At 37.0% G+C, this 461,373-nt stretch carries 367 protein-coding genes, 4 tRNA genes, 1 pseudogene and 1 riboswitch (1 of these 373 only partly in view); of the genes and pseudogenes, 187 read left to right on the top strand and 185 right to left on the bottom strand.

The window, feature by feature from the left end:
* The 4 genes in view from ACEN25_RS05515 to ACEN25_RS05500 are tightly spaced (at most 3 nt apart) and all read left to right on the top strand, a layout consistent with a single transcriptional unit that may run on beyond the window.
* Window positions 1-587, top strand: partial view of a DUF4159 domain-containing protein gene (locus ACEN25_RS05515; protein ID WP_441802033.1) — the 3' portion only. 61 nt of this gene lie to the left of the window's left edge; the window shows 587 of its 648 coding nt (coding positions 62-648); its start codon lies off the left edge, out of view; the stop codon is at window positions 585-587.
* A complete protein-coding gene (locus ACEN25_RS05510; RefSeq protein WP_441802032.1) occupies window positions 571-1,089 on the top strand; it encodes a TrmH family RNA methyltransferase in 519 nt (172 codons plus the stop codon). Before ACEN25_RS05515 ends, ACEN25_RS05510 begins: the two co-directional genes overlap by 17 nt.
* Window positions 1,089-2,183 (top strand): AI-2E family transporter, encoded by a 1,095-nt coding sequence (locus ACEN25_RS05505; RefSeq protein WP_441802031.1) that lies wholly within the window; start codon window positions 1,089-1,091, stop codon window positions 2,181-2,183. The genes ACEN25_RS05510 and ACEN25_RS05505 overlap by 1 nt, the downstream gene beginning before the upstream one ends.
* Before the next feature lie 3 nt (window positions 2,184-2,186).
* Window positions 2,187-3,377, top strand: coding sequence for a class I SAM-dependent methyltransferase (locus tag ACEN25_RS05500; RefSeq protein ID WP_441802030.1), 1,191 nt, complete (start codon window positions 2,187-2,189; stop codon window positions 3,375-3,377).
* On the opposite strand, the gene ACEN25_RS05495 is transcribed toward ACEN25_RS05500, so the two are convergent.
* The 22 genes from ACEN25_RS05495 to ACEN25_RS05390 form a co-directional block, all read right to left on the bottom strand.
* Window positions 3,374-3,937 carry a biliverdin-producing heme oxygenase gene (locus tag ACEN25_RS05495; protein ID WP_441802029.1) on the bottom strand — a complete coding sequence of 188 codons (564 nt, stop codon included), beginning with the start codon at window positions 3,935-3,937 and terminating at the stop codon, window positions 3,374-3,376. The two genes, ACEN25_RS05500 and ACEN25_RS05495, sit on opposite strands and share 4 nt — an antisense overlap.
* Complete coding sequence (locus ACEN25_RS05490) at window positions 3,894-4,481, bottom strand: response regulator (protein ID WP_125411734.1); 588 nt, start codon at window positions 4,479-4,481, stop codon at window positions 3,894-3,896. The genes ACEN25_RS05495 and ACEN25_RS05490 overlap by 44 nt, the downstream gene beginning before the upstream one ends.
* Before the next feature lies 1 nt (window position 4,482).
* Complete coding sequence (locus tag ACEN25_RS05485) at window positions 4,483-4,893, bottom strand: response regulator (protein ID WP_441802028.1); 411 nt, start codon at window positions 4,891-4,893, stop codon at window positions 4,483-4,485.
* Window positions 4,894-4,903: 10 nt separating this feature from the next.
* Window positions 4,904-7,117 (bottom strand): ATP-binding protein, encoded by a 2,214-nt coding sequence (locus ACEN25_RS05480; RefSeq protein WP_441802027.1) that lies wholly within the window; start codon window positions 7,115-7,117, stop codon window positions 4,904-4,906.
* Between the two features lies 1 nt (window position 7,118).
* Window positions 7,119-10,739 (bottom strand): chemotaxis protein CheB, encoded by a 3,621-nt coding sequence (locus ACEN25_RS05475; RefSeq protein ID WP_441802026.1) that lies wholly within the window; start codon window positions 10,737-10,739, stop codon window positions 7,119-7,121.
* A gap of 279 nt (window positions 10,740-11,018) precedes the next feature.
* Window positions 11,019-12,101: a 3-oxoacyl-ACP synthase III family protein gene (locus ACEN25_RS05470; RefSeq protein ID WP_441802025.1), complete on the bottom strand. Its 1,083-nt coding sequence runs from the start codon at window positions 12,099-12,101 to the stop codon at window positions 11,019-11,021.
* Between the two features lie 218 nt (window positions 12,102-12,319).
* Window positions 12,320-14,047, bottom strand: a complete 1,728-nt coding sequence (locus tag ACEN25_RS05465; RefSeq protein ID WP_441802024.1) for an efflux RND transporter periplasmic adaptor subunit — start codon at window positions 14,045-14,047, stop codon at window positions 12,320-12,322.
* A gap of 32 nt (window positions 14,048-14,079) precedes the next feature.
* The gene (locus tag ACEN25_RS05460) at window positions 14,080-14,568 is read right to left on the bottom strand and encodes a DUF305 domain-containing protein (RefSeq protein ID WP_441802023.1); all 489 of its coding nucleotides are present in this window, start codon (window positions 14,566-14,568) and stop codon (window positions 14,080-14,082) included.
* Between the two features lie 13 nt (window positions 14,569-14,581).
* Entirely contained in the window at window positions 14,582-15,286 is a 705-nt protein-coding gene (locus ACEN25_RS05455; RefSeq protein ID WP_441802022.1) for a PepSY domain-containing protein, read from the bottom strand.
* A 3-nt stretch (window positions 15,287-15,289) separates the two neighbouring features.
* Window positions 15,290-18,022 (bottom strand): heavy metal translocating P-type ATPase, encoded by a 2,733-nt coding sequence (locus tag ACEN25_RS05450; RefSeq protein WP_441802021.1) that lies wholly within the window; start codon window positions 18,020-18,022, stop codon window positions 15,290-15,292.
* 89 nt (window positions 18,023-18,111) lie between these two features.
* Window positions 18,112-18,723 (bottom strand): DUF3347 domain-containing protein, encoded by a 612-nt coding sequence (locus tag ACEN25_RS05445; RefSeq protein ID WP_441802020.1) that lies wholly within the window; start codon window positions 18,721-18,723, stop codon window positions 18,112-18,114.
* Between the two features lie 11 nt (window positions 18,724-18,734).
* On the bottom strand, window positions 18,735-19,979 hold the full coding sequence (locus tag ACEN25_RS05440) for a TolC family protein (RefSeq protein WP_441802019.1): 1,245 nt from the start codon (window positions 19,977-19,979) through the stop codon (window positions 18,735-18,737).
* Between the two features lie 98 nt (window positions 19,980-20,077).
* Complete coding sequence (locus ACEN25_RS05435) at window positions 20,078-23,833, bottom strand: efflux RND transporter permease subunit (protein ID WP_441802018.1); 3,756 nt, start codon at window positions 23,831-23,833, stop codon at window positions 20,078-20,080.
* A 121-nt stretch (window positions 23,834-23,954) separates the two neighbouring features.
* Window positions 23,955-24,380 carry an HYC_CC_PP family protein gene (locus ACEN25_RS05430; protein WP_441802017.1) on the bottom strand — a complete coding sequence of 142 codons (426 nt, stop codon included), beginning with the start codon at window positions 24,378-24,380 and terminating at the stop codon, window positions 23,955-23,957.
* Between the two features lie 96 nt (window positions 24,381-24,476).
* Complete coding sequence (locus ACEN25_RS05425) at window positions 24,477-25,472, bottom strand: NADP-dependent oxidoreductase (RefSeq protein ID WP_441802149.1); 996 nt, start codon at window positions 25,470-25,472, stop codon at window positions 24,477-24,479.
* A gap of 111 nt (window positions 25,473-25,583) precedes the next feature.
* Window positions 25,584-25,952 carry a response regulator transcription factor gene (locus tag ACEN25_RS05420; protein WP_441802016.1) on the bottom strand — a complete coding sequence of 123 codons (369 nt, stop codon included), beginning with the start codon at window positions 25,950-25,952 and terminating at the stop codon, window positions 25,584-25,586.
* 166 nt (window positions 25,953-26,118) lie between these two features.
* Window positions 26,119-26,844: an Hpt domain-containing protein gene (locus tag ACEN25_RS05415; RefSeq protein ID WP_441802015.1), complete on the bottom strand. Its 726-nt coding sequence runs from the start codon at window positions 26,842-26,844 to the stop codon at window positions 26,119-26,121.
* 28 nt (window positions 26,845-26,872) lie between these two features.
* Window positions 26,873-30,511: a PAS domain S-box protein gene (locus ACEN25_RS05410; protein WP_441802014.1), complete on the bottom strand. Its 3,639-nt coding sequence runs from the start codon at window positions 30,509-30,511 to the stop codon at window positions 26,873-26,875.
* 200 nt (window positions 30,512-30,711) lie between these two features.
* Window positions 30,712-31,950 (bottom strand): ATP-binding cassette domain-containing protein, encoded by a 1,239-nt coding sequence (locus tag ACEN25_RS05405; protein WP_441802013.1) that lies wholly within the window; start codon window positions 31,948-31,950, stop codon window positions 30,712-30,714.
* 20 nt (window positions 31,951-31,970) lie between these two features.
* Complete coding sequence (locus tag ACEN25_RS05400) at window positions 31,971-32,945, bottom strand: NAD(P)H-quinone oxidoreductase (RefSeq protein WP_441802012.1); 975 nt, start codon at window positions 32,943-32,945, stop codon at window positions 31,971-31,973.
* A 147-nt stretch (window positions 32,946-33,092) separates the two neighbouring features.
* Window positions 33,093-34,499: a dihydrolipoyl dehydrogenase gene (gene lpdA, locus ACEN25_RS05395; RefSeq protein WP_441802011.1), complete on the bottom strand. Its 1,407-nt coding sequence runs from the start codon at window positions 34,497-34,499 to the stop codon at window positions 33,093-33,095.
* Between the two features lie 120 nt (window positions 34,500-34,619).
* Entirely contained in the window at window positions 34,620-36,059 is a 1,440-nt protein-coding gene (locus ACEN25_RS05390; protein WP_441802010.1) for a hypothetical protein, read from the bottom strand.
* A gap of 613 nt (window positions 36,060-36,672) precedes the next feature.
* Here ACEN25_RS05390 and nhaC point away from each other — a divergent pair.
* The 11 genes from nhaC (at window position 36,673) to ACEN25_RS05335 (ending at window position 47,266) form a co-directional block, all read left to right on the top strand.
* Window positions 36,673-38,157, top strand: a complete 1,485-nt coding sequence (gene nhaC, locus ACEN25_RS05385) for a Na+/H+ antiporter NhaC (RefSeq protein WP_028374787.1) — start codon at window positions 36,673-36,675, stop codon at window positions 38,155-38,157.
* Between the two features lie 324 nt (window positions 38,158-38,481).
* Window positions 38,482-39,120: a peroxiredoxin gene (locus ACEN25_RS05380; protein ID WP_028374786.1), complete on the top strand. Its 639-nt coding sequence runs from the start codon at window positions 38,482-38,484 to the stop codon at window positions 39,118-39,120.
* Window positions 39,121-39,225: 105 nt separating this feature from the next.
* Window positions 39,226-39,540, top strand: a complete 315-nt coding sequence (locus ACEN25_RS05375; protein WP_028374785.1) for a thioredoxin family protein — start codon at window positions 39,226-39,228, stop codon at window positions 39,538-39,540.
* Complete coding sequence (locus tag ACEN25_RS05370; protein ID WP_441802009.1) at window positions 39,521-39,769, top strand: DUF6952 family protein; 249 nt, start codon at window positions 39,521-39,523, stop codon at window positions 39,767-39,769. The genes ACEN25_RS05375 and ACEN25_RS05370 overlap by 20 nt, the downstream gene beginning before the upstream one ends.
* A gap of 142 nt (window positions 39,770-39,911) precedes the next feature.
* On the top strand, window positions 39,912-40,412 hold the full coding sequence (gene tpx, locus ACEN25_RS05365) for a thiol peroxidase (RefSeq protein WP_028374783.1): 501 nt from the start codon (window positions 39,912-39,914) through the stop codon (window positions 40,410-40,412).
* A 3-nt stretch (window positions 40,413-40,415) separates the two neighbouring features.
* On the top strand, window positions 40,416-40,787 hold the full coding sequence (locus ACEN25_RS05360; protein WP_441802008.1) for a diacylglycerol kinase family protein: 372 nt from the start codon (window positions 40,416-40,418) through the stop codon (window positions 40,785-40,787).
* 150 nt (window positions 40,788-40,937) lie between these two features.
* A complete protein-coding gene (locus ACEN25_RS05355; protein WP_441802007.1) occupies window positions 40,938-43,331 on the top strand; it encodes a DNA translocase FtsK in 2,394 nt (797 codons plus the stop codon).
* 1 nt (window position 43,332) lies between these two features.
* Window positions 43,333-43,989, top strand: coding sequence for a LolA family protein (locus ACEN25_RS05350; RefSeq protein WP_234405810.1), 657 nt, complete (start codon window positions 43,333-43,335; stop codon window positions 43,987-43,989).
* 52 nt (window positions 43,990-44,041) lie between these two features.
* Window positions 44,042-45,610 carry an LptF/LptG family permease gene (locus ACEN25_RS05345; RefSeq protein ID WP_441802006.1) on the top strand — a complete coding sequence of 523 codons (1,569 nt, stop codon included), beginning with the start codon at window positions 44,042-44,044 and terminating at the stop codon, window positions 45,608-45,610.
* An 80-nt stretch (window positions 45,611-45,690) separates the two neighbouring features.
* A complete protein-coding gene (gene ribB, locus ACEN25_RS05340; protein ID WP_441802005.1) occupies window positions 45,691-46,836 on the top strand; it encodes a 3,4-dihydroxy-2-butanone-4-phosphate synthase in 1,146 nt (381 codons plus the stop codon).
* A gap of 82 nt (window positions 46,837-46,918) precedes the next feature.
* Complete coding sequence (locus tag ACEN25_RS05335; protein ID WP_441802004.1) at window positions 46,919-47,266, top strand: hypothetical protein; 348 nt, start codon at window positions 46,919-46,921, stop codon at window positions 47,264-47,266.
* Here ACEN25_RS05335 and ACEN25_RS05330 read toward each other — a convergent pair.
* Window positions 47,261-47,890, bottom strand: coding sequence for an NAD(P)H-dependent oxidoreductase (locus tag ACEN25_RS05330; protein WP_441802003.1), 630 nt, complete (start codon window positions 47,888-47,890; stop codon window positions 47,261-47,263). The two genes, ACEN25_RS05335 and ACEN25_RS05330, sit on opposite strands and share 6 nt — an antisense overlap.
* Before the next feature lie 162 nt (window positions 47,891-48,052).
* Here ACEN25_RS05330 and ACEN25_RS05325 point away from each other — a divergent pair, with 162 nt between their 5' ends.
* Entirely contained in the window at window positions 48,053-48,715 is a 663-nt protein-coding gene (locus ACEN25_RS05325; protein ID WP_441802002.1) for a SanA/YdcF family protein, read from the top strand.
* 90 nt (window positions 48,716-48,805) lie between these two features.
* A tRNA-Ser gene (locus tag ACEN25_RS05320) sits at window positions 48,806-48,890 on the top strand.
* 93 nt (window positions 48,891-48,983) lie between these two features.
* Here the strand turns inward: ACEN25_RS05320 and ACEN25_RS05315 are convergent.
* Genes ACEN25_RS05315 through ACEN25_RS05300 form a run of 4 tightly spaced genes read right to left on the bottom strand, consistent with a single transcriptional unit; the run spans window position 48,984 to window position 53,426 of the window.
* Window positions 48,984-49,847 carry a glycosyltransferase family 2 protein gene (locus ACEN25_RS05315; protein ID WP_441802001.1) on the bottom strand — a complete coding sequence of 288 codons (864 nt, stop codon included), beginning with the start codon at window positions 49,845-49,847 and terminating at the stop codon, window positions 48,984-48,986.
* Window positions 49,825-50,883, bottom strand: coding sequence for a hypothetical protein (locus ACEN25_RS05310; RefSeq protein WP_441802000.1), 1,059 nt, complete (start codon window positions 50,881-50,883; stop codon window positions 49,825-49,827). Before ACEN25_RS05310 ends, ACEN25_RS05315 begins: the two co-directional genes overlap by 23 nt.
* Entirely contained in the window at window positions 50,852-51,967 is a 1,116-nt protein-coding gene (locus ACEN25_RS05305; RefSeq protein ID WP_441801999.1) for a glycosyltransferase, read from the bottom strand. Before ACEN25_RS05305 ends, ACEN25_RS05310 begins: the two co-directional genes overlap by 32 nt.
* Window positions 51,939-53,426: a glycosyltransferase gene (locus tag ACEN25_RS05300; RefSeq protein WP_441801998.1), complete on the bottom strand. Its 1,488-nt coding sequence runs from the start codon at window positions 53,424-53,426 to the stop codon at window positions 51,939-51,941. The genes ACEN25_RS05305 and ACEN25_RS05300 overlap by 29 nt, the downstream gene beginning before the upstream one ends.
* Before the next feature lie 417 nt (window positions 53,427-53,843).
* On the opposite strand from ACEN25_RS05300, the gene uvrA (ACEN25_RS05295) reads away from it, so the two are divergent.
* Window positions 53,844-56,384, top strand: coding sequence for an excinuclease ABC subunit UvrA (uvrA, locus tag ACEN25_RS05295; protein WP_441801997.1), 2,541 nt, complete (start codon window positions 53,844-53,846; stop codon window positions 56,382-56,384).
* Window positions 56,385-56,405: 21 nt separating this feature from the next.
* Here the strand turns inward: uvrA (ACEN25_RS05295) and ACEN25_RS05290 are convergent, their stop codons facing one another.
* From ACEN25_RS05290 to ACEN25_RS05265, 6 genes are all read right to left on the bottom strand, one after another.
* Window positions 56,406-57,131, bottom strand: coding sequence for a DUF3891 family protein (locus tag ACEN25_RS05290; RefSeq protein WP_441801996.1), 726 nt, complete (start codon window positions 57,129-57,131; stop codon window positions 56,406-56,408).
* Window positions 57,132-57,243: 112 nt separating this feature from the next.
* The gene (locus ACEN25_RS05285) at window positions 57,244-60,012 is read right to left on the bottom strand and encodes a sugar-binding domain-containing protein (RefSeq protein WP_441801995.1); all 2,769 of its coding nucleotides are present in this window, start codon (window positions 60,010-60,012) and stop codon (window positions 57,244-57,246) included.
* Between the two features lie 27 nt (window positions 60,013-60,039).
* The gene (locus ACEN25_RS05280; RefSeq protein WP_441801994.1) at window positions 60,040-63,336 is read right to left on the bottom strand and encodes a DUF5107 domain-containing protein; all 3,297 of its coding nucleotides are present in this window, start codon (window positions 63,334-63,336) and stop codon (window positions 60,040-60,042) included.
* Between the two features lie 10 nt (window positions 63,337-63,346).
* A complete protein-coding gene (locus ACEN25_RS05275) occupies window positions 63,347-66,184 on the bottom strand; it encodes a sugar-binding domain-containing protein (protein WP_441801993.1) in 2,838 nt (945 codons plus the stop codon).
* A 32-nt stretch (window positions 66,185-66,216) separates the two neighbouring features.
* Complete coding sequence (locus ACEN25_RS05270) at window positions 66,217-67,617, bottom strand: sugar porter family MFS transporter (RefSeq protein WP_441801992.1); 1,401 nt, start codon at window positions 67,615-67,617, stop codon at window positions 66,217-66,219.
* A gap of 5 nt (window positions 67,618-67,622) precedes the next feature.
* A complete protein-coding gene (locus ACEN25_RS05265; RefSeq protein WP_441801991.1) occupies window positions 67,623-69,221 on the bottom strand; it encodes a glycoside hydrolase in 1,599 nt (532 codons plus the stop codon).
* Window positions 69,222-69,523: 302 nt separating this feature from the next.
* On the opposite strand from ACEN25_RS05265, the gene ACEN25_RS05260 reads away from it, so the two are divergent.
* Window positions 69,524-70,432, top strand: a complete 909-nt coding sequence (locus tag ACEN25_RS05260) for an AraC family transcriptional regulator (protein WP_441801990.1) — start codon at window positions 69,524-69,526, stop codon at window positions 70,430-70,432.
* A 39-nt stretch (window positions 70,433-70,471) separates the two neighbouring features.
* Here ACEN25_RS05260 and ACEN25_RS05255 read toward each other — a convergent pair whose 3' ends face one another.
* On the bottom strand, window positions 70,472-70,768 hold the full coding sequence (locus ACEN25_RS05255; protein WP_441801989.1) for an STAS domain-containing protein: 297 nt from the start codon (window positions 70,766-70,768) through the stop codon (window positions 70,472-70,474).
* A 400-nt stretch (window positions 70,769-71,168) separates the two neighbouring features.
* On the opposite strand from ACEN25_RS05255, the gene ACEN25_RS05250 reads away from it, so the two are divergent.
* The 8 genes from ACEN25_RS05250 (at window position 71,169) to ACEN25_RS05215 (ending at window position 79,115) form a co-directional block, all read left to right on the top strand.
* The gene (locus tag ACEN25_RS05250; protein WP_441801988.1) at window positions 71,169-71,492 is read left to right on the top strand and encodes an STAS domain-containing protein; all 324 of its coding nucleotides are present in this window, start codon (window positions 71,169-71,171) and stop codon (window positions 71,490-71,492) included.
* Window positions 71,493-71,563: 71 nt separating this feature from the next.
* Entirely contained in the window at window positions 71,564-72,208 is a 645-nt protein-coding gene (locus tag ACEN25_RS05245) for a hypothetical protein (protein ID WP_441801987.1), read from the top strand.
* A gap of 182 nt (window positions 72,209-72,390) precedes the next feature.
* A complete protein-coding gene (locus ACEN25_RS05240) occupies window positions 72,391-73,182 on the top strand; it encodes a WxL protein host-binding domain-containing protein (RefSeq protein WP_441801986.1) in 792 nt (263 codons plus the stop codon).
* 39 nt (window positions 73,183-73,221) lie between these two features.
* Complete coding sequence (locus tag ACEN25_RS05235; protein WP_441801985.1) at window positions 73,222-76,083, top strand: hypothetical protein; 2,862 nt, start codon at window positions 73,222-73,224, stop codon at window positions 76,081-76,083.
* 2 nt (window positions 76,084-76,085) lie between these two features.
* Window positions 76,086-76,667: a hypothetical protein gene (locus ACEN25_RS05230; RefSeq protein WP_441801984.1), complete on the top strand. Its 582-nt coding sequence runs from the start codon at window positions 76,086-76,088 to the stop codon at window positions 76,665-76,667.
* 8 nt (window positions 76,668-76,675) lie between these two features.
* The gene (locus ACEN25_RS05225; protein ID WP_441801983.1) at window positions 76,676-77,257 is read left to right on the top strand and encodes a hypothetical protein; all 582 of its coding nucleotides are present in this window, start codon (window positions 76,676-76,678) and stop codon (window positions 77,255-77,257) included.
* Window positions 77,258-77,451: 194 nt separating this feature from the next.
* Entirely contained in the window at window positions 77,452-77,784 is a 333-nt protein-coding gene (locus tag ACEN25_RS05220; RefSeq protein WP_441801982.1) for an STAS domain-containing protein, read from the top strand.
* A gap of 143 nt (window positions 77,785-77,927) precedes the next feature.
* Window positions 77,928-79,115 carry a DUF4861 family protein gene (locus ACEN25_RS05215; RefSeq protein ID WP_441801981.1) on the top strand — a complete coding sequence of 396 codons (1,188 nt, stop codon included), beginning with the start codon at window positions 77,928-77,930 and terminating at the stop codon, window positions 79,113-79,115.
* Window positions 79,116-79,193: 78 nt separating this feature from the next.
* Here ACEN25_RS05215 and ACEN25_RS05210 read toward each other — a convergent pair whose 3' ends face one another.
* The 3 genes from ACEN25_RS05210 to ACEN25_RS05200 all read right to left on the bottom strand — a co-directional run bounded on the left by ACEN25_RS05210 (window position 79,194) and on the right by ACEN25_RS05200 (window position 82,522).
* Window positions 79,194-80,150, bottom strand: coding sequence for a glycoside hydrolase family 43 protein (locus ACEN25_RS05210; protein WP_441801980.1), 957 nt, complete (start codon window positions 80,148-80,150; stop codon window positions 79,194-79,196).
* 211 nt (window positions 80,151-80,361) lie between these two features.
* A complete protein-coding gene (gene kbl / locus ACEN25_RS05205; protein ID WP_441801979.1) occupies window positions 80,362-81,549 on the bottom strand; it encodes a glycine C-acetyltransferase in 1,188 nt (395 codons plus the stop codon).
* Window positions 81,550-81,559: 10 nt separating this feature from the next.
* Window positions 81,560-82,522 (bottom strand): NAD-dependent epimerase/dehydratase family protein, encoded by a 963-nt coding sequence (locus ACEN25_RS05200; RefSeq protein WP_441801978.1) that lies wholly within the window; start codon window positions 82,520-82,522, stop codon window positions 81,560-81,562.
* Between the two features lie 163 nt (window positions 82,523-82,685).
* On the opposite strand from ACEN25_RS05200, the gene ACEN25_RS05195 reads away from it, so the two are divergent.
* A complete protein-coding gene (locus tag ACEN25_RS05195) occupies window positions 82,686-83,147 on the top strand; it encodes an Lrp/AsnC family transcriptional regulator (protein WP_028374753.1) in 462 nt (153 codons plus the stop codon).
* 1 nt (window position 83,148) lies between these two features.
* Here the strand turns inward: ACEN25_RS05195 and ACEN25_RS05190 are convergent, their stop codons facing one another.
* Window positions 83,149-84,069: a metallophosphoesterase family protein gene (locus ACEN25_RS05190; RefSeq protein ID WP_441801977.1), complete on the bottom strand. Its 921-nt coding sequence runs from the start codon at window positions 84,067-84,069 to the stop codon at window positions 83,149-83,151.
* Window positions 84,070-84,222: 153 nt separating this feature from the next.
* Between ACEN25_RS05190 and ACEN25_RS05185 the strand changes: the two genes are divergently transcribed.
* The 3 genes from ACEN25_RS05185 (at window position 84,223) to ACEN25_RS05175 (ending at window position 86,416) form a co-directional block, all read left to right on the top strand.
* Entirely contained in the window at window positions 84,223-85,218 is a 996-nt protein-coding gene (locus ACEN25_RS05185; RefSeq protein WP_441801976.1) for an alpha/beta fold hydrolase, read from the top strand.
* Window positions 85,219-85,293: 75 nt separating this feature from the next.
* Window positions 85,294-85,887: an RDD family protein gene (locus ACEN25_RS05180; RefSeq protein ID WP_441801975.1), complete on the top strand. Its 594-nt coding sequence runs from the start codon at window positions 85,294-85,296 to the stop codon at window positions 85,885-85,887.
* An 85-nt stretch (window positions 85,888-85,972) separates the two neighbouring features.
* Window positions 85,973-86,416, top strand: coding sequence for a 3-oxoacyl-ACP synthase (locus ACEN25_RS05175; RefSeq protein WP_441801974.1), 444 nt, complete (start codon window positions 85,973-85,975; stop codon window positions 86,414-86,416).
* Between the two features lie 11 nt (window positions 86,417-86,427).
* Here ACEN25_RS05175 and ACEN25_RS05170 read toward each other — a convergent pair whose 3' ends face one another.
* From ACEN25_RS05170 to glyA, 4 genes are all read right to left on the bottom strand, one after another.
* Window positions 86,428-86,835: a response regulator gene (locus tag ACEN25_RS05170; protein WP_441801973.1), complete on the bottom strand. Its 408-nt coding sequence runs from the start codon at window positions 86,833-86,835 to the stop codon at window positions 86,428-86,430.
* Complete coding sequence (locus ACEN25_RS05165; RefSeq protein WP_441801972.1) at window positions 86,832-88,628, bottom strand: sensor histidine kinase; 1,797 nt, start codon at window positions 88,626-88,628, stop codon at window positions 86,832-86,834. Before ACEN25_RS05165 ends, ACEN25_RS05170 begins: the two co-directional genes overlap by 4 nt.
* A gap of 469 nt (window positions 88,629-89,097) precedes the next feature.
* Window positions 89,098-89,505: a response regulator gene (locus tag ACEN25_RS05160; RefSeq protein ID WP_441801971.1), complete on the bottom strand. Its 408-nt coding sequence runs from the start codon at window positions 89,503-89,505 to the stop codon at window positions 89,098-89,100.
* Between the two features lie 287 nt (window positions 89,506-89,792).
* Window positions 89,793-91,067, bottom strand: a complete 1,275-nt coding sequence (gene glyA, locus ACEN25_RS05155; RefSeq protein ID WP_441801970.1) for a serine hydroxymethyltransferase — start codon at window positions 91,065-91,067, stop codon at window positions 89,793-89,795.
* Window positions 91,068-91,176: 109 nt separating this feature from the next.
* On the opposite strand from glyA, the gene fahA reads away from it, so the two are divergent.
* Window positions 91,177-92,469: a fumarylacetoacetase gene (gene fahA / locus ACEN25_RS05150; protein WP_441801969.1), complete on the top strand. Its 1,293-nt coding sequence runs from the start codon at window positions 91,177-91,179 to the stop codon at window positions 92,467-92,469.
* 99 nt (window positions 92,470-92,568) lie between these two features.
* Here the strand turns inward: fahA and ACEN25_RS05145 are convergent, their stop codons facing one another.
* On the bottom strand, window positions 92,569-93,576 hold the full coding sequence (locus ACEN25_RS05145; protein ID WP_028374745.1) for a 3-oxoacyl-ACP synthase III family protein: 1,008 nt from the start codon (window positions 93,574-93,576) through the stop codon (window positions 92,569-92,571).
* A gap of 168 nt (window positions 93,577-93,744) precedes the next feature.
* On the opposite strand from ACEN25_RS05145, the gene ACEN25_RS05140 reads away from it, so the two are divergent.
* The 4 genes from ACEN25_RS05140 (at window position 93,745) to ACEN25_RS05125 (ending at window position 99,377) form a co-directional block, all read left to right on the top strand.
* A complete protein-coding gene (locus tag ACEN25_RS05140) occupies window positions 93,745-96,195 on the top strand; it encodes a prolyl oligopeptidase family serine peptidase (protein WP_441801968.1) in 2,451 nt (816 codons plus the stop codon).
* Between the two features lie 310 nt (window positions 96,196-96,505).
* The gene (locus ACEN25_RS05135; RefSeq protein WP_028374743.1) at window positions 96,506-97,483 is read left to right on the top strand and encodes an acyl-ACP desaturase; all 978 of its coding nucleotides are present in this window, start codon (window positions 96,506-96,508) and stop codon (window positions 97,481-97,483) included.
* Window positions 97,484-97,705: 222 nt separating this feature from the next.
* Window positions 97,706-99,214, top strand: a complete 1,509-nt coding sequence (locus tag ACEN25_RS05130) for a M20/M25/M40 family metallo-hydrolase (RefSeq protein ID WP_441801967.1) — start codon at window positions 97,706-97,708, stop codon at window positions 99,212-99,214.
* Between the two features lie 7 nt (window positions 99,215-99,221).
* On the top strand, window positions 99,222-99,377 hold the full coding sequence (locus ACEN25_RS05125; protein ID WP_441801966.1) for a hypothetical protein: 156 nt from the start codon (window positions 99,222-99,224) through the stop codon (window positions 99,375-99,377).
* 69 nt (window positions 99,378-99,446) lie between these two features.
* Here ACEN25_RS05125 and ACEN25_RS05120 read toward each other — a convergent pair whose 3' ends face one another.
* On the bottom strand, window positions 99,447-102,656 hold the full coding sequence (locus tag ACEN25_RS05120) for a TonB-dependent receptor (RefSeq protein ID WP_441801965.1): 3,210 nt from the start codon (window positions 102,654-102,656) through the stop codon (window positions 99,447-99,449).
* A gap of 411 nt (window positions 102,657-103,067) precedes the next feature.
* On the opposite strand from ACEN25_RS05120, the gene ACEN25_RS05115 reads away from it, so the two are divergent.
* The 4 genes from ACEN25_RS05115 to ACEN25_RS05100 all read left to right on the top strand — a co-directional run bounded on the left by ACEN25_RS05115 (window position 103,068) and on the right by ACEN25_RS05100 (window position 109,225).
* Complete coding sequence (locus tag ACEN25_RS05115) at window positions 103,068-103,481, top strand: hypothetical protein (protein WP_441801964.1); 414 nt, start codon at window positions 103,068-103,070, stop codon at window positions 103,479-103,481.
* A gap of 158 nt (window positions 103,482-103,639) precedes the next feature.
* Entirely contained in the window at window positions 103,640-104,974 is a 1,335-nt protein-coding gene (locus tag ACEN25_RS05110) for a DEAD/DEAH box helicase (protein ID WP_441801963.1), read from the top strand.
* Window positions 104,975-105,284: 310 nt separating this feature from the next.
* Window positions 105,285-105,767, top strand: a complete 483-nt coding sequence (locus tag ACEN25_RS05105; RefSeq protein WP_441801962.1) for a hypothetical protein — start codon at window positions 105,285-105,287, stop codon at window positions 105,765-105,767.
* A 197-nt stretch (window positions 105,768-105,964) separates the two neighbouring features.
* On the top strand, window positions 105,965-109,225 hold the full coding sequence (locus ACEN25_RS05100; RefSeq protein ID WP_441801961.1) for a S41 family peptidase: 3,261 nt from the start codon (window positions 105,965-105,967) through the stop codon (window positions 109,223-109,225).
* Window positions 109,226-109,311: 86 nt separating this feature from the next.
* Here the strand turns inward: ACEN25_RS05100 and ACEN25_RS05095 are convergent, their stop codons facing one another.
* The gene (locus ACEN25_RS05095) at window positions 109,312-109,659 is read right to left on the bottom strand and encodes a DUF983 domain-containing protein (protein ID WP_441801960.1); all 348 of its coding nucleotides are present in this window, start codon (window positions 109,657-109,659) and stop codon (window positions 109,312-109,314) included.
* A gap of 102 nt (window positions 109,660-109,761) precedes the next feature.
* Here ACEN25_RS05095 and ACEN25_RS05090 point away from each other — a divergent pair, with 102 nt between their 5' ends.
* Entirely contained in the window at window positions 109,762-110,643 is an 882-nt protein-coding gene (locus ACEN25_RS05090) for an AraC family transcriptional regulator (RefSeq protein ID WP_441801959.1), read from the top strand.
* Window positions 110,633-111,265: a DUF1684 domain-containing protein gene (locus tag ACEN25_RS05085; protein WP_441801958.1), complete on the top strand. Its 633-nt coding sequence runs from the start codon at window positions 110,633-110,635 to the stop codon at window positions 111,263-111,265. Before ACEN25_RS05090 ends, ACEN25_RS05085 begins: the two co-directional genes overlap by 11 nt.
* A gap of 28 nt (window positions 111,266-111,293) precedes the next feature.
* Here the strand turns inward: ACEN25_RS05085 and ACEN25_RS05080 are convergent, their stop codons facing one another.
* Entirely contained in the window at window positions 111,294-113,990 is a 2,697-nt protein-coding gene (locus tag ACEN25_RS05080; protein WP_441801957.1) for a DUF5695 domain-containing protein, read from the bottom strand.
* Window positions 113,991-114,355: 365 nt separating this feature from the next.
* Here ACEN25_RS05080 and ACEN25_RS05075 point away from each other — a divergent pair, with 365 nt between their 5' ends.
* A complete protein-coding gene (locus ACEN25_RS05075) occupies window positions 114,356-115,198 on the top strand; it encodes an AraC family transcriptional regulator (RefSeq protein ID WP_441801956.1) in 843 nt (280 codons plus the stop codon).
* Window positions 115,199-115,283: 85 nt separating this feature from the next.
* Here ACEN25_RS05075 and ACEN25_RS05070 read toward each other — a convergent pair whose 3' ends face one another.
* The 6 genes from ACEN25_RS05070 to ACEN25_RS05045 all read right to left on the bottom strand — a co-directional run bounded on the left by ACEN25_RS05070 (window position 115,284) and on the right by ACEN25_RS05045 (window position 123,762).
* A complete protein-coding gene (locus ACEN25_RS05070; protein ID WP_441801955.1) occupies window positions 115,284-116,885 on the bottom strand; it encodes a RagB/SusD family nutrient uptake outer membrane protein in 1,602 nt (533 codons plus the stop codon).
* Between the two features lie 10 nt (window positions 116,886-116,895).
* Complete coding sequence (locus ACEN25_RS05065) at window positions 116,896-119,892, bottom strand: SusC/RagA family TonB-linked outer membrane protein (protein WP_441801954.1); 2,997 nt, start codon at window positions 119,890-119,892, stop codon at window positions 116,896-116,898.
* Window positions 119,893-120,181: 289 nt separating this feature from the next.
* A complete protein-coding gene (locus tag ACEN25_RS05060) occupies window positions 120,182-120,880 on the bottom strand; it encodes a peptidoglycan DD-metalloendopeptidase family protein (protein WP_441801953.1) in 699 nt (232 codons plus the stop codon).
* Between the two features lie 87 nt (window positions 120,881-120,967).
* Window positions 120,968-122,683, bottom strand: a complete 1,716-nt coding sequence (locus tag ACEN25_RS05055) for a hypothetical protein (protein ID WP_441801952.1) — start codon at window positions 122,681-122,683, stop codon at window positions 120,968-120,970.
* A 4-nt stretch (window positions 122,684-122,687) separates the two neighbouring features.
* Window positions 122,688-123,287: a hypothetical protein gene (locus tag ACEN25_RS05050; RefSeq protein WP_441801951.1), complete on the bottom strand. Its 600-nt coding sequence runs from the start codon at window positions 123,285-123,287 to the stop codon at window positions 122,688-122,690.
* Window positions 123,271-123,762 carry an RNA polymerase sigma factor gene (locus tag ACEN25_RS05045; protein WP_051621116.1) on the bottom strand — a complete coding sequence of 164 codons (492 nt, stop codon included), beginning with the start codon at window positions 123,760-123,762 and terminating at the stop codon, window positions 123,271-123,273. Before ACEN25_RS05045 ends, ACEN25_RS05050 begins: the two co-directional genes overlap by 17 nt.
* 189 nt (window positions 123,763-123,951) lie before the next feature.
* Here ACEN25_RS05045 and ACEN25_RS05040 point away from each other — a divergent pair, with 189 nt between their 5' ends.
* Window positions 123,952-124,608 (top strand): hypothetical protein, encoded by a 657-nt coding sequence (locus ACEN25_RS05040; protein ID WP_441801950.1) that lies wholly within the window; start codon window positions 123,952-123,954, stop codon window positions 124,606-124,608.
* Window positions 124,609-124,662: 54 nt separating this feature from the next.
* On the opposite strand, the gene ACEN25_RS05035 is transcribed toward ACEN25_RS05040, so the two are convergent.
* The gene (locus ACEN25_RS05035; RefSeq protein WP_441801949.1) at window positions 124,663-125,088 is read right to left on the bottom strand and encodes an organic hydroperoxide resistance protein; all 426 of its coding nucleotides are present in this window, start codon (window positions 125,086-125,088) and stop codon (window positions 124,663-124,665) included.
* A 266-nt stretch (window positions 125,089-125,354) separates the two neighbouring features.
* On the opposite strand from ACEN25_RS05035, the gene meaB reads away from it, so the two are divergent.
* A complete protein-coding gene (gene meaB, locus ACEN25_RS05030) occupies window positions 125,355-126,389 on the top strand; it encodes a methylmalonyl Co-A mutase-associated GTPase MeaB (RefSeq protein ID WP_441801948.1) in 1,035 nt (344 codons plus the stop codon).
* A 47-nt stretch (window positions 126,390-126,436) separates the two neighbouring features.
* Here the strand turns inward: meaB and ACEN25_RS05025 are convergent, their stop codons facing one another.
* On the bottom strand, window positions 126,437-127,456 hold the full coding sequence (locus ACEN25_RS05025) for a family 43 glycosylhydrolase (RefSeq protein WP_441801947.1): 1,020 nt from the start codon (window positions 127,454-127,456) through the stop codon (window positions 126,437-126,439).
* 103 nt (window positions 127,457-127,559) lie between these two features.
* Window positions 127,560-127,756: riboswitch (cobalamin riboswitch) on the top strand.
* A 138-nt stretch (window positions 127,757-127,894) separates the two neighbouring features.
* Here ACEN25_RS05025 and ACEN25_RS05020 point away from each other — a divergent pair.
* Window positions 127,895-129,040 (top strand): hypothetical protein, encoded by a 1,146-nt coding sequence (locus ACEN25_RS05020; protein WP_441801946.1) that lies wholly within the window; start codon window positions 127,895-127,897, stop codon window positions 129,038-129,040.
* A 78-nt stretch (window positions 129,041-129,118) separates the two neighbouring features.
* On the opposite strand, the gene ACEN25_RS05015 is transcribed toward ACEN25_RS05020, so the two are convergent.
* Genes ACEN25_RS05015 through ACEN25_RS05000 form a run of 4 tightly spaced genes read right to left on the bottom strand, consistent with a single transcriptional unit; the run spans window position 129,119 to window position 131,140 of the window.
* Window positions 129,119-129,388 carry a hypothetical protein gene (locus tag ACEN25_RS05015; protein ID WP_441801945.1) on the bottom strand — a complete coding sequence of 90 codons (270 nt, stop codon included), beginning with the start codon at window positions 129,386-129,388 and terminating at the stop codon, window positions 129,119-129,121.
* Window positions 129,389-129,393: 5 nt separating this feature from the next.
* Window positions 129,394-130,338 (bottom strand): NAD-dependent epimerase/dehydratase family protein, encoded by a 945-nt coding sequence (locus tag ACEN25_RS05010; RefSeq protein WP_441801944.1) that lies wholly within the window; start codon window positions 130,336-130,338, stop codon window positions 129,394-129,396.
* Between the two features lies 1 nt (window position 130,339).
* Window positions 130,340-130,909 (bottom strand): phosphatase PAP2 family protein, encoded by a 570-nt coding sequence (locus ACEN25_RS05005; RefSeq protein ID WP_441801943.1) that lies wholly within the window; start codon window positions 130,907-130,909, stop codon window positions 130,340-130,342.
* Window positions 130,910-131,140, bottom strand: a complete 231-nt coding sequence (locus tag ACEN25_RS05000; RefSeq protein WP_028374720.1) for a hypothetical protein — start codon at window positions 131,138-131,140, stop codon at window positions 130,910-130,912.
* 213 nt (window positions 131,141-131,353) lie between these two features.
* Between ACEN25_RS05000 and ACEN25_RS04995 the strand changes: the two genes are divergently transcribed.
* Complete coding sequence (locus tag ACEN25_RS04995; RefSeq protein WP_441801942.1) at window positions 131,354-132,799, top strand: sodium:solute symporter; 1,446 nt, start codon at window positions 131,354-131,356, stop codon at window positions 132,797-132,799.
* Here the strand turns inward: ACEN25_RS04995 and ACEN25_RS04990 are convergent.
* Entirely contained in the window at window positions 132,770-133,135 is a 366-nt protein-coding gene (locus tag ACEN25_RS04990; protein ID WP_441801941.1) for a CoA-binding protein, read from the bottom strand. The two genes, ACEN25_RS04995 and ACEN25_RS04990, sit on opposite strands and share 30 nt — an antisense overlap.
* Window positions 133,136-133,443: 308 nt before the next feature.
* On the opposite strand from ACEN25_RS04990, the gene ACEN25_RS04985 reads away from it, so the two are divergent.
* Window positions 133,444-135,891, top strand: coding sequence for a TonB-dependent receptor domain-containing protein (locus ACEN25_RS04985; RefSeq protein ID WP_441801940.1), 2,448 nt, complete (start codon window positions 133,444-133,446; stop codon window positions 135,889-135,891).
* A 184-nt stretch (window positions 135,892-136,075) separates the two neighbouring features.
* Here the strand turns inward: ACEN25_RS04985 and ytxJ are convergent, their stop codons facing one another.
* A complete protein-coding gene (ytxJ, locus tag ACEN25_RS04980; RefSeq protein ID WP_441801939.1) occupies window positions 136,076-136,468 on the bottom strand; it encodes a bacillithiol system redox-active protein YtxJ in 393 nt (130 codons plus the stop codon).
* A 290-nt stretch (window positions 136,469-136,758) separates the two neighbouring features.
* Here ytxJ and clpB point away from each other — a divergent pair, with 290 nt between their 5' ends.
* The 9 genes from clpB (at window position 136,759) to ACEN25_RS04935 (ending at window position 145,126) form a co-directional block, all read left to right on the top strand.
* Window positions 136,759-139,362, top strand: a complete 2,604-nt coding sequence (gene clpB / locus ACEN25_RS04975; protein WP_441801938.1) for an ATP-dependent chaperone ClpB — start codon at window positions 136,759-136,761, stop codon at window positions 139,360-139,362.
* Between the two features lie 225 nt (window positions 139,363-139,587).
* Complete coding sequence (locus ACEN25_RS04970; protein WP_441801937.1) at window positions 139,588-140,127, top strand: GNAT family N-acetyltransferase; 540 nt, start codon at window positions 139,588-139,590, stop codon at window positions 140,125-140,127.
* 226 nt (window positions 140,128-140,353) lie between these two features.
* Complete coding sequence (locus ACEN25_RS04965; protein WP_441801936.1) at window positions 140,354-140,830, top strand: cupin domain-containing protein; 477 nt, start codon at window positions 140,354-140,356, stop codon at window positions 140,828-140,830.
* A gap of 345 nt (window positions 140,831-141,175) precedes the next feature.
* The gene (locus ACEN25_RS04960) at window positions 141,176-141,829 is read left to right on the top strand and encodes a hypothetical protein (RefSeq protein ID WP_441801935.1); all 654 of its coding nucleotides are present in this window, start codon (window positions 141,176-141,178) and stop codon (window positions 141,827-141,829) included.
* Window positions 141,830-141,887: 58 nt separating this feature from the next.
* Window positions 141,888-142,073: a hypothetical protein gene (locus ACEN25_RS04955; protein WP_441801934.1), complete on the top strand. Its 186-nt coding sequence runs from the start codon at window positions 141,888-141,890 to the stop codon at window positions 142,071-142,073.
* A complete protein-coding gene (locus ACEN25_RS04950; protein WP_441801933.1) occupies window positions 142,070-142,393 on the top strand; it encodes a hypothetical protein in 324 nt (107 codons plus the stop codon). The genes ACEN25_RS04955 and ACEN25_RS04950 overlap by 4 nt, the downstream gene beginning before the upstream one ends.
* A gap of 160 nt (window positions 142,394-142,553) precedes the next feature.
* Complete coding sequence (locus ACEN25_RS04945) at window positions 142,554-143,120, top strand: DUF4269 domain-containing protein (protein ID WP_441801932.1); 567 nt, start codon at window positions 142,554-142,556, stop codon at window positions 143,118-143,120.
* 80 nt (window positions 143,121-143,200) lie between these two features.
* Window positions 143,201-143,965 (top strand): type I methionyl aminopeptidase, encoded by a 765-nt coding sequence (gene map, locus ACEN25_RS04940; protein WP_441801931.1) that lies wholly within the window; start codon window positions 143,201-143,203, stop codon window positions 143,963-143,965.
* Between the two features lie 654 nt (window positions 143,966-144,619).
* The gene (locus ACEN25_RS04935; RefSeq protein ID WP_441801930.1) at window positions 144,620-145,126 is read left to right on the top strand and encodes a hypothetical protein; all 507 of its coding nucleotides are present in this window, start codon (window positions 144,620-144,622) and stop codon (window positions 145,124-145,126) included.
* Window positions 145,127-145,909: 783 nt separating this feature from the next.
* Here ACEN25_RS04935 and ACEN25_RS04930 read toward each other — a convergent pair.
* Window positions 145,910-146,797 (bottom strand): LysR substrate-binding domain-containing protein, encoded by an 888-nt coding sequence (locus ACEN25_RS04930; protein WP_441801929.1) that lies wholly within the window; start codon window positions 146,795-146,797, stop codon window positions 145,910-145,912.
* Window positions 146,798-146,908: 111 nt separating this feature from the next.
* Between ACEN25_RS04930 and ACEN25_RS04925 the strand changes: the two genes are divergently transcribed.
* Window positions 146,909-147,532, top strand: a complete 624-nt coding sequence (locus ACEN25_RS04925; protein ID WP_441801928.1) for a LysE family translocator — start codon at window positions 146,909-146,911, stop codon at window positions 147,530-147,532.
* A 66-nt stretch (window positions 147,533-147,598) separates the two neighbouring features.
* Here ACEN25_RS04925 and ACEN25_RS04920 read toward each other — a convergent pair whose 3' ends face one another.
* Entirely contained in the window at window positions 147,599-148,507 is a 909-nt protein-coding gene (locus ACEN25_RS04920; protein WP_441801927.1) for a LysR family transcriptional regulator, read from the bottom strand.
* 90 nt (window positions 148,508-148,597) lie between these two features.
* On the opposite strand from ACEN25_RS04920, the gene ACEN25_RS04915 reads away from it, so the two are divergent.
* The 4 genes from ACEN25_RS04915 to ACEN25_RS04900 all read left to right on the top strand — a co-directional run bounded on the left by ACEN25_RS04915 (window position 148,598) and on the right by ACEN25_RS04900 (window position 154,245).
* Window positions 148,598-149,188 (top strand): NAD(P)H-dependent oxidoreductase, encoded by a 591-nt coding sequence (locus tag ACEN25_RS04915; protein WP_441801926.1) that lies wholly within the window; start codon window positions 148,598-148,600, stop codon window positions 149,186-149,188.
* A gap of 233 nt (window positions 149,189-149,421) precedes the next feature.
* Window positions 149,422-150,639: an exonuclease SbcCD subunit D C-terminal domain-containing protein gene (locus ACEN25_RS04910; protein ID WP_441801925.1), complete on the top strand. Its 1,218-nt coding sequence runs from the start codon at window positions 149,422-149,424 to the stop codon at window positions 150,637-150,639.
* A gap of 61 nt (window positions 150,640-150,700) precedes the next feature.
* On the top strand, window positions 150,701-153,730 hold the full coding sequence (locus ACEN25_RS04905) for an AAA family ATPase (RefSeq protein ID WP_441801924.1): 3,030 nt from the start codon (window positions 150,701-150,703) through the stop codon (window positions 153,728-153,730).
* A gap of 125 nt (window positions 153,731-153,855) precedes the next feature.
* The gene (locus ACEN25_RS04900) at window positions 153,856-154,245 is read left to right on the top strand and encodes an acyl-CoA thioesterase (protein WP_441801923.1); all 390 of its coding nucleotides are present in this window, start codon (window positions 153,856-153,858) and stop codon (window positions 154,243-154,245) included.
* An 80-nt stretch (window positions 154,246-154,325) separates the two neighbouring features.
* On the opposite strand, the gene ACEN25_RS04895 is transcribed toward ACEN25_RS04900, so the two are convergent.
* The 5 genes from ACEN25_RS04895 to bcp form a co-directional block, all read right to left on the bottom strand.
* On the bottom strand, window positions 154,326-154,832 hold the full coding sequence (locus tag ACEN25_RS04895; protein WP_441801922.1) for a hypothetical protein: 507 nt from the start codon (window positions 154,830-154,832) through the stop codon (window positions 154,326-154,328).
* Between the two features lie 106 nt (window positions 154,833-154,938).
* A complete protein-coding gene (locus ACEN25_RS04890; RefSeq protein WP_441801921.1) occupies window positions 154,939-155,307 on the bottom strand; it encodes a hypothetical protein in 369 nt (122 codons plus the stop codon).
* Window positions 155,308-155,378: 71 nt separating this feature from the next.
* Window positions 155,379-157,199 carry a cytochrome c peroxidase gene (locus ACEN25_RS04885; RefSeq protein WP_441801920.1) on the bottom strand — a complete coding sequence of 607 codons (1,821 nt, stop codon included), beginning with the start codon at window positions 157,197-157,199 and terminating at the stop codon, window positions 155,379-155,381.
* Between the two features lie 74 nt (window positions 157,200-157,273).
* The gene (locus tag ACEN25_RS04880) at window positions 157,274-158,833 is read right to left on the bottom strand and encodes a hypothetical protein (protein WP_441801919.1); all 1,560 of its coding nucleotides are present in this window, start codon (window positions 158,831-158,833) and stop codon (window positions 157,274-157,276) included.
* A gap of 253 nt (window positions 158,834-159,086) precedes the next feature.
* A complete protein-coding gene (gene bcp / locus ACEN25_RS04875) occupies window positions 159,087-159,542 on the bottom strand; it encodes a thioredoxin-dependent thiol peroxidase (RefSeq protein WP_441801918.1) in 456 nt (151 codons plus the stop codon).
* Window positions 159,543-159,635: 93 nt separating this feature from the next.
* Here bcp and ACEN25_RS04870 point away from each other — a divergent pair, with 93 nt between their 5' ends.
* The 5 genes from ACEN25_RS04870 (at window position 159,636) to ACEN25_RS04850 (ending at window position 163,540) form a co-directional block, all read left to right on the top strand.
* Window positions 159,636-160,292 (top strand): endonuclease III domain-containing protein, encoded by a 657-nt coding sequence (locus tag ACEN25_RS04870; RefSeq protein WP_028374686.1) that lies wholly within the window; start codon window positions 159,636-159,638, stop codon window positions 160,290-160,292.
* Between the two features lie 139 nt (window positions 160,293-160,431).
* Window positions 160,432-161,076, top strand: a complete 645-nt coding sequence (locus ACEN25_RS04865) for a hypothetical protein (RefSeq protein ID WP_441801917.1) — start codon at window positions 160,432-160,434, stop codon at window positions 161,074-161,076.
* Window positions 161,077-161,307: 231 nt separating this feature from the next.
* The gene (locus ACEN25_RS04860; RefSeq protein WP_441801916.1) at window positions 161,308-162,366 is read left to right on the top strand and encodes a hypothetical protein; all 1,059 of its coding nucleotides are present in this window, start codon (window positions 161,308-161,310) and stop codon (window positions 162,364-162,366) included.
* A 75-nt stretch (window positions 162,367-162,441) separates the two neighbouring features.
* Complete coding sequence (locus ACEN25_RS04855) at window positions 162,442-162,837, top strand: ACT domain-containing protein (protein WP_441801915.1); 396 nt, start codon at window positions 162,442-162,444, stop codon at window positions 162,835-162,837.
* A 70-nt stretch (window positions 162,838-162,907) separates the two neighbouring features.
* Window positions 162,908-163,540, top strand: a complete 633-nt coding sequence (locus ACEN25_RS04850) for a hypothetical protein (RefSeq protein WP_441801914.1) — start codon at window positions 162,908-162,910, stop codon at window positions 163,538-163,540.
* A 248-nt stretch (window positions 163,541-163,788) separates the two neighbouring features.
* On the opposite strand, the gene ACEN25_RS04845 is transcribed toward ACEN25_RS04850, so the two are convergent.
* Window positions 163,789-164,373 (bottom strand): RNA polymerase sigma factor, encoded by a 585-nt coding sequence (locus ACEN25_RS04845; protein WP_028374679.1) that lies wholly within the window; start codon window positions 164,371-164,373, stop codon window positions 163,789-163,791.
* A gap of 309 nt (window positions 164,374-164,682) precedes the next feature.
* Between ACEN25_RS04845 and uvrA (ACEN25_RS04840) the strand changes: the two genes are divergently transcribed.
* The 6 genes from uvrA (ACEN25_RS04840) to ACEN25_RS04815 all read left to right on the top strand — a co-directional run bounded on the left by uvrA (ACEN25_RS04840) (window position 164,683) and on the right by ACEN25_RS04815 (window position 174,298).
* On the top strand, window positions 164,683-167,466 hold the full coding sequence (uvrA, locus tag ACEN25_RS04840) for an excinuclease ABC subunit UvrA (RefSeq protein WP_441801913.1): 2,784 nt from the start codon (window positions 164,683-164,685) through the stop codon (window positions 167,464-167,466).
* 236 nt (window positions 167,467-167,702) lie between these two features.
* Window positions 167,703-168,263 (top strand): hypothetical protein, encoded by a 561-nt coding sequence (locus ACEN25_RS04835; RefSeq protein ID WP_441801912.1) that lies wholly within the window; start codon window positions 167,703-167,705, stop codon window positions 168,261-168,263.
* Window positions 168,264-168,431: 168 nt separating this feature from the next.
* Window positions 168,432-169,847 (top strand): tRNA uridine-5-carboxymethylaminomethyl(34) synthesis GTPase MnmE, encoded by a 1,416-nt coding sequence (mnmE, locus tag ACEN25_RS04830; RefSeq protein WP_441801911.1) that lies wholly within the window; start codon window positions 168,432-168,434, stop codon window positions 169,845-169,847.
* Window positions 169,848-170,070: 223 nt separating this feature from the next.
* Window positions 170,071-171,918: a PLP-dependent transferase gene (locus ACEN25_RS04825; protein WP_441801910.1), complete on the top strand. Its 1,848-nt coding sequence runs from the start codon at window positions 170,071-170,073 to the stop codon at window positions 171,916-171,918.
* A 141-nt stretch (window positions 171,919-172,059) separates the two neighbouring features.
* A complete protein-coding gene (locus ACEN25_RS04820) occupies window positions 172,060-173,091 on the top strand; it encodes an XdhC family protein (protein WP_441801909.1) in 1,032 nt (343 codons plus the stop codon).
* A 25-nt stretch (window positions 173,092-173,116) separates the two neighbouring features.
* A complete protein-coding gene (locus tag ACEN25_RS04815; RefSeq protein WP_441801908.1) occupies window positions 173,117-174,298 on the top strand; it encodes a DUF748 domain-containing protein in 1,182 nt (393 codons plus the stop codon).
* A 42-nt stretch (window positions 174,299-174,340) separates the two neighbouring features.
* Here the strand turns inward: ACEN25_RS04815 and ACEN25_RS04810 are convergent, their stop codons facing one another.
* The 3 genes from ACEN25_RS04810 to ACEN25_RS04800 all read right to left on the bottom strand — a co-directional run bounded on the left by ACEN25_RS04810 (window position 174,341) and on the right by ACEN25_RS04800 (window position 177,202).
* Window positions 174,341-176,311, bottom strand: a complete 1,971-nt coding sequence (locus tag ACEN25_RS04810) for a heavy metal translocating P-type ATPase (protein ID WP_441801907.1) — start codon at window positions 176,309-176,311, stop codon at window positions 174,341-174,343.
* Between the two features lie 41 nt (window positions 176,312-176,352).
* Entirely contained in the window at window positions 176,353-176,778 is a 426-nt protein-coding gene (locus tag ACEN25_RS04805; protein WP_441801906.1) for a Fur family transcriptional regulator, read from the bottom strand.
* 112 nt (window positions 176,779-176,890) lie between these two features.
* Window positions 176,891-177,202, bottom strand: a complete 312-nt coding sequence (locus ACEN25_RS04800; RefSeq protein WP_441801905.1) for a hypothetical protein — start codon at window positions 177,200-177,202, stop codon at window positions 176,891-176,893.
* Between the two features lie 579 nt (window positions 177,203-177,781).
* On the opposite strand from ACEN25_RS04800, the gene ACEN25_RS04795 reads away from it, so the two are divergent.
* The gene (locus ACEN25_RS04795) at window positions 177,782-178,189 is read left to right on the top strand and encodes a hypothetical protein (protein WP_441801904.1); all 408 of its coding nucleotides are present in this window, start codon (window positions 177,782-177,784) and stop codon (window positions 178,187-178,189) included.
* Between the two features lie 129 nt (window positions 178,190-178,318).
* Window positions 178,319-178,483 carry a hypothetical protein gene (locus ACEN25_RS04790; protein WP_441801903.1) on the top strand — a complete coding sequence of 55 codons (165 nt, stop codon included), beginning with the start codon at window positions 178,319-178,321 and terminating at the stop codon, window positions 178,481-178,483.
* A gap of 80 nt (window positions 178,484-178,563) precedes the next feature.
* On the opposite strand, the gene ACEN25_RS04785 is transcribed toward ACEN25_RS04790, so the two are convergent.
* Window positions 178,564-180,120, bottom strand: coding sequence for an NAD(P)/FAD-dependent oxidoreductase (locus ACEN25_RS04785; RefSeq protein WP_441801902.1), 1,557 nt, complete (start codon window positions 180,118-180,120; stop codon window positions 178,564-178,566).
* Between the two features lie 113 nt (window positions 180,121-180,233).
* On the opposite strand from ACEN25_RS04785, the gene ACEN25_RS04780 reads away from it, so the two are divergent.
* Complete coding sequence (locus ACEN25_RS04780) at window positions 180,234-181,028, top strand: phosphatase PAP2 family protein (protein ID WP_441801901.1); 795 nt, start codon at window positions 180,234-180,236, stop codon at window positions 181,026-181,028.
* 74 nt (window positions 181,029-181,102) lie between these two features.
* On the opposite strand, the gene ACEN25_RS04775 is transcribed toward ACEN25_RS04780, so the two are convergent.
* The 7 genes from ACEN25_RS04775 to ACEN25_RS04745 form a co-directional block, all read right to left on the bottom strand.
* Window positions 181,103-181,876: a glycoside hydrolase family 16 protein gene (locus tag ACEN25_RS04775; RefSeq protein ID WP_441801900.1), complete on the bottom strand. Its 774-nt coding sequence runs from the start codon at window positions 181,874-181,876 to the stop codon at window positions 181,103-181,105.
* 72 nt (window positions 181,877-181,948) lie between these two features.
* On the bottom strand, window positions 181,949-184,231 hold the full coding sequence (gene bglX, locus ACEN25_RS04770) for a beta-glucosidase BglX (RefSeq protein WP_441801899.1): 2,283 nt from the start codon (window positions 184,229-184,231) through the stop codon (window positions 181,949-181,951).
* Between the two features lie 10 nt (window positions 184,232-184,241).
* Window positions 184,242-185,891 carry a family 16 glycosylhydrolase gene (locus tag ACEN25_RS04765; protein ID WP_441801898.1) on the bottom strand — a complete coding sequence of 550 codons (1,650 nt, stop codon included), beginning with the start codon at window positions 185,889-185,891 and terminating at the stop codon, window positions 184,242-184,244.
* Between the two features lie 20 nt (window positions 185,892-185,911).
* Window positions 185,912-188,032: a hypothetical protein gene (locus ACEN25_RS04760; protein WP_441801897.1), complete on the bottom strand. Its 2,121-nt coding sequence runs from the start codon at window positions 188,030-188,032 to the stop codon at window positions 185,912-185,914.
* Window positions 188,033-188,046: 14 nt separating this feature from the next.
* The gene (locus ACEN25_RS04755; protein ID WP_441801896.1) at window positions 188,047-189,525 is read right to left on the bottom strand and encodes a RagB/SusD family nutrient uptake outer membrane protein; all 1,479 of its coding nucleotides are present in this window, start codon (window positions 189,523-189,525) and stop codon (window positions 188,047-188,049) included.
* A 10-nt stretch (window positions 189,526-189,535) separates the two neighbouring features.
* Window positions 189,536-192,571 carry a SusC/RagA family TonB-linked outer membrane protein gene (locus tag ACEN25_RS04750; RefSeq protein ID WP_441801895.1) on the bottom strand — a complete coding sequence of 1,012 codons (3,036 nt, stop codon included), beginning with the start codon at window positions 192,569-192,571 and terminating at the stop codon, window positions 189,536-189,538.
* Window positions 192,572-192,821: 250 nt separating this feature from the next.
* Window positions 192,822-195,635, bottom strand: a complete 2,814-nt coding sequence (locus ACEN25_RS04745) for a triple tyrosine motif-containing protein (RefSeq protein ID WP_441801894.1) — start codon at window positions 195,633-195,635, stop codon at window positions 192,822-192,824.
* A gap of 156 nt (window positions 195,636-195,791) precedes the next feature.
* Here ACEN25_RS04745 and ACEN25_RS04740 point away from each other — a divergent pair, with 156 nt between their 5' ends.
* Window positions 195,792-196,532: a tyrosine-protein phosphatase gene (locus tag ACEN25_RS04740; RefSeq protein ID WP_441801893.1), complete on the top strand. Its 741-nt coding sequence runs from the start codon at window positions 195,792-195,794 to the stop codon at window positions 196,530-196,532.
* On the opposite strand, the gene ACEN25_RS04735 is transcribed toward ACEN25_RS04740, so the two are convergent.
* From ACEN25_RS04735 to ACEN25_RS04720, 4 genes are all read right to left on the bottom strand, one after another.
* Window positions 196,529-197,527: a polysaccharide biosynthesis protein gene (locus ACEN25_RS04735; RefSeq protein ID WP_441801892.1), complete on the bottom strand. Its 999-nt coding sequence runs from the start codon at window positions 197,525-197,527 to the stop codon at window positions 196,529-196,531. The genes ACEN25_RS04740 and ACEN25_RS04735 overlap by 4 nt on opposite strands.
* A 2-nt stretch (window positions 197,528-197,529) precedes the next feature.
* Entirely contained in the window at window positions 197,530-198,675 is a 1,146-nt protein-coding gene (locus tag ACEN25_RS04730; protein WP_441801891.1) for an aminotransferase class V-fold PLP-dependent enzyme, read from the bottom strand.
* Between the two features lie 2 nt (window positions 198,676-198,677).
* Complete coding sequence (locus tag ACEN25_RS04725; protein WP_441801890.1) at window positions 198,678-199,736, bottom strand: glycosyltransferase family 4 protein; 1,059 nt, start codon at window positions 199,734-199,736, stop codon at window positions 198,678-198,680.
* Window positions 199,737-199,844: 108 nt separating this feature from the next.
* Window positions 199,845-200,261: an OsmC family protein gene (locus tag ACEN25_RS04720; protein WP_028374654.1), complete on the bottom strand. Its 417-nt coding sequence runs from the start codon at window positions 200,259-200,261 to the stop codon at window positions 199,845-199,847.
* Window positions 200,262-200,395: 134 nt separating this feature from the next.
* Between ACEN25_RS04720 and ACEN25_RS04715 the strand changes: the two genes are divergently transcribed.
* Window positions 200,396-200,869, top strand: coding sequence for a hypothetical protein (locus ACEN25_RS04715; RefSeq protein ID WP_441801889.1), 474 nt, complete (start codon window positions 200,396-200,398; stop codon window positions 200,867-200,869).
* Complete coding sequence (locus ACEN25_RS04710; protein ID WP_441801888.1) at window positions 200,870-201,646, top strand: aldose epimerase family protein; 777 nt, start codon at window positions 200,870-200,872, stop codon at window positions 201,644-201,646. It begins immediately after the preceding gene.
* Here ACEN25_RS04710 and ACEN25_RS04705 read toward each other — a convergent pair.
* A complete protein-coding gene (locus ACEN25_RS04705) occupies window positions 201,638-204,565 on the bottom strand; it encodes an FAD-binding and (Fe-S)-binding domain-containing protein (RefSeq protein ID WP_441801887.1) in 2,928 nt (975 codons plus the stop codon). The genes ACEN25_RS04710 and ACEN25_RS04705 overlap by 9 nt on opposite strands.
* A gap of 141 nt (window positions 204,566-204,706) precedes the next feature.
* Here ACEN25_RS04705 and ACEN25_RS04700 point away from each other — a divergent pair, with 141 nt between their 5' ends.
* Window positions 204,707-205,198 (top strand): hypothetical protein, encoded by a 492-nt coding sequence (locus tag ACEN25_RS04700; protein ID WP_441801886.1) that lies wholly within the window; start codon window positions 204,707-204,709, stop codon window positions 205,196-205,198.
* 74 nt (window positions 205,199-205,272) lie between these two features.
* Here the strand turns inward: ACEN25_RS04700 and bshA are convergent, their stop codons facing one another.
* From bshA to ACEN25_RS04660, 8 genes are all read right to left on the bottom strand, one after another.
* Window positions 205,273-206,430, bottom strand: a complete 1,158-nt coding sequence (bshA, locus tag ACEN25_RS04695) for an N-acetyl-alpha-D-glucosaminyl L-malate synthase BshA (protein ID WP_441801885.1) — start codon at window positions 206,428-206,430, stop codon at window positions 205,273-205,275.
* A 74-nt stretch (window positions 206,431-206,504) separates the two neighbouring features.
* The gene (locus ACEN25_RS04690) at window positions 206,505-209,417 is read right to left on the bottom strand and encodes a glycoside hydrolase family 3 N-terminal domain-containing protein (RefSeq protein ID WP_441802148.1); all 2,913 of its coding nucleotides are present in this window, start codon (window positions 209,415-209,417) and stop codon (window positions 206,505-206,507) included.
* Between the two features lie 15 nt (window positions 209,418-209,432).
* Complete coding sequence (locus tag ACEN25_RS04685) at window positions 209,433-209,918, bottom strand: ABC transporter ATPase (protein WP_441801884.1); 486 nt, start codon at window positions 209,916-209,918, stop codon at window positions 209,433-209,435.
* Between the two features lie 301 nt (window positions 209,919-210,219).
* Window positions 210,220-211,011 carry a (Fe-S)-binding protein gene (locus ACEN25_RS04680; RefSeq protein ID WP_441801883.1) on the bottom strand — a complete coding sequence of 264 codons (792 nt, stop codon included), beginning with the start codon at window positions 211,009-211,011 and terminating at the stop codon, window positions 210,220-210,222.
* A gap of 36 nt (window positions 211,012-211,047) precedes the next feature.
* Window positions 211,048-211,482, bottom strand: coding sequence for an LNS2 domain-containing protein (locus ACEN25_RS04675; protein ID WP_028374645.1), 435 nt, complete (start codon window positions 211,480-211,482; stop codon window positions 211,048-211,050).
* Window positions 211,483-211,515: 33 nt separating this feature from the next.
* The gene (locus tag ACEN25_RS04670) at window positions 211,516-212,859 is read right to left on the bottom strand and encodes a 4Fe-4S dicluster domain-containing protein (RefSeq protein ID WP_441801882.1); all 1,344 of its coding nucleotides are present in this window, start codon (window positions 212,857-212,859) and stop codon (window positions 211,516-211,518) included.
* A 5-nt stretch (window positions 212,860-212,864) separates the two neighbouring features.
* Window positions 212,865-213,815: an MlaD family protein gene (locus tag ACEN25_RS04665; protein WP_441801881.1), complete on the bottom strand. Its 951-nt coding sequence runs from the start codon at window positions 213,813-213,815 to the stop codon at window positions 212,865-212,867.
* Between the two features lie 77 nt (window positions 213,816-213,892).
* Window positions 213,893-214,972, bottom strand: coding sequence for an N-acetylmuramoyl-L-alanine amidase family protein (locus ACEN25_RS04660; protein ID WP_441801880.1), 1,080 nt, complete (start codon window positions 214,970-214,972; stop codon window positions 213,893-213,895).
* Between the two features lie 24 nt (window positions 214,973-214,996).
* Between ACEN25_RS04660 and ACEN25_RS04655 the strand changes: the two genes are divergently transcribed.
* On the top strand, window positions 214,997-217,822 hold the full coding sequence (locus ACEN25_RS04655; protein ID WP_441801879.1) for a putative LPS assembly protein LptD: 2,826 nt from the start codon (window positions 214,997-214,999) through the stop codon (window positions 217,820-217,822).
* A 24-nt stretch (window positions 217,823-217,846) separates the two neighbouring features.
* On the top strand, window positions 217,847-218,227 hold the full coding sequence (locus tag ACEN25_RS04650; protein ID WP_441801878.1) for a RidA family protein: 381 nt from the start codon (window positions 217,847-217,849) through the stop codon (window positions 218,225-218,227).
* 80 nt (window positions 218,228-218,307) lie between these two features.
* Here ACEN25_RS04650 and ACEN25_RS04645 read toward each other — a convergent pair whose 3' ends face one another.
* The 4 genes from ACEN25_RS04645 to ACEN25_RS04630 all read right to left on the bottom strand — a co-directional run bounded on the left by ACEN25_RS04645 (window position 218,308) and on the right by ACEN25_RS04630 (window position 225,854).
* Window positions 218,308-219,168: an N-acetylglucosamine kinase gene (locus ACEN25_RS04645; RefSeq protein WP_028374639.1), complete on the bottom strand. Its 861-nt coding sequence runs from the start codon at window positions 219,166-219,168 to the stop codon at window positions 218,308-218,310.
* A gap of 75 nt (window positions 219,169-219,243) precedes the next feature.
* The gene (gap, locus tag ACEN25_RS04640; RefSeq protein ID WP_028374638.1) at window positions 219,244-220,245 is read right to left on the bottom strand and encodes a type I glyceraldehyde-3-phosphate dehydrogenase; all 1,002 of its coding nucleotides are present in this window, start codon (window positions 220,243-220,245) and stop codon (window positions 219,244-219,246) included.
* Window positions 220,246-220,273: 28 nt separating this feature from the next.
* Window positions 220,274-221,260, bottom strand: a complete 987-nt coding sequence (pfkA, locus tag ACEN25_RS04635; RefSeq protein WP_028374637.1) for a 6-phosphofructokinase — start codon at window positions 221,258-221,260, stop codon at window positions 220,274-220,276.
* A 229-nt stretch (window positions 221,261-221,489) separates the two neighbouring features.
* Complete coding sequence (locus ACEN25_RS04630; protein ID WP_441801877.1) at window positions 221,490-225,854, bottom strand: translocation/assembly module TamB domain-containing protein; 4,365 nt, start codon at window positions 225,852-225,854, stop codon at window positions 221,490-221,492.
* A gap of 205 nt (window positions 225,855-226,059) precedes the next feature.
* Here ACEN25_RS04630 and tsaD point away from each other — a divergent pair, with 205 nt between their 5' ends.
* Both tsaD and ACEN25_RS04620 read left to right on the top strand, forming a co-directional pair.
* Window positions 226,060-227,097, top strand: a complete 1,038-nt coding sequence (gene tsaD / locus ACEN25_RS04625; RefSeq protein WP_441802147.1) for a tRNA (adenosine(37)-N6)-threonylcarbamoyltransferase complex transferase subunit TsaD — start codon at window positions 226,060-226,062, stop codon at window positions 227,095-227,097.
* A gap of 2 nt (window positions 227,098-227,099) precedes the next feature.
* Window positions 227,100-227,810: a 16S rRNA (uracil(1498)-N(3))-methyltransferase gene (locus ACEN25_RS04620; RefSeq protein ID WP_441801876.1), complete on the top strand. Its 711-nt coding sequence runs from the start codon at window positions 227,100-227,102 to the stop codon at window positions 227,808-227,810.
* Between the two features lie 9 nt (window positions 227,811-227,819).
* Here the strand turns inward: ACEN25_RS04620 and holA are convergent, their stop codons facing one another.
* Entirely contained in the window at window positions 227,820-228,848 is a 1,029-nt protein-coding gene (holA, locus tag ACEN25_RS04615; protein ID WP_441801875.1) for a DNA polymerase III subunit delta, read from the bottom strand.
* A gap of 72 nt (window positions 228,849-228,920) precedes the next feature.
* On the opposite strand from holA, the gene ACEN25_RS04610 reads away from it, so the two are divergent.
* The 3 genes from ACEN25_RS04610 to ACEN25_RS04600 all read left to right on the top strand — a co-directional run bounded on the left by ACEN25_RS04610 (window position 228,921) and on the right by ACEN25_RS04600 (window position 231,298).
* Window positions 228,921-229,367, top strand: a complete 447-nt coding sequence (locus ACEN25_RS04610; RefSeq protein ID WP_441802146.1) for a type I restriction enzyme HsdR N-terminal domain-containing protein — start codon at window positions 228,921-228,923, stop codon at window positions 229,365-229,367.
* Between the two features lie 9 nt (window positions 229,368-229,376).
* On the top strand, window positions 229,377-230,375 hold the full coding sequence (locus ACEN25_RS04605; RefSeq protein WP_441801874.1) for a glycosyltransferase family 2 protein: 999 nt from the start codon (window positions 229,377-229,379) through the stop codon (window positions 230,373-230,375).
* Between the two features lie 89 nt (window positions 230,376-230,464).
* Window positions 230,465-231,298 (top strand): OmpA family protein, encoded by an 834-nt coding sequence (locus ACEN25_RS04600; protein ID WP_028374631.1) that lies wholly within the window; start codon window positions 230,465-230,467, stop codon window positions 231,296-231,298.
* Window positions 231,299-231,370: 72 nt separating this feature from the next.
* Here ACEN25_RS04600 and ACEN25_RS04595 read toward each other — a convergent pair whose 3' ends face one another.
* The 11 genes from ACEN25_RS04595 to tgt all read right to left on the bottom strand — a co-directional run bounded on the left by ACEN25_RS04595 (window position 231,371) and on the right by tgt (window position 241,728).
* Window positions 231,371-232,207, bottom strand: a complete 837-nt coding sequence (locus ACEN25_RS04595; protein ID WP_441801873.1) for an alpha/beta fold hydrolase — start codon at window positions 232,205-232,207, stop codon at window positions 231,371-231,373.
* Window positions 232,208-232,304: 97 nt separating this feature from the next.
* Window positions 232,305-232,922, bottom strand: coding sequence for an L-threonylcarbamoyladenylate synthase (locus ACEN25_RS04590; protein ID WP_028374630.1), 618 nt, complete (start codon window positions 232,920-232,922; stop codon window positions 232,305-232,307).
* Between the two features lie 2 nt (window positions 232,923-232,924).
* Complete coding sequence (locus ACEN25_RS04585) at window positions 232,925-233,134, bottom strand: DUF2945 domain-containing protein (RefSeq protein WP_441801872.1); 210 nt, start codon at window positions 233,132-233,134, stop codon at window positions 232,925-232,927.
* Window positions 233,135-233,231: 97 nt separating this feature from the next.
* Window positions 233,232-233,768, bottom strand: coding sequence for a DUF922 domain-containing protein (locus ACEN25_RS04580; protein ID WP_441801871.1), 537 nt, complete (start codon window positions 233,766-233,768; stop codon window positions 233,232-233,234).
* Window positions 233,769-235,004, bottom strand: coding sequence for an asparagine synthetase B (locus tag ACEN25_RS04575; protein WP_441802145.1), 1,236 nt, complete (start codon window positions 235,002-235,004; stop codon window positions 233,769-233,771). It abuts the gene before it with no gap.
* Window positions 235,005-235,122: 118 nt separating this feature from the next.
* Window positions 235,123-235,728, bottom strand: coding sequence for a hypothetical protein (locus tag ACEN25_RS04570; protein WP_441801870.1), 606 nt, complete (start codon window positions 235,726-235,728; stop codon window positions 235,123-235,125).
* 113 nt (window positions 235,729-235,841) lie between these two features.
* Complete coding sequence (gene dnaB / locus ACEN25_RS04565) at window positions 235,842-237,410, bottom strand: replicative DNA helicase (protein ID WP_028374625.1); 1,569 nt, start codon at window positions 237,408-237,410, stop codon at window positions 235,842-235,844.
* Window positions 237,411-237,577: 167 nt separating this feature from the next.
* Complete coding sequence (locus ACEN25_RS04560; RefSeq protein ID WP_028374624.1) at window positions 237,578-238,531, bottom strand: acetyl-CoA carboxylase carboxyltransferase subunit alpha; 954 nt, start codon at window positions 238,529-238,531, stop codon at window positions 237,578-237,580.
* A 91-nt stretch (window positions 238,532-238,622) separates the two neighbouring features.
* Window positions 238,623-239,534: a DMT family transporter gene (locus ACEN25_RS04555; RefSeq protein ID WP_441801869.1), complete on the bottom strand. Its 912-nt coding sequence runs from the start codon at window positions 239,532-239,534 to the stop codon at window positions 238,623-238,625.
* Entirely contained in the window at window positions 239,521-240,597 is a 1,077-nt protein-coding gene (locus ACEN25_RS04550; RefSeq protein ID WP_028374622.1) for an LptF/LptG family permease, read from the bottom strand. Before ACEN25_RS04550 ends, ACEN25_RS04555 begins: the two co-directional genes overlap by 14 nt.
* On the bottom strand, window positions 240,598-241,728 hold the full coding sequence (tgt, locus tag ACEN25_RS04545) for a tRNA guanosine(34) transglycosylase Tgt (RefSeq protein ID WP_441801868.1): 1,131 nt from the start codon (window positions 241,726-241,728) through the stop codon (window positions 240,598-240,600).
* 193 nt (window positions 241,729-241,921) lie between these two features.
* On the opposite strand from tgt, the gene ACEN25_RS04540 reads away from it, so the two are divergent.
* The 3 genes from ACEN25_RS04540 to ACEN25_RS04530 all read left to right on the top strand — a co-directional run bounded on the left by ACEN25_RS04540 (window position 241,922) and on the right by ACEN25_RS04530 (window position 244,474).
* Window positions 241,922-242,767, top strand: a complete 846-nt coding sequence (locus tag ACEN25_RS04540; protein WP_441801867.1) for a transketolase — start codon at window positions 241,922-241,924, stop codon at window positions 242,765-242,767.
* Between the two features lie 45 nt (window positions 242,768-242,812).
* Window positions 242,813-243,766 carry a transketolase family protein gene (locus ACEN25_RS04535; RefSeq protein WP_441801866.1) on the top strand — a complete coding sequence of 318 codons (954 nt, stop codon included), beginning with the start codon at window positions 242,813-242,815 and terminating at the stop codon, window positions 243,764-243,766.
* A 123-nt stretch (window positions 243,767-243,889) separates the two neighbouring features.
* Complete coding sequence (locus ACEN25_RS04530) at window positions 243,890-244,474, top strand: outer membrane beta-barrel protein (RefSeq protein WP_028374618.1); 585 nt, start codon at window positions 243,890-243,892, stop codon at window positions 244,472-244,474.
* A gap of 93 nt (window positions 244,475-244,567) precedes the next feature.
* Here the strand turns inward: ACEN25_RS04530 and ACEN25_RS04525 are convergent, their stop codons facing one another.
* A complete protein-coding gene (locus tag ACEN25_RS04525; protein ID WP_441801865.1) occupies window positions 244,568-245,470 on the bottom strand; it encodes an FKBP-type peptidyl-prolyl cis-trans isomerase in 903 nt (300 codons plus the stop codon).
* A 79-nt stretch (window positions 245,471-245,549) separates the two neighbouring features.
* Between ACEN25_RS04525 and ACEN25_RS04520 the strand changes: the two genes are divergently transcribed.
* The 3 genes from ACEN25_RS04520 to ACEN25_RS04510 are packed head-to-tail and all read left to right on the top strand — an operon-like array spanning window position 245,550 to window position 247,031.
* Complete coding sequence (locus ACEN25_RS04520) at window positions 245,550-245,939, top strand: RNA-binding S4 domain-containing protein (RefSeq protein WP_441801864.1); 390 nt, start codon at window positions 245,550-245,552, stop codon at window positions 245,937-245,939.
* A complete protein-coding gene (locus ACEN25_RS04515; RefSeq protein ID WP_441801863.1) occupies window positions 245,929-246,522 on the top strand; it encodes a methyltransferase domain-containing protein in 594 nt (197 codons plus the stop codon). Before ACEN25_RS04520 ends, ACEN25_RS04515 begins: the two co-directional genes overlap by 11 nt.
* 5 nt (window positions 246,523-246,527) lie before the next feature.
* Window positions 246,528-247,031 carry a phosphoribosyltransferase family protein gene (locus ACEN25_RS04510; protein ID WP_028374614.1) on the top strand — a complete coding sequence of 168 codons (504 nt, stop codon included), beginning with the start codon at window positions 246,528-246,530 and terminating at the stop codon, window positions 247,029-247,031.
* Here ACEN25_RS04510 and ACEN25_RS04505 read toward each other — a convergent pair.
* Complete coding sequence (locus ACEN25_RS04505; RefSeq protein WP_441801862.1) at window positions 247,023-247,541, bottom strand: shikimate kinase; 519 nt, start codon at window positions 247,539-247,541, stop codon at window positions 247,023-247,025. The genes ACEN25_RS04510 and ACEN25_RS04505 overlap by 9 nt on opposite strands.
* A gap of 121 nt (window positions 247,542-247,662) precedes the next feature.
* Between ACEN25_RS04505 and ACEN25_RS04500 the strand changes: the two genes are divergently transcribed.
* The 3 genes from ACEN25_RS04500 to ACEN25_RS04490 all read left to right on the top strand — a co-directional run bounded on the left by ACEN25_RS04500 (window position 247,663) and on the right by ACEN25_RS04490 (window position 248,030).
* Window positions 247,663-247,738, top strand: a tRNA-Lys gene (locus tag ACEN25_RS04500).
* A 76-nt stretch (window positions 247,739-247,814) separates the two neighbouring features.
* Window positions 247,815-247,887 (top strand) — tRNA-Lys (locus tag ACEN25_RS04495).
* 60 nt (window positions 247,888-247,947) lie between these two features.
* A tRNA-Leu gene (locus ACEN25_RS04490) sits at window positions 247,948-248,030 on the top strand.
* Between the two features lie 101 nt (window positions 248,031-248,131).
* On the opposite strand, the gene ACEN25_RS04485 is transcribed toward ACEN25_RS04490, so the two are convergent.
* Window positions 248,132-248,779 carry an SDR family oxidoreductase gene (locus ACEN25_RS04485; RefSeq protein WP_441801861.1) on the bottom strand — a complete coding sequence of 216 codons (648 nt, stop codon included), beginning with the start codon at window positions 248,777-248,779 and terminating at the stop codon, window positions 248,132-248,134.
* Window positions 248,780-248,959: 180 nt separating this feature from the next.
* On the opposite strand from ACEN25_RS04485, the gene trxA reads away from it, so the two are divergent.
* Together trxA and ACEN25_RS04475 are read left to right on the top strand one after the other, a co-directional pair.
* Window positions 248,960-249,259 (top strand): thioredoxin, encoded by a 300-nt coding sequence (gene trxA, locus ACEN25_RS04480; protein ID WP_028374611.1) that lies wholly within the window; start codon window positions 248,960-248,962, stop codon window positions 249,257-249,259.
* A gap of 56 nt (window positions 249,260-249,315) precedes the next feature.
* Window positions 249,316-249,732, top strand: coding sequence for a hypothetical protein (locus ACEN25_RS04475; RefSeq protein WP_441801860.1), 417 nt, complete (start codon window positions 249,316-249,318; stop codon window positions 249,730-249,732).
* Between the two features lie 2 nt (window positions 249,733-249,734).
* Here ACEN25_RS04475 and ACEN25_RS04470 read toward each other — a convergent pair whose 3' ends face one another.
* Entirely contained in the window at window positions 249,735-250,853 is a 1,119-nt protein-coding gene (locus ACEN25_RS04470; protein WP_441801859.1) for a DEAD/DEAH box helicase, read from the bottom strand.
* 119 nt (window positions 250,854-250,972) lie between these two features.
* Between ACEN25_RS04470 and ACEN25_RS04465 the strand changes: the two genes are divergently transcribed.
* The 8 genes from ACEN25_RS04465 to ACEN25_RS04430 all read left to right on the top strand — a co-directional run bounded on the left by ACEN25_RS04465 (window position 250,973) and on the right by ACEN25_RS04430 (window position 259,325).
* Window positions 250,973-251,833: a ChaN family lipoprotein gene (locus ACEN25_RS04465; RefSeq protein ID WP_441801858.1), complete on the top strand. Its 861-nt coding sequence runs from the start codon at window positions 250,973-250,975 to the stop codon at window positions 251,831-251,833.
* Between the two features lie 131 nt (window positions 251,834-251,964).
* Window positions 251,965-252,639: a TetR/AcrR family transcriptional regulator gene (locus ACEN25_RS04460; RefSeq protein WP_441801857.1), complete on the top strand. Its 675-nt coding sequence runs from the start codon at window positions 251,965-251,967 to the stop codon at window positions 252,637-252,639.
* Window positions 252,640-252,652: 13 nt separating this feature from the next.
* Window positions 252,653-254,320, top strand: a complete 1,668-nt coding sequence (locus tag ACEN25_RS04455; RefSeq protein ID WP_441801856.1) for a peptidase domain-containing ABC transporter — start codon at window positions 252,653-252,655, stop codon at window positions 254,318-254,320.
* A gap of 6 nt (window positions 254,321-254,326) precedes the next feature.
* The gene (locus ACEN25_RS04450) at window positions 254,327-255,676 is read left to right on the top strand and encodes an HlyD family secretion protein (RefSeq protein ID WP_441801855.1); all 1,350 of its coding nucleotides are present in this window, start codon (window positions 254,327-254,329) and stop codon (window positions 255,674-255,676) included.
* Window positions 255,673-257,079, top strand: a complete 1,407-nt coding sequence (locus ACEN25_RS04445; RefSeq protein ID WP_441801854.1) for a TolC family protein — start codon at window positions 255,673-255,675, stop codon at window positions 257,077-257,079. Before ACEN25_RS04450 ends, ACEN25_RS04445 begins: the two co-directional genes overlap by 4 nt.
* A gap of 97 nt (window positions 257,080-257,176) precedes the next feature.
* A complete protein-coding gene (map, locus tag ACEN25_RS04440) occupies window positions 257,177-257,995 on the top strand; it encodes a type I methionyl aminopeptidase (RefSeq protein ID WP_441801853.1) in 819 nt (272 codons plus the stop codon).
* A 26-nt stretch (window positions 257,996-258,021) separates the two neighbouring features.
* On the top strand, window positions 258,022-258,561 hold the full coding sequence (locus ACEN25_RS04435; RefSeq protein ID WP_028374602.1) for an HNH endonuclease: 540 nt from the start codon (window positions 258,022-258,024) through the stop codon (window positions 258,559-258,561).
* The gene (locus tag ACEN25_RS04430; RefSeq protein ID WP_441801852.1) at window positions 258,558-259,325 is read left to right on the top strand and encodes a class I SAM-dependent methyltransferase; all 768 of its coding nucleotides are present in this window, start codon (window positions 258,558-258,560) and stop codon (window positions 259,323-259,325) included. The genes ACEN25_RS04435 and ACEN25_RS04430 overlap by 4 nt, the downstream gene beginning before the upstream one ends.
* Window positions 259,326-259,330: 5 nt before the next feature.
* On the opposite strand, the gene ACEN25_RS04425 is transcribed toward ACEN25_RS04430, so the two are convergent.
* The 14 genes from ACEN25_RS04425 to ACEN25_RS04360 all read right to left on the bottom strand — a co-directional run bounded on the left by ACEN25_RS04425 (window position 259,331) and on the right by ACEN25_RS04360 (window position 272,340).
* Window positions 259,331-260,332 carry an FAD:protein FMN transferase gene (locus ACEN25_RS04425; protein ID WP_441801851.1) on the bottom strand — a complete coding sequence of 334 codons (1,002 nt, stop codon included), beginning with the start codon at window positions 260,330-260,332 and terminating at the stop codon, window positions 259,331-259,333.
* Window positions 260,332-260,694 carry a Na(+)-translocating NADH-quinone reductase subunit F gene (locus ACEN25_RS04420; protein ID WP_441801850.1) on the bottom strand — a complete coding sequence of 121 codons (363 nt, stop codon included), beginning with the start codon at window positions 260,692-260,694 and terminating at the stop codon, window positions 260,332-260,334. Before ACEN25_RS04420 ends, ACEN25_RS04425 begins: the two co-directional genes overlap by 1 nt.
* Window positions 260,695-260,755: 61 nt before the next feature.
* Window positions 260,756-261,508, bottom strand: coding sequence for a LytR/AlgR family response regulator transcription factor (locus ACEN25_RS04415; RefSeq protein WP_441801849.1), 753 nt, complete (start codon window positions 261,506-261,508; stop codon window positions 260,756-260,758).
* Window positions 261,505-262,299 (bottom strand): sensor histidine kinase, encoded by a 795-nt coding sequence (locus tag ACEN25_RS04410; protein ID WP_441801848.1) that lies wholly within the window; start codon window positions 262,297-262,299, stop codon window positions 261,505-261,507. The genes ACEN25_RS04415 and ACEN25_RS04410 overlap by 4 nt, the downstream gene beginning before the upstream one ends.
* A complete protein-coding gene (locus ACEN25_RS04405; RefSeq protein ID WP_441801847.1) occupies window positions 262,281-262,898 on the bottom strand; it encodes a hypothetical protein in 618 nt (205 codons plus the stop codon). Before ACEN25_RS04405 ends, ACEN25_RS04410 begins: the two co-directional genes overlap by 19 nt.
* Before the next feature lie 12 nt (window positions 262,899-262,910).
* Window positions 262,911-263,447, bottom strand: coding sequence for a hypothetical protein (locus tag ACEN25_RS04400; protein WP_441801846.1), 537 nt, complete (start codon window positions 263,445-263,447; stop codon window positions 262,911-262,913).
* Window positions 263,448-263,541: 94 nt separating this feature from the next.
* On the bottom strand, window positions 263,542-264,249 hold the full coding sequence (locus tag ACEN25_RS04395) for a hypothetical protein (protein WP_441801845.1): 708 nt from the start codon (window positions 264,247-264,249) through the stop codon (window positions 263,542-263,544).
* An 80-nt stretch (window positions 264,250-264,329) separates the two neighbouring features.
* The gene (locus ACEN25_RS04390) at window positions 264,330-266,078 is read right to left on the bottom strand and encodes an OmpA family protein (protein ID WP_441801844.1); all 1,749 of its coding nucleotides are present in this window, start codon (window positions 266,076-266,078) and stop codon (window positions 264,330-264,332) included.
* Window positions 266,079-266,294: 216 nt separating this feature from the next.
* Window positions 266,295-267,602 (bottom strand): NADH:ubiquinone reductase (Na(+)-transporting) subunit F, encoded by a 1,308-nt coding sequence (gene nqrF, locus ACEN25_RS04385; protein ID WP_441801843.1) that lies wholly within the window; start codon window positions 267,600-267,602, stop codon window positions 266,295-266,297.
* Window position 267,603: 1 nt separating this feature from the next.
* Window positions 267,604-268,332, bottom strand: coding sequence for an NADH:ubiquinone reductase (Na(+)-transporting) subunit E (gene nqrE, locus ACEN25_RS04380; protein WP_441801842.1), 729 nt, complete (start codon window positions 268,330-268,332; stop codon window positions 267,604-267,606).
* 51 nt (window positions 268,333-268,383) lie between these two features.
* Window positions 268,384-269,031: an NADH:ubiquinone reductase (Na(+)-transporting) subunit D gene (locus ACEN25_RS04375; protein WP_028374590.1), complete on the bottom strand. Its 648-nt coding sequence runs from the start codon at window positions 269,029-269,031 to the stop codon at window positions 268,384-268,386.
* Window positions 269,032-269,033: 2 nt separating this feature from the next.
* Window positions 269,034-269,768 (bottom strand): Na(+)-translocating NADH-quinone reductase subunit C, encoded by a 735-nt coding sequence (locus ACEN25_RS04370; RefSeq protein WP_441801841.1) that lies wholly within the window; start codon window positions 269,766-269,768, stop codon window positions 269,034-269,036.
* 2 nt (window positions 269,769-269,770) lie between these two features.
* A complete protein-coding gene (locus tag ACEN25_RS04365; protein ID WP_441801840.1) occupies window positions 269,771-270,982 on the bottom strand; it encodes an NADH:ubiquinone reductase (Na(+)-transporting) subunit B in 1,212 nt (403 codons plus the stop codon).
* Between the two features lie 5 nt (window positions 270,983-270,987).
* The gene (locus tag ACEN25_RS04360) at window positions 270,988-272,340 is read right to left on the bottom strand and encodes a Na(+)-translocating NADH-quinone reductase subunit A (RefSeq protein WP_441801839.1); all 1,353 of its coding nucleotides are present in this window, start codon (window positions 272,338-272,340) and stop codon (window positions 270,988-270,990) included.
* A gap of 244 nt (window positions 272,341-272,584) precedes the next feature.
* Between ACEN25_RS04360 and ACEN25_RS04355 the strand changes: the two genes are divergently transcribed.
* From ACEN25_RS04355 to ACEN25_RS04335, 5 genes are all read left to right on the top strand, one after another.
* Window positions 272,585-273,844, top strand: a complete 1,260-nt coding sequence (locus ACEN25_RS04355; protein WP_441801838.1) for a DUF5103 domain-containing protein — start codon at window positions 272,585-272,587, stop codon at window positions 273,842-273,844.
* Window positions 273,845-273,874: 30 nt separating this feature from the next.
* Window positions 273,875-275,116, top strand: coding sequence for a DUF3667 domain-containing protein (locus ACEN25_RS04350; RefSeq protein ID WP_441801837.1), 1,242 nt, complete (start codon window positions 273,875-273,877; stop codon window positions 275,114-275,116).
* Between the two features lie 5 nt (window positions 275,117-275,121).
* On the top strand, window positions 275,122-275,508 hold the full coding sequence (gene apaG, locus ACEN25_RS04345) for a Co2+/Mg2+ efflux protein ApaG (RefSeq protein WP_441801836.1): 387 nt from the start codon (window positions 275,122-275,124) through the stop codon (window positions 275,506-275,508).
* 131 nt (window positions 275,509-275,639) lie between these two features.
* A complete protein-coding gene (gene pruA, locus ACEN25_RS04340) occupies window positions 275,640-277,268 on the top strand; it encodes an L-glutamate gamma-semialdehyde dehydrogenase (RefSeq protein ID WP_441801835.1) in 1,629 nt (542 codons plus the stop codon).
* A 147-nt stretch (window positions 277,269-277,415) separates the two neighbouring features.
* The gene (locus ACEN25_RS04335) at window positions 277,416-277,694 is read left to right on the top strand and encodes a hypothetical protein (RefSeq protein WP_441801834.1); all 279 of its coding nucleotides are present in this window, start codon (window positions 277,416-277,418) and stop codon (window positions 277,692-277,694) included.
* Window positions 277,695-277,729: 35 nt separating this feature from the next.
* On the opposite strand, the gene rsmG is transcribed toward ACEN25_RS04335, so the two are convergent.
* Complete coding sequence (gene rsmG, locus ACEN25_RS04330; protein ID WP_441801833.1) at window positions 277,730-278,359, bottom strand: 16S rRNA (guanine(527)-N(7))-methyltransferase RsmG; 630 nt, start codon at window positions 278,357-278,359, stop codon at window positions 277,730-277,732.
* Between the two features lie 140 nt (window positions 278,360-278,499).
* On the opposite strand from rsmG, the gene ACEN25_RS04325 reads away from it, so the two are divergent.
* A complete protein-coding gene (locus tag ACEN25_RS04325; RefSeq protein ID WP_441801832.1) occupies window positions 278,500-279,606 on the top strand; it encodes a fatty acid desaturase family protein in 1,107 nt (368 codons plus the stop codon).
* A gap of 14 nt (window positions 279,607-279,620) precedes the next feature.
* A complete protein-coding gene (locus tag ACEN25_RS04320; RefSeq protein WP_441801831.1) occupies window positions 279,621-280,817 on the top strand; it encodes a pyridoxal phosphate-dependent aminotransferase in 1,197 nt (398 codons plus the stop codon).
* 73 nt (window positions 280,818-280,890) lie between these two features.
* Here the strand turns inward: ACEN25_RS04320 and ACEN25_RS04315 are convergent, their stop codons facing one another.
* The 4 genes from ACEN25_RS04315 to trkA all read right to left on the bottom strand — a co-directional run bounded on the left by ACEN25_RS04315 (window position 280,891) and on the right by trkA (window position 285,507).
* A complete protein-coding gene (locus tag ACEN25_RS04315; protein WP_441801830.1) occupies window positions 280,891-281,451 on the bottom strand; it encodes a fasciclin domain-containing protein in 561 nt (186 codons plus the stop codon).
* Between the two features lie 92 nt (window positions 281,452-281,543).
* Entirely contained in the window at window positions 281,544-282,521 is a 978-nt protein-coding gene (locus ACEN25_RS04310; protein WP_441801829.1) for a YpdA family putative bacillithiol disulfide reductase, read from the bottom strand.
* A gap of 123 nt (window positions 282,522-282,644) precedes the next feature.
* A complete protein-coding gene (locus ACEN25_RS04305) occupies window positions 282,645-284,108 on the bottom strand; it encodes a TrkH family potassium uptake protein (protein WP_441801828.1) in 1,464 nt (487 codons plus the stop codon).
* A 49-nt stretch (window positions 284,109-284,157) separates the two neighbouring features.
* A complete protein-coding gene (gene trkA / locus ACEN25_RS04300; RefSeq protein WP_028374576.1) occupies window positions 284,158-285,507 on the bottom strand; it encodes a Trk system potassium transporter TrkA in 1,350 nt (449 codons plus the stop codon).
* Between the two features lie 126 nt (window positions 285,508-285,633).
* On the opposite strand from trkA, the gene ubiE reads away from it, so the two are divergent.
* From ubiE to ACEN25_RS04285, 3 genes are read left to right on the top strand one after another with little or no spacing between them, the layout of a single operon-like run.
* Window positions 285,634-286,362, top strand: a complete 729-nt coding sequence (gene ubiE, locus ACEN25_RS04295) for a bifunctional demethylmenaquinone methyltransferase/2-methoxy-6-polyprenyl-1,4-benzoquinol methylase UbiE (protein ID WP_441801827.1) — start codon at window positions 285,634-285,636, stop codon at window positions 286,360-286,362.
* A gap of 4 nt (window positions 286,363-286,366) precedes the next feature.
* Window positions 286,367-287,068, top strand: a complete 702-nt coding sequence (gene porT / locus ACEN25_RS04290; protein WP_441801826.1) for a type IX secretion/gliding motility protein PorT/SprT — start codon at window positions 286,367-286,369, stop codon at window positions 287,066-287,068.
* Window positions 287,068-287,817 (top strand): class I SAM-dependent methyltransferase, encoded by a 750-nt coding sequence (locus tag ACEN25_RS04285; RefSeq protein WP_441801825.1) that lies wholly within the window; start codon window positions 287,068-287,070, stop codon window positions 287,815-287,817. Before porT ends, ACEN25_RS04285 begins: the two co-directional genes overlap by 1 nt.
* Window positions 287,818-287,819: 2 nt before the next feature.
* Here ACEN25_RS04285 and ACEN25_RS04280 read toward each other — a convergent pair whose 3' ends face one another.
* On the bottom strand, window positions 287,820-288,536 hold the full coding sequence (locus ACEN25_RS04280; protein ID WP_441801824.1) for a TrmH family RNA methyltransferase: 717 nt from the start codon (window positions 288,534-288,536) through the stop codon (window positions 287,820-287,822).
* Window positions 288,537-288,577: 41 nt separating this feature from the next.
* Between ACEN25_RS04280 and tamL the strand changes: the two genes are divergently transcribed.
* The 12 genes from tamL to rpe all read left to right on the top strand — a co-directional run bounded on the left by tamL (window position 288,578) and on the right by rpe (window position 304,612).
* Entirely contained in the window at window positions 288,578-291,136 is a 2,559-nt protein-coding gene (gene tamL / locus ACEN25_RS04275; RefSeq protein ID WP_441801823.1) for a translocation and assembly module lipoprotein TamL, read from the top strand.
* Window positions 291,137-291,202: 66 nt separating this feature from the next.
* Window positions 291,203-292,270, top strand: coding sequence for a class II fructose-bisphosphate aldolase (gene fbaA, locus ACEN25_RS04270; RefSeq protein ID WP_441801822.1), 1,068 nt, complete (start codon window positions 291,203-291,205; stop codon window positions 292,268-292,270).
* 218 nt (window positions 292,271-292,488) lie between these two features.
* Window positions 292,489-293,346, top strand: coding sequence for an acetyl-CoA carboxylase, carboxyltransferase subunit beta (gene accD, locus ACEN25_RS04265; RefSeq protein WP_028374569.1), 858 nt, complete (start codon window positions 292,489-292,491; stop codon window positions 293,344-293,346).
* Window positions 293,347-293,439: 93 nt separating this feature from the next.
* Window positions 293,440-293,709 carry a 30S ribosomal protein S15 gene (gene rpsO, locus ACEN25_RS04260; RefSeq protein ID WP_028374568.1) on the top strand — a complete coding sequence of 90 codons (270 nt, stop codon included), beginning with the start codon at window positions 293,440-293,442 and terminating at the stop codon, window positions 293,707-293,709.
* A gap of 198 nt (window positions 293,710-293,907) precedes the next feature.
* Window positions 293,908-296,145, top strand: a complete 2,238-nt coding sequence (locus tag ACEN25_RS04255) for a polyribonucleotide nucleotidyltransferase (protein ID WP_441801821.1) — start codon at window positions 293,908-293,910, stop codon at window positions 296,143-296,145.
* 368 nt (window positions 296,146-296,513) lie between these two features.
* Entirely contained in the window at window positions 296,514-297,320 is an 807-nt protein-coding gene (gene proC, locus ACEN25_RS04250; RefSeq protein WP_441801820.1) for a pyrroline-5-carboxylate reductase, read from the top strand.
* A 4-nt stretch (window positions 297,321-297,324) separates the two neighbouring features.
* On the top strand, window positions 297,325-298,095 hold the full coding sequence (gene proB, locus ACEN25_RS04245) for a glutamate 5-kinase (protein WP_441801819.1): 771 nt from the start codon (window positions 297,325-297,327) through the stop codon (window positions 298,093-298,095).
* Window positions 298,096-298,198: 103 nt separating this feature from the next.
* Complete coding sequence (locus tag ACEN25_RS04240; RefSeq protein ID WP_441801818.1) at window positions 298,199-299,398, top strand: glutamate-5-semialdehyde dehydrogenase; 1,200 nt, start codon at window positions 298,199-298,201, stop codon at window positions 299,396-299,398.
* 181 nt (window positions 299,399-299,579) lie between these two features.
* Complete coding sequence (locus ACEN25_RS04235) at window positions 299,580-302,306, top strand: ATP-binding protein (protein ID WP_441801817.1); 2,727 nt, start codon at window positions 299,580-299,582, stop codon at window positions 302,304-302,306.
* A 150-nt stretch (window positions 302,307-302,456) separates the two neighbouring features.
* Window positions 302,457-303,320, top strand: coding sequence for a sigma-70 family RNA polymerase sigma factor (locus ACEN25_RS04230; RefSeq protein ID WP_028374563.1), 864 nt, complete (start codon window positions 302,457-302,459; stop codon window positions 303,318-303,320).
* Between the two features lie 130 nt (window positions 303,321-303,450).
* The gene (locus ACEN25_RS04225) at window positions 303,451-303,924 is read left to right on the top strand and encodes a BLUF domain-containing protein (protein ID WP_441801816.1); all 474 of its coding nucleotides are present in this window, start codon (window positions 303,451-303,453) and stop codon (window positions 303,922-303,924) included.
* 28 nt (window positions 303,925-303,952) lie between these two features.
* A complete protein-coding gene (gene rpe, locus ACEN25_RS04220; RefSeq protein WP_441801815.1) occupies window positions 303,953-304,612 on the top strand; it encodes a ribulose-phosphate 3-epimerase in 660 nt (219 codons plus the stop codon).
* 636 nt (window positions 304,613-305,248) lie between these two features.
* Here rpe and ACEN25_RS04215 read toward each other — a convergent pair.
* The 5 genes from ACEN25_RS04215 to ACEN25_RS04195 all read right to left on the bottom strand — a co-directional run bounded on the left by ACEN25_RS04215 (window position 305,249) and on the right by ACEN25_RS04195 (window position 322,192).
* Window positions 305,249-306,700, bottom strand: coding sequence for an SLC13 family permease (locus ACEN25_RS04215; protein WP_441801814.1), 1,452 nt, complete (start codon window positions 306,698-306,700; stop codon window positions 305,249-305,251).
* A gap of 207 nt (window positions 306,701-306,907) precedes the next feature.
* Window positions 306,908-308,830: an OmpA family protein gene (locus ACEN25_RS04210; protein ID WP_441801813.1), complete on the bottom strand. Its 1,923-nt coding sequence runs from the start codon at window positions 308,828-308,830 to the stop codon at window positions 306,908-306,910.
* Between the two features lie 11 nt (window positions 308,831-308,841).
* Complete coding sequence (locus ACEN25_RS04205) at window positions 308,842-309,765, bottom strand: PorP/SprF family type IX secretion system membrane protein (protein WP_441801812.1); 924 nt, start codon at window positions 309,763-309,765, stop codon at window positions 308,842-308,844.
* Window positions 309,766-309,796: 31 nt separating this feature from the next.
* Window positions 309,797-320,359: an Ig-like domain-containing protein gene (locus ACEN25_RS04200; protein ID WP_441801811.1), complete on the bottom strand. Its 10,563-nt coding sequence runs from the start codon at window positions 320,357-320,359 to the stop codon at window positions 309,797-309,799.
* Window positions 320,360-320,926: 567 nt separating this feature from the next.
* Window positions 320,927-322,192: an NAD(P)/FAD-dependent oxidoreductase gene (locus tag ACEN25_RS04195; RefSeq protein ID WP_441801810.1), complete on the bottom strand. Its 1,266-nt coding sequence runs from the start codon at window positions 322,190-322,192 to the stop codon at window positions 320,927-320,929.
* Between the two features lie 285 nt (window positions 322,193-322,477).
* Here ACEN25_RS04195 and fbp point away from each other — a divergent pair, with 285 nt between their 5' ends.
* A complete protein-coding gene (gene fbp, locus ACEN25_RS04190) occupies window positions 322,478-323,485 on the top strand; it encodes a class 1 fructose-bisphosphatase (protein WP_028374556.1) in 1,008 nt (335 codons plus the stop codon).
* 130 nt (window positions 323,486-323,615) lie between these two features.
* A complete protein-coding gene (locus ACEN25_RS04185; RefSeq protein WP_441801809.1) occupies window positions 323,616-325,043 on the top strand; it encodes an exonuclease domain-containing protein in 1,428 nt (475 codons plus the stop codon).
* A 3-nt stretch (window positions 325,044-325,046) separates the two neighbouring features.
* Here ACEN25_RS04185 and ACEN25_RS04180 read toward each other — a convergent pair whose 3' ends face one another.
* Complete coding sequence (locus ACEN25_RS04180; protein WP_441801808.1) at window positions 325,047-326,018, bottom strand: bile acid:sodium symporter family protein; 972 nt, start codon at window positions 326,016-326,018, stop codon at window positions 325,047-325,049.
* 361 nt (window positions 326,019-326,379) lie between these two features.
* Between ACEN25_RS04180 and ACEN25_RS04175 the strand changes: the two genes are divergently transcribed.
* From ACEN25_RS04175 to ACEN25_RS04160, 4 genes are all read left to right on the top strand, one after another.
* Complete coding sequence (locus tag ACEN25_RS04175) at window positions 326,380-327,402, top strand: LacI family DNA-binding transcriptional regulator (protein WP_441801807.1); 1,023 nt, start codon at window positions 326,380-326,382, stop codon at window positions 327,400-327,402.
* A gap of 255 nt (window positions 327,403-327,657) precedes the next feature.
* Window positions 327,658-329,106, top strand: a complete 1,449-nt coding sequence (locus tag ACEN25_RS04170) for a Gfo/Idh/MocA family protein (protein WP_028374552.1) — start codon at window positions 327,658-327,660, stop codon at window positions 329,104-329,106.
* A 197-nt stretch (window positions 329,107-329,303) separates the two neighbouring features.
* Window positions 329,304-331,598 (top strand): GH92 family glycosyl hydrolase, encoded by a 2,295-nt coding sequence (locus ACEN25_RS04165; protein ID WP_441801806.1) that lies wholly within the window; start codon window positions 329,304-329,306, stop codon window positions 331,596-331,598.
* A gap of 45 nt (window positions 331,599-331,643) precedes the next feature.
* Window positions 331,644-332,333, top strand: a complete 690-nt coding sequence (locus tag ACEN25_RS04160) for an SGNH/GDSL hydrolase family protein (protein ID WP_441801805.1) — start codon at window positions 331,644-331,646, stop codon at window positions 332,331-332,333.
* Between the two features lie 70 nt (window positions 332,334-332,403).
* On the opposite strand, the gene ACEN25_RS04155 is transcribed toward ACEN25_RS04160, so the two are convergent.
* Complete coding sequence (locus ACEN25_RS04155; RefSeq protein ID WP_441801804.1) at window positions 332,404-333,522, bottom strand: ROK family protein; 1,119 nt, start codon at window positions 333,520-333,522, stop codon at window positions 332,404-332,406.
* A 233-nt stretch (window positions 333,523-333,755) separates the two neighbouring features.
* Here ACEN25_RS04155 and ACEN25_RS04150 point away from each other — a divergent pair, with 233 nt between their 5' ends.
* Together ACEN25_RS04150 and ACEN25_RS04145 are read left to right on the top strand one after the other, a co-directional pair.
* On the top strand, window positions 333,756-335,474 hold the full coding sequence (locus tag ACEN25_RS04150) for a GMC family oxidoreductase (protein ID WP_441801803.1): 1,719 nt from the start codon (window positions 333,756-333,758) through the stop codon (window positions 335,472-335,474).
* Window positions 335,475-335,477: 3 nt separating this feature from the next.
* The gene (locus tag ACEN25_RS04145; protein WP_441801802.1) at window positions 335,478-336,191 is read left to right on the top strand and encodes a gluconate 2-dehydrogenase subunit 3 family protein; all 714 of its coding nucleotides are present in this window, start codon (window positions 335,478-335,480) and stop codon (window positions 336,189-336,191) included.
* Window positions 336,192-336,273: 82 nt separating this feature from the next.
* On the opposite strand, the gene fucP is transcribed toward ACEN25_RS04145, so the two are convergent.
* The 5 genes from fucP to ACEN25_RS04120 all read right to left on the bottom strand — a co-directional run bounded on the left by fucP (window position 336,274) and on the right by ACEN25_RS04120 (window position 345,029).
* Entirely contained in the window at window positions 336,274-337,593 is a 1,320-nt protein-coding gene (fucP, locus tag ACEN25_RS04140; RefSeq protein WP_441801801.1) for an L-fucose:H+ symporter permease, read from the bottom strand.
* A 322-nt stretch (window positions 337,594-337,915) separates the two neighbouring features.
* The gene (locus ACEN25_RS04135; protein WP_441801800.1) at window positions 337,916-339,427 is read right to left on the bottom strand and encodes a rhamnogalacturonan acetylesterase; all 1,512 of its coding nucleotides are present in this window, start codon (window positions 339,425-339,427) and stop codon (window positions 337,916-337,918) included.
* 333 nt (window positions 339,428-339,760) lie between these two features.
* The gene (locus ACEN25_RS04130) at window positions 339,761-342,607 is read right to left on the bottom strand and encodes a glycoside hydrolase family 2 TIM barrel-domain containing protein (RefSeq protein ID WP_441801799.1); all 2,847 of its coding nucleotides are present in this window, start codon (window positions 342,605-342,607) and stop codon (window positions 339,761-339,763) included.
* Window positions 342,608-342,613: 6 nt separating this feature from the next.
* Window positions 342,614-343,900, bottom strand: coding sequence for a rhamnogalacturonan acetylesterase (locus tag ACEN25_RS04125; RefSeq protein WP_441801798.1), 1,287 nt, complete (start codon window positions 343,898-343,900; stop codon window positions 342,614-342,616).
* 82 nt (window positions 343,901-343,982) lie between these two features.
* Window positions 343,983-345,029, bottom strand: coding sequence for a GntR family transcriptional regulator (locus tag ACEN25_RS04120; protein WP_028374542.1), 1,047 nt, complete (start codon window positions 345,027-345,029; stop codon window positions 343,983-343,985).
* 151 nt (window positions 345,030-345,180) lie between these two features.
* On the opposite strand from ACEN25_RS04120, the gene ACEN25_RS04115 reads away from it, so the two are divergent.
* From ACEN25_RS04115 to ACEN25_RS04050, 14 genes are all read left to right on the top strand, one after another.
* Complete coding sequence (locus ACEN25_RS04115) at window positions 345,181-347,277, top strand: bifunctional aldolase/short-chain dehydrogenase (protein WP_441801797.1); 2,097 nt, start codon at window positions 345,181-345,183, stop codon at window positions 347,275-347,277.
* Window positions 347,278-347,365: 88 nt separating this feature from the next.
* Complete coding sequence (locus ACEN25_RS04110; protein ID WP_441801796.1) at window positions 347,366-348,646, top strand: sugar isomerase; 1,281 nt, start codon at window positions 347,366-347,368, stop codon at window positions 348,644-348,646.
* 18 nt (window positions 348,647-348,664) lie between these two features.
* Entirely contained in the window at window positions 348,665-350,038 is a 1,374-nt protein-coding gene (locus ACEN25_RS04105) for an FGGY-family carbohydrate kinase (protein WP_441801795.1), read from the top strand.
* A 5-nt stretch (window positions 350,039-350,043) separates the two neighbouring features.
* Entirely contained in the window at window positions 350,044-351,195 is a 1,152-nt protein-coding gene (locus tag ACEN25_RS04100) for an alpha-hydroxy acid oxidase (RefSeq protein WP_441801794.1), read from the top strand.
* A 3-nt stretch (window positions 351,196-351,198) separates the two neighbouring features.
* Window positions 351,199-352,614, top strand: a complete 1,416-nt coding sequence (locus ACEN25_RS04095) for a purine-cytosine permease family protein (protein WP_441801793.1) — start codon at window positions 351,199-351,201, stop codon at window positions 352,612-352,614.
* A 416-nt stretch (window positions 352,615-353,030) separates the two neighbouring features.
* The gene (locus ACEN25_RS04090) at window positions 353,031-353,894 is read left to right on the top strand and encodes a hypothetical protein (RefSeq protein ID WP_441801792.1); all 864 of its coding nucleotides are present in this window, start codon (window positions 353,031-353,033) and stop codon (window positions 353,892-353,894) included.
* Window positions 353,891-354,304 (top strand): hypothetical protein, encoded by a 414-nt coding sequence (locus tag ACEN25_RS04085; RefSeq protein ID WP_441801791.1) that lies wholly within the window; start codon window positions 353,891-353,893, stop codon window positions 354,302-354,304. Before ACEN25_RS04090 ends, ACEN25_RS04085 begins: the two co-directional genes overlap by 4 nt.
* Window positions 354,305-354,464: 160 nt before the next feature.
* Window positions 354,465-355,259: a hypothetical protein gene (locus ACEN25_RS04080; protein WP_441801790.1), complete on the top strand. Its 795-nt coding sequence runs from the start codon at window positions 354,465-354,467 to the stop codon at window positions 355,257-355,259.
* 487 nt (window positions 355,260-355,746) lie between these two features.
* Window positions 355,747-357,234, top strand: coding sequence for a glycoside hydrolase family 28 protein (locus ACEN25_RS04075; protein WP_441801789.1), 1,488 nt, complete (start codon window positions 355,747-355,749; stop codon window positions 357,232-357,234).
* On the top strand, window positions 357,235-359,751 hold the full coding sequence (locus ACEN25_RS04070) for a glycosyl hydrolase 115 family protein (RefSeq protein ID WP_441801788.1): 2,517 nt from the start codon (window positions 357,235-357,237) through the stop codon (window positions 359,749-359,751).
* A 3-nt stretch (window positions 359,752-359,754) separates the two neighbouring features.
* On the top strand, window positions 359,755-361,635 hold the full coding sequence (locus tag ACEN25_RS04065) for a rhamnogalacturonan lyase (protein WP_441801787.1): 1,881 nt from the start codon (window positions 359,755-359,757) through the stop codon (window positions 361,633-361,635).
* Window position 361,636: 1 nt separating this feature from the next.
* The gene (locus ACEN25_RS04060; RefSeq protein ID WP_441801786.1) at window positions 361,637-364,525 is read left to right on the top strand and encodes an exo-beta-1,4-galactosidase; all 2,889 of its coding nucleotides are present in this window, start codon (window positions 361,637-361,639) and stop codon (window positions 364,523-364,525) included.
* Window positions 364,522-368,166 (top strand): DUF4450 domain-containing protein, encoded by a 3,645-nt coding sequence (locus ACEN25_RS04055; protein ID WP_441801785.1) that lies wholly within the window; start codon window positions 364,522-364,524, stop codon window positions 368,164-368,166. The genes ACEN25_RS04060 and ACEN25_RS04055 overlap by 4 nt, the downstream gene beginning before the upstream one ends.
* A gap of 8 nt (window positions 368,167-368,174) precedes the next feature.
* Window positions 368,175-370,325: a hypothetical protein gene (locus ACEN25_RS04050; protein WP_441801784.1), complete on the top strand. Its 2,151-nt coding sequence runs from the start codon at window positions 368,175-368,177 to the stop codon at window positions 370,323-370,325.
* A 34-nt stretch (window positions 370,326-370,359) separates the two neighbouring features.
* On the opposite strand, the gene ACEN25_RS04045 is transcribed toward ACEN25_RS04050, so the two are convergent.
* The 4 genes from ACEN25_RS04045 to ACEN25_RS04030 form a co-directional block, all read right to left on the bottom strand.
* Window positions 370,360-371,298 carry a glycoside hydrolase family 43 protein gene (locus tag ACEN25_RS04045; RefSeq protein WP_441801783.1) on the bottom strand — a complete coding sequence of 313 codons (939 nt, stop codon included), beginning with the start codon at window positions 371,296-371,298 and terminating at the stop codon, window positions 370,360-370,362.
* A 236-nt stretch (window positions 371,299-371,534) separates the two neighbouring features.
* A complete protein-coding gene (locus tag ACEN25_RS04040; protein WP_441801782.1) occupies window positions 371,535-372,452 on the bottom strand; it encodes an alpha/beta hydrolase in 918 nt (305 codons plus the stop codon).
* Window positions 372,453-372,496: 44 nt separating this feature from the next.
* Complete coding sequence (locus ACEN25_RS04035; RefSeq protein ID WP_441801781.1) at window positions 372,497-373,621, bottom strand: glycoside hydrolase family 88/105 protein; 1,125 nt, start codon at window positions 373,619-373,621, stop codon at window positions 372,497-372,499.
* A 27-nt stretch (window positions 373,622-373,648) separates the two neighbouring features.
* Window positions 373,649-376,387: a glycosyl hydrolase gene (locus tag ACEN25_RS04030; protein ID WP_441801780.1), complete on the bottom strand. Its 2,739-nt coding sequence runs from the start codon at window positions 376,385-376,387 to the stop codon at window positions 373,649-373,651.
* Window positions 376,388-376,652: 265 nt separating this feature from the next.
* Between ACEN25_RS04030 and ACEN25_RS04025 the strand changes: the two genes are divergently transcribed.
* The 4 genes from ACEN25_RS04025 to ACEN25_RS04010 all read left to right on the top strand — a co-directional run bounded on the left by ACEN25_RS04025 (window position 376,653) and on the right by ACEN25_RS04010 (window position 385,476).
* On the top strand, window positions 376,653-379,838 hold the full coding sequence (locus ACEN25_RS04025; protein WP_441801779.1) for a SusC/RagA family TonB-linked outer membrane protein: 3,186 nt from the start codon (window positions 376,653-376,655) through the stop codon (window positions 379,836-379,838).
* An 11-nt stretch (window positions 379,839-379,849) separates the two neighbouring features.
* Window positions 379,850-381,739 (top strand): RagB/SusD family nutrient uptake outer membrane protein, encoded by a 1,890-nt coding sequence (locus tag ACEN25_RS04020; RefSeq protein ID WP_441801778.1) that lies wholly within the window; start codon window positions 379,850-379,852, stop codon window positions 381,737-381,739.
* A gap of 87 nt (window positions 381,740-381,826) precedes the next feature.
* Window positions 381,827-384,226 carry a glycoside hydrolase family 31 protein gene (locus ACEN25_RS04015; protein WP_441801777.1) on the top strand — a complete coding sequence of 800 codons (2,400 nt, stop codon included), beginning with the start codon at window positions 381,827-381,829 and terminating at the stop codon, window positions 384,224-384,226.
* An 83-nt stretch (window positions 384,227-384,309) separates the two neighbouring features.
* The gene (locus ACEN25_RS04010; protein ID WP_441801776.1) at window positions 384,310-385,476 is read left to right on the top strand and encodes an ATP-binding protein; all 1,167 of its coding nucleotides are present in this window, start codon (window positions 384,310-384,312) and stop codon (window positions 385,474-385,476) included.
* A gap of 80 nt (window positions 385,477-385,556) precedes the next feature.
* Here ACEN25_RS04010 and ACEN25_RS04005 read toward each other — a convergent pair whose 3' ends face one another.
* From ACEN25_RS04005 to ACEN25_RS03905, 21 genes and pseudogenes are all read right to left on the bottom strand, one after another.
* Complete coding sequence (locus tag ACEN25_RS04005; RefSeq protein WP_441801775.1) at window positions 385,557-387,938, bottom strand: GumC family protein; 2,382 nt, start codon at window positions 387,936-387,938, stop codon at window positions 385,557-385,559.
* A 22-nt stretch (window positions 387,939-387,960) separates the two neighbouring features.
* Window positions 387,961-388,761 carry a polysaccharide biosynthesis/export family protein gene (locus ACEN25_RS04000; RefSeq protein ID WP_441801774.1) on the bottom strand — a complete coding sequence of 267 codons (801 nt, stop codon included), beginning with the start codon at window positions 388,759-388,761 and terminating at the stop codon, window positions 387,961-387,963.
* 57 nt (window positions 388,762-388,818) lie between these two features.
* Window positions 388,819-390,165 (bottom strand): exopolysaccharide biosynthesis polyprenyl glycosylphosphotransferase, encoded by a 1,347-nt coding sequence (locus tag ACEN25_RS03995; protein ID WP_441801773.1) that lies wholly within the window; start codon window positions 390,163-390,165, stop codon window positions 388,819-388,821.
* Window positions 390,166-390,344: 179 nt separating this feature from the next.
* Window positions 390,345-391,283 carry a UDP-glucuronic acid decarboxylase family protein gene (locus tag ACEN25_RS03990; protein WP_441801772.1) on the bottom strand — a complete coding sequence of 313 codons (939 nt, stop codon included), beginning with the start codon at window positions 391,281-391,283 and terminating at the stop codon, window positions 390,345-390,347.
* 35 nt (window positions 391,284-391,318) lie between these two features.
* The gene (locus tag ACEN25_RS03985; RefSeq protein WP_441801771.1) at window positions 391,319-392,434 is read right to left on the bottom strand and encodes a glycosyltransferase family 4 protein; all 1,116 of its coding nucleotides are present in this window, start codon (window positions 392,432-392,434) and stop codon (window positions 391,319-391,321) included.
* A complete protein-coding gene (locus tag ACEN25_RS03980; RefSeq protein ID WP_441801770.1) occupies window positions 392,431-393,609 on the bottom strand; it encodes a glycosyltransferase in 1,179 nt (392 codons plus the stop codon). The genes ACEN25_RS03985 and ACEN25_RS03980 overlap by 4 nt, the downstream gene beginning before the upstream one ends.
* Window positions 393,606-394,883, bottom strand: coding sequence for a NosD domain-containing protein (locus tag ACEN25_RS03975; protein ID WP_441801769.1), 1,278 nt, complete (start codon window positions 394,881-394,883; stop codon window positions 393,606-393,608). Before ACEN25_RS03975 ends, ACEN25_RS03980 begins: the two co-directional genes overlap by 4 nt.
* A 209-nt stretch (window positions 394,884-395,092) precedes the next feature.
* A complete protein-coding gene (locus tag ACEN25_RS03970) occupies window positions 395,093-396,109 on the bottom strand; it encodes a hypothetical protein (protein ID WP_441801768.1) in 1,017 nt (338 codons plus the stop codon).
* 137 nt (window positions 396,110-396,246) lie between these two features.
* A complete protein-coding gene (locus ACEN25_RS03965) occupies window positions 396,247-396,744 on the bottom strand; it encodes a serine O-acetyltransferase (protein WP_441801767.1) in 498 nt (165 codons plus the stop codon).
* Window positions 396,745-396,755: 11 nt separating this feature from the next.
* The gene (locus ACEN25_RS03960; protein ID WP_441801766.1) at window positions 396,756-397,652 is read right to left on the bottom strand and encodes a glycosyltransferase family 2 protein; all 897 of its coding nucleotides are present in this window, start codon (window positions 397,650-397,652) and stop codon (window positions 396,756-396,758) included.
* Window positions 397,653-397,722: 70 nt separating this feature from the next.
* Window positions 397,723-399,186 (bottom strand): hypothetical protein, encoded by a 1,464-nt coding sequence (locus ACEN25_RS03955; protein WP_441801765.1) that lies wholly within the window; start codon window positions 399,184-399,186, stop codon window positions 397,723-397,725.
* A 10-nt stretch (window positions 399,187-399,196) separates the two neighbouring features.
* Window positions 399,197-399,613, bottom strand: coding sequence for an acyltransferase (locus tag ACEN25_RS03950; protein ID WP_441801764.1), 417 nt, complete (start codon window positions 399,611-399,613; stop codon window positions 399,197-399,199).
* 109 nt (window positions 399,614-399,722) lie between these two features.
* Window positions 399,723-401,138 (bottom strand): lipopolysaccharide biosynthesis protein, encoded by a 1,416-nt coding sequence (locus ACEN25_RS03945; RefSeq protein WP_441801763.1) that lies wholly within the window; start codon window positions 401,136-401,138, stop codon window positions 399,723-399,725.
* 13 nt (window positions 401,139-401,151) lie between these two features.
* The gene (locus tag ACEN25_RS03940; RefSeq protein WP_441801762.1) at window positions 401,152-401,622 is read right to left on the bottom strand and encodes an acyltransferase; all 471 of its coding nucleotides are present in this window, start codon (window positions 401,620-401,622) and stop codon (window positions 401,152-401,154) included.
* A 43-nt stretch (window positions 401,623-401,665) separates the two neighbouring features.
* Window positions 401,666-402,817: a cytidylyltransferase domain-containing protein gene (locus tag ACEN25_RS03935; protein WP_441801761.1), complete on the bottom strand. Its 1,152-nt coding sequence runs from the start codon at window positions 402,815-402,817 to the stop codon at window positions 401,666-401,668.
* A 130-nt stretch (window positions 402,818-402,947) separates the two neighbouring features.
* Window positions 402,948-403,820, bottom strand: coding sequence for an N-acetylneuraminate synthase family protein (locus ACEN25_RS03930; RefSeq protein WP_441801760.1), 873 nt, complete (start codon window positions 403,818-403,820; stop codon window positions 402,948-402,950).
* A gap of 93 nt (window positions 403,821-403,913) precedes the next feature.
* Window positions 403,914-404,910, bottom strand: a pseudogene (rfbB, locus tag ACEN25_RS03925) (dTDP-glucose 4,6-dehydratase).
* Between the two features lie 37 nt (window positions 404,911-404,947).
* Window positions 404,948-406,342: a nucleotide sugar dehydrogenase gene (locus ACEN25_RS03920; RefSeq protein ID WP_441801759.1), complete on the bottom strand. Its 1,395-nt coding sequence runs from the start codon at window positions 406,340-406,342 to the stop codon at window positions 404,948-404,950.
* Between the two features lie 46 nt (window positions 406,343-406,388).
* A complete protein-coding gene (locus ACEN25_RS03915) occupies window positions 406,389-407,729 on the bottom strand; it encodes a capsule assembly Wzi family protein (protein WP_441801758.1) in 1,341 nt (446 codons plus the stop codon).
* A gap of 218 nt (window positions 407,730-407,947) precedes the next feature.
* Complete coding sequence (locus tag ACEN25_RS03910) at window positions 407,948-408,427, bottom strand: UpxY family transcription antiterminator (protein ID WP_441801757.1); 480 nt, start codon at window positions 408,425-408,427, stop codon at window positions 407,948-407,950.
* Window positions 408,428-408,680: 253 nt separating this feature from the next.
* A complete protein-coding gene (locus ACEN25_RS03905) occupies window positions 408,681-408,998 on the bottom strand; it encodes a rhodanese-like domain-containing protein (protein WP_441801756.1) in 318 nt (105 codons plus the stop codon).
* A 487-nt stretch (window positions 408,999-409,485) separates the two neighbouring features.
* Here ACEN25_RS03905 and ACEN25_RS03900 point away from each other — a divergent pair, with 487 nt between their 5' ends.
* The 10 genes from ACEN25_RS03900 to trpA all read left to right on the top strand — a co-directional run bounded on the left by ACEN25_RS03900 (window position 409,486) and on the right by trpA (window position 418,265).
* Window positions 409,486-409,944 carry a MarR family winged helix-turn-helix transcriptional regulator gene (locus ACEN25_RS03900; RefSeq protein WP_441801755.1) on the top strand — a complete coding sequence of 153 codons (459 nt, stop codon included), beginning with the start codon at window positions 409,486-409,488 and terminating at the stop codon, window positions 409,942-409,944.
* Window positions 409,937-410,569, top strand: coding sequence for an NAD(P)H-dependent oxidoreductase (locus ACEN25_RS03895; protein WP_441801754.1), 633 nt, complete (start codon window positions 409,937-409,939; stop codon window positions 410,567-410,569). Before ACEN25_RS03900 ends, ACEN25_RS03895 begins: the two co-directional genes overlap by 8 nt.
* A 20-nt stretch (window positions 410,570-410,589) precedes the next feature.
* Window positions 410,590-411,156: a YceI family protein gene (locus tag ACEN25_RS03890; RefSeq protein WP_441801753.1), complete on the top strand. Its 567-nt coding sequence runs from the start codon at window positions 410,590-410,592 to the stop codon at window positions 411,154-411,156.
* A gap of 206 nt (window positions 411,157-411,362) precedes the next feature.
* Entirely contained in the window at window positions 411,363-412,760 is a 1,398-nt protein-coding gene (locus ACEN25_RS03885; RefSeq protein ID WP_441801752.1) for an anthranilate synthase component I family protein, read from the top strand.
* Between the two features lie 42 nt (window positions 412,761-412,802).
* Window positions 412,803-413,384: an anthranilate synthase component II gene (locus ACEN25_RS03880; RefSeq protein WP_441801751.1), complete on the top strand. Its 582-nt coding sequence runs from the start codon at window positions 412,803-412,805 to the stop codon at window positions 413,382-413,384.
* A gap of 80 nt (window positions 413,385-413,464) precedes the next feature.
* Window positions 413,465-414,457 carry an anthranilate phosphoribosyltransferase gene (gene trpD / locus ACEN25_RS03875; protein ID WP_441801750.1) on the top strand — a complete coding sequence of 331 codons (993 nt, stop codon included), beginning with the start codon at window positions 413,465-413,467 and terminating at the stop codon, window positions 414,455-414,457.
* Between the two features lie 3 nt (window positions 414,458-414,460).
* Complete coding sequence (trpC, locus tag ACEN25_RS03870) at window positions 414,461-415,243, top strand: indole-3-glycerol phosphate synthase TrpC (RefSeq protein ID WP_441801749.1); 783 nt, start codon at window positions 414,461-414,463, stop codon at window positions 415,241-415,243.
* 162 nt (window positions 415,244-415,405) lie between these two features.
* Window positions 415,406-416,056, top strand: coding sequence for a phosphoribosylanthranilate isomerase (locus tag ACEN25_RS03865; protein WP_441801748.1), 651 nt, complete (start codon window positions 415,406-415,408; stop codon window positions 416,054-416,056).
* A 67-nt stretch (window positions 416,057-416,123) separates the two neighbouring features.
* Window positions 416,124-417,308: a tryptophan synthase subunit beta gene (gene trpB / locus ACEN25_RS03860; RefSeq protein ID WP_441801747.1), complete on the top strand. Its 1,185-nt coding sequence runs from the start codon at window positions 416,124-416,126 to the stop codon at window positions 417,306-417,308.
* 192 nt (window positions 417,309-417,500) lie between these two features.
* Window positions 417,501-418,265 carry a tryptophan synthase subunit alpha gene (gene trpA / locus ACEN25_RS03855; protein WP_441801746.1) on the top strand — a complete coding sequence of 255 codons (765 nt, stop codon included), beginning with the start codon at window positions 417,501-417,503 and terminating at the stop codon, window positions 418,263-418,265.
* An 899-nt stretch (window positions 418,266-419,164) separates the two neighbouring features.
* On the opposite strand, the gene ACEN25_RS03850 is transcribed toward trpA, so the two are convergent.
* On the bottom strand, window positions 419,165-420,706 hold the full coding sequence (locus ACEN25_RS03850; RefSeq protein WP_441801745.1) for a SulP family inorganic anion transporter: 1,542 nt from the start codon (window positions 420,704-420,706) through the stop codon (window positions 419,165-419,167).
* Window positions 420,707-421,095: 389 nt separating this feature from the next.
* Here ACEN25_RS03850 and ACEN25_RS03845 point away from each other — a divergent pair, with 389 nt between their 5' ends.
* Both ACEN25_RS03845 and ACEN25_RS03840 read left to right on the top strand, forming a co-directional pair.
* A complete protein-coding gene (locus ACEN25_RS03845; RefSeq protein ID WP_441801744.1) occupies window positions 421,096-422,367 on the top strand; it encodes a PQQ-dependent sugar dehydrogenase in 1,272 nt (423 codons plus the stop codon).
* Window positions 422,368-422,370: 3 nt separating this feature from the next.
* Window positions 422,371-424,458 (top strand): TonB-dependent receptor family protein, encoded by a 2,088-nt coding sequence (locus tag ACEN25_RS03840; RefSeq protein ID WP_441801743.1) that lies wholly within the window; start codon window positions 422,371-422,373, stop codon window positions 424,456-424,458.
* Window positions 424,459-424,477: 19 nt separating this feature from the next.
* Here ACEN25_RS03840 and ACEN25_RS03835 read toward each other — a convergent pair whose 3' ends face one another.
* From ACEN25_RS03835 to ACEN25_RS03825, 3 genes are all read right to left on the bottom strand, one after another.
* Window positions 424,478-425,260, bottom strand: coding sequence for a hypothetical protein (locus tag ACEN25_RS03835; protein ID WP_441801742.1), 783 nt, complete (start codon window positions 425,258-425,260; stop codon window positions 424,478-424,480).
* A 55-nt stretch (window positions 425,261-425,315) separates the two neighbouring features.
* Window positions 425,316-425,768 (bottom strand): pantetheine-phosphate adenylyltransferase, encoded by a 453-nt coding sequence (gene coaD / locus ACEN25_RS03830; RefSeq protein ID WP_028374488.1) that lies wholly within the window; start codon window positions 425,766-425,768, stop codon window positions 425,316-425,318.
* 135 nt (window positions 425,769-425,903) lie between these two features.
* The gene (locus ACEN25_RS03825; protein ID WP_441801741.1) at window positions 425,904-426,884 is read right to left on the bottom strand and encodes a D-alanine--D-alanine ligase; all 981 of its coding nucleotides are present in this window, start codon (window positions 426,882-426,884) and stop codon (window positions 425,904-425,906) included.
* A 143-nt stretch (window positions 426,885-427,027) separates the two neighbouring features.
* Between ACEN25_RS03825 and ACEN25_RS03820 the strand changes: the two genes are divergently transcribed.
* The 9 genes from ACEN25_RS03820 (at window position 427,028) to ACEN25_RS03780 (ending at window position 435,471) form a co-directional block, all read left to right on the top strand.
* Window positions 427,028-427,663, top strand: a complete 636-nt coding sequence (locus ACEN25_RS03820; RefSeq protein WP_441801740.1) for a PASTA domain-containing protein — start codon at window positions 427,028-427,030, stop codon at window positions 427,661-427,663.
* The gene (locus ACEN25_RS03815) at window positions 427,650-428,684 is read left to right on the top strand and encodes an RluA family pseudouridine synthase (RefSeq protein WP_441801739.1); all 1,035 of its coding nucleotides are present in this window, start codon (window positions 427,650-427,652) and stop codon (window positions 428,682-428,684) included. The genes ACEN25_RS03820 and ACEN25_RS03815 overlap by 14 nt, the downstream gene beginning before the upstream one ends.
* Before the next feature lie 65 nt (window positions 428,685-428,749).
* Window positions 428,750-428,941 (top strand): hypothetical protein, encoded by a 192-nt coding sequence (locus ACEN25_RS03810; RefSeq protein ID WP_028374484.1) that lies wholly within the window; start codon window positions 428,750-428,752, stop codon window positions 428,939-428,941.
* Window positions 428,942-428,952: 11 nt separating this feature from the next.
* The gene (locus ACEN25_RS03805) at window positions 428,953-429,522 is read left to right on the top strand and encodes a cob(I)yrinic acid a,c-diamide adenosyltransferase (RefSeq protein ID WP_441801738.1); all 570 of its coding nucleotides are present in this window, start codon (window positions 428,953-428,955) and stop codon (window positions 429,520-429,522) included.
* Between the two features lie 144 nt (window positions 429,523-429,666).
* Window positions 429,667-429,888: a DUF2795 domain-containing protein gene (locus ACEN25_RS03800; RefSeq protein ID WP_028374482.1), complete on the top strand. Its 222-nt coding sequence runs from the start codon at window positions 429,667-429,669 to the stop codon at window positions 429,886-429,888.
* A 187-nt stretch (window positions 429,889-430,075) separates the two neighbouring features.
* Window positions 430,076-433,438, top strand: coding sequence for a preprotein translocase subunit SecA (gene secA, locus ACEN25_RS03795; RefSeq protein ID WP_441801737.1), 3,363 nt, complete (start codon window positions 430,076-430,078; stop codon window positions 433,436-433,438).
* Window positions 433,439-433,600: 162 nt separating this feature from the next.
* Window positions 433,601-433,957, top strand: a complete 357-nt coding sequence (locus tag ACEN25_RS03790; protein ID WP_441801736.1) for a DUF3140 domain-containing protein — start codon at window positions 433,601-433,603, stop codon at window positions 433,955-433,957.
* A 174-nt stretch (window positions 433,958-434,131) separates the two neighbouring features.
* Window positions 434,132-434,608 (top strand): DUF4199 domain-containing protein, encoded by a 477-nt coding sequence (locus ACEN25_RS03785; RefSeq protein WP_441801735.1) that lies wholly within the window; start codon window positions 434,132-434,134, stop codon window positions 434,606-434,608.
* A gap of 44 nt (window positions 434,609-434,652) precedes the next feature.
* Window positions 434,653-435,471, top strand: a complete 819-nt coding sequence (locus ACEN25_RS03780; RefSeq protein WP_441801734.1) for a Cof-type HAD-IIB family hydrolase — start codon at window positions 434,653-434,655, stop codon at window positions 435,469-435,471.
* Window positions 435,472-435,625: 154 nt separating this feature from the next.
* Here ACEN25_RS03780 and ACEN25_RS03775 read toward each other — a convergent pair whose 3' ends face one another.
* Window positions 435,626-436,936: an ABC1 kinase family protein gene (locus tag ACEN25_RS03775; RefSeq protein WP_441801733.1), complete on the bottom strand. Its 1,311-nt coding sequence runs from the start codon at window positions 436,934-436,936 to the stop codon at window positions 435,626-435,628.
* A gap of 6 nt (window positions 436,937-436,942) precedes the next feature.
* Window positions 436,943-437,629 carry a TetR/AcrR family transcriptional regulator gene (locus ACEN25_RS03770; RefSeq protein ID WP_441801732.1) on the bottom strand — a complete coding sequence of 229 codons (687 nt, stop codon included), beginning with the start codon at window positions 437,627-437,629 and terminating at the stop codon, window positions 436,943-436,945.
* 235 nt (window positions 437,630-437,864) lie between these two features.
* On the opposite strand from ACEN25_RS03770, the gene htpG reads away from it, so the two are divergent.
* From htpG to ACEN25_RS03735, 7 genes are all read left to right on the top strand, one after another.
* Window positions 437,865-439,754 (top strand): molecular chaperone HtpG, encoded by a 1,890-nt coding sequence (gene htpG, locus ACEN25_RS03765; protein ID WP_441801731.1) that lies wholly within the window; start codon window positions 437,865-437,867, stop codon window positions 439,752-439,754.
* 175 nt (window positions 439,755-439,929) lie between these two features.
* Entirely contained in the window at window positions 439,930-441,330 is a 1,401-nt protein-coding gene (locus tag ACEN25_RS03760; protein WP_441801730.1) for a nicotinate phosphoribosyltransferase, read from the top strand.
* Window positions 441,331-441,333: 3 nt separating this feature from the next.
* A complete protein-coding gene (locus ACEN25_RS03755) occupies window positions 441,334-441,870 on the top strand; it encodes a hypothetical protein (protein WP_441801729.1) in 537 nt (178 codons plus the stop codon).
* A 2-nt stretch (window positions 441,871-441,872) separates the two neighbouring features.
* Window positions 441,873-442,481 (top strand): bifunctional nicotinamidase/pyrazinamidase, encoded by a 609-nt coding sequence (gene pncA, locus ACEN25_RS03750; protein ID WP_441801728.1) that lies wholly within the window; start codon window positions 441,873-441,875, stop codon window positions 442,479-442,481.
* Window positions 442,482-442,769: 288 nt separating this feature from the next.
* Window positions 442,770-443,372, top strand: coding sequence for an SET domain-containing protein (locus ACEN25_RS03745; protein WP_441801727.1), 603 nt, complete (start codon window positions 442,770-442,772; stop codon window positions 443,370-443,372).
* Window positions 443,373-443,826: 454 nt separating this feature from the next.
* Entirely contained in the window at window positions 443,827-444,219 is a 393-nt protein-coding gene (locus ACEN25_RS03740) for a hypothetical protein (RefSeq protein ID WP_441801726.1), read from the top strand.
* A 39-nt stretch (window positions 444,220-444,258) separates the two neighbouring features.
* The gene (locus ACEN25_RS03735) at window positions 444,259-444,621 is read left to right on the top strand and encodes a DoxX family protein (protein WP_441801725.1); all 363 of its coding nucleotides are present in this window, start codon (window positions 444,259-444,261) and stop codon (window positions 444,619-444,621) included.
* A gap of 54 nt (window positions 444,622-444,675) precedes the next feature.
* Here the strand turns inward: ACEN25_RS03735 and ACEN25_RS03730 are convergent, their stop codons facing one another.
* Entirely contained in the window at window positions 444,676-445,260 is a 585-nt protein-coding gene (locus ACEN25_RS03730) for a T9SS type A sorting domain-containing protein (RefSeq protein ID WP_125411728.1), read from the bottom strand.
* Window positions 445,261-445,475: 215 nt separating this feature from the next.
* Between ACEN25_RS03730 and ACEN25_RS03725 the strand changes: the two genes are divergently transcribed.
* On the top strand, window positions 445,476-446,354 hold the full coding sequence (locus ACEN25_RS03725) for an AraC family transcriptional regulator (protein ID WP_441801724.1): 879 nt from the start codon (window positions 445,476-445,478) through the stop codon (window positions 446,352-446,354).
* A gap of 252 nt (window positions 446,355-446,606) precedes the next feature.
* Entirely contained in the window at window positions 446,607-447,467 is an 861-nt protein-coding gene (locus tag ACEN25_RS03720) for a helix-turn-helix domain-containing protein (RefSeq protein ID WP_441801723.1), read from the top strand.
* A 3-nt stretch (window positions 447,468-447,470) separates the two neighbouring features.
* Here the strand turns inward: ACEN25_RS03720 and ACEN25_RS03715 are convergent, their stop codons facing one another.
* The gene (locus tag ACEN25_RS03715; RefSeq protein ID WP_441801722.1) at window positions 447,471-448,247 is read right to left on the bottom strand and encodes a S1/P1 nuclease; all 777 of its coding nucleotides are present in this window, start codon (window positions 448,245-448,247) and stop codon (window positions 447,471-447,473) included.
* A gap of 226 nt (window positions 448,248-448,473) precedes the next feature.
* Between ACEN25_RS03715 and ACEN25_RS03710 the strand changes: the two genes are divergently transcribed.
* The 3 genes from ACEN25_RS03710 (at window position 448,474) to ACEN25_RS03700 (ending at window position 450,779) form a co-directional block, all read left to right on the top strand.
* On the top strand, window positions 448,474-448,977 hold the full coding sequence (locus ACEN25_RS03710; RefSeq protein ID WP_441801721.1) for a hypothetical protein: 504 nt from the start codon (window positions 448,474-448,476) through the stop codon (window positions 448,975-448,977).
* Window positions 448,978-449,898: an alpha/beta hydrolase gene (locus tag ACEN25_RS03705; protein ID WP_441801720.1), complete on the top strand. Its 921-nt coding sequence runs from the start codon at window positions 448,978-448,980 to the stop codon at window positions 449,896-449,898.
* 137 nt (window positions 449,899-450,035) lie between these two features.
* Window positions 450,036-450,779: a DUF4369 domain-containing protein gene (locus ACEN25_RS03700; RefSeq protein WP_441801719.1), complete on the top strand. Its 744-nt coding sequence runs from the start codon at window positions 450,036-450,038 to the stop codon at window positions 450,777-450,779.
* Window positions 450,780-450,853: 74 nt separating this feature from the next.
* Here ACEN25_RS03700 and ACEN25_RS03695 read toward each other — a convergent pair whose 3' ends face one another.
* From ACEN25_RS03695 to ACEN25_RS03660, 8 genes are all read right to left on the bottom strand, one after another.
* Complete coding sequence (locus ACEN25_RS03695; protein ID WP_441801718.1) at window positions 450,854-451,120, bottom strand: hypothetical protein; 267 nt, start codon at window positions 451,118-451,120, stop codon at window positions 450,854-450,856.
* A 41-nt stretch (window positions 451,121-451,161) separates the two neighbouring features.
* Window positions 451,162-452,130: a type I phosphomannose isomerase catalytic subunit gene (locus ACEN25_RS03690; RefSeq protein ID WP_441801717.1), complete on the bottom strand. Its 969-nt coding sequence runs from the start codon at window positions 452,128-452,130 to the stop codon at window positions 451,162-451,164.
* A gap of 9 nt (window positions 452,131-452,139) precedes the next feature.
* On the bottom strand, window positions 452,140-452,586 hold the full coding sequence (locus ACEN25_RS03685) for a peroxiredoxin (protein ID WP_441801716.1): 447 nt from the start codon (window positions 452,584-452,586) through the stop codon (window positions 452,140-452,142).
* A 3-nt stretch (window positions 452,587-452,589) separates the two neighbouring features.
* Complete coding sequence (locus ACEN25_RS03680; RefSeq protein WP_441801715.1) at window positions 452,590-453,000, bottom strand: 6-pyruvoyl trahydropterin synthase family protein; 411 nt, start codon at window positions 452,998-453,000, stop codon at window positions 452,590-452,592.
* The gene (gene idi, locus ACEN25_RS03675; RefSeq protein WP_441801714.1) at window positions 452,997-453,515 is read right to left on the bottom strand and encodes an isopentenyl-diphosphate Delta-isomerase; all 519 of its coding nucleotides are present in this window, start codon (window positions 453,513-453,515) and stop codon (window positions 452,997-452,999) included. Before idi ends, ACEN25_RS03680 begins: the two co-directional genes overlap by 4 nt.
* 102 nt (window positions 453,516-453,617) lie before the next feature.
* Window positions 453,618-455,543: an OmpA family protein gene (locus tag ACEN25_RS03670; RefSeq protein ID WP_441801713.1), complete on the bottom strand. Its 1,926-nt coding sequence runs from the start codon at window positions 455,541-455,543 to the stop codon at window positions 453,618-453,620.
* A gap of 20 nt (window positions 455,544-455,563) precedes the next feature.
* Window positions 455,564-456,535 (bottom strand): PorP/SprF family type IX secretion system membrane protein, encoded by a 972-nt coding sequence (locus ACEN25_RS03665; RefSeq protein ID WP_441801712.1) that lies wholly within the window; start codon window positions 456,533-456,535, stop codon window positions 455,564-455,566.
* A 14-nt stretch (window positions 456,536-456,549) separates the two neighbouring features.
* On the bottom strand, window positions 456,550-461,373 hold a 4,824-nt coding region (locus ACEN25_RS03660), incomplete at its 5' end, for an Ig-like domain-containing protein (RefSeq protein WP_441801711.1).

The following is a 461,373-nucleotide window of genomic DNA, read 5'->3' as shown; positions in this document are numbered from 1 at the left end:
AACAAGTAGCTGTACTACAGTATGAAGGTGGTGGTGACTGGTATTCTAATCCTACCTCGGTTCCTAATCTCGTTTCGTTTTGCAATCAAAATATTAGTACCCGTTTAGATCCTAAGGTTGCTACTGTAGAAGCAACAGATCCTGCAATTATGCAATATCCTTTTGTACACATGACCGGCCACGGAAATGTGTACTTTTCTGATGATGCCTTGTTAAATTTAAGAAACTACCTAAATGCCGGAGGATTTTTGCACATTGATGACAACTACGGAATAGATCAATATTTAAGACCCCAACTACAGCGCTTGTATTCTGATGAAGAATTGATTGAATTACCGGCTTCTCACCCGCTATTTTCTGTGGCTTATACTTTTGAAAAAGGCCTGCCTAAAATTCACGAGCACGATGGTATAAGACCACAAGCACTGGGGATATTTAGAGAAGGTAGACTGGTTTTATTATATACCTTAGAGAGCGATCTGGGTGATGGTTGGGAGAATCCCGAAGTTCATAACGACCCTGCAGCTGTGCACGAAAAAGCCTTAAAGATGGGAGCCAATATCATAAAATATGTCTTTGAAAACTGAGCAATTAACCCACGGCACTACATCAAATGAGTCTGGGGCTCATAATTTGGTTTTAATTTGCGATGGTATTTCTAGTCCTGCAAATGCAGGAAGTTTAATGCGTCTTTCAGATGCTTTAGGAGTAAAACACCTTTATTTTTGTAATAGTACTATTAATTTTGAGAGTTCACGGTTTAAAAGAACTTCACGATCTACAGAAATGTATGTACCTTATACGCAGACATCAGATTGTGATACGATTCTTGAAAAACTTATGCAGAAAAACTATACCTTATTAGGTTTAGAACTTACAAATAACAGCATATCTTTGACAGATTTTAATATGCAGGCAAATGAAAAAATCGCTTTAATTTTAGGGAATGAGCGACATGGGATTTCTGCTTCTTTACTTACAAAATTGAATAAATCTATTTACATACCTATGTATGGTAAAAATAGTAGTATGAATGTTGCGCAGGCAGCTGCTATAGCGGCTTACACTCTTATAAATAACAGGCTTTAATGGAAGATAGATCTAAAATAATAGCATACGGCATTCTACGAGCTCTGGGTATTGTGGGCGGTATCATATTAATTCTATGGTTTTTATATAAGGTACAGGCTGTTATTATGTTTATTGCAATTGCTGCAGTGGTTTCTTTAATAGGAAGACCTATCGTAACATTTTTAAAAACCAAATTAAGGTTTAATGATATTGGTGCAGCAATAACTACCTTACTCTTTGTAATGGGTATTATCGTAGGTATTATAGCTATTTTTGTACCCATTTTGATAGATCAAAGTGAACATATAAGCAAAATAAATTTTGAAGAAGTACAGCATAACGTAAACCGCCTCAATGTAGAATTTAGCCGTTCACTGGGTGTAGATCAGGTTACGTTAATTGAGGGTTTTAAGCAGTCAGAATTTATTAAAAACTTTGATATATCGGTAATTCCAACGTTTATAAACAGTATTCTGGGTAACTTCAGTTCTCTGGTGGTAGGCCTTCTTTCTGTGACATTTATTTCTTTTTTCTTACTTAAAGACAGCAGACTTCTACTAGATAGCTTTTTAGTTTTCGCAAATAAGGGTGAAGAGAGTAAGTTTAAGCACGTTTTTCATAAAACAAAGCATTTGCTGTCCCGTTATTTCATTGGGATTCTATTACAATTGCTCATCCTTTTTATCATTTACTCTATTCTTTTATTTAGTTTCCAAATCCCTAATGCATTTGCAATTGCTCTATTTTGCGCTATGCTTAATGTTGTTCCTTACATAGGACCTGTTATAGGATGTGGGGTAATGATGTTACTCGTTATTTCGGGTTATTTTACAGCAGATTTTGAAACGGTAATATTGCCTAAAATGATTTACATTTTCATTGGTTACTGTATTGCGCAGCTCATTGATAATTTTATTAATCAACCGCTTATATTTGGTAATAGCGTAAAATCACATCCGTTAGAGATATTTCTGGTAATAATTATAGCCGGGTTATTATTTGGAATTTTAGGAATGGTTGTCGCCATACCTACGTACACTGCAATAAAGGTAGTTGCACAAGAGTTTTTATCAGAATATAAAATTGTTCAAAAGCTTACTAAAAATCTCTAATTTTTGAATAAACGCATTCTAGATCCAGACGTTTCAGAATTTATAAAATCAAATTTAAAAGAAGAGGTATCGCGCTTAATTCTAAACGGAAGCCCTTTCCCTGACGTGAGCATACAGGAACTGGCTCAGCAAGTTTTGGGATTTCAAAAAGCACAAACTAAATTACCTACCTGGGCTAAAACAGCAGGTATTTATTTTCCGCCTAAATTAAATTTAGAACAGACCTCATCAGAACCTACAGCCCAATACAAAGCGTCTCTTTTTAAAGGTGATAAACTGATAGATCTTACAGGTGGTTTTGGTATAGATGACTTTTACTTCAGTAAGCAGTTTGCACACGTTACGCATTGTGAACTTAATGATGATCTTGCTGCAATTGCTGCTCATAATTATAATAAACTCAATGTTTCTAATGTTAATGTAATTAACCAAAATAGTCTGGAATATTTAGAAAATACAACAGACCGGTACGATCTGATTTATGCAGATCCTTCACGCAGAAGTGATCGCAAAGGCAAAGTTTTTATACTTAAAGACTGTGAGCCTAATATCCCAGAAGGTTTATCTCTTTTGTTTAAAAAAACTGAAATTCTACTTATTAAAACCAGTCCCTTACTTGATATTAGTGCCGGTTTAAAAGAACTCAAAAATGTCACAGAAGTTCACGCTGTCGCATTAAAAAATGAAGTTAAAGAGCTACTGTGGATTTTGAGAAAAGATTCGGTAAATAAGCCTGTAAAGCTCGTGAGCGTAAATCTTGATAGCAACTATAACAAACCAATAAGTTTAGATGTAAGTGCTCTAAACGAATCTGTTGCAAACTATGGGGAACCTGCTTCTTACTTATATGAACCCAACGCTGCTGTAATGAAATTAGGAGCATTTAACTGGATTAGCGCCCATTACAATCTCGATAAACTTGCTCCTAACTCACATTTATTTACCTCTAACCAAAAGGTTGAATTCCCGGGAAGGGTTTTTAAAATAGATTCGGTAATTTCTTATTCAAAAAAAGAAATTAGCAAGCAGATTAAAAATACAAAAGCACACATTACAACCCGCAATTTTAAAGAAACCAGCAATACTCTACGAGAAAAGTTTAAAGTAAAAGATGGTGGTGATACCTATTTATTCTTTACAACTCTGGCAAACAATAAAACGTGTATGCTTAGGTGCTCTAAACTTGTAGATTAATAGGATTGCTTAAATACTGAAAAAGCAAAATTTGCTCCCGATACAGCCTCATCAATCTCTGCATCTGTATAGGTTTTTGTTTCTACCGCTTCTGTAAATGATTTCCAACGATTAAGAACTTCTGGAGCAGATTTACCAAAAAAATGATGGGTTTCAATACACTTCAGATTCGTACACGCTTCGAGATTTTTTCTAATCAATAATCCCCCCATCATAGAACCTTCAGCAACATAAAGCATTCCCAGCAAAAAACACGGACTTAAATTTTCAGGAATTTCAAGATTTATTTTTTCAGGTATCGCTACGTTTAATTGTTTTAAGTCCCGCTTTAATGCTTCCGATTTTTGGGCATCAGCAAAGGTTTTTAAATCATCATCAATTAACTTCATGTGTTTTTCAGACAACTCTGAAAGGGTAACATATGCTTTGTAATTTTGAGCAAGTAAGCTCTGGTACTGTTCTATTGTTATGCTATGGTCAAGTATATATTTTGCAAGATTATTTTCTTCAGTTTCTTTATGAAGCGTCGCTGTTCTGGTCTTTAGCTGTTTTAGAATCATATCCTAATTTAAGGCGTTTAAGGTCTTCTTGTATTTTCTGCATTCCATCCCGGTGAGACATATTTTCTTTAGAAAAATTTTCTAAAAACAGTTCTATATCACTAACAAGCTTTTTACTTTCTAAAATGCGCTGACGTACAGGATTAATATAAGGTCCGTTGTTACTAATAGCTTTTAAATAGGGCTCAAGGCGTTTATGCAAGGTACTTATGTTTTTCTTTAATATATAGCCAGACGCACCATTAAGGATTGTGTCTGCTGCGAGCTCCTCGTCATTAATTGTTCCCGTGATAAAAATAAACGTAACAGAAGGTGCAAGTTTCTGAGCCAGCTCCAAAACCTCTAATCCTGAACATGTAGGTAAATTATAATCAGACAGTATGAGATCTGGCTTTAAATTAACAACAGCAAGTTCAAAATCACTTAAATTGTTACAGACCGATATCGTAGCTTTTTCAGCAACTTTAGATATTTCGCGTCTTATTAAAGTACTATCACTAGGATTGTCCTCAACCATTAAAATCTGCAAAGGTTCTTTTATCATATTATTTATTATAAACAATCCAATATTCTATTAAAACAGGTAAAGCTTTACACAAATCCACATAATTTTTAGGCTTTTCTACAAAGCTATTTGCGCCAATTTCATAGGCTTCTTTAATATCGTTAGGTAAATCTGAAGAACTCAACATAACGACGGGGATGTGCAAATATTCTTCGTTAGACCTAATTTTTCTTAATAACTCTAACCCGTCTACTCGGGGTACTTTCATATCTAAAAGAATCAATTTTGGCAATGCTTTTTTGAAGGTATTACTTTCTAAATATGCAACTGCCTCTTCGCCATCACTAATATACGTGATTTCATAATCGGGTACGTGCTTGCTAAATATGCGCTTCATCAGCGCAACATCTGTTTTGTTATCTTCTATTGAAAGTATATGTTTTGAGTACACTAAATTTATTTTATCCTAAGTTAAAGTAAAAAGTAGTTCCTTGATTTACTGCGCTTTTTACTTTAATCACTCCTTGATGTTTTTTAATAATACGTTCTACAATTGTGAGTCCTATGCCAGATCCCGCATACTCATCACCCACAAGACGATTAAATAATTTAAATATGCGGTGCTCATGCTTCTGGTCGAAGCCAATACCATTATCTTTTATAAAATAAAATTGCTTTTCTTCCAGTTTTACAGACCCTAATTCTATATATGGTTGTTCTGAATGCTCAGTATATTTAAGTGCATTAGTTAATAGGTTCTGAAGCAACTGAGCTATCATATTATAATCTCCATAACTTATCGGCATATCAGATTGAATACTAATTTGTGTTTTGGGGTAATTCTGTTTTACATTTAAAAAATTCAGTACTCCCTCCGTAAGTTCTTTTATATTTAAAGGTTCACGATTAATTTGATATTGCGTCACTCTTGAGAATTCTAAAATATTATCAATAAGCTGATTCATATTTTTTGCAGAATCTACAATAGTTTCAATAGAAGATTTGCCAAAATCATCAAGTTGATTGTAATAATCCTCTTTCAGAATTTGAGTAAAACCATCTATACCACGTAAAGGAGCTCTTAGGTCGTGAGCAACACTATAGCTAAAGGTTTCTAAATCTTCATAGGCATTTCTAAGTTTCTCATTAAGCGCCTTTACCTCCTCATACTGCTTTAAAATAATTTCAGAAATATTTTGCCTCAAGGCCGCTGCAGCTGCTATCTCATAATCCTGCCAGGGTTCTGATTTTCCTCTTTGTTCTACAGACCATTTCTCAAAAGATTTACGTGGAGAAATTTTAAAGTTATGTTCTTCATGCGCCGCCTTCTCCGGATTACCACCCCATGTTACTGTAGCTATTTTTTCGGGCTTAAACCAAATTAAACAATCATTTTGAAGCTTTGATATAAACATACATAATACGCCGGAAGCCTTTTTTACAACTTCGGGTGTGCTCTTTAAATCTAAAGAAAACGCATTATTTACATAACTATTTTCAGAAGTTTGAGTTCTAATGTGCTTTATTATTTCAAAAACTTCAGCCTCTTCAGGAGCTTCTCCTAGACGATAAACTACATCATCTAAACACAAGGCTGCACCAGTGGCTTCTGTTAGATCTAATAGTGTTAAATCATCACCTGTTAAACCTGCGCGTATATCCCAGTTTCTTGTTATTTGCTCAATTAATGTATTTCTTAAAACGGCAGAAGCGTTTACTTTTTGTAGCAGTGTATTTGAAGCAGACAGTATAAGCTGATTTGAAAATACCTGCGTTAAAAAATTACAAGATTGACGCTCGTAATAATTAATAAACTTAGGTTTATAATGATGGCAAGCGATTAACCCCCATAATTTACCTTTTGAAACAATTGCTGCAGTGAGCGTGGCACCCACCTTCATATTTTTTAAATATTCAATATGAATAGGAGATGAACTTCGTAATTCGCTTAGAGTAAGATCTACAGGATTTTCACGTTCTTCACCTTCTAAAGCTAAAATTGAGACCGGTTCACTATGTATATCAGAAATAATACGTACACCTTGCTTTAAAAATAACTCACGTGCCTGTACCGGAATATCTGAAGCAGGATAGCGCAATCCCAGCCAGGACTCTAATTCTTTTGATCTCGCTTCAGAAACTACAATGCCATCCCAGTTTTCATCAAACCGGTAAATCATTACCCTATCGTAAGCATAAAATTGTTTTATGAGATCTGCCGCAACATCGCACATGTGTTGCTCCTCACGTATATCATTTAATTTTGTAACAATCTGAGAAAGCTGAATTTGATAATTAAACGGATCTGAAGGTTGTGTGTATTTTTCAAATTCTAAAAGTACAGAATCATCGTTTTTATGGGCGATTAATAAAAAATCTGATGTATTAAAACTTAGGATAATAGGTGCGAGCTTTGTATTTTTTTCTAGATTATTAAAATCTAAAACAAGTACTTCTTCTATAAACGAATGTATTGATGCTCCTAAGATTTTCTCAATAGGGGTATTTAAAATTGTTGATACATTTTCACTACAATACGTAATCTTTAATGAAGTTGCATCATAGACCAGAAGGTACCCATGATCCTGTATTTTACCAATTATGTGTATCGGCTCTTTGTCACAATTTGTTAATGATAAATCTTTAGGATACAATTCTTTAGAGCCTTCTGCCATACTAAATTTTAATTTTAAAATAAAACGTACTTCCTTCACCAAATTGAGAATCTACCCAAATTTGACCATCATGTAGTTTTACAATTTTCTTACAATGAGCCAAACCTACGCCGGTCCCTTCATATTTTTCTTCGGTAGGTACACGACCAAATATTTTAAAAATTCCTTCTAAATCATCTTCCGGTATACCTATACCATTATCTGATATTGCAAACGTCTGGTATTCTTCATCTGCAAATGTTGAAATTCGTATTACAGGTTTACTATCCTTTTTTCGATACTTTAAAGCATTACTTATAAGATTCTGAAATAAAAGGCGCAACTCAGTCTCATAGGCCATTACTTTAGGCATTTTACCTACACTTACAGATGCCTCTGCCTCACGTATACTTTTATTTAAATCATACTTTACCACTTCAAGAAGCTCACCTACATCTACTTTTGTCTTCTTTAAATCTTCACCTATTCTGCTGTGTTCTAACAAAGCTTTTATTTGCTCTGCCATTCTACCTGATGCTTCATGAATGTAACCCAGATATTCGATGCCTTTTTCATTTAACTGCTCACTATACTTTTTAAGTATAAAATCACTACTAAAACGTATGGTTGCAAGGGGCTCTTGTAAATCATGCGAACATATAGAGACAAACTGCTCCAGATCTGTATTGGTGCGCACTAAATCTTCTTTTTGACGCATCAATTCTTGCTGAATTTGTTTCAATTCAGTCACTTCCATTAAGGTGCAGCGATAAAGGGTCTCAGTTTCATCTAAATTACTTAGTGCGTCTGCATTAAAAAGAACTACTATGCGTTCGCCTGAGATATTCTCAAGAGTCATTTCTTCGGTTGTTACCTTGCCCTCTTGTTTTAATTTCTTATGTAACTGCAAGCCTTTAAGCTTGCTCTCATTTGTATAATAATCAAATATTGAAGAGCCTATAACCTGACTTTTCTTTTCAAAACCTAAGGTCTTAACAAACAATTTGTTGCACTCTACAATTCTTCCGGAATCTGCATTTAAACTCACGTGCATTACCGGATCATCTTCATAAAAGGCTTTAAATTTTTCTTCGCTTTTACGTAATTTTTCCTGTGATTTTTCAATTTTTGTGATATCAATAAAAGATATTACGACACCCTGTATTTGCTCTCCATGATTAATAAATGGAGAAATTCTTTTAATAAAATGTCTCCCCGATCTACTTATAATTCTCTTTTCAAACACAGTACCGGTTTGCATCACATTTCGAGCATTCTCTACAAGTGTACGTTCGCTAGATACACTAAAACTCGACACAAAATTATCTATAGGACGTCCTATATCGTGTTTTACTAAATGAAAGTGTTCTTTTATCGCCGGTGTAAATTTACGTATGATGAGATTTTCATCAAGAAAAACAGTTCCTATACGGGTACTATCTAACAAATTATCCATATCTGCATTAAGCATTGCCAGATCTTCCATCTTTTCAATATGCTCAGCATTTATAGAATGTAATTCTTCATTTACACTTTGCAACTCTTCGTTTGTGCTCTGTAACTCTTCATTTGAAGCTAGCAATTCTTCATTAGAAGCTTGCAACTCCTCATTACTTGTTTCTGCTTCTTCGAGAGCATTACTAAGTTCATGCTGTGTTTCTCTAAGCTCCTCTTCTAAACTTGCTATACGCTCCTGAGCACTTTTATGAATGTCTGCCCGCTCAACAACTACACCTTTTAAATTTTCTTTATCTTGTTTTAAAAATGTAACGATATAATTGTAAACATCATTTTTACCCGTATTTATAGGTTTTACAAGAACATCTACAACAGCCTCCAAAGATTTATTTTCATCAAATAATTCTACTTCTTTATAGAATATAACCTTTAGTTTACGAGCTGCTTTACGAACCGCATTGCGCACCGCTACAGCAAGCTCTGGGGCGATCATACTCATTAGATCTGTGGTAAACCCTTCAACCGGTAACTGGGCATATTTGTTAAATGCACCCATGGCTTCAATGATTTTAAAATCTTCATCTATATAAATACTGGCTGCACCAAATTGTTGTAGTACAGCCGTACTTATCTCATTCCTTAAAAATTCTTTTGTTGTTTGTTTTTTATTACTCGAATTTTTCAAATCTGATATTTGATTTTTAAAAGCATTGCGCTCTGCAGTCGAACTCAAAATTTCAGTTCTTAAACGATTAGGAGTATCTATATTTCTATATATATTCCACTTTCTATTTACCTCCTCAAAAGAATCTGCGTGTTCACCTAAAGACTCACTGGTTCCTAAAGTTATAATGCCATTTTCTTTTAATGCATAATGTAAAATATGAATAACCTTTGCCTGTACACTGCTTTGTAAATAGATGAGCAGATTACGGCAAATAACCATATCCATATTTTTAAATGGTGGATCATTTGTAATATTATGGTTTGAAAATATTATAGATTTTCGAAGTTTGTCTTTTACGGTATAGGTCTCTTTATCTCTATTAAAATACTTTGTAATACGCTCTTCAGAAATATCTCCTAAAACATTTTTAGAATATTGACTTTTACCTGCGATATCTAAATGATCACTTGAAATATCAGTCGCAAAAATTTTGAGACTTATATCTTTTCCCTGTTTTTCAATTTCATCTAAAAAAAGAATTCCCAGAGAAAAAGGTTCTTCTCCTGTACTGCAACCTACATCCCAAATTTTTATTACTTCACCTTCTACTTTTCCTGAAACCATTTCTGGTATAACCTCTGTTTCTAGAATTTCCCAAACCCGCTCATCTCTAAAAAATTTGGTAACGCCTATTAAAAATTCTTTATATAAAATCTCTACCTCTTTACGATGCTCTTTGAGATAGGCAAAATAATCTCCAAGCGACTCTAACTTTAATACACGTATACGTCTTCCTATGCGTCTTAGAAGCGTAGGTCTTTTATACAGACTAAAATCAAGATCTGTATGCACTTTTAAAATAGCAAGAATATCTTTTAAGAGGTTCTCATCATACTGAAAGGAACCTGCATTAAAATTAATACTACTTTGAGCTTCAAAATAATTAGCAAGCTCATCACTCATACGACCTACCGGAACAATATAATCTGCTAAGCCGGTTTTTATAGCATTGCGTGGCATCCCGTCAAATTTTGCCTGACCAGGCTCCTGTACCATCACAACACCACCCTTCTCCTTTATAGATCTAATACCTCTAGAACCATCGCTACCGGTACCACTAAGTACAATTGCTGCGCAATGTTCACCAGCTGTCTCAGCTAATGAATCAAAAAATAAGTCTATAGGAAGGTTTAACGTTTTATCTGTAGGCTTTGGTAGTAGCTTAAAGCAATTACCTTCTATAACTAAATTATTTGTAGGCGGAATCAAATAGATACAATTAGCCATAATCTCACCTCCGTCTTCAATTATTTTTATAGGAATCTTTGTATTCCTACTTAATAATTCGGCCATAAGACTTTTATGGTCTGGTGAAAGATGTTGCACTACAATGTAACTATACAAAGAAGAATTAGGCACATTGTCAAAAAACTCATTAAGAGCTTGAAGACCGCCTGCACTTGCCCCTATACCTACAATTATATGTTTAGCGTTTTTGTTAGTCGTATCTGTAATCACAAAAATATATTGCGTGGTTAGTTGAACTACTATTGATAATATTATTATTAATAATACACCTTAGTGGTAGTTAACAAAAATAAACCTTTTAAGAATATAAATTTAAGACGGTGTTAAAATTTAAGAATTCCTTAAGTATTATATTATTTATAATAATATTTAGAAGAAGTATTTAAATCAATTTTAATTTTTATTATTGAATTATTATTGTTAGAAAAAAAGATAAACAAAAAAAAGCGCTATTAATAGCGCTTTTTTTGTTTATCTATCATTTAAATACTAATAATTATAAACCACAGCATTTATATTCATACCGGCTCCTACAGAAGCAAATACTATACAATCTCCGGGATTAATGCTATGCCCTTCTAACTTTGATTTAAGAATAAGATCAAGTAACGTAGGCACTGTTGCTACAGATGAGTTTCCTAACCACGAAATAATCATAGGCATAACTTTTTCGGGCACCTCTTCTTTACCATAAAGTTTAAAGAGACGTTCAATTATTGCATCATCCATTTTACCATTTGCCTGATGTATAAGTACTTTACGCACATCAGAAATATCTTTGCCTGCTTTGTCTAAACAAGCTTTAATAGATAAGGGTACTGTTTCTAAAGCATATTGATATAATCTACGACCATTCATCTTTAAATAGAGATCGTCCTTATTTAAATCAGTAGGATGGTAAGAGCACCCCATAGTGAGCATTTCTGCATATCTATATGTGTCTGATCTCGTTTTATGGGCGAGTATTCCTATAGGCTGTTCACTTTCTACAGCTTCTAAAATAGTCGCACCTGCGCCATCAGCATAAATCATACTATCTCTGTCATGCTGGTCAATGATACGCGAAATCGTTTCGGTGCCTATTACCAGAACTTTTTTTGCATCACCAGATTTTATAAAATAATCTGCCTGAATCATTCCCTGTAACCAACCCGGACAGCCAAATGGTAAATCATAGGCTACACAATCAGGATTTTCAATACGCAATTTATGTTTTACACGCGCTGCTAAAGCCGGCACCATATCGCTGCGGTTTGAACCATGTTTTACGTCTCCAAAATTATGCGCAACGATAATATAATCTAGCGTTTCCTGATCTAAACCCGCATCTTTAATAGCCTCTTGTGCAGCAAAAAAAGCAATATCAGAAGCTACTAAATCATCGGTGACGTAGCGTCGCTCTTCTATAGTTGTTATTTCCTGAAATTTTTCAATAACGTAATTGTTATCTTTTGCTACAGGTTTTCCATTAGATTCATAAAACTCATGATTTAAAAAATCACTGTTTTTTATGCGTTTTTCAGGAATATAATTTCCTGTACCGGTAATCGTGCTGTAAATCTTCTTTGTCATAAATTCCTGCATTTAGTCGCAGCTTACACCTTTAGTTTACGTTTAGAATAGATCATATTTAAACATATGTGGGTTAAAATACAATCTTCTTAGTTAATTAGCGTTATACGTGATCTTTTTATTACAATGTTCAGAGCTAACTTTAAAACCTTAAAACATTGATATATAAAATGCTACCGAGTTTTTTAACGTAATTTTTAAATTTTAAAAACTCAATTCTATTGACCTTTAAACACCGAAATTACGCTCCCGCAACTACGCATGGCATCACTGTAATAGGGATTTTTTATTTCTTCAGATTCACTGAGCCAAACAGCGCCTTTACTATCATTTGCCATAGGACAACGCTGCAAATATAAGGTAGCATTCAATTTCTTTACTCTATTTGCGATTGCGGCCAGATGCTCATTTAATAAAACAAAATGTTCTCGCTGATTTTCGATTGTTGTCGCCTGGTTAATGGCTGTAAGCATTTGTGATATTTTAGAAAAATGCGATTTCTCTGCAATTTCTAAACTTACGATATCTACCTTTTCTAAATGACTTTTAAACATTTTTGCTAGCGCAGAAACTTTAGAAACATCAGAATCTATAAAAGCTTCAGTCATATTTAAATAGATAGGAATTGCTTTTTTAATTACTTCCTGAGCTTGCTCAGGAAGTACTACAGAAACCGCTCTCTTTTCAACAGATGATGCACTTTTTGCAGTATTCATCATAGACTTTTTTCCTCCTAATTGGGCTGCTGCATCTACAGTAAACGTACCGTTTATTACAATTTCCTCACCGGTTGACAAGCCGGAAACAATAGTATAATGGTCACCTGTTTTTTGACCAAGGCTCACTTCGCGCATTTCAAAAATCGGCTGTGTAGGGTTTGGCTTTACATATACGAGTGAGCGCTCGCCGGTCCACATTACAGCAGAAGCTGGTATACTTAATTCTGAGGTAGATGTCCCACTAGAGTTTTGTACAGTTGCCGAAACAAACATTCCCGGTTTAAATAAATCTTCAGAATTCTTAAGCGTAGCTCTAATAATAACCGTTCGCGTATCTGCATTTAGAATAGGGTCTATAAAAGAAATTTCACCGGTAAAGGTTTCATTAGGATAGGCATTGGTTTTAATAGCTAGCTTCTGACCTTTTTTAAATTGACTCAGCTGTCGCTCATAGGCGTCGAATTCTGCCCAAATACTGGATAGATTACTCACCTTAAAAATGGCGCTTCCGTTCATTACATGAGCACCTTCAGTTACAGAAATTTCGGTTACCACCCCAGAAACATTAGCGTATATAGGAAACCGTGTAATTACGTTCCCGGTTTTCTCAACCTCATCTAAAACAGAATCACTAATCATTAAATTTTTAAATTTATTACGTACCGCTGCGTAAAGCCTGGGTTGCGTTTCTTTAATTTTTGAAGCAGTAATCAATTCTTGCTGCGCTGCTACGAGTTCAGGAGAATAAATAGTTGCTACGCGTTGCCCTTTAGCAACCTCCTGCCCTAATGATTTTACATTTAGGGTTTCAATTCTTCCGTCAAAATGTGCCGGTTGTGTTGCTGTCTCGTTTTCATTAACCGCAATTTTACCCGAAAGTGTAATGCTTCCTGCATGTGCTTCAGACGAGTTCCCTATAACCCAGGTTTGAATATCTGCAAGTGCTAAAGCATTTTCAGTCATTTTAAATTGATTTACAGTTAAACCCAAGGCAGCAGACTCTTTTTCGACAAGGTCCATACCACAAATAGGGCAATCGCCCGGTTCTTCACGTATAATTTGAGGGTGCATAGAACAGGTGTACAATTGACCCGACTCATTTGCGCTATGCTCATGGGGATCTACTTTATTTTGCCCGGTATTTTTAGTAGCGGTATTGAATAAAATATACCCTAATCCCAGACCCAAAATGGCGGCGAGTAGTATATAGACAATAGATTTATTCATAATTTTTTATTTTACTTCCGAAGAAAAAAAGATTATTCAGCTGCTTCTAAGCGCTTAATCATTGCTTTCATTTCACCTATTTCTTTTTCTTGCGCTCTAATAATATCTTCTGCTAGTTTCTTAACTTCTGGGTCTTTGATAGCTGCCCGTTTACTGGTTAAAATAGCTATAGAGTGGTGCGGTATCATAGCTCTCATCCACGTCACATCATTTACCGGCTTTTGAGCACGTACCAGGTAAAGTGCACTGCAAAAAACAAGAACACTTCCTAATAAGATCGCTGCATTTTTAGTCTTGCTTTTATACATCTTTAGCATAAACAACAACATAATTACAGCCATTGTACAAATACCCAAACAACTCATATAAAAACGCGTTAGGCTAAAATATACGTGATCAATCTTATAGGTATTTAAATACATCGTGATATACATCGCAATAAACGAGCACCCAAGCATCATTAAAAACTTGGTATAATTGCCTTTGTGTGAATGGGAATTATTGTTATCTGTATTTATCATATTGGTTTTAAAGTTATTGCTTCTTTTTTCTCAACCTTCTCAAACTGGGTGAGCTTATATACCACAGTATAAAGCCACTTAAAACGGTTACTAAGCCTAAAATGGAAAAGCCTCTAAGAAGCCAGTTATTAATATCATCTCTACCTTCATAATCCATCGTGTGCGTCATCCATAAAAAATCAAACCAGCGCCAGTCACGATGTCGTACCGTTTGAAAAGTCCCATCAGCTACCGAAACATAAGCTTTAACAGCCTCATCACCTGCATAACTTATTACATATGCCGGAAGTAATTTTTCTCTATACTCGTGATGCTTATCAACTTGATCTATTTTTTCAATCCTAGAAACTTTAAGCTCTGGTAACACCCTAGCTGATGCAATTTTTAATGCTTCATCTTCAGAAATCCCATCCTTTAGCGCTCCTGTTTTAGCATTGTAAAGTAGGTTACGGTTTATCCAGTAATACGGTTCACCATTTATTTCGCGTAGCGCAAGCGTTTCTATTTGTAAGGTTGAATCTATTGCAGACGGACTCACTAAACCCTGAAACGCAATTGACTGTTGATCTTGCTTATAGTGATCTCCGTGAATTTCGTCAAGGTCTGTCCAACTAAAATACAAGCCACTTACTGTCCAAAATATAAATTGAACACCAATGAACAGCCCCAAATACCTATGGGTTTTTCTTATTTTTTTTCTGATTCTAATTTTACCCATTCTCTAGTCTAATGATTTATTCCGTAAACGTAATGCATTTGCAATTACAGATACCGAACTAAAACTCATTGCTAATGCAGCAATCATGGGTGATAATAAAATCCCAAAAACCGGATATAAAACTCCCGCTGCAACCGGCACCCCAATCGAATTGTAAATCAATGCAAAAAACAGGTTCTGCTTAATGTTTTTCATCACAGCATCACTTAGATTTCTCGCTTTTACAATACCGTGCAAATCCCCTTTAACTAAAGTAATTGCAGCACTTTCTATCGCAACATCTGTTCCTGTGCCCATCGCAACACCTACATTACTTTGTGCCAGGGCCGGCGCATCATTAATCCCATCACCTGCCATCGCCACTTTTTTACCTTCCTTTTGCAAGCGTTCTACCTCATTTAATTTATCCTGCGGAAGCATTCCTGCTTTAAAATCGGTTAGATTGAGTTCTTCTGCAACTGTACGAGCCGTATCTTCATTATCACCGGTAAGCATTATAACTGCTATTCCCTTTTCTTTAAGAATTTTTATCGCATTTTTGCTGGTTTCCTTTATTTTATCAGAAATCACAATATAACCCACCGCCTTTTGGTCTACTGAAAGAAACGATACTGTTTTGCCTTTTTTCTGTGCTGCCGTCGCTTGTTGCATTAACCCTTCCGGGATAGTTGCATCTGCTTCCTGCATCATTTTTAAATTTCCTAAAGCAAGGGTTTTACCATTTAAATTTCCTGTTACTCCCTTTCCGGTTACCGAATTGAAATTTTCAGCTTTGCTTGAAGTTACCTTTTGTTCTTTAGCATAACGAACTGTCGCTTCTGCTAAAGGATGCTCACTCAACGTATTTAAGGAGACTATGTATTCTAAAACCTGATTCTCATCAAAGCCTTCAGAAGAACCTACGGCTTCTACAGATGGTTTTCCCTCAGTTATGGTTCCCGTTTTATCAATAATTAGGACATCAATTTTATCCATTTTCTCGAGTGCTTCGGCATTTTTAATCAATACCCCATTTTGCGCACCTTTTCCCACACCTACCATTACAGACATCGGCGTTGCTAAACCTAAAGCACAGGGGCAAGCGATAATAAGCACTGCGATTGCATTTACCAGCGCGTAAACATAATCCGGATCAGGGCCAAAAATCGCCCAAATAATAAAGGTAAGGACTGAAATTCCAACAACCACAGGCACAAAATAACCCGAAATTTTATCTGCCAATTTTTGAATAGGAGCCTGACTGCGACTCGCCTTATTGACCATTTCTATGATTTGTGAAAGCAAGGTCTCTCCGCCTATTTTTTCTGCTTTCATTAAAAAGGACTGTTTCCCATTTATGGTACCGCTACTCACCTTATCACCTACTGTTTTGCTAACCGGAATAGGCTCACCGGTAATCATCGACTCGTCTACCGAAGTTTCTCCTTCGGTAATTACCCCATCAACCGGAATTCTCGCTCCCGGCTTAACTCTCAAAACATCAGCTTTTTCAATTGTATCTATTTTAACTTCCTGCTCTTGCCCATCAACCACTTTTATAGCTTTGTTAGGTGCTAGCTTCAAAAGTTCTTTGACAGCCGAATTTGTTTTGCTGTGTGCCCGCGCTTCAAGTACCTGTCCCATCAAAACCAAAGTTAAGATCACGGTTGCCGCTTCAAAATACACGTGAACAGAACCAGACTCTGTTTTAAACTGTGGTGGAAAAAAGTCTGGAAATAGCATCCCGAATACACTAAAAACCCAGGCAACACTCGCTCCTATACCTATTAAGGTAAACATATTGAGATTCCAGGTTTTTATTGAACGCCAGGCCCGTTCAAAAAACATCCAGGTGGCGTAAAATACCACAGGTAGCGATAGCGCAAACTGCACCCAGTTCCAGTATTTGATAGGCATTAAGTCGTATAAAGGATTATTGCTTAACATCTCACTCATCGCAATGAGAAATACCGGCAGGGTAAAACCTAATGCAATCCAAAATTTGCGCAATAGCTTGTTATAGGATTTCTCTTCTGCTGAAAGATCGGGTTCTTTGGGAACGAGATCCATACCGCAAATAGGGCAGCTGCCTTCCTCATCTTCAATAACCTCAGGATGCATTGGGCAGGTGAATCCTCCCTCTAACTCCCTCCCAGGGAGGGAGGACTGCTCTTGGACTAAATCCATACCACAGACAGGGCAATCGCCCGGCCTATCGTAGGTTTTATCTCCCTCGCAATGCATAGGACAGTAAAAGGTACCATTGCCTTTAGTATTCAAGCTCTTCTTGGCTTTTTGCGAATCTTTACCAGGCATCTCTCCGTGCTTGTGAATCTCATAACTACCATCATTATCTGCCAGCGCCTTTTGAAAGGTCGTGATGGGAATGTGTTGTTCCATCTCGATTACAGCTTCGGCCTTGGCCAAATCAACGCTAGCACTTTTCACACCATCTATTCGAGAAAGTATTTGTTCAACGTGACTGCGGCAGCCGTTACAGGTCATTCCTGTAATGGGATAGGTATGTTTCATTTTATGAGTAGCATTAGGCTCGACAATACCGTAACCTCCTCCATCTTCTTTTAAAGCCTTCTGAAACTTCTTTATGGTAATATGTTGTTCCATCTCAATTACGGCTTCAGCTTTAGCTAAGTCAACACTTACACTTTTCACACCTTCTACGTTATTAAGTGTTTGCTCCACGTGCTTGCGGCAACCCTTGCAGCTCATTCCGGTAACCGTATAGGTATGTTTCATTTTATTATATTTTAAAATTCGTAGGTCTGTTTGAAAACTCTACACCTAATAAATCTGTATTGCTCAGATTAATCTGCTAAAATTTCAATTTATTTAGTAATCGTAGCCGTTACCGTACCACAGTTCAACATTTTATCACCATAATACGGATTTTCGATAGTTGACTCATCAGACAACCAGTCTGCTCCTTTACCATTTAATGCCATTGGGCAATGTTGTTTGTAAAGTGTTCCTGCATCAATATTCTTCTTAAAATAGGATTGAACAGCAACTGAAAATTGAGAAAAAGCTTTACGTTGAGCTTCGAGATCTTCTGTGGTTGCAATAGCTTCTGCTGTAGATTTTAACTTCATATTATTTTCACCAAAAATCATTGCCAAATTTGCAGCCTCTTGTTTTGCTTTTTCAGAATCAGAGGCTATAAGTGCCAGGCGCACTGCGTTGTAAGAAGTCCACACTCCTTTAGAAGTCTCATCTTTAAAAGATAAAGAAGCTTTATCTATTCTCATGTCTGATGATTTTGAACTTGATTCAATAGTCTTTGTACCCTCTTCATTTTGAACGGTATTCATCATGTGCTCGTCTCGTGTTACCATCTCTTCAGAAGATTCTTCCCCGTTATCGTTTTTCTTATCATTTCCGCAAGAGCCTAATGTTAGTGCTATAGCGGCAATACTCATAAATTTTACTGTAGTTCTCATAGTTTCTATTTTTAAAATGTAATTAAATAATTGATTAATGCTGTTTGCTCATAATAACGCTGTACGGCATTTATTTGATTTTTATTGAATTGTAACTGCAATTCTTGTATATCTAGAATTTCATTAAAATCTAGTGTTCCGGTTTCATAATTTTTAAGCAGAATTTCTTCAGCGTCACGAGCCTGCTTTAAATTCTTAACCTCTTTAGTATAATTTATACGAGCCGTATTTCTATTCTTAAGCGCATCTGCAAAAAAATTTTTCAAGGTATTTAAACGTTGATTTTTTTGAGCGCTCAATTCTTCCTGCTTCAGTTCATTTTGTCGGGAAACGGATTTATATTTTGAATTAAAAATGGGCACCGAAACCGAAATCATAGGCATAACAACATCTTTTCCGTTGTCTAACATATTCATATCTGTTCGTTCAGAAACCGGTATATAATCAAGTCCCACCCCCAGTTTTGGTGCTGCATCTCTTTGGTTTACAAATTCAGACTGCGTAATACTCTCATAAAGTTTGTCGTATTGCAAAATTTCGGGGTTTTGCGAAAGATCTTTAATGGAAACTTCTACGTCACTCTGTGGCAACACCAGGCTATCTACAACAAAAACCGGTGACGTCTCGCTAACATTTAAAACGGTATTAAATTGAATTTTTGCAGCTTTCAAATCTTCTTCTAAAGCCTCTAGCTGAGCAATCAAATCATTTTGTCGTATTTGTATTTTTAAGAAATCTACCGCCGATGCTTTTCCTACTTCAACTGAGTTTAAAGCTAACTCTTCATAACTTTTAAGCAGCTTTAAACTTTCTTCTAAGACTGCAGCACTTGCCTTAATGCCGTACAACTCATAATAGCTCTGGGCCACTTCAAGACGTAACTTTCGCTTTGCAATAGTATACTCAACATAGGTCGCTTCTGCTAATGCATCCTGGTAATTTACTCGGGCGTTAATACTACCAAACCAGGGCAACATCTGCTTTACTGAAAACCGGGCGCGCTGTGCTCCCACCCGGGTTTCTGGAGTGCTCACAAAATAGCCTGCCGCAAACTCTGTATCTGGCAAACTTTTTACTTCATTCGATTTTTCCTGGGCAATAGAATACCGTACTTCATAGGCCTTTAAATCAGCATTGTTCGTTTCTGCCTGTTCAATATATCCTGCCAGATCCTGTGCTTCCATTTTAAATAAAGCCAGAATAGCGCACAACATAGCGACTAAAGTGCGGTGGCAATATGTTTGTTTATTTTTCATTTCTACACGTATTGTTTATAATCCAGACTTGCTTCGACTGTGTAACAGGCTTCAATAGGTTGAGATTTACTTCCTTAAACTGACTAATCTTCATGCTCTCAACTATTGACCCTTAATTTCCTAAGTTCTCGTTCCTTTTTCCAACTGTACAATACCGGTACAATGAAATAGGAAGTCACATCTATAATCATCCCACCAAAAACAGGTATCGCCATAGGGATCATAATATCGCTACCGCGCCCTGTTGAAGTAAGCACGGGTAACAAAGCGAGTATAGTGGTTACCGTAGTCATTAAACAAGGTCGTATACGTTTAGTGGCTGCTTCTAGTGTAGCATTGCGAATACCTCTTAGATCTTCTGGAGTCTCCTTGTTAAAAGTCTGGGTTAAATAAGTCGCCATCACCACACCATCATCTGTAGCAATACCAAATAACGCAATAAAGCCAACCCATACCGCAACACTTAAATTCACCGTTTTTATATTGAATAAATCCCTAAGATTTTCTCCAAAAAATCCAAAATTCAAAAACCAATTCTGACCATATAACCAAAGCATAATAAAGCCTCCGGCGAAAGCAACTGCGATTCCTGTAAAAACCATCAAGGAGGTGGTTACCGATTTAAACTGAAAATAAAGAATGAGAAAAATAACAAGTAACGCTATAGGAATAACAACAGAAAGTGTTTTCTCTGCGCGTAACTGGTTTTCATAAGTACCGGTAAACTTGTAACTAATACCCTGAGGAACCACTAACTCACCCGAATCTATTTTTGATTGTACGCGTGCCTGTGCATTCTCCACAACATTAACTTCGGCAAAACCATCTAGTTTGTCAAACAGCACATAGCCAACCAGAAATGTATCTTCACTCTTAATTACCTGCGGTCCCTGTTCATACCTTATTTCAACAAGTTCGTCCAGCGGCACGGGAGCCCCATTGTTTACCGGGACATAAATCTTCTTAAGATCATCTGGGTTTTCACGTAATTCTCTAGGGTAGCGCACACGCACCATATAGCGTTCTCTACCTTCTACCGTTTGCGTAATAGGCATACCGCCTACTGCAACTTCAAGCACTTGCTGCACATCTTGTATAGAAATCCCATATCGCGCCAGCTGCTCACGCTTAATGTCAATGAGTAAATACGGTTTACCTACAATACGATCTGCAAAAACTGCCTCACTTTTTACACCTTCGGTTTGTTTTAAAATAGTTTCAAGCTCTAGACCAAACGCTTCAATCTCTCTTAAACTCCCGCCTTTCACTTTAATTCCCATAGGCGCCCGCATACCGGTTTGCAGCATAACAAGCCGTGTTTCTATAGGTTGAAGTTTTGGCGCAGCGGTAATTCCTGGGAGTTTTGAAACACGTGCTATCTCATTCCAGATATCGTCCGGTGAATGTATTTCGGGTCTCCAGTTTCGATAATATTCCCCAGAATCATCAGCAATTAATTTTTCTGAAGAAACCGGAAAAAAATGCTTGACTGCGTTCAAGTTGACATCATCTTCAGAAGCTAAATTTAAGTTAGGATTATTGGTGATTCCGCCATTCTTCAGCATAAAATAGCCGTTTTCATCCACGCGGTAGCGTTGCTTTTTCCCTTCAATATTCAGCATATATTCGGGTTTGTACTGAATGATATTTTCGTACATAGACAAGGGTGCGGGATCTAATGCAGACTCGGTGCGTCCTGCCTTTCCTACAACTGTTTCAATTTCAGGAATACTTGCAACCGCCATGTCTAATTGTTGCAGTACCCGCTTATTTTCTTCAACACCGGCGTGCGGCAAAGAGGTAGGCATTAATAAAAAGGTTCCTTCATTTAAAGAAGGCATAAATTCTTTACCGGTATTAGAAAGAATAAAACCTCCACAAATTAATACCGTAGCCGGAATCATTAAAAATAACAGCCTGTTTGCTAAAGCCCATTTCAAAATACGCTCGTAAAAGTGTTTGAGCAACCAAAATGCACCAAAGAACAGCGTACAAATAAGTGATACAAAAAATAGATTGATTAGAATACTTCGGTTAAAACCTAAAGGGCGCCAATAGGTTGCTAATAAAAATATAATGGCGACGATTGCCAGTATCGCTTCCGCTTGCGGTAAACCATTTAGTGGTACTTTTTTATACCTACGCAGTAATGCCAGTGTCCCAAAAGCGATTAAAATTAAACCCAGCCAATAGCCATAACCTACTGCAACAACACCTAGAAGGATGAGTATCACCTGTGTCGCCACAGCAGCAGTTTTTGTAATTGTCTTTCTACGGAAAATTAAAGCTGCAAAAGGAGGAATTAGAAATAAGGCAATGACCAGCGACGCTGTTAATGCTGCAGTTTTAGTAAATGCCAATGGCCGGAATAATTTTCCTTCTGCACCTATCATGGTAAACACCGGGATAAAACTAATAATCGTTGTGAGCACGGCAGTTACAATCGCTCCCGAAACTTCTGCAGTTGCATTATAAACAATGGTATTAAGCGGAAGCTTCTCACCCCCATCAACATTAGACGCATCGAGATGCCGAATCATATTTTCGGTGAGTATTACACCCACATCTACCATCGTACCTATGGCTATTGCGATTCCGGATAACGCTACTATGTTAGCATCTACGTTAAAAAGTTTCATCGCTATAAATACCATCAACACCGCCACGGGTAACAAACCTGAAATAAGTACCGAAGCTCTTAAATTAAAAAGCATCACAATTATAACCAGAATGGTGATGAGAATTTCCATCGTTAACGCTTCATCAAGCGTATTTAAGGTTTCATTAATAAGTACCGTACGGTCATAAAAAGGAACAATCGTGAGCTGTGATTTAGTGCCATCTGCTAAGACTTTACCAGGTAAACCACTACTTATTTCGCTTATTTTCTCTTTTACATTGGTAATAACTTCCATAGGGTTAGCTCCATAGCGCGCCACCACAACACCACCTACAACCTCAGCTCCTTCTTTATCTAGAATACCACGTCTGGGTGCAGGCCCAAGACTAACATTTGCGATATCTTTTACGCGTATAGCGGTGTAATCTTTTGAAGAAACAACGGCATTCTCGATATCTGTAATAGATTTTACATAACCTAAGCCCCGTACCAGATATTCTGCTTTATTAATTTCTAAAGTTTGTGCACCTATCTCCTGGTTACTCTCTTTTACAGCGTTCACTAATGTTTCAAGATCTAAGCCATATTGCCTTAGTAGTTCAGGGTTTACGTCTATTTGATATTCTTGTACAAAACCGCCTATAGATGCTACTTCAGAAACTCCACCCGCGGCAGCAAGACCATATTTTACATAATAATCCTGTATACTTCGTAATTCCTGTAAATCCCAACCGCCGGTAACATTACCATCAGGATCACGCCCTTCTAGTGTGTACAAGTATATTTGACCAAGGCCTGTTGCATCTGGGCCCAGTGTGGGATTAACCCCATCTGGTAAAAGTGTAGCCGGTAACGAATTTAATTTTTCAAGAATGCGACTGCGACTCCAGTAGAATTCTATGTCTTCTTCAAAAATGATATAGATACTTGAAAAACCAAACATAGACGAACTACGAATCGTTTTTACTCCCGGAATACCCAATAATGCAGAAGTTAGCGGATAACTTATCTGATCTTCGATATCCTGCGGAGAACGACCCTGCCACTTTGTGAAGACAATTTGTTGGTTCTCGCCAATATCTGGAATGGCATCAACTGCCACAGGATTTGAGGGTATAAAGCCTCTATCCCAATTAAAAGGTGCCGTCGAAACTCCCCAACCTATAAAGACTGCAAGAATCAAAAACGCAACAAGCTTGTTTTCTATAAAAAATTTGATGCTTTTATTGAGCATAAGAAATTAGTATTGAGATGAGAATACTGCACTTCAAGAACTATCTGAAACACACTAAATTCTTCCGCAACTGCGAAAAATTAAATAGAACATGCCGCAACACATTCTTCTCAATAAACTATCAAATGATAAAAACCTGATCGAGGGTCTGTATATCTCGTATCAAAGTGGGCGGCGAATATGCCGTGTAAGAAGTGGTATCTAAAGTTTCTAAACTGAATATAGAAACATAACTGTATAAAAAGGTAACCGCTAATAACTGCTGTTTTAAATCTAAAGAATGAAAAACGGGTTTTAAATCATCCTGAGCTTTAGCACTTATGGTTTTATCTGAACAACAAGATTTTGCATTAACCATAGTATCACAAGCACTGGGTATCTTTTTAACCTGCTTTACCTCCATACCACAGGATTTGGTATGATTTGTAAGTGAGTAATCTACAAGCGTATCGCCGCAATAATGCATATTCACAGTAAATGACATGGTAGTACACAATACTACAAATGCCATTAGAACAGCCATTATTTGGTTAAAAACTTGTTTCATAATACTGCAAAGATACACAAATTCAAATTGCAAATAAAAAGCCTGTAACATTCAATTTACAGGCTTCTTCTATATATAAAATCTAAAAAATAGTCTTTAAATTTTTACAACCATTTTACCTTTATTCTTTCCATCAAAAAGATCTAAAAATGCCTGTGGAATATTATCAAAACCTTCAACAATAGTTTCTTCATATTCTAATTTTCCTGAAGATAACCATCCTGCAAGTTTTTGAACACCTTCGGGAAAATCTGATCTGAAATCGCCTAAAGTAAAACCACTCATAGTAACACTATTTTTGATTATAGCAGTGTTAACACGTGGTCCTGTAGGAGTTTCGGTTTTATTATAATCTGCAATTGCACCACATAAAACCACATGAGCATTACGAGCAATATTTGCCATAACTGCGTCAAAAATAGGACCTCCTACATTATCAAAAAATACATTTACGCCATTAGGTGCAGCTTCTGCAATAGCCGCATTCATATCTGAAGTCGTATTGTAGTTAATCGCTACATCATACCCAAACTTAGATTTAAGCATTTCTACTTTCTCATCACTACCGGCGATGCCTATAACCTTGCATCCGTTAATTTTACCTATCTGTCCTACAATGGTACCCACAGCGCCTGCAGCACCAGATACCACTAACGTATCACCTTCTTTAGGCATTCCCAACTTCATAAGACCAAAATAAGCTGTTAAGCCCGTTAATCCTAAAACACCTAAATAGGTAGATAACGGTGCTTTATCAGGATCAACTTTACTCAAACCTTCTCCGGTAGAAGTTTGAATTTCTTTCCAGGCCAGCATTCCATTTACAAAATCTCCCTTTTTAAAGTTTTCATTTTTAGACTCTATAACTTCTGCAATTATCCCCGAAACTATAGGTTCATTTAATTTAAACGGTTCTATATATGACTTTTGATCCATCATACGCCCGCGCAAATAAGGATCTACAGACACATAGCGAGCTGCAAGTAAAATCTCATTTTGTTTAGGTGACGGAGTATCTTCAGTTACAAATTCAAAATCTGATGTTTGAGGAGTTCCCTCTGGTCTATTTTTTAATCTAATTACTTTATTCATCATATTGATATTTAAATAAAGTGCAAAGTTAAACAGGAAATTAGACCAATTACAGGTTTAGGCTCGTAAGGTTTTCTTAAAAGAACCTCACCCATTTAACACTAGTAACGTCTAATTAGAAGGAGTAATGTGCTTCTTAATGCTTGCAGACAGCGCAACAGGATCAAAGGGTTTTGAAATAAAATCTGCAATTCCCATTAAGAAAGTACGCGTAATAATATGCTCTTCATAAACAGAAGATAAGACAATAATGGGAAGAACAGGATATTCAGTTTTTGCCCACTTAATAACCTTAAGTCCTGAAGTAAATGGTAAAACTAAATCTATTAAAATTAAGTCATAATTCTCCTGACCTATTTTAATGATTGCTGAAGTACCGTCTCTGCATACATCTACTAAATATCCCTCTTTTAAAAGTTTATAATTTAAGGCAGCCGCTAACATAGGATTGTCTTCAACAATAAGAATGCGCTGACTCATTATATTAAATCGTTTTTGAAGGTTGTAGATAGTAACGGCTAATTTAAACTATTATTTAGTTAATTAATAGTTCATTTAATACTAAAGCCGAACACTTAACCTCTAAACGATTCAATCAATATAAAGGAATTTTAACTTCTGTCAATAAGTTTTTAAATTCCAGAAATTATTTTGCAAACAAAGCAGGAAACTCACGTTCTATACCAGATACAATTTTATGGGTTTCTATTTTTAATGCTGCAACGAAGCCTGGTATTTCTTCAGGTGTGGCAAAATGAGCGAGTTTATCACAAATTTGACTTCCTTTAGCGCTTTCTAGCATTTCAAAAGAAGGTTTGATGTTATGCCCTATTTCTTTGATACAGTTATAATCTGTGTTTTGTAAACAAGTTTCCATCTCCTTAAGACGTACAGTTACAGAATCTTTAAAAATTTTCAAACTTTCAAAAATAAATTCCTGATCGTTATCTGATAGATTTTTGAGATAATTTAAAGAGAATGCAGGCTCTGTATCTAATTTATTCCCATTCATATCGTTAAGAAGACTTCTAACTTTTAAAATATCTTCTTCCGAAAACTCTTTACTCAATACGCCATAAACGTGTATATCTGTATATATTTTTTCCTTAGAATCTGAAATGATTAAAGCGCTACCACAATAATTGAGTTGGTCATTTAAATATTTTAGAGTCTGCAAAGCTCCTAAAGGCTTTATATGTTCTTCTATAATGATAAGGTCTGGCAACTCATTTTGTTTTATAAATTGAATAGCTCCCATTGCTGTTGTAAAATTTGTAACCAGAGCTTCAGAAGAACGAATAACCGAACTAAAAGTAGTTTGAGACTTTAAATTTGAATCTATAAAAATGATATGTTTTTTACGAGTACGCACAGCCATTCAGGTTTAGTATTTAGGGGTATTAAGCAAAAGACTTACAATCTCCAGATTTATCTTTTTCTACAAGAAATTGTTCAACACACTTTTTTAAATCATCGAGGACTACAGGTTTAGAAACATAATCATCCATCCCGTTCTGCAGACAACGCTCCCGCTCTCCTTTTATAGCTCTGGCGGTAAGTGCGATAATGGGTACTCTTCTACTATTATTTTCTAAAAGTCTAATTTCTTCTGTAGCTTCAAAACCACTTAGTATAGGCATTTGTATATCCATTAATATAAAATCTATAGGAGTCAAATTCTTAAAAGCCTCAACAGCCTGTAAACCATCATCTACTTCTATAAGTTTAGCTAATGGTAGTAGTTTACGAATTATAGTACGGGTTAAGAATTTATTTACAGGATTATCTTCAGCAATTAGAATTGTGGGAGTAAGTGTTGTTAAATCAATAGATTCTACAGTTTCAAACGTAGTAGGTATAAGTGCTACAGGATTTTCAAGATCATCTATAAATTCAAACAGCTGATGCCGCTGAACCGGTTTAACCATTTTATTAATAATGCCTAACTCTTCACTTCTACTATTTATTTGTTGATCATCTCCACTACTGTGCAATAATAATACAGGTAATTTTTCTTTTGGAATTTTGAGTTCGTTGCGCATATGACAAACCAAATCTATACCGTTTATATACGGCATATGATAGTCTATAATTGCAAGATCATAATCAATATCTCCCTCTAAAATTTCTAATGCATCAATACCATTTTCTACAAGAGTTGTCTCAATATTTCTGGTACTTAACATCTCTTTTAAAATAACCCTGTTATTTTGGTTATCGTCTATAATAAGAACCCGTTTTAAAGAAATATCATTAGAGATGTCATTAGTAAGATAAGGCTCATTTGCAAAATTAATCGTAAAGTAAAAGGTTGTCCCGAAACCCAATTCACTGGTCACTTCAAGTTTACTGCCCATTAACTCCAATAAGCGATTGCTTATAGTAAGACCCAATCCCGTACCTCCATATTTTCTTGTGGTGGAAGCATCTTCCTGATCAAAAGCTCTAAATATTTTCTGAAGATTTTGAGGTGCAATACCAATACCGGTATCACGTATTGAAAATTTATAAGTCTTTTTTTGACTTTCTTCGTCTATACCCTGTTGTTCTATTTTAAGTTCTATTTCACCTTTATGGGTAAATTTTACAGAGTTGCTTAACAAGTTGATGAGTACCTGACGCAGACGCAGCCCGTCTGCCATAACGTAGTGATTAAGATTACCCGGAATATTTAAAAGTATCTCAATATTCTTCTCGTGTGCCAGTTGTTTAATCATTTCTACAGACCTGCCACATAAATCACTAAGGTTTACATGTTCTTCATTAATTTCTAACTTACCGGCTTCAATTTTTGAAAAATCAAGTATATCATTTATAAGATCTAATAAGGATACGGCTGAAGTATAAACGGTTTCCATATACTTACGCTGATTCTCATTCAAATCAGTCTGCATCAATATATCTGTAAAGCCAATTACGCCATTAAGTGGTGTGCGTATTTCGTGACTCATATTTGCCAAAAATTCAGACTTAGATCTATTTGCATTTTCAGCCCTCGTTTTTGCTTTGAGTAGCGAAGCTTCCATAGCTTTTAAATCAGAGATATCTGAAGCTACACCTAGATATCCTTTAATCTCGCCCTGCTCATTCTTTATCGCAGTAACCACAAGATGCACCTGAAGCTCAGAACCATCTTTTCTAACATAGGTCCAGTCACTAGCTTCAAGATCATTTTTACCTAATTTATGCGTAAAAACTTTATGAGTGGCAACAGGCTCTCCATATAATTCTTCAAGTTGTATAGCATAATCAAGCATTTCTTCTTTGAGGTGAAATACACTGGGTGTCATTTTATCTACAACTTCTTCAGCTTTATATCCTAATAAATTTTCTGCTCCCTTATTAAATTTACGTATTACGTGATTTAAATCTGTTTCTATAATAATTACCTGTGTTGTAGAATCTAATAAGGCTCTAAGATCAAGCAAGCTTTTTTCAAGTGCTGTTTTGGCATTTATTTCATCGGTCATATCAACAACATGACCTATGAGTGAAGAAACTTCTCCACGCTCATTTTTAAGACCTGAAACCGTTAAATAACAATGTACGATATGCCCATTTTTATGAATGTATCTTTTCTTTATTTGATACGAATCAATCTGATGTTTAATGATTTTTGAAAATTCGTGTATATCGTTATCTCTATCGTCGGGATGCGTAATTTCTTCAATACGATACTTTACTATTTCGTCTTTAGTATAACCTAGCATAGCGGCGAGATTATTATTTACATTGCGCCAGCGACCACGTAAATCTACTAACGCCATACCATTAGGAGAGAATTCAAAAACACGCTTAAATCGCGTTGCATTTTCTAAAGATTTACGTTCTAATCTTTTTTTATGAGTAATATCTTCTACCTGAGTAATTATTAAATTATCGCTTCCATTTTTAACGAGCGAGCAATTTAGATTACACCATATTGAATGACCTTTAAAATGATAACACTCAACTTCTATATTGTATTTATCAACCTCTCCACTAAGCAAGTTCTTTCTATGTTGAACAGCTAAATCAAGATAATCTGGTTTAATAACGTCTTTAAAAGTATATTTTAAAATATCATCATTAGATACATGCTCTAAACCAAAAATCTTACGAGCAACAGGGTTAACCATTTCAAGTCGGCTTTCACCATTAACCAGGATGATGCCCAGTGATGAATTTTCAAAAACATTTTTGAATTTGAGCTCAGCTTCGTTTTTTTCTAATTCCTGAATTTTGCGGTCGTTAATATCCTGAAATGCACCGTAAACGCGAATGCATTTACCTTCCCACATTTCTGCTTTACCCATACTGCGCACCCACTTTTCTGTGCCGTCTTTAAGTACTATAATAAGTTCAGCATCATAGGGAGTACCCTTTTCGGTACATTCTGTAAATAATTTTATTAGTAGATCTCTACTCCAACCTTCTTTAAAAAAATTAATTGCTGTTTCAAGGTTTGGCTCATATTCTTCTGTAAATCCATGAATTTCTTTAGTAACTTTTGTCCAGGTTATAGTGTTCTTCACAAGATCTACATCCCAGCCGCCTACAGTAGCTAATTCATTTGTCTCTTCATAAATCTCATTAAATTTTCTAAGTCTTTTAATTTTACGCGAAAATTCTGTATTTGAAATTTGGCTTTCTTTCTTACCTATAAACTTTAAGATAAGATGTGAATTACCCATAGCATCTTTATGAATAAAATGCTTAACCTCACAGTTAAGTAATTCTCCTTCACGGGTAAGAAGAGCAGACAAACATTTTTCCTCTGGTAGCTTTTTACCTGCTATAATAAGATTTGAAAAATTTTCTATTTTATGGCGACCTTCATTACCCACACATTGCCACCACAAATCAGCCAAATCTTCTGAAGCGGGCTCCTTATAATCTAATTGGGTCCAGATAGATTGCGCAACTAAAAATTCTTTAGACTTTGTAAGATTTGAATAATAATACCCAAGATTCATCTCATTTGTGAGCCAGGAAAGTAATTCTGGATTTTCACAAATGACGCGATGGAAATCTTGATTTAGAGTTGATGCTTTAGACATTGTCTAAAATATTAGATATTAAGTTGGTTTTGAGTTTAAAACAAAGGGTTAGAAACTCACGGGTAAATCAAATGTATGACATTTAAACTTAAATATAAGCTCTTTAACGACAATATCTGTAAATTAATGACTTTTTAATCTAATAAAAAGTTAATTCCTATAAATTATTTAAATAGATATTTTATGACTTATGAATATATTTAACTAATAAATCCCTGAGAACCTGAGGCTGTTTTGATTAATTCAAACGTATTTGATAAATTTAGCTGCGCTTCTGTTCTATGAGAAACAAATATCACCGCTGTTTTACCAGAAGTGATTATTTTGTTTAGAAGTTGAACCACTAGTGCAGCGCCAATGGAATTCAATGCGCCCGTAGGTTCATCTAATATTAATAAAGGCGGATGCTTGATCATTGCCCGGGCAATTAAAACCATTCGCTTATGCGCCTCATCAAGGTCTCTGAAACGTTTATCCTTTAAAAATTTAATATTCATAAAAGATAACCAGTCTTGGGCAATCTTAATTTCAAGCGTTGTAGTTTTTTTATAAAGACCTACACTATCATAAAACCCAGAAAGTATCATCTCTATTACGGTGTGCATACCCTCAAAACGCTCGGTCATATGAGTTGTAAAAAAACCTATTTTTTGCTTGATTTCCCAAACACTCTCTCCGGTTCCCTTTTTTTTATCAAATATATACAGGTCTTTACCATAACCCTTTGTACTATCTCCGGTAATCATAGATAATAAAGTGGTCTTGCCAGCACCGTTAGGACCTTTTAAATGCCAGGATTCTCCTTTCTTAATTTCCCAGGTAATATCCTTTAATACCGGTTTCTCATCAAAATCTACGGAAACCTTCTCAAAACGAATTAGAGACTGTGGAATATCACTAAAATCGTGAAGAGCCTTCGGAAAATCACCAACTTGCATTAATTCTACTTTTTTAGAATCCTCCTTTTGGAAAGCCACCTTTATAAATTTACCTTCTTTAAGTACAATGCTTGTAGTTATAAATGGTAATACATCTTCACTGCGCTTATAAAGCTGAATTAAAGTAGTCGATTCTGAAAGCTGCTCAAGCTTTTCTTTAAACCAGATTACTGTATCGACATCGAGAGCATCAAACGGATTGTCAAGAATTAAAAAATCTGGGTTTTGCTTTAACTGATAATTTAAAAGCAATTTTTTACGCTCTCCTGTAGATTTTGTCAATAGACTATCATTATGCGCTGTGAGTATTTTTTTTGAATGCCTATATTCCTCATCTAAATAATAGTTAAGTGTACTTTCTGAAAAAATTAAACCGGTTTCCCCCGCCTCTTTGATTAACCAGTCTAATGATGCTAATTTTAGTACATCTTTTTTAGATACGTTAGTTTGAGATACATCAAGAGCATAATGTGTACGGGTTTTCGTTTTAAACTTTGTCATAATAATTAATCGCGCTTAGTTTAAGCAACTTCTAAAACTATTTTACCAATGTGCTCGCTGCTTTCCATTAACTCGTGTGCTTTGCCGGCCTCCTCAAGTTTAAAGGTTTTATAAACAACAGCTTTTATTTTATTTTGTAAAAATAAAGGCCAAATGATCTCCTTGAGCTCAGTAGCTATTTGAGATTTAACTGCAATACTTTGTGGCTTGAGTAAGCTACCCGAAAGTCTCAACTGTTTAGACATCAATGTCCATAGATTAATTTGAGGAGTTAAACTTTTCATCCCATTAATATATTGAAGTCTTCCATTTTTAGCTAAGATGTTTAAATTCTTCTGGGTATAATCGCCACCTACCATATCTAAAATCACATGAATTTTATCATCTGCAAAAGCAGTTTCAAAATCGGTTTCCTTATAATTAATAACTTTAGCTAAATCGTGTTTTTCTATATAATCTAACTTGGTTTGAGAACCTACAGTAGTAAAGGTTTTCATCCCTAATGCTTTTGCCATTTGCAAGCCCATTATACCTATACCGCTGGTACCGCCGTGAATAAGTAAACCTTCCCCTTTTTGTAATTCAGCTTGCTGAAAAATATTAAACCATACGGTAAAAACTACTTCGGGTAACGAGGCCGCTTCTACAAAATTCAATCCTTCCGGAATAGGTAAACACAGTCCCTCATCTACGCAAATTTCTGTAGCATAGCCACCACCGGCAACAAGGGCACATACATGATCACCTTTTTTAAATGTTGTAACATCTTCTCCTATCTCAAGGATTTCGCCAGCAACTTCAAGACCGGGTATGCTTGCCGCTGCTGCGTCAGAACCATACGCATCTGGGTTTTCACGTGTGAGTATATCGCTGCGATTAATACCTGCAGCCTTTATTGCAATACGTATTTCACCGCTTTTGATTTTTATATCTGGTAATTCCTGAAGCTTAAGAACTTCGGGGCCGCCTGCTTTTGTTATAACTATTGCTTTCATAATATTTAATTTATAGCGCTAAAATTAATTATAAGCTGAGCTAAAGCAGCATTTATGCTGTGAAGAGTATGCTAAAATTAAATTGTAAGCACAAAAAAAAAGCCTTCTCGTTAATAGAGAAGGCTTTTACTATTTTAAACTGAAAAATTATACGTGAAGTGCACGATCTTCAGTAGCTGCGAGAGCCGCTTCCTTAACCGCTTCTGCGTAGGTAGGGTGTGCGTGCGACATACGTGCAATATCTTCTGCACTGGCTCTAAATTCCATCGCGGTAACACCCTCTGCAATTAAATCTGCAACACGAGCACCTACCATATGAACCCCTAGAACCTCATCTGTAGTTTTATCTGCCAATATTTTTACAAAACCATCTGTATCTCCTGATGCTCTAGAGCGTCCTAAAGCACGCATAGGAAACTGTCCTGATTTGTATTCAATACCTGCATCTTTAAGTTGCTCTTCGGTTTTACCTACAGATGCAACTTCTGGCCAGGTATATACAACACCGGGGATTAGATTGTAATCAATATGGGGTTTTTGACCTGCAATAGTTTCCGCAACAAAAACACCTTCTTCTTCAGCCTTGTGCGCAAGCATAGCTCCTTTGACTACATCACCTATTGCGTAAATATTCGCAACTTCGGTTTGTAAATGATCATTTACAGAAACACGACCGCGCTCATCTGTTTTTAGACCAGCAGCATCTAGATTAAGACCATCTGTATACGCTTTACGCCCTACAGAAACTAAAACGTAGTCTCCTTTAAACTCAACCTCGTTATCTTTTTTATCTGTTGCTGTAACTACAACCTCATCGCCATTACGGGTTACACCATTTACTTTATGAGAAACAAAGAATTTAATCCCCTGCTTCTTCATCACCTTTGTCAATTCTTTACTTTGCGCAGAATCCATCGTTGGGATGATACGATCCATATATTCCACAACGCTTACTTCAGAACCTAAACGGTTGTAAACCTGACCAAGTTCTAAACCAATAACTCCACCACCTATCACGATCATGTGTTTGGGTATTTCGGTAAGTTTTAAAGCTTCGGTAGAAGTGATTATGCGTTCTTTATCAATATTGATAAACGGCAGGCTAGAGGGTTTACTACCTGTTGCAATGATTATATTTTTTGCTTCAATAACCACATCATCCCCATCTGCAACTGCAATGTGAAGGTGTGTTTTATCTTTAAAGCTACCTACACCCTGATAGGTGTCGATATTATTTTTACTCATTAAAAATTCAATCCCTTTAGTTGTTTGCTCAACAACAGAAGCTTTACGGGACATCATTTTCTCCAGATTAATTTTTACCTCACCTGGTATTTCAATACCATGCTCTTCAAAATGCTTAATGGCATCCTCGTAATGATGTGAAGAATCTAATAAGGCTTTAGATGGAATACAACCTACATTAAGGCAAGTACCGCCTAAAGTTGAATATTTCTCTATAATAGCTGTTTTAAGACCCAGTTGGGCGCAGCGAATAGCAGCCACATAACCTCCGGGACCGGAACCAATGACCGCAACGTCGTATGTACTCATAATTTTGCTTTCTTTTTAAGAGGGCTTAAAGGTACGATGTAGAAATACGTTAGACAATTAAAGAATTAAACATTAATTATCATAAATCAATAAAACGATAGTTTTAATACATTAAAATAATTAAAAGTCAATTACCGAAAACGAAAATTCAAGATCTCTGTCGCTGCGATTAGTCGTACCATTGTCATTATCTCCTACTACAATTAAAAAACCTGTTGCTGTTCTATTGCGGTACGCAATCGCAGGATCATCGTAATTACTGCCATCACAGTTACCATTACAGTCTACATTGGCTAAATTAACAATGTAGTTTGCTGAGGTTCTTGCAGGATCAAAAGTAACTTGATAATTACCCTTAGATGTACGTGCCAAAGTCGCTCCAAATAATTTTGGAGTGGTAAATGCTGCTGAAGAACCGCCTGTAGGTATAACTAAACCTGCAGCAACAATTTGAGGTATACCCGAAATTGATTGCCAACTAGCATTACCATTCGCATCTGAAGTAAGAACTTTACCATTATCATCGCCAGGCGTCGCATCTACAAATCGCAAAGTACCATTAACCTGTAATTTTGCTGTAGGTGTACTTGTGCCTATACCTACATCTGCATTACTTCCCAAAATAACTGTATTTGCTTGATTGGCAAATGCATTAGCTCCTATTGCAGTAGCATTATCAGCAATTGCTCTGGAGTTGTTACCTATAGCAACTGCATCGTTACCTGTGGTTGTTGCACTTTGACCCACAGATACAGATCGTGTTCCTGTAGAAGCGTTATTACCAATAGCTACAGATCTTGGTCCAGTAGCAATTTTACCAGCATCATTACCAATACTTACGCCAAAGCTTCCCGCTCGGGTAGCACTCCCTATGACTATAGAATTTTGTGCTGTTGCATTAGCATCAGTTCCCATTGCTATTGAATTCTCTGCAGCAGATCTGGCATTGGTACCTATAGCTAAACTATTAGTTTGCGTGGAAATAGTATTTGGCCCAATAGCAATAGCACCTGATTGGTTTGCACGTGATGTAAAACCTAAAGCTAAAGCGTTATCGGCAGTTGCCGCTGCATTTGAACCTATTGCTGTAGCATTTGCAACTGTCGCACTAGAACTAAGTCCTAAATTTAAACTTCCCGAAGGATCAATTTTTCCGGACAACATTGAATTGACTTTAAAAATTAAGGGTTGAGAATTTATACTTCCTAAAAAATCTGTTGCAGTAACCGTATTACCTGCTAGAGACCAATTAGTTCCTGCAGGAGCCGCTTTCATTGCCGTCCAGGTGCCACCATTCCAAAAATAATAACCCACACCATTACCACCTGTCAGGGAAGCATTAGTATTATAAATCATTAATCCGTTAGCATTTAAATTAATACCATCTATGCTGGCATTAGTAACCGATGTTAAATTAATTCGGGGTGCTAAAAAGCCTTTGTTTGAGGCACTAAGATCTAAAATAGAAGATTGATCTGGTGTAGTGGTACCTATTCCTACCTGAGCAAATACAGGCAAAAAATTCATAACAAAAAATGTAGAGAGTATTATTTTTCTCATATACAAAAAATTGAGTTAGTTATAGTTATTTTACGGATATAAGACCTTCATTTTATAGGTGATAGTCATTTTAACTTGTACAAATAAACATAATTTATACGTATTTCTGAAACAACACCTGCAATTATCTTTATATACGTATAAATTATAATGAAGGTTTATAAAAAAATTAGTAATATGTAGATTTACAGAAATTTACTTACTATTTACTCCTATAATGCCATAAAAAAACCTCAGAGAATCTGAGGTTTTTAGTTATTGAAAAAATTAGGTTTTTATACTTACTCTTTAAAAAAAGTTTTTCTAATCTGTTTGCATTTATTTGAAAGTAACTTGATATGAATGCAAGTAGCTTATAAACAAAATTAACATAATTGTTATTTAATAAAAACCTGTTTTGTTATTGTAGCTCTTCCCCAGTTAAAATTCGGAGGATTTGTACTCCACATATTAAATCGGTATGTATGAGCGTTAGTATCAGCTTGTTCGATATAACCGTTAAGACTGTAGATAATAGTTCTTTCCTAATGTTACAGAATACCTTTGCTATCCTATACCCATATCCCATTTTAAACTAAGAATGATTATAATTGTAAACATTTTATAATATATCATGGAAAATCAGGAACTAGATCCTAAAAATCAAGAAATCGTAGACAATCGCGAACTCAATATATGGGAAGCTATGATCCCTATCGTAGCATTGGTTATAATGTTAGCCTATAACGTATATGTTTTTGGTGATGATGCATTAAGTGGGTCTAACCAATTTATCCTGCTTTTAGGTGCTGGGGTAGCTGCTATTGTAGGTTTTTTTAATAAAACTTCTTTTGAAACCATGATGGATGAAGTTGCACAAAATATAAAATCTACCGCAGGAGCCATAATCATTCTCCTTATGGTAGGTGCACTTGCAGGAACCTGGCTTATAAGTGGGATAATCCCCACTATGATTTATTATGGCCTACAAATATTAAATCCCTCTATATTTCTTGCTGCCTGTGTGGTTATTTGCGCGATAATTTCTGTTGCGACCGGAAGCAGCTGGACGACCTCAGCGACCGTAGGTATTGCGCTTATAGGTATTGCAAATGCATTAGGCATCTCTTTAGGAATGACCGCAGGTGCTATTCTTTCTGGCGCCTATTTTGGTGATAAATTATCACCCTTAAGTGATACTACAAATCTCGCACCGGCGATGGCAGGTACAGATCTGTTTACACATATTCAATATATGCTCTACACAACTGTTCCTACAATTACTATTACCTTACTGGTTTTTATAATTATTGGTTTTAATATAGACACTACGGGTGATGCAGATACTTCGACTATACTTGCCTCTATAGATGATGCTTTCACAATAAGTCCGTGGTTGTTTGTAGTTCCTGCGCTTGTAATTTTTATGATCATCAAAAAGACTTCTCCACTTATAGCTTTATTAATAGGTACGCTTTTAGGAGGTATTGCAGCCTTAATTGTTCAGCCGGAAATTGTGGCTACTTTAGGAGGTAGCGATACGCTAACTTTTAAGAGCGGCTATATGGGTGTTATGAATGCCATTACGGTAGATACCGCTATTGAGACTACAAATGAAAATCTTAATGATCTTTTTGCCGCAAGCGGAATGGCAGGAATGCTGGGAACCATCTGGCTAATCATTTGCGCAATGACCTTTGGTGGTATTATGGATGCCATAGGAGCGTTATCAAGAATAAGCAAGTTTATGCTTAATTTATTTGACAGCACTTTTGGTCTATTTGCCAGCACTGTAGCAACCTGCATAGGTTTAAACGCAACAGCTAGTGATCAATATTTAGCAATAGTTGTTCCCGGTAAAATGTATGCAAAAGCCTATCGCGATAAGGGTCTAGCTCCAGAAAATTTAAGTAGAACACTAGAAGACAGTGGTACAGTAACCTCTGTACTCGTGCCTTATAACACCTGTGGTGCTTATCAAAGTGGTGTTCTTGGTGTATCAGTTTCAGACTATTTTGTATATGCGATATTCAATTGGTTAAGCCCCTTTATGACTTTAATATTTGCAGCTTTCCGTATAAAAATTAGAACACTCGCTCAGGCAGGAAAAGCTAAATAATTGAGTTTAGTAAATAACCAAATACCAGGCTTCAGTAGAATAGAAACTATTTGTTGAACTTGAAGCTCATCTTTACACATTTTGTTATCAATTATTGATTAAAAAATAATTGCATTTTAGTGCTTTACGAAAGACCTAATAAGCACGCCGCATTTTTATCAGTTTGATAAAATGTAGCGCCTATTTTTGTTGCAATCTCAATAATAACCTACTCTTATGACTTCAATAGAAAACGCCTATAGTAGCATAGTTAGTTTTCATTTTCACCCATAAACTTATCCTTTAATTGGGGTTACTTTTGCAGCCAAATTAAAAACAACTAGAATGACATTAGTAGGAAAAAAATTCCCAAGCATCAGCGTAGATGCAATGAACGAAATGGGTGACACGTTCAAATTAAATATTCTTGAAGAAGCTCAAAAAAATAACAAGAAGGTTTTACTTTTTTGGTATCCTAAAGATTTCACATTTGTATGTCCTACAGAATTACATGCATTTCAAGCTGCATTAGCAGATTTTGAAAAAAGAAATACTATGGTAATAGGTGCTTCTTGCGATACTCCAGAAGTTCACTTTGCGTGGTTAAACACAGCAAAAGATAACGGTGGTATAGAAGGTGTGACTTACCCTATTCTTGCAGATACAAACCGTAATCTTGCTAACCGCCTAGGCATATTAGATATTACTAACGAGCGTTACGATGAGGAACATGGTAATGTTTTAGTTGACGGTGATAATGTGACCTACAGAGCTACATACTTAATCGACGAAGAAGGAACGGTATTTCATGAAGGTATTAACCATATGCCATTAGGTCGTAACGTTAATGAATTTCAACGTTTGATTGATGCATATACGCACGTACAGGAGAAAGGTGAAGTTTGCCCTGCAAACTGGGAAGAAGGTAAAGATGCCATGAGCGCAAATCGTGATGGTGTAGCATCTTACTTATCTTCTAACTAAGATTAAACAATCAAGACTTTAATTTAAGATTAAGGTCTTGATGTCTTAATTCATGTTGAGGCTTCAGTAAATTAAATTTCACATTGTGGAACTAAAAAAAATAATATGGTTCAAGAACTTGATCAAGATAATTTAGCAGAATTGGTAAGTACAAACGATACTGTTGTGGTACAATACATGGCCGGCTGGTGTGGTAACTGCAGATTGATGAAGCCAAAATTTAAAAAACTGGCTTCAGAACATGAAAATACCGCTTTTTTACTGGTTGATGCAGAGAAGTATCCGGAAAGCCGTAAACTAGCAACTGTAGACAACCTGCCTACATTTGCCACCTTTAAAAACGGAAGTTTTAAAAATCAGGTGCAAACTAATAAGTTTGAAATCCTAAAAGAACTTGTAGATGAAATTACCAGTAATTAAGCACTTACAAAAAAACAACAGCGCTCAGGCGTTAGAACACACTATAGAAGTTCTGGAATCTTTTACAGAACATCGTTCTGTTTCTGATGAAGAGATGGATGTTATTGGTGAACTCATCACAAATTTATGTGGTGCTGTAGAAATGCATCAAATGATCGCAAACGGAATGTCTGAACGTGATGCAGCTAATGGCTTTGCTCAAAAAGTCTTAGGCGCTATAGACCGATAATTTTATTAATAAATAAGAGAAAAATCCCTTGGTTAAATAGAACCAGGGGATTTTTTGTTTTAAAAGACGTATCAAATTAGCATTTGTTTAATTGCTACTCTTTAAGCTTATAAGTACATTTACTCAAACATACAAACTCAATATGGCTACAATCACTTTAGGTGGAAACACTACACATACACTAGGCGAATTACCAACAACAGGAAGCCCTGCGCCAGACTTCAATCTTGCCGCAAAAGATTTACATCAGGTTTCTCTTAACGATTTTAAAGGGAAACGCGTTGTTATGAATATTTTCCCAAGCGTTGATACCGGCGTTTGTGCTGCTTCTGTGCGTCATTTTAACAAGGATGCTTCGAATCTTGAAGATACCGTAGTACTTTGCATATCTAGAGACTTACCCTTTGCACAGGCTCGTTTTTGTGGTGCAGAAGGTTTAGAGAATGTAATAACACTTTCAGATTTTAAAGACGGTTCTTTTGGTAAAGATTATGGTTTGGAGATTAAAGATGGTGCTTTTGCAGGATTACACTCGCGTGTAGTTATTGTTCTTAATGAAGATCATAAAATCGTTTATAGCGAGCAGGTTTCAGAAATAGGTCAGGAACCTAATTACGAGACTGCACTTAACGCGTTAAATTAATCTATGAATAATGCAAAAGATAATTTCATTGTAAACAGATTAAAAGCATTTAAGTATGCATTTAAGGGTGCCTGGCTGTTAATACGTAAAGAACCCAGTATTAAGGTACAATTTACCTGTGCGGTTATTGTTACGATTCTTGGTTTTATTCTCGATATATCTGCTACAGAGTGGGTGGTTCAATTACTGGCAATAGGTTTAGTATTAGCTGTCGAAGGGCTCAATACTGCCGTAGAAAAAATCGCAGATTTTATACATCCTGAATACCACGAGAAAATAGGTGATATAAAAGATGTAGCCGCAGGTGCAGTGACCTTTGCTGCCCTTATAGCTGCCATTATTGGTCTTATTATATATATTCCAAAACTGTTATAAAATTTTATAAGTTTAGTACCGTTTGATATTTGTATTTTTGCCCACCTGTTTGTTTAAAAATAACCAACCATAAGGTGGCTATATTTAAATTTTTCAGACTTAAAACCCCTACTAATAACGAGTTACTGGTACAAATAGTCAACCCTTGGAATGGCCCGAAAAAAAACCAAAACCACAACCAAAAAAACCACGCAGCCTAAGAAATTATCGCTTAAGCTGTCTAAACAACAAAAAATTGTCCTGGGGAGTTTTCTCTTTCTTCTGGGGCTGGCTTTGCTGTTTTCTTTTATATCCTATTTTTTTAGCTGGCAGGCAGATCAAAGTACCCTAGACAGTCTGGGCGATCGCAACGTAAAAACCGAAAACTGGCTGAATAAATTTGGTGCAGCTATAGGTGATTTCTTTATTTATCAGGGCTTCGGTTTGGCTTCCTTCACTTTAGCTGTTTTAATAACGCTTACCGGTTTTTACTACTTTTTTGACAAAGAGAAAAAAACCTTACGTACTTTCTGGTTTTGGGGTATTGTTTTAATGTTGTGGTTCTCTGTATTTTTCGGCTTTTTTTCAGATTCTGCACCGCTTTTAGGAGGTATGGTGGGTTACGAGCTTAACGATTATCTTCAGGATTATTTAGGTCTTATAGGTACGATACTTATTCTCGCTTTCTTTGCCATTGTATATTTCGCCGTAAGGCTAAAAATAACGCCAGAGTTAGTAGGCAGTTATCTAAAACAAAAAAGGCAATCGCTTAAAAGCGAACTTAATGACGATAACGATGATGATTTTTCTGAGTATAGAGATAACGCCTTTGACAAAGACAATATCGAGTTACCGAAACCTGCACCGGTTACTAAAGAGGTTAAACCAGAAGAACCGGCTCCTAAACCAATTCAGCCTGTAGCAAAGGATGTTGAAGAGCCCGAACTTAAACTTGAAACTGCGCAACCCGCTCAGGAAGAATTTGAGATTGAGATTGAAGAAACCGTTGAAGAAGAAGAACTGGTAGAAAATCTAAGCACAAAACTGGTTCAGGATTTTGGGGAGTTTGACCCTACTTTAGAATTGAGCAACTATAAGTTTCCTTCTATAGATTTACTGAAAGATTATACTAAGGGACAAAGCATCACTATAGATCAGGAAGAACTCGAGGAAAACAAAAACCGAATTGTAGACACCCTTAAAAACTACAAAATAGAAATTGCGCATATTAAAGCAACGGTAGGCCCAACGGTTACCCTTTATGAGATTGTTCCCGAAGCCGGCGTGCGTATTTCAAAAATTAAAAATCTTGAAGACGATATTGCTTTATCGCTTTCGGCGTTAGGTATACGTATCATTGCGCCAATACCAGGTAAAGGAACCATAGGTATTGAAGTTCCTAATAAAAATGCACGCATTGTATCTATGCGATCTGCCATCGCCTCTCCCCGCTTTCAAAATGCAGAGATGGAGTTGCCTCTAACACTAGGTAAAACTATTTCTAATGAAACCTTTGTGGTTGACTTAGCAAAAATGCCACACTTACTTATGGCAGGTGCTACCGGGCAGGGTAAATCTGTGGGGTTAAATGCGATTCTTACTTCATTACTTTATAAAAAGCATCCTGCGGAAGTAAAATTTGTTTTGGTAGATCCTAAAAAAGTAGAACTTACCTTATTTAATAAAATAGAGCGTCACTATCTGGCTAAATTACCAGATTCTGAAGAAGCCATTATAACAGATAATGCTAAGGTTATAAATACCTTAAATTCACTCTGTATTGAGATGGATAATCGATACATTCTGCTTAAAAATGCATTGGCTCGTAATATTAAAGAATACAATGCAAAATTTAAAGCGCGCAAACTCAACCCGAATGACGGCCACAGATTTTTACCCTATATCGTTCTGGTAATTGATGAATTTGCAGATCTTATTATGACTGCCGGTAAAGAGGTAGAGACTCCTATTGCACGTCTTGCTCAATTAGCTCGGGCGATAGGTATTCACTTAATTGTAGCTACTCAGCGACCTTCGGTTAATGTTATTACAGGTATTATAAAAGCTAACTTTCCCGCACGTATTGCATTTAGGGTGACTTCAAAAATTGACTCCCGTACGATTTTAGATAGTCAGGGTGCAGATCAATTAATAGGACGTGGAGATATGTTATTTACACAGGGTAATGAACTTACGCGTGTACAATGTGCTTTTGTTGATACTCCCGAAGTCGAAAAAATCACAGAATTTATAGGTTCTCAAAAAGCATATCCTGATGCTTATCACCTGCCCGAATATGTGGGTGAAGAAGGTGGCACAAGTCTTGATATAGATGTGAGCGATAGAGATGCGCTCTTTATGGAAGCCGCCGAAGTTATAGTAATAGCGCAGCAAGGTAGCGCCTCTTTATTGCAACGTAAACTGAAACTGGGTTACAATCGTGCCGGTAGAATAATTGATCAATTAGAAGCTGCAGGTATTGTAGGACCTTTTGAAGGCAGCAAAGCCAGACAGGTACTCGTTTCAGATATGAATGCCTTAAATCAACAATTAAACAATGATTAAAATGAAAAATTTAAAAATAAAAGCACTTACTTTTTTACTCGTATTTCTTTCTGGTATTGCGATGAGCCAGGCACAGGATGCTAAAGCTAAAGCGCTATTAAATGAGGTTTCTACAAAAGTAAAAACCTATAAGAATATGTTTATAGATTTTAAATACAGCCTTTCTAACGATGCGGCAGGTATTAATCAGGAAACACGTGGAGATGTAACCTTAGTTGGTGACAAATACAAATTAAACCTAATGGGTACTACCCAAATGTATGATGGTAAAAAATTATACACCGTAATTCCTGATGATGAAGAAATTACTATTTCTACGCAGGATCCTGGTGATGATGATGCCATTACACCTTCAAAAATGCTTACCTTTTTTAATAAGGGATACACCTATAAATGGGATATAGATCAAAACGTAAATGGTCGTAAAATTCAATATGTAAAGTTGATTCCTATAGATTCTAATAGCGAATTAAAATCTGCTTTATTAGGTGTAGATGCACAAACCAAGCATATTTACCGTCTCATAATGACGCAAAAAAACGGTACCAAAATCACGATTACCGTAAACTCTTTTAAAACAGACCAGCCTGTACCAGGTAACTTATTTGTTTTTGACGAGAAGAAATACGCAGATTACTACATCAATAGGCTAGATTAGTTTTGTGAAAATACTGGACCGTTACATACTAACAACATTCGTTAAAAACTTTTTGAGTACATTCATCATCCTGATGTTCATTTTTGTACTTCAGACGGTATGGTTGTACATTAAGGAGCTTGCTGGTAAAGATCTGGACTTTGTAATTATTATAAAGTTTTTAATGTATTTCTCACCGCGTCTTGTAACGTTAGTGCTACCGCTTACCGTATTGCTTACCAGCATTATGACCTTTGGTAATTTTGCTGAGAATTATGAGTTCGCTGCAATGAAATCTACAGGTATTTCATTGCAGCGCGCTATGCGAAGTCTTACCGTATTTATTATTGGGCTCGCTATAACGTCATTTATGTTTGCTAATTATGTGATTCCTGCGGCAGAGTTTCAGTCCCTAAACCTGCGTAGAAATATTGCACAGGTAAAACCGGCGATGGCGATTACAAAAGGCCAATACACAGATATTGCAGACGGTTATGTCATAAAAGTTGCAGACAAACAGGGAGAAAACGGTCAGTTTTTAAAAGATGTTATTATCTATGAGAAAGACCCTACCCGTATAGGAAACTACACCGTAATTAAAGCACGTGAAGGCGAACTCATAAGCGCTGAAGGAGACAACATTCTTTCCCTTAAATTAATTGACGGAAACTACTATGATGAAGTCGAACAAAGAGATTACAATAAGCAAAAAAGAGAACCTTTTGTAAAGAGCTATTTTGAGACTTACACCATAAATATTGACTTATCTGAACTTGATAATGTAGATATGGATGAGAAGAGTATTGACAACGCCTATACAATGCTTACGGTAATGCAACTGCGCGATACCCTGGTTGATATTTCAAAAAGCTACAATAACCATCTCAAAACCTTAGGAACAGGACAAATACGAGAAATGTATTTGCAAAATTTAGATTCTTCCTATTTAGCAAATATTCCTATTGATACCAGTAGAGTTTTAAATACAGACTTACTTGAGAATTTTAAGGACACTGAAAAGATGCAACTGCTTGACCGCACACTGGCTAAAATAAAAAATGAAATTAACGACGTTAAAAACGACAAAATCACAAACGGTCAAAAAGTTAAAGTCTTAAGTAAATATGAAATTGCACTTCACGAGAAATTTGTACTCGCCTTTGGCTGTATTATTCTCTTTTTTGTGGGAGCGCCACTAGGAGCGATCATACGTAAAGGTGGCCTGGGTCTTCCTATTGTTGTAGGTGTAGTATTGTTTTTAACCTATCACTTTATAGGTATTTTTGCTAAAAACAGTGCAGAAGATGGCAGTATTGCAGCCTGGCTTGCGAGCTGGTTGAGTACATTAATCCTGTTTCCGTTAGGTGTATATTTGACTTATAGAGCAACTACAGATCAAGGATTATTTGATCTGGACGGCTTTCTCGACCCCGTAAAAAAACTCTTCAGAAAAAAAGATAAGATTGCAACAGACCAAACGCAACCTTTAAAAGATTCTGAATTATCAAATGCAGAAAAAGCCATTCTAAAAGTTAAAACCCGGCAAGAGCTTGAAGATATTGTAGCAAATTACAAACAGTATGGCTATTCTATTCAGTTTAAAGAGGCTGCAGAAGTCTTGCTAAATAATGATGCGCAATAACCCACCACAGATTCTTTTTTACCACGATTAATATACGCTCACAGCGCTAAATCGTACCTTTACAATTCTAAATTGAAAGCATGAATACGCAAACCATAACCCGCGATATTAAATTGAATACCATAGAAGAAGCTATTGCAGATATTAAAAATGGCAAGGTTATTATTGTTGTAGACGATGAAGATCGCGAGAACGAAGGTGATTTTCTTGCTGCTTCAGAGATGGTTACCCCAGAGATGATCAATTTTATGGCTACGCATGGTCGCGGTCTTATATGCACTCCCATTACTGAAGAGCGTTGTAAAGAATTGAAACTCGATATGATGGTGGGTACTAACAGTGATCCTATGGAAACGGCCTTTACCGTTTCGGTAGATTTAAAAGGAAATGGGGTTACTACGGGAATTAGCGCTTCAGACCGAGCTAAAACCATACAGGCATTAATAGATCCTGATACCCGATCCTGGGATTTAACGCGTCCTGGGCATATTTTTCCGCTTAAAGCAAAAGAAGGTGGCGTATTACGTCGTACCGGTCATACCGAAGCTGCTATTGATTTTGCACGCTTGGCAGGCTTTGCTCCTGCCGGTGTGATTGTAGAAATTATGAACGCAGACGGTACCATGGCGCGTTTGCCAGAACTCCTTGAAGTTGCTAAAAATTTTGACCTCAAAATTGTTTCTATTGCAGATCTGGTTGCGTATCGTATGCAACACGATTCGTTAATTGTTAAAAAAGAAGATTTCAATATAGAAACCCGCTACGGAAGTTTTAGACTGCGAGCGTATCAACAAACTACAAATGATCAAATACATATTGCACTTACAAAAGGAACCTGGGCTATAGATGAGCCGGTGCTGGTACGTGTAAATTCGACTTTTGTAAACAATGATATTCTAAGCACCCTGACGCAGGAACATGACCGAAAACTGGATAAGATTTTTGAAACAATAAATACTACCGGTAAAGGAGCTATTGTTTTTATCAATCAGGAAAACATCGCCAACAAATTATTATTCCGCCTTGCTGAATTAAAAGAACGACAGGAAACCGGTCGTGAACACGTAGTATCGTCAAAAATGGATCTTAAAGATTTTGGAATAGGCGCCCAAATTCTACACGATCTGGGTATCACCAAAATTAAATTACTGTCTAATAGCGAAGACCACAAGCGTGTGGGTATGATAGGCTACGGACTTGAAATTACAGATCGCGTAACCTATTAAAAGACTCGATTAGAGGTATTTCTGAACTGATTTTGCAACACAAATAGATGTTTAGCGTATTTCAAGTACTAAACTAAATTCTATGAATGCAAAATTATACATTACAGGCTTATTAATTTTTTGCTTCGGAAGCATTTTAACTGCTCAGGTAACTCCTCAAATGCAACTTATTCCGCAGGATTCCATCTTCGGAAAATTTAATTTAAATTCTAAAGATTTTTCAGATTTAGAATTTTTTGAAAACCAGGATGCGTTAACAGAGTTTACAAAACCCGTTCTTAAACCGAATGGTTTCAAAAGTAAGATGCCTATCCTAAAGCCAGATGAAACTTTTGATTACCCTATGCGCATTTATAAACCTAATCCCGATTATGAATACAAAATGCAGGTTTTAGAACCCATTATGATAGAACAAAGCTATCAATCATAGCTTTATGATCGTTTCTTCCTGAGGTCTGCGTACTTTCTTAAAATCTGCAAACATATCGTCTTCGGCACGGTAACCCACAGGCATCACAAGCACAGAAGACAAATCATAATTTTCTAAATTAAGAATCTCATCATACTTTTGTGGTTCAAAACCTTCCATAGGGCAGCAATCTATTTGCTCTATTGCACAAACCGTAAGCAGATTCCCCAAAGCTAAATAGGCCTGTCGTACCGCCCAATCTCTGGTTTCTGCTTCTGGTTGTGTATCAAATTTATTTTCTAACATTTCTCTAAACGGTTTAAGAATAAGATCTGGAGTATTCCGCAGTTCTTTAACCCGATCAAAATAGCCGGTAACAAAGGGAGCCTTTACTGTTTTTTCTATACAAATAACCAGCAAATGCGAAGCATCTGCAACCTGACGTTGATTCATGGAGGCGGTAAGTAAACGTCCCTGTAACTCTTTATCTGAAATAACAACCAGTTTTAAGGGTTGTAAACCATACGAAGTAGCGGTAAGATTAAAGGCTTCTGTGAGAATATTTATTTTTTCTTCTGTAACAATACGTGTTGCATTAAACTTTTTAGTTGCGTAGCGCCACTTCAAACTCGTTATTACATTCATAGTCTTTATTTTAGCACAAAGGTAAGATGTTCCAGTTTATAAGCATTTAAACACGATTAACTTATTACAGGCATTCTACTTTTATTCTAAAATATCAAAAGCGGTAACTTATCTTTATGGGCTGATGTATATCTCACTTTTATTAAATGCGACACCTTTAGTATGCCATTAAAAAAAATAGTTTTATTAAAAATTCTGGGCTATTTAACACTCGCGTTTGTAGTACTGCTTCTTTTTATAAGTACCCTCTCCTACCGTATTCGATCGTACAGCGAACCCTATATTTTTGATGAAGCTTCAGAAATTCCTGAGGCGTACTCGGTACTGGTATTGGGTGCCAGTGTATTACCCAGCGGAGAACTCTCAACCATGCTACGCGACCGTGTTGAATCTGCTTTATTACTTTATGAAAAAGGAAAAGTTAAGCGGTTTCTGCTAAGTGGCGACAATGGCTCTACGAGTTATAATGAGCCCAGGGCTATGAAGAAATACCTTAGAGAGCGTGGTGTACCTGAAGAAGCTATTTTTATGGATTATGCCGGTTTTGATACCTACGACTCGGTATATCGCGCGTCTTATATCTTTGAGATAGATAATGCAATTGTAGTATCGCAACGTTTTCACTTACCCAGAGCAATATATATTGCCCGTCAAATGGGACTTAATTATTATGGGTATAATGGAGATCGCAGAGCGTACGAACTCGAATCTCGCAACCGGTTTCGGGAAATAGTGGCTAATGTAAAAGCATTTTTAGAACTCGCGATCAACAAAGAGCCTCATTTTAAGGGAGATAAAATACCCATTACGGGCAAAAATAATTAAATGAAAAAATCCTTTAAAAAGTATAGTTCATAATCAAAAAAACTTTCTATATTTGCACCCGCAATCAGCAAATAGCTGATGAGACACTCAGGAGAAATGGCAGAGTGGTCGAATGCGGCAGTCTTGAAAACTGTTGAGGGTCACACCTCCGGGGGTTCGAATCCCTCTTTCTCCGCAATCAAGCGCAAGGCTTGAAATAACAAAAACCGCAGCAATTATGCTAGCGGTTTTTTTGTTTTAAGACTTAGGCATTTGTATATCTTACAATCTACGCAAAAGGTTCATTTGACACTCTATATTTTTCTATTGTATTATTATCTGGTAACTGTGCTATAGAATAGGTATTTGTACTAGTGTCAAACGCTACAAATCCTGCTTCATCAAAGGCTTTTAAGGCTTTTTCCATAGGCCAGATATTCCATTTTTTATTAAAGTAATTTGCGTTATTAACGATTCCTTCGATTTTGTCTAAGGGTGGACGCACAAAACTATGTTGTTGATGAAATGCGATAGCTGGTGATAAGAAAAATTTCATCCCGGCAGCTTTTGCTTTAAAAGCAAAGTCTGTATCCTCTGCTCCATAACCTTTATATTCTTCGTCAAAACCTTGAAGTGCTTTAAAGTCTTGTTTAGTCATTGCAAAACATAAACTCCAGAATAGTTCATAATGATCTGTATGAGTAACTTTAGCGTGGAATGGACGCCGTGGATGCAACATACTTTTTTCAATTAAATCTATAGTTTCTACTTGAGTTACCTGCTCATTTAGATATCTCGGGGTAGCCATTATTAAACCTTTATAAGTATCTAGTTGATTATTTAAATTTTTTATATAATTATGCTCTGGTATACAATCTACATCTAGAAATAACAAATGATTAGTTTCTGCTAATTCTGCTCCCAGGTTACGCGCATTTGCAATGGGCAATAAATTAGCTTTATCGCTTATGATATTATTTAAATTAATAGTTAACGGCCCATTATAATCAAGATTTAGTTTGGCGTCCATATTAATAATTATAAGCTCTTTAGGATGTATTGAATTGCGTTCAACACCACGAATTAAATTATTAAGATGCTCTTGTCGGCCATAATGAATTGTTATTACACTACACGCTGCTATTGATATCATATTCATGTTCTTTTGAAGCATTAATTACGGTTTTGAAAAATTCCTGAATTTGGGCAGCCAGTTTGTCAACTGTAGTAAAATAATGCTCTGGTGCTTTATAAGGTTTAAAAGTTTTGGCTTTATCGATAAGGGGTTTTAAATTATGAACATCTACTTTGTAAGCTATATTCAGGTTTTCAAGTATTGTAGCTGTAGTTTCTTGTTCTAAATAGGGACGCTCTTCGGGAAATGCTAAAAATTTTTTACCAAGGCTAATCATTTTTAAAACCATATTAGTTCCGCAACTTGCGATTACAATCGTATCCTTATGGATAAAATCTTCTATTCGTTCTACAACACCTTGATAGGTTATATTTTCGTTTTTAATAGTAGGGTCTACAGGTCCTATTATTTGAATGCTGTAATCTGGAAACTGCGCTAAGAGTACAGGTAATAGAGTTGTTATAGCTGTACCGCCAAAACCGGTAACGATTGTTATATCATAAAAAGGTTTTTCGTGTTGGATAGATTGTTTTTCTGGTTTATCTATAAAACCTAAATAACACGTTTTAGCTATTATCCATGCAGGTGTATCAATACTTTCAAAATCTTTAGGGTAGTACGCTAATAGAAAGAGGGCTCCTCGGTATGCTTCAGTATGCGCAAGGTCTGAGCGATTTCCGGGCATTCTTCGGTACACATAAGGAACAGAAGATACCCGGGCTAATGCTGCAATCTCTACACTTACATCAACAATTAAGAGATCTATTGAGAATTTTTGTAATGCCTCTAAAATATACGTGTTGCGTTTTAAAATCTTAGACAAACCTACTGGTGAATAATGTAAATATTTAGGTTTATTGTAAGAGTCTGGCAATAATTGGGTTCCGTCAAGATCCTCATTGGGTAAATGCTGCACCTCAGCATTATCTGGAAAGTTATAGAGCGAATCTGTAAGTATTACACAATTAGAACCATAACCTTCTGCAAACCTGCTTGCATAGCGAGAATGCCCACTTCCGTGACTATGTGCGTAATACGCTATTTTGTGTATCATATAAAAATTGGCTTATTTCTAATATATGATCATACAACTCTATATAATCATCTACCATACGCTCATAAGACATATGTTCTTCTGCATAAGTTCTACAAACATTTGGATTTATATTCTTTACTTTATCTAGTGCTTCTGCGAGCTGATTTACGTTTCCTTTTTCAACAATTACAGCTACTTTATCATTTAAAATTTCGTTTACTGCTCCAGTATCAAAAGCGATTAAAGGTGTTCCCGTCGCAAGTGTTTCTGCTAGAACAAGACCATAAGGTTCATCCCAAAGACTGGTAAACAAACAACATTCACTTTCCAGTAACTCTTTATTTATTTCTGCTTGATTTAAATGTCCTAAGAACGTTACAAGAGGATGATTTATATATTTTTTTATGTAAGTATCATAATACTCCTGAGCTTCCTGATCTACAGGTCCTGCCAATCTAATTTTTTTGTTTTTTAATAAAGCAGCTTCAATAGCTAGATGTGGTGCTTTTTCCTTACATATACGACCATACCAGAATACAAAAGAGAAAGACTTATGATTGATATATTCCCAGCGACTAATATCGATACCGTTGCGAATAGTTGTACACGAGGGTATATATTCTTCCCACTGCTTACAAAGACTATTACTCACGGAAGTAAAATACTGATTGTGTAAATCTTTTAAAATAAGATTGGCTACTTTTAAATCGGTTAAGGGTGGTGTATGTAAAGAGGTTATTACTTGCTGTGGTAACATATTTCCAAGCAGTAAGGCCTGTATATTTAATGAGTGATTGTGTATTATATCATATTTCTTAGATTTTATCTGATTAAATACACGACTATAGTTAATAAGATGCCCTAATTGCAAATTTTCAAACACCGGATAATCATTACTATTTAAATTTTCAAACACGTCATCTCTAAATTTGTCTATTGCAACCAAGTTTGCATTTGTTCTGCTTTTATGATGTGCATATAAATCTACTTGATGACCGCGATCTACTAATGCATCTACCAGAAGGTGGGTAATCATTTCTAATCCACCAGCATAAGGTTCTGCAATAGGAAACTTAGCGTGGGCAATTATTGCTATTTTCATAAGTTAATTGATATTGAGTTGTTAGTTGATTGATATAGTTTTTATATAATTTGATATTAAAAAAATACATTCCGCAAGCCAATAATAAACTGTAACAAAAAATTGAAATACCTAGGAAATGTAGTCGATGATTAACAAATATCATTGCTATACACTGTATAGGTATAACTAGATACAGACTATCATAAACAGGTTTAAAACGCGATTGAACTTTTGAAGTTCTTTTAAAAGGAAGTTTTGAATCTATAAAATAGGTAAGCCAGTATATACTTGACTGAAATACCAACCCCTGGTGGAATATGAAAGCTTTTATTGCTAAGTAAAAAGTGGCTGTAGATTGTAAAAAACTATAAAATTTAGAAAGATGACTTATAATAAGTGAGACAATTGTTATGGGGACAATATAAAGCACCGATGCAGCGGTTACTAAATTAAAAGAAATTGACATCGCACTAGTTAAAAGAATTAAATACGAAAATAAATTGAAATTAAACCAGCAGGTGAGTTGAGGAATTAACTTTGTCTTTATCGCAACCGGAAGTTTTTTTGAATTTAATAAATAAATTAGATTTTGAAAATTCCCATAAATCCAACGTTCGCGTTGTTTAATAAATTCTGCAGGCTCACTAGGCGCTGCTCCAGAACCTATAACACGATCTATATATTTGGCGCTGAAGTTATTTTCAAATAATTGTATTCCTAATTGAGCATCTTCGGTTATAGATACAGTTGGCCAACCACCCAATTTTTCTAATGATTCTCTATTAATTACAGATAAGGTCCCGGTAGGAAGACTTAAACTTTCGCTAGCTGAAGATTTAGAATAAAATTCAAAATAATGATTGAATTCTACATTAACAGGACAATCTATATCTAAATTATTATAGTGTTGTGGATATTGTATTAAATTATGATCATTATATATATAGTCACTATTTATAAACTTTAAAGCATTTAGGTTAAGTTCATAATCTGCATCTACCGTAAGTATCAAATCAGTCTGTGGGTGTATGTATGGCAACGCTTCGTTTAATGCCCCTGCTTTAAAATCTTTTACGTTTAAGAAATTTAAAAACTTAACTTGGTTCGAAAACTGCTCACAGTAGGTTTTTATAGGTTTCCAGTATGTAGAATCTGGTGTATTATTATATATAACTAAAACTTCAAAGTGTGAATAATTTTGATTTATTGCCGCTTGTACCGTTTTTAAAACAGTAGATACTGGCTCTTTATAAATCGGGATATGAATACTAATAAAAAGTTCGTCATCTGCTACTCTATTTTGCTTTAAACTTAAGGTTGATCTATTATTTCTAGTTTTAATAAATGCCAATGTTGCAACAAATGCAAAATTTATAATTGCAAATATGTATAGATAAATTACACTAAAAAGCATCACAATGATAGTGCCTGTAAAAAAGCTTATTAATAGTAATAATTTAAAATTACGTGAAGTCATGGCGCAAAATTTTTGACCAATTTAGACTACAAGATTATATGACTATTAATAATGAAAAGTTAAATCACTTTAATGCTTTCTTAATTATAATAATTTTAAGAGTTATAGGTATTTAATTTTCACTTACCTCATCAATCATAACTATTTGGTTTTATATTGTATAAACTAAATAATACTTTAGAACTATTGATTTTAAAATTTAAGCAACATTGAAGCAATATCTTAGTGTTATTATTTTTAATAATATACTTTTAAATAAATTAACTACCAATTGCGGTATCAGTAATTAGTACCTATAATACTTTAAAATTCACAATTTGATTTTGGGATAGTTTTAACCAGCTCAAACCTTAAAGTTCTCTCAAATCTAAAGCTCTCAATAGGCTTCTTGGTAAGTTTGCTATTCTAGCTAAGTATATGAAAGAAAAGTTTGATAAAAAGTCGCTAAAAGAAGGTTTTGTAACCATACAGGGCGCACGCCAGCACAATCTTAAAAACGTATCGCTCGAGGTGCCCCGAGATGCACTGGTGGTGTTTACCGGAATATCAGGTTCGGGTAAATCTTCACTTGCTTTTGGTACGTTATATGCCGAAGCGCAGCGCAGGTACCTCGAATCTGTTTCTCCCTATGCCCGTAGGTTATTTCATCAAATGCCCATTCCGGAAGTTGATGCGATAGAAGGACTGCCACCGGCGGTTGCCTTACAACAACAACGCAGCTCGGGCTCTACCCGTTCGTCTGTGGGGTCTGTGACTACCTTATCTAATTTGTTGCGTATGCTGTATTCCCGAGCTGGAGATTATCCTAAAGGTCAATCTATTTTATATGCAGACTCCTTTTCTACAAATACGCCCGAAGGTGCCTGCCCCGAGTGTCACGGTCTGGGTAAAGTTTACGAAGTGACCGAAAAAAGTATGGTGCCAGATGATACCTTAACCATTAGAGAACGCGCCATTGATGCCTGGCCTAAAGCCTGGCAGGGTAAAAATCTGCGTGACATTCTGGTTACTCTGGGTTACGATGTAGATACCCCCTGGAAAGATCTTCCGCAGAAAGATCGGGATTGGATTCTCTTTACAGACGAGCAACCTCAGGTTCCCGTGTATCGAAATTTTAACCGGGAAGAAGTAAAACAAGCTCTAAAAGATGGTCTTCAACCCAGCTATAAAGGAACTTTTATAGGAGCAAAAAAACACATTCTACAGACGTTTGCTAATTCACAAAGTGCATTGATGAAAAAGCGGGTGGCTAATTATATGGTGAGCAGCATATGCCCTGCCTGTCACGGTAAACGTTTAAAGCGTGAGTCGCTTTCTGTAACTTTTGAAGGTTATGATATCGCCGATATTTCAAAATTGCCCTTAAAAAAATTACAGGCTATTTTTAAACCCTATAGTAATGGCTCTGCTCCTGCTCTAAAAAAATTAGGCAAAGACCATAAAGAAAAAGTGTTAGTTGCACAGCGCATTGCTGAAGATTTAATCGCCAGGGTAGCTGTATTATTAGAACTGGGACTGGGCTATTTGTCATTAGAACGCAACACACCTACCCTATCACCCGGTGAGCACCAGCGGTTACGACTGGCAACTCAGGTGCGTAGTAATTTATTTGGTGTGGTGTATGTTTTAGATGAGCCATCTGCTGGCTTGCACCCTGCAGATACCGAAGCCTTATTAAAGACCTTAGACCGACTAAAAGCAAGCGGAAATTCACTATTTGTAGTAGAACACGAGTTAGATTTAATACGTCACGCAGATTGGATTGTAGATGTAGGCCCTGAAGCAGGTGAAGGCGGTGGTGAAATTTTATACAGCGGTCCGCCACAAGGCTTAAAAGAAATTAAGCGTTCAAAAACCGGAAGGCATCTTTTTGATGAATTACCGTTCAAAAAACCTGTAGCCCGTGAATCTTCCGGTTGGCTAAGCTTAAGTGGAGTAACCCGAAACAATCTCAAAAATTTAGAAGTTTCTTTTCCCTTAGGAGTACTAACCAGCGTTACCGGAATTTCAGGATCGGGTAAAAGTAGCTTAGTAAGTCAGGTTTTGGTAGAATTAATGACAACCTACTTCGGAAACAGTATTCCCGCAGAAGAAGAGTTAGAAGATGAGCTTCAACAGGATGTCGTTACTACCTTAGGCGGTACCATCACTGAAGGTGCTGAAAATCTGAAGCGGATGGTTGTGGTTAATCAAAAACCTATTGGTCGTACTCCACGCTCAAATTTGGCAACATATACCGGTTTTTTTGATGCTGTACGTAAATTATTTGCGACAACACCATTAGCTAAATCCCGCAAATACAGTGCGGGCCGTTTTTCTTTTAATGTGGGAAAAGGGCGTTGTGCAAATTGTGAAGGCGAAGGTTTTGTCATGGTAGAATTATTATTTCTGCCCAGTGTTTATGCGCCCTGTCCTGTTTGCAACGGTACGCGGTATAATAACGAGACCTTAGAAGTTACATATAACACTAAAAATATTGCACAGGTGTTAAATATGACGGTTAACGAGGCGCTGTCTTTTTTTAAGGAAGACGATCGCGTCAACCGCACGCTTAGCGTTCTTCAGGAAGTAGGTTTGGGATATTTACGTCTGGGACAGCCCGCTACCGAACTTTCGGGTGGTGAAGCGCAACGTATTAAACTCGCTAAAGAATTACAACGCACAAACCGTGGAAACACCCTGTATATTCTCGACGAGCCTACTACAGGATTGCATCCCTCAGATGTTGAAAAGTTGCAAGTACAGCTAACAAAATTAGTTGATGCCGGCAATACGGTTATTGTAGTAGAACACGATATGCAAATTATTGCTGCAAGTGATTGGGTAATAGACATAGGCCCAGGAGCCGGTGACGAAGGAGGTACTGTAGTTGCAGCAGGAACACCAGAAAAAGTCGCACAGCATAAAGAAAGCAAAACTGCAGTTTATTTAAACCGAAAATTAAACGGAACAACTTAATTAAGCCAATAGCTTGAGAAATTAGGATTTTTTAAAAACTATTTTAGAAAATCCTATTTCACTTTCTTTAAATGCTTTGTAGAAGGTTTCGCTATTTTTAAAACTACGCTGTTTTAAAATGTGATATTCATAATTAATGATAACCTCATCCTCTTGAAAGGGCCACGGATTAATTATCAACTCACCCTCCTTATCGCACAGGTTGTGAATAGTATCTCCCAGCGCATCATTAATTTCGTAAGAACGATTTGCATCGGGAAGTTCGTCCTGACAAATCATTAAACTAAGCCGATCGCAAAAACGTACGATTCCATATAAAAAATTATAAGTATCTGTTTTTAAGTTATAGGCTTTCATCGCTTGCTTATCAAGATCACAATTGATTGTGGATACCAATCCTGCTTCAAAAACCTGCGGAGATAGAAATTTTAGATGACTACATACTAAGGCAGCCACCAGCAATGATCTGCTTTTTAAACCATTCAAAATTTCTTCAGCCTTTTTACCAAGCTGCGCCTCGGTAACATCAGGTTTATCAAAAGATACCGGTTGCCCCAGATCATTAAGTTGACGCGTATAATTAAAATCGGTTTCCCGGGTTTCATGAAAAGCGATAGCCGCTATAACATCGGCAAAATAAGCGTTCTTATATTTATTTTTTAATTGATGTCCTATATAACAAGCTATATGCGCGTGGTGTGTTTGCGTAATTATACGGGTTCCGTTTATGTCTGCACTTACGATCATATCCGTAAATATAACAGGACTTAACTATACATTGTTCTACTTTAATATAACTTTAAATGCATAAAATTACTTACGGAAATTTTCTTAAAAAAGATCTGCTGGCAATTCTGTTCTACTTTTTAAATGCAGTAAGAACCATAGGTGCTAACTTATTTGTTGGCTGAAATTCTTCCGAAGCCATATAGTTTAAAATACTGTTGCGTAATTGACGGGCAACAGGTCTGTTTTTTAAATCGGTGGAAAGATCTATAGCCGAAAACACCAATTTTCCGTCGCCTACCTTCGCTTCAAACAGATTTGCCAGATCGTGATTGGTAACAAAATTATCAATCACTCTTACGATAGGTTTCATTTGAAGTCCGTCAAGTTTTACAGATTTTGACTGAATACATAAATCCCACCACTGCCACTGACTATAAGTAGAAGTAGGAAAATCTGCTAAAGCTTTATTTTTAGTATCTATCAGCAATCCCATAGTTCCCGGCTGATCAGGAAAATGCACCGGACTCCAAAACACCGGTACAAAACGCCCTTCAATTCCCTTTAATTCTTCAAGCTTCGGATTAAAAAATACCGTTTTACCCAATTTTAAAGCTGTAGTTGCTTCTTCAAATGATTGCGTAGTTACAATAGTTTGTGCAGGAGTCACACGCTCTTTAGGATATACCCAAATAGACCAATTATTTACATAATTAGTACCCTCAAGTTTTAATTCTAGTGACCAAACATCAGCTTTATCAATTTGAACTGAAGTTTCTAATATCCCTAAATCAACATTATTTCCTAGCGCAAGGTTTAAAATTTCGACACGAGTTTCTTGTTTTAAAGTTCCCTTACTGTCTTTTAGCGTAGCAAGTAATTTTTGATTTTTGAGTTCTTTATAAAAATTGGCGATTTCTAATTCGATCTTAACAGTTTCTCCCTGTTCATAAACCGCTTTTTCAAATCGAGCTAAGGGTACGAGCTCAATATTAAATGTTTTAAATTCTTCACCCGAAATAATTCCTTTAGATTCCCAAAATGCATTTAACAACCCTACCAAGGCAGTTCCCTGGCCGGGAAAATCTTGCAATTGCAATAACTGAAATCCATCAAAACCGGGGGTTTTTAATGCACGCTCTATTTCTTCTTTATAAAGCATCGCAGCAAGTTTACCCGATGCCCGAGTAAAATCTGAAGCAAGAGCTATTAGCCCCTTTTGCTCTAAATCATTTTTAACGGCAACAAAATTATGTGGTGCAAGAACTCCTGTATATTTGGGGATTTCGCTTAAATCTGGATATACCGAGTATTGACCGATTTCATGAGAGATCATAGGTATTTTGAGATGCGAACTTGTAGCCGTATAATCCTGATCAAAATGTGGTGCTTTGCTATTAAAAATACCTTGTCCGCGTACCCAGCCTTTTTCGGTGTACTGCGTTATAAAAAACTGATCTTCAGGCTCGGGACGTAACCCTGCAGGTTTCTGAAACGAATAACTAGTTGTAGCATACAGATGTCTAGAATCTTTCTTTTTTAAATCTGCTACCAAATCATTTAACACGTTAAAATCACCCTCTAACTCATTACCCATCGAGAAGAATAAAAAAGAAGGGTGGTGCCCATAGTCTTTTAAAATCTTATCTGCTTCTTGCTGTAAAAATGTAGTTGTAGCAGTATCTTCGCCTACCTTTAAACTCCAGTGGGGCAATTCTACCTGTAAATACATTCCGGCTTTATCTGCTGCTGCAAAGGCCGCTTCGGGCGGACACCAACTGTGAAACCGTATATGGTTTAAGCCGTAATCTCTGGCTTGCTTATAAAGGCTTGCCCACTCAGCTTCTTGCATAGGCGGATACCCGGTAAGTGGAAAAATAACACACTCTAAGTTTCCTCTTAAAAATATTCTGTGGTTATTTAAGTGCAATTGCGCATCTGCTGTAGTTACAGTTCTGTACCCAAATTCCTGAGCAATCTGTTCTTTTTCAGTTTTTAAAACCGCCTTATATGTCACAGGGTTAAACTCATCCCAATGCTCTACATTTTCTGGTTTTTGAATGGTTATTTTAATAAGATTTCCATCTTGCTTTGGCGCTGTTATAGGCTGCGAAAAAAGTACACTTCCATCAGCTTTTTGAATTTCTAAACTGAAGTCTGAAGGATTATTTTGTGTCGTCTCAAAAACAAAATCGAGCTGTTCATTTTTAGTATCTGAATACACCTGAAGATTAGCAATCGTTGCTTTATCTGAAGCGGTTAAGGCTATTTCTCCTAAAATACCATTCCATTTTATCTGCGTGTGATTTGTGTAGGCATGTGCCATTTCCTGATTAACTTCAATAGGATAGCGATCACCCGTTACATTAATATTTGGGTGAAAATCTGAGTTGTCTATTAGCACCGTAAGGCTATGTGTCCCCGGAGTTAAATAAGCACCCAACTCATAATCGTGACTACCTATTAAACTTTCACAACTGGCAACCTTTTTATTATCTATAAATACAGTTGATTTCCACAATACGCGTTCGAGTTTTAAATTAATTTCTTTGCCACTCCAGTTTTCAGGAATTGTGATTTCTCGCTGATACCAGGCTTTACCAATATATTGATGCTTACGTGCCAGATTAGACAACACATAATTGTTAAGAGCCGGAGTAAGCGTATCTGCGGTTCCTATACCGGCATCATCTAATGTACCCGGTAATGTTATAGCCTGACCCTTCAGAGTCTTTGCAAACCATTGCGATGCTTCCCCCGCATTGAGCGAATCTAATTTTACCTGCCAGTTACCAGCAAGATCCATGCGATACGTATCACCAGCAGTTATGTCTGATTTAATTGCAGTATTACAAGCGTTTAGCGCAATGATTAGTACAATACCCGTAAAAAATTTAAACATAAAATGGAATTTTATAAGTTAGACTACTTAAGATTGCAAAGCCATCTTACGATGTAAATGCGCCGGAAGGTGATACAAATCTTCTTGTAAAACCTTACTAAGAGCTTTTTCGGCAGCTGCCAAATCATTAAGACCTAAGGCTCCCAGACCTATTAAATACTCGCAATGCATGCGGTTACGAACTTGCAAATCTTCTTCCCAGATCAATAAATCGGGTAACGAGATCGCAAAATAATCGAGTTTCACTGCGTCTTCTTTATGCGCTTCTCCATAATTTTTAAGGTTTTCAAAACGCTTTTGAGCTTCGGCCTGCTCCCCTAATTTTAGCAGGGCTAGACCCTGATAAAATATTTTATCTGGTTGCTGGTCGTTGTAAAATATCGCCGGGCTTGGGTCACTCAGTCCTTCAGACGCTTTTTGCCACGCTTCTTTTGCAGACTGTGTTTTGCCTAATTGCTCATAGGCACAACCTAACCAATAAAAGATGTCATTTTCCTGTGAGCCAAAGAGTTTACCTTCCCCTAAATTGTGAGGGTATTCCTGAGCGGCTTCCAGATGGGTTATCGCTTCCTCTGCCCTACCATTGTTTAAAAGTTTTTTTGCTAATTCTACGTGAGTATTTATGTGCTGAAAAGGAACTTTCCCCTCACCACCTTCCCACGGGTGAAACTGTCGTGATTCTAGCATTTCTAAAGCTTTCTCGTGGTCGCCTTTAAAATTATATAAAGCAATGCGCTCTAAATACAAATCATCTCGAGACTGGGTTAAACTCAAGTTTTGTTCTAAAAGTTCTAAACGTGCTTCTACGGAAACATTTATCTTTTTGTACAACTGATCCAGCTCCATCAACAAACGTGCGTCTGTAGGATCTAATTTAAATGCCTGTTCTAAGTGCTTACGTGCTAAATCTTTTTGATCGGTTTTATTGTAATACAATAAGGAAAGGTTACGATGACAAATAGCATTGCGCTCATCAAGTTGTATTGACGCTTCCCAGCAATTTTGCGCCTCTTTGTATTGACGAGAAGCATACCAAAAATTACCCAAATAATATGAAGCTTTAGCATCTGTAGGGTCAAAGGCAAAGGCTGCCTGCAATGCAATTACCTCTTCTAAACGGTTTGGAAAACAATAGTCCTGTGAAAATTCCTGAGCCTTTTTAAACCATTCTGAAGCCTTAGTATTATCTTCTTGTTGCTGATAGAAATACCCTATAAAATACCCCACTAACGGATACACTTGCTCTCCCTGAGCTATCTCTTTTAGCAATGCAATTGCCTCATCATACTGTCCTGCCTGTGCATAATCAAGAGCAAACTCAATATAATTATGCTGGTAGCCTCGTAGTAATTCTTTAAAAGTTACTAATTCTTCTTGATCACCGGTTAGCAGAAAGCGCTCATAACGTACTCCAAAATTAAAACGGTCTATCTTTAGTGAATCTTCAATAAGCTGAAGTGCCTCATCTTTGTTTCCTGTTTTTCTTAAGATAATCGCCTTTAAATGTCTTGCCTTGTGATTGTGCCAGTTGCTTATTAAAGCCTTATCTACTAACTCGCGTGCCTTATCAAAATCTGTACGTTCGCAATCTATTTGCGCGAGATTAAAATAGCCCGCAGCTTGCCAGGCAGCATTCCAACAGGATTTAAAGAAGGCCGCATACGCCTCATCTTTTCTACCTAAATAGTTGAGAACAATACCCTTATTAAAATAAGGTTCGCCGTCATAGGGATTAGGATTCCTGGTTGTAAGTGTTTCTATAGCAGTATTAAAATATACAAGCGCCTCTTCAAACTGACCGCGCTTCATCTTCCACAATCCCATGGCGTTATTACAACGTACATCACCGGGAGCGCGCTTTAAAGCTTCAAGATAATAGGCCGTCGCATCAAAGGTGGCGTGTCGGTATTGCTCAAGATGCAACCCATTTAAAAATAATTGCTCTACTGTATCTATCTCCTGAGGTTCTTTTGCTGCTTTTGCCGCTTCAGGAATTTCTTCTACGCTATCATCATCAGGCGACCAACTCACCAAGACTTTACCGTTAGCATCAGTAAGCGTTGCCTTTAAGTCTTTATAGTCTGCAGTAGCCGTATCTATTAAGGAATCAAAACCGGTTGTAGGATCCAGATCAAACGTTTCTTCAAGAAAAACGTGATCTGCAGCGGTTAGGCTAACTTTTGCATTCTCATAGATACCCGTGACATAGAGTTTTAATCTTGCCTTTCCGTTTTCCATTTCCAAATTAAGTAAGGCTTCTTTAGTGGCATTTTTTACCACACCTACGTTGTAATACGGCATAAAATACTGCTTAAAACTTTTCTCTTCGTAAGGATGCATCCACGAGAAATCTGGCTGATTGTCTGTGTAAACACCACACATAAGCTCAATATATGGTCCGTCTTCATCGGTTAAGTTACGATCCCAGGCGTGACCAAAATCACCATTACCCCACGTCCATTGTTTTTTACCCGGCGACACATTATGATCTGCTACGTGTAATAATCCGCCTTTACTATCATTCTCATAGCCGCCTACAAAATCGTATTTTGAAGTAATTGCCATATAAGATGTAGGTACAGGAATATTCTTGTATCTAGAAATATCGGTGCCTGGCGCATAATCTACTTTATAATATTCTCCTTTTGCGATAGGAAATTCAGACACATCACGCTTACCGTGATCAAAAACCGCATTTACATCTGGAGGAAAAACAGACTGATACTCATCATTAACAGCTACTGCAGGATTTGCCCACCATAAAAACGTTTGCGGGTGTGGTGTACGGTTATATAACTGTGCTTTTATTTCTAGATAGGCTTTATCTGGATGCAGTGTAAAACCTGCCATACCCTTAGTGCGGAACATACGCTCGAGTTCACTAACCCATACGGTTATGCTTCCATCTTTGTTTTCTTCAATATAAGAATCTGTAGGATCATATGTACTGGGTCTGTGGTGTTGTGGCCAGTTAAATTCTATACCACCAGAAATCCACGGACCGGTTAATCCTACTAGTGCAGGTTTTATAACATGATTATAATACACAAAATCACGCTGACGTATTTTGTCATAAGCACGCTGTATTCTTCCTCCTAAAGCTGGGAGGATCATGAGCTGTATATAGTCATTTTCTATAAAAATAACATCCCATTCTTTGTCTACTTTCTCGTCACTTATCTGCTCAATTACCGGGTGCGGATACACAGAACCCGTACTGGCCTGATACACGCGTTTTTCTAAAAATACGGGATATTTTTCTGGTGTTCCTACTTCATACGTAGGGATTACAACGGTTTCTCTCCAAGCTTTAACTGTACTCATTCTCGTATTCTTAATATTTATTAGACGTGTAAAGTGCCTTAATTTTATTGATATCTAATTCTTGAGTAGGATTAAAGGCATCGCCACTCATATATTTTTTTAAACTAAAAAGTAGTTGTTGAGCTTCAATACGATTTTTAAGATCTGTATGTAAATCAATTCCTGAAACCAGAAGTTTTCCATTACCTACTCGCGTTTCAAACAACAATCCCAGACTTCGGTTTTCAAACCAGTCGTCTATAACACGTACTATAGGTCTTAATTCTGAACCAAATTCATCAAGAATTATCGCATTGCTGTGCGTCATAGCATCCCACCATTGCCAGTTAGAATGGTATTCCGTAGGAAAATCTGCCAGCGCAGGATGATTAGGGTCACATAAAATTCCTAAGGTAGTTGGCTTTTCACCACGCGTCCAGGCAGTGTTCCAGAAGATGCTCGAAAAACCGATACCGATATCACCGCCTTTATCTGTTGCAAGAGCCCCTTTTGTCCCGTTTAATAAAACGCTGCCACCTTGTTCTAAAAATGCCAGTGTTGTTGCATCAAGCTTTTCCACTACCCGGACTTTACTATTTAATACTTCTTTCTGTGCGGGATATACCCAAATGTCCCAGCTGTTTGTAAACTCCTCAACAGAGACACTTAACTTTAATTGCTGCGCTGTTTTTATATTATTGAGCTGAAGCGAAATTTCGCCTAATGCAATCCCATTACCTATTTGTAAATCCTGAGTTGGGAACGTTCCTTTTTCTACGGTGTTTCCGTTAGTATCATTTATAACCCAGGATGGAGTGACATTTAGTAAAGGTTCTGGACCATAATGTGCCAGCTCTACCGAAGCATTTAGCGTATCACTGTTTAGAAAGGTGCGTTTTTCTAAACGTGCTAATGGTACAGTCTCCCCACTAAAAGATCTAAATTCTGCCGGACTCACATATCCTTTTTCTTCCCAGAACGCGTCAAGAACACCTACCAATGCGGTGCCCTGTCCCGGAAAATCGGATAATCCCAAAAGTTGAAAACCACCAAAATCTTTAGTTCGCAATGCGGCTTCAACGTCTGCTTTATAGCAAAGGGTTTGTAATTTTCCCGATGCTAAAACCAGACTATCTGCCAGATGACCTAAGTGATGCTCTTCTAAGGTTTCTTTAAAAATCTCAAAATTTTTCGGTTTTAAAACTCCCGTGTATTTTGACATTTCTTTAAAATTAGGATACACGCACCATTGCCCAATCTCGTGGCTTACATAGGGCATTGGGATTGTATCTGTTATACTTCTAAAGTCAAAAAGCGTTTGTGGTGCTTTACCGTTTATCACACTATTGAGTCCCTCGCCCCAGCGCTGTACCCGCGCATCCATATTGCTGTAATAATCCAGATTATCAAGATAAGGGCGATCTGCAGCACCGGTATACAATCTGCGGTTATCTATAGTTCTAAAATGATCCACGTATTTGCGTAAATAGGGTTTGTGATTTCTACGCAAAGGCTCATTACCTGAGGTCATTAATACAAAGGATGGATGATTACCATAGGCATCTAAAATATCCTGAGTTTCCTGGTATAACCATTTATCTACCGGAAAGCCGTCTCCTATAGACGAATTTCCGTTAGGCCAGGTTGATGCTTCTGCTTGTATGTAAACGCCCAGCTCGTCTGCGGCGATAAAAGCAGCCTCAGGCGGACACCAAGAGTGAAAACGTACGTGATTCAATCCGTGGTCTTTTACAACGCTCATAATACGTTTCCATTCTGCTACGTCTGTTGAAGGATAACCTGTAATAGGAAATACGGCGCATTCTAAAGTTCCGCGTAAAAAAACCGGACGATCATTAATTACTAACTGCTGCCCATTTGCTTTAAAATCTCTAAATCCAAAACTAATTGTTTTAGTATCTGTACCGCTTTCTGACTGAAGCGTAAGATTCATCTCATACAAGTTGGGCGTAAATTCATCCCAAAGCAACACCTCATCTACGGTATAATTCAGGTTAAAATACCCTGCGGAATCGAGTGTTATGTGTTCAGATACTTCCTTAAACTTTTGTGTATTTGCTCCCGTACCGTTGATAGCTATTTTTAAAACAACCTGTTCTTCTGTCTCAATTGAACCATTTAATTTTCCGCGAAGCGCTACTGTTTTTGTTGCCGCATCAGGATATAAATTAACCTGCTGTAGAGAAATTAAAGGCTTTGCTTCCAGCTTTATTTCACCTATAATCCCATTCCAGTTGGTCTGCGTATGATCGGTCATACTGTGGGCATTTATACCAGGATTTATGTCCTTAATTGCATTATCGATACGTATAGAAATCAAATGCTTCCCAGGAGTTAGTTCGCCCAGATTGTAGCTATGCGGCGTCCCAAGACTGTTTTGCATTCCTATACGATCTGAATCTACCCAAACTGTAGTTTCCCAGTGTGGTCGCTCCAGATAGAGTTGTGCATTTTTGCCTTTAAAATCTTCGGGAATCGTAACTTCTTTTTGGTACCATGCTGCGCCTACATAATGCGTATCTGGCTGTAGCCAGAAAGGAATTTTCACATTCCCCGGTTTACGGTATTTAGCATATTTATCTATGGTATACCAGGCGCTATCTACAATTTGACCCGTCCATTTTGTATCAACACTAATTTTATTTCCCTTGCCATTAGTTGTCATCGAACCGGGCAGTTCTACCGTTTCTTCAAGTTTTACGGTGTACCATTTTTCGGCTTCGCCTTGATTGAGTGAATCAATTTTAAAATTCCAGCTACCCGAAAGGTCCAGGGATTCAGTTTGATTTGATTTACACGAAATAAGTGCCACTGCCACGCAAATAAAAATGCTGAAGACGTGCTTCATATATTGAGATTTAAAGAGATTAATATTGTGAATTATGTATTCTTTGTAAGTTCAAACTCAATTTCTTCAAGACTTTTCCCTTTAGTTTCGGGCAGTTTCTTTTTAATAAACAGAAAACCAAGAACACAGATCCCGCTGTAAACCCAAAACGTGCCATAAGAACCTAACAAATCATTTAAAATAGGGAAGGTAAATGTGAGGATAAATGAGGCTACCCATAATGAAAAAGTAGCAATAGACATCGCTACGCCTCGTAAGCGATTGGGGAATATTTCTGATAGAACCACCCAGGTAATAGGTGCCAGTGACATCGAGTAAATTGCGATGGCAACAATCACTAAAATTAAAACCGGCCACCCTTTAAAATCAAAATAATACGCTCCGCCTAATAATGCATAGACCAGTGCCAGACCAACAGAGCCAAAAAGCATTAATTTTCTACGTCCCCAACTGTCAACAGTACGCATGGCGACAAAAGTAAAAATGAGGTTTACACTACCCGTAATGATGATATTGAACAGCATATCGCCAACACTATATCCTGCGGCGGTAAATATTTCTTCTGCATAGTTGAAGATGATGTTTATACCGCACCACTGTTGAAAAATTGCCAGTACAATCCCAATGATTAATACGGGTAATACTTTAGAACTGCGCAATTCTGAAAACTGAATTTTACGTTGGCTTCCTTCGGCAAGCGTAAGCTTCATCGTATCAAGTTCTTTGCGGGCGTATGCTGTCCCACCAATTTTTTCTAGCACGCCAAGCGCAGTTTGATCTTCGTTGATTTTGGCTAAGAATCGCGGACTCTTAGGTACTAAAAACATAAGGATAAAGAATAATCCTGCAGGGATTAATTCTGCCCAAAACATATAGCGCCAACCGGTTTGTCCATTCCAGGAAGTTAACATTTGAGATGCGGTCTGATCATCTGGTATCGCATCTGCAATTAGATAATTAGCGATTTGAGCTGCAAGAATACCTATTACGATGGTCAACTGATTAATAGCTACAAACTGCCCACGATATTTAGCAGGTGCAATCTCTGCGATATACATAGGCGATAACGTAGAAGCCAGACCTATACCTAGACCTCCTATTAATCTGTAAATTATAAAAGGAGTAAATGTGTCTACATAGCCGGTACCAAATGCAGAAAGTGTAAATAGAGCAGCCGCAAAAATTAGTGGGATTTTTCGACCATAACGATCTGCAGCAAGCCCCGAAATTACCGCTCCAAAAATACATCCCACCAGAGCGCTACTCATTGCCCAGCCTTGTAGCGAAGGCATTTCATTTATACTAAAATAGAGCTCATAAAAAGGTTTGGCACCACCTATAACAACCCAGTCATAACCAAAAAGAAAACCTCCCATCGCCGATACAAGCGCGAGAAAAAGCAAATACTTAAAATTAAATTTAGTGTGTTCCATAAGTTTTAATTACCGGGGTGTAAGCTTTCGCTGGTTAGAGTTGTTATACTGCGTGGAGCAAGTTTAAGTTGGTTTCCTGTCAACTTACGATGCTGCAAATTTTGCGTTTCTGAAGTTTCATAAGCGTGTTTAAAAACCACTTTTGATGCATCTAATGCTATGTGCTGTTCCTGGTCTGCATAATTGATTAAAACCAGAACAAGAGCTCCTGTTTCCGGGTTTTTATAGGCTGAAACCATCAGGTCGCTATATTGTTCTTCAAGGCTTTTTTGGGTTGAATATGATGCTGAAATCCGCTGAAAACCGGGACGAATAAATCTGGAGTAATTTCCTAATGCCCACAGCAGTTTAGAATCGTGAAAATCACCGTCTGTTTTTAATGAGGTTCGATCATATCTATTTTCAGAATTGCCGGTGTCTATATAAATCAATCCATCTTTATAATCTACTCCTGTAATTGCCGTCCACCATTGCCAGGATTTGGCATTCGATAAAGTGAGATCTGCGTGAATAACGCGTGCTACATAAAGTGCAGTTGCCATACCTAAATCACGGGTATTACCGCTACCTATATCCTCTGTATTTTCAAGAATACAAAATTCACTTTGCCAGTAATCTACATTATTTTGAGTAAGGGATTTGTTTAGTTTTTGTCTGGTTTCTATTAATTTAGAAACAGGCCAGGTCGTAAAATAACTATGTCCACTAACGGAAGCGCTTAAATTTTCTAAATCACCTAGGTAGTTAACAGAGTCAGCCGTGTAAAATGCTTCAATCTGATTCCCTCGATTGGGCTTGCCATTAGCTTCGTATAGAAATTCTAATTCGCCTGCTTCGGTTATGGTTATTGTGGTTTTGAGCTTATTTTCAAGAAGTTTTGTATTTAAAGACTTAACCAAAGTTGCAATATTGGAGTTGGTTGCCGGTGTTCCTTCCTGATTAGGCTTTTCCCAATCCCATTGGGGTTCATTTACCGGACTTATATAATCAAACTCAATTCCTTCAGTTTTAAAGTGCTTTAAAAAAGCAATCATAAAATCGGTATAATCCTCAAAATGCCGGGGTTTTAAATTGAGTTCACCATCTTTAGTAGCAGCATATCCTTTTCCGTTGAGTGACCAGATTACGGGAGGTGCGTTTAAAAAAGCCAAAAATTGCTCAACCCCGGCATCTTTCGCCTGGCGTAAAAACCACTGTTGGCCTGCCTGCTTATTCCAGTCGTAAATTCCGGAGGTATCTATAAAAGATTCTGCACGGCGCCACTCATTGCGTATTTGAGAATCACGACCTTGCTCTGCCGTACCCGCACCTATATTAAATCGCCATATCGAAAGTGCAATGCCTTTAGGATTACCACTCGTATCAACTTCTTTACTGAAAAGCCAATCTGCCATTTGTTCTTTTTTCGCCGCAGGCCAATTTGCTCCTATAAACTGACAACGCCACGCATCTGAAGCGCCAAAACCATCAATTTCCTGATAAATAACCGAATCATCTATTACAACTTTTAGTTCCTGACCCTGTAAATTGAGCCCAAAAAAACAGAGGAATACCCCAAGAATATTCTTCGTAATTAACCCGAAATGCAGTTGTCTTTTGAGCATTTTTTAAAACTTAGAATTAGTTAGCTTAAGATACTTATTTACAATCTAATTAGTAATTTTCAGCTACTTGCTAACTTTATATCACCTACAAATATATCGTTTTCGCTGTGCTACCAAATAGACTAAAAAACGGAAAACCTGTAAAATATTCCGATTGTATAAGTTTACTGCGTCAACTAAAATTCTATTGTGATTTTAAATTAGAACTTAAACAAACCTCATTTTAACAGGAATAATGTTAAATTCCTAAATGTAAATAAAGAGTATTTCATTTTAGAATGTGATTACTAAAGTATATTAATATGGATTATATACCGAAATACAAAAAGATAAAAGATGGCTTTGTGGGACAGCGTATGATTACCCTACCTCCTAATGTGCAATATGAAATAACACAAAACCCTCTCATACAAGACTTTTACACAACAGCACTGGGTCATTATCCTCAGGCGATTTATCATGATCGAAAACGTAGATTAGGGAGTAAAGAATACATACTTCTTTATTGTACTGAAGGAAATGGACAAATCACATTAGGTGAAAACAAATATGATCTCAAACCCAATACCTATATAATCATTCCGCCACATGTGAGCCATCATTACCAAAGTTCGACTCAAAATCCATGGACGATTTACTGGTCTCATTTTGTAGGAAGCAAAGCAGATCTTTTATACGACCGTTACATTTCTATTCCTGTTGAAAGGGTACGTGCTATTGCGCGCAGTGAAACCAGGCGAAAAGAATTTATAAAAATTATGGGCATTTTAGAGTCTGGTTATGAGATGCAGGACCTGGAACTTGCTAACTTAAGCCTATACAATTTATTGGTTAATATGATTTACAGTAAAGTTGATATATCAACTGCAGAAAAAACAGATGCAATCTCAAAGTCTATTGAATATTTAAACAATAATTTAAATAAAACCTTTAAAGTGGAAGAAATTGCGACCCAGCAAAATCTATCGGTTTCCCGTTTTTCTGAACTTTTTAAATTAAAAACGGGCAACTCCCCTATTCAATATTTTAATAAACTAAAGATTCAGAAATCATGTCAATATTTGTATTTCACAGATTTAAGTATAAAGGAAATTTGCGCTAAAATAGGTTATGAGGATGCCTATTACTATTCAAAAGCCTTCAAGAAACTTATGGGTATGCCGCCATCTACCTACAGAAAAGAGTATAAAACAGAAAGGACTAAGGGTTAATTTGGGTAGCAATGTAATACAAAAACGCAATACATAGATTTAGCAATCCTCAAAAAGTGTTTCTAACTTTAAGACTTTAAATGCCTTAAGAATTCTATTGTTGTTAACACGACGTATCGTAATAGATTTATTTTTTTTATCCTGCTTTTTAATAAATTTTTCGAGGAAAAACACACATTCTACATCTATTTTACTAAGGCTTGATAAATCTATAATTAAACGCGTATTCGTCTTTAAATAGGCTTTTAAAATTTCGTCTATTAATTGAATCGATTCTACAGCGAATACACCATTCAGTTTAATTATGGAACTATCTATTTCTACTTTTAACGTCATGGCTTCGACTTTGAATTAATATCGTGAACTATAAGCTATTGCAAATCAATACTCATCAAACACTTCCTGGTAAAAATATTTTTAGTAAAGTCTTTTTCGCTTTTTTTTTGATAAAATCCTTAGAAGTATCTTTCAACTACGCATTTCTATCGTCAAAATAAATTAATTAGCGATAAAGAAATACGAACATCTGCTCTTCTTTACAAAAAAAACAATTTTAGGCTGTTTAATATCTTAACATTTTCACTACGTAAAACACTAATATTCAAACATTAATTAAATAACATTTCAATTTAAACATATAAAAAGGCTGCTCGTCTATACACAAAGGGTAGTTATCGAAATTTCTTACACATATCTAATTTGAATGAGAATCTTTGAGAAACAAAAACCCACTTATATGTTTTTCTTAGATAGTTCTAAACACGAGATAAAAATTACAGGAGAATTATCCTGTAAAAACGTATCTGAAATCCAATTGAAAATTGAATATGCTTTAATGCGCTTTAAAGATGTCACAATCAATATAAATGGTATAGAAATTATAGACAGTTCAGGTGTATTTATGCTGTATCTCATTAAAAAATTAGCTAATGAAAATGAAAAAATACTAAACCTGATAGGTCTGGAAAATGAAGCTTTCAAAAAAACATTAAAAGGAACAGGAGTAAGTGATTTATTTGTTGAGCGCTTTTGCAAGCCGACATTAAGGAAGAATACCTAAATCGTAAAAATTATATTAAAACAGAATATCAAAATTATAATATCTAAACGTTAACCTTAAATCCTTTTATCATGAAAAATTTAAAAAATTACCTCGTATGTGCCGCTGTAGCCGGTTTTCAGTTTGTAAACGCTCAAGACAACAATGATACGAATATCGCTTCGCATATTCTCAATGTTGATGTTCCCGAAGTTGCTTTGTTAGACATCTTTGATGCTAACACAAATACAGAAGCTGCAGCCATTTTATTTGATATGTCTGATGCTACAGTATCTGGTATAAATGCCGAAGCCGGTTTATACGACTTTCAAGCATTGAGTTACACAAACCTGTACCTCAACTACACTAGTGTTGTGGCAGGAGCTTCTAATGCAAATGGTTATGATTTAACGCGGAAAATAAACGTAAGGTTTGAAACTGGCAGCACGTTTCCCGGTAATCTAGATCTAAGAATCACTCCTGATGCTCCTGTAATTGTAACAGATGGTGGTACAGTAGACTCTGCAGGAACTGTGGTTGCTACAGGTGTTGCCCTGGGAAAAACGGTACCAGTAGGTACAGATGCGTTACTGGTAGATAGTATTGAAAGTGTTTATACCGGTGATGATAATCAAGGTGTAAAATTAACCTACACTGTAGAACAGAATGGAAATTTTGCAAGTTTTAAGGCAGGTAGTTATCAATCTACTATTGTATACACACTAACAGACTTATAAAATATAAGTGCTTATAAAAAAGCTCTTTACGAAGGTGAAGGGCTTTTTTTTTACCCTATTCATAAGAATATAAATTCTTATCACAGTATCAAATATTCCACTGGTCTAAGGCAATTATACATCTACCGAAAATAACGATAAAGCGTTTTTTTCAACTTTAAATTTATAGTAAATAACTATTTATGATGAAAACAACATTCTATTCTACCGCCCTTTTTTTACTGGTTTTATTTAAAAGTCAAGCCGGTGTAATTGTATTAAATGGTCTTACACATACCTTCTCTGGAAACTCAGGTGAGTATATTCAGGGCGAACTCGTTCTAATGAACACTACAGACCAGGAGCAGCAAATTGTGTTTAAATTAAATGACGCCATTTACTCTTGTGGAAATGACAGAATCTTTAGCGATTCTATTACTCACGAACAATCTTCTAAGTCGTGGTTTGAAGGAAACCTAATGGATAAATTTATAGGACCTAAAGAAAAATTTGTTTACAAATATCAAATTAAAATACCTGAAGACAAATCAATAAACGGCACGTTCTGGTCTGTTTTAATGATCGAAATAGCAAAACCCGTAAAGAAAGAACATCTCACACGCCAAATAGATTTAAGTACCAAAATAAGATATGCCGTAGGCCTAATAACTCACGTAAATCAAGCTTCAAATGTCGAACTTGATTTTACAGATGTGCATATCAACAAAAATGAGCTAAATGAAAATTCTCTAAAAATAAACCTGCTCAACAAGTCAAAATATGTAGAAGGTGTACAATTAAATCTAGAGGTTTATGATGAAGAAGGGGAGAATATTTTAAAATCTAAAACCAAGCGTTTAATGGTGTTTCCTGGCATGTGTATAGATTATAACCTCGACATATCTACCCTAAAGAAAGGAACCTATCAATGCATTCTCACAGCAGATTCACGAAAGGAATACATAGGCACTAATATAAGTCTCAACATCAACTAGTATTTTATAAAAACGAATGCACTTCTAATTCATAAAATTATGTTTACTCAATTATTAAAACTCATTTATATAGTCCCGGTGTGCCTGTTAGGTGCTACCGGTGTATATACGAGTTCTAATAATTTTGACGTTGCAGATCTTTCTTCAAACTCCTATCACAATCGTTTTAATAGCAACATAGCAGAGTGGACTACAAAAGCACACATAGCCTCTGATAGTTTAAAAAGCAAAAAAATAAACCCGCCTAAAACTAATAAACCTTTAACCTTAAACATAACCGTTAAGAACCCTAAGGAAGCTTACGTACCCGGGCAAAAACATACTTTGGCTTTAGAATTACAGTTAGCCGAAGGCGAAATCAATAATTTTAATCTGGAACCTATTCTGCCTAAAGACTGGAAATTAATTTCATCCAGCAAAATAGAAAAGCTAGACAGCCGTAACGCTAAACTGGTGCTTGTTAGTTTCTTTATACCTAGAAATACCCCTCCAGGTACTGTAACAATTCAATTGAAATTAACAGAGGTGACAGGTAACCGGTCACTAAGTAAAGATTTTTCAATTCAAATAGCAGAAAATTATGACCTGGAAGTTTTCCTGATTTCAGGTCCACAAAACGTTAAGGCAGGTGAACGTATAGTTTCTAAATTTGGCGTACGTAATATTGGCAATATGGCTCAGCAGGTAGCATTATCTTCAAATGCAAAAATTGAAGTTGAGACTATGTTAATACTAGAACCATCTGTCACACAAACTGTAGAAGTTACCAGAAACACAGATGCTAAGCATTACTATGTTATGACTTTAGGCTCTTATTTACAGGTAACTAATTCTAAAAAAGAAACCTTAAAGAGCTTTTCAAATACAACTGTTTTCCCAAGTAAAATTGAGCAAAAAGATGCTTTTTTTAGGTTTCCTATACGGGCTAGTTTTAATTATAACAGCTATACATCACCTAACACTCATTTTTCTACAATTTCTGGTGAGCTATCTGGTGACGGCTTTTTAGACCTAAACAAAAAACACCATCTTAATTTTATTTTGAGAGCTCCACAACAACAAACCTTAAAACGTTTTGGTGTTACAGATCAATACAGTCTAATTTATAATTACGATGATCAAACGACAATTTATCTGGGTGATCACGCCTATTTCATAAATCGTTTAGGCTTTGATAACCGTTTCGGGCTAGGTTTTAGAGTAGATCAAAGAGTAAAAAACTGGACGTTTACTGCCTTTTATTCTAACCCACGTTTATTCACATTTAATGATAGTCCGCTTTATGGAACGCAGGTTAAATATGCATTTAATTCAAAACTTCAAATGGGTTTATCGCTAACCTCATCTAAAGGTACTATAAGAGGCGCCAGTAATAAAATAGAAGCAAATGAAAATGAAAAAGGCCAGATTGCTACCTTATCATTAGATTATAAAAGCGAAAATACGTTTATTGAATCTGAATTTTCAGGAAGTTTTACAAATTTATATACCGATTATGCCGGGTATTTAAATTTGATACAAACCTATAAAAACCTCACCTACAGCGGCACGCTTACAATTACAGGTGAAAATTATTTTGGTTCGATTAGGAACAGTCTTCAGTATTCAAATAACCTATTTTATAAATTTAATAAATGGAATGTTTCTGCTGGCAATACCGTTTCTCGCGTTAATCAACGACTTGACCCCTTGTTTTATGCAGCAGAACCCTACTTTGAAAATACCTTTATACTTTTAGGTTACCGCTTTAATCAAAAACATTCTGTAGATGTGCGTGCAGATCAAAGACAACGTGAAGACCAGTTAGAGCCTAAATCATACTTCTATAAAGAAAAAGGAATCACCTACAGATATCTCTTTTCAGGGGGGCGTTTTAATTTCAATTTTAATGGTCGTGTATCAAAAACGCGTAATCTACTCAGTAATTTTGATGGGTATAGAGATTCGTATGCTCATAATGCCAATGCCTCGTATCTGTTATTTTCTGGCTTATCCCTGCGAGTAGGATTAAATCACAATTATAATAATAGATATGGTAATTCTGGACTTAGTACGAGTTATACACGGTACAATCTGGGTGTAAATTATAACCTTAATAAAGTAATAAACTTTAACGGTTCTTATAATAGTGGTTTTAGTCCAGATGACAGTTATTTAAGGAGGGACTTTATTAATGCAAACCTTGCCGTTCGCGTCTCTAAAAATCATTTATTTGAAATTAGAGCTAATTATTTTGAGAATGCGGGAGCTATTAATAACCGTGAACTTTTGGCCTTCGGAAAATACACCTACTCCTTTGGCGCACCATTAAAACGTACAATGGAACAAGGTGGTGTTGACGGATTTATTTTTTCTGAAGATGACACTATTTCGGTAGAAAATATTAAAATAATAACTACAGGACAGCGTATAGCTTCAGATGAACAAGGAGAATTTCGCCTAAACAATTTACCTCTGGGAAAAAATTATGTTTTTATAGATGACAGCAGTCTTCCTGAAAATATTGTAAGTACCAGAAAAGCGCCTTTTGAAGTAAATGTCACCTCAGATAACACAGCAGATTTATCTATAGAATTGGTGAAAGCGGCTGTGGTAACCGGTAAAATTAATTTGATATCTAAGAAAGATACTATTGGTTATAAGGGATATGTAAAATTATCTGGAGCTGATTATAACTATTTTATTGAAACAGATGCAAGCGGCAGTTTTACCTTTAAAAATATTGTACCCGCCACGTATACACTTACTCTCATACGCTTTAAAGAAGAGAACGATTATGAGAAAATGAGTGATTATAAAATAACGGCCAGCTCCGGCAAGCAAGAAGACATTCAAATTTATCTAACAGCTAAAGAACAAAAAATAAAGTTTAACACTACTAACTTTATAATAAGTAATTAACGATGAGCAAGCAATTACTACTTAATATGACATTTTTCATTCTGGTTTTTCAGCAGACATTAGGTGCGCAGGAAACTATAAATGCAAACAATATCAGTGCCTTTATTTTAGGTGGTGGTCAAGAGGTTGTCTCAGCGGTATTAGATTTACAACCTATACATATTGTTGATTTAGAACCTGAGAACGCTATACCAGCAGGAAATACTGTAGTAGTTTCAGAAGCCGGTAAACCATTTGCGGGCATAGGATCTCCAAGTACCGGTGACTTTTGGTTAAATTTTACATACAGGGGTGCTAATTTTCAAAATGCAAGAATATATGCGAGTACAAATTTGCCCATACCTTCAAATATGACCATTACGCTTCAGGTTATAAACACTGCATCTATAAACGGTCAGTTTGCAGCTAACCCTAATTTATCTCCAGTAAGTTTATCTACGACAGCGCAAGTTCTGGTTTACGACTTCGCAAATGGATTTACGGGCGATGGCGAAAACACGGGATATCAAATTAGATATCAAATTAACAATCCCAATGCGCTCTCATTACCCAGTGGTTTTGAAATGGTTTTTGAGATAAAATAATAACGCTTATGAATCGGTATTTATCACTTTTAATAGCTTTATGCTCATTGTTTAGTTTACAAGCCCAGCTTTTAAATGGTACCTTAGATGTAAATGGTATGCCTAGCTTTATACAGTCATTTCAGGATACCGTACAAGAAGCAGGTATAGATGATAACAGCATAGGTTTTGAAAGCGCAATAGATGCAAATCAAATAAGTTTTGTACTTAATCCTATTTTAATTCTCTCGTCTTCCACGCTTTGTAGCGATAATGTTTTTAGATACAGTGTTTTTATGCATACTCAGAATGCACCCCAAAATCTAACGGTAAAGGCGAAAACTTATACAAACAGCGGATTTCGGTTTCCTTCATTTAGCATATATGATATTTTAATCATTAAACCCCTGGGACCTCGTGATTTGACAGCTACAAATGGAGGTAATTATGTTACAATACCTAATGATGCCTCTCAGGCAATTAAAGTTTGTGAATTTGTAGGATGTAGAACAGACATTCCCATTCAATTTAAAATAGAAGCAAGTTCGCTTGTACAGGCAGGAGTTTCTAACTTTAATATTTATTATACCGTTGTCGCAAGTTTATTGTAAATAACATCATCAAAATAGATTGTATTCTATTATTACGGAATACTACGTATTAAGTGCGCATTAGAAGATAAAAAATGTAAATCTATTTTATTAAAAGTTTATTATCATCCATTAAACTATAGTTAACCGCTAACTATCTAAAAACACAAATTGCTACTCAATTAAGATTAATCTTTGGCAAAAAATAACAGACCATGATTAACTTTATAACCACTAAAAATGATATAACTCTAAGTGGAAAACTTACTAGCGAGAATGTTTCTGAAATACAACATAAAATAGAGAATACGCTATGTGACTATAACCAATTAAATATTAGACTTAGCACATTAGATCTCATTGACATCTCTGGTATTTATATGTTGTATCTCATAGCGAAAAGTGCAGAGTCTAAAAATAAAGAAATATGTTTAATAGGTCTAAATTCTGTCATTTTTCAAAGTGCACTAAAGGCCTCCGGAATTCACGAGTTATTTGTAAAAAATTTCTGCTGTAAATCCCGAAAACAAAAGGATCAGGCTGTCTAAAAAAGAAAAAACATAGCTTTTATATATTTGAATAGGTATAGCTAAAACTTCTTCTTATTTAATCTCTTAGTCAAATGCTTTAATAGAAAAGAAAAGTGCGCTAACTTCGGATTTCAAAATTTTGATAACTCTAATCCAGTTCCATGCACTATTCTAAAATTGTCTTTCTTGGCACCACACTGCTAACTTTATCGAGTTGTGGGATTAAAAATTCTGCTTTACACGTAACGGTTACAAATACTTTAAATACAGAACGTTCTTTTGAAACAGTATCTGTAGATCTCAACCGGGTAACTGTGTTTAATATTAAAGATACAGCAACGACCGTGGCCGTTATACACACAAAGTCTAAAGATACGTTAACGAGTCAGTTAGTTGATGAAGATGGTGATGGCGTAGCAGATGTGGTTATTTTTCAGCCTAAAATAGCTGCTAAAAGCGCAAATACTTACAATCTTATAAGCATCTCAAAAAGATCTGAAGCAAAACCAGACGACCCTGCTGTTTATTCGCGTTTTGTACCAGAGCGTACAGATGATTATGCCTGGGAAAATAACAAAGTGGCGTTTAGAACTTATGGTCCCGTGGCTCAAAAAATGGTTGAAGACAATGTACCCGGTGGTACACTGTCAAGCGGAATAGACGCCTGGCTTAAGCGAGTTGATTACCCTATTATTAATAAATGGTATAAAAAAATGACTTCGGGAGCCGGAACCTATCACGAAGATACGGGCGAAGGTTTAGATAATTTTCACGTAGGTGCAAGTCGAGGAATAGGTGGTATTGCTGTAAAAAAAGATTCAACTTATTACTATTCTAAAAATTTCACTACGTGGAAGACTTTAGCGACAGGACCCTTACGCACCAGTTTTATTCTCGAGTACGAAGATTGGGATGCTAATGGAACCCAAATAACCGAGCAGAAAAAAATATCTCTCGACTACGGAAGCAATTTTTCTAAGTTTGAAATCACAATTACCGGTGCAGATACCGTTTCTGCCGGCCTTACCTTACACTCCAACACCGGGAAAACTTCAGTAAATGAAGAAAATAAATGGATTTCCTATTGGGAACACATTGATGATTCTGATTTAGGTTCAGCACTAATTATTCCGCAAGGACTTCAAGCTACAGAAAAGTATCTTACACCAAAGCAAGATGAAAGCAACCTTTACGCGCATATAAACGTTGAGAATAATAAAGTCGTTTATTATGCAGGTTTTGGTTGGAAAAAAAGTGGCCAGTTTGCAAATGAGCAGGAATGGTTAGCTTTTTTAAATACGACTTCAGAAAAATTATCAAACCCATTACAAGTTAGTTTTTCCAAGTAAATCAATTCTAAACCCACAAAAAAGCCTCATTTCAAAATTAGAATTGAGGCTTTTTTTTTAAGATTAAAAATGTGCTCATTAATCTGTTTCAGATTGCCTAAAGTCTGGAAAACCCTTCTCATCCCAGTTAACAATACGAGCTCGTGTGTGCCTGTTAAAGTCTTGTAGCGAGTTTCCGCGTATTTGTTTATAAACACGTGCGTGATAAATTAATACATCTGTATTGCCATCTTCTGCAACAGTAAACGAATTGTGACCGGGACCATATCTCCTTACTTCCTCATTAGTTGAAAATACAGGAGTTTCAGATTTATGCCAGTTTGCTAAATTCATTAAATCTGCTTGCTCATCTACCCAGAGCAAACCTATAGCATAATTACTATCTGTTGCACTTGCAGAATAAGTAACAAAAATTTTACCGTTACGTTTGATCACTGCGGGACCTTCGTTTACCTTATAACCTACACGTTCCCATTCAAATTCAGGATCTGATATAATTAATTCTTCCCCTTTAAGTTGTGTAGGAGTTTCCATTTTAGACAATACCAGGGAGGTGTTTTCTCCTTCCCGAACACTTTGTGCCCATATTAAATAGCGCTCTCCATTATGTTCAAATGTAGTAGCATCTAGCGAAAAAGAATCTCTTTCAGTCTTAATTTGACCTTCCTCAACCCATTCTCCTTCCAACGGGTTTTCTGATGAATTTGAAAGTGCATACATACGTATATGCCAAACATCTTCGACATCTCCCGCTGCAAAATAAATAATCCATTTCCCATCAATTTTATGCAATTCTGGAGCCCAGATATGCGCTCCCATAATGCCAGTATTATGTTTTGTCCAGATCACTTTAGTTTCCGCAGTACCTAAGCCATTAAGTGATTTTGACTGGCGTAGTTCTATACGATCATATTCAGGGACGGTAGCAATAAAATAATAAGTCCCGTCTGTATCTTTATACACCCACGGGTCTGCACGTTGGGGTACAATGGGATTATTATAGGTTATTTTACTGCTATCTCGCAGTTTTGCCACAGGTTTACAGCTTTGAAAATACAAAACGGTAAACAGCATTATAAAACAAATGGAAAATTTAAAGAGTTTCATTTTAGTGAAATTTAGCAAAGTTTAAATATAAGTGTTTATTTCACATTTTAATTATATTTTCTCCAAATCACGTCTTTGTAAAACAAAAAATGCCTTACGATAAACGCAAGGCACTTTAGAATTAAACGCAATTTTTATTTTAAATAACTCCCAGCTGCTTACCTACTTTAGTAAATGCTGCAACTGCTTTTGTGATATGCCCATCTTCATGAGCTGCAGATAACTGTACTCGAATACGTGCTTTTTCTTGCGGCACTACTGGGTAGAAAAATGCAATCACATAAATACCTTCTTCTAATAATTTTGCTGCAAATTCCTGAGCGACCTTAGCATCGTACAGCATTATAGGAACAATAGGATGCACTCCCGGTATAATATCAAAGCCTGCATCTGTCATTTCTTTTCTAAAACGTTTTGCGTTGTTTTGAACTTTTGCAATTAAATCTGCAGAAGTGCTCAACATGTCTATAGCTTTTATAGAGGCTCCTGCAATTGCGGGAGCCAGCGTATTTGAAAATAAATACGGTCTCGATTTTTGACGCAGCATATCTACAATCTCTTTTCGGGCGGCAGTAAAACCACCAGAAGCGCCACCTAAGGCCTTACCGTAGGTTCCTGTAATTATATCAACACGTCCCATCACATTATTGTACTCGTGACTACCTTTACCGTTCTCACCTATAAAACCGGTAGCGTGGCAATCATCTACCATTACCATAGCATCGTATTTATCGGCCAGATCACAAATTTTGTCCAGTTGTGCAATCGTACCATCCATAGAAAATACGCCGTCTGTAACAATTAACTTTCTTCGGGCTCCTGAAGCTTTTTTCAATTCTTCTTCCAGAGCGTCCATATTGTTATGACTGTATCGGTGACGGGCAGCTTTACATAAACGTATGCCGTCTATAATACTGGCGTGATTTAACTCGTCAGAAATAATCGCATCTTCTTTGCCCAAAATAGGCTCAAAAACACCGCCGTTAGCATCAAAAGCTGCAGCATATAAAATACAGTCCTCAGTTCCTAAAAACTCAGCTGTTTTGCGTTCTAGTTCTTTGTGAATGTCTTGAGTCCCACAAATAAAACGCACAGAAGAGAGACCAAAACCGTGTGTTCTTATTGCCGAAATTCCTGCCTCAATAATATCTGGATGTGCAGACAGACCTAAATAATTGTTTGCGCAAAAGTTTAAAACTTCAGATCCGTTTTGTGTATTTATTTTAGCCCGTTGAGGTGTAGTTATTATGCGTTCCTCTTTATAAAGACCGGCTTCCCGTATTTCTTCTAGTTCGTTCTGTATATTTTCTCTTACTGATGTAAACATAGTGTGATTTTTATGCGTGTTGTTTCTGATTGTTATTTCTTTTTAACTCGAGTTGCTTCAGCATTTCCTGAGTCATTTTTGCAAGATCGTATTTTGGTTTCCAACCCCACTCTGCCTGTGCAGCACGATCGTCTAGTGATATAGGCCAGCTTTCTGCAATTGCTTGTCTATGATCTGGTTTGTACGCGGCTTTAAATTCTGGAATGTGTTTTTGAATCGCTTCTAAAAGCTCTTTAGGCGAAAAACTAATTCCCTGAATGTTATAACCTACTGTTTTTACAGCTTCCTTAGGTGCTTCCATTAATTGAAGTGTTGCTTCAATGGCATCATCCATATATAACATAGGTAACTGTGTATCTTCTTGAAGATAACTTACAAAATTCTCTCCACTAATTGCTTTATGAAAGATATCTACTGCATAATCTGTTGTACCACCACCGGGTAAGGATTGATAACTTATTAGCCCGGGATAACGTAAGCAACGTACATCTAAGTCGTATTTAGCATTGTAATAACGTGCCCAATGTTCACCGGCTACTTTACTTATACCGTAGACAGTTGTAGGATGCAGCGCAAAATCGTGAGGCACGTGTTCTTTGCGAGCATCTGGACCAAAAACAGCTATTGAACTTGGGAAAAACACCTTTTTAATAGCATTTAAACGCGCTACCTCAAGAACATTAAAAAAAGTAGAATTGTTTAAATCCCACGTTTGCAGAGGTTTCTCTTCTCCTTTTGCAGATAATATTGCTGCAAGGTGGTAAATCTGAGTGATTTTTTGTTGTCTTACAACTTCATCTAATGCTTGAATATCTGTAGCATCAAGCTTTAGGGTTTTGCAACTAAATCCTTCTCGTATATGAAGATCTGTAGCTACTACAGCATCAGATCCGTATTTAGATATTAGCGCATCAGTAAGTGCTGTTCCCAACTGACCAAAGGCTCCGGTAATTAATATTTTTGGCTCTTTCATAACAACTTTATTTCAATATAAAATTAGAAAAAAGAGTACCCAAACCATATAATAAACTGCTAAATCCTATAAATTAAGTAAATTTATCTTTAAAATAGGATTGTTACCAAGGTATAATCTAATACAGCCTTTTACTATCCTTATAAACAGTAAAATTCTCTTTATGGAAACACTTGATGAAACCGATTTGAAAATTTTAAGAATATTACAGGAAGATGCGAAGAAAACAACAAAAGACATTGCAGAACAACTACACCTAACGGCATCGCCTGTATACGAGCGAATACGGCGCTTAGAGAAAAAGGGATATATAAAAAACTATGTAGCCATTTTAGATAAAAAAATGCTTAACAGGCCGGTAACAGCAATTTGTATGGTATCCCTTCGCTATCATAATGAGGGTTTTATAGACACGTTTGAACGCCAAATAAAAGAACTTGTTGAAGTACAGGAATGCTACCATATGGCGGGTAAAGTAGACTTTTTCTTAAAAATTCATTTAGGAGGCCTTGAAGAGTACCACGAGTTTGTGCGCAGTAAACTTTCAAAAATTCAGAATATAGGCGTATTAGAAAGTTATTTTGTACTGAAAGAAATACACAATACCACAGCTATAGATTTTTAAATCAAAGCGTAATATGCTTATTTGATGCACGCTTATACCCTTCTATTTTCAATTGATTGGGTGTGATTTCTACCAGACTAAAAGTGTTATTTTCAAGTCCTTTATAATCTACCATACCCAGTTGGGTAACATAGTGTATGCCATTGATCTCCTTAAAATCTTCAGCATGTACGTGGCCGTGAAAGCACGCAATCACGTTTCCGTTTGCCTCCATTAGCTGCTGAATTTCGGCGTAATTAGTCACGTGGAATTTTGAGCCCTCTTTATAATATTCATATAAAGGATGATGGCAAAAAACAACGGTAGGCAAAACTGAGTTTGCCAATAAATTTGCAAACCAGTCCACCTCTTTTTTAGGAATAGTAGCATTTTCCCAATCTGATCCTTCGGCAAAATAATGCGAAGTCCCATTTGCATCATAATTTGCATCTAATACAATAAACTGCATTCCATTTGCCGTATATGCATAATAGCTTTGTGCAATTTCCTGGCCGGTATTTAGAATGTTTTTTAGAAACTGCTCTTTGGTAATACTGTCAACGTCGTGGTTACCCAGCGCGTGATAGTTTGCTCCTTCAAACTCTTGAAAAACAGCTTCTATCTCTTTAAGATAACCAAGGGTATCTTCCGTTTTTGCACCTGCATCCTGATCTTTAAAATCACCCAAATGAATCAGAAAATCTAATTCTTGTGTACTTAAAGTTGCAATTGCTTCTCTCATTTTAGGAATAGAATCTTTATAAAAACGAGTTCCCACCGGTTCCCGATTTGCATAATGGGAGTCTGTCAAAATTCCAAAACGGATTTTAAAATTTCTTTTGCTATCACAACTTAATAACAGACTAGGCATTGCTAAAATTGTTGTTCCGGTTAAGGCAAAAAGCTTCAGTGAGTTGCGTCTGCTAAGGTGATATGAATTCATAAAATAAAGTTTTGATGCCACAATTTAGAGATTCTTTCCGTTATAAAATTAGCGTGTTAACGGCTATAAAGAAATACTAAAGAATTGAGCAGCTCATTAAGTTTTAGTAATCTTGAATTGTAAATCACCGCAATAAATTAAAATTTTCAACCCTTGAAAAATACAATTCTCTCTCTGTTTATACTGTTTGCTTCCTTAGTTTTTGCCCAGGAAAGCCAATTACAACTTCTAGATCTGCAACTTAATAACTACGAATATCCTTATGAAGTAAGCAGCATAACTATTTCGATTCAAAATCAAGAATTAGAAATGGCTTATATGGATGTGAAACCGAAAAATTACAACGGTAAAAATATAATGTTGCTGCACGGTAAAAACTTTAACGGTGCCTACTGGAAAACTACTATTGATGCATTAACTGCCGAAGGTTACCGGGTAGTTGTTCCTGATCAAATAGGATTTGGAAAATCTTCAAAACCAGACCATTTTCACTATACCTTTCAACAACTAGCGTTAAATACTAAAGCAGTTCTAGACGCTATAGGTATATCTAATACAGCAGTTTTAGGGCATTCTATGGGTGGTATGCTCGCGACACGATTTGCGCTTATGTTTCCTGAAATTACCGAAAAATTAATTCTCGAAAACCCAATTGGTCTTGAAGACTGGAAATTAAAAGTGCCCTACAAACCTGTTGAATGGTGGTATGAGAACGAACTTAAAAAGGATTATAAGGCTATTAAAAAATATCAATTAGAGAGCTATTATGATGGGAATTGGGATCCTGCTTATGATGAGTGGGTGAACTTATTAGCAGGGTGGACACTCAATTCTGACTATAAAACCATTGCCTGGAACGCTGCACTTACCTATGATATGATTTTTACACAACCTGTTGTCTATGAATTTTCTGAACTTAAAGTGCCTACATTATTAATTATAGGTACCCGCGACCGTACTGCTTTAGGCAAACCTTTAGTATCTGAAAACATACGTAAAACAATGGGATTGTATGATAAGCTAGGTAAAGATACTCAACAAAAAATCCCTAACAGCACGTTAGTAGAAATCGAAAATACCGGTCACCTACCCCATATAGAACGTTTTGAAAAATTTATAGTTCCTTTGAAAAGTTTTTTAAAGAACTAGTGACAAAGGTTTAACGAGATGCATTTTTGCAGTTTAAGAATTGAAATACAACACTAATACTATCTAAATTTAAAAATGGCATCAGGAAAAATCGCAAATACGAGCATTCGCAACTATACAGATTTAGAATTAGTAAAAATTGTTACTGTTGAAGTTCATAAACACCACCCGGATACTATTAAAGCTGCAGAACGCGAACTCTCAAAACGTTCTGTTTCTAAAATGCAAATGGCTAGTTTAGTTAAAGCAGCAGCACAACAAAATATAGCTGTACAGGAAATACAGTCTTATGTCACTAATTCTGGAGTTCGGTTTTTAAATTTTACTATAGACTTTGTGGTTTTTATACTATTAATTCTTGCAGGCACATTTATTTTGGATGCTGTATTTAGCACATCCAATAAAGAACTGCTCTTAAGTATAGGTTATGGTATGGTCTTTATATTGTTTTTAGTTTATTATGGTGTATCTGAATATTTCTTTCAAAAAACTCTGGGAAAGTATTTTACTAAAACTAAAGTAGTAAACCTTGATGGTTCTAAACCCGGTGCGCTTGCGATACTTATACGTACCTTATGCAGGCTTATCCCTTTTGACCGTTTGTCATTTCTACTTTTTAAAAAGGGTTTTCACGACAAACTATCACACACACAGGTAATTAAAGATTAAGTAAATTTTATTCTTAAATTAAAATAAACAACTGTGTATGTGAACGCTTTTAGCTTAATTTCGCCGCCTTTAAATAAATCTGCAAATGTTAAAAAAAGAACTTATACAAGAACTGAAAGAGCGTTTAAACAAACGTCTTGAACAACTGCGTGAGACCAAAGCAGGACTTATAGAATCACGAGAAAGTGACGGAAAAAGCAGTGCAGGTGACAAATATGAAACCGGCGTTGAAATGATTCAGCAGGAGATGGAGCGCACGCAAGGACAAATAGATCAAACTGAAAAGCAAAAAGAAGTTTTAAGCCGTATTAGTCTTACTCCTAACACTATTATAGGAGACGGAAGTTTAGTTCAAACAGATAAAGCCAGTTATTTTATTGGGATTCCTTTTGGAGAATTAAAACTTGCAACAGGCAATGTTTATTGCATTTCAACGGCATCACCCATAGGAGAATTATTAACTGGTGCACAGGTAGGAGAAACAGTTACTTTTAGAGATCAGATAATAAAAATTGTTGAGATCAAGTAACTCTAAATTCGCTATTTTTTAAAAACCGATTCAAGCAATTGATGCAGTTCTTTTTTACGCACTGGTTTTAATATAAATCCGTTTAACTCAGGGTAACTTTCTATTCGCATTTTATCACAGCTTCTATTTGATGAGGTTACCAAATAAATCATAATCTCATCAAACTGGTCTATTTTAAGTTCTCTAAAAGCATTTAAAAACCCCCAACCGTCAAGATAGGGCATGTTTATATCTAATAAAATTAGTTTAGGCAACTGTATATTATCTTCTTTTACTTTTTTAAAATAATTAATACCTAATTCGCCATCTGTAATAGTCACAACATTTAAATCCCGACAATAGGTATTGCACATATGCCCTACGACAAATAAGTAGACATCATCATCATCTATAAGCACTATGTCTGCAGCCTGACTCATTCCTTAAAAATAATTTTGAATGTGGTTCCCTTATTTACCGCACTTTCAATTTCAATAGTTGCTTCTAGATTTTCGATTTGAGATTTTACTATAAATAACCCCATACCCTTACCAGAATATCCTCTGTGAAATCGTTTATATAATTTAAAAACATCTTTACCGTGCAGATCTAAGTCTATTCCTAAACCGTTATCAATTACATAAAGCACTTTTTGTCCATTTTCAATTTGGGTTTCAAATTTTATAAATGATGCTATATCTGTTCTTCTGTACTTAATTGAATTAGACATAAAACTTTGAACAATACTCTTAAAATAAAATTTTGAAAATATAACATGATCCCAGGATTGAAGATTTGTTAGAACTTTAAAGTTTAAATTATTACTCAATAATTCTGGAAAGTCATTTTCTACACTTTCTATAATAACCTTTATATTTATATTTTTTTTATCGATCTCATTCTCACTTAATATTGATACATATTCGCGTATATCATCTGTAATGATGCTTATATTATCATTTATCTGAGATAGTTTTGGTAATAATAAATCTAATTCATTTGTGGTTTGCACTTCCTTAAGAAGATCAACAACAGTAGACATACTGGTAACAGGCGCTCGCAGGTTGTGAGAAACTAAATAATTAAATTCTTCAAGTTGTTTATTACGCGTTTTTAGCCTGCTGTTAGATTCTGTCAACTTTTGATTAAACTCTTCTAACGAAGCTTCACTTAACCGAAGATTTTCATTTTTTTGCTTGATAGCATTTAGCATCAAGCGTTCATTAACTTTTCTTTTTTCAACTATATAGGCAATTACAAAAATTGCTAGTGCTCCAAAACAATTAAAAATTATAAAAAACCGAAAAATTGGACCCACTACTAAATCTACAGCTTCAGCAGGAACTTCGTGTAAAATAGCCCATTGAGTAGGAGTTACAATTGTTTTTGATGTCTTACTAACAATACTGTCTAAAGACTTATTTGTTGGGAAATTAAATTTACTTAAGGTCCAAATTGCACCTTCATTTTGAAATGTAGTATCTTCAAATGTCTTAAAATAAGTTGCTGTTTTATCTGCAACTCGTATTATTTGAGAAGTATCTTGAAGCTCATAAGATAGTGGTAAAGAAGAGACATTGGTTGTAATGACATTTAAATTTTGGTCAACTAAGTACAGATTACTTAACGTAATTTGCTGGTTTAATTGATTGAAAATTCGAGTCATATTAAAATTAATAATTACTAAAGCCTTCAGATTATCCTGATGATCGTAAATAGGCGAAATACCACGCATTACCGGCTTTAAAGGAATTTCAATTTCACCGTTTTCCCTATTAAGGTTAATTCTAGAAAGATAAATTTCATCCCTTTTTAGTAAAATACCTTGCTTAAAATAATCGCGATGATATTTGTTTTGTAGTTTTCCCTTCTTAAGATTTCCTAATTGATCCCGCTCATAACGCAATAATTCGTTACCGCTTAAATCAACAATTCTAAATTGATCAAAATCCCTTAATTCGTCTATAATTTTAAAATAATGGTTACCGGCAATTGAATCTGTAGATAATTCAGCTATATAATTTGCATTAATAACATCACCCCAATGCTCTGTACTAAATGAGACAGTTTGAAATAGATTTTCTAAAAGGTCTTTTTTATTTTTAATGGTTCGGTCTTCAACAACTGAGAAAACCTCAATAAGATGATCATACTGAAATTTACTCCACAGAAATGTAAAGAGCAATACAGGCAAATATATAATCAGAAAACGTTTAAGTATTTTTATCCCCATGCAATTTAGATTAACAGTCTCGTATAAGTATTTTTTACTTAATATGGTTACAAGTAATTGTAAAATAATATCAATATATAAGTATGAAATAGATAACCTTACGTACTTAAAACTCTGGTTTTAGGGAATAACCATTCATTATTATAGCGGTTGAAGTTTTAAAAATAAAGAACTGCTTTATTAAACTAAGAGACTTATTCTTACAAACAAAATATATTAATTTTAAAAAATCACTCTCAATTAAACCAACGAATACTACTTTAATAATCAAATGATAATTAGTGACATAGCAAACGTTTTTAATATATTTAATTCTTATGGATTACAGAAAGTACTAGTATTATTTGTGAAGAATATCTCTTTAACGGAGTAATTGGCATTTTGCAGTACTTAAAAAAAATTGACAATTACTTGACAGTTTTTTTTACCATTATAAGCAAACTATCTAACTAGTAATTTTTTTATCATTTTAAACGGCTATACTTAAGCCACCCATCTCAGTTGTGGAGGCCTTTAAATCTATAGGTTTTTGAAGATATCCTTTTATAAAATTAAATGACTTACAGATTTCTTTTAATGCAATTTCTGAAAAATTAGAAACCACGTATAAAGATGTTTCTTTTTTCGTTTTAAGTTCTAATTTATCTAACTCATTAAGAAACTCCCAGCCGTTCATTACAGGCATATTAATATCAACAAGCATTAAATCAGGATAAGCTATTTCCCGGGATTCATTTGCTAAATATTCTAACGCTTCCAGGCCATTTTTAAATGGAATAATATTAACATCGCTCAATTGAGCTCTTAATTTTTTTTGCATCCCATAACGATAAACTGCATCATCATCAATTAAAAAAATAGTTGTAGTTAAATCCATATAATAAAATAATTAAAAAATTAAAGTCTTTTAAATATTTAGGGGACTCAAAGAACGTTAGTTAATCGATTAAGTTAATTATTTTTAACAAAATAATCGATGAATAACAACTAGTCGTAGAATTTTACAAGTTAAACGATTAAGTTAACTATATTTTCAATCCATATAAGCAAAATATTTTATTCGTAATTAAGATCAATTCAGCCATTTATAAGTTAAACTGAATTATATTTCCAAAAAAAAACCGGCAAAAAATGCCGGTTTATAATTTCTTAAAAATACAACTTTTAATGTTTAAATAATGGTCTGTGCCCCATCATTGCATTAACCTCGTCTGCTATACTTTCTAGCTTCTCATCATTATCAAAATTAGTAAGAGCAGCATCTATAAGGTCTACGACTTTTTTCATATCTGCCTCAACAAGACCTCGGGTAGTAACAGCTGCAACTCCTATACGCATACCTGAAGTTACAAATGGCGAACGGGTATCAAAAGGTACCATATTCTTATTAACTGTGATATCTGCTTTTCCTAAAGCTTCTTCTGCATCTTTACCAGAAATGTCCTTATTTCTTAAGTCTATAAGCATCATGTGATTGTCTGTTCCGCCAGAAATGATATCGTATCCTTTCTCTACAAAAGCAGCAGCCATAACCGCAGCATTTTTCTTAACCTGAACCATATAATGTAAGAAATCATCGGTAAGCGCTTCTCCAAAGGCGATTGCCTTTGCAGCAATAATATGTTCTAAAGGTCCACCTTGATTTCCTGGAAAAATACCACTGTCTAATAGAGAAGACATCATGCGTAAACTTCCATTCTTTAGTTTAATACCAAATGGGTTTTCAAAATCTTTACCCATTATAATTAACCCTCCACGTGGGCCACGCAGCGTTTTATGAGTAGTTGTTGTACAAATATGACAATGTGGTACAGGATCACCTATAATACCTTTTGCGATTAATCCCGCCGGGTGTGCCATATCACATAATAAAATAGCACCTACTTTATCTGCTATCTCGCGAAAACGCTTATAATCTATCTCACGGCTATAAGCAGATGCTCCCGCAATGATCATTTTAGGTTGTTCTTGTATCGCAAGCTCTTCTATCTTATCGTAATTTAAGAGACCGGTTTCTTTATCTACCCCGTAAAATACCGGATTGTATATACGTCCTGAAAAATTTACCGGTGAACCGTGTGTTAAATGCCCTCCGTGTGATAAGTCAAAACCTAAAAATGTTTCTCCCGGTTTCATCACTGCATGAAATACAGCAGTATTTGCCTGTGAGCCAGAATGCGGTTGTACGTTTGCATATTCTGCTCCAAAAAGTTCTTTTGCGCGCTCTATCGCAATGGTTTCTACTTCATCTACCACTTCACACCCGCCATAGTAGCGTTTGCCGGGGTATCCCTCTGCATATTTATTAGTTAATACAGAACCTGCAGCCTCCATAACTTGCTCGCTGACGAAGTTTTCTGAAGCAATTAACTCTAAACCATTAAGTTGGCGTTGTTTTTCCTCTTGAATTAGATCAAAGATTTCGGTATCCCGTTGCATGCGATATAAAGTTTGTTAAATTAGGTTCAAAAGTAGTGAATACATGCCTTTGGTACTATTTTAATTCTATATTTGAAATGAGCATTTACTAACATTTTATTAAAAATCTATGCCCTCAAAGACTAACGATCCAAAACGCAAAACCTGGTTAGAAACATCTGCAGACACAGATTTCCCTATTCAAAATATACCTTTTGGTGTGTTTTTAACCAGAGATGACATTATCACCATAGGTACACGTATAGGTGATTTTGCCATAGATCTGGGAGCCTTACATCAATTAGGGTATTTTAGCGAAATCCCCCTTACAGACGATATTTTCTTACAAGACAGCTTAAATGATTTTATAGCAGACGGTCGCAAGACCTGGCGTGCAGTACGTAATCGCATTTCAGTAATTTTTGAGGCGGGAAATGCCGAATTACGAGATCAAAAAGACCATCGTGAACGTGTTATTTTTGCTATGGATGAAGTCGAAATGCAGCTTCCGGTACAAATAGGCGATTATACAGATTTTTACAGTAGTAAAGAACATGCCATAAACGTAGGGTCTTTATATCGTGATCCTCAAAACGCTTTGTTACCTAATTGGATGCATTTACCGGTAGCCTATCACGGGCGTAGCAGTTCTATAATACCATCAGGTATTTCTGTACACAGACCACAGGGACAAAAATTACCTAATGGCGCTACAGAACCTATATTTGGCCCATCACGTCAACTTGATTTTGAATTGGAGATGGCTTTTATTACTACAGATGCTAACGAGCTGGGGCAACCTATTCCTGTAGATCAAGCCGAAGAATATATATTTGGATTGGTCTTGTTTAATGACTGGAGTGCGCGCGACATTCAACGTTGGGAGTACGCTCCTCTAGGTCCGTTTTTAGGAAAAAACTTTGCTTCTTCAGTATCCTGCTGGATTGTTACGCTAGATGCCTTAGAGCCTTTCCGAACCGCAAGTCCTAAACCTGAAAAAGACCTATTACCGTATTTACAATACAGCGGTAAAAAAACATTCGATATTAATCTTGAAGTAAGCATTAAGCCCGAAAATAAAGAAGAAACGGTGGTTACTAATTCTAACTTTAAACACCTCTACTGGAATATGAGCCAGCAACTGGCGCATCACACTGTTAACGGTTGTCCCGTAAATAGTGGAGATATGATGGGAAGTGGTACGATATCGGGTTCTACTCCTAAATCATTTGGGTCTATGCTAGAATTAAGCTGGAAGGGTTCTAAACCGGTTAAGCTTAATGATGGTGGTGACCGTAAATTTATTGAAGATAAAGACACGGTAATTATGCGAGGTTACTGCGAGAAACCTGGTGCAGTACGTATAGGTTTTGGCGAGGTAAAAACTAAAATACTACCTGTTTTTAAACCGAAGAAAAAATAAAAAGGAATTTCAATAAAAAAAGAGCAACAGGGTTGCTCTTTTTTTTTGCTTTTAAACTCAAATTCTTCTTTTTGGAAAAAATTTAAGTGTATATACTTATTACCACTTAATAATAGCACTCGCCCAGGTAAACCCGCTACCAAAAGCAGCAAGTACAACCGTATCTCCTTCTTTAATTTTACCTTTTTCCCAGGCCTCAGTTAAGGCGATAGGGATTGATGCCGCAGTGGTATTTCCGTATTTTTGAATATTATTATATACCTGGTCATCATTTAAACCAAACTGCTTTTGTACAAATTGAGAAATTCTAAGGTTTGCCTGATGCGGTATCAACATATCAATATCTTCAGCCTTCAGTTTATTTTTCTCAAGACCTTCAACAATCACTTCAGAAAAACGCACAACTGCATTTTTAAATACAAATTGACCATTCATATACGGGTAATACGGGATATCTTCCTGCGGATTTTTTTCAATCAATTCAGGCACCCATTCCATAGTACTTGGTCCTTTTAAAGAAAGCTCTAAGGCGTGTTTACCTTCACTATGTAAATGTGTAGATAAAATACCTTTTGCATTGTCTTCTTCTCGGGTAAGTACTGCCGCTCCTGCCCCATCACCAAAAATGACTGATACATTACGCCCACGCGTGGTCATATCTAAACCGCCACTGTGATTTTCTGAACCTATTACCAATATATTTTTATACATCCCGGTTTTTATAAACTGGTCTGCTGTAGAGAGGGCATAGATAAAACCACTACATTGATTACGTACATCTAAAGCAGGTACGGTACGCATATCTAGCATTTCCTGCACCTGCACACCACAGCCCGGAAAATAATAATCTGGACTTAACGTAGCAAAAACAATCATGTCTATATCCTGCGCAGTCATTTTTGCACGTTCTAAAGCGATTTTTGCAGCTTTTACACCCATAACTGCGGTGCTGTTGCCGTCTCCGTCTTTTATATGACGGCGTTCTTTGATACCGGTACGCTCTTGTATCCAGGCGTCATTGGTTTCCATAATCTTAGACAAATCATCATTTGTCACTATATTTTCGGGAACATAGGCTCCCATTCCTGCAATTCGAGAATTATACATAGGGTAATAAATATGAGATATAATTAGTAGTACCAGAATTTCTGATGCCATAAACCGCGGAAAGATACAGATTCTGCAATTTTAAATGCTTTAAAGCAGCCGCCTTTAGCTATGCGTGCATAATAATTAGAATAATTATTTTTCCTAAATTGAATTAAAATCCATCTCATGAAAAAAATATGCTACTTTGCTTTAATGTTATTTCTCTCTACCCCACTTTTTGCTCAGGAAAATTTAGATTATCAAAAACCACCTAAAGAAATTCTTGATTTAGTTGACGTTCCCAGAGCTCCCGCTGTGGTCATGAATACCGCAGGTGATACGATGCTACTGCTCTACCGCGACAGTTTTAAAACCATTGCAGAACTTTCTGAAGAAGAATTGCGTCTGGGTGGTTTACGTATAAATCCTAAAACAAATATAGGCAGTCGTACTACTTTTTATAATGATGTAAAAATAAAAGGAGTACAGGAAACTGAAGCCCGTGCTATTTCCGGTTTACCAGATAATCCTATGCTTAGCAACTTTAGCTGGTCTCCAGACGAAACTAAAATGGCACTAACAAATACAACTGAAACCGGTGTAGAAGTTTGGCTATTAGATTTAAACACTGCGACCGTACGCAAACTTACTGAGCCCACACTAAATGCCAATATGGGAAGTCCCATAAGCTGGTTTAAAGACGGTAAGAGCTTGTTAATAAATATGCTTCCTGCACAACGGAAAGATTTAATTAATACCGCAGAAGCTATACCTACCGGACCCACAATTTCTACCAGTGACGGCTCTAAGGCTCAAAACCGAACCTATCAGGATTTACTTCAAAACCCGAATGATATATTCAACTTTGAGCAATTGGCAACATCAGTACTAGTCAAACAAAATTTAGATGGTACCAGCACAACCTGGGGCGAGGCAGCTATGTACACAGGTGTATCATTTTCTCCAGATGGGGAATATATCATGACAACTACCATTCACAAACCGTTTTCATATATCGTACCCTATAGTAGATTTCCTGAGAAAGTAAGTGTATATAAGCAAGACGGTACTTTTGTAAAAGTAGTAAATGAAACTCCATTAATTGAGGAGCTTCCGCAGGGCTTTATGGCTACACAGATTGGGAAGCGCAATATGTACTGGAGAGCAGATCACCCTGCAACCTTATATTGGGCTGAAGCTTTAGACCAGGGAGATCCAGAAGTCGAAGTACCTTTTAGAGATCAGGTGTATATGCAAAAAGCACCCTTTATTGAGGCTCCTACAAAAGTTTTAAAAACTATTAACCGTTTTAGAGGAATTACCTGGGGATCAGAAAACACAGCAATAGCTTACGATTACTGGTGGAACACGCGTAATACAAAAACATATGTATTTAACCCTTCAGACAAAAGCAACGAAGGTAAAGTGATAGCAGACCGAAACTATCAAGATACCTACAGCGATCCCGGTACCTTTGTAACTCAGGATAACAGCTACGGAAAACCCGTGCTTACCCTGGTTGACGGTAATGCTTATTTAATAGGAGATGGCTTTAGTGAAAAAGGTCAGTTTCCATTTATAGATAAATTAAATCTTGAAACACAGGAAACTCAGCGTATTTATGAGTCTGAATACACAGATAAGCTTGAAAATCTACAGAAAGTATTAGATATTAAAGAAGGTAAAGTGCTCGTGCGTATTGAAGCGCCTACTGAATATCCCAACTATTACATACGAGATCTTGACGATAAAAGTTTAGACCAGATTACTCATTTTGAAAATCCGTTTAAAAGTATTCAGGATGTACATAAAGAGGTCATTAAATACAAACGTGAAGATGGTTTAGAACTTTCGGGGACTTTATACCTTCCTGTAGGTTATGATATGGAAAAGAAAGAGAAAAAACCAATGTTGCTCTGGGCATATCCTACTGAATATAAAGACAAAAATAGTGCGGGGCAAACCACGTCAAACCCTAATGAATTTACCTACCCATATTATGGTTCTATGGTATATTGGGTGACACGGGGTTATGTGGTGCTAGATGATGCTTCTTTTCCTATCGTAGGTGAAGGCGACACAGAACCTAATGACTCATTTAGAAAACAACTTGTAGCTAATGGTAAGGCGGCTATTGACGCTGTTGATGCTTTAGGCTATATAGACCGAAATAAGGTTGCGGTAGGTGGTCACTCCTACGGTGCTTTTATGACAGCAAACTTATTATCACATTCAGATTTATTTGCTGCCGGAATTGCGCGTAGCGGTGCCTATAACCGTACATTGACTCCATTTGGTTTTCAGTCTGAAGAGCGTAATTACTGGGAGGCTCCAGAAGTTTACAACGCTATGAGCCCTTTTATGCATGCCGATAAAATGAAAACACCGTTGCTATTAATTCACGGTGTAGCAGATAACAATAGCGGTACATACCCACTACAAAGTGAGCGCTATTTTAATGCTTTAAAAGGATTAGGTGCTACAGCTCGTTTAGTAATGTTGCCTAAAGAAAGTCACGGTTACGCTGCAAAAGAATCTATTTTACATATGCTGTGGGAACAAGATCAATGGCTCGAAAAATATGTAAAAAACCGCGATGTAAATGAAATTAAAAAGACTGAAGAAATTAAAAAGTAAATCTTCTTTTAATTAATAGAACTTAGTTTACAGTCTCAGGAATCTATATAAGATTGCTGAGACTGTTTATTTAACACAGGCCCAACTGCAAAAACTACTTTCTTTAATTTTTCGTATATTTAAATAAGACCGAAAAATTCTAAATGCAGATTTGATATAAGATTTTGTACGATTAGAATTGCATTAATTTAAAGTGATTAATACGATTTAATCGGCAAAATTTTGCTATGCACGCATAGTAAGAATTGATAAGAAAACTCTTCTAAACGACCCAAAACTGCTACATTTACACAAAACTTGTTACAGAAATATGATATTAAATAATATACGTCTCGAAGTAATGCAAACCATAGGAAAATCTATGGATGAACTTATTGGGACCTACCTGAAGTCAATTGATGAAAATTGGCAGCCTACAGACATGCTTCCCGACGCTACAAATCCCGAATTTATTGATGAAGTCAAAGAAATTCAGGAGTTATGCCGCGAGATGGATTATGATTTATTTACTGTTTTAGTAGGTGACACCATTACTGAAGAAGCTTTACCTACTTACGAGTCCTGGTTAATGGGAGTTCAGGGGGTAGATCAGGTTAATGGTAACGGCTGGTCTAAATGGGTACGCTCATGGACTGCCGAAGAAAATCGTCACGGGGATTTACTTAATAAATACTTATACCTCTCTGGTCGCGTAAACATGCGTGAGATGGAAGTAAGTACACAATACCTCATTAGCGATGGTTTTGATATAGGTACCGGTATGGATCCTTATAAAAACTTTGTGTATACTAGTTTTCAGGAACTGGCGACTAATGTATCACACAGACGAGTAGCTTCCTTTTCACGTAAATCTGGAAATAAGCAATTGGCAAAAATATGTAATATGATTGCTAAAGATGAAGCGCGTCATGCTTCTGCTTACATGGAGTTTGTACGTCGTATTTTTGATCTCGATCCTAGTGAGATGATGATGGCTTTTGAAGCAATGATGCGTAACAAAATTGTGATGCCGGCTATGTTCTTAAGAGAATCTGGACAGCATATTGGTCAGCTTTGGGAACATTTCTCAGATGCAGCGCAGCGCTCTATGGTTTATACCACACAGGATTATATCACCATTTTAAAATCTCTGGTTGCAGACTGGAAAATTGAAGATATCAAAGGGCTTAATGATAAAGGTGAGCGTGCTCGTGATTATTTATTAAACCTACCTGATCGTTTAGAACGTATTTCACAACGTATTGTAGTTCCTAAACTCGATCACAAATTCAAATGGATTGCTAGTTAAAAAGCATAACTCATTTAAAAAAATAACCCTGAAAGATATGTTTTCTTTCAGGGTTATTTTTTTGTATTAAACGACACTCAGGTAGAGCGCTGTCGAGAATTTTAACTTAAAAATTAAGTAGACACCTTCTAAAATTTACAGTTTTACCGCACTCTTAATTTTGTATTTTTAAGTCGATACCTCTATGCTATATGTTTAAAAAACGACTTTAAAAATAGTTCTATGATATTCAACCCAATGAAGCTATTCTACTTCGCACTCTTTTGTGGTATAGTTTTACCTACCAGTGCACAATCTCAAGATGTTGACGATGCATTAAGAAAGACTTTATTATTACATAAAGAACTGGTGAGTATTCCTAATTTACCCGAAGATGAAGCATCAATGCTTAAAAATATCAACTGGGTTGCTGATTATTATCAAAAATTAGACTTTAAAACAAGCTTGCTTCCATCAAGTACGCTTCCACTTTTATTGGCTGAAAAAGTCTACAATCCCAAGTATAAAACAGTTTTGTTTTATTTTCATATAGATGGGCAGCCTGTAAATAAAGTGAATTGGGATCAGGAAGATCCTTTTACTCCAGTTTTAAAAAAACAAGATTCCACAGGAAACTGGCAAAATTTAGATTGGCACGCTCTCGACTCAAAAATAGATGATGAGTGGCGCATATTTGCTCGTGCAGCAGCAGATGATAAAGCGCCTATAATTATGTTTCTGGCTGCTTTAGAACAGTTAGATGCTCAGAATAAGAAACCCAACTTTAATATAAAAGTAATTTTTGATCCCGAAGAAGAATATGGTTCATCGGCATTATTATCTACGCTGCCCATAAATAAAGAACGCTATGCTTCAGATTATTTTATCGTAATGGACGGGCCGGCTCACGATTCTAATAAACCTACCGTAACATTTGGTTGCAGAGGTATTGTTACTTGCTCTATAACCACATATGGCGCCTCGTTACCACAGCACAGCGGTCATTATGGCAACTATGTCCCCAACCCGGTTTTTAGTCTTGCAATGTTATTGAGTACCATGAAGGATGATAAGGGTTATGTGCTCATTAAAGACTATTACAAAGGCATCAATTTAAGTCCGGAAATAACTGATGTTTTAAAATCTATTCCCTATGACTCAGTAGTGCTCAATAGCCAACTGGGTATTTTCACTTCAGAAAAAATAGGAAATAATTATCAAGAAACGCTGCAGTACCCCTCGTTGAATGTTCGCCAGATAGGTACCTCGTGGTCTGGAGTGAATTTAAAAACTGTGGTACCTGAACTTGCAAAAGCAGATCTTGATGTACGCCTCGTTCCTGAGACCGAAGCACAAATTCAACTTGAAAAAATTAGAACTCATATTGTAAAACAAGGATATTATGTAATTGATCACGATCCTACAGCTGAAGAACGCGCTACGCATCCTAAAATAGCGAAGTTTATAGCAAATGAAGGAATTAATGCTTTTAGAACAGACCTCGACAGCCCCTTTGGAAAAACCATTTCAAACAGTCTTTCTAAAGCATTTAATGAAGAGCCTATAAAAATCAGGATGATGGGTGGTACCGTTCCTATTGTACCGGTAATAAATGCGCTTAATATTCCAACTTTAATTATTCCAATGGTTAATATGGATAATAACCAGCACAGCCCTAATGAAAATATACGCATAGGTAATATGCGTCAGGGTATTCAAATATGTCTAGCTCTTTTACAAACTAATCTTTAAACTATTTATGTCTCAAAAAGAATTTAAAGTCATCGAGTTTACTAAGAAACAAGAGCTTGTTGACTTTGTAAATGCCAACTCAGAAAAGATTGAAATTGTATCTATTTCCAGCAGTCAGGAATCCTGGAATTACAAACACTTTCTTTGGTTTTATAAATTGTAAGTAATACCATAAAAAATCCCCGCATCATAAAATGCGGGGATTTTAAATTTAAAGCAGGATTAAAATTGATTAGAAAATATAACGCAATCCTACTTGCGCCTGCCATCTGCTGTCTAAACTAAAATCATTAGTAAACGTTTTTGTTTGTGAAGTATTAAACGTGTAAACCGGGCTTCCGCTAGAAACATCAACTCCTAAAGGTTGATCGTTTACTGGCACTTCAATAACACCCCAGTCTGAACTAATAAGATTTCCTAGGTTTAAAATATCTATACTAAACTGAATGGTATTCGTTTTATTTTCAGAAACTTTAAAATCATAGTCCTGTAAGATTTTTAAATCCCAACGACCTCTCCACGGGCTCAGTGCACCATATTTTTCGGCGTATGCACCTCTACGTTCACTTAAATAGTCATCCTGAGCTATATAATTTTCATAAGCGGTACGCTGTGCAGCCTGTGCCGCTGCATCACCTGAAAACGCATAGGTCTCTAACTCCTGACTTGTAGGTATGTAAATCAAATCATTAAGCACAGAACCATCATTATTAATATCACCGCTATAGGTATAAGCAAATCTTCCGCCCTGCGCATACTCATAAAAAGCACCTAATGAAGTACGCCATTGCTTGTTTCCTCCATAAGTAAATGCTTTGTTAAGCTGACCTACGATACGGTGTTTATCTCCATAACGCGAGGTAGTACTTACCGCTCTGTTTACATTGCCAAAAGCCGGATTACGATCATATGCATCACTAGATATTTCTGCATCTAACGAACTCGCATCCTCTGCTTTTAAATAGTTATATGCTATGCTCGCAAAAATACCGTTGCTAAATGTCTTCTGAATTTTTGTTGACCAGTTGAATGAAAATCCTACGTCTGTATTTGAGAATACATAGGCATTTGTATTACCGCCAAACTCGTCTTTTGCGCGGTCACTATCTAAATAAATAGGTCTGCCGTCTGGTCCTGCAAGAGTTCCTGAAGGATTTGCCAGACCGTAGTTACGCACCATTTGTGCATTTAAATCACGAGTATAAATAAAGTCTGTTGAAGCGGTAATTCCATTTTCAAAACGATAATCAAGACCTAAACTATTACGCCATACCTGCGGAAACTTAAAGTCTGGTGCAGAAGTTGTGTAGAAAAAGAAGTTTGGGTTTGCTACTTGATTTCCTATCCATACAAAAGGTAAACGGCCGGTAAATACACCCGTACCTCCTCGTATTTGAAACGTATTATCTCCTAAAACATCGTAGTTAAACCCTACTCGTGGCGAGAATAAAATTTTCTTAGAAGGAAGATCTAAACTATTTAGATTTGTTGGGTTTCCGTTTTCATCAAAATAGGTGATTCCGGGTTGGTAGTTTCCGTCAGGGAACGTACCGCCGGCTGCACGTAAAATGTTTTCACGTATTTTATCTTGTGTATTAAAAAAAAGTGGCTTGTCTATACGTAATCCTACGGTCAAAGTGAAATTTTCGGTAGCCTTCCATTTATCCTGTGCATAGAAAGCAAGTTGACCTACATTAGTTTCGGCTAAAGACCAACTATCATTAGCTGTGTTATTGTCAAAAGTAGTTTGAGCACTCGCCAGCGCTTCAGCTAATAAACCGTTGTTTACTGCTTCTTCAAAACTTAATCCTGCAACATTAGGATTTGCACGTACGCTGGTAAAATCTGGTGCAAAAACACCAACTCCGCCATTTGCATTAAAGTAGCTGTACGCACCCAGGTTAAAGCTGTTATCAAACATAAATTTCTCAAAACTTCCACCTAAGGTAATTGTGTGATTTCCGGTTACAACATTAAAGTTATCTGTGATTTGAAAAACTTTCTGCGTTAATTTATTGTTTATTGAAAAAGGCTCGTGACCTGCAATTATAGCACGTACCCCATCTTGCTGAATACTAATCGCCGGTGCCGGTGCAGAAAAAGGATCTCTGCTGTCATCAAAGAAAGTATAACCCGCCTGAAGTTTATTAGTCACGTTACCGCCAAAGTTGGAATTTAATTCAACTAACCAGGAGTCGATCTTGTTATTTATACGGTATCCTGCATTTCTAAATTGAAGAGTTGTCTGGTCTGGTCCTCTTCTTCCTATCGCTTCGGGATTTGCCGGTAAATCTCGAGATGCATTTAAAAAATTGTAAATAACAGCAACACGATGCTTACTATTAATATTCCAGTCTAGCTTAAATATACCTTTTGTAGATTCCGTCTTATGCGTGAAATTTTCATAAGGTCCTGTCTCGTAACCTAAACTAGATAATTGTTGAGAAACATAATCAAGATCTTCGGCAGAAACACGAGATACATTTTGCCCTGTAATGCCCGGGCGCGCTGCCAAAAAGTTTGAACCTGCATCTGCGCGGTCATCTTTTTCAAAGTTTGCAAAAACAAACAATTTATTTTCGATTAAAGGTCCACCTACACTAACCCCGTATTGTTTTTGATTAAGCTCAGGAACAATTATTTTATCGTCACCTACCTTGCTCCCTGTCATATCCTGATTACGGTAAAAACCGTAAACTGTTCCCGCCCACGTGTTAGTACCACTCTTGGTAACAGCGTTAACCGAAGCTCCCGTAAAACCCGCTTGAGTCACATCATAGGGTGCTGTTGAAACCTGTATCTGGTCTATGGCGTCAAGCGAAATAGGCTGTGCATTAGTCTGCCCACCCGGTGTTGCTGCATCAAGCCCAAAAGGATTATTAAAAATTGAACCGTCTAAACTAAAGTTATTGAATTGGTCATTTCTTCCTCCAAAAGAACCATTACTCGATGCAGTAGGCTCTAACCTGTAAAAATCTGCAGCAGATCTTGAGATCGTAGGTAAACTTTTAAGTTCGCGTCTGCCTATACTGGTTTCTGCTCCGGTACGGTCGCTATTAATAACATTATTTTTTGAAGAAGAAACCACAACAGCATCAAGCTCTGTTGCATCGCTAGCTAAGACTGCTTTTACGTTAAAAGACTGTCCCAGTGATAAATTAATGCTATTTAGCACATAAGTTTTAAAGCCTACATAGCTAATTGAAATGGTATACGGCCCGCCTACACGTACATTAAGCAGCGAGAATCTTCCGTCAAAATTTGTTATTGCACCGTAAACCGTACCCGTAGGCGTATGCGTTGCAGTTACATTGGCTCCGGGTAGAATTGCGTTTTGGTCATCATATACAATACCACTGATTTCTGCAGTTGTTACCTGTGCTGAGGCGGTAAGGACCAACATAAAAAGGCTGATAAAAAAAAGAAGTTGTTGTCTTTTCATAAGCTTCATTTTGAATTTAAGTTTAGTAAGTGTTAAGAAATTGCAAAATAAAATAAAACCTATTAAAGTAGAGTTCCCAATTTTTCAATTTCCAAAAATAAAATGAACAGTTGTTAATAAGAAATTAAATAGCAAATACCTGTAAATAAAACACTTAAAAACCAGAAGAAGATATACACCAATCAACTTGATTATTCAGAAAGGCGTAAAAAAATGTGTTTGTATATTTAGCTTTAGCCTTTAAATTGAAATACACCCGAGATTATTAAATTCATTCATTAGATAGGCGCTAACACGTATAAATACGTAAGTTAAAGGGATTAAAGCTATACGCGACAGCACACTAAAGTTAACTGACGCAAATGAAATTGTAGTATTAAATATTACGTAATCTTTATTTATATTTAGTAGATGAAAATTAAGTTCAAAAAGAAGAGATTATACGCCAATTTAGTATTGGGCTTAATATGGGTTATAATTGCACCATTAAGTCTACTAAAAGATGAGGGGTTGAATTGGTCAGATTACATCTATTTTGGTATTGGTGTTTTCTACCTGGCTCATTATGTTTACGATCTCAAGCACCAGTACTTAGAAATTGAAGATGGTGTAATTAAGAAAAATAGTCTTTATGGTTTTCGTAAAAAAATGAATCTTAAAGATATTGATAGGGTCGAAAAATTTGCCGGAGACTACACCTTAAAATCAAATGATACGAAATTAAAAATAAATACCTCGTTTATTGAAAGTCAATCGCTTACTTCTTTGGTTAAAACACTTTCAGAGCTTAATCTTCCAACAGAAAAAACACCTTTTATCAAGTGATTTAAATAAATTAATTTTCTAATTAATTGGGAATTAACTTTTAAGCCTTAAGTATTAATAATTGACATATCTCGCTCAACACCTTACAAACCAACGTTTTCTGTTAAATGAGCTACAAGCATCAATAATAAGCTTATCTTTGCCGCTTATTATATTTTATGACATTTAAAGAATTAGGTCTTATAGACCCTATCCTTAAAGCTTTAGCTGATAAAGGATACACCCACCCTACCCCTATTCAACAGCAAGCAATACCGGTATTATTAAGAGGACAAGATTTATTAGGTTCTGCACAAACAGGAACCGGTAAAACAGCGGCGTTTACCATCCCGATACTTCAACAAATTTATAACAACATAGGTTCTGGCAAAGGCACACGCAAGCTTAAAGCTTTGATTATTACCCCTACGCGAGAACTTGCTATACAAATAGACGATAATGTAACCGAATACAGCAAATACACCGGTATTAAAAATACTGTGATTTTTGGTGGTGTTAAACAAGCTTCGCAGGTTTCTGCAATGCGCAAAGGAGTTGATGTATTAACTGCTACTCCGGGACGTCTTTTAGATTTAGTTAAACAAGGGTTTATTAGTTTAAAAGATATTGAATATCTGGTGCTTGATGAAGCAGACCAGATGCTCGATATGGGTTTTATTCACGATATTAAGAAAGTACTAAAACTAGTACCGCACGATAGACAATCTTTATTCTTTTCGGCTACGATGCCAAAGGCGATTGTAGATCTTTCTAAACTCATACTTGGTGATTTTGAAAAAGTAAGTATAGAGCCTGAGAAACCTACTGCAGAACGTGTAGATCAGGGGATTTACTTTGTAAGCAAAAAAAGTAAGCCAAAATTATTAAAGCATCTTATTGAGACTGAAAATCCCGCTACCGTTTTGGTTTTTTCACGTACCAAGCACGGTGCTAATAAGATTGTAAAAATCTTAGATAAAGCAGGTATTAATGCTGCAGCTATACACGGTAACAAATCACAGGCTGCTCGTCAAAAAGCCTTAAGCGCTTTTAAAGATGGTCAAACTCAGGTTTTAGTAGCCACTGATATCGCTGCAAGGGGTATCGATGTTTCTGAATTAGAAATGGTAATTCAGTATGATTTACCTAACGTTTCTGAAACCTATGTACACCGTATAGGTCGTACCGGTAGGGCAAAAGCCAGTGGAGTTGCGCTAGCTTTTTGTGATAAAGAAGAGCGTGCTTATCTTAGAGATATCGAAAAACTAATTAAGCAGAAGATAGATGTGATTGCAGAACACCCGTTTTTAATTGACGGTCCTGACGATCCTTCAGATGAATCTGATGCTCGACCACCACGCAACAACACTCGTAATAACTCACGCAACAGCAACAGTTCTCGTAATAGTTCTGGTCGTTCAAAAAACAACGATGATCGCAGAAATAGCGGTCCTGTAAAACGTACAGCGGGAAACCCTAAAAAACGTTTTAACAGTAAACCAGAATCGAATTAAGTACTGGTTTTGACAACAAAAAAATCCGCTGTAGTTGCCTACAGCGGATTTTTTAGTTTTGTTTAATACCTTAAGAGCTATAATTTGATCACTAAGTCCTATTTGGTATTATCAGAAGCAGTAATGGCGACTAACAACGTTATTCTTTAATTTGCAATTTCAGCAATTTTAAATCGCAAAGTAGGCAAATACCAGTGTAATGCAACATTTAAAATTTCTAACTATAATTTAACAGCATTTATAGCCAGAGTAAAGCTATGGGTTCAGTTTCTTTTTTATATTTATTCCGTCATTAACGATTAGACTTATTATGAAAAAATTTATAATACTTAGCGCGTTTGCTGCTACCCTTTTTGTGAGTTGCGATGATACGCGTAAAGTTTTACACGAGCAATATCTAGAGTATGTTATGCATACAGATAGTCTTGATGTGGTACACGATGCGATGACTGTTCATCACGATGCGCTTAAAACTGATACCCGTACACTTGCGCAAAAATTAAAAGATGTAGAGGAAACAGATTCTATTGCAATTGCAGATTTAGCTAAGCATCAGGTTTTATTAAAAGAGCAGGCAACTTCGCTTTCTAAATTAAAAAAACTAATTGAAAGCCACGCAGACGTAAAATCTTACTTTATGTCAGACAGCATTTCAGTAGAGCAAATGGAGGCACAATTAGTGGAGATGGAAGCTAACAACACAGATATAGCTGCTCGTTTAGCACAAATCAAAACTGAATTAAAAATGATTGAAGCAGAACAAGAATCTCTTAAAAAAACGGAAGAACATTAGTTTATTGAGCATATTCTCGCTTTACAAATCAATCTCTAAAATAAAAAAGTCCGTTGAAAATCTTCAACGGACTTTTTATTTATACTTCAGTCTTGCGGACTCTCAAATTAGAATTTGGTTTTTTAGTAACTTAAGCAAGTCTAAAACATTCATTTAAGATATTAAACTACAAACTCAAAATCAATCAAAATCAACACATGAATTTTAATAGTCAAATTTTAAGTATCCTGGCAATTTCCTTTGGTATTGCGGGGTTTGCACAGGAGGTTAACACTATAGATACGCGGCTTATGCACGAGCCTGCTATAAGTACAAATCATATCGCTTTCATTTATGCTGAAGATTTATGGGTAGCTAATAAAGATGGTTCTCAGCCTCGTAGATTAACTATTGACGAAGGAATAGAGTCAAACCCGGTTTTCTCACCAGACGGCAAGACGATTGCATTTAGTGCAGAATATGATGGCAATACAGATGTTTTTACTGTAGCCACTACCGGCGGTGTGCCTAAACGACTTACTTATCACCCTTACTCAGACTGGGTGCGCGATTTTACGCCAGATGGTAAACATGTGCTTTTTGCATCTCAACGGTCTTTATTTACAAATAGATATGCACAACTATTTACAGTTCCTATAGAAGGAGGGCATACCACACAACTAGAAATACCTAATGCCTACTGGGCCAGCTATTCAGATGATGGTAAACACATTGCCTACACGCCCATTCCAGATCGTTTTAACCAGTGGAAACATTATCGTGGTGGTACCCAATCGCGTATTTTTATTTTTGACACTGCTACTAAAGAAGTTGTTGAAATCCCTAAACCTACAGAAGGTAGTAATGATGCGCAACCGGTATTCTTTGGAAATTCAGTATATTTTAAAAGTGATCGCGATGGCGAGTTTAATTTATACAGCTACGATCTGGCTTCACAAGAAGTAACACGCCACACAGATTTTAAAAATTTTGGCTTGCAAGATCTTGATGTAAACAGCGCAGGAATTCTTATACTCGAGCAGGCAGGATACTTACACAGTTATAACACATCTACAAAATCATTAAATAAACTCACTTTAGGCATCGCAACAGATTTGCTAGAGCTTCGCGAGCGTTTTGTAAGCGGAAGTGATTATGTACGTAGCGGTGGTATATCTCCATCAGGAGCACGAGTTGTAGTAGATTTTAGAGGAGAAATAGTAACTGTCCCTGCAGAAAAAGGAGACGTGGCAAATCTTACACAAACTCCAGGAGTACACGAAAACTACCCCAAATGGTCGCCAGATGGCAAGTCTATCGCTTATTTTTCTGACGCAAGCGGTGAGTATGCTTTGCACGTTAAAGATCAAAATAGCACCGCAACTGCAAAAAGCATTCAGCTAGATGGTACCGGTTTTTATGCGTACATCCACTGGTCGCCAGATAGTAAAAAAATAGCTTTTGTAGATAATGGTAGAAATTTATACATCACCACTGTCGCTACCGGAAAAACACAAAAAGTAGCCCAGGATATCTTGTATCAGCCGGGAGTTTACCGGGATTTATTTGGGAGCTGGTCTGCAGATTCTAATTGGTTAGCCTACACCTTAATTACCAACACTAATTTTGAACAGGCCTATCTTTTTTCGCAAAGCGAAAATAAATCGTATCCTATTTCAGACGGACTCTCAAATGTTGCAAATCCTACATTTGACCCAAGCGGAAAGTATTTATACCTAACCGCCTCTACAGATGCTGGGCCGGTGGTGAACTGGTTTGACCAGTCTAATCAGGATATGGAAGCCTCAAACTCTTTGTATTTAATAACACTTCAGAATGATGTAAAATCACCTTTTGCAAAAGAAAACGATGTTGAAGTGATTGCTAAAGCTGAAGCCGAAAAAGAAGAAAAAGCTTCCGAAGCTGATAAAAAAGAAAAGCCAGCTCCTACCTTAAAAATTGACTGGGATGGTATTTTAAACAGAATGGTTGCCGTTCCTGTAGGCAGTGGTTATTACGGCTCACTTTCGGTTCCAGAAGAAGGTGTTTTATTTTACCTGTCCTATCCTGCTCACGATGACGCCGTGATGCTACACAAATACGATTTAGCAGAACAGGAGGATGAGGAGATCGTAGAAACCAACTCCTATGAGATTAGCTCAGACGGTAAAAAAATGATGTACTATAATGGCGGTAGCTGGTTTGTTTCAGAGACTGGTAAAAAAGCTGATAACCCACCGCTAGATTTAGAAGCCATACAGATTAAAATAAATCCTAAACAAGAATGGGCTAATATCTTTAACGAGGCCTGGCGTGTAAACCGCGATTATTTTTACGATCCTGCTATGCATGGTGTTGACTGGGAAGCGATGAAAAAACAATATGAAATCTTTTTACCAGATGTCACTACAAAAAGCGATTTATATCGCGTGATGGGCTGGATGTTCGCAGAGCTTTCGGTAGGACATCACCGTTTTGATTACCGCGGCGATAACCGTATTGAAAAAGAAGAAATTAGCGGTGGCCTTCTGGGAGCAGATTATGTTGTGAAAAACGGAAGATATCAAATTTCAAAAATATATGGCGGCCTCAACTGGAATCCAGATTTGCGCGCTCCTCTTACCGAACCTGGTGTTTCTGCTAAAACTGGCGAGTATGTAATTAAAGTAGATGGTAAGGAAGTTACTTCTTCAGATAATTTCTATAGCTTTTTTGAAAACAAAGCCGGCCAAATTGTTACACTTACCCTTTCAGCAAATCCTAACGGAAATAATGCACATGAGGAGCAGGTAACCGCTATAGATTCTGAAATGAGCCTGCGTAACCGCGATTGGGTAGAAGGCAACATTAAAAAAGTAAATGAGGCTACAAATGGCCAGGTAGCTTATGTATATGTACCCAATACTGCAACCGGAGGTCACGAGTATTTTAAACGCTATTTTTATCCACAGGCAGATAAAAAAGCAATTATAATTGATGAACGTTTTAATGGTGGCGGGCAATTAGCAGATTATGTAATTGATTTGCTTAACAAACCCATGCAGAGCTACTGGAACTTTAGATACGGCAGTGATATGAAAGCCCCAAGCGCTTCTATACAAGGCCCTAAGGTGATGCTCATTGATGAAACCGCGGGTTCTGGAGGAGATTATTTACCCTATTTATTCCGTAGAAACAATCTGGGAACATTAGTAGGTAAACGCACCTGGGGTGGTCTGGTAGGAGTATTGGGTTATCCTGAATTTATAGATGGTGGCATTGTAACAGCTCCTAATGTGGCTTTCTATAATGAAGAAGGTTTTGGTATTGAAAATGTAGGTACGCCACCAGATGTAGAAGTAGAGCAAACGCCAAAAGAAGTAATTGCCGGGAAAGACCCTCAGCTTGAAAAAGCGATTGAAATCATCTTAAAACAGCTGAAAGAGAATCCTCCAAAAGGATTGACTACTCCACCCTATCCTATAAAAACAAAAAACTAAATAATACCCACTTTTAGCTTTAAAATCCTGATCTAACGATCAGGATTTTTTTTATGTAGCACTGCCTGTGATACTAAGTGTACTCCCTATTTTGAGTAAAACATATAAATCCACAGCGTACGTGCAAGTTTAAAATTTAGCGTACTGGTAAGTAAAATAACACCCACAACAAAAAGAAAAGCGGTTAATAATGAAGTCTGAAATACAAAATAACAAAGAATAAAAACAGCTAGAAATTCTGCTACTGTTAACCCATAACTCACATACATCGCACCTATAAAAAAGCCTGATTCAATCTCAAATTTACGATTACATTTCTTACAACGTGTATGCATTTTAGGAATATGCAGTGCAAACAACTGTTGGTTAGATTCAAAAATAGCTCCCTCTTTACAATTAGGACATTTAAACTTTAGGATATCAAGTAAACTCATAACAGAAATGGTTAATTTGTAAAGTAAAATTAGACTTACAAACCACATTAGGACTTATACCGATGTCCTCCTTTTTTGTACTTTTAGGACATAACTAATTGTATGAAACGAATTCCAGTTTTACAAATTGAAGCATTTGACCACAATTTTAATGCTTCAGAATTATATGCTAACGATTTTGCAAAGCATATACGAGTTAATGAAAAACTGGTACACAAACCGCATACGCATAATTTTTACTTGTGCGTTATTTTTACCGAAGGTACGGGCACGCACGAAATAGATTTTACACAATATGCCATAGTACCGGGTTCTGTGTTTTTTCTAAATCCTGGGCAAACTCATTTCTGGAAATTTACTTCGCAACCACAAGGCTATATTTTTTTTCATACACAAGCTGCTTTTGAGATGGCCTTTACGCAGCAGCGGCTTGAGCATTTTCCGTTTTATTATTCAATAAACAATACACCCGCCATCACTCTTAGTCATAAGCAACTTCCGCAACTGGTTAATCGCTTTAAAGAAATTTATGCAGCATATCTGGAAACAGCTATTTTAAAAACTGAAAAAATACTAAGCCTTATAAATCTTACCTATATAGATTTGGCACAGCTTTATATTGCTAAAGAACCTGAAGAAAACACTACAGTTTCTGCTCATTATGTGCAAATATTGAAAGAGTTTGAAAAATTATTAGATGTTCACTTTAGACAAGAAAAGTCGGCTTCATTTTATGCTGAGAAACTCAATATCACCACAAAACATCTCAATCGCATTATCAAAACTATTCTTGACAAAACCACAACAGATTTAATAAGTGAACGTACCTTACTAGAAGCAAAGCGACTTATGGTGCATACTTCAAATTCACTAAATGAAATCTCTGAAATTCTGGGCTTTGAAGATTATGCCTATTTCTCGCGTATTTTTAAAGCGAAAACTAATCAAACCCCCTTATTGTTTAAAAACCTATATGCGCATTAAAACATTTACAATGATTAAAACAGCACTTTATATTGCACTCTTAATTATTTACTGCGGAAATCTAAACGCACAAACCGATTATGAAAAAGAAATTTTGATCTTTCAAAGCGATTTAAATGCTGAATATAAAAACCCTGAAGAATCGCCACTTACCTTAGAAGAAATTGAGCAATTCACCACGCACACTTTTTATCCTATTGATGAAAACTACCGTGTAAAGGCCTCATTTGAACGTATTGCAAATCCTATAACTATAGATTTTCAAACCTCTTCTGGCGTGGTAAAAAAATACGACACCTATGCGCTTGCAAAATTCGAATTATTTGGAAAACCTTACCAATTAACCGTTTATCAATCACAGTCATTACGCGAAATACCTGAATATAAAGAATATCTCTTCTTGCCCATCACAGATTATACCAGCGGTTTAGAAACCTATGGTGCCGGCAGATATATCGATTTGAGAATTCCTGAGGGCGATACCATCATCATCGATTTTAATAAAGCCTACAATCCGTTTTGTGCCTACAGTCCCAACTATTCCTGTCCCATACCACCTGAAAACAACGATTTAAAAATTGAAATTAAAGCCGGTGTAATGAGCCCTGTAGGTCACAAATAATACTAGTTTTCTTTACTCAAACGAATTCCTATTTTTTGATAGAAATAGACGTTGATTTATTTTTTAAAGGAATCACATAAGCCTCCCGTTCTTTAGGATAGTTTAGGGTAAAACCTTCAGAAAGATGAATATATGCTTGAGGAGTAAAATCATCTTTTGCTGCTAATTGCAGTTCTACAGTCTGTGTATTTTTCGTGTAAGTAACTGCTTCTATCTGTCCTGCATCAAGCGTTATCCACAAACCTAAAGGCTCAATAAATACGGCATTTTTAGCCGCCGTAGTTAGCTCTAGATGAAGTGTATCATCTGTTTCGGTAATGTTTCCGCCAAAGGCTAACCACCCAAAACCGGGATCTTTAACTAAATAAGAGGATGTATTTATAGCATATCCAAAAAAGTTGGAGCCGTAATCACCAGATAAATAATCAATTTCTAACGTTGAAGGATAACTGTGAAATGCTGCAGGCCCAAAACCATCTTCAGTAATATTAGAAACAGAACCTAGCAAACCTCCATAACCTACTTTAAGTAAGTGTAAATCTGCGGGATTTTTACGATAGGCATCTAATACAGGTATGGCATTCATTCCTGAACCATAGTGATGAATTTGGCGTTCTACCCGTGTTAATTTGCCCCCGTACAGAAAATCCCAATATCTGCGTGCATTACCATTGTATGCCCAGTGTGGCATTACCGGCATATAGGCTAAAATTGCATTTAATGTTACTGCTGCTTTTGCATCATAACCAAAATAATCTGACCACATATACACCTCTTCCTGACCGGTAGAATCCCACGGCATCTCACTACCAAAAGGGTATGAAAGGGTTTCCCAATGCTCAGCTCTTTTTCTCATTTCCAGCTCCAGCGTATTTGTCTTTTCTGTGAGTTTCTCGCGTTTTAAATCGTCTAAAACTTTAACAAAAACCGAACCTTCCATTTGTCCAAATTGCGCATAATACGGTGCAAGACGACTCATAGCCAAAATAGTTTCATATGCCTGGTCTAAATACCACTCCCAGTTTTGTTGCGTTACCAGCCCATCGTGGTATCGTGCCAGACGGTACATCGTCCAGTAAGCAGCCACTACATGCGGATAGTTGTAGGATCTTCCGGGATCATCTGCACCTTCCTTACTCCATGCCGCCCAGGTTTTGTAATTAATGGTATCGCTATACGTTCCCACCGGCATTTTCTCGGGCTCATAATAATATAAACTTTTACGCACGCCATATTTATTTTCACCCGTATCGTATTGCAATTTGCCCCAGATGGTTTGATGTATAAAATCTTCAAGCTTTGCTACTTGTTGCTGATCTGGTTTTATAAGCTGCTTCATAATCCCTCCCAACCAACTGCCGGCACCACCTTCATCACTTAAACCGGCAATCCATGCACGGGAATCTTCAGTAACCTGTCGCTTTGTTTCATAATCGTAAGAAATTAGAGAAGGAGCCCTATTGAACAGGTCTTCCTTATCTGTGTACCACTGTTTATCAAATAAAAAATTACCGAAATCAGTTACCAGCTCATCTTCCGCTTTTATAACCTTATAATTTACGGTTTGCTGTTTACCATCTGCATAAGTAATGGTAAGTCTGCTCCTTCCCCACTGTTCTCCTTTAACGGCATACGTGGCATAACCGGTAGCTGTGGCTTCCTTCTTTTTTATTGAAAGTGATCCTTTAGGGAAAACATCTAAAGCAGTTACTGCAGCAGTATAATTTAAAAACAATGTAGCATTTACATTCTGCGGAATCACATAGCCCGGGATGCCTACTGCAACCGGTACTTTATTTGCTATAAGCGTTTGCTGAACCTCTTTAACTGAAGGGGCAAGTGTAAATTTTAAAGAAAAAGTTTTTGTCTCGCCCGGTTTAATCACAACGGAAGTAGGGGTATTCCATTGTGAAACACCAAGCCATTCTTTATCTGCATACGCCTTGCTTAACGGCATCCACTCGTGAAAGCCTTCAAAAACTATACTGCGCGGTGTCTCGTCGTCTAGTAAAGGTCTGTACGCTTCAAAAGGCATATTCTCTTCAGGTAATACTAAGAGCACCTCATCATTGCCATCTAATTTTTTAACCTCAAGATACCCGGCATCTTCACCTATATAAGGATCAAAAAATACATTTTTTGCGTGTGCTTCATCAAGAGAATGCCCTTCAAGAATATTGTTGAATACCATAGGTACACCTAATGCGCCCAGTTCAATATTAAAATTGGTTGTATTTTTAAATTCAAATCCCAGAATTAAATCTTCTTTATCAAGAGCATAATAACGTATGACATCAAGTGGTAAATCGTCTGCCAGCGTTGCAGAAAGATTGGCTGCTGCCAATGTACCTTCTTTATTAACAGGTGTCACTGCTTTACGTTTGACTGCTGTAGAATACGAGCGCCACGTTAGAGAATCTGTATTGCGTAATCTAAAATTAATATCACCTAGTTGATACAAACCATCTTTAGAGCGCAATTCTAAACGCTCGCCGGGTGTAAAATCAAAATCGGGATTTGATTTTGGCGCTAAGGACGCTACTGTTTGAGAAGCTTTAACCAATTTTAAAATAAAATGTGCGGTCTCATAGCTTTCAAAACCTTTTTCTAAACCTAAAGTAGATTCTTTTTCTTTGATCTTATCCCAATAGTTCTGAGCCTGAATATTATGTAAGGTTGTACTTGTAATTAGCAGAACAGAGAGTAGTATTTTTTTATACGTCATTCTTAGATTGATTTATTGAGCTTTACGGTTGTATAAATAGAAATTTCTTTAAATAAGATGTCAATTAATTCTAAACACACCCCTAAAATAAAAGATTCCTACAGATTTTATTTGTGCTGATGTTAGCTGATGCACATAGTATATTACCCGGAAATAATGATCCCTTCTACTAAAATCGCCAATGTGATATCAATGTATTCAAAACATTTAAAATTATGCCTTTTGTGATTTTTAGAATCGAATCTTAAAAGACCTAAAATTAGCGCCATAAGTAACCGATATTGATACTATATTATCTCATGTATTGACTTGCATTATAAATAAGTGTAATTTCTACAATATACTTATTAATAATTCCCCTATCTATGAAAGTTCTTCCTTTTAAAATCCCAAAACCCGGTAAAGAAGCTCTTGTTTATCAAGAAGATCGGGAGCATTTTTTTTATGATAAACTTCATGAACATGAAGAAATACAGATAAGTTATATTGTTAAAGGATCTGGAAGTTTAATCTTGGGAGATACAATAAATGAATACCAGGAAAATGATATACTCATAATAGGAGAGCATATTCCGCACGTGTTTAGAAGTGATCGCAATACCGAAGATCTATCAATTATGTACACACTTTTTTTTACTAAAAATTCTTTTGGTAACGAGTTCTTTAAACTCACCGATTTATCTGAAATCGACAGTTTTTTCGATCAATCTGAATACGGAATCAAAGTAACTTCCTATAAAAACAAACTCCTTAAAAAGTTTAATAAACTAAAACATCAAAACCGTATTGAACGTATTGCAAATCTGCTTCAAATTCTTGAAATTATTTTACGTGCAGAAAAAAAGCCCCTTTCATCATTTGTTTATCATAAAAAATACACAGAAGTTGAAGGTAAACGTATGAGTGATGTTTTTCAATACACATTAGATCATTTTAAAGAAAATATCACACTCGAAACAATTGCTGAAAAAGCCAATATGAGTAAGAATGCTTTTTGCAGATATTTTAAAAAACGTACTAATAAAACCTTTCTTCAGTTTTTAATTGAGTTGCGCATAGAATATGCCTGTAAACTGCTTTACAAGGAAAAAGAACTTCCGGTTGCAGAAGTTTCTGAGCGTTGTGGTTTTCAGAATATAGCTAATTTCAATAGAAAATTTAAAGAGATCAAAGCAATGACACCTACGCAGTTTCGATTAAGTATGTAACCCAAATAACATTTCTATTTAGATCATAAAAAAGCGGACAATTTTTTAAAATTGTCCGCTTCAGCAATTCAGATAAATAAACCAATTAATATCCTGTATTTTGTTTAAGGTTAGGGTTTGTATTTAACTCTTCTAATCCTATGGGAAAAAGTGTGGTATGATTACCCCTAGGAGTGTGGTTATACCAGCTTTTTGTCTGGTATACTCCAAAACGAATCATATCTGTTCTACGTCGCGCTTCGGCCGTAAACTCCCAGGCTAATTCATCTAAAAACCTGCCGTAAATAATCGGTGTCGTGTCTCCGGCATCAGTAACACTACCGTCCTCACCTAAAACACCATATTCTACCGTTGTATCGCCCATTAATTCTGCACCTGTAACTATAGCATCTGCAACATTATCAAAAGCTCTGCTTCGTACATTACTTACAATTAGAGCTGCCTCATCTGCCCGGTTTGTACGCAATAATGTTTCAGCCTTCATCATTAAAACATCTGTATATCTAAACATAGGGAAGTCGTTACTTAATCTACTATTAGATCCCGGGGCAATGTCGTATTTATGGCAACGTAACCCCTCTTCAAATTCACAGAAATAAATACTGGGCATAAAATTTACCAGCGTAAATAAGGTCTCACCAGTATCGGCATTTTTTTGATCACCTACTAACCAGGTCTCTTCAAGGCGTTTATCACCACTTTCATAACTATTTATAATTTGTGGATTTGCACTACTCCCTCCCCAGGGCTGTGATTGCATTTTAAAAACATCGCGGTGACTGGGCAGTAACATTTTCATGTGTTGATTCCACTCTCCTGCATAGATTTGATCGTAAGGAATGGCAAAAACAATTTCAGGAGAGTTTTGATTTTCAGTAGTAAAAATTGCACCATAATCTGTATCGAGTTCATAAGCTCCAGAATCTATAATTTGATTACAAAGCGCTAAACATTCTGCCCATTTTGCAGTACCTGTGTACACCTCAGCATTTAAATATACCCGAGCTAAAATTTGCATAGCGGCGTACTTCGTTAATCTGCCATAGGTAGTAGCATCTACGGTTTCAGAAAGATCGGGAATAACTTCAGTAAGTTCTGAAACTACAAAATCATACACTTCCTGCCGCGTGCTTTGTTGCGGAATTTCATCACTAAAATCTTTGAGTATTGGCACATTTCCGTGCGTATCTAATAATATTGAATAATACAATCCTCGTAACGCTCTCAATTCTGAAATTACTGTTGCGGCCTGCTCCTGGGTTACAGGAAGCGAGCCCGACTCTAGCTGTGAAATCACCCTGTTGATATTATTTACACCTCTAAAGCAAGTGAGCCATGTATTTCTAGGTTGATATTGCGTCTCATCCCACGTGTGAAAATGCATTCTTTTGTACGTACCACCGTCATCCCAACCGTTAGGTCGCGTAGGGGTTATAAAGGTATCACCAGACTCTTCCTGCACATCAAACAACCCCTGCCAGCTCATAATATAGCGTAAAGGTGTATAGGCAGAAGCCGTTAATGCTACAATATCCTCATCTGCAGGCACAAATGAATCTTCGGTAATTTCTGAAAATACCTCTTCTTCAAGATTTGTACAGGCTAAAAATGATAGGAAAACAAACAACCCCAAAACTGGCATTGTAGATGATTTTTTTAATACGATATGCTTAAATATAGTTTTCATAGTCTTTTTATTAAAACGTTACGTTCACTCCTAAACTAAATGTGCGTGTGGTAGGATATTTATCCCGCTCATCATTACCCGGAGATAAGCCAGATCTGTTAACCTCAGGGTCTATACCTTTGTAGCCAGTAAGTGTTACAAGATTTAAACCAGTCGCAAATACCCGCAAGCGCTTAATGATGTCGCTTTTATCTGTATTAACGGTATATCCTAAAGTCACGTTATCTATTTTCCAGTAATCACCATCTTCAACATAATAACTCACAAATCGCTGTACATCAGAGAGCACTGCTTTACCATATACCTCATCAAAAGCAGTATCCAGAACATTGTAACCTATGGTAGGATTCTCATAAAACATTCTTGAAAAGTTTAATATCTGAAACCCAAAAGCTCCACGCATATTCACATTTAAATCCCAGTTTTTATAATTTAAGGTATTATTCCAGCTTAAATAATGTTTAGGTAACCCGTTTCCTAAAACCTGACGGTCTGCAGTAGAAGATTCTGTAGCAGGTATAATCTCCCCATCAGCATTCTCTACTAACCAGATTCCCTCATCTGAAATATCTACACTTTTTAATCCGTAGAAATTACCGATGCTCTCTCCTACCTGTACGATGTGCGTAGAAAGTTGAATGGGCTCACCCGTGTAACCGGTGTAGAAAAAATCATTTGTTGTCTGAAACTGATCATTAGATAAAGACACTAACTCATTTTTATTTGTAGAATAGGTAAATGTTGAATTCCAGTTGAAGTTTTCGGTCTGTACCGGTAAAACAGTAAGTAAGGCTTCAAAACCTACATTGCTTACCTCAGCAACGTTAGCTGTTATACTGCTGTATAAATAGGGAGGTGTGGGCACATCGTAATTATAGAGTGCATCTTTAGTGTGACGGTTGTAATAATCTAATGCACCACTTAAGCGACCATCAAATAGGTCAAAATCAAGACCTATATTAAACTCTTCTTTTTTCTCCCATTTAAGATCTGGGTTTGGATTTCTTGAAGGAATTAATTCGCGTAACCATCGGCCGTTATAATAGAAGTAGTTACTATAATTTAAGCTACTTAAAGATTGATACGAACTTCCTGCATTAATACCTGTGATACCAAAACCTCCTCTTAATTTAAGGTTGTTTACCCACTTGGCATCTTTCATAAATTCTTCCTCATTAATACGCCATCCTGCAGAAACTCCCGGAAAACTTCCCCATTTGTTATCTGCGCCAAAACGCGACGAACCTTCATGACGCAAACTTGCCATAATCAGATATTTATCATCGTAGTTGTAAGTTAACCGACCAAAAAATGCAATAAGCTTGTCTGAGTTTTTATAACTACCCATACCTGCTTCACCTAACGGAAGCCCCTGTCCAATACCAAGATAGTTGTAAGTATATGCATCTGATGGGAAGTTGCGGTTATTTGCATAAAAACCTTCGTTTACATTTTTCTCATAGTTATAACCCGCAAGCGCAGTGATTTTATGAAGACCAAAATTTTTCTTGTAGTCTAAGGTAATCTGCCCGTAATCTCCCACATAATCATCGGTACCTCTTGAAGCATAGCCTTCAACACCATTTTTTGTAGTAGAAACGTGATTCTTACTCTCGTAATAGCCTCGTATATTTGAATTTCCTTTACGCGTATATAAACCTTGAATGGTTAAATCTTCTATGGGAGAATAAGCTAAACTTCCAGTAAATCGCGTATTGCGGTAACGGTTTTGACCGTCTGTCTCTTTTAGGTAAGCGACCGGGTTGTCGTATAAATATACATCTCTTTCAAACCAGCTACCATCTTCGTTACGCACGGGCTCAGTAGGATTATGTATTAGCGCCTGGCGATACACATACGGGTTAAAACTGTAACCATCGCCACCGGTATAAAATTCCTGTTCACTGAGAACAACATTAAAATTGGCTTTCAATTTATTGTCAAACATCGCGTGGTTGACATCTATACGACCGGTATAGCGTTTGTTATTGGTATTTATAAAAATTCCTTCCAGGTTTCTGTAATTAACCGAAGCACTCAGGTTTGTTGTTTTGTTTCCGCCCCTAAAAAGTACATTGTGCACAGTACTTACAGCATTTTGAGTAATCTCATCTAACCAGTCTGTATCCGAACCAAAATCTTCAAAATTAGCTCCGGTAAACGTATACCCCTCAGCATACTTCTCTCTAAGTTCTGAAGCATTTAAGAAGTCGAGATTGTTACTAATAGATTGAAAGGACACATTACCTGTATATTCGATTGTATTTTGCATATCATTATTTGCCCCTTTGGTAGTAATAATGATCACACCGTTTGTACCCCGAGTACCATAAATAGCAGTCGCAGACCCATCTTTAAGAACGTCTATAGAAGCAATATCTTCGGGAGCAACAGTTTGTAAACTTCCGGGAACACCATCTACAAGAATTAAAGGAGCGCTGCTGCCATTAAGTGATGCAATACCTCTTAATTGTATTTGCGTACCCGCTGTAGGATCTCCAGAAGGTGCAGAAACCGAAAGACCGGCTACTTTACCCTGTACAAGTTGGGCTGCGTCACGCACGTTACCTTCTATAAAGTCTTCAGACTTTACACTAGCCACTGCACTGGTTACATCTGCCCGCTTTTGTGTACCGTAACCTATGACCACGACTTCAGAAAGAGCCTCTAGATTTTCTTTTAAGGTGATATTGAATTCTGTTTTACCCTGTGTTGATACTTCTAAAGTTTCAAATCCTACATACGAGAATATTAAAACTGCAGCCTCATTTTGGGTAGTTACCTGAAAATTACCATCAAAATCTGTGATAAAACCGTTTGAAACACCTTTCTCCTTTACGTTTACACCGGGAAGTAAAACTCCTTTGTCATCTTTTACCGTTCCTGTAAGTATACGTTGTGAATGGGTAATAAAAGAACACAGTAGAAATAGACCAAAGAGAAGATGTCCTTTGTTTTTATAAGCCTTACGCTTAGCTACTACTAATTGATTTAATTTTTGACTCATTTGTTAGACAGTTTAGGTTAGTTGCTTCGTGAGAATTAATAAGCCCTTAGGGAATCATTAACTGCGGAATAAAATTAGCAGGGATCGAAATCCTTTTTTAACTTTATCTTAGCTTAACCTAATACTATCTTAACAGTATTTCACTTAAATAACATCATTTACGGTTAGTTACCTACTTTCATCTTAATTTTTTAACAATAGTGTACCTTAAGAAATAATAGTTTTTTAAAACTATTATGTCATTTTATATTGAAGAAGTTGCGGAAACTGAAATTGATTTTATCTAAATCTACAGCGTATTGATTTTAAGAAGTAATTGCGGATCGGGACAATTTTTCTTGTAGAAATCTAGATTCTGAAGCGTAGACACTCCCGGATAATCACCCCTATTACCTTGTATATCTCGTATAATCTGAAAGTGTAAATGCGGAGCGTAATCGCCATTTTCTTCGGGTACACCAAGATGGGCCAGGATTTCACCTGCCTCAAACATTTGTCCTATGCTTAAATTAGATAAAGAAGATCGAGTTAAATGGCCGTAAAGTGTGTAAAATGTGAGATTTTCAAGACGATGTTCTAAAACGATACACGGCCCGTAATCGCCGTGATTGCGGTTATCCTTAAAGCTATGCACGACACCTTTTACAGGTACTAAAACCGCTGTACCTTGAGGACACCAGATGTCAAGTCCTAAATGTATATTACGCTTTAACACTTCATCTGTATTACTAAAATAAAGGCTTCGGTCGTAAATACTACGTTTTTCTAAATACCCGCCATAGGCGATGGTACCCCCTACTTTAGACAAATAAGTATTTATATAAACCTGTATTGCTTCCGCAGAGCTTGTATCTACTCCCTCTAAAACCGGGTTGGTTACCGAAAGATCAAGAAATTTATAATCTTCCGCTTTATAAGTGGTGTCAATTATCGGCGTAAAACCGGAAGTTAATTTGCTTAATTCTGCTGAAAAATCTCGTGTTTGCATACGCTCAAAAATACAATTCTATTGAAATTATTAAGCACAAAAAAAATCCGTTCTGGCAGGAACGGACTTTTTACTAATTAACTTAAACTAATTTAAAACTATATCACTAAACTTTGAAGAGATGGCGATAATACTATCTGTATTTCTCGATTTGTAAAAACCATTTACCATACTGCTGTTATAACCTTCCATCACTTTTGCGTCTAAACTTTTTGGATAATTTAAACGACTACGTACACCGTTAAAATTAAAATGGAAAGGTGTATCTGGCAGATTAAGTACCACATCACTATTCTCGACACTTATATTTAGAGTCTTGAAATTTTTACCCAACTTAGGTATAGACAACTCTCCAAAACTACCGGTAATAACCGCTGCATCTTGTAATTCATTTATAACAATACTGCTTGCTCTTGAATTTATATTGATGCTTTTAGCCTTATCTATCACGCAGGATTTTGTGTAACTCGCCTGCAGTGTACCATAATCCCAGGTTGCCACATCAACAGGACTATATGCTACGTTTATAAATGTTTTATCTCCAGAAATAGTATTGGCAATAAAATCACCGTGCGACAAATTAACTTTAGCATTAGTAGCCTCAGCAATTTTTATATTACCGTGACGTACATTAAGATCTAATTTAGCATCATTAGGCATACGCACCACAATCTTACGTTTGTATGATCCTTTAGGTTTAGCAACGTTGGGAACATTAGATCCCGTAAAACTATACGTCATTTGCGTGCTCACATTACCATTAGCATCACGAGTAACCGTTTTCTGAAGATTACCTCCCTGTTGCTCTGCCATTTGCTCAAGTTTTTTTGCAAAACTATCGCTCCAGCCTTCCATAGCTTTACCTATATTTTGTCCTAAAGCCGCCATATCACTTTCTAAAGCTCTACTGAAATTAGCCCCTAAAGCTTCGGTAGAACCACCAAACTGTTTCCCAAAACGCTCACCCCAGGCTTTCATATCTTTATTAAAATCTGCTCCCCAGGCTTCCATATCTGAGCGCCACTTATCGGTCTGTGACACACTTACACTCGTACCATATTTTTTATTCATCGCAGATACATAGCCTTTCTTATCTCTTTTATAGGCATCCGCATCAAAATTCATTTGCTTTGAGAATGGCGATTTTGGCATTCCTAATAGACTACTTCCGGCTAGTCCTTGTCCTGCAGCAACTTTCTTTTGATTGTTGCGTTCCCATTTTTTCATCACCGCATCAAAGTCTTCACCAAAATTAGCTTCGATCTTCTTTTTATACTGCTCTAAATACTTCTCCCCATCCCGCTTGTATGCATTGTAATCAAATGAAATATTTTTCATTCCCTTATAATATTCCGCAGGTAATTTCATTCCTGAAAACTGCTCAAGCATAGGACTCAGCATATTCTTCATCATAGGCTGCATCATTTGCATAGATGATGCTATTAAATCATTAGCTCCCCGCATTTGTACATCACTTAAAGCGATATTTACTGCAGCAGGTGCACCTCTACTTAGTATTTGCACGGCGTTACTGTTGCCCTGTACTTGTACCTGCCAGCCTTTTAATAACTCATTAATTTCTTCTTTAGAAAGATCTTCAGATTCTATAACAGCTTCTACCGCAACTTCATTTTTATTCCAGTTTTCAAAAACAACATCTGCATATTGTGTATCTGCATTAATTGTAACATCTGCACGCGTTGAAAAGCGCTCATTAAATTTAGTGTTTGTTGTTTGTGCCTGTGCTTGTGAAGCAAGATTCACTACAAGGGTAAGCACACATAAATGAACAAATAGTCTCATTGTATTATACGGTGTTAGTTTTAATCTCATCAAATTGAGATTCTTGTAATTCATTCAATTTTTCTTTTAGCTTTAATAAAAGGTCTAGCCTAAACTGTAAATTATCTATAAGAGATTGTATGTTTTGATCGTTAACCCCGGTTTCTACCAGATCACGATTAAGACGATCATACTCCTGATTAAGCTCTTCTAGCTGTCCCATAAAAGCATCTACAACTGCTTTATTATCATCATTTACATTTAGCTGCGCCAGCTCCATATGAATGCTTGCCAGATAGCGATCTTCTATTTGCTTATACTCTGGTGAGAAATCACTTAATTGAACCTTTGTGGTCTCTGCACTCGCTACAGAATTAGCCTCTGTAGGTTGTTGTTGCTGAATGGAAGCACTAAACGGATTGTTTAAAAGCAAACCGGTAACGGCAATAAGTACAACCAATACAGCGGCGATTTTCATCCAGAGATATCCCTCTGCTTTTGCTTTAGCCTGCGCTCCAAAATTAGCGTCAAGTCGAGCATTAAATCGAGCTTCATGATTCGGCTTTAAGCCTTCTGCCGGGACGCTCAAATCATTTTTAAGAAGTTCTCTAATATCCTGTGCCATGATATTTTGTTTTTAATTTTTCTTGTAATTTCTTTTTACCTCTGTGCACCAGTGTGCGCGATGCGACTTCGGTGATTTCTAATATTTCAGATATTTCCTGGTGGTCATAACCTTCAATTAAGAAGAGCATAACAGCATACCGGTACCGTTCTGGAAGTTCTTCTATGGCTTCCTTAATCTGGTCTACTGTAATACCATCTTCTACCGCCCAATCATTGTCATCATCTACGGTACCTAAAACCTGCTCATTTATCGCTACCAGCTCAAGCTTTTTTGCTTTAAGCATATCTATGCTCTTATTGATCACAATACGTTTGAGCCAGGCACCAAAAGTCACCTCTCCATTGTATTGATGCATTTTTGTAAACGCTTTTACAAAACCCTCCTGCATCGCTTCTTCAGCTTCAAAAGAGTTTTTCAAAAACCGAAACGCTACGTAGTACATACCCTGGCTGTATTTATTATACAGTTGCATCTGCGCCCGCCTGTCGTTCTGTTTACATCGTTCAAGTATTTCGGTAATTTGCAAAATGATGGTTTGGTTAGTTGCTAATTCCTTTTCTAAAGACGAATCTATTTCGCCTGCGTTGCAAAATTGTGATTAATTAATTTAGAACTAGGAATAATGGCCTGTTATTTGATTTTAAAACTGAAACAGGCTTTTATGAAACACCTCTATTTTTTGATTATGGTAGTTCTTTTAGGGCTGTATTCCTGTGAAAATCCGCCAGAAATTACAGAAGAATTTCAAGATGTTGAAACTTTTTATTTTCCGAATAAAGAACGATTTAATGCAATTGATCTAGAGAATAGTAACATCAATCTCGATGATTATAAAACGTATGAAGAACTAGTCACAGCAATGGATAAAAATTCCTGCGACGATAAAACAAATGTTTTAAGTTTTAAGCATAACAATACCCATTTTAAAATTGCAGTTTTTAAGGACTGCTCTAAAAGTAGAGGTGGTGCCTGTTATAGAAGGGTTGATTTTTTTGATTTTCAAAACGATTCTCTACTGAAGAATTATAATACTAAAATCTCACCAAAATTCTTTAATGAAGAAGTTCAAGTCTCTTTAGATGAGCAACTCAGATCACCCTATTTTAATAAAGATAAATTAAGAAGGATCTTAATTAGTGTTCATTACGCTCAGGAGAGACGAAATACACCTGTTGAAAATTTAAAAAACACCTTACTTTTTATTACAAAAACGATGACCGAAATTCAGGAAAAGTATGATTTACAAATTTCTTATTATTTAGAAATTGACACGACTCATATTCCTCCACCGCCCCCACCTCCTTTCCCAAACAACTAAAAAGCATAAAAAAACCCGCAAGTCGCGGGTTTTTATTTTTATATAAACTTCAAATTACTCATCTAAAAGTAAATTTAAAGTCACATCAATATTATCCATCGTTGCGCGGGAATACGGACATACTTCGTGAGCTTCGTTTACCAGCTCTTCACCCTGTTCTACATCTACGGTTGGTAGGTAGCAGTCAAGCACTACAGCCAGCTGAAACATGTCTTCTTCATTTTTGCCAATTTTAACCGTTGCAGTAACCGTATAATCCCCAAGATCTACTTTTTTACCACGTGCTACGTGAGCTAAAGCACTACCAAAACAAGCAGAATATCCTGCAGCAAAAAGTTGCTCTGGGTTTGTACCTTCTCCTCCTGCGCCACCAAGACCTTTAGGTACAGACAATTTAAAATCTAAAGTTCCGTCATCTGATGAAACACTGCCGTCACGACCACCGTTTGCAGTCGCTTTTGCTTTATATAAAGCTTTCATATCTAGAATTTTTCAATGATTAAGGGTTCAAGATACCAATACAAAAAACAGAAATCAACTTCAACTTACTAAAGATTTCACAAAAAGTAAGTTGAGTCTAATTTCCAATTGTATTTGAAAAACGCTTGTCATAGGAGATCAGATTAAACACTCCGTATTTATTAGGGTCATTTAATAATAGTATTTCGTATTTCGTATTTCGTATTTCGTATTTCTACTTTAATCATTTCCCTTACCTTTATTCCATTTTGAAAATTGCTTAAAGAATGTCTAAAAAAACGGATCATATCGATTCTACTTCAGCAAATATTATAATTGCTAAACGCCGAAATTTACCCGATGCGCAGCAACTTATCACGCAAATTTGCTCAGGAAATACAACCGCACTTAGCCGAAGTATTACCCTGGTTGAAAGTACCGCAGCACGTCATCAGGCAATCGCTCAAGAAGTATTAACCGGATGCCTGCCCCACGCCAATAAATCTATACGTATAGGAATAACCGGAGTTCCCGGCGTTGGAAAAAGTACGTTTATAGAAGCCTTAGGTTACCATCTAACGCAACAGGGTAAAAAGATTGCCGTTCTGGCAATTGACCCTAGTAGCAGCATTAGCCACGGAAGTATTTTGGGTGACAAAACCCGAATGGAAACCTTATCTGTAAATGAACGTGCATTTATAAGACCATCTGCTGCAGGAGATTCTCTGGGAGGAGTTGCCCGCAAAACCCGCGAAGCTATAATACTTTGTGAAGCTGCCAGATATGAGGTTATTCTTATTGAGACAGTGGGCGTGGGACAAAGTGAAACCGCTGTTCACGCGATGACCGATTTTTTCCTGTTACTAAAATTAGCAGGAGCCGGTGACGAACTGCAAGGCATCAAACGCGGAATAATGGAAATGGCAGATCTTCTGGTTATAAATAAAGCCGATGGCGACAATAAAAATGCAGCCAAACTTGCTGCCAGTGCATTTGCAAAAGCTCTTCACCTTTATCCTGCTAAAGAAAGTGAATGGTCTCCAGAAGTGAAACGTTGCAGCGCACTGCAAAATGAAGGTATAGAAGAAATCTGGGAAACGATTTCTAATTATATTAAACTTGTAAATGAAAACGGTTATTTTGAAACCAACCGTAAAAAGCAAAACACCTACTGGTTAAAAAACACTATAGAAAATACCCTTAAAGATAATTTTTACTCAGACCCTGAAATAAAAGCAAAACTACCGCTACTTCTTGAAGCTTTAAACGAAGGAAAGACTACTCCGTTTCAGGCTGCACAGGAGTTATTGAAAAAGGTCTGATTTCTATTTTCTGAATCAAAGACAAAAATTAACCTCTTTTCTAATTTCTAATTTTCTAGGGCTTTACTTTTAAAAGCTGTAATCCCGGAAGGTCTAACTTTTTCTATTAAACCATCTTTTGTAAAGTTTAAACTGTCTACACACAACTCCCGAAGTAAGTCTTCAGAGTTTGGCGAGTTTGCAGAATGTCTGTGATACAAGATATAATCCTGTCCGCTGCTATTAAAAACAGTATGATGTCCGGGGCTATAGGTTGTAGAATCGGTTTCTGTAGAAAGTATAGGACTGTTTTCTGCTTCAGTAAACGGCCCATAAGGATTATTTCCTGTAGCATATCGCACCTTGTAGGTGTCTTCTATTACCTTTCCGTCTGAATACATCAGGTAATACACACCATCTCTTTTAACCATTACAGGAGCTTCAAAATAATTGGCTGGCGTAACATCCTTAATTTCGCCTTCAAAGGTGATCATATCTGCACCCAGTTTTACAACAAAACAATGCCCGTTAACCCAGTTCAAACCAGAACCCCAATACAAATAGGCCTGTCCGTCATCATCTATAAAAGCTTCCGCGTCTATCATATGATATTCGGGGAATAGATTTCCTTTTATTAAAGGACTTTCATCTTCTTTGGCATTTTTCCACGGTCCTAAAGGAGATTCAGCAACACCTGCCCAGACCTCACTTCCTACAGACACATACATATAAAACTTACCGTTTTTAGCTTTAATTACGGAAGGTGCCCAAACCATACTTCCGTTTGAAGTGGGGCTCGTGCACGCCTCTTTTGTAGGCCAATTTAAGGTTTTCTGTTCCCAGTTTTTAAAATCGGTCGACTCTAAAACGGCGAGGTCTTCTTTACCCCACGGGTCTTTGGTTGCATAAATATAAAATGTACCCGCTTCCTGAACAATAGAAGGATCTGCGTAGTAGCCCTCAGCAATAGGGTTAGTTATTAAATCTTCAGATTTATCCTGATTACTGGTTTGTTTTACTTTATCTGTCTGCTTACAGCTCAAAACCGCTAAAAACATAGCAGAACTTAACAATAGCCTTTTCTTCATAATAACGAACCTATAAATACTTACTTAAATGTAATATATACATTTAAGATAAAATATTTTGTTTTTATTCTAGAAACATTGAGTTAGCTTATTAAAATATACTAACGTTGTACAGATTTTTGGTTATAGCATTTTTATGCTGTATTAAAAGGGAATCAGGTGTAAATCCTGAACAGTTCCCGCTGCTGTAAATCCTATTCTGTAGTACAGGATAATCGTTTAACAAAACCACTGTCGCAATGATGGGAAGGGTTAAAACGAGGGATGAGTCAGAAGACCTGCCACAATCTATTATAAATCAAAGCTTTCGGGAGTTATTGCTTTGGGTAGATTGTTCTGTGCGCCTTAATTTTAAGGTGTATTTCTTCTATCTATATCTATTTCCCGTTGTACGATTTACTAAAAAAGTAACCTTTTATTAATTAGTATATCTTTATTATGCAACACAAAAACACAATCAAACTACTTTTTCTGGCAGGAATCACTATGCTATTAGCATCCTGTGCTAATGATGATGACACGGCTTTCACCCCTATGGAATTTACAACACCAACCTATGAAACCAACCTTGAACTCCTTTTAGGAGACACGCTTAAACTGAATCAGGAAATTTTAAATCTTCCGGAAAACGTGCAATTCAAATGGACTACTGAAGATACTGTCCTAAGCATATTACAAAACTTAGAATACATTCCTAAGCAGGCCAAAACATTTGCACTCACCTTTAAAGCCACGACCAATCTTGATTCGATATCGCGCACCTATCAGGTTAAAGTAAACGACCCTTATGATGTGTATTACAGACCTAAATCTTCTGAAAGTAGTTCGTTAATTTCTCAAGTACTCGCATATAACCCAGCTCCAGGTCAATTTATTAATAGTTCTTTTGGTACTCCCGAGGATGCCCAAAAACTAGTTGGTAGCACTACAAATACAATTTCACTAGGTGCCTGGGGAGGCTCTATTTTAGTAGGTTTTGATCATACAATAGAAAATGTAGCAGACGCTAAAGATTTCCTGGTTTATGGTAACGCATTTAATGGCCTTTCTGAACCCGGTATTGTACAGGTTTCTTTTGACACTAATGGAAACGGACTCGCAGATGATACCTTTTATGAGCTACGCGGAAGTGCTCACGCCGATGCAGCAACACTTACTAATTACACAACAACGTATACTAACCCGGGAATGCACGCAGACGTGCCGTGGTTAGATAGCCTCAATACTGCAGGAAGTGTTGTGGTAAACTCATATCACCCCCAGAACTTTTATCCCCTTTTTATCACCGAACTTGAAGAAGTATCGTACACAGGAACTCGTGTCTTTCCTGTAGTATCTAACAGCGGATTTACAAATATTGCTGCGCTAGAATGGGGTTATGTAGATAATTACGATGCAGATTATGCCACTTATAAAGGAAACCTTCTCGATATAGATCAGGCCATAGATGCAGACGGAAATTCTGTTAATCTAAGAGGTATTGACTTTATACGTATTTATACGGGAGCTCAGGTTAATGCAGGTGCCTTAGGTGAACTCTCTACCGAAATACGCGGTATCGCAGACTTTTCTATGCTAGAATAAATAAAAAAACCACTGACTCAACGTAGTAACTCGAGTACACGTTTAGTCAGTGGTTTTATTTTTACCTTTTTTGCGAGTTTAACCTCCTGGTTTCAGCTTTTTATAGCGCTTTTCATTAGTTCTGAATTTTAAGAACGCCACGACAATTCCCAGTATCAATCCAAAAAGACCATATTTGAGAAATACTTCAATATCAAATATTCCGCCGGAAAAATAATTAATAACCAACTTATACGTGACGGCAATTAGAACAATCTGCAGCACAATTCCACTAAAAAATTGAAATTTTGCAGTTCTTTTTTCGCGCCACATTTTGATAAAGGCTTTGTCTTTTTCGGTTAGCATCATAGTTTTTACGCTACAAATTCTTTTCGATACCAGTCTATTTGCTTAGCTAAACCATCTTTCAAAGTCGTAGTAGGATTATAATTTAACAAGCGTCTGGCTTTATCAATATTTGCTTTAGTAAACATTTGATCTCCGCCCCGTTTGCCTACAATATCTTTACGTATCTGCGTATCTAATAATTCTTCAACGATTGCCATTCCCTCACCAGTGGTGTGCTCCTGCTCGGTTCCCAGATTAATCACTTCGCCGTCTACAACCGCTTCTTTACCAATAACGCTTACCACACCGTCAATAATATCATCTACAAAAGTAAAACTGCGTACGTGAGTCTCGCTACCTTCAAAAAGTGGAAATTCCTGATGAAAGAAACCACAACCTATTAGCTTTGTGTACAATTTCTCAGGACGCTCTCGAGGCCCATAAACCGAAAACAATCGTAAAGAACAAGACTTAATTTGATTTTCTCTGGCCTTTGACAATACCAGTTGTTCTGCCGCTAGTTTTGTAACACCGTAAAGCGAGGCCGGTTCTGGTGCTGCATCTTCGGTTAGGGTTGCTCTTAGACCATAAATTGAAGATGTAGAAATATTAGTAAAAAGTTTTAAGTCTTTGCAGGTAAGAGCAAAATCCATTAGATTTTTTGTCGCCACCAGATTGTTCAACAAATAATCTTCAAAAGTTGAAGTCGCAGCAATACCGGGTTGAGCAGCAAAATGAAAGATATAATTAAAATCTGCGTTTAATTTTTTAAAATCTTCAGGCTTTCTTAAATCAACTATTTCAATAGGAATACCTGCATTCTTTAGTGTTTTTGCATTTCTGTTTTTAAGATCGGGACTGTAATAGGGCGAGAAATTATCTATTCCTACTACATCAAAATCCATCGCTTTTAAACGCTCTGCACAATGCGAACCTATAAAACCGGCTGCACCGGTTACTAATGCTTTCATACTAATTATCTTTAAAAATTCTGGCAAAGCCAAAACGGTGCAGATAGAACATAACTAAACCTATCAAGCCACCTATTAACATACCGGTTAAAACATCTCCGGGATAATGAACACCTACATAAATACGACTATACCCTATAAATAAGGCCCAAACAAACAACACGGGAAACACCCATTTGTAACGTGCTTTTAATAAAAGTCCTACAAATACGGCCAGACCCATTGAGCTTGCTGCGTGTGCAGAAAAATATCCAAAACTCCCACATCTAACTGCGATAAAACGCGCCTGCTCCATTACTCCTTCCTGCCGGCAGGGTCGCAAACGCTCAAAACCGTGTTTAAAAACATTTGCCAGCTGATCTGTAGCAGTTATCAGAAGTGCTACGGTAACCAGGGTATACAGCGTCCCTTTAACACCAAATTTCTTATATATTAAAATCAGTAAAAAAACGTAGAGCGGTATGCTGCACCATTTATTGGTAATAAAAAGCCAGAAAGGATCCCACGTCTCTGTTCCCAGGTTGTTGAGAAAAAGATAAACCTTGTGATCCAGTTGCTGTAATTCGTTCATTTAATCTTCTTCGTAACGCGCTACCTCTCTGTCGTAAAACTCGGTCGCTTTAAGAATTAAGCCTTCGGCTTCTGTAGAAAGTTCATCTTCATCATTCTCATCAAAATCTTCAAACCATTCTACATCGTCTGTTTTTAAGTCTATAACAAAACGAGGAAAGTCGGTGTGAATGACAAATATTGATTCTGGATAATCTGTATTATCACCTAATATAAACTTGGGAAGTTCCATAAATTCAATGTGTTATTTTTCAAAAAATTCGCATTCAAAGCAGCGAATTTAGATACCTGAATTTGTATTTAATTAAGAAAAATCAGGCTCAGGAACGTCCTGATTTTGCGCAAAGGTAAGTTTACTTTGTAAATTTTTCAGATTATGCCAATTGAAGTTTTATACCTTATATTCGTTTTGCAATTTTACAGCTCCAATTTTTACATCTAATTTATGCAACCCACCACCATACTCCTACTCATTGCCGGCTATTTTATTACGCTAATGCTGGTTTCCTATTTTACAGGAAAAGGAGGTTCTAACGAAGATTTTTTTAAAGCCAGTAAGCAGTCACCCTGGTATTTAGTCGCCTTTGGGATGATAGGCGCTTCGCTATCTGGCGTTACGTTTATCTCGGTTCCGGGCTGGGTAGAAGCCTCACAGTTTAGCTATTTTCAGGTAGTTTTAGGCTACACTTTAGGTTATGCCGTAATAGGTTTAGTGTTGCTGCCGCTTTATTATAAACTCAACCTCACCTCCATTTATGCCTATTTAGGGGGACGATTTGGAATCAACTCCTATAAAACAGGTGCTTCTTTCTTTCTATTAAGCCGCGTTGTTGGCGCTAGTTTTAGATTATATCTGGTAGCAAATGTGTTACAACTGCTGGTTTTTGACAGTATGAACGTACCCTTTTGGGTGACCGTTACCATTACTATTTTACTAATCTGGCTGTACACCTTTAAAAGTGGGATAAAAACCATTGTGTGGACAGATACGCTGCAAACCCTCTTTATGCTAACCGCTCTGGGTGTTGCCATATATTTCTTATCATCAGATTTAGGGTTGACTCCGGGATCTTTTTTCAATTTTATTGCAGAAAGTGATATGTCTCAAATGTTCTTTTTTGAGGATTGGAAGAGTAAAGACTTTTTCTTTAAGCAGTTTATTAGCGGTGCGTTTATCGCTATTGTAATGACCGGTCTTGATCAGGATATGATGCAAAAAAACCTCACCTGCAGAACCCTAAAAGATGCTCAGAAAAATATGTTTTGGTTTACCATCGTACTTACAATTGTAAATCTCATCTTTTTGGCTTTAGGTGTTTTACTTACCGTTTACGCCCGCAATAACGGGATTGATGCTTCTAAAGATGATTTATTTCCGTTTATTGCAACCCAGTCTGGATTAGGTTTTGGTATCGCGATTTGCTTTATTTTAGGACTTATCGCTGCTGCTTATTCTAGTGCAGACAGTGCCCTTACCGCACTTACCACTTCCTTTAGTATAGATATTCTGGAGATTGAAAAAAAATACACAGCCGCAAAGCAAATCGCGATTCGTAAAAGAATACATATTGCTGCTTCCCTATTAATAATCCTGGTGATTATAGGTTTTAAATATATTATTGCAGATGAGAGCGTGATTGCTAAACTCTTTGTTTTTGCGGGGTATACCTATGGCCCTTTATTAGGCTTGTATGCGTTCGGTTTGTTTACAAAATGGAATGTAAAAGATAAGATTGTACCCTTAGTTTGTGTCGCCGCTCCTATTCTGGCTTATACAATAAGCGAACTAACGCTGAAGTATCTTGATTTTGAATTTGGCTTCTTCATTCTTATTCTCAACGGCCTGTTAACCTTTTTAGGTTTAGTAAGTATTCGTACTCAAAAGAACTAAGGTACATGCATTGTCGATCTCAATATTTGCCTGTTCTAAAAGCCTGTAAAATTCTGGGTTTTCGGTACCGGGATTAAAAATGATACGCCTGGGTTTTAAACCTATGAGGTACTCATAATACGGCTTTTGATTTATAGCATTAAGATATAAGGTTACCGTATCTACAGCCTCGTAATCAGGAAAACCCGTATCTACAGGTACACCGGCAACTACACCTGCACGCAAGCCCAGAGCTACAACGGGGTGCTTTTTCTGCACCAGGCGGTTAATTGCCAAAAACGAATATCGTATGGGTTTAAGTGATGCGCCCAGTACCAGTGTTTTCTTTGTTATCATAAATCAAAGTTAAATGATTACTTCCTCTGTAACAATACCTATCTCAAGCGGTCTATAGGTATAGAAGTCGACTTCTAAGTTTGAATGCTTATTAATTATTTTGATGGTTAGTGTTAGTTTCTAACATTCAAACTTGAAAACCCGGGATTTAGCGATCCCGGGTTTTCTTTTTTTAAAATAAATTGATTTTAAGTGTAACAGATTTCAAACACGTTCGTCTATTCTATATCCGCTAATCACGGAGTACTTTGTCTTAACTAGTATGTTATGCAAAGTATTATTTAAAACATCAATCAAAATCGAACACTATGAAACCTAGCTATTGGCTACTATGCCTATTATTATCAAGTTTTACCACGTTCTCTTTTGCGCAACCTAAACCTCCTGAGGTTATTACCGGTAGCGTACGTGGGGTGGTATTAGACGCAGACCTCAATCAACCCATACCCTACGCAACCATTGTAATTAGTAAAAATGCCGGTGATGTAGTTACCGGCGGTATTACAAATGACGATGGTGCCTTTGAAATTTCAAAAATCCCTGAAGGTATTTACACGCTTAAAATTCAATTTATAGGGTATGAAAGCACCCAGCGCGATCTGGTAATAGACCGTGAGCATCGCCAGAGTGATTTTGGTACTATTAAACTGAGTGCTGTTCCGGCAGAACTTGATGCGGTAAATATCGTTGCTGAGCGCACCACAATAGAGCAGCAAATAGACCGAAAAGTCATCAACGTGGGTAAAGATTTGACCACTGCAGGAGCAAGCGCGGCAGATATAATGAATAATATTCCTTCTGTAAATCTTGATCAGCAATCTGGTGCTCTTACGCTACGCGGAAACAGCAACGTACAGGTAATGGTAGATGGTAAGCTTTCTAACATTCCGGCAGATCAGTTGCTTAAACAGCTTCCGTCGAGCTCTATTAAGAAGATTGAATTAATCACAAATCCTTCAGCAAAATACAATCCTGATGGAATGAGCGGAATCATCAATATCGTACTGCACAAAAATGTAAACATAGGATTTAACGGGGATGTAAGTGCCGGACTTTCCTATGAGAAAAACGCCCAATTTAACAGCGGTTTAAATCTCAATTACCGCAACGGCAAATTCAATCTGTATTCAAACTACAGTAATAACCTTTCTAAGAATGCTAATTATGGGACGATTTTTCGCGAAGGCGATAACTCTACCCAGTATTTTGATATGCTTAATGACCAAAAATCACACCTGCTAAAATTGGGCTTAGATGTGTACTTAAATGATAAAAATACCCTCTCTGTATTTACCTCTCAAAACAGTTTTAACGGAATGCCCGGCGGTAACATAGATATTATTTACGCAGATGATACGACCCGCAATCTGATGCAGGATTTTGGCGCAGATATGAGCAACTACTCGCAGCAATACAACCTCGATTATAAACTTGATTTTGAAAAAGAAGGTCATAATATTGAGTTTGAAGCAGATTACAACACCTTTGATGCAGATGAGGATACGTTTTTTGACTTTACAGGATCTACTCCCCTTGCCGACTATGAAGATTTTGTAGCTACAAAAAGAGACCGTACTACTTTGAATTTAGATTATGTGAATCCGCTTTCTGAAAGCGAAAAGCTAGAGTTGGGTGTTCAGGCTATTGTATTCAATACAGATATTGCATACAGCAGTACCGGGCAGTCGTTTAATGCATCTGGAAATTTGATTCCCACACCAGACACGCAGTTTGATTACAGTCGGGATATTTATTCTGCTTATGTGACTTACGGAAAAAACTATGAAAAATGGTCGTATCAGGCCGGTTTACGAGCTGAGCAGGTGCATGTCGCTGCAGATACTAATGCGGTACGTGCGTTTACAAACGATTATTTTGAGCTCTACCCTTCGGCTTACGTGACCTTCAATCCTTCAGAAAAAAATCAGTATCAGGTAAGTTATAGCCGTCGTATAGATCGCCCGGGCGTAGGCCAGGTTAATCCCATACGCGAATGGAGTTCGCCCTTAATCACGCAATTTGGGAATGTAGATCTGAGACCGCAGTTTACAAATTCGTTAGAAACCAACTACACACGAACCCTGGAGAAAGGAAGTATTACAGCCGGTGTATTTTACCGCATTATTGAAGATGAGATCAATCAAGCCGTATTTGTAGATCGCTTTAACCTGGATCGTATCGTGTTGACTAACGATAATTTTGACTCCACTACTGCCTATGGCTTTGAATTGAGCAGCAACTACAAACCGCTAGACTGGTGGAGCATTAATGCGAGTTTCGATTTATTTAATCAAACACAAACCGGTATTACCGAGTCGCTAGACCCGGCTATTGAAAATCCTACGGCATCTGATATTACCCAAACCCGTATTGAAGTAGAAAACACGGTTTATAATGTGAGAGTAATCAACAATTTTACAGCGACAAAAAAATTGACGCTTACCGCTTTTGCGATGTTTAGAGGTCCTTATATAGGAATTCAGTTTGAAAACAAATCGATGTTTATGACTAATGTTGGTGCGCGTTATTCGGTTTTTGAAGGTAAAGGCACGATTAGTCTAAACTACAATGACGTATTTAATACGATGAAAGCGCGATTTAACGGAACCAACCCCTACCTCATACAAGGACAATTTAACTGGGAAAGCAATACCGTTTACGCAGGATTTAACTACCGTTTTGGCGATAGTAAATACCGCGCTAAACGCCGAAAAAACAGAGAAGATAATGAAGTTGAAGGTGGCGGAATGTTCTAAAATCAACAGGTAATAGCCTACTTATTTACAATACCGATAATTGTATTCATTACCTATTGAACGAAATAATCTGTTTTTTGTTAATTTGAATTAGCCTTCTTATAACTACAACCGAAATTAATATTCATAGGTATAAAAAAACCCGGAGCGCTGCTCCGGGTTTTTGCTTGTAATTAAGGTCCTATTAAATCTTTTGCTTCAATACCGAAGCATCTATATCGCTGTGTGAGGTATTATAAACGGCTGCTCCGTTTTTAATCAATAATACTTGCGGACTCTCGTGACGCACATTGAATTTTGTAGCAATTGCTGCGCTGATTTCACGGTATTGCTTAAGGTCTAAAAAATAAGGTTCGATCTCCTTTGTATCGTAATTGTAGTTCTTCTCAAAACCGCGTAATGCCATACGGCTAATACCACAGGTAGTACTGTGTTTAAAAATTAAAACTGGCACCGCTTTAGAAATCTCTACAATCTCGTCAAGTTGATCCAGACGCTCCAGTTGTATCCACTTCACCTCTTTAATTTCTTCTTTTGCGATATCGCTCGCACTTTTAAATTTATCAAAAAAACCCATCGTCGTTTATCTTTAAATTTTTATTAACGCCTGTTATCAAAAGCGTGACGTAAATTTAGGGAAAGATAATGGTAATTTCTATTAAGAAAAACCAAACAACTTAACCGACAAAAAGACAGCATAAAAACAAGGCTTAACCGCCATTATGACTGGTTTTGCAACTGGTATATAAATTGCCATAGCATCTACAAAAGCACTTAAAATTTAAGAATCTGATCATATCTTAAAATCTATAAGGTGCATTGAAACAAACATCAAATCCCATTTAATGGGCTTAAAAAATAGAACACATGAACTTTAATAATTTTACAATAAAATCTCAGGAAGCTGTACAGCAAGCCCAGGCGCTTGCTCAAGGCTACGGGCATCAGCAAATTGAGAACGAGCATATTTTTAAAGCGATTCTTGAAGTTGATGAGAATGTTACTCCCTTTTTACTTCAAAAATTAGATGTAAATATTAATCTGCTTAAACAGATTTTAGAAAGTACGCTTAATAGTTTCCCTAAAGTAAGTGGCGGCGAGCTTATGCTTTCACGTGAGGCTGCTAAAACAGTAACCGAAGCCGGAAACATCGCAAAAAATATGACCGATGAGTATGTCTCTCTGGAACATCTTATACTCGCCATTTTTAAATCGAGCAGTAAAATAGGTCAGATTTTAAAAGACCAGGGCGTTACCGAAAAACACCTAAAAGCCGCAATTGAAGAATTGCGCAAAGGAGAGCGTGTTACTTCACAAAGCGCAGAAGAAACTTATAACTCGCTGAACAAATACGCCAAGAACTTAAACCAACTTGCCCGTGACGGTAAGCTCGATCCTGTAATAGGTCGTGACGAGGAAATACGCAGAATTTTACAAATTCTATCGCGTAGAACCAAAAACAACCCGATTCTGGTAGGAGAACCCGGTACCGGTAAAACCGCAATTGCAGAAGGGCTTGCCCATCGTATTATAGACGGTGATGTACCCGAAAACCTTCAGGAAAAGCAAATCTGGGCACTTGATATGGGTGCTTTAATTGCCGGTGCAAAATACAAAGGTGAGTTTGAAGAACGCCTTAAAGCAGTTATTAAAGAGGTGACTGAAAGTGCTGGCGATATTGTACTCTTTATAGATGAGATTCACACCCTCGTGGGCGCCGGTGGCGGTCAGGGAGCGATGGATGCTGCAAATATTTTAAAACCGGCTCTTGCACGTGGCGAACTGCGTGCAATAGGTGCAACAACTTTAGATGAGTATCAGAAGTATTTTGAAAAAGACAAAGCTTTAGAGCGACGTTTTCAGAAGGTAAATGTATTTGAACCCGATACCGAATCTGCAATTTCCATCTTACGCGGAATTAAAGAAAAGTATGAGACGCATCATAAAGTACGTATTAAAGACAACGCCATCATCGCAGCGGTAGAGCTTTCGCAACGCTATATCACAAACCGTTTTTTACCCGATAAGGCGATCGACCTTATGGATGAAGCGGCTTCAAAAATGCGTATGGAAATCAACTCTAAACCGGAAGAGCTTGATGTTCTGGATCGTAAGATAATGCAACTCGAGATTGAAATTGAGGCGATTAAACGCGAGAAAGACGAGAGTAAATTAAAAGCGCTGCACGCAGATTTAGCTAATATTAAAGAAGAGCGCAACGAAGTTAATGCCAAGTGGAAAAGCGAAAAAGAAGTGGTTGACAATATTCAGAATGCAAAACAGGATATTGAAAACTTTAAGCTTGAAGCAGAACGCGCAGAGCGGGAAGGTAACTATGGTCTGGTAGCAGAACTGCGCTACGGAAAGATCAAAGAAGCTCAGGAAGAACTTGAAAAATTACAGGTAGCACTGGCAAACCAGGGAGAAAACACGCTAATTAAAGAAGAGGTGACCAGCGAAGATATCGCCGAAGTGGTTGCAAAATGGACCGGAATACCCGTGACTAAAATGCTGCAAAGTGAGCGCGAGAAATTGCTGCATCTTGAAGGCGAACTCCACAAACGTGTGGTGGGACAACAGGAAGCGATTATTGCGGTAAGTGATGCGGTACGTAGAAGCCGCGCAGGCCTGCAAGATCAAAAACGCCCTATAGGTTCGTTTTTATTTCTGGGGACAACCGGTGTAGGTAAAACCGAACTTGCAAAAGCACTGGCTGAGTATCTGTTTGACGATGAGAATAACCTCACCCGCATTGATATGAGTGAATACCAGGAGCGTCACAGTGTGAGTCGGCTTGTGGGTGCACCTCCGGGATATGTGGGTTATGATGAAGGCGGGCAGTTAACCGAAGCCGTACGTCGCAAACCCTACAGTGTGATTTTACTAGACGAGATCGAGAAAGCACACCCAGATACCTTTAATATATTATTACAGGTGCTTGATGAAGGGCGCTTAACCGATAATAAAGGCCGTCTTGCAGACTTTAAAAATACCATCATTATTATGACCTCAAATATGGGAAGTCATATTATACAGGAAAAATTTGAAGCGATTAAAGATGCCGAGACCGCAATGGAAGGCGCAAAAGTTGAAGTGCTGGGCTTACTCAAACAAACCATACGCCCCGAGTTTATAAACCGTATAGACGACATCGTGATGTTTGCCCCGCTTACGCGAAAAGATATCGAGAAAGTTGTGAGTTTACAGCTTAAAGGAGTCACTAAAATGCTCAACAAGCAGGGTATTACTTTAGATGCTACGACTGAAGCAATCGCACACCTGGCAACTAAAGGTTTTCAGCCCGAGTTTGGTGCGCGACCGGTTAAACGTACGATACAAAAAGAGGTGCTTAACAAACTTTCTAAAGAAATCTTGAGTGGTAAAATTACCACAGACAGTATTATTTTACTGGATGCCTTTGATGACGAACTCGTTTTTCGCAATCAAAATGATCTGGTGGAAAACAACTGAAGAGCACTGGTTATCTAAAACCTCAAAAGCGATCCTTAAAAAGGGTCGCTTTTTTTATGTGTTTATTTTTCACCGAATACAGATTTCTGTAAAGCCTTTTGCGATCGTCGCAGTATCTTGAACCCGAATAAAAAATATTATTTTAAGAAATATTGTGTAATAACAGTATATTTAGGATTGATATAAGTAGTTACCTGCAAGCGAAAAAAACGAAACCAAGAATAAGTGAAAATTAGAAAAGTAATTATCCAAGACATTGAAAACCTAAAGGAAATTGGGAAATTGACTTTTGCCGAGACATTTTCTTCCGATAACAGCGAAGAAAATATGCTGAAATATTTGGAAGAAGGATTTTCGACCGAAAAACTGAAAAAGGAACTGAAAGACGAAAACTCTGAATTCTATTTTGCGGAACTTGACGAGAATGTGATTGGGTATTTAAAAGTGAATTTCGGACAATCACAAACAGAAATAAAGGATAAAATCTCACTCGAAATTGAACGGATTTACGTGCTAAAGGAATTTCACGGAAAAAAAGTCGGACAAATTCTTTACGACAAAGCGATTGAATTGGCGAGAGAAAAAAACGTAGAATATGTTTGGTTAGGCGTTTGGGAACAAAACCCAAGAGCAATCAGATTTTATGAAAAAAATGGATTTGTAGCATTTGACAAGCATATTTTCAAATTGGGAAATGACGAACAGACGGACATAATGATGAAACTAAAACTGAATAAAAAAGCCAGCAGGCAACTCGGTATATAGCAAATAGGGCTATTAGTGGTTTACGAAAGTTCAGTGCGATTAACAAACACCGCCAAATCGTTGATTTGGCTTTTAAGATGAATAAATTAAAAACAAAATACAACGCTTTGGCTCAGTGCAAACCTGAAAGTTTATCGCTTTCTACTGCCCTACTTGCCATATACTAACCGTTGTACGCAAGCAGAGAAAACCAAACGTAAAATATAAACATTCAAATAAAAATATAATGAAAAAATCAATTTTAGTCCTGTTTATTTTAGCCTCATTATCTGGATTTTCCCAAGATTCTGAATATAAGGTTTCATCATATTTTACAGAGGGTACAAAAGCACCAAACACACATTACATTGGAGAAGCCTGGTTGAATGGTATTATTCACGATGACGCTGAATTGGGTTATAATATCACAAAAGCAACTTTTAAAGCCAATTCCACCTTGGATTGGCACAAACACGGTTCTGCCCAAGTTTTAATCATTGTGAATGGAGAAGCATACTATCAAGAAAGAGGAAAAGAGCCTGTAATTCTAAAAACAGGAGAGGTGATTAAATGTGAAAAGGATATCGAACACTGGCATTCATCGACTAAAGATAGTGATGTAACGTATTTGGCTTTATATGGTGGCGGACAACCGACAACTTGGACGGAAGTTCTAACGCAGGAATATTATGACGAAATCGCCAAAAAGTTAAAAAGCAACTGATTATATTGATAGAACGACAGTCAAAATAAATGGAATTAAAATGCCAGCGTACAACATTGGTAACCGTTGCACAAGCCTTTAATTCTTAGAAAATATCACTTATTTAAACCGCTCTTAAGCGGTTTTCTAGTTTTATATCGTTTGTAAATTAGCAGAATGAAGTCTCTTTAAAAGAGTCGTTTTTTCATGTGTTTATTTTTCGCCGAATACAGAATTCTGTAAAACCTTTTGAGATCATTGCAATATCTTGAACACGGAATAAAAATATTATTTAAAGAAATAGTGTTTAATAACAGTATATTTAGGATTGATATAAATGGGTGACAATTAATTAAAAAACAAAAGATGAAAAAATTACTTGGTTTAATTGTATTTATAACTTCCATTTTAAATGCACAAAACTCCGAATTAGATTCACTACAAAAAGAAGATATTCCCGAAAAAGATCAAATAAAGATTGAATTAAAAATGGGAGTTGAGGATGAGGATCTACAAACATTTTTCGACTTTGAGAATATTGCACATTCCTCATTTAAAATCACCGGTCCTGCACTTAAAAATAAAGCTTTTGTGATTAGAATAAAGGAGTTTAAAAATGGTGAACTGATTAAAACAGAAACACTTTTTGATGAAAGGGGAAGTGATTTTTTTAAAACGGATTCAACCTTTATGTCCTTCAAACTGCTGACTAGATTAGATAACAAGAATTTAAAAACCTGGATAAGAGGTGAAAAATTTGGCAGTAAAAAATCCTATTTCGAATTAGAGGAAAAAAATAAAGCTCGCTATGCTACAAAGGATTTCATTGGAGGAAAAGATTATTTAGTAGAAAATATTAAAAAACCCTTTTACCTTTTGGCAATTATGACTCCTTACATAACTGAAACTGGTGCAGGTCAATATTGTCAGGTTGCCTATTCCGATATAGATCCAGAAAACTTCGGGAAACATTTTGATATACCCCATTATTTTCTAATCCAAATGGAATTTCTTGAATAAAATTATCAATTCCGCTATACACTAGACGAGAACGTTGGCAAACATTCACAAGACGCATATGAAAAAAATTATTACAACTATAATTTTCAGTTTCTTTTTATCGAATAGCTATGCTCAAGATAGCTATGTAAGATTACCAGTGAGTGGAAGTAATTGTCCTACTGTGATTATTGAAAAAGACATTATTGCGAACGAAAGTGTTAAAGAACTAGCAAAAGAATTAATTGCAGAAATAAGCTTTTGAAAGACAAACCAAATCGGAAAGAGCATAAGTTTTTCAACCTGACTGCAAACGGGATTTATTTTGTGAGTTTAAAGAAAAAAACTCCTTTTAAAACACAATCTGAATTGAACGAATTTTTCGGAATTGAAAAAAATAACGCAATTTTTGTAAATGGTTATTTAATAGAACATTCTGATTACAAAATTGCGACTGAAAGTATTATTGAAATTGAATTAGTAGAACCTGATTCTAGTAACAAACTTGATAGAAAAGCAATTAATGTTTGGACACTAACTCCAGAACAAAGGATTTCTGGTTGTCAAAGGCAGAACCTAAATTAATTGAGGTTTTGTCAAAATCGTGTAAAATTAATTGCTGGTTCTACCTCACCTGAGAAATACCTCGTAAATTTATAGTGGGTTTGTATTAATTAAATTAGGTTTATAAATATGCGATTATACCATAGTCTGTCACGGTTTCGTAAAATTAGAAAATAGAGATTTGATCGAAAATTTTAAAAATATAGAATATTTAAAACACGGAAACAAAAGGCAAAAACTTGCTTTTAAAGAAATTAACCGTCATAAAATTTTTGAGATACTCAAAGTGTATAACCCGATTTTAACTGGTACTATTCCTATCGGGATTGATTTGCCAGAAAGTGATTTAGATATTATTTGTGAATGTGACAATCACACCAAATTCAAAGACTATTTAACAAAAACGTTTTCAGAAAAAAAAGATTTTAGAGTTTACACAAAACAACTCGACGGAATTGAATCAACTATAGCAGAATTTAAAACAGATCACTTTTTATTTGAGATTTTCGGACAAAACATTCCAACCGAAAAGCAAAACGCTTATCGACATATGCTAATCGAAAATAGAATTCTAATCGCTAAAGGATTTGACTTTAAACAGAGCATAAAGAAATTAAAATCTGAAGGATTAAAAACAGAACCAGCTTTTGCTGTACTATTGGGACTAAAAGGTGATCCGTATAGCGAATTATTTAAATACGAAACAGGAACTAGAGCCAACAATGGTAATCTTTGTAGAAACCTTTAATTTTTTGAAATCGTAGTTATTTTAAATCGTCCCGATAGCTAATAATTAAGAGATCTAAGAAAAGAAAATAAATAAACCCTATGTCAATAACAACAGAATCAGAATTACGGGGAATGCAAAAAATTAGTGAAGTTGTGGGTTCTACACTAAAACTAATGAGAGCATACGCTAAAGTAGGTATGTCTACAAAAGAATTAGATGACTACGGAGGTGGTATTTTACAAAGTTATGGCGCAAAATCTGCACCCTTTGAAACCTATGGATTTCCGGGTTATACCTGTATTAGCGTAAATAAAGAAGCAGCACACGGAATCCCATCTGAGAAAAAAATACTGAAAGAAGGAGATTTAATTAATATTGATGTCTCTGCAGAACTTGATGGCTTCTGGTCTGACAATGGAGGTTCATTTATTCTCGGAAAAGACATTCATAAGCACCAACCGCTTGTAGATGCTTCTAAAACTATTTTAAGTAAAGCAATAAGCAGCATTCAAGGCGGAGTTAAAATTTCGGAAATTGGTTATTTAATAGAAACAGAAGCCAAAAAATCTGGATATAAAGTAATTAAAAATCTCGCCGGTCACGGTGTGGGTAGAAGTTTACACGAAGCCCCTGAGAACATTTTAAATTACAGGGTTAAAAGTAACCATGAGCGCTTTAAAAAGAATACCACAGTAGCCATAGAAACGTTTATTTCGACAAAATCTACTGTTGCTGTCGAGCTAAATGACGGTTGGACTCTTGTAGGAAATAAAGGTGGCTATGTAACGCAACACGAGCATACCATTCTTGTTACAGATAATCTGCCTATAATTTTAACCGAATCTAACGAAATCTGGAATTAAGTTATTGGCTTAAAAAACTCATTACAATAAGTTATAAAGCCCGGCACAAGACATAAAATTAATTTCACGCCAAAAGCGATCTTTAAAAGGGTCGCTTTTTTTTTTGTTTATTTTTCGCCGAATACAGAATTCTGTAAAATAGTGTGAGATCGTAAGGGTATTTTGCGCACGGATTAAAAATTATTATTTTAAGAAATATTGCGTAATAACAGTATATTTAGGATTGATATAACTAGTTGTAAAATATAAAATTTGTTCAAATCTATAATGAACGAAATATATTGAGTTTCATATCTCACTTTCTATTGAACTTACCAGTTTTACTCCTTCCCTAGTGTCGCTTTTTTGCTAAGGTCACGGATGAAAAAAATGATTTTCAAAACTGTATCTAAGCAGTTCGCAAAAACAACCTTAGAGGAAAAAATCATTTTTCTGTTTTAGTCGATCTAAAACCGATAATACATTTAACAACAATGCATAAAAGCAATAACGGCGCTTTTGTTGTTCGTTTATTAAGGTATTTTAGTATTTTAGTGCTGTTGGTGAAAAGTAAGTAACTCGGCTTTTTTCTGCCAACGCTAATAAAGCCAAAACACAAAAAAGCCGGAAACCCGTTAAAGCTTTTATACGGGACCGTTGTACGCAAGCTGAAAAATGGAACTCATAGGTAGAATAAATAGAAGAAAAATATACTACGTTCAGATTAGAAATAATTCAGAATGGAAATCTTCTTTACCAAAAAGTGATTGGGTAGCATTTACAATAGCAAATAAAGAAGATGAAGAATTGGTTCCACCATCGGTTAAAGTCTGTATGGACAAAAATGTCTCGTATACCTGTAGTGCTGGAACATTAGCACTTTGGACTGAAAACTATTTTGATGAGGAAATAGCTTGGAGAGGAGTAGATTATGAAATGCGGACAAAACAAGAATTTGATTATGAAAAGTCGCCAGTTACGACAGCTCATAAGAATTTTGGAGAAGGGTTTTGGTTTGCTTCTACTCTTGCGAACGATGATAATTTTGACATAAATAAAGTTGTTTGCATTGACTTTACTAAACGCAAAGTGAAAAAACATTTGACCGACCTGATTGAAAAAATTAATAATGGTTGGTTACCAAGTGATGAGGAAATTGAATTGGCGGAATATGACAACTGATAAAAAAAGCCAGCGTACAACACCGGTAACCGTTGCACAAGCCTTTAATTCTTAGAAAATATCACTTATTTAAACCGCTTTTAAGCGGTTTTCTAGTTTTATATCGTTTGTAAATTAGCAGAATGAAGTCTCTTTAAAAGGGTGTACACACACTAGTAACCAAAACAAAAATCTCAAGTTATTTAAAAAATATCACCGAATCAGACCACTATTTATCTTATAATCAGAATTTAATGATAAAAAAAATGTAGCTAGCTAAAGGCAATTTGAAAAAGATTAATTCTACTTATGAATTCTGTTTCTTGTGATACAGCTCCTAAAACACTTGTTGCCGCACGATTGCATCATGTGGAGATTAACAAATAATAAAGTAACATCTTAAAAGCTCAGTATTTAAGACAAATAAAAACTAGCACCTATATGCGCGATACAATCGCGCACTAACAAAAAAATATATAATATAATTATCTACAGATCTTGCCTAGTTACCGCACGATTGCATCGTGTGGTAATTAATAAGTTAAAAAGTAACATCTTAATAGCTACTTGTTGCCGCACGATTGCATCGTGTGGCGATTAACAAATAATAAAGTAACATCTTAAAGGCTCAGTATTTAAGACAAATAAAAAACTGGCACCTATATGCGCGATACAATCGCGTACTAACAAAAAAACTGTATAATATAATTATGTACAGATTTTGTCTTGTTACCGCTGTTACCGCACGATTAAATCGCGTGTTAAGGACTACCAATTATGTTCTAAAAAAAGACTATAAAACACTTACATTTCAGAATACAGCATTGCAGCATCTTTTCCGCATTGAACAATACGCTCAATAGCTTTGTTAAGTTCGTTTTTTCTCCAGTTCATAAATAGACCTATTTCTTCATCTAGTTCGATAAACCGAACATTTTCAGCTTTTGCGTAACTAAAGGACGACGGTAGGATAGTAATCCCTAATCCTTTAGACACCAGACTTAAAATCATACCACCAAAATCTGATTCTATAAGCACCTGAGGTTCAAAATCGTAATTGTGAAATAAATTGCGAAGAAAAGAAGCAAAAAAAGTTTTTTGATGCAAACCTGAAAGTATAAATCGCTCATTCTGCAAATCCTTGAGACTCACAAAATTTTCCTGTGTCAACCAATGCGCTTTAGGCACAATCAGACAAACCGGCTCTGCATATAGTTGATGGGTTTCAATAGAACTGTTTTCAATACGATCTCGACCAAAGGCAATGTCTGCTTTATAATCAAGAAGTAATTTCTCGTGATTCTCATCGGTGGGTTCGGTGAGTTCTATTTTGAGATTAGGTAATTTACTATTGAGATTATCCAAAAATAGAGGTAAAAATTTGAAAGCTATAGAACCGGGGTATGTTATAGATACACCACCAGCTTCTCCTTCACTAATTTTTTTTGCCTGACTTTGTATATGATCTAATTCCCTCACTTTTACACGCCATTGCTTTTGAAGAAATTTACCGGCATCAGAAAGTTTTACATTGCGCTTATCCCGCTCTAGCAATTTTATACCTAGCTCTTCTTCAAGAGCCTGCATATGCCTACTTAGTGAAGATTGTGAGATAAAAACTCGCTCAGCAGTTCTCCAAAAATGCAGCTCTTCTGCAAGGACCAGAAAGTACCTTATCTTTTGTAAATCCATAGTAATGCATTTTTTGCATTAGTCGATCAAAATTAAGTATTTGTTGCTGATTCATTGGTGCTTTCCTTTGCATTTATAAAAAACGAATGTTGATCTATAAAAATTAGGATTATGGGTATTGTAAACTATCTTACGTTTTTAATTACAGCTTCCATCTTTGTAATTACACCAGGGTTGGACACACTTTTTGTATTGAACAAATCGGTGCTTTCTGGGAAACGCAGCGGCATTAAAGCTTCGTTAGGAGTAAACACCGGAGTGCTAACGCACACCTTGTTTGCAGCGTTAGGTCTATCTGTATTAATTGCACAATCTGAATTAATCTTTACAGCTGTTAAATACCTAGGTGCTAGTTATTTAATTTTTACAGGAATTAAAAGTCTTAGAAAACCCGCTACCTTTTCCGAAAATTTACCGACAGAAAATCCAAATTCTAAACGTAAAAGTGATTTCTGGTCAGGATTTTTAACCAACTCACTAAATCCAAAAGTGGCTTTGTTTTTTATGGCTTTCTTTCCGCAGTTTGTAACTCCGGAGCAGCTTTCTAGTCCGTTGCCATTTATAATTCTTGGGGTTACTTATGCACTTATAGGTGTTGTATGGTACCTCCTACTTTCAGTATTTGCCGGCAATTTTTCCCAGAAAATAAAAGAAAACCCCAATGTAAGTTTATGGATTAATCGCGTGAGTTGTTTACTGTTTATTTTGATGGGAATACAAATAGCCTTTACTTAAATGTAAAAGGCTATTTCCCAAATTAAAAGTAGTCTTTTAGTGGTTTTGACCAATTATATTCTGAGCTCAAATGCTTTTCATTTTAGATTTAAAAATGTCTTGAATAACCGCTAATTCTTTTTTAAATTTTAAGTCGATTCTTGAAGCAAAGTATAAGATGTTTTCTGTTTTTTTGGTTCCTTCCCATACCACTTTAATTTCCTCATTGGTTATAGCTTCTTCACATAGAAAGTCAGGCACAATGGCGAGACCGTCTTTATTGCTGATGCTTCGTATGATTGAAGTGATACTTGGCAATATATAGTTAGGCTTAAAAGAGGCATTCTGCTTAAAATTATCATACCAGAATCTTCTAAAATGCTCCATCTCATTAGAAGAGCTGTACCAACTATAATTTTGAAGAACCTCTTCAAGCCCTTTTAAATCCTGACTTCTTAAAAGATTTTCAATGGGTTTAGTATCAGTCTTCATTCCTGCGACAAGAATTATTTTTTCTTTTGAAAATGCTGTGTAGGTTACTGGTGATTTTTTATCAGTTTGCTCGTTAGGAGTTATAACCAGGTCAAGAATACCATTGTTTAGATCTTTAATAAGATCTGTATGGGCACCAAATCTCGCTACCAGATCAAAATCGAGTGTAGCTAGTTCTGGCTCAATTATAAGCTGAAAGGTTTCTGAACACATCCCTATGTTTAATGAAGGATTTTTCTCTTGTGTGGTTTTTTTAAAATGCTGCTCAGCTGTTTCCAGTTTACTAAGAGATTCTTGTATAAACTCGTACAGAAACTTCCCTTCTTCCGTAGGAATCATTTTACGAGAAGTACGCTCAAACAACTTTCTCCCTACATAAGATTCTAGTGCATTTAAATGAACACTTACTCCAGGTTGCGATGAATATAGTGCCACAGAAGCCTTTGTAAGGGTGCCGTGATCATAAATAGCTTTAAATGTTCTATACCATTCTAAATTAACCATACTATTAATATTATAATACAAAGATATGATTTATATTATTTTATAAATACAGTAACGCTTTCTAATTTTGGCATAAATAAAATATAAGTAATGAAAAACATATTTATTATTAACGGAGGTCATCCTTTCGCTCATTCTGGCGGAAAATTCAATCAAAGCCTCTTTGAGAACACCATTTCTTTTTTCCAGGATCGCAAGGATTTCGCCCTAAAAACTACTCAGGTAGGATCTAATTATGATCCTAAAGAAGAAGTTGAGAAATACAAATGGGCAGATATTATAATCTATCATACTCCAATCTGGTGGTTCCAGATTCCCTTTGGCTTTAAAGAATACATTGACATTGTTTTTACAGAGGGGCATCAAAATGGTATCTACAACAGTGATGGAAGAAGCCGCAAAAACCCGGATATTAATTATGGAACTGGAGGCTTACTACACGGAAAACGCTATATTTTAACCACTAGCTGGAATGCTCCTAAAGCTGCGTTTACCCTAGAGAATGAGTTTTTTAATCAACGTAGTGTAGATGATGGTGCCTTATTTGGTTTTCATAAAATGAATGCATTTACCGGTATGCAATTGTTAGACACACATCACTTTCACGATATGGAGAAAAATGCAGACGTTCCTAAAGAGTTAGAAAATTACAATGCGTTTTTACTACAGCATTTCAATTAATGCTCCTCTTTAAAAATCTAATAAGATGAGATTTATTGTACCTTCTTATCTTGTTAGATTTTATTTACTTCGGCCTCCTATTTCTAAAGTATTTTTTTTGGTTTCTTAAAGCTCTACCCTTCAAATACTAAATTTGAGGCTTAAGATTTCCCTTCTTTAGTTTGTTTTCAGCCGTTGCAACTTTCTATTTTTCGTAACTTCGACTTTCCTCCTACGTTACAAAAATCAGAATCATGAAAATTTTGCATACTGCCGATTGGCATATCGGTAAAAAACTACACAAGCACTATTTACACGCAGATTTTGAGCTGTTTATAACCTGGCTCACAGGTATTATGCGTGATGAAAAAATAGAACTGTTGTTGATTTCAGGCGATGTGTTTGATTTGGCAAACCCTTCAGCAGAGGCGCGCCGGCAGTATTATCTGGCGCTTAAAAAATTAAGTCAGCTTAACTGCAAGATTATTATCACCGGCGGCAATCACGATTCGCCCAGTATGCTCGATGCACCTCGTGAAATTCTAGAAGCACTTAATGTGCACATTATAGGCGGGATGCCTCAGGAACTATCAGATTGTTTGATTCCGGTTAACAATAAGCAAGGTGAACTCGAACTCGTGGTGGCGGCAATTCCATTTTTACGGGATAGTGACATTCGTTCTGCTGAAGAAGGTGTGGTGTATGACAACCGTATTGAAGCCATTCGTAAAGGTATTGAAACTACATTTACACAGGCAGAAGTACTTTGTAAACAAAATTTTCCTGGTCTACCCGCGGTAGCAATGGGACATTTGTATGCTGCAGGTATTGAGTCTTCAGACAGCGAGCGCGATATACAGATCGGTAATCAGGCGGCATTTCAGGCAAGTCAGTTTGGGGATTACTTCAATTACGTAGCCTTGGGTCACATTCACAAACCACAGCGTGTGACAGCAGCGATTCCTACTTTTTACAGCGGGTCTCCACTTCCGCTTTCATTTAGCGAGCGCAAAGATGAAAAACGCGTCTTGATTCTAGATACCGCAACCGGTTTTGAACCCACAAGTATTGGCATTCCTGCGTTTCGAAAATTGAATAAAGTAAGCGGATCTTTAGACGAAATCAAAGCCAAACTTAGCAACTTAACTGCTGAAGGCGATTTAATAAATCTCATCGAAGTCGAACTCCTGGAAGAGAATTTTGACGCCAACCTCATCAATCAGTTGGATGATCTGGTGACATCATTTGAAGTACCTCAACTCGAGATCGTAAAACACCGCGCTACCTTTAAAAACCGACTTAAAGAAACGGGGCAACTCTTTGCCACCCATCAACATCTCGAAGATTTAAAACCTCAGGAGGTTTTTGAAAAAATGCTGGAGCAACACAGTTATGATGCCGAAACTAAAGCACAGGTAAGGCAGGCCTTTCAGGAGATTGTTGAGCAAATACATACGTTAGATCACGCATAAGGGCACTTTGCCATTCAAACAAAAATACTACTGACTTCAGGTCACTTTCAATTTTTAATTGATGAAAATATTAAAAATAGACTTTCAAAATATCAACTCCCTTCGCGGCGAGCATCATATCGATTTCACTAAAGAACCTTTTTTGCAGAACAGTTTATTTGCGATTACCGGTCCTACTGGTAGCGGAAAAACAACGATTCTTGATGTGATTTCTCTGGCGTTATTTAATCATGTGCCAAGACTGGGCAGGATGAGTACGGGCGAAATTCTTAAAAAAGGAGCTATTTTAACCCGCAACCAGACCGAAGCCTATGCACAAATTACCTACCGGTGTAACGAAGGAGTGTTTGCTTCTACCTGGTCTATATCAACAAACCGTAACGGCAATTTACGAGACTACCATATGGAGATTTCTAATGTGGAAACCGAAGCTATTCTCGATTTGAAAAAGTCTGATGTTCCGGCAAAAAATGAAGAATTAATCGGTTTGAATTACGATCAGTTTATCAAAAGTGTGGTATTGGCACAGGGCGAATTTGCCAAATTTTTACAGGTGCCGAAAAAAGAACGTGGCGCTCTTTTAGAAAAAATAACCGGTACCGAAATCTACCGAAGAATAGGTATGGAAGTGTATCTAAAACATAAAGAGCGGGCCAAAGAATTAGACTTGAAACGGGCCAAAATAGAAACCTTCAAAGAGCAATTAATTGAGGAAACTGTTTATGCTGAAAAGCAACAGGAAGCTGAAAAAATAGCGTCAGAACGGACAAAATTAAAGAAAGAGCTTGATGCCCTAAGCAACGAAATCAAGTTAAAAACCGAACTGGAAAAACAGGAAAACGAACACTTTAAAACCCAAAAACAATTACGCGAAGCAGAAGAACAGCATCAAAAATTTGAAGAGGAAAAAGGCAGTAAGCTTAGACGCCATCAGGAACTACAACTGTTTGCTGAAGAATTGAACCGCTGGTTAACGCTTCGCGAAAAAGCAGCAGAAAAAGCTAAAGAAATCACTGCTGCGACTGAAGCCATACAGCAAGCAACTACCCAACGCGAAACACTAAAGCAAGAAATCGCCACTAGTTTTAGGTTAGAAGTTTCACCAGCCAATTTCGCTGAAAAGCTGGAAAATTATAAACGTGAAGTGCGTCAACTCATCGCAGAACGCAGTACCATTGGTGCTACATATACTAACAGTGTAAAGCACATCGACAGCATCGCGGTCCCATTAAATTTCATTGCAAAAGCTTCTAAAACTGAAGCCTTTCAGAGCGAACTCAACGAGAAGCAAGCGCTTAAAAATACACATTACAAAAACGTAGCTCAGCAATTTGATTTTCAAAAGCATTCCATAGAAACCCTGCAAACGGCAACTCAGGAACAACTACGGCAACTACGACTTGCAGAAAAAGCAAATATTCAGCTTAGCAATCTAAAAACAGAATGCACCAAAAAAACGGCAGAACTAGAAACTATCACTGGCCAACAAAAAGGATTACCGGAAACTATTGAAAAAATTACACAGCAACTAGAACTCAAGGAAGCTCAACTGGTTGCCAGGCAAAAAACGCTAGAAGTTGAGAACCTTCAAAAACAGCTCGATGATTACCGTAACGAACTCAAGCCGGATGTCCCATGCCCCTTGTGTGGCTCTTTAGAACATCCTTTTGCTACGCACCTTCCGGAGCAGGAAAACGGACTGAAATCTGCTGTAGAACAGCTTGAGCAGGAGCTTAAAAACCTGCAAAAAGAACACATTGAAAAACAAGCAGAACTAAAGCAGTTTACCCAGCAAATTTCGGTTTTGAATCGGCAAATTGAAGAATTAAACACCCAATTGGAAACCGCTCAACGTGAATTTGATGCTCGTTTTAAAGGAATGTACAATGTGGAAGAAAACTATTCGTTTTCAGCCCAGGAGACGCGTTTAGAAAAGCAGGTAGACGATTTGGCTCTTGCCAAAAAACTTCAGGATGAGCTTACCCTGCTTCAAACTTTAAAAAAACAAATTGAAACTCTGAATACACTTATTGATCAGGGTAAAAAGAATATGGCTGCAATACAACAGCTCTATTCTGGTGAAATCCCGAATTTCGAAAGTCAAATCAGTACCACAGAAACCACCTGGAATCGTAATGAACAAAACATAAGCCAGCAGCAGCAGCTCTTGAAAATTGCGCAACAAACTTCTGCCGAAATCACAGAGGGTCTAAAAACCCTTACCACTTCCCTACTCGGCAACTTGCAGGAGAAAGGCTATGTTTCCATAGAAAAAGCCCTGGAGCAGCGTTTGAACGCTTCGGTAGCACAGACCTGGACGAGCGAATTGCAACAGTTGCAAAGTAGTCTGGTACGTCTCAAAACGTTGCAACGAAAACTCTCCGATGAAATCAAAATTTTAAAAGAAACTACCGGTACCGTTCCTTTAGAAAAACTTCAGGAGGAGCAAGCTCAAAAAAACGTAGCCCTAACGATCAATGATAATACAGGGAATGAACTCTCCCGAATTCTTAAAAATCAAAAACAAAATCTGGAGTTCATCGCCCAATTGCGCAATCAGATAGAAATCGAGCTGGAACAATCAAAACATTGGCAGGTACTGTTTGACCTCATCGGAGATGCTACCGGGAATAAGTTCAATGATTTTGCACAGGACCTCACGCTGGCGCAGCTATTACAGTTGGCAAACAAGCGCCTGTTACAATTAACAGACCGTTACCGCATAGATCAACCCACAGGCGATGAAGACGATAGTCTGGTGGCGATAGACGAGCATATGGGAGGTCAACGCCGTTCAATTAAAACATTGAGTGGTGGAGAAACGTTTATTTTAAGTTTGGCGCTGGCTTTAGCCTTATCTGATCTCGCTTCGCGGAATATAGAAATTAATAGTTTGTTTATTGATGAAGGGTTTGGAACGCTCGATCCCGAAACTTTAGATCAGACCTTAGATACGCTTGAAGTGCTACAAGCCGAATCGTCTAAGATGATTGGTGTCATTAGTCACGTAGACAGTCTTAAAGAACGCATCGCTACACAAATACAACTCACTCAAAACGGACAGGGATACAGTTCGTTGATGGTGGTTTAAAATCTGACTTGCGTGTAGAAATGCATCTAAATTGATTATGATACTATAAGTGATTACAAGCCTCAATTTCGCTTTAAAAGCTTGATTTTCCTTAGTTTTATTGGTGAATCTGAAAATTATTAAATATGAATTTCCACACCCGTAAATGGATCAAACCTCAGGATTTAAACCCCAATCGCTCCCTTTTTGGAGGCAGGCTATTAGAATGGATTGATGAAGAAGCTGCTTTGTATGCCATCATTCAATTAGAGAATCCGCGTACGGTAACGAAGTATATTAGTGAAATAGATTTTAAAGCGAGTGCCCGCGAGGGAGATATCATTGAGATAGGTCTCGAACCTTTAAAATTTGGTACTGCATCCCTAACGCTTAAATGCGAAGTGCGTAATAAAATGACCCGTGAAACTATAATCACAATTGACAAAATTGTGATGGTAGGTCTTGATGAAGACGGTAATGCTAAGCCTCACGGCAAAACTGAGATCGAATACGTCAAAAACAGACTCGATCAATAAGAATTCTACATAAAACCATTAAAAAAGCCCTGAGCATTCAAACGCTCAGAGCTTTTCTCACTAACCAAACTTATTTTGTATTAGGCTGCTTTGGCTTTTTTTAAGCCCAGATTTAATTGGTTTTCAATCAAGGTTTTCCATTTTGTAGCACGAGCAACCTCATAATTTTGAGTTGCGTCAGTTTCAGAATTGTAAAAATTTAAAACAACCGTCTGCGCGTGTTCTGCAGAAATAAATTCTAAAGAAAGCTTTTCTAATGTACTGTGGGTTTTTCCATCTATACGTTTAGACTCTACGTGCTCAAGTATCGCAACGCGACTAATGCTATTTAAATCTACGTGCTTAAAAATTAACTCTTTGTTTTCAGTTCTTGCAAAAAGTAACTTGTTAGCTACACTGTCTAAAGCAATATGGCGAGACGACCATTTTTCCTGCTGGTTAATATTTAAATTGTGTTGTCTAGCTTCCTCTTTAATCTGATTGGCAACTTTCTTTGAATTTCCTGATCCAAAAATTATAAACAATGCATAAGGAACTGCTACCAGGCCAACTACAATGGCGAAGACTAAAATCATATCTACTTTCATACTTACTATTTAAACTGTTTTTATGGGAATTTTTTTGATGCAAAGCATCAGGTGTTGGAGTCATACCCATTAGGTACACTCACAAATTCTATTAAGCAGTTAAATACTAGGGAAAAAGATGAAAAGGAAATATCATCACCAGTCCGCTCAACGCAGGACAAATGGTGATAGCGTAGTTTAAGTAATCGCGATCAACGTCATTTTCTGAAGCTGTATTTGCAACCTCTAGAGTTAACCCGGGTGAGGTAAAATGTTCGGTTAAACACTCTTCCTGAGTGCGGGAAGCAATTTCAGGAATACCTAAAACAATATGCTCAATAACCAGCGCCTGATCATTGTTATTTGTAAGCTGTGCACGGTGTTTGTCTGCCGGTACCGTAATGGTAGAATCATCATCTCCTGAAAATCCATAACTCGCCTGTGCTGTACAAAACAGCAACATAGTGATAAAAATGGTTTTCAAAAATGTTTTCATTATGAGTACAAAGTTAAACAGCAACTTGTTAAGTTGCTGCTAAATTTTACGAATTTTTAAATGGGTTTAAACTACTCTTTTTGAAGAACAGGTATTGCGGTTAATGTTTCTACAAAAGCAACCAGCGATTGCAGTTCGTCTTCGGTTAACTGTAAATTATCAAAAGGTAAAGTCTGGTGTGGTAGGTCAAACCCAAGACCGGCTCCCCCTCCTTTATTGTAAAAATCCATAACCTGTGCGAGCGTTTCATAAACACCATTGTGCATATAGGGTGCTGTTACCGCAGCGTTACGCACGGTAGGTGTTTTGAACATCCCAAATTGCATAGGTTCTTCATACATAAAATAAAAACCGCTATCTGAGTCTATAGTTTTATTGGCTGCAGTTTTAGGAACTCCTATAACCTCTTTTTCGGTTTCTGTAAAAAAAGGCGGTACGGTACCGCCGGTAAGCGGCATAAAGTGGCAGGTGGCACAAAGTGCTTTTCCCATAAACAGATTCATCCCCTGTTTTTCTGCGGAAGTGAATGTGTCTTCTTCCCCACGCATATTTTTATCAAATTTAGAATCAAAAGAATTTAAGGTAGAGATGTATGCTGAAAGGGATTTAATTACCTCATCATTCGTCCATTTACGTTCGCCAAAAACTTCTTTAAAAGCGTCTACATAGGACGAGTCTTTCAAAATAGCGTCTGAAAACTCGTGCACCGCACTATCAAACTCGGCATCATTAGTAAACACTCCCGAAATTTGAGACATCATATCTGGGGCGCGACCATCCCAGAAAAACCCCTGCTGAAAAATTGAATTAATAAGTGTAGGAGTATTTCTTTTTAAAAGTGCACCTGCATTAGAAAAGTTGAGCTTTAAACCGTCTGCATACGCGTTCTCGGGGATGTGGCAGGTTGCACATGCCATAGTCTCCCCTTTAGAAACTTTCTTATCAAAAAACAAACGTGCTCCTAAATCTATTTGTTGCTGCGTAGGATTACTGTTTGTTGCCTGTCTAAAAAAATCTACATTAAACGCGTCCCTTTCAAAAAAAGTGGGCGCATCAAAATTGAAGGGTTTGTTAGTAACGGGCTCCCAGATATTAGAAACTTTGCGTATTGCTACCCAACTGCGGGTAATAGGATTAAAATAATCACGTAGAAATGTATACCGGTCAAAGCTTGCAAAATCTTTATTCTTTTCTATAAAAGCAACGGCACTCGCTACTTCGTTTTTAAACTTCTTATCGAGCTCAGCATCTACGGTCTGTACCGTGTTTTGCAAACTCAATTCATACACCTGTACAAGACTGTTTAAAGAAATCTGCGTTTCATTTAATCCCAGTTCGCTTACAGGCGTATCAAAACCGGTAATCCCAAAACTTAAAATTCGCATCAACTGCTGGTGTGTCGCAATAAAAAACCGCTGCGCATTTAAATCGCGCTTTTCTATACTCGCTTTTAAAACCGAAAGTAATCCTTTAGTAAGCTGCACTTCTTCTGTGTATTGCGTTTCACTTACGCCACCTTCGTAAATAGATTCTTCTAACTTTTGAAAGCCTATAGGCTGCAAAACTTTTTGAGTATCATCGGTAAGTCTGGGTAATGCAGGACCGTTTGCCTGGTGCCCCACTTCGGGACTTAAATACGACGCAAAAGGCTCTGCCTGTTTAAAGGCTTCCCGAGCCTTAATAAAATAGGTTTTAGCTTTTATATCTGATGATTGCACAGTTTGTAAACTATCGATATAGCTTAGGGCTAGGGTTATATTCTCTAAATAAAAGTTGTGGGCTGCAGACCAGTCTATACGTTGTTCTAAAGCTTCAGTAGTGGTTTCTTTTTTACAAGAATTACTGAGCAACAGCACACTGCAGATGAGAAGCAGGGATATTCTACTATACATAAATGGTTTCGCTTTATAAATGGAAAAAACCTCCGCAATACACGGAGGTTTGTAATTCTGAATTATGAATAAATCTATCTGGGTAAACCTTGTAATAAAACAATTTGTCCTCCCTGATCGTCTTCGTCACCTAGGTCTGAAAAACTGTGACCATCACGACCTTTAAAGGAAGCGTTTGTCCAGTAATGAGGTTGTAGGTTTAAGATAAAAGTTCCCGGTACTCCTACTTTATCAGATATATCTGTTAGTGCACCAAATTCTCCACTAAAGCCACTACTGCCGTTTTCTACTAAATCCTGACGAATAACAAGCTCTAAAACCGGACGTGAGTTATTACCGTTTAAGTCTGACTGATAGATAAATGCACTGTGTCCTTTTGAAAACGAGTTAGGATCTTCTTGAAAATACACGAAGTTTTCAGTAACACAAATGTTGTCTGGGCTTTGTAATAAGGCTACGTTACCATCTGCTTTATTGGTATCTGTATTTCCGCTAATAATTTGAGTTAAATTACCCTGTAATGGGTTAGCAGCATCTAATTCTAATTTATAAACCGTACCCCAATCATTGTAGGTACCTGCTCCCGGACCACGACCGGTCACTGCAAAAAATACATTACGCGCTTTAGCATCAGAACCTTTTTGATAATCTACATCTTCAACACGCATAAATGCTGAAGCCTGTACCGCTATACAAGCATCTTCCATTTCGTTTTTAGTCAAGTCTTTTCCGCCGGCGATTTCAACAAATTCTACTGCATATGATTTTTGAAAATCTAAGTTACTCTCGTTATAAATTTGACCCGCTGTAACTGCAGTTTTTCCGCCTGCGCCATTAGAAACTTCTTTAAAGCGCAACACATAGATTTTACCGTTTTCTAAGTCGGCATCTCCATTTTCTGAAAGATACATAGTCACCTGACCTTGAGACCCACTAGAATCATCATCACCTCCTATAATCACTGTCTTACCGGTATACGCATCTTTAGGAAGCGGCACTGCATTTTCCCATGAGAATTCACCTAAAGCATCTAAACCAAAGTCTGCTCCCGGAGTTGGAGTCATATATGGGTCTATACCCTTTACATCGTAGTTAATACTTTCTGAAGCAGAAAGAAATAAGTCTTGAGAACCTCCATGAATAGCAGCCTCCCACATGGTACCCGAACACTGACGTGCAAAATCACCCACACTAGAGTTTAATAACCACTCACCTGTTAATGGCTTCAGGTTTTTATCTAACATAATACGAGATACCGCGTAGGTATCTTCTGCATTTACCACATAAATATACCCGTCACTTTTAGGATCTTTTAAGAATCCCGCACCATCCTGAGCACCTACTAATTTAAATTGGTTACTTAACGTATCAGACGAACTCAAAAGTGAGTAGGCTTTTACGTAATTAAACTGAGGCATCATTGCCACTAAAGGAGCCAGGTTTGATTTGTCTGAAAACATACCCGGGTCTGGAGTGAAGTCACTCCCATCATTTCCGTCAACACCATCTGTGCCGTCTGCACCATCAACACCGTCGATTCCGTCAAGGCCATCTTCGCCCTCACACGCCATAAATACAACACCTACCGAAGCAAGCATCATACAATTAAGAAGCAATTTTTTTAGAGTAATCATTGTCATAGTTTTAGTTATTTAGTCTGGTGACAAAGCTATCTAGACAAGAGACTTAAGGCGTTAACCCGGTGTATTGGTTAGATTAAGTTTAATTAACCACACTGTTAAAAATGTTACCTAAAGATTACTATTTAGAATTATTCTCGTATTAAATGTAAACTCAACATACATTATAGTGCTGAATATGAAATTTTTATAAACTAAAAAGACCGCTTTACAGCGGTCTTCTTTTAGTAGGTATTAAAACGTCAATTTAGGCTTCAGTTAAAATCTGAGCAGCGTGGTCTTTGGTTTTTACCTTGTCAATAACGCGCGTAACTGTACCGTTTTCTACCAGAAAGGTCATTCTGTGAATGCCATCATACTCTTTACCCATAAATTTTTTAGGCCCCCAAACGCCAAAAGCGTTAATTACCTTTTTATCTTCATCTGCTAATAATGGAAACGGAAATTCGTATTTCGATTTAAAATTAGCCTGCCTTTTTTCTGAATCTGCGCTTACTCCTAAAATAGCATACCCCTGCTCTTGCAGCGCTGTATAATTATCTCTTAAGTTGCAGGCTTCTGCCGTACAGCCCGGCGTAGATGCTTTTGGGTAAAAGAATACCACTACTTTTTTATCGCTATAATCACTCCAGTTAATCACGTTGCCATCCTGGTCTGTCGTTGTAAAATTAGGTACCTGGTCTCCTGCCTTTAATGTATTCATAGTTTTCAATTTTTATTTTTAAGTTCAGAAAGCACTTTTTAAGTACACTTAAAACCTGTGCTTCTTTGTATTTTAGCCTTAAAATTACAGATAATGACTAAAGCCGATAAGGTAACTTTTGTTATAGATACGTTAAAGCGTATTTATCCGCAAATTCCCATTCCGTTAGATCACAAAGACCCGTACACTCTATTGATAGCTGTATTGATGAGTGCACAAAGCACAGATGTAAAAGTAAATCAAATCACGCCCCTGCTTTTTGAAATCGCAGATAACCCGTATGATATGATAAAACTATCTGTGGAAGAAATACGAGAGATCATTAAACCCGTAGGATTATCGCCTATGAAAGCTAAAGGTATTCACGGCCTGTCGCATATCTTAATTGATAAGTACAACGGAAGGGTTCCTGAAAGCATTGAAGCTCTTGAAGAACTGCCAGCGGTAGGTCATAAAACCGCCAGCGTGGTGGTCTCTCAGGCCTTTAATATACCTGCTTTCCCCGTAGATACGCACATTCACCGGCTTATGTACCGCTGGAATCTGACTAACGGTAAAAACGTGGTACAAACTGAAAAAGATGCCAAGCGCCTCTTCCCTAAAGACCTCTGGAACGAGCTGCACCTGCAAATCATCTGGTACGGCCGCCAATACAGCCCTGCTCGCGGTTGGGATTTACATAAGGACATTATAACCGCTACTATTGGGAGAAAATCTGTGGTAGATGAATGGTATAAGAATAGGAAGTAAACTATCTAAAAGCAGCTCTATGCTGCTTTTTTTTATGCCTACATGAGGTTATCTGTAATGCTACCCTATAATTATTAGTTATCTTAGTTGACTGAGAAACATAAATATTAGTTAATGCCTAATAGCTAATCTAAAACCAATGAATTACTTTAAATACACAATCCTTTTTTTACTTATTATCTTAAATACCGGTTGTTCTAAAGATGATAACGTAGACGATTTTCCGGAATTTGAATTGAGTACACCCGATGAATTTTCTGATGATGATTATAAAGTTTACAGCTCGTTTTTAGAGCAATATAATACACCCAATGTAGTTGTATCTCAAGAGTCTAGTGAAGAAAATTACGCAAGTGCTTTTACTGAGACTACGGAACATGTTAAAAAAAATTTAGAAAGTAGATATCCCGATTTTGAAGCTAGCTTATTTACAAAGCTAATTGAAGTAAACCTTAAGACTAAATTTTTTGATGATAAATTTAGTGTTAATAATAAAATGATAACACTAATTACAGAACCTGAGCTTACCTATATTAGTGAACTTTCTAAAACTAATACCTATGAAAATCTTGAGAGTTTCTGGGATTATTTCTATAAAATACACCCACAATCACAGGGGTATGTGAGCCTAAGTCTTATTTCCTATTCTGAAAATAAAGATCAGGCAGTTTTTGAAATTTGGAATGCGTGCGGGGGTCTTTGTGGAGATGGCGGCTTTATATACTGCCGTAAAGAAAATGGTGTGTGGACTTTTATGGATGCATTTCTACTTGTTGCTGCCTAAAAACAGAAATACTTTAAGGTCTTTATATAGGGTATCTCAAATAGAGTCTTTAAAATCCTTTTGTTTAATCTTGCTTGAAAAATAAAACGGTTGCAATAGCGACTCACAAATTTTGCTCACTCCATAAAAAAGACACGTCAGCATCAAAAATTCACCATTGGGTAATTTAAAAAACAGCTGTTAGTTTTTAGACTGTAGTATTGTGCCTAAATTAAATCACTACTACGCATTATGAAAAAAATCTTTACGCTACTGCTGAAATTCTTAGGTGGCTTATTAGCACTTCTACTACTTTTAGGTCTGTATATCTACATCAGTAATAGCCTGTTTCTAGGTTCTAAAAACAAAGAACATATCGCCTATCTCAAGAATCATAACACGGTACTAGATACCACCTTAAATGACCACTTATTTGATGCTGATTTTTACAAATCGCAGGTGTTTTTATTGGGAGAAATACACGGTTATGCAGACAATCAAACCTTAGATAAAACGCTTTTTTTATTCCTTCATAAAAAGCTAGGTGTAACCCACTATCTTGCTGAAATGGATAGTACAACTGCTGGTATATTAAATACGTTTTTAGCGCGTACACCTAAAGATACTAGCTTACTAAAAAAAGTCGTAACGGCTGTAGGTACTCGTATTCCGCAGCAGGCTAGCCGTCAATTGTTTGAAAAATGGAATACTTTATACGACTACAATTTAAAACAACACGATTCTTTAAAAATTAAAGTATTAGGAATAGATACAAGTTTTGAGAATTATGATTCCGCTATTCCCCGAGATTCTGCGATGGTACTTAATTTTAAACATACTGTACAAACGCTAAACCTTCAGCATAAAAAATTCTACGGCTTTTTTGGGTTTAATCACGTTTTACAGAGTACTACAGAACAGGGCAAAACTACATTTGCGACTCACCTGCTGGACTCAAAATTTAAGACTACGAGTATGGTAAGTTTTACGCTCAACAGTGCCATGTATTTACCTAAGAATCCTAATTTTCCATCACCACCTAATGAGCAGCTTGATTGGGTTAATGCAGATGGCCCGTTAATGCTGGTTAAAGGTATACAAGACTTAAAAGAAGTGAGCAGTGCCAACTCAATTACTTTATTCAAACTAGATGGCGCAGCATCACCTTACGATAACTCACAGGATTTAGTACACATAAAATCCCGCTTATTTGGAGAATCCATAAATCCCAAAGACGATTTGAGTACCACTGCGTACTTTCAGTATGTATTTTTATTAAGAAATTCTAAAGCGCTTAGTCGTTTAGAGTAGCTTATTGAAGCTAGCCTCAAAATTAGTTGATTCTGAGTATCGTTTAAATTCAGACATTCATTTATAAACAGCGTGATGACAGGAGAGAAAAATTTAAAAAAACTCATTAAGGGTATAAAGCCTAAATTGAATACAGGCACTTTTGTTTTTTGTTCGCTAGGTGATCTCAACACTATTAACCGCAATGAAACGCTCTTTGAGTTTAAAGAACCCGAAGGTATTACCGTTGTTCTAGAACAAGCCAAAGCAGACGCACTACATTTAAATTATAGCTATTGTTCATCCTGGATCACGTTAGAAATTTATTCTTCGTTAGAAGCGGTAGGTTTAACAGCAGCTTTTTCAACTGCTTTGGCACGGGCACAAATTAGTTGTAACGTGATTTCCGGTTATTACCACGATCATATTTTTGTAGCTCAGGAAGATGCAGAGAACGCTATGAATGTTTTAAAAGCGTTATCAAATACTTAATGTCTGACTCAATCTTCTAACATTATCTTTTATTTGCGCTTTCAAACCTTTAAAAAATTATTATCTCCTAATGAAATATATTCTGTTAACCCTGGTTATTTTGATGACAGCGTGCAATTCACAAAAAAATACTTCCCCCACGCCTCAAACTTCAAAACCTGTAAAAACTCGTATAGACAAACATTACGCCGTATTAGCAGACGCTAAAGAAGAACTTATTGAATACTCAGAAATACACTTTGACAGAAAAGAAAATCCGATTTTATATATAGACCATTTAAGCGAACCTAAAGATACCATTAGTGACTTCCCGGAATATGATAAAAAAATAACGGGAACCAAAATCTGCTTTTACGAGAACGAGAAGGTTTTAATTTGCAGAGATACCAGTGCTACACTGGTTAAAAATTATGACGTACCGGAGTCTGACGTGCCTACCTCGTACGAGTTGTATGATTCAAAAGGTTTACAAGCGATTGTAGAATATTATGAAGGCGATAATCTTCCCTATAGAAAATCATTTATGACAAATCGCAAAACCGATACTTATGGTAGTTTAACCAGCTATCTTAAAAAATCATATTACTTACCTAAAGATTTTAAACCTACAAATGAAGAAGCACTAAATATAAAAAGCGACGGCTTACAGGAATTTGGCGATCCCGAGCGTGTTGATTCAGAATACAGCTACTACGAGAATTAATTTAAAATAAAAAAGACCCGCTTAAAAGCGGGTCTTTTCTGTTAGTTGAGAAAGTTATCTACCTTCCCAATCTTGGTATTCATAACACTTAAAGCCTTAGAATAATTTAAAATCCGGTTTACGGTATCCTCCGAAGGATTCATTTTGTTGTTTTGTAAAAGAGATTTTTTAGAGTAAATGTTTTCCATTAAATGTGGTTTAGAAGATTATTGACTTCTATAACGCACACTTCTTAGTTTTAGTCTAATCTAGTTTGTTAAAATTATGTTGTTCTTTTCAATTACTTTCCGAAGATTAATTAACGCATATCGCATACGCCCTAATGCTGTATTTATACTCACATCTGTAGATTCTGCAATCTCTTTAAAACTCATGTCTTTATAGATACGCATCACTAAAACGTCGCGTTGATCTTCTGGTAACTCGTCTATAAGTTTACGTACGTCCTGCTCTACCTGATCTTTAATTATGCGCTTCTCTGCATTTAAATCTGGATCTCCTAAAACCGAAAAAATATTAAAATCGCCTGTATTGTCAAACTTGGGCATACGCTTGTTCTTTCTAAAATAGTCTATTACAAGATTGTGTGAGATACGCATAACCCAGGGCAAGAATTTGCCTTCTTCATTATAACCTCCACGTTTTAATGTGCGTATAACCTTAATAAATGTGTCTTGAAAAATATCTTCGGTAACGTCGCGGTCGTAGACCTTAGAATAAATAAAACTGTAAATGCGTTGTTGATGTCTTGAGATAAGAACAGAAAGAGCACTTTCTTCGCCCTTGATATATTTGCTCACTAAAGCAGCGTCAGAATTTAATAAATCTTCCATAAAATTACTTTTGTAGTTTAAAGACCCTTAGGATCAATTCAATAATTTAAAAAGTAATTTTCAAGAATAGGCTTTGCGCTTAGTGGTTTATAGTGAGCCAAATATAACAACTTTCATTCCAAATAAACAACTACCCAGATACAATTTTAACATTAACAGGACGTTGGGCAAATCTTTGAGGTGTTATCGCTACTATAAATTATCTTTGTATCAAAAGAATTCACCTCCTGTAAGAGACTAATACCAATAATTTCAATTAGAAATTAAGTCTGTTATGGGGTTTTAAATGCCGCTTGCGGCCACATCGCTATGATTATTGACGTTTCTAAAGCAGATCCTAAAAAAAATATCATTATTAAAGGTGCAAAACTGCACAATCTAAAAAATATAAATGTTATCATACCTCGTAATAAACTGGTTGTAATAACCGGTTTATCGGGTTCTGGTAAGTCTAGCCTCGCCTTTGATACGCTCTATGCAGAAGGTCAACGCCGGTATGTTGAGAGTTTATCATCGTATGCACGGCAGTTTTTAGGACGCCTTAATAAGCCTAAAGTAGATTATATAAAAGGTATTGCACCTGCGATTGCCATTGAACAAAAGGTAAACAGTACAAATCCGCGGTCTACCGTAGGGACCTCAACAGAAATTTACGATTACCTTAAACTCCTTTTTGCGCGCATAGGTAAAACCTATTCCCCGGTTTCGGGCGACGAAGTCAAAAAAGATACGGTAACTGATATTGTTGACTATGTAAAGAGTTTTGAAGAGCGCAGTAAATTGTTGCTTTTGGCTCCTTTTATTGTTGAAAAAGGTCGAAAGATTGAAGAAAAGCTCAATATTTTACAGCAACAAGGCTATGCTCGTATCAAAGTAAATAATGAAGTCGTACGTATTGAAGAAGCCGGAAGCATAAAATCATCAGACAAACTTTTTCTGGTGGTAGACCGAATCATTACCAAAGATGATGAGGATTTTGAGAATAGACTGGCCGATGCCGTACAAACTGCCTTTTTTGAAGGAAAAGGAGAAGCTTATATTGAAGACCTGGCAACCGGTAAGCAGCGTCACTTCAGTAATAGTTTTGAACTAGACGGCATTACCTTTTTAGAGCCTAATGTGCATTTGTTTAGTTTTAATAATCCGTATGGGGCGTGTCCTACCTGCGAGGGTTATGGCGATGTAATAGGTATAGATGAAGATCTGGTTATTCCTAATACAGCGCTTTCAGTTTATGAAAATGTAGTATTTCCGTGGCGCGGCGATAGTATGAGCTACTATAGGGACCAACTAGTTAATACAGCTTATAAATTTGATTTCCCCATTCACAAACCATATTTCGAACTTTCAGAAGAGCAAAAGAATTTATTATGGAATGGAAACAGTCATTTTGAAGGCATCAATCAGTTTTTTGATTATCTGGAATCTAAAGCTTACAAGATTCAGAACCGGGTAATGCTTTCGCGCTATCGCGGAAAAACAAAATGTAAAACCTGTGGTGGTAAACGCCTGCGGAAAGAGGCTAACTACGTAAAAATAGGCGGCGCTACAATTACAGATCTGGTAGGGCTTCCGCTAAATAAAGTTGCAGATTTCTTTAAAAATCTAGAATTAGGAGAGCACGATGCTAAAATTGCAAAACGACTGCTTACGGAAATAGAAAGCCGACTTGAATTTCTATCAAAAGTGGGACTCACCTACCTTACGCTCAATCGAAAATCAAATACACTTTCTGGTGGAGAATCACAGCGTATTAACCTTGCAACTTCTTTAGGAAGTAGTCTGGTAGGTTCTATGTACATACTTGATGAGCCCAGTATAGGCCTGCATCCTAAAGATACAGAGCGTCTTATTGAAGTGCTTAAAAACCTGCGTGATCTTGGTAATACCGTAATTGTGGTAGAGCACGATGAAGATATTATGAAAGCAGCAGATGAGATTATTGACATAGGCCCAGAAGCAGGAACATTTGGTGGTGACCTGGTTGCTGTGGGTACGTATGACAAAATATTGAAAAGCGACTCCCTAACCGCTAAATACCTCAACGGCTCGATGCAAATTAAAGTTCCTGCAAAACGCCGTACTTCAAAGTATTATGTAACTATTTTAGGAGCTCGTGAAAACAACTTAAAGAATATAGATGTTCGCTTTCCGCTAGGTGTGTTTGTAGCTGTAACCGGTGTTTCCGGTAGTGGCAAAAGTACGCTGGTTAAAAAACTCCTCTACCCTTCTATGCTTAAAGAAACCAGTGGTTTTGGAGAAAAAGCCGGTCAAATGACAGGGATTGAAGGTAAATTTGATAATATTAATCATATTGAATTTGTAGATCAAAACCCTATAGGTCGCTCTTCACGTTCAAACCCGGTAACCTACATCAAAGCGTACGATGATATCAGATCTTTATTTGCAGGTCAAAAACTGAGTAAAATACGCAACTTTCAGACAAAACATTTCTCTTTTAATGTAGATGGCGGGCGCTGCGAAACCTGCAAAGGAGAAGGCGAAGTAACCATAGAAATGCAATTTATGGCTGATGTGCATCTAGAATGCGAAGTCTGTAAAGGAAAGCGCTTTAAAAAAGAAGTACTAGAAGTTACGTTTGAAGGTAAGAATATAGACGATATCCTAAATCTTACCATAGACGATGCGATTTCCTTTTTCACCGAATTTAAAGAGGACAAGATCACGCGTAAACTAAAACCTTTACAAGATGTGGGCTTAGGTTATGTAACGCTAGGTCAAAGTTCTTCTACTTTATCTGGTGGAGAAGCGCAACGTATTAAACTGGCTTCTTTTCTAGTAAAAGGAATCACCAAAGAGAAAAACCTATTTATTTTTGATGAACCTACCACCGGTCTTCATTTTCACGATATTCAAAAGCTATTGACTTCGTTTGAAGCATTAATTAAAAAAGGCCATTCTATTCTTGTTGTAGAACACAATCTAGATTTAATTAAATGTGCAGATCACGTGATAGACTTAGGTCTTGAAGGTGGCGAGAACGGCGGCTATTTAATCGCTTCGGGAACTCCTGAAGAAGTGGCTAAAAACAAAAAGTCATACACGGCTCAATATTTAAAAGAGAAGCTCTAATACCTTAAAGGTTATTTGTTATTCGGTGTTTGTTATTCGGTGTTTGTTATTCGGTGTTTGTTATTTATGTGATTTATAATATAGACGTAACATACTGATGTAAAACAATATAAACCAAAATTAAGTACTCCGATTTAGCGAAATACTTAGCTTGTATTGAGTTTGGCACGGCGTTTGGAAAGTCTTAAGTATAACAGGATTAATTTTTAATAATTGATCTAAAAATACAGAAAGACATGAAACGCACTTTACTTTTTTTAGCAGCAAGTTTCGTAATCGGAGCAACTGCGCAGGCAGCAGATCTAGCACCAATAAATGCTAGTGGCGATAAAGTTTTAGTAAATCATACGACTATGAGTCCGGTGATTTTTATAGAGCGTGGTGTAGAATTTCTGGTTTATCCTGATGGGACTTTAGATTTTAACGTAACACCCTCTTCTACCCGTTTGAATGGTAAATATGTTAAAGAGATTTATTATCCGGGTAATTATGCTGTGAATTATGGCACCGGAGCAAATTACCGAAGAGGTTATGTACAGTATAATAGAAACGGTCAGGTTACCCAAATAGGCACTATAAATATTGACTATTTACGCAACGGCCAGGTGGCGCGTATTGGGGATATTCCTGTAAAGTATAAACAAGGACGTTTAGATAAACTAGGTAATGTAAAAATGCATTACGACAGAAGCGGCCGTATTTACAAACAAACCGGTGATTTCTATAACGGAAAATATAAGAAAGATAAAAAAATTGAAGTGATTGAAGTATATGGCAACCGCAGTCGCAGATCATAAATTGTACTAAGAGTTTTTAAGTTTAGTATTGAATAAAAGTAAGACTCGCCTGATTAGCGAGATCTAGTTTGATTTTTTGGTTGGTTAGTTGATGAATCCCTTGCAAATTCGTTTGTAAGGGATTTTTTATGGCGTGTCGCCACAGCAATATTTCGTAATTTTACCGCTATGCAAATTCAAGACACCATAGCCGCACTAGCGACTGCACCGGGAGCGGGTGCGATAGCCGTAATACGCGTTTCCGGGGAAAATGCTTTAAGCCTCGTATCCTCTATTTTTAATGCCAAAAGCGGAAAGATTCTCAACGATCAGGAATCCCACACCCTACATTTAGGAAATATTATAGATGGAAACCGAATCATTGATGAAGCTTTAGTTTCCATATTTAAAGGAAAACGATCCTATACGGGAGAACCTACTGTTGAGATCTCGTGTCACGGAAGCTCATATATTCAGCAGGAAATTCTACAGCTTTTATTCAGAAAAGGCTGTCGGGCTGCTAAAGCCGGCGAGTTTACCCTACGCGCATTCATTAATGGTAAGATGGATTTGAGCCAGGCTGAAGCCGTAGCAGATTTAATCGCCAGCGATAATGCCGGAGCGCATCAAATTGCAATGCAACAAATGCGTGGGGGTTTTTCTAATGAAATCGCTCAGTTACGTCAGGAATTGCTTGATTTTGCTTCGCTTATCGAGCTCGAACTTGATTTTGCAGAAGAAGATGTAGAGTTTGCCAATCGCGAAGAATTTCAGAATCTGATCACAAAAATAACACGTGTTTTAAAACGTCTTATCGATTCGTTTGCCACAGGAAACGTCATTAAAAACGGGATTCCTGTTGCTATTGTAGGCGAACCAAATGTGGGAAAATCGACTTTGCTCAATGCGCTTTTAAATGAAGAGCGTGCGATTGTAAGCGATATTGCAGGTACAACCAGAGATACTATTGAAGACGAACTCTCAATAGGTGGAATTGGATTTCGTTTTATAGATACTGCAGGAATACGTGAGACTGTAGATGTCATAGAAGGCCTGGGAATCAAAAAAACTTTTGAAAAAATCACACAGGCTCAGGTGGTTCTTTACCTTATTAATGCTGATAAGTTTAGAAATCAACCCGATCTTTTTATTGTTGAAATTCAAAAAATACGCAACCGTTTTCCGGATAAACCTTTAGTGCTGGTCGCAAATAAAATAGACCACCTCACCGAAGCAGAACAACTCAGCATCAACGAACAATTAGCTCAATTAATACCCGAAAATACTAAATCTACAGTGCTTCTGATTTCTGCTAAAACCGGTACGGGCGTAGATGAGTTAAAAGAACAATTGCTGCAATTTGTAAATATGGGCGCTCTTCGCAATAACGAGACTTTAGTGACGAACTCCCGCCACTACGACGCCCTCCTAAAAGCCCTTGAAGAAATCGAAAAAGTACAACAAGGCATTAATGATGGATTAAGCAGTGATTTAATGGCAATTGACATTAGAGAAGCCTTGTATCACTTTGGTGAAATCACCGGCCAGGTAACAAACGACGAACTTTTGGGTAATATTTTTGCTAATTTTTGTATTGGTAAATAACACATCAAAACCAAACATCTAAACAAGTATTGTCACACTAGATCATGTAATCAAATGACTCTATTACAACAACCTCAATTTTAAGGTCGATCTTTGTTAGTTTATCGCTGCAAAAGCGTCATACTTTTAAGACCTTTGCAACAGTAAAAAAGACGTAAATTTTTTGCTTTATAAAGCAAATTAAATCAGATCCATCGCGCGATCAACTTTAAAATAAACTACTTTGAACGATAACAACGTACTAAAAGCTATAGAAGAGGTGTTAGCTAATATGCCGGGAGACTGGTTAAAATTAACTACGCACAGACTTGATATTTATAACGAAGAACGGGCCAAAAGTCACTTTATAGAAGAATTTGAAAACCTGCTGAATTCTGGTGTGATCAGTACTGCAAATCTAAGCCAATTACCTACCGCATACGACTATATTAGACTGGGGCATCCGTTATCTAGCATTCTTGAATGGAGTGTTGCTAAGATGAATACACTTAAAGCGGAATGTGTTATTAGTTTTTCTTCTCTAACAATGCCTGTTTTAGCCATTTTAAGAACCAATGCGCTGACTAATAAAAAAACGAGAATTGCCTACACCGGTAATTTACCCGAACATTTTAATACCGAAAGTCTAAAACAGGTTTACGGCTACGATTTTGAACTCATACAAGTTGAGAATCCTGCTGCATTACCTCATTTTGAAGGAAGCACTATTTTTATTTCTGATAACATAAATCTTGCTGAAACACATATTCATAAGTCTATTGATTTCTTAGTAAGTCTTCACGATAAACTGGGAAGTATTCTGTTGATTAACGGAGCGGAAAATGCAGATTATGTAGCTCCCATACAGCACGTACGAAGAAGAGAATCTATAGCGATGACGCCAGCAGACAGTCTTAAAATGCTACAACTATTAACCGGGAAACCCATAGCTGATTCTGCTGCAGGTGATTATAATAAAAATAAAACCAAAGTCGTAAGCACTATACAGCAAATTACGGCGACTCAGGCTAAAGTGCTTTTGGGTTCGTCGGGTTTATCGGTTCAATATGCGATAATGATGGGGCTTATTGACAATGCGCTGGAAAAGCATCCCGGTAAGGCTATAAAAATTATCGTTCCGCCTAATTGCTATGGGGGTACAAACGATCAGGCTAGACGCGTGGCAGCAAGTGTTGATCGGGTAGAAATACTAGATCTTCCTGTTGATGGGGACAACGATATGGTTAAAAGTACAAATCAGGTTTTAGATCAGGTTGCCCGCGAAGATGCCGTGCCTTATATCATTGCTGAAATTCCTACTAATCCGCGAGTTGAGGTTCCTGATCTTGATAAGCTGCGAGAAGCCTTAAGTAAAAAACGTAAAACGCCTCAAGGAACTGAAGCGATTCATCCTGTTTTTATTTTAGATCAAACCTTTTGTCCTAATGTTCAGTTTTTAAGTGAGGAAGGAATACTTGCAGATGTAAAAACCATATCCTACGTAAGCGGATCTAAATTTCCCAGTGGTGGAAAGTGTACTGCAGGATATTGCGTGGCCAATAAAAAAGCGGAATACCTACTCGAAAAAATAGAAAAACACTTTAAAATTTGCGATAACGAGGCTACAGCACTTCAGGTTGAAATTCTTGCAGAACAGTTGCCTTCTATGAATGCTCGTATTGCAGAAGCTTATAAAAACACGCGTGAATTTGTGAATTTTATAAAAGAAACCTTACCAGCTGCTAAAATTAATTTTGTTTCCGAAGAACTGGCGCAACAAGGCTTTACCCCCTCTGTTTTTTCACTTGATCTCCCCACAAAAGGAGACTCCGCAGAAGAAAAAGAGACTTACAAGAGAGCATTAAATCTTAAACTCATTAATATGATGATCACGGCTATTCCAGAAGAGAGTAAATATTGTGTGAGTTATGGTCAATTAAAAGGATGTTACTGGACGATACCTGCAACCTCAACACAGGGAACGACTAAAGAAGGTGATAAAGATTATATTGTACGGGTATCTTTATCGCCCAACTTAAATCTAGAGCTACATAAAAAGGTGTTTAAAAAGTTTGTGGAAGAGCTAAATTAAAACAAACAGTCTCATCATATTTTAAAGTCTAATGTCAATTAAATGCTAAAAAATTTAGTTTCAGCTATAGTTTCGTAAATTCGGTAAACGGTTAAGAAATCTAAAATTTATTCTGAAGTTTTCAGAATCTAGTGCTATTCAATGACTCACGAATTTAAAAAAATTGTAGAAAATGCTTTTGCGTATTATACCAAAGGCATTTCCTGCGTTCTGGCGACTGTAGTTCACCTCAAAGGTTCGTCTTACCGCAAACCCGGCGTTAGCATGTTAATCGCTCAAGATGGCACTATGACTGGTGCGGTAAGTGGTGGTTGTGTAGAAAAAGAAGTCTTATTTCAAGCTGCTTCAGTTTTTGAAAATCATCAACCTAAGATGATGACTTATGATGGTCGTTACCGTTTAGGCTGTGAAGGCATTTTATATATTCTTATTGAACCCTTTGTGGTAAACGAGACGATTTTTAAAAGTCTCGCTTCAGAATTTGAGAGGCGCACACCCTTCAAAATTGCATCACAATATTCCTTAGATATTGAAAATCCCATACCTGGTTTGGGTTCTGAAATTCTATTGAGTAACGGAGATAAAATTAAGACCTATTCAGAACCGGAAAACTTTAAACCTGAAAATGAAGAAGCACTACTCTTTTTTCAGCAAGAATTGAGCGCGTTATTTCAGTTATTCCTTTTTGGTGCAGAACACGACGCGGTACAACTTGGTCAATTAGCAAGCCTAATGGGCTGGGAAGTCACTGTGATTGCTTCGGTTAAAGATCAGAAAGCTTTACAACACTTTCCGGGCGTTACAAACCTACTACATATTAGTCCTGAAGAAAGTCAAACCTTGTCTATTGATGAGAATTCGGCGGTTGTTTTGATGAATCACAATTATGCTACAGACCTTAATTTCCTTTTACACATTCTGGAAAAAAATCCGGTTTACATCGGCTCGTTAGGTTCTGTAAAACGTCGTGAAAAACTGTTCAATGATTTAATCGAATTTCGCCCTGATAAAGCCGATTTGTTTATTGATAAAATTTACGGTCCGGCAGGTCTTGACATTGGAGCCATTACACCACAAGAAATAGCAAATTCTATAATTTCTGAAATTACCGCTGTCGTGCGAAAGAAAGAAATAAAATCGCTGCGAGACATTCCCGGAAGTATCCACGCATAGTCCATTAAGCATTAAAATAAGATTTATGGCTACCACAAAAAGAGCGCGTTATAAAAAGAAACGTTACGTATTACCGCTTACGCTACTCATACTACTTATAGCGTTTAGACTGTATTTACCCACTCTGGTTAAAAATTCTATCAATAAAGCTTTAGCAGATATTCCTGGTTATTACGGGCAGGTTGATGACGTGGATATTGCACTGTACAGGGGCGCCTATGTGCTTAACAAACTTTATTTAAATAAAGTAGATGCCGGAACTCAGGTTCCTTTTTTAAATTTTCCGAAGACTGATATTTCTATAGAATGGAAATCTATAATCAAAGGTAAAATTGTTGCTGAAATTACCATGAACAGCCCCGAAATTATCTATGTTTTTGAAGATCAAAAAACAACTCCTGAAGGTGGAACTGCAGATGTTGATGACTGGACAAAAGCGATCACCGAAATTGTTCCTTTAGAAATCAACCATTTTGAAGTGCATAATGGTAAACTGGCTTTTGTACAATTAACTGCAGATCCTAATGTAGACCTTGCTATTGAAAAGCTCGAACTTACCGCAGACAACCTGCGTAATGTGGTTGAAAAAGAACGTGTGCTCCCCTCTCCTATTAGCGCCACAGGTATTTCTTTTGGAGGTGGAAACGTGAAACTTGACGGAAACATCAATATCATAAAAGAAGTTCCTGATATGGATCTTGAATTTTCGCTTCAGAAAGCAAACGCTACTGCACTAAATGATTTTACAAATTATTACGCCGGAATCGATTTTGAAAGCGGTACGGTAGAATTGTATAGCGAACTTGCCATAGCAGACGGCTATCTAAAAGGCTATATTAAGCCGTTACTTATAGACACTAAACTTATAGGTAAGGAAGATGGTTTTTTAGAAACCCTGTGGGAAGGCTTTGTAGGCTTTTTTAAATTTGCTTTCAAAAATCAACGTACAGATACTTTAGCTACCGAAATCCCTCTTGAAGGTGATTTAAACAATGTAGAAGCAGGTGTCTGGCCTACTATAGGCGGAATTTTTAAAAATGCCTGGATACGCGCATTTAAAGGAGAAACTGACGATAAAATCGAATTTAAAGATGCTTTTAAAGACGATGAAGACCTAACTTCTAAAGAAAAACGAGCTGCCCGAAAAGAAGAACGTAAACAAAAACGGGAAGAACGCAGAGCGGAAAAAGACAGGGATACTTTGTAGCTTTTAACTTTACGACAATCAATTCACTAATAAAACTAGTAGTTACCAGTTCATTTTTTGTAAACGTATCGCATTCAGTATTGCTAAGAATGCAACGCCTACATCTGCAAAAACAGCTTCCCACATTGTAGCAAGACCACCCGCGCCCAGCACCATAACTACGGCTTTTACTCCAAAAGCCAGGGCAATATTTTGCCAAACAATGCTACGGGTAGAATGTCCTATCTTAATCGCTTTTGCAATTTTTGAAGGTTGGTCTGTTTGTATAATCACATCTGCCGTTTCTACAGCAACATCACTTCCTAATCCTCCCATTGCGATACCTACATCACTTACCGCAAGCACCGGAGCATCATTGATACCATCACCTGTAAATGCCACATAAACACCCGGCTGCTTTTTAAGTGTTTCTACTTCATTCAATTTGTCTTCAGGTAATAAACTTCCTTTTGCCCAATCTAGTTTAAGTTCGTTAGCCACTTGTTGAGTTATAGAATCTTTATCGCCAGAAAGCATAATGATTTTTGAAATGCCTGCTTTACGAAGATCAGCAATTGCTTTGTGCGCATCTTCTTTTAATGCGTCTGCTATAACTACATAACCTGCAAAATTTCCGGCTATAGCAACGTAGACTAAAGACTCAACAATTGTTTCAGTTTCTTTGGGTACGATTATGTTGTGCGCATCCATTAGTGCTTTATTACCTGCTAAAACCGTTTTATTATTTACCGTTCCTGATAAACCTTTACCGGCAATTTCTGCTATTGAGGTCGCTTCAAATTCTGAAGTTTCACGCTTATAGGCTAAAAGTGCCTTTGCAATGGGGTGAGTTGATTTTTCTTCTAGTGCCAGCAGATATTCCATAAATTCTGCTTCACTAAAATCTGTATGGTTTACAATTTGTTTTATTTTAAAAACTCCCTGTGTTACCGTTCCCGTTTTATCAATAACTATCGTATTAATTTTAGTCATGGTATCTAGAAAGGAAGCGCCTTTAAATAATATTCCGTTGCGGGATGCAGCTCCTAAACCTCCAAAATAGCCCAGCGGAATAGAAATCACTAAAGCGCAAGGGCACGAAATTACCAGAAAGATTAATGCTCTGTATAACCAATCTCTAAACACATAGTTTTCAACAATAAAATACGGAAACAAGGTTAATCCTATCGCCAGAAAAACTACAATTGGCGTATAAATACGGGCAAATTTTCTAATAAATAATTCTGTTTTTGATTTTCTGGAAGTTGCATTTTGAACCAGATCTAGAATACGCGCTACCGAACTGTCTTTAAATACTGCGGTAGCTTCTAGTTCAGTTACCTGCTCCAAATTAATGCTTCCGGCAAAAACCTTATCTCCTTTTCGTACCGAAGCAGGCGTACTCTCTCCTGTTAGTGCAGCAGTATTAAGCGTTGCTTTTTCCGAAGTTAAAATTCCATCTAAAGGAATTTTCTCCCCCACACGTACCTGTAGCTTTTCACCTATTGCTACAGCATCAGGATCTACTGAAATAAACTGAGCATTGCGATATACCAATGCCTCATTAGGACGCACATCTAATAATGCTTTAATATTTTTCTTAGCATTACTCACCGCGGTATGTTGAAACTCTTCACCTACCGCATAAAAAACCATTACAGCCACCCCTTCTGGATATTCTCCCAGAATAAAAGCTCCTATTGTTGCAATGGTCATTAAGAGAAATTCGGTAAAAAAATCTCCATTTTTGATACTATTCCATCCTTCTAGGGCTACAGGTAACCCTACCGGAACGTAAGCTACTAGATACCAGACAAGCCGCACCCATCCGCTAAAAAAACCAACTTCAAAAAAATCTAATGCAATGCCGGTTACCAGAAGTATAAAACTGAAAATACCCGGTAAATAGGATTTAAATCCACTATTTACAGAATGATTATGTCCTGATTCATTAGGGTTATCTTGTTCTGAATGCTCGTCGCCTGTACTGCAGCAATCTTTAACTTTGTTTGGAGTTCTATTTAGAGTTTTCATAGTTGCAAGGTCTCACTATAATCAATGCAACAGAAGTGCATTTACAGCGAATTGCATTTATCACACACTCCTTTTATAACCAAGTTGGCGTCTTCGGCCTTATATCCTGCTGGTAAGTTGATATGGGGTATTTTATGCTCTGTAAGGCATACGGTATCGTCACAAATGGTACAGTGAAAGTGTAAATGTAAATCACGATCGAGTTCGCAATTACAGTTGGGTTCACACAATGCATATTTAGTAATACCCGTACCATCCTGAATTTGATGTACAATACCTTTTTCTTCAAAAGTTTTAAGTGTTCTAAATAAAGTAGTACGTTCTGCTGTACCAAAGGTGTGTTCAATATCTGCCAGAGCAAGCGCCTTATTTGCACTATTTAATAATTTATAAACCAAAATACGCATAGCCGTAGGTCGAATGTGCTTTGCCTGTAAATTTTCTTCAACACGTATGGTATTCAGCATAACTCTGTTCTAAAGCGTTTATAAATTCTCCACAAAATTAACCAAGCGTTTACGAATAGCTCGATTATAGCAATAAAAAAAGCCCTTTCGGGCTTTTTAATGAGTATCTATTTTATGGTAAAGGCTTTATGGATTGAATGATTCCTATTGCTGAAGAATTATCAGGATTTTCGGTTGCAGTATAGGCTACTTTAAAAACTTTACCTTCTAAATTTCCATTAATAAGATCATAATTTTTTACAGTCTCCTGATTAGAAACTTCTAATACAACTGCCTGATAATTTTCATCAGAAAAGAAATAATAATTTCCTTCGTAACCGTCAAAAACGAGTTGGTCCTGAACAAGTTCTGCAGATGATTCATTTATAGTAGTCCCACTAAAGGAAATTAAAAATATACTGAATAGGGTTATAAGCGTTTTCATAATCTTTTAATTAGTTCATCTAAATTACAAGACCATTCTCATAGTATTAAATTCATTACAAATACTTTAATAGCATCTATTAATTATTTCCCAAGTTTTAATGCAAATTCTTAGATTTTAAGATTTTTATTAGATTTAATTAAAAGGAGACCTTGTTTGCAAACCTAATTATTCACACAAATTATCATTTAATAAGTGATTTCAATTTAAAAGCGATCAGTTAAGTTTTTGTACTTGTTAAAATTTAAATTCTTTAATTAAATAAATGATTTTCTAAGTATTATCTCAATTTTTAAGAAAACTTCCTATAATTAGTGTATATAAATACACTTAATCGTTTATTTCTGTAACGTATCTAATTGTCAACTAACCGTATCCTAAATGACAAATTATATCTTTAGATTTGATAGATCGTGTAAGATAAAAATGATATGTGAGTAGGAATATTACCCCTATTTAATAAAATTTCACAAAGTTCATTTTAAAATTATACGCCCCTTTACCCCTCTTTAAATAACTTAAAATAATCTGAAATTATATCGATTTAAAATCTCGATACCATTTTTAAATCTTATTAATATGAACCTAATATATGAGGGCACAAACACTTTGGTTAAAAGCGCGGTAAATAGAGCAGATTTAATACTGCGCAGTCCGTTTTTCCAACAAGAATTACTTAATAATTTAAATCAAAAAGATGCTGTAAAGTTTCAGAATATTATTGATAATATGAATAATTCTGCCTCAGACAACGTGCAGATTACCACTTTCTGGAATCCTTTTAAAAAGATATGTATTATCGAACCTAAAAATATGGTAATATGCTTAAATACAGCAATTCTAAAGAAATCTAGAAGTCAAATTCTGCAAGAAATTATTAAAAATTATTCAAAACTCTACATCAATAATTCTGCCTCTCAGCTCGATTTAAAAGAGAAGCAATTTTTAGATCGAAGAATCAAAATGATCACTCAGGCTTACGCCTAAAAAAAATAAAAAAATTTTTAATTAATTTGTTTGGCGTATTAAGATTTAGATTACATTCGCACGCATTTTAAACGCAATAAATTTATAATTATGAAACGCATTTTATTAGCTGGTTTCGCATTGAGTCTAATGATTACAGTTGCATCTTGCAGAGAAGCATCTGAAGAGAAGACAGAAGAGGTAATGGAAGAAACTTCTATGGAAGAAGTTGCTCCTGAAGCTCCTGTTCAAGAAGTTGAAGTTGAAGAAGTTGTTACTGACACTCTTCAAGTTGAAACTCCTGCTGCTGAGTAATTCAAAAAACTACAAAGATCCAAACAAAAGCCCTGCAATTGCAGGGCTTTTGTAGTTTATAGGGTTATGTGATTGTCTGATCAAAGCTTATATTTAAGGGCAATCGCATCTACACAATTAATACCGTCTATAGCGGCAGACATAATACCACCGGCATAACCGGCTCCTTCTCCACAAGGGTAAAGTCCGTGAATTTCTACGTGTTCTAAAGTTTCATTATTTCTGGGTATAGATATCGGCGATGAAGTTCTGCTTTCCGGAGCATGTAATACGGCATCTTTAGATAAATAGCCCGGCATTTTTTTACCGAAATTTACAAATGCTTTCTTCAGCCTACTGGCTATTAAATGCGGTAGAACTTTATTAAGGTCTGCACTTACAATTCCGGGTTGATACGAAGTTTTAGGGAAATCTTTAGATTTAATTCCTTTTACAAAATCGGTCATACGTTGTGCCGGCACTTGCTGCGTTTTTCCCCCTGCAACCCAACAAATACGTTCTACTTCCTTCTGAAAATTAAGACAAACAAAAGGATCATCTGGAGTGTAATTGGGTAAATCTTTTGGCTCTACACTAACCACTATCCCTGAATTTGCATAAGGATTGTTGCGTTTGCTAGGACTCCAACCGTTAGTAACTACCTCTTCTTGCTCAGTAGCACACGGAGCTATAATCCCACCGGGGCACATACAAAACGAGTACACACCCATTCCATCTATTTGTGCCACCAGACTGTAAGCAGCCGGCGGGAGATAAGGATTATTAATTTCCCCATGGTATTGAATATAATTAATCACTTCTTGCTGGTGCTCTATTCTCACACCCAGTGCAAAAGGTTTAGCCTCAAGCTTTACCTTTTTATCGTGAAGCATATAAAAAATATCTCTGGCAGAATGACCTGTTGCCAATATCACTTCTGTAAACTCATACTTCTGGGTTTTGTTAATAACAATACCTTTTATTCTGTTTTCTTCGATCTTTAAATCGGTAAGCTTTGAATCAAAATGAACCTCACCACCGGCTTCGATTATAGCTTCACGCATTGCAGTAATAAGTTTAGGTAATTTATTTGTACCTATATGCGGGTGCGCATCTACCAAAATATCTTCATCTGCACCAAAATGAACCAGCCATTCTAAAGCCTTTAATACATTGCCGCGTTTTTTTGATCGTGTATAAAGCTTTCCGTCAGAATAAGTACCCGCACCCCCTTCTCCAAAACAATAATTAGACTCAGGATTTACAATTTGTTCTTTATTTATTTTAGCAAGATCGCGTCTGCGTTCTCGTACTTCTTTACCGCGTTCAAAAACGAGAGGTTTTAAACCTGCTTCTATAGCACGCAAAGCCGCATATAAACCTGCAGGACCTGCGCCAATTATCGCTATTGCAGGGCAACTACTTACATCTTGAGAATTAAATTTGTTAAGAGGCTCGCGCTGCTCTTCAGTTTTCCAGATTTCTATCTGAAGTTGCATTTTAACCGGCTTTTTACGGGCGTCTATTGATCGCTTGCGTATACGCCAATCTCTAATCTGGTTTGGGTTAATATTTGCTTTTTTTGAAGCAGACCTCAAAATAAGATCTGTATTTTCTAATTCTTCCGGAAGAATATTTAAAGAAATAAGTGTGCTCATACCTTGCAAATATAGTCAATGCTTCGGTGGAAGAAAGTGCTATAATATCGTTAAATCGCATACAGTATAATTATAAATTACAGAATTTAGCCCAACAACCAAATAACCTATCTATGCGCAGTAAATTTTTAATTTTGCTTTTATTCTCGATAACACTTCACTCTCAAAACAAACCGTCTCCTTACGAAATAAGCTGGGCAAAAGATGCTACCTGGCTGGGTGCAGGTCTGGCAGGTACCGCGGGAGGGTTTTTAATAATTCAGAATAAAGACGATATCTCTGAAGAGACTATTTTAAATCTTGATAAAAATAATGTTCCTTCATTCGATAGATGGTCTGCCGGAAATTATGATGATGATTTAAACAAAATAAGTGATATTCCCTTCTATACTTCTTTTGCTGTACCATTTGCAGTACTCTTTACGGGCGATCAAAATAACCATATAGGTCAGTTAAGTGTAATGTATCTGGAGTCTTTATCTACAACAGCAGCCTTATTTACACTATCTGCAGGCTTAACAGACCGTATTCGGCCACGTGCTTACAATGAAGATTTAGACCTTGATCAACGTATGAAATCAACCAATACCAGAAGTTTCTACTCGGGTCACGTAGCTGCTTCTGCTACAGCAACTTTTTTTGCGGCTAAAGTATTAACCGACTTCAATCCTGATATGAAAAACAAATGGCTGGTCTGGACGGGAGCTGCAATTATACCGGCAACTGTAGGTGTATTGCGCGTAGAGGCCGGTAATCACTTTTTAAGCGATGTATTATTAGGCTACGCTATGGGTGCGGCTTCAGGTATCCTAATCCCAGAATTACATAAGAAAAAATATGAAAACCTCTCATTCACACCGGTTTTAGATTCGCGTTTTCAGGGAGTTTATCTCAGTTATTCATTTTAATTAGAAACTTAAATCAAAAAAAAGGCTCCAATCTAACTTTAGATTGGAGCCTTTTTTTAAATCTTAAACACAGTTTAATTCATTTTGTAAACCCGCACATAATCTATAATAATTTCTTGCGGAAAAACAGAATCATCAACTTTAGGACCGCCAAAGTTTCCGCCTATGGCGAGATTAATTATAAAATAAAACGGCTGATCAAAAGGCCAAACCTCTTTAGTTTTATCTTCCGGGTTGTAAATAAACACAGATTTGTCATCTACAAAAAATTCTATCTGCTGTGGAGACCACTCTGCCGCATATGTATGATATCCTTCTTCTATATTTTCAATCTTTGTTTTTTTACTAAATGCTGAATCACCGTGACCTGCTGGTACATGAAGTGTTGTATACACCATATCCTGCTCTTTGCCTACATATTCTAAAATATCTATTTCACCACTCGAGGGCCATCCTGCCTGATCAATATTTGATCCTAGCATCCAGAATGCCGGCCATAAACCTTCACCAGGAGCTAATTTTGCACGGGCTTCCATACGGCCATATTTAAACTCGTGCTTCCCTTTTGTTGTAATACGCGTAGATGTATAGACGTCTCCATCTTTACGGGCTGTAATAATCAATTTACCATCTTCTAATCTATGATTATCCTGGGTATATATCTGGCGTTCGCTATTTCCCCAACCACACAGATTAGGACAACCATCACCCAATTCAAAATTCCAGGCCGATGTATCTAGTCGGTCACCGTTAAACTCGTCTGACCAGATTAATTGTGTCTGTTTTTGAACTTTACAACTTACTAGTAAAAGAATAAGTACAGCGGCACTTAGCGTATGTTTTATCATTGTTTATATGTAAAAAACACCTGCGTCTAGGGAAACGTAGGTGTTTAGATTTAGTCATTATGTTTAATACAATTACTCATAGGTAAACTTTACCGTTTGTAAATCAACAGAATTTGTACCTATCATAATCTCAAATTCTCCAGGTTCTGCTTCCCATTTCGCATTCGCGGAATAAAATTCTAAGGTTTTTGAGTCAATCTTAAAAGTCACTGTTTTTGTTTCTCCTGCTTCAAATTGAATCTGCTTAAAATCGCGTAATTCTTTTACAGGTCTGGTACGACTGGCAACAAGATCTCTAATGTATAATTGTACCGTTTCTTTACCGGCTACAGTTCCGGTATTTGTTATAGCTACCGAAACATTAAGCAAACCCTCACCAGAAAAGGTGTTAGCATCAAGGCTCACATTACCATACTCAAATGTAGAATAGCTTAAACCAAAACCAAAAGGAAACAAAGCTTCTCTTGAAGAATCCTGATACCCGGAGTAGGTTACCATATCACTTGATGGTCTTCCTGTATTCTTTTGATTATAATACAACGGCTCCTGCCCTACATTTCTAGGAAATGAAACAGGTAATTTACCAGATGGATTATATGCTCCAAAAAGTACATCTGCGATTGCATTTCCGGCTTCTGAACCTAAAAACCAGGTTTCTAAAATTGCAGGAACCTGCTCATTAGGTCTACTTATATCTAAAGGACGACCATTCATTAGGACCAAAACTATATTGCTGTTAACCTCAGCAACCACGTCTATTAATTCTTGTTGTACACCTCTCAACTTTATGGCGGTCTGGCTGCGCCCTTCTCCAGATTGAAATGCATCTTCACCTACTACAAGAACAACCACTTCAGATTTTTTAGCAGCTTCTACAGCTTCAGCAAAACCAGATGTATCTGTTTCATTTATAGTTAATGGCATTAGGAAACTACGTTCTCCCATACCTAAAGAAGCACCTTTAGCGTAATTAATTTTGACCTTATTACCCACAGCATTTTTAATTCCTTCTAAAACAGAAACAGCAGAATTTTTAACTGCCTGGGCACGCCAATTTCCTAAAGGAGTATCTTTATCATCTGCTAGCGGACCAATTACAGCTATACTTTTCAACGATTTTTTAAGTGGAAGTATTCCCTTTTCATTCTTCAAAAGCACAATAGATTTACGAGCGATATCCCGAGAAGCTTCTAGATTTTCTTTTGAAAGCAAAATCTCTTTCTCACGCTTTTCATCACTGTACTTATACGGATTTTCAAAAAGACCCAGCGCAAACTTTACGCGTAGAATACGACGCACTGCATCATTAAGCAACTCTTCATCAATTTGATTATCTGCAACTAAAGGTTCTAAAGCCATCTCATAAACACGGCCTTCCATATCCATATCGCTACCAGCCACAACAGCAAGTTTCCCTGCCTGCAATTTGTCTTTCGCAAACCCATGCGGTATTAATTCTGCGATAGATCCCCAGTCTGAAACCATAAATCCTTTATAATCCCAGTCTCCTTTTAATATGTCTCGCTGCAAATGTGTAGAAGCTGTGGCCGGTATACCATCTATCTCATTAAAACTATTCATAAATGTAGCTACACCTGCTTCAGAGGCTGCCTTAAAAGGTAATAAAATCGCATTTTGCAGTTCAGATTCTCCAACATTAACTGTATTATAATCTCTACCCGCTTCGGCAAATCCATATCCTGCAAAGTGTTTTGCACACGCAGCAATTGTATTTACAGCATTTAAATCTTCACCTTGAAAACCATTAATACGCGCAACGCCTATGACACTATTTAAATACGGATCTTCCCCGGCACCTTCCATAATACGGCCCCAGCGTGCATCGCGAGAAACATCTATCATAGGAGCAAACGTCCAGTGTACACCTGCAGCAGCTGTTTCTTCAGCAGCAATTTGCGCACTTAATTTTAAAGCTTCTAAATCCCAGCTTGCACTCTCCCCTAGAGGGACCGGAAACATAGTTTTATACCCGTGAATCACATCGTAACCAAAAATCAAAGGGATTTTTAAACGAGAATTTTGCATGACTACTTCCTGTGCCTCTCGTGTAGCTTTTGCAGTAAGTACATTAAGCATAGATCCTACTTCCCCATTCTTTAATCTCTCAAGTTTAGTTTTAGAATCAATATCTGAAGGAATTCCTGTAACATCAAAGCTTCCGTTGTACTGGGTCATTTGACCCACTTTTTCCTTAACCGTCATTAAGCTAATTATAGAATCTATTTTTTGCTCAGTAACAGGATCTAAATTATTTATCCCCTGTACTTGCGCCACTGCATTTAGCATAGGCGCAAGCATTAAAATATACAGGGTTAGAATGAGTTGATTTTTCATTTATAAGGCTCTAATCACGTTGATAGACGCGTACATAATCAACCTGCATACTTGACTGAGTAAAGGCAGGATCTACGTCTCCGCCCAGATTTCCACCCATCGCGACATTTAAGATCATAAAGAAATCTTTGTCAAACGGTTTTTGACTATCATTTTCAAATAAATGATATAACTCATCATCTACATAAAAACGAATTTGGGTTTCGGTCCATTCTGCTGCATATACGTGAAAGGTACCCGCAACATCGTTTACAGTAGTACTTTGAGATATTCCATTAGCTCCAGAATTTCCCGGAAAATGCAAGGTAGACAATACTTCATTTTGGTTGCGCCCTACATGCTCCATTATATCAATCTCACCAGTTCCCGGCCAGGGATTGGTTTGATAATCTGCTCCCAACATCCAGATTGCCGGCCATGTACCTACTCCTTCAGGTAGCTTTGCGCGAACCTCAACACGACCAAATGTAAATTCTTGTAAACCTTCAGATTTTAAACGAGCAGAAGTAAACTCCTGTCCCATAAAGTTTTCGCGTTTAGCTGTAATATTTAAAACTCCATCAGCAACACTAACATTATCTGCGCGATCTGTATAATATTGAAGTTCATTATTTCCCCATCCTACCTGACCATTACCTATGTCATAAGTCCAGTTTAAAGGATTAGGAGCTCCATCAACATCAAATTCGTCTGACCACAATAGATTAGGAAATGTATCTGTTTCTGCAACAGGACCAGTGGCTCCACGTACGGGTTTTTGAGAGGTTAAGATAACATACCAGGCCAAACCCTGATCATTACCCTGTACTGCTCTTAAAACCATTCTGTTTTCGGTAAGAGACATAATCTCATATTCATTAGTACCTATATAGTAACCTACAAAACCATTATCCCCAAGTGTCATTACAGTACCGCGTTTACGCTCTGCAGCAACTACAGACTCAGATGGGGCCAATGTAACAGCATTTTCTCCGGTAGTATCAAATTCGTAACAACTGTCATCTGGAGATTGCCCACCTACAACACTGGCGTATGTTCTGTTAAAGAAAGATGCACCTTTATTATCGTACACGTAGGTTAAATTTTCACCATTAGATGTACTAAAGATAAACTCATCATCGTATGCACAGGATGCTGACGGAATATCTGCCAATGCAAAAGGTTCTGTAAATGAAAAGAATGCCCAGAAATAATTCTGATTAGGATCATTATTATTAGGACCTACACCCAGATGATTGGGAACATCTGCAGCCCAATACCAGGTTTTGGATCCCCCGCCGGTTAATAACTCAATAGCATCGGGATCTGAGAAATCACTTTCTACCGAAACTTCTACGAGTTTAGAACTACTCACACCTGCCTGACCGTAAGCCAAAACAGTAACCTGATAGCTATTTAAACCGGTTTTTGTAAAACGCTTGGTGTAAACTCCAGCGGGAGCAACTACCGTAGAGCCGTCAGGAAAAGAGAATCTATACGTTACAGCATTATCTGCTGTAGCGGTGAAGGTTACATTGCCCGAGCCGTCTGTGGTTATATCTGTGGTTACCTCCAGGTTTTGAGGAACCAGAACCTGCTCTAATGTGGATTCATCATCCTGGCAGCTTAATACAGTAAATAGTACTAAGCAGTAGGATACGATTTGAATTATCTTTTTCATAATATCTTGCTATTTAAATCCTAGTTATGAAAGTATACGTTGTCAATGTAAACCGTTGTTTCACCGGCTGGTCCTCCAGAAAAAATCAATTGTGCAATGTTAGATTGTGAGGTAAGCCCTGTAAAATCTGCTAATGGAATATCTAACGTTACCCAGCTGTTGCGAATAAAATCACCATTATCAAAATTTAATACAATCTCGTGCTCACTGTCATCACCTCCCTGATAGGTTCCATTAGCTCCAAAATCAACCAATTTAATTCTGATTTGAGTAGCATCTCCCGTCCAGACATCTGTACTAAAATGCGTCATTGTACTGGCATTAATTTGTGACACCGGTTCTGCTCCTACAAAATTTAATGCTGAATATTTTTTAACAGCATTTCCTGCAATGCTCACATCTTCTAAAGTCGCAGCAGACCAATCTGTTCTCCAGGTAGCCATATTTACATCTGAATACGTATCACTAAATAATGAGATCACATTTGCCGCATTAAAGGAAGGTGCCGGTGCAGCTGCTTGCGGGCTATCTGGTACTGAAGCACTCGCATTGTAGAAGTACAGGTTATCTATATAAAAAGTACCTCCATTATTAGGTTGCACATCAAACTTGAATTGGAATACATTACTTACCGAAATTCCCTGATCTGTAAATGCTGAAAGCGGAATATCGATACTCGTCCATTCTCCGGCAGTCACATCTAAGTTTACCGGACGTTCTCCTGAAGTATCAATGATAAAAAATGGAATACTTGCATAATCTGCAGACCATACATCAATATGTACAAATTCGTATCCTGAAGCATCATACTCACCTCCTAGGTCAATTCCCTGATAGTTTGCGTTAGCATATTTAATTGCAGCATTTCCACCTAGATCTACTTGCTCATAAGTTGTTGATTGTCCCCAATTTGGGAAATAGTTCACTGAAGCAGGATCTGTATATGAGTCGCTGAAAATTGAAAGTACATCTGCTGCTGCAGCTTCTGGAGCAGGCGCGGCCATCATAGGTTCTGTTGCTCCACCAGTTTGCTCAACATCATCAATATAAAATGTTCCTGCAGTAGTACCGGGACCATCAACAAAAATTACCATGGTTGCATACTGTCCTGTAGGTACAAAAGGTTCGCCAACACCCTGATTTCCATCGATATAACTTTTAACAGCTTCAATTGCAAAATCAAAAGTTAAAACTTCCCATCCAGAGCCGCTGTGTGTTTTGGTGATTTCGTTCTGACGCTCGCCATCTACTCCGCCTTCAAACTTTAATAATACTGGCACCTCTACATTAGACCAGAATTTCATCGTGATGGTTTTATTAGCCCCACTAAAGTCTACCGGAGTACCTAATGTAAATGCCCCACCTTCAAATTGTGCTCCAGAATTTGTAATTGCTCCCACATTAGATTCTGTAGTATTTGCTCCAGACAGATCAGGATTTGTTACCACTTCAAAAGAAGCACCATTAAACACGCCAAACGCATAATTTACTGTTGGGTTATCAAAAGTAATAGGCAACACAACAGGATCAACAGCTCCTGTAATTGTTATAGTTTTTGTTAATTCAATTGTAGTTACACTTGCTCCTTTTGCCACTACGCGTACACTATATTCACCCGGTTCTGCATATGTAAATTCTGCAGATGCGTCTGCCATTACTGTAACCGGCTCTTCGTCATCGCTAGCTCCAAAATACACATCAAACATAGTTGCATTAGCTGCTTCAGGAGTTACTACAGCTGTTAAACCACTTACTGCGGTTTTAAAAGAAAGATTTTCTGGTGCTGTAAATGACACTCTAATGACTTGATTAAACTCACTAGTTAATCCTGTAGATCCCGTCGCTACAATACGTATTGAATACTCACCTTCTGTATAGGTAAAAGAAGTTGTTTCACCCGCATTAATGGTTTCTGGTTCTGCACCTTCTACACCATAATAAATTGTAAATGTAGAAGCGCCCTCACCTACCGGTGTAATGGTCACTAAACCTGTATCATCTTGCGTTATACCAAAATTTGCTGTCACGCCTGTAGGTGCAGAAATATCCTGAAATGCATAATTAGTAATAACATCATCTTCACAACCTGTAAAAACTGTAATAACCGCTAAAAATGCTACTATTAATCTTAAAATTTTCATCGTATTGTAGTGTATTAATTAGTGTATCCTTGATTTTGTTCCCAACGGTTTCCTGCAAGTTGAATTTCTATCGCCGGTATAGGGAAAACCTCATTCTTATTTGGCGTAAAACCGTCAATATTTTGAGCTGCTCTACCAGTACGTACCAAGTCAAAAAAGCGGTGTCCTTCTCCTACCAGCTCAAGTCTTCTTTCTGCATAAATAAAATCTGTTAAAGTAGCTCCTGATGCCGTTATGTCGTGGTTAGTATCACCAAATGCTCTTCTACGCACACGGTTTAAATATTGCTGCGCTAAACCATCGTTAGGAGTGGTTTTACGGTTATGTGCTTCTGCAGCCATAAGCAATACATCTGCAAAACGTATAGATCGGTAGTTGTTAGGGTTGGTTAGATTTGCATCACCCAGGTTAGCATCACCTTTACGGGCAATATATTTTCTATTATAAAAACCCGTATGCTCAAAGCCTTCATTATAAGTAGCTCCATTAGCTGCTGAAAACTCCTCAATATTTAATATGGCAATATCTCTACGCGAATCACCGGGTTCAAAAGCATCATAAACTTCCTTTACGGGGACATTAAAACTAAACCCGCTGTCAAATAGAGGTCCGCTATAATTACGTATACCGTTAAAACCTACAGCCACATTGCCTTCACTACACTGCAAACAGCCAAAACCCGCTCCTTCTTTATCTGTATACTGAACTTCAAAAACAGATTCTATACTATTTTCTCCTTCTTGCTCAAAAATGGTGGAGTAATCGTCTACCAAGTCATAAGGACCAGCGATCACCTGGTCTAACGCGTTTGCAGCTTCGGTAAATTTATCCTGATACAGATAAGCTTTCCCAAGCAATGCGCGAGCAGCGCCACTAGTGATACGCCCTTGTTCTGCCTGAGTTGCCGGAAGCGTTTCCGCAGCAAAAATTAAATCTTGCTCAATTTGCGCATACACTTCTTCTTTTGGAGTTCTATCAACATTAAACTGATCTCCAAATAACAGACGCTGATCTACCGCCAGAGGCACGTCGCCAAACCACTTTACCAACTCAAAATAATAGTACGCTCTTAAAAAACGTGCCTGGGCAATTACCTGATCCTTTCCGGCAAATTCTGTTTTATTTTGAAATTCCAAAATATAATTTGCGCGGTTTACCCCTGCAAACATCCATCCCCAGATATCTCGTAGTTGCTGATTTACCGGGGTGTGCGTCATATTATCTATTTGCTGAATACCCGGAGTATCTGTTGCGCTTTCGCCACCAGCTAATGTATTATCTGAAGCAATCTCACCTACCATTACATTTAAGTACGTCGCTTGTAATAAATCATAAGCTCCTACTAATGCATCCTGATAATCTTCCTCAGTATTAAAGAAATCTTCAGAATTTTCATTAATAGGATCAACTTCAACAAAATCATCACCACAAGCCACAAGTACAGCTGAAGCCAGCATCGCAATAAATCCTAATTGTATTTTTATTTTTTTCATCGCTCTTCTATTAAAATTTGAAGTTCATTCCTGCTGTGTACGTTCTGGGTACCGGGTAGAAACCTTGATCAATACCACCACCTATAGGTGCTCCAGACGATGCAGAAGGATCATACCCATTATATTCTGAAAGCGTAAATGCATTAGTTACTGCCAGGTAAAAACGTAATTTGCGTATACCTAACTGGTCCAAAACATCATTACCTAAACTGTATCCCAACTGTACATTTTGTAGTCTTAAATACGAGCCGTCTTCAACATAAAAATCTGAAAACAATAAGTTAGAGTTGGGCCCTGTTGTAACTCGAGGATATGTATTTGTTGATCCTGGTCCCGTCCAGCGATTTAGTACATAATTTGTTTTATTAGTAAGATTTTGATTACGATCATATGAGCGTACAATGTCATTACCTATAGAAGCAAAAGCATATGCCGTAAAATCAAAATTCTTAAACTTAAAGCCTAGATTAAGACCCATCGTAACATCTGGAATAGGATCGCCTATGTTAACGCGGTCGTTACCATCTATCAATCCGTCGCCATTCTGATCTACAAATCTTAAATCACCGAGTGTTGCATCTGTTTGTGTTGCGTGTGCATCTACTTCTGCCTGAGATTGAAAAATCCCGTTGGTTTGTAATCCGTAGAAATAGCCGATTGGGAAACCAGCTTCCATACGTGCAGGCGCTTCCTGACCAAATCCAAAACTACCTCCGGGAATAAAACCGCTTTCGTTACCTACAGCAAGTACTTCATTTTTAAGTGTCGTAAAATTGTAACTCAGATTGAAACTCGCATCATCACTTATATTCTCATCATAAGAGATTGAAAATTCAAAACCGCTATTTTCAACACTACCTGCATTTACAATAGGTGCTCCCGCGCCAGGTGCATATACACCCAGAATACCAGAAACCTGTGGGATAAGAAGTAAATCATCTGTTCTACGTTTGAAGTAATCTACTGTTAGATCAATTTTATTGTTGAACAAACGCGAATCAAAACCTACATCAAATGTTTTTTGGCGTTCCCATTTAATTTCGGGATTAGAAAGTTGGCCAGCAGCCACACCATTTACAAGCTCGTTGTCAAAAACATAAGTACCTTCAGCATTTAGCGTAGAGATATAACCAAAAGCCCCTATACGGTCATTACCTAATATCCCGTAACTCGCTCTCATCTTGAAGAAGTTTAAAACATCACTTGTGCCATAAAAGGGTTCGTCACTAACCACCCAACCAATAGATGCAGAAGGGAAATAACCGAATTTATTTTCAGGACCAAAGTTTGAAGAACCGTCTCGACGCAATACAGCCGAAAGTAAATAGCGTTCTTTATAATTGTATTGAACTCGGGTAAAATAAGATAGTAAACGCTGGTCAAATTCTGCTGGACCATTAATATCACGTGCATCGATCACTACTGCTGCTCCATCTAAGCCAGCTTCAGCAAAGGTGTTACCGGGAACATCACGCCCCGTAAAATTGTAAAACTCCCCACTGGTTTTAAAGACAGACATACCTAACAACACTGTTAGATTATGATCGTCTGCAAATGTATTTTTATAGGTTAAAAAGTTATCAAATGTATAATCTCTAAAGAAACTATCGTTTACAAAATATTGATTAACACCTGTGTTATTAAATACTTTCCCAAAACCGAAATCTAAATTTTCAGGTAAGAAGCTACGACCACGCACTTCAGAATAATTAAACTGATAGCGTGATTCTGCTGTAAAATGATCCCAGAAATTGTATGAAAGTCCAACTGTACCTGTAATTTTATCAACCTCATTCGTATTAAATGTATTTGCTATTTGTGCTAAAGGATTAATTACTTCAAAACCTAAATTATCTGCAATAGTAAAGTCTCCATTAGCATCGCGTACAGTAAACGTAGGCGCCATATTTACCGCATTGAACAATACCGAACCCAATGCATTTTCAGAAAGTGTTTTTCGGTTAGAATTGGTATAAATTGCCGTTGTAGAAAGCTTTAAATTGTCAAAAATATCAAGGTTATAACTTCCTCTTGCTGTAAGTCTATTAAAGTTTACAGCACCGCCACCTACTATACCATCCTGATCTAAATACCCTGCACCTACTGAATATGTAGATTTCTCGCCGCCTCCATAAACCGTTGCATTTACATCAGATAACAAAGCTTGTCTAAATACTTCATTTTGCCAATTTGTTCCCTGGCCTAAAGAAGCAAGATTAGGAAAAGGTGGGGCCTGATTTCCTGCGACATAGGCTTCGTTAATAATTGCTCCATATTCAGTAGCGTTTAAAACCGGAAGTTTGCGTGTAGTTTCCTGAAGACCTACATAAGAATCTACATCAATGCGTAAATCTGTGTTTTTACGACCACCTTTAGTTGTAATTAAAATAACACCGTTTGCGGCACGCACACCATAGATACCTGCAGTAGCATCTTTTAATACATTTATACTCTCTATATCGTTAGGGTTAATTACACTCAAATCTTCGATGACAGCACCATCAACAAGAATTAAAGGTCTGTTATCTCCATTAGTAGAAATACCACGAATTGATATCGTAGATGCGCTACCCGGAGAACCGGAGTTAGAACTTATATTTACACCTGCAACTCTACCTTGCAAAGCTTGCTCTACACGCACGGGATTCTGATCTTCAATAGTCTCAGAACTTACAACACTAACTGCACCGGTAATTTCTTTCTTTTTTTGAGTACCATAACCCACTACAACAACTTCGTCAAGTGTGCTAGCATCTTCATCTAGCGTAATAGACAAGTTTGTTGCATTTGTAACCGATACTTCTTTAGTTACAAAACCTAAATACGAAAACTGTAATAGGTTTCCCGATGTGACATCAATAGTAAACAGACCATCAAAATCTGTACTTGTACCTCTATTAGTACCTTTTACTAAAACATTGACACCGGGTAAGGGCATTCCTGTTGCATCAGTAACAGTACCAGAGACACGAACTTGGGTAGTAGCCTGGCTAAAAATAGCAGTGCTTAAGAACCCAAATAAGATCAAGGATAAAAATGATTTCATATAAATTTAATTTGTAAATCAAATCTATATAAGAGTTTTGCAGATTTATTAAAAAAGACCTCAACAAAAAATATACAACAGAAAAAACCATCTAGGGCAATGCGAAAATCTCAACGAAAACGTATGCGTAAAGCGACGTAAAGACCTTGTGTTAAAGTTTGTAAGAAGTCAGTTTTAGCATTAAAATACACTACTACTATCGTTTTCGTATAGGTAATGTATAGGTGATTTTTACAATTGTTGTAGTCATCTAGATAGATAATATGTACGCTACAAGCCCCTCTTCATGCTCTAAGTCCATTTTCTTACGCAAACGGTATCGTTTAATTTCAACACTGCGAACTGAAATATTTAAAAGAGGTGCGATTTCTTTAGACGATAAATTAAGCCTTAAATATGCACACAATTTTAAATCGTTAGGAGTAAGCTTTGGATGCTTACTTTTAATCTTTTTCAAAAAGTCTTTATCTGCATTATTGAAAGCCTGACTAAAAAATTCCCAATCTTTTTTAGGGTTTAAGTTTTTATCTATGATTTTGATTACAGATTTCATATCACCATCATCATTAGATGGCTTTAATTCTTTTTTAATTGCATTAAGTAATTCATTCTTCTTTACAATACTCATTGTAGAAGCAGCAAGTTCTCGATTTTTACTTTCTACATCCTGAATGAGTTTTTCGTTCTCGAGTTGCATAATTCTACGCTCATTTTCATAACGTGATAATTCGAGTTTACGTTCATTAATCTCAATAAGACGTTGTTTTTGCTTTTTGTAAAATTTTCGATTGAAGATATGAATCGTAATAAATATTATAAGCAGTAGAATAACATAGATTATGAGGAAGGTTATAGATAAGTACCAGGGGCGTTTTATCTTAAACTTAAAAGAGGTTGCTTCAGTAGTAACCTGATCGCCTACCCGAGCACGCACTTCAAATGTATAAGAGCCTGACGGTAAATTTTCAAACGAAACCTGAGAGGCACTGCTCCAATTGCTCCATTCTTCATAAAGACCTAGAAGTCTATATTGAAATTTTACAGTTTTAAAAGTATCATAATTAGTTACACTATAATTAAACAGAAAATTATTATTCTTTGATTTAAATGTTGAATTATCATTTAAAGAAATATTCTTTAAATTCTGATCAACACTTCCATTCTGCACAGATCGCAGATGTATTTCATATTCATATTCTAGATCTTTATCTAAATCTAAAATGGTATATCCCGATGAATTCCCTAAAAGGTATTTGTTGTTTTCCAGAAAAGTTATGTTCTCAAAACCTGCTACATCACGTCTTTTTTCCGCAGAAAAAGAAATATGTGTCACTTTAGGTGCTAAAGCAAAACTACCGGGTTCAAAATAAAAAATATCCTCTGTATTAAAACCCCAAAGTCTTTTGTTCGCCTCATCATACGTAAGTTTCCCGCTGGTATAGTTACCATTTTTGAGCATTCCACGGCTTAAGACAGAATCTCTGGTAAATTTCTGATTCTCTTCGGTTAATTTGTAAATTCCATTATCTGAAGCATAGATAAGCGCATCACCGTAAGTTACAATACCCGATTTCTCGCCTTTCTCTAAATTCTCAACAAGTTCTTGTTTGATTACTTGCTGATAACTCTTATCAAGTTTTAATTTAAAGACTCCTTTGTACTCGTGACTTACGTATAATGTATAGGTATCTGCTAAACCAAAATATCTGCTAGAAATATTGAAACCTTCTACTTTGTTACGAACACTCCAATCATCACCTCTTTTTTCTAAGACGTAAAGCCCATTGTAATTACCTTGCAAGGCCAGCTTTCTTTCTTCGTCAAGCCACTGTATTTGCCAGGTCCCTTGTATTGAAGAGATGCGTTCAACCCGATTATCAATAACTAAAAAAGTACCTTCGTGATGACCACAAAATAGATCGTCACCTAATTTCTTTAAAAACCATACCTGACCCTTGGTATTAGGTACGAGCTTAAAAGCGGTTTCCGGTTTGAATAAATCTCTGTAAAACAAACCTTGATTTGTGCCCAGATATAGTGTTAAATCGTTTACAACTGCACTATATACAGCTCCAAGTTCTCCACTATTATCTTTGTACACCCGATACGGTGAATTACTATTTATTAAAGCAATACCACGATCAAGACCTAACCATACATTTGCATTGCGGTCTTCATTAATACTCAAAACCGTATTATTTATTAAACCGGCATTTTGATTAATATGATATAAAATAGTCCCATTTTCACTTAAATGATAAACACCATTAGAAATGGTACCTACAATGAGCGTTTTATCCTTAAGCTGTTTACTACTATATATGGTCTTATCTAAAAGTTCTTGATCTGCGGAAGTATTCCAGACAGAAATCTCGTCGCCTACTAATTTATAAAAACCCGAATGCTGAGTCACAGCTACACTATAATTAGCTACTTTAAAAAGATTTACAAGCAGCTTATCTTTAAAAACAGAAGAATCTGAAACTAAGGTTTTCTTTCCATTTAAAATACAAAACAGACCCTCTCCGGTACTTTGAAAATAAATCTTTCCGTCGAGCAATAAGGATTTGCTAATAGTAGCTTCATTAGTTATAACTTCGAAAGCCTTGGTTTTTGTATTATAGCTGTAAATTCGATTTAACGATTGAAATATTACCCATTGGTCTAGTGGTATTATATTCCAGAATTGCTCATCTTCTAAAATGGGTATTTTTAAAGAATCGCTGAGTGAATTGTAAACAAGTTTTCCTGTATGGTCTTCTTCCCAAAAACCAAACTGCATATAACTCCCTGTATAAACACGCTTACCTACAGTTGCTACAGATCGTATGATTGTATTGTTAGGTGAAGGATATAAGCGCCATTTTGCACCATCAAACTGCAATAGACCGCTATTATTTGCTGAATAAACATAACCAGAATCGTCCTGAGCTAAAGCCCAATTTTGATTTTCGGCATTGTAGTAATCTGGCGAAAAATTAAGAACAGGAGGAAGTTCCTGAGCATTTAAAAAATTAAAAGTCAGAACAATTACAATACAGATATATAAATTAAGAAATCTCAATGAAGCATAGATTTTAAAGCAATATACTCAATTACCCTAAAATCTATTAAGTTAGCAGTTGCTCTTAAAAACTGTAATTATATTTTAACTCTAAAGCTCTGTTAAGTGTAGGCTTTAACTCAATCTATTGTTTACTTTTGCCAAAAATAAAGAAGCATGTTCTCTATATTTAATTCTAAAAAATTTTTAGCCTCTAAACTGGGCGAATTTACAGATATTCATAATCATATACTACCCGGAATTGACGATGGAGCCAAAACACCGGAAGATTCTTTACAGCTTTTAACTCATTTTAAAGAATTAGGCATTACAGACCTTATCTGTACTCCCCATACCATAAGCGATTTTTATCCTAATAATCCTCAAACAATTTTAGATGCTAAGCATAGGCTAGAAGCTTATTTAGTTGAAAAAAATCAAAATGATTTTAAAATAAGAGCTTCTTCAGAATATATGATGGACTCTTCTTTTGCAGATCTAATTGACTCGAAAAATATTCTTCCTTTAAAAGATAATTATGTTCTTGTAGAAATGTCTTATCTGCAACCACCTATTAATCTTAGAGAAATACTTTTTAAGTTGGGCAACGCAGGTTTTATCCCGGTTTTAGCACATCCTGAGCGTTATGCGTTTTATCACAAAACTATGGATGTTTACACTGAATTAGGTGCTATTTGTAAATTTCAGCTTAATGCATTGTCTATTAGTGGGTATTACGGCCCGGGAATTGAAAAAGTGGCGCTTCAACTTTTAAATGAGGGTAAATACGAATTTTTAGGAACAGACACCCATCATATGCGACATATTGAGGGTTTGAAAAAGGTGAAGTTTGCGGGCAAATATGAGCTTGCGTTAGATCGCATTGTTTCAAATACTAAAGCAATTTTTAGCAGCTAAAATGAAGTAAGCGCAGCTAATTTAATTTCTGCATTTTCTACTGAATACATTTGTGCAGCTGCAAGACAGTCTTGCAGCATCTTTAAATCAAATTGAAAATCTGTACTGCTTTCAATTGCTACTACAGGTGAATTATCTATAAAGTTCCTCGATTCTGTTGAAGACCAAAGCTCTTCTTCTAACTTTTCTATTTTAGGAAGTTTAGTAAATACAATGGGGTAACTTTTAGCATCAACAGCAAACGCATGAAGTACTTCTGTTGCAATTAGCGTAATGGCTTTTTTTTCAGTTTTCTTCGGAATGAATAGTCCCTCAAGTTCTTTATTAGCGAGTAAATATTCACATATTTCAAGCACGCGTGTCGATGAAATAAAATCACGCACAAGATTTTTATCTTTTATCTCAATAGGTAAGTTTTGTTCTATACGCTTTTTGAAGATCGGCACTACTGATCCCGCTGACCCATATACGTTACATAAACGCAGTGCAATCAACTTAGTATTTACACAATCCTTTTGCCTAAACTTTAAATAATCTTCGACAACTTTTTTTGTCCTCCCCATTGTATTTATAGGGTTCACCGCTTTATCTGTTGAAATCACCACTACTTGATTAACTTTGTGTTTTATACTGTAATCAATAAGTAATTGTGCTCCTAAAATATTTGTAGTAATAGCAGCACAGGTATTTTCCTGCATTAAAGAAACGTGTTTATAGGCTGCAGCGTGAAAAACAGATATAATTTTAAAATTTACAAAAAGATGATTTAAAAAATCTGCATTGCAAACACTTTCAACAAAATAAGAAACTGCAACTTCGGGAAATTTAAAGTTCAATTCTTCAAGCAAACTATGCAAACCGGTTTCTGAAATATCAACTAAAATCAGCCGTTTAGGCTTTTTTAAAGCAAAACCTAAAACGAGTTCACGACCTATACTTCCGGCAGCTCCGGTAATAAGTAATGTTTCGTTAGTTAAAAAGGAGATATTAGTCATATCTAATTGAAAAAATAATCAAGTAAAGCATCTTTAATTCTATTTAGATCAAATGCTGTCAGACCAGAACCTGAAGGTAGACAAAGTCCAGATTTCCATAAGTTTTCTGCCACATCTCCTCCATAATATTCCTGATTTTCATAAATACCCTGTAAATGTAGCGGTTTCCATAGAAAACGAGACTCAATTTTATGTTGCTGAAGAAACTGCCGCAAACCTTCCGCCGACTTATTCTTTAATAGTTGAGAATTTAACTGAATACAACTTAACCAATAATTTGAATAGTACGAATCATCAGGTACTTCAAACAACTCAACACCGGGTATTTGCGCAATGACTTCCTTATAAAAAAAATGAGTGTTACGCTTTGCCTCAATATGTGAATTAAGTGCTTTTAATTGACTTATTCCTAAAGCTGCATTTAGTCCCGGCATCATGTAATTAAATCCCACAGCGTCGTGCTCAAAACCTGCCTGACTTATTTTTGACTGACTTGCTAAATGTCGTGCACGTTGCGCATCTTCTGCAGATTTACAAATTAATGCACCGCCACCTCCTGTGGTAATAATTTTATTCCCGTTAAAGGAAAGAATGCCATAGTCTCCAAAAAGTGCGCAAGACTTATTTTTATACATGCTTCCTAATGCTTCTGCAGCATCCTCAATTAAGGGTATTTTATAATGTCTTGCAATTTTAGCAATTTCCTCTATTTTACAGGGTATTCCGTAAGAATGCACCACAATAAGTGCAGCCGGTAATTTGCCTTTTTCTAAACAGCCTTCTAGTGCAGTTTTGAGATCATTAGGTGATAAGTTAAAGGTGTCTTGCTCACTATCTATAAAAATTGGTCGCGCTCCTAAATATTGAATGGGGTTAGCGCTTGCAACGTAACTCATCGTTTGACACAAGACTAAATCATCACGTTTAACACCTGCTAACGTCAAAGCAAGATGCAGCGCAGCAGTACCAGAGTTTAGCGCTATTATACTACGGCTTGTATTTAATGTCTCTTTTAATTTTGTTTCAAACTTTGCTACAAACGGTCCGCCAGAAGTTACCCAATTTGCCCTTAATGCTTCAGTTACTGAAGCAGCATCCTGCTCACTAATTTGTGGTAAGGAAAGTGCTATTTTCTTGGGTTTATGCATAGTTACTTATTTAGATTTCTCCTCTTAAATCTTTTTATCAAATTATCGAGAAATAAATTAAGTACTAACCAGAATACTACCTGCACGATAAAAAATACTGCTAATCCTATTTTAGGTTCTATAAATAGAACGCCTACTACCTGAACGAGGGTCAACATAACAACCAGAATTACGATTTGCCTATGGCCATACCCCAAACGCAGCAGCAGAGAATAGCTGTGTAATTTATCTCTTTTAAAAATAGAGACACCACTAATGACACGAAGTACTAAAACACGTAATGTATCAAAAATAGGATACCAAAACAAAGCTATAACTACAGGTAAACGTTGCTGATAGCTATTAAGTCTGATGTTTGAAACCGATAAATCTGCTTCAATAAATGTTATCAAAAACGCGGCGCACAAAAATCCTAAAAATAACGAACCGCTATCTCCCATAAATATAGCTGCAGGCTCTTTATTTATTCTTCTGAATCCAAAAAGTGCTGCTCCTACACACATTAAAAATACACTTGAGAATGGAATTTGAAAATACAACAAACCCAAAATAAAGAGTAAAGCAACTGTGGTTGCAAGACCGTCTATGCCGTCTATAAAATTAAATGCATTGGTAAGAAATGTGAGTAGTAGAATACTTAAAATTACACTTGCGTAATAAGGTATCTGAAAAAAACTGTGCTCTAACAGTACAGATTGCAAGCGCAAATCTGCACAAACAACCACAATGCTAATGATTAATACCTGAAAAATTAGCTTTGGCAACCATCCTAAAGATTTCAAATCATCTACAAGTCCTAAAACAAAGAGCGCTGAAACTCCTAAGATTAAGTACAAATGATTGCGAATTAAATAATCTCCCTCAAAAGCGAGTGCGGTACAAAAAATACCAAAAAATAACGCAATACCTCCCGATGCAGGCACAGCTGTTTTGTGTAATTTTTTCCCACCCGTTTCAACTATAAAATACCGGGCAAAAACGGGTTTACATAACAATTTCCCTAATGCAAATGTCAATGCAAAAGCTAGAAGTGCCGGTAGAAAAAATAGAATCATTTGCATTAAAGAGAACCCCTTTTGGTCCTCAAATATACACTTTCAGTATTTCAGTAACACTTCAAAAAAAAAGCCGCCCTTAGGCGACTTTACATTTTTATAAATGCAATTTGATTAATCTAATGTCGCATCTAATGTAATTTCTGCTTTAAAAAGTTTTGATACCGGGCAGTTTTCTTTTGCTTTATTTGCAATTTTCACAAATTCTTCTTCGCTAATTCCAGGTACTTTACCTTTTAATGTTAAATGTACTTTTGTGATCTCTCCATCCTCAAAAGTTACCTTTGCATCAGTGTGTAAATTATCTGCAGTATAGTCCTCTTCACCTAAAAACGCAGAAAGCTGCATTGTATAGCAACCTGCATGTGCTGCGCCCAATAGCTCTTCGGGGTTGGTTCCTTTTCCGTCTTCAAAACGGGTACCAAAAGCATATTTTGCTTCATCTAGAACAGTACTTTCGGTTGAGATCGTTCCTTGTCCTTCTTTAATTTTTCCTTTCCAGTTTGCAGATGCGTTTCTTGAGAATTTCATATCGTTGTTTTTTTATTTTTAATTATATCTAAAACTAACAATCAATCCCACTAACCACAACTTTTTAAATCTATTTTAGCGTTTGAAAGGCTAGTATTAACAAGCCTTAACAGCATTTTCGCTAAATTGCAACTATGAAGACAGCTACAGTAACACAACTTAAAAAAGAACTTAGAGAAAAAGATACTGAAGAATTGCTGCAACTATGCCTAAAGCTCTCTCGTTTTAAAAAGGAAAATAAAGAACTTCTTACCTATCTGCTTTTTGAATCTGATTATGAGGCGGGCTACGTAGATTCAGTAAAAGAATTTATCGATGCGCAGTTTGAAGCAGCGAATACTAAAAATTATTACTGGCTTAAAAAGGCGATTCGTAAAATTTTAAAGGAAACAAAAAAATACATCAGATATTCAGGCAACAAAGAAACTGAAGTACAGCTTCTTATTTATTTCTGCGAAAAGATGGACGCGTTTGAACCGTCTATTCGTAATAACAACACCTTGCGAAATCTCTACCTGAGACAACTGGAATATATCACCAAGAAAGTTGAAGGTCTTCACGAAGATCTGCGACTTGATTATTATAACGCATTAGAAAACCTAAACTAAATGACTCAACTACATTTAAAAAACCTCAACGTAACTATTGATAAAGGCGAACTTGTTAGTTTTCTGCAAGACGACTATCAATATATACATCAAAAAGGAACTCCCGGATGGCGCAGTGCAGATACCGAAATGTTTCCAGTAATAGGTCCTACAGATCAGGCAAATTTTAGAGTAGAAACACCTAAAGGAGCCGCTATTCAAGATCAACACGGCCTGTTACGTGAACTTACCTATACTTGTATAGAAGCCACGGAAACCACAGCTGTATTTGAAAAAAAATATACGGCAAATACAAAAGTTAGGAACTCAAAATTTCCGGATAAGTCTACTGAAGAATGGCTTTCCTGGCCGTATGATTTCAATTTTAAAAAGCAATTTACCTTAAGCGAGAATGCTCTAGAAGTTGTTTTTAATATTAGCGGAGATAAAGGAATGCCGTTTATGCTGGGTTATCATCCCGCATTTAATTTGCAAACCGAAAAACCGGTAATTGAGACTACTACCGAAAAAATTACTTTAGAAGAAGTTTTAGCTGTAGGTAGCCGTGCCTATCAAGTAGCAGACTGTACAGAAATTACTTTAAAAGATAAAAAATCTATAACTCTAAAATCTAATGGTTTTGGCAATTTTATGTTGTGGACCGAAGTAACCAATATGGTTTGTATAGAACCTATAAGTTTTTACCCCTACGCTGTTGATCAAAAAAACCTGCACGAAGGTTTTATGACGCTAGGAGCATCTGACGCTAAATTTAGTGTAAAACTAATTTTAAACTAACGCTTCTTTTAAAATCGTTACGGGATGCAATGCCTCGCGTTGTGTCCCGTCTTTTATTTGATGCCTGCAGCTGGTTCCCGGGGCAGCGATTAAGGTATCCTGTGCCGCTTTACGTACAGCAGGAAATAAAGTTTGCTCTCCTATTTGCATACTTAGTGCATAATGCTCTTTTTCATAACCAAAAGAACCTGCCATACCACAACAGCCCGAAGGTATGATGGTAGGTTTAAAATTTGCAGGCAAATTGAGTAAATTAAAGGTATGTTCTATCCCACTTAAAGCTTTTTGATGGCAATGCCCGTGAATTTTCAGTTTCTTAGCTTCCGAAGTAAAAGAGGTAGACTTTATATTACCCAGTTTAATTTCAGCATTTAAAAATTCATCAATTATAAATGTGTTTTTAGCCAGCATTTTAGCTTCTTCCACATTCTTAGACAATCGTAAATATTCATCCCGAAACCCTAAAATAGCAGAAGGCTCTATACCTATTAAAGGATGTTCTGCATCTACAAGATCTTTAAATGTTTTGATATTTTTTTGAGCAATTTTTCGTGCTTGTTTTAAAAATCCTTTAGAAATTAGAGAACGCCCGCTTTCTGAATGCGTAATCACACGCACTTCATAATTTAAACGTTGCAACAATACCACAGCGTCTTCCCCTATCTGGGCATCAAGATAATTTGTAAACTCATCTACAAACAGATAAACTGTTTTTATAGGGTTTTTAGGATTGAAAGCTCTTAATTTCTTAAAACGCGCGCGTAATGTTTTTTTAGACAGTGGCGGAAGGCTACGTTCTGGGGCAACCTCAAGCGTTTTACGAATAAAACTCCCAGATAATTTTGCCTTGTAGAGTCCGTTTGTAATACCCGGTAAAACCGAAGCAAATTTATTGAGATACGCGTTAAATGCAAATGCGCGCGTACGTAGCGAACTTCCATTTTCTTTCTTATACTGGTATTCAAATTCTGCTTTTAAAGTAGCCACATCTACATTACTGGGGCACTCGCTTGCACAGGCCTTACAGCTCAAACACAAATCAAAAACTTCTTTAAGTTCTTTGTGATTAAAACTGTTTTTACGTTCAGAATGAGTTAAAAATTCGCGCAGCGTATTTGCTCTACCTCGTGTAGAATCTTTTTCATCACGAGTAGCTCTGTAACTGGGACACATGGTACCGCCTGCCTCTGGTAACTTGCGGCAATCACCACTACCATTACATTGTTCTGCTGCACGTAAGATGCCTTGAGAATCCTCAAAATTAAGCAGGGTATCTATCTCAGGCTCTTTACGGTCTGGTGTGTACCGCAATTGCTCATCCATAGGTTTAGCGTTAATTACTTTACCGGGATTAAATATATTATCAGGATCAAATGTGTGTTTAATGCGTTTTAAAACTGCGTAATTTGTTTTGCCAATCATAAACTCCACAAATTCTCCACGTACGAGACCATCACCGTGCTCACCGCTCATAGAACCCTTATACTTTTTAACAAGATCTGCGACCGCTGTAGTTATGGTTCTAAAAAGAGTTACATCGTCACTATTTTTAAGATTTAGAATAGGTCGTAAATGTATTTCACCCGCACCTGCGTGTGCATAGTAGACCGCATCCTGTTTAAAATGTGCCATTAGGGCTGTAAATTCTTTAATATAGGATGCTAGATCTTCTAAGGCGACAGCGGTATCTTCTATACACGCTACTGCTTTGCGATCTCCCACAATATTACCCAGTAAGCCCAAACCTGCTTTACGCAACTCTAGCGCTTGATTTATCTGGTTACCTTCTAATGTAGGATAGGCATAACTAAGACCAGACTCTTTTAAAGTTTCAATAAGCTGTAGTGCTTTTATACGTGCTTCATCTAGCGTTACTGCGCGGACTTCTAGCATTAAAATAGCTGCAGGATCTTGTTCTATAAAAAACCTGTTCTTTTGTTGTTCTCTGTTATTTAACGTACAGTCAAGTATTACTTTATCCATCATTTCACACACATACAAATTGTGTTTCATAACAGGTACAACGGCTTCAAGACAGGTATTTATACTCTCAAAATGTGCTGCAACCATAACTGCTTCCGCAGGAGGTAAATCATCGAGTTTTAAAGTTATTTCAGTAGTAAATGCAAGTGTACCCTCACTACCGGTAAGCAGTTTACACATATTAAATAATGTGTTGCTTTCTGCATTAAAGACATTATTGTCAAGCAAAGCATCTAGTGCATAACCTGTGTTTCTGCGATGTATTTCAGGCTTCGGAAAATTAGCCTGTATCTCCTGTTGCGCTTCAGGAGTACTTAATTCATTGTAAATTGTTGAATAAATAGCTCCTTCTAAAGATTTTAAATTTCGCTTTTGTTCAAACTCTTCAGCAGTAATTTCTTTAAAATTAACAGTGCTACCATCACTTAAAATAGTTTTTAGATTAATTACTTTATCACGGGTTACTCCATATTGTATTGAAGTAGTCCCAGAAGAATTATTACCCACCATTCCGCCTATCATACAGCGGTTAGAAGTAGAGGTATTGGGTGCAAAAAATAAACCATGGGGTTCTAAAAAACTGTTTAATTCATCCCGAATCACTCCCGGTTGTACCGTAACCGCTCTTTGAGTTGCGTCAAAGGATACGATTTTAGTAAAGTGCTTTGATACATCGACAACAATACCATCGCCCACACACTGCCCCGCAAGAGAAGTCCCGGCAGTACGAGGTATTACTCCTACTTGATGTTCTTTTGCAAATACTATAATTTTTTTTAGATCTGCTTCAGACTTTGGTAGCGCCACAGCCAAGGGTAACTTACGGTAAACTGATGCATCTGTAGCGTACAGTTTTTTATGTAGTTCATCGAGATATAATTCTCCATCCAAATTTTTCGCAAGTGCATCAAATGCTTCTGTAAAGTCTGTAATCATAGGCTAAAGTTACAATTATATTCATTTTAGAGTGTTAACATTTTCTAAGATAAGCTTAACAAAAAATTGGCGGGAGCCTCGTTAAACATAAGGAGTTGTGAACTTACATTTGCCGTACAAACAACAAATTCAAATACAATTATGAAAAAATTATTTATAGCTTTTGTTTTAATGGCAGGTTTTTCGTTCTCTTCTCAAGCGCAGGAGATTTCAAAAAATGCTTTAGGTCTTAGACTAGGAGATAGTGATGGTTTTGGTGCAGAAATCTCTTATCAGCGTGGCTTAGGAGACAATAACAGATTAGAATTAGATTTGGGAATTAGAGACGGAAAAAATTATGATGGTTTTAAATTAGCTGGTCTTTACCAATGGGTTTGGAATATTGACGGTGGCTTTAACTGGTATGCCGGTGTAGGTGGAGGTCTTGCATCATATGGTTATGATGATGACCGTTTTGATGATGATACTTTTATATTTGCGGCAGGTGATATAGGTATTGAATATAACTTTGATATACCGTTAATTTTATCTTTAGACTTTAGACCTGAGATAGGTTTTGGTGACGGTAATGACGGTTATAACAACGATGATTTAGATTTTGATATCGCATTAGGGATACGTTACCAATTCTAATCTCAACTTTATAAATTAAAAATCCCGTTAGCTCGCGCTAACGGGATTTTTTTGTTCCGTATAAAGTCAAATCTTTATTTACTAATTGCTTTTGAAGCAACCTGTTTAATTCTATTTATAGCTTTTAAATATACCTCTTCATACATAGGCACTACGCGCTCAATAGCAAATTGCTGAGCTTGTAAACGTGCCTGTTTCTTAAATAAATCAAGGGTTTCACGCTCTTTTAAAATGCTCCATGCATTTGCTGCCATAGCGTCTACATCCCCTACATCACTCATATAGCCCGAGTAACCGTGAGTATTTACTTCTGCAAGACCACCAGCGTTGGATGAGATAACCGGGACACCGTGCGCCATTGCTTCTAACGCCGCCAGACCAAAACTCTCTGCTTTTGAGGGCAATAGAAATAAGTCTGAAAAACACAAAATCTTATCAATCTCGTTACTGTTTCCTAAAAAAACCACCTTGCTAGAAATACCTAACTGCTCACAGAGTAACTCAGCAGGGCCACGCTCTGGTCCCTCACCTACCATGATTAATTTTGAAGGAATATGTTTTTGAATTTCATTAAAGGTTTTAATTACATCGGGAATACATTTTACCTCCCGCATATTACTAATGTGGGTGATAATACGCTCCTCTTCGGTAGCCATTAATCCGCGTTGACAATCTGTAAAAGAGTCTTTAAGCGTATTTATATCTATGAAGTTAGGAATTACCTGAATCTTACGCTTGATATCAAATAAACGGTTTGTATCGTCTTTTAGACTTTGAGATACTGAAGTTACCACATCACTTTTATTAATGCTGAAGGTTACTGCAGGTTTATAAAACGGATGACTTCCTACTAACGTGATATCAGTACCGTGCAAAGTAGTTACCATCGGTATGGTTATACCATCCTGCTGAAGCATTTTTTTTGCCATATAACCGGCGTAGGCGTGTGGTATGGCGTAATGCACGTGCAACACATCTATATGATAGGCCTTGATGATGTTTACAAGTTTACTAGAAAGCGCCAACTCATACGGCTGAAAGTGAAAAAGTGGATATTCGGGAACATTTACTTCGTGAAAAAAGATCTTTTCATTAAGCAAATCAAGCCTAACCGGCTGTTTGTAAGTAATAAAGTGAACTTCGTGTCCTCTTTTAGATAATGCAATACCCAACTCGGTAGCGACAACACCACTACCGCCAAATGTGGGATAACAAACTATAGCTATTTTCATGGCTTAAAATTACCAATTATTAAGCCAGCACCGATATCTCTAAAGCGGTTTTAGATTTTATTTAAGAAGAATTGCTAAGGAATTATAGCATTCTGAATTACCTCTTGAATACGACTTCGAAGATCTGACTGTATTAACTTTCGATTTTCTGCATCAGGGAAGGTTCTGTTTGATAAGAAAACGTACACGATTTGCGTTTCAGGATCTGCCCAGGTAAAGGTTCCTGTAAATCCTGAATGGCCAAAACTAGCTTTAGAAACACAACCACACGTGCCGCCCACAGTTCCTAGCTGCGGCTTGTCAAAGCCTACACCTCTGCGCACACCTTCATTACAATAATAGCAGGTATTAAAATCACTCATTGTATTTTTTGAAAAAAAGCGTTTACCGCCATAATATCCATTTTGTAAATACATCTGCATCATTTTAGCCACGTCATTAGCGTTGCTAAATAAACCGGCGTGACCACCCACGTTATCGGTCATCGCCGCTCCCATATCGTGCACATAACCCTGTATTTGTTGCATTCGCCAATAGGTATCATTTTCAGAAGGTACTATATTACTTTTTTGAGTATAATTTAAAGGCTTATATCCCATATAATTAGCCCCAAGATTCTTGTAGTACATGCGCTGGGTAAGCGTATCAAGATCTGTTAAAACAGTATCTTCAAGATATTTTTTAAACAGAAAATAAGATAAGTCACTGTATTTGTAGACTCGAGATGGTAATAAATCTGTATCTGCAATAATCTTAACTATAGTGTCAGGATAATCTTTTCGCAAATACATATCTTCAGCAATCTTTATAGAAAAATCGCCCTCGGGAGAAGAGCGATAGTATTTTTTTGATATGTGACCGGTTTCATCATAAGTGGCTCTATAAAACGGAAGCCAGGGTTTCAACTTTCCATAGTGAGAAAGTACCTGTTTGATAGTTATATCTTCTTTATTAGTCCCCTTCAAAATAGGAAGAATACTACCTAACCTGTCATTAAGTTTAAATTTGTTAGCATCATAACGCTCCATTAATAAAGGTAATGTAGCAAGAATTTTAGTCATTGAAGCCAGGTCATACACATCGGTGAGTTTTACATCCTCTCGTTTTGTATAGGTATGATGACCAAAAGCTTTCTCATAGATAACTTTACCATTACGCGCCACCAAAACCTGCGCCCCCGGAAACATCACATTAGTAAGTCCTTCTTTTACGAGTTCATCAATTTCCTTGAGTTTTTCTGAATTCATACCCTCCTCTTCGGGTACCCCATATTGTAATCTGCGTAAGGTTCCTGTTTCAAAACTGGTATTAATCTGAAAGTTTTTCCCTAGTGAAACCGGTAATTTGCCCTGAGCTCCTATAGCACCAAAAATCAACTGAGCACTTAAATCCTGAGCAATTGCGCTATTTTGGTAAGACATTACAATACCTTTAATCGCGCGTATATCATTCAGTTTTAAAAGTGCATAAGGTCTTACAAAAACATCGAGAACTGTGGGTTTTGACTTGGCTATAGCTTCTATAATAGCAATATCTGCAGCTGTCATTGAAAAGGATTTCCAGGGGTTATCATCAGAGCGATGAAAACCTATAATGACATAATTGTATTTATCTAGTTTGTTTAAATATTCGGCACTGCTAGATGCACTTATTTTGGTTACTTCGGCATATTTCTGTAGCGATTTATAAAATGGATCTCCACTATCATCACCCAATTCAATATATGCTATTTTCTTAAGATCTAAATCTTTAACCGGTAGAATGGCTTGATCATTTTTGAGAACCGTTAAAGCATTTGCCATAGCCTTACGGTAAATTACATCATCTTCGACACTGTTTAGGTCTTTAATAAGATTTGTAGTATTTACGGGTTGATACTTATTGAGACCAACTTTAAATTTTGCGAATAAAATTTTCTTTACAGAGCGTGACAAACGGGTTTCTGTAATATCTCCTGCGTTATAGGCTTCTTCAAACTTAGCCATCGCCTTTGGCACGTTTTCACTCATCAGCAAGATGTCATTACCCGCTTTAAAAGCTTCCAGATCTATAAGGCCCGGTTCTTTAAAGTTGGATGCGCCTTTCATATTTAAGGCATCAGTAAATATCAATCCCTGAAAACCTAAACTATCTTTTAACAAGCCGGTTACAACTTTTTGAGATAACGACGTAGGATAACCCGGTCTGCTTTCTAAGGTAGGAACATTAAGATGCGCAATCATAATGCTAGCGATACCCGCATCTATAACTTTTTTATACGGATACATTTCTATGGAATCTAAACGCTTTCGGCTAAATGGTATCGTAGGAAGCGTCTTATGCGAATCCTGATTAGTATCCCCGTGACCCGGAAAATGTTTTGCACTTCCTAACACACCCGCTCCTTGCATTCCTTTAATAAAAGCCACGCTTTTATCGGTTACATTATTGCGATCTTCTCCAAATGATCTGTTTCCTATTATAGGATTTTCAGGATTTACATTTATATCAACAACAGGAGCAAAGTTAATGTGAACGCCCATTCGTTTATTATGCAACCCTATTTGCTTGGCTACTTCTTCTACAATAGTATTGTCTTTAATAGCGCCTAAAGTCATATTCCAGGGAAACGCATAGGTAGAATCTAATCGCATTGCCAGACCCCATTCTGCATCCATAGCCACCATTAAAGGCACTTTACTCAACGCCTGATACTCGTTATTAAGCTTTGCCTGACGCATAGGACCTCCTTTAGAAAAAATAACACCACCTATGTGGTTATTTTTAATGAGCGTTTTTATAGCGTCTGTTTTTAATTTTGGGTCACTAGAAAAAACATCTACCATAAACAATTGACCTATTTTTTCTTTTAAGGTCATTTTATTGTAAATGCTATCAACCCAGGCTTGTTGCTCAGTTAATTGTTTTGCCAGTAATGGATTTTTTGATTGTGAAAAGCCTTGAAAGGCAAGTATAAGAAATACTCCAACGAGTAAGTGTTCACGCATCATAAGCGGTATATTTTATTTAAAGAAACGGTTGTGCCAGCTTTCTATTGCAGGTACTTCCCAAAATTCTAGATATTCTTCTTTAGTATTTACGAGATTATTAAATACTATGGTTTTTTTACCTACAGCACCCTCTTTTGCCATCTTTTTAAAATCTGCTAAGGGCTTAAAATGAACCCGGTCATTTTGAATGTAGGTAACATTCATTTTATCTAATAATTGTACTTCAAAATCTTTTTCAAGTTGTTGAATAAATCGCACCTGTGTATCTATAGAACACCCACTGGCAGCACTTGCACTTTGATCAAGACCTATCACGATAAAACGATCATACTTCACCTCGTAACCGGCATTTAAACTTGCGCCATGGGCTGTCCATTCATTTAGAAAGCTTTCCAATTGTTCTTGGAGTTTCACAAGTTCTTCTTCAGTAAATTTGCGGTCACTTTGATAAATCCAAAGTCGGGAATTGGCAGGTAAATCTTGAAAAGGAATTAACATATACGTATATAAAAATTAGTAGCACAAACTTAATGTATATAAAGGCCGTCCTTAAAAAAGATAGTGTTAAAAGCCTTCAAATTCTTTTAAAAATGTAATTATTACAATTTAATTGAAGTAAAATTATCTTGAGAATCGTCCCTCACCATTTTAATCGCGATTGAGGAGTGAATAAAAGATTCAAAACTAAACTGAAAGGATCTTTCTCTCAAATTAATGCTAATAAGCAACGGTACCTTAGATTCTAAATAAAAAAGCACCGGTAAAACCGATGCTTTATAAAACCTATTATTTAATCAAATTATAGATCATCTGCATTTGCGATCATCTCTGCAATATCTAAAACTTCTACAGAATCTTCTTTTTCTTTATTCTTAACGCCATCTGTCATCATCGTATTGCAGAAAGGGCATCCTGCAGCGATAACGTCTGGTTTAATTTCTAAAGCTTCTTCTGTACGCTCTATATTAACATCTTTTGTACCCGGCTCAGGTTCTTTAAACATTTGAGCTCCACCTGCACCACAACAGAAACCTTTTGTTCTGCAGCGTTTCATCTCGACAAGCTCTACCTCCAACTTACGAAGTAAATCTCGCGGAGCCTCATAAATACGGTTAGCACGAGCTAAGTAGCACGGATCGTGAAAAGTAATACGCTTACCTTTATACTTACCCCCTTCAACAGTAAGTCTACCTTCGTCAATTAAAGATTTTAAAAATTGAGTGTGGTGTAAGACTTCGTAATTACCCCCAAGACCAGGGTATTCATTAGCTATTGTATTAAAACAATGTGGGCACGCAGTAACTATTTTTTTTACATCGTAGCCATTAAGAACTTCGATATTTGTTACCGCCTGCATTTGGAATAAAAATTCGTTACCGGCTCGTTTTGCAGGATCACCGGTACAGCTTTCTTCAGTACCCAATACAGCAAATTCTACTCCCGCCTTTGCTAATAGTTTTACAAATGCTTTGGTTATTTTTTTTGCTCTGTCGTCAAAACTTCCGGCGCAGCCTACCCAAAAGAGAACTTCCGGAGATTTGCCTTGTGCCATAAATTCTGCCATCGTAGGGACTTTGATAGCTTCTGCCATAATCTAATTTTTATTCCTATTATTTTTTTAAAATGCTTAGTCTTTAAACACTTCTATAGTTACATCTTTTTCAACAAGATCTGTAAATTTCCCTTTGTAACGGGTTGCACGAACCAGGTGATTATCTATCCAGTGGTAATTACCTCCTCGTGGTTTCCCCATTAAAAGGCTGTGGTAGTTAAAACCGTGCTTGTCTAACCAGTTTTCAGTTACTTCACGGTGTTCTTCAGTACGAGAAGTAAAAAAACATATAATATGCCCTTCATCATACCATTTGTTTAAGGTTGCCAATGCATCTGGGAAAGGTTCGCAAGTTCCCATGCGCTCAGGCTCCTCATTAGGAACATCTTCGGTAATGGTTCCATCAATATCAATGAGGTAGTTCTTCACACCTTCTGGCAGAACCGGGCTTACATGTTCCCCATCCTGCAGCTTTTCACTTAACATTTTGTCCACTTCCTCTTTTTTCATGAGTTTTCTATTTTAAAATTTATTGGTTGGTTTCTAAAGTTCGTTGATCCAATTTGCACGGTCCATTTGATTAAAAGGCCAAGGTGCTGCGTTATTTTCAATATTGGTCATCGCATTATTTAAATCTGTAGGAGCCGCACTCTGCTCCATTACAAGATACTGTCTCATATCCATAATAATAGAAAGTGGATTTATACCCACCGGGCAAGCTTCTACGCAAGCATTACAGGTAGTACACGCCCATAATTCTTCACGGGTAATATAATCATCTAATAATTGTTTCCCATCATCCTGAAAGGTTCCCTTATTAGCATCTATATTTTTTCCTATATCTTCAAGTCGATCACGTGTCGCCATCATAATGCGACGTGGTGACAATAACTTTCCGGTTTGATTTGCAGGACATTCACTGGTACATCTACCGCATTCTGTACAGGTATATGCATTTAATAACTGAACCCAGCTTAAATCTGTAGCCTCACTTGCACCAAACTTTGCGGGTACTTCATCTGCCGCACCTTCCTCTGGCATTGCGTACGGATCTGCATCAGGATCCATCATTAATTTTACTTCCTGGGTTACTGCATCTAAATTATCAAACTGTCCCTGCGGCTTTAGTCTGGCAAAATAAGTATTTGGGAAAGCCAGTAGAATATGCAAATGCTTAGAATAATATAAGTAATTTAAAAATACCAATATTCCTAAAATATGAATCCACCAGGCCGCGCGTTCAACGAGTATTAATGATGAGATACTCATATTTTCAAATAAAGGTGCTATAAACTGACTAACTGGAAACGACCCAAGAATACCTGAAGCACTCGCATAATGCTCTGCTCCTTTAAGCTGAAGTGTATAATCTGCAGCGTTCATCGTTAGAAATAACAGCATAAGTACCACTTCAAAATACAAAATGAGATTGGCGTCTAACTTAGGCCAACCTTTCATTTCTCGATTTAAAAAACGCTTTATATGTAAAATGTTACGACGTATCCAGAAAATGATAACGCCTACTAAAACAAGGAGTGCAAAAATTTCAAAAACAGCAATAAGGAAGTTATAAAAACCACCCATAAAGCTAAATATACGGTGTGTACCAAAAATCCCGTCAATTACAATCTCAAGAACTTCAATGTTAATGATTATGAAACCCAGATATACAAGGACGTGAATAATACCAGAAACCGGTCTACGTACCATTTTATACTGCCCTAAGGCAATCTTAGCCATATTGCGCCAGCGTTGCGGCTTATTATCGCTTCGATCTTCATCGCGGCCTAATTTTATATTGCGGATTAGCTTTTGAACGTTTTTAGCAAAAAAAACAACTCCAATCGCTAGTGCGATTATGAACAATATATTAGGAAGGTATTGCATTTAATTTATTTAAGTGAATCTTTCGGTTCGTTATATGGGCCCGGATTTTTACCAAAAACTGAAAAATGTACGTAACGTTTAGGATTAAGTTTTATGTCTTGCATAAGTTCTTCCATCTGCTTGGTAGCGCGCTCCAGATTATTATACATATCCTTATCATTAATCAATTGCCCTAAACTACCTTCGCCATTATCTATCTTAGAGGTGATGCTTTCTACTTCTGCAATCATATCTTCCATTTTAGTAACTAGCTGACCTACGTCAACTTGAGAAAGACTATCGCTCATCTGATTAAAATTAGCAGACATTTCATCAAGATTTGTGAATGTGCGGCTTAATTTCTTGTCATTATCAGATAATAGTTTATTTAATCCCTGCGAAGCTTGTTTAAACGATGCTGCAGTTTCAGTAATATCTGCAATAGCTGTGCGTAAGTTTTTACGGGTATCTTGATCTAAAACATCTGCAACACCGGTTAAAACAGAATCTGTACTATTTATCACAGACTCCACTTTTTTCTGTAACGGTGTTAGACGCTCATTTACCAGCTCAAAAATACCTTCATCAATAGTACCCTCTAGAGTATCACCAGACTTAGCAACTTCACCACGCTCGTAATCTGGCACAATAGAAAGCGATTTTCCACCTATAAGACCACCACCATAAATTTGTGCTTTACTGCTTTTTGAAAATTGAAAATCATTTTTCACATTAAAGGTAACTAATAACATACCCTGCTGATCTGCAAAATCTATAGATAATACCTTACCTACAGCAAGACCATTAATAGTCACGCTAGAGCCGGGAGAAAGCCCCTCTACATTATCGTAAATCGCATAATAAGTACGGTCATTTTGAAGAAGATTATTGCCTTTTAAAAAGCTATAACCAAAAATTAAAAGAGCTATTGCCACTACGGCTAACAGACCTGTTTTTACCTCTCTAGAAATGTTCAATGTGTACTATTTTTGATGAGCTTCAAATTTAGGAATAAAATCTATTAGGACTTACTACGCTAACTTTTATTTATAACTTAGTTGACCTTACGCTTTACCCCATTTTTAAAGGAAACAATATATGCAGACTTATATCCTTTAGCTTTTGCTTCAGAAAGTTTACGTTGAATTTCACTATAATTTGAGGTATCGCCATAATAATACTTATACAGTTTTCCTTCCTTAGCTCTGGTAATCTCCCCTAAACCTTTAAAATTATATGATTTAGGCTCAACGCTTTTACTACTTGCCGCGATCTGAACCCTATAAACTTCGCCGTCATTAACAATATCCTTTACCTCAACTGCCGGGACAACTTTAGTTATTCCCAGAAAGTCATTTGCACTTACATTTTCTCTATATTCCTCAATCGCTGTGGCTATTGCGTGCGCTATTTCTTTTTGTCCTGTTGAAGAATTTAAATACTTACCTTCCTCATTATTGGTAATAAAGCCCGTTTCAATAAGAACACTAGGCATCACTGTTTGATGTAACACAACAAATCCCGCCTGTTTAACACTACGATCTTTACGATTCAGTTTTTCTCTGAAGTTATCCTGAACCAAACTTGCTAATTGAATGCTTTGGTCTAAAAACTCTTCTTGCATAAGTGTAAGACCTATTAAAGACTCTGGTGAGTTTAAATTATACTGTGCATATTTTTCTTCATAGTTATCTTCCAGAAAGATCACTTCGTTTTCAGCCTTTGCAACTTCAAAATTGGTATTATTTCGATGTAAACCCAGCACGTACGTTTCTGCACCAGAAGCCTGAGAGGTATGTGCATTGCAATGAATAGAGATAAAAAGATCTGCTTTTGCCTTATTAGCAATTTCACCACGACGATCTAATTCTACAAAAACGTCGGTTTTACGGGTGTATAAAACTTCAATCTCTTTGTTTTTCCCTAACTCTTCTCCTATTAATAAAGCGATTTTTAAGGCTACATCCTTTTCTTTTATACCGGTTTTTGAAGGTTTCCCGGGATCTTTACCTCCGTGACCGGCATCTATAACAACTACAAACTTCTTAAAATCAACAGGTTTATCATTAGAAAAAGAATTGCTACATAGCAAACTCAGGGTAAATACAATTATATAAGATATATTCGTTTTCATATTTGGGGAACGTCATTTAATATCATGCAATTTTACAAAGCCATTTTTAATCTTCATTACTTATGGCTTCTAAAAAATAGATGTAATTTTGGCACATTAATTTTTGCCCTTTCATTTACAAAAATAGTACTAATCCCATTGCGAACAAAGATCCTTATCGTACTGCAAATTCTAGGCGTATTCCTTATCTGCTGTGGGTCTTTACAGGCTCAGGAGATATCAGTAAATACTCTTAAAAGCATACCTGCAGATACGTCTTACAAACAGCCCGTTAACAAACCTCAAGGCAGTCAACTTACCCATATGCTTGCGCCTACACAACGCGACAGCACAAAGACAGACAGTTTACAACCTGCCCGCGAGCCGCTTACCGATATCGTCAAATACAGTGCCACTGATTATTCTCGGTTTGATAAACGTACCAACAAACTGTATTTATACAACGAGGCAGAGATTAACTATACCGACATCAACATCAAAGCGGGTCAAATTATTGTAGATAACACAAATAATGTTGTTTTTGCAAAGGGTATTTTAGATTCTGCTGGTGTTTACACACAAGGTCCCGTTTTTGTACAAGCTCAAAACACCGTTGAACCAGACTCGATCAAATATAACTTCAAAACCGAAAAAGCGCTTATTTACGGATCTCGTACAAAGCAACAGGAGTTTTACATTAAAAATGAGGTTAGCAAACGAGTTAATGATTCGGTTGTTTTTATGCGCAATGTGCGTTTTACAACCAGCGAGAATGAGGAAGACCCCGAATATTACTTCTATGCCCGAAAAGTAAAATTTGTACCGGGAAAGAAAATTGTAACCGGCCTGGTTAACATGTTTGTGTACGATGTTCCTATTCCTTTAGGAGTGCCGTTTGCTTATTTTCCAATGGAAAAAGAAACCAGTGTTTCCGGGTTTATAATGCCGTCGCCCGGAGAAAATAACGAGCGTGGTTATTTTCTTCAAAACGGAGGATATTATTTTGCATTAAGCGATTATGCAGATCTTACCCTTACCGGTGATTATTATACAAACGGTAGTTATGCGCTACGCGGAAGCAGTGCCTATCGAAAACGCTACAAGTTTAGTGGAAATGTAAACATTAGATACGAGAGACTACTCAATAGCGAGCGTGGTTTACCCGATTTTTCTGAAACAAACACGTATAATATTCAGTGGTCACATAGCCAGGACACCAAGTCGAGTCCTAATTCGCGATTTTCTGCATCTGTAAACTTAGGAAGTAGTAACTATTTTAGACAATCTACCAATATAGATAACGTCGCCAGTAGACTTACAAACACATTAAGCTCTTCGGTCTCCTATTCTAAAACCTTTCAGACCGTACCACAAGTTAATCTTGCGCTTACCGCAAGACATACACAAAATACGCAGACGCAGGTTATCAACATGACCTTACCTAGCTTACAATTAAACGTAGATCGTATTTACCCATTTGCGCCTAAGACCGGCTCCAAAAAAGGAATTATAGAAAACATCAACTTCAACTACTCCGGTAGTGGGGAAAACCGTTTTGAAACCACAGACAGTCTGTTTTTTACAGCTCAAATGTTTAGAGATGCAGAATTAGGAGTACGACATAGCATTCCCATTACCACAAACTTCAAACTCTTTAAACATTTGAGTGTATCTGCAAGTACAAATTATCAGGAAAGCTGGGTTTTTGAAACCATCAATCAGAGGTTTGATACAGAACAACGAGAAATTGTTCGGGATACTATAAATGGTTTTGATCGTTTTAATACCTATAACTTCAGTACAAGTTTGGGTACAACGTTATACGGCCAGTTTAATTTTGGTGAAGATAAAAAGATACAAGCAATACGTCACGTAATTAAACCTTCAGTTTCTTTTAATTACAACCCGGCTTTTGATCAGTATTATGAAACGTTCTTAGCACCAGAATTAGATGATCCTAATGGAGATTTAACGCGTGAGGTAACCTATTCAAGATTTGATGGTGGCTTTTACGGTGCGCCAGGAAATTTTAGTTCGAGTGGCGTTAGCTTAAGTATAAACAACACGGTAGAGGCAAAAGTTAGAGATAAAGACAGCACCGCTGTAGAGCCTAAAAAAATAGATCTTATTAGCAACCTTGCGATATCTACAAATTATAATTTTCTGGCAGATAGTTTAAAACTGAGCCCTATTTCGGTACGCGGAACGATTCCTATAATTCAAAGTAAATTGAGTGTTAACTTCAATATGACTTTAGATCCGTATGCCTTAAATAACAATAACAGACGTATTGATAAATTGAATGTTCAAAACGGCGGAAGTTTATTTAGATTAACTAATGCCAGCGCCAACTTTGGCTATTCCTTTAGCAGTAAAAGTTTTGAAAAAAACAACGACGGAGAAGATACCCAGACTGCACGTAATGGCGCCAGGCGCGATAACTTACTTGGGGAAGACGGTGATCAGCTAAGAAATAAATTTAATGATAAAGATGAGGGCGAAGAAGACGATGACGTAAAACGCGAACTATATAATTATAAAATCCCCTGGAATTTACGCGTAAATTATAATGTGAATTACGGAAATCTTACACGCCAAAATATGATAACCTCTCACGCTGTAAATTTTAGTGGTGATGTAGAATTAGGCGAGCGCTGGTTTGTAGGAGCATCTTCTGGAGTTGACTTAACTACCGGAAAATTTACACCTACTCAGTTACGATTTGCACGAGATCTAGAAAGTTTTAATATGACATTTGCCTGGACTCCTTTTGGCACCTATGCTTCCTGGAATTTCTTTATAGGTATAAAATCAAGTGTATTGAGCGATTTAAAATATGAGAAGCGTCGCTCACCAGATCAGAGACTTTAATTTAATTTTTTAAAATACAGACTTATGAAAAAAATAATTAGCACCCCTAACGCTCCCGCTCCCATTGGCCCATACAACCAAGCTGTATTTGCTGGGGACACTTTATATATAAGCGGTCAAATACCACTAGACCCTAAGACAGGCGAGCTAGTAAGTGGTGATATTGCTGAAGAAACCAAAATGGTTATGCAAAATTTAGAAGCTATTCTAACAGAAGCAGGACTTACGTTTGAGCACGTGGTTAAAAGCTCTATTTTTTTAAGCGATATGAATAGTTTTGCTGCTGTAAATGCTGTTTACGCCACAGCTTTTAATGAGGAAACAGCACCTGCACGTGAAACTGTAGAAGTAGCAAATCTTCCAAAATTTGTAAATGTAGAAATTTCTATGATTGCTGTTAAGTAGTCTAAAACACACATAAAAAAAGCTGCTAACGAGAAGTTATTCTCATTAGCAGCTTTTTTAATTTAGTTTTAAGGTTTTTATTAAACCATAATATAATTCTTGTGGTAAGCTACAAGACCTTCTATAGGTCTCTTTAAAACCTTACCTATCTTCAAGTCATACTCTTTTAATAAATCTCTTAATTCATCCTGAAGATAAAAAGAAATAGAGCCTACAAAGTGAACTGGTATTTCTTTAGCATTCTTAAATTGAAGAATCTGATGTTCAATAAATAATTTAAAGCCTTTACGTATTAGCTTTTTGCAATACTCGTGATCTTTATTTGTAATTAAGAAACGTGCAAATTGCGCCAAATATGTATTAGGATTAGGCATTTTATATAAATGATTTTTAATGCTTTCTGCAGTAAGATCAAATTGCTTAGCAAACTCGTAAGCTAGTTCTTTTGGGATTTTGTTAAAATGAAAGTCACGTAATAATTGACGTCCAAAGTAATTACCACTACCGTCATCCATTAAAATATAACCTAAAGAAGTTACCTTTTGTTCTATATTCTCTCCATCATATAAACTGCAGTTAGAGCCTGTACCTATGATACAAACAATTCCTGGTTCGTTCTTTTTAGTAGTAGCATAAAGAGCAGCATAGGTATCTTCTTTAATATCTATAAGTTGCGCTTTGTCAAAAAATTCATCAAAAACACCTTTAATCAATTCCTTAGGTTTAGTAGTACCACAACCTGCACCGTAAAAGTAAACGTGAGTCACTTCGTGACGATGTTTATACAATTCATAGTTATTGATTATTCTCTCCGTTAAGATTTCAGCAGACAATACTTGTGGATTTAAACCAAAAGTCTGTGTTTGAAAAATCTCAGCTCCCTCAGCATTCAATGCGATCCAATCTGTTTTCGTTGATCCGCTATCTACTAATAATATCATATTTTTTTGATGTAAGAGTTAAAAAAAGCCCTTTAATTCAGAAGTTGAATTAAAGGGCTTAAAATTATAAATCAATTATAGCGTGTTAACGTATTCTGCTAAGTCAACTAATTTGTTTGAATAACCAAACTCATTATCATACCAAGATACGATCTTAAAGAATTTTGAATTTAATTCAATACCTGCACCAGCATCAAAAATACTTGTACGAGGATCACCTATAAAATCTTGAGAAACCACATCCTCATCTGTGTAACCAAGAACACCTTTCATCTCTCCTTCTGAAGCAGCTTTAAACGTCTTCTTAATATCTTCGTAGCTGGTTTCTTTAGATAAACGTACTGTTAAATCTACAACCGAAACATCTGCTGTAGGTACACGGAAAGCCATACCCGTTAATTTCCCTTTTAATTCAGGAATAACTTTAGTTACAGCAACTGCAGCACCAGTACTAGCAGGAATAATATTTAATAATGCAGAACGACCACCTCTCCAGTCTTTTTTAGAAGGACCATCTACTGTCATTTGAGTAGCAGTAGTTGCGTGTACGGTTGTCATTAATGCTTCATCAATACCATAAGCATCATTTAATACTTTAGCTAAAGGAGCTAAACAGTTTGTAGTACAAGATGCGTTAGATACAATTTTGTCGCTGGCTTTAACATCTTTATGATTAACGCCCATTACAAACATAGGCACATCTTTAGAAGGTGCAGAAATAACAACTTTCTTAGCACCAGCCTGAATGTGGTAATCTGCAGTTTCTAATGTAGTAAATATACCGGTACACTCAGCAACAACGTCTACGCCTGCCTCGTCCCACTTCAAGTTTTTAGGATCACGCTCAGCAGTGATACGTACTGTTTTACCATCTACAACAAGATGACCGTCTTTTACTTCTACAGTACCGTCAAAGTTACCGTGAACAGAATCATATTTTAAAAGGTATGCAAGGTGTTCAACATCTAAAAGGTCATTAATAGCTACAACATCTACGTTATCACGTTTAACTGTTGCTCTAAATACGATACGACCTATACGGCCAAAACCATTGATACCTATTTTTAAATTTCCCATTTTAAATTACTTTTAATTAGAATTAATATTATGTGGTCATTATTTCAGACACACGCACAAGCTCTTTGTTAATTTCAGTTTTTCCTTTAATCGCTTTTTCTATAGGATACAATATCATTTTTTCATGTTGTATTCCTACCATATAATTGCTTTCTCCTGCAAGTAACGATTCTACAGCTTTTACACCCATTCTACTTGCCAGAACTCGATCATAACAACTTGGTGAACCACCACGTTGCATATGACCTAAAACAGCGACTCTCACATCATAGCCTTCTAAATGCTCATCTACATAATCTTTAAGCTCAAAAACATTTTTACCTGTTTTATCACCTTCGGCCACTACTACAATACTAGACATTTTACCACTGGCTTTACTGCGCAGTAATGATTCTAATAAACGTTCAAGACCTAGATTTTCTTCCGGAATTAATATTTCTTCTGCTCCTGCTCCTACTCCTGCATTTAATGCAATGTGACCTACGTCACGCCCCATTACCTCTACAAAGAAAAGTCTGTTATGAGAACTTGCAGTATCTCGTATTTTATCTATCGCTTCTACAGCTGTATTTAATGCTGTATCATAACCTAACGTACGATCTGTACCGCTAATGTCATTATCTATAGTACCCGGAATTCCTATAACAGGAAAATCAAATTCTGTATTAAAAAGAAGACCACCGGTAAAGGTACCATCACCTCCAATGACAACAAGCGCGTCAATATTATTTTCGAGTAGATTGTCGTGAGCGATTTTACGACCTTCAGGGGTTCTAAAACGGTCTGAACGAGCAGATTTAAGCATCGTACCACCTCGGTTTATTATATCACGTACACTACGCGCATCCATAGGTGCAAACTCACCATCAATTAAACCTTCATATCCTCTATATATACCAATACAATCAACTTTATGATATGCACACGTACGCACCACAGATCTAACTGCAGCATTCATTCCCGGAGAATCCCCACCGGAAGTAAGAACTCCGATTTTTGTAATTTTTTTTGCCATTTACTATTGAATGAACAGTAAAAATAGGAATCTCTAAGCACTTTCCTAAGGCATTAGCGATGAATTTAAAGGTATCCTCAATTTCAATCGTTATCGTTAACAACTTATTTTTTTTAAGACGTCAAATTAGGGACTTTACAATCTAAAAGGGTAGTTTTTAAAGGATCAGAAAATAAGAACGGCTCAAAATAGCATATTCTTATTAAAATATGAAGTTATCAGTTAATCCCTATTCGATAGGATAATCAGAATCTGATTGAATTATTTTGATTTCTTCTTCGACTTCGCGAGCTTCTCCTTTAAATACTTTCTGAATTAACTGCTTGAATGTATCAAAATCTACAGAATACGATACTCCTGCACCTTGAGTATAACCATCATTATCGCTGGCTACAAATTGTATATCGGTCTGGCGGTTAAAAATAGTTGCGCGAAGAGACCCATCTTCATTAAGTAGAAAGTTAACTTCTACATTACCCACAACGGCACGCTCACTTACGCCGCCTACAGGTACACCTACTTTACCATTTATTATAACACGGTTAGAAATCTGTGTAGAAAGTGTAAAACCAAAACGTCCTGAAGTTTGCAAATCTGGCCGATTGTCTGCCTGCACATAATCAAGCCCCACACTAAATTTACCATCTTCATCAGACAATAAATCATTAAATATGCCCGATGCTGTTTCTATTAAATTACCATAGGCGGCAGATTGTGCATCAATACCATTTTGACTGAAGAATGATCCCTGAGTCACTAGTGAAAAGGCCTGCAATTCTCGGGTTGCTCTGTTATCTAATCTGTAGTTAAGTTCTGAGGTCACAATAGAACTGGTATTCGGAAACTCAAAGTCAAAAGTGATTTCCGGCTGCATTAATTCGCCATCGAGATTAATAATCACATTTACCGGTATTTTTCGATTAACTGAAGGGTTTTCTAAAAGTATAGACGGGTTTGCCTGTGTTCTGTAAACAGCACTTATATCAAGCAAGGCTTCAGTAGGTTCACCATCCCAGCTAATCTTACCTTCCGGAATAATGTCAAATTGCTTTTGTACTACACCACTGTATCTAAAGTTATAGGAACCTTCGTAGGGTGTAAAGTCACCAAACATATTAAACTTTCCATTAGTATTAATCTGTATTAATAAATAACCCGCACCACGGCCTTTAAGCGTACTTCCGTTTGTCTCGTCTACGACAATTTCTACTTCAGCATCACGTGTAACTTCTAAATCAAAATTAAGTTCGAGTCCCTTAAATTCTTTAATAACAATCTCCTCACCGTCTAAACGCGCCTGTTTTTCTTCGGGACTTAAAAAATAAATATTACTACTGTCTCCAAAAGATTCTGTATCACTTAGTGGAATTTTAAAAATAGTTCCCTTCTCTGTAGTTGCCGCAACATCTATTACCAGCTCATCTGTAGGCCCTTTTAAACTCGCATCACCACTTATAAAAGCCGTACCATAATATAAAGCAAAATCATCTTGTTTTGTATCTAAAACCAGTAAGCGATCTGTGGTTACATCAAGATCAAGATCCCAGTTTCTAAAAAATTGATGACTTATAGTACCGGTTAAAGTTCCTGTAGTCTTGTATTTAACATCAGATAAGGAGACCGAATTAAATTTAAATTCTTGATCACTTAAGGTTACTCGCGCAGTGCCTTTAAAGTCATAATTAGTATTCAAATAAGGTATAGATAAGCCGGCATCTCTAAGAAGTAATTCTCCATCAATATCTGGATTACGGTAATCTCCAGTAATTTGCGCTCTACCACTTGCTAGACCTCGTATTGCTGAAATCACATCACCACCTAACGGACTAAATGCTTGCAGATTTAATTTCCGAAGCTGAACATCTAAATCTATTGCAGGGTTTGCAGCTTCTAAATTTATAGTTCCTAAAGCGGTTAGTGTTTCAACATTTTCATTACGCAAGCGCGTATCAATTTTATAACTTGTTAAGCTCTCATTACCCTTTACTGAAAGGTTGAGATCGCCCATTAGAATATCATTTATCGTAAAATTGCTGATGTTCACATTACTATTAGGCAGATACACTCCTTCTTTCTGTAAAATATCAAGATTCCCATTTACAAGACCGCGTAGGCTAAGACTATCTATATAAGGTGTAATATGCGATAGACGTACCTGTTCAAAATTTGTCTTAATATCTTTAAAAGTACTGTCTCTTAAAATACCTTCAACAGAAATACGCTCTTCTTCGTGAGAAAGAATAAGTTCTCTAACATCTATGTTTTGAAAGTTATTACTGAAGACTATTTTATTGTCTTTATTATCTGCTTCATTTAAAAACCACAGGTTATTTTTAAACTTAAGACTACTCTTCTTAAAGCCTAATACCGAATTGTTATCAGGATTGATCGTATGGTAAAAACTCAAATCGTAAACATCCTGCTTCTGCGGACCGCCCTTAAATTCAGAGCGCATAAATAGCGTATCTTTTAAGGTTACATTAATGAGATTAAAATCACTTACCCCATAAATACCACTACCTATACTGTCTGCTTCAATAAAAGTATTAAACAGCGGGTTTTTATTATCTACCCGTACATTTATAGATTCTGCGAGAATACCAAATGCTTTTATACGTGGTGATCTAAATGTAAGTTTAAAGTCTGAATCGTCAGAAATCACGCTCCCTCTTACAAAAGTATTTGGCTCTAACTCTATATCTGGTACAAGAACCTCAACAATCTTACTGTAGATCTGAATATTAAAATCCATAAACTGATCTGTAGTAATAGTCTGCGGCTCATAATTTGTGTAAAGACTTCCTATCGCATTTCTAAAAAGAGCCTGTACATCACCTATTCTGAAGTTACCTGAAACCTCACCTGATATGATGTCTGGAGAGTTTATGGTAATTGTACGTAAGCTATCTTTAAAGGTAGATGTGATCTCAAAATCTTCAAACTCATACAGATCGTTAGTGTTCTCAAAACTAGACTTACTAAATACGATACTACCAGCTGCATCATCAATGTTTGTACCCTGCATATCTATAACAACCTGTCCTTTTAAAAGTGCTATGCTGTCATTTAAAAAATTGAGTTTCGCCAGGTCAAGGTGATCAATTTCAGCAGTAAAATCATACGTGTTAACAGCCTGGGTAACATCTATAAGACCATTAAAAGTTAGATCTGCATTAGGATCTCTAATGCTTAGGCGACCATCAAAAACCGGGTAACTTAAATCACCTGATACGGTTATAGCCTGATAGTTATATTTGTTATAATTTATTCTATTAATTACACCCTCTACGTGTGTATCTAATGTAGCTGCTTCTATACCTTCTCCGTTTATCAGAAAGTTAAAAGTAACAGCACCTAGTTTAGGAACCTGTAAGAGCCTACCTAGGTTAAAGTTTTCGGCACGCACCATACCTACATAGGTCGCCAGGTCTATATTACTGGTATTTGTTAAATCGATATCGGTTTCAATAAGTCCAAGATCTGTTTTGATTGTTGTTTTAGAGTATACCGTATTTTCGGTAACATTTAAAACTCCCTCAAGATCAACGACTCCTAAACGCACCAATTCTTCGGGTAAATTTGTACCTAAAACACCAGGTAATAATGCTGTTAAATCTAAATATGAAGTTTGTAATTGCTTGTAATTACCTTCAATAGTGAATGTATTGTTATCCCCTAACAAATTTCTAAAACGTACATCTCCCTGTATACGACTTGTATTCAGGCCGCTTAAATCGAAGTCTGAAAGTCTAAAATCATTGAGTGTACCTTTCATTTTCCCGTTAAGCGATAAGGTTTTATCAGATCCAAATTCCGCATAAAAAACCTGTAAATCTGTCGTTGATATTTGAGTATCGTCAAAATCGATATTAAAGATCACCCGGTTATTAAAATCCTGAAAAGCGTCATCTTTAGTATCCATAACCACATCGCCCTTCAATACCGAATGCTCTGTAGTTAGTCTAAGATCTTTTAAAATAATGGTTTCTGGATTGTATTTAAAATCTGCCTGCAGCCCGCGCAGATGATAATCTCTTGCTGCATCAAGCTGTAAATCTTTTATCTGAGCAGTAACTGTGACATCGTCAAGTTTAAAATCTTCTGCCAGCAATTGTAATTTAGTATAATCTACTACGGTAGGCGTATCTAAATCTTCATCGGTAAATTTAAAATGCATATTGATTAACTCTAACTCAGAAGATGAGAGTCTAAAAGGTGTAGAGGGTGGTGCTCCTGTATTAAATTTTTGAGAAAAAACATACAGGTTGTCATTTTCTTCACCTTTATACTTACGCACATACAGCTTAGAATTTTCTAAAGCTATATCTCCTAAATTCATTTGACTATTCATCAAAGCTTTTAAGCTTAACAAACTCGTTTCTACTTTCTGTGAATAGATTAAAGTATCATTATGGTGATCTGCAATATAAACTTCCTTAATTGCAGCAAAACCATTATATTTTATATGAATTTTACCTACCGAAATTTGAGTACCGTATTTTTCGTTGAGTGAGGTAGTAACTTTATTGGCAATAAATGTCTGTACAGTAGGTATCGAAAATATGACGACTAGCAACGCAAAAACACCTATCACTAAGAATAGGGTACGTGTAACTATTTTTCTAAATTTTCTGATACGTTTTTAAGTTTTAACTTTGCACACTATGCGTTCTACAAAATCTCAAAATACCTCTTGAGAAGTAGCGCGCTCATAAATAGAACCCGTTTAAGATCTGCCTTTCGGCATTAATTTTATTATGGGTAAAAGTACATTAACAATCGGTATGCTTAACTCCATTATGCCAAAAAATAATACCCACATCCTAGCTATTGAATCATCTTGCGATGATACTGCCGCTGCTGTGCTTCTTAACGACAAAAAGCTTTCAAATGTTGTCGCCGGCCAGGCAGTGCATAAACAATATGGTGGCGTAGTTCCTGAACTTGCTTCTAGAGCACATCAACAAAATATTGTTCCCGTTGTTCACGAGGCACTACGCGTTGCAAATGTAAAAAAAGAAGATCTTTCAGCGATTGCTTTTACCAGTGGTCCCGGTCTAATGGGCTCGCTCCTGGTAGGCACCTCCTTTGCAAAATCATTTGCGATGGGACTAAATATCCCTTTAATAGATGTAAACCATATGCAGGCACACATTCTGGCTCATTTTATAGATGAAGACGGGTATGACAAACCTACATTTCCCTTTCTTGCGATGACAATTTCAGGTGGACATACGCAGATTGTACGTGTTGATGATCATTTTAAAATGACGGTTTTAGGTCAAACTATTGACGATGCGGTAGGAGAAGCTTTTGACAAAAGTGCAAAAATATTAGGCCTACCTTATCCCGGCGGACCCTTAATTGATAAATATGCTAAGCTAGGAAACCCAAAAGCCTTTAAATTCACAAAGCCAAAAGTAGATGGATTAGATTTTAGTTTTAGCGGATTTAAAACTGCTGTTCTGTATTTCTTTCAGCGGGAGATTGCTAAAAATCCTGCGTTTGTAGATGAAAACCTCAACGATATATGTGCCTCCATTCAATATACAATTGTAGAGATTTTAATGGATAAAATTAAAAAAGCGGTAAAAGAAACCGGCATTACACAAGTTGCTATTGGAGGTGGTGTTTCTGCAAATAGTGGAATTCGGGAAGCGCTCAAAAAAGCGGAAACTAAATACGGCTGGAAAACATTTATTCCCAAATTTGAATACACTACAGATAATGCAGCAATGATAGGAATTGTAGGTTATTTAAAATACATGTCAGAAAATCTTGAAAATACAGGTTTTAAAGAAACCCGTGTAATCGCGCAATCTCGTTTAAAAATATAAGCATGCAATTATTTTATAATCCAGATATTGCTGCAGAAGCAACACAGGCAACCTTTCCTAAAGATGAGAGTAAACATATCGTAAAAGTTCTGCGGAAAAAAGCGGGAGACCTTCTTGATATCACTAATGGAACAGGAAACTTTTTTAAAGCCGAAATCACAACTGCAAGTCCGTCTGGATGTATTGTAAAAATCATCGAAGTCACGACTCAAAATCCCCTTCCCTATGAGTTACATATGGCAGTTGCCCCAACTAAACTTAATGATAGATTTGAATGGTTTCTTGAAAAAGCTACCGAGATAGGCATCACTGAAATCACACCCATAATTTGTGATCACAGCGAGCGTAAAGTAATTAAAGAAGATAGATACGAGCGTATTTTACAAAGCGCTATGAAGCAGTCTTTAAAAGCCTATATTCCAAAATTGAATCCCGCTATTTCTTTTTCTGAATTTATTGCGCTTACTACAAACTATGTGGGTGTAAAATATATTGCGCATTGTGAAGAAACTTCTAAATTCTCACTGAAGCAAAAGTTACAAAAAGGAGGTTCTAATCTCATCTTAATAGGTCCCGAAGGCGACTTTTCTACTTCAGAAATTGAGAATGCTTTAGAAACAGGTTTTATCCCGGTTATGCTTGGGGAAAGTAGATTACGTACTGAAACCGCTGCGGTAGTTGCCGTGCACAGCGTCGCTTTTGTTAATGAATAAGCTTTAAAATTAGCCCATAATCTTTACCAGTAATTCTTTTAGAATATCACCTTGTGGTAATTGATTTGCGCCCACACCCTTTCCTTTCATATCGGCGTCACGCAAGAGATTAATTATAGAGCTTACTTTTTTCATGGGGTAATTGCGTCCCGCATCAACATATTCCCCAACAAAATACGGACTCACACCTAAGGCTTTTGCTACAGAACTTTTGTCTTTACTAGGCAAACCGTGATACATTAATAATTTTTGAAAGTACTGAAAAAGCAATGCTATAGTAACCACCATAGGATTATCCTTAGGGTTTTGAGAAAAATAGTTAATGATTCGGTGCGCTTTTACAATCTCCTTATTACCTATTGCCTTGCGCAACTCAAAATTATTATAGTCTTTACTAATGCCTATATTTTCTTCTATAGCAAGTGGTGTAATTGCACTTCCCGCCGGCAGAATCAGCATCAATTTTTGAAGTTCATTATTTATTTTAGAAAGATCTGTACCTAAAAATTCAACGAGCATATGAGCCGCTTTAGGCTCTACGGTATAATTTTTACTGCTCATCACCTTCCTGATCCAGTCACTTACCTGGTTGTCATACAGTTTTTTACTTTCAAATACGAGACCGTTTTTGACTAAGGCTTTGTAAACCTTCTTACGCTTATCTATCTTCTTGTATTTGTAGCAAAAAACCAGCACGGTAGTATGCTGCGGATTTTCGGCATAGGCCTCGAGTTTGTTTTTCTTATCCTCGCTCTGTGCATTAATCTCACGAGCCATATCCTGAGCTTCCTTAACAATTACTACTTGATGCTCTGCCATCATCGGGTAACGTTTGGCTTGAGCTACTACATCATCTAGCGATACATCACGACCGTATAAGACCATTTGATTAAACCCACGTTCCTCTTCGGTTAAAACCTGATCTGCTATAAAATCTGCCAGCTGATCTATATAATAAGGCTCTTCCCCCATTAAAAAATAAATAGGTTTTAGATTTCTATTTTTAATATCCTTAACTATACGGGTAACTTCTTCCACAAAAGATCTATTTAATAAGGCTTAGCAGTATAAACTTGGTAAAAATTATAAAGGTTGATTACCTTTGAAACGATGCAGCAATTGAATTTTCCCAGGTATACTTTTCGGGTCAAAAATAGCGAAAATAAACCGCTTATATTTGACGACATTCGCAAAAAATTTGTTCGGCTAACGCCGGAAGAATGGGTGCGCCAACATACTGTCGTACATATGCTGCAAGCTTACAACTATCCCATTTCTCTAATAAATGTAGAAAAAGAGCTCAAGGTTAATAATCTTTCTAAACGGTATGACGTTGTTATTTTTAACCCAGACGGAAGCATAAAGCTTATCGTTGAGTGTAAAGCACCTAAAATTAAAATCAATCAAGATACTTTTGATCAGATTGCGAGATACAATCTGGCATTAAATGCGGAGTATCTTATGGTAACAAATGGTATTAATCATTACTATTGCCAGATGGATTATGAAGCAGAAAAATATATTTTTCTTCCAGACCTTCCTACCTATAACCCTTAAACACATCTTTTGAAAGTAGCCATAGTTATACTCAACTGGAACGGCAGACACCTGCTTGAAGAATATTTACCTTCAGTAATTGCGCACAGTGCACATGAGGCTCATATATATGTTGCAGATAATGCATCAACAGATGACTCTGTTGCATTTATAACGCAACACTTTCCGCAGGTTACCTGTATAGTAAACAAAAGCAATGGCGGGTACGCTAAAGGTTATAATGATTCTCTTAAGGGTCTTTCTGAAGATTTATTGGTTTTAATGAATAGTGACATTCTCACTACAAAAGACTGGTTAAAACCTATTATTCAAGAATTTATAAATGATGATCAATTAGGTGCTGCACAGCCAAAAATACTAGACCTAAAACGCAAAACACATTTTGAATATGCCGGTGCAGCCGGTGGCTTTCTTGATGCTTTGGGATATCCATTTTGTCGTGGTCGCATCTTTGATACTGTAGAAGAAGATCGCGGTCAATATAATGACACGACACCTATATTTTGGGCAAGTGGCGCTTGTTTAGTCGTGAGAAACGAACTCTTTTGGAAAGCAGGAGCTTTAGATGAGCTCTTTTTTGCCCATCAGGAAGAGATTGATTTATGCTGGCGTATTCAGGCAGAGGGATTTACTATTAAAAGTATAGGAACGAGTGCCGTATACCATTTGGGCGGTGCGACCCTAGAACAAATGAACCCGCAAAAGACGTTTCTAAACTTTAGAAATAATCTTATACTCCTACTCAAAAACGTATCTGGTCTTAAAGTATGGATAATTCTATTTTTAAGAATGTGTCTAGATGGAGTTGCTGCACTAAAATTTCTTTTTGAAGGAAAATCTGACCACTTTTTTGCTATTTTAAAAGCTCATTTTGATTTTTACTCAAAATTATTTTTAGTTATTCAAAAAAGACGTAACACTAAGAAAATCAGATACTATTCAAAGATTAATACTATAGTATGGACGTATTTCATACGCAAAATTAAGCACTACAACGAACTCTTTTAACAAAATTTAAAGTATTGTTAAGTTTGGCTTTTTGCATCGTATTTTAGGTATATTTGGGTCCAATAAATTAAATAGAAAACAACTAAATTATGAGAAAATTAATGCTTGTATCAGCTTCTGCTTTGATACTACTTTCCTCTTGCGTATCTCAGAAAAAATATGCTGCATTAGAGGCAAAACAACAAGAAACTCAAGACATGCTAAACTCAGCAACTGTCAAATTGAACTCTTGTTTAGCTCAAAGTGAAACGTTACGCGAACAAATAGGTGATTTAAGAAAAACAAATAATAGTTTAATTGACACTCAAGGAAATTTAACTACTTTATCTACTAAAGGAGCAGAAAACTTAGAGAAGTCTTTAGAGCAAATGAAAGAAAAAGATCTACAGATCAAAACTTTCCGCGATGCTTTAAACAAGAAAGATTCTGTTACTCTAGCTTTAGTTACCAGCTTAAAAGGTGCTATAGGTAACTTAAATGATGAAGATATCGAGATCAACGTTGAGAAAGGTGTTGTTTACGTTTCTATATCAGACAAGTTATTATTTAACAGTGGTCGTTGGGATGTAACTAGCCGTGCTAAACAAGTACTAGGTAAAGTTGCAACAGTTGTAAAAAATCAACCAGAAATTGAATTTATGGTTGAAGGTCATACAGACAGCAAGGCTATTAGCACTGCAGTTATTGAAGATAACTGGGATTTAAGTGTTAAACGTGCAACTTCTGTAGTACGTATTTTACAAAAAGAATTTGGTGTACCACCAGAGCGTATGGTAGCTGCAGGTAGAAGTTATTATGTTCCTGTTGCAAGCAACGATACAGAAGATGGTCGTGCTCGTAACCGTAGAACTCGTATTGTAGTTCTTCCTAAACTTGATCAATTCTACAAAATGATCGAAGACGGAATGCCAAAAGCAAAATAAGTTTTCCTAGTTATAGAAAACGAAAAACCCGGTCAGTTGACCGGGTTTTTTATTGCCTTATAGTTTTAAGAATTACTTGGCTAAAAAGTCTATAAGTATTTTATTCAACTCTTCAGTATGTGTAAAGACTAAGCCGTGAGGTGCATCGTTTATAATCTCTAAAGTACTTCCTTTTACAATTGATGCTGCTTGTTTTGCCGAAGGTTCTATAGGCACAACTTGATCTGCATCACCATGTACGATGAGTGTAGGTATATCAAAACTTTTCAAATCTTCTCTAAAATCTGTTGTCCCAAAAGAATCTATACAATCTACTGTCGCTATTGGGGAAGCTTGCGATGCAACAGCCCAGTTAAAATGAACTTGCGATTTACTTATTCGATCTTTGTTATCACCGTAGTTTACAAAGTTATTGCCAAAGTCTTCAAGGAAACTCAATCGATCCTTACGTACACCCGCTTTGAACTGCTCAAATGTTTCCGCAGGCACTCCTTTAGGATTATCATCTGTTTTGAGCATAAATGCCGCTACTGAAGAAATTAATGCTGCTTTTTTAAGTTTAGAAGTTCCATAATTACCTATATATCTAGAAACTTCACCTCCACCCATAGAGAAACCTACGAGCGTGATGTTTGTAAGATTAAGCACATTTATAAGATCATTAAGATCTTTTGCCAGGGTATCATAATCATAACCGCCCCAAGGCTTATCTGATTTTCCAAAACCTCTGCGGTCATAAGCTATAACACGATGCCCTGCATTAATTAAAGGCTCTACTTGATATTCCCACATTTGATGACTTAAAGGCCACCCATGAATAAGTATTACAGGATCTCCACTGCCATAGTCGTGGTAAAATAGTTTAATAGATTCGTCGTTTTCGGTTGAAGTTGTTTCAAGGTAATTCATAGTATTTTTATTTTACCTTAAATTACAATCTAAGCAACTAGCAATCAAATTGTGATTCGCAATTTATAAGAATTTTAACCAGAACCTATAAAAAAATCTAAATGGTTAATGAGCCTTTACCTTCCCGTATTAAAACAGCTTCACCACTGGTAAGGTCTATTACAGTAGAAGGTACATTATCCCCATAACCACCGTCAATTACAACATCTACAAGCTTATCCCACTTTTCTAAAATAAGCTCGGGATCTGTCGTGTATTCCACAACCTCATCCTCATCATAAATAGATGTAGATATGATAGGGTTCCCCAGTTCTTTTACAATAGCCCGCGCGATATTATTATCGGGTACTCTTATCCCTACCGTTTTTTTCTTTTTAAATACTGAAGGTAAGTTGTTATTACCTGGTAATATAAAGGTATAAGGCCCAGGCAAAGCGCGCTTTAAGAGCTTAAATGTAGGTGTGTCTATTTGCTTTACATATTCAGATATATTGCTTAAATCTTCGCATATAAATGAAAAATTAGCCTTTTCAAGTTTAATCCCTCGTAGTTGAGCCACACGGGTTAACGCTTTAGTACTCGTAATATCACAGCCTAAACCATAAACAGTATCTGTAGGGTAAATGATAACACCATCATTTTTTAAAATCTTTACAATACGCTTAATTTCGCGTTCGCTGGGATTATCGTTATATAGTTTAATAAATTCTGCCATAATTATGCTTTTTCAACCTCGCTTTCAAGTTTAAGAACCTCAGAGCCATCATCCTGTTTGATATAAAGCGCTTTGTTGCCCTCTTCCCCATCGCGGGTAATTTCAGAACCATCTATAGTTCTGGTAATTTTTTTAGTATAGGTTTTTTCAACCTTACCTGTGGCAGTCCCATTACCCCATTTCCATTTTACTTCACTTCCTTCTCGTATCATAGTTTTTTTTTCTAAAGTTAACGGAGCCCGTTATTTTACAGAGCAATTCTAACAGAAGATTAACGAGTTAGGCCTTAAAAATCTAAATACGATTTGATTATTTATAAGAATTTAATTTTTGAAGATTGAACTTTATAAAAGCTTCCCATTGCTGCTCGACCTCTTTATTTTGAGAGTGATTGGTCTCTTTATCAAACTGAATTTGCATAGCTCTACGTTGGGCTTCAATACCTTTGTAAATTTTTTGAATTTCGGCTTTAGAGTTTTGTGTAAACTGGTATTCAGCAATAGCTTTTCTAAGCAATCGAGCGTGCAATTCAGATATATCAAAGTGAGTTTGCTCGTGCGCCAGTGTATTTTCATCTATCAATTTAGGCTTATACCAAGATAAATTAGGGTAAAAATTTGCTGAAATTATAGAAGCTTTTTTAACCAGATAGCCTTTACTATTAATGGTATATTTATGACTCAAACCTGAATTTGCAGTTGCAGCATAAGCGCTTCCTCGATCTGGAGTAGCTTTAAAATCTGACCATTCTAGAGGCTTATTTGCATTCCAGGCAAAACGATATTCTTTCTTTTGTACCGAAAGAAATATACCAGCACAAACTATCAAATAAAATAATCGATGCATTTAGGTCTTTTGTTTTTTCTTCTTTGCAGCCGGAAATAAAACATTATTTAAGATAAGACGATATCCGGGACTTGTAGGATGTAACTCTAATTCAGTTTTAGGATCTCCTACCCTATGCTGGTAATCTTCTGGGTCGTGACCACCGTAAAATGTAAAGAAACCTTTGCCTTTAATGCCGTGTATATATCGTGCCTCGCCGTTTGCCTTATTTTCTCCTAAAATTAAAACGGTAGCCTTAATCTCTGAAGGATTAAAAGCCGTGGTTTGTCCCATAAAACCCTTTACCAAAGCAGTATGGTTTTGACATAACATGGTAGGAACAGGATCCCATTTTGCTGAGAAACTTTTTAAACCAAAATAATCATTATCAGGATTTACATTACGTACAGGAGTGGTATCTATACTCGAAAATTCATATTTAATGGGAGAGCGCTCTAAGGTGAAATCTTTAAAAGCAAACGTGCGCTCATAATCTATCAATGTCTGATAATTGGCATCAGAAGCATCACCATCAAACATAGGTTCGCAAATATCTACACCAGCTGCAGAAAGTGCAATATCAAAACTATCTGTAGCACTGCACATCGCAAACATAAAACCACCGCCTATCACATAATCACTTATCTTATTTGCAACAGCAAGCTTCTCTTGAGAAACTTTATCATAACCTAACTCTGTCGCTAAGGCCTCGGCATTTTGCTTTTCGGTTATATACCATGGTGTGGCTCTATAGGTACCATAAAACTTACCGTATTGTCCTGTAAAATCCTCATGATGCAAATGCAACCAGTCGTAAAGTACCAACTCGTCACCCAGAACTTCTTTGTCATAAATTTTAGTATAGGGTATTTCTGCATATTCTAAAACCATAGTAACCGCATCATCCCAGGGCACCGAACCATCTGGAGTATATACCGCAATTTTAGGAGCTTTCTCTAGAACAACAGCTTCCATATTTTGAGACGGACTATCAATTTCTGCGAGAATACTTTCTGTTTTTGCATCGCTAAGCACTTCGTAAGATATACCACGTATTTTGCACTCTCTTCTTAAACTTTCAGAATCCTGAAGCAAAAACGACCCACCTCTATAATTAAGAAGCCATTTTACATTTTGTTGCTGAGCCAGCGACCAATAGGTAATTCCATAAGCTTTTAAATGCTCTTTTTGACTTTCTGCATCCATTGGGATGAGAATGTAAGAAGCAAAAGCCTGACCAGAAAGCAAAATCGCCATTATAATCAAAAGTAAAGATTTGAAGCTATTGGGTTTCAATCTAAAAAATAATTTGAAATTAAGTATATTCATAAGCAATGCTGAAAATACAACGTAGCAAAGAATATGCCTAGTATAATTAGTTTGATTTTGGTCGTAAAATTCCGACCATATGATTAATTGCTAAACCAAAATAAACGTTTTCCTCATTGTAGATAAATTGAGGAGAAATACTAAGTCCGTAAAAGCGCGTTGTAAACTCAATTCGTGGGGTTAATAACAAACTGATAACGTTTGAAGAATCATAACTATTGGTGTAATTCTCAACGAGAAAAGAATCATCTACCGCTTCAAAATTAAAAGCATCTTTAATATGGGTAAAACCTATTCCTCCCATAAAATTTAGGTGTACGCTACCTGATTTATTTAAAACAAAAATTTGACCGGCTTGAAAATCATACAGGGTGGTTTCTTCTAATGGCTTAACCAGATTAAGCAGCAAAATCCCTAATAAGCCTGAAGAATAATCATCTGGCTTATTCTTAGATGCTCTTATCAATTGAGACCACCCTGCAGCAACAGAATATTTTTGGTTATAAGTATAGTTTAAACTAACCGAAGCTCCCAAGTGAGTTCCTAAAGATGCACCAGCTTCAACGTATAATGCATTTTTTTCAATGAATTGTGCCTGTAAACAACTCACTATAAAACTGAATAGTAGTGCAGTTAAAAACCATTTTTTCATAACACTACTTTATATTATAGATGATAAACCTAAGAAATAGTTGCGTCAATTAAAAGCAAAAAAAAGGAAGCCCTTTGAGCTTCCTTTTTTACTATAATATAAGTTCATTTCAATTAAAAAGGAACTTCATCTTCCCCATCCCGATCAAAACCACCATCATTCATAGAGCTACCAAAAGCCTGATCTGGCGTAGGCGTAGGAAATGATTCTGGTCTAAAGGTATCATCATTAGCTGCTGCATTTTGATTCATTGCAGATTCAAATTGATAGGGCGTATTAAAATCATCAAGGTTATCAAACTTACCAAGATGACCAATAAACTTAAGACGTATATTTTCTAAGCCACCATTACGGTGTTTTGCGATAATAAATTCTGCCTGACCATCTGTTGGGCTACGCTCTTCATCATCCCACTCGTCAATTTTATAGTATTCGGGACGGTAGATAAACGAAACAATATCTGCATCCTGCTCAATTGCTCCAGATTCCCTAAGGTCAGAAAGTAAAGGTCTTTTACTACCACCACGTGTTTCTACTGCACGTGAAAGCTGTGAAAGTGCAATAACAGGAACCATTAATTCTTTAGCAAGTGCTTTCAGGTTACGGGAGATCATCGAGATTTCCTGTTCTCTGTTTCCGTTCTTTTGACTACCACCCGCAGTCATTAACTGCAAATAATCAATAATAATCATTTTAATACCGTGCTGTGAAGCAAGACGACGTGCTTTTGCACGTAAATCAAAAATGGAAAGTGACGGGGTATCATCTATAAACAAAGGTGCTTTTTCAAGACTTTTAACCTTCACATTAAGTTGCTCCCACTCGTGTTTTTCTAATTTACCCGTACGTAGTTTTTCTGAAGAAAGCCCTGTTTCTGACGAAATCAAACGCGTAATTAACTGTACCGAAGCCATCTCCAGGGAGAAGAATGCTACAGGAATACCTTGCCCTACGGCAATATTACGCGCCATCGATAAGGTTAATGCCGTTTTACCCATACCTGGTCGAGCAGCAACAATAATTAAATCACTAGGCTGCCATCCCGATGTTAATTTATCTAAACGATCAAAACCAGATGGAACCCCGGAAAGACCTTCTTTGTTAGAGATTTCTTCAATCTTCTTTTTAGCCTGAATAACTAAACTTTGAGCAGTTTCTGAACTACGCTTAATGTTTCCCTGAGTTACCTCATACAACTTACTCTCTGCAGTATCTAAAAGATCAAATACGTCTGTCGTCTCATCATACGCCTCTTCTATAATTTCGTTAGAAATCTTAATAAGACTTCGCTGTATGTATTTCTGTAAAATAATACGCGCATGATATTCAATATGGGCTGAAGAGGATACTTTTTGGGTTAATTGAATCAAATAATAATCACCACCTGCCTGATCAAGCTTAGCCATTTTTTTTAACTGCTCAGAAACGGTTAATAAGTCTATAGGCTCACCATTTTCAAACAGAGCACGTATTGCATCATAAATGTGATGATGTGCTTCTTTATAAAATACTTCAGGGGTTAATATATCAATTATTTCATCAACACCCTTTTTATCAATCATCATAGCCCCAAGCACAACTTGCTCTAGATCAATTGCTTGTGGTGGTATTTTACCTCGCTCCAACGAAATAACTTCTTTGGAAGGATTGATGTAATTGGGTTTTGTTTTTACTTGTTCCATTAGAGCAAATGTAAAGAATGTGTTAAGGGCAGCTTAATTTTCTACTCCTCGGTTATCCACTAGAAGTTAACAAATAACATGTGAATAACTTTAATATTTTGTTGATAAGCATAAAAAAATCCGGAACCTTAGGTTCCGGAAATTACGCGCAAGTGATGTTTAAAAGGTTAACCTTTAAACACACCCATATTTGAATATTTATCCATTCGTTTTTCAACCAATTCTGATGCTGATAAGTTTTTTAATTCCTTAAAGGTGCTCAAAATGGTATCTTTTACAGTAGCGAATGTTTCTTCTCTTTGTGTATGTGCACCACCTAGAGGTTCTTTAATAATAGAATCTATAACCTTAAGACGCTTGGCATCATTAGCCGTTAGTTTTAGTGCTTCTGCTGCAATCTCTTTATATTCCCAGCTTCTCCAAAGTATAGAAGAACAGTTTTCTGGCGATATTACAGAATACCAAGAGTTCTCTAACATCATTACTTTGTCTCCTACGCCTATACCCAATGCACCCCCACTAGCTCCTTCACCAATAACGATAACAATAACGGGGACTTTGAGACGCATCATCTCCAAAATATTTCGTGCGATTGCCTCACCCTGACCACGCTCTTCTGCTTCGAGACCCGGATAAGCTCCCGGAGTATCTATAAATGATACTACAGGCAATCCAAATTTCTCTGCACTCTTCATTAAACGCAGTGCTTTACGATATCCTTCTGGGTTTGCCATACCAAAATTACGGTACTGCCTGGTCTTGGTATTGTAACCTTTTTGTTGACCTATAAGCATAAAGCTCTGATCACCTATTTTACCCAGACCACCTATCATTGCCTTATCATCTTTCACATTACGATCACCGTGCAACTCTAAAAAAGTATCACCGCAAAGTGCTTTAATATAATCTAAGGTATAAGGCCTGTTAGGGTGACGTGATAATTGCACACGCTGCCATGCTGTAAGATTTTTGTATATATCTTTCTTAGTCTCTGCAAGTTTCTTTTCGATCTGTTTGCAGGTATTGGTGACATCTACGTCACTTTCTTCACCAATTAAAGAACATTTTTGAAGCTGTTCTTCCAGCTCTTTAATAGGTTGTTCAAAATCTAAATATTCCATTAGGGGAAAATTTTAGTTAGCTCACAAAGATAACAGTTTTAGAAACCTTTTACCAAAGTCTTAACCCATTTTAATCGTGTAGCTATCTTAATTATTCTACTTGTTTTTTTAAAAGTCGGGCGTTGCGCCGTTTACGTTGCATTTTTAAAATACCATTACCTATTACGGTTAATAGGATCAAAAGTGCACCATAATAGAATCCTGTATTCATATCTTCTGCGTCTCCCAGAATTAAAAATGCTAATATTATCCCATATACAGGCTCCATATTTGTAGTGAGCATTACCGTGTAGGGCGTTAAATGCTTCATCACTTTAATGGCTGCTATAAATGCATATGAGGTACAAATGGTAGACAATATTAAGATATAAAACCAGTCTGATTGCTTTAACTGAAAAAACTCAGCATCAAAGCGTGCGGTAAACAACAGAAAAACAGTTATAAATAAAGTACCGGTTAGAAGCTCATAAAAGGAAATGACAACAGGATTGTGTTTTTGAACAAATTTGCCATTGATCAAGGTGAAAATTGCAGATAATAAAGCCGAAACTAAAGCTACAATAATACCTTCAGTATATCGGGTTTCTACTTCAAATATGAGATACAAACCCGCAATTACAAATAGCCCAAAAATTATCTCATACCAGATCACTTTCCGCTTATAAAATATAGGTTCGAGAATGCTTGTAAAAAAAGCACCTGTACTCATCATTGCCAGGGTTATAGAAACATTGGCAAGCTTTATAGCACCAAAAAAGGTTAGCCAGTGTAATGCAATAATAATCCCGGCAGCGGTAAGCTTTAACTGATTTGACCGTGTTGTTTTAAGCGGTATTTTTTTGTACCGTATATATAGGTAAATAAAAAATGAAGCGATAAGCATTCTATACCAAACCAGCGCTACTGTATCTACGGTAATAAGCGCACCTAAAACTGCTGTAAACCCCCAGATAAATACAATAAAGTGAAAGTGGAGGTAGCTTTTTAAACTATCGTTTTGCATTATTAAGCAGATAAATGGCTAAAATACCAAAGAGAACATTAGGCAACCAAACAGCTACCATAGGAGAAAAATCAGATTGCTCTGAAATCGTACCAAAAACTTTATCAAAGAATATAAATATAAATGCCAGCGAGATTCCTAAAGCAAGGTTGATACCCATACCTCCTCTACGTTTCATAGAAGAAACCGCTACCGCTATTATTGTAAGTATATAGGCACTTACCGGCAAACTGAAACGTTTATATAAAGTGACTTCATACCGGTTTATAGCAGAAGATCCTCTTGCTTTTTCCTTAGCTATAAACTCGCGTAGTTTTGGCGTTGTTAGCGTTTCTGCGATATATTCTAACGGAGTCAAATCTTCGAGATCAAAAGCAAAAAGGGTATCTAGTTTTGTCTCGCTTATTAAAATATCACCTTCTTTACCTATGATTCGTTTTTTGTATCCGTTAAGTCGATATAAGGTATCTTCAGGTCTGTAAACAATACTACGGGCTTGAATTTTGTATTTTAAGGTATTGTCTTCAAAGTGTTCTAAGGTAAAATTCTGTCCCATTTTACTTGAAGGAGTAAAACGGCTCACGTAGATAAAGTCATTGTCATTTATCTGGCGATATACATTTCTGGTTTCGCGATCTGCTTTGTTATTTTTTAAGTATTCATATGAAAACTCATTAAATCCCCTGCTCGCTGCCGGTGCTAAATACGTACCTAAAATATAAGCACCTACACAAACAATTGTTGCTCCTATTAGATACGGACGAAGGAATCTGTAAAAAGAAACACCAGAACTTAAAAAAGCAATTACTTCGGTGTTGTTTGCCAACTTTGAAGTAAACCAGATAACAGATAAAAATAAAAACAACGGAAACAGTAGGTTTGCGAAGTACACCGTAAAGTTTAGGTAATATAATGCCACTTCCAGAAAAGGCACTTCATTGGCAAGCATCTTATCTATCTTTTCGGCAAGATTTACAGTTATCCCTATAGGAATAAACAAAACAAGCATCATGATAAATGTACCCAGATAACGCTTAAGAATGTACCAGTCTAGGATTTTCATTTACAACCTTTTGTCCATTTGTTTCACCATTTTTTCTTTCCAGGAATAAAAATCTCCCGCGATAATATGTTTACGTGCCTCACGTACCAGCCACATATAAAAGCCTAAGTTGTGTATTGTTCCTATTTGTCTTCCCAGAATCTCATTTACACTAAAAAGATGACGTACATAAGCTTTAGAATATTCTTGATCTACCCAGGTCGTCCCATCTGGATCTAATGGTGAAAAATCTGCTTCCCACTTCTTGTTCTTAATATTAATGGTACCGTGTTGCGTAAATAAAGTACCATTTCTACCATTACGGGTTGGCATCACACAGTCAAACATATCTATACCTAACGCAATATTTTCTAAAATATTTATAGGTGTACCTACACCCATAAGGTATCGCGGTTTTTCCTTCGGAAGAATTGCAGTAACAATTTCGGTCATTGCATACATTTCTTCAGCAGGCTCCCCTACTGAGAGTCCGCCTATCGCATTCCCTACCGCTCCTGCATTTGCTATATATTCCGCAGATTGTTTTCTTAAATCTTTATAGGTACTCCCCTGTACAATAGGAAAAAACGCCTGATCATAACCATATTTAACCGGCGTTTTATCGAGATGATTTATGCAACGATCTAACCAGCGGTGTGTCATATGCATAGATCGTTTTGCATAATTATAATCACAAGGATAGGGAGTACACTCATCAAATGCCATAATAATATCTGCACCTATACTACGCTGAATTTCCATCACGCGCTCTGGCGTAAACAGGTGCATAGACCCGTCTATATGTGATTTAAACTTCACACCTTCTTCTTTAATCTTGCGATTTGCAGAAAGAGAATATACCTGGTAACCGCCACTATCTGTCAAGATATTACGATCCCAGTTCATAAACTTATGTAAACCACCGGCCTTCTCCAGAACATCTATTTGAGGACGCAGGTATAAATGATAGGTGTTACCCAAAATGATATCAGGGTTGATATCTTCTCTAAGCTCTCGTTGATGTACACCTTTTACTGTACCTACTGTGCCTACCGGCATAAAAATAGGAGTTTCTATAGTGCCGTGATCTGTTGTAAGGGTACCTGCGCGCGCTTGACTGCCTGCGTCAGTATTAAGAAGATTAAATTGCATAGCTTAATTTAGAGAGGGCAAAGATAAAACTATTTAACAGATAGATGGGAAAGACAACGGGTCATAATGCTAATTACGCAGTAGAAAATGAAAACTTCTTAATTTTCCTTAAAAGCTTAGTAATATATAGGTTATTGATTGTAATCCCTATTCAAAAACGGTATTTTTGAAGTTCAATTTTAACTTAATAAAAATGCCAAACACAAAACAATTAGAGGATTTTGTTTCTCAGGTAAGAAGAGACATCGTAAGGCAAGTACATGGAGTGAACTCTGGTCACCCGGGAGGATCTTTAGGTTGTGCAGAATTTTTTGTCGCCTTATATCAAGAAGTAATGAAGCGTAAAGAAGGTTTTGATATGGACGGAAAAGATGAGGATTTATTCTTCTTGTCTAACGGTCATATCTCACCAGTTTTCTATAGCGTTTTGGCTAGATCTGGTTACTTTCCTGTAGAAGAATTAAATACATTCAGAAAAATAAATTCACGCGTTCAGGGCCACCCTACAACTCACGAAGGTTTACCGGGAATTCGTATTGCCTCAGGTTCACTGGGTCAGGGAATGAGTGTAGCCTTAGGTGCTGCTCAAACAAAAAAATTAAACGGAGATCCTAACTTAGTATATTCTTTACACGGTGATGGTGAACTGCAAGAAGGTCAAAACTGGGAAGCAATAATGTATGCTTCTGCAAATAAAGTTGACAACCTTATTTCTACAATAGATTTAAACGGACAACAAATAGACGGGAGTACAGATCACGTGTTAAACATGGGGAGTATTCGCGCTAAGTTTGAAGCATTTGGCTGGGAAGTTATTGATGTTGAAAAAGGAAACGATATAACTGCTGTAGTAGAAGGCTTAAACAAAGCAAAATCATTAACCGGAAAAGGAAAACCTGTTTGTATTTTATTACATACTATAATGGGTAATGGTGTTGATTTTATGATGGGTACTCACGCATGGCACGGTAAAGCACCAAGTGATGAGCAACTTGAAAATGCATTAAGTCAAAACCCGGAAACATTAGGTGATTATTAATTTACAAAACACACCAAACGTTTCTAACAATTTAAAAATACATTCATGAAAAAATATATAAACTCAGGAAATATAGATACACGTTCAGGTTTTGGTGCGGGTATGGATGAACTCGGAAAGACTCATGAAAATGTGGTTGCTCTTTGTGCAGACCTTACTGGTTCTTTAAAACTGAATGACTTTGAAAAAAATCACCCCGAACGTTTTTTTCAGACGGGTATCGCTGAAGCTAATATGATAGGTATGGCTGCGGGTATGACTATAGGTGGTAAAATACCTTATGCTACTACTTTTGCAAACTTTGCTACAGGTCGTGTTTACGATCAGATACGTCAAAGTGTGGCATATTCTGGTAAAAACGTAAAAATATGTGCTTCTCACGCTGGTCTAACCTTAGGTGAAGATGGTGCTACGCATCAAATTCTTGAAGATTTAGGATTAATGAAAATGTTACCAGGTATGACCGTAATCAATACTTGTGATTACAATCAAACCAAAGCAGCCACTATCGCGATCGCAGATCACGATGGACCTGTTTATTTACGTTTTGGTCGTCCTAGCGTAGCAAATTTCACAGAAAAAGATGGGAAATTTGAAATAGGAAAAGCGTTGCATTTACTTGACGGTTCTGATGTAACTATTATTGCTACCGGTCACTTAGTCTGGGAAGCCATTAAAGCTGCAGAAGAATTAAATGAAAAAGGAATTAGCGCTGAAGTTATAAACATTCACACCATTAAGCCGCTAGACGAAGAAGCAATCTTAAATTCTGTAAAGAAAACCAGATGTATTGTTACCTGTGAAGAGCATAATTTTTTAGGTGGTTTAGGCGAAAGCGTTGCGCGCGTACTTGCTACTAATGACCCTGCTCCTCAGGAATTTGTGGCAACACATGATACTTTTGGCGAAAGCGGAACTCCTGCTGAACTTATGGCAAAATATGGTTTAAATACTAAATCTATTATTGAAGCCGTTAATAAGGTGCTGACAAGAAAGTAAACATTTTAAGGATAATTCCTAAAAGTGTTTACCTCTATCACCCAAAAAATTAGAAGGTTTTTAAATAAACCAAACTTAATTTTAACGGCTCTAGAAAAATAAGAAGAGCACAATACAACCGATATGAAGAATTTATTTTTAGGAATTTTATTTTTAGCTGCCGGTGCAGCACACGCACAATCAGACCCGGGCTTTGGTATAAAAGCCGGTCTTAACTATGGCGGAACGGGGGACATAAGTGACTCTGCAAAGAACGCATACGAGAATCCAAGTAGTGATATAGGCTATCACGTAGGAGTTTTTGGACGTACCGGAGACAAACTCTATTTTAGACCAGAGCTGGTTTATACAAAGCTTAATTCTACTTATGAAGATTCCGATTTTAGTATGCAAAAATTAGACGCACCTTTATTAATAGGTTACGAAGTTTTTGGACCGCTCAACGTATTTGCAGGACCTTCATTACAATATATACTAGACACAGACTATGATGGCCTGACTTTAGGAGATGTAAAAAATGATTTTACAGTAGGACTTAATGTTGGAGCCGGAGTTTCTCTGGGTAAACTAGGAATTGATTTACGTTATGAAAGAGGCTTTGGAGATAACGAAGCAGAGTTTTTAGACACTAACGGAATAATCACTAATGGATCTCGCATAGATACACGACCAGACCAATTGATCTTAAGTTTATCGCTAAATCTATAAGGTTAGTAAAACCGAAAGATTAAAGTGATAAAAAAATCCCCGCAAGATTAGATCTTGCGGGGATTTTTTATTGCATCTAGTTAAACAAAAAAACTAGTTCACATCAGGATCTAAATAGTCTGGAGTACCATCATTATTAGAATCTGTGTAGGTTATTGTACCATCTGCATTAATAACTATCTCATCTCGCGTAAGAGTACCATCACCATCGTCATCTGTATCTAAATAGTCCGGAATATTATCACCATCACTATCATCTTCGATTTCGTTTAAGAAATTATTTCCATTAATATCTTCTTTCCAATTGGGAACGCCATCATTATCATCATCTGTGTCTTCTACAGCTCGATAAAGGTCAAATGTAAAAACAAGATCTGAGTATGCGCTATAGCCAGTGCCTGAACCATTAAAATATGCTAACCCACTAGGAATAAAAACAGCACCTATACCATAATCATTACCAAAACTTACAGAGCCATCTGCATTTTGGCTAAACTGAGTACCTGCTTTAAGATTTTTCAAACCGTTAGCAAATCCAAATACTACTTGCGTTAAATCAAACCAAAGTGGTGTTACTGAGCTATCAAATTTATCTCCACCCACGACATTACCTTGATAATTCACAAAGGTAGAATCTGCAAACGTAGGCTGTATACCAGCACCCTCTCTTGCTACTAATGTATAAAGGGTATACTCAGTATCCAGATACGTGAACTTTTCTGTAATAACCTGAGACATTAAGGGCGTTTTGTCTGAATTAACACCACTTATCGTATCAAAAACAATTTTATAATTAAAGCCATCTTCTTTAGCTTCAAATTCCTCATAATTATAAAAATGGGTATTTAAATAGGCTTTTAAATTTGCCTGACTTTCTACCTCTACTTCCCCCCGATCGCGTGGTGGAGTAACTTCTACAGAATCATCATCTTTACTACACGAGGCTAAAATAAACAGGCCTAAAACAGCCACAATCACATTTCTAATCATATTCATCATATTCCTTTTAGGTCGCGCAAGATACAATTTTGCGCTATTTTTGTGTTATTAAAAACGAGCTTTAAAGCGATAGATTATGCGAGTTGACAAATATTTGTGGTGTATACGGTACTTTAAATCACGTTCTATAGCTACGAATGCCTGCAAAAAAGGACAGGTTAAAATTAATGATGTTGCAGTTAAACCTTCACGAGAGGTTTTTCCGTCAGACACTATACAGGTTAGAAAAAATCAGGTTGACTATGTTCTTGAAGTCATAGAGCACCCGCCCAGCCGTGTGGGCGCTAAATTTGTAGGTCTATATGTTAAAGATAAAACACCTGCGGAAAATCTGGAAAAACTAGACCTCCTTAAATATTCTAAAGATTATTACCGCAAACGCGGAACAGGGCGACCTACTAAGAAAGATCGTAGGGATCTCGATGATTTTCAGGATACAGATGATTTTTTTGAAGATGTTGAATAAAAACTATTGGGAAAGCAGGTATGTCGAGCAAAATACCGGTTGGGATATAGGGTACGCCTCAGATCCGTTAGCTGCATATTTTGACCAATTGACACAAAAAGATCTCAAAATTTTAATTCCGGGAGCTGGCTTTGGTCACGAGGCAATATATTTATATAAACAAGGCTTTACCAATGTGACGGTGTTAGATCTTTCTGCTTCAGCATTACAAAACTTAAAGACTCATTTACCTGATGTACCAGATTCGCAGTTTATAGAAGGTGATTTCTTTGCTTATTCTGAAACTTATGACCTCATTATTGAGCAAACTTTTTTTTGTGCACTAGACCCAGACTTACGATCAGATTACGCACGACATATGTCTCAATTATTAAAACCTTCCGGAAAAATTGTGGGATTACTTTTCAATTTTCCGCTTACAGAAAAAGGTCCACCCTTTGGAGGAAGTGAATTAGAATATCATAAGTTATTTTCCGAAGTATTTACTATAAAAAAATTAGAGCCTTATTATAATTCTATAAAACCTCGTCGAGGCAACGAACTCTTTTTTATATTTGAAAGCAAACAGCAACCCGCTAATTAAATCTTATGAAAACTGCCGTACAAACAATTCTTAATCATGAAGATATTCAAAATAAAATACGCAGAATTGCCTATCAGATTTATGAAAGCAATGTAAATGAGAAAGAACTCATTTTAGCAGGAGTTGCACAAAACGGTTATGTAATTGCAGAACGTTTAAAAGTTATTTTAGAAGATATTTCTGACCTCAACTGTACGCTCTGTAAGGTTACTATGAATAAAACTGCACCTCAAGGAACGGTTACAACCTCACTTACAGAAAGCGAATATCAAAATAAGTCTTTAGTACTTATTGACGATGTCTTAAACTCGGGCACAACTTTAATTTATGGGGTAAAGCATTTTCTAGATGTACCCCTTAAGCAATTTAAAACAGCAGTGCTCGTAAACCGAAACCACAAAAAATATCCTGTTAAAGCAGATTACAAAGGCATTTCACTAAGCACATCACTACAAGAACGTGTTAAGGTTAGATTTAAGCCTGGTAAAGATTCTGCTATATTAGAATAGACGCATTTTTAATTCATCTATCAACTCAGGTATAGAACGATTATTTACAAGAAGCTTTATAGTCGCTTGATTGTAATAAAAACTACGTTCAAATAAATGCTTACGTATAAACTCTTCTAACTTCTCTTGAGTTTCCTGGTGCTTAAGAACAGGTCTATGATCCCGCTGCGTCCACAACCTTTGGGTCAATTCCCCTACACTTACATTAATATAAACCGAAATGCCATCTGCGGCCTTTATACGATCTATAGCGTCACCATAACACGGTGTCCCACCACCTAAACTAATTATGGTATTGTCAAAACCTACAAGCAGCTCATCTAAATATTGAGATTCTCGTATTCTAAAATAAATTTCTCCCTTTTCCTCAAAGATTTGTTTGATAGATCTTCCTTCTTTTTGCGCTACATAGTCGTCAAAATCTATAAAATTCATCTTTTTTTCGGCAGCTAAAATCTTCCCTAAAGTAGATTTACCGGAACCCATATAGCCTATTAAATATATTTTCATGCTTAAAATTACTGATTTTCAGAAGCCTAAGCCCTGACTTACTATTTTATTCAAATTTATTACAAAAAGGCTTGGTAAGATTAAAAAAATGGATGTATATTTGCAGCCGCATTTAAGGAAAGACTTGGTAGCTCAGTTGGCAGAGCATCTCCCTTTTAAGGAGAGGGTCCTGGGTTCGAGCCCCAGCCAAGTCACCATATTTTAAACCAGATCTCAACGTCTGGTTTTACTTTTTAAAATCGGTAAGATTTTAAACAAATCTGAGTTGTAAAAGACTTGGTAGCTCAGTTGGCAGAGCATCTCCCTTTTAAGGAGAGGGTCCTGGGTTCGAGCCCCAGCCAAGTCACGAGAATAAAACCAGATCTTAAGGTCTGGTTTTATTTTTTAAACTAATTTTGATTTAAACACCCGGATGCTGGAATTGGTAGACAGGCACGGTTGAGGGCCGTGTGTACTCTGTACGTGTGGGTTCAAGTCCCATTCCGGGTACAAAAAAATCCTCTGTAAACATAAAGTTTACAGGGGATTTTGATTTTTAATAGGCTATTGTCTAATTATTCTTTTAGATTTTGATTAATTGAAATTGAGTTTTAAAAAGCTTTTAGAGCATCTTCAATACGCTCATCACCTTCAATCATTTCAAAAACTGCATTCTGCGCTATATCATCATTTAAAACGTGCACTAAGGTATAAGCAACGTCATCACGGGTAATTTTACCCATATCAACTTTTTCTGCAGCTGTGATTTTACGAGTGCCCTTTTCATTTTTTAAAGTTCCCGGGCGCACGATACTGTATAATAAACCGCTATTTTTTAAGTGGTTATCTGCATTTTGCTTAGCTTCAAGATAATGCTCTAACTCTCCTCCTGTTTCCGGCTTATCTGCATTTATTGAACTCAACATTACAAACTTTTTAATACCAGCCTTTTTAGAAACATCTATTAAACTTTTTGCTCCTTCCTGATCAACAGCAGTTGTTTTTTCGGGACCTGTACTTCCTCCAGAACCTGCCGCAAAAATTACTTTATCAATACCTTCTACAACGTGTGAAAGATCTTTTTCTAAATCACCCAGCACCGTATCAACATTTTGCATTTTAAATTGCTCCTGTTGCTCTTCTTTACGCACCATGGCAACCGGGTTGTAGTATTGAGATTCTTTTAAATAACTTATAATTTGCTTTCCGGTTGTACCGTTTGCTCCTGCAACTAAAATATTCTCTTTACTCGTATTCATAGTTTATATGTTTTTAAAGTCAAAAACCGACTTAGATTTTATATTAGTATTTACCGTAAATTTAGTAAATAGATTAAGCATCAGAATTTTTCTTAACGCCCTTTAACGCTGGCATTAGGATAGTATTAAGAAGTAGTTAAAGCATTTTGAGATTGAATAGAAACTCCTAGCTTTGCAGGTATGAAAACAACCTTTGGCAATTTAACCGAATCATCAACACCGGTGTTGATTGATTTTTATGCGACCTGGTGTGGCCCCTGCCAGACCCTTGCTCCTATACTTGAAGATGTAAAAAAAGATTTAGGCGAAAAAGTAAAAATCATTAAGGTTGATGTAGATAAAAATCAGGCGCTCGCTCAAAAATTTCAAGTGCGTGGTGTTCCTACCCTAATGCTTTTTAAAAATGGTAAGCAACTTTGGCGACAAAGTGGAGTGCTTACCAGAGCAGATCTAAAACAGGTCATAGAAAACCATTCGTAAATCCATATTAGCAACAACTCTTTTATTAAATTTAAAGCTTACAACGAACCAGGTTTATGTCTTTAGATTTGATAAGAGTATTGCTTGATACCGGAATGCTTGTCCTTATCTGGCTAGTGCAATTAGTAATTTATCCCGGTTTTTGCTACTATTCTGATACAGATCTGGTTGTTTGGCATAAAAAATACACTACCCAACTATCATATATTGTAATGCCATTGATGATAGGCCAACTATTAGTTACCGCAGTACAACTTATAAATGCAGTTACAGTTTATACGCTGGCCAGTGGATTTGTGGTTATCGCATTGTGGCTGTCTACCTTCATTCAATTTGTACCACTACATAACAGTATAGCCACAAAAACTGCAGCGAAAGAAACCCCTCAACGTCTGGTTAGATTAAATTGGATTAGAACTGTACTATGGACCTTCCTGTTTATATGGAGTTTATTCTGGTACAGTCCCGTTTAGATCTATCTACTTTTAACTTCTCCAAAACCTATTTGCAAAGACTTTTCATAACTACGCAAGATACGCAGCTCCTTAGTAGTCACTAAAGCTAGAGAAAGACCCTCTTTACCGGCTCTGGCCGTTCTACCACTTCTATGGGTATAGTATTCTTCCTGATCTGGCATTTGGTAATGAATTACAAAAGTCAAATCCTGTACATCAAGACCCCGTGCTGCTATATCTGTAGCAACCAGAAGACGTAAACTTTCATTCTTAAAAGCACGCATTACTTTATCGCGCTCTTTTTGCAGCATATCACCCTGCAAAGCTTCTGCAGCTATATTTTTTGCTATGAGTTGCTTTGCTAACTTCGTCGCTGCCGCTTTAGTTTTACAAAAAATAATACCGCGCTCATCGCCTCTGGTTTTTAAAAAATCTAGCAGTATAGGCAACTTATCTGTTTCTTCGCATTGCAAAAATTTATGGTCTATATTCTTATTCACCACATCTTTACTTATTTGAATACGATGCGCTTCAGGAGACATGTGCTCATTTACAATCTGCTTAATTCCGTGCGGCATCGTTGCAGAAAATAACCATTTATTATCTACATTTTTTACAGCATTTAAAATCTCATCTAATTGCTGCTTAAATCCCATACTCAACATCTCATCTGCTTCGTCAAGTACAACAGTATTCACGTAAGAAAGATCAATTATTTTTCGGTTTAGCAAATCTATAAGTCTTCCCGGCGTAGCTACTACGATATGTGTGGGACGCAACAAATTTTTGATTTGAATATCTATTTTTTCACCTCCGTAAATAGCTTCAGTGAATATCTTATCTGTATATTTTGTATACCTAAACAATTGCTTTGCCACTTGTTGACACAGCTCCCGTGTAGGGCATAATATTAGAGCCTGTATGTTCTTTTTCTTAGCATTTATGCGCTCTAAAATGGGTAAGCCATAAGCAGCGGTTTTACCGGTACCCGTTTGCGCCTGTCCCACAAGATGGGTCTTTTCCTGTAATAGAATAGGAATGACTTCTTGTTGAATAGGTGTAGGATTTATTATCCCAAGTTCTGTAAGTCCCTTAATCAAGCCGGCACTTAGGCCAAGCTCTTTAAAATTGTCTGCCATGGTAAAATTTTGAAGCGCAAAGATAGTCAACACAGGTACTAAAACAGTAATAAGAAATTAAGATTAGGGTATTTAGCACCTATTTTATTCTTGTATTTTTAAAATCTAAAAACTCAACTATGCGTTTACTTCTAATTTATAGCTTTTTATTACTTCTTAACTGCAAAACAGCGCAATCTCAAAACAAGCCTGCTTATCAATTATTTAATGCTGAAGGTAAAAAAGTAACCTATCGAGCGATGCTTGATTCTTTAAAAAATCAAAAAGACATTATTTTATTTGGTGAAATGCACGACAACCCTATCGTGCATTGGTTAGAATTAGAAGTAACAAAAGATTTAGCCGAAACAAAAAACCTCACATTAGGCGCAGAAATGATTGAAACAGATAATCAAACTGCAGTCAATGCCTATTTAAAAGATAGTCTTAGTATTAAAGAGTTTACCAGTTCTGCCCGCCTCTGGGTTAATCATAAAACGGATTACCAGCCGCTTCTTGATTTTGCTAAAGCCAAAAATTTAAAATTTATTGCAACAAATATCCCACGTATCTATGCAAGTAGGGTATATAAACAGGGATTTGAAGTTTTAGACAGTTTACCACCTACTGAAAAACAATTTATAGCTCCTTTACCTATCTTATTTGAGCCTAATTTACCCCGTTACAAAGAAATTTTAAAAATGATGGGAGAGCACGGTAGTCCACAATTAGTGATGGCTCAGGCGATAAAAGATGCTACAATGGCTCATTTCATCTTAAAAAATCTAGAAAATGATCACGTTTTTATACATTACAATGGCTCTTATCATAGTGATTATCACGAAGGCATATTGTGGTACCTAAAACAGCAAGCTTCTCATCATAAATATGTTACAATCACTAGCGTTTCTCAGGAAAATCTAGAAACATTAGAAGATAATTACATCAATCAAGCCGATTTTATTATCGTAATTGATGCAGATATGACCACCACGTATTAGGCTTTAAAACGTTTAAATAAATAATTAAACACCTAAGATTTAAACTCGCAGAAATAAAAACGAGTTAAAAAAGTGTGAAACATTCATAAATGATAGTAATACTATTATATTTGCAACCAAAATAATTTTTTATGAATGAGTTACTCAAAAATATTAGGATCACCATTAATGAAGGGATCTATTTAAAGGACCCAGAGTCCTCAAAATTAGGTAAGCGTATCATTGAAGACGGCATTCTACTTATTGATGAATTAGGTTTTGATAATTTTACCTTTAAAAAACTAGGTGATCGCATTCAATCTAATGAAAGCTCTATTTATAGATATTTTGAAAATAAACACAAGTTTCTGGTTTATCTCACCTCATGGTATTGGGGATGGAAAGAATATCAGTTAGTATTTGCAACGGTAAACATCACAAATGCCAGTGAAAAACTAACAAAGGCCATAGAGATTCTTACCCGAAGGGTTGAACAAGATCAATTATTCTCGCATATTAATGAGGTTGCTCTAAGCAAAATTGTTATAAACGAGTACTCAAAATCTTACTTAACAAAGGAGGTTGATAATGAAAATAAAGAAGGTTATTTTGTAATTTATAAACGCTTATCTGGCCGTTTAAAAACGATGATAAGTGATGTAAACTCAGACTACCCATATCCTGCAAGTTTAGCGAGCACTATAATGGCAGGATCTCTACATCAGCATTTTTTAATAGACCATTTTACTTCTTTAACAGATTGTAATGCCAGCACATCGCCATCTCAGTATTTTATACATCTTACCTCAACACTATTAAATTCATAACTCCCTATTAACTATGGATAAGAAATCATACACGCCCTGGCAACGTTTCGTAGGGCTATTAAAGCTAGAGCGCAAAGACTTTTTACAAATATTGTATTATGCGATTTTTGCAGGTATTGTAAGTCTTTCGCTTCCGTTAGGAATTCAAGCAATTGTAAACCTAATTCAAGGTGCACAAATTAGCACCTCGTGGATTGTGCTGGTAGTTCTGGTAACGCTGGGAGTAGCCTTTGTAGGAGCACTTCAACTTATGCAAATACGCATAGTAGAAAATATTCAGCAAAAAATATTTACGAGGGCCTCGTTTGAGTTTACCTACAGATTCCCCAAAATTAAAATGAGTGAGCTTCGGGATTATTACCCACCAGAACTTGCAAACCGTTTCTTTGATGTACTTACCATACAAAAAGGTCTTTACAAGCTAGTTCTTGATTTTCCGGCGGCGATGGTGCAAATTATTTTTGGTTTAATACTATTATCGTTTTACCACCCCTTCTTTATATTTTACGGGTTGTTACTGGTAATTCTTATTTATTTGGTTTTCAAATTTACAGGAAGCACGGGCTTACAAACGAGCCTTACAGAGTCTAAGTATAAATACAAAATTGTACACTGGATTCAGGAAATCGCACGTACCCTAATAAGTTTTAAACTCTCTGGTAAATCTAGTTTGGCTTTAAATAAGAATGACCATTTAGTGAGCGAGTATATCGACTCAAGAGAAAGTCACTTTAGAATTTTACGTATTCAGTTTATTCAAATGGTTGGCTTTAAAGTACTGGTTACAGCGGGTCTTTTATTAATAGGCGGTATCCTGGTACTTAATCAACAAATGAACATAGGTCAATTTGTAGCAGCAGAAATTATAATCCTGCTCATTATAAATTCAGTAGAAAAATTAATTCTGGGACTTGAGAATTTCTATGATTTATTAACGGCCTTAGAAAAAGTAGGAGCTGTATCAGATAAAGAATTAGAATCTCAAAATTTAGCTACGCCATTTACAGACGCTGATTCCTTAACGCTAGAACTTAAAAATATAAGCTACGTTGATGACCGCGATAATAAAAGTATTTTAGATGCAATTACTCTAGATATTAATCCCGGTGAACACCTGCTTATAAATGGTCCTAATGGTTCTGGGAAATCTACGTTACTTAAAATAATAGCAGGACTTATAGAACCTACATCTGGAGATTTCTTTATAAATAATAAATCTATACAGGGCATTAGCTTAAATCATTACCGTGCATTACTAGGACAATCATTCCCTGATGAAACTCCTTTTGAAGGTACCTTATTAGAAAATCTAACTTTTGGAGATCAATCAATTCCTCAAAAAGACATTGACTGGGCTGTAGAGAAAATGGGCTTATCAGAGTTTGTTAAAAATCAACCTTTAGGCTTACATACCCCTTTAAAGCCCGAAGGGAAGTTCATCTCAGAGACTATTTCAAATAAGATCGTTCTGGCCCGTAGTATCGTACGAAAACCTAAAATACTCATACTTAAAGAACCTCTTAATAAATTTTCAACCGAAGAAAAAGAGCGAATAATTAATTTCTTATTTGATAAATCCAACACCTGGTCAATTATAATTGCCAGCAAAGATGCGATGTGGAAAAATTATTGCGAACGAGTATTATGGCTCGATGGCGGTAAAATATCAACTTCAAATTAAATAGCTATGCTTAATATATCTCACAATAAATTAAATAAAGCGGTTGATCTTTCTAAGTATAAATCTGCTATTAAGGTGCTTGAAAAAGAGCATTACACATACTTCAACAGATTTTTAGCTGTATTTGCGATTATTCTGGTAATAATCTTGTTTTTACCGTGGACGCAAACCATATCCTCGGCAGGATTTGTCACAACACTAACACCAGAACAACGGCCACAAACCATACAATCTCCCATCCCGGGCAGAGTTGAAAAATGGTATGTACGCGAAGGAGATTTTGTAGCAAAAGGAGATACAATTCTCTTTATTTCTGAAATTAAAAATGAATATTTTGATCCTAATCTTGTAGAACGCACAGATTTACAGGTGCGTGCAAAAACAAATTCTGTTGAGTCTTATACCCAAAAAGTAACTGCGCTGAGTAATCAAATCGCTGCATTAAATAATGAGCGTATTTTAAAACTTAAGCAAGCTGAAAACAAACGAATACAGGCTGGCTTAAAAATTAAAAGTGATAGTATAGATTATGAAGCTGCAAAAACAAATTTAAGCATTGCACAGCGGCAGTTTGAGCGTACACTTAGTTTACAACAAGAAGGCTTAAAAGCAGTGACTGATGTTGAAGAAAAGCGATTAAAACTTCAGGAAACTGAAGCTAAACTAATCTCTCAGGAAAATAAATTACTGGCAAGCCGTAATGAACTTTTAAATGCCGAAATAGAGCTTAATAGATTAGAAGCTACATATATTGATAAAATATCAAAAGCGCAAAGTGACCGGGCTACGGCACAATCTAGTCAATATGATTCTGAAGCTGAAGTTAGTAAGTTAGAAAATAGCCGTACCAATTATGAGATACGTAATGATATGTACTACATACGTGCTCCCCAGTCTGGTTATATTAATAAAGCTATTATAGGTGGTATAGGTGAGACTTTTAAAGAAGGGCAGCAACTGGTAGGGATAACCCCTTCAGATTATGACATAGCGGTAGAAACATTTGTAAAGCCTATAGACTTACCTCTTATTCATTTAGACGAAAAAGTGCGTGTGCAATTTGATGGGTGGCCTTCTATCGTATTTAGCGGCTGGCCCAATAATTCTTTAGGAACTTTTGGGGCTAAGGTTGTTGCCATTGAGAATTATATTAGTCCTAACGGAAAATACAGAATACTACTGGCTCCAGACCCTGAAGAACAATCCTGGCCTGAAGCTTTACGTGTAGGCTCTGGAGCAAACACAATGGCTTTACTTGAAGATGTTCCTATCTGGTATGAACTTTGGCGAAAACTTAACGGCTTCCCTCCTGACTACTATACTCCTGCAACAAAATCTGAAACTACAAAAAAATGATAAAGGCATTCTTTTTACTACTGTTTTTTGCTTTGAGCTCTTCTCTTTGTGCTCAGGTAGATAGTTTAGAAACTTTAGGATTTAAAGAATATTTAAGTCTGGTAAAGCAGAACCACCCTATAGTTAAACAAGCTAATTTAATTGGAGAGACCGGGGATGCTAAGCTATTAAAAGCCAGAGGAGGTTTTGATCCTAAAATTGAAGTTGATTTTGATCAAAAAGTATTTAAGGAAACTGAATACTATGATTTATTAAATGCAACTTTTAAAATCCCCACCTGGTATGGTATAGATCTAAAAGCACAGTTTGAACAGAATGAGGGCTACTACCTCAATCCACAAAATACGGTCCCTGAAAACGGATTGTATACTGCAGGAATTTCTGCATCATTTGGACAGGGACTGTGGATTAATGACCGTATGACCACGCTTAAACAAGCAAAAATTTATCGGGAGCAGGCACGTGCAGATCTTGACATTGCAGTTAACGTTGTGCTCTATGAAGCTTCGGTTGCTTATTTTGAATGGTTACAGGCTTATAAAAAGGTAAAACTCTTCGACCGGTTTTTAGAAAATTCAAAATTGCGTTTTAGAGGAATAAAAAGCAGCGCTCTAGCAGGAGATAAACCACTTATAGATACTACCGAAGCAACCATAAGCGTACAAAGCAGAGCACTTAACCTAAGGGAAGTTCAATTAGAGTATACCAAGAAGAAACTTGAACTGGCTAACTTTTTATGGCTGGGTAATAATATTCCTGTAGAACTTCAGGATGGTATTTTTCCGCAGGAAGAATTGGGGTTATCTATAGATGAGATTTTAGATATCACAGGATTTGATCTTGCAAATTTTCAGCTTGAACAGCATCCTAAATTACGCTCATTAAATTATAAAGTGGAAGCTTTAGAGCTCGAGCGGCAATTAAAAGCTAATAATTTGCTTCCGGTTATTGACGTGAATTACAACTTTATCTCATCTGAAGGTGATGATCTCAGCACATTTTACACTCAAAATTATAAGGCGGGCTTACGCTTTAAAATGCCACTGTTTTTAAGAAAAGAGCGCGGAGATTTAAAATTGGCTAAGTTAAAGGTTCAAAACTCGCAGTTTGAATTAACCAATTCAAAATTAGAACTTCAGAATAAATTACGCGCAGTTACTACAGAGTTAGAGGTATTGGAAGAACAAAATAAATTGGCAGCAGAACTCGTACGTAATTATGAGACCATGCTGTATGCTGAAGAACGTAAATATCAGGTAGGTGAGAGTTCTATTTTTCTCATAAATTCTAGAGAAGTAAAACTTATAGATGCCCAGTTAAAACAAATAGAAATCACAAATAAATTCTATAAAGCAAAAGCTAACCTCTTTAAGACGATTGCTACCAACCCCAATTCTATTTAGAAAATTATAGGCTACAAAAACCTCTGTTTTAATACTCAAATTTGTAATACTTAAAATTAGGTATTCTTTGTACCTTTGCAGGGTAAAATAGACACACATGATTATTGTAAAAACCAGAGAAGAAATAGAATTAATGCGAGAAAGCGCATTAATTGTTTCAAAAACTCTGGGTGCACTTGCATCTGAAGTTAAACCAGGCGTTACTACCTTGTATCTAGATAAAATAGCTGAAACCTGTATTAGAGATCACGGGGCAATACCAGGATTTTTGGGATTATACGATTTCCCAAATACGTTGTGTATGAGCCCAAATGAGCAGGTCGTTCACGGTATTCCTAATTCAAAACCTTTGGAAGAAGGTGATATTATATCAATAGACTGTGGTGCTTTAAAAAACGGATTTTATGGTGATCACGCCTATACTTTTGAAGTAGGCGAGGTTGACCCCAGCACAAAAAAGCTTCTTGAAGTTTCTAAAGAGTCTTTATACAGAGGTATTGCAGAATTTAAATTTGGCAACCGCGTAGGTGATGTGGGTTATACCATTCAAAAATACTGCGAAGATCACGGCTACGGTATTGTACGAGAGCTTGTAGGTCACGGTCTTGGCGCTAAAATGCATGAAGATCCTGAGATGCCTAACTACGGAAAAAGAGGTCGTGGTAAAAAATTTATTGAAGGTATGGTTGTCGCCATAGAACCTATGGTTAACAAAGGTACTCACCGCATAAAACAACATAATGACGGTTGGACGATTACAACGCGTGACAATGAGCCAAGTGCTCATTTTGAGCATGATGTGGCTTTAATTGACGGTAAACCAGAACTTCTTTCAACTTTTAAGTATATTTATGATGCCTTAGGCATTACAAGCAATGAAGAAGATGCTTTTAGAGCGCAGGCTATTACAAATTAGCAAAACATCAACACCCCCTACATACAATGCAATTAGAAACATGGATCAAGTACCGTGAAGATAATTGGGAAGAAAATTATACTATAGGTCTTTCTAATTATGGTAGAATACGCAGTTACAATAAAGGGCCAGAAGGCACTATAATCAAAGGTGGCCATATTCATGGCTACGTAACTGTAAGTGCAAAACTGGCAAATGGTAAGAGAAAAAATTACTACCTGCACAAACTCCTTGCTAAAGCTTTTTTAAAAGCTGCAGATGATGAGAAAGCAGTTTTACATCTTAACCACGATAAGAAAGATAACCGGATTGAAAATTTAAAATGGGCTACGCACAAAGAACGCTATGCGCATCAAAAAACAAGTCCGTTAGATATTAAAAGACGTACTTCGGGAGAGCGACATTATACAAAATTGACTTTTGCCGAAGCGACAATACTTAAAAAGAAATTACTAGATCCTAACCGTCGTACGCGACTTAAGGTACTGGCTAAACAGTTTGGAGTTTCAGAAATGCAATTACATCGAATTAAAACAGGAGAAAACTGGGGTGATCTTAAAGTATGATTGCACAAATTTTTAAGCGCATACTCAATGCGATTCCGCGGCCCATTCTCATTAGATTAAGTTATATCGCAAGACCTGTTCTTGCGATAGGACTTAAAGGAGACCGCTATGAAGATCCCATAGACGGTAAAATGTTTAGAAAATTTTTACCCTATGGTTATGGTAAGCAAAGAGAAAATGTGCTCTCGCCTTCTACCCTATCTCTAGAAAGACATCGCTTATTGTGGTTGTATTTATCTAAACAAACTAACTTTTTTACCGCTAAAGCGAAAGTTTTACATTTTGCCCCTGAACAGGCATTTTACAAGCGTTTTAGAAAGATGAAAAATCTGGACTATACCACTACAGATTTAAATTCGCCTCTTGCTGATGTGAAAGCTGATATTTGTAATCTTCCTTTTGAAGACGATACGTACGATATTATTTTCTGCAATCACGTTTTAGAACACATCCCAGACGATCTTAAAGCGATGCAGGAACTTTATCGAGTTTTAAAACCCGGTGGAATGGCAATACTTCAAATTCCACAGGATTTAAAGAGAGCCGTAACGTTTGAAGACAACAACATTACAGATCCTAAAAAACGCGCAGAAATTTTTGGTCAGTACGACCACGTGCGCGTGTATGGCCGTGACTATTTTGATAAATTAAGATCTGTAGGTTTTAAGGTTGAGGAAATTGATTATACAGCTACCATACCAGCTACAGAAGTAGATAAATACCGACTGGCTGTAGGCGAAATTTTACCGGTTTGTTATAAATAGGAAAACTAGTTTACTAGAAAATTCTTAAATCCTTTTGACATATAAACCGCGCTACTATCTATAGTTGCATAAATAAAATAAGCCTCTATATCCTGATGCTTTTCTAATACTTTTTTAGATTTCTCGAGACCTAAAGCCATAAAAGCGGTAGCAAAAGCATCTGCCTCTGCACAGGTTGAAGCAATGACGGTTGAGCTTAAAATATCGCTTTTTTCAGCAAGCCCGTTTATAGGATTTACGGTATGTACAAAGCGCTGACCAGTTAAGGAATCTACTCTAAATTTTCGGTAATTACCCGATCCTGCCATTCCTTTATTGTCTAATTCTACAGCAGCCGTGTACCCCCTATCGTTTATTGGCGCATCTATATTTTCAATACCTACACGCCACGGTTGATTTTTATCTAAGTTAATTCCCGAAGCAAGTAATTCTCCTCCTAATTCAACCAGGTAATTTTTTACACCATTTTGCTCAAGCATCTTACCTATACGGTCTATACAATATCCCTTAGCAATGCTATTGAAGTCAAGATACACTGCGCTGTTTTCTTTTTGAATTCTTCCGTTCGCAGAAAGACTAATTTTATCAAGACCTACATAATTGCGCAAAGAATCTAAAGCAACACTATCTAAAACGTTTAAAGGTTTTCCGGGACCAAAACCATATGCATTTACTAAAATGCCTACTGTAGGATCGTAATAGCCACCAGTTGCATTATAAATCTTCCGCGATAGCGCTAAAACTTCTTTAAACATAGTATCAACAACAATTGCAGTATCGCCAGCATTAATTTTGGAAATATCAGAATCTGGCTGATAGGTACTCATAGACTTGTTAATAGCTGCAATGGTAGAGTCAAATTTCTTAACCACATCAAAACGTTCGCTACTGTAAAACTGAACACTATAACCTGTTCCTAAAGCTTCACCGGTTAATGTTACTAACTGGGGTTCTTGCTTACAGCTTAAAAACTGAATGAGTAAAAGAGCAATAAAAAATAATCTCATTATTTAATTTCTTGAAGTCCGTTATAAATTACTGTGTACGAAGTTCCTTTTTCTACAGGTTTCCCATAATCAGTTGCACTACCTAAACCTACGCCAGCGTAAAATGTTTTTGCATTAAATTTATCTGCGTGCTCTTTAATCTCGTTCATAAAAAATGGATCGTAATCATTAGCATCGTCAGGAAAACTCACAGCCTTTACTATAACAAAATGAAGTTTTTTATCACGTAAAGCCACAAATTGAGGATTACGTTTAAGCTGAGAATTCACCCCTAAAAACTCAAAACCCTGTTCTTCAAGATCCTTCCCAACAATATTCATTGCGAGGTTGTGAAGTTCTTGTTTATCTAATAAATCTGCCATTATACAAAGATACTATCTCTCAAATTAGACGTGAAAAAAGAATGAATTTTATTCTTCAATTTTAATGGGCATTATTACGCAAAAGATTTAAAAAATCACTGCGTTTATTGCGTGACACGGGTACTTGATGTTTACCTTCTAAAATAACATAACCTTCATTAAGATAAGATTCGAGATAATCTAAATTAATTAAATGTGATTTATGCGTTTTGAAAAAAACAGAATCTCCGAGTAAATCTGCGAAGTGGCCAATACTGTGTGAACTTAAAACAGATGTCTGATCTGCCAAATATATTTTTGTATAGCCATCTGTACCTTCGCAACGTAAAATATCTGCAATTTTTAAAAATTGCAACCCGTTTTGTGTAGGCACTACAATCTTTTTCTGCTGAAAAGTACGCACCCCTAAATTTGCAATTAGCTGTTTATTTTTAGATAATGCATGCTTATATTCTATACTCTCAATTGCACGATGTACACTAAGTATTAGATCTTCTTTAGCAACCGGTTTTACGATATAACCTATAGCGCAATGTTTTATAGCATCAACTGCATAATGATCAAACGCAGTTACAAATATGATTTCAAAACTAGGCTCGTCAAACTCTCTCAATAATTCAAAACCTGTCATTGTAGGCATTGCAATGTCTAAGAAAATAAGCTCGGGCTTTTCAGATTTAATGAATGTTATTGCCTCTTCCGGATTTTGACTTTTCCCTATAATGGTTAACTGCGGACAAAATCTTTCGAGTTTATTCTGCAAAATTGAAAGTGCCTTAGGCTCATCGTCTATTAAATATACCCGGATGCTCATGACTCAAATCGTGTTTTAAATATTAAACGTACCCGTGTACCGCTTAAATCTTTACGTTCTTTAATGCGGTAATCAACCTTAAACTGCGTACTGTATTCCAGCAATTTTAAGCGATCTTTTAATACTGCAGAAGATCTGTTTTCTAACGTTTTTCCACTCTTTTTAAATAGCTCTTTTGACCTGGTAAGACCTATGCCGTCATCTTCAATAATTACATCAAAACTATGTTCTTCAAGCATTTTAAAAATTACACTTACCAGACCTTTATCATTTTTATGAAAAATACCGTGATTTACCGCATTTTCAACAATAGGTTGTAGTAACATTGCCGGTATGCAGGTGTCTGTATCTAAATTTTTATCTACAATTATTTTATACTCTAGCTTATCTTCAAAACGCATTTTCTCTAGTGCGAGATAGTTATTAAGAAGATTTATTTCTTCAACAATAGTAACGGTCTGCTGGCGCGAGAGTTCAAAAAACGAACGGATTAATTTTGAGAATCGGGTTAAATATTCTTCAGAGAGTTCTACTTCATTACGCTGTATATAATACTGAATAGCATTAAGTGAATTGTGCACAAAATGCGGATTCATCTGCGATCGTAAAGCCTGTAACTCAAGTTTATGTCGTTCCCGTTCTTTTTCAAACTCGACTTCTAACTTTGCTTTAATTAGCTCATTCTTTTTAGAAACAAATACGGTAAATAATAAAATCACCGCCACAACTACAACTACTGAAGCTAGCGTCATCGTGACGATGAGTTGATAATTTAATTCTTCTGTGGGCATAATAAAGCAGTTATGATACACCCGTAAAGTGGAATATTTAAAAATGCAATCACAATGTATAGACTAGGTGCTAAACTCCCATTTATTTTTGAAATGTAGACCTGTATAGGTAAATACCCGAGATTAAAAATTAATATTCCTGTGGTAATCCAGAATTTAGGATTTTGCTTAAACTCTATAAGATCATCATTATTCAGAAATTCTATATAAAATCTAAACACCAATACCAGCAATGCTATAGTAACAGAAAAAAGGAAAATTACATTGTAATCAAGCATCCAGTTTTCTACTATCATACTTGTAACTAAACATATTGTAAGTAAAGTAACTATTATATAAACCCATATTTTTTTATAAAGTATTCTATAAAACCAATAACAAAAAAAGATGCCGGTAAAGAGGTCATAAAAATTATAGATTAACACATTATTACCATAAAGAGTTATACACAGTTCTGCACCAAACTCAATAACAATCATTATACTTAAAAAATAAATAAAATGATTTTGAGAACTTTTTTTCAATTCGCTATGTCTCCAAATAGCAATTACTAACGCAATACCCATTAATAATTTAGCACTAAATTCTAGAATTAACATAGCCTTAAATGATTAATTACCTGATCCTTTTTTACGTGTTCCCACAGGGTGTAATTTATCGTAATACCCCCCATCGCCACCTGCAGGTAAAAATGAATCATCTTGAGGTAGTGTAATAAATTTAACTGGTGTAAAAGATGCTCCACCTCCTGAAGCTCTTCTTGAAGTTTTAGTCTTTGGCGAATAGGCTGCTTCAAAAAAGACAGTGCTTTTAGAAACACCATTACCTGACTCTTCTGCGCCAAAATATACAAACATACCTACAGCTGCGACACTGTCTTGCTTTTTTAATGCAATGATAGACTCTAAAAAGAGTTGTAAATCTTCAACATTTGTAACTAATGCTCCTACATTATCACGCTCATCAGAACCCAATTCTTTATTTATAAAGGCATATTGATTTTTGAGATAAGCCTCGTGCAATTGATCTGCTCGTTCTTTTGTGATAAGATTCTCTGGCTTTGCTACCTCTGTGTTTTTGATGCTTATACACGAGGTAAATAATACTGTTGTAAAAAAAATAACTGCGGAAGATTTAATAATTTTCATAATAATTAGAATTAGTTGGTTAATAGCACATAATATACTCACTTTTAATAAGATATATCATAGCAACCTGGTGATAAACTCCTTTAAATTTTAATCACTTATTAGTATCAAAAGAGCAACATTTTTTAAACGTAAAATTATCATACCACCACTGTTCTGCGGGATTTCCGCCAGAATCTAAATAGAAACCCAGTCCTGAAGTATTCTGTATTAAATTATTAAACAATACTGCATCTGCCGCTGGAGTGGTCGTATTTGCTCCAGATAAAATCCATTGACCAAAACTATTTGAAGGTAATGCCGTAGATGTGGCCAACTCGATAGGTACAATTATTTGTTTAGGAGGATCGCTAGAAATCACTAAAGACGTCGTGTTTAGAACAAATGATGCTAGTACTGTAGCTGTATTTATACTGGTTCCTTGATAAATAATAATTGAATTTGCAGCACCTACAGGGTTATTTGTGCCTCCAAAATATTCTACCTCATATTGAAGTTCACAACCCGCTGCAATTAAATTTGATGGAAATATAGTTTCAGTATATACAAATGAGGCACCACTACCATCTAATGCCTGTAGTACATTACTACCATTTCGTGATACTATTGCAATTCCACTAGAAGCGATTCCCTGCCATACTGAAGTAGTACCTAAGCTATCATTCTCAAAGTCTGTAATACGTTCTAAGCTGTCTTCACAAACAACATAAGCACATTCCTCATCATCTTCGCAACTGTATAAAAAAATATTGGTAAAAAGGAGTATGATAAGAAGCGAAACGAAGTTTTTTATAGTTTTCATAATCGTATATTTTTAATAAATCAAAGCCGCCGAAAGACGGCTTTGATTTAGGTTATTAATTGGGTTATTAATTGGGCTAATTAGAAACAAATAACTTTAAATTCTGTTCTTCGATTAATAGTATGCTCGACTTCTGTACATTGTACACCATCTGCGCAGCTATTGAGAAGTTGTGTCTCTCCTGCTCCACGAGCAATTAAACGATCTCTAGAAATTCCTTTGGCTAGTAGATAATCTACTGTAGATTGTGCGCGTTTTTGTGAAAGCTCCTGGTTATAAGCATTGCTTCCGCGGGAGTCTGTATGTGATGACATTTCAACCTTGATTGTAGGATTATCCTGCATCAATTGAGCGACATAATCAAGATCTTGTCGAGCTGCAGGAAGTATGTCCCATTTATCTAAATTGAAAATAATATTGTCAAGACGTATTGCTTTTCCGCAGGGATCAACACACATTTCAAAATCTATAAATAGATCTGTATTTCTATCTGTGTTTATAGTATTAACTTCTGCTTTATTTGAGAAGTAACCATCTTTAGCTCCTTGAACTGAATACACAGATGCTTGCTTTAAATGGAATATAAAGTTGCCATCTGTATCAGAAAGTGTATTTTTTTGCGATGGGCTTTTAGTATCTTTTAAGCTAATATCAACTCCCGGAATCCCTTCATTTTTATTACACTCTACAACGTTTCCTCTTAAAATAAAATTCTCATCTGTATAGATAATTTCCTTCTGAATACCTTTACCATCCTTTTTACACATATCAAATTCGGCTTTAGCAATTGTAGTTTCCTCGAGATTTACTTCATACAGTTTTCCTTTAACCAAATAATTTGAAGTAGCTACTTCCTGAAAAACAACAACACCATAGGAATTTGTAGTACCGGTCTGAGTAATAGTACCATTAGCATCCTCAAGAACCACATCTGTATTTGCAAGTAATTGCTGCGTATACTTATCTCTTGCAGTTATAGTAACAGTACATCCACAAGTTGCGCAGCAATGCGGTGTGTGATCTTCACCACATACGGGACATACGTCTGCTGCCTTTTTATTTCCGAAAGCTACCGTTATACCCGCAAAAACTCCAACCGAAAAAATATCGCAGTCACAGGATTCATCTCGAATGTTTAGTGCGTTTTGATTAACAGTATTGGTTCCTTGATTGTCTATTACAGGATAATACCCGGCTGTTCTGTTATAAATAGGATCTAATTGCTCTTCTACATTAAAATGACGCAAATAATACGCTCCTGCATGTAAACCCAACCAACTATTCACAAAGTATATCGCTCTAATTTGCCCTTTAGCGCTTAATACATTTTTATCATCATAACCGGAATGAAAGTTTAGAACATCATTAATTACGGTATTCTCACGTAATTCTGTGCGTCCTCCCTTAATATTAGCGAGCCCTCCTCTCAAGTTCAACTCAGCGCTAAAGCGACCATTTTGGTTTACATATCTAAAACTGGGTCCTATACCATAAAAGAGTCGGTTTATTTTTTGTTCTGAAAGAGAAAAATCTGTTAAGGCTATGTTTCCCGTACTGAATAAATTATCTGTAGGATAGGTGCTCTCCGGTTTATTCCAGATATAGTCTGCATCTGCACCTATACCAAACCAATTCCAATAATAATCTACGGAAAGACCCAGGTCTAAACCACCTTTATAATCTATGTAAGGTGTGTTGTTTTCATAAGTTGGAAAATCATATCCAACCCGCGCATTAAATAACCACTGGTTATTGTGAATCTGCGCCTGACTAATAGCAGTTATTGCCAGTATAGCAATGAAAAGCAATTGTTTAAGTGAAGTTTTCATAAGTTGTTTTGTTAATTATACAAGTCAAAGATGCGCCGCTAACTAACTAAAAACCAGACCCAATTGATTAACCGACTGTTTGAATACAGGAACGGTAATTCTAAAAACTTAATCAAACTATCAATGAATGTTTTGAACGTAAAGTAGATTTTCAATATAAAGCACAAAAAAAGCCGCTACTTTCGTAACGGCTTTACTTTTTATTAAGATTGAAGATTATCCTCCAAAATCATCAAAACGAATGTTTTCATCAGGAATACCAAAATCTTCACCCATTTTCTGAACTGCTTTGTTCATCAGTGGAGGTCCACAGAAATACAATTCGATTTCTTCAGGGTCTTCGTGTTTACTTAAGTACTGCTCAATAACAGCATTATGAACAAAACCGGTAAAACCATCACCAGGGCTATTTATATCTGCCTTTACATTCCAATTATCTTCTTCTAAAGGTTCTGATAATACTAAGTAAAATTTGAAATTCTCAAACTCAGCCTCTAGATCACGGAAATGTTTCAGATAGAAAAGCTCACGTTTAGAACGACCACCGTACCAATAAGTTACTTTACGACCTGTTTTTAAGGTTTTGAACAGGTGATACAAATGCGAACGCATAGGCGCCATACCTGCTCCACCACCTACATAAAGCATTTCTGCTTCAGATTCGTTAATAAAGAACTCACCATAAGGACCAGAGATCGTTACCTTATCTCCTTTCTTTCTACTAAATATATAAGAAGAAGCAATACCTGGATTCACATCCATCCAACCGCCTTTAGCACGATCAAAAGGTGGTGTTGCAATACGCACGTTCAACATAATTTCACGTCCTTCTGCAGGATAGGAAGCCATTGAATAGGCACGCTCTACTACTTCAGAATTTTTCATTACAAGTGGCCAAAGTTTAAACTTCTCCCACTCTTCTTTAAATTTATCAGGATCGCTATGCTCTTCTGGATGCGCAGTGATGTCCATATCTGAAAACTTAACTGTAGTTTCAGGTATTTCAATCTGAATGTAGCCACCAGCTTTATAGTCCATATCCTCAGGGATTTCAACTACAAATTCCTTAATAAATGACGCTACATTGTAGTTACGTACAACAGTCGCTTCCCATTTTTTAATACCAAAAACCTCTTCTGGTATTGTGATATTCATATCCTGCTTCACTTTAACCTGGCACGCAAGACGTGCTCCAGAGGCTAATTCTTTACGTGTAAAGTGAGGGGTTTCTGTAGGTAATGCTTCACCACCACCTTCAAGAACGTGGCATTCACATTGAATGCATGTACCACCACCACCACATGCAGATGGTAAGAATATTTTTTTACCACCTAAAGTAGAAAGCAGTGAGCTACCAGAATCTACTTCAACTTTCTTTTCACCATTAATAGTAATGGTTACGGGTCCTGATGGAGATAATTTTTCTTTTGCAAAAAGTAGCAAACCTACTAATACAATAGTCAAAACTAAAAAGGCTACTACAGTTGCCGCTATTACTCCTCCTGTACTTGCTGCTAAAAACATATTATTTGTTGTTTATTTCTTGAGAAACTTCAGCTAAAGGTACTTGAGCATCTGCTTCTGTGTTTTGAACTTCAACTTTTGCTACCTCATCAGTAGTTTCTGTTTTCTCATCTCCACCGGTTAGCATTCCTCCAAAACTCATAAAACCAATAGCCATAAGACCAGTAATTATAAAAGTTATACCTAAACCTCTTAAGGGAGCAGGTACATTAGAGTAACGTATTTTCTCACGTATAGCTGCAATTGCAAGAATTGCAAGAAACCAACCAATACCGGAAGATAAACCATAGTTAAAGGCAAGACCTAAAGTTTGAATATCTCTAGACTGCATAAATAATGACCCTCCTAAAATTGCACAGTTTACAGCAATAAGCGGCAAGAAGATACCTAAAGAGGTATATAGTGCAGGGGCGAATTTCTCAACTACAATTTCTACCAACTGAACCATTGTAGCAATGGTTGCAATAAATAGGATAAAGGAAAGGAAACTTAAATCGTACGCTGCATATTCTTCTCCTAACCATTTTAAGGCTCCGGGACGCAATACATACTGATCTAATAACCAGTTCATAGGTACAGTAACTGCAAGTACAAAAATTACAGCAGCTCCAAGACCTACAGCTGTAGTAACTTTTTTAGATACAGCTAGATAAGAACACATTCCTAAGAACGTTGCAAATACCATGTTGTCAATGAAAATCGACTTAAAAAATAACTCTACGTGTTCCATTTTTTTTTATATAAGAAGTTAGAATTGAGATAGAATCTCAAATCACAATCTTTAATTTTCTTCGATTAATGCACTGTTTCTAGAACGCTGAATCCAGATGATTATACCCACGACGATAAGTGCCATTGGAGAAAGTAACATAAACCCATTATTCTCGTAACCTATAGCATAAAGACCAGTTTTAGCAATAGGATCTCCAAGAACTTTAAATCCTAATAAAGTACCAGAACCTAATAACTCTCTAAAAAATCCTACAATCACAAGAATTAAAGCATAACCTGCTGCGTTACCTATACCATCAAGAAAAGATCTCCAGGGTTTATTTCCTAAAGCGAAAGCTTCAAAACGACCCATAATGATACAGTTAGTAATAATAAGACCTACAAACACAGAAAGTGTTTTACTAAGTTCATATGCAAAAGCTTTAAGAACCTGATCAACTATAATAACTAAGGCAGCTACAACTACGAGCTGTACAATAATTCTAATTTTTGAAGGAATAATATTTCGCATAAGCGAAATAACAACGTTACCCATTGCTAATACAAACATTACTGAAAGTCCCATTACGATAGAAGCTTTCAATTGTGCAGTAATTGCTAATGCTGAACATATACCCAATACCTGAATAGTAATAGGGTTGTTATCTGCGAGAGGGTCTAAAAGTAATCCTCTATCTTTTTTAGATAATAATGCCATAATTATATTTTTAAGTCTTTTAGATAAGGGATGTATAATTTAACTGTGCTGTTGATCATCGCTGTAACTCCGTTTCCGGTGATTGTTGCACCAGCAAGAGCATCTACTTTACCATCATCTTTACGATCATTAAGCGGGTCGTTATTACCTTTTGCAACAGTAATCCCTTCAAATTGTGTCCCAGACATAATCTCTTCACCGGTAAAGTCATCCATAAAATAGCGCTCTTTTATATTAGCACCAAGTCCTGGAGTTTCACCTTTGTGATCAAAATACACACCTTGAACTACATAGTTTTCATCAAGAGCAACAAAACCCCAGATAGCATCCCAAAGACCTTTACCATATAACGGAATTATATAGTAATCTTTACCGTCTTTCTCACCTACAAATAAGGGAAGCTTACGCTCCTCACTATCCTTAGCTAATTCACCTTTAAGATCAATTAAATAGGCTGCAGAATCTTTTGAGATTTTACCGTTTTGAATAACTAATTGCTCCTTAATATATTTACTAAACTCTGCTTCTACCTTTGCAGTAGGTACAAAGTTTACCGAACCTTCAACATTTTCATTTATGCCCATTGCATAAAGAATATTCTGTTGTTTTTCAAAACGCTCATTTTCAGTAATTGCAGGTTTCAGGCTTGATGCCGTAAAAGCAAGAAGTGAACCTACCACAAGCACCATCACTACTGCGAAGATGAGTGTGTAACTATTTTTATCTGTATTTGCCATTATTAAGCAGTTTTAAGTTTTAAACGTTTCATACGTTTTTTCACGTTTGCCTGTACTACGTAATGATCTATAGTAGGAGCAAAAACATTCATTAACAAGATTGCTAAAAATACTCCTTCAGGATAAGCCGGGTTAAATACACGAATCATAATTGAGAAAAACCCGATTAAGAAACCATACCAGTATTTACCAGTATTTGTCTGTGAACCCGATACAGGATCTGTAGCCATATATACAATACCAAAAGCAATACCTCCTATTATTAGGTGCTCCCAGAACGGTGTACTCATTAAACCGTAGAAGTTACTTCCTTCAGTAATCCATCCCTGATCAACAACACCATTGAATATTAATCCCATAACCGCAGCACCTACTACAGCACTCAAGATAATTCTCCAGCTTGCTATCTTAGTAAACATCAGGAAAAGACCTCCTATAATGATAAGAAAAGTTGAAGTCTCTCCTACAGATCCTGGTATAAAACCAAAGAACTTATCTGAGAAATCATAAATAACTGAAGAATTCTGTGCATAAGCACCTAGAATAGTTTCTCCTGATATTGCATCTGGACCTCCAGCAGCTGCTTTAGCACCGTGAACCCATACCTGATCTCCACTCATCCAGGTAGGATAAGCAAAGAATAAGAAAGCTCTAATGGTAAGTGCAGGATTCAATATATTCATTCCTGTACCTCCAAAAACTTCCTTACCTATTACAACACCAAAGATAACTGCGATCGCAAGCATCCATAGTGGAATATCTATAGGTACAATAAGTGGCACTAACATTCCGGTTACCAGATAACCTTCTTCTACTTCGTGCCCTTTAATAACTGCAAAAACAAATTCTACACCCAGACCTACCGCGTAAGAAACAATTACAAGTGGCAGAACCGTCCTGGCACCCATAATAAAGTTATCCCAGGTAAAAAAGTTACCAAACAAACTTGCTTCTCTTAGTACTCCCTGAGCAGCATCAACTGCAGCATAATGCTGATAACCTGCATTAAAAATACCCCAAACCAGAACCGGCAAAAGGGCTATAATAACCGTATTCATTGTACGCTTTAAGTCATCAACCGCTCTCACGTGACCACCACTGTGCGTAGTTTCATCTGGCGTATATAAAAATGTATGCAACGCATTAAATGCAGGAGCCATTTTTTTGCCTTTGAAATCTTCTTTAATTCCGTGTAATTTTTCTTTTAATCCCATTGCTATTATCCTATTTCTTCGTGCATTAAGTCAAGTCCTTTACGAATGATTGCTTGGTGTGGTTGTTTTGAAACACATACAAACTCGGTTAGCGCAAAATCCTCAGGAGCAACTTCATACATACCTAAAGCTTCCATAGCATCTAAATCCTGTACCATACAGGCTTTAAGTAATTGAAGCGGATATATATCCAGAGGAAAAACTTCCTCATAGTTTCCGGTTACCACAAAAGCTCTGTGCTCACCATTTGTATTTGTGTCTAAATCGTACTTTTTATTGGGGAATAACCAAGAGAAGGTTAGCGCTCTTGATGAAGAAATTTTATTAAAAACAGGTTTATTCCATCCAAAAAATTCATAATCATTTCCTTCAGGAATAGCTACAAACTCTGTATGGTAATACCCTAAATGCCCGTCTGCAGACACCTGATCTCCGGTAAGTATATTTCCCGAAATCATACGTACATTGTCCCCCTCAATACCTGCCGCATAAGCAAAAGTAGAAACCTCTGCTCCTATTTTGGTCTTATAATACTTTGGTGCTTTAATTGAAGATCCCGATACAGAAATGATACGTTCTGCATTAAACTTACCCGTTAAGAAAAGCTCACCCATAATAGCAAGATTCTCTGGAGTAATCGTCCATACTGTTTCTCCTTTATTTACCGGTGATACCTTATTAATAAGAGTACCTACATTTCCACTTGGGTGCGGACCAGATACCGTATGCATCTGCACTTCACTCAATTTAGAAAAAACAGAATCAGAAACTTGAGCAACTCCCAGATGAATTGTTCCTGAAGTTAATTTACTTAACGCGGTAATTCCTGCCTGTAAAGCAGCTTCTTTTCCTTTTAAAATAAAATTATAGTCAGGAGCTAACGGAGCGCTATTGTGACCAGAAATAAAAATTGCAGTAGGCTCTGTTTCCGTACTTGCTATTATATCATAAGGACGTTGCTTAATAAAGGGCCAAAGACCAGATTCTAAAATTCGTTCCTTAATTGCAGCTGCACTCGCCGTATTTACATCTAGCGCAGGTAACTCGCGCACGGTATCTTTACCATCTGCCTCTATCACAATACTTGTAATAACACGCTTGGCGCCACGTTTAATTTCTGTAATTGTTCCACTTACCGGAGAAACAAATTTGATACTAGGGTCTTTCTTTGCGTAGAAAAGTGGTTCTCCTGCTTGTAGGGTAGCTCCTTCTTTAAAAAGCATCTTAGGAGTTACAAGATGAAAATCTGAAGGCTTGATCACGTAGGTTCTTGACCGGGGTGCATCTGAGACAACTCGCTCAGCCTCACCCACTAACTTAATATCAAGACCCTTTTTGATCTTAATGTCTTTTGACATAGGAAGTATATGTTAAAGTTCTTGTTAAACTCAACCCATTTTATGCTTGAATTGAGGTGTGCGAATTTACAAATTTTACATGCTCATAACACAAACTACGGGTTAAAAATATTCATAAATTGCCTGTATTTAACAATGTCCTGCCAGTAAAGGCTTACAATATGCACATTCGCTCCTTATTGAGATTGTTTACAAATAAGAAAATTATTTTGTTACATTTGACTAATATCCTCACCACCCCTGTATGAAAACGTTTGCGTTAGTTTTTGCTTTTTTTATTTACTACTTTTCACTAGCTCAAAGTGCATTAGAAATAGCAGCACCTCCATATATTAAGTCGGTGCAATTTTATGGAAACACCGCTCAAAGTCAACTTCCACTCTTACGCCTGGGTCAAACACTTAAACTTAGCTTTGACGATATCATAGGAGATGAGGCCAATTATTATTATAGAGTCACACATTATAATTATGACTGGACCCCTTCAGTACTTGTAAAGACCGAATACCTTAGAGGTATAGACGATGTGCGTATTTTCAATTATACAAATTCTGTAAGTACCTTACAATTGTACACACATTACGAATTAGAAATTCCCAATGCCAATACTACAGCACTTTTAAAATCTGGCAACTATCTTCTTGAAGTTTACAATGAAGAAGACGAAATTGTTTTTTCAAGAAAATTTATGATATATAATTCTCTGGTTTCTGTGGGTGTTGAAATTTTACGTACCCGTGATCTTGAGTTTATTGAAGAAAAACAGGTTGTAAATATTAATGTAGATCTTGGTGAGTCTATTTTTGTTAATCCCGAAAAGAATATAAAGACATTGCTTATACAAAATAATAACCTTAATACAAGTATAAGTAATATTAAGCCTCAATATAGTTTAGGCAATCAATTGCAATACCGCTATGATTCTGAAACTTCATTCTATGCCGGCAATGAATTTTTTGATTTTGATAATAAAGACATACGGGCTGCTACAAACCGAATTCAGTTTGTAGAGCTGTTAGATTTATACCATAATTATCTCTACGGAAATATTACTCGAGCAGAAACCGTGTACACCTACAATCCAGACCTCAATGGTAATTTTGCCATACGTACTTTACAGGGGGCAGACCCCAGAGTAAATGCTGAATATGCCTGGGTACACTTTAGTCTGCAACACCCTAAACGCTCCAAAGATGAGGCTATCTATATCTATGGAAACTTCAATAATTATACACTTGAGGAAAGCACAAAGATGATTTTTAATGAAAAATCACAACGCTATGAACTCCCGCTCCTACTAAAACAAGGTTACTACAACTATCAATATGTGGTAGCTAAAGATGGTAAAAAGCTACCTAATAACCCTATAAGTGGTGATTTTTGGCAAACCGAAAATGAATATACGGTTCTTATTTACTATAGAGCACCCGGCGCTCGTTTTGATGAACTTGTAGGTGCAGGAAATGCATTATCCACCTCAATTTCTAACGTGAGACGTAACTAAATATTGAGAAAATCAATATATATTTAGAACGTGAAACTAAAATTCTCCCTTTCATCAAGAAATAAGCTTCAGTATCGCGGTAACATCTGCTTAAATTGCGAGCGTACACTTAAAATAACGCATCAATTTTGCCCATACTGCGGTCAAATAAACTCTACTAAAAAATTATCGCTAAGTAATTATTTTGGTGAGTTTATAACCAGTATGATCAATTACGATTCGCGAATTAGATACACCCTTCAGGATCTACTGTTTAAACCGGGAAAAATAACACTGCGGTACGTCAACGGAAAACGCCTTACCTATGCAAATCCGTTTCGGTTTTATTTAAGTATAAGCATTATCTATTTTTTACTTAGTGGCTTTTTAGATTTTATAATCCCAGAGCGCAGCAATACTACCACAGCGGATTTTGATTTAAAAGAAATGACCTCACAATTTAATAATGACGATTTTAAAATTGCTTTAGATTCTATTCAATATTACCGCGAGAATTATAATGAATTGAAAGCTCAATCAGACTCAACGAATACTGCAAAATTTTTATACACGCCTGAAAGCGAGATCAACCGCAAAAGCTTTTACAAACGTAATAAAGAGAAATTAATACTATTTCAAGATTTTGCTTCCACTACAGAAATTAAAAATGCGAGACAGGCTCTAGACAGTCTGAGGTATGATAAAAGCCGAATAAATATATGGCTTTACGACCGCAGTACTACGTACAATAAGATTCTTGAAGAGCCATTTGCATTTATATCCTATCTAACTCAGAAAATCCCCATATATCTTTTTTTCTTTACACCTGTTTTTGCCTTATTTTTTGTTATTATTTATTTTAAAAGAGAATCATTTACATCAGCTAAACTACACATTAAAGAAACCTCCAGTTCATTACTTAAAGACCTCATAAAAATCCCCTATCTAGGATCTGCGACCCTAACCCTACTAGCCTTTTTCAGAAAACTATTTTTCATTCGTCGAGAACGTACCTATATAGAACACGTTATTTTTATTTTTCATGTCTTCACTTTCGTTTTTTTAGGCCTACTATTGGCTCTATTACCCGATAGTTTTTTAGGCTACGGACTCTTTTCTTCATTATTTCTTGTATTTGTAGGCCCTGTATATTTTTACATTGCATTAAAAAGATTTTACAGAGAAGGTCATCTTAGAACACTTACCAAGTTTTTATTTTTAAATTTTGTATTTTTAATACTTTCATCATTTGCAGGGGTATTGTTCTTAATCGTAACCGCTGCAACGTATTAATATTTATGGTAGAACAAGTCACTAATGGTATACGCGTTTCTGTAGAAACCCATTTTGAAGGATCGTTTATGAAAAATAACGAAACCTTTTACGCTTTTGGCTACCATGTAACCATTGCTAATTCTAGTAAAGATACCGTTCAACTTTTAAGCAGATCGTGGTTTATCTTTGACGCCCTTAATACTCCAGAGCGTGTTGTTGGGGAAGGCGTAATTGGCAAAAAACCCGTTTTAAACCCACGAGAGTCCCACACCTACTCTTCCGGTTGTTTATTAAAATCCCCATTTGGCGCTATGCGCGGTCATTATATAATGATTAATTTTACTACTTCAGAACAATTTAAAGTAGAGATTCCCTCTTTTAATCTCAACGCAATTCATATTCTCAATTAAATCAGGCTTTTTTAAATTAAAATTAACCTGTATAATTACTCAAATTCCTTAATACATATACCTAGTGCTTCCCTCTAATATTTTGTATCTTTCAAGCCTAAAAAAATTGAATACGAATAAAATATTTAAGCATGTCAAAAGGATTTTTTGAAGTACCAGTAGCAATTAATGAGCCGGTTAAATCGTATGCACCGGGTTCACCAGAGCGTGAAGAAGTTTTAAAAACATATAAAGAACTCTATAATAGCAAAGTAACCGTTCCTATATATATAAATGGAAATAAAATAGAGACCGGCACTACTAAGCCTATGTCACCTCCCCACGATCATAAACATATATTAGGTGATTATCACCTTGCTGAAAAATCTCATATAGATGCAGCAATTGCAACAGCTTTAGAAGCACGTAAAAAATGGTCTCAAATGCCCTGGGAACACCGCGCAGCAATTTTTCTAAAAGCCGCAGAATTAATACAGGGGCCCTACAGAGCTAAAATTAATGCGGCAACAATGCTTGCGCAATCAAAAAATATTTTTCAGGCAGAGATTGATGCTGCTTGTGAACTCATAGATTTCTTACGTTTTAACGTACAATATATGAGTGAGATTTACGCAGACCAACCAGAATCTTCATCAGCTGCCTGGAACCGTGTTGAATATCGCCCGCTAGAAGGCTTTGTGTATGCAATAACTCCTTTTAATTTTACGGCTATCGCGGGGAATCTACCGGCATCTGCCGCATTAATGGGTAATGTTGTTGTATGGAAACCAAGTGACAGTCAGGTATACTCTGCCCAGGTTATCATGGAAGTTTTTGAAGAAGCTGGTGTACCTGCTGGAGTTATCAATATGGTAATGGGAGATCCTGTTATGATTACAGATACCGTTCTGGCAAGTCCTGACTTTGCAGGAATTCATTTTACAGGTTCTACACACGTATTTAAAGATATTTGGTCTAAAATAGGCGCAAATATTCACAACTATAAAACCTATCCACGTATTGTAGGTGAGACAGGTGGTAAAGATTTTATTCTTGCACACCATACTGCAAATCCTCAACAAGTATCAACAGCAATTGCTCGTGGTGCTTTTGAATTTCAAGGTCAAAAATGTAGTGCTGCAAGTCGTGTTTATGTAGCAAAATCAATTTGGCCTGAAGTAAAAGATTCACTTTTAAAAGATATCAAATCTTTTAAAATGGGCTCTCCTGAAGATATGAGCAATTTTATAACTGCTGTAATTCACGAAGCTTCATTTGATAAATTAGCTAAATATATAGACCAGGCCAAAGCAGATGCTAATGCAGAGATAATTGCAGGTGGTAATTACGATAAGTCTAAAGGTTATTTTGTAGAACCTACTGTTATATTGACCACAGACCCTAAGTATACAACTATGGAAACTGAGCTTTTTGGACCTGTTGTCACCATATATGTTTATGAGGATCAAGAGTGGTCAGAAACCTTAAAACTTGTAGATGAAACTAGCGAATATGCACTTACCGGAGCTGTTTTAGCAACAGATCGATATGCAATTACAGAAGCTACTCAGGCACTTCAAAATGCAGCCGGTAACTTCTATATTAATGACAAATGTACAGGGGCGGTTGTAGGTCAACAACCTTTTGGTGGTGCACGAGCATCGGGTACAAATGATAAGGCAGGTAGTGCATTAAATTTATTAAGATGGGCATCTCCACGTTTAATTAAAGAAACATTTGTAACACCAGTTGATTACAGATATCCTTTTTTAGGCGAATAAATAAATTCTAAACTAATAAAAACTGCCATCGGTTAAATGGCAGTTTTTTTATTTTCACTTTTCAATGTTAACTTAATGTTACGTAAACATAAATTTAAGGTTAATTGAATAGTTTTTTCTACCTTTGCATTACAAAATATTAGGACTATGACGACTGAAGATAAGAAAATGTATGTTTTGAAAGTAAATTACTCTGTAATTGATGTATCAAAGAAAAAGAGTAAGCGAAAAATAACGCGTAAAAAAGAAAAATTATACTTGGTAAAAGATCCTGAAACAATTGAGGAAAAACTTAAAGAATTAGAAGATACCTTACTCGAGATTGAATCAGATCGTAAAACAACATTGATCGAAAAAGCTCAGGACTTACTCAAGAGATTTGGCAACCGTTGCAATACAACATATTATAGTATGCTACGCACATAAAACAAAAAAGCGACTTTTAATAAGTCGCTTTTTTATTAACCTTTAAATTTAAGTGGTAAATGCACCACTTTTTTAGTATCAAAGAATTCTTCTTCAAAATAATCTTTAAGGTCAAAAATCTTTGCAGTCGTATAGAGACTCAATTCTTCAGAAAGATCACCACCTTTAAGATAAAGAATTCCATTTTTTAATTGGTGCTCACTCTTTTTTGCAATCTTACCTTTTACCCAATGTACAAAGGTTTCCATCTGCGCCACCGCTCTACTCACAATAAAATCATACTGCCCGTCAATATTTTCAACACGATCATTAGTAATTTTGACATTAGTAAGTCCTAGTCCGGCACTAACTTCTTCTACTACCTTTATTTTTTTACCTATACTATCAACGAGATGAAATTGTGTTTCGGGAAAAAGAATTGCTAATGGAATTCCGGGAAAACCACCGCCCGTTCCTACATCTAAAATTGATGCTCCGGGATTAAATTTTTGAACCTTAGCAATACCCAAAGAATGCAACACATGTCTAAGATATATTTCATCTATATCTTTACGAGAAACCACGTTGATTTTGAGGTTCCAATCCTGATACAATTCATTTAATTTATTAAACTGAAGGATCTGATTTTCATCGAGATCTGAAAAATATTTGTCTACAAGAATCATAATCAACTTTTATCGCAACAAAATTAGGTTTTACAGCGTTAAATTACGGTATTAACAGGCCTTAAAAAGATATAAATCTTATTTTTGATGTTGCGATGTTTAGAGCTTGTTTAAGTTGCTTTACTTTATGCAGATAGATTATGAAAAATTCTAAAACAATAAAATTTTCACGAGTAGATTCAGCTAACTTTTTTAGAACACTGAATAAACGTGTAAACACCTATTTTAAAGAAAATAATGTAGAACGTACCGGTAACTGGAAGTTATTTATAAAGACCGCGGTTATGTTTTCATTATTTCTGGCTCCCTATTTTTTACTGCTTACACTAGACCTTCCGGGATGGTCACAACTGTTACTTACCATAGTAATGGGTGTGGGTATGGCTGGAGTAGGTATGAATGTAATGCACGATGGGAATCACGGTTCTTTCTCAAAGAAAAAATGGGTTAATAAAATAATGGGCGGAAGTATCTATATACTTGCCGGTAACGTTTACAACTGGCAAGTACAACACAACGTACTACACCATACCTATACAAACATACACGGTCACGATGAAGATCTTGAAGCCGGAAGAATTTTAAGATTCTCAAAACATGCTCCGTGGTATAAGCATCACCGTTTTCAGCATTATTATTCAATATTACTTTACGGGTTGTTAACCTTTAACTGGGCGATTACTACAGATTTTCTACAGATGAAACGTTATCTAAAACGTAAATTATCGTACGGTGAATTTCCCAATCCTAAAGTAGAATGGACTAAACTGGTGATTACTAAGATTATTTATGTAAGTATCTGGATTGTTCTGCCGCTTATTATTTTAGATCTGGCCTGGTGGAAGGTTCTATTGGGCTTCTTTATTATGCATTATACCGCAGGCGTTATCTTAAGTATGGTATTTCAGCTAGCGCATGTTATTGAAGAGGCAGATATGCCCCTTCCAGACAATTCTGGTACTATGAAAAATACGTGGGCCATTCACCAGTTATTTACAACGGTTAATTTTTCAACTAAAAATAGAATTGTAAACTGGTTTACGGGAGGTCTTAACCATCAGGTTGAACATCATATTTTTCCGCATATAAGCCATATACACTACACAAAGATTTCTAAAATAGTTAGAGAAACTGCAAAGGAGTTTAATTTACCGTATAACGAGTATAAAACAACACGTAAAGCAGTTATTGCTCATTTTAAATATTTAAAGGAGATGGGTACGCAACCTAATCTTCAATCAGCCTAATCTTAAATTATTTAATGGAAACAATTACCAATCAATTATCTGATCGTATTAATAATCTGGCCACTTCTGCTACACTTGCAATGGCTGCAAAAGCTCGCGAATTAAAAGCCGAAGGAAAAGACATTATAGGTTTAAGCCTGGGGGAACCAGACTTTAATACTCCAGATTTTATTAAAGATGCCGCGATACAGGCTATAAATGATAACTATAACAGTTATTCACCTGTAGATGGTTATGTTGAATTAAAAGATGCTGTAATTACAAAATTTAAGCGCGATAATAATCTTACTTATGATCGTTCTCAAATCGTAGTCTCTACAGGAGCTAAACAATCACTTTATAATATTGCTCAAGTATGTTTAAATCCTGGTGATGAAGTTATTTTACCTTGCCCATACTGGGTTAGTTACGCAGATATTGTACAATTAGCAGAAGGAGTTCCTGTTGAAGTACAAACTTCTATGGATACTGATTTTAAAATGACTCCAGAACAATTAGAAGCTGCTATTACCCCAAAAACAAAAATGCTTTGGTACAGCTCTCCTTGTAATCCTAGTGGCTCTATTTATAGTGAGGCAGAATTGCGCGCTCTTGCAGATGTACTTCAGAAATACCCTCAAATAATTGTTGTAAGTGACGAAATTTATGAGCACATAAACTATGTAGGTGGTCACGCAAGTATGGCGCAATTTGATGATATGTTTGACCGTACCGTTACTGTAAATGGTGTTGCCAAAGCATTTGCAATGACCGGGTGGAGAATAGGCTACATAGGCGCTCCTACATACATTGCACGAGCTTGTAATAAAATACAAGGACAAGTTACCAGTGGTGCAAACTGTATTGCTCAACGCGCGGTAATCACAGCTCTTGAAGCTCCTGTAAGTAAGATACAGTATATGGTAGATGAGTTTAAAGAACGTAGAAAACTTATTCTAGGTTTACTAAGCGAGATCCCGGGCTTTGAATGTAATGAGCCAGAAGGAGCCTTCTACGTTTTTCCAAATGTGTCTGAATACTTCGGAAAAACATTAAATGGATCTAAGATTGAAAATGCTTCAGAGTTTGCTTTATATCTTTTAGAAGCAGCAAATGTTGCTACTGTGACCGGTGAAGCTTTTGGTAATCCTAATTGTATACGTATATCTTATGCTGCAAGTCAGGAACAAATTATTGAAGCCATGGCTCGTATTAAAAAAGCTGTTTCATAATCTGAAAACACAATAATACCTATAAAAAAAGCGACCATTTCTGGTCGCTTTTTTATTTCATATATACAAATTCTTACATTTTTGGAAGAAGTACAGTGTCAATTACGTGAATCACACCGTTAGATTGATTTACATCAGCGATAGTTACCGTAGCAACGTTACCGGCCTGATCTTTAATCTTTACTTTTCCATCAACAACCATACCTGTTAAGGTTTGACCATTTACTGTGGTCCACTCTGCCATACCGTTTCCTTCTTCGATATCATTCATAATATCTTTTGCAGAATGCTTACCAGCAATAACGTGATACGTTAAAACACCTTGTAAAGCAGCTTTGTTTTCTGGTTTTAATAAGGTTTCAACAGTACCTTCTGGTAAATTATTGAAAGCATCATTTACAGGAGCTAATACTGTAAAAGGACCTTCACTTTGTAATGTTTCAACTAAATCAGCAGCAGTTACAGCAGCCACAAGAGTCGTATGGTCTTTAGAATTAACCGCATTTTCTACGATATTTTTTGTAGGATACATCTCAGCGCCACCTACCATTTTAGTGTCTTGAGCAGTTGCTAAAGCACCTACAGCCATAAAGGCTACCATAATCATCTTAGTAATTGAATTAATCTTTTTCATAATATGTAAAGTTTTTTTAGTTACAGTACACTTACGATGGTAAGACGAGATTCGGTTTTTAAAAACGTATTCTTTAAGACATTATTAACTTTTTACGCTAATTGGGTCAATTCCTTTTTAAGGTGATTTATTATCATATCTGCGTGAACCCTAGTGTTTTCAATAAAAAGTTTGCTGGTTTTCATACCACTATTAATAACACCCGCTACAAAAACATTTTTGAGTGGAGTTTCTAAAGTTTCAGAGTTATGAATAGGTTTTTTAGCGTTCTCCTCATCGATAGGAAGACCTAGCTTTTCAAATAAACTATAATCTGGTGTATAGCCTATCATCGCTAAAACAAAATCATTTTCAATTTCTATTGCTCCATCGGGAGTATCTAAAATGACACTATGTGGTTTTATTTCTTTTACTGAAGTTTCAAAGTAGGCTTTAATAGAACCTTCTTTAATTCGATTTTCAATATTTGGTTTAATCCAGTATTTAGTTTTAGGATAAATCTCATTACCGCGTATCGCCATAGTTACCTCAGCCCCTTTGTAAAAAGTCTCTAATGCTACATCACAGGCAGAATTTGCAGCACCAATTACAAGCACTTTTTGATTAACATAAGGATGCGGACTATCATAAAAATGCTTCACCTTAGGCAAATCTTCACCAGGAATATTCAGTTTACGTGCCGTATCATAAAAACCGGTAGAAACTATCACAGCTTTAGTTGAAAACTGTTCTTTAGGTGTGTCTATCACATACCCTTCTGTGTTTTTAGTCATTGACTGTACAGGAGTATATAGCTTTACATTGAGCTTCCAGCTCTCGTAAACTCTTCTGTAATATTCTAATGCTTCTTTACGCGTAGGTTTATCATTATGCGCCACAAAGGGAACATCTCCTATTTCAAGTAGATTAGAAGTAGAGAAAAAAGTCATATTCTCAGGAAAATTATACAGCGAATTAACAAGCACTCCTTTTTCTAAAATACAATAGTTTAACCCTGCTTTGGCAGCAGAAATACCGCAGGCAAGTCCTATAGGTCCGGCACCTACTATTATTAAATCGTAATTTTTCAAATCATTTTTTTTTGGTCGAATTAAAAAGAATTGCCTTTTAATTCTATTACACGAACTATGGAAGATATAACGTACAATAACTACGCTCACTAAAATCTTTCACAACTGCAAAGTTAACCGATACTAGCGGTTACGCCAAAAGAACGGCGTAAAGAGAATGAGCACTGTAAAGAGCTCTAATCTGCCTATCATCATTAGAAAAGCACACCACCACTTCCCTACTGCAGGAAGCGCGTCAAAGTTATTTACCGGACTTAAAAGGCCAAAGGCAGGCCCCACGTTACCTAGCGATGATGCAGAACCACCAAGTGATGTCGCAAAATCAAGCCCCATAGATGCAAGGCCACAAGCCCCAATTATCCAGGCAAGAAGATAAAGAATAAAAAAGCCCAGAATATTAAATACAATTTCTTTAGAAACCGATTTACCATTATGTCTTACCGGTAAAATGGCGTTAGGATGCAGCGTACGCTTAAATTCAAGAATACCATTGCGTATAATCATTAAATGCCGCACTACTTTAATACCTCCTGAAGTCGAACCTGCAGAACCGCCTAAAAACATCAACCCGAAAAAAATCATTGTTGCAAATGGTGCCCACATGGTGAAATCTGCAGATACAAAGCCAGTTGTTGTAATTACTGAAATCACCTGAAAAAGACCGTGTCGTATCGCACTCTCATATCTACCCCAAACCATAGGATGATCTATTGAAGAAATCGAAACATCTGCACGTATGATAATAATTAATACCACAAGAATGGTAAATCCTACCGTAAAAGCCGTGTATAATTTAAACTCTTCATCTTTCCAAACATTGCGCAACTTACCCTTAAATGCAAAGTAGCTTAGTACAAAATTTGTACCTGCTAAAAACATAAATAATATTATGATGTATTGTACTGCAGGGTTGTCGTTCCAATAGGCGACACTTGCATTTTTTGTACTAAAACCACCTGTTGATAACGTACTCATCGCGTGGTTTATCGCATCTAAAAAAGACATACCTGCAATCTGTAACAGAATAGTTTCTGCTACCGTATAGCCAAAGTAAATCAACCATAATCGCTTTGCTGTATCGGTTATTCTAGGATGTAATTTATCTGCATTGGGGCCGGGAGCTTCGGCTGCAAAAAGTTGCATTCCGCCTATACCTAAAAGAGGTAAAATTGCAATTGCGAGAACAATAATACCCATGCCCCCTATCCAGTGTGTGGTACTACGCCAGAAAAGAATTCCGTTAGGTATTGCTTCAATATCATTTAATATAGAAGCACCCGTGGTAGTATATCCACTCATCGTCTCAAAAAACGCATTTGTAAATGATGGGATAGAGCCAGTAAATAAATAGGGTAAACAACCACTTAAGGACATAAAAATCCATCCAAATGTAACTACAATATACCCTTCTCGCTTTTGTAAAACTTTCTCGTGATCTTTTGTAAAAAACATAAGAGCGAGACCGGTAAGTAATGTGAGTAATCCTGCTGATATAATTCCTAAGGCGATAGAAATATCGTCATAGAAATACCCTATTATCGCAGAAATCAACATAAAGCCACCATTAAATAGCAGCAATACTCCCATTAAATGGAATATAATTTTGTAATTAAGTCTGGGTCTGTTTGGCATTTCGTTATATAAACATACGTTCTACTTTATTAATAGAGCGCAACAAGCAACACACTACAATACGATCACCTACATTAATGGTGTGATCCCCCAGGGCTATAATTCCACGGCCTTCACGCACTATACCACCTATAGTTGCAGACCTGGGAAAATCAAGATCTCTAATACGTTTACCTATAACCTGAGAGTTAGGTTTAGCAATAAACTCAAGTAACTCGGCATTCATATTGTTAAGCTTAGTCATTGCTACAACATCTCCTTTACGTATGTATCTAAAGATATTGTTAGCTGCTAACAGCTTCTTATTTATAAGTGTATCTATACCTATACTGTGAGAAAGCTGAAAATAATCCATATTCTCAACAAGTGCGATTGTTTTCTTTACACTTTTAGATTTTGCTACCAAACATGACATGATATTGGTTTCGCTATTTCCGGTTACGGCAATGAAAGCGTCCATATCATAAATATTCTCTTCTTCCAGCAGTTCTACATTTCTTCCATCGCCGTGTATTACGAGTGTTTTAGGAAGTTTTTCTGCAAGATCAAAAGCTTTATCATTGTCTTTCTCAACTAATTTAACGTGAAAATTGTGAGAACATAAATCACGGGCAGTCTTATAGCCTATTTTACTTCCTCCTAAAATCATCACATTTTTTATGCGCTGTTTTACTTTACCGGTGAGTTTGTATAATTCATCAACACCACCTTTTACGGTCATAAAATAAACCTGATCACCTTCTTTAAAAATCGTATCACCTCTAGGAATCAAAGTGTATTGAGTACCTTCGCGCTGAATTGCAATTGGCATAAAATGCAATTCAGGAAAAATAAGAGCGGCCTCTTTAACGCTTTTACCTACAAATGATGCGGTACGACTTAATGAGGTTCCTACCATAGTAAGTGCCCCATTCTCAAACTCATAACTATCGTTAAATGCAGATTGATTGAGTAGCAATTCAATTTCTGAAGCTGCAAGGCTTTCGGGAGAAATAAGTTCATCAATGCCAAACTTTTTAAAACCTGCAACTTCCTGATTTTCTATAAATTCTGTATTAGAAATACGAGCTATGGTGCGTTTTGCGCCCATTTGTTTTGCTAAAACGCAAACGGTAATATTTGTAGTTTCACTAGCGGTAACCGCTATTATAAGATCTGTATTCTCTATGCGTGCCTCTTTTAAAGTGGCAATTGAAGTAGTATCGCCGCGAATGGTACGTATGTCGAGATGTGTATCTGCATAGGCGATACTTTCTTTATCTATATCTATAAGTGTGATGTCCTGTGATTCAAAAGAGAGAAGTTTAGCTAAATGAAAACCAACTTCCCCGGCACCAGCAATAACAATCTTCATATTTTATTTTAAGGTAAAACCTTGCAAAGGTACGTGTTTTAATAGAGATATATTTAAAATAACTGCCATCTAAAAGAGAACCCCTGCATCAAATAACAAATACTATATTTGCCAATAAAAACAGTTATGAGCGGTAACATAAATCCTTACAAAAATTCTGACCAGTCAAAACGGGTACAGGTAGAGAAAATGTTTGACACGATCTCTAATGAATACGACGGCCTCAACCGCGTAATCTCTTTTGGTATAGATATTAAATGGCGCAAAAAAGTGGTCGCTATGATTGCTGCCACTAACCCTCAAAACATACTTGACGTTGCTACAGGTACAGGAGATCTAGCAATTAATCTTGCAGAAACCGGTGCTAAAAAAATCATAGGTCTAGATATTTCTGCAGGTATGCTTGCTGTAGGTAAGAAAAAAATAACCGCAAGTAATCTTGATCAAACCATAGAAATGGTTCAGGCAGATTCTGAAAATTTGCCTTTTAAAGACAATCATTTTGACGCTATAACTGTTGCCTTTGGTATTCGTAATTTTGAAACGCTAGACAAAGGTTTAGCCGAAATATATAGAGTTTTAAAACCTGGAGGCCTTTTTGTTATTTTAGAAACTTCTGTTCCCACAAAAACTCCTTTTAAGCAGGGATATACATTTTACTCAAATCAAATATTACCGCTTATAGGTCGCCTATTCTCTAAAGATAAAGATGCTTACGCATATTTGAGTGAAAGCGCATCGGTTTTCCCTTATGGAGAACGTCTCAACAATATTCTACGCAAAATTGGGTTTAGTAATGTTAACGATCTGCCACAAACGTTTGGGGTCGCAACAATTTATACAGCTTCAAAGTAGCACTATGCGCAAAGTAGTATTATCACTTTTTCTTTTAATTTGGCTTGCGCCAAATCTTCAAGCTCAGTTTTTAACACGTGAGCGTATCCTTAATGATGAGAATTTCGATAAAAAGCCGTGGAGCTTTGGGTATTACTTTGGTATAAATCGATATGATTTTAACTTTGATTATAAAGAAGATCGCCCAGATATTTTTGTAGAGCAGAGCTATGGCTTCAACGTAGGACTACTGGCAAACAAGCGCTTAAATGAATATATAGACTTACGCCTCGAGCCGGGACTGGCTTATAATGCACGTAATTTATCATACCTTGATATTCCCGGAGAAGAGAATGATCGCTTGCGTGAACTCAACTCTACCTATATTCATATACCCTTACTTGTAAAATTTTCTACAAAAAGGTTAAATAACTTTAAGCCTTTTGTCGTGGGTGGTTTATCCTATTCCTATAATTTATCAAGCAATGAGACTAATCCTGACGACAACAGTGCAGGTCAGTTTAGAATGAAAAACAATACGTTTTATTATGAAGTAGGCTTTGGTATCGATTTATATTTGCCGTACTTTAAATTTTCACCCAGTATACGCGGTGTATTTGCATTAAGCGATGAACTAGTTAGAGATGAAAATCCTAATAGTTTATACACTTCAAATATTGAAGTGATGCAGTCTAGAGGACTATTTTTAAACTTTACTTTTCAATAATGTGGGAGGCTAATTTATACAGAAAGAAACACGGCTTTGTATTTGACTACGGCAAAGATTTAATAAGTATGCTTAATCCTAAAGCAGGAGAACGCATACTAGATTTTGGTTGCGGCACTGGCGAACTTACAGCAGAAATTGCGCAAAGTGGTGCAGAACTCGTAGGTATAGATGCTTCTGCGGCAATGATTGAAGCTGCTCAAGAACAATTTAAGGCTATTAAATTTATTCAAGCTAGAGGTGAAAGCTTTATTGACACCGTACAATATGATGCTATTTTTAGCAATGCTACTTTACACTGGATTTTAAATCCCGAAGCTGCCATATCTGCTATGTATAGCAATCTAAAACCCGGCGGAAGATTACTGCTTGAAATGGGTGGTAAAGGAAATGTAGCTATTATTATAGATACTCTTCAGGATGTTTTAGAAGAAAACGGCTATGTTAAACAATCTAAAACTGTCAACTGGTATTTCCCAAAACTGGGGACCTACTCTTACTTTCTTGAAAAAAACGGCTTTAAAGTAACTTTTGCCCATTTATACGATAGACCTACACAATTAAATGATCCTGAAACCGGAATAATTGACTGGTTAACCATGTTTGCAGGAAAGTATTTTGCAGATATTCCTGAAAATGAAGTAACTGAAATACGTAGAACGGTACAAGATAGAGTGCGCGATAAACTATACAGAGATGGTCACTTTTACGCAGACTACAAGCGTCTACGCATTTGTGCTATAAAATAAACTTAGTTACGCTTAAACTCACTTACTAGAATAGCTCCGGCAATTGCTACATTAAGACTTTCAGTTGTAGATGTACCAAATTGTGGTATGCTTATTTTATGGGTAACGCAGTCTGCTATTTCTGTAGATATACCGTTTGCTTCATTACCCAAAATCAAAATAGCTTCTTCAGGCAAGTCTGCCTCATAAACAGAAACGCCATTCATAAAAGCTCCATAGACGGGGAGGTTTGCTGCCTTTAGATATTCCGCTAAGTTTGTATACACCACATTAACACGGGTAATAGATCCCATAGTTGCCTGCACTACCTTAGGGTTGTAGCAATCTACAGTTTGATTAGAGCACACCAGATTTTCAATATTAAACCAGTCACACAACCTAATGAGTGTTCCTAAATTACCGGGATCGCGTAAGTCATCAACAACAAGTTGTAATCCTTTTTTTTCGGTTTTGATAGCCTGCGGAATTTCAAAAATTGCAAGTGCTTTTTGAGGCGTTTTGAGAAAGCTTATTTTTTTAAGTTCATTTTCTGAAACGAGCTCTTTATTTGCTTGCCCATCAAAAAAGCCTTCCGTAGTAAAAAGATTATGCAGTTTAAAATGAGAGTTTAAAAACTCTTCAATACCCTTAATACCTTCTACAACAAACAACCCATGCTGCTGGCGGTACTTTTTTTGATTAAGGCTCGTTATTAATTTTATTTGGCTTTTGCTAACCACGCTTATTATGTATTTTTGAAGTTATTTTGAGAACAGCTCACTTGCAACAACTACCGGCAAAAATAGGATTTATTATATTACTCTTGCTTACCCTTGCTTCTTGCAACGCGGTAAAAAGAGTGGCAAACGGGCAATTACTTCTCACCGAAAACACGATACGTGTAAATGGAGCGGTAAATGACGCTTATAATATAAATAATATACCCTATCAACAGCCTAATGCAAGGTTGCCATTGCTCAACTCCCCGTTACGTCTCTACATCTATAATTGGGCACGGCCTAACATAGATTCGATAATGCAAGCGCGTTTTATTGAAGATGAGAGTGCTCGTAAATTTTGGACAGGAGTATTATCTCGCAAACAATTAGATAAATACATTGAGTTTAGAAGTAATTTTAATCAAACACTCAAGAATACTGGTGAAGCTCCTACCATAATTTCTGAAAATCTATCAAAACGCTCTGCAGCACGTCTCAAAGAATATTACAATAGTAAAGGCTGGTTTAATGCGATTACAGATTATAAAATCATAAAAGATAGTCTTGATAAACGCGGAAAAGTTGAATACACAGTAGCTACAGGCAAGCCCTACATCATAGATTCTGTAACCACATTTATAAAATCTGCTGCTGCAGATTCTATTTATAAAAAATATAGAAACGACTCCTTCATTAAAGAAGGAGTTCAATATGAATTACTCGATATCAATTCTGAAACCGCACGCCTCACCGAGCTGATGCGTAATAATGGGCTATTTTATTTTGACAGAGATTACATCAGTTTTATAGGAGACTCTGTTAAAACAGGCAATAAAGTAAATCTAGAACTCAATATTAAAAATAGAGAAATACGTGCACGAGATTCTGTTTATGAAGTACCGCTTAATGTTCATAAAATCAGTAAGGTTAATGTGACTACAGATTACGGCTATGCTATACGTAACAACACATTAAGAGATAGTGCTTCACTAAATGATTATCACCTTTACGCATATGATAAAATACGGTATAAACCTAAGTACCTAACCGATGCGCTGTTTATAAAACCAGGAGATATTTATAGTGATGATTCCCGTAATAAATCATTAATCCGTTTAAGCCAGTTAAATACGTTTAGATATCCCGATTTAAGATATACTGAAGATCCTGAAGATCCTAAAGGCACAGATTTAATTGCAAATTTTTATTTAATACCGCTTCCTAAGTTTAATCTTAGAGTAGATTTTGACGTTTCTACTTCAAACATTCAGAAATTTGGTATTGCAGGAGGTGGTTCGCTTCAAATACGTAATGTTTTAGGAGGTATGGAAACCTTACAAATTTCGGGTCGTGGTAGCATAGGTGCTTCAAAAGCCCCTACAGAAAACAGCACCGGCTTTTTTGACATTACCGAAATAGGCACAGATTTAAGCTTAACCATACCCCGCATATTTTTTCCTCTAAAAACACAGAGTTTTATCACTCCAGAAATGTCTCCTTCTACCAGTTTCACAACAGGTATAGGTGTTCAACAAAATATAGGTCTAGACAAACAGAATATAACCGGTGGGGTAAATTTTAAATGGTCGCCCTCAAATAATCTCAATTACCGCTTTGATCTATTTGATATTCAATATGTACGTAATTTGAACGTAGCAAATTATTTTAAAGTTTATGAGAATTCGTACACACAATTGAATGAGATTGCACAGGTATATCTTGAAGCTAACAGTCCCCTACTTGATCAGAATACAAATAACCTAACCATTCCAGATGGTGCACTTAGCTTTATCAATGCCGTGCAATCAAATGAAATTGCAGTAACAGACCAAGAGTTTTCTAATATATTTAATATTGAAGAGCGTCGCCAACGTCTAACCGAAGATAACCTCATACTCGCCACCAGCTTTACCTACTACAAAAACACCAGAGAAAACTTATTTGATGATGAGTTTACCAGCTTTAGAACAAAACTTGAGGTTGCAGGTAATACATTAAGTGCTATAGGCAATATTATAGGTTTAGAAAAAAATGAAGATAATGCATACAGGGTTCTGGGTGTACGCTTTTCGCAATACGTAAAAACCGAAATAGACTTCATAAAGCATTGGGATTTTGGAAATGATAATATTCTTGCATTCAGAGCTTTTGGCGGTATTGCAATTCCCTACGGAAATTCTAAAAGCATTCCCTTTATACGCAGCTTTTTTGGTGGCGGTTCTAATGATAACAGGGCCTGGCAAGCTTACAGATTAGGGCCCGGTAGTACAGACAGTCCTAATGATTTTAATGAAGCAAACATGAAGCTTTCATTCAATTTAGAACAGCGCTTTACCCTTTTAGGAGATTTAAAGGGCGCAATTTTTACCGATGTAGGCAACATATGGAATGCTTTAGATAATGTTACTGACCCCCAATCAACCTTTACAGGCCTAAAAAGCTTAGAAGATATCGCGGTAGGAACAGGATTTGGATTTCGATACGATTTTAGCTTCTTTGTGTTGAGATTTGACATTGGTCTAAAAACCTATGACCCGGCATTGCCTGTGGGAGAGCGCTGGTTTAAAAATACCAATCTAACTAATGCAGTTTATAACGTGGGTATTAACTATCCTTTCTAGTATTTATAAAGGGTAAACCCCAAATATTTATTAATTTTACGTTTCTAACTAAGTAAATAAAAACTTATGAGTCATAGTATCAAACCGGGAGTTGCAACCGGAAGAGAAGTTCAAGCAATTTTCAAACATGCTAAAGAAAACGGTTATGCATTACCTGCAGTAAATGTTATAGGTTCTAGCACTATTAACGGTGTTTTAGAAACTGCTGCAAAATTAAATGCACCTGTAATCTTACAATTTTCAAATGGTGGAGCTCAGTTTAATGCAGGAAAAGGATATTCTAACGAAAATCAACAAGCTGCAGTAGGTGGTGCTATTGCCGGTGCTAAGCATGTACATGAGATGGCTAAGCGTTATGGCGCAACAGTAATATTACATACAGACCATTGTGCAAAAAAATTATTGCCCTGGATAGATGGTCTTCTTGATGCTTCTGAAGAATACTATAAAGAGCATGGGCATTCGCTTTTCAGCTCTCATATGATAGATCTTAGTGAAGAGTCTCTAGAAGAAAATATAGAGATTTGTAAGCAGTATCTTGAGCGTATGAGTAAAATGGATATGACTCTAGAGATAGAATTAGGTATCACAGGTGGTGAAGAAGATGGTGTTGACAACACAGATGTTGACGATTCAAAATTATACACCCAACCAGAAGAAGTTGCTTATGCTTATGAAGAATTAAGCAAAGTAAGTGATCAATTCACAATTGCTGCTGCCTTTGGTAATGTACACGGTGTTTACAAGCCGGGTAACGTAAAACTTACTCCAAAAATCCTAAAAAATTCTCAGGAGTTTGTTTCAGAAAAATACAATTTAGGACCTAATTCTATAGACTTCGTTTTTCACGGAGGCAGTGGTTCTACAGTAGAAGAAATACGCGAGGGTATTAGCTACGGTGTAATCAAAATGAATATTGATACAGATTTACAATGGGCATTTACCGAAGGTGTGCGCAAATATTTTGATGCAAATGCAGATTATCTTCAAGGTCAGATAGGAAATCCTGGCGGCGAAGACAGCCCTAATAAGAAATACTACGATCCAAGAGTTTGGTTCCGTAAGGGAGAAGAGGCTTTTAATGCGCGTTTAGAAAAAGCGTTTGAAGATCTTAACAACGTAAATACACTTTAGTATTTTTTGCTTTTCCTAAAAATTAAATAAATTGAAACCTCGGGTATTAAATCTCCGGGGTTTTTCACCCTTAATAATTATCTTTTAAAAATACTGACTTTACTAAAGGTTAATACCAACTTTCCTGTTGAAATTAATCTGAAAGCAATTAAGTTTTCTTACATAAAAATTTGAAATTAAAGCTTAATTAACGAGTCAAAAACTAAAAAGCAAAATTTATGGCTTGGTTCAAACGAAAAGAAAAAGGTATACAAACCGCTACCGAAAATAAAAAAGACGTACCCAAAGGTCTTTGGTATAAATCACCTACCGGTAAAATTATTGATGCAGATGAGCTTGCTAAAAACTTTTATGTAAGTCCAGAAGATGATTACCATGTAAGAATAGGAAGCGAAGAATACTTTTCAATTCTTTTTGATGAAGGAAAATATAAAGAATTAGATAAGAACCTTAGTTCTAAAGATCCCTTAGGATTTGAAGACACTAAAAAATACGTAGATCGTCTTAAAGATGCAGAAGCTAAAACCGGTCTTAAAGATGCGGTACGTACAGCGGTAGGTAAAAGCTTTGGCAAAGATCTGGTTGTTGCGGCAATGGATTTTAAATTTATTGGCGGTTCTATGGGATCTGTTGTAGGTGAAAAAATTGCCCGCGCAGCAGATTACTCACTTAAAAACAATGTGCCTTTAGTTATAATATCTAAATCTGGTGGCGCGCGTATGATGGAAGCTGCCTTATCTTTAATGCAATTAGCAAAAACATCTGCTAAACTTGCACAACTTGCAGAGGCTAAAATTCCTTACATCTCTTTATGTACAGATCCTACAACAGGCGGTACAACAGCCTCTTTTGCGATGCTAGGAGATATAAACATTTCTGAACCCGGTGCATTAATAGGTTTTGCAGGTCCCCGAGTAGTACGCGATACAACTGGTCAGGAACTTCCAGCAGATTTTCAAACTGCAGAATTCTTGAAAGAGCACGGTTTCCTAGATTTTATTTCACACCGTAAAGTGTTAAAGAAAAATATAAATCTCTATATAGACTTAATTCTCAATCAAGCTATACGTAATTAAAAATATCGTTTTTCTTTAAGAATTAATTGTATCTTTGCCGGCTTAATGAGATAGACTCATTAAATACATAAAAACTATTTAAATAATATTGGCATGTATCTTACTCAAGAAAAGAAAGATGAAATTTTTAGCAAATACGGTAAAGGCAAAAACGATACCGGGTCTGCAGAGGGACAAATTGCGTTATTCACATACCGCATTAGCCACCTTACTGAGCATTTAAAAACAAACCGTAAGGATTTTAACACAGAGCGTTCATTAGTAATGCTGGTAGGTAAACGCAGAGCGTTGCTTGATTACTTAATTAAGAAAGATATTTTAAGATATCGTGCTATCGTTAAAGAATTAGGTTTAAGAAAATAATTCTTATTTTTAAAAGGGGCAGTTTGCCCCTTTTATTTTATTAATTACTCAAAAGTCCCGAAAGGGCAAAGAAAGCTACCTAAAGGTTTTTCACAGGTCAAACACTACACACAACACAACAACAGACCTTGCCTTTCCCTAACTAGTTAAGGCATTTGATTAATTGCACGCGCTATCGTGCTACTGAAAAACATTTTTATGATTCCAAAAACTTTCAAAGAGGTTATAGACCTTGGTGATGGTAGAGAAATCTCTATCGAAACCGGTAAACTCGCAAAACAGGCACACGGTTCTGTTGTAGTACAATCCGGTAAATGTATGATACTTTGTACTGTTGTATCTAATTACAAACAAAGTGACGTTGATTTTCTTCCGTTAACGGTAGATTATCGTGAAAAATTTGCGGCAGCAGGCCGTTATCCTGGTGGTTTCTTCAAAAGAGAAGCACGCCCAAGTGATGGTGAAGTTTTAACCATGCGTCTGGTTGACCGTGTACTTCGCCCTTTATTCCCTAAAGATTACCACGCAGAAACTCAGGTTATGATTCAGCTAATGTCTCATGACGATGATGTTATGCCTGATGCTATGGCGGGTCTTGCCGCTTCTGCTGCAATTCAACTTTCAGACTTTCCGTTTGAATGTGCTATTTCAGAAGTACGCGTAGGTCGTATTAATGGTGAATTTATCATCAATCCTTCAAGAACTCAATTAGCAGAATCTGATATCGATATGGTAATTGGTGCATCTGCAGATTCTGTAATGATGGTTGAAGGTGAAATGAACGAGATTTCTGAGGAAGAAATGACTGAAGCTATCAAAGCTGCTCACGAAGCTATAAAAGTACAGTGTGCTGCTCAGATTCGTTTAGCTGAAGCTTTCGGTAAGAAAGAAACTCGTGAGTATGAGCCAGAGCGTGAAGATGCAGATCTTGCACAGAAAATTCACGATATGGCTTATGATAAAGTCTATGCAATTGCAAAAGCAGGTTCTGCCAAGCACGAGCGTAGTGCAGCATTTGATGCTATAAAAGAAGAAATAAAGGCTACTTTTTCTGAAGAAGAATTAGCAGATTTCGGAAGCCTTATTTCTAAGTATTACTACAAGGCTGAAAAAGCGGCTGTACGTGATCTTACACTTAATGAAGGTTTACGTCTTGATGGTCGTAAAACAACAGACATACGCCCTATCTGGTGTGAAACCGATTATTTACCGTCTGTACACGGTTCTTCCATTTTTACTCGTGGGGAAACTCAAGCATTAGCTACAGTAACTTTAGGTACTTCTAGAGAAGCTAATCAAATAGATATGCCTTCATACGAAGGTGAAGAGACATTCTATTTACACTACAACTTCCCTCCTTTCTCAACTGGTGAGGCGCGCCCAATACGTGGTACTTCTCGTCGTGAGGTAGGACACGGTAACCTTGCACAACGTGCTCTTAAAGGTATGATTCCTGCAGACTGCCCATATACTGTACGAGTAGTTTCAGAAGTATTAGAATCTAATGGTTCTTCTTCTATGGCAACTGTTTGTGCCGGTACAATGGCATTAATGGATGCTGGTGTTCAATTAAAAAAACCGGTTTCTGGTATTGCTATGGGATTAATCTCAGACGGTGATTCTGGTAAATATGCGGTTCTTTCAGATATATTAGGTGATGAAGACCATTTAGGTGATATGGACTTTAAAGTAACCGGTACGGCAGATGGTATTACTGCGTGCCAGATGGATATTAAGGTTAAGGGTCTTTCTTACGAAATTTTGGTAAGCGCACTTAAACAAGCACGTGACGGTCGTTTACATATTTTAGGTAAACTCACAGAAACGATTAGCGCACCACGTGAGGATGTTAAAGAATATGCTCCTAAAATGGTGTCTGTACGCATACCTAATGCGTATATAGGTGCACTTATAGGACCTGGCGGAAAGGTGATTCAAGAACTTCAGAAGGCAACTGGTACAACTATCGTAATAAACGAAGATCCTGTTACAGAAGAAGGTATTGTAGAGATTTTAGGTACTGGTCAGGAAAGTATTAATGCAGTTCTTGCTAAAATTGACTCTATTACGTTTAAACCTGTAGTTGGCGACAGCTATAGAGTTAAGGTAATTAAGATGTTAGATTTTGGAGCTGTAGTAGAATATGTTGACGCTCCAGGAAACGAAGTATTACTTCACGTGTCTGAATTAGCCTGGGAACGTACAGAAAATGTAAGTGACGTTGTAAATATGGGTGATGAATTTGAAGTTAAATACTTCGGTCTCGATCCTCGTACACGTAAAGAAAAAGTTTCTCGTAAGGCATTGCTTGAAAAACCAGAAGGTTACAAAGAACGTGCTCCTCGAGAAAATAATGATCGTGGTGGTAGCAGAGATCGCGACAACCGTGGTAGAGACAACCGCAGTCGTGATAACAGAGATCGCAAAAGAGATTAAATTCTCTTTATCTATAAATGATAAAAGGAGCCTAAGGCTCCTTTTTTTTTTGAAAATCCTTTAAAAATAGACACATATTGCGTGATAAAAATATTTTTAAAAATAATTTATACTATTCTTAATTGTAGTCACCAAAGCGTTAAAACTGCCATTAATACAGGGGTTTGGCAGTTTTCCTGCCAAAAATCGTAATGCTATCAATCTGTTTTAGTTATAACAATTTTAACATTTATTTTTAATAACCTTCTTAGGCGTTAGTATAATTGCGCTAAGAAGCTATTATTTTTCTAGAAACTTCAATATTCCCTTTTTTTTATTTTGTCGTACGATACTTGCAGCTAATAGGTTGAACCAATAAAGAAAACTTAATGAAAGTATTAGTATTAGGTGCAGGAAATATGGGATTGACCTACGCAGAAGGTATGGCACAATCACCATTTCTAAACAATCGCAAGCTCATGATATTCGATGTATCACCAGAAAAAACTGAAGCACTATCAACCATGGCTCAGTTTGATGCTTACGATAGTATTGAAGAATGTGTACCCAAGGCAGATGTGATTTTTATAGCGGTTAAACCCTTTCACAGTCAGTCACTATTTAAATCTATAAAACCTTATATAAATGACCAGCAAATATTTGTGTCATTAATGGCGGGTGTAACAATTAAGACGATTCAAGATGGTTTAGGTGTTAGTAAAGTAATACGTACAATGCCAAACTTACCTGCAAAAGTAGGTAAAGGTGTTACCTCATTTACCGAGTCTGAATCTGTAAGTAGAATAGAACTTCTAACTGTGCGTAATTTATTAGATACTACCGGCGCTTCTATTCACGTAGAAAACGAGAATTTTATAGATGCGTCTACAGGAATATCAGGTAGTGGTCCTGCATATATATTTTATTTTATGCAATCTATGCTTGAAGCCGCACTTAAAATGGGCTTCTCTTCAAATGATTCTAAAGTACTAGTTTCTAAAACCTTTGAAGGAGCTGTAAAGTTATTTAATGATTCAGATCTTTCACCAGAAACCTGGATGGATCGCGTAGCTTCAAAAGGTGGTACAACCCGTGCCGCACTTGACTCTATGGAAGACAATAATGTAAAAGAATTAATTAAAGATGCGGCTTATGCTGCATTTAACCGAGCAACAGAACTTGGTAAAGAAAAATAATGTTATGAGCACAAAACGTGTAGTTATTAAAGTAGGAACTAATGTTATGACCAACAAAAATAATAGAATCGTTGGTCCTGTTCTTCAAGAATTAGTACGACAAATAGCAGAATTGTATGAAAAGGGATATCAACCTGTTCTCGTCTCTTCAGGATCTGCAATAGCAGGTAAAGAAGTTTTAGGCGATTGCAGCTATACAGATCCTTCTACAAGAAGACAAATTTTCTCTTCAGTAGGACAACCGCGTATGATGCGCCACTATTATACGATGTTTAATAGTTTCGGAATGCATTGCGCGCAGCTCTTGGCCACAAAACGAGATTTTGCGCCGGGAAAACATCGTGAAAACATGATAAATTGTTATGAAGGTTTATTATCTGAAGGGATCATTCCTATAGCAAATGAAGATGATGCTGTTTCACTTACGATGTCTATGTTTACAGACAATGATGAGCTGGCAAGTTTAGTAGCAGAGCTCATTAATGCCGATGCATTGATTTTATTAACCGATACAGACGGACTTTATACCGGCCATCCCGACGATGATGATTCTCATAAATTGACAGAAGTACACCCTGAAGAAAATGTTGAGCAATATGTTCAGGAAAACAATAAAGCCGAAGGAGAAGGAAGAGGCGGTATGCGATCTAAACTCAAAATCGCTAAAGATGCTGCCAGAAAAAATATAACCTGTTATATCGCAAATGGTAAAAAACATAATGTGATACTAGATTTGCTTGACGGCAAAAATATAGGTACGAAGTTTTCTGCTTAAGAAACTAAATAAAAGATGGTTTGATTGAAAATCATCACCTGATTGAAGTGCAGGTTTTTTATATACCCAACAAGGGTGAATTATTAACCGAAAAATTACAAATATGAAATTACTCTCAAAAGAGATAAAAAATAAAGTTCTTGATTCTATGATGCAAATCATTCAATCAAGAAAATCTGAAATACTCGAAGCAAATAAAAAAGATTTAGAAGCTTTTGATCGTGAGGATCAGGCACTTTACGACCGTTTAGTGGTGAATGATTCTAAGGTACAAGGAATGATTCAGGCGATTAAAGAAGTAAAAGAGCAGGAAGATCCTGTAAGCCAGGAAATTTCTAATATAACACTAGATAGCGGTTTAAATATAGTGAATAAGACTGCTCCTTTTGGTACGATTATGATTATTTACGAATCGCGTCCTGATGTCACCATTGAGGCAGCTGTTTTAGCATTTAAAGCAAACAATAAAATACTTTTAAAAGGTGGTAAAGAAGCCTATAATAGTAATGTTGTTCTGGTTGATTGCTGGAAACAGGCGTTACGCGAAAATGGCCTTGATGAGTCCTGGATTACCATGTTACAAATGAACCGTGAAGAAACTCAGGAATTTTTAAGAAATCCTGATCAACCATTAGACTTAATTGTACCCCGTGGTGGCGAGCGCCTAATCGATTTTGTTAAGCAGCATGCAAAGTGTGCTGTCTTAATAAGTGGTAGAGGAAACAATTTCTTATATGTGCATCCTGAAGCAGACTGGAAAAAGACAATCGAGGTAATCATCAATGCCAAAACCGATAAAATTTCAGGTTGTAATGCACTTGATAAAGTACTAATAGATACTAATCTACCTGATTATGAGACTCGCTTAAGAGAATTGAATGAAATTTTGATTGGTAAAGGTGTTGAAGTACTTGCTGATGAACTTTCTAAAAAAGTACTTAAAGACAATGAGGTTCTACCTACAGAAGATACGTGGTATGAAGAATTTCTGGCTATGAAAATTGTACTGGGTGCAGTCACCGGCATAGAAGAGGCGATGACAAAAATAAATACGTATAGTGGTGGTCACTCCAGTAGTATTATGACCCAGAATACTGAAGCTGCAACCCGATTTATGGAAAACATAGATACTGCAGCTGTATATCATAATGCTTCTACCCGCTTCACTGATGGCGGTCAGATGGGGGTAGGTGCAGAACTTGCCATAAGTACAGATAAATTACACCATAGAGGCCCCTTAGGTCTTAAACAACTGGTAACTAATAAATACTATGTATATGGTGATGGGCATATTCGGGTCTAATGCTTAAATATATTAATAGAGCCTATTTGAGGTTATTTTAAAGTCTGGCAACTGTCAGACTTTTTTTTGGTCCATATACCGAAATGATTGTATTTATGACCTTAAATAAGTACATGTAATAGTAAAAGATTAATTTAGTATACTGTTCTCCTATTTAATCGCATCATATCACCCTAGCTAAATGAACTCTTTTATTGATCGTCTTTTTACCCAACGAGCCAGCCGACTCAGCAAAGAAGAAGTAACAGACCCTAAGAGCATATTTTTTCAATACTTGTTAGGTTTAGGAACTTATAGCAAACGATTACAAGAATTAAAATCGCAAATAGCAAACTTCACATACCCTGATGATGTCTTTACAGCAGATTTGTGCTGTGTTAATTTATATTTGGATCTTGAGAATTACTTAATCACCTATGATAATGCATATATAAATACCAAAGAAAACTTAAGACAAGAACTTCGGGAAAAGTTTCCGGTTATAACAAATTCAATGGCTTTTATGCCACTTTATGAATCTGGTAAAAACAAAGAGATACTAATTGCTCGTATTTATCTTCTCATAGTTCTTAGAAAATTAAAACTAAAAAATACAGAGCTTGCAAGCACTATTGCCTGGATTGAAGCTTTAAAAGCTTCAATAAATTCTAATAGCTCAGATGATTTGGTGAAGCAGATAAATGCATTTAGAAGAGTGAAAGATGATGCTTTTAAAATTACTAAAGAATTTAACGAGCTTCTCGGGTCAGATACAGTTACTTCAATCTTCGACACTACTAAAGACGAGTTTTATATCTATTACAATCTGCTGCCTGCAGTTACGTGTATTGCAGATGTTATACCTAATTCATTTACCTCGATTCTCAATGAAACAAAACCCATCATCAATTTAGATTTTGATACTGTAAAGAAAGACATTCAAAAAATATCAACTCCACCTGCAAACTTTCCGGTTTATGGTGAGACTTTTTCCATATTAGAAAATCTGCTAGATGGTTATTTGCTGTTTGATGCATTAGGCACAATTAGAGATTGTAATACACTGGCCTTAAAAATCTTTGGATATACTAAAACTGAACTTGTAAATAATTCGGTATTCAAGCTTTTTCCAGATGATTTAACGACACTTTTAAAAACTGACCTTCAAAATTTATATTCGGTTACCGAAACTGAGGTTATTGGACACCGTATAGAAACCGATATTACAAACAGAGCCGGTATTTCTTCGTATTACGAGATTTCGTTTTCTAATAATTTTGCTTCCCCAGAAGATAGCTTTACGGCCCTGATTAAGAATATTTCAAACCGAAAAGATACTCTTAAGGCCAAGATTAACGCAGAGCGGGTTGCTGAAGCAAAAACTACCTTTCTATCAAATATGAGTCACGAAATACGCACACCTTTAAATGTGATTTTGGGGCTTTCTGAAATAATCTCAAAAAGTGACTTACACGATCAACAACTTCTGAGAAAAAATATTGACGGGATTTCATTTTCAGCAAAAAATTTACTCTCTATAGTTAATGATATTCTTGACTTTTCTAAAATTGAAGCTGGTAAACTTACTTTGCAATCCTTAGATTTTAACTTGCGAGAAGTAGTTACAAACCTTACTTCAGGATTTGAAATTAAAGGTAAAGAAAAGGGTATTGCAATTAGTGTTGAAATAGATGATGCCATTCCTAAAATTGTGGTTGGAGATCAATTTAGATTAAATCAAATTCTTACCAATCTTGTAGGCAATGCTATAAAATTTACTAAAAAAGGCTATATACGCATTGCGTTAAATCTTTTAAATAAAAATGAACATTCCAATACTATAGAATTTAAAGTTACCGATACCGGAATAGGCATTGCCCCTGATAAATTAGAAAGCATATTCGAAAGTTTTTATCAGGTTGAGGGTAAGGAAAATGCTAAAATTAACGGTACGGGATTAGGGCTTACAATAACACGAGAACTTATTGCACTTCAACAAGGTAAGTTAAATGCTGAAAGTGAACTGGGTAAAGGATCAACCTTTTCATTCACAATTGATTTTAAAAGTAGTAAACTCAAAAAGATTAAAAATACAGATCTTCATAAACATACAAACAGCGCTAGACTTAGTGATTTGCGCATTTTAGTAGCCGAAGATAATAAGATGAATCAGTTCTATATACGTCAACTACTACAGGGGCTGGGTGTAGAAGCAGATATTGCCGAAAATGGTGAAGAAGCAGTTGCTATTTATAAAAACAATTCGGTTCAATACGATCTTATTTTGATGGATATGCATATGCCGGTAATGAACGGTCTCGAAGCGATTTCATTAATACGACAATCTCACAAAGACTCATTACATAAAGTACCTATTGTAGCATGCTCTGCAGATGTTTTTCCAGAATCTAGAAAAAATGCAATTAAAGCAGGTATAGATTTTTACCTCACAAAACCTTTAAAAGAAGAAGATTTAAAAGAAGTTTTATATTGGCTTATTTCAGATGAAAAACCAGTCATAAATACTGAAGAAACTATCAGAATAATTGAAAATACCGAAAGGACAGAAAGTACAAACTATGTAAACATCGCGCAGCTACTAGAAATATTTGATAATGATACCGCATTTATTATTTCTTTACTCGAAGTATTTATAAGTGAAACACCAGAAGATTTAAATAGCCTTAGAAATTGTGTTGCCCGGGAATATTATCCCAGGGCAAGTACCTTAGCACACAAATTGAAATCAAGTTTTATGAATTTGGGTATGACTACACATGGGCATCATTTGCAGCAAATAGAAAGTACTATAATAATTCCATCAAAAACGGAGGAAGCTAAAAAACATTTACGGGCATTTGAAGAAATATACACCAAAGCACTTATTGAAATTAATCTTCTGATAATCAAACTAAAACAAGAACTATAGTAACAACGCATAGCCCCATAAAGTTATTTACAAGTACTTAAAAATAATATTGTTAAAATTTTCTAAATAAATTTCATTTTTTTTGTAACCTTTTTATATGCCCTTACGTATAAGATGTAGTTTAAACAACTTAATACACGTAATAGTCCTATGAGACAACTTAAAATTACAAAACAGGTTACAAACAGAGAGACTGCTTCTTTAGACAAATATCTACAGGAAATAGGTAAAGTAGACCTTATCACTGCAGACGAAGAAGTAGAACTTGCACAACGTATTAAAGCAGGTGACCAGAGAGCACTTGAGAAACTAACCAAAGCAAACTTAAGATTTGTAGTTTCTGTTGCTAAACAATACCAAAACCAGGGATTAACCTTACCAGATTTAATTAATGAGGGAAATTTAGGGTTAATTAAAGCTGCGCAACGTTTTGATGAGACTCGTGGTTTTAAATTTATCTCTTATGCGGTATGGTGGATTAGACAGTCTATTTTACAAGCACTAGCAGAACAGTCGCGTATTGTAAGATTGCCATTAAACAAAATAGGTTCTATAAATAAGATTAATAAAACTTTTGCTTATTTAGAGCAAGCACATGAACGACCACCCAGCCCAGAAGAGATTGCTAAAGAACTAGATATGAGCATTAATGACGTAAAAGAGTCATTAAAAAATGCAGGACGCCACGTAAGTATGGATGCGCCATTAATATCTGGTGAAGATTCTACGTTATACGATGTTCTTCGTTTTGGAGAATCGCCTAACCCAGATCGTGAGTTATTAAATGAATCGCTTTGCACCGAAGTAGAGCGAGCCTTAGACACATTGACTCCTAGAGAAGCAGATGTAGTGCGTTTATATTTTGGTTTAGGTAATCAACATCCTATGACATTAGAAGAAATAGGAGAAACCTTCGACCTTACTCGCGAGCGTGTACGCCAGATTAAAGAAAAAGCAATCAGACGATTAAAACATACCTCAAGAAGTAAAATTTTAAAAACCTATTTAGGATAGTTATTTTTACAAGAATTCGTTAAATATGGGGCTTGCTGATACTTTTTTATTAAATTGCCTACCAGAATAAGACCCCAAAAAAAATATTTAAGACAACAACAGTTTATCATAACTGTTCGTTTTTTGATTGATGAATGAATCCCCGGCTGATTACCGGGGATTTTTATTGTATCTTATTTATTATCCAATTTATTTTATGTTTTACTATTTGATATATGTTAGCGACTCTTCAGATTTATCTAATACTGAGATTGTTAACGATATTTTGAATAATGTAGCAAATTGGAATACTATTCTTGATATTTCTGGATTTCTAGTATACAAAGATGGTAACTACCTCCAGTTATTAGAGGGAGAGAAAGAAAATGTTTTAAAGCTGTTTAATAAAATCAAAAAAGACAGGCGGCATAAAAATGTTACCCAAATCCTGGACAACCAATCCACAAATCGACTTTTTAGTGATTATGAATCCGGGTTTTTAGTTCCAAAAAATAAAATTGTTTTAGAACTTTTAAAAAATCATCTGCTAAATTTAAACCTTTTAGAAAATCCAAAATTAGATTCTACCATATTGATATTAGAGAAAATACTTTCTAATATGTAATTTTACATACCAATCAAGAATTATCCTTATGAAACCTACCTACCTTGCACCCTCATTACTCGCTGCAGACTTTGCGAATCTTGAACGTGATATAAAGATGATTAATGCAAGTGAAGCAGACTGGTTTCATGTTGATATTATGGATGGAGTATTTGTTCCTAATATATCTTTTGGCTTTCCTGTTGTAAAAGCGATTACAAAACATGCCACAAAAACTATAGATGTTCATTTAATGATAGTAGATCCTGATCGCTACATTAAAACATTTGCCCAATTAGGGACTACAAACCTAACTGTACACTATGAAGCTTGCACACACTTACATAGAACACTACAAGCCATCAAGGCTGAAGGGATGAAAGCTGGTGTTGCTTTAAATCCTCACACCCCAGTTTACCTACTTAAAGACGTTATTCAAGATATAGATCAGGTCATAATTATGAGCGTAAATCCAGGATTTGGCGGTCAATCTTTTATAGAAAATACCTATAAAAAAGTAAGAGAGCTGAAAGAAATCATTTTAAATGCAAAAGCAAACACGCTTATTGAAATAGATGGCGGTGTAACCGATCAAAATGCCAAAAAACTGCTACTAAGCGGAGCCAATATTCTTGTCGCAGGGAGTTTTGTATTTAATGCTGAAAACCCTACTGAAATTATTAAAGACTTAAAAAAGATCATGTCTTAAAATAAGACTATTTACACTCTTTTATTTAAAATAATTATTATCTATTTCTATGTAAAATTAGCGAATAGACTTCGCTATGTATTTCTATGCTTAGAATATCTGAATCTTCTATAGCACCTAAAAGTTTTTAATATTTTTTAAAGTACTCAGAAGTATAATAGTCTATAAGACTATTATAATTAAACCGCTGAGGTAATTTATATTTGATAATGATAAAATTTCTTAATCTAAGAAATTCAAAAGTGGAACTATTAATTAGATTCCTATACTAAATAAAAAAAGGCAGAACGGGCTTGCAAGACAGCATAATACGTAACGCCCCCTACAGCTCACGGATTTACTATTCTAAACAGAGGCCAATTCTACCCTATTTCTATTTAAGAAAAAATTTGAGGCAATTTAAAAACAATATTTTTAAATACCATTCATATCATTAAAAATGATATTCTTTAACATTTATTATATTAGGTCAAAGAAAACTAAAACATATTAAACCATTTTACAGATTTCCTCATTTGACTTAATATTTAACAAAAAATTACATTCTATTGCTATGCGACTACCACAAAAATACTGCCATTAAATCAGGATTCGCCTTTTTATATTTTCCAAGTATAATGGATAATGTAATTCTGATTAATCAGTATAAACTTGAAAATCCCAAACTAAGGGTAATATATAATAAACCATAAATGTTAGTAAAAGAATTGAAAGTATATTCATCCAGATGCCTGCTCGTACCATATCTGGGATACGTAAATAACCAGATCCAAATACTACGGCATTAGGTGGCGTAGCTACAGGGAGCATAAATGCACAGGAAGCTGCGACTGTTGTAGAAACTAAAAGCAAGTAGGGGTTTAGATTTAAATTAAGTGCGATGGGAGCTAATATAGGCAGCAGCATTGCGGTGGTTGCCAGATTTGAGGTAAGTTCAGTTATAAAATTTACACTAAATATGACTATAAATAACAGTACGATTAGTGGTAAAGCCTCTAATAAAACCATTTGAGTACCAAACCAGGTAGCAAGCCCTGTAACTTCAAAACCTGAAGCAAGCGCCATACCTCCACCAAAAAGTAAAATTATTCCCCAGGGTATGTTAATCGCATCGTCCCAATTTATAATACGCTCTTTTTTATCACTCGTGTTTATTGCAAATAATAGAATTCCTGCAGCTACTGCAATGATGGTATCATCTATTTGGGGAAAAATACGCTCTAACAAAAAGGCTCTCGTAATCCAGCAGAAAGCAGTAAGTATAAATATTGATAATACAATTTTCTCTTCTCGACACATAGGTCCTAATTCTGCAAGAAGTCGCTCTACTTCTCTTTTACCTCCCGGAAATTCTTTCTGTTTAAATTTAAAAGCAATATTTGTTAAGTAAAACCACGAAATAGCCAATAATAGCAGACTAATAGGAAGGCCAAACTTAAACCATTGAAAAAAACTAATATCAATTTTATAAACCTCCTGTATATATCCTGCAAAAACTAAATTGGGTGGTGTACCTATAAGCGTAGCCATACCTCCTATTGATGCACTGTAAGCAATACCTAACATTAATGCTTTTCCAAAAATTTTATTTTCATCCTCTATAGTATTTGGGTTATCCTTTAATTGAGAAATTATAGACATTCCAATAGGTAGCATCATAACTGCTGTGGCTGTATTAGAAATCCACATAGATAAAAATGCAGTTGCCACCATAAAACCCAGTATGATTTGTTTAACATTAGTTCCTATAGCTTGTATTAAATGCAAGGCAATACGTTTGTGTAGGTTCCATTTTTCAATGGCAATGGCCAGCATAAATCCTCCTAAATAGAGAAATATATATTTATGCCCGTAAGAGGCCGTGGTGGTAGAAATATCAAGCGCTCCTGTAAGCGGAAAAATAACAATGGGCAATAGCGCGGTAACTGCAATAGGTACAGCTTCGGTAACCCACCATAATGCAATCCAGATTGTAGCGCATAAGATAGCATACGCCGATGCTGACATAGCTTCCGGCGGATTTAATTGCTGCAAACCAATAAATAATAGTGGACCAAGTATTAGAAAGAGTATCTTATTAAGCTTCATTCAAAAAAGTATTGAGGGTCATTTCCCATTTAAATTAAGAAAACGCCCTTAAATTACTTTAAATATTGAGATCAATATCATCTCAAGCCTTAATTGGTAAAAAACAAATCATTTAACTACTTAGTATCGTACAAATAAGAAACTCCTTCAAAAGAAGGAGTTTCTACGCTAGTACACTTGATCAATTGGGCGCACTAGCGCCTCTCATTATCTTCTAACTACAATAAATTCAGATCGTCTGTTTTCAGAATATTCTACCTCTGTACAGTTTTTACTTTCCTCATCACAAATATTAATAGGTTGTGATTCTCCATAGCCTATAGCACTTTCTATACGTGATGGATTTATTCCTTTTTCAATAAGCCAATCTCGTGTGGCTAATGCTCTATTTGTAGATAATATCTTATTAAAATAATCTGTCCCTCGCTGATCTGTGTGGGCTTCTATTTTAATAATCATATCAGGATAGGCAACCATTGCATTAAGCACTTTATGCATTTGTATGGCTGCTATGTCATTAATATTATACCTGTAATACTCAAAGTAAATAGGATCTATACGTATCTTCTCTACTACTCCATCTGTCACAAATGTGTCTGATAAATCCTTCAGTTTAAAGTCTACCATATTCATTAGATGACCCGGTAAAATATCTGTACTAAATTCTAAAGCGTCTCTGCTAAAACCTAGTTTAGAGGCTTCAATTTTATACTTTTGACCACAGTTTAATTCTAACGTATAAACTCCTTTCTCATTAGTCGTCACTTTTACGTATTCTTTAAGATCACTATTAAATACAGTAACTATAGCATTTGTCAACGGCTCTTTAGTATCTATATTAAATACAGTTCCATTTATCGTTTGTAGACATTCCTTTAAATTGTATTTAAAACTATAGATATCGTCACCACCCTTACCTCCTGACCGGTTTGAAGAAAAATATCCTGTATTGGGTTCTTTTCCTTCTAAATATGCAAAATCATCTGCGTTGGAGTTAATACCCGGACCTAAATTTATAGTCGCCCCATAAACACCATCTTTAAAAATCGTTTTATAAATATCAAGTCCACCATAGCCTACGTGTCCTTCTGATGAAAAATAAAGCGTGTTGCCTTTTACGTATGGAAAAACATCATCTACCAAACTATTGATGAGCGGGCCTAAATTCATTGGTTTTGAATATGTACCGTCTTCATAAATGTCGCAAACATATATATCTGCATTACCGTAACCTCCCGGCATATCTGAAGCGAAGTACAATTTTTTACCATCTTCTGTCACAAAAGGATGACCTGTAGAATACTCATCACCATTAAATGGCAGTAACTCTTTTTTAAAGCGTTTTGAAGTTACATCAACTCTATAGATCTTAAAATAATTACGTTTATCTCCTTTAAAAACTTTACGCTTTCCATCTTGAAAACTTGATGCATAGTATAAATATTTACTATTAGGAGAGAAGCTTACAGTAGCGTCATGAAAAGGTGTCTCTAATTTTTCATTATAAAGATCTACATTGATAAAGTTTTGACCGTCTACTAATTCAGCTTTATATAGTGCTAAATACGGAGTGTTATCCCGATCAGATATCTTATTAATGTCTTTATTTCTGGATGATGAAAAAACGAATGTATTTCCGTCAAAAGCTCCTCCAAAATCTGCATATTGCGAATTGAGATTCAGATTTTTTACTTCATATAAGGTATCTCCCTTCAGCAATTCATTAAATCTGGAACGCTCTTCATAATATGAATTTAGCATCCCATCTACCCCGCGCTCTTTTAGGTAGATTTCAACCACTTTATTTGCCTTATCATATTCTTTTAAGAAACGAAGCGTATCGTAGTATTGATACCCTTGAAGGTTATTTTTATTAGGCCCTACAATGGTGTACCATTTCTCATACATCTCTTTAGCTTTAATAAAGTCTTTGAGATTGTAATAGGTATCTCCCATATTCATATAAACCTCAGGATCTACTTTTTTTGCTGATTGCAAATACAGTTCATATTCTTTTGCTGCCTCTACATAAATAAAGCGATCATGCAAGCTATTAGCCTTTTCCAGTTGACTCTGCGCAAATAGATTAAAACCTATAAGACAGAATAATGCTATATATATACGTTTCATAGTTTTAATTTTTAGAAGAATCTAGGTGAGAATGTAGCTCCGCGTTTGCGGGCTAGAGAGAACTTAATTAACACTTCGTGACTTCCATCATTATACCGGTTAAAGTCTGATGTGTTGTAATCATAAGCGTAGCCTATAAAAATATTATCAGATACTTGAAAACCGGCTAATGCACCTACCGCGGCATCAACATTATAAGATACCCCCGCTGTAAATTTCTCCAAAAATAGAAAGTTTGCAGATAGACTGGCTCGCATAGGTGCTCCTTCTACATAATCAAAAAGTACTGCTGGTTTAAATTTTATGGTATTGCTTACGTCAAAAATGTACCCTCCTATAAGATAAAGGTTTAGTTTTTCGGTATTCACCATGGTACTTTCATCATTGTAATATTCCTGCGAAAAGAAATTAGGTGTTGATAATCCTATATACCATTTATCACTAAATAAATAAGCCCCCGCCCCTAATACACCCATAAACTGATTATCTATATTATTCATAAATAACGGGTCATTTGGGTTATCAAATTCACCTTTCCTAAAATCTACATTAAGCACTCTAAAGCCTGCTTTTAAACCAAATGACAAATAAGTCTGCGAAGACAACTGTAGCGAGTATGAGAAGTTACCATCAACATTCAATTCTTCAGAAGGTCCTAAAGCATCGCGGGTAATATTCAACCCCAGACCCAGATTGTAGGTCACCGGTGATTCTAAACCTAAACTTACTGTTTCCGGAGCTCCGTTTATTCCGGTAAATTGTGCTTTATAATTTGCGATTATATTAAAATTATCTGATGAACCTGCATAAGCTGGATTGATCGTCATCGTGTTATACATGTATTGAGAATAGTTTATTTCTTGCTGAGCATAAAGGCTTGAGCAACATAAAACGAGTATCAAAAATCTGATTATGTGGGTTACTACTGTTGTCATAATTAAAGTTTTTAATGAGAGAATTTTTAATTTATCGGGCTATATAAACCCATCCGGTAAGCGATCTCGAACCATCGTTGATCTCTAGAACATAATAATAGGTTCCCGCTGGTAAACCGCTTGATTTTTGAATAGAACTCGACACATTAGAATCACCATTCCACGTATTTGAATAACCACTCGCATCAAATACGAGCTGCCCGTTTCTATTAAAAACCTGCACCGTGTTGTTAGGATAATTTTCGATACATCTAACTGTGAAAACATCATTCATACCGTCACCATTTGGCGAAAATTCATTGAACACCATTAGACAATCTGGATCAATTTCTAGTTCTGCCGAATTATTATCAGGATTAGCATCAACAGGATTTGAGGTAACAATGCGTGCAATATTTAAATAGTTTCCGGTATCTAAAACCATTACCGTTACCGTAAGTGTGGCTGTAGCGTTTGCATCTATCACTGGGATACTCCACATACCTGTGGTATTGTTATAATCACCTACCGAAGCCGTAAAACTTAAAAATTCAAGACCAGATGGAAGACTTTCATCAACGATCACATCGCGTAAGGCTACTTCACCCGTATTAGTTACTTCAATCGTGTAGATAATATCTTCACCTATGGCAGGGTTTAAATTGTTTACTGTTTTAGAAATAGTCATATCTGAGCAAGCTGAAACTTCTAGGTCGATCTCGGCAGAAGTTTCAGTAAGACAAGCATCGTTAGCTAAATAATTTACACTCACGTTTTGGGTACCAGCAACATCCCAAATAACCGTAACGGAGTTATCTGTATCGGTACCTCCGGAAACTATACGTCCGCCAGTGCTCACAGACCAGAAATAATCTATCATACCGGGTTCTGTTGTATACACGACTTTAGCTCCTAAACAACCGGCATCAACAGAAGCATCTAAACTAGCTTCAACAGGTTCTGTTAAGCTTACAGTTACTCCTAAACGGACTGAGCTTTCAAATGATCCTACCGTAAGTGCCGCATAATACGTAACACCATTTACTAACGGAGTATTAAGATCTAGAGCAACACCTCCAGAAGCCTGCCCGTACCATTTAATAGCATTTGTGTTTAAAACGATATCTGCTAAAGTGGGCATATCTGCTGCACAAAAGCTTTGATTAGGATCTCCTACAGGAGTTCCCACATCAATTGTCAATTCATTAGTAGTGACATCGGTCAGGGTATTTCCAAATGTATTTGTAACCGAAGCTACCACGTCATAGGTTCCTTGCGGAATTTCATTCCCGTCGGGGATCGTTAACGTCCACGTATCATTGGTATTATCTACCAGATTACCGTCTCCCTCTGCATAGGTAAAGCCATTTACAGAAACCATTAACATATCTACTGAATCTGCAGTACCGGTAATTAAAGGAGTACTATCACTCGTAATTTGTGAAGTAACAGTAGGCACAGTAGGCTGGTTTAAAGTTGAGGTATCAATCACCAACTCATCTACTGTAGTATCATTAGAACTGTTACCCAGGGCATCGGTCACAGTAACGCTAACATCATAAGTACCATCAGGTAACGCATTCCCTACAGGAATTATTAAGGTAAAGGTGTTATCGCCATTATCAGTCAAATTACCGTCGCCTTCTATGTAGGTTACACCATTTACAACGACTGTCAGGTTATCAACAGAATCAGCAGTACCGGTGATTGTTGGTGTTGAATTATTTGTGATTTGTGTATTTACAGTAGGAACTATTGGCGCTGCTGTATCAATTACCAATTCATCTGTTGTTATATCTGAAGACGCATTGCCCGCTGCATCCGTTGCGGTGGCAACTACATCGTACGTCCCGTCAGGTAACGCATTCCCTGCAGGAATTATTAAGGTAAAGGTGTTGTCTCCGTTATCGGTTAAATTACCGTCGCCTTCCGTATAGGTAATTCCGTTTACAACTACTGCAAGATCATCTATCGAATCGGCAGTACCCGTGATTGTCGGTGTATTTGAATTGGTTACTAACCCATCAACTGTTGGTACCGTTGGCGCTACCGTGTCAATCACCAACTCATCAGTTGTGATATCTGAAGACGCATTGCCCACAGCATCGGTTGCGGTGGCAACTACATCGTAGGTGCCGTCAGGTAACGCATCACCTGCAGGAATAACCAATGTGAACGTGTTATCACCATTATCAGTTAAATTTCCGTCGCCTTCTGTGTAGGTTATTCCGTTTACAACAACGTTCAAATCATCAACTGAATCGGCAGTACCTGTGATTGTCGGAGTTGAATTATTTGTGATTTGTGTATTTACAGTTGGAACCGTTGGCGCTGCTGTATCAATTACCAATTCATCAGTAGTGATATCTGAAGACGCATTACCAGCAGCATCGGTTGCGGTGGCAACTACATCGTACGTCCCGTCAGGTAACGCATTCCCTGCAGGAATTATTAAGGTAAAGGTGTTGTCTCCGTTATCGGTTAAATTACCATCGCCCTCCGTATAGGTTACTCCGTTTACAACTACTGCAAGATCATCTATCGAATCGGCAGTACCCGTGATTGTTGGTGTTGAATTGTTGGATAGCAAAGTATCAACTGTTGGAACCGTTGGCGCTGCTGTATCAATCACCAACTCATCAGTTGTAATATCTGAAGACGCATTGCCCGCAGCATCCGTTGCGGTGGCAACTACATCGTAGGTGCCATCAGGTAGCGCATCACCCGCAGGAATAATTAATGCAAAGGTGCTATCTCCATTATCGGTTAAATTACCATCGCCTTCGGTATAGGTTATTCCGTTTACAACAACGGTCAGGTCATCAACTGAATCTGCAGTACCTGTGATTGTCGGAGTTGAATTATTTGTGATTTGTGTATTTACAGTTGGAACCGTTGGCGCTGCTGTATCAATTACCAATTCATCAGTAGTGATATCTGAAGACGCATTACCAGCAGCATCGGTTGCGGTGGCAACTACATCGTAGGTGCCATCCGGTAACGCATCACCTGCAGGAATTATTAACGTAAAGGTGTTGTCTCCGTTATCGGTTAAATTACCGTCGCCCTCCGAGTAGGTTACTCCGTTTACAACAACGGTCAAATCATCAACTGAATTGGCAGTACCTGTGATTGTTGGTGTTGAATTATTTGTGATTTGTGTATTTACAGTTGGTACCGTTGGTGCTGTTGTATCAATCACCAATTCATCAGTAGTAATATCTGAAGACGCATTACCCGCTGCATCCGTTGCGGTGGCAACTACATCATAGGTCCCATCAGGTAACGCGTCACCCGCAGGAATAATCAAAGCCCAGGTGCTATCACCATTATCGGTTAAATTACCGTCGCCTTCTGTGTAGGTTACACCATTTACAACGACTGTCAGGTTATCAACTGAATCGGCAGTACCTGTGATTGTTGGTGTTGAATTGTTGGATAGCAAAGTATCAACTGTTGGTACTGTTGGCGCTGCTGTATCAATCACCAACTCATCAATTGTAATATCTGAAGACGCATTACCAGCAGCATCGGTTGCGGTGGCAACTACATCATACGTCCCATCAGGTAACGCGTCACCCGCAGGAATATTCAAAGTCCAGGTATCATCACCATTATCGGTTAAATTACCGTCGCCCTCCGAGTAGGTTATTCCGTTTACAGTAAGGGTCAAGTTATCTACTGAATCCGCAGCACCCGTAATTGTCGGAGTTGAATTATTGGTAACTAATGCATCAACTGTTGGTACTGTTGGTGCTGCTGTATCAATCACCAATTCATCAGTTGTGATATCTGAAGAAGCATTGCCCGCAGCATCCGTTGCGGTGGCAACTACATCATAGGCGCCATCCGGTAACGCATCAACTGCAGGAATTATTAACGTAAAGGTGTTGTCTCCGTTATCGGTTAAATTACCGTCGCCTTCTATGTAGGTTACTCCGTTTACCACGACTGTCAGGTCATCAACTGAATCGGCAGTACCTGTGATTGTCGGTGTTGAATTGTTGGATAGCAAAGTATCCACTGTTGGTACTGTTGGCGCTGCTGTATCAATCACCAACTCATCAGTTGTAATATCTGAAGATGCATTGCCCGCAGCATCCGCTGCGGTAGCAACAACATCATAGGTCCCATCAGGTAACGCATTCTCTGCAGGAATAATCAAAGTCCAGGTATCATCACCATTATCGGTTAAATTACCGTCGCCTTCTGTGTAGGTTATTCCGTTTACAACAATGTTCAAATCATCAACTGAATCTGCAGTACCTGTGATTGTTGGTGTATTTGAATTGGTTACTAATGCATCAATTGTTGGTACTGTTGGCGCTGCTGTATCAATCACCAACTCATCAGTTGTGATATCTGAAGAGGAATTACCCGCAGCATCGGTTGCAGTGGCAACTACATCATACGTCTCGTCAGGTAACGCATCACCTGCAGGAATTATTAATGTAAAGGTGTTGTCTCCGTTATCGGTTAAATTACCGTCGCCTTCTATGTAGGTTACTCCGTTTACCACGACTGTCAGGTCATCAACTGAATCAGCAGTTCCCGTGATTGTCGGTGTTGAATTATTTGTGATTTGTGTATTTACAGTTGGAACCGTTGGCGCTGCCCTATCAATCACCAACTCATCAATTGTGATATCTGAAGATGTATTCCCCGCAGCATCGGTTGCGGTGGCATCTACATCGTAGGTGCCGTCAGGTAACGCATCACCTGCAGGAATTATTAAGGTAAAGGTGTTATCGCCATTATCAGTCAAATTACCATCGCCTTCCGTGTAGGTTACTCCGTTTACTACGACTGTCAGGTCATCAACTGAATCAGCAGTTCCCGTAATTGTTGGGGTTGAATTATTGGTTACTAAAGCATCAACTGCTGGTACTGTTGGCGCTGCTGTATCAATCACCAACTCGTCAGTTGTGATATCTGAAGATGTATTCCCCGCAGCATCGGTTGCGGTGGCAACTACATCATACGTCCCATCAGGTAGCGCATTCCCTACAGGAATAATTAAGGTAAAGGTGTCATCTCCATTATCGGTTAAGTTACCATCACCTTCGGTGTAGGTAATTCCGTTTACAACGACTGTCAGATTATCAACAGAATCGGAAGTACCTGTGATTGTCGGAGTTGAATTATTTGTGATTTGTGTATTTACAGTTGGAACCGTTGGCGCTGCTGTATCAATCATCAATTCATCAGTTGTGATATCTGAAGAAGCATTGCCCGCAGCATCGGTTGCGGTGGCAACTACATCGTACGTCCCGTCAGGTAACGCATTCCCTGCAGGAATCACTAATGAAAAGGTGTTATCTCCGTTATCGGTTAAATTACCGTCGCCTTCTATGTAGGTTACTCCGTTTACCACGACTGTCAGGTCATCAACTGAATCAGCAGTACCTGTGATTGTCGGAGTTGAATTATTTGTGATTTGTGTATTTACAGTTGGAACCGTTGGCGCTGCTGTATCAATTACCAATTCATCAGTAGTGATATCTGAAGACGCATTACCCGCAGCATCGGTTGCGGTGGCAAATACATCGTACGTCCCGTCAGGTAACGCATTCCCTGCAGGAATTATTAAGGTAAAGGTGTTGTCTCCGTTATCGATTAAATTACCGTCGCCTTCGGTATAGGTTATTCCGTTTACAACGACTGTTAGGTCATCAACTGAATCAGCAGTACCTGTGATTTCTGGTGCATTTGAATTAGTTACTAATGTATCAACTGTTGGTACTGTTGGCGCCGCAGTATCAATCACCAACTCATCGGTTGTGATATCTGAAGACGCATTGCCCGCTGCATCGGTTGCGGTGGCAACTACATCATACGTCCCGTCAGGTAACGCATCACCTGCAGGAATTATTAATGTAAAGGTGTTGTCTCCGTTATCGGTTAAATTACCGTCGCCTTCTATGTAGGTTACTCCGTTTACCACGACTGTCAGGTCATCAACTGAATCTGCAGCACCCGTAATTGTCGGAGTTGAATTATTTGTGATTTGTGTATTTACAGTTGGAACCGTTGGCGCTGCTGTATCAATCACCAACTCATCGGTTGTGATATCTGAAGATGTATTCCCCGCTGCATCGGTTGCGGTGGCAACTACATCATACGTCCCATCAGGTAACGCGTCACCCGCAGGAATAATCAAAGCCCAGGTGCTATCACCATTATCGGTTAAGTTACCATCACCTTCTATGTAGGTTACACCATTTACAACAACCGTCAAATCATCAACTGAATCGGAAGTACCTGTGATTGTCGGAGTAGAATTATTTGTGATTTGTGTATTTACAGTTGGAACCGTTGGCGCCGCAGTATCAATCACCAATTCGTCAGTTGTAATATCTGAAGAGGAATTACCCGCAGCATCCGTTGCGGTGGCAACTACATCATAAGTACCATCAGGTAACGCATCTCCCGCTGAAATCACTAATGAAAAGGTGTTATCTCCGTTATCGGTTAGATTTCCGTCGCCTTCTGTATAAGTTATTCCGTTTACAGCAAGCGTCAAGTTATCTATTGAATCTGCAGTACCTGTGATTGTTGGTGTATTTGAATTGGTTACTAATGCATCAATTGTTGGTACTGTTGGCGCTGCTGTATCAATCATCAACTCATCAGTTGTGATATCTGAAGAGGAATTACCCGCAGCATCGGTTGCAGTGGCAACTACATCATACGTCTCGTCAGGTAACGCATCACCTGCAGGAATTATTAATGTAAAGGTGTTGTCTCCGTTATCGGTTAAATTACCGTCGCCTTCTATGTAGGTTACTCCGTTTACCACGACTGTCAGGTCATCAACTGAATCAGCAGTTCCCGTGATTGTCGGTGTTGAATTATTTGTGATTTGTGTATTTACAGTTGGAACCGTTGGCGCTGCCCTATCAATCACCAACTCATCAGTAGTGATATCTGAAGACGCATTACCCGCTGCATCGGTTGCGGTGGCAACTACATCATACGTCCCATCAGGTAACGCATTCCCCGCTGGAATAATTAAGGTAAAGGTGTTGTCTCCGTTATCGGTTAAGTTTCCGTCGCCCTCCGAGTAGGTTACTCCGTTTACCACGACTGTCAGGTTATCAACTGAATCGGCAGTACCTGTGATTGTTGGTGTTGAATTGTTGGATAGCAAAGTATCAACTGTTGGTACTGTTGGCGCTGCTGTATCAATCACCAACTCGTCAGTTGTGATATCTGAAGATGTATTCCCCGCAGCATCGGTTGCGGTGGCAACTACATCATACGTCCCATCCGGTAACGCATTACCCGCAGGAATCACTAATGTAAAGGTATTATCACCATTATCGGTTAAGTTTCCGTCGCCTTCTGTGTAGGTTACTCCGTTTACAACGACTGTTAGGTCATCAACTGAATCTGCAGTACCTGTGATTGTCGGGGTATTTGAATTGGTTACTAACGCATCAACTGTAGGGACATTTGGCGCTGTAGTATCAATTACCAATTCATCTGTTGTGATATCTGAAGAAACATTGCCCGCAGCATCGGTTGCGGTGGCATCTACATCATACGTCCCATCAGGTAACGCATCACCCGCTGGAATCACTAATGAAAAGGTGTTATCTCCGTTATCGGTTAAATTACCGTCGCCCTCTGTATAGGTTACTCCGTTTACAACAACCGTCAAAGCATCAACTGAATCAGCAGTACCTGTGATTGTTGGGGTGGTATCATTAGTGGTTAAGGCATCTACAGTAGGATTTACAGGATTTGTAGTATCAATAATTAACTCATTCATTGTAGGGTCTGTAGCTGTACCCCCGATACCCACAACTACTGCTGTAACATTATAAGTACCTTCAGCTATTGGGCTAGGTATTGTTAAGGTCCAGGTATCGTTACCATTATCGGTTAAATCTGTACCGCTCTCGTTATAATCAACTCCATCAACCGTTACTGTCAAATCATCTGCACTATCTGCTGTTCCGGTAATTGTTGGTCTTGTATTACTTGTAACCTGCGCGACAACCGTTGGTGTTGTTGGAATAGTATTATCTATTGTTAATTCGTTTGTAGTAATGTCGGTTGCCATATTGCCGGCAAGATCTGTAGCGGTTACTAAAACTTCATAAACACCGTTTATTAATTCGTTTCCAGCTGGTATAATAAGCGTCCAGGTATTGTCACCATTATCTACTAAATTTCCATCACCTTCAATATAAGTAACGGAATTTACAACCACTGTAAGGGCATCTACGGAATCTGCAGTTCCTGTTACTGTGGGTGTAGTGTCGCTGGTGGTTTGAGTATTTACCGTAGGAATTGTAGGGTTAGTAAAATCTATTGTTAATTCATTTGTAGTAGTATCTGTGGAAGAATTTCCTGCTGCATCAGCAGCAGTCGCTACTACATCATAAGTTCCTTCTGAAATTTCATTTCCGCTGGGAATAACTAAATTATAGGTGTCATCACCATTGTCGGTTAAATTTCCGTCGCCTTCTGTGTAGGTAACTCCGTTTACATCCACCACAAGATTATCTACAGAATCTGCAGTACCTGTAATTGTAGGAGTTGTATTATTTGTGATTTGTGTATTTACCGTAGGAACTGTTGGAGGTACTAAATCTAAGCTGTAGCTCATGCTCGTACTTACGGTGTTCTGACATAACAAACCTGATGCCGTAACCTCAGCTTCAATGGTTAAATCTGAATCTGCAACCAATTGCGCGCCGGCAACATCTACAGAGAATGTTAATCCTGCAGTAACTGTGGTAGCATAGTCAAATGTATTAACCGTAACAGTTACCGGGTCACCCGCTTCTGCATCACCACCTACTGTGCCGGTGATTGTTACAGGAGCTAACGCTTCAGAAGTATTAACAATACCATCTGTTGTTACCGGATTTAGAGCAATAGTAGGTTGGGGACCCCCATCAAGAGTTACGTCAACAACTTTTAAATCTCCCGGTGCATTCTCGCAACCGGTTACCGCATCAACCAGACTTATATAAACCCGGTACGGACTTTCAGCTTCCGTAAGACCTTCTACTTCTAGTTCGCCTTCAGGATTTATAGTATATGTTAAATTACCGTCTACCAGGCCATTTGTGATTTCTACATCTCCATTTGCATCTAGGTAGTATTTAAAACTGCCATTAAGCGCAGTTGTAGGTACTATATTTAAAATTTCAGGAATACATATAGGTAAGTCTAAACCTAACACTGTTATGTCACCTGATTGTGGAATAGGATTTACGGTAACCGTCACTGCTACCCTTCCAGATTCTTCAGCACAGCCTGCTAAAAATGAAGCTACATAAAACGTAGTATCTCCGGTTAAAACTGGCGTTGTAAAGGTATCCCCACTTGCAACTGCTGCTAGTAAATTACCACCCGTAGCACTATCATACCATCTTAATTCAGCTCCGGTTGTTGCTGTTGTTGCAATTAAATCTGCAGTTTCACCAGCACAAGTCTCCACATTTTGAGATGCACTATCAAGAACCGGTATTCCTGAAGTTACTGCGATATCGAAGAGATCAATACGCTGCGTTACACTGGCATTTACTAAAGATTCATAACGTACCACAATACGATCTGCGGGACCGGCAACATCAAAGGGCACCTGTACAATTGCATTGCTTTGCAATAGCCCTAACAAATCAAGATTTAATAGGGATGAAAGGCTTGAAGAACTGACTAAAGTAGTACCGTTATAAGCTAATAATTCGACATTATTTGCCAGGCCCAAAGCGAGTAAAGAAGGATCTACCCGAAGGGCTATTTTAAAATCTTCTGTAGGTTGAGTGGGAGTATCAAAATAAATTACCTGCTCTATAGAACCTGCTACTGCTAAAATACCCAAGCTAATTTGAGAGAATGTTGATGGATCTGAGTCAATCGCAAATTCAGGATTTGTAACACCCGAGCCGGCCAACTGCAAGGCGTCTAGCGTTATTCCTGTTGAATTGAATGAAGTAAATGCAGGCTCATTGCAAAAGTTACTTCCTGAAGCAGTAAAAACACCCGAAATGAATAAATCTCTAGTATTATTCAGTCCAAGCAATTCAGATCCTGTAGAATTAGTAACACGAATACTGGTATAATTTTGATTTGGAGTTAGGGCTATATAATAGTTACCGTCAGGTCCTATTAAAACGCGTGCGGTTTCTGTATTGAAAGCGGAAGGATTGGTAGTGCTTACTGTTAAAACACTTGTGCCACCATTTTTTGCTTCAATTGTAACTTCCTGACCTCCTAAAACAATATCTAAAACATCTCCTACTAAACCTCCTAAAGTCCCACCTACTAAAACATCCAGTAATTGATCTTGAGTCTCAATTTGAATGTAAGTAGTTGTATTTGCAAGTACTGCGGTATTGTAACCAAGTTCGATATGTCCTACAGTAGGAGGGGTTATTTCAATTCCTAAGGCAGATACTCCTGAATTAGCTCGTATACGTGCCTGGGTTGATAAATTTTGATCGGTTGCAAACGATAAATTAGTCACGCTTGCATTATCAATGACAGTTGTCGCAAAAGTTCTGTCTTGACCCAGTACTGCCACATTTGATATTAAGAAAAGTAACGCAACAGTTACAAATCTAATTTCTAATTGTTTAAAAGTAAAGTTCACCATAGTATAAGCTATTAGAATGAGAGTTAAAATCTAAAAATTGGGCAAAAATGATCTGGGATCGAAAATGCGTGAGGCATTCAATCATTACTTGTAAAATCTTAAGGGACTAAATCTTATACGCTCAGGGGCAAAATTTTCAGACGATAAGATTGAACGTTTTGGAGAATCATTGGTTGTAAAGAATTGGTTAGTTTCTATTAACTAAAACTAAAAAAGCATCTTTCAAATACCAAATTATACGATGAAATACATCTTAAATAAACGATTTAGTAAATAAATTTATCGATTTTTACAAGTTTAAACTTATTAAAATAGTGATTTTCACCAATAAAACGTATGTTTTACCTTCAATTTGAATGCGTTTAAACGTAATTATTACAATAATTATCTGATTTTAATAAATAGAAACTAAACCGTAATATTGGTTAAAAATGTTAACACTACAATTCTGAAGAATATTATTTGTAGGATAAAATTTGTAGGAATTTTAATTTAAAATATAGCAGGTGAAGTCGGAAATATCTATAAGTATCTACAACACTATCTTAAAAATTAGATTTACAAATTTTACCGGTTTTTTTTAGGTCTTATAATAAGACGCAAATCTTGATTTTTTGTTAAGTATTCTGTAGACCAGTTGTAAAAGGTACGTACGCGATTGCGGTAATCAATTAATGCGAAAAGATGTACAAACAACCAGGCGCACCATGCAATAAATCCGTTAAGATGCAGATTGGGTTGTGGCACATCTGCAACTGCCTTATTACTTCCTATAATTGCCATTGAGCCCCTATCGTTATAAGTAAAAGGCTTAGGCTCTTTACCTGCCTGCATTAACTTAAAATTTTTAGCCAGTCTCACACCTTGCTGCATAGCTACCTGGGCCAGTTGTGGGTGTCCCTCGGGGAAGTTAGGATCTGCATTACTCACAGCAGAATCTCCTATCGCATAAAGAGCATCGCAGCCTGCTACTTTATTATAGGCATTCACTTGAATGCGATTTCCGCGTTGATAGGCATCTTCGGGAACGCCTCTAAATTTATGACCTATCACTCCTGTAGCCCAAATAAGATTTTTACTGTAGATATGAGAGCCATCTTTCATCAATACCTTTTCACCATCAAAATCAACTACGCGCGTGTTTAGTAAAATCTCAACGCCCATTTCAGAAAGCTTTTTATAAGTATATTCCTGACTTTTCTTACTCATAGGAGATAAGAGCTCGCTCCCTCCATTTACCAGATAAATTTTAGATCCAGATCCTATAAGTTCAGGAAATTCTTTACGTATCGTATTATTACGTAGTTCTGCAAAAACTCCAGAAATTTCGACTCCTGTAGGCCCGCCTCCTGCAATTACCATATTTAAATAGGGCAAACGTTGTGACTTATCATGTATACGAGTAGCCTGCTCTAAGCGCTGAAGCAAAATATTACGCATCTCTAAAGCGTCTTCTAGCGTTTTCATAGGTATCGCATGCTGTTGACATTGATCTAAACCAAAAAAATTAGTTTTTGTTCCTGTTGCTAAAACAAGATAGTCGTAGGTAAGCTCACCATTATCAAGAACTATTTTCTTTTCTTCGGGTAAAATTTCAAGCAACTCACCCATTCTATAGCTAAAGTTCTTTTTACCTCTAAAAAGATTTCTAAACGGAAACGTTATACTCGAAGGATCTAAAAAGCCGGTAGAAACCTGATATAATAAGGGAGGAAAAAAATTGTAATTATTCTTATCTACGAGTACCACCTCATAAACTCCAGATTTTACAAGATGCTTTACGAGATTAATTCCTGCAAAACCTCCACCTATAATTACAATACGCTTTCTCATCAGTTAGTTCTTAAGGCTGAAAATTAAAAGTTTTATATTAGAAAGGCGGGCGCTTTAAGTCAAAATTATTGCTTTGTTTCAGTCTTTTTAATTTCAGGGTTATCAAATTATATAAATTGATATTTGATTATCAAAAACTGAATGTTTCCATATAATTTGGGGTATTTTAGCACCGTAAATTGATGCAAAATTGACAATAAAGAAACTAGGCGATTCATTGCGTTAATTGTAATTTGCTCGTATTAAAACTTATAACACATACTACATAGAAAACCTTCTCAAACTATGGAAAGACACACGACCTTAGGCGAATTTATCATTCAAAATCAAAAAGATTTTCCATATGCAAAAGGAGAATTAAGCTCCCTGTTGAGTGCAATACGCCTGGCAGGTAAAATGGTTAATCAAGAAATAAATAAAGCGGGGCTTGCCGAAATACGAGGAAAAGCTGGTCAGGAAAATGTACAGGGTGAATCTCAGGCAAAATTAGATGTTCTTGCAAATGATATGTTTATAAGTACACTTAGAGATCGAGGTGAGATTTGTGGTCTTGCTTCAGAAGAACTTGAAGATTTTTTAGTTTTTAATGAAGAAAAACATAAAAATGCAAATTATGTTGTTTTGATAGATCCGCTTGACGGCTCTTCAAACATAGATGTAGATATTACTGTAGGTACAATTTTTAGTATATACCGCCGCATCAGTCCGGTAGGAACGCCAGTTACGCTAGAAGATTTTTTACAACCCGGTATCAATCAGGTTGCAGCAGGTTATTTAATTTATGGTACCTCAACTATGCTGGTATATACCACCGGTAACGGTACACACGGCTTTACCTTTGATCCCGGTATAGGCTCATTTTTCTTATCGCATCCTAATATGAAACATGCCGAATCTGGTCGTATCTATTCAATTAATGAAGGTAATTACGTTCACTTTCCGCAGGGAATTAAAAAATTTATTCGCTGGACCCAAGAATTAAATGAAGAAGAAAACAGACCTTTTACGTCTAGATACATTGGTTCTTTAGTAGCAGATTTTCATAGAAATATGTTACTAGGCGGTGTTTACCTATATCCTACGGGAACAACCTCTCCTAAAGGAAAATTAAGGTTACTATATGAATGCAACCCTATGGCGTTTCTAGCCGAGCAAGCCGGAGGAAAAGCCTCAGACGGATACGGTCGCATTATGGAGCGTATTCCTAATGAGTTGCATGAGCGTGCTCCGTTTTATTGCGGTTGTACTACTGAAGTAGAAAAGATAGAGTGGTTCTTACAGCAGAATGATTAGAATACATTTAAAATAGCAATTTAAAGTCCGGGATTACATTCCGGACTTTTTTTAAAAACTCAAATGGATAATTTCCGTTAATATGGATAATTTCCTTCTTTAGTTTTCAAGAATAAATTATTTTTGAACTATGGAAGAAGCGAAGTTTGCCATCATAGATGTTGAAACGACCGGCGGTGGAATTAAAGACAACAAAATTACAGAGATCTGTATCATTGTCTTGCAAAACGGTATAGAGATAGATCGTTTTGTTTCGCTAATAAATCCACAACGCGAGATCCCGCTTTATATAGAAAAACTTACCGGGATAAACGATGCGATGGTTGCGGATGCGCCAACGTTTGATACCGTTGCTCCTGCTATAAACATACTTACAAAAGACTGTATTTTTGTTGCCCACAATGTTGGCTTTGATTACAATGTGGTACGCGCAGAGTTTAGCGCTGCGGGCATAGATTTTAACCGAAAACGCATTTGTACCGTGCGACTTGCTAAAAAACTTATTCCCGGCTTGTTCTCTTACAGTTTGGGAAATTTGTGCACTTCTATAAATATTCCGCATCGCGACAGACACCGTGCTCAGGGAGATACAGAGGCCACTGTGCTACTATTTCAGCGTTGTATAGAACTTGATCCGGAGTATGAAGTTATTAAAGGCTTCCTTAATCGAAAATCTAAAGAATCGTTTCTACCCCCACATTTTAAATCTGCAGATTTTGAAGAATTGCCTACAAATGCAGGCGTGTATTTCTTTAAAGACAAAAAGGGAACTCCTTTATATATAGGCAAAGCGATAAATATTCAAAAACGCGTATTGTCTCACTTTAGAGAGAAGAGCAATCGTAAATATGCGCTATTACAAGATACGCATAGCATAGATTTTGAACGTACCGGAAGTGAATTACTTGCGCTCTTGCGCGAAGCAGAACTTATTTTAAAACATTATCCTAAATATAACAAAGCACAGAAAAACCCTTCAAAGCCCTATAAGCTTACCTCCTACCCAAATAAAAAGGGGATACAACAATTTGCGCTGCATAAAAATAAAATCGCCCCGGTGAGTTTAATGCAATTTTACACCTATGAAGAAGCTATTTTCTTTTTAGAATTAGTTTGCGAGACCTTTAATTTGTGTCCAAAATATTGCGGTTTACAGCAAGGTGTTGATACTTGTAATCACTATAAATTACAGACCTGTAGTGGTGTTTGTAGAGCGAAAATAGAAATAAAAACTTATAATAAACGGGTGGCTGAAGCTTTAGAGTTTATCAATACCTATGAGGATTCGTGTCTCCTTTTAGATGAAGGAAGAATACCCGGAGAAAAATCTTTTATCTATTTAAATCAAGGCAAATACTCAGGTTACGGGTTTATAGATGCCCAACTACCGGTAAATAAAGCCGAAGACTTCACGCCATATCTTGTTCCTCAAAAAAGTTCGGGATACGCAGATCGTATTATTCGCAGGCACCTGACAACTACTCCAAAAATTGAAAAAATAATTCTTAATGAGGAAGACACATTTACTCAGGATATTTTTGAGCGGTGGGTTTCTTAAGATTTAAAGGGAATTAGGTCGTCTTGCATAACGCGAAGCGATTGCACTTATGATCATAATCTGCGAAGCGTGAAAAAGCATAAGCGGCAGTAGAATTAACCCTAAACCGGCCATATTACCAAATAGTATTTTAGAAAATACCGTACCGTGAACCAGCGATTTTTTTGTACCACAAAATTGAGCTGTGATGCGGTCTTCAATAGAAAAATCTAAGAGTTTAGACGCTATACCGGTAATTAAAAACACCAGAATAAAAAGCAGTAAAACTCCCATAAATAAAGCTAACAAATCTAGTATTGAAACCGAACTGAATAGGTTTTCAGAAAACGATTCTGCAAAGCTTTTGTAAATGATGAGCAGAATAATAGACTTATCAAACAACGTTAGTTTAGAAGAATGACGTTGTACAAAGTCACTTAGATAACTTTGTAAAAACATACCGAGTACGACCGGTAAAATTATTTGCACAATAAGCTTAACATAGATCTCTGTAAAGTTAAATTCGGTTTCTGCTGCGTCTATAAAAAGACCCATCCATAAAGGCGTAATCAAAATACCTATTAGTCCAGAAATACTGGCATTAAAAATCGCCGATGGAATATTTCCTTTAGCTAATGAAACCATTACTACCGAAGAACTTACTGTAGAGGGTAAAGCGGCTAAAAAGAAAAATGCGAGCCATATAGTTTCCTGTTCTTCATTTTGTATCAAAGGTCTAAACAGCAATACGAGTAGCGGAAATATTAAAAATGTCGAGGCTTGTACAAGCAGATGCAATTTATAATTAGAAAGACCGGCTCTTAACTTAGACGGACTCAATTTAACTCCATAAAAAAAGAATATTAAAGAGATCCCAATGGCACTAATTGTATTTATAGGCATAGTACTCTCTTCAGTCCCCCATTGTGGAATGAGGTAGGCTAAGCCAATTACCAAAATAATGGATAACACAAACCTATCTAGTTTTAACATCATACTTAGTAAATACTTTAAAAGGAAAAGTTCTCTAAATTGCTATTTAAATAAGCGAGTAAAGTTATACTACAAAAGGGAAAGCGAGCTACTCTTCGTTATTATTATAGGTGAGATTTCTATAAAAATAAAACCCATAGTTTAGAATACAAGAGCATAATCTCTAATTCTAAGTTGGTTTAAAAAAGCTTTATCTCGGTACCTTAATTTATGTGTTAAATAAAAATGTATTAGCTTCCGTATGTAAATAGTGCCTTATTTAAATAAGATTGTGCTATTTTTTTAAAGCGTTGCTAAAAGAATTTAAAGAGCACGACGAGTTTAACTCTCAAATATAAATCCCGGGTTGTGGGTGATTAATAAAATGAAACAAAAAAGACCCTCAATAAAAGATATATCAAAGGCACTTGGTGTATCAATAACAACGATCTCATTTGTATTAAATGGAAAAGGAGAAGAACGCAAAATCTCAAAAGAAGTCATTAAAAAAATAAAAGACTACGTTGAAGAAATAAACTACACTCCTAATCAGGTTGCACAAAGTTTACGAACCGGAAAAAGTAAAATTCTGGTTTTTATGGTAGAAGATATCAGCAATAGTTTTTTTGCCAAAATCGCCAGGATCATTGAAGATATAGCTTATGATAAGGGTTACAAAGTACTTTTTTGCAGCAATGAAAACAATGATAAACGCTCTCGCGAACTCATACGTGTCTTTAGTGAACGTCAGGTAGATGGGTTTTTAATCATACCCTCTTCCGGTATTAAAAACGAAATTGAAAATCTAATAAAAAACGGAATTCCGGTAGTCTTAGGCGATCGCTATTTTGAAGATTTACCCACGCATCACGTTGTGATTAATAACTATGTGGCCTCTAAAGAAGCTACGCAACATTTAATAAATAATGACTTTAAAAATATAGCCTTTATAACCACAGATACCAATCAAAATCAGATGCTTGATCGCGCGCGCGGTTATGAAGATGCGATTAAAAATGCCGGGCTTACCAGCACTATTCTTGAATTGCCTTTTAAACAAATTAATCAAAAAGAAAGTTCTGATCTTATTCAATCTCTTTTTTCAGAAAAAAATATTGATGCAGTTTTTTTCTCAACAAACTATCTTACCCAAACTGCACTAGAGATTATTAAAGAGACAAACCCTCAACTTATTTACGATCTGGGTATTGTTACTTTTGATGATAATGACTTCTTTAAAATTAATAATCCGTCTATCTCTGCGGTAGCACAACCGCTGCAGGAAATGGCAGAAGAATTAATGCGTATTATGTTTAAACTTTTAAAGACAAAAGATAGAGACATCCCACTTCTGCAAACGGTTCTTGATGCTAAACTTATTGTAAGAGATTCTTCTTTAAAAAAATAAGAAGTTTCAGTATGTGACTAAAAAAGGGAAGCTTCAATAATTGATTAAACTTTTTAAGTCTAAAAATATGCCTGCTCTAGTATTACATTTCCTTTTTATTAACTGTAGTTTCAAATAAAGTAAAACGATTTATGTAGCGCTTTAGAAAATTCTAATTAACTTCAAGGCAAATTAACGAAGTCGTTTGCGAAGGAGCTCCTGCAACTATTCCGTCAGGAAACTCTTTAACTCACAGAACAACTAAAACTCAAGACCATGAACGGAAACAAAAATTCCTCTTCTTCTCCAAGAAGAGATTTTATTAAAAAAGCATCTATTGCTTCTTTAGGTATTTCTATTGTACCACGACACGTATTAGGTGGCGTGGGCTATACAGCTCCCAGTGATAAACTACTTGTTGCAGGTATAGGTGTAGGCGGAAAAGGAGAAAGTGACATAAAAAGTTTTGCAGATAGTGGTAAAGCTGATATTGCATTTTTATGTGACGTAGATGACCGAAGAGCAGCAAGTTCAAGAGCACGGTTCCCTAAAGCTAAATACTATAAAGACTGGCGCGAAATGTTAGATAAAGAAGAAAAGCATTTTGATGCGGTTTCTATTGCAACGCCAGATCATAATCACGCTGCTCCTGCTATTGCTGCCATGAAAAAAGGAAAGCACGTTTATGTTCAAAAACCTTTAACACACGATATATATGAAGCTCGTAAACTCACTGAAGCTGCAGAGCAGTATAAAGTGGTTACACAAATGGGAAATCAAGGTGCGTCTAATGATGGCACGCGCTTAATGAGTGAGTGGTTTGATGCCGGTTTAATAGGCGATATACAAGAAGTCTATTGCTGGACAGATCGTCCTGTATGGCCTCAGGGAATTCCGTGGCCAAAAACGGCTGCTCCTATCCCAAGTGAATTAGACTGGGATTTATGGTTGGGTACAGCACCCTATAAAGACTATGTAGGTGGTTTAGTTCCTTTTAACTGGCGTGGCTGGTGGGATTACGGTACCGGCGCTTTGGGCGATATGGGTTGTCACCTGGTAGAAGTACCGGTACGAGTACTCAATCTAAAATACCCTAAAGATGTGCAATGCAGTGTAGGTAGTGTTTATGTAGATGAGTTTAAACGTGGTTATTTCCCAGAAGCCTGTCCTCCCTCAAGTCACGTTACAATGACTTTTGCTCAAACAGATAAAACAAAAGGCGATGTAAAGTTACATTGGATGGATGGCGGTATACAACCTGCTCGCCCTGAAGAATTAGGTCCTAATGAAGTCTTTGGTGACGGCGGTAATGGCGTATTGTTTATAGGTACAAAAGGTAAGATGATGTGTGGTACCTATTCGCGTAATCCACAGCTTCTACCTACTTCAAAAACAGAACAAACCACCGTGCCTCAAAAGTACGAGCGCGTTGCCGGGCAAGCCGAAGGACACTACGCCCAGTGGGTAGAAGCTGCTCTTGCCGGCTATGGTAAAAAAGAAGTAAGTTCTCCCTTTAGTGTTGCAGGACCTTTAACGGAAACTTTATTAATAGCAAACCTTGCTATACGCGGTTTTGATGTGCGTAAAGAACGAGAAGATGGTGGCTTTGACTACCCGGGACGCTATATCGAAATGCTTTGGGACTCTGACGCTATGCGCGTGACTAATTTTGAAGAAGCAAATCAATTTGTAAAGCGCAGTTACCGAGAAGGATGGTCGCTTTAAATTATAAATCAAGGAGTAATCCTATTTAATATTTATAAAATCGACATTTAATTTAGAAGCTTCAGAAGCTCTTAAATTAAATGTCGATTTATTTAGTTTACAGGCATAGAATAGAATAGATACCGATATTATAATGTTGATTTTAGTAAATCGTTTTATGTAGGTAAATTTCAATCTTTAAATAAAATACGCTTAAAATGAAAAAAATACTTTTCGTTGTTCTCTCATGTTTAATTATTACGGTTTCAAATGGCCAAAATGCGCTAATACAATCTATAGAAAATCCTGTAGATTATGTAGATCCTTTAATAGGCAGCGATAGTGATCCCAGTCTCTCTACAGGAAATACTTATCCTGCAATTGCCTTACCGTGGGGAATGAATTTTTGGACGCCACAAACCGGTGAGATGGGCAATGGTTGGGCATATACCTACAACGCCAGAACGATACGTGGTTTCAAACAGACGCATCAGCCTTCTCCCTGGATGAATGATTACGGGCAATTTTCAATCATGCCAGTTACCGGAAAATTGCGATTTAAAGAAGAAGAACGTAAAAGTTGGTTTTCACATAAAGCGGAACTTGTAAAACCCTATTATTACAGCGTGTATCTCGCAGATCACGATATTACGACAGAACTTACTCCTACCGAACGTGCTGCCCGTTTTAGATTTACATTTCCACAGACAGATAGTGCTTCAGTAGTAATTGATGCTTTTGACCGGGGTTCTTACGTTAAAATAATTCCGAAGGAGCGAAAAATAATCGGATATACCACGCGCAACAGCGGCGGAGTTCCTGATAATTTTAAAAATTATTTTGTCATTGTTTTTGATAAAGAATTTGATCTTACTAAAACCTATAAAGATTCCATATTATCTGATGCTCTGGAAAGTACTGCAAACCACGCTGGTGCCGTAATAGGTTTTAAAACCAAAAAAGATGAACAGGTAAATGCAAAGGTGGCCTCTTCGTTTATTAGTTACGAGCAAGCCGAATTAAACTTAAAAGAGATAGGGTCTGATGATTTTGATACGGTAAAAGAAAAAGGCAGAACGCTCTGGAATGATCATCTAAAACGTATTAACGTTGAAGGCGGAACTACAAGCCAGTTCAAAACTTTTTACAGCAGTATATACCGATCTTTATTATTTCCCCGAAAGTTCTACGAGTATGATGCTACAGGTAAAATTGTTCATTACAGTCCGTATAACGGGGAAGTACGTGACGGTTATATGTTTACAGATACCGGTTTTTGGGACACGTTTAGAGCCTTATTTCCATTTTTAAATTTAATGTACCCAGAACTTAATGCACATATGCAGGAAGGTCTTTCTAATGCCTATGATGAGAGTGGTTGGTTACCAGAGTGGGCAAGCCCGGGCTTGCGTAATGTTATGGTGGGTAACAACTCAGCCTCGGTAGTTGCAGAAGCCTATCTTAAAAGCGGTGATGCTTATACATATGATATTGAGAATTTGTATAAAGCTTTAATTCATGGTGCAAATAATGAAGGCCCTTTAGATGCTGTAGGTCGTAAAGGTGCTGAATATTATAACAAATTGGGTTATGTACCTTATGACGTTGGTATTAATGAGAATGCCGCGCGAACGCTAGAATATGCCTACGATGATTTCGCAATTTATCAACTGGCTAAGGCTTTAAAAAAGCCCAAAAATGAAATTAATCTTTATAAAAAAAGAGCGATGAACTATACGCATCTTTTTGATTCTGAAACCAGTTTGATGCGTGGTAAAAATAAAAATGGCAAATTTATGGCTCCCTTTAATCCGTTTAAATGGGGTGATGCCTTTACGGAAGGAAATAGCTGGCACTACAGCTGGTCTGTATTTCACGATATGCAGGGTCTTATAGATCTCATGGGAGGTGAAGATAAGTTTGTGGCGCAGTTAGATACTGTTTTTAGTCTTCCTCCGGTTTTTGACGATAGCTATTATGGCTTTGTGATTCACGAAATTCGAGAAATGCAAATTGCAGATATGGGGCAATATGCTCACGGAAATCAACCCATACAACATATGATTTACCTGTATAATTATGCCGGTCAACCCTGGAAAACGCAAGAATGGGTGCGTGAGACGATGAACAAGATGTATTTACCCACGCCAGACGGTTATTGCGGTGATGAAGATAACGGGCAAACTTCGGCCTGGTATGTGTTTTCTGCAATGGGTTTCTACCCGGTTGCTCCCGCTACAGATCAGTACGTTTTGGGTGCTCCCCTATTTCAAAAAATCACATTAAATCTTGAAAATGGAAATACAGTAGAAATTAACGCTCCTAAAAATAGCCCAGAAAATAAGTATATTGAAACTATGAAAATTGACGGTAAGACCTATGATAAAAACTGGCTGAGCCATAAAGCTATGATGAAAGGAATGAAAATTGATTTTGATATGAGTACTATACCAAATACCTCTCGTGGAACCACAAAATCAGCATATCCTTACTCGCTTTCAAACGAAGATTAAAAACGCTAATTTTAAAATCACTATTGTTTTAATCAACCTTGAGTTATGCATACAAAAGTTAAGTTTTCACTAGTTACCCTTCTAATGATTTTCAGCAGTTTATTTCATTTAAAAGCTCAGGATTGGCCTAACCTTCAAAAGTATGCCGAAGCTAACGCCTCTATAGATGCAACAAATTCCCGGGAAAACAGGGTTGTATTTATGGGAAACTCTATCACAGAAGGTTGGGTAAGAGACGATGCTGCTTTCTTTACTGAAAATAATTATATAGGTCGTGGTATAAGTGGTCAAACAACTCCACAAATGTTGCTGCGTTTTCGGCAGGATGTTATTGATTTAAAGCCTGAAGTTGTAGTAATACTTGCCGGAACCAATGATATTGCCGGCAATACCGGCCCGATGACCGCTGAGCAGACTTTTGGAAATATCGTTTCTATGGCAGAACTGGCAGAAGCAAACGGAATTAAAGTTGTGATCTCCTCAATTTTACCCGCGGCAAAATACCCATGGAAACCGAAAGTAGAATCTGTAAAGCCTATAAACGAGATCAATACGATGCTCAAATATTACGCAAAAGGGAAAGGTTTTGTGTACCTCGATTATTTTTCTGCGATGGTAAATACCGAAAATGGTATTAAAGAAGGTCTTGCCTATGATGGGGTGCATCCTACGTTAGAGGGCTATAAAGTGATGGAACCTCTAGCTAAGGCTGCTATTGCTGAAGCTTTAAAATAGCAGATAATTTCCTGAACTATTAGTGGCCTAGTCTTATGATTAGGCTTTTTTTGTATCAAATTTTTTAAAACTAAGCGTATAGATTTGTTTTATCAAGGTAGTCAAGTGCCAGTGCGTACGCTCCAAGACATATAGCTCTGCTCGTTCCCAGTTTTGAAACTCCTAGTGCAATGCGTTTTTCTTTAGAATAAATCGACTTTTTAGAACTAAACGGGATAGTCACTTCAACTTCAGAATTCTTTAAAAAAGTTTGTAACCCATGTTCAGTATCAATATTATAAATGGAAGCGATACTTCGCGGTATAGCATTTTCGTTTAGATCATAAATAGAACCTTCTAAATGCGTAATAATTTTAGGAATAATAAGATCTGAAGCTCCTGCAATCCCGCCACCTATTACCACAGGGCCATCTATAAGTGCCAGCGTATTAGCCAAAGATTCTCCCACAGCAAGGGCCATTTCCTCAAAAGCCCTACAAGCTGCTTCCCTATTTCCTACCTGTTGACCTTTGGCGATTTGATATATATCAAAAGGAGTTAATGTTGTAGATTCTGCAGATTGCTCTTTATATACTCGCTGAATCGCCCGAATACTCACACTTTCTTCAACAATAGTTTTTTGTTTTAAATAATTGCGGGTAAGCCAGATTTCACCAGCCGCAGAATTATCGCCCAGACATAATTGATTATTTACCACAATACCGCCTCCATACCCGGTTCCTAATGTAATTCCGATTAAGTTTTTATAAGTACGTGACAATCCTGCATTAGCAAATGCCTGGTTTATAAAAGGCAACATACCGGCGACTGCCTCGCCGTATGCAAAAAGATCTCCGTCATTATTTATAAGTGTTGGTATTTTAAAAAGTTCGCTAAGCATAGGACCTAAAGCTACACCTCCTCTAAACGCAGGTAAATTCACAAGGTCACCTATCACTCCGTTTTTATAATCTGCAGGTCCGGGAAATGCAAAACTTATCGCTTGTGGAGTCTTCGTTTTTAGGGCTGCCTTCACTTGATTAAATCCGTCAATTATAGTCTTTAAACAAACTTCAAGATTAGAGGAATTAGACGGTAATGTAAGAGGCTCGACAATTTCAACACCAGCTTGAATGGCTGTAAATACAAAATTTGTACCTCCTGCATCAAGGGTCATTACAATCCTATCATCGCTATAAATATTTCTCATAAATTTTAACCCCTAACAATCAGAATCTAAACTTTAAATTATACCGCAAAAATAGCTTAACTAAAACGTTTTATCAAATTAGAATAAATCGTTTTACCTGTATTGAACTATTTTTATTTAAATTTAAATAAATAAGATCTTTTAAAATCTAATAAATTTAGGTCTCGTTAATTTAAGTATTCATAATTCAAGCAGTTATAACCTCTAATTCTATAATCTTTCAATCTTAATTTATGCAAATAAAGGAATCCTCAAAACTTTACGATGTCATCATTGTAGGTTCTGGTGCCGGCGGTGGTATGGCGACAAAAATTCTCGCTGATGCCGGTTTAAAAGTTGCCGTGGTTGAAGCAGGACCCTATTTTGATCCTGCTGCTCCAGAGCAACGTACACAACTTAAATGGCCTTATGAATCTCCGCGCCGTGGCGCTTCAACAATAAGACCTTTTGGTGATTTTGACAGCGCTTATGGGGGTTGGGATATAGAAGGAGAGCCATATACCCAGAAAGGAGATTCTCAATTTGACTGGTTTAGATCACGTATGCTGGGTGGTCGTACTAATCATTGGGGGCGTATTTCGTTACGTTTTAGTGAACGTGATTTTAAACATCACAGTTATGACGGTCACGGTGACGACTGGCCTATAGGCTACGAAGATGTCAAACCCTACTATGATAAAGTAGATAAATTAATAGGGGTATTTGGATCTAAAGAGAATTTTGAAAATGAACCGAATGGTTTTTTTCTTCCGCCTCCTAAGCCCAGATTACACGAACTTTTCTATATAAAAGGAGCTCAGAAATCAAACATTCCCGTGATTCCTTCCCGGATGTCTATGCTTACTAAAAAGCTAAATAACGATCGCGGAATTTGTTTTTACTGCGGCCAGTGCTCCCGTGCCTGCTCGGTTTATGCAGATTTTTCTTCGGGTACCTGCTTAATTTTTCCGGCTCAAAAAAGCGGTGGACAAATTGATCTTTTTGTAAATTCTATGGTGCGCGAAATCACCACTAATGCAGAAGGAAAAGCGACCGGTGTATCTTACATTAATAAAGAAGATCGTAAAGAATATAAGCTAAAAGCCCGAATTGTTATACTTGCAGCTTCAGCTTGCAGTTCTGCACGTATTTTACTCAATTCAAAAAGCAAACAGCACCCTAACGGTTTAGGAAACAGTAGTGATATGGTAGGTAAATACCTGCACGATTCTACCGGTGCAAGCCGCTCTGCTTTTATACCCGAACTCATGAATCGCGATACCTATAACGAAGATGGTGTAGGCGGTATGCACGTATATACTCCGTGGTGGGGAGATAATAAAAAACTCAATTTTCCGCGAGGTTATCATATTGAAGTCTGGGGTGGTATGGGAATGCCCAGCTATGGTTTTGGCTTTAATCCTAATGATTTAAACCGCTTTTTTAATCAGAAAGTGGGTGGTTACGGTAATAGTTTACGTTCTGATATTAAAAAATATTATGGGTCAACCATAGGTATGGCAGGCCGTGGCGAATCTATCGCGATGATTGATAATTACTGTGAGATAGACCCGTCTACAGTAGATGAATTTGGGATTCCGGTGCTGCGGTTTAATTATAAATGGTCTGATTATGAACGCAACCAGGCAAAACATATGAATGAAACTTTTGAAGAAATTGTACACAATATGGGTGGACAATTACTTCAGGATGCGCCTACAAAAGAACAGGATTACGGTCTGGCAAATCCCGGGCGTATTATTCACGAGGTAGGCACAACCCGAATGGGTAATGATCCTAAAACATCTGTAGTTAATAAATTTCAGCAATTGCACGATGTAGATAATGTCTTTATTGTAGATGCCGGGCCGTTTGTTTCTCAAGCAGACAAAAACCCAACCTGGACTATTTTAGCACTCTCGTGGAGGGCTTCAGATTATATTATTGAACAGTTAAAACAACAAAATATCTAAATTATGGATAGAAGAGATAGTTTAAAATCCTTGTTTTTAGGTTCTCTGGGAACCGGACTTCTATTAACCGGTTGCGATCCTAATCTAGAGGTTAAAGAAGGGGAAGTTGCTAAAGCTGCAGAAGACTATTTTGGGCGTACGCCCGAAGAACTTGCGTATATAGAAAAATTAAATGCTGAACAGTTTTTTAATGAACACGAGCAAAAAACACTAGATATCTTGTGCGCTTTAATACTCCCTGCAAATGACGAATATGGCAGTGCCACCGAAGCCGGCGTTCCGGGGTTTCTAGAATTTATGGTTAAGGATATTCCAGCACTGCAAACCCCCATACGCGGAGGTTTGATGTGGCTTGATCACACCTCAAATACGCTACACAATACAGAGTTTATTGAATCGTCAGAAGAAAATCAGAAAGCGATACTAGATACGATTGCATATCCTGATGCAGACATTCCACGAAATGAACAACCTATGCCGGTTCAGTTTTTTACATTGATGCGCAATTTGACTATGACGGGATACTACACATCTAAAATGGGGTTAGAAGATTTAGGTTATAAAGGCAATCAACCCAATATTTGGGATGGCGTTCCTGAAGAAGTATTGCAAAAACACGGGGTCGCCTATGATCCTGATTGGATAGCAAAATGTGTTGATCAGGAACAACGCGGTGTCATCGCAGAATGGGATGATAATGGTAATTTAATCACTTAAAATCGCCAATTTAAAGCATAAAAAACCTCCTGAAATTAGGAGGTTTTTTATTATCTAAATATTCATTCTAATAGAGAAACTATTAACGAATACTACGATTAGACCCTAATTTATGAATCCAGTTTCCGTAAATCGCTACCAGAATAAAACATAGCATCGGTAGCAAAAAGGAAAAATTCATCTCAGACAAGCCCAGTACAGTAATATCGTTTACTCCTACTCCACCCAGGTCTATAATCATTCCCTGAAGCTTAGGTAACAAAGCACCTCCCACAATAGCCATAACCAGACCGGCAGCACCTATTTTTGACTCCTCTTCTTTAAGCCCCTCTAAAGCAATACCATAAATTGTAGGGAACATTATAGATAAAAATAAAGATACCATTACCAGACTGTATAAACCAAAAGTTCCTTCTAATACGACAACACCAAGTGTGAATAAACCTCCTAAAGCCGAGAATATAAAAAGTAATCTACCCGAACTCATAAACTTAAGCATATAGGTCCCTAAGGCACGACCTATGGTAAACAAAATAAAGGCGACAAGTTGATAATTTGCTGCTGTAGAGCTGGCAATTCCTTTAGATTCGGCATACTGGTAAATATAGGTCCAGCACCCTATTTGCGCACCCATATATAATATTAAAGAAAGTACACCTAATGTATATTTCTTGTTTTTAAAAAGATTAGCAAAGGTATGTTTAACACTTGGTAATGCTCCTTCTCCTTTTGCCTGAGGCATTTTATTAACAGCAATTAAAATCAATATAGCTAAAACTACTAATCCTAAAATCACATACGGATTGCGTATGACCATCAGGTCTGCAGATTTAATCAACAGTTTCTGAGTTTCAGGCAACGCCGAAAAATTAGCTACATCATCAGACTGCAATAAATCTAAAACAAAGAATTTTGCGACCATAAGTCCGGCGATAAGCCCTACGGGATTAAAGGCCTGTGCTAGATTTAAACGACGTGTCGCTGTTGACGGATCACCCATCGCCAATATGTAAGGGTTTGCTGTGGTCTCTAAAAAAGCAAGACCAAAAGTGAGAATGTAAAGTCCCAAACAAAAAAACCAGAATAACCCGGTTGTTGCCGCAGGATAAAATAATAAAGCGCCCACAGCATAAAGTGTTAACCCTACCAAAACGCCAGACTTATATGAAAATCTACGCACATATAATGCGGCAGGAAGCGCCATACAAAAATACCCGCCATAAAATGCCATTTGTACCCAGGCCGCCTGTGAGTTAGACAATTCTAAAACTTTTTTAAAGGCCTGTACCATAGGATCTGTAACTGCATTTGCAAAACCCCAAAGCGCAAAAAGTGAAGTCACTAAAATAAACGGAAGCATTAATTTTTTAGGTACTACGGGAATAGATACAGGTTTACTCATAAATTAAATTGGTTAAAAGCGTGAACACAGCTTGTAGATTAGTTAACTATAAATTGAAATCTGGTTGCAATAAAAATCGTTGTAGTAAATGCTAAGTTATTTTCTAAGCGAAATAAACATAAAACTAACGAAGCAAACTAAAACGTTTTACTTTATAAAACTAGCGTATTTAATTTAAAAATTAAAAGGATTATTTTATTCTTTAGAATTGGTACTGAAAAGCTTCGCAAGAGTATTTTTTAGTAGATGAAACCGGCATAGTGTGGCACAAAAAAACCAATCTTAAAGATTGGTTTTTTTCTAAACTATACGTGTTACTCACTTACTTTTCTTCCTGAATATAAATATAATCCCGCAAATCAGATTGACGTAATCCTTCTATAAGTTGGGCAACGATACGCGCATTGAGTTGTGCACCTGCTATGTTGGTATGCGTATGATCATCGGGGAAAAATGCATTAACGCTATCCTTTCCCACTTCTTCGTATTTTTGAGCAACTGCCTCATTAAGGTCTAAAAAGTAACCACCGGCTTGCGCTGCAGCTTCCTTAGCCCAACCGCCATAGCTTGTTACGGCGCGATCCACCTTGCCATTAGACCAATCGTTGCGTGGAATCATACTGAGCACGATAGGTGTCGCTCCTGCTACTTTGGTTTCTTTAATATACTGCTTCATATACCACCCGTAAGAATGTACCGTTTCAATGCCGCTGCTATCGCGTTGCACCTCCTGCGTTTCATCACCCATTCCTTTTATAGATCCGCGGTATTTTGCTTTATCAATGTTGCCGCCGTCGTTATGACCAAACTGCATCAACACAAAATCTCCCGGCTGTAACTGCTCTTTAACGGCATCCCACAAGCCTTCATATCTAAAGGTGCGACTACTTCTACCGCCACGGGCTTTATTGTGAACGACCATTCGAGTTGTATCTACGTGTTGCTGTAAATAAACGCCCCAACCGGTTTTTGTAAGCTGACCGTTATCTGCTACTGTAGAATCACCTATTAAAAATAGATTTCGCTTTCGCGGAAGCGTAATTTTAGGATTTTCAAGCAGGTAGTTTTTTAAAGAGTTATCGCTTTCAGCCAAACCTTCAGCAATTAAAGAAGCCGCGAGAACCGCTCCTTTTGCCGAAGTATGGGTATGATCGCGTTTGTAAAACAAATGACCGGTAACCTGCTCTTCTCCTCTGGCTTCCATTTCTGAAGCCATTTTATCATTGAGATTGATGAAGGTTACGCCTTCTTCTTCAGCGATTTGTTGTGCCCAGCCACCATACGAATCTGCATTGCGCGGTACTTTACCATTTTCCCAATCGTTGCGCGGTATTGGTGCCATAATCACCGGGATTGCGCCTTTAGACTTTGCTTCGGTTACCACTTTACGAATGTACCAGCCGTAGCTGTGCACCACTTCGTGCTCGCCCGTAAGCATATTATCTATCTCTTCGGTTTCCTCACCGATGCCTTTTATAGTTCCACGAGCGCGCGAATCATCATTTAACGCCCCATTATCGTTATGCCCAAACTGAATCAACACATAATCTCCCGCCTGCAAACTGTCTAAAACCGGCTGCCACAATCCTTTAGATTGAAAGGTTCGGCTGCTCGTTCCGCCTAGTGCGTGGTTTTCTACACGCACTTGTGTAGTGTCTAAATACTGCCCAATAAAATCTCCCCAGCCCCAGAGTCCGCCATCCCCATTTCCCTGTCCGTTTTTAACAGTAGAATCGCCCACGCAATACACCGTAGGCTTTTGTGCATTTACTTTATCACAATTCACAAAAAAAATCATCGCAATAAGCAAGCAAGTTAGTTTTACTATTTTCATAAGTCACTCTATTTATTCTGGGCGCAACCCAAAAGGGTCGGGCTTTTCGTTTCAATTCCGTTTGCTCCTAAGGTCGCAATCCGGGATTTTCACTGCAATCCCTTGCGCGGGTAGTGTATGTAATTTATTGTTTGTTATTTGTTATTTGTTATTTGTTATTCCTTATTAATATATTCTAAATCAGATATCTTAAATTCAATTAAACCTAAACCTCTAACAAATCTAAATCTCTAGTCTTCTTTTTTTATTTTCTATTTTCTATTTTCTTTCCTCTATTCTCTATTCTCTTTCCCTATTTCTGACATCTAAAATCTAACGTCTCTCGTCTAAAATCTAGTCCCTAAAATCAAACCACAACTTCATCGAGATTCCCTCATCGCCACTTTTAATGCGAATGTTTGAAGGCTGACTGCTGGGTCCTTGTTGTTCTAAGGGTTTAAAGGCACGCTGCCCGGGAACTTCATACATAAAAGAGATATTCCCATCTGGAAATGAGGGCTGAAAGTGACTGCCCTTAAAGCCTTTTTTGGCTTCTTCCGGTGTAAACAACCGCAAAAATAATTTATCGCTTTCGCTAAAAACTTTAAAGCTGTTTTCCCCGGCTTGTAGATTTCCAGCTAAGAAATTAGCGTAATAGCCTTTAAATTCAGGATATACCAGATTCTCAAAGCTTTCTCCGGTTATAGTGTTGTTGTATTCTTTTTCCCAAATTCCATACTCAATTCCCTGCTGGCGGTTGCGCCATGTGTGATACGGTCCACGGCCAAAGAGTGTGATGCCCGCTACACCGGTTTCCGGGAAGTCAAACGTAATCCCAAATTTATCGATATCGCCTTCATAAAAAGCCCCGTCAAAACCGCTGTTTCTTCCGGCATTCTTAAGTGCGACGAGTTCCATATGTACGCGGCCGTCTGCATACATCGTCCAGGTAATGTGGTCGATTCCGCCATTGTAATCAATACGGCAAACTGCATTTAGACCTTCCTGCGATAGGGTAACCTTTTCTACTTCGGCTTTCATACCTATAGGTTTAGGGCCATTTAAAAACGGAATCGCTCTTTTCTTACTATTAATTTCGGTGATATAACCAGTCCTGGTGTTCAACTTTAAGATAACCGCAGCGCTTTTTAATGTAACGATTGCATCGTCTTGAGTTGCTTTTGCAGCTTTTTTAGTTTCGGTTTGATACATAAATTTATCTGCAAAATAATCGGCTTTATGAATAGCCCATGTAAAGATATAAATCTCACGCCCGTGTTGGTCTGTCGCCGTAATCTCAAGCCAGTCGCCTTTAAAAAAATCTTCAGCTACCGGCATCTTAATTTTTCGGGTTTCGCCCGGTTCTGCATTTGGTAATTCTATAGTTCCCGAATCTAAAATACGCGCAGCAGTTCCCGGCTCGTAAAATGTTTTCGCATCAGCTTCCATTACGCGATACTGCATCGTAACCGTATTGAGATTTGAAAACAAATAGTCGTTGGTTACTAAAAAGCTTCCGTCAAAAGTTTCGGTAATTGCTTTAGGTTTAAACTGTATCGGAGACCAAACTTCTTTTACGGTAAAAAAGCTGCCTTCTTTCTCGCGATGCGGACCTAAAACGCCGTCTGCAGCCAGATTGCCTTTAGAATCAAATTGCTCATCACCCGTCCAATCGCTTCGCAATACCGCCTCATCACTAAATGCCCACATAAAACCACCGGCAAACAACGGACTTTTACTATAATGCTCCCAGAAATCCTTGAGGCCGGCACCTATACCATTATCGTAGGTACCGTGCATAAATTCGGTAGGGAAAAATACATTTTCACCACTTCCAAAACGGTGAACACCCGTTAAAAATGTTGGATAATGGTGCGTATCCCAACCATCAAAATCAGACCACGGATGAATTACAATTCGGTTTTGCGGATCGTGTTTGGCAAAATCATCATCCAGTTCATAGTTCCAGCCGCCCTCGTTGCCCTGATCCCAGATAATTATAGAAGGATGATTTACATCACGATCTACCATTTCTTTAATCAGTTTTTCACCCGTTTTTGTCTCATACGGATTTTGCCAGCCTGCGAGTTCGTCAAGAACAAATAATCCTAGCGAATCTGCAACGTGAAGAAAATGATCATCTGGCGGATAGTGAAAACGCACCGCATTCATGTTCATGTCCTTAATTAAGTTTACATCCATCACACTAATGCGTTTGCTGGTACTGCGACCACCTTCCGGCCAAAAGCTGTGACGGTTGATCCCTTTCATTTTTATTTTAGTGCCATTTACATAAATCCCGTCTCGCTTTCTAAACTCGAGCGTTCTAAACCCGATGCGCTCGCTTACTTCGTGTAGGGTTTGTCCGTTTTTCTGTAATTGCAGGGTTAATACGTATAAATTGGGATTTTCGGGATCCCAGGTTTTTACGTTATTCCATTTTGCAGTAATAGTCTGTGTGGTATCGGTTTTATTGAGGTTAATGGTTTGTGATTCCAGATTAGATTCACCGCCTACTAATGCGATTGAAGCTACTACCTTCAGATTTTCAGAAGGGTTTAAAATATCTAAAACAGTCTTTAGGCTGCCGTCCATTTGCGCATCTACGGCAACATGCTTAATATGCGTTTTAGGCTTGACTTCTAACCAAACGGGACGGTAAATTCCACCAAACAACCACCAGTCTGCTTTGCGTTCTGCGTTGTTTACACTTCCTATTTCAGAATGTTTCCAGACGTGAACTTCGAGTAAATTTTCTTCTCCAAATTTTAAATATTCAGTGATGTCGTATTCAAACTCATAAAAGCCACCGTGATGTTTAGGTCCTACTACTTTACCGTTTACTTTCACTTCGGTATCGGTCATTACCCCACCAAAATGAATGGTCACCTGTTTCGCTTTCGCGGAAGCAGGTACTTCAAAATTCAATTTATAAAACCCCTCTTCTTTGCTGGGTTCGTCCTGCTCCAATTCTTTATACCAGCGGCCATACGTATATTCTCCAAAACCTTCTAACTCCCACTGAGACGGCACATTTATAGTAGACCATTCTCCGCTGTTATTGCCAGCAGAAACTTTAAAATCCCAGGTTTTAGGATGTTCAAAATCTATCCCAGACAGCCAGATTTTATTAGTTTGCTGCCCAAAAGCAGCGATAACACTCAGAAGAAAAAGCGCAAAAATTAGATGTATTTTTTTCATAATAATTTAGTTTCCGTCGGGTTTTAAAGCTTCAAATAAACTGCTGTAGGGTATGTTATACGATTGCGGCTTGTGAGGTTGTGACGGATTGTAAGGAGGTGTATTTACTGTAATATAGTTCTTGAGTGTAGATGCGCTTTGGCGCAAGCCACAAACAACGGCAAGCGCAATTTCGTTAGCGCCAAAATTGCTGAAATGTGTATTATCTTCTAATGCTTTAGACTGCCCGGGAAATGTATTTGCCGGATATTGTACAAAGGCTTTGCGCGAGCCTTCTGCTCCCCAGGCTTCATACATCAGCGTGGTAAATGCAGTTATATCTATTAGAGTAACCTTTTCTTTTTTGGCGACTTTACGCATTGCATCCGGGAAATCACCGTGTGTAGGCTTTAGTTGTTCACCTTCAAAAGCACGGCGTTGAGTAGGAGTGATTAAAATAGGAATCCCTCCTTTTTCTTTAATACGCTTAACAAAATCGGTAAGTAGATTGGTGTATAAACCGTATGCACCGTTGCCTTCTCCCTTAATTTTTTCATCGTTATGCCCAAATTCGATTATTACATAATCATCTTTCTTCAGCATATGCAATACTTTATCTATCCTGCTGCCTTTAAAAGAAGCCAATGATGCACCTGAAGAAGCCATATTGGCAACTGTGATATTTTCATCGAGGTAGGCTGTAATAAATTGTCCCCATGATGCCCAGGGCTCTAAATCCTGATTGGTAACTGTTGAATCGCCCACGAGAAACAGTGTTTTTAATCCCGTTACAGGCTCGATATGAATGCTTTTAATGGTACTATTTCCTAAGAACTCCAGCGTAAGTTTATCATCCCAATCAAGTTTTAAAAGTTCGCGATCTTTCAAACCTACACTATAGTCTGCAGTAATTTGAGGTTTAAATACGCTTACATTGAAAGACAGGCTTACCTCATCTGTTGTAGTTATTTTATGCTGCGGAATAAAAAGTCGTTTAGATTCGGCTTTTAAGGTAGTTTCAGTATCTAATCCGGAAACGGTTGCGGTTACTTTGTAAGTACCTTCAGGGACCTGTACCGAAAAATATACCGGAGCAGTGCTTGTAAATCCATTCTCAGTTGCTTGTACACGATAAGCGGTACCCAAATCAAAACCATAACCTAAGCCTTCAGAATAGGGTTGTATAGCGGTAACAGACTCTTCTAAAGTTGCATTTTCAGTAGCAAAATTAAAATGAAAAGTGTCCTGTTCCTGAGACGAGAGCAGATTAACCGTTAGCCCCAATAGTATAAAAAGGCAGTTGCGTTTTCGCATAGCTGTTTTTTGTTAGAAAAAAGTTATGTGAAAAATACAAAGAGGAATACGTTAGCGTATCCTGTACTGTTCTGAAATTAGACTATACCGAATTACGCTCTATGTACTTAAAGACGTTTTTAACTTTCTCTTTTTTGTTTTTAAGTATCATATAGGCAGCAGTCTCCCCCATTGCTTTAAAATCTGTACTAACAACGGTAATGCCTAAAAGCTCTTTTAAAGGCGTCTCGTTATACGAGATTACACCAATGTCTTTGCCTAAAACCAGGTTGCGGGCACGCACCTGACGGAGCAAGTTTACGAGATCCATCTCTTCTATGGTGATGTAAACGTCTTTGCTTTCAAACTCCATATCCTCATAAATCTCATCAAGAATTTCAAATTCAAAATCAAACTTTTGACAAAAATACCGGAAGCCGTGAACGATACGCCTTGGATAGGGGTGAACACTTTTTGATGGGTAAACTAAAATTAGCCGATCGTATTTTTTCAGCCGGTCCATCCCCTCAATTAGAGCGTTATAGATATCTTCTTTAAAATCCTGATAGATTGAACCATAATTCCCTTTAATCTCAGGTTTAGTATTATCTACTACCAGCAATTGATCTTTAGGAATCATCTCAATAGCTTTAAGAACTTCTGGCGTAAAACTTACGTGATTGAGGTCTGTATCTTTAAAATGTGGCATAATCACATAATAATTATACGCACCTATATTTTTCTCAATTGCATTGATAAAAAGAGATTCTTCGCAGTGGTAAATACTTAAGTTCACGTGTGCATTTACGCCGAGCGTATTTACAAAATGATTAAAAATAATCATCTTATACGAGCTGGGTTTGTTGATCAAAAAGAAGACATTGATCTTAGAAATTAGTTCGGTTTTTGCGGTGTAATACCCCTTTCCTTTTACGGATATAATAACCTTGCGCTCTTTTAAAATCTTATAGGCTTTTTCTACCGTATCTCTGCTTAAATACGCCGCTTCGCTTAGTTCGTTTATAGACGGTATTTTTTGCCCTACCTTCAATTTTCCTTTTGCGACATCGTCAATGATTGAGTCTACAATTTGTTTGTATTTAGGTATTCTTGAATCTTCATTGATTTTAATTTCAACAGTGCGGGCCATACAGTGGGGATAACTAATTTTATTAAGTATCTGTAAAACTAATCAAAAGATTAGCCATTAAAAACATTTATATAGCAGTACAGCACAGGATGCCCACCTAATTCAATACCTATAATTTTGAGTCAGATGCGTTAAACTTTACACAACGAAAATGGAAAAAACTTTTAGCCACGTTAATTATCTTTGGGATGAGCAAAAGGCTGCAGAATTAGGCGATGACCAGGTTGCACTTTTTTTATACCGCTCCAATATTCTGGGTGCAGATTTAAGAATAACAAATTATGGAGGTGGTAACACCAGTTGTAAAACCATAGAAAAAGATCCGCTTACAAACGAAGATGTTGAAGTGATGTGGGTTAAAGGTTCTGGTGGAGATATAGGTACGCTAACCAGACAGGGAATAGCAGGTTTATACACCGAGCGCCTTAGAAATCTAAAAAATGTGTATGGCGGTCTTGAAGATGAAGACCGCATGGTAGGGCTTTTTAATCATTGTATTTATGATCTGGATTCTAAAGCGCCATCAATTGACACACCCCTTCACGGACTTTTACCATTTAAACATATAGATCACCTGCATCCTGATGCACTCATCGCCATCGCCGCTGCAGAAAACAGCGAGCAGGTAACTAAAGACATCTGGGGAGATACTATGGGCTGGGTGCCATGGCAGCGTCCCGGTTTTGACCTGGGGCTTCAGTTAGAGAAGTGCCTTAATGACAACCCCGGAATACGCGGAATTGTTTTAGGTAGCCACGGTTTATTTACCTGGGGAGATACCTCTTACGAATGCTACATAAACAGTCTTGAAGTTATCGAAAAAGCTTCTGCATATATTGAGAAAAAAGTAGCTGAAAAAGGTAGTGTTTTTGGAGGTGAAAAAATTGCTAGTTTGCCAGCTGCAAAACGTAACGAACAGGCCGCTAAATTAATGCCACTTCTTAGAGGCCTCGCTTCTTCAGAAGACCGAATGATCGGCCATTTTACAGATAGTGATACTGTTCTACAATTTATAAACAGCAACGATCTAGAACGCCTGGCGCCTATGGGTACCTCGTGCCCAGATCACTTTTTACGTACTAAAATTCAGCCGTTAATTCTGAATCTGGATAAAGACGACAATCTAGATGATACCGATGCGGTACTGGCTAAACTTGAACCTTCGTTTGCACAATACCGTCAGGAATACAAAGACTACTACCAAAACTGTAAGCACGACAACAGCCCGGCGATGCGGGATCCTAATCCTGTGATTATCATTTATCCGGGTGTGGGGATGTTTAGCTTTGCTAAAAATAAACAGACAACTCGGGTTGCTAGCGAATTCTACATCAATGCGATCAATGTGATGCGCGGTGCAGAAGCGATTACAAGTTATACCTCATTACCCCGTCAGGAAGCTTTTGATATTGAATACTGGCTTCTTGAAGAAGCGAAATTGCAGCGTATGCCTAAAGAACAACCGCTTTCACGTAAAGTAGCGATTGTAACCGGTGCCGCCGGTGGTATAGGTAAAGCAATTGCAGATAAGCTGGTTGCCGAAGGTGCTAATGTGGTTCTTACCGACATGAGTGAAGACGCGCTTAAAGAAGCCGTGGCGACTTATAAAAAAGATCAGGTTGCCGGTGCGGTTTGCGATGTGACCAATCAGGAAGCGATTGAAAAAGCCTATAAAGAAGCTTGCCTCGCATTTGGTGGGGTAGATATTGTTATACATTCTGCCGGACTTGCAATTTCTAAACCGTTGGAAGAGACCACTCAAAAAGACTGGGATATTTTACAAAACGTTCTGGTAAAAGGGCAGTTTCTAATGGCTCAGGAAGGTGTTGCGATTATGCGTAAGCAAGGCTTAGGCGGTGACATTGTAAATATTGCCAGCAAAAACGGATTGGTTTCAGGACCTAATAACGTGGCCTACGGAACAGCAAAAGCTGCACAACAACATATGACCCGTCTTCTTGCTGCCGAATTAGGTGGTGATAAAATACGGGTAAATACGGTAAATCCTGATGGCGTTATCGTAGGTAGCAAAATCTGGGAAGGTGCCTGGGCCGAAGGGCGCGCCAAAGCCTACGGGATTGAGGTTAAAGATTTACCGGCACACTATGCAAAACGTAATTTACTTAACGAGATCATCTTACCAGACGATATCGCAGACGGTGTTTTTGCCTGTGTAAGCGTTCTTCAGAAAAGTACCGGAAACACCATAAACGTAGATGGTGGTATGGCAAACGCGTTTGTACGTTAAATAAAAACTTATTGAAGTGGGTTAAAACTCTTAGATTCATTAAGATTCCGAGAGTTTTAACTAACTTCATTTTCAGAATTTTTTTCTTATGAAAATTAATAACCAACACGTAGAAGACCTCAACAAAACAGGTCTTTCTGATCATAAATCACACTTTGATTTTTTGGCTCAATCGTTGTCGAAAAATAAGGTAGATGTTACTGCAATTATAAACAAGCTTGCCGAATTTCAGGTAGCAATCCCCAGCTGGGCTTTGGGTGCCGGCGGTACCCGCTTTGGAAGGTTTTCCTTTTCTGGCGAACCGGCTTCTTTAGAGCAAAAAATAGAAGATATTGGCTTAATTCATAGTCTTACGCAAACTGCGGGTGCAGTATCGCTGCATATTCCGTGGGATGTGCCTAACGATTACAACGCGATAAAAGAACTGGCCGCCTTACACAAAATTAAATTTGATGCGGTAAACAGCAACACCTTTCAGGATCAAAAAAACCAGAAAGAATCATATAAATACGGTTCGTTGAGCAACACCAGTGCAGCCGTACGTGAGCAGGCGATTGCCCACAATAAAGAGGTTATTGAAATCGGAAATAAACTGGGATCAAAAAGTTTGACCGTTTGGTTAGCAGATGGATCCTCGTTTCCGGGACAAAATAACTTTCAGACCGCACTCACCCATACACAAAACAGCCTGATTTCCATTTACGAAGATATGCCGATGGATTGGAAACTGTTTATTGAGTATAAACCCTACGAACCTAATTTCTACAGTACGGTGATTCAGGATTGGGGAACCTCGCTAATGCTGGCAAACGGTTGCGGGGAACGAGCCTATACCTTAGTAGATCTAGGACATCATTTACCCAATACCAATATTGAACAGATTGTTTCCATCTTAATGCTGAAAGGCAAACTGGGCGGTTTTCACTTTAATGACAGCAAATATGGGGATGATGATATCACCGTGGGAAGTATAAAACCCTACGCCCTATTCCTTATTTTTAACGAGTTGGTTTACGGGATGCAGAATAACCCAAACAATCCCGAACTGGGTTGGATGATCGATGCGAGTCACAATATAAAAGATCCGTTAGAAGATTTAATACAGTCTCTAGAAGCCATTCAGGAAGCCTATGCAAAAGCTCTTTTAATCGATCAGGATGCACTTAGAGCGGCTCAGGAAGCTAATGATGTTACGCTTTGTCAGGAAATCATTCAGGGAGCATACCGCACAGATGTACGCCCACTGGTTCGCCAGGCACGGGTACAGGCAGGCGGAGTTATCAATCCTATTGATGCCTACCGCAAATTGGATGTGCGTGGTCAATTGATCAAAGAACGTGGTAAAAACACGATCGCTACAGGACTTTAATCTGGAAACACGCATTTAATGAAGCAAACAGTTACGGCAGTATTTGATATTGGTAAAACAAATAAAAAGTTTTTTCTTTTTGATTCTGAATTTCAGGAGGTGTACCGCGAGTACATTCAGTTTGATGAAATTTCAGATGAAGACGGGCATCCTACCGAAGATCTTTCCGCTTTGCGTGAATGGTTAAAAACGGTGTTTGACCGCATTTTAAAAACCGAAAAATTTGATATCAAAGCCATTAACTTTTCTTCATACGGCGCCAGTCTGGTTCATCTCGATGAAAACCGCGAGGTGATTTTTCCGCTGTATAATTATACTAAAGCGATTCCTACCGAAATTATAGATTCGTTTTACGAAAAATACGGACCTGAAGAAATTTTTCATCAGAAAACAGGTTCGTCAAGTTCAGGTATGCTCAATGCCGGGATGCAATTGTATTGGTTAAAAAATACCAAACCCGAAGTCTTTAAAAAAATCCGGTATTCGCTGCACCTTCCGCAGTATTTAAGCTTTGTTTTTACAGGAATCCCGTTGAGCGAATACACCAGTATAGGCTGCCATACTTCGCTTTGGGATTTTGAAAAGCGCGATTACCACGACTGGGTATATGCCGAACAACTCGACCAGATTTTACCTCCTATCGTTTCCACCGAAACGAGTATCAATATGAACTATAACGGGAAGCGTATAAAAATAGGTGTAGGTATTCACGACAGTTCTGCCGCGCTCCTGCCCTATGTGCGCAGTCTTAAAAAACAATTTATTTTGATTTCTACGGGAACCTGGAGTATCGCTTTAAATCCGTTTGTAGAAAACGAGCTCAGCAAAGCAGATGTTGCCAAAGATTGCATCAATTATATGCGTATTAACGGCAAACCTGTAAAATCTGCGCGCCTGTTTTTAGGCAATGAATACAGCATACAGGTTAAAAAACTAACCGAACATTATGGGGTAGATAAAGACTACCACAAAACGGTAAAATTTAATCCTGAAATTCACTACGAACTCGTAAAAGAGTTTGAAAAAATCTTTCATTGGGAGTCTTTGGAAGATCCTGAGATGCCTACAAAAACAGTGCTTAGATTCACTTCTTTTGAAGACGCCTACCACCAGTTAATGATGGAGCTGGTACGCTTACAGGTTAAAAGTATACAGACTGCAAAAGGTGATATGACTATCGAAAAACTTTTTGTTGACGGTGGTTTTAGCGATAACGACCTATACATTCACCTGCTTTCGCATCATTTTAGAACGATGGAACTCCGCACCACAGACTCTTCATTAGGCTCTGCATTAGGAGCGGCCATTTGCATCTCTGACACCCAACTGAATTCAAAATTTTTAAAGAAAAATTACTCGATGAAAAAACACATTCCGTTCATCGCTAAATAAATACTATGGCCAACGCTTTTAACACTGCCTATCCTTCTGTTGACGATTTACGAACCAAAGCAAAAAGCCGCGTACCGGCATTTGCTTTTGAATATCTGGATGGCGGTTGCAACGAAGATGTAAGTATCAAACGCAACACTTCAGAGATACGCGATGTACAGTTACAGCCGCGATATTTAAACAATTACGGTCAGAGTTCTACCAAAACCAAAGTTTTGGGGATGGAATTTGACGCCCCGTTTGGTATTGCACCCGTAGGTCTTCAGGGATTGATGTGGCCCAACTCACCCGCGATTTTGGCTAAGGCCGCACACCAGCACAATGTGCCTTTTATCCTGAGTACGGTAACCACAATGGATATTGAAAAAGCCAGCGAACTCACCGAAGGCAATGCCTGGTTTCAGCTGTACAATCCTGTGGAAGATGCGGTGCGCAATGATATTATAGACCGTGCCGAAGCCGCCGGTTGTCCGGTTCTCGTGCTGCTGTGCGATGTGCCTACCTTTGGCTTTCGCCCCCGGGATTTTAAAAACGGACTGGCGCTACCGCCCAAAATGTCTGTAAAAAATATACTTCAAATTCTGGGGAAACCTACCTGGGCGTACAACACGCTTAAATACGGGCAGCCTACTTTTGAAAATTTAAAACCCTACACGCCGGAAGGTTTAAACCTAAAACAATTGGGCGCGTTTATGGACCGTACCTTTTCAGGGAAACTCAACGAAGAAAAAATAAAACCGATCCGCGATCGCTGGAAAGGGAAACTCGTACTTAAAGGAGTAGCATCATTAGAAGATACTGCTGCTGCCATACGTATGGGCTTTGACGGCATCATCGTTTCTAATCACGGCGGGCGTCAACTCGACGCAGCTCAATCTACCATAAACAGCCTTAAAGAAATCGCCGCGACTTATGGCGATCAGATCGAGGTGATGATGGACAGTGGCTTACGCTCAGGTCCAGATATTGCCCGAGCAATGGCCTGTGGTGCAAAATTTACCTTTATGGGACGCTCGTTTATGTACGGCTGCGGCGCATTAGGCAACAAAGGCGGCGATCACACCATCGGGATGCTCAAAACCCAGTTTAAGCAAGTGATGGATCAGCTGGTGTGCGAGCGGGTAGAAGATTTACCAAAACATTTAATAACAACCTAGACTATGTCTCAATACAACCAGGAAGAAGATACTATTGAAGAAATCGCAGGTGGCGAATTTGAACGCCAGCCCGTTCCGCAATCGAGATTGCAAAGCTGGAAAGCCTTTTTAGGAATGTACGCCGGGGAGCACGCCGCAGGAACCGAGTTTGTTATAGGTCCCTTATTTTTAACCACCGGTGTAAGTGCCTTTGACCTCATCATAGGTTTATTAATAGGTAACCTCCTCGCCGTTTTAAGTTGGAGATTTTTAACCGCAGAAATAGGAACCAAATTTAGATACACCCTGTATTTTCATCTAGAAAAAATTTGTGGTACGCGCCTGGTTACGGCCTACAATCTGGCAAACGGAATCTTATTCTGTTTTCTTGCCGGGGCGATGATCACCGTTTCTGCCACCGCTGTGGGGATTCCGTTTGATATGGAAATGCCCAAATTAACCGATACCACGCCTAACAGCCTTACCTGGGTCCTTGTCGTTTTAGCAATAGGAGCTGTAATTTCTCTCATTGCTGCCCGCGGATACAATACCGTCGCCAAAGCTGCAAACTGGATGTCTCCGGTTATTGTACTGGCTTTTGTAGCCTGTGGTGTTGTGGCCTTGATACAGCTTGATGTAAACAGCTTTTCAGATTTCTGGAATATCTGGGGCGAAGGCAGTGAACCCTTTCCGGGACAAATAAAATATACCTTCTGGCACGTGGTATTGTGGTCGTGGTTTGCAAATGCAGCCATGCACATTGGGATGTCAGATTTATCAGTATTTCGTTTTGCTAAAAAAGCAAGCGCAGGCTGGACTACGGCTGCCGGTATTTACATAGGTCACTATATCGCGTGGATTGCTGCTGCTCTACTGTATGCGGTATATTTGAAATCACCCGAAGCGATGGCGATGCTTGCCGGTGGGGAAGCGCCTACTGTTGCACCGGGTCCTCTGGCATATAACGCTATTGGTATTTTTGGGATTATCGCAGTACTGCTTGCAGGTTGGACGACTGCAAACCCAACGATTTACAGAGCCGGTCTTGCTTTTCAAGCCATTATACCTAAACTTTCTACCTTTTGGGTAACCATAATTGCAGGTACAGTAGCCACCATAGCCGGACTATTCCCCGCTTTTGCGATGAAACTTTTAGGTTTTGTAGCCCTTTACGGTTTTATTTTAGCACCTATAGGAGCAATCATTGTTTTTGAATATTTCTTCGGAAAGCGCGCCGGAATACAAGCCTTTTATGCAGAAAAAACCGGAATCAAATTCAACTGGGCGGTCTTTGGTGCCTGGGCGTTAAGCTTTGGAGTATTCTACTTTATCTCGGTGCAGTATGATGTATTCTTATCCTTTTTAACCCTACCCGCGTGGATTAGCTGTGGGATCTTATTTTTAATCTTTAGCAAATTGTACCAGCGCAAATCGGTATAACTCAAAATAATTGTGTGTGTAAATGGTCGTCATTTTAATTAATGACGGCCATTTCTTGTTTGTATATGCATATACGAGAGTGTTATAGAACCGATAATTAGTTGTAAATAACGAATAGTAAAAAAAGGCTGTGGGGTAATGGGGTATATTGATATGGTTTAGATATCAGGGAGAAAAAGTCTTGCTGATTGAATTTTAGGATCTAATCTACGCTTTTTAAAAGGTTCAAATGAATCAGAAACTTAGCTAGAATCAGGAATTCTGTAAAAAGGCTTTTAAGGTAAATATTATATTTACTTAGATGATTTAAATACAAACACTTGTAAGTGCTTATACTCAAATATAAAAAATGAATTTAATATAAAATGGTTGTGTTATCCCTACATTGGGTATAATTTTAAACAAATTCTTAATTAATGAAGAAAAGTTTACAAAGCAAATTCGATATTCGTTTATCTTTTGAAAGAAACACTGAAAATCCCAGTAGACTTTTCAAATCATTTGCTGAAATGATAGACGGCATAAATAGCCTAGATTATATAATAGCAGAAAGTGTAAACACGAAAGTAAAATCAAAAATAGTTCTAGATGACATTGAAAAAGGTTCTCTAATCGGTAGATTTTGGAATGAGCTAGTAGTTAGCGAGGATGGACAAATAGATAACTCACCTGATGATGAAAAAATAGAAGAATATATTGAAGAATCTAGAGCTGAATCATTTAAGTTCTTAGCAGAAAAAAAACATACAGTAAATGATTTAGAAAACCTTAAAGTAAGAATTTCAGAAATTGCTGAAAAGAAAGATCTAACTGACTCATTCAATTACACTGAACCTGATACGCTAAAGCTTGCAGAAGCAATCAATAAAATAAATGATTCTACCGATAAATTATCAGAAACTGAATCATTTGAGCTCAAAAGCCCTAATAGAGAAGTTAAAGAGATTAAAGTTGGAACATCTAAAATTGATATTGAAGAAGTTGAAAACGCTCTTACATACAATGAGATAATAAATGAATCGGAAGTATTCTATTTAATAAAAAAGCCTGACTTTTTAGGTGATTCTGCTTGGAGTTTTAAACATGGAAATAAACCAGTTTCCGTAAAAATATTGCACCAAGAATGGTTAGAAAGTTTTCATTCAGGACAAATTCCAGTAGTTCCAGGTGATTCTTTGCACGTAAAAATTTTTCAAACTTTAAAGTATAATAGAAATGGATATTTGATATCAGAAAAAACAGAAATCATTGAGGTGATTGATGTAATACATAACAAATGATGAAAATAGAAAGAACAACAAAATACGTACTTAGCTCTGAGTTAATATTTACTCTACTTCCAATAATAATCCTTCTTATTGTACGTAGTTATGAAAATGACTTTTCCAAGGTTTTCTACAATACTGAATGGTCGATTATTTCAATAATTCTTTTCGGGCAATCAATTGTCAAATTTTCATCAGGAATTGCAAATTCTAATGAGACGTTTAGATGGCAATTAGTAGCTTTAGTAATTTCTTTAATAATTGTATTTGGTTTAATCCCTGCATCAATAATCCTTGTTCTGAACTTAACTAGCTCAAGCATAGGTTTAGGTATGGGGGTTTTGCAAATAATAGTGTTTATAATAAGCGTTTTGACATATTACTTCATAGGTGCTATCGGTCAAAAAATGCTAGAAGAGAAATAATAAAACATGCTCAACAATTGCTCTAAATAATTGTTTGATCTCGCCTACTTCTGAAAATCCTAATATCCCAAAGCTCAAAGATTCAATTAGGTCAACACTTGGAAAATCTAATGCTATTTAAAGGAACTAATCATGCCCAAAACCATTAACAATTATAAGAATGACTAAAAACCAAGTAGACACTATTCTTGAATCCCTGGGCTACTATGATTCATTTAAAGAATTGATGAATCAATCTTATCCGGATATTGATTACGGAAAGCGATTAGGCGTTATTTCATTTGATTCAATATTTGACGCAGACAAAAAATATACGTACAACGGAGATGTTGGAGTTGCACAATTTCAAGATTGGAATACCATTTTAAATTCCAAAGATGTAAGCGAGGATCAAATTCTCATGGTCTGTTTGAAAATATTTGATTGGGGAAATGTTTTGACTGGGAACGTAAAATCAGTTGTAAACCTTTATGAGCAAAAAAGGCTTAAGAAATATATCCATAAGGTCACGGAACTATTGACATTTCAAAAAACTCTTGAGAAACCAAATTTTATCAATGAAACAATTCTATGGTCAAGCGGATGGACAAAGGTATATTCATTTATTAACCCCGATATCCTAATCTATGATTCAAGGGTTTCAGCATTTCTAAATTTCACTTTAATCAGAAATTATAATAGCTTATCAAAAAATCAGAAAGAAGAATTCCAAAATCTTTCAAATCAACTTTTCAATTTTAGTGGTGCCATAGGTAGAGAAAGAAAAGTGGCTACTGGATACGGTTTTAAAAACCAGCACCCGAAAGGGATTGATGGCTTTAATGCAAACCTAATTTCCTCGTGGATAACACAATGCACCAAAGAAAGGTTAGGAATTAATAAAAGTATCAGATCATTTGAAAAAGCATTTTTTATGCTTGGATTTGATTTAAAACAGATAAAAGATAAAGGTTAACATTAAACTCATAAAAAACCTTACATTCTATATTCAAACTATTGTAATTCAGGTATTTAAAATTGAACAAGTCCAGTATCCTTGCATAGACCACATTTATAGTAAGCCATCTTCTCTTAATATTATTTTTCCTGCTCACCGTTTCGTTCGAATATTTTCGTAGCTGATAAAATCGCTATTAAATGTTGGTTAATAGAACTGTCTGGTCTGTGTAGTATTTTGGTTTTTCCTCCCCTACTAATTACCTATTTCAGTTTTCCTTGCTTAGGACTATTTTTTGTATTAGGAATTTATATACACTTAAAAGCGTTAATGGCCGTAAGCAAAAAAACCTTGTAAACACTAAAACACATTATTATTAATCCTGGTTTAGATAAAGAATACCTCCTCCCATCGACACTTTAAAACAAAACTAGCCAACAGGTAAGAACAGGATGCTAGTTTCTTAAAAAAAAAGGAACTTGTTTATTCAATTGGATAAACAATTATGAGACCGCTTTCTATTCTTTTTATTCTCGCTGTATGCAGTCTAAGCAGCTGCAAAAATAACACCGCACCACCCGATCTGGCAGCAGCAAAATCTGCAACCTTTGAGCCCGAATGGTTAAATGAAGTAGGCGCAAAACCCAATACCTTTAAAGAGCAAATCTTTTACGTTAACGACTACAATGCTATTGCAGACGGGAGCGCGTTAACCACAACTGCAATCCAACAAGCTATTGACGCAGCTGCCGCAAACGGCGGCGGTACGGTAACCTTTAAACCGGGAAAATATTTAAGCGGCTCTATTTTCATCAAAAAAAACATACAATTTACCATTCCTGAAGGGGTTGAGCTTTTAGGGAGTGAAGACATTAAAGACTACCCCGAGATTGATACGCGTATTGCCGGTATTGAAATGAAATGGCCTGCGGCGTTAATCAATGTGTTAGATGAGACCAATGTGACCATAAACGGCAATGGGCTTGTTGATGGGCAGGGAAAAGTGTTTTGGGATTATTACTGGAACCTGCGGAAAGAATACGAACCCAAAGGCCTGCGCTGGATTGTAGATTACGACGCTAAACGTCCACGTACGCTCCTGGTGCAAAATTCAGAAAATGTATTTATAGAAGACCTCAACATTCAGCGTGCAGGATTCTGGACGGTACAGGTGTTGTATTCTAACCACATCACGGTAGATGGCTTAACCATTAGAAACAATATAGGCGGTCACGGTCCCAGTACAGACGGGATTGACATTGATTCCTCGAGATATATTCTGGTTCAAAACTGCGACATCGACTGTAACGACGATAATTTTTGTTTAAAAGCCGGTCGCGACTGGGACGGTCTTCGGGTAGATCGCCCTACAGAATATGTGGTGATACGCGATTGTATCGCTCTGGCAGGATCAGGATTATTTACCATAGGTAGTGAAACCAGCGGCGATATTAAACACGTTTTTGTTTCGAATATTAAAGGTCTGGGAACCAAAAACGGACTCAATATTAAATCGGCTACTAATCGTGGCGGTACCGTAGAAGATGTGTATATGCAAAACATTCAAATGGATAGTGTACGTACGTTTATGGAAGTTTCGATGAACTGGAATCCGTCGTACTCCTACTCCAAGTTGCCCGAAGGTTACGATGAAGAAAGCATACCACAACGCTGGAAAACCTTATTAATGGAAGTAGATCCTCCCGAAAAAGGCATCCCTACCTTTAAAGACATCACCTTGTATAACATTGATGTAAAAGGGGCGCAGCGCGCGATCAACGTCAACGGGATGGAGCAATCTCTGGTTGAAAACATCACTTTAAAAGACGTACACATTCAGGCGGAAGAAGCCGGTCAAATCACCCACAGTACCAACTGGACTATTGAAAATGTAAGCCTGAGTATCAAAAACGGTTCGACCTTAAAAATTGAAAATTCACCCGGGGTTGTCTTTTCAGATTCGCTTTATACTTCTTCCCCGAAAATCAACTAAATGAGAATTTCACTGCTATTTCTTTCGCTTGTAACGGTTGCACTACTCGGCTGCGGTAGCACAAACAATGGAAATAACAATAATAGCCATTTTGAACTCGTAACCGCAGACACAAAGACTGCGATTATTTACGATGCAAACGGTCCTGCGCTCGATTCTATTTCGGCATATTTGCTCGCTCAGGATATCGAGCAGGTTACCGGCTTTAAGCCTCAGGTCGTTACGCGTATTGCAGAAGTTTCAGGAAATGTAATTGCGATAGGTAACCGCGATTCGCAATTGATTAAAGCCTTAGTCAACAATCAAAATAAACTTCCGGCAGCAAATGCCTGGGAAACCTACACGCATACACTGGTACACAATCCTACTGGTAGTATTCAAAAAGCTCTGGTGATTTCGGGAGCAGATCCCCGCGGAACGGCTTATGGTGTGTTTTCAATCTCTCAAAAAATAGGCGTTTCTCCCTGGTACTGGTGGGCAGATGTCACACCTACCCCAAAAGAAAATTTGGTATTGGCGATTGATGATGTTCAATCGGTAAGTCCGGCGGTTCAATTCCGCGGCATTTTTATAAATGATGAAGACTGGGGTTTACAGCCCTGGGCAGCAAAAACCTTTGAACCCGAAACCGGCGATATAGGACCCAAAACCTACGCAAAAGTGTTTGAATTGCTCCTACGCCTGCGTGCAAACACCATCTGGCCGGCAATGCATCCCAGTACCAAAGCGTTTTTTCACTATCCGGGAAATGCCAAAGTAGCTGAAGATTATGAGATTGTTTTAGGTTCGTCGCACGCAGAACCGATGTTGCGTAATAATGTAGATGAATGGGATCACGATACGATGGGTGATTTTAATTACTTCAGCAATAAAAAAGGCGTTCTCAATTATTGGGAAGAGCGTGTTGCTGAAGCTAAAAATGTAAACGGAATTTACACCATTGGGATGCGTGGCGTTCACGACAGCGGAATGGAAGGTGCTAAAAACACGGCAGATGCAGCAGCAATTTTAAATGACGTTATTAAAGATCAGCGGGGTTTATTGCAAAAACACATAGGAGATCCTAAACAGGTACCGCAGGTGTTTACCGTTTACAAAGAGGTACTTGATTTGTATGAATACGGCCTCGATTTACCCGAAGATATCACCCTGATGTGGACCGATGATAATTACGGATATATTAGACAATTAAGCAACGCCGAAGAGCGCAAACGCAGTGGCGGTAGCGGGGTGTATTACCACGCTTCGTATTGGGGCAGACCGCACGATTATTTGTGGTTGAGTACCACGCATCCTGCATTAATACGCGAAGAATTACTGAAAGCCTACGACACAGGAGCAGATAAAATATGGATTCTTAATGTGGGAGATATTAAGCCTGCAGAATACAATACGCAGTTTTTTATGGATTTGGCATTTGAGCCGGAAAGATTTAGAAAACCTGAAAACTATCTAACCCATATGCAGCAGTTCTACGGAAGCATTTTTGGTGAAAATCTGGCTTCTGAAATTAGCGATATACGGCATACGTATTATGATCTCGCCTGGCTACGCAAACCCGAATTTATGGGATGGAGTCAAACAGAACCTACACGCGCTACGCATCTTACGGGATTTTCATTAAGTCCCGAAAATGATGAAAATACAAAGCGTATAGCAGCTTATGAGGCGCTTTCTAAAAAGGTGTACACCACCCAAAACGAAATTCCGAAACACCGTACCGATGCCTGGTATCAGTTGGTAGTTTATCCCGTGCTTGGATCAAGTGCGATGAACAAGAAGTATTTATATCGGGATTTAGCAACGCAGTATAGTAAAACCGATCGTCAAAAAGCTGAGGAATATAAAAACGCAATACGCGCAAATCAGGAGGAGATAGCGCAATTAACCAGCACCTACAACAGCCTCGCAAACGGAAAATGGAACGGTATCATGGATCCTGCACCGCGCAGACTTCCGGTATTTGAGCTACCCAAAATTTTAGACGACGAGTCAAAAAGTACCGAAGCACCTAAACTTGCTTTGGTGCACAACGCAGCAGACTATACGCGTGCTACAAACTTTGAAGCAGGTTTTCCGCAGCAATTAAACGGATTAGGTTATACCGGGCAAATCTTACAATTAGCCGCTTCAGACGCCACAACAATTAAAGAGCTAGCAGCCACCACTCCGGTTTTAAGCTATGAGATTGAGCTGTTAGAAGATTTAAAAAACGCCGATTTTACCCTTACTGCACTACCCAATCATCCCATAACCGGTAACCAAAACTTAAAAATAGGAATACAACTAAACGATAATACTGTCGAAATTTTAGATTTTGAAACCTATGGCAGAAGTGAAGAATGGAAACAAAATGTATTGCGCAATCAAGCCCGAAAATCAATGAATTTAGGTGCGCTCAAAGCCGGTACACATACGATTAAAATCTACCGCCTTGACCCCGGTGTATTGCCCGATTATTTTATTTTGGCCGAGAATGGCACAGTACTTCCCTACACCTTACCCCTAACCGACTAACCTATGAATCTATCCCGTCCAATTAAGCATTATCTTTTTTTAATTTTCTGCGTAATTGGCGTTGCGGGTTACGCACAGCGACAGATGGAACATCTGGATCGTGGTGTGGTTGCCCTCGCTCAGGAAAATCGAGAAGTCATCGTTAGTTGGCGATTTCTAGGAACTGACCCCGACGAACTTTGTTTTAATATCTACCGAAAAACCGGAGAACAACCTGCGGTAAAACTCAATACAGATCCGATTTTAAATAGCACGTTTTTTATAGATAAAACAGCAGATTTAGCCCTCAATAATACCTGGTTTGTAAAGTCGGTTTTACAGAACACAGAAACCGAAGAACCCGGTAAATTCACGATACCGGCTAATGCAGCTGTAAAACCCTATTTATCCTTACCGCTTACTCAAATTGAAGGCTATAGCGCAAACGATGCCGCTGTGGGAGATTTAGACGGCGACGGGCAGTATGAGCTCATTGTGCATATGACCGGCAAAGGTCACGACAACTCCCATCGAGGGTTGACCGACCCTCCTATTTTTCAGGCTTACGAATTAGATGGAACATTGCTTTGGCAACTCAGTCTGGGAAAAAACATTCGCGAAGGTGCGCATTATACGCAGTTTCTGGTTTATGATTTTGATGGGGATGGTAAAGCCGAAATGGTTTGCAAAACCGCAGACGGCACCACAGATGCATTGGGAACCGTAATTGGTGACCCTAAAGCCGACTGGCGGGATACCGATGAGCACTCCAGAACCTTTGGTAAAATTTTAAAAGGCCCCGAATATCTTACCGTTTTTAATGGCGAAATCGGTATAGCGGTTGCCACTACCGCTTACATTCCTGAACGCGGGAATATTGGCGCCTGGGGCGGAACCGGTGGTAATGGTAAAAACGACAACACCGGCAATCGGGTAGATCGCTTTACCGCCTGTGTTGCTTACCTTGACGGCATTCATCCCAGTATTGTGATGGGCCGCGGCTATTATGGGCGCATCGTTCTGGCAGCCTTTGATTTTAAAAATAACCAGTTACAATCCCGATGGACCTTTGATTCGGAAAACGGAAAGAATCCCTATTCAGGGATGGGTAACCACAACCTTTCTGTAGCTGATGTTGATGAGGATGGGAAAGATGAAATTATTTTTGGTGCGATGACCGTAGATGATGACGGCACCGGTTTATACACTACAGGCTTTAGACACGGTGATGCCATTCACGTAAGCGACCTTGATCCTGAAATACCGGGTCTGGAACGTTTTGGTGTTCACGAAATTGAGGAAGGTACCAAAGGACCTGGAGTGGTTTTGTTTTCCGCAAAAGACGGTAATGTATTATTTGAAGCACAACCTGATGAAGATGTGGGTCGTGGCGTAGCCGCAAATATTGATACCACTCGCATAGGAGCACAAATGTGGTGGTCTGGCAATCGCAATCTACACGATAGCAAAGGCAATCCCATAGGCAGAGCGCCACGGGTTGCCAACTTTTTAATTTGGTGGGATGGCGATACGACTCGCGAACTCTTAAACAGCAATTATATTGAGAAATATGGCAAAGGCCGAATTTTTAAAGCCGATGGCGCACATTCGGTAAACGGATCAAAGTCTACTCCCAGTCTTTCGGCAGATATTCTGGGCGACTGGCGTGAAGAGCTGATGCTCCCCAGTGATGACGGTAGCGAACTCCGTATTTATACAACACCTATTCCTACTACTACACGCGTATATACCTTAATGCACGATCCGCAGTACCGCTTGAGTATTGCCTGGCAAAACATAGGCTACAACCAGCCGCCACACGTAGGCTTTTATATGGGTTATGGGATGCAAAAAGCCCCAAAACCCGATATCAAATTGGTTCCTAATCAATTAAATTCTAACTAATATGCGTCACTTTTGTACTTTATTTATTTTACTCGTAAGCTTTTTAGGATTACAGCCAATACACGCCCAAAAAAGTGATACACTACATTTAGAGGGGACTTGGCGTTTTGAAATAGATGCTCAAGACCAGGGAACTACTGCAGCATGGTTTGCCCGAAAATTAAAAGACAACATCATACTTCCGGGGTCGATGCTTACCAATAACAAAGGCAACGAGGTTACCATAAAAACACAATGGACGGGTAGTATTTACGACAGTTCGTTTTACTTTAATCCGCGGTTTGAAAAGTACCGTCAGCCGGGGGATGTAAAATTCCCATTTTGGCTTACGCCCGAAAAAGAATACGTAGGTGCAGCCTGGTACCAGAAAGAAATAACCATCCCGAAGGATTGGGGTAATAAGCACATTTACCTCTATCTGGAACGCCCGCATACCGAAACACTGGTATATCTCGACAGTCAAAAAATAGGAATACAAAATTCTATGGTGGCTCCCCATCAATACGACTTAAGCAGCTACTTATCTCCGGGCACACATACGCTGAGCATTCGCGTCGATAACCGTGTTAAAGAAATTAATGTAGGACCCGATTCCCATAGTATTACCGACCATACACAGGGCAACTGGAATGGAATTATAGGAAAACTAAAATTAGTCGCCACCCCCGAAATTTATATTGAAAATATACAGGCCTATCCCAACCGGGCTGAAAAGGAAGTTCGTTTTAAAGTTGCTGTTGCTCAATTAAAGCAACAGTCTAAAAAAGTAACCTTAGATTTTGAGTTGGAAACATTCAATACGGCTGCTCCTCAAAAAATAAGCCCCTACTCCACTTCATTTAAAATTAACGCAATTCAGGATACGCTGGTTGCAACGGTTCCATTAGGAGAAACAATTGCGCTATGGGATGAGTTTGATCCGGCTTTATACCGTGCTAAAGTCACTTTGACTTCTTCTAAAGGCGTTGATCATAAAACCTTGCAATTCGGGATTCGGGATTTTAAAACACAAGCCACTTCGTTTCTCATAAATGACCGACCTGTATTTTTAAGAGGAACGCTAGACAATGCGATCTACCCACTTACAGGACATCCCCCAATGGATGTGGACTCCTGGAAGAAAGTGTTTAGAGCTATAAAAGATCACGGTCTCAATCACGTACGGTATCATTCCTGGTGTCCACCCGAAGCTGCTTTTAAAGCCGCAGATTTATTGGGTATCTACTTACAACCCGAAGGCCCAAGCTGGGCAAATCATGGCAGTGCTTTAGGACTAGGCAGACCTATAGACACCTATATTTATGAAGAAACAAACCGTATGGAAACCCATTACGGCAACTACGCCTCCTATGTGATGCTGGCTTATGGTAACGAACCCACAGGACGACAGGTAGAATACCTGAGTGCTTTTAATGACTATTGGAAACAAAAAGACAACCGTCGTTTGTACACAGGTGCATCGGTAGGTGGCAGCTGGCCGGTAGTGCCCAATAACGAATTTATGGTGCGTGGTGGTGCCCGCGGACTGGATTGGAAAAATGAAACCCCGCAAACGCTCAATAATTTTACCGAAGCTATAGCACAATTTGAGGTGCCGTTTGTGTCGCACGAACTGGGGCAATATTGTGTTTTTCCAAATTTTAAAGAAACTAAAAAATATACCGGACCAAATAAGGCTAAGAACTTCGAACTTTTTGAAGAAGATCTTAAAGATCATCATATGCTTGATCAGGCAGATGATTTTTTTATGGCTTCCGGGAAGTTGCAGGCCTTGTGTTATAAGTATGACATAGAGAAGGCGTTGCGTACGCCCAATTATGCCGGCTATCAAATTCTTTCGCTAAGTGATTATTCGGGTCAGGGGACTGCGCTTGTAGGTGTTTTGGATGCCTTTTGGGATTCAAAACCCTATACAGATGCATCTGCATTCCGTGAATTTGCAAACAGTACGGTGCCGCTGGCTGAGATTCCAAAGTTTGTTTATACTAATGACGAATCGTTTACCGCTACTGCGCTTATTTCCCATTTTGGGAAGACACCTTTAAAGCAAAATCAAAACTGGCAGATCACTAATAACGCAGGAACTAGTGTAGCTTCTGGTAGTTTTGATACTCCTGAAATTGGTTTTGGATTATCTACTTTAGGAGAAGTAGCAGTTCCGCTTAGCGAATTCGAAACTCCGCAAAAATTGACATTTACCATTTTGGTTGAAAACACCGAATTTAAGAATCATTGGGATTTTTGGGTATATCCCAAAGAATTACCTGCCGTAACCACGCAAGTTTATGAGTGTACTTCGCTTGACGAACAAGCGCTAAAAACCCTTAAGTCTGGCGGTACAGTTTTATTAAATGCTGCAGGACGCATCGTCAAAGGTGCCGAAGTAGTACAAACCTTTATCCCGGTGTTTTGGAACACCTCGTGGTTTCAGATGCGCCCACCGCATACTACCGGAATTTTGATCGATCCGGAGCACCCGTTGTTTAACGAATTTCCCACCGAATATCACAGTGATTTACAGTGGTACAGCATTGTAAACAAACAGCAAGTAATGCATTTGGAAGACTTTCCGGCAGACTTTAGGCCGTTAATTCAGCCTATAGACACCTGGTTTATGAACCGCAGACTTGCGATGGCTTTTGAGGCCAAAGTGGGCAACGGGAAACTCATGGTTGTGAGTGTTGATCTTAACGATCCTGAGAAAGATGCGGCAGCCCACCAATTGTATTACAGTTTGCAGAAGTATATGGCTTCGGCAGAATTTAACCCAAAAAACGAACTCGATATTGCGCTGATTCAGGATTTATTTAAAATTCCATCCAAGCAACAATTCAATAAATATACAAACGACAGTCCCGACGAACTAAAACCTAAAAATGAGGGTGAATGAGAAGTTCATTCCAAATAATTGCTGGTTTTTCGTTACTTCTGATTTTAGCAGGTGTAGTTTTTACGCCTGTAATCGCACAGAAAAAAGCGCTTTGGCACAATCAAAAAAGAGAACTTCACTATAAGCCGGACGGTAAAAGTTTTGTTTTAGTAAACGGTACCCGAAAATTTAACCGCGCCTTATACGGTACCAATTCCGGTTTTAGAGTAGAAACCGGCGACTTACCCGAGTTTGCATTGTATATGCCGGGAATGGGAGGCAACTTTAAACTGGGCATTGCTAATGGAAAAACCTCCAAATGGATCACAGAAGCAGACAGTATTGAAACCCGCTATACGCCGGGTATTATGGAATACACCCTGCGGGATGAGATTTTAGGTTCCGGAAGTTTACAACTTACCGTAGTTGCTTCGGCGACCCACGAAGGTTTTTTACTTAAAGTAACGGAAACCAATCTGCCCGAAACGGTTGATATAAGTTGGTTATTTGGTGGAGCCAGCGGAAAGAAATTCCATAGAGATGGTGATATTGGCGCAGACCCCGAATCTGTGTTTTACCTGCAACCAGAATATTGTTTACACAATGCGTATACACTTGCTAAAAACAAGTTTACTCTTGATTTTAACTGGGATAAAAAAACGAATAAAAACACCAAAACACTACTTGGCACAATCCCCGAAGGCATTGTAAAGCTAGGAAGTGCAACAAGAATTCAAAATCCTATACGTTTAACCAACTCCACTGCAGATACGCTTCCTGTGGTGTACGGTAGCCTTACAAGAAACGCTTCAAAAACCTATTATTGGGCGATTGAAAATCCGAATTCAAAAACCAATCAAAATACGCGTACTACCGAAGAAGCATTTAATGAGGCTTTACATAAAGCAGAAATGCTGGCAAACCGCGTAACGCTTCAAACTCCTGATCCCTATTTGAATACACTGGGCGGCGCACTCACTACTGCAGCAGATGCCATCTGGGAAAGTCCGGCGTATTTACATGGCTCGGTTGCCTGGCGGATGCACCTCAACGCCTGGCGTGGTGCGTATGCCGCAAACCTATTAGGCTGGCACGACCGTGCTAAAACCCACTTTAGCAGCTACGGAAAATCACAGGTTTTAGAACCCGAGACTGGCCCTGTAGTTTTAGACAGCAGCCGTTATTTTGCACGACAAAAGGAAGTTTTAGGTACGGCACTATTTAGCGAAGGTTATATAAGCAGACATCCCAATCGCAACGACCGCGCACATCATTATGATATGAATCTGGTTTTTATAGACCAACTGCTCACGCATTTTAAATGGAATAAAGATCCTGAATTTCTAAAAGAAATCTTCCCGGTAATTGAGCGGCATTTAAAATGGGAAAAACGCAATTTTGATGTAAATGATGACGGACTTTATGATGCCTATGCCACCATCTGGGCAAGTGACGCCCTGCAATACAGCGGGGGTTCGGTGACGTATACATCAGCGTATAATTACCGTGCTAATGTATTGACCGCAAAATTAGCTCAGCTTTTAGAAAAAAATCCACAACCCTATTGGGCAGAAGCCGAAAAAATTAAAAACGCCATTCAAAACACACTATGGCTTCCGGAACAAGGTGTTTTTGCAGAGTATAAAGATGCATTAGGCAATCAACTGCTTCACAAAACTCCCGGAATCTGGACGGTGTATCACGCCCTTGATAAAGACATTGCAGATAATTTTCAGGCGTATCAAACTTTAAATTATGTAACCCATGAAATTCCGCCTATTCCTGTCGCGGCTGAAGGCTTACCCTATGATGATCTCTCTTTGGTTGCAACGACCAACTGGCAACCCTACACCTGGTCTGTAAACAATGTTGCGCTGGCTGAAAATCTCAATATGGCACTCGCCTACTGGCAGGGCAATCAACCTGAAAAAGGTTTTAAACTTTTTGAAAGCGCCCTTATAGAAAGTATGTATCTGGGTGCTTCGCCGGGCGGATTTCAGCAGTTGTCGTTTTATGATGCTATGCGCGGCGAACTCTATCGGGATTTTGCAGATCCTATAGGTGTTGCAGCACGAGCTTTAGTAGAAGGTCTTTTTGGCATAAAGCCAAATTTCATCAATAATGAATTGATTATTAAACCGGGTTTTCCGCAAAAATGGGAACAGGCTTCTTTACACCTACCTGATGTCTCGTTGTCTTTTAAAAGAACAGAAAATACCGAAATCTATACGCTGGAAAATAATTTCGACGCCGATTTAAATCTCAAATTAGAATTAAATGCCGCTTTTTCTACGCTTGAAGAGCTTACTGTCAACGGAAAAAAAGCAACCTATACTCTTGATACCGATGCAGTAGGAACTCCTAAAATAAGTATTCACGCGGGTACGGCTAAGCAATATAAAATCGAAGTGAAATGGGGAACTCAAGCTTTAGATCCTATTATTTCAAAAACAAAATATGCACTTCAAGAACCACTAAACCTCAACACTTCAAACGCTGAAATTCTAGAAGTTCACGATCCTCAACAGACCCTTTCTGAGATTGATAGTTCTTCAAAGAAAATTGATGCACGTATAAATTCCGGTTTAGGGCATAAAACAGTATTTATAAAACTGAAACAAAACGAAATGATCTGGTGGCAACCGATAAATTTTGAAGTTATTCCAAAACTAGAAATCATCAATAACAACTATTCTTCAGAAGCTATAACAATTGATCTTCAAAATAATACTACAGAAACTCTAGAAGGCACTTTACACCTAAATTCCAACCACCAACAAAAAATAAAAATTGCTTCTTCAGGCAGCAAACAACTGGAATTACCCGTTTCGGCAGTAGTTCCCGGGACCAATAAGTTGAAGTTTAGTTTAACATCGGGAGCAGAAATTGAATTGGCATTTACCAATTGGGACATCCCTGTTTACCAGGAACCTAGATTTGATTGTATTGATTTATCGAGTCATTTTAATGCAGAGGTCAATCAAATTTTCAAACAACAGTATTGGAGTCCGCGACCAGAATCACCTACACTACAACTGCCCACAACCGGCATCGGCAACTGGTGCTACCCTAATATTTCAGAAGAAATAACTATAGACGATAGAGGCTTACGTAAGGCAACAGCACGTACAGGAACCATAAAAAGTCAACAAAACATCCCATTTAAAACTGGGTCTCAAGCAAATGAGGAGAATGTAGTTTTCACCTCAAAATGGGATACCTATCCAGACGCGATTAACATACCACTCACGGGTAAAGCAAGCCACGCTTACTTCATTATGACAGGTACTACAAACCCGATGCAGACCCGAATGGAAAATGGCAGGGTTACCGTAACCTATACCGATGGAACTTCAGATATGCTGAGTCTAAAAAACCCCGAAAATTGGTGGCCAATCGAGCAGGATTATTATACAGACGGCTATGCATTTACAACAGATGCCCCAAAACCTCCGCGCCTCATTTTTAAAACAGGAGAAATAACCCGAGACTTTGATGATTATACAGATATTCACGGTTTTACGCAGTATGGAATTGATGGTGGTGCAGGAACGCTTTTAGATCTTCCGCTGGATGCGAAAAAAACGCTACAAAATATACACATAGAAAGTGTTACCAATGATGTGATTATTGGTTTAATGAGTCTCACTTTACAACGCTAACTAAAATTATGAATTTTAAACAGCTATTCATTCTGGTTTTCCTCGGGTGTACCTTAGCCTGCACTCAGGAAGTTAAAAAAGAAACTACTCTAGAAAATAAAATAGACCGTAAAGCTGTGGTCTCGCGTCACAATGTACATCTCACCGAGATTGATACACTGGCTTCGTTGACACTGGGTAACGGTAATTTTGCTTTTACAACAGATATTACCGGCTTACAAACCTTTCCCGATTTCTACGAAAAAGGAATTCCCTTAGGAACACAAGCTAACTGGGGCTGGAATGCATTCCCCAATACCGAAGCTTTCAATTTTAAAGAAACCCTGTTAGACTATGATCAAAATGGCCGAAACGTATCTTATGCCATACAGGTAAAATCACCTCAACATGCCAAAGATGCCGCTGAATATTACAGATCCAATCCGCATCGGGTGCATTTAGGAAATTTGGGTTTTGATATAACTAAAAAAGATGGAACGCTGGTAAAACCAGAAGATATAGAAGCTGTAGATCAAACTTTGGATTTATGGTCGGGAATATTAATCAGTAATTTTAAAGTAGAAGGCATTCCGGTAAAAGTAATTACCTCCAGTAGTCAGGAGCAGGATGCGCTAGGAGTTAGCGTAGAATCTGCATTACTCAACACCGGCCAACTCAAAATACGCATACGTTTTCCCGCACCTACCGCCAGGTGGTCTGATTATGGAACCCAATGGAACAACCCTAAACACTATACTAGTACACTTACCACAAATTATGATAACACTGCGGTAATCAATCGCTCGCTAGATTCGTTGTCCTATACGGTGGGATTGAAATGGGAAGGAGAAGCAAAAGTTATAGAAAAGGAACAGCATTACTTTAGTATAGTCCCTAAAGGCGAAAAAATCGCATTTACCTGTACCTTTTCTGATAAAAAAATTGATGAATTACCCACTGTAAATACCGTATATGCAAGCAGCAGTACAGGTTGGGAAGCATTTTGGCAAAGTGGTGGTATTGTAGATTTTTCGGGAAGTAAAGACTCCAGAGCAGCGGAATTGGAGCGTCGCGTGGTGCTTTCGCAATATTTGACCAAAGCGCAAACCAGCGGGAATATGCTACCTCAGGAAACCGGATTGACCTACAACAGTTGGTATGGTAAACAGCATCTGGAAATGCACTGGTGGCACGGAGTACATTATCCACTTTGGGGAAGACCAGAACTACTGGAGAACAGTCTAGGCTGGTACAATACGGCATTTCAAAATGCAAAAGATCTGGCAACGAGACAAGGTTTTGCAGGCGCCAGATGGCAAAAAATGACCGACCCTTATGGGGATGAAGGTCCCTCATCGGTAGGTGCATTTTTGGTTTGGCAACAACCCCATTTTATCACCTTTGCCGAATTGATGTACCGTGCAGATACTACTGAAACGACATTAACTACCTATAAAGACCGTGTTTTTGCAACAGCCGAATTTATGGCTTCCTTTCCCGATTATGATGAAAAAAATGACCGCTATGTTTTAGGTCCGCCGGTGATCCCTGCACAGGAACGTTTTGAAAAAACAGAAACTTACAATCCAACTTACGAACTCGCCTATTGGAACTGGGCGCTAAAAACAGCTATAAACTGGAAAGAGCGCTTAGGCCAAACCGTGCCTAAGAACTGGCAGAAGGTAGTGGATAAGCTTTCAGCGTTGCCGATTCAGGAAGACTATTACCTGGCGACCGAAAGCGCAACAGATTCGTATACCAATCCTGAGTTCCTAACCGATCACCCATCGGTTCTTGGAGCTTACGGAATGCTTCCGGAGACGAGTTTATTAGACAAACCAACGATGCAACATACCTTTGATAAAGTTTGGGAGGTGTGGAACTGGGAAGATACCTGGGGATGGGATTTCCCAATGACTGCAATGACTGCTGCCCGACTGGGAATGCCCGATAAAGCAATTGACGCCTTATTTATGGACGTACAGACCAACACCTACCTTAAAAACGGACACAACTATCAGGAAGAACGTTTAACGCTGTATTTGCCCGGAAATGGCGGACTATTGACCGCTGTTGCACTCATGTGTGCCGGTTGGGATGGAAATAAATTAAAAAATCCCGGCTTCCCTAGAGATGGAAGCTGGGATGTGAAATGGGAAGGTCTAGAGCCATTTTTTTAATTGTAATGGCAATTGACTACAGTATAGTAAATTATTATTTGGCTAAAGCAGCTTTTACTTGTTCTAAAAATGCTGGAGAAACCTGAATTGCAGTCCCGTGACGTATACCATCAGGAAACGTAACTTTATCTGAAATATCAGTCCAGTTTTTTAAGTCTTCAGACATCACAGCGCCGTATTGATGGTCGGTATATTTATCAAAATAAACAATCCATTTCCCGTCTTTTTGTATAGCGGTGGGTCCTTCTGCCCAATACTTTCCGGTGATAGGTTCGCTAGCTTCAGAATACGGTCCGGTTAAATTTTCCGCAAATGCAACTTTTAAATTTTTACGTGCCGGTTCGCGGGTTTCATCTTTTAAGAACATCACATACTGCTCACCATCCCATTGTATGGTCGCATCTATCGAATTAAAACCCGGATCGTATAGTACTTCAGCTTTCGTAAAATCTTTAAAATCCTTAGTTAAGGTATAATACATACGGTGGTTGTATCCATCATCTGCTTTTGATTGGGTTTCCGGGAATAAACCGGGGATGGTGGTCGCCCAGTAAATCATATATTGGTCGTTTTTAGCATCGTAGGTGATCTCGGGAGCCCAGCAATTACGCGCAGTTTCTTCGTGTTGCATAACAGGTATTAATTGCTGCTCAGACCAGTTTACCAGATCTTCTGAAGAGGCATAACCGATACCCCGCTCAGTCCAACCAGTAGTCCAGACCATATGGTAGTTACCGTCTCCACCCAAAATAACTGCGGGATCACGCATTAATTTTTGTTCACCCACCTCTGGAGTCAAAATAGATTCATCGTTGTTTAGCGATTTCCAATTTAGCGCATCGGTACTATAGGCCAAATGCAAACCGTCTTCCCCGTTACCTTTAAAATAGGTAAACAAGTAAGCGGGCTCTTGAGCTTTACAGGAAGTAAAAGCAGTTGTAATTATAAGTGCGAATAGAATTTTTTTGATCATAATTTCTAAGGTTATTGTTCATTTTTTTTATCGATAAAAAAACGAACCAAAAAAATCTAGGCTTATGAAACTCTAGCTAAATTTATTGCTCGAAGTCTAAATTTTAGAAACTCGCTTTAAGCATTCTCGGTAAATCAAAAATCGTTTTGCTCAAACAGACTAAAATTTCACAACCTCTTCACTTCAAATTTTACGCTAGATCTTCAGTAGGCCGGTTCAAATTTAAATGAGTAATCCTAATTTGTAATTAAACTGTGTTTCTTGAGCCACAGACTTAACGCTGCAGGCCATGAATCTGCTGTGGCTGAGCGCCCCATACCAAAACCGTGACCACCATCTTCATAGATATGCATCTCGACCGGTACACCGGCATTCTTTAAAGCCAGGTAATAATGAATACTATTTTCTACCGGAACGGCTTTATCATCTGTAGCGTGAATTAAAAAAGTCTTTGGAGTAGCTGCGGTTACCTGTTCTTCTCCTGAGTATTTTGTGACAGTCGCTTCATCGGGATTTTTACCTAATAAATTATCTCGCGAACCTTGATGGGTTACTCCTTTTTTCATACTAACTACAGGATAAATAAGCATAGAAAAATCAGGTTTTGCAGACACGCCTTCTTTACTGTCATATACAGCTTCCTCATACAAAGTAGATGCGGTAACAGCAAGATGTCCACCTGCCGAAAACCCCATTACCCCCACTTTTGTAGTGTCGATACCAAATTTTAAAGCGTTTTCCCGAACATAGCGAATCGCACGTTGTACATCTTGTAGCGGACCAATAGTTTTATCCTGCATAATGGCATCACTAGGTAATCTGTTTTTTAACACAAATCCTGTAATACCCTGTTCTGCAAACCAGGCGCCTAGTTTGTAGCCTTCTTTATTTATCGCTAAATGACTGTATCCACCACCAGGACAAATCACCACTGCAGTGCCGTTACTTGTACCATCTTCCGGAGTGAAAATGGTTAATGTTGGCTCTGAAACTTTGTTATATCCTCGTATTTGATCACCTTCGTATTGCTTTTCTTCTTTAAAAGAATCATTGGTTATACTTCCCGGCACTACATCCCAAAGTTTAACTTCTTCCTGTTGGGCTATTGCAGCATTGCTTAAAAATAAGCTCATTACTAGTATTTGTATTTTCATACCGGAAAGTTAAACAAAGAAAAGTTAATTGTAAAAAATACATTTTAAAACTCTAAGCGGTACATTTCGGCACCTGCCAAAAGAAAACAACCCAAACCATAATCTTCAAAATCGGGTTGCTTATCATAAGAAAGCGGCTGCCCGTCTTTAGGTTCTTTACCTGTAGATTGTAACCATCCTAAAAATCCATTTTCGTGTAAACTATCTGAAATCATCGCATTCCAGGCTTTAGTAATTACAGGTAAATAGGTCTTTCTATCTAGTAAATCATTGTTAATCCCATATGCGATACCGTATACAAACAGAGCTGTTCCTGAAGTTTCTTTACCTCCAAAATGCGTTGGATCGTGTAAACTCACATTCCAGAAGCCATCAGGACGCTGTACCTTTTTTAGCGCTTCTGCCATTGCTTGCAAATCTTCTATATACTGCTCGCGGTGTGGAGCATCTGCTGGAATAATAGCAAGTGTCTTTGCTAATGCTGCAATCACCCAACCGTTCCCGCGGCTCCAATACGAATCTTCCCCATTAGGCTCAGTATATGGCGGATCAAAATCTGCATCACGCCACCAGAGTCCGTCCTCAGTATTGTATAAGCCCTTCCCGCCTATCACGTTTCGGCTTTCCATATACATCTGGTACATTTTCTCGAAATAGCGGTCGTCATGTTCCAAAACGCCCATTTTTGCAAAAACAGGCATTCCCATTTGTATGGCATCAATCCAGTCCCAATCCCCATTTTGAGGTGTAACCAGAAACTTCTGCATACACGCGCGGGTGTTTTTTAGTTTCTCGGGGTCGGGTTGTAAATTGTATAAATCGATATAGGTTTGTGCTGCATCATAATCATCTGCATTGCGGGTCTCGTTACCACTTCTAAAACTCCACTCGTGAAAATTTGCCCAATCTAGCGCGTAGGTATAATACGCTGCTTTAGGGTAAATTTCGTGAAGTGCCATTAAGCCTTCATAATAAACCCCGCGTGTCCAGATGTGGCTGGGGCGCTCTTTATTAGTAATAATAGTTTTGCCTACATCGGGCCATTTCTGCATAAAATACGAATTGGCTAATTCCATTTTTGCTAAAATGTCGTTACGGTCTATTGTTTTTTGAGCTGCACAGTTCATACTAAACACAGCAAAAAGTAGCAATGCGATTGTTTTATTCATCAGAGTATTCTTTAATATATCAAGTAATTAGTTTGTTGTTGTTTTAAGCGGAATCAATTTTACGGGGCTCAATAAACCAGAAGGTGTAGGTTCCCATACGGTAGCATCAAAAGGTTTGTAATCTTTATTTACCATATTGATCTCATAAAAAATCTTCCATTCTTCACCGCGTAGTTCTTTAGCACGAAGTCTGTTTGCTGCAAGATTGGTCACTTTAATTTTTAAAGTATGTTTTCCCAAATCTAGTTTACCTAAATCAAGAACATAGGGTACAGACCAGGCAGTACCTATATACACTTCATCTAACCAAACTGCTGCACTTTCCCGTACGTCGCCTAAATCTAAGCGCCACGCATCTGCTTCAACATCTGGTGTTTTAAACGTAGTTGTGTATACGGCAGTTCCTGAAAATTCCTCGGCTTCCTTACCTAAAATCGTCCAGGATTTTAGACTTTTCATTTCGACAGCTTCGGGTAAAATCGGACCGCCTTTTTCAAATAAAATTTTCCAGGGATTGGTTAATTCTTCACCAGAATTTATAGGATTAGTATACACCCAGTCATCTGCAGCAATTGAAGTATTTGTTTTTAGAATTAAAGCATCACCAGATGCGATTTGCACGTTTACACTAGTAACACCATTGGCTTTTTTGATACGTGCAGCTCCTGCCTTTCGAGTAAGCGGATCTAAAATCATCACATTCTCAACTGTTCCCGCAAGCGGAATATAGTGATCAATAGCATTTGCGGTATGATTTACCAAATAATAAATCTTGCTTCCATCAACATCTCGTCTTATAAATTTTAAACCTGTGTTTACTAAAGTCTCGGGATACACAGAAGCCGCTTGCAAACCGGTTTCTAAGTCAGTTGCTGAAAGAGAATTAGTTTCGATAAGTGATTTTAATTCTTGGGTTTGCTGCACATATTTATAAAACCCCGGAACACTTTCAGGCAAGCCTCTAAATAGTACCGAAGCTCCCTGATTTTTCAATTCTATTAATTTTTGAAGTGTTGCCAGTGGCATAAAATCAGTGTCCGGGACTACCAGCGATTTATAGGTTCCGCCAGGAAGAACAATCTTTCCATCTACAACTGTTGCTTGTTTTAGAAAATCATCTGAAAGAAAATCTACCCCATACCCTTTTTTCATCAGCTCCTGTGTGGTTTTATAAAAGGGTGTACCCAGCAACCACTCCTCTAGCGAGTGAATTTTAAACTCAAAGAACAATTTACCGTGCTGAAATTTGTTCCACTCATCCTGAATAGGCCAGTATAATAAGGTCTCATTATCGGGTTTACCCTCTTGTAAAACTGATTGCACATTGGTCAAATACGAAAATAGAGCAGGTACATCCTCCCATATCGTAGTATTAGGACTAAAATTTACCGAAGCATAAAACTTCCAGCCCGGCCAACCTGCACGCTCCGGTGAATAGGTAGAGCCATGTAAAAAGATATGATTTACCCCATTAAGCAATAACTCTTCTGCTTCCGGTTTTGTTTGTGAAAGTGCGGTTTTAAAGTGCTCGCGTAACCATGTGAATGTTTCTGAAGAAATTAAAGGTTTCCCGGCAATATGTCCTGCGGAAGATGAAAACTTTAGCATTACCGGATCTGCATCACCGGTACGTATATTTTCGGCTTCGCGTCTAAAACATTTTATATCATAAGGCATAGAGCCAAAAGTCTCACACTCGGGAATATCTGCCGATGCATATAAATCGATCAAATTGCCCGGCGAACCATGTGCCTGCAATTTGGTTTTAAAATTATGGGTGTTTGCCCATTTAGTCCACGGCTCATCAAATTGGGTCAATAATAATTCAGAAATAGTAAGTCTATAATCTGCTTTTACCCGATTGCCCAATTCCTCATCCTCTTCACTCAATAAAAGGTTGATATGTTGTTTAAGATCGTAACCTCTGTGTTCTTCAAAAAAAGAAAAGAACTTAGGTGTAAAATCGGTACCATATACTTCATAACTATCATTAAAAATAGCACGAAGATTTCCATTTAATTTCGCAAATGCAGAATCATAAGGTTTTACGTAGGCCTCAAAAGCCTCGTTAGAATAATGATCTAACGTATAACCTGCACCACCCGGCGCAGACCGTTTTACCTGCTGACCTGTTTTACCGGTGAATAAGGCATACACGGTATAGTCTGCATCAGGATTCTCCCATGATATGGTTCCGTCACTAACCTGTGTAGTTAAATCTTTTAAGTTTCCATCGATATCGTAGGCTAACAAAGCAGAGAACACCGCAGGTTGTTTTTCGCTAGCAGGTGGATGAACGGCGCTAGTAAAAGTAACTCCTTTTTTGATCGTATAGCTAGACACTACCAGCTTGGTTGCGGCAAACTCTTTTGTAACCTGTGGCCCACCATAAGGCCAGCCGGTTCCCAAAACCATATCGACTCCCAGACCAAGACTGTCTGCTGTAGAAATGGTATAATCTAGCATCTCCAGCCATTTTGGAGAAAGATGATCTAGAAAATTAGCTTCTTCCCCTTTTACACCATATATAGGAGTAATTTCCACTCCGCCAAGACCGGCTTCCTGAAAAGCAATGAGGTGTTTTTTAAGATTGGGTTTATCTACTGCACTCCCCATCCACCACCAGCGCGTCCACGGCTTAATGGTATTGGTCAATTCAGGCCAGATCGGGTTTTTTAACGGTTCTTGATGCTCTTGCGTTTTACAACTTAAAAAAACCAATAAAGCTGAGAGGATCAATAAAAATTTAGGCTTGATATAGGTCATTAATTCAAGGTAATTAATTGCTAAAATAAAAGGGTGTGCTACAGGTATTCAAGTTATGCTAAAAATAAAAGTTCATAAATCAAATGCTATCCTGTGCCGTCCTGTTGAGCACACTGTTTAATGTATAGTAGAAACAACCACAACTATATTAACATAAAGCAGGACAGTACAGCACAGTAAGTACAGGATAGCGCTACCGTTTCCTTTATTTATTTTTAAAGCACAAACAACTAATACTAGTTTAGCTCTCTAAAAATTAATGAATATGAAAAAAACGCAAAAACACATCGTACTGTTTTTAAGTTTTTTAATGCTTAGTATAACTATCTGGGCACAAGAAAAAACAGTATCGGGTACCGTTACAGATTCTCAGGGAATGCCGCTCCCGGGAGTTAATGTCATTGTACAGGGAACCTCAACAGGTACCCAAACCGATTTTGACGGTAATTACAGCTTACAAGCTAATGAAGGCCAAACCCTCCTTTTTTCTTTTGTAGGAATGAAATCGATTTCGCAACTTATAGGTGCTGCAAATTCATATCCTATTACGTTACAAGAAGATAGCTCAGAATTAGACGCCGTCATCGTAGTGGGATATGGAACGCAGAAAAAGTCAGATATAACTGGTGCTATATCGCAGGTGTCTGCAGATGAACTCAATGACTTCCCAGTTCAAAACACCTTACAAGGTATTCAGGGTAAAGCTGCCGGGGTAAATATCTCATCTAATGCGAGACCGGGTGAAATAGGTTCTATACGTATACGTGGTGAACGCTCAATAAGCGGTAATAGCAGTCCTCTGTATGTGGTTGACGGTGTACCGTTGCAATCGGGTGGCTTAGAAGCATTTAATCCTAATGATATTGAATCTGTTGAGATCCTAAAAGATGCTTCAGCAACTGCTATTTATGGTTCACGTGGTGCAAACGGCGTGGTATTAGTAACTACCAAAAGTGGTAAAGACGGAAGATTTCAATTAAACTACAGTACCAATGTAACGGTTGAAAACATACGTAATCTTGCTGACTATTGGAATGCAGGAGACTATGCCGAATACAGACGAGATGCGTTACGCGGTGCCGGTCTTTATCAGGGTAAGGGCTATGCAGACCCAATCCTAGATGCGCAGTATTTTGGAGGTGATGAGACGGCATTAAATAATATTTTAGACGGGTACTCCTGGGTTGACCGTGATGCACGCATCGTACAAACCCGCCCTGCAACGGCAGAAGAGCAGGCGCTGTATGGCGTAAGTGAAATACCGGTATATGACGGTTCACAGGTACCTACTGCAAACTGGACCGATTTTGCAGAACAAACAGGTATTTTACAGCAACACAACCTGAGTGCCAATATGGGTTCTGAAAAAATGAAAGCCTATATTTCTACAGGTTATTTAGATCAACAGGGAACCGTACCGGGTCAGGAATACAAACGCTACAGTGCCTTGATGAATTTAGAATTATCTCCGGTAGACTGGTTTACCATAGGAGGAACAATTAATGCGAGTTATTCGGTGCAGGATTATGGGTATGCAGCCGGAGGATCAAGAGGGTCAAGAACGCTTTATGAAGCGGCTTTAGGACAGTTACCTTATGCGCAACCTTATGATGCTAATGGAGACTACATTTTTAATCCCGGTGGTAACCCAAATATAATAAACCCAATACGCGATATTGGTGAAGTGATCAACGAGCGTAAAACCGCACGTATGTTTGGTAGCTTTTTTGCTGAATTAAAATTAGCTGAAGGCTTAAGGTTTAAGACCATCTTTGGTCCCGATATTCGTAATTTTAGAAATGGTCAGTTTCAAAGTGCGGAATCAAGTTTACGAGGTGGTGGCAGTTCTTCTTCTACAAATTATGCCCGCTACTCTACCAGCGAAAGTGTATCCTGGACGCTCGAAAACCTGCTGTACTACAATAAAAACTTTAATGATGTACACAATGTAGGGGTTACCCTGCTACAAAGTTCGTCACGTGTTACCGGAGAAAGTAATGATATGACTGCTTCAGATTTACCTTATGATAGTCAGTTATGGTACAACCTGGGCTCAACAAACCGTGGAGCTCTTGATGGTTGGGGGTCTAGTTATACTAAGCGTACACTTACCTCGTATATGGCTCGTTTAAATTACGGTCTTCTAGACAAATACCTCTTAACGGTAACCGGTCGTGCAGATGCTGCTTCGGTATTAAGCGAAGGTAATAAATGGGATTTCTTTCCATCATTGGCTTTAGGTTGGAAAATGGAGCAGGAAGATTTTATGAAAGATATAGACTGGATCAATCAGTTTAAATTACGACTGGGTTATGGTGAAGTAGGTAATCAGGCTGTTGCCCCTTACTCTACTTCTGGAGGACTGGTTAGGCTTCCATATATATTTGGTTCTATTGCAGCACCCGGTTATGTCGTAGGGGATCCTAAAGGTACAGATCAGGGAAGCTTGCCCAATAGAGATTTAGGTTGGGAACGTACACAACAAGTCAACCTGGGATTAGATTATGGTTTTCTAAACAATAGAATTACAGGTTCTATTGAATATTATGTTGCAAATACCGATGATATTCTTTTAAATAAAACGCCAAACTCGGTAACGGGTTACGGTACGATTACAGTTAACGCCGGAAAAACAAAGAATACAGGAGTTGAACTGGCGCTTTCTACGGTAAATATTGAAAGTCCTGATTTTAGATGGACGTCTGACTTAACTTTTACCTCAAGCCGTACTGAAATTGTATCACTGGTTGACGGAAGTAAAGATGACGATATTAATAACGGCTATTTTATAGGCCAGCCAGTAGGTGCTATTTACGATTTCAAAAAAATAGGTATTTGGCAAACTTCAGATGCAGCCGAACTTGCACGTTACAATGACAACGGTGCAGATTATGAGCCGGGAGATATTAGAGTACAGGATGTAAATAATGATGGTATCATAGATCCTACTAACGACCGTCAGATAATAGGTAATGGCAATCCGGAATGGATAGGTGGACTTATTAATACCTTCAGCTATAAAAATTGGGATTTAAGTGCATTCTTATATTCAGAATGGGGTGCAACCATACGTGGTGGAGCGGTAGATTTACAAGGTCAATACGTGCATCGCGCAGTAGATTACTGGACACCAAATAATCCTACCAATGCATATCCTAGACCGAATTACAACAATGGCGGTCAACCCCTGTTCTTTAGTTCTATGAATTATCAGGATGGATCATTCATCAAACTAAGATATGTATCACTCGGGTATAATTTTGAAAAAGACTATATCGAAAAAATAGGCCTGTCAAACTTAAAAATTTATGCTCAGGCAATAAACCCGTGGTTATATTCAAAAGCAGATTTCTTAGATCCTGATAGTAGTTTTCAAAATGGAGGTTCTAATAACAGCGCCTCCTCTATCACAACAAACAGTTTTGTTGTAGGACTTAATGTTACATTCTAAAAAAAAGCAAGATGAAAAATTTATATAAAAAAATAACACTTTGCGCATTTGCTGCTCTTCCATTGGGTTACAGCTCTTGCAGCGATGATTTTATACAGGAAGAACTGGTTGCAGTACTTACGCAGGAGCGCTACAACTCGCCAGAAGGATTAGAAGAACTTGTAAACGGTGCTTATGAGGGCTTACGCTTTCATTTTAATTATGAATGGTCGTATGTTTTAACCAATTATGGGACGGACACCTTTACCAATGGTGGGGGCACAAACCACATCAAATGGAATCAATACAGCAGTGAATTAGATGCTACAGAACGAGACAACCTTGCGCCATACTGGAATAATATGTATGCGCAGATAAACCTGGCGAATATTGGTATTTCTAAAATTCCGGAAGTGCTTGCCGAAACTCCCACTTTACGAGATACGCGTATGGGAGAACTCTATTTTTTTAGAGGGTTTAATTATTACAATCTCGTAACACAGTTTGGTGATGTGCCAATATCTACAGAACCTATTACAACAGATCGCGCAGATTTCCCCAGACAGCCTAAGGCAGATGTTTTTAATTTACTAATAGATGATTTGACAAAAGCGGTAGAAATGCTTCCTACTGAAGAAACTCAGGAGGGCCGACTCACAAAAGCTGCAGCACGTCATTTTTTAGCTAAAGCATATCTTACGCGAGCCAGCGAATTGAACGCCGAAATAACACAGCCGAATGATTTACAAATGGCGGCTACTCTTGCAGATCAGGTAATCAGCGAGCGTTCACTAGCACCTAATTATAAAGATATTTTTAATTATACCGCTGTAAATGGGGCTAACGAGCAATTATCTGAAATTCTACTAGCCGCACAGTTTGACAATACACAGGCACTTTTAGGGAGATACGGAAATCAAACGCACCTGTATTTCTTATCAGTCTATCGCTTCTTTCCGGGTATGACGCGTAATCTTGCAGATGGACGGGAATTTCAGCGCTTAAAGCCTACAGACTATGGCCTTGATAATTTTGACCGGGTAAATGACTCCAGATTTTATAAGAGTTTTCAGACTTCATATATTGCTCAGAATACAAACTCTGTACCCAGATGGACAGCAGCTACAGCGCCCACTCCAGATCTAGTAGGTGAATTAAAATTTAATGTAGGGGATACTGCAGCAATCTATGTGGTGAATGAACCTGACGATATGCGCTTTACACCTGCTTATAAATCAACGTTGGCGCCACTGGTGGTTGCAAGATATGTAGTAGATGAAAATGGCAATCAAACTACAGATTATAACATAAGCACCTACCCTTCCCTCCTAAAATATGCAGACCCGTTTAGAACCAACTTTAATGATGCAAAAGGAACTCGTGATGGTATTCTTGCACGTCTGGGAGAGACGTATTTAATAGCAGCAGAAGCTTATGGTAGAATGGGTGATTACAATACTGCACTTGGTTATATAAATGAGTTACGAGAGCGTGCTGCATATAAAGAAGGTGAAGATCGTGGTTTTGTTTATTATCTTACAGAACCTGAGGTTAATTACGGAGTTACTACAAGTACTGCTGATGCTATGCAGGCCACCGAAGCCTTTTTTACACCCGGCACACCAGAAGCAAATGCGCAGTTGTACCCTGCAGGATCAGGTTCTAAAGCAGATTTATTTATAGAGTTTGTACTTAATGAACGTGCACGCGAACTTATGGGTGAATTCTACAGATGGGTAGATCTTACCAGAACTGAACGTTTAATTAGCAGAGCAAAAGCATTTAACCCTGATGCAGCGGCAAATGTGAGTGAGAAATTTACCTTACGTCCGGTACCGCAGTCGTATCTTGATGCTTTAAAAATTGATGGAGCTTCCTTGTCTCCAAGTGAAAAACAAGCAATGCAAAATCCGGGATTCTAATAGTGATTATTCCGGTTAATTTAAAGAATAGTCAAACACATTAAAGCGTGTTTGACTATTCCTGTTTATAATTTTAACTCAACTACTATGCGCTTATCTATTTTTCTGTTTAGTCTTTTAATTACAGCATCGCTAGCTGCCCAGACCACTTTAGGCAGTTTTCAATCGATAACGAGCAAGGATAAAAAACACATTCAGATTAAAACAACTAAAGGTCATTTGCGTATGGAAATCTGCAACTCAGATGTTATACGATTTAGAACCTCCTGGGATGGTAATTTTGAACCTAATGAACCCTATATGGTAACCCAATACGACTGGGCAGAAATCAAATGGGATCTTAAAGAAACTGCAGATTTAATTCAGTTAAAAACAGCGCAGCTCCTTATAGAAGTGACTAAAAATCCGGTTCAGGTAACGATTAAAGATCAATCTGGAAACATACTTTCTAAAGATGCCAATTCCGGAGATTATACAAAAGATCAAGTAGTAGGCGCTCAAAAAGAATTATTTCCTGACGAGCATTTCTTTGGCTTTGGCGAACGTATGGATTTTTTAGACCGAAGAAGTAAAATCACCAATCTTACGGTGGGTCGCGGTGAGGGTTTGCCACATATTGTAGGCGCGTACAATGTACTTGAGGCCAATTACAGTCCGGTGCCATTTTTTATGAGTACGCGTGGATATGGGATATTTTTTCATACTTCATTTGAAACACGATGGGATATGGGACATACCGCTAATGATGTCTACACATTTGAAGCTAAAGGTGGGGAACTCGACTATTACTTTATCTACGGGCCCGATTTTCCGGCGATCTTAGATCACTATACAGACATTACTGGTAAATCTCCGTTACTTCCTAAAGCTGCCTTAGGCTTGCACGTAGGGACATACAGCGGCGGAACCTGGGGGTATGAAGAATTAACTTCAGATCAATACCCTGTAGCACTTGTAAAAAAATTTAGAGAACTTAATATTCCAATAGATATTTTACATCTGGATTCTACCTGGCGTATTTTCGGTAAAAATGGAGGCAGCGGTGCTACAACATTTGAATGGAGGGAAACCTTTGAAAATCCAGAAGCTATGTTTGACAGCCTGTATGCGCTGGACTTAAGTATGGTGGGCGTTCACGTAAGACCCCGTTTTGATAATGGTAACACACTCAATTTACTCGATCAAGCCCGTGAAGCGGGTTTTGTCTATCCCGAACCCAACAATACCGGTGAATTTGTAAACTTCTTTAAAGAAGAAGCGGTGGATTGGTGGTGGGACAATGGAGCGAAGCGCCTCGCAGATTCGGGTGCTATGTTTTTTAAAACCGACGAAGGAAGCGCCTTTGGGCGTAAAGCCAATGAAAGTGATAAAACCGGACCACAGGGCGAAGAGATCAAGCGATTGCATAATTTGTTTCCGCTCGCTTATGCTAAAGCACCTTACGAGAAGTTTGAAACGTATAACGGTCAACGCGGTATGAATCACACCCGCGAAGGATACGCCGGTATTCAACGTTATCCCTTTATTTTTGCCGGTGACTGGCCTAGCGAATGGCAGTATTTTGAACCTGTGATTAAAGCGGGGTTAAATATTGGTTTATCAGGCGTGAGCAACTGGGCGCATTGTATGGGTGGTTTTGAACACGTTGCCGACCCCGAGTTGTACATCAGGTGGACGCAGTTTGGTTTGATGAGTCCTATTGCACATTTGTTTGGTATGGAGCATCCCAACTATAAAGAACCCTGGAATTATGGCGAAGAAGCCCTGGCCAGTTTTAAAAAATACGACGACCTACGCTATAGCCTCACCCCCTATTTATACAGTACTATGTATAAAAATCATAAAGATGGAAGTCCAATCATGCGCGCATTAGTACTCGATTATCAGGAAGATCCCAATGTATATGCCATCACAGATCAATATCTGTTAGGAGATGCTATGATGATTTGTCCCGTTACTACAAAAGGAGCTAAAACCCGTACGGTTTATCTGCCCGAAGGAAATTGGATTAATTACTGGACACAAGAAGCATATACCGGGAAGCGTTTTATAAATGTCTTATGCCCCTTAGACGAGATGCCTATATTTATTAAAGAAGGCGCTATAATACCTACCCAAGACCAAGTAGAAACCATTGGTTCTAAAACTCCGGAGGTCATTACCTTAGCTATCTACGCGGGTAAAAATGCTGAATTTCATTTGTATGATGATGATGGTAAAAGCTTAGACTATAAAAAAGGGAAGTATACCCTTACTCAAATTACTACAGCGCATACTGAAAATTCCTTAGCTATTACCATGAATCCCAATTTCAAAAATTTTGAATTAGCTAAGCGCACGTATAACTTACGGATACATTTTGTAGGAAAACCTAAAGCTATTAAATTAAATAATAAGGAGATTTCAAGTTATACGTATGAAAACGAAATTTTAGAATTCGCCCTTACTGATGTTCAAAAATTAAAAACCATTAAAATTGAGCTTTAAAATGTTAAACAATTTTTAATGCGAACAAAATGTGAAGTTTAGCTTTAAATATGACTTATTTTTAGGGCCTCTAAACCCTACAATTGATTAATAAAGACTTTTTAAGAGTACAAAAATTAGCAGATCTCGATCTGGATTATGAGTCGCTTCGCAGTGAATTTGGCGCACTAAGTGTATTAGCTGCTAAAATAGCAGGGACCGAACTTTCTGAAGTAAATTTTATTGATAATTATACGCAGTGGACCGTCGCCGGAACGCTGGATGAATTCTCACAAAAAAGTCGTGAAGAATCTATTTGTAATTTTACAATAGAAGAAGCGCATCATTTTGAATCCCGGGTTGACTTAGATCCGCGTTTTAAAAATTCTGATTATGTAAAGAATGAAGGCTATAAATTTTATTATGGTATTCCGTTACGATTAGGAGATGACATTGCAATAGGTACGCTGTGTGTAGGCGGTAAGAAAATTGAAGAGTTGTCAGACGCTCAAATAGAACAGCTACACATAATCGCAAAACAAATTGTAAAGCATATACAATTAAAGTTTGAAACACAAAAGGCCATTCAGCAGGCTCACGAGGAAAAACTGCTTAAATTACGCCTGGCACACGATGTAAGAAGCCCTTTGAGCGGGATCTCCCAACTTATAGAACTCAATGATTTTGAAAGTCAAACAAAGGAAGAATTACAGGATATCGTAAAATTAATTTCAGCTGCCTCATCAGGTATTCTGCAATTAACCAATGACATTTTAAAAGATCATTTTACAGCTGCCGAAAGTAAAACGGAAGCCCAGTTTACCGTAGCTTCCTTAGCTTCAAAATTAAGTGATCTCTACGGCCCACAGGCTAGATCTAAGAATATTGAGCTTTCGATAGACTTTCAAAAGCACGATTTAACTTTCCCAAGACGCAATTTGCTGCCACTCATAGGCAATCTCATATCCAATGCCCTAAAGTTTACCAAATCTACAGAACAGGTTCAGGTGTATTTAGCGATAGAAGAACACTTGAAGAATGATTTTTTAAAAATTGAAGTTAAAGATTCGGGTGTGGGAATGAATCAAAATCAAATGGATGCGATTCTAAACACCCGGTCTATTCATAAAGCCGGAACTTCAGGGGAATTGGGCTATGGGATGGGACTCTTATTTGTAAAAGAACTTCTTTCAAATCTTAATGGAACAATGCACCTTGAAAGTGCTAAACATAAAGGAACACAAATACGAATTGAGATTCCATTACTTTGATTTTAATAGTAAAAACGTACCAAAATAGAAAAGCCCTGTTGAATATTCAACAGGGCTTTATATATACAACTTATAAGGAATTAAAAACTCTTTTTAAAACGCTCCCACAAACTAGGTTTACTTTGTCCATAAGCATAACCATACTTATTTCCATAACCAAAGTTGGCATTTTTCACATCATTAATGACGAAGCTTACATCGTGCAGTTTCCCTTCATTGTTGGAATCAACAGCGAATTCTAACAAGCGCTTTTCAGTATATCCGGCACGGGTAACATAGAGAATCAATTCGGCGTGTTTGCTGATCAAAAAGGTATCGGTTACCAGCATCGATGGTGCGGTATCTACAATCACATAATCAAACTTGGTCTGTAATTCTTTCAGCATATGCCCAAACTTCGCCTGTCTTAAAAGTTCAGACGGGTTAGGTGGAATACTTCCCGAAAGGAACAACTTCAGGTTGTTATGAAATTTAGAATCGTGAACTAAAGAATCAAGTTGATGATCATTATTAACCAAATAATCACTCACTCCCAAGAAACTCTTGGAAGAGTTATCATAACGCTGCAACTGCGGATTTCTAAGGTCGGCACCTACAATAACCACCTTTTTACCGGTATTGGCCAGGGTCATTGCCAGGTTGATCGAGGTAAAGGTTTTTCCCTCTCCCTTTACTGTAGAAGTCACGTAAATACAATACCCCTTATCTTGATTGGCAACATTAACGAGTAAATATTGCAGGTTAGTGGTCATAATTCTAAAGGACTCCGCCAATACCGAACGGTCGTTTTCGACTACCAGATCAGATTCTCCTTTAGCGATACTGGGCAATTCTCCAACAATAGGAATAGATTTGGTTACTTTCTCAATATCTTCCCGACGCTCAATTTTATTATTGAGTAAGCGTTTGATATAAATCACCAGAAAAGGAATCGCAAGACCCAATAATAAAGCTGCTGCAAAAATAATTTTCGGTTTTGGAGATAGGGGTATGTTTAACGAATAGGCACTATCTACAATTTTTGCTTTAGGAGCAGTTGCCGCTAAGGACAACGAATTTTCTTCGCGTTTCTGAAGCAAAAATATATACAGGGCTTCTTTAATATTTTGCTGTCTGGAGATGTCTCTAAACTGACGCTCTTTAGCAGGAACCTTAGAAATTTCAGAACCTATTAAACGAGACTGTCTGTTGAGATCATTCTCAGCGATTCGTAAGTTAGATAAGGTCTGCTCAAGCCCATTTATAATATTCGCCTTCAGTTGATTGATTTGTGAATTGAGACGGGTAACTGTCGGGTTCAACTCCGTAGCGCCGGCTAAGATACGGTTGCGTTCTAAAACCAGCTGGTTATAGTTGGCAATTTGGGTATTTACAGATTCATTCTCTAATCCTACATTAGCAGGTAACAGCCCACTATTATCGCTGTCGTTTTTAAGATAGCTCAACATCGATCGCGATATAGAAAGTTGGGTTTGCAATTCTTGCTCCCGCTTGCGATACTCACTGGCATTTTCAATAATAAGTGAGGCTTCAGCTTCGATATTGGTAAGGCTGTTGTCTTCTTTAAATTCTTCAAGCCCTACCTCTACGGTATCGAGTTCCCCGCTTATTATTTTCAAGCGTTCATCTATAAAACGCGCAGTACTTACCGCCACTTCATTTTTATCTTCAATGGCCTCTTTATTATATTCAAAGATTAACTGATCTAATATATTTTGAGCCTTTTCTTTAACCGTACTGCCCAAACTAAACTCCAGAAGCGTTGCATTATCATCTATTAAATTAATCTCTACAGATTCACGGTATTTATCTGCAACATCTGTTAGGTTTTTAATTTTTACTAGAACCCTGTCCTTTTCGGCTATAGCATTACCTTGAGCATCTACCCGATTATCTTTAATGACAAAGCTTCCAAATGGTAACTTAACCAATTCACCAATTTTTGCTTTTTTAGTTTCGCCACTTTCTATGTAGGTGAGGGTTAAATTAATACCTCCATTAGGTTCTATAGAAAACACATTGAGTCGCAAGCCTGCTGATTTACTAAGTAGTGCTTCATCAATCGTAATTACCTCAACGAGAAACGGCGTGTTCAAATACAATTCATCTTCTTTAATCCCCTCTAAATCATAATACTCTACATTCGCCTTAAGCGCCTGTATGGTACTAATCATTAGTCGACGGGATTTGAGAAGGCCTATTTCATTTTCTATACTATTTGTACTCATACCACCTAACAGTCCCAAATCTGCAAATCCAGCAGCATCACCTAACCCACCCCCTTTGCTTTCTTCATCTTTGATGATGACACTGGCTACAGTTTGGTAAACAGGAACACTTAATTTTAAATAGATGAAGGCAATAATTAAAGCGGTAAGCACGCCTAAAATAAACCACGGCCAGTAGCGTAAATACTTATCAAGTTCTTCTCTAATATTAATTTCTTCATTCAGATCATTCATACGTGTATTCAAGTTTAATCTTTTATCTTACAAATAAAACTACTAGAGATATTAATACGGAAGCAACTGATATAAATAAGCCGCTATTCGGGTTTAAACTTCCTGCCTGCCGTTGCGAGTCATTGAGCTCAACATACAATACATCATTTTGTTTCAAATAATAATATTCTGAATCAATGATGCTGTTATCGGTAAGGTCTAAGTAGGCTTTGGTAACTTTATCATTTTCCTCGCGCATCACGAGTACATTATCCCGACGTCCAAAAATCTGCATATCTCCGGCTAAACCTAAAGCTTTGGGTATGGTCAAATATTCGTTAGAAATAGTATAAGTACCGGGATTGCGAACAGCTCCCAATACCGAAACCTGAAAGTTAGAGAGTTTTACGTTAACAATTGGTTTAGTCACATAGGCGGTAATCATTGTTTTTAATTTATCTGCCAACGCGACTCGGGTTAAACCCCGCACATAGATAGTACCTAATACCGGAAATTCTATATTTCCGTTTTGATCTACTAAATAGGTTTGTAGTTGGCCTCCACCACCTATATTAACAGAACCACCAGATACGCTCCCGGAACTTGTAATAGGTGGGTTAAAAGGTAATGCGGCTTCCTGCTCAATCGCACTCACCGTAATGGTCAATTCATCATTGGGTTGTATGGTTAAAAAGGATTTTGCAGGCTGTTCCATAGATATCGTCGCTGGTATACTCAATTCTTTAGACTCGTAAAAGTAGGTAGTATCTTTACGAGATACGCAGGAGCTAAAAAATAACAACAGTGCAACTGTATAAAAACTAAAAATCGAAATACGTCTCATAGGTAAAATTTGCTCAAAAATAGTATTATCTTTTTAAGGAGAAAGATTTAATTTATTTTAGTAAGCTTTCTCCTCGCCCTGTATAGCATTCAAAACCGTCTTAATAATGATTTTAATATCAAGAAGCAGCGACCATTTTTCTACATAAAAGATATCGAGTCGGGTGCGGTTTACAATATCGGCCTGCTGCACGATTTCTCCGCGATAACCGCGTACCTGCGCCAGACCCGTAATACCGGGTTTTACAAAATGACGAACCAAATACTTATCCACCGAACTTTGATAGAGCTCGGTATGCAATTCCATATGCGGCCGCGGACCTACCACACTCATATCGCCCAGCAATACATTATAAAATTGCGGCAACTCGTCGATGCTGGTGCGGCGCAAAATACGACCTAGTTTTGTAACCCGCTTATCATTTTTGGTCATCATGGTTCTATCGGCATCGGCGGTGGTGGTCATCGAGCGGAATTTATAACACCAGAATACCTTACGATCTACTCCGTGCCGCTTTTGCTTAAAAAATAGGGGCTCATTAGAATTAAAACGCTGCAATATAAAAATAATGGGGCTCAACCACGACAATATACCTACGATTACTAAAAGTGAAAAAATTACATCAAAAACACGTTTAGACCAGTGTGCCCAGAGCGTGTCTAGAGGCAACTCACGCATATTTAAAACCGGCACAGACCGGTACATTTCAATCGTCATTGCACGGGTAAATATTTCTTTATTATCGGGAATAATTTTCAGCTTTTTCATATTGTTATCTGCAAAAGCCATCAGGTTAAGCAGTTCTGCCTGTGACAGGCGGGAAACGGTGCAAAAAACTTGATCGATATTCTGGTTTAATATATACTGAAAACACTCTTCAATTTTGCCCAAATAGGTAGGACTTTTAGAATGTTGATTGTCAAAATAGCCTTTATAGCGATACCCCAAATCGCCTTCATCAAACACACTTCGTATTTTTTTTAAATTCCGGTCGCGTCCTATTACTACCACGTTTACCTGGTTCCCGCCCATCTCACGGTAGCTGCTACGCGCCCAAAAAAAGGAAATACGATAAACTAAAAGACATACGTAAATAACACCTAAGGCAAAAGACGGATTCCCGGAGGCTGTGATCCCGGCTCTTCGAAAACCAAACCAGGCAAAAAATGCCAACCCAAAAACCAATAACAATTGTACAAAACGATGAAAGTTATCCCAAAAGCGTTCTTTTCGCGCGGTAGGATAAAAATTAAGCCAATAGGTACTCAATACCCAGGAAAAATTGAAGTAGACAATCGCCCAAAAATTGAGATAGGTTTCGGGTACAAAAAATCCCAGAATTCCATTGATAAGCACCAAATGAATTACAATAGATATCGGAATGGTATATTTTGAAAAACGCAAATGAAGTTAATTATAAAATTATTAATGGAATAAACTGAGAAAATATACTTCCAAAACCTTTGGATGAATTAAAAAAATTAAATGTGTTTAAAAATTTTATGTTCTAGGTAGAGATGCTTTTTTGCATTGCAAAATATCTAAAAAACATTAGATATATAAAAATATATAAAGCAATTAAACTATTTTAATAATTTATTAAAATAAGCTATCGTTTTGTAAAGACCGGTTTCAAGATCTATTTGAGCTTGCCAATTATTTAAGTTCGAATAGGCTAAAGAAACATCAGGCTGCCTTTGTTTTGGGTCATCTTGAGGTAAGGGCATAAATTGAATTTTAGAATTAGATCCTGTAATTTTTAAAATTGTTTCTGCCAGCTCAAGCATGGTAAATTCCTGTGCGTTACCAATATTTACAGGGCCTGTAAAACCAGAGTCACTTGCCATTAATCGTATTAGTCCTTCTACAAGATCAGCCACATATTGAAACGACCGGGTTTGCGTACCGTCGCCAAATATGGTAATGTCTTCGCCCTTTAATGCCTGTACAATAAAATTAGACACCACACGCCCATCTTGAGGATCCATATTGGGGCCATAGGTATTAAAAATACGTGCAATTTTAATAGCTACATTATTTTGACGATGATAGTCAATAAATAAGGTTTCCGCACAACGTTTACCCTCATCATAACATGACCGCGGACCTATAGGATTTACATTACCCCAGTAAGTTTCTGGTTGCGGGTGTACTATAGGGTCACCATAAACCTCAGAAGTACTTGCCTGTAAAATTTTTGCTTTAACACGCTTGGCAAGTCCCAGCATATTGATGGCTCCCATTACCGAAGTCTTCATCGTTTTAATGGGGTTGTACTGGTAGTGCACCGGGCTTGCAGGACAGGCTAAATTATAAATCTCATCTACTTCTGCATAATAAGGTTCAGTGACATCGTGACGTACCAATTCAAAATAAGGATGGTCAAGCAGATGAATAATAGTTGATTTACTTCCTGTAAAGTAATTGTCCAGACAAATTACCTCATGGCCTTCATTTAAAAGACGTTCACATAAATGTGATCCGATAAATCCCGCTCCGCCGGTAATTAATATTTTTTTCAAATATTTAATTTTTTCAAAATTATAAACCCTATTGATTACTTTTTCAAATGATCTGTAAACTTTAAATTTACAAATGTTTCAAGTTCGCTTTTAAAACGCTTAGTTTCAAATCTCGCAGCTGCATCACGTATGTTTATGGCTTTAAAATGATCTATATCCCCTTCAAAACTGGCAATTGCTTCTACCAGACTCTTAACAGATTGCTCATTAAAAAAGATTCCGGTTCGCCCCTCAATCACCGTCTCTAACGCCCCTCCTTTACCGTAGGCTATTACCGGTGTGCCGCAGGCCTGAGCTTCAACAGGCACAATCCCAAAATCTTCTTCGGCAGCAAAAATAAATGCTTTAGCCCGTTTCATATGATCTTTAAGTACCGAAAAAGGCTGATAGCCTAAAATACGCACATTTGCTCCAGCCAGCTTTTTTATTTTCTCCATGTCGGGACCGTCACCAATAACCACCAGCCTTTTATCCGGGAGTTCTTTAAAAGCGGCAACAATCAAATCAATTTTTTTATAGGGAACAAGTCGGGAACAGGTAAAATAAAAATCTTCTTTAGTTGCCTGAAAATCAAAATCCTGAACAGCGACCGGCGGATATATGATCTCAGCAGATCTGCGATACACCTTTTCAATACGTTTACCTATATATTTAGAATTGCCTATAAAATGATCAACGCGGTTTGCAGCTATCACATCCCAAATACGCAGTTTGTGTAAAAAGTATTTAACGATAAAACCTTTCAATCCTTTCTGTAAACCGGCTTCTCTTAAATACTGATGGTGCAAATCCCAGGCATAACGCACCGGTGAATGGCAGTAACAAATGTGCAGCTGTTTGCTGTTTGTCAATACCCCTTTTGCCACTGCATAAGACGAACTGATCACCAGATCGTATTTCGAAAGATCAAAGCTCTCAACGGCCAGACTAAAAAAAGGCAGGTAATTTCGGTATTGGGTTTTGGCAAATGGAAATTTTTGAATGAAAGAGGCGGTTACCTGCTCTTCAGGTATATCCAATTTCTCCAGTATTTGCGGTGTATACACCAGAGTATAGACATCGGCTTGAGGATAAAGCTGGTAAATAGCCTTAAATACCTGCTCTGCCCCTCCCATTTCAGTCAGCCAGTCTTGGATTAAGGCTATTCTCATAAAACTGAATATATCTTTAATATATTTTTCAAATAAACATCAGATGAAAATTGATCCTCATTGAATATGGTATTGGGTGGAAGATTCTTTAGTTTTTTGAACACATTATTTATTTCCACATTCCAATCATCTACCAAAATTTTAGAGCTTGTGAGGTTAGACATTTCAGTCATGCCGCCCAATTTTCTTGCTAATATTATGTTGCCATACGCTGCTCCTTCAATAATTGATAAAGGTGCATTTTCATACCATACTGAAGGAAGTAATAAAACATTTGCATTAAGCAAATAATCTTCCAATACCCCACCATCCTTAAAACCGTGAAAATAAACATTAGAAAGATCTGAAGCTTCTACTAATGCTTTCAGTCGCATTTCTTCCTCTCCCTTACCAAGTATATCTATTCTAGTCGAGGTCTCATTTACAAAATCGGACTCTCCATACGCTGCTAAAAATTCGTACAAACCTTTTTCTCTAGAAAGACGGCCTATAAACAATATACTTAGACTATTTTGAGTCGAATCTTTGTGTAAAGTCACATCCTTAGGTACTTTAAGATTAATAGGGTTACGGATAACAATGATTGGATAATTTTGATAATTCTTTTGAAATGTACTTTTTAAGAAATCGCTTGGGCTGACAACAACATCTATAGAATTCTGTATCCTGAAAATAAAGGTTGCAAAAAACCATTGTATTTTCTTTGCCAGACTATATTTAAAACCTCTGTGATCAAGCTTCTTAAATAACCAAAATGAAGGCTTACATTTTTCAACAGGAATATTCCTAACGATTCCTTTTTCGAAATACATCATTCCACTAGAGGGGCATATAAGGTGGTAATCGTGAGCTGTAAAAACAACTTTAGCATTATTAATTTTACAATATTCCTTTATAGCTGAAAATACTGCCAACGACAAATAATGATAATAATTATGAATATGTATAACGGTCGGCTTAAAATTTATAAGAACTTCAGATAATCGATTTTTGACATCCTGATTATAAATATATTTGAATAAGCTCTTTGGTTGAATTTTACTTTGTTCTCCACAAAAGTATTCAACAATAGTACCTCTTCGTTTCAATAAACTATAGGTTTCACGAAAAACACCCTCAGCACCCCCTCCGTAAAAGAAATCATTAATTAAAAGCACTCTAACAGGCGTCTTCATTTCTTAGTAGTAAAGTTTATCAAATAATTATTTAAACGATTCGCTTTGGCATCCATTGATATCAATCTTCCATTAAGTTGATAGAGTTTCTTATAATCTTCAACTTTAAAGCGATCGGCCTGTGAAAAAAAGCTGTTCTTCGATAACAGAAAAGGACTTTTTTCGTCACCATCTATATAAAATAGATAACTCCCCCCTTGTAATGCACTGGTACTAATTATACTGTTCGATGCGATTAACAATTCATCTGCCTGAGTTCTTCCTTTGGTTTTCTTATCATAAATACCCATTCCTAGACGAAATCCGTTTAGTTTTCCAAATTCCATTATAATTTTATTTTCGTGCCAATTTAAATTAGAGCGATTTTCAGCAGCAAGTCCTATTTGCTCAAATTTTCCCCAAAATTTATAAGTATTACACAGGCTGTCATTATTGATTATTATTAAATTATCGGCAACTTCATTATTCGAGGAAAAATACACATGGGGCGCTTCTCCTCTACGCTCCATTATGCCTACCTTAGAATGCTCCACGGTGTTCCCTACAATTTTATTATCATAGGTTTCGGCTTTAATATCAATCCCGTAAAAATATCCAAAAACATAATTCCCCTTTATGATGTTATTTTTAGGCCCCTGATCAAGAGTTATCCCTTGTGCCAAAACATCCACTTTTTTTTGAGGGTCTCCGTATTCATACCCGTATAAAAAATTACCCTGAATTAAAGAATTATCACTGCCGGTACCAAATATGCTTAAATCCCCGTCTCCAAGAGCCCCATATATTTGGTTATTGAGTACTTGGCTATTTTTAGTACTATATAATAATATAGCAGATTGGGGACGATTGATTTTATGAGTATAACTTTTATTAATAAATAAATTATTTTCTATAGTAAGATCACTTGATTTAAATGAGCAAACTCCATAGTAGGTATTGACAAATCGATTATTATCCATACGGATATATCGAGAGTCCTTAAGATTATATGCGGCTCCATTGTAGAGTTTACGAGACTTCATATATTCACTTCCAAATAAGTTCTCAAAAACAAAGCCTGTTAATCTCAGATTACTAGAATTCTTAATGTAAAAAAAACTTACGAGACCTTCTTCAGATTTGGATATAGCGTTAAACAACCTCACCCCTTTTTCTGCTTTGAGCTCTAGCCTATCCATTCCATCTATCAGTATACCGTAGCTTCCTATTTTATCATCTTTTCCGCTGGGTTCGATTAAATAGCTTCCGGGAGTAAATACAATTGTTCGGCTCAATTTGGCCTTTTTTGCTTCTTCTAAACATTTTAGAATCGCAGGAGTAGAATTCACCTTTCCTGTAGGATCAGCCCCAAAATCAATGGGATTCAATGATTTACACGATAGATCGCTTACGTTACACACCAACAGTAAAAGTACAGATAAAAAAATATTCATGATTTACAATTAAATGGGTTCATTAGCAAGATAGGTATTCAAAAAAAACCTCAGTTTCTCAAATAGATTCTATTGATTTTTATTAAGACACTTAGGACTAATATCAAAAAAGCAGGTGTATAAAAATAAATAAACCCATACCACTGGATTCTTAACTGCATAATCAAAATTAAAACCAAAAGCATATTAAAAAATAAGCTATTCTCATTCTTATTACTTTTTACAATAATAAAGCGGATTAAAAATGCCAAGAATATACCATAAACAACGACACCAATAAAACCAAATGCGATAATACCTTCGGTATAATAAAGACCTCCTCCCGGATTTGCCATTACTTTATCCCGTAAAAATTCTGTAAAATTAAATTCAGAAGAAATACCATTATATTCCCCCGGCAGGAAACCGAAAAAAAAATTTAGTAATACATCAGTATTAACACCGTGTTTTAAATTATAATACCATCCGGTCAAATAGATAAACGATACATCTACTGTGGTGCTTTGTGTAAATACGGAAGATAAGAGGTATTGCATGTTAAAATTTCTATCCGCTCTCAACAACTCGCCTAAGATACCGAGACCAAAAATACCTCCCATTAAGGGGTAAAAGTATTTCGTTGAAATCTTCTCTTCCAGATACAAATAATTTTCTGAATTTTTGTCAAATATCAGGTGAAGAATCACAGCCATCATGGCATCCACGCGTTCCCCTACTAAAATAGCAAATGCAAGTACTATAAGATGTAGCACAGAAGCAAAATCAAATTTGCTTTTTTTGGAACAAATCAGCAGAACGGAAAACACTAGGCATATAGAACCTGATTGAACTCCAATATCAATATGAAATCTTCGAGGATACGTAAGAATAAATGCAATTAAATACAAGAATACCAAAAGTACTCGGATATAAGAAGGGATTACAATCCTCCTAAAACGTATTACGGTATTACGCAAAGGAAATAACGCAATTAAAAAAAATAAAAATCCGAAACAAGCTGCGTAAAATGCTTTGCTTTTAAGTTCATTAGAAAAATAATTATAATAAACTTCGAGAATTCCCTTCATGGGAAAATCAAACTTGTAGAGAAATAAGACAATAAGCGGATACAAAAAAATCGCTAATATGATTTTCAGTAAAACGCTTTTAAAATATTTTAAAATTAAAAAGCTAAAAAATAATAAGATCAACAAATCCAAACCCATCAATTTCTCCTTATAATCCGTGCTGGATTACCAACGACAACACAATTATCAGGTATATCCTTAACCACAATACTTCCTGCTCCAATCTTCACATTATTGCCTATTTCAATATTACCTAAAATACAAACATGAGCCCCAACATCCACATTATTTCCCAGTTTTGGCCCTTGAGTCACCCCCCCGTTTACAAGTTGCTTATTTCCTAAAGTAGTACTATGTCTTAAAGTACAATTACTCCCAATAGATGTATTTGCAAAAATCACCAAAGACTGTCCATGGTAAACAATTGCTCCTCTTCCCAGTTCAACATTCCAATTAATCTCAACCCCCATAATCCACTCTATGAATAAACGATAAAGGGGCAAATACCAAAATAGAAATAAAAACATCAATTTCCGTTTACGTATCAAGTTAGCCAATCGAAAATTCAGCAACACAAATCTTCCTTTAGAATTGCCTTTGTTAGCTTTCCAATCTTGGAATAAATTATTTAACATAAAAAAAAGATTTAATACAAGCTCTTACCTAAAAAATTTTTAACGACCGCTTTTATTAAGGAAATGCATATATTATTGTTGTGCTTTTTAGCCAAATAAATGGTTTGCTTTAATTTTCGAATACCATATTTTTTGGATAGTAAAATATCTGATCCCAAACCTAATTTGTATTTATTTTTTTTTTGATTATGCAAGTAATCATTGATCCGGAGTTTAGCAGCAAATCGCTCATCAAAAAAAGATTCGTCAGGCACTCTATAGGTAAGACTTTTAGAATTGTAGGTAACGCAATAGATTTGTGATTTACTCACTGCAATATTACGTGCAAGTTCTCCGGCTTGAATCACAAAACGCGCATCATTACCTACCTTAACTTCTTCAAATTTTAAGTCATTGGCAATTACAAAGCCATGTCTAAAAAGTTTACTCCAAGGAGCCCAGTTTATATAAATCAAATCCTCTCTACTTGAAAGCTTGTCTGCGCGGTATTTATGAATTATGTCCTCGAGATGTCGGTTTCTTTTACTGGGTTTACCTGTAGCACTATCTACACTAGACGCTGAAAAATAAACCAGATCGTTATTTGTATTAAAGAAAGGAGTTATACAATCTAAAAAGCCCTCATTAAAAAAATCATCCGCATCTGCAAACAGCAACCATTCACCTGTAGCATGCTGTAAACCTACATTTCTTGCATAGCCAGCACCAAGCCCTTCTTTGGTCAAAAAAACTGATGTATATTCTCGCTCTAATCCTGGGAAATGTTCAAATTTAACTTTATTTGCATCACTGTTGTCGTCGACTACTATGACCTGAATGCTTTCTATATCAAGTATCGAATTTAGGCAACGTCTTAAAAGTTCAGGACTGTTTTTGTGAGGAATAATAATTGATAAGTTAATTACCATTATAAAAAAGAAATCTTAATTATTTTTGAAATGAGGATATCTCTATTTAATACTAAAACTATTATGCGACTTATTTTAGCAAAGCAGGCAATACATCAATATAAGATTGATTAGTGATAAACTCTTGATTCTTGGCATTTTTTTCTGAAATCTTATACTGTTTATCCAAAAACTCAAATAAACAATCGTTATTTTTTTCATTAAAAAACTGGGCCATACCATTTTCTATTAATTCTCCAAAAAATTCCTTACCTACATCACCAATAACTATGTTAACAGGAATTCTAAAGAGAGCTGCTTCTACCACCGCTCCTGAATAATGAGAGACATGAATATTTGTTTTTGTTAAAATAATTGGCAAAGGCTCATTACTTATGGCATCCACAATTACTTTACATTTTAATCCATTTTTTTCAATTATTTGATGAAGATCAATGATCTGCTCAGGTCTCATTCTGGGATGGGTACGTAACCACCATTCATAGTTGGTGGTGGTATTTCTTATTGCATTAATAATGTACGGATGAAGTATAGGGTCTAAAATAGGCTGAAGTGTATAAAGTATTGAAACTTTTTTACCATGAGACCAATCGCCTAAATTAATATTTTTAAATGTTTTTAAATAATCAATCCAAGGATTACCCCCAAAAATTAAGTTTATATTAGATCCCTTTATCATGTAATTTAATTGGTTCTTGGAACTACGGTCCCAGACCCAAAAGGAGCTTGGTAGAGTATTTAATCCATCTTTAGGTAGATTCACGTAATTATAACCAATATGGAATTGCCCTTGCCCTCCGTGCTGCATATCTATAACTTCCACATTTCGCATCTTACATACATTTATAAGCGCATAAATACTTGGGCAATAATAATATAGAACAAAAACCTTTTTAGGTTTTATTTTAGCTAAAATAGCATCCCACGTAAGTCTCCAAGATAAAGTAGATTTTATTTCGTTAACTATGAATTCCTTTAATGCTAAACTATTAAAATGATGAGTTACTTTTAATTCATCAATAAAACCTTCAAAACCAGTTAATTCTTTCAATTCATCTTGACCAAATTTTATTCTGTATCTAAAATAGTGTCTTTGACTGAGTCGGTTGAAAATTAATTGCTCTTCTTTATAATTATGCTTTTTTTTCTTACCATCTATATCTGCGACTACATATGATACATCGGCCTTTTCAATATAATCTATTAATGGCTTAAAAAATTTATTTATGAAAGAACTTTCAAAAACTGTGCGAAAGGTTGAGTAACCAACAAACAATACACTCTTTTGGGTTAGGAGATTGTTACTTTTAAAAAAAAAGAATCCAATTAAAAAATCAAGCCGGAAAACTTTTAATATTTTTTTAAGCTTAGATATTCTTGAAGAATTTGTTTTTTTTTCATAATTTAAGAAGAAGACCGCAGACTTTACAATTGGCCATATATCAACTCCTTCAAAATGCCATTGATAAACAATACCATTGGACTCCCATTGTTTCAAAAACTCAATCAATTCTTTCCTTTTAGTATAGTCCATCTGCTACGCTTTAATGAAATTTTTGGTTGTTTTTTAAATCGATATAATGGCTAACATCTCTTTTACTAAACACTTCAGCAGGATGTCCCCCCGCAATGCAATAATCAGGAATATTCTTTACAACGACACTACCTGCCTGAACTATAACACCTTCTCCCAGCCTGCATCCTGCTAATATGATTACGTTATTACCCAACCAAACATTATCCCCTATCTCAACATCTTTGTAAACATATGTAGAATCATAAGGTATTGCGGAACCTCCATTGAAATTATGATTTTGGGTTATTATTTGACAATTTGATCCCGAATGAAAATTATCCCCAATAGTAACTTTACCACCTCCCTGTATAGTCATGCCATTAAAGTTTACATTTTTACCCAGATATGTGTTCTTAGTAACATACGATTCGTGATTTACTGACAAGGGTAGTTTAAAAGACGCACATTTTTTTTTTACTCTGTGTGTATAAAAAATCTTTTCGTTATCATCTTTAAACTTTTTAAAAAAATAATAACAATAAAATAGTAATAAATTAAATTTCTTTTTCATTATCAAGTAGTTTGAGCTTAAGAACCAAAAAAACGGCTAATGGTATCAAGGTAAATGTTATAAGTAGCTTATACTCAATATTCAAATCAACTATTAAACTAGCTAATACTGTTAGAAGAATTGTCGAAACAGCCCAAATCAGCGGATAGTATTGAACATTATTGACAGATTTAAAAGAAGTGCTAAAATATCCCGCATAACCCATATAAATTAAACAAATAAAAGTGGTAATGGCTGCTGCTTCGATGCCATATATAGGTATAAATATGATATTAAGAATTAAATTTATTAAACCCGCTGTTAACGTCAATTTCCACAACATATTTGTTTTCTCCACATAAAATAATTTACTTACCGCACCTAAATACATAGGCCGATAATTATAAGCCATTATAATGATGATACCTAAGGGGTACATTTTTGCTAAAGCTTCGTTGCTAATCATTAAATTAAAAATCTCCTTTAACCATATACAGCTAAAAAATGTTATTGCAAAAAATGATAGCTGCAATAAAAATATTAAACGCTTTGCTCCCTGGTCATCACTTTTCTTATACATTTTATTAACTAAAGGAGTAATAGCCATACCACAAGCAGTCCCAAGAGAATTAAAAACATTTCCAAAATTATAGGCTAAATTATACTTACCTATGTCTCCAGTAGAAACTTTAAACCAGTCCATTACTATTCGATCTGAACTATCAACCAAATAGGATGAATAGTGATGTGGAATAACAGGAAAGCTAACTTTCAAACTTTTTTTAATTAAACGCCATTTAAAATTATATATAGGCTTTAAATCCAATTTAAAATTAAGAGGATACCAGTAAGAGAAATTATTCAGTAGTCCAGAGATGCATAAACTCCAAAACCACCCCATATAACCCATTTTGAAATATACAATAAAGAGTATATTGAGAAGCACTGTCAAAACCCCAAATAACGCACTCCGCCACGCTACCTGTAAAGGTTTTTGGTTTAATTGATAATACGTCAGCCCTAGAACAGCTGTTTGACCAAAAAAAACTAATGGTAAAACGGTTAAAAAAACTAAAATCCATCGGTGCTCTATAGCTTCTGTTGGTACAACATAATAAATTAGAATGCCCAATATTAAGGCATAAAATATATTCCATAGATTTAAAAAACCATACAACTGTCGCCATAACCATTTGTACTGCGCAGGGTAATGGTAAAAACCGTTAATTATAACGATTCTTAATCCTAAACTAGATAATACTGATAAAGCTGTGGTGTAAGCCATTAAAAGACCATACACTCCAAAATCTATATCAGTTAGATATTTTGTTATTAAAGGTAGAGAAAAGAATGCAGCAATTTTAGAAATTTGAGGGGCTACCCCATAAATTGCTGTATGTGAGAAGAGTTTTTTTAACAAGATTTCTCTATATCTATTTAGATTTTATTTTTTTTGCTGGTATACCACCAACGATACTGTTTGGCGGTAAATCTTTAATCACAACACTATTTGCTCCTACTGTAGTATTCATACCTATATTTACTCCAGGACCTACATAAACATTTACACCCAACCATACTCCATCACCAATGTTTACGTTACCTGTTTTAAACTCTATTTGATTCTCTAGATTAAAATTTTGGTCGGCTAAGGGAGTACTTGTATAAATTCTGACATTATGACTAATTCTACAATTTGCTCCAATCACTACTGTATTGCCTTCATTGATTTGAATCGTTGAGTATCCCCCAACATAAGAATTTTTATCAATTTTTAAATCACCAGTGCCATAAAACAATATTCCAGTGCCGTTAAATCTAAAATCTTTAGCTAAATTATATTTATCTCTATAATTCTGGTAAATTAGAAAATCTTTAAAGTCTAAAACCTTTCTAAAAATCATGTAAATCAAATACCACATTTCAAGAATACTATTACACTAATTCCTATTGATAAAATAACTCTTCAACCAATTCTCTAACTACTCCCTCACCACCATTTTTTTTCAGCTTTAAGATATTGGGAATGTCTTTAATCTTTTTAACTGCATTATTTGGACAAGCTGCCACCCCCACTTTCATCAACAATTCATAACAATTAACATCATCCCCAATATACGCAACATCTTTAATACTTATATCCAATAACTTGCAGATTTCTAATACAGCATTCAATTTGCCCCCATGCTTTTTGCCTTGATAGAGATAATCTATTTTCATTTTATTAGCCCTACGCTTTACAAGATCAGTTATCTCAGAAGTCACAATACCGGTTTTAATTCCTCTTTCTCGTAACATTTGAAAAGCCATCCCATCGTGAGTATTAAATTTCTTTAATTCATCACCATTCTCGGAGTAGTACATACCTGCATCAGTTAGAACTCCATCCACATCACTAACAACTAATTTAATTTTAATTTTTTTCAGATTATTCCTAAGCACAAATCTCTGCATTAAAGATTCGGCAATAATCCAATCCTCTTCCTCATCAATTTCAACTGCGGTAAATTCAGGCATCTCTGCTATACCTATTTTACCACTTAAGCGATTTCGTGACGTTTTTATATTCTCTACTTTATTTATATAAAAAGCTCCGTTCTCAACCAACATACCGTCAAAATCTTGTCTTCTAGGTCTATCATTATGATCATAATTGATAGGCTGTCCGCTTTCTGACCACACAAAACGTTTAGATCTTACACAAGAAAGCACAGAATCATTTGTCTCGTAAACCTTTAAACCTTTTAGGATATCAGAAGGTTGTAGTAATGGTGATGTAGCCTGCACCAAAATAAATGTATCTTCTATAGAAATTTTAGAATTGTTGATATATTCCAGCATAACACTTTCTGTCGAAGCGGTATCAATAGCATTCTCAGGCAATCGACGGTATATTATAACCTTTTTGAAATTGAAAGATTCTACCACTTCAATTATTTCTTCTGAATCAGTTGCTATAATTACAGCATCAATATCTGTTACGTTCTCCAAGCTATTTATTGTCCAATAAACCAACGGTTTACCACAAAAATCTTTGATGTTTTTAAGTGGAATTGATTTACTACCTCCTCTTACAGGTATGAATGCAATCGTTGACATACTAAATATTATATAATTTTCAATATATTAATTTTACAAGAATCCACTTACTTATAAATCAATTCAAGCATAAAAAGCGTAAAACCTTAAATCTTACGCTTTTAAGAATTTTAAAAACTTTTTTTATAATCTAAGCTTTTTGATATTTTAATTTATCTCTTTGTACTTGTTCTATTTCTAAAATCTCTCTTTGTTTGTAATTTAAAGCTTCAAAAGTCGCATTTAAATCTCGACAAAGCTTTTTAAATCCTGCTGGTTCTAGGGAAGCAGCGTGATCAGTACCTTTCCATGTACGATCCTTTGTAAAGTGTCGTTCAATCCAGGTTGCACCTAGAGTGAGGGCTGCGTTATCGATAGCAATTCCCAAATGATGACCTGAAAACCCTACGTGCTTAACTCGATCCCCATACTTTTCTTTTAAACGTGTTATTTCCAATAAACAAACGTCCTTAAACGGTACAGGATACCCTGATGTACAAGAATATATTACAAGTCTATTCTTTGCCTGTTCAGTTTCTTCAAAAAAAGCAACTATTTTAGCTTCTTCATCTTGTGTTGTCATTCCAAACGATAAATGTACATCTCCTTCAAAATCATCACGTAGAACCTTAAGCATCTCAAAATTATTATTACATGCTGAAGGTACTTTTAAAAGATCTGGTTTAAAAGTGATCATCTCTTTTGCTGAAGTAGTATCCCAAACAGAAGTTGAATACTCAAGACCTATAGAATCACAATGTTTTTTTAATTCAGCATGCTGTTCTACTGAGAATTCTAAAAACTCTCTATGTGCACCATAAGTAGTACCATATGAATTTGCTGGATTTGGATGGGGTGCATTGTATTGTTCCTCAGTCAGTAATTCTTTATTGTTTCTTTTTTGAAACTTGGCAACATCTGCACCACAATCCTTTGCTAAATTTAAAAGTTCAATTGCAATATCAAATTCTCCTTTATGATTACAACCGATTTCAGCTATAACCATTGGCTTCTCATAATTCATAATTAAGTATTTAAATTGTTAATAGTTCAAAAATATATTATATATGTAAATTACAATCCATATATGTTGGTTTTAATTGTAATGAGATAGATACTAAATAGTACTATTTTTATTTTTCAAATAATATTCTACCACCTTTATGAGACCGGTCTCAAAGGATTCCTGCGCCTTCCAGCCCAGTTGGTTTTCTATTTTGGTGGCATCAATGGCGTACCTCCGATCGTGCCCGGCACGATCGGTCACATACCGGATTTGTTCTGCATAACTGCCGGCTTTTTGAGGCTTTAATTCATCCAACACCTTACAGATACGTTGGGCAATCTCGATATTGGTATACTCGTTATTTCCGCCAATGTTATAGACGTCGCCTGCAATCCCCTTCTGATATACCAAATCAATGCCTTTACAATGGTCTAAGACATACAACCAATCCCGGATGTTTTGTCCATCTCCATAAGTTTGAATGCCTTCTCCTGCCAGAGCCTTTCGAATTATAATGGGAATGAGTTTTTCTCTATGTTGTTTAGGTCCGTAATTATTATAGCAATTTGTAATTACATAAGGTAAACCATACGTTTCACCATAAGCTCTTACAAAATGATCTGAACTGGCTTTAGATGCTGAATACGGAGAATTAGGATCGTAGGAGGTTTTCTCGGTAAATAATCCCTCAGCGCCTAATGAGCCAAAAAACTTCATCTGTACTTACATGATAAAAACGTTTACCCTCATAGTCCCCATTCCAAATTGTTTTAGCTGCATTTAATAAATTCATGGTCCCAATAACATTAGTTTTAACAAACGCTAATGGGTCTGTAATAGACCGATCTACATGAGATTCTGCAGCCAAATGAATAACTGCATCAAAATTTTCTTTACTAAATAGATTATTTATAAATACAGCATCAGTAATATCTCCTTTAACAAAATGATAATTAGGTCTGTCTTGAATGTCCTGTATATTCTCTAAGTTACCGGCATAAGTAAATGCATCTAAATTAAATATTTAATAAGTAGGATAATTTACAACAAATTGTCTAATAACGTGTGAGCCTATAAAACCTGCTCCTCCGGTAATCAAAATTTTCATTTTTTTCATATTAACTGATTCTTGACTTTTATTGAAACTAACTCCCTATAGCATAAAATTCAAATCCTAATGCTTCCAGTTCGTGACGGTCTAACAATCTGCGCCCGTCAAATAAAAATGCCGGCTTAAGCATATTGTGATACACTTGTTTCCAGTCTAAATTTTTAAAAGCATCCCACTCGGTCATAATGGCAACAGCATGGGCTCCCTGGGTTGCTTCCATGGCACTATTCACTACGGTAATGTTTGCGCGGTTCTCTTCGGCGCTGCGGGTGTTTAAATAATCTAAATCGGCTAAGATTTGCTCTTTGCTTACTTTAGGATCATACACTACTACTTCGGCACGCTCATTTAGCAAATAATCTGCTACATAAATAGCTGCCGACTCCCGCGTATCATTCGTGTCTTTTTTAAACGCCCAGCCTAACATGGCTATCTTTTTACCTGAAACGGTATTGTATAGCGTTTTAACCATCTTAGCAGCAAAGCGACGCTTCTGGTGATCGTTCATAATAATAACCTGCTCCCAATAATCGGCAACTTCAGTAAGGCCTAATGATTTTGATATATAGACTAAATTCAAAATATCTTTTTGAAAGCACGAACCCCCAAATCCTACAGAAGCCTGTAAAAATTTAGGCCCTATTCGGCTGTCCATCCCGATGGCTTTAGCAACTTCTTTTATATCTGCACCTGTTTGCTCACACAATTCCGATAAGGCGTTGATACTGGAAACACGCTGTGCTAAAAAGGCGTTTGCGGTAAGCTTAGAAAGTTCAGAAGACCAAACATTGGTAGTTAAAATTTGATCTTTAGGAACCCAGTGGGCATATACTTCCACTAAGGCATCAATCGCTTCCCTACCGGCTTCGGTATCGAGATCGCCTCCTATCAACACGCGATCGGGAGACTGCAAATCGGTCACCGCAGTTCCTTCCGCTAAAAATTCAGGATTGGAGAGAATTTGAAAATTCACCCCATTCCCGGTGTTGTCTAAAATACTCTTCAAGGCTTCTGCAGTACGTACAGGCAGTGTTGATTTCTCCACTACAATTTTATCGGTGGTAGCAACCCGCGCGATTTGTCGTGCACACAACTCGATAAACTTTAAATCAGCCGCCATCCCTTTGCCAATTCCGTAGGTTTTGGTTGGCGTATTTACCGAGATAAATATCATATCAGCTTCATCAATGGCTTTATCAACTTCCGTAGAAAAAAACAAATTACGCCCTCTGGCTTCTGCTACGACTTCAGCAAGTCCCGGCTCATAAATAGGAATATTGTCTACATCTTCATCATTCCAGGCAGCGATACGTTTCTCGTTGATATCTACCACGGTTACTTTGATACCGGGTGCTTTTTGAGCAATGATTGCCATAGTAGGACCACCCACATATCCCGCACCAATACAACAGATATTTTTAATTTTCATGAGAATCAATAATTTATTTTATCATTTCCGTAATTACGGAACTATATTACATTTTAAAAGAATAGCTATAACCTAAACTTACACCTAGCGTATTCTGAGCTCGATCGCTCCAATCAAGACCAGCAGATCCTGATAAAATACCTAATGAGGTCGCAAACTCTAATTCTGCATAACTATAAAGAGCATGCTCCCGGGGTATATAGGCTTTATCATACGTACCCAGATTAGTGGCATAACTTAATTTACCTGTATAACGAAAATTTCCTAGACTACCGGTTGCACCAAGATGCGTTACATAACTGCGATCATTACTATTCCCAATTCCATCTGGATTACCTAGAATAAAGGGCCATCCAATAATACGATTCTCATACCTCCAGCCGGTACGATAGGTACCATTAGTAAAATAGCGATCTCCTTCTTTTCCAAAAATACCGGTTACAGGTCTTCCACTTTGAGATACAGTTTGCACGTATTCTAATACAACAGCATCTAACCATGATACATTTTTAGGTTCTATATAAGCACCCCAAACGCCATCGGGGAAATTATTTAATTCAATCCCGGAAGCATCTTCAAATAAATTTTGATGATACAACCTTAAATTATAGCTATCGCGTTTCATAGCATAAGCTAATTCATAAGAGCCCAGCCCATTTCCTAAACTATTTATTTGATCCCCTTCTATAGCACTACCACCTCCGGAACTACCAAAAAACACCTTGAGATAATCGGAAAAGGAATCAGGTTGCTGCCCATATCGAGGCGAAGTCCCTCCAAACTGCACATAATGCTTCATGCTACCAGATAAGCGATCATTCTCACTAAACACCAACGCCAACTCGAGACTTTTATGATGAACCTGAGCCTTTTTTACATATCGGTCTTCTTCTAAAAAATAATGTCCGAAAGTCCCTTTTGCCTCTAACCATTTAAAAATTTTAATCGGCTCAGTCATTTCTATGTATATACCTGGCAATGCTCGTGCATTGTTACTCCAAATAATATCACCACCTACACTTGAAATTCCACGTAGTTTTTCATCTCTATGCTTAACTCCTACACTGGCTTCTATAATTTTCCAACGATAAGTCGCGTATAACTCATCTATTTTAACACCATCATACAAACCATCATTAGCAAGAATACCACCCCCTATTTTAAGTTCACTATTTTCATTAAACTGATTTTCATAGGTTGCCTGTATTAAACCTAATACATTTGTTTTTGAATCTAATCGCCCCTTCTGATTCGAATAAAACCAAAACGGGTTATCTGATCCGGTAGAAGCCAAAGCTTTCCCTTCAATCGAAAAATTAAAACCATCTTGTGCAAAGCCGTAGTTTACAGCTACAAGAAGAAAAAATAATTTGATAAATTTTTTCATTTATTTTTATAATTCAATTGAATCAATCGTACACTACTAAACATGGCTTCGCCGTTGTGAGTCCCAATACAGACTCCCTTTAATAAACTAATAAACTATTTTTCTAAGCTTTATGCGTAAACTCAAGCTCCGCAATTTCACACTTTTTTAAGAGAACAAAAAGGGTATGAGCATCTAAATTAATGCTCACCAAGAGGGGTCCGTTTTAAAATCCCCTATTATTCATCTAAAACATCTTTAAACTTCGCCTCTACGATCATCCCCAAACACTTTAAGTACAGGCGCATTTTTTTACCGTTAACCGCTATAATTTCTGCGTCCCGCCCTTTCAACACGCCTTTAGTGAGTTGAATTGTAGCACCGGGCACATAATTCTCAAGCGCTATGCTATCTAAATTATCGTGGTCTAACCAATTCTTAATGACCTCAATCTCTTCATCTCTAACAACTGCCGGCTTCCCCAACCAAAATAAATAACGCACCACTCCGGCCACAGCAAAAACCGCATTGCGTTCTGAGGCGGGTAAATTGACAAATATATAGGATTTAAACAGGGGGGTTTCTACCTTCTTTTTTCGGTCACTCCAGACTTTCAATTCGGTGATAGTTGGGCAAAAAACTTCGATACCCAAATTTTGAAGCGCCGATGCTACTTTCTTCTCTGACTTTGATTTTACATACAGTACGTACCAACTCATGTAGCTGAGGCTCGATTTTAGCTCTCTATTAAGAACTATTTAAGATTAATTAAGGCGCGAAAATAACCAAAACCAAACGTTAAACAAGGATAATTTAGCATTAAATTACGGCTTTCTCAAAATAGCATCACCTACAAAACGCTACGCAAACGTTGTTAGTATAACATAAAATCGCTTTTAAATTATAGGAATTGTAAGTGATTAAAAAAGAGCCCGTAAGGCTCTTTTAAATGTTCTTATGAAAGTAAAATGCTTACTCCTGATACGTTACTTCACCATCCCACTCCATAAAACCTCCTAAAAGATTATAGGTGTTTTCAAAACCCAATTGATCCATCAATTGAGCGGCCTGCCCACTGCGGTTACCAGAACGGCAATAGATGTAATAGTTTTTAGACTTGTCAAGTTCATTAACCTTATCGATAAAACCCTGACCTTCATAAATATCTATATTATGAGAGTTAGGGAGTATCCCCTCGTCCACCTCATTTTGAGTGCGTACGTCTAAAATATAGGCGTTATCATCATTTGATAACAACTGCTCCCATTCTTCCTGTGTTACATTTTTCATCGTAATTAAACTTTAGATCATTAGATAGTCAAAAATAAGAAATGTTCTTTTTAAAGAATACAAACAGACCTTATACTTTTATAGAACAGCTTATTGGTTTAGTACTTGTGGTTTGAATGGGTTTCCCGACTAGCAGTAAATCCAATGCATCGGCTACAAACTTCGTGGTCACGGTTGCTGGATCCCGAACACGATCATCTAGCGCACCAATATAATTTTCAACTAAATCTCAAAGAACCCTGTTTACAGCTTCGTGTTTAAAAGCTAAAAACCGCTACCGGGTTTACTTAAAGTTCAAAAAAGAATAGACGAGGTATCAACCCGTGTTTTAAATTATACAAAACTTTAGTAAGGGACGTACAGCAATGATAAGGACGTACAAAATGGATACCCCTTCTAAAAGATAAAAATGCGTTAAAATTAAATTTTCAGGAATTCAAATAGAATTTATGCTTACATTTGTACCTACAACAATTGTACATACATAATGAGAATTGAAGAAGATTTAAAAATCACCAGTAATACAGATTTAGCCTCAAAAACGCTTATCAATCTGCATTACACTTCACGGTTAATTGAAGAAAAATTTAACGCACTACTTAAGGAACACGACCTAAGTAATCCTCAATTTAATGTGTTACGCATCTTAAGAGGTCAAAAAGGCAATCCCGCCAGCCTGGCTTGCATTCAGGAACGCATGATAGACCGAAACAGCAACACAACACGACTGGTAGATAAGCTTATTGTTAAGAACCTGGTTAAAAGACAAACCTGCCCTGAGAATCGTAGAAAAGTGGAAATTGAAATCACCCCAGATGGATTAGAGCTTTTAAAGGAACTGGATCCGGTTACGAAAAATTTCAACACCCACACGCTTGATAATTTCAACCCTGAAGAATTAGAAACTTTAAATAACCTTTTAAATAAATTAAAAATAGATGAGTAAGTATATCGATGATTTAAACTGGCGCTATGCCACCAAAAAATTTGACGCTTCCAAAAAAGTAAGCGCTGAAGATTTAGAAATTTTAAAAGAAGCTGTTCAACTTTCTGCATCATCTTACGGTTTGCAGCCGTATAAAATTCTTGTGGTTCAAGACGAAAACGTAAAGGCACAATTTAAAGAAGCTGGTTACAATCAGTCTCAATTTACAGATGCCTCTGAAATTTTTGTGTTTGCACATCAAACAGATTTTGGTCCTGAACTTGTTGACAGCTATATCGCACACGCAGAGCGCATACAAGGTTTAGAAACCGGCAGCATGGAAGATTATGCCAACATGATGAAAGGGAGCCTGCTACCACTTCCACAAGAAGCAAAAGCGGGCTGGACCGCACGTCAAACTTATATTGCCATAGGCAACTTACTTAGCGCTGCCGCTATACACAAAATTGACGCCTGCCCTATGGAAGGATTTGATGCTTCAAAATTTGATGAAATCTTAGATCTTAAAAAAGATAATTTACATGCTATAGCTGTGGTGGCTGTGGGCTACCGTAGCGAAGACGATAAATACCAACACGGTAAAAAAGTTAGACGTCCGCAAGACGAACTATTCACAACTATTTAAATTTTATATTAAAACACACTATGAAAACTACAATTAAATCAATTCTTATTCTTGCTGTTGGCGTTGCTGCAGTCTCATTCACTTCAGAAATCGTTGAAAAAGTAAGCGTTAAAAGCAGCTCTATTTCCTGGGAAGGCAAAAAAGTAACCGGTAAGCACGAAGGTACCATTCAGTTAAAAGACGGCTTTTTTCAAATGGAAGGCGATGCAATAACCGGTGGTGAATTTGTAATTGACATGTCGAGCATCAACGTAACAGATTTAGAAGGAGACAGCAAAGGTCAATTAGAAGGGCACCTAAAGAGTGATGACTTTTTTGGCGTAGAAAAATTTCCTTCAGCTAAATTAGTAATTACTAAGGCAGTAAAAAAAGGAAATACCTATGCGGTAACAGGAGATTTAACGATTAAAGATACCACAGCGCCGGTTACGTTTGATTTAGTAAAAGCGGGTAACACGTTAAGTACCTTATTAACTATAGACCGTACTAAATATGGTGTGCGTTATGGCTCAGGCAGTTTCTTCGATAACCTGGGAGATAAAGCGATTTATGATGATTTTACATTAGATATAAAATTAACACTGTAATTTTTTAAAAGTAATTCTATAATTTGTTTGCTAGCTGAGTATTCTATTTTTATCTTTGATGCTCATTATGAAAAACAAAACAGTAAATACCTGGTGGTGGATCTCGCAACAGTAACGTCGTGAAGCAACCTTGTATTTAATTTTCAAATAAAAAAAGGCCTGTCTCACGACAGGCCTTTTTTGTTAGTAGCATAGTATTCTAAAAAATGAAGTACACGTTAAAGACTTTTAGTAAAAAAATACTCGCAGACACCATTACTCCGGTATCGGTGTATCTAAGATTGCGGGATAAATTTCCCAATAGTTTATTGCTGGAGAGTAGTGATTACCGCGCAAACGATAATACGTTTAGCTATATCTGTTGCAAACCTATTGCGTCGATTAGCATTCAGAATGAACGGGTCAAAGAAGTTTTTCCTGACGGGACAGTAACTGAAACAGAAATCATGTCTGAAACCGATGTGGTAGGCATCATCGAAGCTTTTGCTAAGAAATTTGAAACGGAAACTAACGACCGCAAATTTATTCAGAATGGGCTTTTTGGCTATATGAGTTATGATGCGGTGCGCTATTTTGAAAATGTGCAGGTAACTAAAAAAGAAGGTGCTTTAGAGGTTCCTGATATTTACTATGCGGTGTATCAAAACATAATTGCCATAAATCATTTCAATAATGAAGCGCATATTTTTTCGCACACCTATTCTGAAGAGAATAATCTGGACGAAATCGCTCAATTACTTAAAATAAAGAGTTTTGCAGAATATAGTTTTAAACTTGAGGGCGAGCGTAAATCGCTATCTACAGATGAAGAGTTTAAAGACCTGGTAAGTACGTGTAAAAAACATTGTCAACGCGGTGATGTTTTTCAGATTGTACCGTCAAAACGGTTTTCACAGGCCTTTAGTGGTGACGAATTTAATGTATACCGAAGCTTACGCAGCGTTAACCCTTCGCCGTACTTGTTCTATTTTGATTACGGCAATTTTAAAATATTTGGCAGTTCACCTGAAGCCCAACTTATTGTACAGGATGGCAAGGCAGAAATTCATCCCATCGCAGGTACGTTTAAACGCACCGGTAATGATGAGCAGGATGCCGCTTTAGCCAAAAAACTATCTGAAGATGCAAAAGAAAATAGTGAACACGTAATGCTCGTAGATCTGGCCCGTAACGATCTAAGCCGTAATGGCAGCAATGTACAGGTAGAGACCTATCGCGAAGTTCAATTTTTCTCGCACGTGATTCACCTGGTTAGTAAAGTAACCGGCACTAAACATCCCGAAACTTCTACAATGCGTGTGGTTGCAGATACCTTTCCGGCAGGTACTTTAAGTGGTGCTCCTAAACACAATGCGATGAAGCTGCTTGAAAAATACGAGACGGTAAACCGCGACTTTTACGGTGGCGCTATAGGTTTTATGGATTTCAACGGAAACTTTAATCACGCAATCATCATACGTTCGTTCTTAAGTAAAAATCACCAATTACACTATCAGGCTGGTGCCGGTGTCGTAAGTGACAGTGTTCCTGAAAAAGAATTGGAAGAAGTCTACAACAAGTTGGGGGCCCTTACTAAGGCACTCAAACTTGCTGAAGAAATTTAAACCTTAAGAGAAAAGATTAATTAGTATCAATACATAAAAATAATGGCGAAGCCAATACACGTTTTAGTCATCGATAATTACGACAGTTTTGTTTACAATCTGGTGCATTATTTAGAAGATTTAGACTGCACAGTTACTGTTAAACGCAACGACCAACTTACTCTGGAAGAGGTTGCGCACTACGATAAAATACTGCTTTCACCCGGTCCCGGTATTCCTGATGAAGCCGGACTTTTAAAAGCAATTATTAAGGAATATGCTGCTAGCAAAAGTATGCTGGGTGTGTGCCTGGGGCAACAGGCTATAGGTGAAGTTTTTGGCGGAAGCCTTATAAATTTGGATCAGGTTTTTCATGGGGTAGCCACTTCAGCAAAGCAACTGGTTGCAGATGAACCGCTTTTTAAAGATATCCCTGAAAATTTTGAGATAGGCAGATACCACTCCTGGGTGGTGGCTCCTGAAGGTTTTCCGGAAGAGTTAGAGATCACTTCTGTAGATGTAAATGGGCAGATTATGTCGCTGCGTCATAGAACTTTTGATGTGCGTGGGGTACAATTTCATCCGGAGTCTGTATTGACTCCCGAAGGTAAAAAAATGATTAAAAATTGGGTAACAGCCCCCTAACTCCCAAAGAGGAAACAGGGGTTTCTTTTTCCTAAAATTAAATATTAATCCTCCCCATTTAGGGGAGCTAGAAGAGGATAATGAAAACTATTTTAAACAGACTTATAAATCACGATCAGTTAAGTAAGGAGGAGGCGCGTGAGGTTCTGGTAAATATATCTGAAGGAAAATACAATACGAGTCAGATTGCGGCATTTATAACCGTTTATATGATGCGTAGTATTACCGTAGCAGAGCTTGCCGGCTTTAGGGATGCCCTTTTAGATTTGTGTATCGCAGTACCTTTTGAAGGCTACAATGCAATTGATTTATGTGGTACGGGTGGCGATGGTAAAGATACCTTTAATATTTCTACACTTGCTTCATTTGTTGCGGCAGGTGCAGGGATTAATGTGACCAAACACGGTAATTACGGAGTTTCCTCAGTAAGCGGAAGCAGCAATGTGATGGAACATCTGGGCATTAAATTTAGTAGTGATAAAGACTTTTTAAAACGCTGTCTTGACGAGGCGGGTATTTGTGTATTGCACGCTCCCCTATTTCACCCCGCGATGAAAAACGTAGGACCCATCCGTCGTGAACTGGGTGTTAAAACCTTTTTCAATATGTTGGGCCCTATGGTAAATCCTGCTTTTCCAGACAATCAACTGGTAGGCGTTTTCAATCTGGAATTGGCCAGAATGTACGGTTACTTATACCAGCAAACCACTAAGAATTTTACGATTCTGCACAGTATAGACGGCTACGATGAAATTTCACTTACGGGCAATACAAAAGCGATACGCAACTCAAGCGAACGTATGCTTAGTGCTGAAGATTTTGGAGTAAAACAAATCACGCAACAAGAAATCTACGGAGGTGATAGTATTGAATCTTCGGCAGCTATTTTTAAGAAAGTCATAAGCGGGAAAGGCACCGAAGCACAGAATAATGTAGTGTCTGCAAATGCAGGAATGGCCATTGCTACCGTAAGAAATCTCGAACCAAAAATAGGTTTTGAGCTGGCAAAAGAATCGCTTTTAAGCGGAAAAGGTTTAGAAAAACTGAATAAACTAATTGAATTGAGCAGATAGCAAATGAATATTCTAGATAAAATAATTGCAGACAAGTACAGGGAAGTAGCCTTGAGAAAGGGATTAATTCCGGTAAAACAATTAGAACAATCGGTATTGTTTGAGCGTAAAAGCCCATCGCTTGCAGCTGCTTTAAAAGCTAGTAACACCGGTATTATTGCCGAACACAAAAGACGTTCTCCCAGTAAAGCAACTATCAATAACAGTTTAAATGTACAGGATGTCGCGATGGGTTATGAGCAGGCAGGTGTATGTGGGATGAGTGTTTTAACAGACGGAAAATATTTTGGCGGTTCGCTTGATGATTTAGTAATCGCACGAGCTGCAAGTGCGTTTCCGCTTTTGAGAAAAGAATTTATCGTTGATGAATATCAGATTTTAGAAGCCAAAGCCTATGGTGCAGATGTGATTCTGTTAATTGCTGCAGTGCTTTCGCAAAGCGAAATTAAATCGCTTTCTGAATTTGCAAAGTCCTTAGACCTTGATGTGCTGTTAGAAGTACACAATCTGGAAGAGTTGCAAAAATCAATTATGCCCTCTCTTGATATGCTGGGCGTTAATAACCGAAATCTTAAAACTTTTGATGTAAGTCTGGACATCAGTAAAACTCTTTCTACTGAAATTCCTGATGACTTTGTAAAAGTTTCTGAAAGTGGAATTAGCAGCATCGAAGCAATACAAGAGTTGAAACCCTATGGATATAAAGGTTTTTTAATAGGAGAAAACTTTATGAAAACCGATAATCCCGGCCGTAGCGCGGAGGCTTTTATCAAAGAACTCAAATAAAAGGTTTCCCATCTTTTCAAGGATGGGAAGTTTCAGCTATGCTGAAAGAGAGCTGGTTAATCTCCCTTCTAGAAGAATTATAAAATGAAAAATAGAAACGCACCTAAATCTAAAACAGCTACTTGTACGAAGCCTGCCGCGCTGCGGCTTAAAGTCTGCGGAATGAAGCACAACACCGCAGAAGTTGCAGCACTTGCTCCAGACTATTTGGGTTTTATTTTTTATGATAAAAGTCCGCGGAATTATGAGTTGAATGAGATTCCAGAACTGCCTTCTGAAATAAAAAAAGTGGGCGTATTCGTAAATGCAGAATTAGATTTTATTTTGGAAAAAATACAGCAATTTGGTTTTGAGGTTATTCAGCTTCACGGCTCTGAATCTCCTGAGTATTGTGCGGAACTAAAAACCCGTCATGCTGAACTTGTTTCAGCATCACATCCTAATTTAGGAATGACTGTGCAAAATGCAGTCGAGGTATGGAAAGTTTTCAGTATTAAAGATACGTTTGACTTTTCAATTTTAGAAGATTATGAGGCCGTAGTTGACAAGTTTCTATTTGATACTAAAGGCAAAGAAAAAGGTGGAAACGGCTATACCTTTGATTGGAAAGTTTTAAAAAGCTACCTGTCACAAAAACTATTTATTTTAAGTGGCGGTATTGGCTTAGCAGAGATCAGCTCGGTAAAAGAGTTCCTTCAATTAAATCTTCCGCTGTATGCGATAGATGTAAACAGCAAGTTTGAACTAGAACCGGGATTAAAAAATATTGAAGAGTTAAAGAACTTAGTTTCAGCTTTAAAAAAGAATAATTAAACAATAAACGACTCCGCCTTGATATATCCTAAACGATAATTGAAAGGCGTAATAAAAGAACAGAGCTATGAATTACAACGTAAACGAAAAAGGCTATTACGGTGATTTTGGAGGGGCATACATCCCGGAAATGCTGTATCCTAATGTAGAAGAGTTGCGCCAGAATTACATAAAAGTGATGCAGGAGCCAGATTTTCAAAAAGAGTTTAACGAGCTGCTGAAAGAATATGTAGGCCGCCCTACCCCACTTTATTTTGCAAAGCGTTTTTCAGAAAAATACGGTACAAAAATCTATTTAAAGCGTGAAGATTTATGCCATACGGGTGCCCATAAAGTTAACAATACGATTGGGCAGATTCTAATGGCAAAGCGCTTAGGCAAAACCCGTATTATAGCAGAAACCGGTGCCGGGCAACACGGGGTGGCAACAGCTACTGTATGTGCGTTAATGGGTTTTGAATGTATTGTATATATGGGTGCTGTTGACATTAAAAGGCAAGCTCCTAACGTTGCCCGAATGAAAATGCTGGGCGCCAAAGTGGTATCGGCAGAATCGGGTAGTAAAACGCTTAAAGATGCTACGAATGAGGCCATACGCGACTGGATTAATAATCCTACAGATACCCATTATATTATAGGTAGTGTGGTGGGCCCGCATCCCTACCCTGATATGGTGGCGCGTTTTCAAAGTGTGATTTCTGCTGAAGTAAAAAAACAGTTATTAGAAAAAGAAGGTCGCGAAAACCCGAACTATGTGGTGGCTTGCGTAGGTGGCGGTAGTAATGCTGCCGGTATTTATTACCATTATTTAGACAATCCTGAAGTAGGAATTATTGCTGTAGAAGCTGCCGGAAAAGGTATTCATAGTGGGGAAAGCGCTGCAACTTCAGCATTAGGTAAAGAAGGCATCATTCACGGAAGCAAAACCTTATTGATGCAAACTGCAGACGGCCAGATTACAGAGCCGTACTCTATTTCTGCCGGACTCGATTATCCCGGAGTTGGCCCTATGCACGCAAATTTATTTAGAAGTGGAAGAGGAGAATTTATAAGCGTTACCGATGCAGATGCGATGGAAGCCGGTTTAGAACTGAGTAAACTAGAAGGTATTATCCCGGCAATTGAAACCTCGCACGCTCTCGCAATTTTTAACGATCGCAAATTTAAAAAAGATGATGTGATTGTCATTAATTTGAGTGGTCGTGGTGATAAAGACCTCAACACCTATATCGAATATTTTGATTTAGCATAAGGGCGTTTCCCTCCTCTCAGGAGCTGGGTCGGGCTTTTGGCAGTCGCTTTTTTTATGTGGTAAAAAAGCACATAAAAAAGAGCTCCAACAAAGCCTCAATCCCTAACGCTAGTCCTAAAACATAAAGATTTCTAACAAAGCTTAACCTGAGCGAAAGTTGAAGTTTAGAAATGACTTAAAAAAATACAAACCATGAACAGAATAAACAAACGCCTACAGGAAGACAAAGAGCTGCTATCGATATATTTTACTGCGGGTTACCCTAAATTAGAAGATACCGTGCCTGTGATTGAAGAACTGGTAAAAGCCGGTGTAGATATGATTGAGATCGGACTTCCGTTTAGCGACCCTTTAGCAGACGGTCCTACCATACAGGAAAGTTCTACAGCTGCCTTGAAAAACGGAATGACCACCGCAAAACTATTTGACCAAATTAAAGACATAAGAAAAACCGTAGATATTCCGCTTATCGTAATGGGCTATTTTAACCCGATGTTGCAATACGGAGTTGAGAAGTTTTGTAAAGAGTGTGCAGCCATAGGCATTGACGGTCTTATTATGCCAGATCTTCCGCTCGCGGAATACCAGGAGCACTACCAGAGTATCTTCGAGAAATACGATCTTAAAATGGTATTTTTAATTACTCCTCAAACCACAGACGAGCGTATAAAGCAAATTGATGCTGCAAGTGATAGCTTTATATATATGGTAAGTAGCGCAAGTACAACCGGAAAAACGTCTGGGTTTGGCAGTGTACAAATCGATTATTTTGAGCGTATCGCTGGGCTTTCACTAAACAACCCACAAATTGTAGGTTTTGGGATTAAAGATGAAGAAACCTTTAAAGCAGCTACAAAATCAGCAAAAGGAGCGATTATAGGCTCGGCATTTATTACCGACTTAACTAAAAATGGAATTTCGGGAATATCTAAGTTCATCAGAACCATTAGAACTTAAGTCGATTGTATATTACACTAAATGCTTTGCTGTCTTGATATTAACCTTGTTTTAGGATGTTGTTACCACTAATTAACAACGTCGCTTTGTAACTTTAAATAACTAAAAAACAAGATGTATTATGGACAAGAAATTTGATAGTAAAGTAGACCAGAAAAACCCAACGAATCCAACGGGAGACAGAAACGTAAATACAAACAAAGTGGACTTTGATAAGAAAACCATCAAAGACCAGCAGAATAAGAAGTAATTAAAACTTCTACATATAAAAGCCGATCTAATCTATTAGATCGGCTTTTTTTGTTTTAAGGTATAGCAGCCTAAATCCCGCAGGGCACGTGAGAACGCAGCCGAGGAATTGCAGCGTATAGCCCGACCCGAAGGGACACGCCCAAAGAATTATAAAAAAATGACGAGAATATTTGCGTGAGGGATAGCAGCCTAAATCCCGCAGGTACGTGAGAACGCAGCCGAGGAATTACAGCGCATAGCCCATCCCAAAGGGGACACGAAAAAAAAAATAATTAAAAGAATGACCTAGATATTTGTGTGAGGGATAGCAGCCTAAATCCCGCAGGCAAGTGATAACGCAGCCGAGGAATTGCAGCGTATAGCCCGACCCGAAGGGACACGCCCAAAAACTTACAAAAAGAATGACCAGGATATTTGCGTGAGGGATAGCAGCCTAAATCCCGCAGGTACGTGAGAACGCACCCGAGGAACTGCAGCGTATAGCCCGACCTGAAGGGACACGCTAAAAAATAATAAAAGAATGACCAGGATATTTGCGTGAGGGATAGCAGCGTAAATCCCGCAGGCCACGTGATAACGCAGCCGAGGAATTGCAGCGCATAGCCCGACCCGAAGGGACACGCCCAAAGAATCGTGAACCTAATAAACTAGCTCTTTTTATCTTCTACAAGTCTATAAGTTGGATCCTCCATAATATTAACATCTATTATCGCTTCCGCATTTTTTAATAGACGAATACAATCGTTACTTAAATATCTTAAATGCACCTTCTTTCCTACTTTATGATAGCGCTGAGTAATTACATTTAGAGCTTCAATTGCAGACATATCAGAAACACGACTTTCTTTAAAGTCGATAATTACCACTTCCGGGTCATTTGCAACATCAAACTTTTCAATAAAATTAGTGGTTGACGCAAAAAACAAGGGACCAAATATTTCATAATGCTTAATCCCATCTTCGTCAACAAATTTTCTGGCTCGAATGCGTTTTGCGCTTTCCCATGCAAAAAACAAAGCCGAAAGAATCACCCCTACTAAAACAGCTAATGCCAGGTTGTGTAGCACTACCGTAATAACTGCAACGATAATAACAAGAAAAATATCTTTTTTAGGCACTTTATTAAAAATCTTTAAGCTCACCCACTCAAAGGTTCCTATTGCGACCATAATCATAACCCCTACTAATGCAGCCATAGGTACCTGCTCAATAATAGGAGCTCCAAATAAAACTATTAATAAGATTGTAAGAGCCGCAATAATACCAGACAGGCGTGCTCTTGAACCAGCAGATAAATTCACTAAAGTTTGTGCAATCATTGGGCAACTCCCCATCCCAAAGAAAAAGCCGTTTAGCATGTTTGCACCTCCCTGAGCGATACACTCTCTGTTACCGTTACCTTTAGTTTCGGTAATTTCATCAACAAGGTTTAAGGTTAATAAACCTTCCGTTAGTCCTACAGCAGCCATTATTAGTGAATAGGGTGCTATTATTTTTAAAGTCTCATAACTTATAGGAATGTTAGGAATATGAAACGGAGGAAAACCACCGCTTATTGAAGCAATATCTTTTACGGTCTTTGTGTCTATTCCTAAGAAATAAACCAATACAAAAACTACTATAATCGCTACTAAAGAAGAAGGCACGGCTTTAGTCAATTTTGGTAAAAGCACAACAATAGCTATAGTAAGAGCTACCAAACCGGCCATAATCAATAACGGGGCACCTGTAAGCCACTCATACTCGCCGCCCACTAATACTTTAAATTGCTTTATCTGTGACATAAAAATTACAATCGCAAGACCGTTTACAAAGCCAAACATTACCGGGTGCGGTACCAGTCGTATAAACTTACCCAGTTTAAAAAGACCGATTAAAATTTGAATGACACCGGCAAGCGCTACAGCAGCTAATACATACTCGAGCCCATTAGAATTCATTAATGCAATAAGTGTAATAACGGTTGCTCCCGCTCCACCTGAAATCATTCCTGGTCTCCCTCCAAAAATTGCAGTAACCAAACCGGCAATAAAAGAAGCATAGAGTCCCATTAAAGGAGGAAAACCCGCAAGTATTGCAAAAGATAGGGATTCAGGAATCATCGTCATTGCAACAGTCAGACCTGCTAATACTTCGGTTTTATAATTTACTTTTTGAGTAAGATCAAATAAGTTAAATACTTTTTTCATAATAATATTGGTAAACTGCAGGGATACTGGCTGATTAAGAAATAGGATTGGATCTCAAATTTTTTATACCATTCAATATTATTAGAATCGTATAAGAATTGAGTGTTAGACATTGATTTAAAGGCTGTAAATCAAGGCGGAGTAACTGCGATAAAATGAATGGTGATTTTCATAATAAGTTCGCAAAATTAATCTTTTTAATTAAAAGCACAAGACACCTGCAATTCAATAGGTTAAATTATTAAAATACAATACTTTATACTTTCAATAAGTTGCTTTTAATTAAACTCAAACGATATATAGTTTGGAGACCCGTTAAATTTTTATTAATCCGTTGTTATAACGGATTAAGGAATTATTTAAACACTATTTTCGTTGAAAATGATTTTATGAAAACATATCTATACGCAGCAGTAGGTCTCCTGCTACTTTCAGCTTGCAAAAATGAAAAAACGGTACCGGATGCAGAAAAAGAAGAAATCGCAGATACGGGTATTACTACCGTTCAAACTGCAGTAGGTCCTTTAGACCTTGTCGCTCCTTTTTCTTCAGAATCTGTATCTAAAAACAGTAAGGTTATAGGTTGGCCAGAAGGTAAAACCCCGGTAGCGCCAGAAGGTTTTACCGTTACACGTTTCGCCGATTCTTTAAAACACCCACGATGGACGTACATCGCACCGAATAAAGATATTTTTGTTGCTGAAGCAAATACCCGTGACAGTGCAAATCAAATTACGCTGTTGAGAGATACAGATCAGGATGGCGAAGTAGATAAGCGTTTTGTTTTTAAAGAGGGCTTAAACCAAAACTTTGGGATGCTGGTTGTAAACAACTATTTCTACATTGCAAATACAGATGGTTTATACCGTTTCCCATACAAAGAAGGTCAAACCAAACTAGAAGGTGAAGGCGAAAAAATTGTTGAACTTTCTGCAAGTGGTTATAACAATCACTGGACGCGTAACATTATTACAAACGCTGCTCAAGATAAAATTTACATCTCTGTAGGTTCTGCTAGTAATGTGGGAGATCAGGGTATGGAAAAAGAAGAGCGTCGCGCTAATATTCTTGAGGTAAATCTAGATGGAAGTGGCGAAATCGTATATGCTTCGGGACTAAGAAATCCGGTAGGAATGGACTGGAATCCGGTAACTGGTGATTTATGGACTGCAGTAAATGAGCGTGACGAATTAGGAAACAATCTGGTGCCAGATTACGCAACAAGCGTTCAAAAAGGCGGTTGGTATGGCTGGCCATATAGCTACTATGGTCAAATTAAAGATCCGCGCTGGGCAGACGACCCGCATCAAGATTTAGTAGATAAAGCGATTATGCCCGATGTACCTTTAGGACCCCATACCGCTTCTTTAGGATTTACCTTTTACACCGCAGATGCATTTCCTGCTAAATATAAAAACGGAGCTTTTGTAGGTCAGCATGGGTCCTGGAACCGCGATCCTTTTTCAGGCTATAAAGTTGTTTTTATTCCTTTTAAAAATGGAAAACCGCAGCCTGCAGAAGATTTCTTAACCGGTTTTATACCAGATGCAAATGGTGACGAAGTATATGGCCGCCCGGTAGCAACTACGGTTACTCCAGATGGTTCACTACTTGTTAATGATGATGATAGTGGTATTATCTGGAAGATTTTTGCAAAATAAAATATGAGCAAAATAGCTATTCTTTCTCTGCTGTTGCTTTCTACTTTTGCTCAGGCGCAAGTGAAGACAACAGCAGATTCTGTTTCTGTACGTAACACACTAGGTGAAGTTGTAATCACTTCTACCCCTATTCAAGATCAATTGCAGCGCATTACGGCATCGGTAAATGTAATTAATGCCGAAGATCTGCAACGCGGTGACCAACTCTCTATCGCAAACGAAATCAATAAGAATCCCGGTATTCAAATGCAGCAAGGTGCCTTAAACACCAGCCGCATCAGCATTCGCGGTTTGGGTGCGCGTAGCCAGTATGCTACAAATCGGGTAAAAGCGTATATAGAAGGCATACCACTCACCACCGGTGAGGGAGAAACTACGTTAGAAGACCTAGACCTCAACCTTATTGAACGTCTCGAAATTATAAAAGGTCCCGCAAGCAGTAGTTATGGAGCCGGATTAGGAGGAGCAATCAATATTTCGGTTTTAAAACCAAAACCAGAATCTGCTTCAGTTCAACTTAATGGTCTCGGCGGCTCTTTTGGCCTTTTTAAAAGCGGAATAACGGCATCTTTAGCAAACAATAAAACTGCAGGTTTCATCAGTTATAATCATCTTGAAAAAGAAGGCTTTAGAGCTAATAGTAATTACAACAGGAATACCTATACCGCATACGCGAAAACAGAACTCAATGCCACAAGTTCACTAACGTTTTTTGGGAATTACACACGCTTAAAAGCCTTCATCCCAAGTTCTATCAATGCGGAAGATTTTGAAAATAATCCCAAAAAAGCAGCTTTTACTTGGAATGCTGCTCAAGGTTATGAGTCGTATGACAAAGGCCTTGCAGGGCTTTCGTACAACTGGCAGTTTAATGAGTACAACTTGTGGACGACCAGTGTGTTTATCAACTACAGAGACGGTTACGAACCACGACCGTTTGATATTTTAGATGAAGATTCTTTTGCATTTGGGATACGCAGCAATTTACAATCCTCATTTTCCATTTTTAATATTCCTGCAAAAAGCAGCATTGGGGTTGAGTATTTTGATGAGCATTACCAGGCAAAACTCTTTGAAAATTTATATCAGGATAATTCCGGAAACGGAAGTTTACAAGGTAACCTGTTTAGTAATCAGGAACAAGACCGAAAATACCTTAACCTTTTTGCACAAATAAGTCTTCAGCTAACTGAACGTTTAAAGGCAGATATAGGGCTTAACTACAATCACAGTAGGTATGTGCTCGACGATTACCTTAACGAAAGCAATATTGACAATTCTGGAGTATATACCTACCCGCGCCTGTTCTTACCTCAGGCTGGTTTGACCTACGAAGTGGTCACAGACAAATTTTTATATGCATCCGTAAGCAGAGGCTTTTCATTACCCACAGTTGCCGAAACACTTACGCCCGAAGGCGCCATAAACCCCGAAATACAACCGGAAACCGGTGTTAATTATGAACTGGGTTTAAAAGCACAATGGTTCAATAAAACACTCTATACAGAGCTTGCTTTTTACACGGTACAGGTAAACGATTTACTGGTTGCAGAGCGCGTTGGTAATGACCAATATGTGGGGCGTAATGCCGGTAAAACTGATCATAACGGTATAGAATTACTGATTAATTATAGAACGCGGCTTGCTGCAAACTGGGAGTTCAAACCCTATACTTCATTAGCTTTAAATGATTATTCGTTCGATGAATTTACAGATAATGACATCACTTATAATGGAAATGATTTAACCGGTGTTGCAGATGAGATTTTCAATCTGGGTGTTGATTTAAAGCATTCTTCTGGCTTTAGGTTCAATACTAATTTTAGACATACAGGTGCTATTCCACTAAATGATGCAAATACTGTTTACGGTGACAGTTATAATCTGGTAAATTTAAGAGCAGATTACGCGTTTCAGTTTTCACAAAATTTTAAAGCAACACTTTATAGTGGTGTAAATAATGTTTTTGACACCAATTATGCAGCTCAGATTTTACCCAATGCGACAGGGTTTGGCGGTGCTGCACCGCGCTTTTTTTATCCCGGGGAGCCTATAAATTTCTATGTAGGGTTAAATGTAAACCTGAACTAAGGTTATTAGAAACTGAACTTTAATTTTTCTCAGGAATAGAAACACCTTCCTGTTCAAAATTTTTAATCTCTGCATTAAAGCTTTCGCTTAAAGCTAATAGTTCTTTTAAAAAATCAAGCTGATGCTCAGGTTCAAAAAGAATTCCATCTAGATTCACAGCAGCAACATATTCAAAGAAGAGATTTTTATATTCTTGAGAGATTTGAAGCTGTTCCTCTAGAAACTTTTTATCAAAATAATCATCTCTGGCAAAAAGCTGCTCAAGGCGCTCATAAGTAACTACACCATAATCTTTAATTTCTATTTTTTTTGAAGGATCCCTTTTAAATAAACTTGCAAATCGCCTAGCTAGCATAATAAAATCAATACCCTGAGTAGTATATTTTGGCCGGTATTCCTGTGGATTTAGTTTATAATCTGTTTTTACCATCGCGTTTACCTGCTGGGTATATTCCTCCTGATCAAACTTTTTCTCTTTTGGCGCTTCCGTAAGACGCACTTCTTCCAGTTCGTTTAGATTCTCTTTAAGTTCAACTACCCAGCGTTTTTCGAGTTGATAAGGTTCTACAATAAAAACCTGAGTTTCCATAAATGGCGCGCTAAATACCAAAGAATCTTTGAGTCGAGCGGCTAAACTAAAATCCCCTTCATCTGTAGTAACGGTACTTTTATTTTGAGTTCTGTTTTCAACTAGAACCCCGGGAACTCGCTTTTCTCCGGCGTAAACTTTGCCAGAGGTATTCTGCGCAAAACCAAGTGCAGTAGTAAAAAGTAGAATAGTAAGGATGAAGAATCTGATCATAGAAATGCGCTTGTATTATTGAAAGACCAAAAATCAGACCGAATGTTGCACCTAGTTAAACCCGCACCGTATCAGGTACCAGACCGGTGTAATCACCACCGTTGCGAATTACATCTCTAACTATTGAAGAAGATATATAACTCTTACCCGAGGAGGTGAGCAAGAATACAGTTTCGATTTGAGAAAGCTTTCGGTTTGTATGTGCAATGGCTTTTTCAAACTCAAAATCCCCGGGATTTCTAAGTCCACGAAGGATAAAACCCGAATCTGTCGCATTACAAAAATCTACCGTAAGTCCTTTGTAGGTCATTACTTTAATTTTGGGTTCGTCTTTAAACGACTCTTTTAAAAAAGCCTCACGTTGCTCTAGCGTGAACATATATTTTTTATCTGCATTAACACCTATAGCCAAAATAATCTCATCAAAGAGCGTTAAACCACGTTCGATGATATCATAATGACCTAATGTTAGCGGATCAAAAGAACCGGGGAAGACTGCGCGTTTCATAGTAACGTATTCAATATTGAAAATTAAAAATACAAAATTGAAGTGACGATTTGAGTTTACGACTCAACAGATACCTGTCACGCGACTTCATTAAAATCTTACACGTTGTATTTCTTAAATCGTGTTTTTAAATTCTTATTTTGACAAAGCTTGTTCAATCACATTATCAAACAAATCAGAAAGGCTAATACCTGCTACTTGTGCCTGCTGCGGAATAATGCTCGCGGGACTCAATCCCGGTGTCGTATTTACTTCTAAGAAATGTGGTTCGCCGTTATGAAAAATGAATTCCGCTCGAGTGAGCCCTTTCAATTTTAAAACTTTAAAAACTTTCTCGGCCTCGCGTTGCACAGCTTCGGTTTGTTCTGCTGAAATTCGGGCAGGAGTGATTTCCTGAGACTTTCCGGCGTATTTCGCTTCGTAATCAAAGAAATCATTCTCGCTTACAATTTCGGTGACCGGCAAAGCCTGTATTTTTCCGTGGTAATTAATAACACCTACCGAAACTTCGGTACCCGAAAGAAACGATTCAATAATAATCTCATCGTCTTCTTTAAAAGAAACCGCAATTGCAGCTTCCAGTTCTTCTTCTGCATACACCTTAGAAACGCCAAAACTGCTCCCCGCCTTATTGGCTTTTACAAAACAAGGCAAGCCTACTCTGGCAACAATTTCGGCAGGATTAATCGCATCACCTTTATTCAAAAAATAATTTGTTGCTGTTTTAACACCATAAGCCCTTAACACACTTATACAGTCACGCTTATTAAAGGTAAGCGCAGCCTCATAATAATCGCAAGCCGTCTGAGGTATCTGCATTAAATCAAAATACGCTTGTATGGTACCATCTTCTCCAGGAGTGCCGTGAATGGTATTAAACACACAATCAAAGGTGATTTTTGTGCCTTCAATAGTTAACGAAAAATCACTTTTATCTACAGGTATAGGTTTATGATCTGGATGTGTACAAAACCAGCCCTCTTTTAAAATAGAAATAGGGTAAACCGTATATTTATGAGTATCCAGATGTTTACAAACCGTGTTTCCGCTAAGCATAGATATGGCTACCTCGCTTGAAAAACCACCCATTATAACTGCTATATTTTTTTTTGACATAGTAAATAGAAATCCTTTGCGTTAAGTAATAAGAAATAGGGGCTCAAAGAACGCTAATTTTAGAATAATTAGGCAAAAAAAATGATTGCAATTGAGGGTCAGCCAATTTTAAACTAAGTTTGTAGCCGCAAAATTGCATGTATATGGGACTCATAAAATTTATATTTAGCAAAGCATTTTTGATGCAGTTACTGTTAGCCGTAATCGTATTGATTGTGCTGGGTTTTGGGTTTATTTTTTGGCTCAACGCTTCTACAAATCACGACGAGCGCATTGCGGTGCCAGATTTGAGCAAAATGACACTAAGTCTTGTAAAGCAGGAACTTGACAATGCAGATCTAAACTATGTGGTTATAGACTCGTCTAACTACAATCCTGATTACCCTACATACTCAGTGATAGAACAAAACCCGGCAGCGGGAAAATTTGTAAAAGAAAACCGAAAAATTTACCTCGTGCTCAATCCTTCGGGATATCGTGAGATTGCAATACCCTCGCTGGTGGGCAGAACACAACGTCAGGTAGAGCCTACTCTACTGGCCTTAGGTTTTAAAATAGGAAACATAGACTTACGCGATCATATTTCTGAAGATGAAGTACTGGAGTTGAGACACAACGGCGCTACATTGAGAGAAGGTGATAAATTGCGCAAAATGTCGGTTATCGACCTCGTAGTTGGTAACGGAAAAGATAATTATTACAATACAACTACTGAAGATTCAGTAGATATAGATGATTCAATTAACGAGGCTGAAGAACTAGAAGATGCAGGATTTTAATGCCGAAGGGCCAGACGAACAGGAAGACGAACTTTACGAACATTACAGTTTTACCGCAGGTAAAGGCCAGGAGCCGCTGCGCGTAGATAAATTTTTGATGAATTTTATTGAGAAGGCGACTCGAAATAAAATTCAGACTGCAGCAAAAAACGGGAACATTCAGGTTAACGGCGCTGTTGTAAAACAAAATTATAAAGTTAAAGCCGGTGATGTGGTACGTGTTATGTTTGAACACCCACCGTATGAGTTTTTATTAACTCCAGAAAACATTCCGCTAGATATTGTTTATGAAGATGACACCCTTCTGGTGGTAAATAAACCGGCAGGAATGGTTGTACACCCGGGCCACGGTAATTATAGTGGCACGCTCATAAATGCACTAATTTATCATTTTGAAAACCTACCTGAAAACAGCAGCGGCAGACCCGGTCTTGTACACCGTATAGATAAAGATACCAGCGGACTTCTTGTTGTTGCTAAGACTGAAGAAGCTATGACGCATTTAGCCAAGCAGTTTTTTGACAAAAGTAGCGAGCGTGAGTATATTGCTATTGTTTGGGGTAATGTTGAAGAAGAAAATGGTACTGTAGAAGGTCACATAGGTAGACACCCTAAAAACCGCATGCAGAATACCGTTTACCCTGAAGGAGATCAAGGAAAAGAAGCGGTTACCCATTACAAAGTTTTAGAGCGTTTAGGTTATGTTACAAAAATTTCCTGTAAACTAGAAACCGGCCGTACGCATCAGATTCGCGTGCATATGAAATACATAGGTCATACCCTATTTAATGATGAGCGCTACGGAGGTGATGCTATTTTAAAAGGAACTACGTTTACTAAATACAAGCAATTTGTAGATAACTGTTTTAAAATATTACCGCGACAAGCATTACACGCAAAGACACTTGGTTTTGTGCACCCAAAAACCGGAGAATGGATGAGTTTTGACAGCCCTGTACCTCAGGATATGGTAGATTGTATAGAGAAATGGCGCAGTTATGCAAAACACGCTATGGAATAATTAGAAGCTGCTAAGGCAAGATGTTGCAATGCGCTAAAGCAGTTTTAATATCGTAATTTTAAAGTATGCTTGATTTTATACCTGAAAATTTACAAACTATAATCATTGTAGTTGTTTTAGCTATTCTCTTTCTGGGCGTAGTAAAGAACAACAAGCGCAATCAACGTAAAATGCGCGATCGCAAAAAACGCAATTTTAGAGCAGAATATTTTGACCGTAAAAAAGAGCGGGAAAAAGACGATTTGCCTACAAACTAAATTCACAAGATTTGAAAATATATACTAAAACCGGAGACAATGGTACTACTGCCCTTTTTGGTGGTACTCGTGTTTCTAAAAATGACATTCGTATAGAAAGTTATGGTACCCTTGATGAACTCAATTCGCATTTAGGGTTAATACGTGATCAGGAAATAGATGCACACAGTAAGGCTATTCTCATTAAAATACAGGAAAAATTATTTGTTATAGGCGCCATTTTAGCAACAGATCCTGACAAGGCGCTTTTAAAAAATGGTAAAGAACGCTTAGACATAAAAAGAATTAGTGATTTAGATATTGCGCTCTTAGAAACTGAAATGGATACTATGGAAGAGCAATTGCCACCTATGACGCATTTTATACTTCCCGGCGGTCATCAAACCGTGTCATTCTGTCACATAGCACGCAGCGTTTGTCGCAGAGCAGAGCGATTATCAACCGCTCTTTATCAACAGGTTCCGTTTGAAGAAAATACTTTAAAGTATTTAAACCGTCTTTCTGACTATCTGTTTGTACTGGCACGTTTCTTGTCAAAACAGTTACAAGCAAAAGAAATTAAGTGGTTACCCGAAAAATAAGAATTCAGCTTTTAAAACAGGGTATAAGTACCGTAATCTAAGGAGATTACATACGTTCTTAAAAATAATATTGAATTAATTGATATTTTTCTTGGTTATTACGCTAATAAATTTATTTTTGCAAAAAAATTAAATACGTTAACTATGTACTGGACATTAGAACTAGCCTCTCACCTAAGCGATGCACCTTGGCCGGCTACCAAAGATGAATTGATTGATTATGCAATTAGAACGGGAGCGCCACTAGAGGTTGTAGAAAATTTACAATCTATGGAAGATGAAGGCGATTCTTATGATTCTATTGACGAAATATGGCCAGACTACCCGTCTGATGATGACTACCTCTGGAATGAGGATGAATACTAGATTTTACATCACGTAAACACTTAAAAAGTCTCGCATTGAGGCTTTTTTTTTGCTTAAATTTGAACCGCTTTAAAAAAGCAACTATTTGTAACCTTAGGTTACAATTTTATCGGAAAATTAATGTATTAATAGAAGAGCCTCAAGCTTAATGTAAGCTACCTATTGATAATAAACGAGTTACCAAGTTATGGGATTATTAGATAAAGTATTAAAAGTCTTTGTAGGAGACAAATCTAAACAGGACGTTGCATCGATTCAACCTATTGTTGAAAAAATAAAAAGCTTTGAAGCGCAGCTAGAAAAGCTTTCCCACGATGAACTGAGGCAAAAAACAACCCAATTTAAAGCTCAAATCGCTAATGCACTTGCTGACAATAATGCAGAGCAATTGCGTCTACAAAACGAAGCTGATGAAAATGACGATATAGATCGTAAAGAAGAAATTTATGCAGCGATTGATAAGCTAAAAGATGATGCTTATGCGATTAGCGAACAGGTTTTAAATGATATTCTTCCCGAAGCGTTTGCCGTTGTTAAAGAAACAGCAAAGCGTTTTTATCACAATACATCAATAGTTGTTACTGCAAATTCATTTGACCGTGAATTAAGTGCAGATAAAGATTATGTTTCCTTAGATGGAGATAATGCAATCTGGGCAAACAGCTGGGATGCTGCAGGTAAAGCGATTACCTGGGACATGATACATTATGATGTACAGCTTATAGGTGGTGTGGCCATGCATCAAGGTAAAATCGCAGAGATGCAAACGGGTGAAGGTAAAACCTTAGTTGCGACACTTCCGGTTTATCTAAATGCACTTACCGGAAATGGAGTTCACCTGGTAACCGTTAACGACTATCTGGCAAAACGAGATAGCGCGTGGATGGCTCCTTTATTTAACTTTCACGGTCTTACTCTAGACTGTATAGATTTTCACAGACCTAACTCTGCAGCGCGTCGTAAAGCATACGCCGCAGATATCACATACGGTACTAATAATGAATTTGGTTTTGATTACCTAAGAGATAATATGGCACACGCGCCTAATGATTTGGTTCAGCGTGCACCTAATTATGCCATTGTTGATGAGGTTGACTCAGTTTTAGTGGATGATGCGCGTACTCCATTGATTATTTCTGGACCGGTACCAAAAGGAGATCAACACGAGTTTGATGCCTTAAAACCTAAAATTGATAGCTTAGTAACATTACAACGCCAGCAACTTACAGGCACTTTAGCTGAAGCAAAAAAACGTATCGCTTCCGGAGACACTAAAGAAGGAGCAATTTTATTACTACGTGTTTACCGTGGTTTACCTAAAAACAAAGCGCTAATTAAATACCTGAGTGAAGAAGGTATTCGCCAGCTTTTACAGAAGACTGAAAATCAATATATGCAGGACAACAATCGCGAAATGCACGTGATTGATGCTGATTTATATTTTACAATAGACGAAAAAAATAATCAGATAGAACTTACCGACAAAGGTATTGAGCACTTATCTGGTAAAGACGATCCTAATTTCTTCATTATGCCAGAGATGGGTGTTGAGATTAGTAAAATTGAAAATGCAAATCTTACTCCAGAAGAGGAAGCGGAAAAGAAAGAAGAACTTTTTAGAGAGTTCAGCATCAAGAGTGAGCGTATTCATACTATGAATCAACTTCTTAAAGCCTACACCTTATTTGAAAAAGACACAGAGTATGTGGTGATGGATAATAAAGTAAAAATCGTTGACGAGCAAACCGGCCGTATCATGGATGGTCGTCGTTACAGCGATGGTTTACACCAGGCGATTGAAGCAAAAGAAAACGTAAAAATTGAAGATGCTACCCAAACTTTCGCAACAGTAACGCTTCAGAATTACTTTAGAATGTACCGCAAACTTAGTGGTATGACCGGTACTGCGGTTACCGAAGCTGGAGAACTTTGGGAAATATACAAACTTGATGTTGTAGAAATACCTACAAATCGCCCTATCGCCAGAGATGACCGCGATGATAAAGTTTACAAAACAAAACGTGAGAAATACAATGCCGTAATTGACGAGGTTCAAAATCTAGTAGAAGCAGGTAGACCTGTACTTATAGGTACAACTTCGGTAGAGATTTCAGAATTATTAGGAAAAATGCTTTCCTTAAGAAAAATACCTCACAATGTACTAAACGCTAAGCTGCATAAGAAAGAAGCAGATATTGTTGCTGATGCAGGTAACTCGGGTCAGGTAACTATCGCAACAAATATGGCTGGTCGTGGTACAGATATTAAATTGAGTAAAGCTGTAAAAGAGGCAGGTGGTCTTGCCATTATAGGTACAGAACGTCACGACTCAAGACGTGTTGACCGCCAGCTACGTGGTCGCGCAGGTCGTCAGGGAGATCCGGGAAGTTCACAATTCTATGTCTCTTTAGAAGACAACCTAATGCGTCTGTTTGGCTCTGAGCGTATCGCAAAAATGATGGACCGTATGGGTCTTAAAGAAGGTGAAGTTATTCAACATGGGATGATTTCTAAATCTATTGAGCGTGCTCAAAAGAAAGTAGAAGAAAATAACTTTGGTGTACGTAAGCGTTTGTTAGAATATGATGATGTGATGAATGCGCAACGTGAAGTAATTTACAAGCGTCGTTACCATGCGTTGTTTGGAGAACGTCTGCGTGTAGATATCGCAAATATGATTTACGATACTTCAGAAGTAATTGCAGAAACTAACAAGGCAGCTCAGGATTATAAGAATTTTGAATTTGAATTAATTCGTTTCTTTTCAATGAGCAGCCCTGTAGATCAGAAAGAATTTGATTCTTCTTCTGCAAAGCAACTTGCGCTAAAAGTTTATGATGCTGCACTGGTACATTACCGCGAAAAAATGGAACGTAATGCATCAGTCGCCTTCCCTATTATTAGCAATGTATATGAAAATCCAGATAGCAACTATGAGCGTATTGTAGTTCCTTTTTCTGATGGAGTAAAAGAACTGAAAGTTGTAACGAATCTAAAAGATGCTTACGAATCTAAAGGGAAGCAGCTGATTACAGATTTTGAGAAGAATATTACACTTGCCATTATTGATGATGCGTGGAAAACACACCTGCGCAAAATGGATGAATTGAAGCAAAGTGTTCAGCTTGCCGTTCACGAGCAAAAAGATCCACTATTAATTTACAAGTTTGAAGCATTTGAATTATTTAAGCAAATGATAGATCAGGTAAATAAAGACGTGATTTCGTTCTTATTTAAAGGGGAACTACCGGTACAACAAGAAAATCAGATACGCGAAGCCAGACAGGTTAAGCAAGCTGAAAAAGTACAGACCACTAAGGAAGAGATTCCTAATCTTGATGAGCGTGCTTCTCAAAGCAGATCTGCAGGTGCTAATACCCAACCTCAGCGTCAACAAGTAACCGAAACAATAACACGTGAACGCCCTAAAATAGGTCGTAATGATAAAGTGACAATTAAGCACATTATGAACGGTGAAACAAAATCAATGAAATTTAAACAAGCAATCCCGTTACTTGATAAAGGAGAATGGGTGCTTATAGAAGAATAAAAATTAAATACATATAGATAAAAAAACACCCGTTAATAACGGGTGTTTTTTGTTAATAACATTAGCTATATACCTTCTGAATATTCTTTACACAAACTTAATATTGCAGCCCACTTAGAGATACACAATACTCCTAATTTTATACCCTAATTTTATTTTAATTTGTTTTCTAAATATCGCTTACATCAGGAATTAAAAGAGGCTACTAATATGAAAGCCGTTGAGTTACGTGCATGGTTGCGCACAGATATCGCACCCCTCACCGTAGCCAATTATGACGATGCTCCGTCTATGGATCAATCTAACAAACTGCTGGTCATTTTAATGAAAGACAGTGAAGATTTGACTAAGGCAGATTGTCTTTTTATTCAGAGTATTTTACAACGCATTAAGTATATAAAAAATACGCGTAGCAACGTACAACACACAAAACTTGATTGGGAGAATTCGCTACGCAATCTGGGCTTCGATGTTAAAAAGAAAGAGAAATCAAAGAAAAGAGAAAAAGAATTTTACTAAGGAAATAAGTTCTAATCTCTGATTTCATATTGCACCTAAGGCATTTCACTACATTCAAAAACATTTTTACAGCTACGATGTTTATATAAACAAGTAGATGCGCTGATGCCTGGTTTTGATTTTTCAATTAAATAAAAAATTAAGTATCTTCATAATTGCTTTAATTCTAAAATTATGATTAACCCGCGTCTTGAACTCAAATGGGCAAGCATATACATCCTATTTCTTTTTTTATGGATGGGTTTTGAACGCTTTGCGGGTTGGCACGATCAACTGATAGACCGGCATCATATATATACCATGCTTTTTTATATACCAGCAATAGGTATTTACTTTATAGCACTTATTGATAAGCGCAATAATTTTTATGGTGGCATTATCACCTACAAACAAGCATTTATAACCGGCTTAGTTCTAACTATTTTAATAAGCATATTAGCCATACCGGCGCAGTATGTTATAAGTACTTATATTAGTCCGCATTACTTTGAGAATGTTATTGAGTATGCCGTAACCAGCGGAAAAGCAACTATAGAAGAAGCAAACGAGTTTTTCAATCTAAAAAGCTATATAATTCAAGCTGCAGTTGGAAGTTTAGTATTCGGCATTCTAATCTCCAGTATTGTTTCAGTATTTATAAGAAGGAAATAAACCTGAAATTCTACAATAAAAAGTTGTTGTTCTATCTTTGAGCAATGAATAAAAATCTAAAACTTCTTTGTTCTGATATCGACGGAACGTTATTGAATGCAGAGCGTGATATCGCTGAAGAAACCGTTGCTGCCGTATCAAAATTATCAAGAGAATTTCCCATCATATTAGCTTCTTCCAGGATGCCATCTGCAATGTATTATTTGCAAGAAAAATTAGGTAGACTCAACAGCCCGCTCATTTGCTATAATGGCGGCCTTATTTTAGATAGTAGCGGTATGTGTTTACAAAGCCATACAGTTTCTTTAGACTTTCTAGCTACTGTAATTGAGCATCAAAAAAAGTATGCCTATAATATTAGTACCTACTGTACAGATACCTGGCGCACAGAATCTGAAGATTACTGGACCATAAGAGAAATAAGAAGCACTCGTGTAGAACCTGTTTTAGTGCCTTTAGAAGACCACATAGCTATTCTTAAAGCTATTGATGAACGACCCCATAAAATTATGTGTATGGGCATACCTGAAGCCTTAGACGACCTCATCGCTATACTTGAAAAAAAACACGGGGATGAAGCTCATTTTTACAGATCAAAAGATACCTATCTTGAGATAAGCGCCAAAAATATTGACAAGAGCACAGCTCTGGAGCATCTTATAAAAGATCACTATAATCTTAACCTGGAAAATGTAATTGCTTTTGGTGACAACTTTAACGATGTGACCATGATTAAAAATGTAGGATTAGGAGTGGCCGTTGCAAATGCTACTCAAGAGGTTAAAGATGTTGCAGATTATATCAGCGAGTTCACAAACAAGGAACACGCCGTTGCTCGCGCCATTGAACAATTTTTACTCTAAATCGTCAACCCAAACTTAATAATTAAAGCGCCCAATGGAGCGCTTTTATTATTTCAACTTGTACCAAAAGCGAGAGGCGCCCTCCAACCAAAAAGTGCGCCTCTCAAAACAACCTAACCAATAATCTTACTAACCAATTATTATCTTTATATTCTTAATCTATATACTGTTTATAGTTATTAACAACAATCTTCGCTCCTAAATCGTGCATTAAATTATACAAACCGAAAAAGGTTCTGTTTATGTATAAAAAATGTTTACTTCCCCTATTACCATTCATTTTACGCAGTTGCGTATCTTTTGAATACTTTTCACTCAAATCTGCAATATGAGAGAAGAATGATTCATCATTAAAATCAAACGTCTCATGATGAAATGGTTTAGTAAATAAACTCAACATCTCGTGAAATAATTCTGAAAAGAATTGAAGCTCTTCTACTGAATCATCTTCCCGTAGTATTTCTAACTCAAACATTTTATCATTAAAAATCTTTGGGTCATTAATATTTTTAGGCTCTGCTAATTCAAAATAAGGAGTATAAAATTCTTGAGGAACTTTTTTAATACACCCAAAATCAATAGCTATTAAATTATGATCAGAATCTACAAGAAAGTTTCCGGGATGAGGATCTGCATGCACCGCTTTTAAGAAATGCATTTGATACATATAGAAATCCCATAAAGCCTGCCCTATTTTATCTGCTGCTACCTGATCTGTATTATGAGCAGTAAATTCACTCAAATGCTCACCTGTCATCCAGTCCATTGTAATGATGCGTTCACTAGACAATTCAGGATAGTATTTAGGAAATTTTAAGTTTGGAATAACACTACATTTTGAGGTAATGTCTAAACTTTGACGTACTTCTAAAATGTAATCTGTTTCTTCTAGTAATTTATCTTCAACTTCCTGAAAATACTTCTCTTTATCCTTACCTTTTAGATTAAACATCCGGCTAGCGATAGGCTTCACTAGAGCCAGATCACTACTAATACTGTCTGCGACTCCCGGGTATTGTATTTTCACAGCAAGATTTTTCCCATCTAACGTTGCCTTATGTACCTGACCGATACTGGCAGCGTTTATACTTTGAGTCGCAAACGTATCAAATATCTCTTCCGGATATTTATCTAAATATTTTTTAAATGTTTTTCTAACCAATGGAGCTGACAAAGGCGGTACAGAGAATTGAGATAGTGAAAATTTTTCAACATATGCCTTAGGCAGTATATTTTTTTCCATACTCAACATCTGTGCTACTTTAAGAGCACTTCCTTTAAGACTTTTTAAACCATCATAAATATCACCTGCATTTTCCTCGTCTAGTTCTTCTCTGGTAAGATCGCTGTTAAAAGCTTTTTTACCATAATATTTTGCATAATTACCCCCCACTTTCACACCGGTCTTAACCAGCTGTGACGCACGCTGTAATTTATTTGTTGGGATGTAATCTATAGTTTTCATAGTTTCCTATTTAGATCTTGAAAAGTTTTCTTTAAACAAAAATTTTCCGAAATCAAGAATACTTTCTAATGGTGTAGTATTAAACACATCAAATATTGCATTTACAGATTTTTCTATAGCTACATCCGTTTTTTCAAAGCGTGCTGAATTATCATCCATCCAATATTTTAAAAGAAATAATGTTTGTAACCAGGCTCCCTCACTAAATATAGAAACAGGATTTTTAGTTAAACGTGATGCCTTCTCATCATTTGCATCTTCAATTAATTCTCCTGCATAATCTCTAACTTTTAATCTTAGATCGCGCAATTGTCCTAAACTCTTTAAAGTATCTTTTTGCTCGTGAAGTGCATACAATACGTAACTTCTATTAGCAGTCAATACTTCAAAAAAAGTATAGAAAAATGAGAGCATTTTCTCTCTATTAGGATAGGTCGAATAATCCGGATTTTTATGTAAGACATTAATCGTATTATCAAAAAAACTAACCCATATAGATTCTCTTATACCTTGAAAAGAACCAAAGAAATTATAAAATGCACCCTCTTCAATATTATGCTCTTTACAGAATTTAAATACCGAAGTAGGTCTTAGACCGTGCTCCAATACATATTCCATATACATCGTTGTAACCAAATCTTTAGTAAGTTGTGGTTCTACTTTTTTAACTACAGTTTTCTTAGTGCCTGCCATAATCTCTGTTTACGATTGTAAAGATAAATCTGTTTAATAATATTTCAAAACCCTTAAACAAAACCTTTCGTTAAAGTTCTTTCAGTTATATTGAAAGTTGTGTCAGTTTGTCACACCCTCTCCTTTGGTACTTTTTTTGACTTAAGTGCTCTGCGCTTAGCCAATGTGCTAAGCGAACTATTAAAAATCATATAAATCGACTTATTTGTCGGCTTTTTTAAAAACAACATACACTATGTCTACAGGTAAAATTAATGTTGCTGTTGAGAACATTTTCCCGCTTATCAAGAAGTTCTTGTACAGTGATCACGAGATCTTTTTAAGGGAATTAGTTTCTAACGCGACAGATGCTACGCTTAAATTGAAACACCTTACTAATATAGGTGAGGCCAATGTAGAATATGGCAATCCTATAATTGAGGTTAAGGTTGATAAAGACGAAAAAACTATTCGTATTATCGATCAAGGTCTGGGTATGACTGAAGAGGAAGTACAAAAGTATATTAATGAAGTTGCCTTTTCTGGTGCAGAAGAGTTTTTAGATAAATACAAAGACTCTGCAAAAGATAGCGGTATTATTGGGCATTTTGGACTGGGCTTTTATTCTGCTTTTATGGTTGCTCGTAAGGTAGAAATCATCACAAAATCTTTTAAAGATGAGCCTGCAGTACGCTGGGAATGTGATGGTTCTCCAGAATTTACACTTACACCCGCTGATAAAACAGATCGTGGTACAGAAATAATTTTACACGTTGCAGAAGATTCTGAAGAGTTTATAGAAGAAAACCGTATTAGCCAGTTACTAGCTAAGTACAATAAATTTATGCCGGTACCTATTAAATTTGGTACTACAGAAGAAACGCTTCCTTTACCAGAGGATGCTCCAGAAGATGCTGAAGCAGAGACCAAAACGGTAGATAATATCATTAACAACCCTAACCCGGCCTGGACCAAGCAACCTACAGAACTTGAAGAAAAAGATTATAACTCTTTCTATCGTGAGTTATATCCTATGCAATTTGAAGAGCCACTTTTTCATATTCACTTAAATGTTGATTATCCTTTTAACCTAACAGGAATCTTATATTTTCCACGTTTAGGTCAGGACATGAATATTCAGAAAGACAAAATTCAACTGTATCAAAATCAGGTTTACGTAACTGATAATGTTGAAGGTATTGTTCCTGAATTTTTAACTATGCTACGTGGGGTTATTGACTCTCCAGATATTCCTTTAAACGTTTCCCGATCCTATTTACAAGCAGACGGAGCGGTTAAAAAAATATCAAGCTACATTACCCGTAAAGTTGCAGATAAACTAAAATCACTATTCAACGAAGATCGTGAAGACTTCGAGAAAAAATGGAACGACATAAAAGTGGTGATTGAGTACGGTATGCTTAGCGAAGATAAATTCTTTGAGAAGGCAGATAGTTTTGCATTGTACCCTACTGTAGACGATAAGTATTATACTTTTGCAGAGTTACAGGAGAAAATTAAAGACTCGCAAACTGACAAGGATGGTAAACTTATTGTTCTTTACGCGTCAAATAAAGATGCACAACATCAATACATAGAAGCTGCAAAAGCTAAAGGTTACGAAGTTCTTTTATTAGACTCTCCTATTGTTTCTCACTTATTGCAGAAATTGGAAACTTCTAAAGAAAACATCAGCTTTGTACGTGTAGATGGGGATAATGTTGAAAGTTTAATCAAAAAAGATGAAGAACAAATTTCAAAGCTTTCTGATGAAGAAAAAGAAAGTTTGAAAAAACTTCTAGAGGAGACTATAGCAGATAAATCATATACGATTAAACTTGAAGCAATAGACAGTAATGCGGCTCCATTTATGATCACCCAGCCAGAATTTATGCGTCGTATGAAAGAGATGCAGGCAACCGGCGGCGGTGGCGGTATGTTTGGTATGGGTAATATGCCAGATATGTATAATGTGATTGTCAACACAAACAGTGAGTTAGTTAATGAGATTTTATCTACAAAAACAAAGAAGAAACAAGAACGTTTAATAACACAATCTATGGATCTTGCGCGTTTATCTCAGGGCTTGCTAAAAGGAGAAGCTTTGACTAACTTTGTCAAACGTTCCTATGAGATGATTAAATAGGAAAATTAGAGATCTTAGATTTGAGACACTAGATCTACCATCCTAACTTAAATATTAGAAGCCACTCTTTTTGGGTGGCTTTTTTTATAAATATATTTTTCTAACGTTTCTTTAACCCACAATACAGTTACCCTAACCTCTTTATTGTTAAATTCACGTAACCAAACAGTAATCTATGTTTCAATACACAGCAACCTACACAGACCTGTATCAATTGAGTATGGCGCAGGTTTATTTCAATAAAAAACAAAATGAACAGGCCGTGTTCGATTATTACTTTAGAAGACTGCCATTTAAAGGAGGCTATGCAATTTTTGCAGGATTAGAAGAACTACTCACGATTATTGAAGAGTTACGTTTTTCTGAAGAAGATATCACTTATCTCAAAACCTTAGATTTTGAACCCTCTTTTTTAGCATATTTAAAAGAGTTCCGCTTTAGCGGAACCATAAATTCGATGCCGGAAGGAGAACTGGTGTTTGGTACGGCTCCTATTTTACAGGTTGAAGCAAATCTTATTGAAGCGCAAATTATTGAAACTATATTATTAAACACACTTAATTTTCAAACCTTAATAGCTACTAAAGCAAGTCGTATTCGCCAGGTTGCGGGAGATAAGACCTTACTTGATTTTGGGTTGCGCCGGGCACAAGGTCCCGGAGGATATTACGCATCTCGTGCGGCAGTTATAGGTGGTTTTGACGGTAGTAGTAATGTAATTACAGGGAGAGATTTTGGGATCAAAATAAGTGGAACTATGGCACACGCTTTTGTGCAAAGCTATGATGATGAACTTACCGCATTTAGAGATTTTGCCGAAAACAGACCTAAAAACTGCGTTTTGCTGGTAGATACTTACGACACGTTAAAGAGCGGTGTTCCTAATGCCATTACGGTAGCAAAAGAAATGGAAGCTCGTGGCGAGCAACTACTTGCAATTAGACTAGACAGCGGAGATCTCGCCTATTTATCTAAGAAAACCCGTAAAATGCTGGATGATGCAGGATTGTCTTATGTAAAAATCGCAGCTTCTAATCAACTTGATGAATACGTAATACAAAGTTTACAAAATCAAAAAGCACCCATAGATATTTATGGAGTAGGAACTAATCTGGTAATAGGTAAACCAGACGGGGCACTAGATGGTGTTTACAAATTGGCATTTGCTAATGGAAAACCACGCATTAAAATTTCTGAAAGTATAGCCAAGGTTACGCTCCCCTATAAAAAGCAAGTATATAGAATAAAAAATGAAGAAGGAATTTTAATAGGCGCTGATGCAATAGCAATAGCTGACGAATCGCACGTAAACCGAATGCATCATCCAGTTGAACCGTTTAAAAGTCTTGACATTGCCACGCTTAAACAAGAGGCGATGCTCAAGCCCGTTATGCAAAACGGCAAACGCCTTCACAAAATACAAAGCGTGCAGGAAATTGCAGCATTTAGCAAAACACAACTCGCAGGCTTGCCCGAAGAATATAAGCGTTTCGACAATCCGCATATTTACAAGGTGGGAATTAGCGATCGCTTAAAACAAGAACGCGATAATCTTATTGAAGAACATAAAAAATAACTGATGAAAACATACACATTTAGTATTATCCTGGTATTTACCTCTCTGCTTTCTTTTGCACAAAATGAGGTATCTGAAAACTACTTATCTCGTGAAGAAAACGAGACCTGGCTGATGAATTTAGAAAAATCGCAAGATCTTGAAACGAAGCTAAACGCTATTCAGAAAAAAATAGTAGATGACGCTCAATTTATCGCTCCAAGACCCAGGGTTTCATACACCGGTTTATCTAAAGAAGCTCGAGAACGTTTAAATGCAGTTCAAGATTCGTTGCCTAAAGTAACTGCGGCTTGTAAAATACTTTTCGTGTTGAATTCAGATGATATGTATCTATTAGATTTGGAGAAAAATTCAAAATATAAAGATTTGATTAAAATGCTCAATTCAGAACATATAGATTCTGTAAAAGTTCTAAAAGACACTAAAGCAACTGCATTTTATGGGGCGCAAGCCAGTTGTGGCGCAGTACTTATGAAAACTAAAAATGATGAACTTGCTACTGTCTTAAAAAAATTAAATACAAAGACAACTAAAAAATAAAGATGAAAGCGCTTATTATAATAGATATGCAAAATGATTTTATGCCTGGAGGACCACTTGCTGTACCGGGCGGAGATCAGATTATACCACTCATAAACAATCTTCAAAATAAATTTGATTTAGTAATCGCAACTCAAGACTGGCACCCCGAAAATCACTCGAGCTTCGCTGATAATCACCCCGGAAAATCAGCATACGAGAAAATAGATATGAATGGTATAGAACAGGTTTTATGGCCGGTTCATTGTATTCAAACTACTGGTGGTGCAGACTTTCATCCACACTTAAATGCATCGCGTATTGAAGCTATTTTTAGAAAGGGAACAGATCCTAAAATTGATAGCTATAGTGGCTTTTATGACAATGCTCATAAAAAGTCTACCGGTTTAGCGGGTTACCTAAAAGGCAAAGGAGTTACGTCTTTGTATTTCTGCGGTTTGGCTGCAGATTATTGCGTTTCCTATTCGGTTTTAGATGCTCTTCAGGAAGGTTTTAAAGTCACGCTTTATGAAGATGCTACCCGTGCCATAAGCGAAGAGTCTTTTAGTAAAATGAAAGAAGAAATTCTTGCCAAAGGTGGTAGAATAAAAGTAGCTGAACAACTGGCTTAAATCATTTTTCAACTTTAAGATTTGGGTGCTTAAAAATTAATTTCAAAGAGAGGAAAAGCTAATTGTTTTTCCTCTTTTCTAATTTAAATACGCATTGAACATTACTAAAAAATACGCGTTGAACATTGATTTTAAATTAATTATTAAAACTCATAAAATATTTCTACGCTAACAGATTTTTGTGAATTTTCAATTAAAAAAGTGATTAAATTAGGTTGATTTTTTGGGGTTAATACCAAAGAATTATAATTCACGGCAACCTTTACAAACCTAATTTAAATACCTTTTATGATTCACCCACATACTGAGATCCGTTTTATAAATGACCAGGTAGGCCACGGCGTAGTTGCTACTCAATTTATACCGGCAGGAACAATAACATGGGCATTAGACAAACTCGATCGAGAATTTACACCTTCAGACTTTAAACAATTAGATATTCTTTACCAAAACATCTTAGAGACCTATACCTACCGAAATAAATCAGGAAATCTCGTGCTCTGCTGGGATAATGGCAGATTTGTAAATCACAGTTTTAAATCTAATTGTTTAAGTACAGCATATGACTTTGAAATAGCCATATGCGATATTCACCCGGGGGAGCAACTTACAGACGATTATGGGTATCTCAATGTAACAGAACCTTTTACAGGTATTGATGAGGGCACAGAACGTAAAACGGTATATCCAGATGATTTATTAAAATATGCTAACGTCTGGGACGCACAGGTTAAAGCGGTATTTTCAGAAATAACAAAAGTTGACCAACCTTTAAAAAACTTAATTTCTAGTGCTACCTGGAATACGATAGAAGATATAATTTCACATAAAAAAGAGATGGCTTCAATCGCAGAGAATTATTATAATCCACACGTAAGCGTTACCATATAATTAGCATTTAATACTAAATGGCAAAGCATCAATTTCCTGAGGCTTTTTTTATGGTCTATATTTAAAGTTTTTTACTGGCTATGTCTATTGTTTATAGTGCATACCGTTAGATACTTTACAATATTACAAATCTTGCATGAAGCGTCTTCATATCAATAATTCAGCTTGAAATTCTATCATTTAGGAAAAGCAGAATATCTTAAATATTAAGATTAATCGTATAAAATGAGGAAATCTGTAAAGAAATATTAGTTTGTAGCATTATATTGCAAGTCTAAATCACTATAATTCAATTAAATTTCACAATTTTAATTGAGATGTAGGTTTTGAAATCACCCCAATGAATTCAAATTTATTACAAAAAATATGTTACTATCTAAACACGTTTTACTGCAGTTGCAGCAATTTATCTATTTAATCAACGGGTATATTCGACCTCTAAAATATAAGTATAATGGAGCTCGGTCATAAGAAAAACTCGACATATTTGACTTTAGGCATTGCTATTGTCTGGGTTATTTTAATACTTTTCAGACTATTTCTATCAAACGCATTAGGTTGGTTTGATATCTTAATGATGGGATTAGCAATTTATTATTTCTGCAAATTTTACTATTTAAAAACTCACCCCTATCTTAAATTAACCGAAAGTCATTTTGTGAAATATTGTATTTTAAAAACAACGCGAATTCCTATAGCATCATTAAAAGGATTTCACAGTAATAATTCGGGAGATTTTGTGCTTGTAGGTAGTAAAAGGAAAATATGGATTTCTTCAAAAGCAGTTGATCAGAAATCTTTTTCTAAATTTAAAGAACATCTAAAACATCTCAAATTTAACTCCTAGAAATTGTTCTAACACTACGCCATATTTTAAAAAACTAATATGACAAATTACCCCTGGCACTTATTTTTAATGGCCGCAATGTATTGCTTTGCAGGCACAATGCATTTCATAAAACCAAAAGCTTATTTACGGATAATGCCAAGATACCTGCCAAAACCAAAAGTACTGGTTTACCTAAGCGGTTTAGCTGAGATTCTAACCGGTATTGGACTCTGTTTTCCAGAAACAAAGAATATTGCCATTTGGTGTATTATTTTAATGCTCACGGTATTTTTACTGGTTCATTTTTATATGCTTTCTTCAGATAAAGCAGGTCTTAATCTTCCAAAATGGATTTTGTGGGGGCGTATAATTTTACAATTCGGTTTAATGTATTGGGCTTACATTTACCTATCTATTTAAACTAAAAAAGCCCTCGTAACGAGGGCTTTTTTAGTTAGAGATAAGCTTATTCACTTAGTCAATCATTACTTCTTTTGAGAAATAGTCCTTACCTATTGTAATGCCTATACGATAAGCACCTTTTCTTAATTCAGAAAGGTTTAGAGCTTGTTTAACAACAAGACTTTTGTCTGATATAGATTCTATAATCTCACCATTCTCATCATAAACACGAGTTGTTGTCTTAACTTCCTTTGGGTTTGTAAAAGAAATTAATACAATACCATCCTGTATCTTGTAATTAGGCTTAAAAATAGTTTTACTCTCATCACTTACAATGTCAAGACCATTAACTTTCTTATCTATTGTAGTGTACGATTTAGCGTAATCATCTTCATAAATAAGATAGTACTTACCACTTGGAAGGTTTTCTAAACTTAATGTCTTAAAATCATTTGCTAAACTGCCTGCATACTCCCTGTAGAGTTTTTCACCTTTAGCATCTTCCAGATAAATCTGGGCTCCCTCCATTGCATTTGTATACTCAACTTTAACCATAAAGTTTTCGTTTACAGTAACTGCGATTCCGTCTGCGGCATTTGCGTTTAAGCTAAAAGCTAAAACTAATGCCATTACCAAAGTTTTAATTGTTGTCTTCATAGTTTTGGGTTTTTTGTGATTTATAAATTTCACATTACAAATGTATGGGGGATTTGTACCTAAAAATAGAAGCCGTTGTGCAGATTAATGTAGTATTTTAACCTTACAAATTGATTATATATCCATTTTGTGAAAATTATATATATTTGGGTTAATATTGCACCATAAAAAATCTAATAGGTTATATAAATTTAAATTGAATTAATACAGAACATATGATTAAGTCTGCAAAACCTGCATTCGAAAAAATAGAACCCGGTTTTGGAAGTTCGTTTTCCTGCAGAACATATGACGAAAACCACGAAAATAATAATCATACATTCTGGCACTATCACCCTGAACTTGAATTAGTTTATGTTAAAGGGGGTACCGGAAAAAGACAGGTAGGTAGTCATATTTCGTACTACCGCAATGGCGAACTAATACTCATAGGGTCTAATTTACCCCATTGCGGATTTACAGATTCATTAAACAACTACGAGCAGGAGACGGTTATACAAATGAGGCCTGACTTTCTAGGTGAATCTTTTTTTGATATCCCTGAGATGCGCAGTATAAAGGCCTTATTTGAAAGGGCTAAAATGGGTATCGTGTTTCACGGTGAAGTAAAACGAACTGTGGGTGCAAAAATCGAATTACTCAAGAATGCTTCAAATTATGATCGTCTACTGGGATTACTTGAGATTCTTAAACTTTTAGAAACAGCAGATAAGTATACCGTATTAAATGCTCAGGGTTTTATTTTAGAAACCGAATTGCAGGACAACAATCGTATAAATGTTATTTTCAACTTTGTTAAAGAGCAATTTAAAAGACAAATTGCTTTAGAAGAAATTGCAGAATTGGTAAGTATGACGGTACCCGCTTTCTGTCGTTACTTCAAAAAAATAACCGGGAAAACATTTACACAATTTGTGAACGAGTATAGACTTGTACACGCTGCAAAATTACTTCACGAAAAACCTATAAGTATTACTGATGTATGTTTTGAAAGTGGTTTTAACAACTTCAGCCATTTTAACAAGCAGTTCAAGAAATTTACGGGTAAAACCCCCTCTACCTATCGTAATGAATTGAAATTTATCATTTCATAGATACTTAATCCATTTAGTATTTTTAATTGTTATAAAAGTTAGAGAAGAATATTATCTTTAAATGAAGATATTCATTTTTCACTCATACTTAATACCTTAAATTGTTATAAATCATAATATTAGACTATATTTAGAATAAGCGCTCCCCTTGAGCTGCCTAATATAAAGTTGTAAAAAATTTCATTTAATACTTTATACACAAGAACAAAATACCCCTAATTATAATGAGCTATCAATCAAATCTATCGAGTCATGACTCAACTGAATATTCAAGACATATTTTTAATAGAACGCTTTACGACCTCAAGATGGGATAGTCAACCCAAACCCTGTTTCTACTTTGAGATTCTATTTATTGAAGATGGCAGCGGAAGAATAAGTCTTAATGGTAAAGTAATATCCTATAAATCGAGAGATATTTTTGTTTTTAAACAAGATGAGTTGCCTGACTTTAAAATTCACGAAACAACCACATTTGTTATTTTTAAGTTTACAAACTTATTATTAAGCAGCAAAATAAGTTTACCCGATAGACAATACTGGTTGAGACGCAGTGAGTTTATATTAAATCATCCTAAAAGAAAATTTCAAGAAGCTATAAATACCACAGAAGATCGCGATCTCATGTGGAGGCTTGTATTTTTTATACGAAAAGAAAATACAGATAAACAGCAGTATTACCTTCACATAATTGCAAATATGGTAAGTACTACACTAAGCGTTATAGCTCGAAATATAACGGAATCTAAATCAGAAAATAAACTTGTAAAAGCTACAGTCAAATCAGATCGTATTGAAGAGATCTATGCCTACATACGATATAATATATACGATTCTAGCTTATTGAAAATTTCAACAATTGCTAAACATTTTCAGATAACCAGTAGTACTCTAAGTAACTACTTTAAAAAAGAAACAGGAAACTCCCTTCACAATTATATTATATTGTACAAATTAGGCATTGCCCAGGAAAGACTCACACAGTCTAATTTTACCGTATCACAAATAGCAAACCAATTGGGATTCACAGACGAAAGTCACCTTACGCGTATATTTAAAAAATACTGCAAGGTGACTCCTAAACAATATAAAGAATCTTATATAAAAGAATAAAAACTAGTCAAACAGGCTATTAAGTACCGAGGCGAGTCTTACTCCTCCTTTTTTTATCTGCTCCTGTAAGGTATCAAAATTATCTACCTGATATCTATAACCTAATTTTTCACCTACTTCGGCAGAAGCATATACTTGTGTAGCTAATTCCTGTCCTTCATTAACCCAGTCTAACAATGTTCCTGAGGTAAGGGCTTTTTGTTCTTTTTTACTTACTTTACCAAAATTTTCTGCAAGTTCAGAATAAGACATCCCATAACTATCTATCATTTTGCTGTCCCACAATGAGTGTAAATTTGTACCATCGTTAAACCAGCGCACCTGTACATCATTTCCTCCTTTATCTTCAGCATTACCTAGATGCAGTGGCTGATGCAAATCACCTATAAAGTGTACTAATAATTTTAAATGAAAAGCTTTTTCCTCTTGTGTTGATGTAGTTGAGACTATAACTTCTTTACATTTATTTATTGCAAATACTAAATCCCCATCAGGATTTTTAGTGTCTTCATAATACGTTAAACCCGGAGCTATATTAACATAATGCCAGGGACTATATTTTCTAAATTCCTGATAACTTTTTATATCATCACCATAAGTAGAAACAGTTACCAAATTTTCTTCACCTAGAAGTTGTGCTATAGCTTTCTTAGTTTTTGAGGTTAGATACTGCTCTGCAACAGCTGCAGTTGCTCTATGACCAGTTTTACCCCAATCATTTGCCTGTGAAAAATTTGTACTTAAGAGTACCGCAAAAAGAACCGTAATCAGTTGTTTCATCTTTATTTTTTTTTGCAAATCTAAGAGAATCTTTGTCTATAAAAGAGGCTGAATAACTTTTATATAATTGTTTTCATCTAGTATGCTGAAAAGAAACAAGTTACCTCATGCAATTTCACATTAAAGACTAAAACATTTAAGTTTAACTTACGTTTTAAAAATTAGGGTTCCGTAATTTTAGTGATAACTTTACCGTACTATTTAATTTATAAGAAGCATATTGAATATGAAAACTTTTAGAGAAATACAGCGTTTTGATCAATGGTGGTTGAGATTACTTCTGGTCGTTATATTATGTATTGCTATAAGTCCGTTGTTTATGAATTATGATACGCTAATTTTATCGCGGTTTGAGATTGCCTCAGTAATTCTAAGTATTCTGGTAATTCTCGGACTTTTTATAGGCTTCTGGTACGTCTTTAAATTAGAAACGGTCATTGATGAAAAAGGCATTACCTACCGTTTTGTTCCTTTTCACATCAAATCGCGTTTTAGATCCTGGAGCGAAATTAAAAGTGCTTCAGTACGTAAATACAATCCTATACGAGAATACGGCGGTTGGGGATATCGTATTTCATTCACAAAGCGAAAGGCTCTAAATACAAAAGGAAATAAAGGTATTCAACTCATGTTTAGTGATGGAAACGAACTCTTATTAGGCACTCAATATCCTGAAAAAATACAAGAAATTTTAAACTATTATAACATCCCAGCAAATACCACTTCTTAAATGAAATTCTTTATTCTTTCCTTTTTTCTTGTAGTGATATGCAAAACCCATGCTCAGGAATATACAGAGTCTGAAATTCGAGTAAATAGTTTTATTAACGGAACATTACTACACGCAAAATCTTCAAAAGACACTCTTGCCATAATAATAGGAGGTTCTGGTCCTACAGATCGCAATGGCAATCAACGCACTGCTCAAAATAACAGCTTAAAAAAACTCGCTGAAAAACTTTCTAAAAAGGGTATTTCTACATATAGATATGATAAAAGAATTTTCACTTTAATACAGGAAAATGCCCTTGTAGAAGAGAAAATTAGTTTTGATGATTTTGTAACTGATGCTGTTTCGGTCATTGACTATTTTAAAAAGGCAGGCTTTATTAATATCGTGCTCATAGGCCACAGTCAGGGTGCCTTAATTGCTACACTTGCAGCAGAGCAGCGTGATATAAGTCATCTAATTTGTCTGGCTGGTGCAGGCCAGTCTATAGATAAGCTTATCGTAGATCAACTAGAAGTACAGGCTCCGGGGCTTGTTGAAAATGCAAAACAAGCATTTACAGATCTTAGAGAAAAAAATAAATCAGAAAAGTATAGCGTAGGTTTAATATCTATTTTTAGGCCCTCTGTACAGCCTTTTATGAATAGCTGGATGAAGTATGATCCTGCTGAGGAATTGTCAAAAATAAACGCTCCTATACTTTTAGTAAACGGGACAAAAGATCTTCAGGTTACCCCTAAAGAAGGAGAGCTTCTAAAAAATTCAAATAGCAATGCAAAAGCAGTAGATATTGAAGGCATGAATCACGTACTGAAAATCATTGAAGGTGATGAATTAGAAAACTCTAAATCTTATAATGAGCCCTACCGTCCGGTTGCAGAAGAACTCATAAATTTAATAGTTGATTTTGTACGCTCTTAAAAATATATTTTAGAAAAGGCGCATCAGTTCATAGGGTGTCTATTAATTTTTTAGAAATATAAATAGCCTGATTCAATATCTACGCTAGTTTTTAAAGAAGATTTTAGGCATATTTGTACCGGAACAAACAAAAACTAATGCGAATTAAATTTACTCTTATAATCATTTGCTTAACTACATTAGTAGCTTGCAATAAAGATTCAGATTTTACCTTAACCGGAAAAATTAATGGTTTAAAAAAAGGAAAACTTTACTTACAACGTGTAGAAGATACTACCCTTGTCAACCTAGACAGTCTTATTATAGATGGGGATTCTGAATTTGAATTTTATGCTAAACTGAAAGAACCACAGATTTTATATCTTACTCTTGAGAAAGTAGATGCTTATGAGTACGATGATCGCATTATGTTTTTTGCAGAACCCGGTGAAATGACTTTGAATACATCGTTGAAGAATTTTGAAAGCCAGGCTGCTATTACCGGTTCTGAAAATCAAATTAAATTAGAGGAGTATAACAAAATAATACGCCGTTTTAATGATGAAAATCTTGATCTGATCAAGAAAAACTTTGAAGCTCGTAAACAGCAGGCGGAAGACTCAATTATTTATTACGATCAAAAGCTGCAGAATTTAACTAAACGTAAATATTTATACACCGTTAATTTTGCAATGAATAATAAGCAATTTGAGATTGCTCCTTATTTAGCTATATCTGAAATTTTTGATGCCAATATTAAGTATTTAGATACCATTTACAATTCTTTAGAACCTAAAATTAAAAAGTCAAAATATGGTAGCGTATTGAAAGATTTTATCAAAGACCGAAAGACTTCAGATAACGAAGAGCAAACCACAACAGTTACTACTGTCGAGGAGTAAAAATTTTTAAGCACAAAAAAAAAGCCCTAAATCTATTTTCATTTAGGGCTTTTTTTATGCTTGAAGAAATTAGCTTAAAGCGCATTCACACGCTCAATAAGTGCTCTGCCTTTAGTTTCTAATTCGGCATTTACTTCTTTAAGATGTTTACTTCTGTTTTCAACTTTGTTGTTGTTCACTTTTACGATTAATTCGTCAAAAGTTGCAATAGCATCATCAACAATTGCTTCAGACTTTGTACGATCTTCTTTAGGATTTAAGGCTTCCCAAAGGTATACTGCGTCTATGATATCGCCTAAAACAAAGTTTATATCTTTCTTAAGGTCTCTAATATTTGCCATAATTTAATTTTTTGCAAAAGTACGTTTATTTTATGCACTTATTATAAATAGACTTCAAGAATTTCGCAAGTTGCAGCACTCAAAGTAACTCCGGTATTTTTTGCAGGTATTAATAAGGTTTCTCCCGCTGAAAGTTTGCCCTCACCTCCGCTTCCAGTGTAAGTTAACTCCCCGGAAACTATTATAAGGATTGTAAATGAATCAGATCTGGCAATACTATAATCGTTATCCTTTATATGAGCCCAATCTGTCTTAAAGTATGTATGATGCTTAACAGTTTGTGACGTATTTAAGCTGGTACGATTGTAATCTAACTTAAAATCTTGAGTGAGCTCAAAGTCGAGAACTTCACGGGATTCTGCTACGTGCAAATCTCTCAGATTCCCAGAATCATCTTTACGATTGTAATCATAAACTCTATAGGTAACGTCTGAAGTTTGCTGAATTTCAGCTAGCAAAACACCTCCACCAATGGCGTGTATACGACCGGCATTTATAAAAAAGGCATCACCTTCTTTAACCTCATGCTGATTCATAACGTCTTCAATACTCAAATTTTTAATATGCGTATCGTAATCTTCTTTAGAAATCTTCTCGCTAAATCCTACCGTAAGTTTTGCCCCTTTATCTGCCTGCATAATATACCACATCTCGGTCTTACCTACTCCGGTAGGTGAAGTCTCATCTGTAGGGTGTACTTGTATAGAAAGATCACTTGCCGCATCTATAAACTTTATTAATAAAGGAAATTGAAGTCCGAATTGTTTATAAACGCGTTCTCCTAAAATTGAAGCAGGATCCTTTGCGATAATTTCTTTTAAAGTAGCTCCCTTTAAAAGACCATTTTTCACAATACTTTGCCCTTCTTCCAGGTCTGCAATTTCCCAACTCTCGCCTAATTTAGCAGTAGGGTCATTCCCTTTATTGAATAATTGATTCAGTTTTTGACCACCCCAGATTTTTTCTTTTAGAACGGGTTCAAATGTAAAAGGATAAAGTGTATTACTCATAGTCTGAAATTATTCTTTAGTAAGCGCTTTTAACGCTTTTGATATATGATTTTTTGATTTTATACTATTATAGCGCATTATTAACGATCCCGATTCATCAAATACAAATGTCTCCCTACCCGGTAAAAGACCCATAAGCGATGACTTTACTCCAAACTGCTTTCTAACTTTACCATTACTGTCTGAAAGCATTATAAAAGGAAGTTTGTATTTTTTAGAAAATTTTGCGTGAGAGGCGGTATCATCAGAACTGATTCCTATTACCACTGCTCCCGCATCCTTAAAATCTTCATATTTATCTCTAAATTCACAAGCTTCTGCAGTGCACCCGGGCGTAAAGTCTTTAGGATAGAAATAAATAACAACAGCCTTATTTTTAACATTTACAGAACTAAATATCTCAGCGCGTTGATCTTCTAATTCAAAAACGGGTAATTTATCTCCTAATTGCAGCATAGCTTAACTTCCTGAATACGTGACAAAATTACGCGGGGTTTCATACAACGTAATTTCAATTTTAAATTTATCTTCTAATTTTCTACGAAGCTTATCATAAATAACCACACAAATGTTTTCTGCTGTAGGATTTAAATTAAAAAATTCTGGCACATCCAGATTTAAATTTTTATGATCAAAAGGTTCTTCAATTTCAGATTTTATCAAATCTTTTAAAATTTTTAAATCAATTACAAAACCGGTTTCAGGATCTATCTCTCCGGTTACTGCTACAATTAAATCATAATTATGCCCGTGGTAGTTAGGATAACTACATTTTCCGAATATTTCAAAATTCTTATCAGCATCCCAGTCTGACCTAAAAAGTCTGTGAGCAGCGTTAAAATGCGCTCTACGCTTAACTGTTACACTCATTGCTCAATATGTTTGTAAAATTTATCAAAAATGATCTTAAACCATTCTGTATACACGTCAGGATTACTTATCATATCTAGTTTTATATCTTCAAGGGACATCCACTTCCATTCTGATACTTCATCAGGATTAAGGTTTGGTAAACCTTCATAATTCCCTAACAGTATATGATCAAATTCGTGCTCAGTCAAACCGTTATCAAATGGAGCTTTGTATATAAAGGAAATACTTTCTTCCAGTTCTGTTACAAAACCCATTTCTTCCATAAGTCTGCGCTTACCGGCGGCAATATTAGATTCGCCTTCGCGCTGATGGCTACAACAAGTATTCGTCCATAAACCTGGAGAATGATATTTATGTAAAGCTCTTCGTTGTAACATAAGCTCTTTGTTTTCATTAAAAACAAAAACTGAAAACGCCCTATGTAATAAGGCTTTTTCGTGAGCTTCCATCTTGGGCATTAATCCTACTTGTTGATCATTTTCATCAACAAGAATGACAAGTTCTTCATTCATATTTCTTTTTAGTTGTAAATGTACAAATACAACTAAGGGCTTACAATAGAAAAAGCCTTCTTATTCAGAAGGCTTTTGGGTATTTGTTATATTAAATGCGCATTAATAGTCTTGAACAATGAATTCACTTCTACGGTTAAGCTGGTGATCTTCTTCACTACATTTAACCCCATTGCTACATTTATTTAAAAGTTGTGTCTCTCCATAACCTCTTCCGGTCAAACGCTCTTTAGCTATACCACCTTTTTCGATGATGTAATTTATGGTAGATTTATTACGTCTCTCTGATAAAGCTAAGTTATATGCATCTACTCCTCTACTATCTGTGTGAGACCTAACATCTATTCTTAACATAGGGTACTCTTTCAATACTTCAATAATTTTAGCTAACTCTACAGCTGCATCAGGACGTATGTTTGATTTGTCAAAATCAAAATAGATAGGATTAATTAGCTTACCTAAGTCAAAGTCTGGAGGTATGGTTGTGATAGACTGCTCTAACTCCATTACAACAGTAACATCACTACTCTCTATAGGTACATTTATTAATTTTTCTGCTGTACTATATCCTTCTTTTTCTGCTCTTACAAAATAGTCTGTATCACAATTAGGATTTTCAAATAAATAAGAAGCGTTGGGCTCTTCAGTTTCTCCAGAAACGATAAGTTCATTTTCTAGATTACGCACACCTATTAATGAATTATTTAATGGTTTTCCTGTAGCTTTATCAACAACAAGAATGTTCACTTTACTATCACAAGCAGTACGTACAAAACCGTAAATATCATCATCTAATGGGTCATTAGCTCTATTAGATGCAAAATAACCGGTTTCAGATTCGGTATCGTATATAAATGTAAAATCGTCTTTCGGGCTATTTATAGGCTCGCCAATATTTGTTATTTCATTCTTTTCAGAATCATAGCTGTAAATATCTAAACCTCCTAAACCACCACGGCCATCTGTTGAGAAATAGAGTTTACCATTTTTGTCTACAAAAGGAAATGTCTCTCTTCCCGGTGTATTAACTGAAGCTCCCAGGTTTTCAGGGGTACCGTAACCACCAGCATCTGTTATCTCAACTTTCCAAATATCAGATTCTCCAAAAGAACCATCACGGTCTGAAGCAAAATATAAGGTTTTACCATCTGGAGACAAGGCAGGATGCGCTGTTGAAAAAGAATCACTGTTAAACGGAAGCTCTGTAGCCACACCGTATTGCCCATCGCTACCTTTAACAGATTTGTAGAGCTTGAGCTTATTAGTGCGCTTAGAATCACTTTTATATTGATTTTTAGTGAAGTTGTTTCTGGTAAAATACATGGTGTTTCCATCTGCAGAGAAAGTAGCAGTACTTTCGTGAAACTCTGTATTTACAGGGCCTTTTAATTTACTAGCAGATTTAACTTGTCCATCGTCTTCAATAGATCCTGTATATAAATCTAAAAAAGGTTGGTTATTCCATTTGTGAATTCTTGTTGACATAGTACCCGTATCTCTAGTCGATGCAAACATTAATTGCTCACCGTAAAATGAAGGCGCAAAATCTGAATAGCCAACGGTATTTACATTAAGTCTTTGAATTTCGTAGGTGCCATTTACATAACCTGTACGAACTTCTGCAGTTGTACCATTATAGTAGTCTGTCCCCTCTGTGCTCATAAGCTCTTTGTAGCGCTTAATCATCTCAAGAGATTTATCATACTCTTTTATGGCTCTCAAAGTCTGGGCGTATCTAAAATATTGGTCTGGAGTAACATCGGCAGGATATTTCTCTACTAATTTCTGATACCACATCTCAGCTTCCGTATAGTCTGCATTATAATAAAATGCATCACCCAGTTTACTGAATAGTTCTGCCGATTCATAGCCTGCTTCAGCAACTTTTAAAAATATTTTTTGAGAATCTACAAAAGCATATCTGTTAAATTGCTTGGTACCATTAGCTATATCCCGCTCCTGAGCATTAACACTAAATGAAGTTAGAGATAATAAAATTACCAGTGTAAAAATAAATTTTTGATTCATGGGGTTGAAAATTTAGGGAATTAAAAGAATCGCGGTGTAAGCATTCTATTATACTCCTTGAATAATTCAAAGCGTATAAATAGTTCGTAAGTACCATCATTGTAAGTAGCATTACCTAAATCTGTACTTTCTCTATCGTATGCAAATCCTATTAACATTCCATCAGAAACCTGAAAACCTACAAGACCACTTAAGGCTGCACTCCATCTGTATGATGCTCCTAATGTAAGTTTATCATAGAATAAAAAGTTTGCATTTACATCTACTGCTAATGGCGCTCCAGCAACCATTTTAACAAGCGTCGAAGGTTTAAATTTTACATCTCTTCCAATATCAAAAACATAACCTGCTAAACCATAATAATGAATTCGTTCCTCTGCTACAAAAGTTTCTGCTCCGGTGGTACCACTTCTATCAAAATGATCTGTTTGTAATAAATAAGGTGCAGATAAACCTCCATAAAATTTAGAATCATGATAGAATATACCTACCCCAACATTAGGAGAAAGTTTATTATCTATGTTAATTAGAAATGGATCGCCGGCATTAAAAGGATTAGTTCTACTAAAATCAACATCTAATAAGTTTAAAGTTCCTTTAATACCAAAACTGAATTTACCCTCTGCTCCAGTTTCTATAGTATAACTAAAATCCCCACTAAAATTAGTCTCTCTGGCCGGTCCTAGTACATCATTTACTAAGCTAAACCCAACACCTACCTTACCTAATCCTACAGGACTATGTACTGAAAGATTCTGTGTACGTGGAGCGCCATCTAAACCTACCCATTGACTGCGGTGCAACAATACAATACTGGTAACCCCCCGGTTACCTGCGTAAGCAGGATTTATTACCAAGGGATTATACATGTATTGTGTATACTGGGGATCTTGCTGACCATAACTAGATCCTGCAAAAAGCAAAACAACTAGTACAATTAACTTACCTAAGTTTTTATTCATCGTCATAAGCTTGTTACTATAATTACTCATTGAGTGATGCTTTATTAGTTAATGTATAAGAATGAAGCCAACTTACGTATTTCTCCATTATCTCGTTCATAAGTAATGATATAATAGTAAGTACCAGTAGGTAAACGCTCACCTCTTCTTACGGTAGCACGACCATCAGAGAATCCTCTAAATGCATTATCTGAATTAGGATCATACCCCTTAGTACTGAACACTTCTACACCCCAACGGTTAAATATTTGAACCGTATTATTAGGGAAATCAGTTATGTTCTGAATCATAAATACATCGTTTAGACCATCACCGTTTGGTGTCATTACGTTGTATACAATGATATCTTCTCTATCTAATACACCATCTAATCTTGTAAACGTAGGATCATTAGTTGGATCACCATCTGCATCATCTGGATTATCTACAGTTTCGACAGTATCATCACCATTATCTGATATATCCTCAATAACATCTCCATTAGTTAATACACCACTTCCTATAGCCTGGTTTTTAACACCTGCATTTTCTACATCATCCTGTGTGATGACATAGACAGCACTAAAGGTGTCTGAATCAACTGCACCAGCGGCTAAATCTATAGGTCCTCCAGTTACAGTCACTAGTGGATCATCGATTACTATATCAAATATAGCTGTTTCACCAGTATTTCTTACTGTAAAGGTATAGGTAATAGTCTCACCCACTTCAGGCACTTGATCACCATCCTCGTCATTCCACGTTCCAAATTTATATACACTAAGACCTGTTAAGCCCGGAGTATTTGTAATTGTAGGATCGTTTGTAGGATCACCATCACCATCCTCATCTACAGTCTCATCACCGTTATCAGATGTATCTGTCACATCCTCATCAAATGGATCTTTACCTGTCGCTAAAGCAGAGTTTGTTACAAATCCTGCCTCAATATCAGTTTGAGTGATTGTATAGCTCGCTGTTGCAACACCAACATCTCCAGGTGATAAATCTGCAGGCTCTATAGTTAATCCAGTAATACCTAAGAATGCATCGTCGATTACAATACCATTTACAACAGTATTACCTGTATTGGTAACCGTGAAGGTATACGTAATAGTCTCTCCTACTTGCGCAAATGCATCTGCATTTTCATCATTAAATACTCCTGTTTTCACAAGTTGTATTTCAGGATTTGGTTTCTCTGATACTAAGATATAAACTGTTGCTATATCAGTTGCTACAGGAGAACCTGCATCAAATATCTGATATGTAAATTGATCATTACCTGCAAAGTCTGTATTTGGCGTGTAAATAAAAGTACCGTCAGCGTTAATAACTACTGTTCCGTTTGCAGGACCATTAGCAGATGACAATGCCACATCTACTAATTGTGTTTGCCCTTCTGGATCAGTATCATTATCAAGAACGTTACCACTTATACTCTCATTAGTCTCCCCAAAGTATGCATCATCGTTAGCATTTGTAATGTTACCTGCATCAGGTATAACATTGATTATTACAATTGCTGAATCACAAGCCTGTGGATTACCATTATCACATACTGTGTATTCAAAACTATCCTCTCCAACAAAACCAGGTCCCGGAGTATATGTATAGCTTCCGTCAGGATTTACTACTACTGTTCCGTTAGCAGGGTTTGTATTACTAGTGACAGTAATTGGATCACCATCTGGATCAAAATCATTACTTAGTACATTACCATCAATACTAACTCCTACCTCTGTAGTATTTGTATCTGCATTAGCTACCGGTGGGTCATTCTGGGTTGTTTCAAGAGGAACAACTTGAATATATACCGATGCAGTATCACAAGCTTGAGGACTTCCACCGTCACATATTTGATATGTAAATGTATCATCACCTATAAAGTCTGCGTTTGGTGTGTAGGTATAGCTTCCGTCAGGATTGAATACCAAAATACCGTTTGTAGGCTGTGTTACCACTGTGAATACCTCACTTCCAACAGGACCGTCAGGATTCTCATCATTAGTTCCTACGTTACCACTTACCGGCTGGTTAACAAACGTATCATTGATATCAGTAACTGCTAGTATGGTATTACCTCCATTTGGACTAGGATCAATACTGATGTAAACCGTTGCTGTATCAGTAGCACCATTATCATCTGTAATTGTGTACGTAAACTGATCTGTACCACTATATATCCCATTTGGAGTATATGTAAGACTACCGTCTGCTAATATAACCACTGTTCCATTTAACGGCTGTGTATTAGAAGTTACAGTAAAACCATCTCCTTCTGGATCACTATCATTAGCAAGTACATTCCCTGTAATTACTTCTCCAATCAAACCAAAATAAGCGTCATCATTAGCTACAATAGTATTACCTGCATTCGCAATAACATCAATTGTTACAGTTGCTGTATCACATAGTGATGGGTTATTATCATCACATACTGTGTATTCAAAACTATCCTCTCCTGTAAAATCAGGGTTTGGAGTATAGATGAATGTTCCGTCAGGATTAATTACCAAAGTACCATTAACAGGAGTAGTATTACTTGTTACAGTAAGAACATCTCCGTCTGGATCAAAGTCATTTGCTAATACATTACCATCTACAGGTGTTCCTGCTTCAGTAATTGCCGTATCATCATTAGCTACAGGAGCATTGTTTTCAATTGTTCCTTCAGGCAATACCTGTATAGTTACATCTGCACTATCACAAGCTTGTGGAATACCTGCATCACATACCTGGTAAGCGAAAGTATCTTCACCTATAAAGTCTGCGTTTGGTGTGTAGGTATAGCTTCCGTCAGGATTGAATACCAAAGTACCGTTTGTAGGCTGTGTTACCACTGTGAATACCTCACTTCCAACAGGACCGTCAGGATTCTCATCATTGGTTCCCACATTACCACTTACCGCTTGATTTACAAACGTATCATTGATATCGTTGATCGCAAGGATGGTGTTAGCCGCACTAGGATCTACAGTAATGTATACAGTCGCTGTATCTACTGAACCAGCTGTATCTACTATATCATAAGTAAATTGATCTGAACCGCTAAAGCCTGCATTAGGTACATAGCTTAAGCTTCCGTCTGCTGCTAAAGTAACTGTTCCGTTTGCTGCATTGGTGTTTCCGGTTACAGCTAATGGAAGGTCTCCTTCTGGATCGCTATCATTAGTAAGTACGTTTCCGGTTATTTCAGCTCCTAGGTATCCGAAGAATGCATCATCATTAGCTACTGTAAAGTTTCTAGTATCTGCAATAACTTCGATAGTTACCGTTGCTGTATCACATAATGCTGGTGTACCAGTATCACATACTGTATATTCAAAACTATCCTCTCCTGTAAAATCAGGGTTTGGAGTATAGGTGAATGTTCCATCAGGATTAACTACTACTGTTCCGTTTGTTGGATTTGTATTACCGGTTACAGTAAGTGGTCCGCCATCTGGATCAAAGTCATTAGTCAATACATTACCATCTACAGGGGTTCCTGCTTCAGTAATTGCTGTATCATCATTAGCTACCGGTGGATCATTCTCATTAGTAGTTAAAGGCAATACCTGTATAGTTACATCTGCACTATCACAAGCCTGTGGAATACCTGCATCACATACCTGGTAAGCGAAAGTATCTTCACCTATAAAGTCTGCGTTTGGTGTGTAGGTATAGCTTCCGTCAGGATTGAATACCAAAGTACCGTTTGTAGGCTGTGTTACTACTGTGAATACCTCACTTCCAACAGGACCGTCAGGATTCTCATCATTAGTTCCCACATTACCACTTACCGGTTGATTCACAAACGTATCATTGATATCGTTGATCGCAAGGATGGTGTTAGCCGCACTAGGATCTACAGTAATGTATACAGTCGCTGTATCTACTGAACCAGCTGTATCTACTATATCATAAGTAAATTGATCTGAACCGCTAAAGCCTGCATTAGGTACATAGCTTAAGCTTCCGTCTGCTGCTAAAGTAACTGTTCCGTTTGCTGCATTGGTGTTTCCGGTTACAGCTAATGGAAGGTCTCCTTCTGGATCGCTATCATTAGTAAGTACGTTTCCGGTTATTTCAGCTCCTAGGTATCCGAAGAATGCATCGTCATTAGCTACTGTAAAGTTTCTAGTATCTGCAATAACTTCGATAGTTACCGTTGCTGTATCACATAATGCTGGTGTACCAGTATCACATACGGTATATTCAAAACTATCCTCTCCTGTAAAATCAGGGTTTGGAGTATAGGTGAATGTTCCATCAGGATTAACTACTACTGTTCCGTTTGTTGGATTTGTATTACCGGTTACAGTAAGTGGTCCGCCATCTAGATCAAAGTCATTAGTCAATACATTACCATCTATAGGGGTTCCTGCTTCAGTAATTGCTGTATCATCATTAGCTACCGGTGGATCATTCTCATTAGTAGTTAAAGGCAATACCTGTATAGTTACATCTGCACTATCACAAGCCTGTGGAATACCTGCATCACATACCTGGTAAGCGAAAGTATCTTCACCTATAAAGTCTGCGTTTGGTGTGTAGGTATAGCTTCCGTCAGGATTGAAAACCAAAGTACCGTTTGTAGGCTGTGTTACCACTGTGAATACCTCACTTCCAACAGGACCGTCAGGATTCTCATCATTAGTTCCTACGTTACCACTTACCGGCTGGTTAACAAACGTATCGTTGATATCGTTGATCGCAAGGATCTCGTTAGATATGATCGTACCAGTTGCTGAAGCAGGGCTGTTGGAAACAGTTCCTGTCACCACAGTTACTATAACTGTGAAGGTTTCATCTTCTTCAAATGCAATATCATCTACTGTTGGTACTGTAATAGGACCGCTGGTAGTTGATCCCGCTGGGATGGTTACCGTTACAGGTGTTCCTGT

Origin of the sequence: Leeuwenhoekiella sp. W20_SRS_FM14, from assembly GCF_052119605.1 — a bacterium.
In the GTDB taxonomy this organism is placed as follows: Bacteria; Bacteroidota; Bacteroidia; order Flavobacteriales; family Flavobacteriaceae; genus Leeuwenhoekiella.
Note: the sequence above shows the minus strand (reverse complement) of the source record. Positions and strands in the feature narration are given on the sequence as shown.

What these genes read in the sequence shown, in the direction of transcription:
- ACEN25_RS05510 (WP_441802032.1), top strand. Translation starts at nt 571, where the DNA reads ATGTCTTTGAAAACTGAGCAATTAACCCACGGCACTACATCAAATGAG.
- ACEN25_RS05505 (WP_441802031.1), top strand. Translation starts at nt 1,089, where the DNA reads ATGGAAGATAGATCTAAAATAATAGCATACGGCATTCTACGAGCTCTG.
- ACEN25_RS05495 (WP_441802029.1), bottom strand. Translation starts at nt 3,937, where the DNA reads ATGATTCTAAAACAGCTAAAGACCAGAACAGCGACGCTTCATAAAGAA.
- ACEN25_RS05490 (WP_125411734.1), bottom strand. Translation starts at nt 4,481, where the DNA reads ATGATAAAAGAACCTTTGCAGATTTTAATGGTTGAGGACAATCCTAGT.
- ACEN25_RS05480 (WP_441802027.1), bottom strand. Translation starts at nt 7,117, where the DNA reads ATGGCAGAAGGCTCTAAAGAATTGTATCCTAAAGATTTATCATTAACA.
- ACEN25_RS05470 (WP_441802025.1), bottom strand. Translation starts at nt 12,101, where the DNA reads ATGACAAAGAAGATTTACAGCACGATTACCGGTACAGGAAATTATATT.
- ACEN25_RS05465 (WP_441802024.1), bottom strand. Translation starts at nt 14,047, where the DNA reads ATGAATAAATCTATTGTCTATATACTACTCGCCGCCATTTTGGGTCTG.
- ACEN25_RS05460 (WP_441802023.1), bottom strand. Translation starts at nt 14,568, where the DNA reads ATGATAAATACAGATAACAATAATTCCCATTCACACAAAGGCAATTAT.
- ACEN25_RS05455 (WP_441802022.1), bottom strand. Translation starts at nt 15,286, where the DNA reads ATGGGTAAAATTAGAATCAGAAAAAAAATAAGAAAAACCCATAGGTAT.
- ACEN25_RS05450 (WP_441802021.1), bottom strand. Translation starts at nt 18,022, where the DNA reads ATGAAACATACCTATACGGTTACCGGAATGAGCTGCAAGGGTTGCCGC.
- ACEN25_RS05445 (WP_441802020.1), bottom strand. Translation starts at nt 18,723, where the DNA reads ATGAGAACTACAGTAAAATTTATGAGTATTGCCGCTATAGCACTAACA.
- ACEN25_RS05440 (WP_441802019.1), bottom strand. Translation starts at nt 19,979, where the DNA reads ATGAAAAATAAACAAACATATTGCCACCGCACTTTAGTCGCTATGTTG.
- ACEN25_RS05435 (WP_441802018.1), bottom strand. Translation starts at nt 23,833, where the DNA reads ATGCTCAATAAAAGCATCAAATTTTTTATAGAAAACAAGCTTGTTGCG.
- ACEN25_RS05430 (WP_441802017.1), bottom strand. Translation starts at nt 24,380, where the DNA reads ATGAAACAAGTTTTTAACCAAATAATGGCTGTTCTAATGGCATTTGTA.
- ACEN25_RS05425 (WP_441802149.1), bottom strand. Translation starts at nt 25,472, where the DNA reads ATGAATAAAGTAATTAGATTAAAAAATAGACCAGAGGGAACTCCTCAA.
- ACEN25_RS05420 (WP_441802016.1), bottom strand. Translation starts at nt 25,952, where the DNA reads ATGAGTCAGCGCATTCTTATTGTTGAAGACAATCCTATGTTAGCGGCT.
- ACEN25_RS05410 (WP_441802014.1), bottom strand. Translation starts at nt 30,511, where the DNA reads ATGTCTAAAGCATCAACTCTAAATCAAGATTTCCATCGCGTCATTTGT.
- ACEN25_RS05405 (WP_441802013.1), bottom strand. Translation starts at nt 31,950, where the DNA reads ATGACAAAGTTTAAAACGAAAACCCGTACACATTATGCTCTTGATGTA.
- ACEN25_RS05400 (WP_441802012.1), bottom strand. Translation starts at nt 32,945, where the DNA reads ATGAAAGCAATAGTTATAACAAAAGCAGGCGGCCCCGAAGTTCTTAAG.
- lpdA (WP_441802011.1), bottom strand. Translation starts at nt 34,499, where the DNA reads ATGAGTACATACGACGTTGCGGTCATTGGTTCCGGTCCCGGAGGTTAT.
- ACEN25_RS05390 (WP_441802010.1), bottom strand. Translation starts at nt 36,059, where the DNA reads ATGAGAAAAATAATACTCTCTACATTTTTTGTTATGAATTTTTTGCCT.
- nhaC (WP_028374787.1), top strand. Translation starts at nt 36,673, where the DNA reads ATGGAAAATCAGGAACTAGATCCTAAAAATCAAGAAATCGTAGACAAT.
- ACEN25_RS05380 (WP_028374786.1), top strand. Translation starts at nt 38,482, where the DNA reads ATGACATTAGTAGGAAAAAAATTCCCAAGCATCAGCGTAGATGCAATG.
- ACEN25_RS05375 (WP_028374785.1), top strand. Translation starts at nt 39,226, where the DNA reads ATGGTTCAAGAACTTGATCAAGATAATTTAGCAGAATTGGTAAGTACA.
- ACEN25_RS05370 (WP_441802009.1), top strand. Translation starts at nt 39,521, where the DNA reads ATGAAATTACCAGTAATTAAGCACTTACAAAAAAACAACAGCGCTCAG.
- tpx (WP_028374783.1), top strand. Translation starts at nt 39,912, where the DNA reads ATGGCTACAATCACTTTAGGTGGAAACACTACACATACACTAGGCGAA.
- ACEN25_RS05360 (WP_441802008.1), top strand. Translation starts at nt 40,416, where the DNA reads ATGAATAATGCAAAAGATAATTTCATTGTAAACAGATTAAAAGCATTT.
- ACEN25_RS05355 (WP_441802007.1), top strand. Translation starts at nt 40,938, where the DNA reads ATGGCCCGAAAAAAAACCAAAACCACAACCAAAAAAACCACGCAGCCT.
- ACEN25_RS05350 (WP_234405810.1), top strand. Translation starts at nt 43,333, where the DNA reads ATGAAAAATTTAAAAATAAAAGCACTTACTTTTTTACTCGTATTTCTT.
- ribB (WP_441802005.1), top strand. Translation starts at nt 45,691, where the DNA reads ATGAATACGCAAACCATAACCCGCGATATTAAATTGAATACCATAGAA.
- ACEN25_RS05335 (WP_441802004.1), top strand. Translation starts at nt 46,919, where the DNA reads ATGAATGCAAAATTATACATTACAGGCTTATTAATTTTTTGCTTCGGA.
- ACEN25_RS05330 (WP_441802003.1), bottom strand. Translation starts at nt 47,890, where the DNA reads ATGAATGTAATAACGAGTTTGAAGTGGCGCTACGCAACTAAAAAGTTT.
- ACEN25_RS05325 (WP_441802002.1), top strand. Translation starts at nt 48,053, where the DNA reads ATGCCATTAAAAAAAATAGTTTTATTAAAAATTCTGGGCTATTTAACA.
- ACEN25_RS05315 (WP_441802001.1), bottom strand. Translation starts at nt 49,847, where the DNA reads ATGATATCAATAGCAGCGTGTAGTGTAATAACAATTCATTATGGCCGA.
- ACEN25_RS05310 (WP_441802000.1), bottom strand. Translation starts at nt 50,883, where the DNA reads ATGATACACAAAATAGCGTATTACGCACATAGTCACGGAAGTGGGCAT.
- ACEN25_RS05305 (WP_441801999.1), bottom strand. Translation starts at nt 51,967, where the DNA reads ATGAAAATAGCAATAATTGCCCACGCTAAGTTTCCTATTGCAGAACCT.
- ACEN25_RS05300 (WP_441801998.1), bottom strand. Translation starts at nt 53,426, where the DNA reads ATGACTTCACGTAATTTTAAATTATTACTATTAATAAGCTTTTTTACA.
- uvrA (WP_441801997.1), top strand. Translation starts at nt 53,844, where the DNA reads ATGAAAGAAAAGTTTGATAAAAAGTCGCTAAAAGAAGGTTTTGTAACC.
- ACEN25_RS05290 (WP_441801996.1), bottom strand. Translation starts at nt 57,131, where the DNA reads ATGATCGTAAGTGCAGACATAAACGGAACCCGTATAATTACGCAAACA.
- ACEN25_RS05285 (WP_441801995.1), bottom strand. Translation starts at nt 60,012, where the DNA reads ATGTTTAAATTTTTTACGGGTATTGTACTAATCATTGCGCTAAACGCT.
- ACEN25_RS05280 (WP_441801994.1), bottom strand. Translation starts at nt 63,336, where the DNA reads ATGAGTACAGTTAAAGCTTGGAGAGAAACCGTTGTAATCCCTACGTAT.
- ACEN25_RS05275 (WP_441801993.1), bottom strand. Translation starts at nt 66,184, where the DNA reads ATGAAGCACGTCTTCAGCATTTTTATTTGCGTGGCAGTGGCACTTATT.
- ACEN25_RS05270 (WP_441801992.1), bottom strand. Translation starts at nt 67,617, where the DNA reads ATGGAACACACTAAATTTAATTTTAAGTATTTGCTTTTTCTCGCGCTT.
- ACEN25_RS05265 (WP_441801991.1), bottom strand. Translation starts at nt 69,221, where the DNA reads ATGCTCAAAAGACAACTGCATTTCGGGTTAATTACGAAGAATATTCTT.
- ACEN25_RS05260 (WP_441801990.1), top strand. Translation starts at nt 69,524, where the DNA reads ATGGATTATATACCGAAATACAAAAAGATAAAAGATGGCTTTGTGGGA.
- ACEN25_RS05255 (WP_441801989.1), bottom strand. Translation starts at nt 70,768, where the DNA reads ATGACGTTAAAAGTAGAAATAGATAGTTCCATAATTAAACTGAATGGT.
- ACEN25_RS05250 (WP_441801988.1), top strand. Translation starts at nt 71,169, where the DNA reads ATGTTTTTCTTAGATAGTTCTAAACACGAGATAAAAATTACAGGAGAA.
- ACEN25_RS05245 (WP_441801987.1), top strand. Translation starts at nt 71,564, where the DNA reads ATGAAAAATTTAAAAAATTACCTCGTATGTGCCGCTGTAGCCGGTTTT.
- ACEN25_RS05240 (WP_441801986.1), top strand. Translation starts at nt 72,391, where the DNA reads ATGATGAAAACAACATTCTATTCTACCGCCCTTTTTTTACTGGTTTTA.
- ACEN25_RS05235 (WP_441801985.1), top strand. Translation starts at nt 73,222, where the DNA reads ATGTTTACTCAATTATTAAAACTCATTTATATAGTCCCGGTGTGCCTG.
- ACEN25_RS05230 (WP_441801984.1), top strand. Translation starts at nt 76,086, where the DNA reads ATGAGCAAGCAATTACTACTTAATATGACATTTTTCATTCTGGTTTTT.
- ACEN25_RS05225 (WP_441801983.1), top strand. Translation starts at nt 76,676, where the DNA reads ATGAATCGGTATTTATCACTTTTAATAGCTTTATGCTCATTGTTTAGT.
- ACEN25_RS05220 (WP_441801982.1), top strand. Translation starts at nt 77,452, where the DNA reads ATGATTAACTTTATAACCACTAAAAATGATATAACTCTAAGTGGAAAA.
- ACEN25_RS05215 (WP_441801981.1), top strand. Translation starts at nt 77,928, where the DNA reads ATGCACTATTCTAAAATTGTCTTTCTTGGCACCACACTGCTAACTTTA.
- kbl (WP_441801979.1), bottom strand. Translation starts at nt 81,549, where the DNA reads ATGTTTACATCAGTAAGAGAAAATATACAGAACGAACTAGAAGAAATA.
- ACEN25_RS05200 (WP_441801978.1), bottom strand. Translation starts at nt 82,522, where the DNA reads ATGAAAGAGCCAAAAATATTAATTACCGGAGCCTTTGGTCAGTTGGGA.
- ACEN25_RS05195 (WP_028374753.1), top strand. Translation starts at nt 82,686, where the DNA reads ATGGAAACACTTGATGAAACCGATTTGAAAATTTTAAGAATATTACAG.
- ACEN25_RS05190 (WP_441801977.1), bottom strand. Translation starts at nt 84,069, where the DNA reads ATGAATTCATATCACCTTAGCAGACGCAACTCACTGAAGCTTTTTGCC.
- ACEN25_RS05180 (WP_441801975.1), top strand. Translation starts at nt 85,294, where the DNA reads ATGGCATCAGGAAAAATCGCAAATACGAGCATTCGCAACTATACAGAT.
- ACEN25_RS05175 (WP_441801974.1), top strand. Translation starts at nt 85,973, where the DNA reads ATGTTAAAAAAAGAACTTATACAAGAACTGAAAGAGCGTTTAAACAAA.
- ACEN25_RS05170 (WP_441801973.1), bottom strand. Translation starts at nt 86,835, where the DNA reads ATGAGTCAGGCTGCAGACATAGTGCTTATAGATGATGATGATGTCTAC.
- ACEN25_RS05165 (WP_441801972.1), bottom strand. Translation starts at nt 88,628, where the DNA reads ATGGGGATAAAAATACTTAAACGTTTTCTGATTATATATTTGCCTGTA.
- ACEN25_RS05160 (WP_441801971.1), bottom strand. Translation starts at nt 89,505, where the DNA reads ATGGATTTAACTACAACTATTTTTTTAATTGATGATGATGCAGTTTAT.
- glyA (WP_441801970.1), bottom strand. Translation starts at nt 91,067, where the DNA reads ATGCAACGGGATACCGAAATCTTTGATCTAATTCAAGAGGAAAAACAA.
- fahA (WP_441801969.1), top strand. Translation starts at nt 91,177, where the DNA reads ATGCCCTCAAAGACTAACGATCCAAAACGCAAAACCTGGTTAGAAACA.
- ACEN25_RS05145 (WP_028374745.1), bottom strand. Translation starts at nt 93,576, where the DNA reads ATGTATAATTCTCGAATTGCAGGAATGGGAGCCTATGTTCCCGAAAAT.
- ACEN25_RS05140 (WP_441801968.1), top strand. Translation starts at nt 93,745, where the DNA reads ATGAAAAAAATATGCTACTTTGCTTTAATGTTATTTCTCTCTACCCCA.
- ACEN25_RS05135 (WP_028374743.1), top strand. Translation starts at nt 96,506, where the DNA reads ATGATATTAAATAATATACGTCTCGAAGTAATGCAAACCATAGGAAAA.
- ACEN25_RS05130 (WP_441801967.1), top strand. Translation starts at nt 97,706, where the DNA reads ATGATATTCAACCCAATGAAGCTATTCTACTTCGCACTCTTTTGTGGT.
- ACEN25_RS05125 (WP_441801966.1), top strand. Translation starts at nt 99,222, where the DNA reads ATGTCTCAAAAAGAATTTAAAGTCATCGAGTTTACTAAGAAACAAGAG.
- ACEN25_RS05120 (WP_441801965.1), bottom strand. Translation starts at nt 102,656, where the DNA reads ATGAAAAGACAACAACTTCTTTTTTTTATCAGCCTTTTTATGTTGGTC.
- ACEN25_RS05115 (WP_441801964.1), top strand. Translation starts at nt 103,068, where the DNA reads ATGAAAATTAAGTTCAAAAAGAAGAGATTATACGCCAATTTAGTATTG.
- ACEN25_RS05110 (WP_441801963.1), top strand. Translation starts at nt 103,640, where the DNA reads ATGACATTTAAAGAATTAGGTCTTATAGACCCTATCCTTAAAGCTTTA.
- ACEN25_RS05105 (WP_441801962.1), top strand. Translation starts at nt 105,285, where the DNA reads ATGAAAAAATTTATAATACTTAGCGCGTTTGCTGCTACCCTTTTTGTG.
- ACEN25_RS05100 (WP_441801961.1), top strand. Translation starts at nt 105,965, where the DNA reads ATGAATTTTAATAGTCAAATTTTAAGTATCCTGGCAATTTCCTTTGGT.
- ACEN25_RS05095 (WP_441801960.1), bottom strand. Translation starts at nt 109,659, where the DNA reads ATGAGTTTACTTGATATCCTAAAGTTTAAATGTCCTAATTGTAAAGAG.
- ACEN25_RS05090 (WP_441801959.1), top strand. Translation starts at nt 109,762, where the DNA reads ATGAAACGAATTCCAGTTTTACAAATTGAAGCATTTGACCACAATTTT.
- ACEN25_RS05085 (WP_441801958.1), top strand. Translation starts at nt 110,633, where the DNA reads ATGCGCATTAAAACATTTACAATGATTAAAACAGCACTTTATATTGCA.
- ACEN25_RS05080 (WP_441801957.1), bottom strand. Translation starts at nt 113,990, where the DNA reads ATGACGTATAAAAAAATACTACTCTCTGTTCTGCTAATTACAAGTACA.
- ACEN25_RS05075 (WP_441801956.1), top strand. Translation starts at nt 114,356, where the DNA reads ATGAAAGTTCTTCCTTTTAAAATCCCAAAACCCGGTAAAGAAGCTCTT.
- ACEN25_RS05070 (WP_441801955.1), bottom strand. Translation starts at nt 116,885, where the DNA reads ATGAAAACTATATTTAAGCATATCGTATTAAAAAAATCATCTACAATG.
- ACEN25_RS05065 (WP_441801954.1), bottom strand. Translation starts at nt 119,892, where the DNA reads ATGAGTCAAAAATTAAATCAATTAGTAGTAGCTAAGCGTAAGGCTTAT.
- ACEN25_RS05060 (WP_441801953.1), bottom strand. Translation starts at nt 120,880, where the DNA reads ATGCAAACACGAGATTTTTCAGCAGAATTAAGCAAATTAACTTCCGGT.
- ACEN25_RS05055 (WP_441801952.1), bottom strand. Translation starts at nt 122,683, where the DNA reads ATGAGACTATTTGTTCATTTATGTGTGCTTACCCTTGTAGTGAATCTT.
- ACEN25_RS05050 (WP_441801951.1), bottom strand. Translation starts at nt 123,287, where the DNA reads ATGGCACAGGATATTAGAGAACTTCTTAAAAATGATTTGAGCGTCCCG.
- ACEN25_RS05045 (WP_051621116.1), bottom strand. Translation starts at nt 123,762, where the DNA reads ATGCAACTGTATAATAAATACAGCCAGGGTATGTACTACGTAGCGTTT.
- ACEN25_RS05040 (WP_441801950.1), top strand. Translation starts at nt 123,952, where the DNA reads ATGAAACACCTCTATTTTTTGATTATGGTAGTTCTTTTAGGGCTGTAT.
- ACEN25_RS05035 (WP_441801949.1), bottom strand. Translation starts at nt 125,088, where the DNA reads ATGAAAGCTTTATATAAAGCAAAAGCGACTGCAAACGGTGGTCGTGAC.
- meaB (WP_441801948.1), top strand. Translation starts at nt 125,355, where the DNA reads ATGTCTAAAAAAACGGATCATATCGATTCTACTTCAGCAAATATTATA.
- ACEN25_RS05025 (WP_441801947.1), bottom strand. Translation starts at nt 127,456, where the DNA reads ATGAAGAAAAGGCTATTGTTAAGTTCTGCTATGTTTTTAGCGGTTTTG.
- ACEN25_RS05020 (WP_441801946.1), top strand. Translation starts at nt 127,895, where the DNA reads ATGCAACACAAAAACACAATCAAACTACTTTTTCTGGCAGGAATCACT.
- ACEN25_RS05015 (WP_441801945.1), bottom strand. Translation starts at nt 129,388, where the DNA reads ATGATGCTAACCGAAAAAGACAAAGCCTTTATCAAAATGTGGCGCGAA.
- ACEN25_RS05010 (WP_441801944.1), bottom strand. Translation starts at nt 130,338, where the DNA reads ATGAAAGCATTAGTAACCGGTGCAGCCGGTTTTATAGGTTCGCATTGT.
- ACEN25_RS05005 (WP_441801943.1), bottom strand. Translation starts at nt 130,909, where the DNA reads ATGAACGAATTACAGCAACTGGATCACAAGGTTTATCTTTTTCTCAAC.
- ACEN25_RS05000 (WP_028374720.1), bottom strand. Translation starts at nt 131,140, where the DNA reads ATGGAACTTCCCAAGTTTATATTAGGTGATAATACAGATTATCCAGAA.
- ACEN25_RS04995 (WP_441801942.1), top strand. Translation starts at nt 131,354, where the DNA reads ATGCAACCCACCACCATACTCCTACTCATTGCCGGCTATTTTATTACG.
- ACEN25_RS04990 (WP_441801941.1), bottom strand. Translation starts at nt 133,135, where the DNA reads ATGATAACAAAGAAAACACTGGTACTGGGCGCATCACTTAAACCCATA.
- ACEN25_RS04985 (WP_441801940.1), top strand. Translation starts at nt 133,444, where the DNA reads ATGAAACCTAGCTATTGGCTACTATGCCTATTATTATCAAGTTTTACC.
- ytxJ (WP_441801939.1), bottom strand. Translation starts at nt 136,468, where the DNA reads ATGGGTTTTTTTGATAAATTTAAAAGTGCGAGCGATATCGCAAAAGAA.
- clpB (WP_441801938.1), top strand. Translation starts at nt 136,759, where the DNA reads ATGAACTTTAATAATTTTACAATAAAATCTCAGGAAGCTGTACAGCAA.
- ACEN25_RS04965 (WP_441801936.1), top strand. Translation starts at nt 140,354, where the DNA reads ATGAAAAAATCAATTTTAGTCCTGTTTATTTTAGCCTCATTATCTGGA.
- ACEN25_RS04960 (WP_441801935.1), top strand. Translation starts at nt 141,176, where the DNA reads ATGAAAAAATTACTTGGTTTAATTGTATTTATAACTTCCATTTTAAAT.
- ACEN25_RS04955 (WP_441801934.1), top strand. Translation starts at nt 141,888, where the DNA reads ATGAAAAAAATTATTACAACTATAATTTTCAGTTTCTTTTTATCGAAT.
- map (WP_441801931.1), top strand. Translation starts at nt 143,201, where the DNA reads ATGTCAATAACAACAGAATCAGAATTACGGGGAATGCAAAAAATTAGT.
- ACEN25_RS04935 (WP_441801930.1), top strand. Translation starts at nt 144,620, where the DNA reads ATGGAACTCATAGGTAGAATAAATAGAAGAAAAATATACTACGTTCAG.
- ACEN25_RS04930 (WP_441801929.1), bottom strand. Translation starts at nt 146,797, where the DNA reads ATGGATTTACAAAAGATAAGGTACTTTCTGGTCCTTGCAGAAGAGCTG.
- ACEN25_RS04925 (WP_441801928.1), top strand. Translation starts at nt 146,909, where the DNA reads ATGGGTATTGTAAACTATCTTACGTTTTTAATTACAGCTTCCATCTTT.
- ACEN25_RS04920 (WP_441801927.1), bottom strand. Translation starts at nt 148,507, where the DNA reads ATGGTTAATTTAGAATGGTATAGAACATTTAAAGCTATTTATGATCAC.
- ACEN25_RS04915 (WP_441801926.1), top strand. Translation starts at nt 148,598, where the DNA reads ATGAAAAACATATTTATTATTAACGGAGGTCATCCTTTCGCTCATTCT.
- ACEN25_RS04910 (WP_441801925.1), top strand. Translation starts at nt 149,422, where the DNA reads ATGAAAATTTTGCATACTGCCGATTGGCATATCGGTAAAAAACTACAC.
- ACEN25_RS04905 (WP_441801924.1), top strand. Translation starts at nt 150,701, where the DNA reads ATGAAAATATTAAAAATAGACTTTCAAAATATCAACTCCCTTCGCGGC.
- ACEN25_RS04900 (WP_441801923.1), top strand. Translation starts at nt 153,856, where the DNA reads ATGAATTTCCACACCCGTAAATGGATCAAACCTCAGGATTTAAACCCC.
- ACEN25_RS04895 (WP_441801922.1), bottom strand. Translation starts at nt 154,832, where the DNA reads ATGAAAGTAGATATGATTTTAGTCTTCGCCATTGTAGTTGGCCTGGTA.
- ACEN25_RS04890 (WP_441801921.1), bottom strand. Translation starts at nt 155,307, where the DNA reads ATGAAAACATTTTTGAAAACCATTTTTATCACTATGTTGCTGTTTTGT.
- ACEN25_RS04885 (WP_441801920.1), bottom strand. Translation starts at nt 157,199, where the DNA reads ATGTATAGTAGAATATCCCTGCTTCTCATCTGCAGTGTGCTGTTGCTC.
- ACEN25_RS04880 (WP_441801919.1), bottom strand. Translation starts at nt 158,833, where the DNA reads ATGATTACTCTAAAAAAATTGCTTCTTAATTGTATGATGCTTGCTTCG.
- bcp (WP_441801918.1), bottom strand. Translation starts at nt 159,542, where the DNA reads ATGAATACATTAAAGGCAGGAGACCAGGTACCTAATTTTACAACGACA.
- ACEN25_RS04870 (WP_028374686.1), top strand. Translation starts at nt 159,636, where the DNA reads ATGACTAAAGCCGATAAGGTAACTTTTGTTATAGATACGTTAAAGCGT.
- ACEN25_RS04865 (WP_441801917.1), top strand. Translation starts at nt 160,432, where the DNA reads ATGAATTACTTTAAATACACAATCCTTTTTTTACTTATTATCTTAAAT.
- ACEN25_RS04860 (WP_441801916.1), top strand. Translation starts at nt 161,308, where the DNA reads ATGAAAAAAATCTTTACGCTACTGCTGAAATTCTTAGGTGGCTTATTA.
- ACEN25_RS04855 (WP_441801915.1), top strand. Translation starts at nt 162,442, where the DNA reads ATGACAGGAGAGAAAAATTTAAAAAAACTCATTAAGGGTATAAAGCCT.
- ACEN25_RS04850 (WP_441801914.1), top strand. Translation starts at nt 162,908, where the DNA reads ATGAAATATATTCTGTTAACCCTGGTTATTTTGATGACAGCGTGCAAT.
- ACEN25_RS04845 (WP_028374679.1), bottom strand. Translation starts at nt 164,373, where the DNA reads ATGGAAGATTTATTAAATTCTGACGCTGCTTTAGTGAGCAAATATATC.
- uvrA (WP_441801913.1), top strand. Translation starts at nt 164,683, where the DNA reads ATGATTATTGACGTTTCTAAAGCAGATCCTAAAAAAAATATCATTATT.
- ACEN25_RS04835 (WP_441801912.1), top strand. Translation starts at nt 167,703, where the DNA reads ATGAAACGCACTTTACTTTTTTTAGCAGCAAGTTTCGTAATCGGAGCA.
- mnmE (WP_441801911.1), top strand. Translation starts at nt 168,432, where the DNA reads ATGCAAATTCAAGACACCATAGCCGCACTAGCGACTGCACCGGGAGCG.
- ACEN25_RS04820 (WP_441801909.1), top strand. Translation starts at nt 172,060, where the DNA reads ATGACTCACGAATTTAAAAAAATTGTAGAAAATGCTTTTGCGTATTAT.
- ACEN25_RS04815 (WP_441801908.1), top strand. Translation starts at nt 173,117, where the DNA reads ATGGCTACCACAAAAAGAGCGCGTTATAAAAAGAAACGTTACGTATTA.
- ACEN25_RS04810 (WP_441801907.1), bottom strand. Translation starts at nt 176,311, where the DNA reads ATGAAAACTCTAAATAGAACTCCAAACAAAGTTAAAGATTGCTGCAGT.
- ACEN25_RS04805 (WP_441801906.1), bottom strand. Translation starts at nt 176,778, where the DNA reads ATGCTGAATACCATACGTGTTGAAGAAAATTTACAGGCAAAGCACATT.
- ACEN25_RS04800 (WP_441801905.1), bottom strand. Translation starts at nt 177,202, where the DNA reads ATGAAAACGCTTATAACCCTATTCAGTATATTTTTAATTTCCTTTAGT.
- ACEN25_RS04795 (WP_441801904.1), top strand. Translation starts at nt 177,782, where the DNA reads ATGAACCTAATATATGAGGGCACAAACACTTTGGTTAAAAGCGCGGTA.
- ACEN25_RS04790 (WP_441801903.1), top strand. Translation starts at nt 178,319, where the DNA reads ATGATTACAGTTGCATCTTGCAGAGAAGCATCTGAAGAGAAGACAGAA.
- ACEN25_RS04785 (WP_441801902.1), bottom strand. Translation starts at nt 180,120, where the DNA reads ATGAGCACACTTATTTCTTTAAATATTCTTCCGGAAGAATTAGAAAAT.
- ACEN25_RS04780 (WP_441801901.1), top strand. Translation starts at nt 180,234, where the DNA reads ATGCGCAGTAAATTTTTAATTTTGCTTTTATTCTCGATAACACTTCAC.
- ACEN25_RS04775 (WP_441801900.1), bottom strand. Translation starts at nt 181,876, where the DNA reads ATGATAAAACATACGCTAAGTGCCGCTGTACTTATTCTTTTACTAGTA.
- bglX (WP_441801899.1), bottom strand. Translation starts at nt 184,231, where the DNA reads ATGAAAAATCAACTCATTCTAACCCTGTATATTTTAATGCTTGCGCCT.
- ACEN25_RS04765 (WP_441801898.1), bottom strand. Translation starts at nt 185,891, where the DNA reads ATGAAAAAGATAATTCAAATCGTATCCTACTGCTTAGTACTATTTACT.
- ACEN25_RS04760 (WP_441801897.1), bottom strand. Translation starts at nt 188,032, where the DNA reads ATGAAAATTTTAAGATTAATAGTAGCATTTTTAGCGGTTATTACAGTT.
- ACEN25_RS04755 (WP_441801896.1), bottom strand. Translation starts at nt 189,525, where the DNA reads ATGAAAAAAATAAAAATACAATTAGGATTTATTGCGATGCTGGCTTCA.
- ACEN25_RS04750 (WP_441801895.1), bottom strand. Translation starts at nt 192,571, where the DNA reads ATGAAATCATTTTTATCCTTGATCTTATTTGGGTTCTTAAGCACTGCT.
- ACEN25_RS04740 (WP_441801893.1), top strand. Translation starts at nt 195,792, where the DNA reads ATGTTCTCTATATTTAATTCTAAAAAATTTTTAGCCTCTAAACTGGGC.
- ACEN25_RS04735 (WP_441801892.1), bottom strand. Translation starts at nt 197,527, where the DNA reads ATGACTAATATCTCCTTTTTAACTAACGAAACATTACTTATTACCGGA.
- ACEN25_RS04730 (WP_441801891.1), bottom strand. Translation starts at nt 198,675, where the DNA reads ATGCATAAACCCAAGAAAATAGCACTTTCCTTACCACAAATTAGTGAG.
- ACEN25_RS04725 (WP_441801890.1), bottom strand. Translation starts at nt 199,736, where the DNA reads ATGCAAATGATTCTATTTTTTCTACCGGCACTTCTAGCTTTTGCATTG.
- ACEN25_RS04720 (WP_028374654.1), bottom strand. Translation starts at nt 200,261, where the DNA reads ATGAAATTCTCAAGAAACGCATCTGCAAACTGGAAAGGAAAAATTAAA.
- ACEN25_RS04715 (WP_441801889.1), top strand. Translation starts at nt 200,396, where the DNA reads ATGAAGACAGCTACAGTAACACAACTTAAAAAAGAACTTAGAGAAAAA.
- ACEN25_RS04710 (WP_441801888.1), top strand. Translation starts at nt 200,870, where the DNA reads ATGACTCAACTACATTTAAAAAACCTCAACGTAACTATTGATAAAGGC.
- ACEN25_RS04705 (WP_441801887.1), bottom strand. Translation starts at nt 204,565, where the DNA reads ATGATTACAGACTTTACAGAAGCATTTGATGCACTTGCGAAAAATTTG.
- ACEN25_RS04700 (WP_441801886.1), top strand. Translation starts at nt 204,707, where the DNA reads ATGAAAAAATTATTTATAGCTTTTGTTTTAATGGCAGGTTTTTCGTTC.
- bshA (WP_441801885.1), bottom strand. Translation starts at nt 206,430, where the DNA reads ATGAAAATAGCTATAGTTTGTTATCCCACATTTGGCGGTAGTGGTGTT.
- ACEN25_RS04690 (WP_441802148.1), bottom strand. Translation starts at nt 209,417, where the DNA reads ATGCGTGAACACTTACTCGTTGGAGTATTTCTTATACTTGCCTTTCAA.
- ACEN25_RS04685 (WP_441801884.1), bottom strand. Translation starts at nt 209,918, where the DNA reads ATGTTAATTCCTTTTCAAGATTTACCTGCCAATTCCCGACTTTGGATT.
- ACEN25_RS04680 (WP_441801883.1), bottom strand. Translation starts at nt 211,011, where the DNA reads ATGGCAGAAGCTATCAAAGTCCCTACGATGGCAGAATTTATGGCACAA.
- ACEN25_RS04675 (WP_028374645.1), bottom strand. Translation starts at nt 211,482, where the DNA reads ATGAAAAAAGAGGAAGTGGACAAAATGTTAAGTGAAAAGCTGCAGGAT.
- ACEN25_RS04670 (WP_441801882.1), bottom strand. Translation starts at nt 212,859, where the DNA reads ATGCAATACCTTCCTAATATATTGTTCATAATCGCACTAGCGATTGGA.
- ACEN25_RS04660 (WP_441801880.1), bottom strand. Translation starts at nt 214,972, where the DNA reads ATGAAAACGAATATATCTTATATAATTGTATTTACCCTGAGTTTGCTA.
- ACEN25_RS04655 (WP_441801879.1), top strand. Translation starts at nt 214,997, where the DNA reads ATGCAATTTTACAAAGCCATTTTTAATCTTCATTACTTATGGCTTCTA.
- ACEN25_RS04650 (WP_441801878.1), top strand. Translation starts at nt 217,847, where the DNA reads ATGAAAAAAATAATTAGCACCCCTAACGCTCCCGCTCCCATTGGCCCA.
- ACEN25_RS04645 (WP_028374639.1), bottom strand. Translation starts at nt 219,168, where the DNA reads ATGATATTATTAGTAGATAGCGGATCAACGAAAACAGATTGGATCGCA.
- gap (WP_028374638.1), bottom strand. Translation starts at nt 220,245, where the DNA reads ATGGGAAATTTAAAAATAGGTATCAATGGTTTTGGCCGTATAGGTCGT.
- pfkA (WP_028374637.1), bottom strand. Translation starts at nt 221,260, where the DNA reads ATGGCAAAAAAAATTACAAAAATCGGAGTTCTTACTTCCGGTGGGGAT.
- tsaD (WP_441802147.1), top strand. Translation starts at nt 226,060, where the DNA reads ATGCCAAAAAATAATACCCACATCCTAGCTATTGAATCATCTTGCGAT.
- ACEN25_RS04620 (WP_441801876.1), top strand. Translation starts at nt 227,100, where the DNA reads ATGCAATTATTTTATAATCCAGATATTGCTGCAGAAGCAACACAGGCA.
- ACEN25_RS04610 (WP_441802146.1), top strand. Translation starts at nt 228,921, where the DNA reads ATGCAGCAATTGAATTTTCCCAGGTATACTTTTCGGGTCAAAAATAGC.
- ACEN25_RS04600 (WP_028374631.1), top strand. Translation starts at nt 230,465, where the DNA reads ATGAGAAAATTAATGCTTGTATCAGCTTCTGCTTTGATACTACTTTCC.
- ACEN25_RS04595 (WP_441801873.1), bottom strand. Translation starts at nt 232,207, where the DNA reads ATGAATTACCTTGAAACAACTTCAACCGAAAACGACGAATCTATTAAA.
- ACEN25_RS04590 (WP_028374630.1), bottom strand. Translation starts at nt 232,922, where the DNA reads ATGGCAGAATTTATTAAACTATATAACGATAATCCCAGCGAACGCGAA.
- ACEN25_RS04585 (WP_441801872.1), bottom strand. Translation starts at nt 233,134, where the DNA reads ATGATACGAGAAGGAAGTGAAGTAAAATGGAAATGGGGTAATGGGACT.
- ACEN25_RS04580 (WP_441801871.1), bottom strand. Translation starts at nt 233,768, where the DNA reads ATGCATCGATTATTTTATTTGATAGTTTGTGCTGGTATATTTCTTTCG.
- ACEN25_RS04575 (WP_441802145.1), bottom strand. Translation starts at nt 235,004, where the DNA reads ATGGCGATTTTGCTTTCTGGTCAGGCTTTTGCTTCTTACATTCTCATC.
- ACEN25_RS04570 (WP_441801870.1), bottom strand. Translation starts at nt 235,728, where the DNA reads ATGAAAAAATGGTTTTTAACTGCACTACTATTCAGTTTTATAGTGAGT.
- dnaB (WP_028374625.1), bottom strand. Translation starts at nt 237,410, where the DNA reads ATGGAACAAGTAAAAACAAAACCCAATTACATCAATCCTTCCAAAGAA.
- ACEN25_RS04560 (WP_028374624.1), bottom strand. Translation starts at nt 238,531, where the DNA reads ATGGAATATTTAGATTTTGAACAACCTATTAAAGAGCTGGAAGAACAG.
- ACEN25_RS04555 (WP_441801869.1), bottom strand. Translation starts at nt 239,534, where the DNA reads ATGCAAAACGATAGTTTAAAAAGCTACCTCCACTTTCACTTTATTGTA.
- ACEN25_RS04550 (WP_028374622.1), bottom strand. Translation starts at nt 240,597, where the DNA reads ATGAAAATCCTAGACTGGTACATTCTTAAGCGTTATCTGGGTACATTT.
- tgt (WP_441801868.1), bottom strand. Translation starts at nt 241,728, where the DNA reads ATGCAATTTAATCTTCTTAATACTGACGCAGGCAGTCAAGCGCGCGCA.
- ACEN25_RS04540 (WP_441801867.1), top strand. Translation starts at nt 241,922, where the DNA reads ATGCCAAACACAAAACAATTAGAGGATTTTGTTTCTCAGGTAAGAAGA.
- ACEN25_RS04535 (WP_441801866.1), top strand. Translation starts at nt 242,813, where the DNA reads ATGAAAAAATATATAAACTCAGGAAATATAGATACACGTTCAGGTTTT.
- ACEN25_RS04530 (WP_028374618.1), top strand. Translation starts at nt 243,890, where the DNA reads ATGAAGAATTTATTTTTAGGAATTTTATTTTTAGCTGCCGGTGCAGCA.
- ACEN25_RS04525 (WP_441801865.1), bottom strand. Translation starts at nt 245,470, where the DNA reads ATGAATATGATTAGAAATGTGATTGTGGCTGTTTTAGGCCTGTTTATT.
- ACEN25_RS04520 (WP_441801864.1), top strand. Translation starts at nt 245,550, where the DNA reads ATGCGAGTTGACAAATATTTGTGGTGTATACGGTACTTTAAATCACGT.
- ACEN25_RS04515 (WP_441801863.1), top strand. Translation starts at nt 245,929, where the DNA reads ATGTTGAATAAAAACTATTGGGAAAGCAGGTATGTCGAGCAAAATACC.
- ACEN25_RS04510 (WP_028374614.1), top strand. Translation starts at nt 246,528, where the DNA reads ATGAAAACTGCCGTACAAACAATTCTTAATCATGAAGATATTCAAAAT.
- ACEN25_RS04505 (WP_441801862.1), bottom strand. Translation starts at nt 247,541, where the DNA reads ATGAAAATATATTTAATAGGCTATATGGGTTCCGGTAAATCTACTTTA.
- ACEN25_RS04485 (WP_441801861.1), bottom strand. Translation starts at nt 248,779, where the DNA reads ATGAATACGAGTAAAGAGAATATTTTAGTTGCAGGAGCAAACGGTACA.
- trxA (WP_028374611.1), top strand. Translation starts at nt 248,960, where the DNA reads ATGAAAACAACCTTTGGCAATTTAACCGAATCATCAACACCGGTGTTG.
- ACEN25_RS04475 (WP_441801860.1), top strand. Translation starts at nt 249,316, where the DNA reads ATGTCTTTAGATTTGATAAGAGTATTGCTTGATACCGGAATGCTTGTC.
- ACEN25_RS04470 (WP_441801859.1), bottom strand. Translation starts at nt 250,853, where the DNA reads ATGGCAGACAATTTTAAAGAGCTTGGCCTAAGTGCCGGCTTGATTAAG.
- ACEN25_RS04465 (WP_441801858.1), top strand. Translation starts at nt 250,973, where the DNA reads ATGCGTTTACTTCTAATTTATAGCTTTTTATTACTTCTTAACTGCAAA.
- ACEN25_RS04460 (WP_441801857.1), top strand. Translation starts at nt 251,965, where the DNA reads ATGAATGAGTTACTCAAAAATATTAGGATCACCATTAATGAAGGGATC.
- ACEN25_RS04455 (WP_441801856.1), top strand. Translation starts at nt 252,653, where the DNA reads ATGGATAAGAAATCATACACGCCCTGGCAACGTTTCGTAGGGCTATTA.
- ACEN25_RS04450 (WP_441801855.1), top strand. Translation starts at nt 254,327, where the DNA reads ATGCTTAATATATCTCACAATAAATTAAATAAAGCGGTTGATCTTTCT.
- ACEN25_RS04445 (WP_441801854.1), top strand. Translation starts at nt 255,673, where the DNA reads ATGATAAAGGCATTCTTTTTACTACTGTTTTTTGCTTTGAGCTCTTCT.
- map (WP_441801853.1), top strand. Translation starts at nt 257,177, where the DNA reads ATGATTATTGTAAAAACCAGAGAAGAAATAGAATTAATGCGAGAAAGC.
- ACEN25_RS04435 (WP_028374602.1), top strand. Translation starts at nt 258,022, where the DNA reads ATGCAATTAGAAACATGGATCAAGTACCGTGAAGATAATTGGGAAGAA.
- ACEN25_RS04430 (WP_441801852.1), top strand. Translation starts at nt 258,558, where the DNA reads ATGATTGCACAAATTTTTAAGCGCATACTCAATGCGATTCCGCGGCCC.
- ACEN25_RS04425 (WP_441801851.1), bottom strand. Translation starts at nt 260,332, where the DNA reads ATGAGATTATTTTTTATTGCTCTTTTACTCATTCAGTTTTTAAGCTGT.
- ACEN25_RS04420 (WP_441801850.1), bottom strand. Translation starts at nt 260,694, where the DNA reads ATGGCAGATTTATTAGATAAACAAGAACTTCACAACCTCGCAATGAAT.
- ACEN25_RS04415 (WP_441801849.1), bottom strand. Translation starts at nt 261,508, where the DNA reads ATGAGCATCCGGGTATATTTAATAGACGATGAGCCTAAGGCACTTTCA.
- ACEN25_RS04410 (WP_441801848.1), bottom strand. Translation starts at nt 262,299, where the DNA reads ATGCCCACAGAAGAATTAAATTATCAACTCATCGTCACGATGACGCTA.
- ACEN25_RS04405 (WP_441801847.1), bottom strand. Translation starts at nt 262,898, where the DNA reads ATGTTAATTCTAGAATTTAGTGCTAAATTATTAATGGGTATTGCGTTA.
- ACEN25_RS04400 (WP_441801846.1), bottom strand. Translation starts at nt 263,447, where the DNA reads ATGAAAATTATTAAATCTTCCGCAGTTATTTTTTTTACAACAGTATTA.
- ACEN25_RS04395 (WP_441801845.1), bottom strand. Translation starts at nt 264,249, where the DNA reads ATGAAAACTATAAAAAACTTCGTTTCGCTTCTTATCATACTCCTTTTT.
- ACEN25_RS04390 (WP_441801844.1), bottom strand. Translation starts at nt 266,078, where the DNA reads ATGAAAACTTCACTTAAACAATTGCTTTTCATTGCTATACTGGCAATA.
- nqrF (WP_441801843.1), bottom strand. Translation starts at nt 267,602, where the DNA reads ATGTTTTTAGCAGCAAGTACAGGAGGAGTAATAGCGGCAACTGTAGTA.
- nqrE (WP_441801842.1), bottom strand. Translation starts at nt 268,332, where the DNA reads ATGGAACACGTAGAGTTATTTTTTAAGTCGATTTTCATTGACAACATG.
- ACEN25_RS04375 (WP_028374590.1), bottom strand. Translation starts at nt 269,031, where the DNA reads ATGGCATTATTATCTAAAAAAGATAGAGGATTACTTTTAGACCCTCTC.
- ACEN25_RS04370 (WP_441801841.1), bottom strand. Translation starts at nt 269,768, where the DNA reads ATGGCAAATACAGATAAAAATAGTTACACACTCATCTTCGCAGTAGTG.
- ACEN25_RS04365 (WP_441801840.1), bottom strand. Translation starts at nt 270,982, where the DNA reads ATGGGATTAAAAGAAAAATTACACGGAATTAAAGAAGATTTCAAAGGC.
- ACEN25_RS04360 (WP_441801839.1), bottom strand. Translation starts at nt 272,340, where the DNA reads ATGTCAAAAGACATTAAGATCAAAAAGGGTCTTGATATTAAGTTAGTG.
- ACEN25_RS04355 (WP_441801838.1), top strand. Translation starts at nt 272,585, where the DNA reads ATGAAAACGTTTGCGTTAGTTTTTGCTTTTTTTATTTACTACTTTTCA.
- apaG (WP_441801836.1), top strand. Translation starts at nt 275,122, where the DNA reads ATGGTAGAACAAGTCACTAATGGTATACGCGTTTCTGTAGAAACCCAT.
- pruA (WP_441801835.1), top strand. Translation starts at nt 275,640, where the DNA reads ATGTCAAAAGGATTTTTTGAAGTACCAGTAGCAATTAATGAGCCGGTT.
- ACEN25_RS04335 (WP_441801834.1), top strand. Translation starts at nt 277,416, where the DNA reads ATGACGACTGAAGATAAGAAAATGTATGTTTTGAAAGTAAATTACTCT.
- rsmG (WP_441801833.1), bottom strand. Translation starts at nt 278,359, where the DNA reads ATGATTCTTGTAGACAAATATTTTTCAGATCTCGATGAAAATCAGATC.
- ACEN25_RS04325 (WP_441801832.1), top strand. Translation starts at nt 278,500, where the DNA reads ATGAAAAATTCTAAAACAATAAAATTTTCACGAGTAGATTCAGCTAAC.
- ACEN25_RS04320 (WP_441801831.1), top strand. Translation starts at nt 279,621, where the DNA reads ATGGAAACAATTACCAATCAATTATCTGATCGTATTAATAATCTGGCC.
- ACEN25_RS04315 (WP_441801830.1), bottom strand. Translation starts at nt 281,451, where the DNA reads ATGAAAAAGATTAATTCAATTACTAAGATGATTATGGTAGCCTTTATG.
- ACEN25_RS04305 (WP_441801828.1), bottom strand. Translation starts at nt 284,108, where the DNA reads ATGGGAGTATTGCTGCTATTTAATGGTGGCTTTATGTTGATTTCTGCG.
- trkA (WP_028374576.1), bottom strand. Translation starts at nt 285,507, where the DNA reads ATGAAGATTGTTATTGCTGGTGCCGGGGAAGTTGGTTTTCATTTAGCT.
- ubiE (WP_441801827.1), top strand. Translation starts at nt 285,634, where the DNA reads ATGAGCGGTAACATAAATCCTTACAAAAATTCTGACCAGTCAAAACGG.
- porT (WP_441801826.1), top strand. Translation starts at nt 286,367, where the DNA reads ATGCGCAAAGTAGTATTATCACTTTTTCTTTTAATTTGGCTTGCGCCA.
- ACEN25_RS04285 (WP_441801825.1), top strand. Translation starts at nt 287,068, where the DNA reads ATGTGGGAGGCTAATTTATACAGAAAGAAACACGGCTTTGTATTTGAC.
- fbaA (WP_441801822.1), top strand. Translation starts at nt 291,203, where the DNA reads ATGAGTCATAGTATCAAACCGGGAGTTGCAACCGGAAGAGAAGTTCAA.
- accD (WP_028374569.1), top strand. Translation starts at nt 292,489, where the DNA reads ATGGCTTGGTTCAAACGAAAAGAAAAAGGTATACAAACCGCTACCGAA.
- rpsO (WP_028374568.1), top strand. Translation starts at nt 293,440, where the DNA reads ATGTATCTTACTCAAGAAAAGAAAGATGAAATTTTTAGCAAATACGGT.
- ACEN25_RS04255 (WP_441801821.1), top strand. Translation starts at nt 293,908, where the DNA reads ATGATTCCAAAAACTTTCAAAGAGGTTATAGACCTTGGTGATGGTAGA.
- proC (WP_441801820.1), top strand. Translation starts at nt 296,514, where the DNA reads ATGAAAGTATTAGTATTAGGTGCAGGAAATATGGGATTGACCTACGCA.
- proB (WP_441801819.1), top strand. Translation starts at nt 297,325, where the DNA reads ATGAGCACAAAACGTGTAGTTATTAAAGTAGGAACTAATGTTATGACC.
- ACEN25_RS04240 (WP_441801818.1), top strand. Translation starts at nt 298,199, where the DNA reads ATGAAATTACTCTCAAAAGAGATAAAAAATAAAGTTCTTGATTCTATG.
- ACEN25_RS04235 (WP_441801817.1), top strand. Translation starts at nt 299,580, where the DNA reads ATGAACTCTTTTATTGATCGTCTTTTTACCCAACGAGCCAGCCGACTC.
- ACEN25_RS04230 (WP_028374563.1), top strand. Translation starts at nt 302,457, where the DNA reads ATGAGACAACTTAAAATTACAAAACAGGTTACAAACAGAGAGACTGCT.
- ACEN25_RS04225 (WP_441801816.1), top strand. Translation starts at nt 303,451, where the DNA reads ATGAATGAATCCCCGGCTGATTACCGGGGATTTTTATTGTATCTTATT.
- rpe (WP_441801815.1), top strand. Translation starts at nt 303,953, where the DNA reads ATGAAACCTACCTACCTTGCACCCTCATTACTCGCTGCAGACTTTGCG.
- ACEN25_RS04215 (WP_441801814.1), bottom strand. Translation starts at nt 306,700, where the DNA reads ATGAAGCTTAATAAGATACTCTTTCTAATACTTGGTCCACTATTATTT.
- ACEN25_RS04210 (WP_441801813.1), bottom strand. Translation starts at nt 308,830, where the DNA reads ATGAAACGTATATATATAGCATTATTCTGTCTTATAGGTTTTAATCTA.
- ACEN25_RS04205 (WP_441801812.1), bottom strand. Translation starts at nt 309,765, where the DNA reads ATGACAACAGTAGTAACCCACATAATCAGATTTTTGATACTCGTTTTA.
- ACEN25_RS04200 (WP_441801811.1), bottom strand. Translation starts at nt 320,359, where the DNA reads ATGGTGAACTTTACTTTTAAACAATTAGAAATTAGATTTGTAACTGTT.
- ACEN25_RS04195 (WP_441801810.1), bottom strand. Translation starts at nt 322,192, where the DNA reads ATGAGAAAGCGTATTGTAATTATAGGTGGAGGTTTTGCAGGAATTAAT.
- fbp (WP_028374556.1), top strand. Translation starts at nt 322,478, where the DNA reads ATGGAAAGACACACGACCTTAGGCGAATTTATCATTCAAAATCAAAAA.
- ACEN25_RS04185 (WP_441801809.1), top strand. Translation starts at nt 323,616, where the DNA reads ATGGAAGAAGCGAAGTTTGCCATCATAGATGTTGAAACGACCGGCGGT.
- ACEN25_RS04180 (WP_441801808.1), bottom strand. Translation starts at nt 326,018, where the DNA reads ATGATGTTAAAACTAGATAGGTTTGTGTTATCCATTATTTTGGTAATT.
- ACEN25_RS04175 (WP_441801807.1), top strand. Translation starts at nt 326,380, where the DNA reads ATGAAACAAAAAAGACCCTCAATAAAAGATATATCAAAGGCACTTGGT.
- ACEN25_RS04170 (WP_028374552.1), top strand. Translation starts at nt 327,658, where the DNA reads ATGAACGGAAACAAAAATTCCTCTTCTTCTCCAAGAAGAGATTTTATT.
- ACEN25_RS04165 (WP_441801806.1), top strand. Translation starts at nt 329,304, where the DNA reads ATGAAAAAAATACTTTTCGTTGTTCTCTCATGTTTAATTATTACGGTT.
- ACEN25_RS04160 (WP_441801805.1), top strand. Translation starts at nt 331,644, where the DNA reads ATGCATACAAAAGTTAAGTTTTCACTAGTTACCCTTCTAATGATTTTC.
- ACEN25_RS04155 (WP_441801804.1), bottom strand. Translation starts at nt 333,522, where the DNA reads ATGAGAAATATTTATAGCGATGATAGGATTGTAATGACCCTTGATGCA.
- ACEN25_RS04150 (WP_441801803.1), top strand. Translation starts at nt 333,756, where the DNA reads ATGCAAATAAAGGAATCCTCAAAACTTTACGATGTCATCATTGTAGGT.
- ACEN25_RS04145 (WP_441801802.1), top strand. Translation starts at nt 335,478, where the DNA reads ATGGATAGAAGAGATAGTTTAAAATCCTTGTTTTTAGGTTCTCTGGGA.
- fucP (WP_441801801.1), bottom strand. Translation starts at nt 337,593, where the DNA reads ATGAGTAAACCTGTATCTATTCCCGTAGTACCTAAAAAATTAATGCTT.
- ACEN25_RS04135 (WP_441801800.1), bottom strand. Translation starts at nt 339,427, where the DNA reads ATGAAAATAGTAAAACTAACTTGCTTGCTTATTGCGATGATTTTTTTT.
- ACEN25_RS04130 (WP_441801799.1), bottom strand. Translation starts at nt 342,607, where the DNA reads ATGAAAAAAATACATCTAATTTTTGCGCTTTTTCTTCTGAGTGTTATC.
- ACEN25_RS04125 (WP_441801798.1), bottom strand. Translation starts at nt 343,900, where the DNA reads ATGCGAAAACGCAACTGCCTTTTTATACTATTGGGGCTAACGGTTAAT.
- ACEN25_RS04120 (WP_028374542.1), bottom strand. Translation starts at nt 345,029, where the DNA reads ATGGCCCGCACTGTTGAAATTAAAATCAATGAAGATTCAAGAATACCT.
- ACEN25_RS04115 (WP_441801797.1), top strand. Translation starts at nt 345,181, where the DNA reads ATGGAAAAAACTTTTAGCCACGTTAATTATCTTTGGGATGAGCAAAAG.
- ACEN25_RS04110 (WP_441801796.1), top strand. Translation starts at nt 347,366, where the DNA reads ATGAAAATTAATAACCAACACGTAGAAGACCTCAACAAAACAGGTCTT.
- ACEN25_RS04105 (WP_441801795.1), top strand. Translation starts at nt 348,665, where the DNA reads ATGAAGCAAACAGTTACGGCAGTATTTGATATTGGTAAAACAAATAAA.
- ACEN25_RS04100 (WP_441801794.1), top strand. Translation starts at nt 350,044, where the DNA reads ATGGCCAACGCTTTTAACACTGCCTATCCTTCTGTTGACGATTTACGA.
- ACEN25_RS04095 (WP_441801793.1), top strand. Translation starts at nt 351,199, where the DNA reads ATGTCTCAATACAACCAGGAAGAAGATACTATTGAAGAAATCGCAGGT.
- ACEN25_RS04090 (WP_441801792.1), top strand. Translation starts at nt 353,031, where the DNA reads ATGAAGAAAAGTTTACAAAGCAAATTCGATATTCGTTTATCTTTTGAA.
- ACEN25_RS04085 (WP_441801791.1), top strand. Translation starts at nt 353,891, where the DNA reads ATGATGAAAATAGAAAGAACAACAAAATACGTACTTAGCTCTGAGTTA.
- ACEN25_RS04080 (WP_441801790.1), top strand. Translation starts at nt 354,465, where the DNA reads ATGACTAAAAACCAAGTAGACACTATTCTTGAATCCCTGGGCTACTAT.
- ACEN25_RS04075 (WP_441801789.1), top strand. Translation starts at nt 355,747, where the DNA reads ATGAGACCGCTTTCTATTCTTTTTATTCTCGCTGTATGCAGTCTAAGC.
- ACEN25_RS04070 (WP_441801788.1), top strand. Translation starts at nt 357,235, where the DNA reads ATGAGAATTTCACTGCTATTTCTTTCGCTTGTAACGGTTGCACTACTC.
- ACEN25_RS04065 (WP_441801787.1), top strand. Translation starts at nt 359,755, where the DNA reads ATGAATCTATCCCGTCCAATTAAGCATTATCTTTTTTTAATTTTCTGC.
- ACEN25_RS04060 (WP_441801786.1), top strand. Translation starts at nt 361,637, where the DNA reads ATGCGTCACTTTTGTACTTTATTTATTTTACTCGTAAGCTTTTTAGGA.
- ACEN25_RS04055 (WP_441801785.1), top strand. Translation starts at nt 364,522, where the DNA reads ATGAGAAGTTCATTCCAAATAATTGCTGGTTTTTCGTTACTTCTGATT.
- ACEN25_RS04050 (WP_441801784.1), top strand. Translation starts at nt 368,175, where the DNA reads ATGAATTTTAAACAGCTATTCATTCTGGTTTTCCTCGGGTGTACCTTA.
- ACEN25_RS04045 (WP_441801783.1), bottom strand. Translation starts at nt 371,298, where the DNA reads ATGATCAAAAAAATTCTATTCGCACTTATAATTACAACTGCTTTTACT.
- ACEN25_RS04040 (WP_441801782.1), bottom strand. Translation starts at nt 372,452, where the DNA reads ATGAAAATACAAATACTAGTAATGAGCTTATTTTTAAGCAATGCTGCA.
- ACEN25_RS04035 (WP_441801781.1), bottom strand. Translation starts at nt 373,621, where the DNA reads ATGAATAAAACAATCGCATTGCTACTTTTTGCTGTGTTTAGTATGAAC.
- ACEN25_RS04030 (WP_441801780.1), bottom strand. Translation starts at nt 376,387, where the DNA reads ATGACCTATATCAAGCCTAAATTTTTATTGATCCTCTCAGCTTTATTG.
- ACEN25_RS04025 (WP_441801779.1), top strand. Translation starts at nt 376,653, where the DNA reads ATGAAAAAAACGCAAAAACACATCGTACTGTTTTTAAGTTTTTTAATG.
- ACEN25_RS04020 (WP_441801778.1), top strand. Translation starts at nt 379,850, where the DNA reads ATGAAAAATTTATATAAAAAAATAACACTTTGCGCATTTGCTGCTCTT.
- ACEN25_RS04015 (WP_441801777.1), top strand. Translation starts at nt 381,827, where the DNA reads ATGCGCTTATCTATTTTTCTGTTTAGTCTTTTAATTACAGCATCGCTA.
- ACEN25_RS04005 (WP_441801775.1), bottom strand. Translation starts at nt 387,938, where the DNA reads ATGAATGATCTGAATGAAGAAATTAATATTAGAGAAGAACTTGATAAG.
- ACEN25_RS04000 (WP_441801774.1), bottom strand. Translation starts at nt 388,761, where the DNA reads ATGAGACGTATTTCGATTTTTAGTTTTTATACAGTTGCACTGTTGTTA.
- ACEN25_RS03985 (WP_441801771.1), bottom strand. Translation starts at nt 392,434, where the DNA reads ATGAGAATAGCCTTAATCCAAGACTGGCTGACTGAAATGGGAGGGGCA.
- ACEN25_RS03980 (WP_441801770.1), bottom strand. Translation starts at nt 393,609, where the DNA reads ATGAAGACGCCTGTTAGAGTGCTTTTAATTAATGATTTCTTTTACGGA.
- ACEN25_RS03970 (WP_441801768.1), bottom strand. Translation starts at nt 396,109, where the DNA reads ATGAAGGGAATTCTCGAAGTTTATTATAATTATTTTTCTAATGAACTT.
- ACEN25_RS03965 (WP_441801767.1), bottom strand. Translation starts at nt 396,744, where the DNA reads ATGTTAAATAATTTATTCCAAGATTGGAAAGCTAACAAAGGCAATTCT.
- ACEN25_RS03960 (WP_441801766.1), bottom strand. Translation starts at nt 397,652, where the DNA reads ATGGTAATTAACTTATCAATTATTATTCCTCACAAAAACAGTCCTGAA.
- ACEN25_RS03955 (WP_441801765.1), bottom strand. Translation starts at nt 399,186, where the DNA reads ATGGACTATACTAAAAGGAAAGAATTGATTGAGTTTTTGAAACAATGG.
- ACEN25_RS03940 (WP_441801762.1), bottom strand. Translation starts at nt 401,622, where the DNA reads ATGATTTTTAGAAAGGTTTTAGACTTTAAAGATTTTCTAATTTACCAG.
- ACEN25_RS03935 (WP_441801761.1), bottom strand. Translation starts at nt 402,817, where the DNA reads ATGTCAACGATTGCATTCATACCTGTAAGAGGAGGTAGTAAATCAATT.
- ACEN25_RS03930 (WP_441801760.1), bottom strand. Translation starts at nt 403,820, where the DNA reads ATGAATTATGAGAAGCCAATGGTTATAGCTGAAATCGGTTGTAATCAT.
- ACEN25_RS03920 (WP_441801759.1), bottom strand. Translation starts at nt 406,342, where the DNA reads ATGAAAATTAAAAATATCTGTTGTATTGGTGCGGGATATGTGGGTGGT.
- ACEN25_RS03915 (WP_441801758.1), bottom strand. Translation starts at nt 407,729, where the DNA reads ATGAAAAAATTTATCAAATTATTTTTTCTTCTTGTAGCTGTAAACTAC.
- ACEN25_RS03910 (WP_441801757.1), bottom strand. Translation starts at nt 408,427, where the DNA reads ATGAGTTGGTACGTACTGTATGTAAAATCAAAGTCAGAGAAGAAAGTA.
- ACEN25_RS03905 (WP_441801756.1), bottom strand. Translation starts at nt 408,998, where the DNA reads ATGAAAAATGTAACACAGGAAGAATGGGAGCAGTTGTTATCAAATGAT.
- ACEN25_RS03900 (WP_441801755.1), top strand. Translation starts at nt 409,486, where the DNA reads ATGAGAATTGAAGAAGATTTAAAAATCACCAGTAATACAGATTTAGCC.
- ACEN25_RS03895 (WP_441801754.1), top strand. Translation starts at nt 409,937, where the DNA reads ATGAGTAAGTATATCGATGATTTAAACTGGCGCTATGCCACCAAAAAA.
- ACEN25_RS03890 (WP_441801753.1), top strand. Translation starts at nt 410,590, where the DNA reads ATGAAAACTACAATTAAATCAATTCTTATTCTTGCTGTTGGCGTTGCT.
- ACEN25_RS03885 (WP_441801752.1), top strand. Translation starts at nt 411,363, where the DNA reads ATGAAGTACACGTTAAAGACTTTTAGTAAAAAAATACTCGCAGACACC.
- ACEN25_RS03880 (WP_441801751.1), top strand. Translation starts at nt 412,803, where the DNA reads ATGGCGAAGCCAATACACGTTTTAGTCATCGATAATTACGACAGTTTT.
- trpD (WP_441801750.1), top strand. Translation starts at nt 413,465, where the DNA reads ATGAAAACTATTTTAAACAGACTTATAAATCACGATCAGTTAAGTAAG.
- trpC (WP_441801749.1), top strand. Translation starts at nt 414,461, where the DNA reads ATGAATATTCTAGATAAAATAATTGCAGACAAGTACAGGGAAGTAGCC.
- ACEN25_RS03865 (WP_441801748.1), top strand. Translation starts at nt 415,406, where the DNA reads ATGAAGCACAACACCGCAGAAGTTGCAGCACTTGCTCCAGACTATTTG.
- trpB (WP_441801747.1), top strand. Translation starts at nt 416,124, where the DNA reads ATGAATTACAACGTAAACGAAAAAGGCTATTACGGTGATTTTGGAGGG.
- trpA (WP_441801746.1), top strand. Translation starts at nt 417,501, where the DNA reads ATGAACAGAATAAACAAACGCCTACAGGAAGACAAAGAGCTGCTATCG.
- ACEN25_RS03850 (WP_441801745.1), bottom strand. Translation starts at nt 420,706, where the DNA reads ATGAAAAAAGTATTTAACTTATTTGATCTTACTCAAAAAGTAAATTAT.
- ACEN25_RS03845 (WP_441801744.1), top strand. Translation starts at nt 421,096, where the DNA reads ATGAAAACATATCTATACGCAGCAGTAGGTCTCCTGCTACTTTCAGCT.
- ACEN25_RS03840 (WP_441801743.1), top strand. Translation starts at nt 422,371, where the DNA reads ATGAGCAAAATAGCTATTCTTTCTCTGCTGTTGCTTTCTACTTTTGCT.
- ACEN25_RS03835 (WP_441801742.1), bottom strand. Translation starts at nt 425,260, where the DNA reads ATGATCAGATTCTTCATCCTTACTATTCTACTTTTTACTACTGCACTT.
- coaD (WP_028374488.1), bottom strand. Translation starts at nt 425,768, where the DNA reads ATGAAACGCGCAGTCTTCCCCGGTTCTTTTGATCCGCTAACATTAGGT.
- ACEN25_RS03825 (WP_441801741.1), bottom strand. Translation starts at nt 426,884, where the DNA reads ATGTCAAAAAAAAATATAGCAGTTATAATGGGTGGTTTTTCAAGCGAG.
- ACEN25_RS03820 (WP_441801740.1), top strand. Translation starts at nt 427,028, where the DNA reads ATGGGACTCATAAAATTTATATTTAGCAAAGCATTTTTGATGCAGTTA.
- ACEN25_RS03815 (WP_441801739.1), top strand. Translation starts at nt 427,650, where the DNA reads ATGCAGGATTTTAATGCCGAAGGGCCAGACGAACAGGAAGACGAACTT.
- ACEN25_RS03810 (WP_028374484.1), top strand. Translation starts at nt 428,750, where the DNA reads ATGCTTGATTTTATACCTGAAAATTTACAAACTATAATCATTGTAGTT.
- ACEN25_RS03800 (WP_028374482.1), top strand. Translation starts at nt 429,667, where the DNA reads ATGTACTGGACATTAGAACTAGCCTCTCACCTAAGCGATGCACCTTGG.
- secA (WP_441801737.1), top strand. Translation starts at nt 430,076, where the DNA reads ATGGGATTATTAGATAAAGTATTAAAAGTCTTTGTAGGAGACAAATCT.
- ACEN25_RS03785 (WP_441801735.1), top strand. Translation starts at nt 434,132, where the DNA reads ATGATTAACCCGCGTCTTGAACTCAAATGGGCAAGCATATACATCCTA.
- ACEN25_RS03780 (WP_441801734.1), top strand. Translation starts at nt 434,653, where the DNA reads ATGAATAAAAATCTAAAACTTCTTTGTTCTGATATCGACGGAACGTTA.
- ACEN25_RS03775 (WP_441801733.1), bottom strand. Translation starts at nt 436,936, where the DNA reads ATGAAAACTATAGATTACATCCCAACAAATAAATTACAGCGTGCGTCA.
- ACEN25_RS03770 (WP_441801732.1), bottom strand. Translation starts at nt 437,629, where the DNA reads ATGGCAGGCACTAAGAAAACTGTAGTTAAAAAAGTAGAACCACAACTT.
- htpG (WP_441801731.1), top strand. Translation starts at nt 437,865, where the DNA reads ATGTCTACAGGTAAAATTAATGTTGCTGTTGAGAACATTTTCCCGCTT.
- ACEN25_RS03760 (WP_441801730.1), top strand. Translation starts at nt 439,930, where the DNA reads ATGTTTCAATACACAGCAACCTACACAGACCTGTATCAATTGAGTATG.
- ACEN25_RS03755 (WP_441801729.1), top strand. Translation starts at nt 441,334, where the DNA reads ATGAAAACATACACATTTAGTATTATCCTGGTATTTACCTCTCTGCTT.
- pncA (WP_441801728.1), top strand. Translation starts at nt 441,873, where the DNA reads ATGAAAGCGCTTATTATAATAGATATGCAAAATGATTTTATGCCTGGA.
- ACEN25_RS03745 (WP_441801727.1), top strand. Translation starts at nt 442,770, where the DNA reads ATGATTCACCCACATACTGAGATCCGTTTTATAAATGACCAGGTAGGC.
- ACEN25_RS03740 (WP_441801726.1), top strand. Translation starts at nt 443,827, where the DNA reads ATGGAGCTCGGTCATAAGAAAAACTCGACATATTTGACTTTAGGCATT.
- ACEN25_RS03735 (WP_441801725.1), top strand. Translation starts at nt 444,259, where the DNA reads ATGACAAATTACCCCTGGCACTTATTTTTAATGGCCGCAATGTATTGC.
- ACEN25_RS03730 (WP_125411728.1), bottom strand. Translation starts at nt 445,260, where the DNA reads ATGAAGACAACAATTAAAACTTTGGTAATGGCATTAGTTTTAGCTTTT.
- ACEN25_RS03725 (WP_441801724.1), top strand. Translation starts at nt 445,476, where the DNA reads ATGATTAAGTCTGCAAAACCTGCATTCGAAAAAATAGAACCCGGTTTT.
- ACEN25_RS03720 (WP_441801723.1), top strand. Translation starts at nt 446,607, where the DNA reads ATGACTCAACTGAATATTCAAGACATATTTTTAATAGAACGCTTTACG.
- ACEN25_RS03715 (WP_441801722.1), bottom strand. Translation starts at nt 448,247, where the DNA reads ATGAAACAACTGATTACGGTTCTTTTTGCGGTACTCTTAAGTACAAAT.
- ACEN25_RS03710 (WP_441801721.1), top strand. Translation starts at nt 448,474, where the DNA reads ATGAAAACTTTTAGAGAAATACAGCGTTTTGATCAATGGTGGTTGAGA.
- ACEN25_RS03705 (WP_441801720.1), top strand. Translation starts at nt 448,978, where the DNA reads ATGAAATTCTTTATTCTTTCCTTTTTTCTTGTAGTGATATGCAAAACC.
- ACEN25_RS03700 (WP_441801719.1), top strand. Translation starts at nt 450,036, where the DNA reads ATGCGAATTAAATTTACTCTTATAATCATTTGCTTAACTACATTAGTA.
- ACEN25_RS03695 (WP_441801718.1), bottom strand. Translation starts at nt 451,120, where the DNA reads ATGGCAAATATTAGAGACCTTAAGAAAGATATAAACTTTGTTTTAGGC.
- ACEN25_RS03690 (WP_441801717.1), bottom strand. Translation starts at nt 452,130, where the DNA reads ATGAGTAATACACTTTATCCTTTTACATTTGAACCCGTTCTAAAAGAA.
- ACEN25_RS03685 (WP_441801716.1), bottom strand. Translation starts at nt 452,586, where the DNA reads ATGCTGCAATTAGGAGATAAATTACCCGTTTTTGAATTAGAAGATCAA.
- ACEN25_RS03680 (WP_441801715.1), bottom strand. Translation starts at nt 453,000, where the DNA reads ATGAGTGTAACAGTTAAGCGTAGAGCGCATTTTAACGCTGCTCACAGA.
- idi (WP_441801714.1), bottom strand. Translation starts at nt 453,515, where the DNA reads ATGAATGAAGAACTTGTCATTCTTGTTGATGAAAATGATCAACAAGTA.
- ACEN25_RS03670 (WP_441801713.1), bottom strand. Translation starts at nt 455,543, where the DNA reads ATGAATCAAAAATTTATTTTTACACTGGTAATTTTATTATCTCTAACT.
- ACEN25_RS03665 (WP_441801712.1), bottom strand. Translation starts at nt 456,535, where the DNA reads ATGAGTAATTATAGTAACAAGCTTATGACGATGAATAAAAACTTAGGT.